This window comes from Paenibacillus marchantiae, assembly GCF_028771845.1.
Lineage (GTDB): Bacteria > Bacillota > Bacilli > Paenibacillales > Paenibacillaceae > Paenibacillus > Paenibacillus marchantiae.
The window spans coordinates 4,671,390-5,132,762 of record NZ_CP118270.1 but is presented as its reverse complement, the minus strand read 5'-3'; the positions used below and the strand labels follow the sequence as shown (position 1 = coordinate 5,132,762).

General features: G+C 44.3%; 366 protein-coding genes, 8 pseudogenes and 2 riboswitches (2 of these 376 running past the window's edge). Of the genes and pseudogenes, 260 read left to right on the top strand and 114 right to left on the bottom strand.

From position 1 onward, the window contains the following. On the top strand, positions 1–895 hold the final stretch of the coding sequence (locus PTQ21_RS23040) for an FAD-dependent oxidoreductase (protein ID WP_274567285.1). Its footprint begins 1,604 nt before the window's first position; only the last 895 of its 2,499 coding nucleotides appear in the window; its start codon lies beyond the left edge, outside the window; it ends in the stop codon at positions 893–895. A gap of 132 nt (positions 896–1,027) precedes the next feature. On the opposite strand, the gene PTQ21_RS23035 is transcribed toward PTQ21_RS23040, so the two are convergent. The 3 genes from PTQ21_RS23035 to PTQ21_RS23025 form a co-directional block, all read right to left on the bottom strand. Beyond that, positions 1,028–1,366, bottom strand: a complete 339-nt coding sequence (locus PTQ21_RS23035; protein WP_274570555.1) for a cupin domain-containing protein — start codon at positions 1,364–1,366, stop codon at positions 1,028–1,030. A 129-nt stretch (positions 1,367–1,495) separates the two neighbouring features. Next, positions 1,496–2,323 (bottom strand): helix-turn-helix transcriptional regulator, encoded by an 828-nt coding sequence (locus PTQ21_RS23030; RefSeq protein ID WP_079693796.1) that lies wholly within the window; start codon positions 2,321–2,323, stop codon positions 1,496–1,498. A gap of 227 nt (positions 2,324–2,550) precedes the next feature. Beyond that, on the bottom strand, positions 2,551–2,910 hold the full coding sequence (locus PTQ21_RS23025; RefSeq protein ID WP_063562626.1) for a MerR family transcriptional regulator: 360 nt from the start codon (positions 2,908–2,910) through the stop codon (positions 2,551–2,553). 103 nt (positions 2,911–3,013) lie between these two features. Here PTQ21_RS23025 and PTQ21_RS23020 point away from each other — a divergent pair, with 103 nt between their 5' ends. The 28 genes from PTQ21_RS23020 to PTQ21_RS22885 all read left to right on the top strand — a co-directional run bounded on the left by PTQ21_RS23020 (position 3,014) and on the right by PTQ21_RS22885 (position 33,190). Next, positions 3,014–3,724, top strand: coding sequence for an SDR family NAD(P)-dependent oxidoreductase (locus PTQ21_RS23020; protein WP_072733155.1), 711 nt, complete (start codon positions 3,014–3,016; stop codon positions 3,722–3,724). Positions 3,725–4,023: 299 nt separating this feature from the next. Next, on the top strand, positions 4,024–4,746 hold the full coding sequence (locus PTQ21_RS23015; protein WP_274567284.1) for a TetR/AcrR family transcriptional regulator: 723 nt from the start codon (positions 4,024–4,026) through the stop codon (positions 4,744–4,746). A 27-nt stretch (positions 4,747–4,773) separates the two neighbouring features. Continuing rightward, positions 4,774–5,520: a type I methionyl aminopeptidase gene (gene map / locus PTQ21_RS23010; RefSeq protein ID WP_064637514.1), complete on the top strand. Its 747-nt coding sequence runs from the start codon at positions 4,774–4,776 to the stop codon at positions 5,518–5,520. A gap of 178 nt (positions 5,521–5,698) precedes the next feature. Further along, complete coding sequence (gene solA / locus PTQ21_RS23005; protein WP_274567283.1) at positions 5,699–6,823, top strand: N-methyl-L-tryptophan oxidase; 1,125 nt, start codon at positions 5,699–5,701, stop codon at positions 6,821–6,823. A 262-nt stretch (positions 6,824–7,085) separates the two neighbouring features. After that, positions 7,086–7,532, top strand: a complete 447-nt coding sequence (locus tag PTQ21_RS23000) for a hypothetical protein (protein WP_274567282.1) — start codon at positions 7,086–7,088, stop codon at positions 7,530–7,532. After that, positions 7,529–8,605 carry a CehA/McbA family metallohydrolase gene (locus tag PTQ21_RS22995; RefSeq protein WP_274567280.1) on the top strand — a complete coding sequence of 359 codons (1,077 nt, stop codon included), beginning with the start codon at positions 7,529–7,531 and terminating at the stop codon, positions 8,603–8,605. The genes PTQ21_RS23000 and PTQ21_RS22995 overlap by 4 nt, the downstream gene beginning before the upstream one ends. Further along, positions 8,602–9,348: a glycerophosphodiester phosphodiesterase gene (locus PTQ21_RS22990; RefSeq protein WP_274567279.1), complete on the top strand. Its 747-nt coding sequence runs from the start codon at positions 8,602–8,604 to the stop codon at positions 9,346–9,348. Before PTQ21_RS22995 ends, PTQ21_RS22990 begins: the two co-directional genes overlap by 4 nt. Continuing rightward, positions 9,338–10,402, top strand: coding sequence for a LacI family DNA-binding transcriptional regulator (locus tag PTQ21_RS22985; protein ID WP_274567278.1), 1,065 nt, complete (start codon positions 9,338–9,340; stop codon positions 10,400–10,402). The genes PTQ21_RS22990 and PTQ21_RS22985 overlap by 11 nt, the downstream gene beginning before the upstream one ends. Then, positions 10,378–11,202 carry an ABC transporter permease gene (locus tag PTQ21_RS22980; protein WP_076289304.1) on the top strand — a complete coding sequence of 275 codons (825 nt, stop codon included), beginning with the start codon at positions 10,378–10,380 and terminating at the stop codon, positions 11,200–11,202. The genes PTQ21_RS22985 and PTQ21_RS22980 overlap by 25 nt, the downstream gene beginning before the upstream one ends. A gap of 41 nt (positions 11,203–11,243) precedes the next feature. After that, the gene (locus tag PTQ21_RS22975) at positions 11,244–12,284 is read left to right on the top strand and encodes an ABC transporter ATP-binding protein (RefSeq protein ID WP_274567276.1); all 1,041 of its coding nucleotides are present in this window, start codon (positions 11,244–11,246) and stop codon (positions 12,282–12,284) included. Positions 12,285–12,298: 14 nt separating this feature from the next. Further along, the gene (locus PTQ21_RS22970) at positions 12,299–13,465 is read left to right on the top strand and encodes an extracellular solute-binding protein (RefSeq protein ID WP_274570554.1); all 1,167 of its coding nucleotides are present in this window, start codon (positions 12,299–12,301) and stop codon (positions 13,463–13,465) included. Further along, complete coding sequence (locus tag PTQ21_RS22965) at positions 13,462–14,301, top strand: ABC transporter permease (RefSeq protein ID WP_063568308.1); 840 nt, start codon at positions 13,462–13,464, stop codon at positions 14,299–14,301. The genes PTQ21_RS22970 and PTQ21_RS22965 overlap by 4 nt, the downstream gene beginning before the upstream one ends. A gap of 161 nt (positions 14,302–14,462) precedes the next feature. Next, positions 14,463–14,978, top strand: coding sequence for a hypothetical protein (locus PTQ21_RS22960; protein WP_063568307.1), 516 nt, complete (start codon positions 14,463–14,465; stop codon positions 14,976–14,978). 168 nt (positions 14,979–15,146) lie between these two features. Continuing rightward, complete coding sequence (map, locus tag PTQ21_RS22955; RefSeq protein WP_063568306.1) at positions 15,147–15,887, top strand: type I methionyl aminopeptidase; 741 nt, start codon at positions 15,147–15,149, stop codon at positions 15,885–15,887. A gap of 173 nt (positions 15,888–16,060) precedes the next feature. Continuing rightward, the gene (locus PTQ21_RS22950) at positions 16,061–17,260 is read left to right on the top strand and encodes a phosphoenolpyruvate hydrolase family protein (RefSeq protein WP_274567275.1); all 1,200 of its coding nucleotides are present in this window, start codon (positions 16,061–16,063) and stop codon (positions 17,258–17,260) included. Between the two features lie 143 nt (positions 17,261–17,403). Continuing rightward, positions 17,404–18,618 carry a Tm-1-like ATP-binding domain-containing protein gene (locus PTQ21_RS22945; protein WP_274567274.1) on the top strand — a complete coding sequence of 405 codons (1,215 nt, stop codon included), beginning with the start codon at positions 17,404–17,406 and terminating at the stop codon, positions 18,616–18,618. 52 nt (positions 18,619–18,670) lie between these two features. Further along, positions 18,671–19,474 carry a phosphoenolpyruvate hydrolase family protein gene (locus PTQ21_RS22940; protein WP_371121623.1) on the top strand — a complete coding sequence of 268 codons (804 nt, stop codon included), beginning with the start codon at positions 18,671–18,673 and terminating at the stop codon, positions 19,472–19,474. 163 nt (positions 19,475–19,637) lie between these two features. Next, on the top strand, positions 19,638–21,461 hold the full coding sequence (locus tag PTQ21_RS22935) for a cache domain-containing sensor histidine kinase (RefSeq protein ID WP_274567273.1): 1,824 nt from the start codon (positions 19,638–19,640) through the stop codon (positions 21,459–21,461). Then, positions 21,439–22,206: a response regulator transcription factor gene (locus tag PTQ21_RS22930; RefSeq protein WP_063563642.1), complete on the top strand. Its 768-nt coding sequence runs from the start codon at positions 21,439–21,441 to the stop codon at positions 22,204–22,206. Before PTQ21_RS22935 ends, PTQ21_RS22930 begins: the two co-directional genes overlap by 23 nt. A 93-nt stretch (positions 22,207–22,299) precedes the next feature. Next, positions 22,300–23,607, top strand: a complete 1,308-nt coding sequence (locus PTQ21_RS22925) for an ABC transporter substrate-binding protein (protein ID WP_063563643.1) — start codon at positions 22,300–22,302, stop codon at positions 23,605–23,607. 114 nt (positions 23,608–23,721) lie between these two features. Continuing rightward, positions 23,722–24,606: a carbohydrate ABC transporter permease gene (locus tag PTQ21_RS22920; RefSeq protein ID WP_095205980.1), complete on the top strand. Its 885-nt coding sequence runs from the start codon at positions 23,722–23,724 to the stop codon at positions 24,604–24,606. A gap of 15 nt (positions 24,607–24,621) precedes the next feature. After that, entirely contained in the window at positions 24,622–25,449 is an 828-nt protein-coding gene (locus tag PTQ21_RS22915) for a carbohydrate ABC transporter permease (protein WP_083584613.1), read from the top strand. A gap of 19 nt (positions 25,450–25,468) precedes the next feature. Beyond that, positions 25,469–27,727: an FAD-dependent oxidoreductase gene (locus tag PTQ21_RS22910; protein ID WP_274567271.1), complete on the top strand. Its 2,259-nt coding sequence runs from the start codon at positions 25,469–25,471 to the stop codon at positions 27,725–27,727. 146 nt (positions 27,728–27,873) lie between these two features. Further along, positions 27,874–28,440 carry a helix-turn-helix domain-containing protein gene (locus PTQ21_RS22905; protein WP_063563645.1) on the top strand — a complete coding sequence of 189 codons (567 nt, stop codon included), beginning with the start codon at positions 27,874–27,876 and terminating at the stop codon, positions 28,438–28,440. A 221-nt stretch (positions 28,441–28,661) separates the two neighbouring features. Further along, entirely contained in the window at positions 28,662–29,897 is a 1,236-nt protein-coding gene (locus tag PTQ21_RS22900) for a CynX/NimT family MFS transporter (protein WP_274567270.1), read from the top strand. Positions 29,898–29,917: 20 nt separating this feature from the next. Continuing rightward, positions 29,918–30,331, top strand: coding sequence for a universal stress protein (locus tag PTQ21_RS22895; protein WP_274567269.1), 414 nt, complete (start codon positions 29,918–29,920; stop codon positions 30,329–30,331). Between the two features lie 333 nt (positions 30,332–30,664). After that, the gene (locus tag PTQ21_RS22890; protein ID WP_063563647.1) at positions 30,665–31,894 is read left to right on the top strand and encodes a multidrug effflux MFS transporter; all 1,230 of its coding nucleotides are present in this window, start codon (positions 30,665–30,667) and stop codon (positions 31,892–31,894) included. A gap of 151 nt (positions 31,895–32,045) precedes the next feature. Continuing rightward, positions 32,046–33,190 (top strand): IS3 family transposase gene (locus PTQ21_RS22885; protein ID WP_274567268.1). Its coding sequence is split into 2 segments (ribosomal slippage): positions 32,046–32,319 and positions 32,319–33,190, totalling 1,146 coding nucleotides; the frame shifts between segments, so codons are not numbered across the junction. Positions 33,191–33,301: 111 nt separating this feature from the next. Here PTQ21_RS22885 and PTQ21_RS22880 read toward each other — a convergent pair. Further along, positions 33,302–34,198, bottom strand: coding sequence for an AraC family transcriptional regulator (locus PTQ21_RS22880; RefSeq protein WP_274567267.1), 897 nt, complete (start codon positions 34,196–34,198; stop codon positions 33,302–33,304). 127 nt (positions 34,199–34,325) lie between these two features. Here PTQ21_RS22880 and PTQ21_RS22875 point away from each other — a divergent pair, with 127 nt between their 5' ends. Then, positions 34,326–37,721 (top strand): DUF5107 domain-containing protein, encoded by a 3,396-nt coding sequence (locus PTQ21_RS22875; RefSeq protein ID WP_274567265.1) that lies wholly within the window; start codon positions 34,326–34,328, stop codon positions 37,719–37,721. Positions 37,722–37,818: 97 nt separating this feature from the next. Then, positions 37,819–39,105, top strand: a complete 1,287-nt coding sequence (locus tag PTQ21_RS22870; protein ID WP_274570553.1) for a cellulase-like family protein — start codon at positions 37,819–37,821, stop codon at positions 39,103–39,105. A gap of 25 nt (positions 39,106–39,130) precedes the next feature. On the opposite strand, the gene PTQ21_RS22865 is transcribed toward PTQ21_RS22870, so the two are convergent. Further along, positions 39,131–39,595: a CBO0543 family protein gene (locus PTQ21_RS22865; protein WP_063563651.1), complete on the bottom strand. Its 465-nt coding sequence runs from the start codon at positions 39,593–39,595 to the stop codon at positions 39,131–39,133. A 217-nt stretch (positions 39,596–39,812) separates the two neighbouring features. Here PTQ21_RS22865 and PTQ21_RS22860 point away from each other — a divergent pair, with 217 nt between their 5' ends. The 11 genes from PTQ21_RS22860 to PTQ21_RS22810 all read left to right on the top strand — a co-directional run bounded on the left by PTQ21_RS22860 (position 39,813) and on the right by PTQ21_RS22810 (position 52,889). Continuing rightward, positions 39,813–40,166: a VOC family protein gene (locus PTQ21_RS22860; protein ID WP_063563652.1), complete on the top strand. Its 354-nt coding sequence runs from the start codon at positions 39,813–39,815 to the stop codon at positions 40,164–40,166. Positions 40,167–40,447: 281 nt separating this feature from the next. Then, the gene (locus PTQ21_RS22855; RefSeq protein WP_274567264.1) at positions 40,448–40,912 is read left to right on the top strand and encodes a response regulator; all 465 of its coding nucleotides are present in this window, start codon (positions 40,448–40,450) and stop codon (positions 40,910–40,912) included. 55 nt (positions 40,913–40,967) lie between these two features. Then, positions 40,968–41,975, top strand: a complete 1,008-nt coding sequence (locus tag PTQ21_RS22850) for a helix-turn-helix domain-containing protein (RefSeq protein ID WP_274567263.1) — start codon at positions 40,968–40,970, stop codon at positions 41,973–41,975. A 44-nt stretch (positions 41,976–42,019) separates the two neighbouring features. Then, entirely contained in the window at positions 42,020–43,843 is a 1,824-nt protein-coding gene (locus tag PTQ21_RS22845) for a sensor histidine kinase (protein ID WP_063563958.1), read from the top strand. Then, positions 43,833–45,368, top strand: coding sequence for a response regulator transcription factor (locus tag PTQ21_RS22840; RefSeq protein WP_063563654.1), 1,536 nt, complete (start codon positions 43,833–43,835; stop codon positions 45,366–45,368). Before PTQ21_RS22845 ends, PTQ21_RS22840 begins: the two co-directional genes overlap by 11 nt. A gap of 117 nt (positions 45,369–45,485) precedes the next feature. Beyond that, positions 45,486–47,159, top strand: coding sequence for a type 2 periplasmic-binding domain-containing protein (locus PTQ21_RS22835; RefSeq protein WP_274567260.1), 1,674 nt, complete (start codon positions 45,486–45,488; stop codon positions 47,157–47,159). 106 nt (positions 47,160–47,265) lie between these two features. Next, entirely contained in the window at positions 47,266–48,231 is a 966-nt protein-coding gene (locus PTQ21_RS22830; RefSeq protein WP_063563656.1) for an ABC transporter permease, read from the top strand. Next, positions 48,231–49,184 carry a carbohydrate ABC transporter permease gene (locus tag PTQ21_RS22825; RefSeq protein WP_063563657.1) on the top strand — a complete coding sequence of 318 codons (954 nt, stop codon included), beginning with the start codon at positions 48,231–48,233 and terminating at the stop codon, positions 49,182–49,184. The genes PTQ21_RS22830 and PTQ21_RS22825 overlap by 1 nt, the downstream gene beginning before the upstream one ends. Further along, entirely contained in the window at positions 49,185–50,741 is a 1,557-nt protein-coding gene (locus PTQ21_RS22820; protein ID WP_090806819.1) for a glycoside hydrolase family 43 protein, read from the top strand. It abuts the gene before it with no gap. A 51-nt stretch (positions 50,742–50,792) separates the two neighbouring features. Then, positions 50,793–51,815 carry an endo-1,4-beta-xylanase gene (locus tag PTQ21_RS22815; protein WP_274567259.1) on the top strand — a complete coding sequence of 341 codons (1,023 nt, stop codon included), beginning with the start codon at positions 50,793–50,795 and terminating at the stop codon, positions 51,813–51,815. 87 nt (positions 51,816–51,902) lie between these two features. Further along, on the top strand, positions 51,903–52,889 hold the full coding sequence (locus PTQ21_RS22810; RefSeq protein ID WP_269056440.1) for a glycoside hydrolase family 43 protein: 987 nt from the start codon (positions 51,903–51,905) through the stop codon (positions 52,887–52,889). A 173-nt stretch (positions 52,890–53,062) separates the two neighbouring features. Here the strand turns inward: PTQ21_RS22810 and PTQ21_RS22805 are convergent, their stop codons facing one another. Next, positions 53,063–54,373: an amidohydrolase family protein gene (locus PTQ21_RS22805; protein WP_274567258.1), complete on the bottom strand. Its 1,311-nt coding sequence runs from the start codon at positions 54,371–54,373 to the stop codon at positions 53,063–53,065. Positions 54,374–54,531: 158 nt separating this feature from the next. Here PTQ21_RS22805 and PTQ21_RS22800 point away from each other — a divergent pair, with 158 nt between their 5' ends. Beyond that, positions 54,532–54,960: a MarR family winged helix-turn-helix transcriptional regulator gene (locus PTQ21_RS22800; protein WP_063563662.1), complete on the top strand. Its 429-nt coding sequence runs from the start codon at positions 54,532–54,534 to the stop codon at positions 54,958–54,960. Positions 54,961–55,028: 68 nt separating this feature from the next. Here the strand turns inward: PTQ21_RS22800 and PTQ21_RS22795 are convergent, their stop codons facing one another. Continuing rightward, positions 55,029–56,042 (bottom strand): alpha/beta fold hydrolase, encoded by a 1,014-nt coding sequence (locus PTQ21_RS22795; RefSeq protein ID WP_274567257.1) that lies wholly within the window; start codon positions 56,040–56,042, stop codon positions 55,029–55,031. 129 nt (positions 56,043–56,171) lie between these two features. On the opposite strand from PTQ21_RS22795, the gene PTQ21_RS22790 reads away from it, so the two are divergent. Beyond that, positions 56,172–57,077, top strand: a complete 906-nt coding sequence (locus PTQ21_RS22790) for a LysR family transcriptional regulator (protein WP_274567256.1) — start codon at positions 56,172–56,174, stop codon at positions 57,075–57,077. A 274-nt stretch (positions 57,078–57,351) separates the two neighbouring features. On the opposite strand, the gene PTQ21_RS22785 is transcribed toward PTQ21_RS22790, so the two are convergent. Further along, entirely contained in the window at positions 57,352–58,251 is a 900-nt protein-coding gene (locus tag PTQ21_RS22785; RefSeq protein WP_274567254.1) for an AraC family transcriptional regulator, read from the bottom strand. Positions 58,252–58,342: 91 nt separating this feature from the next. Here PTQ21_RS22785 and PTQ21_RS22780 point away from each other — a divergent pair, with 91 nt between their 5' ends. The 9 genes and pseudogenes from PTQ21_RS22780 (at position 58,343) to PTQ21_RS22740 (ending at position 73,997) form a co-directional block, all read left to right on the top strand. Beyond that, positions 58,343–59,764, top strand: coding sequence for an MATE family efflux transporter (locus PTQ21_RS22780; protein WP_274567253.1), 1,422 nt, complete (start codon positions 58,343–58,345; stop codon positions 59,762–59,764). A gap of 72 nt (positions 59,765–59,836) precedes the next feature. Continuing rightward, entirely contained in the window at positions 59,837–60,466 is a 630-nt protein-coding gene (locus tag PTQ21_RS22775; RefSeq protein ID WP_274567252.1) for a DapH/DapD/GlmU-related protein, read from the top strand. A 574-nt stretch (positions 60,467–61,040) separates the two neighbouring features. Beyond that, positions 61,041–62,477 (top strand): AcpB/EbpR/MafR family transcriptional regulator, encoded by a 1,437-nt coding sequence (locus PTQ21_RS22770; protein WP_274567251.1) that lies wholly within the window; start codon positions 61,041–61,043, stop codon positions 62,475–62,477. A gap of 159 nt (positions 62,478–62,636) precedes the next feature. Then, complete coding sequence (deoD, locus tag PTQ21_RS22765) at positions 62,637–63,344, top strand: purine-nucleoside phosphorylase (RefSeq protein ID WP_064637627.1); 708 nt, start codon at positions 62,637–62,639, stop codon at positions 63,342–63,344. Between the two features lie 75 nt (positions 63,345–63,419). Next, the gene (locus tag PTQ21_RS22760) at positions 63,420–64,706 is read left to right on the top strand and encodes a purine/pyrimidine permease (RefSeq protein WP_274567249.1); all 1,287 of its coding nucleotides are present in this window, start codon (positions 63,420–63,422) and stop codon (positions 64,704–64,706) included. 2 nt (positions 64,707–64,708) lie between these two features. Beyond that, positions 64,709–65,890, top strand: a complete 1,182-nt coding sequence (locus tag PTQ21_RS22755) for a NupC/NupG family nucleoside CNT transporter (protein WP_063563670.1) — start codon at positions 64,709–64,711, stop codon at positions 65,888–65,890. A 497-nt stretch (positions 65,891–66,387) separates the two neighbouring features. Continuing rightward, positions 66,388–67,600 (top strand): annotated as a pseudogene (locus tag PTQ21_RS22750) (MFS transporter). 307 nt (positions 67,601–67,907) lie between these two features. Continuing rightward, positions 67,908–68,396, top strand: a complete 489-nt coding sequence (locus PTQ21_RS22745) for an NUDIX hydrolase (protein WP_079693760.1) — start codon at positions 67,908–67,910, stop codon at positions 68,394–68,396. A 193-nt stretch (positions 68,397–68,589) separates the two neighbouring features. Beyond that, a riboswitch (cyclic di-GMP riboswitch) is annotated at positions 68,590–68,681 on the top strand. Positions 68,682–68,837: 156 nt separating this feature from the next. Next, positions 68,838–73,997 carry an NPCBM/NEW2 domain-containing protein gene (locus PTQ21_RS22740; protein WP_274567247.1) on the top strand — a complete coding sequence of 1,720 codons (5,160 nt, stop codon included), beginning with the start codon at positions 68,838–68,840 and terminating at the stop codon, positions 73,995–73,997. 170 nt (positions 73,998–74,167) lie between these two features. On the opposite strand, the gene PTQ21_RS22735 is transcribed toward PTQ21_RS22740, so the two are convergent. Next, positions 74,168–75,274, bottom strand: coding sequence for an FAD-dependent monooxygenase (locus PTQ21_RS22735; RefSeq protein ID WP_274567246.1), 1,107 nt, complete (start codon positions 75,272–75,274; stop codon positions 74,168–74,170). Positions 75,275–75,628: 354 nt separating this feature from the next. Between PTQ21_RS22735 and PTQ21_RS22730 the strand changes: the two genes are divergently transcribed. The 8 genes from PTQ21_RS22730 to PTQ21_RS22695 all read left to right on the top strand — a co-directional run bounded on the left by PTQ21_RS22730 (position 75,629) and on the right by PTQ21_RS22695 (position 85,497). Next, positions 75,629–77,620, top strand: a complete 1,992-nt coding sequence (locus tag PTQ21_RS22730) for a Na+/H+ antiporter (protein WP_274567245.1) — start codon at positions 75,629–75,631, stop codon at positions 77,618–77,620. Positions 77,621–78,002: 382 nt separating this feature from the next. After that, the gene (locus PTQ21_RS22725; protein ID WP_274567244.1) at positions 78,003–79,040 is read left to right on the top strand and encodes an aldo/keto reductase; all 1,038 of its coding nucleotides are present in this window, start codon (positions 78,003–78,005) and stop codon (positions 79,038–79,040) included. 94 nt (positions 79,041–79,134) lie between these two features. Then, positions 79,135–79,707: a TetR/AcrR family transcriptional regulator gene (locus PTQ21_RS22720; RefSeq protein WP_274567243.1), complete on the top strand. Its 573-nt coding sequence runs from the start codon at positions 79,135–79,137 to the stop codon at positions 79,705–79,707. Between the two features lie 83 nt (positions 79,708–79,790). Beyond that, positions 79,791–80,543, top strand: a complete 753-nt coding sequence (locus PTQ21_RS22715) for an SDR family NAD(P)-dependent oxidoreductase (RefSeq protein ID WP_274570552.1) — start codon at positions 79,791–79,793, stop codon at positions 80,541–80,543. 318 nt (positions 80,544–80,861) lie between these two features. Then, on the top strand, positions 80,862–81,860 hold the full coding sequence (locus PTQ21_RS22710; protein ID WP_274570551.1) for an NADP-dependent oxidoreductase: 999 nt from the start codon (positions 80,862–80,864) through the stop codon (positions 81,858–81,860). Positions 81,861–82,144: 284 nt separating this feature from the next. After that, a complete protein-coding gene (locus tag PTQ21_RS22705; RefSeq protein ID WP_063563680.1) occupies positions 82,145–83,182 on the top strand; it encodes a branched-chain amino acid aminotransferase in 1,038 nt (345 codons plus the stop codon). 340 nt (positions 83,183–83,522) lie between these two features. Next, positions 83,523–84,221 carry a response regulator transcription factor gene (locus PTQ21_RS22700; protein ID WP_064640817.1) on the top strand — a complete coding sequence of 233 codons (699 nt, stop codon included), beginning with the start codon at positions 83,523–83,525 and terminating at the stop codon, positions 84,219–84,221. Positions 84,222–84,372: 151 nt separating this feature from the next. Further along, positions 84,373–85,497 carry a sensor histidine kinase gene (locus tag PTQ21_RS22695; protein ID WP_143806496.1) on the top strand — a complete coding sequence of 375 codons (1,125 nt, stop codon included), beginning with the start codon at positions 84,373–84,375 and terminating at the stop codon, positions 85,495–85,497. 72 nt (positions 85,498–85,569) lie between these two features. Here the strand turns inward: PTQ21_RS22695 and PTQ21_RS22690 are convergent, their stop codons facing one another. Beyond that, positions 85,570–86,703 carry a LuxR C-terminal-related transcriptional regulator gene (locus PTQ21_RS22690; RefSeq protein WP_064637648.1) on the bottom strand — a complete coding sequence of 378 codons (1,134 nt, stop codon included), beginning with the start codon at positions 86,701–86,703 and terminating at the stop codon, positions 85,570–85,572. A gap of 160 nt (positions 86,704–86,863) precedes the next feature. Here PTQ21_RS22690 and PTQ21_RS22685 point away from each other — a divergent pair, with 160 nt between their 5' ends. The 7 genes from PTQ21_RS22685 to PTQ21_RS22655 all read left to right on the top strand — a co-directional run bounded on the left by PTQ21_RS22685 (position 86,864) and on the right by PTQ21_RS22655 (position 96,431). Continuing rightward, on the top strand, positions 86,864–87,607 hold the full coding sequence (locus tag PTQ21_RS22685) for an SDR family NAD(P)-dependent oxidoreductase (RefSeq protein WP_064640818.1): 744 nt from the start codon (positions 86,864–86,866) through the stop codon (positions 87,605–87,607). A gap of 456 nt (positions 87,608–88,063) precedes the next feature. Further along, positions 88,064–88,864: an HAD-IIB family hydrolase gene (locus PTQ21_RS22680; protein ID WP_090806784.1), complete on the top strand. Its 801-nt coding sequence runs from the start codon at positions 88,064–88,066 to the stop codon at positions 88,862–88,864. A gap of 66 nt (positions 88,865–88,930) precedes the next feature. Beyond that, positions 88,931–89,380, top strand: coding sequence for a nucleoside 2-deoxyribosyltransferase domain-containing protein (locus tag PTQ21_RS22675; RefSeq protein WP_063563684.1), 450 nt, complete (start codon positions 88,931–88,933; stop codon positions 89,378–89,380). A 244-nt stretch (positions 89,381–89,624) separates the two neighbouring features. Then, positions 89,625–90,860 (top strand): MFS transporter, encoded by a 1,236-nt coding sequence (locus PTQ21_RS22670; protein WP_274567241.1) that lies wholly within the window; start codon positions 89,625–89,627, stop codon positions 90,858–90,860. A gap of 447 nt (positions 90,861–91,307) precedes the next feature. After that, complete coding sequence (locus PTQ21_RS22665; RefSeq protein ID WP_090807537.1) at positions 91,308–93,605, top strand: ABC transporter ATP-binding protein; 2,298 nt, start codon at positions 91,308–91,310, stop codon at positions 93,603–93,605. Further along, positions 93,602–94,186 (top strand): DUF1854 domain-containing protein, encoded by a 585-nt coding sequence (locus PTQ21_RS22660; protein ID WP_072733115.1) that lies wholly within the window; start codon positions 93,602–93,604, stop codon positions 94,184–94,186. The genes PTQ21_RS22665 and PTQ21_RS22660 overlap by 4 nt, the downstream gene beginning before the upstream one ends. Before the next feature lie 40 nt (positions 94,187–94,226). Continuing rightward, a complete protein-coding gene (locus PTQ21_RS22655) occupies positions 94,227–96,431 on the top strand; it encodes an ABC transporter ATP-binding protein (RefSeq protein ID WP_090806778.1) in 2,205 nt (734 codons plus the stop codon). A gap of 120 nt (positions 96,432–96,551) precedes the next feature. Here PTQ21_RS22655 and PTQ21_RS22650 read toward each other — a convergent pair whose 3' ends face one another. Next, positions 96,552–96,950 carry a VOC family protein gene (locus tag PTQ21_RS22650; protein WP_090806776.1) on the bottom strand — a complete coding sequence of 133 codons (399 nt, stop codon included), beginning with the start codon at positions 96,948–96,950 and terminating at the stop codon, positions 96,552–96,554. Positions 96,951–97,224: 274 nt separating this feature from the next. Between PTQ21_RS22650 and PTQ21_RS22645 the strand changes: the two genes are divergently transcribed. From PTQ21_RS22645 to PTQ21_RS22580, 14 genes are all read left to right on the top strand, one after another. Beyond that, positions 97,225–98,082 (top strand): GNAT family N-acetyltransferase, encoded by an 858-nt coding sequence (locus PTQ21_RS22645; RefSeq protein ID WP_274567239.1) that lies wholly within the window; start codon positions 97,225–97,227, stop codon positions 98,080–98,082. Between the two features lie 443 nt (positions 98,083–98,525). Then, positions 98,526–99,824, top strand: coding sequence for an NCS2 family permease (locus tag PTQ21_RS22640; protein WP_063563691.1), 1,299 nt, complete (start codon positions 98,526–98,528; stop codon positions 99,822–99,824). A 603-nt stretch (positions 99,825–100,427) separates the two neighbouring features. After that, positions 100,428–100,967: a cysteine hydrolase family protein gene (locus tag PTQ21_RS22635; RefSeq protein WP_063563693.1), complete on the top strand. Its 540-nt coding sequence runs from the start codon at positions 100,428–100,430 to the stop codon at positions 100,965–100,967. Between the two features lie 96 nt (positions 100,968–101,063). Continuing rightward, the gene (locus PTQ21_RS22630) at positions 101,064–101,357 is read left to right on the top strand and encodes an aldo/keto reductase (protein WP_256337886.1); all 294 of its coding nucleotides are present in this window, start codon (positions 101,064–101,066) and stop codon (positions 101,355–101,357) included. A gap of 291 nt (positions 101,358–101,648) precedes the next feature. After that, positions 101,649–102,593: an ABC transporter permease gene (locus tag PTQ21_RS22625; protein WP_090806770.1), complete on the top strand. Its 945-nt coding sequence runs from the start codon at positions 101,649–101,651 to the stop codon at positions 102,591–102,593. A gap of 15 nt (positions 102,594–102,608) precedes the next feature. Beyond that, a complete protein-coding gene (locus PTQ21_RS22620; protein WP_274567238.1) occupies positions 102,609–103,538 on the top strand; it encodes a carbohydrate ABC transporter permease in 930 nt (309 codons plus the stop codon). An 83-nt stretch (positions 103,539–103,621) separates the two neighbouring features. Next, positions 103,622–105,127, top strand: coding sequence for an ABC transporter substrate-binding protein (locus tag PTQ21_RS22615; protein ID WP_274567237.1), 1,506 nt, complete (start codon positions 103,622–103,624; stop codon positions 105,125–105,127). 174 nt (positions 105,128–105,301) lie between these two features. Then, positions 105,302–107,029: a sensor histidine kinase gene (locus PTQ21_RS22610; RefSeq protein WP_090806768.1), complete on the top strand. Its 1,728-nt coding sequence runs from the start codon at positions 105,302–105,304 to the stop codon at positions 107,027–107,029. A gap of 3 nt (positions 107,030–107,032) precedes the next feature. Beyond that, complete coding sequence (locus tag PTQ21_RS22605; RefSeq protein WP_072733106.1) at positions 107,033–107,794, top strand: response regulator transcription factor; 762 nt, start codon at positions 107,033–107,035, stop codon at positions 107,792–107,794. Between the two features lie 7 nt (positions 107,795–107,801). Then, positions 107,802–109,349 (top strand): ABC transporter substrate-binding protein, encoded by a 1,548-nt coding sequence (locus PTQ21_RS22600; protein ID WP_274567235.1) that lies wholly within the window; start codon positions 107,802–107,804, stop codon positions 109,347–109,349. Between the two features lie 112 nt (positions 109,350–109,461). Continuing rightward, positions 109,462–109,666, top strand: a riboswitch (cobalamin riboswitch). Between the two features lie 169 nt (positions 109,667–109,835). Beyond that, positions 109,836–110,009 (top strand): hypothetical protein, encoded by a 174-nt coding sequence (locus PTQ21_RS22595; protein ID WP_161490550.1) that lies wholly within the window; start codon positions 109,836–109,838, stop codon positions 110,007–110,009. Between the two features lie 395 nt (positions 110,010–110,404). Further along, positions 110,405–112,705 (top strand): copper amine oxidase N-terminal domain-containing protein, encoded by a 2,301-nt coding sequence (locus PTQ21_RS22590; protein ID WP_274567233.1) that lies wholly within the window; start codon positions 110,405–110,407, stop codon positions 112,703–112,705. A gap of 183 nt (positions 112,706–112,888) precedes the next feature. After that, positions 112,889–115,177 (top strand): preprotein translocase subunit SecA, encoded by a 2,289-nt coding sequence (locus tag PTQ21_RS22585; protein ID WP_274567232.1) that lies wholly within the window; start codon positions 112,889–112,891, stop codon positions 115,175–115,177. A 17-nt stretch (positions 115,178–115,194) separates the two neighbouring features. Further along, the gene (locus PTQ21_RS22580; protein ID WP_090950641.1) at positions 115,195–115,950 is read left to right on the top strand and encodes a class I SAM-dependent methyltransferase; all 756 of its coding nucleotides are present in this window, start codon (positions 115,195–115,197) and stop codon (positions 115,948–115,950) included. A gap of 159 nt (positions 115,951–116,109) precedes the next feature. Here PTQ21_RS22580 and PTQ21_RS22575 read toward each other — a convergent pair whose 3' ends face one another. Together PTQ21_RS22575 and PTQ21_RS22570 are read right to left on the bottom strand one after the other, a co-directional pair. Next, the gene (locus PTQ21_RS22575; RefSeq protein ID WP_274567231.1) at positions 116,110–117,492 is read right to left on the bottom strand and encodes an alpha/beta hydrolase; all 1,383 of its coding nucleotides are present in this window, start codon (positions 117,490–117,492) and stop codon (positions 116,110–116,112) included. Then, positions 117,482–117,958 (bottom strand): MarR family winged helix-turn-helix transcriptional regulator, encoded by a 477-nt coding sequence (locus PTQ21_RS22570; RefSeq protein ID WP_063563706.1) that lies wholly within the window; start codon positions 117,956–117,958, stop codon positions 117,482–117,484. The genes PTQ21_RS22575 and PTQ21_RS22570 overlap by 11 nt, the downstream gene beginning before the upstream one ends. A 357-nt stretch (positions 117,959–118,315) precedes the next feature. Between PTQ21_RS22570 and PTQ21_RS22565 the strand changes: the two genes are divergently transcribed. The 9 genes from PTQ21_RS22565 (at position 118,316) to PTQ21_RS22525 (ending at position 135,418) form a co-directional block, all read left to right on the top strand. After that, positions 118,316–119,263: an ABC transporter permease gene (locus tag PTQ21_RS22565; protein ID WP_053781115.1), complete on the top strand. Its 948-nt coding sequence runs from the start codon at positions 118,316–118,318 to the stop codon at positions 119,261–119,263. A 13-nt stretch (positions 119,264–119,276) separates the two neighbouring features. Beyond that, a complete protein-coding gene (locus tag PTQ21_RS22560) occupies positions 119,277–120,146 on the top strand; it encodes a carbohydrate ABC transporter permease (RefSeq protein ID WP_063563707.1) in 870 nt (289 codons plus the stop codon). Between the two features lie 64 nt (positions 120,147–120,210). Continuing rightward, entirely contained in the window at positions 120,211–121,797 is a 1,587-nt protein-coding gene (locus PTQ21_RS22555) for an extracellular solute-binding protein (protein WP_090806759.1), read from the top strand. Between the two features lie 166 nt (positions 121,798–121,963). Further along, a complete protein-coding gene (locus tag PTQ21_RS22550; protein WP_274567230.1) occupies positions 121,964–123,631 on the top strand; it encodes a sensor histidine kinase in 1,668 nt (555 codons plus the stop codon). Then, entirely contained in the window at positions 123,631–125,253 is a 1,623-nt protein-coding gene (locus tag PTQ21_RS22545) for a response regulator transcription factor (RefSeq protein ID WP_064637693.1), read from the top strand. Before PTQ21_RS22550 ends, PTQ21_RS22545 begins: the two co-directional genes overlap by 1 nt. Before the next feature lie 84 nt (positions 125,254–125,337). Continuing rightward, the gene (locus PTQ21_RS22540) at positions 125,338–127,569 is read left to right on the top strand and encodes an FAD-dependent oxidoreductase (RefSeq protein WP_274567229.1); all 2,232 of its coding nucleotides are present in this window, start codon (positions 125,338–125,340) and stop codon (positions 127,567–127,569) included. 17 nt (positions 127,570–127,586) lie between these two features. Further along, on the top strand, positions 127,587–128,795 hold the full coding sequence (locus tag PTQ21_RS22535; RefSeq protein ID WP_274567228.1) for an SGNH/GDSL hydrolase family protein: 1,209 nt from the start codon (positions 127,587–127,589) through the stop codon (positions 128,793–128,795). Between the two features lie 298 nt (positions 128,796–129,093). Then, positions 129,094–134,124, top strand: a complete 5,031-nt coding sequence (locus PTQ21_RS22530; protein WP_274567227.1) for a golvesin C-terminal-like domain-containing protein — start codon at positions 129,094–129,096, stop codon at positions 134,122–134,124. 421 nt (positions 134,125–134,545) lie between these two features. Continuing rightward, positions 134,546–135,418, top strand: coding sequence for an AraC family transcriptional regulator (locus tag PTQ21_RS22525; protein ID WP_274567226.1), 873 nt, complete (start codon positions 134,546–134,548; stop codon positions 135,416–135,418). Between the two features lie 274 nt (positions 135,419–135,692). Here PTQ21_RS22525 and PTQ21_RS22520 read toward each other — a convergent pair whose 3' ends face one another. Next, positions 135,693–136,178 carry a hypothetical protein gene (locus PTQ21_RS22520; RefSeq protein WP_063563715.1) on the bottom strand — a complete coding sequence of 162 codons (486 nt, stop codon included), beginning with the start codon at positions 136,176–136,178 and terminating at the stop codon, positions 135,693–135,695. 680 nt (positions 136,179–136,858) lie between these two features. On the opposite strand from PTQ21_RS22520, the gene PTQ21_RS22515 reads away from it, so the two are divergent. Beyond that, complete coding sequence (locus tag PTQ21_RS22515; RefSeq protein WP_063563716.1) at positions 136,859–137,422, top strand: class I SAM-dependent methyltransferase; 564 nt, start codon at positions 136,859–136,861, stop codon at positions 137,420–137,422. 223 nt (positions 137,423–137,645) lie between these two features. Here the strand turns inward: PTQ21_RS22515 and PTQ21_RS22510 are convergent, their stop codons facing one another. Continuing rightward, positions 137,646–137,939: a carboxylesterase family protein gene (locus PTQ21_RS22510; protein WP_274567225.1), complete on the bottom strand. Its 294-nt coding sequence runs from the start codon at positions 137,937–137,939 to the stop codon at positions 137,646–137,648. Between the two features lie 8 nt (positions 137,940–137,947). Between PTQ21_RS22510 and PTQ21_RS31505 the strand changes: the two genes are divergently transcribed. From PTQ21_RS31505 to PTQ21_RS22460, 11 genes are all read left to right on the top strand, one after another. After that, a complete protein-coding gene (locus PTQ21_RS31505; protein WP_161490553.1) occupies positions 137,948–138,049 on the top strand; it encodes a hypothetical protein in 102 nt (33 codons plus the stop codon). 149 nt (positions 138,050–138,198) lie between these two features. Further along, complete coding sequence (locus tag PTQ21_RS22505) at positions 138,199–138,534, top strand: hypothetical protein (protein ID WP_274567224.1); 336 nt, start codon at positions 138,199–138,201, stop codon at positions 138,532–138,534. 293 nt (positions 138,535–138,827) lie between these two features. Next, entirely contained in the window at positions 138,828–139,694 is an 867-nt protein-coding gene (locus PTQ21_RS22500; RefSeq protein WP_274567222.1) for an AraC family transcriptional regulator, read from the top strand. Positions 139,695–139,862: 168 nt separating this feature from the next. Further along, complete coding sequence (locus PTQ21_RS22495) at positions 139,863–140,753, top strand: GNAT family N-acetyltransferase (protein WP_063563962.1); 891 nt, start codon at positions 139,863–139,865, stop codon at positions 140,751–140,753. A gap of 528 nt (positions 140,754–141,281) precedes the next feature. Further along, on the top strand, positions 141,282–142,052 hold the full coding sequence (bglS, locus tag PTQ21_RS22490) for a beta-glucanase (protein ID WP_064637706.1): 771 nt from the start codon (positions 141,282–141,284) through the stop codon (positions 142,050–142,052). 290 nt (positions 142,053–142,342) lie between these two features. After that, on the top strand, positions 142,343–143,221 hold the full coding sequence (locus PTQ21_RS22485; protein WP_064637708.1) for an AraC family transcriptional regulator: 879 nt from the start codon (positions 142,343–142,345) through the stop codon (positions 143,219–143,221). Between the two features lie 133 nt (positions 143,222–143,354). Beyond that, positions 143,355–144,308: an ABC transporter permease gene (locus tag PTQ21_RS22480; protein WP_269056836.1), complete on the top strand. Its 954-nt coding sequence runs from the start codon at positions 143,355–143,357 to the stop codon at positions 144,306–144,308. A 22-nt stretch (positions 144,309–144,330) separates the two neighbouring features. Then, entirely contained in the window at positions 144,331–145,224 is an 894-nt protein-coding gene (locus PTQ21_RS22475; protein WP_072733089.1) for a carbohydrate ABC transporter permease, read from the top strand. Positions 145,225–145,296: 72 nt separating this feature from the next. Then, the gene (locus PTQ21_RS22470) at positions 145,297–146,940 is read left to right on the top strand and encodes an extracellular solute-binding protein (RefSeq protein ID WP_274567221.1); all 1,644 of its coding nucleotides are present in this window, start codon (positions 145,297–145,299) and stop codon (positions 146,938–146,940) included. A 113-nt stretch (positions 146,941–147,053) separates the two neighbouring features. Further along, a complete protein-coding gene (locus PTQ21_RS22465; RefSeq protein WP_274567220.1) occupies positions 147,054–148,046 on the top strand; it encodes an N-acetylglucosamine kinase in 993 nt (330 codons plus the stop codon). Next, a complete protein-coding gene (locus PTQ21_RS22460) occupies positions 148,031–149,338 on the top strand; it encodes a 6-phospho-beta-glucosidase (RefSeq protein ID WP_072733086.1) in 1,308 nt (435 codons plus the stop codon). Before PTQ21_RS22465 ends, PTQ21_RS22460 begins: the two co-directional genes overlap by 16 nt. 139 nt (positions 149,339–149,477) lie before the next feature. Here PTQ21_RS22460 and PTQ21_RS22455 read toward each other — a convergent pair whose 3' ends face one another. Continuing rightward, complete coding sequence (locus tag PTQ21_RS22455) at positions 149,478–150,515, bottom strand: hypothetical protein (RefSeq protein WP_269056789.1); 1,038 nt, start codon at positions 150,513–150,515, stop codon at positions 149,478–149,480. Positions 150,516–150,867: 352 nt separating this feature from the next. Here PTQ21_RS22455 and PTQ21_RS22450 point away from each other — a divergent pair, with 352 nt between their 5' ends. The 4 genes from PTQ21_RS22450 (at position 150,868) to PTQ21_RS22435 (ending at position 154,204) form a co-directional block, all read left to right on the top strand. Next, positions 150,868–151,902, top strand: a complete 1,035-nt coding sequence (locus PTQ21_RS22450; protein WP_274567219.1) for a glycosyl hydrolase family 18 protein — start codon at positions 150,868–150,870, stop codon at positions 151,900–151,902. A 432-nt stretch (positions 151,903–152,334) separates the two neighbouring features. Beyond that, positions 152,335–152,715, top strand: a complete 381-nt coding sequence (locus tag PTQ21_RS22445) for a hypothetical protein (protein ID WP_274567218.1) — start codon at positions 152,335–152,337, stop codon at positions 152,713–152,715. Between the two features lie 73 nt (positions 152,716–152,788). Then, positions 152,789–153,874 carry a protein kinase gene (locus PTQ21_RS22440; protein ID WP_274567217.1) on the top strand — a complete coding sequence of 362 codons (1,086 nt, stop codon included), beginning with the start codon at positions 152,789–152,791 and terminating at the stop codon, positions 153,872–153,874. Positions 153,875–153,904: 30 nt separating this feature from the next. Next, positions 153,905–154,204, top strand: coding sequence for an immunity 53 family protein (locus PTQ21_RS22435; protein ID WP_274567216.1), 300 nt, complete (start codon positions 153,905–153,907; stop codon positions 154,202–154,204). 244 nt (positions 154,205–154,448) lie between these two features. Here the strand turns inward: PTQ21_RS22435 and PTQ21_RS22430 are convergent, their stop codons facing one another. After that, a complete protein-coding gene (locus PTQ21_RS22430) occupies positions 154,449–154,919 on the bottom strand; it encodes a MarR family winged helix-turn-helix transcriptional regulator (RefSeq protein WP_274567215.1) in 471 nt (156 codons plus the stop codon). A 213-nt stretch (positions 154,920–155,132) separates the two neighbouring features. Between PTQ21_RS22430 and PTQ21_RS22425 the strand changes: the two genes are divergently transcribed. Further along, positions 155,133–155,474: an SDR family NAD(P)-dependent oxidoreductase gene (locus PTQ21_RS22425; protein WP_274570550.1), complete on the top strand. Its 342-nt coding sequence runs from the start codon at positions 155,133–155,135 to the stop codon at positions 155,472–155,474. 263 nt (positions 155,475–155,737) lie between these two features. Beyond that, positions 155,738–156,709: an aldo/keto reductase gene (locus PTQ21_RS22420; protein ID WP_064637728.1), complete on the top strand. Its 972-nt coding sequence runs from the start codon at positions 155,738–155,740 to the stop codon at positions 156,707–156,709. Between the two features lie 548 nt (positions 156,710–157,257). Here PTQ21_RS22420 and PTQ21_RS22415 read toward each other — a convergent pair. Beyond that, positions 157,258–158,634 (bottom strand): MFS transporter, encoded by a 1,377-nt coding sequence (locus tag PTQ21_RS22415; RefSeq protein ID WP_240321319.1) that lies wholly within the window; start codon positions 158,632–158,634, stop codon positions 157,258–157,260. Between the two features lie 251 nt (positions 158,635–158,885). On the opposite strand from PTQ21_RS22415, the gene PTQ21_RS22410 reads away from it, so the two are divergent. The 7 genes from PTQ21_RS22410 (at position 158,886) to PTQ21_RS22380 (ending at position 165,228) form a co-directional block, all read left to right on the top strand. Continuing rightward, the gene (locus PTQ21_RS22410) at positions 158,886–159,308 is read left to right on the top strand and encodes a MarR family winged helix-turn-helix transcriptional regulator (RefSeq protein ID WP_063563734.1); all 423 of its coding nucleotides are present in this window, start codon (positions 158,886–158,888) and stop codon (positions 159,306–159,308) included. A gap of 740 nt (positions 159,309–160,048) precedes the next feature. Then, entirely contained in the window at positions 160,049–160,489 is a 441-nt protein-coding gene (gene fabZ / locus PTQ21_RS22405) for a 3-hydroxyacyl-ACP dehydratase FabZ (protein WP_090806731.1), read from the top strand. A 66-nt stretch (positions 160,490–160,555) separates the two neighbouring features. Next, complete coding sequence (locus tag PTQ21_RS22400; RefSeq protein WP_274567214.1) at positions 160,556–161,020, top strand: GNAT family N-acetyltransferase; 465 nt, start codon at positions 160,556–160,558, stop codon at positions 161,018–161,020. Positions 161,021–161,185: 165 nt separating this feature from the next. Continuing rightward, entirely contained in the window at positions 161,186–161,515 is a 330-nt protein-coding gene (locus PTQ21_RS22395) for an ArsR/SmtB family transcription factor (RefSeq protein ID WP_064637734.1), read from the top strand. 267 nt (positions 161,516–161,782) lie between these two features. Next, positions 161,783–163,345 carry an MFS transporter gene (locus tag PTQ21_RS22390; RefSeq protein WP_274567213.1) on the top strand — a complete coding sequence of 521 codons (1,563 nt, stop codon included), beginning with the start codon at positions 161,783–161,785 and terminating at the stop codon, positions 163,343–163,345. A gap of 70 nt (positions 163,346–163,415) precedes the next feature. Then, positions 163,416–163,547, top strand: coding sequence for a hypothetical protein (locus PTQ21_RS22385; protein WP_274567212.1), 132 nt, complete (start codon positions 163,416–163,418; stop codon positions 163,545–163,547). Positions 163,548–164,208: 661 nt separating this feature from the next. Next, positions 164,209–165,228 (top strand): phosphotransferase, encoded by a 1,020-nt coding sequence (locus PTQ21_RS22380; protein WP_274567211.1) that lies wholly within the window; start codon positions 164,209–164,211, stop codon positions 165,226–165,228. A 218-nt stretch (positions 165,229–165,446) separates the two neighbouring features. Here PTQ21_RS22380 and PTQ21_RS22375 read toward each other — a convergent pair whose 3' ends face one another. The 5 genes from PTQ21_RS22375 to PTQ21_RS22355 all read right to left on the bottom strand — a co-directional run bounded on the left by PTQ21_RS22375 (position 165,447) and on the right by PTQ21_RS22355 (position 169,057). Beyond that, the gene (locus tag PTQ21_RS22375; protein ID WP_240321320.1) at positions 165,447–166,043 is read right to left on the bottom strand and encodes a class I SAM-dependent methyltransferase; all 597 of its coding nucleotides are present in this window, start codon (positions 166,041–166,043) and stop codon (positions 165,447–165,449) included. Positions 166,044–166,077: 34 nt separating this feature from the next. Further along, entirely contained in the window at positions 166,078–167,184 is a 1,107-nt protein-coding gene (locus tag PTQ21_RS22370; protein ID WP_072733077.1) for a sensor histidine kinase, read from the bottom strand. Continuing rightward, positions 167,171–167,851, bottom strand: a complete 681-nt coding sequence (locus PTQ21_RS22365; protein WP_090950566.1) for a response regulator transcription factor — start codon at positions 167,849–167,851, stop codon at positions 167,171–167,173. Before PTQ21_RS22365 ends, PTQ21_RS22370 begins: the two co-directional genes overlap by 14 nt. A gap of 89 nt (positions 167,852–167,940) precedes the next feature. Then, positions 167,941–168,507, bottom strand: coding sequence for a class I SAM-dependent methyltransferase (locus PTQ21_RS22360; protein ID WP_090950560.1), 567 nt, complete (start codon positions 168,505–168,507; stop codon positions 167,941–167,943). A gap of 46 nt (positions 168,508–168,553) precedes the next feature. Beyond that, positions 168,554–169,057, bottom strand: coding sequence for a DedA family protein (locus tag PTQ21_RS22355; protein ID WP_063563743.1), 504 nt, complete (start codon positions 169,055–169,057; stop codon positions 168,554–168,556). Positions 169,058–169,377: 320 nt separating this feature from the next. Between PTQ21_RS22355 and PTQ21_RS22350 the strand changes: the two genes are divergently transcribed. Next, positions 169,378–169,851 (top strand): HIT family protein, encoded by a 474-nt coding sequence (locus PTQ21_RS22350; protein ID WP_274567210.1) that lies wholly within the window; start codon positions 169,378–169,380, stop codon positions 169,849–169,851. 240 nt (positions 169,852–170,091) lie between these two features. On the opposite strand, the gene PTQ21_RS22345 is transcribed toward PTQ21_RS22350, so the two are convergent. Then, a complete protein-coding gene (locus tag PTQ21_RS22345) occupies positions 170,092–171,390 on the bottom strand; it encodes a hypothetical protein (protein WP_274567209.1) in 1,299 nt (432 codons plus the stop codon). Between the two features lie 1,072 nt (positions 171,391–172,462). Here PTQ21_RS22345 and PTQ21_RS22335 point away from each other — a divergent pair. The 23 genes from PTQ21_RS22335 (at position 172,463) to PTQ21_RS22225 (ending at position 203,228) form a co-directional block, all read left to right on the top strand. Further along, entirely contained in the window at positions 172,463–173,965 is a 1,503-nt protein-coding gene (locus tag PTQ21_RS22335; RefSeq protein ID WP_274567205.1) for an alpha/beta hydrolase family protein, read from the top strand. A gap of 128 nt (positions 173,966–174,093) precedes the next feature. After that, positions 174,094–174,405: a hypothetical protein gene (locus PTQ21_RS22330; protein WP_063563748.1), complete on the top strand. Its 312-nt coding sequence runs from the start codon at positions 174,094–174,096 to the stop codon at positions 174,403–174,405. 816 nt (positions 174,406–175,221) lie between these two features. Next, positions 175,222–176,703 carry a sensor histidine kinase gene (locus tag PTQ21_RS22325; RefSeq protein WP_274570549.1) on the top strand — a complete coding sequence of 494 codons (1,482 nt, stop codon included), beginning with the start codon at positions 175,222–175,224 and terminating at the stop codon, positions 176,701–176,703. Beyond that, a complete protein-coding gene (locus PTQ21_RS22320) occupies positions 176,700–178,358 on the top strand; it encodes a response regulator (RefSeq protein WP_274567203.1) in 1,659 nt (552 codons plus the stop codon). The genes PTQ21_RS22325 and PTQ21_RS22320 overlap by 4 nt, the downstream gene beginning before the upstream one ends. Before the next feature lie 171 nt (positions 178,359–178,529). After that, positions 178,530–179,894 carry an ABC transporter substrate-binding protein gene (locus tag PTQ21_RS22315; protein WP_090806726.1) on the top strand — a complete coding sequence of 455 codons (1,365 nt, stop codon included), beginning with the start codon at positions 178,530–178,532 and terminating at the stop codon, positions 179,892–179,894. A gap of 79 nt (positions 179,895–179,973) precedes the next feature. Then, positions 179,974–180,876: a carbohydrate ABC transporter permease gene (locus tag PTQ21_RS22310; protein WP_063563752.1), complete on the top strand. Its 903-nt coding sequence runs from the start codon at positions 179,974–179,976 to the stop codon at positions 180,874–180,876. Between the two features lie 13 nt (positions 180,877–180,889). Next, positions 180,890–181,717: a carbohydrate ABC transporter permease gene (locus PTQ21_RS22305; protein ID WP_090950520.1), complete on the top strand. Its 828-nt coding sequence runs from the start codon at positions 180,890–180,892 to the stop codon at positions 181,715–181,717. Positions 181,718–181,749: 32 nt separating this feature from the next. After that, a complete protein-coding gene (locus PTQ21_RS22300) occupies positions 181,750–182,751 on the top strand; it encodes a glycoside hydrolase family 130 protein (protein ID WP_072733066.1) in 1,002 nt (333 codons plus the stop codon). Positions 182,752–182,768: 17 nt separating this feature from the next. After that, complete coding sequence (locus PTQ21_RS22295; protein WP_274567199.1) at positions 182,769–185,822, top strand: glycosyl hydrolase; 3,054 nt, start codon at positions 182,769–182,771, stop codon at positions 185,820–185,822. 254 nt (positions 185,823–186,076) lie between these two features. Then, complete coding sequence (locus PTQ21_RS22290) at positions 186,077–187,069, top strand: glycosyl hydrolase family 28-related protein (protein ID WP_274567197.1); 993 nt, start codon at positions 186,077–186,079, stop codon at positions 187,067–187,069. Then, on the top strand, positions 187,002–188,111 hold the full coding sequence (locus PTQ21_RS22285; RefSeq protein WP_274567196.1) for a galactose-binding domain-containing protein: 1,110 nt from the start codon (positions 187,002–187,004) through the stop codon (positions 188,109–188,111). Before PTQ21_RS22290 ends, PTQ21_RS22285 begins: the two co-directional genes overlap by 68 nt. A gap of 246 nt (positions 188,112–188,357) precedes the next feature. Then, positions 188,358–190,130 (top strand): cache domain-containing sensor histidine kinase, encoded by a 1,773-nt coding sequence (locus PTQ21_RS22280; protein WP_274567195.1) that lies wholly within the window; start codon positions 188,358–188,360, stop codon positions 190,128–190,130. Continuing rightward, a complete protein-coding gene (locus PTQ21_RS22275; RefSeq protein ID WP_274567194.1) occupies positions 190,111–191,619 on the top strand; it encodes a response regulator transcription factor in 1,509 nt (502 codons plus the stop codon). Before PTQ21_RS22280 ends, PTQ21_RS22275 begins: the two co-directional genes overlap by 20 nt. Positions 191,620–191,742: 123 nt before the next feature. Continuing rightward, positions 191,743–193,035 carry an ABC transporter substrate-binding protein gene (locus PTQ21_RS22270; protein ID WP_274567192.1) on the top strand — a complete coding sequence of 431 codons (1,293 nt, stop codon included), beginning with the start codon at positions 191,743–191,745 and terminating at the stop codon, positions 193,033–193,035. Positions 193,036–193,140: 105 nt separating this feature from the next. After that, positions 193,141–194,028, top strand: a complete 888-nt coding sequence (locus tag PTQ21_RS22265) for a carbohydrate ABC transporter permease (protein WP_274567191.1) — start codon at positions 193,141–193,143, stop codon at positions 194,026–194,028. Further along, positions 194,028–194,855, top strand: a complete 828-nt coding sequence (locus PTQ21_RS22260) for a carbohydrate ABC transporter permease (RefSeq protein WP_063563760.1) — start codon at positions 194,028–194,030, stop codon at positions 194,853–194,855. The genes PTQ21_RS22265 and PTQ21_RS22260 overlap by 1 nt, the downstream gene beginning before the upstream one ends. A gap of 8 nt (positions 194,856–194,863) precedes the next feature. After that, positions 194,864–196,492: an alpha-amylase family protein gene (locus tag PTQ21_RS22255; protein WP_274567189.1), complete on the top strand. Its 1,629-nt coding sequence runs from the start codon at positions 194,864–194,866 to the stop codon at positions 196,490–196,492. Between the two features lie 158 nt (positions 196,493–196,650). After that, on the top strand, positions 196,651–197,925 hold the full coding sequence (locus PTQ21_RS22250; RefSeq protein WP_420800341.1) for a glycoside hydrolase family 125 protein: 1,275 nt from the start codon (positions 196,651–196,653) through the stop codon (positions 197,923–197,925). A gap of 455 nt (positions 197,926–198,380) precedes the next feature. Continuing rightward, positions 198,381–199,022: a hypothetical protein gene (locus PTQ21_RS22245; protein ID WP_274567186.1), complete on the top strand. Its 642-nt coding sequence runs from the start codon at positions 198,381–198,383 to the stop codon at positions 199,020–199,022. 334 nt (positions 199,023–199,356) lie between these two features. Then, positions 199,357–199,929 carry a dihydrofolate reductase family protein gene (locus PTQ21_RS22240; RefSeq protein WP_274567185.1) on the top strand — a complete coding sequence of 191 codons (573 nt, stop codon included), beginning with the start codon at positions 199,357–199,359 and terminating at the stop codon, positions 199,927–199,929. A 98-nt stretch (positions 199,930–200,027) separates the two neighbouring features. Beyond that, a complete protein-coding gene (locus PTQ21_RS22235) occupies positions 200,028–200,810 on the top strand; it encodes an SDR family NAD(P)-dependent oxidoreductase (protein ID WP_090950511.1) in 783 nt (260 codons plus the stop codon). A 177-nt stretch (positions 200,811–200,987) separates the two neighbouring features. Further along, positions 200,988–201,197 carry a hypothetical protein gene (locus tag PTQ21_RS22230; RefSeq protein ID WP_274567183.1) on the top strand — a complete coding sequence of 70 codons (210 nt, stop codon included), beginning with the start codon at positions 200,988–200,990 and terminating at the stop codon, positions 201,195–201,197. 291 nt (positions 201,198–201,488) lie between these two features. Next, entirely contained in the window at positions 201,489–203,228 is a 1,740-nt protein-coding gene (locus PTQ21_RS22225; protein ID WP_079693690.1) for an ABC-F family ATP-binding cassette domain-containing protein, read from the top strand. Between the two features lie 313 nt (positions 203,229–203,541). Here PTQ21_RS22225 and PTQ21_RS22220 read toward each other — a convergent pair whose 3' ends face one another. After that, positions 203,542–204,099, bottom strand: a complete 558-nt coding sequence (locus PTQ21_RS22220) for a TetR/AcrR family transcriptional regulator (protein ID WP_072733056.1) — start codon at positions 204,097–204,099, stop codon at positions 203,542–203,544. Between the two features lie 108 nt (positions 204,100–204,207). Between PTQ21_RS22220 and PTQ21_RS22215 the strand changes: the two genes are divergently transcribed. Beyond that, positions 204,208–205,041, top strand: a complete 834-nt coding sequence (locus PTQ21_RS22215; RefSeq protein ID WP_274567179.1) for an alpha/beta fold hydrolase — start codon at positions 204,208–204,210, stop codon at positions 205,039–205,041. A 343-nt stretch (positions 205,042–205,384) separates the two neighbouring features. Here PTQ21_RS22215 and PTQ21_RS22210 read toward each other — a convergent pair whose 3' ends face one another. Continuing rightward, complete coding sequence (locus PTQ21_RS22210) at positions 205,385–205,606, bottom strand: TetR-like C-terminal domain-containing protein (protein ID WP_274567178.1); 222 nt, start codon at positions 205,604–205,606, stop codon at positions 205,385–205,387. 328 nt (positions 205,607–205,934) lie between these two features. On the opposite strand from PTQ21_RS22210, the pseudogene PTQ21_RS22205 reads away from it, so the two are divergent. From PTQ21_RS22205 to PTQ21_RS22195, 3 genes and pseudogenes are all read left to right on the top strand, one after another. Further along, positions 205,935–206,450 (top strand): annotated as a pseudogene (locus tag PTQ21_RS22205) (CocE/NonD family hydrolase C-terminal non-catalytic domain-containing protein); the annotation flags it as partial. A gap of 268 nt (positions 206,451–206,718) precedes the next feature. Further along, on the top strand, positions 206,719–207,432 hold the full coding sequence (bglS, locus tag PTQ21_RS22200) for a beta-glucanase (RefSeq protein ID WP_063563771.1): 714 nt from the start codon (positions 206,719–206,721) through the stop codon (positions 207,430–207,432). 200 nt (positions 207,433–207,632) lie between these two features. Next, a complete protein-coding gene (locus PTQ21_RS22195) occupies positions 207,633–209,321 on the top strand; it encodes an extracellular solute-binding protein (RefSeq protein ID WP_274567177.1) in 1,689 nt (562 codons plus the stop codon). Positions 209,322–209,463: 142 nt separating this feature from the next. Here PTQ21_RS22195 and PTQ21_RS22190 read toward each other — a convergent pair whose 3' ends face one another. Both PTQ21_RS22190 and PTQ21_RS22185 read right to left on the bottom strand, forming a co-directional pair. Beyond that, complete coding sequence (locus PTQ21_RS22190) at positions 209,464–211,104, bottom strand: response regulator (protein WP_274570548.1); 1,641 nt, start codon at positions 211,102–211,104, stop codon at positions 209,464–209,466. 9 nt (positions 211,105–211,113) lie between these two features. Beyond that, a complete protein-coding gene (locus tag PTQ21_RS22185; RefSeq protein ID WP_274567175.1) occupies positions 211,114–212,823 on the bottom strand; it encodes a sensor histidine kinase in 1,710 nt (569 codons plus the stop codon). 236 nt (positions 212,824–213,059) lie between these two features. Here PTQ21_RS22185 and PTQ21_RS22180 point away from each other — a divergent pair, with 236 nt between their 5' ends. From PTQ21_RS22180 to PTQ21_RS22170, 3 genes are read left to right on the top strand one after another with little or no spacing between them, the layout of a single operon-like run. Beyond that, positions 213,060–213,920 carry an ABC transporter permease gene (locus PTQ21_RS22180; RefSeq protein ID WP_063563969.1) on the top strand — a complete coding sequence of 287 codons (861 nt, stop codon included), beginning with the start codon at positions 213,060–213,062 and terminating at the stop codon, positions 213,918–213,920. A 15-nt stretch (positions 213,921–213,935) separates the two neighbouring features. Continuing rightward, positions 213,936–214,814, top strand: a complete 879-nt coding sequence (locus PTQ21_RS22175) for a carbohydrate ABC transporter permease (protein ID WP_063563774.1) — start codon at positions 213,936–213,938, stop codon at positions 214,812–214,814. Positions 214,815–214,854: 40 nt separating this feature from the next. Then, entirely contained in the window at positions 214,855–219,318 is a 4,464-nt protein-coding gene (locus tag PTQ21_RS22170; RefSeq protein WP_274567174.1) for a carbohydrate binding domain-containing protein, read from the top strand. Positions 219,319–219,500: 182 nt separating this feature from the next. On the opposite strand, the gene PTQ21_RS22165 is transcribed toward PTQ21_RS22170, so the two are convergent. The 3 genes from PTQ21_RS22165 to PTQ21_RS31410 are packed head-to-tail and all read right to left on the bottom strand — an operon-like array spanning position 219,501 to position 220,804. Continuing rightward, the gene (locus tag PTQ21_RS22165) at positions 219,501–219,701 is read right to left on the bottom strand and encodes a Rossmann-fold NAD(P)-binding domain-containing protein (RefSeq protein ID WP_274567173.1); all 201 of its coding nucleotides are present in this window, start codon (positions 219,699–219,701) and stop codon (positions 219,501–219,503) included. Positions 219,702–219,752: 51 nt separating this feature from the next. After that, positions 219,753–220,517 (bottom strand): Rossmann-fold NAD(P)-binding domain-containing protein, encoded by a 765-nt coding sequence (locus tag PTQ21_RS22160; RefSeq protein WP_338020290.1) that lies wholly within the window; start codon positions 220,515–220,517, stop codon positions 219,753–219,755. Next, positions 220,514–220,804 (bottom strand): NAD-dependent epimerase/dehydratase family protein, encoded by a 291-nt coding sequence (locus PTQ21_RS31410; RefSeq protein ID WP_338020289.1) that lies wholly within the window; start codon positions 220,802–220,804, stop codon positions 220,514–220,516. Before PTQ21_RS31410 ends, PTQ21_RS22160 begins: the two co-directional genes overlap by 4 nt. A 164-nt stretch (positions 220,805–220,968) precedes the next feature. Here PTQ21_RS31410 and PTQ21_RS22155 point away from each other — a divergent pair, with 164 nt between their 5' ends. Both PTQ21_RS22155 and PTQ21_RS22150 read left to right on the top strand, forming a co-directional pair. After that, positions 220,969–221,853 carry a LysR family transcriptional regulator gene (locus tag PTQ21_RS22155; protein ID WP_063563777.1) on the top strand — a complete coding sequence of 295 codons (885 nt, stop codon included), beginning with the start codon at positions 220,969–220,971 and terminating at the stop codon, positions 221,851–221,853. A 240-nt stretch (positions 221,854–222,093) separates the two neighbouring features. Next, positions 222,094–222,363 (top strand): Imm26 family immunity protein, encoded by a 270-nt coding sequence (locus PTQ21_RS22150; RefSeq protein ID WP_274567172.1) that lies wholly within the window; start codon positions 222,094–222,096, stop codon positions 222,361–222,363. A 470-nt stretch (positions 222,364–222,833) separates the two neighbouring features. Here PTQ21_RS22150 and PTQ21_RS22145 read toward each other — a convergent pair whose 3' ends face one another. Next, a complete protein-coding gene (locus PTQ21_RS22145; protein ID WP_072733049.1) occupies positions 222,834–223,766 on the bottom strand; it encodes an alpha/beta hydrolase family protein in 933 nt (310 codons plus the stop codon). 334 nt (positions 223,767–224,100) lie between these two features. On the opposite strand from PTQ21_RS22145, the gene PTQ21_RS22140 reads away from it, so the two are divergent. The 6 genes from PTQ21_RS22140 to PTQ21_RS22115 all read left to right on the top strand — a co-directional run bounded on the left by PTQ21_RS22140 (position 224,101) and on the right by PTQ21_RS22115 (position 231,756). Next, positions 224,101–224,712 carry a TetR/AcrR family transcriptional regulator gene (locus PTQ21_RS22140; protein ID WP_274567171.1) on the top strand — a complete coding sequence of 204 codons (612 nt, stop codon included), beginning with the start codon at positions 224,101–224,103 and terminating at the stop codon, positions 224,710–224,712. Between the two features lie 375 nt (positions 224,713–225,087). Further along, positions 225,088–227,058 (top strand): AraC family transcriptional regulator, encoded by a 1,971-nt coding sequence (locus tag PTQ21_RS22135; protein WP_274567170.1) that lies wholly within the window; start codon positions 225,088–225,090, stop codon positions 227,056–227,058. A gap of 74 nt (positions 227,059–227,132) precedes the next feature. Next, positions 227,133–228,158, top strand: a complete 1,026-nt coding sequence (locus PTQ21_RS22130; protein WP_063568420.1) for a FecCD family ABC transporter permease — start codon at positions 227,133–227,135, stop codon at positions 228,156–228,158. Beyond that, on the top strand, positions 228,155–229,168 hold the full coding sequence (locus PTQ21_RS22125; RefSeq protein ID WP_072733045.1) for a FecCD family ABC transporter permease: 1,014 nt from the start codon (positions 228,155–228,157) through the stop codon (positions 229,166–229,168). Before PTQ21_RS22130 ends, PTQ21_RS22125 begins: the two co-directional genes overlap by 4 nt. Positions 229,169–229,177: 9 nt before the next feature. After that, positions 229,178–230,035, top strand: a complete 858-nt coding sequence (locus PTQ21_RS22120) for an ABC transporter ATP-binding protein (RefSeq protein WP_274567169.1) — start codon at positions 229,178–229,180, stop codon at positions 230,033–230,035. Further along, positions 230,032–231,756 (top strand): ABC transporter ATP-binding protein, encoded by a 1,725-nt coding sequence (locus tag PTQ21_RS22115; RefSeq protein WP_274567168.1) that lies wholly within the window; start codon positions 230,032–230,034, stop codon positions 231,754–231,756. Before PTQ21_RS22120 ends, PTQ21_RS22115 begins: the two co-directional genes overlap by 4 nt. Positions 231,757–232,074: 318 nt before the next feature. On the opposite strand, the gene PTQ21_RS22110 is transcribed toward PTQ21_RS22115, so the two are convergent. Then, a complete protein-coding gene (locus PTQ21_RS22110) occupies positions 232,075–232,983 on the bottom strand; it encodes an AraC family transcriptional regulator (RefSeq protein WP_274567167.1) in 909 nt (302 codons plus the stop codon). A 197-nt stretch (positions 232,984–233,180) separates the two neighbouring features. On the opposite strand from PTQ21_RS22110, the gene PTQ21_RS22105 reads away from it, so the two are divergent. The 5 genes from PTQ21_RS22105 (at position 233,181) to PTQ21_RS22085 (ending at position 241,574) form a co-directional block, all read left to right on the top strand. Next, a complete protein-coding gene (locus PTQ21_RS22105; protein ID WP_274567166.1) occupies positions 233,181–234,707 on the top strand; it encodes a glycoside hydrolase family 43 protein in 1,527 nt (508 codons plus the stop codon). A gap of 77 nt (positions 234,708–234,784) precedes the next feature. Then, on the top strand, positions 234,785–236,344 hold the full coding sequence (locus PTQ21_RS22100) for a glycoside hydrolase family 43 protein (RefSeq protein WP_274567165.1): 1,560 nt from the start codon (positions 234,785–234,787) through the stop codon (positions 236,342–236,344). 200 nt (positions 236,345–236,544) lie between these two features. After that, positions 236,545–238,125 (top strand): extracellular solute-binding protein, encoded by a 1,581-nt coding sequence (locus tag PTQ21_RS22095; RefSeq protein ID WP_420800383.1) that lies wholly within the window; start codon positions 236,545–236,547, stop codon positions 238,123–238,125. A gap of 75 nt (positions 238,126–238,200) precedes the next feature. Further along, the gene (locus PTQ21_RS22090; RefSeq protein ID WP_274567163.1) at positions 238,201–239,958 is read left to right on the top strand and encodes a sensor histidine kinase; all 1,758 of its coding nucleotides are present in this window, start codon (positions 238,201–238,203) and stop codon (positions 239,956–239,958) included. Continuing rightward, entirely contained in the window at positions 239,943–241,574 is a 1,632-nt protein-coding gene (locus PTQ21_RS22085; protein ID WP_274567162.1) for a response regulator, read from the top strand. The genes PTQ21_RS22090 and PTQ21_RS22085 overlap by 16 nt, the downstream gene beginning before the upstream one ends. Before the next feature lie 100 nt (positions 241,575–241,674). Here PTQ21_RS22085 and PTQ21_RS22080 read toward each other — a convergent pair whose 3' ends face one another. Further along, positions 241,675–242,442, bottom strand: a complete 768-nt coding sequence (locus PTQ21_RS22080) for a helix-turn-helix transcriptional regulator (protein WP_079693666.1) — start codon at positions 242,440–242,442, stop codon at positions 241,675–241,677. Between the two features lie 303 nt (positions 242,443–242,745). On the opposite strand from PTQ21_RS22080, the gene PTQ21_RS22075 reads away from it, so the two are divergent. The 12 genes from PTQ21_RS22075 (at position 242,746) to PTQ21_RS22020 (ending at position 259,556) form a co-directional block, all read left to right on the top strand. After that, a complete protein-coding gene (locus PTQ21_RS22075) occupies positions 242,746–244,110 on the top strand; it encodes an extracellular solute-binding protein (RefSeq protein ID WP_064637823.1) in 1,365 nt (454 codons plus the stop codon). 103 nt (positions 244,111–244,213) lie between these two features. Next, entirely contained in the window at positions 244,214–247,105 is a 2,892-nt protein-coding gene (locus PTQ21_RS22070) for an extracellular solute-binding protein (protein WP_274567157.1), read from the top strand. Between the two features lie 19 nt (positions 247,106–247,124). Continuing rightward, positions 247,125–248,081, top strand: coding sequence for a carbohydrate ABC transporter permease (locus PTQ21_RS22065; RefSeq protein ID WP_072733036.1), 957 nt, complete (start codon positions 247,125–247,127; stop codon positions 248,079–248,081). 1 nt (position 248,082) lies between these two features. Then, positions 248,083–248,958, top strand: coding sequence for a carbohydrate ABC transporter permease (locus PTQ21_RS22060; RefSeq protein ID WP_063567966.1), 876 nt, complete (start codon positions 248,083–248,085; stop codon positions 248,956–248,958). Positions 248,959–248,985: 27 nt separating this feature from the next. Continuing rightward, a complete protein-coding gene (locus PTQ21_RS22055; RefSeq protein ID WP_420800340.1) occupies positions 248,986–250,437 on the top strand; it encodes an SMP-30/gluconolactonase/LRE family protein in 1,452 nt (483 codons plus the stop codon). After that, entirely contained in the window at positions 250,421–251,056 is a 636-nt protein-coding gene (locus PTQ21_RS22050; RefSeq protein WP_090995372.1) for a Yip1 family protein, read from the top strand. Before PTQ21_RS22055 ends, PTQ21_RS22050 begins: the two co-directional genes overlap by 17 nt. Before the next feature lie 27 nt (positions 251,057–251,083). Then, positions 251,084–253,642, top strand: a complete 2,559-nt coding sequence (locus tag PTQ21_RS22045) for a DUF5696 domain-containing protein (RefSeq protein ID WP_338020288.1) — start codon at positions 251,084–251,086, stop codon at positions 253,640–253,642. Then, a complete protein-coding gene (locus tag PTQ21_RS22040; protein ID WP_274570546.1) occupies positions 253,639–254,541 on the top strand; it encodes a carbohydrate ABC transporter permease in 903 nt (300 codons plus the stop codon). Before PTQ21_RS22045 ends, PTQ21_RS22040 begins: the two co-directional genes overlap by 4 nt. A 17-nt stretch (positions 254,542–254,558) precedes the next feature. Beyond that, positions 254,559–255,503 (top strand): carbohydrate ABC transporter permease, encoded by a 945-nt coding sequence (locus PTQ21_RS22035; RefSeq protein ID WP_090806673.1) that lies wholly within the window; start codon positions 254,559–254,561, stop codon positions 255,501–255,503. A 103-nt stretch (positions 255,504–255,606) separates the two neighbouring features. Next, positions 255,607–257,307, top strand: a complete 1,701-nt coding sequence (locus PTQ21_RS22030; protein ID WP_274567151.1) for an RICIN domain-containing protein — start codon at positions 255,607–255,609, stop codon at positions 257,305–257,307. Between the two features lie 136 nt (positions 257,308–257,443). Further along, positions 257,444–258,730, top strand: coding sequence for a GDSL-type esterase/lipase family protein (locus PTQ21_RS22025; protein WP_090806669.1), 1,287 nt, complete (start codon positions 257,444–257,446; stop codon positions 258,728–258,730). A gap of 52 nt (positions 258,731–258,782) precedes the next feature. Further along, the gene (locus PTQ21_RS22020; RefSeq protein ID WP_338020287.1) at positions 258,783–259,556 is read left to right on the top strand and encodes an alpha/beta hydrolase; all 774 of its coding nucleotides are present in this window, start codon (positions 258,783–258,785) and stop codon (positions 259,554–259,556) included. A gap of 259 nt (positions 259,557–259,815) precedes the next feature. Here the strand turns inward: PTQ21_RS22020 and PTQ21_RS22015 are convergent, their stop codons facing one another. Continuing rightward, positions 259,816–261,084 (bottom strand): glucuronoarabinoxylan endo-1,4-beta-xylanase XynC, encoded by a 1,269-nt coding sequence (locus tag PTQ21_RS22015; protein ID WP_064640831.1) that lies wholly within the window; start codon positions 261,082–261,084, stop codon positions 259,816–259,818. A gap of 1,995 nt (positions 261,085–263,079) precedes the next feature. Between PTQ21_RS22015 and PTQ21_RS22010 the strand changes: the two genes are divergently transcribed. Continuing rightward, positions 263,080–266,535 carry a collagen-like triple helix repeat-containing protein gene (locus tag PTQ21_RS22010; RefSeq protein ID WP_274567148.1) on the top strand — a complete coding sequence of 1,152 codons (3,456 nt, stop codon included), beginning with the start codon at positions 263,080–263,082 and terminating at the stop codon, positions 266,533–266,535. 1,220 nt (positions 266,536–267,755) lie between these two features. On the opposite strand, the gene PTQ21_RS22005 is transcribed toward PTQ21_RS22010, so the two are convergent. Next, positions 267,756–269,513 carry a CocE/NonD family hydrolase gene (locus PTQ21_RS22005; protein WP_072733026.1) on the bottom strand — a complete coding sequence of 586 codons (1,758 nt, stop codon included), beginning with the start codon at positions 269,511–269,513 and terminating at the stop codon, positions 267,756–267,758. A 525-nt stretch (positions 269,514–270,038) separates the two neighbouring features. Here PTQ21_RS22005 and PTQ21_RS22000 point away from each other — a divergent pair. Together PTQ21_RS22000 and PTQ21_RS21995 are read left to right on the top strand one after the other, a co-directional pair. After that, positions 270,039–270,656 carry a TetR/AcrR family transcriptional regulator gene (locus tag PTQ21_RS22000; protein WP_063567489.1) on the top strand — a complete coding sequence of 206 codons (618 nt, stop codon included), beginning with the start codon at positions 270,039–270,041 and terminating at the stop codon, positions 270,654–270,656. Positions 270,657–271,233: 577 nt separating this feature from the next. After that, a complete protein-coding gene (locus PTQ21_RS21995) occupies positions 271,234–271,362 on the top strand; it encodes a sporulation protein YjcZ (RefSeq protein ID WP_082935059.1) in 129 nt (42 codons plus the stop codon). A 311-nt stretch (positions 271,363–271,673) separates the two neighbouring features. Here the strand turns inward: PTQ21_RS21995 and PTQ21_RS21990 are convergent, their stop codons facing one another. Next, positions 271,674–272,024, bottom strand: a complete 351-nt coding sequence (locus PTQ21_RS21990; RefSeq protein ID WP_063567488.1) for a winged helix-turn-helix transcriptional regulator — start codon at positions 272,022–272,024, stop codon at positions 271,674–271,676. Between the two features lie 128 nt (positions 272,025–272,152). On the opposite strand from PTQ21_RS21990, the gene PTQ21_RS21985 reads away from it, so the two are divergent. The 5 genes from PTQ21_RS21985 to PTQ21_RS21965 are packed head-to-tail and all read left to right on the top strand — an operon-like array spanning position 272,153 to position 276,115. After that, positions 272,153–272,812, top strand: coding sequence for an ABC transporter permease (locus PTQ21_RS21985; RefSeq protein ID WP_139295620.1), 660 nt, complete (start codon positions 272,153–272,155; stop codon positions 272,810–272,812). Between the two features lie 9 nt (positions 272,813–272,821). Next, entirely contained in the window at positions 272,822–273,736 is a 915-nt protein-coding gene (locus PTQ21_RS21980; protein ID WP_063567486.1) for a glycine betaine ABC transporter substrate-binding protein, read from the top strand. Further along, positions 273,720–274,520 carry an ABC transporter ATP-binding protein gene (locus tag PTQ21_RS21975; protein WP_256336225.1) on the top strand — a complete coding sequence of 267 codons (801 nt, stop codon included), beginning with the start codon at positions 273,720–273,722 and terminating at the stop codon, positions 274,518–274,520. The genes PTQ21_RS21980 and PTQ21_RS21975 overlap by 17 nt, the downstream gene beginning before the upstream one ends. Continuing rightward, a complete protein-coding gene (locus PTQ21_RS21970; protein WP_064637842.1) occupies positions 274,517–275,143 on the top strand; it encodes an ABC transporter permease in 627 nt (208 codons plus the stop codon). The genes PTQ21_RS21975 and PTQ21_RS21970 overlap by 4 nt, the downstream gene beginning before the upstream one ends. A 6-nt stretch (positions 275,144–275,149) precedes the next feature. Then, on the top strand, positions 275,150–276,115 hold the full coding sequence (locus PTQ21_RS21965) for a zinc-binding alcohol dehydrogenase family protein (RefSeq protein ID WP_072733024.1): 966 nt from the start codon (positions 275,150–275,152) through the stop codon (positions 276,113–276,115). Positions 276,116–276,672: 557 nt separating this feature from the next. Here the strand turns inward: PTQ21_RS21965 and PTQ21_RS21960 are convergent. After that, entirely contained in the window at positions 276,673–277,692 is a 1,020-nt protein-coding gene (locus PTQ21_RS21960; RefSeq protein ID WP_072733023.1) for an alpha/beta fold hydrolase, read from the bottom strand. Between the two features lie 143 nt (positions 277,693–277,835). Here PTQ21_RS21960 and PTQ21_RS21955 point away from each other — a divergent pair, with 143 nt between their 5' ends. The 6 genes from PTQ21_RS21955 to PTQ21_RS21930 all read left to right on the top strand — a co-directional run bounded on the left by PTQ21_RS21955 (position 277,836) and on the right by PTQ21_RS21930 (position 284,370). Continuing rightward, positions 277,836–278,744 (top strand): LysR family transcriptional regulator, encoded by a 909-nt coding sequence (locus PTQ21_RS21955; RefSeq protein ID WP_072733022.1) that lies wholly within the window; start codon positions 277,836–277,838, stop codon positions 278,742–278,744. Between the two features lie 263 nt (positions 278,745–279,007). After that, positions 279,008–279,412 (top strand): GNAT family N-acetyltransferase, encoded by a 405-nt coding sequence (locus tag PTQ21_RS21950; protein ID WP_072733020.1) that lies wholly within the window; start codon positions 279,008–279,010, stop codon positions 279,410–279,412. Between the two features lie 297 nt (positions 279,413–279,709). Then, a complete protein-coding gene (locus PTQ21_RS21945; protein WP_274567137.1) occupies positions 279,710–280,375 on the top strand; it encodes a type 1 glutamine amidotransferase family protein in 666 nt (221 codons plus the stop codon). A 319-nt stretch (positions 280,376–280,694) separates the two neighbouring features. Beyond that, positions 280,695–280,841 carry a hypothetical protein gene (locus PTQ21_RS21940; protein WP_162842462.1) on the top strand — a complete coding sequence of 49 codons (147 nt, stop codon included), beginning with the start codon at positions 280,695–280,697 and terminating at the stop codon, positions 280,839–280,841. A 374-nt stretch (positions 280,842–281,215) separates the two neighbouring features. Then, positions 281,216–281,953: a hypothetical protein gene (locus PTQ21_RS21935; protein ID WP_274567136.1), complete on the top strand. Its 738-nt coding sequence runs from the start codon at positions 281,216–281,218 to the stop codon at positions 281,951–281,953. A 485-nt stretch (positions 281,954–282,438) separates the two neighbouring features. Then, positions 282,439–284,370 (top strand): fructose-1,6-bisphosphatase, encoded by a 1,932-nt coding sequence (locus tag PTQ21_RS21930; protein ID WP_274567135.1) that lies wholly within the window; start codon positions 282,439–282,441, stop codon positions 284,368–284,370. Between the two features lie 190 nt (positions 284,371–284,560). On the opposite strand, the gene PTQ21_RS21925 is transcribed toward PTQ21_RS21930, so the two are convergent. Next, complete coding sequence (locus tag PTQ21_RS21925) at positions 284,561–285,448, bottom strand: helix-turn-helix transcriptional regulator (protein ID WP_274567133.1); 888 nt, start codon at positions 285,446–285,448, stop codon at positions 284,561–284,563. A 147-nt stretch (positions 285,449–285,595) separates the two neighbouring features. Between PTQ21_RS21925 and PTQ21_RS21920 the strand changes: the two genes are divergently transcribed. Both PTQ21_RS21920 and PTQ21_RS21915 read left to right on the top strand, forming a co-directional pair. Continuing rightward, complete coding sequence (locus PTQ21_RS21920) at positions 285,596–286,177, top strand: LOG family protein (RefSeq protein WP_063567475.1); 582 nt, start codon at positions 285,596–285,598, stop codon at positions 286,175–286,177. A gap of 313 nt (positions 286,178–286,490) precedes the next feature. Further along, on the top strand, positions 286,491–287,465 hold the full coding sequence (locus PTQ21_RS21915) for a phosphotransferase enzyme family protein (protein WP_274567131.1): 975 nt from the start codon (positions 286,491–286,493) through the stop codon (positions 287,463–287,465). Positions 287,466–287,735: 270 nt separating this feature from the next. On the opposite strand, the gene PTQ21_RS21910 is transcribed toward PTQ21_RS21915, so the two are convergent. Continuing rightward, positions 287,736–289,139, bottom strand: coding sequence for an MFS transporter (locus tag PTQ21_RS21910; protein ID WP_274567130.1), 1,404 nt, complete (start codon positions 289,137–289,139; stop codon positions 287,736–287,738). Positions 289,140–289,589: 450 nt separating this feature from the next. Further along, positions 289,590–290,123, bottom strand: coding sequence for a YbhB/YbcL family Raf kinase inhibitor-like protein (locus PTQ21_RS21905; protein ID WP_063567472.1), 534 nt, complete (start codon positions 290,121–290,123; stop codon positions 289,590–289,592). 179 nt (positions 290,124–290,302) lie between these two features. Between PTQ21_RS21905 and PTQ21_RS21900 the strand changes: the two genes are divergently transcribed. The 10 genes from PTQ21_RS21900 (at position 290,303) to PTQ21_RS21860 (ending at position 299,919) form a co-directional block, all read left to right on the top strand. Next, positions 290,303–290,968 carry a GntR family transcriptional regulator gene (locus tag PTQ21_RS21900; RefSeq protein ID WP_063567471.1) on the top strand — a complete coding sequence of 222 codons (666 nt, stop codon included), beginning with the start codon at positions 290,303–290,305 and terminating at the stop codon, positions 290,966–290,968. A 304-nt stretch (positions 290,969–291,272) separates the two neighbouring features. Further along, positions 291,273–291,539 (top strand): CD3324 family protein, encoded by a 267-nt coding sequence (locus PTQ21_RS21895; RefSeq protein ID WP_274567129.1) that lies wholly within the window; start codon positions 291,273–291,275, stop codon positions 291,537–291,539. A 156-nt stretch (positions 291,540–291,695) separates the two neighbouring features. After that, the gene (locus PTQ21_RS21890; protein ID WP_274567128.1) at positions 291,696–292,778 is read left to right on the top strand and encodes a nucleotidyltransferase domain-containing protein; all 1,083 of its coding nucleotides are present in this window, start codon (positions 291,696–291,698) and stop codon (positions 292,776–292,778) included. A 216-nt stretch (positions 292,779–292,994) separates the two neighbouring features. Further along, entirely contained in the window at positions 292,995–294,968 is a 1,974-nt protein-coding gene (locus tag PTQ21_RS21885; RefSeq protein ID WP_274567127.1) for an elongation factor G, read from the top strand. Between the two features lie 160 nt (positions 294,969–295,128). Beyond that, positions 295,129–295,692, top strand: a complete 564-nt coding sequence (locus PTQ21_RS21880; protein ID WP_064637872.1) for a GNAT family N-acetyltransferase — start codon at positions 295,129–295,131, stop codon at positions 295,690–295,692. A 96-nt stretch (positions 295,693–295,788) separates the two neighbouring features. Next, on the top strand, positions 295,789–296,364 hold the full coding sequence (locus PTQ21_RS21875; RefSeq protein WP_274567126.1) for a TetR/AcrR family transcriptional regulator: 576 nt from the start codon (positions 295,789–295,791) through the stop codon (positions 296,362–296,364). A 203-nt stretch (positions 296,365–296,567) separates the two neighbouring features. After that, positions 296,568–297,608 carry an NADH:flavin oxidoreductase gene (locus tag PTQ21_RS21870; RefSeq protein WP_274567125.1) on the top strand — a complete coding sequence of 347 codons (1,041 nt, stop codon included), beginning with the start codon at positions 296,568–296,570 and terminating at the stop codon, positions 297,606–297,608. A 286-nt stretch (positions 297,609–297,894) separates the two neighbouring features. Next, positions 297,895–298,080, top strand: coding sequence for a phosphotransferase-like protein (locus tag PTQ21_RS31405; protein WP_338020286.1), 186 nt, complete (start codon positions 297,895–297,897; stop codon positions 298,078–298,080). A 65-nt stretch (positions 298,081–298,145) separates the two neighbouring features. After that, positions 298,146–298,481, top strand: coding sequence for a phosphotransferase-like protein (locus tag PTQ21_RS31400; RefSeq protein WP_338020285.1), 336 nt, complete (start codon positions 298,146–298,148; stop codon positions 298,479–298,481). Positions 298,482–299,196: 715 nt separating this feature from the next. Beyond that, positions 299,197–299,919 (top strand): class I SAM-dependent methyltransferase, encoded by a 723-nt coding sequence (locus PTQ21_RS21860; protein WP_197521395.1) that lies wholly within the window; start codon positions 299,197–299,199, stop codon positions 299,917–299,919. Positions 299,920–300,122: 203 nt separating this feature from the next. Here the strand turns inward: PTQ21_RS21860 and PTQ21_RS21855 are convergent, their stop codons facing one another. Further along, positions 300,123–301,175, bottom strand: a complete 1,053-nt coding sequence (locus PTQ21_RS21855; protein WP_274567122.1) for an NAD-dependent epimerase/dehydratase family protein — start codon at positions 301,173–301,175, stop codon at positions 300,123–300,125. A 103-nt stretch (positions 301,176–301,278) separates the two neighbouring features. Beyond that, positions 301,279–302,289, bottom strand: coding sequence for a type I glyceraldehyde-3-phosphate dehydrogenase (gap, locus tag PTQ21_RS21850; protein ID WP_274567120.1), 1,011 nt, complete (start codon positions 302,287–302,289; stop codon positions 301,279–301,281). 211 nt (positions 302,290–302,500) lie between these two features. Between gap and PTQ21_RS21845 the strand changes: the two genes are divergently transcribed. The 6 genes from PTQ21_RS21845 (at position 302,501) to PTQ21_RS21820 (ending at position 309,014) form a co-directional block, all read left to right on the top strand. Next, on the top strand, positions 302,501–303,100 hold the full coding sequence (locus tag PTQ21_RS21845; protein WP_274567119.1) for a TetR/AcrR family transcriptional regulator: 600 nt from the start codon (positions 302,501–302,503) through the stop codon (positions 303,098–303,100). A 502-nt stretch (positions 303,101–303,602) separates the two neighbouring features. After that, positions 303,603–305,561, top strand: coding sequence for a beta-glucoside-specific PTS transporter subunit IIABC (locus PTQ21_RS21840; RefSeq protein ID WP_274567118.1), 1,959 nt, complete (start codon positions 303,603–303,605; stop codon positions 305,559–305,561). Between the two features lie 49 nt (positions 305,562–305,610). Next, the gene (locus PTQ21_RS21835; protein ID WP_274567117.1) at positions 305,611–307,053 is read left to right on the top strand and encodes a glycoside hydrolase family 1 protein; all 1,443 of its coding nucleotides are present in this window, start codon (positions 305,611–305,613) and stop codon (positions 307,051–307,053) included. Between the two features lie 17 nt (positions 307,054–307,070). After that, complete coding sequence (locus PTQ21_RS21830; protein ID WP_063567491.1) at positions 307,071–307,922, top strand: PRD domain-containing protein; 852 nt, start codon at positions 307,071–307,073, stop codon at positions 307,920–307,922. A 406-nt stretch (positions 307,923–308,328) separates the two neighbouring features. Further along, positions 308,329–308,688: a hypothetical protein gene (locus PTQ21_RS21825; protein ID WP_274567116.1), complete on the top strand. Its 360-nt coding sequence runs from the start codon at positions 308,329–308,331 to the stop codon at positions 308,686–308,688. Positions 308,689–308,780: 92 nt separating this feature from the next. Then, complete coding sequence (locus PTQ21_RS21820; protein ID WP_274567115.1) at positions 308,781–309,014, top strand: hypothetical protein; 234 nt, start codon at positions 308,781–308,783, stop codon at positions 309,012–309,014. A 187-nt stretch (positions 309,015–309,201) separates the two neighbouring features. On the opposite strand, the gene PTQ21_RS21815 is transcribed toward PTQ21_RS21820, so the two are convergent. Then, entirely contained in the window at positions 309,202–309,747 is a 546-nt protein-coding gene (locus PTQ21_RS21815) for a TetR/AcrR family transcriptional regulator (protein WP_090950363.1), read from the bottom strand. 259 nt (positions 309,748–310,006) lie between these two features. Here PTQ21_RS21815 and PTQ21_RS21810 point away from each other — a divergent pair, with 259 nt between their 5' ends. From PTQ21_RS21810 to PTQ21_RS31500, 3 genes are all read left to right on the top strand, one after another. Next, positions 310,007–310,366: a cyclophilin-like fold protein gene (locus PTQ21_RS21810; protein ID WP_079693627.1), complete on the top strand. Its 360-nt coding sequence runs from the start codon at positions 310,007–310,009 to the stop codon at positions 310,364–310,366. A gap of 86 nt (positions 310,367–310,452) precedes the next feature. Further along, on the top strand, positions 310,453–311,019 hold the full coding sequence (locus PTQ21_RS21805; RefSeq protein WP_063567453.1) for a sugar O-acetyltransferase: 567 nt from the start codon (positions 310,453–310,455) through the stop codon (positions 311,017–311,019). Positions 311,020–311,175: 156 nt separating this feature from the next. Then, on the top strand, positions 311,176–311,313 hold the full coding sequence (locus PTQ21_RS31500; protein WP_420800382.1) for a hypothetical protein: 138 nt from the start codon (positions 311,176–311,178) through the stop codon (positions 311,311–311,313). A gap of 137 nt (positions 311,314–311,450) precedes the next feature. On the opposite strand, the gene PTQ21_RS21800 is transcribed toward PTQ21_RS31500, so the two are convergent. Further along, positions 311,451–311,708 (bottom strand): GlsB/YeaQ/YmgE family stress response membrane protein, encoded by a 258-nt coding sequence (locus PTQ21_RS21800; protein WP_024630063.1) that lies wholly within the window; start codon positions 311,706–311,708, stop codon positions 311,451–311,453. A 552-nt stretch (positions 311,709–312,260) separates the two neighbouring features. Beyond that, positions 312,261–313,283, bottom strand: coding sequence for an MBL fold metallo-hydrolase (locus PTQ21_RS21795; RefSeq protein WP_274567106.1), 1,023 nt, complete (start codon positions 313,281–313,283; stop codon positions 312,261–312,263). A gap of 166 nt (positions 313,284–313,449) precedes the next feature. Between PTQ21_RS21795 and PTQ21_RS21790 the strand changes: the two genes are divergently transcribed. Both PTQ21_RS21790 and PTQ21_RS21785 read left to right on the top strand, forming a co-directional pair. Next, entirely contained in the window at positions 313,450–314,460 is a 1,011-nt protein-coding gene (locus PTQ21_RS21790; protein ID WP_090950358.1) for a fumarylacetoacetate hydrolase family protein, read from the top strand. A gap of 92 nt (positions 314,461–314,552) precedes the next feature. After that, positions 314,553–315,134, top strand: a complete 582-nt coding sequence (locus tag PTQ21_RS21785) for a TetR/AcrR family transcriptional regulator (protein ID WP_090950356.1) — start codon at positions 314,553–314,555, stop codon at positions 315,132–315,134. Between the two features lie 46 nt (positions 315,135–315,180). On the opposite strand, the pseudogene PTQ21_RS21780 reads toward PTQ21_RS21785, so the two are convergent. Then, positions 315,181–315,321, bottom strand: a pseudogene (locus PTQ21_RS21780) (transposase); the annotation flags it as partial. Between the two features lie 525 nt (positions 315,322–315,846). Here PTQ21_RS21780 and PTQ21_RS21775 point away from each other — a divergent pair. Continuing rightward, positions 315,847–316,230: a DUF2750 domain-containing protein gene (locus PTQ21_RS21775; protein WP_274567103.1), complete on the top strand. Its 384-nt coding sequence runs from the start codon at positions 315,847–315,849 to the stop codon at positions 316,228–316,230. Positions 316,231–316,586: 356 nt separating this feature from the next. Here the strand turns inward: PTQ21_RS21775 and PTQ21_RS21770 are convergent, their stop codons facing one another. Continuing rightward, positions 316,587–316,787, bottom strand: coding sequence for a hypothetical protein (locus tag PTQ21_RS21770; RefSeq protein WP_024630061.1), 201 nt, complete (start codon positions 316,785–316,787; stop codon positions 316,587–316,589). A gap of 461 nt (positions 316,788–317,248) precedes the next feature. Beyond that, positions 317,249–317,440, bottom strand: coding sequence for a response regulator (locus tag PTQ21_RS21765; protein WP_231952748.1), 192 nt, complete (start codon positions 317,438–317,440; stop codon positions 317,249–317,251). A gap of 483 nt (positions 317,441–317,923) precedes the next feature. Here PTQ21_RS21765 and PTQ21_RS21760 point away from each other — a divergent pair, with 483 nt between their 5' ends. From PTQ21_RS21760 to PTQ21_RS21750, 3 genes and pseudogenes are all read left to right on the top strand, one after another. Then, positions 317,924–319,114: a glycine C-acetyltransferase gene (locus PTQ21_RS21760; protein ID WP_064637899.1), complete on the top strand. Its 1,191-nt coding sequence runs from the start codon at positions 317,924–317,926 to the stop codon at positions 319,112–319,114. 37 nt (positions 319,115–319,151) lie between these two features. Continuing rightward, a pseudogene (locus PTQ21_RS21755) lies at positions 319,152–320,112 on the top strand (L-threonine 3-dehydrogenase). Positions 320,113–321,092: 980 nt separating this feature from the next. Continuing rightward, positions 321,093–321,290, top strand: coding sequence for a hypothetical protein (locus tag PTQ21_RS21750; protein ID WP_063567440.1), 198 nt, complete (start codon positions 321,093–321,095; stop codon positions 321,288–321,290). 415 nt (positions 321,291–321,705) lie between these two features. Here PTQ21_RS21750 and PTQ21_RS21745 read toward each other — a convergent pair. Next, positions 321,706–322,245: pseudogene (locus PTQ21_RS21745) on the bottom strand (alpha/beta hydrolase family protein); the annotation flags it as partial. Here PTQ21_RS21745 and PTQ21_RS21740 point away from each other — a divergent pair. The 4 genes from PTQ21_RS21740 to PTQ21_RS21725 all read left to right on the top strand — a co-directional run bounded on the left by PTQ21_RS21740 (position 322,235) and on the right by PTQ21_RS21725 (position 330,171). After that, positions 322,235–322,453, top strand: a complete 219-nt coding sequence (locus PTQ21_RS21740; RefSeq protein WP_274570595.1) for an SbtR family transcriptional regulator — start codon at positions 322,235–322,237, stop codon at positions 322,451–322,453. The pseudogene PTQ21_RS21745 and the gene PTQ21_RS21740 overlap by 11 nt on opposite strands. A gap of 1,039 nt (positions 322,454–323,492) precedes the next feature. Then, on the top strand, positions 323,493–327,833 hold the full coding sequence (locus tag PTQ21_RS21735) for an AAA family ATPase (protein ID WP_274567101.1): 4,341 nt from the start codon (positions 323,493–323,495) through the stop codon (positions 327,831–327,833). A 198-nt stretch (positions 327,834–328,031) separates the two neighbouring features. Beyond that, positions 328,032–328,499 carry an S-layer homology domain-containing protein gene (locus tag PTQ21_RS21730; protein WP_090806599.1) on the top strand — a complete coding sequence of 156 codons (468 nt, stop codon included), beginning with the start codon at positions 328,032–328,034 and terminating at the stop codon, positions 328,497–328,499. Positions 328,500–329,037: 538 nt separating this feature from the next. Then, positions 329,038–330,171 carry a stalk domain-containing protein gene (locus PTQ21_RS21725; RefSeq protein ID WP_274567100.1) on the top strand — a complete coding sequence of 378 codons (1,134 nt, stop codon included), beginning with the start codon at positions 329,038–329,040 and terminating at the stop codon, positions 330,169–330,171. A 478-nt stretch (positions 330,172–330,649) separates the two neighbouring features. Here the strand turns inward: PTQ21_RS21725 and PTQ21_RS21720 are convergent, their stop codons facing one another. Beyond that, positions 330,650–331,132, bottom strand: coding sequence for a MerR family transcriptional regulator (locus PTQ21_RS21720; protein ID WP_072732985.1), 483 nt, complete (start codon positions 331,130–331,132; stop codon positions 330,650–330,652). Positions 331,133–331,356: 224 nt separating this feature from the next. Between PTQ21_RS21720 and PTQ21_RS21715 the strand changes: the two genes are divergently transcribed. From PTQ21_RS21715 to PTQ21_RS21660, 12 genes and pseudogenes are all read left to right on the top strand, one after another. Continuing rightward, complete coding sequence (locus PTQ21_RS21715) at positions 331,357–332,490, top strand: NADH-dependent flavin oxidoreductase (RefSeq protein WP_274567099.1); 1,134 nt, start codon at positions 331,357–331,359, stop codon at positions 332,488–332,490. Between the two features lie 148 nt (positions 332,491–332,638). Next, the gene (locus PTQ21_RS21710; RefSeq protein WP_063563783.1) at positions 332,639–333,283 is read left to right on the top strand and encodes an SDR family oxidoreductase; all 645 of its coding nucleotides are present in this window, start codon (positions 332,639–332,641) and stop codon (positions 333,281–333,283) included. A 218-nt stretch (positions 333,284–333,501) separates the two neighbouring features. Continuing rightward, a pseudogene (locus PTQ21_RS21705) lies at positions 333,502–333,924 on the top strand (IS30 family transposase); the annotation flags it as partial. Positions 333,925–334,428: 504 nt separating this feature from the next. Further along, positions 334,429–334,830: a DUF3888 domain-containing protein gene (locus PTQ21_RS21700; RefSeq protein ID WP_063563784.1), complete on the top strand. Its 402-nt coding sequence runs from the start codon at positions 334,429–334,431 to the stop codon at positions 334,828–334,830. 588 nt (positions 334,831–335,418) lie between these two features. Then, positions 335,419–335,586, top strand: a complete 168-nt coding sequence (locus PTQ21_RS21695) for a hypothetical protein (protein WP_179818454.1) — start codon at positions 335,419–335,421, stop codon at positions 335,584–335,586. 90 nt (positions 335,587–335,676) lie between these two features. Continuing rightward, positions 335,677–335,841 carry a hypothetical protein gene (locus PTQ21_RS21690; protein ID WP_179132060.1) on the top strand — a complete coding sequence of 55 codons (165 nt, stop codon included), beginning with the start codon at positions 335,677–335,679 and terminating at the stop codon, positions 335,839–335,841. Between the two features lie 302 nt (positions 335,842–336,143). Further along, positions 336,144–336,497: a hypothetical protein gene (locus PTQ21_RS21685; RefSeq protein WP_063563786.1), complete on the top strand. Its 354-nt coding sequence runs from the start codon at positions 336,144–336,146 to the stop codon at positions 336,495–336,497. Between the two features lie 769 nt (positions 336,498–337,266). Continuing rightward, entirely contained in the window at positions 337,267–337,413 is a 147-nt protein-coding gene (locus tag PTQ21_RS21680; RefSeq protein WP_274567095.1) for a hypothetical protein, read from the top strand. A gap of 226 nt (positions 337,414–337,639) precedes the next feature. Further along, positions 337,640–337,921 (top strand): hypothetical protein, encoded by a 282-nt coding sequence (locus PTQ21_RS21675; protein ID WP_274567094.1) that lies wholly within the window; start codon positions 337,640–337,642, stop codon positions 337,919–337,921. Positions 337,922–338,127: 206 nt separating this feature from the next. Next, complete coding sequence (locus PTQ21_RS21670) at positions 338,128–338,796, top strand: copper amine oxidase N-terminal domain-containing protein (protein WP_274567093.1); 669 nt, start codon at positions 338,128–338,130, stop codon at positions 338,794–338,796. A 91-nt stretch (positions 338,797–338,887) separates the two neighbouring features. Continuing rightward, on the top strand, positions 338,888–340,984 hold the full coding sequence (locus tag PTQ21_RS21665) for a CAP domain-containing protein (protein WP_274567092.1): 2,097 nt from the start codon (positions 338,888–338,890) through the stop codon (positions 340,982–340,984). A gap of 215 nt (positions 340,985–341,199) precedes the next feature. Beyond that, positions 341,200–341,525 (top strand): annotated as a pseudogene (locus tag PTQ21_RS21660) (elongation factor G); the annotation flags it as partial. A 727-nt stretch (positions 341,526–342,252) separates the two neighbouring features. Here the strand turns inward: PTQ21_RS21660 and PTQ21_RS21655 are convergent. Beyond that, positions 342,253–343,032, bottom strand: a complete 780-nt coding sequence (locus PTQ21_RS21655; RefSeq protein ID WP_072732981.1) for a nuclear transport factor 2 family protein — start codon at positions 343,030–343,032, stop codon at positions 342,253–342,255. Positions 343,033–343,227: 195 nt separating this feature from the next. On the opposite strand from PTQ21_RS21655, the gene PTQ21_RS21650 reads away from it, so the two are divergent. From PTQ21_RS21650 to PTQ21_RS21630, 4 genes are all read left to right on the top strand, one after another. After that, complete coding sequence (locus PTQ21_RS21650; RefSeq protein WP_072732980.1) at positions 343,228–343,833, top strand: TetR/AcrR family transcriptional regulator; 606 nt, start codon at positions 343,228–343,230, stop codon at positions 343,831–343,833. Positions 343,834–344,770: 937 nt separating this feature from the next. After that, positions 344,771–345,382: a hypothetical protein gene (locus tag PTQ21_RS21640; RefSeq protein WP_274567090.1), complete on the top strand. Its 612-nt coding sequence runs from the start codon at positions 344,771–344,773 to the stop codon at positions 345,380–345,382. A 91-nt stretch (positions 345,383–345,473) separates the two neighbouring features. Continuing rightward, entirely contained in the window at positions 345,474–345,710 is a 237-nt protein-coding gene (locus tag PTQ21_RS21635) for a hypothetical protein (RefSeq protein WP_063563801.1), read from the top strand. A 450-nt stretch (positions 345,711–346,160) separates the two neighbouring features. Further along, the gene (locus PTQ21_RS21630) at positions 346,161–346,478 is read left to right on the top strand and encodes a hypothetical protein (protein WP_274567089.1); all 318 of its coding nucleotides are present in this window, start codon (positions 346,161–346,163) and stop codon (positions 346,476–346,478) included. A 36-nt stretch (positions 346,479–346,514) separates the two neighbouring features. Here PTQ21_RS21630 and PTQ21_RS21625 read toward each other — a convergent pair whose 3' ends face one another. Next, positions 346,515–348,116, bottom strand: a complete 1,602-nt coding sequence (locus tag PTQ21_RS21625) for a response regulator (RefSeq protein ID WP_274567088.1) — start codon at positions 348,114–348,116, stop codon at positions 346,515–346,517. Positions 348,117–348,402: 286 nt separating this feature from the next. Between PTQ21_RS21625 and PTQ21_RS21620 the strand changes: the two are divergent. From PTQ21_RS21620 to PTQ21_RS21600, 5 genes and pseudogenes are all read left to right on the top strand, one after another. After that, positions 348,403–350,685 (top strand): annotated as a pseudogene (locus PTQ21_RS21620) (beta-glucosidase). 177 nt (positions 350,686–350,862) lie between these two features. Next, complete coding sequence (locus PTQ21_RS21615) at positions 350,863–352,092, top strand: sensor histidine kinase (RefSeq protein ID WP_090950153.1); 1,230 nt, start codon at positions 350,863–350,865, stop codon at positions 352,090–352,092. After that, positions 352,082–352,732, top strand: a complete 651-nt coding sequence (locus PTQ21_RS21610; protein WP_072732972.1) for a response regulator — start codon at positions 352,082–352,084, stop codon at positions 352,730–352,732. The genes PTQ21_RS21615 and PTQ21_RS21610 overlap by 11 nt, the downstream gene beginning before the upstream one ends. Before the next feature lie 203 nt (positions 352,733–352,935). Continuing rightward, entirely contained in the window at positions 352,936–355,176 is a 2,241-nt protein-coding gene (locus tag PTQ21_RS21605; RefSeq protein ID WP_083584599.1) for an MMPL family transporter, read from the top strand. Positions 355,177–355,189: 13 nt separating this feature from the next. Beyond that, positions 355,190–356,065 (top strand): DegV family protein, encoded by an 876-nt coding sequence (locus PTQ21_RS21600; RefSeq protein ID WP_072732970.1) that lies wholly within the window; start codon positions 355,190–355,192, stop codon positions 356,063–356,065. On the opposite strand, the gene PTQ21_RS21595 is transcribed toward PTQ21_RS21600, so the two are convergent. Further along, positions 356,050–356,655 carry a TetR/AcrR family transcriptional regulator gene (locus PTQ21_RS21595; RefSeq protein ID WP_063563809.1) on the bottom strand — a complete coding sequence of 202 codons (606 nt, stop codon included), beginning with the start codon at positions 356,653–356,655 and terminating at the stop codon, positions 356,050–356,052. The genes PTQ21_RS21600 and PTQ21_RS21595 overlap by 16 nt on opposite strands. Before the next feature lie 176 nt (positions 356,656–356,831). Next, entirely contained in the window at positions 356,832–358,511 is a 1,680-nt protein-coding gene (locus PTQ21_RS21590; protein ID WP_274567087.1) for a sensor histidine kinase, read from the bottom strand. A 190-nt stretch (positions 358,512–358,701) separates the two neighbouring features. On the opposite strand from PTQ21_RS21590, the gene PTQ21_RS21585 reads away from it, so the two are divergent. The 6 genes from PTQ21_RS21585 (at position 358,702) to PTQ21_RS21560 (ending at position 368,394) form a co-directional block, all read left to right on the top strand. Continuing rightward, positions 358,702–360,345, top strand: coding sequence for a type 2 periplasmic-binding domain-containing protein (locus tag PTQ21_RS21585; protein WP_274567086.1), 1,644 nt, complete (start codon positions 358,702–358,704; stop codon positions 360,343–360,345). 50 nt (positions 360,346–360,395) lie between these two features. Continuing rightward, on the top strand, positions 360,396–363,239 hold the full coding sequence (locus PTQ21_RS21580) for an alpha-L-rhamnosidase (protein WP_063563812.1): 2,844 nt from the start codon (positions 360,396–360,398) through the stop codon (positions 363,237–363,239). A 106-nt stretch (positions 363,240–363,345) separates the two neighbouring features. Beyond that, positions 363,346–364,572 carry a cytochrome P450 family protein gene (locus PTQ21_RS21575; RefSeq protein WP_090806577.1) on the top strand — a complete coding sequence of 409 codons (1,227 nt, stop codon included), beginning with the start codon at positions 363,346–363,348 and terminating at the stop codon, positions 364,570–364,572. Between the two features lie 222 nt (positions 364,573–364,794). Then, the gene (locus tag PTQ21_RS21570) at positions 364,795–366,210 is read left to right on the top strand and encodes an MFS transporter (protein WP_274567085.1); all 1,416 of its coding nucleotides are present in this window, start codon (positions 364,795–364,797) and stop codon (positions 366,208–366,210) included. Positions 366,211–366,256: 46 nt separating this feature from the next. Beyond that, positions 366,257–367,246 (top strand): alpha/beta hydrolase, encoded by a 990-nt coding sequence (locus PTQ21_RS21565; protein WP_274567084.1) that lies wholly within the window; start codon positions 366,257–366,259, stop codon positions 367,244–367,246. Between the two features lie 395 nt (positions 367,247–367,641). Continuing rightward, the gene (locus tag PTQ21_RS21560) at positions 367,642–368,394 is read left to right on the top strand and encodes an SDR family NAD(P)-dependent oxidoreductase (RefSeq protein ID WP_072733506.1); all 753 of its coding nucleotides are present in this window, start codon (positions 367,642–367,644) and stop codon (positions 368,392–368,394) included. A gap of 591 nt (positions 368,395–368,985) precedes the next feature. Here PTQ21_RS21560 and PTQ21_RS21555 read toward each other — a convergent pair. Further along, positions 368,986–369,438, bottom strand: a complete 453-nt coding sequence (locus tag PTQ21_RS21555; RefSeq protein ID WP_063563815.1) for an Lrp/AsnC family transcriptional regulator — start codon at positions 369,436–369,438, stop codon at positions 368,986–368,988. 237 nt (positions 369,439–369,675) lie between these two features. Here PTQ21_RS21555 and PTQ21_RS21550 point away from each other — a divergent pair, with 237 nt between their 5' ends. Next, positions 369,676–371,205 (top strand): MFS transporter, encoded by a 1,530-nt coding sequence (locus PTQ21_RS21550; protein ID WP_274567083.1) that lies wholly within the window; start codon positions 369,676–369,678, stop codon positions 371,203–371,205. A gap of 705 nt (positions 371,206–371,910) precedes the next feature. On the opposite strand, the gene PTQ21_RS21545 is transcribed toward PTQ21_RS21550, so the two are convergent. From PTQ21_RS21545 to PTQ21_RS21455, 19 genes are all read right to left on the bottom strand, one after another. Beyond that, positions 371,911–374,577, bottom strand: coding sequence for a discoidin domain-containing protein (locus PTQ21_RS21545; RefSeq protein WP_274567082.1), 2,667 nt, complete (start codon positions 374,575–374,577; stop codon positions 371,911–371,913). A 195-nt stretch (positions 374,578–374,772) separates the two neighbouring features. Beyond that, complete coding sequence (locus PTQ21_RS21540) at positions 374,773–376,422, bottom strand: extracellular solute-binding protein (RefSeq protein ID WP_274567081.1); 1,650 nt, start codon at positions 376,420–376,422, stop codon at positions 374,773–374,775. 23 nt (positions 376,423–376,445) lie between these two features. Continuing rightward, a complete protein-coding gene (locus PTQ21_RS21535; RefSeq protein ID WP_274567080.1) occupies positions 376,446–378,746 on the bottom strand; it encodes a helix-turn-helix domain-containing protein in 2,301 nt (766 codons plus the stop codon). Between the two features lie 287 nt (positions 378,747–379,033). Further along, entirely contained in the window at positions 379,034–380,092 is a 1,059-nt protein-coding gene (locus PTQ21_RS21530) for a glycoside hydrolase family 88 protein (protein WP_420800381.1), read from the bottom strand. Positions 380,093–380,194: 102 nt separating this feature from the next. Next, entirely contained in the window at positions 380,195–381,076 is an 882-nt protein-coding gene (locus PTQ21_RS21525) for a carbohydrate ABC transporter permease (protein WP_063563855.1), read from the bottom strand. A gap of 10 nt (positions 381,077–381,086) precedes the next feature. After that, complete coding sequence (locus PTQ21_RS21520) at positions 381,087–382,010, bottom strand: ABC transporter permease (RefSeq protein WP_274567077.1); 924 nt, start codon at positions 382,008–382,010, stop codon at positions 381,087–381,089. A gap of 56 nt (positions 382,011–382,066) precedes the next feature. Next, on the bottom strand, positions 382,067–383,692 hold the full coding sequence (locus PTQ21_RS21515; protein WP_274567075.1) for an extracellular solute-binding protein: 1,626 nt from the start codon (positions 383,690–383,692) through the stop codon (positions 382,067–382,069). A 320-nt stretch (positions 383,693–384,012) separates the two neighbouring features. After that, a complete protein-coding gene (locus tag PTQ21_RS21510) occupies positions 384,013–384,429 on the bottom strand; it encodes an RDD family protein (RefSeq protein ID WP_420800339.1) in 417 nt (138 codons plus the stop codon). A gap of 177 nt (positions 384,430–384,606) precedes the next feature. Next, complete coding sequence (locus PTQ21_RS21505) at positions 384,607–385,569, bottom strand: ABC transporter substrate-binding protein (RefSeq protein WP_274567073.1); 963 nt, start codon at positions 385,567–385,569, stop codon at positions 384,607–384,609. A 23-nt stretch (positions 385,570–385,592) separates the two neighbouring features. Further along, positions 385,593–387,341, bottom strand: a complete 1,749-nt coding sequence (locus tag PTQ21_RS21500) for an ABC transporter ATP-binding protein (RefSeq protein WP_274567072.1) — start codon at positions 387,339–387,341, stop codon at positions 385,593–385,595. Then, positions 387,338–389,137 carry an ABC transporter ATP-binding protein gene (locus PTQ21_RS21495; RefSeq protein ID WP_274567071.1) on the bottom strand — a complete coding sequence of 600 codons (1,800 nt, stop codon included), beginning with the start codon at positions 389,135–389,137 and terminating at the stop codon, positions 387,338–387,340. Before PTQ21_RS21495 ends, PTQ21_RS21500 begins: the two co-directional genes overlap by 4 nt. Before the next feature lie 290 nt (positions 389,138–389,427). Then, positions 389,428–389,901, bottom strand: coding sequence for a hypothetical protein (locus PTQ21_RS21490; protein ID WP_063563861.1), 474 nt, complete (start codon positions 389,899–389,901; stop codon positions 389,428–389,430). Between the two features lie 65 nt (positions 389,902–389,966). After that, entirely contained in the window at positions 389,967–392,477 is a 2,511-nt protein-coding gene (locus PTQ21_RS21485) for a WG repeat-containing protein (RefSeq protein ID WP_274567069.1), read from the bottom strand. 180 nt (positions 392,478–392,657) lie between these two features. After that, positions 392,658–392,915, bottom strand: a complete 258-nt coding sequence (locus PTQ21_RS21480; protein WP_274567068.1) for a hypothetical protein — start codon at positions 392,913–392,915, stop codon at positions 392,658–392,660. Positions 392,916–392,922: 7 nt separating this feature from the next. Next, on the bottom strand, positions 392,923–394,653 hold the full coding sequence (locus tag PTQ21_RS21475; protein ID WP_274567067.1) for a hypothetical protein: 1,731 nt from the start codon (positions 394,651–394,653) through the stop codon (positions 392,923–392,925). A gap of 4 nt (positions 394,654–394,657) precedes the next feature. Then, positions 394,658–398,173, bottom strand: a complete 3,516-nt coding sequence (locus PTQ21_RS21470; protein WP_274567066.1) for a DUF4132 domain-containing protein — start codon at positions 398,171–398,173, stop codon at positions 394,658–394,660. A 48-nt stretch (positions 398,174–398,221) separates the two neighbouring features. Then, positions 398,222–399,373: a VWA domain-containing protein gene (locus PTQ21_RS21465; protein ID WP_274570544.1), complete on the bottom strand. Its 1,152-nt coding sequence runs from the start codon at positions 399,371–399,373 to the stop codon at positions 398,222–398,224. Between the two features lie 23 nt (positions 399,374–399,396). Next, positions 399,397–401,799 carry a DUF5682 family protein gene (locus tag PTQ21_RS21460; protein ID WP_274567065.1) on the bottom strand — a complete coding sequence of 801 codons (2,403 nt, stop codon included), beginning with the start codon at positions 401,797–401,799 and terminating at the stop codon, positions 399,397–399,399. Further along, entirely contained in the window at positions 401,787–402,887 is a 1,101-nt protein-coding gene (locus tag PTQ21_RS21455) for an ATP-binding protein (protein ID WP_079695947.1), read from the bottom strand. The genes PTQ21_RS21460 and PTQ21_RS21455 overlap by 13 nt, the downstream gene beginning before the upstream one ends. A gap of 482 nt (positions 402,888–403,369) precedes the next feature. Here PTQ21_RS21455 and PTQ21_RS21450 point away from each other — a divergent pair, with 482 nt between their 5' ends. From PTQ21_RS21450 to PTQ21_RS21435, 4 genes are all read left to right on the top strand, one after another. Further along, the gene (locus tag PTQ21_RS21450) at positions 403,370–404,560 is read left to right on the top strand and encodes a cytochrome P450 family protein (RefSeq protein WP_274567064.1); all 1,191 of its coding nucleotides are present in this window, start codon (positions 403,370–403,372) and stop codon (positions 404,558–404,560) included. Between the two features lie 39 nt (positions 404,561–404,599). Further along, positions 404,600–404,944 carry a ribosomal L7/L12 family protein gene (locus PTQ21_RS21445; RefSeq protein ID WP_064638052.1) on the top strand — a complete coding sequence of 115 codons (345 nt, stop codon included), beginning with the start codon at positions 404,600–404,602 and terminating at the stop codon, positions 404,942–404,944. Positions 404,945–405,116: 172 nt separating this feature from the next. Next, on the top strand, positions 405,117–405,401 hold the full coding sequence (locus tag PTQ21_RS21440; protein WP_063563870.1) for an ArsR/SmtB family transcription factor: 285 nt from the start codon (positions 405,117–405,119) through the stop codon (positions 405,399–405,401). Positions 405,402–405,647: 246 nt separating this feature from the next. Further along, entirely contained in the window at positions 405,648–406,829 is a 1,182-nt protein-coding gene (locus PTQ21_RS21435; protein ID WP_274567063.1) for an MFS transporter, read from the top strand. 98 nt (positions 406,830–406,927) lie between these two features. Here PTQ21_RS21435 and PTQ21_RS21430 read toward each other — a convergent pair whose 3' ends face one another. The 9 genes from PTQ21_RS21430 to PTQ21_RS21390 all read right to left on the bottom strand — a co-directional run bounded on the left by PTQ21_RS21430 (position 406,928) and on the right by PTQ21_RS21390 (position 417,772). Next, positions 406,928–407,683, bottom strand: a complete 756-nt coding sequence (locus PTQ21_RS21430; protein ID WP_076288692.1) for an SDR family NAD(P)-dependent oxidoreductase — start codon at positions 407,681–407,683, stop codon at positions 406,928–406,930. Positions 407,684–408,021: 338 nt separating this feature from the next. Then, complete coding sequence (gene poxB, locus PTQ21_RS21425; protein ID WP_274567062.1) at positions 408,022–409,749, bottom strand: ubiquinone-dependent pyruvate dehydrogenase; 1,728 nt, start codon at positions 409,747–409,749, stop codon at positions 408,022–408,024. A 225-nt stretch (positions 409,750–409,974) separates the two neighbouring features. Next, positions 409,975–410,736, bottom strand: coding sequence for an SDR family NAD(P)-dependent oxidoreductase (locus tag PTQ21_RS21420; RefSeq protein ID WP_090950098.1), 762 nt, complete (start codon positions 410,734–410,736; stop codon positions 409,975–409,977). Between the two features lie 167 nt (positions 410,737–410,903). Then, positions 410,904–411,209, bottom strand: a complete 306-nt coding sequence (locus PTQ21_RS21415) for a Dabb family protein (RefSeq protein ID WP_063563875.1) — start codon at positions 411,207–411,209, stop codon at positions 410,904–410,906. 213 nt (positions 411,210–411,422) lie between these two features. Next, complete coding sequence (locus PTQ21_RS21410; protein WP_063563876.1) at positions 411,423–411,671, bottom strand: type B 50S ribosomal protein L31; 249 nt, start codon at positions 411,669–411,671, stop codon at positions 411,423–411,425. A 144-nt stretch (positions 411,672–411,815) separates the two neighbouring features. Further along, entirely contained in the window at positions 411,816–412,082 is a 267-nt protein-coding gene (locus PTQ21_RS21405) for an HPr family phosphocarrier protein (protein ID WP_063563877.1), read from the bottom strand. A gap of 167 nt (positions 412,083–412,249) precedes the next feature. Further along, complete coding sequence (locus PTQ21_RS21400) at positions 412,250–413,317, bottom strand: NAD(P)-dependent alcohol dehydrogenase (RefSeq protein ID WP_274567061.1); 1,068 nt, start codon at positions 413,315–413,317, stop codon at positions 412,250–412,252. Positions 413,318–413,399: 82 nt separating this feature from the next. After that, positions 413,400–415,550 (bottom strand): alpha-glucuronidase family glycosyl hydrolase, encoded by a 2,151-nt coding sequence (locus PTQ21_RS21395; protein WP_274567060.1) that lies wholly within the window; start codon positions 415,548–415,550, stop codon positions 413,400–413,402. Next, positions 415,547–417,772, bottom strand: a complete 2,226-nt coding sequence (locus PTQ21_RS21390; RefSeq protein ID WP_274567059.1) for a glycoside hydrolase family 52 protein — start codon at positions 417,770–417,772, stop codon at positions 415,547–415,549. The genes PTQ21_RS21395 and PTQ21_RS21390 overlap by 4 nt, the downstream gene beginning before the upstream one ends. A 176-nt stretch (positions 417,773–417,948) precedes the next feature. Here PTQ21_RS21390 and PTQ21_RS21385 point away from each other — a divergent pair, with 176 nt between their 5' ends. After that, a complete protein-coding gene (locus PTQ21_RS21385) occupies positions 417,949–418,860 on the top strand; it encodes a helix-turn-helix domain-containing protein (protein WP_274567058.1) in 912 nt (303 codons plus the stop codon). Positions 418,861–418,927: 67 nt separating this feature from the next. Here PTQ21_RS21385 and PTQ21_RS21380 read toward each other — a convergent pair whose 3' ends face one another. Together PTQ21_RS21380 and PTQ21_RS21375 are read right to left on the bottom strand one after the other, a co-directional pair. Further along, the gene (locus tag PTQ21_RS21380) at positions 418,928–420,319 is read right to left on the bottom strand and encodes an aldehyde dehydrogenase (RefSeq protein ID WP_274570543.1); all 1,392 of its coding nucleotides are present in this window, start codon (positions 420,317–420,319) and stop codon (positions 418,928–418,930) included. Positions 420,320–420,416: 97 nt separating this feature from the next. Further along, positions 420,417–420,719 (bottom strand): ArsR/SmtB family transcription factor, encoded by a 303-nt coding sequence (locus PTQ21_RS21375; RefSeq protein ID WP_063563882.1) that lies wholly within the window; start codon positions 420,717–420,719, stop codon positions 420,417–420,419. Between the two features lie 198 nt (positions 420,720–420,917). Here PTQ21_RS21375 and PTQ21_RS21370 point away from each other — a divergent pair, with 198 nt between their 5' ends. The 5 genes from PTQ21_RS21370 (at position 420,918) to PTQ21_RS21350 (ending at position 424,980) form a co-directional block, all read left to right on the top strand. After that, a complete protein-coding gene (locus PTQ21_RS21370) occupies positions 420,918–421,649 on the top strand; it encodes a GntR family transcriptional regulator (RefSeq protein ID WP_082935071.1) in 732 nt (243 codons plus the stop codon). A gap of 47 nt (positions 421,650–421,696) precedes the next feature. Next, a complete protein-coding gene (gene uxuA, locus PTQ21_RS21365; RefSeq protein WP_063563883.1) occupies positions 421,697–422,764 on the top strand; it encodes a mannonate dehydratase in 1,068 nt (355 codons plus the stop codon). Further along, entirely contained in the window at positions 422,761–423,624 is an 864-nt protein-coding gene (locus PTQ21_RS21360) for an SDR family oxidoreductase (RefSeq protein WP_063563884.1), read from the top strand. The genes uxuA and PTQ21_RS21360 overlap by 4 nt, the downstream gene beginning before the upstream one ends. A 232-nt stretch (positions 423,625–423,856) precedes the next feature. Further along, entirely contained in the window at positions 423,857–424,585 is a 729-nt protein-coding gene (locus PTQ21_RS21355) for a DUF421 domain-containing protein (protein WP_079695960.1), read from the top strand. A gap of 23 nt (positions 424,586–424,608) precedes the next feature. Further along, a complete protein-coding gene (locus tag PTQ21_RS21350) occupies positions 424,609–424,980 on the top strand; it encodes a DUF4363 family protein (RefSeq protein ID WP_063563885.1) in 372 nt (123 codons plus the stop codon). Between the two features lie 60 nt (positions 424,981–425,040). Here PTQ21_RS21350 and PTQ21_RS21345 read toward each other — a convergent pair whose 3' ends face one another. The 6 genes from PTQ21_RS21345 to rpmG form a co-directional block, all read right to left on the bottom strand. Further along, a complete protein-coding gene (locus PTQ21_RS21345) occupies positions 425,041–425,748 on the bottom strand; it encodes a M50 family metallopeptidase (protein WP_064638081.1) in 708 nt (235 codons plus the stop codon). A 47-nt stretch (positions 425,749–425,795) separates the two neighbouring features. Further along, the gene (locus tag PTQ21_RS21340) at positions 425,796–426,272 is read right to left on the bottom strand and encodes a hypothetical protein (RefSeq protein ID WP_064638083.1); all 477 of its coding nucleotides are present in this window, start codon (positions 426,270–426,272) and stop codon (positions 425,796–425,798) included. A 202-nt stretch (positions 426,273–426,474) separates the two neighbouring features. After that, a complete protein-coding gene (locus tag PTQ21_RS21335; protein ID WP_274567055.1) occupies positions 426,475–427,554 on the bottom strand; it encodes a metal ABC transporter substrate-binding protein in 1,080 nt (359 codons plus the stop codon). After that, entirely contained in the window at positions 427,541–428,434 is an 894-nt protein-coding gene (locus PTQ21_RS21330; RefSeq protein WP_274567054.1) for a metal ABC transporter permease, read from the bottom strand. The genes PTQ21_RS21335 and PTQ21_RS21330 overlap by 14 nt, the downstream gene beginning before the upstream one ends. Next, positions 428,380–429,087, bottom strand: a complete 708-nt coding sequence (locus tag PTQ21_RS21325) for a metal ABC transporter ATP-binding protein (RefSeq protein WP_063563890.1) — start codon at positions 429,085–429,087, stop codon at positions 428,380–428,382. Before PTQ21_RS21325 ends, PTQ21_RS21330 begins: the two co-directional genes overlap by 55 nt. A gap of 49 nt (positions 429,088–429,136) precedes the next feature. Then, on the bottom strand, positions 429,137–429,286 hold the full coding sequence (gene rpmG, locus PTQ21_RS21320; RefSeq protein ID WP_090806450.1) for a 50S ribosomal protein L33: 150 nt from the start codon (positions 429,284–429,286) through the stop codon (positions 429,137–429,139). A gap of 173 nt (positions 429,287–429,459) precedes the next feature. Between rpmG and PTQ21_RS21315 the strand changes: the two genes are divergently transcribed. After that, a complete protein-coding gene (locus tag PTQ21_RS21315) occupies positions 429,460–430,308 on the top strand; it encodes a stalk domain-containing protein (RefSeq protein WP_072732938.1) in 849 nt (282 codons plus the stop codon). A 70-nt stretch (positions 430,309–430,378) separates the two neighbouring features. On the opposite strand, the gene PTQ21_RS21310 is transcribed toward PTQ21_RS21315, so the two are convergent. Further along, positions 430,379–431,581, bottom strand: coding sequence for a GTP-binding protein (locus PTQ21_RS21310; RefSeq protein ID WP_274567053.1), 1,203 nt, complete (start codon positions 431,579–431,581; stop codon positions 430,379–430,381). A 281-nt stretch (positions 431,582–431,862) separates the two neighbouring features. On the opposite strand from PTQ21_RS21310, the gene PTQ21_RS21305 reads away from it, so the two are divergent. Both PTQ21_RS21305 and PTQ21_RS21300 read left to right on the top strand, forming a co-directional pair. After that, positions 431,863–432,897, top strand: a complete 1,035-nt coding sequence (locus PTQ21_RS21305) for a permease (protein ID WP_072732936.1) — start codon at positions 431,863–431,865, stop codon at positions 432,895–432,897. A gap of 40 nt (positions 432,898–432,937) precedes the next feature. After that, on the top strand, positions 432,938–433,921 hold the full coding sequence (locus tag PTQ21_RS21300) for a TIGR03943 family putative permease subunit (protein WP_274567051.1): 984 nt from the start codon (positions 432,938–432,940) through the stop codon (positions 433,919–433,921). Positions 433,922–434,005: 84 nt separating this feature from the next. Here PTQ21_RS21300 and PTQ21_RS21295 read toward each other — a convergent pair whose 3' ends face one another. The 6 genes from PTQ21_RS21295 to PTQ21_RS21270 all read right to left on the bottom strand — a co-directional run bounded on the left by PTQ21_RS21295 (position 434,006) and on the right by PTQ21_RS21270 (position 440,967). Beyond that, positions 434,006–435,307: a pyrimidine-nucleoside phosphorylase gene (locus PTQ21_RS21295; RefSeq protein ID WP_064638097.1), complete on the bottom strand. Its 1,302-nt coding sequence runs from the start codon at positions 435,305–435,307 to the stop codon at positions 434,006–434,008. Between the two features lie 289 nt (positions 435,308–435,596). Continuing rightward, positions 435,597–436,304 (bottom strand): purine-nucleoside phosphorylase, encoded by a 708-nt coding sequence (gene deoD, locus PTQ21_RS21290; protein ID WP_063563894.1) that lies wholly within the window; start codon positions 436,302–436,304, stop codon positions 435,597–435,599. 146 nt (positions 436,305–436,450) lie between these two features. Next, positions 436,451–437,629: a phosphopentomutase gene (gene deoB, locus PTQ21_RS21285; RefSeq protein ID WP_274567049.1), complete on the bottom strand. Its 1,179-nt coding sequence runs from the start codon at positions 437,627–437,629 to the stop codon at positions 436,451–436,453. Between the two features lie 31 nt (positions 437,630–437,660). After that, positions 437,661–438,851, bottom strand: a complete 1,191-nt coding sequence (locus PTQ21_RS21280; protein ID WP_053780590.1) for a NupC/NupG family nucleoside CNT transporter — start codon at positions 438,849–438,851, stop codon at positions 437,661–437,663. 273 nt (positions 438,852–439,124) lie between these two features. Continuing rightward, entirely contained in the window at positions 439,125–439,775 is a 651-nt protein-coding gene (gene deoC, locus PTQ21_RS21275) for a deoxyribose-phosphate aldolase (RefSeq protein ID WP_072733500.1), read from the bottom strand. Between the two features lie 253 nt (positions 439,776–440,028). Next, positions 440,029–440,967 carry a DNA-binding transcriptional repressor DeoR gene (locus PTQ21_RS21270; RefSeq protein WP_063563981.1) on the bottom strand — a complete coding sequence of 313 codons (939 nt, stop codon included), beginning with the start codon at positions 440,965–440,967 and terminating at the stop codon, positions 440,029–440,031. Positions 440,968–441,151: 184 nt separating this feature from the next. Between PTQ21_RS21270 and PTQ21_RS21265 the strand changes: the two genes are divergently transcribed. Next, positions 441,152–441,778 (top strand): FMN-dependent NADH-azoreductase, encoded by a 627-nt coding sequence (locus PTQ21_RS21265; RefSeq protein WP_063563896.1) that lies wholly within the window; start codon positions 441,152–441,154, stop codon positions 441,776–441,778. A gap of 113 nt (positions 441,779–441,891) precedes the next feature. Here the strand turns inward: PTQ21_RS21265 and PTQ21_RS21260 are convergent, their stop codons facing one another. The 13 genes from PTQ21_RS21260 to PTQ21_RS21200 form a co-directional block, all read right to left on the bottom strand. Continuing rightward, complete coding sequence (locus tag PTQ21_RS21260; RefSeq protein WP_063563897.1) at positions 441,892–442,242, bottom strand: hypothetical protein; 351 nt, start codon at positions 442,240–442,242, stop codon at positions 441,892–441,894. Positions 442,243–442,404: 162 nt separating this feature from the next. Beyond that, complete coding sequence (locus PTQ21_RS21255) at positions 442,405–443,598, bottom strand: MFS transporter (protein ID WP_090807502.1); 1,194 nt, start codon at positions 443,596–443,598, stop codon at positions 442,405–442,407. Between the two features lie 78 nt (positions 443,599–443,676). Beyond that, on the bottom strand, positions 443,677–444,894 hold the full coding sequence (locus PTQ21_RS21250) for a M24 family metallopeptidase (protein ID WP_274567046.1): 1,218 nt from the start codon (positions 444,892–444,894) through the stop codon (positions 443,677–443,679). Then, positions 444,891–445,730, bottom strand: coding sequence for an ABC transporter permease (locus PTQ21_RS21245; RefSeq protein WP_274567043.1), 840 nt, complete (start codon positions 445,728–445,730; stop codon positions 444,891–444,893). The genes PTQ21_RS21250 and PTQ21_RS21245 overlap by 4 nt, the downstream gene beginning before the upstream one ends. Beyond that, positions 445,723–446,640: an ABC transporter permease gene (locus PTQ21_RS21240; protein ID WP_274567042.1), complete on the bottom strand. Its 918-nt coding sequence runs from the start codon at positions 446,638–446,640 to the stop codon at positions 445,723–445,725. The genes PTQ21_RS21245 and PTQ21_RS21240 overlap by 8 nt, the downstream gene beginning before the upstream one ends. Continuing rightward, on the bottom strand, positions 446,637–447,770 hold the full coding sequence (locus PTQ21_RS21235; protein ID WP_079695970.1) for an ABC transporter ATP-binding protein: 1,134 nt from the start codon (positions 447,768–447,770) through the stop codon (positions 446,637–446,639). Before PTQ21_RS21235 ends, PTQ21_RS21240 begins: the two co-directional genes overlap by 4 nt. 71 nt (positions 447,771–447,841) lie before the next feature. Continuing rightward, positions 447,842–448,978: an ABC transporter substrate-binding protein gene (locus PTQ21_RS21230; RefSeq protein WP_274567040.1), complete on the bottom strand. Its 1,137-nt coding sequence runs from the start codon at positions 448,976–448,978 to the stop codon at positions 447,842–447,844. 75 nt (positions 448,979–449,053) lie between these two features. Further along, entirely contained in the window at positions 449,054–451,027 is a 1,974-nt protein-coding gene (locus PTQ21_RS21225) for a hydantoinase B/oxoprolinase family protein (protein ID WP_072732930.1), read from the bottom strand. After that, positions 451,024–453,069: a hydantoinase/oxoprolinase family protein gene (locus tag PTQ21_RS21220; protein WP_083584593.1), complete on the bottom strand. Its 2,046-nt coding sequence runs from the start codon at positions 453,067–453,069 to the stop codon at positions 451,024–451,026. Before PTQ21_RS21220 ends, PTQ21_RS21225 begins: the two co-directional genes overlap by 4 nt. Before the next feature lie 16 nt (positions 453,070–453,085). Then, the gene (locus PTQ21_RS21215; RefSeq protein ID WP_090950051.1) at positions 453,086–453,838 is read right to left on the bottom strand and encodes a FadR/GntR family transcriptional regulator; all 753 of its coding nucleotides are present in this window, start codon (positions 453,836–453,838) and stop codon (positions 453,086–453,088) included. Positions 453,839–454,102: 264 nt separating this feature from the next. Further along, on the bottom strand, positions 454,103–454,765 hold the full coding sequence (locus PTQ21_RS21210) for a class II aldolase/adducin family protein (RefSeq protein ID WP_063563905.1): 663 nt from the start codon (positions 454,763–454,765) through the stop codon (positions 454,103–454,105). 53 nt (positions 454,766–454,818) lie between these two features. Next, positions 454,819–456,321, bottom strand: coding sequence for a rhamnulokinase (locus tag PTQ21_RS21205; protein ID WP_274567037.1), 1,503 nt, complete (start codon positions 456,319–456,321; stop codon positions 454,819–454,821). Between the two features lie 41 nt (positions 456,322–456,362). Continuing rightward, a complete protein-coding gene (locus tag PTQ21_RS21200; protein WP_274567036.1) occupies positions 456,363–458,153 on the bottom strand; it encodes an L-fucose isomerase in 1,791 nt (596 codons plus the stop codon). A gap of 409 nt (positions 458,154–458,562) precedes the next feature. On the opposite strand from PTQ21_RS21200, the gene PTQ21_RS21195 reads away from it, so the two are divergent. Continuing rightward, a complete protein-coding gene (locus PTQ21_RS21195) occupies positions 458,563–459,573 on the top strand; it encodes a LacI family DNA-binding transcriptional regulator (RefSeq protein ID WP_274567035.1) in 1,011 nt (336 codons plus the stop codon). Between the two features lie 137 nt (positions 459,574–459,710). On the opposite strand, the gene PTQ21_RS21190 is transcribed toward PTQ21_RS21195, so the two are convergent. Next, positions 459,711–460,604, bottom strand: a complete 894-nt coding sequence (locus tag PTQ21_RS21190; protein ID WP_090806431.1) for an NAD-dependent epimerase/dehydratase family protein — start codon at positions 460,602–460,604, stop codon at positions 459,711–459,713. Positions 460,605–460,699: 95 nt separating this feature from the next. Continuing rightward, positions 460,700–461,373: the 3' portion of a class I SAM-dependent methyltransferase gene (locus PTQ21_RS21185; protein ID WP_274567034.1), read on the bottom strand. Its footprint extends 43 nt past the window's final position; only the last 674 of its 717 coding nucleotides appear in the window; the start codon falls outside the window, past its right edge; its stop codon occupies positions 460,700–460,702.

Below are 461,373 nucleotides of genomic sequence, written 5' to 3'. Positions count from 1 at the left end.
GAGTGGAGGTTATAAAACATACCGCCAAGCACAATTTCGGCCTGCTCCAATTTCTACCGGAAACCATGATAATAATGATGGACAGGGTCAGAACAACAATCCGAAACATGCTGTAAAGGAAGCAGAGCTCTCCAATCCAATCTTTACAGAGCCACAGCGTATTGATAACGAGTTGAACGTGTGCGGTTTAAGTTGTCCCGGTCCGCTGATACAACTTAAGCAGAAAATGGATCAACTATCGAATGGAGAGACCCTACGGGTGAAAGCTTCCGATCCAGGATTTTATGAAGATGTGAGAGCATGGGCAACGATGTCTGGTTCCTCACTTCTACACTTGGAACGATCCAAAGGCGGTACTATTGAAGCTGTAATTGCCAAGAATACCGCGCAGACCGCATCTTCAGCTATGGAAACTCCTAAAGAGGAGCCTGCGAGCACGATGGTTGTCTTCAGTGGTGATCTAGATAAAGCGATTGCTTCTCTTATTATTGCAAATGGGGCAGCAGCAAGTGGACGTAAAGTAACCATGTTCTTCACTTTCTGGGGATTGAATATTATCCGTAAGCATCAGCCACAGCCTGTATCCAAAACAATGATTGGCCGCATGTTTGACATGATGTTACCGCGCGGTAGCCACAAGCTAGGCATGTCCAAAATGAATATGCTTGGAGTTGGCCCAAAGATTATTCGAGGCATTATGAAGAATAATAATGTTGCTTCTCTGGAAGAACTGATGCAGACCGCAACTGCGCAGGGAGTTGAGTTTGTCGCTTGCCAGATGTCCATGGATTTAATGGGGATTCAGCGTGAAGAATTAATGGATTCGGTTAACATCGGTGGAGTGGGTTACTATCTGGGGCAGGCAGCTCATGCAAATCATAATCTATTTATTTAAAATCGGTTTGTTAATAAACCCATTCAACTGTTCAGTGACATGTGTTATCTTAAAAAGCAAAAGCCCCTTCATTGCTGAAGGGGCTTAGATTCGTTTAGTACAATTACCGTTCGATTAAACGTAGTAAGGTATTTATGCGGACTCAGTCCCGCCAGTGTTGCCTTCACTTTTAGGTTCCATCAACATGATATGACATTCCTTTTCGGCGGAGGGTTTGATCTCAAGTCCCCTCGGGACAATAAACATCTCATCCTTGGAAATTCTCACCTGACCATCACGAAAATCAATGATCATCTCGCCTTCAATCACGAAAAATAACTTATCGGTTTCGGGATGAACATGCCATTCATAATCCCCGTCAATTTTAACGATCTTAAATTCATGGTCATTCAATTCACCAATTAGTTGGGGTGACCAATTATCTTTTATTTTAGATAGTTCTTCGCTTAGTTTAATCACTTGATAATGGATAGTAAGCCCTCCTTATTTTTCACCTTCGATATAATGCTGCATACGCAACTCAAGACATGATGATGTTTTTCTTGGTCTGCCATAAGTATACTGATTTAATTTTCGCTTTAAAATGGATGCCTGTTGAAGTTAGCATGGATTATTGATGAACTTCCGTCGATATTCAGTAGGAGAAAATCCAAATTGTTTCTTGAACACTTTACTAAAATAAAAAGGGTCAGCAATTCCAACCGCTTGTGCAATTTGCTGTACTGGCACATCACTTGTAAATAGCATTTTTTGTGCCATGTTTATACGGTATTTTAATAGATATTCTGCCGGGCCCATCCCTGCATGTTTTTTGAATACGTAAGAAAGTCGATTTCGATTAACGTTATATTGTTCTGCGAGCGATGTTATGGTAAGGCCATGATAGTAGTATTCATGAATATAATTAGATACCCGTTCGAATAAAGTATGTGATTCACTACTCATTTGCCTATTCGACACACTTATTAAGGCTTCGTTCAGCACATCGCGAAACAGCATTTCAGTCTGAAATTTTGAAATGCCTCCACGCTGATTATACACATGCCAAAGCTGCATAATTAATTCGATAAGACGTGGGGATTGTCCCGTTGATAATTCAAAATGCTGATGGGAAAAGCTTGACTCTTCTAGTTCTGAGCTACATATACGGTATAAAACAAGGATATATTCCCAGTTGGAGTTATCAAACGTTTTTTCATCCAATTTCATTTTTGCACCACCATGCACCACTTTTCCTGGCGAAAGAATATAAGGTGTTCCATTAAATTGAAATTGTATCTTTCCTGTAAGGGGAAACACAAATCCAGGAAAAGAGTCGGTATAGTCAGCGTGATTCACTCCTGGATTTGTAGCATATCTATATATTCCCTCTACTTGAAAAGGAATGTGTGCAAAATGTTCTGCTAACTGATTCACATCTATTTTCACGTTGTGTACCTCATTTCGATAGTAACTCACTCCACATTATTGATAACAATTCTCATTGTCAACCTATTTAAACAATAGTTTCATCGATGTTGAAACTTTAGCTTATGCGAACTATAGCTAAATAAAATGAAGAAGGCAGACGATCAAACGTGATCGTCTGCCTTTTTTGGGTTCAACGTTCTAATTACATGAAATTCAAAAGTTTTGTCTTTAGGAAAAGACTTATCTTAATAATTTTCTCCGCGATAATAGCGCTCCAATTTGTGATCCAAATGAACGAGCTGCGCTTTTTTCTCCTCGATATCTTCCAGCAACTTTTGCCTTTGATCTTGAATCAGTTTGGTTCTTTCCGGCAGAGTCGAGGTTCCTTCATTTACTTTGTCATAATACGTTTTGATATCCTCCACACTCATCCCGGTTTCGCGAAGACATTTGATAAAAACCAGCCAGTTCAGATCATCTTCCGTGTAAAGACGGTTATTCTGCTCACTTCGCGCAGCAGGCTTCAACAGGCCCTTTCTTTCGTAAAAGCGTATCGCCCCGATAGCGATATCGACTTTCTTCGCTACTTCTCCAATCGTTAACATGTTAACCCTCTTTTTTATCAAAATTTATAGTTGACCTACACTAAGTGTAGCATAGTAACTTATGTATTGTTAATGAAATCAAATTAGAGAAATGAGGATTCACATGAAGAAGACCGCTTTTGTAACTGGAGCAAATAAAGGAATCGGATTCGAAATCGTTAAGCAGTTAGGACAAGCCGGCTGGAAAGTCGTCCTTGGTGCACGCAGCGTTGAACGGGGCGAAGCAGCTGTTACCGAGTTAACTTCTGAGGGGTTAGACATAGAATTTGTGCAAATTGACATGAGTGACTTGGAAACTATCGAAAGGGCAGCCGATATGATTGCCAAGGATTATCCGTACTTAACACTTTTGATCAATAATGCGGGTATGCCGGGTGCTTTCGCCCGTTCTTTTACGGATACCAAAGAAGAGAATCTGAGGAGCGCTTTTGAAGTCAACTTTTTCGGAACCTTTCGTCTGAACCAGCGTTTGTTCCCGTTAATCAAAGATAACGAAGGCACAATCGTTAATGTATCGACCGACATGGCTTCTCTGGATCATATGCAAAATGCTGGATTTGCTTTAAACGCATTCGATTATAACTCATCCAAAACGGCCAACAATGCTATGACAGTTTCGATGGCTTATGAACTTAAAAGCAGCAGGGCTCAAGTATTTGCGGTAACGCCTGGATTCACATCAACAGACCTCAACGGAAATGCTGAAGGCGGTAAATCAAAAGAGGCAGCTGCTGCGATTATCGTGGGTTATGCGACAGATGGCAAACATCATAACGGCGAATTCTTGAATGAGCAAGGCGTGTACGCCTGGTAATCCCATCTGCAAAGCAATGGTATCCAAATGTATTTTGGTCAGAGTAACATTCAACAGCTAATCAAAGGGGTAAAATGGCGCGAGTTAATTTGGAAGGACAAGAACGAAGTGTTAAAACGCTTTGTCATTATATGTTGTGGTAAAGCTATATACTCGTTAAGTAACAGACATATTAAGCCGGGGCACCCGCTTAGTATGTCTGTTTTTCCGTAATCCTCCAGCTAATTCTTGTTATTTGCAAGCTAATGTTTTATATTGACATAAGAGTAGGTCAAAAATAAAAGAGGTGAGCGGACGAGATGACTCCACGCACAAAAGAACAAAACGAAGAGATCCGGCTGCGGCGCCTGGCGCAAATTCGTAAAGCCGCTGCCGATGTGTTTTTGAATAAAGGGTCTTTACTCGAAATCCGAGATGTGGCCAATGAGGCGGGACTCGGATATGGCACGGTATACCATTATTACAGTAATAAAGGCGATTTGCTCCACGATCTGCTGTGGGATGCGTTGGAGCGGGCCGGGGGAGCACCAGCAGCCCCACACGCTTCGAATTCGGGGGATGAGCCAGCGAATGGGCCCCTCGCCTTTGCTTCTGCGGCGAATACCGGAAACTTTGCTGTCGCGGATTCCCAAAGCGGAAACTACGAAACGACCGCTTCCGCAGAACTTGGCCCAGTCGCGGCAGCCAGCGTCCAGTTGCTGCAGCTTTGGGCGGAGGACCACGCCATATACCTGCTGTATAAGCTGGCTCTTGAGGGGATTGCCTCGCTACCTGAAGCACGCTCGACCAAGCTCATGGCTGCTTTTCAAGATGAGGTGCTCTCGCCGTTTGCTGCGCTGGTGGACACCGGGCGTGCGGCGGACGAGGATGCTGCTTCCGGCGGAAACGCGGCGGAGCAGCCGTATCGGCTACAGCGCGCGGAAATGCTGATGGCTGCCTTGGTTGGGTGCGCCTCGCTTTCGCTGCGTCGCGAAAAGCTGCACGAGGAGGCAGGGGATATCGTCGGGTTTTTAAAATTATAGGGTGCCTAAGGAGTGAATATACAAAAGATGATCATTATAAAATCACCTAGGGAAATTGAAGAAATGAAGCCGGCGAGCCAAATCGTTGCGGACTGTTACCGCGAGGTGACCAAACTCATCGAGCCTGGCATCACCACACTAGAAATCAATGATTTTGTTGCCAGGCACATCACCAAGCTGGGTGGCAAGCAGTTTACGAAAGGCTATAATGGTTTCCCCGCCGAAACCTGCATTTCGATCAACGATGTGGTGGCCCACGGCATTCCTTCGAAACGGGTAATCATGGATGGAGACTTGCTAAAACTCGACATCGTCGTGGAATACGGGGGATGGTTCGGCGATTCGTGTGTGAGCTATGCGGTAGGCAATATTCGGCCGGAAGTGCAAAAGTTAATGAAGGTGACAAAGGAATGCTTGGATCTGGGAATTGCTCGGGCTATACCCGGAGGCCGGCTCGGCGACATAACGTCGGCGATTCAAAAGCATGCGGAAGCGCATGGGTACTCGGTGGTACGTGATCTGTTGGCACACGGGATTGGGCGGAGCCTGCATGAGGAACCGACCTATGAGCATATCGGCGTAGCCGGCAAAGGCATTCGATTAAAAGAAGGCATGGTGTTTACGATTGAACCGATGATCAACGAAGGAACGTTCCGTATCACGATCGACGACGATCAGTGGACGGCGAGAACGGCCGACGGCAAGTTGTCGGCACAATATGAGCATACGATCGCAATCACCTCGGATGGACCGCTGATTTTAACGGCTCAGTAATAGTAAATTTACGAATCTAAGAAAACCGCATTGTTATGCGGTTTTTTTATTATGACTTGGGTATCATGTCCAGGATAGCGCAATTGTTAAGTGTTAATATCATTAGTAATATAGAAGAATACTAGCCATACTTAATACTTAAGTTACATGGGGATTTCTTACAAGGAGGCAACTTGCAATGCATTATGACGTAATTGTAATAGGAGCAGGTTCAATGGGGATGGCGGCGGGTTATTTTTTATCCAAGAGTGGGAAAAGTACACTATTAATAGATTCCTTTAACCCGCCCCATAACAAAGGCAGTCATCACGGAGAGACAAGAATCATTCGGCACGCGTATGGTGAAGGTGAAAATTATGTTCCGTTGGCACTCAAGGCTCAAGAATTATGGAATGACTTAGAGAAAGTGTCGGGAAAACAATTATTTCTCCCTACTGGGGTTATAAACGTGGGTTACGAGAAAACAGATTTTATCCAAAATATCATTTCAAGCTCAAAAACCTATTCATTACCACTTGAGATTTTAGATTCTAATGAAGTAAATAAGCGCTGGCCAGGCATCAATTTACCGAACAATTACATTGGTTGCTACGAACCAACCTCAGGAGTGTTGAAATGTGAGGAATGCATTGAAGCATATCGAGAACTCGCAGAGCAAAACGGAGCTACCATCATAACCAATAGTAAAGTAAAAGAAATTATGGTTCATGATAAAAGAGTTACCATCAAGACCGAAGATCATACTTTTAGTGCTAATGCGTTAGTAGTTTCAGCAGGGGCCTGGTCAGGAAGTCTCCTTTCCATGTTGGATCTAAATCTTCCTCTTAATCCTATAAGAAAAACATTTGCCTGGTTTGATACTAAAGATGATTTATATAATCATAAGGAGTTCCCAGCCTTTTCGTTTGAAACATCTCACGGACATTATTATGGTTTCCCAAGCATTGATGGTTCCGGATTAAAATTAGGCCGACATGATGGAGGAGATAAAATCAATCCAGATGAAGCCATCCTGGAATTTGGTGAACTAGAGGAAGACACGACAGATTTAAAACAATTTTTGCAACACTATATGCCCTCAGCACAAGAATTGAAGTTCGGTAAAACGTGTATGTATACAATGACTCCTGATGAAGATTTTATTATCGATACACATCCTAACTATCCTAACGTTGCCATTGCATCAGGTTTCTCAGGACATGGCTTTAAATTTAGTAGTGTAGTTGGACAGATTTTAAGTGATTTGATTATATCAGGGAAAACGGAACATAACATTTCTCCATTTTCAATCAATCGATTTTAAGAATCCATTCAGGAGAAAATTTATGTGCTGCCACTTGTATGCAGTGTGAAAACAATCTAGCGATAAAAAAATACAAAGACCGGTCTTCTTTTAATAGAAGTTCGGTCTTTTTTGCATTTACAGAATATTAACACGATGCAGATATGGACCTGATTTTTAACCCGTAACATAAGTATTAGATATGGGAACGGTCCCACATTCAGCAAAACGTGCATAACGTAAGTCATGAAGATAACGAATTAATGAAAGGTGGTGCGGCGCAATGAAGCTGCTGGATCTACAAGGATACGCATCTCCGAAGGATTCCAAAACACATATCCGCATTCCTTTTGAGTTGGAAGAGGGCTGCGTGAAGCTGAACCTGCGATTACAATATACGCCGAAGACGCTACGGCTGCTCAAGGAAAGTTACGATCTATACATTTTGCCGGAACATCGGGAATACGCGATTGCCAATGCTGATCGGCATCTCCCTCTGAAAAATCTGATCACACTCTCGCTGGACGATGCTCGCGGATACCGAGGGGCGTGCCACCGCCAAGACGAGGTGCAGGATCTATACGTATCGGATCGAGAAGCTTCTCCCGGCCTTATGGCGGGCGAGCTGGTTCCGGGGCCCTGGAGCGTCACATTAAGCCTGCATTGCATCGTGACCGATACGTGCACTTATCGGCTGGAAGTCTGGACGACAGAGGAGGACTCGATATGAAGTGGTTCGCCTGTGAACTGCATACACATACGCTGCACAGCGATGGCAGTCAGACGCTGGGAGAACTGGCAGCGGGAGCAGCCAATCTGGGCTTCGACGCCATCGCGCTGACCGATCACAACACGATGTCCGGCTTGAGCGGCAAAGCAGAAATCGAGCGGAAATACGGACTACGAATCATTCCCGGTATGGAGTGGACAACTTTTTACGGTCATATGGTGACGATAGGACTTAGCGCTTTTGCCGACTGGCGTCAAGCGAATCGGGATGGAATTGATGCGGGGATCGAGAACGTGCATCGACTCGGTGGAATCGCCGGGCTTGCTCATCCCTTCCGAATCGGCAGTCCTGCCTGTACCGGTTGCTTCTGGGAATACGAGATTGGGAACTGGTCCGCTGTCGATTACATCGAAGTCTGGTCCGGCACGTTCCCTTCCATTCAGACGAACAATCGGCGAGCTTTTGATCTGTGGACTCACAAGCTGAACGAAGGATATCGGATTTCAGCCACTTCAGGCAGGGACTGGCATGCGCAGGGCGAGACAGACGATCCGATCTCAGTTACTTATCTCGGGATTGAGGACGACGCAGTGGCGGGGAACGGAGGCTCGACAGCCCTTTCGCTCCATGAAGAAACGCTTATCCAAGCGCTGCGGGAAGGGCGCGCGTCGGTAACGATAGGTCCTCTGCTGACCTTGACGCTGGAAGCTGGAGATGCATTGTATGCAATCGGCTCTACCGTTCCAACGGTAGTCGAGAGACGGGAAGCTGCAGAGGATCCGGTCCGGGCGAACTTGACGCTGGACTTCTCGGTACGCACCGGACTCTGGTCGCTACAGAAGCAGGTCTGCAGATTGAAGCTATGTTCCAATCTGGGCGAGGAGCTTAATCTTGAAGTTCCGTCTTCATCGGACGAACAGATGATGCAATTTGAAGCCCAACTGAGGGATTCCACTCCAGATATCCCCCGCAGGTGGATTCGCGCTGAGCTGTGGGGAACCGTACGAGGAGTCGATGTACTGATCGCCTTTACCAACGCGATCTATTTCGAAGAAGGAGGATACCCGCGATGAACAAATTCCCGCTGATCACAGCCCATACTGGCTGTATGGGCCATCCCGATCATTCTTTCGAGTCACTTCAGGCAGCCCTAACACTTGGCGTAGATATTTACGAAGACGATATCCGTTCGACTCGGGACAATGTGCCGGTGCTTGCCCACGATGACAATATCACTTTGGCAGATGGAAGCTGCGGCAGTCTTGCAGAAATGACACTGAAGGAGTTGAACACCGCTAGACTATCGCTTATTCCAACGCTTCAGGATGTGCTTGAGCAGATACGCGCAGCCGGTAAAATGATGAACCTTGATATCAAAACAGACAGCGCTCTGGAGCCGGTCTCAGCTCTGGTGAATCGGATGGGTATGGTGGAGATGGTGTTTCTCAGTGGCTGCGATTACGGGTCAGCGGTTAAAGCTAGTCGTTACGCTCCAAGCATACGCAGGCTTCTTAATGTGAACAAGCAAAGCTTCGGCAGTCTGAGCTACGACGAGGCAGTGTTCCAGGCGTGTGCAGATGCTCGCGAAGCCGGCTGCTTTGGGATAAACGTGCCGTATCAGGTCGTTCAGCCAGAACTTATGGAAGCTGTGCAGCGGAGCGGTCTGGCTATCTACGTCTGGACGGTTTCAGAGGCGGACGATATGCGGCGACTTGCACAGTTGGGCGTCGACTCGATAACAACCCGTGATCCGGCGAAGCTAATTGCCGTCCGGGAAGAGACGGATTTTGCAAGGAGAATAGGGATTGGACAATAAGCTGAATCATAGTTTGCGGGAGCTGGCCCAACTGGCTGGTGTATCGAAATCGACTGCTTCTCGGGTTATCTCCGGAAACGGATATGCGAGTCCTGAAGTCCGGGATCGCGTTCTCAAGGCGGTCGAGCAGCTTCGCTACAAGCCGAGCGCCGTCGCCCGGGCGATGGTCGCCAAGCGCACGTACAACATCGGAGTCATCGTTTTCCGTGACAGGCTGCCGATCGTGTCCCACACGCTGTATGGCAGAATCATTGACGAGATACTGATGTCCGCTGAAGAGATGGGCTACTCAATTTTTCTGAAGACCGATAGGGAAATGTCGCTGCGCTCCACCGATTATATGCTGGAACAGCGGGTGGATGGACTCATCCTGGTCAGCCGGCTGCAGAAGAACGTCATCGATTACGTCAAAAACTTCAATATCCCTTATCTGATGGTGAATGGATCGACGGAAGATCCGGACGTCGTGCATCTCGTGAGCAACGATGAAGCCGGTGGAGAACGGGCGGCACAGCATTTATATGACTGCGGACACCGCAAATTCTTTATCATCGCTGGACCGGGCGAGCATCGGAGCCACTCGCTGCGATTGGAGGGCTTCCGAAAACGGCTGGAGTCCCTCGGCGTTAGTTCTGAACAGGACGGATTTACCGTTGTCGAGTCATCGGAATCGAGCTTCGATTCCGGTCGGAAGTTGATGGAGGAGCATTATGTGGCATTCCGGGATGGACGATACAGCGCTCTGTTCAGTACAAATGACATGCTTGCACTGGGTGCGATGAAGGTGCTTCTGGAGCGCGGAGTCCGCGTTCCGGAGGAAGTATCCGTTATGGGCTACGACAATACCGAAGTGGCCGGAATGTACCACCCATCACTGACTACCGTCAGCGTGGATGCATCTGGTATTGGCCGAGACGCGGTATCGATTCTGGATCGCCTGATTAGCGGCGAGGGGAGCGTGCCGCGCCTGATTGAATACGAAAGCGAAGTGATTGTTCGTCAATCGACGAATGGAAGGGAGGACGGAACATGTCCTGGTACTGGAAACACGTAGGTCCGAGAAGAATAATCGAATTTGTGTTGCTGACCGTGTTCGCCATTTTTTTCGCAGGTCCGCTGGTCAACCTGCTAGTGCTTGCCTTTAGTGAAAAGTGGAATTATCCGGATATTCTGCCCCAGGTATGGGGCTTCAAATGGTGGGAGTTCGTACTGGCGAAGGACGATATTGTCTCGTCGATCTCACTGTCGTTCCTCATTGCTACTCTGGTGACCCTGCTGTCCATCGTCGTCTGCATCCCAGCAGCGTATGCCTTCGCAAGACTCCAGTTTCCGCTGAAGCGGATGTTCTTGTTCTCGTTCCTGCTGACGCATGCTTTTCCGAAAATGGGGTTGTACGTCTCCATCGCGGTTCTTTTCTACCGGATTGGACTCATGAACACGCTGCTCGGCGTTGTGCTGATCCATATGATTAATGTGTTGATGTTCATGACCTGGATTCCGACCTCCGCCTTTCGCAACGTGCACCGGGCGCAGGAAGAATCGGCGCGGGACGTTGGGGCAAGCCCGTTCAAAGTGTTCCGCAGCATCACCCTGCCAATGGCGATGCCCGGCATCATGGTCGCTTCGATCTTCACGTTCCTCAATTCGCTCGACGAAGCGCAGGGCACGTTCCTGGTTGGTATTCCCGATTACAAAACAATGCCAATCGTCATGTACTCCATTATTTCCGACTTTCCGAGCAGCGCCGGAGCCGTATTCTCGATCATCCTGACGCTGCCTACTATTATTTTGCTAGTGGCAGCTCAGCGGCTGGTGAGCGCGGACGTGCTGGCGAGTGGTTTTCAAATGAAATAAAATATTTCGGTCGATATACCGAAGCAAGGGGAGGCAGAAGTATGCAGTTGTCTGTACGAGAGTTAGCCAAACGCTACAAAACGGGTGACGGGGTCAGCGGCATCAACATCGATATTGAAAAAGGCGAGCTGGTCACCCTTCTTGGTCCCTCCGGATGCGGGAAAACTACCGTATTACGGAGCATCGGCGGGTTTCTCGAACCGGACTCCGGTGACATCCTGATCGAGGGCAAAAGTGTCATTCAACTGCCACCGGAGAAACGGCCGACCTCGATGGTGTTCCAGAGCTATAACTTATGGTCGCATATGTCGGTATACGACAATCTGGCCTTCGGCCTGAAGATCCGCAAAATGCCGAAGGAAGAGATCCGCACAGCGGTCGAGGATGCGCTCAAGCTGGTCCGACTGTCGGGGTTCGAGAAGAAATATCCGGCCGAGCTTTCGGGTGGACAGCAGCAGCGGGTTGCGCTGGCTCGGTCTCTGCTGCTGAATCCGGCGGTACTGCTATTGGACGAGCCTTTCTCGGCGCTGGACGCCAAGCTGCGGCACGAAATGCGCGAGGAGCTGCGTGAGATCCAAATGAAGACCGGACTCACGATGGTCTTTGTCACGCATGATCAGGAAGAAGCACTGTCGTTGTCCGACCGCATTATCGTCATGAATCACGGGCGCATCGAGCAAATTGCTCATCCTCAGCAGATTTACGATGAGCCCGCTTCATTATATGTCGCCGGTTTTATCGGCAAAATGAATTTCCTTAAGGGGGTGGCGGAAGGGGAGAGCATCCGGATTGGACATCTTCGCCTGCCAAACGAGAAGGGGTTAAGTGGACAGGTGACGGCTGCGGTCCGACCAGAAGACGTACAGGTGAGCAGTACTACGATGGGAGAAGGTACTTTGTCGGGCAAGGTCAAGCAGGTCATGATTCTTGGACATTACGCCGAAGTTACCGTGGAACTGGTGGAATTCGGCATTATACGTGCTTTTCTGAACAAGGAATCCGTTGAACAACTGCAGGTAGGAAAAGACGTCAGCGTCTCGATCTCGAAAATGACCGGATTCCCGGTCGATGAATCGAACTGAGGAGGATGAATCATATGCGTATGAAAAAGCCATTTTTATCATTGTTGAGTGTTGTGGGATTATCAATGTCATTGCTGGCCGGGTGTGGAAACGGAAGTGAGATAAAAAGTACAACCACCACCGAGGGGAGCGCTGCTGCATCAAGCGATCAGGTGAAATTTAACTTCTACTTTACGGGCTCTCAGAACGTCAAGGATCTGTGGGATTCGCTGGAGCCAATGTTTGAGAAACAGCATCCGGATATCGACGTGAATCTGGTCTATATCCCGTCCGGTACTGGTGCTGAGCCGACCTACGACCGGATCGTGGCCGCCAAGAAAGCCGGTAAGGGCTCAGGAGACATTGACCTCTACGAGGACGGAATCACCTCCGTTGCTCAGGGCACAAAGGATGGTATTTGGGAGCAACTGAACGAGAAGGACATTCCTAACCTGAGCAAAGTCAACACAGACACGATGAAGGATGTGGACAACTTCGCTGTTCCGTATCGTTCGTCCGCCGTGGTTCTAGCCTATGACAGCAGCAAAATCTCCAATCCACCAACTACGCTGGACGAGCTGTTGCAGTGGATCAAAGCCAATCCCGAGCAGTTCGCCTACAATGACCCGTCAACGGGTGGTTCCGGCAGCTCGTTCGTGCAGACGATTGTCTACAAGGACCTGCCGGAAGAGGACATCCACAACTCCGATCCGGCGATCATGGAGAAGTGGGATGGCGGTTTTGACACGCTCAAAGAAATCGGACCGTATGTCTATGGGCAGGGCATCTATCCGAAGAAAAACCAGGGCACGCTGGATCTGTTGATGAATGGCGAAGTGTCCTTAATTCCGGCCTGGTCCGACATGGTGTTGCAGCAGCTGAACGAAGGTTTGTTGCCGGATACAATTAAGATGCAGCAGATCACGCCAGGCTTCAACGGCGGACCAACGTACCTGATGGTCAACCAGGAGTCGGACAAGAAGCAAGCGATCAATGAGTTCCTGAACTTTGTTCTGTCCCCTGAAGCGCAGGAAGTGATCGTTGACAAAATGAATGGCTTCCCGGGCATTGAGCTCTCCAATATGTCACAGGAAATGCAGAATAAGTTCGACGGTGTGGCCGAAGGCTTCCGTACGTTCAACATCGGGGATCTGGGCACGGAAATTAACAAACGCTGGCAGAGCGACGTTGCCGCGAAATGAGTAAGGAAGCCAGACAGTCGATCACAGGCCTGGCGATGGTGCTCCCCTCCTTCGCCATCCTGTTGATCGTTGTCATTATCCCGATTGTTCAATCCTTCATCATGAGCCTGAGCAACGGCTCGGGTGGATACGATCTGAGCCGCTATACCTATCTGTTCACAGATAAGGGGATGCGCAGCAATATCGTATTTACACTTCGGGTCACTGCCATTACGTGTGTTGCCGTAATCTTGATCAGCTACACCCTGGCGATCTATATGCGCTTCAACCAGGGGCCGATCGTCAATCTGATTCGTAAAACGTACATGATTCCGCTGTTTATCCCTGGTGTTATTGCAACTTACGGTCTGATCAATTTGCTTGGCAATCATGGCTGGCTCGCCCGTATGCTTGAGGTGGTCGGGATTACGCTGCCACGCATCATCTTTGACGAGAAAGGAATCATCATCGCCAACCTGTGGTTCAACATTCCATTTACGACGATGCTGCTCAGTTCCGCGCTGTCGGGCATTCCTTCATCGATCATTGAGAGTGCAAAGGACGTGGGTGTAGGCAGACTGACGCTATTTACCCGGTTTATTTTCCCGCTGTCGTACAAGACATTTCTTGTTGCCCTGACCTTTGTCTTCATGGGGGTCATCGGCTCGTTCACTGCACCCTATCTGATCGGAGCCAACTCTCCGCAGATGCTTGGTGTCTCCATGCAGCAGGTATTCAGCGTTTTCCAGGAGCGTGAACAAGCCGCAGCGATTGCTTTCTTCTCATTCCTGCTCTGCTCGGTGCTGGGTGCTTTCTACATCCGGTCGATGGCGGAAGAGGAGAAGGCGAAGATTTAGACGGGTTGCGCTCAATGATCTTGCATTTATATTTCCAGTCGTATCACTTAAATTGATGAATTGACCTATAGCGAATACCGCACAGATGTCCCATTCGCACAGGCAAGCAGTCCACTTATCGCGTAAACTGAAGTAGATTCAGTAGAGCGAGGTGAAATTCAATGGCTAAAACCAACGAAATACGCCTAAAGGCAAAGCGGTATAAGGCCCGGCCCGTCTGCGTGACTCTTCATAGTGGTGAAACGTATATCGGTTACATTTCTGACGTGAATAGCGGAGGCGTGGTGCTTACCGGGGGAGGAAAAATATCGCGGACGGCGACCACAGGGGACAGTTCCCAGCGTTCCAAGCAAAAGGTTGCACCCAGCAAGAGCGGTCGTTCTCAGAACCGGAAACGGGTGAATGGTACGCGCAAGCCGTCTACCCGTTCGCGCACAGTGTCGCGTGCGCAGGTTTCGTCCTTTCTACCGATGATGGGTTCGCTGTTTGGCGGGCTTGGCGGTGCGGCTTCGGCTGGCGGTATGCTTGGCGGCGGAATGCGGATATTCGGCATGATCCAGCAATTCATGCCGGTCATGAAAATGGGCTACGGCATGATCAAATCCATCCATCCGTTTATGGGTGCCGTCAAAGGTCTGATGGCTCCGCCTAGTCAGGCCGAAGAACAAGAGGTATAATGCAATATTCAGCCCCTTTGAAGACGGAAGGGGCATTTCTTTTTTTAGTGTCAAGGTGTTATTGATAAAAAAAGTTGCGAAGCTTTGACCATTTGGATATGATTATCTAATTGGTTGTTTCAGCTTATACATTTAATTGATGATAAAAGATAGTGAGGTCAGAAAACAATGATTGCAAAAACAGAGGAAGACTTTAATGGTTTGAAGGAAATTGGCAGAATTGTTGCCTTTATCAGAGATGAATTGGTGCAAAGAACAGTTCCTGGCATAACGACGAAGGAACTTGATGATATAGCTGGAGAGCTTTTTGAGAAAGAAGGCGCAGTCTCAGCTCCAAAAAGTGCATATAATTTTCCTGGCTATACTTGCATTAGTGTTAATGAAGAAGTAGCACATGGTATTCCGGGGCAACGGGTTATTCAAGAAGGAGATCTAGTCAACATAGATGTCTCTGGCTCGAAGAACAGTTATTTCGCTGATACAGGAATCTCGTTTGTAGTAGGCGAAGGAGAAGAAGTGTTAACGAAAATATGCGACGTTGCTAAACTAGCATTTGAAGCAGGTCTTAAAAAAGCAAAACCTGGTTCCAAAAAAAGCGGCATCGGAAAAGCGGTATTCCTAACAGCAAAACAGCATGGATTAACCGTTATTAAAAACCTTACAGGACATGGTGTTGGACGTAACATACACGAAGCACCTGACCATATTTATAATTATAACGATACATCGGATGATGAGTTGTTAAAAGAAGGCATGGTTATTGCATTCGAACCATTTATCTCAACTTTAGAAGAACAAGTGTATCAAAAAGAAGACGAATGGACCTTTGCTACAGAAAAAAGCTATGTAGCTCAAGTGGAACATACGATTATCCTTACTAAAAATGGTCCGATCATTGTCACACAATAATATCAAGAGCATGTCTAAGGTCGATTTCCCAACTGGGAAATCGGCTTTTTTTTGATGCCTTTTAACCAAACGGATCGAGGAAGGAGGGAATGAGCTATATGGAATGATGTACAATAATAATATTGAGGAACAAAAGCTACAATTGCTAAATTGTGATGAGGAGCGGATGGAGTTTGAACAGAACAGTCATACTGGAGCGTCTTCAATCACAGCTGTACGAGGGAAATCACATCATCGGTGTCTCGACAGGCACGGGGATTACAGCCAAGTATGCAGCTCAGAGTGGAGCGGATTTTATATTAATGCTGAACTCCGGCAAGTTTCGCCAGATGGGGAGGAGCTCTCTAGCCGGCTTTCTTCCATTTTGCAACAGTAATGATATGGTGATGGATTTTGCGTCAAAAGAAATTGTGCCACTGGTGAGGCATTCTCCCGTACTCTTTGGACTGAATGCGAATGATCCAACCATAGAAATGGCTGATTATATAGAGGAAATCAAGAGGAGAGGGTTTTCTGGAGTCAACAACTATCCTACGGTCGGCTTGATAGACGGAGTATTCAGAGAGGCTTTGGAGGAAGTCGGGATAAGTTATGACGTCGAGGTTGAGGCCATAAGCCTGGCCCATCGACAGGATTTGTTTACGGTGGCGTTCGTATTTGATGAGCTTCAGGCTGCCCAGATGATTGAAGCGGGGGCAGATGTAATCTGTGCTCATCTTGGCCTGACCGAAGGCGGGTTATTGGGTGCACGGAAGGTTGTATCCTTGGAGGCCGCCAAATCAAAGGCACTGCGTATTTTTGATACCTGCAATCAGCTTAAGCCGGATTTGATCAAGATGATTTATGGCGGTCCGGTAAAGACGCCTGTCGATGTCCAGTACATGTATAGCGACAACACAGACATTATGGGCTATATTGGCGGGTCTGCTTTTGAACGAATTCCTTCCGAGAAGTCGATTACGGCAATTACACGCGATTTTAAACGCCTGGGTAAACTGGATGAGGACGATTTTATGGTCAAAATGCTGAAAGGCATTACCCAGCATTATGATTACGTTGAGTTTGTCAAAGAGTATGTGGCGCAAAACTACAGTAGTGAAATTATTTTTTCGGATCTGGCCAAGGTTGCTCATGTTTCCCGCAGCTATTTGAGCAGTTTGTTTAAAAAGGAGGTTGGCTGCAGCTTTCAGACCTATCTGGTGAGCTTCCGCATCAATAAAGCCGTCACGCTTCTTCATGCGCCGCAGCTTCAATTATCCGAGGTGGCTGAGATGGTAGGGTATCCCAATTACGCACAATTCAGCAAAATGTTTAAAAAGCTTAAGGGCTGCTCTCCCAAAAAGTACAGATCTAACCTAAACACAAAAACATAGAACATAAAAGCGTTTTCATAAATAAACAGGACCAGTATGATGAAGCTATAACGATCGTACTGGTTTTTCTGTTAGTAAATAAAATCAGCGTGCTACCTGCGATCGAGCTTGGTTTCTAAAGAGTCATACGAGGAGGCCGTGGAATGAAGACCGTCGCAATCATTGGAACGTTTGATACAAAGGGTGATGAATACCTTTACATCAAGAGCATTGCAGAGGAGCTTGGGTTGGGGACTTTGATGATTCATACAGGTGTATTTGAACCGTCCTTTGTTCCGGATGTGTCCAATCAGGAAGTCGCCCACGCCGCAGGCATGGTCATAGAAGAACTTGCGGCAAAGAAGGATCGGGCTTTGGCTACAGAGGTTTTGTCCATAGGCTTGAAGAAGCTGGTGCCACAGTTGTACAAACAAGGTAAATTTGACGGAATCATTTCCTTTGGTGGGACTGGCGGAACCTCACTGGTCACACCTGCCATGAGAGCACTGCCGATTGGTGTCCCAAAGGTGATGGTATCAACCGTTGCTTCTGGAAACACAGCTCCATACGTAGGCACGAGTGATATTGTCATGATTCCGTCTGTGGTGGATGTAGCCGGATTGAACTCCATTTCTACGAAAATATTTACAAATGCATTATTTGCGATGGCGGGCATGCTCAAGTTTGAGTATACGCATAAACCGGATAAGAAGCCGCTGGTTGCAGCTACAATGTTCGGAGTGACAACACCATGTGTGACAGCGGCAAGAAAATATTTGGAGGAGCGGGGCTATGAGGTGCTTGTGTTCCACGCCACGGGCATCGGAGGGCAGTCGATGGAGGCGTTGATTGAAGCAGGCTTCATTGAAGGGGTATTGGACTTGACCACGACGGAGTGGGTGGATGAAATCATCGGCGGTGTCTTAAATGCGGGGCCGAATCGCTTAGAGGCTGCAGGCCACAATCGCATTCCGCAGGTAGTCTCGGTGGGCGCCTTGGATATGTGCAATTTTGGTCCGAGCGATACTGTGCCGGAGAAATTCAAGGATCATAAATTTTATCAGCATAATCCGACGGTAACCCTGATGAGAACCACGGTGGAAGAGAATGAGCAGATCGGCAGGAAGCTTGCGGAGAAGCTGAACATGGCAAAGGAACGCACCGTGCTAATGCTACCACTTAGAGGCGTATCCGCAATTGATGTAGAGGGGGAGCCTTTCTACGGACCGGAGGAGGACCGGATGTTGTTTGATACCCTGCGCCAGCATGTCGATCGCTCAATTGTTGAAGTGATTGAAATGGATTGCGCCATCAACGATCCAGCCTTTGCAGAAGTCGCAGCACAAAAGCTGATCGCTCTCATGACATCAAATTCCTAATGAATCCAATAAGGAGGATAACGAAATGAATAAGCTGAACAGATCAGAAATTATGGACAAATTTAGGGGAGAGGTAGAGCAGGGTAAAATCCTACTAGGTGTCGGAGCAGGCACAGGCATTACGGCCAAGAGTAGTGAAGCGGGCGGAGCAGATATGTTAATCGTATACAATTCCGGTCGGTACAGAATGGCGGGCCGCGGCTCGCTGGCGGGCCTGCTCTCCTATGGAGATGCCAATCAAATCGTCGTTGAGATGGGAGCCGAGGTGCTGCCCGTCGTCAAACATACGCCTGTTCTGGCAGGGGTGTGCGGCACGGACCCCTTCCGAATAATGGAGGTATACCTGAAGCAGTTGAAGGAGCAGGGCTTCAGCGGAGTTCAAAACTTCCCAACCGTTGGTTTGATTGATGGGGTGTTCAGACAAAACCTGGAGGAAACCGGTATGGGGTACGACCTGGAGGTTGAAATGATCCGTATCGCCCATGAATTGGATTTGCTGACTACGCCGTATGTTTTTGATCCTGCTCAGGCAAAAGCTATGGCGGAGGCGGGGGCTGACATTTTGGTTGCGCACATGGGGTTGACGACCAAGGGCTCCATTGGTGCAAAAACAGCACTGACCCTGGACGACTGTGTACAACGAATTGAAGCTATTATTGAAGCAGGGCGGGCTGTGAACCCGGAGATCATGATTATTTGCCACGGTGGACCCATTGCAGAGCCGGAGGATGCGGCCTATGTCATTGAGAGAACAAAGGGCATCGATGGATTCTTCGGCGCATCCAGCATCGAGCGCTTTGCGGCAGAGAAAGGTATTACACAGCAGACGGAGTCCTTCAAGTCGATTCGGAAATAGCATCAACTTAACGACAGTCAATTATTTGGCTGTCGTTTTTTTATCCATAGGAAAGAGGAGATTCCCAACTTCTCATATGAGCGCTTACATTTTACTGTTGCGATCTCCCATAATGTTCAGTAAATTGGGAGGTATACACCGATGGGAGGGCTGAGCAATAATCATGTTGACCAGATGGCTGCGACGAATAACGCCTGGCACGTTTAAACACCGAATACTATTTTCGTTTCTGTTATTCCTCCTGACGCCTATAGCCATATTAGTTCTCTACAACTTCCGAGAAACGGAAGTTATGCTCCAGCGGGATGCTTCGGACATTAACGTCAAGCAACTCGAAGGCATCAAAGCCGATCTTATTGATTTGATGAGTCTTGTGATGAAGACTGGGATGCTGCTGGATCAGGATTCTGTCCTCCGGGAAGTGATGCAGAAGCCGGAATTATATGATGCTATCCATCGAAAGCGGATTGTGGAAAATAAATTCGCTAGTATTGAAAACAGCTTTTTCCTTACAGGAGCTACCGTATTCTACACATTGATCGATTTAAAAGGAAACGCTTACACTTCGTATACGCCAGAGAATTCTCTGAATTATGCCCACATCAGTTCCGAGCCTTGGGTACAGGAGCTGAAGAGGACTGAGGGACAGCGGTACGTATGGAAATCCAATGATTTGACGACTGGCGTTCGTGAGAGAAAAGGAAATCGGATGCTGAGCCTTTACGAAGTGCTGCGTGACGACGGACTAAAACCATTTGCTTATGGACGTTTTAGTATCGATTATGAAGCATGGTTTCAGGAAAAAACGGAGGGAAATACATTCGGCAGCGATAGCGAAGGAGCCTATTTTCTAATGGATGGATATGGGAATATTATGCTTCAATCCAAGTCGGGAGACAACGTCCCTTATACCGTGTCATCTGCCATTCCAGCAGCAAGTCAGAGTCAGGGACAGGATACCTCCTCCCAATCCATTGTGAACAATCATATGATGTATACCTATAGCAAAATTCAAGAGCTTGACGGTTATCTTGTGAAAAAGATTCCCCTGTCCTTGTTATTTGAAGAAGTGAACAAACAGAAGCTGAGGTTCTATACGGTATATGGGGCCATCCTGCTGCTGTTTGTGTTGCTGACTTACTTCATTTCCTCAACGGTTACCGGTCCTTTAAAGCATCTTCAACGAAAGATGGAGACAACCGTAAAATTGAATTTGAAGACAAAGCTGCCGGAACAAGGTAAAGGTGAATTGCTGGCCCTAACCCGAAGCTTCAATTTCATGATCGCAGACATCAATAATCTATTGGAACAGTTAAAGCTTGAGGAGCGGCAAAAGCAGTTTGTCCGATTTCAGGTGTTGCTTGGTCAGATGAACCCTCATTTTTTGCTGAATACGCTGAATACAATCAAGAGCATTGCACTGGATAAGGATGAAGATGAGATTTACGAGATTTGTGTATCGCTAGGAAAAATATTAGAAACTACGCTGAATTTGGAGGTTGATCTTATTCTTCTGAAGGAGGAAATTGTGCTAATTGAATCCTATATGGATATCCAACGGAAACGGTTTGGACATGGCATCAAGCTCCACTATGAAGTTTCCAGAGATCTGGAGTATGCGTTGATTCCGAAATTTTGTCTACAGCCGCTGGTAGAAAATTCATTGATTCACGGGTTTGGACAAACACAGCTTGAGGGGCAGATCGACATTCGTGCATCAAGCCACCACTCTCTGCTTATTTTGGAGGTCGCGGATAATGGCATAGGAATGAAAAAATCCCAGGCGAATCAGTCCTACCGGAAACGAAAAAGCATTGGTGTACAGAACCTTCGCGAGAGTTTGGAGCTTATGTTTAAGAACCAGCCAACAGGACTTCGGATAGAGTCGACGGACGAAGGGACGCAGGTCATCATGCATTTCCCATTATTGTTATCCAAACCCTATTTGAAGGAGGGGAGCACCATTGTGGCGCACATTGATCGTTGAAGATGAACAGTACGCAAGAGCAAGCTTGCGCAAATTGTTTACAAAGGCGAATATTCCGTTTGAAATTATCGGTGAGGCGGTAAATGGCGAGGAAGGTTTGCAGTTGATTCGGGAACTGCAGCCTGATGTTGTCATTTCCGACATTTTCATGCCGCTAATGGATGGCATCCGTTTACTCCAGCTCACGAGAAAGGAAGGACATGAATGCCGATTCGTTATGTTGACGGCAGTAAGTGAATTCGAGTATGCCAGACAAGCATTGGAATACGGGGCTTCAGGTTATTTGATGAAACTTTCTCTGGATTTGAAGGAACTGAAGCAAACCATGGACAAAGTAGCCGGAGAGCTGACAAGAATGGATAAGCTTCGCTTGGCAGATAAATGGTTCCCGGATAAGACTACCCAAGAACCAACAGATCATCCAGAGCTGAACCGAATGATTACCTACATTGAGGAGCATTTCGCCGAGGATGTGACATTAAAGAGATTGGCTGAATATGTTCGCATGGATGCCAGTTATGTCAGTGACTTATTTAAGAAAAAGATGGGGATCACGATGACGCATTTTATTCAGAACCGCCGCGTTCAAGCAGCGAAAATGCTGCTGACAGAGACGGAGAAAACGGTGAGTGAAGTTGGCAGGTTGGTAGGCTTCGAGAACGACAATTATTTCATTAAAATATTCAAGCGGTGGTGTGGGTTGACCCCGAACGAATACCGGAAAGAACAAAAAATCGTTCTATGAATATCCAAACACCGTTCATACCCCCAATGTCAGGCTGGTGATAAAGTTAAAGACGTAGCAAGCAGCTTATCAACTCGATAAGGGGGACTGTAAATGAAATATAGAAATTGGTTAAAGGCAGCTTTGATTACGACTTTGACAGCTTCGATGCTCAGCGCGTGCGGAGGGGCTAACAACGAGGGAGCGAGTGCAGGATCGGCAAATCAAAATGCCGGTGAGACCATCAACCTCACGCTTTGGGGAGCTGTTCCTGCCGAGGCTGGACCTCAAGAAGTGATTGACAGCTGGAACAAAGAAAATCCCGACATTCAGGTCGAGTACTTCCGTTATGTAAATGATGACCCCGGTAACCTAAAGCTGGATACGGCGCTCATGACGGGTCAGGACGCAGACTTGTTCGTCAACTACACGCTTAACCGTTTACAGAAACGTGTTGATGCAGGAGTCGCTTTGGATCTGAGCAGCCGAACAGATTACAACATCGACGAGCAAATGGGGGTAGACGCCGCTCAATGGAAAATCGGGGATAAGTATTATGGCATTCCGACAAAGAAAAACATGTTATTCATCTGGCTTAACAAAAGCATGCTGGATGAAGCCGGTCTTCCGATTCCTCCCGTTGATTGGACATGGGATGACTTGAGAGAATATGCGAAAGCGCTAACAAAATCAAATGTGTACGGTCTTATGCAGCATGATGCTGCCTTTACCGCCGCAATTGACGGTACCATAGCGGGTCTTGGGGTAACCACGGCGGAAGGAACATCTAACTTTAATAATGATCTTTGGAAAAAGCAGCTTCAAATCGTACATGACATGATGTTTGTGGACAAATCGACGCCCGAATATGGAGAACAAGTAACAAGCAAGATGCCGGTAGACACAATGTTCCTTAAAGGGGAAGCAGCTATGTTAGCCGCAGGAGAATTTATTTTCCGCAACGCCAATAACCTGAAGGATTTTCCACATGACTTCAAAATCGCATTCGCTACAATTCCGAAAGTATCTGCCGATCAGAAGGATTATAAGTATGCTGGTGGTTTAGGTGATATGCTCTCCGTTAACGCAAAATCCAAACATCAGGATGCGGCATGGAAGTTCGCAAAGTGGTATGCGGACGGCGGAATGTTGCCGATGGCAAGTGGAGGGCGCCTTCCATCCTCGAAGAGCGTTGATAACAAGCAGGCGATGGACCTGCTGCTCAAAGGTGTTGAAGACAAATACGATACAGAGTCGATGAATAGCGTTGTGTTCGGTGAGTTCCCATCATTCCAGCTGAATGTACCGCAGCAAGCGCTGGATGCCCGCAAGGAAGAATATGAGAAATACTTCCTGAATGAGCAGGATATTGATACAACGCTTAAGAATATGGCCAAACGCCATCAGGAATATATCAAATAATCAAATAATCGAATATTGACAATATCCTTAAGAGAGAAGAAGGATTCTTCGCTTCCGTCTTCTCTCTTTGCTGTATTTAAAAAGTTTCATACGAGAAGAAAGGCGGCGTTTTCTGTGAAAAGGAACAGCTGGATTCGGAAACAAGGCTGGGTGGGCTACATATTTATTTTGCCTAATATGCTCGGTATCCTGGCATTTTTTATTCTGCCTGCCTTGTACTCCTTCTTTATGATGTTCACGGACTATCAATTCGCCAATCCGAATTGGACGTTCACCGGATTAGATAATATCCAACGCCTTTTTGGTGATGATCAGTTCTATGCTTCAATCAAATATACGATCATATTCCTGATGTCCGTTCCGGTCTCATTAGCAATTGCATTTCTCGTTGCTCTTGTGCTTAACCGGAGCGTGTATTTGAAAGGATTGCTTAGAGGCATGTTCTTCCTGCCATATATCTCAAGCGGTGTTGCTGTTGCTTTTGTATGGATGCTGCTGTTCCAGCCGTCCCAGGGGCCAATTAATGAAGTACTTCGCTTTATCGGCATTGTATCGCCTCCGGGTTGGTTCGCCGATTCAAGTTCGGCGATGTATGCCATTGACGTCGTGCAAATCTGGTTTATGTTAGGTTACAACATGATTATCTATTTGGCAGCCCTGCAGGAGATTTCGACTGAGCAACTTGAAGCGGCACGTATTGACGGTGCAGGGAAAGCAACTATTACATGGAGGATTGTATGGCCGCTTGTTAGTCCAACGACATTTATGCTATTGATTACGGGGCTGATTATGACGGTCAAATCCTTCTCTCTCATCCAAGCGATTACGGGCGGCGGCCCAAGCGGAAGCACTACGATTCTGTCGCTGTTCGTCTACAAAACGGCATTTAGCTATTATGAGATGGGCTATGCGTCAACCATTTCCTGGTTCCTGTTTGCGGTTATTCTTGTCATTACCATTATCCAATGGGTCGGCCAAAAACGCTGGGTCCATTACTAGAGAGGAGCTGGCTCTATGTTTAGAATAACGAAGACACGCTCGGTTAAGCTTTCTGTCACGATCCTTATGCTGATTGCAGGGTTGTTTATGATTGTCCCTTTTTTATGGATGCTCAGTACTTCCTTCCAGACCCCTAGTGAGGTATTCCGCCAATGGCTTCCTTCGAAGCTGGACTGGACCAGCCATAAGCGAATCTGGACGGGAAACTATAACTTTCTCCCTTATTATTTGAACTCAATTAAGATTGCCGTGATTGGTACAGCAGGTGCCGTTTTTTTGTCGGCCTTTGCTGCTTATGGTTTCGCCCGTACGGAATTTAAAGGACGCAATACCCTCTTCATCGTGTATCTATCCATGATGATGATTCCTCCTCAAGTCGTTTTTGTTCCGAAGTTTATCCTGTTTAACTGGCTTCATATTTATAACACGCATTGGGCATTAATTCTGCCAGCCATGTTCTCGATATTTGGCGTATTTATGCTCCGTCAATTCTTTCTCAGTATACCGAACGAGATTACAGAATCTGCATTACTCGATGGTGCGGGTCATTTTCGAATTTTCTTCAAGCTGGTGTTACCGTTAGCCAAACCAGCGCTTGCAACGTTTGCGATTATCGATTTTTCCTGGCAGTGGAATGATTATGAGAATGCTCTGGTTTTCCTGCAGAGTCCAAAGCTTTATACGATTCCGCTTGGTCTACAAAATTTCGTTTTGGAAAACAACGTTGATTATAACGGAATGATGGCAGCTTCTTCCGCAGCGATTATCCCTATGATTTTAATCTTTCTGCTTGGTCAGAAATATATTATTCAAGGTGTATCCAGTTCAGCTGTAAAAGGCTAATTCAAAGGAGGCTTATATAATGAGACGCGAGAAACTATTATTCGATGTTACGGTCATTGGCGGAGGACTTTCCGGGATTTGTGCCGCTATTGCAGCGGCAAGATTAGGTCAAAAGGTTGCCCTCGTGCATAATCGTCCTGTACTTGGCGGCAATTCCAGCTCCGAGGTACGTGTATGGGTATGCGGTGCAACGGGGCATGGCGTGAACCGTTACGCCCGGGAGACCGGCATTATGGGTGAATTATTCATTCAAAATCAACAACGGAATCCGGAAGGCAACCCCTATTTGTGGGACGTTACTTTGCTGGAGGCGGTAAGAGCCGAACCTAATCTGACTCTATTTATGAATACGGATGTTAGAGAAGTAGAAGCAGACGGTGAGAAGGATGCAAGGATAATTCGTAGCGTGAAAGGCTGGATGATGGGCTCCGAGCGTGAGATTACGTTTGAAAGTAAGATCTTTCTTGACTGTACAGGTGACGGACTCGTCGGATTTCTCGCTGGAGCAGCATACCGGATTGGCCGTGAAGCCCGTCATGAGTTCGGGGAAGAATGGGCACCGGAAGTTGCTGATGATATTACGCTTGGCAGCACACTGTTGTTCTATACGAAAGATACCGGAAAACCGGTACGGTTTGTAGCTCCATCGTTTGCTAAAGACATTACGACAACCCCAATTCCGCTAAAGCGTGTGATCCGCAGTGGAGATTCTGGCTGTCATTACTGGTGGATTGAATGGGGCGGCGAGCTGGATACGGTACATGAGAATGAGCAGATTCGGGATGAGTTATGGTCTGTTATTTATGGCATCTGGGATTATATTAAGAACTCCGGCAAGTTTCAGGCCGAGGAGATGACGTTGGAATGGGTAGGCTCGATTCCAGGCAAACGCGAATACCGTCGCTTCCTTGGTGATACGATTCTGACGCAAAATGATGTTATCTCTCAGCGTCCATTCGAAGACCGGGTCGCCTTTGGTGGTTGGTCCATCGACCTGCATCCTCCACAAGGGATGTATGCAAGCGAGAGCGGCTCCAAACATCTGCATGCGGATGGCATATATCATATTCCGTTTGGGTGCCTGTACTCCCGCAATGTCAGCAATCTGCTGTTTGCGGGACGTAATATCAGTGCATCGCATGTTGCATTTGGAACAACCCGCGTTATGGCAACTTGTGCAGTAATGGGAGAAGCGGCAGGTGTAGGCGCTGCCTTGTCGGTAATCAAAGGCATCACGCCTCGTGAGCTGCGTGAGCAGCATTCAACCGAATTGCAGCAAACGATGTTACGGACCGATGCCTCAATTATAGGACTGAGAAATATGGATTCTGCTGATCTTGCGAGAAAGGGGATCATCACGGCTTCAAGCACGATGACCCGAATTTTGATCAACGAACCTTCCGAGGAATACCGGCTGGTCACTGATGTTGGATGGCTGTTCCCGACCGAGGGTGGAATTGAGGGATTTACGCTGTTGGTCTCTGCCCGTGAGGCTACAAGTCTCACTATAGAACTATGGGATACAGGTCGCCCTGAGAATTATGTACCGGCAAACTTCAAGCAAGCTTTGCATATCCAGGTCGATGCAGGTGAAAATCGATGGTTGGATGTGCCTGCAGACAGTGCAATGTTTGGAGGGGATCCTTCTAATGTATTTATCATTGTTCGTGCGAATGAAGCAGCCAGTCTCTATACATCAGCTGTTCCGATCAGCGGTGTCCTCGCGTTTGAGCGGGGAGTCAAGCCAATAGTCAGCTCTGATCTGGAGGATCATCAGCCGAATCAGCCCATTATCGAATGGTCGATGAAGCGACTTGTCCGAAAGCCATTCTGTTTTGCAGTTGAGACTGGCGCGTATTTACCTGATAAAGTCATCAACGGCTATGTCCGCCCGTTTGGCGGTCCACAGTTGTGGATATCGGAGCCCATCACTAATGGCCGTGAAGAATGGATTGAAGTCAAGCTTCCAGAACCAGTGGATATTCGGGAAATTCACCTTACCTTTAATGACGATGTTAATGAGGATTTGATCAATTTGCATCATCACGAGACACCGTTTCTGATCATTCCCGAGTTGGTTAAGAGCTACGAGGTGCAGGCATATATTAATGGGGAATGGGAACGTTTTGCTGGTGATAGCCATAACCTTACTCGCAAAAAGATTCATCGTCTTGAGAATCCGATCCAATCAAAACGGATTAGGGTGATCATTAAGGAAACGCACGGTGGCGATCGGGCAGAAGTGTTTGAAATTCGACTATATGATTCTTATAGATGACGGCACCCGTGTTCCGCAGCTAGCATCCACAAATAAATGATTGGCCGAAATCTCGCCTTCTTCTTCTGAACTCTAATCGTATGGAAAAGAATCTAGATAAACGATATACTAGCTTATAACTGCTTTTTTGTTGAGGTGAATATCTAATGGAAGAAGTCGACGAATCCAAACAACTTGTATTACAAATTGGCGCTGCCTTGAAAAGGTACAGAAAAGAAAACAACATGAGCTTAGATGACTTAGCGGAATTGACAGGCGTAAGCAAACTTACTCTGGGAAATATCGAACGTGGCGAGACAAATCCAACTTTGGCGATCATATGGAAAATCTCAAAAGGCATATCTTTACCACTCTTGGCTTTGTTCAAATCAGAAGACCCTGTAAGTTTGTATCGAGCAGGCGAAGGACTGCGGTTTTCTAATGAACAAAAAAATTGGGTTATTGAACCCGTCTTTAAAAACGCTAGCAGCGATATTGAAATGTGTCGGGCTTACTTACAGCCCAATAGCTCCTACCATCCTGAAGGACATCATGTGAATACAACTGAAATTGCGACCGTAATGACGGGATCCATTGAAATTCAAGTCAATGGAGAGATTCACATCTTGAATCAATACGATACGATTAGTTTTCGTGCTGATTCTCCTCACTCTTATACTAATCATACGAATAGTGAAACCGTGCTGCATATAGCCTTGAAGTATGGTTTCTAAAAGTCGCAAATTCCACTTATGAATACAACTCCGAATTCCATTACCGGAATTCAGAGTTGTATTTTTGTTTTTTTAGACAATTTAATTATATTATAAAATACTTATTGTAAATAATAATATACTGTAATATACTTTTGTTGTCCGCGCGGATAATTATTGCACCATTTTCACAATCAACAGGGAACAAATAATACCTGTGATTTCAGAAGGAGAATTGAAGAATGCTGAACAATCAAAATACAAAAGCCCTACCTTCCTCTATAGGGTTTATCATTCTCGGCATTATTTTTATTGCTGCTAATTTACGTACTCCCTTAACATCAGTCGGTCCTTTAGTGAGTCTAATAAGGGATGACGTTCATATTTCAAATACATTAGCGGGCTTGATAACGACTTTACCCTTGCTAGCCTTTGCTTTATTATCGCCTCTAGTACCGAAATTAGGCCGAAAGTATGGGGTTGAACGTATCATTTTGCTTGCCCTAATCTTTTTGACAATTGGCATTGTAATACGTTCTTTATCTGGTGCAGCTAATCTGTATATTGGAACAGTAATTCTAGGATTTGCAATTGCCATATGTAATGTATTATTGCCAAGTATAATCAAAAGGGATTTCCCCAATAAAATTGGCTCTATGACAGGTCTTTACTCCGTTTCAATGTGTTTATGTGGAGCCATTGCATCAGGAATCAGTGTACCGCTAGCTGTGAACGCAGGTCTAAGATGGCAGGGAGCATTAGGAATATGGGGGGTTCTAAGTTTTGTAGCCATTCTCTGTTGGTTACCCCAATTAAGAAATCAATCGAAGCAAACAGTCACGACCAGTCAGCAGAGGGCCAGCAACGATGTGAATGTTTGGCGGTCCCCTCTTGCATGGCAGGTAACCTTATTTATGGGTATACAGTCCATGGTTTTCTATGTGTTGATCGCATGGTTACCTGAAATTTTAAAGCAGCAAGGAATTGATTCAACCCAATCAGGTTGGTACCTCTCGATAATGCAGTTAGCACTGCTTCCATTTACATTTATTGTTCCTGTTATTGCTGGGCGCATGTCTAGCCAACGTTTGTTAGTGGTTATCACAACCATTTTGCTTTTGACGGGAACACTCGGGCTTCTTTACGGAAGCTCCAATATTATATTATTGTGGATCATAATACTGGGAATTGGTGTAGGTTTCGCCTTTAGTTTATCCATGATGTTTTTTGGGTTACGCACTGAAAATGCGCATCAAGCAGCGGAATTGTCTGGCATGGCGCAATCGATTGGATATCTTCTTGCCGCAATTGGTCCTGCACTTATTGGATATCTGCATGATGCGACAAATAGTTGGGATATGCCACTTTTCATTCTGCTGGGCGCTTCGGTCTTACTTTTGTTAGCCGGAATGGGAGCAGCAAGAAACCGTTTTGTAGGTAGCGGAAGTCGTTACGAGCTGCCACGGAAAGGACGATAACTATGTTTGACAAAATTATTGTGGCAATTGATCAAGCTGGAATAACGAACAAACTTCTCAATGCAACCGTTGAAATAGCCCGAGACAAACAAAGCCAAGTTACCTTGGTTAATGTTAGCCAGGAATATGTATCGAGTGGTATGACCTATTTACCAGAGAATTTCTTGGAAGAAATATTGAACGAAATGAAGAAAGCGAGTCTGGAACAGTTGCAACGCACCAAATCCAAATTAAAATCTGCGGGGATTAACTCAGAAACAGTTCATCTTAAGGGAGATCCTGCACATGAAATATTAAAATATGCTAAGGATACTGAGCAGCAACTTATTATTATTGGTAGCCGGGGGCTAAGTGGCATAAAAGAAATGATGCTTGGAAGTGTCAGCCACAAGGTTTCACAGTTATCGAAATGCCCAGTGCTCATTGTGCACTAAATCCTTAGGAAACTGCAAGGCTGATGCATTGATATACTAATGCGGAACACGAGTTACATTAATAGTCTAAACCCCCCCTACTAGAGCAAAACTATAATTTGCTCTAGTAGGGGGTTTTATGATTGCTTTTAAACGAACTATTGACTTACAGTTAACTCTATGTCTTATACTCCGAATAGGAAAGAAAAATAAGTGGCTTTTCTGGAGTAGGGCAGTTACAATTTGTTAGGATCATAGATGTGGGGTGTGAACGGGGGATAGGTAACGCTAAATGGATTGTAATGACGATTCAAATAAACTAAATTACGTAATGAATTGGAGATTTAATCAACAATGATAAAGAGTAATAATTGGAATGTATTTGGCCTGGCTTTGTTGCTGGGTTTGTTTTCAACATTAGGCCCATTTACTATTGATATGTATTTACCGGCTTTTCCTGAGATTGCAAAGAATTTCAATACAAGTGCATCACTTGTTCAGTTTAGTCTTACTGCTTGTTTATTAGGTCTAGGTGTGGGGCAGCTCGTTATGGGTCCTTTGAGTGATGCTCACGGTAGACGTAAACCGTTGTTAATCTCCATGGCAGCCTATATTATTTGCTCCTTGGCGTGCGCTTTTGCTCCTAATATCGGACTATTGATTTTGTTTCGGTTCACTCAAGGGTTTGCGGCTTCAGCAGGAATTGTTATTTCTCGCGCGATAGCTAGAGACCTGTACAGTGGACATGAACTCACTAAATTCTTCTCTTTGCTGTTGCTTGTAGGGAATTTAGGGCCTTTGGCAGCACCGATCGCTGGAAGTGGCATTCTTTCATTCACGACATGGATTGGAGTGTTTATCTCACTCTCATTTTTGGGCGTTTTCTTATTAATAATGACAAAGTGGGGCTTGAAGGAGTCTAACCCACCTGAACGACGTATGGCTCCCAACTTCAAACAACAGTTGGGCAATTACAGAACGCTACTACGTGACCGCAAGTTTGTCGGCTATATGCTTGCACAGGGAATCATGACGGCTGGGGTATTTGCATATGTAGCAGGAACACCATTTATTTACCAAAATATTTATGGAGTCACACCAACTGTATTTGCTATATTGTTTGCTTCGAACGGGATCAGCTTGATCATCGGTTCCCAAATTGTGGGTCGGTTAGCACAACGTATACCTGAGCAGACCCTTCTATTATCTGGACTGTGGCTTGCTCTAGCGGCAAGCGTTGCAGCTTTGGTGGTAACCATAGTTCATGGCCCGCTGTTCGCATTGGTCATTCCATTGTTCTTCTTTGTTTGCTCCATAGGTATTACGTCTACTGCAGCATTTCCGCTTGCGATGGAGAGCCAAGCCAAGATGGCTGGAAGTGCAGCAGCGCTACTCGGAGTTGTTCCTTTCCTTTTAGGCGCGCTGGTTGCTCCTCTGGTTGGTATCGCAGGTGAAGACACTGCCGTCCCACTTGGACTCACTTTATTAATGACCAGTCTCGTTGCGATTCTTACGTACTTCCTACTCGTTAAAAAAATATCGCATCACACACCTCAGCATGCTCAGTCTGATGCTAACTTTTAATTGAGAATATGAGGGATTGATCCTATTAGATATAAAAAACCGTTGATCTTTAATTTGGAACTGACCCCATAACGAGAGACAAATTAAAACACCTTCAAGTGAATGAAACCTTGTCGTAAGATAAGGAGATCATCTTGGAGGTGTTTTTGCATTGGCAACTAGAGTAAGTTATCCCGTGGAACTAAAGATGAAAGCCATAGAAATGAGATTAGCAGAAGTACCCGTAAAAGAAGTTATGGAGAAACTGGGGATACGGAATGAATCACAGCTGAAAACGTGGATGAGGTGGTATCGAAAAGGAGAAGTTCATCGCCTGGAGCAACCCGTAGGCAAGCAATATAGCTATGGAAAAGGCCCAGGTCACTCCACAGAGCTCGAAAAAGTTAAAGCAGAAAACCGTTTCCTGAAGCAACAATTGGAACTGCTAAAAAAGTACAAGGAATTGGAACGGAGGTGGAAGCTGAGGTCGTCATCGCCTGGATTGAATCCATTCGAGAAGAAGTAACTATATCTGAGGCTTGTACATGGCTTGGAATTGCTCGTGCGACCTACTACCGCTGGAAGGCAGCCGTTGAGAGGAAGCGCCCAGATCCAACAGTGGAGAAAGTCATCCAACTTTGCACTCAACACAAGTTTCGGTATGGGTATCGAAAGATCACTGCCTTACTTCGATCAGAAGGTCCAATTAATCACAAGAGAGTTCAGCGAATCATGCAGTGCGAGGGATTACAATGCCGAGTGAGGATCAAGAAGCGAAAAACGACTGGGCAACCGGCACAACCAGCGGAACATCTGCTTAAACGAAAGTTTCATGCAGAAGCTCCGTTGCAAAAATTGGTGACTGACATTACGTATTTGCCGTTTGGTAACAAAATGTTGTACCTTTCAAGCATTTTGGATCTGTACAACGGAGAAATTGTCGCTTACAGTATAGCGGACAAGCAGGACACATGCTTAGTTCTGGATACATTGAATCAAATTCCAGAGCGAAGCAATATGCTGCTCCATAGCGACCAAGGTAGCGTGTACACGTCCCAGAATTACCAGGCTGTAGTAAAGGGAAAGGGCATTATCATGAGCATGTCCCGAAAAGGAACGCCCGCTGATAATGCCCCCATAGAGTCGTTTCATTCCACACTAAAGTCTGAAACGTTCTACCTCGAAGATCTGATGTCTACAACGACGGCCATCGTTGAACAGACCGTTCGAAACTACATTACTTACTATAACTCAATTCGAATTCAAACAAAACTAAATAACCAGTCTCCGATGGATTTCCGAAGACTGGCTACTTAACTTGCAAGGTGTTTTGATCCCTGTCTCACAAAAGGGGTGCAGTCCCATTTAAAGACTCAACGGTTTTTTATTATGGTAATGAAGGAAAGACGGCAAAGAACTTTTGAAAGGCTAGCCTTTCGGGATCTTCCGGTAGCTGGATGGGGAGAATCCCGAAATCTTCTTGAAGAGTCGGGAGAAATAATAGGGATCACTAATGCCCACTGCATAGCTGACTTCCTTAATACTCAGTTCGGTAAGATCCAGAAGATGACCTGCCCGCTGAATTTTGAGCCGTAGAAAATATTCGATCGGAGCGACGCCCGTTTCAGAATTAAAAAGAAAGATCAGATGCTGTTTCGACACCCCGACATGATTAGCCAACTCCATAAGAGAAATAGAGCCACTCATATGTACATTCATGTATTGAATGGCCTGTTCCAGATAAGTTTCACGTTTCTTCTCTTGTGCCGATTTGACGGCATTTAAGCCAATCCCGGAGAGCAACTGTCTTGTAGTTTGGGCCACATGTACATGGGTAGTCAGGGCATATGTCCGCTCGGCCAGCATTTCATAGGTAGGTAGGAACCATTCCATTAATCGGGCCTTGCCGCTTGGGGATAAAGCGAGTGTGGCGTTAGATAAACCAAACATCTTCACCAATCGATTCGAATGGCTGCCTTTGAAATGAAACCAGTAGATACTCCATGGATTCTCCTGCATTGCCCCGTAACGATGTGCAGTTTCGGGTGGGATTATCATCATATCTCCTTGCTGCATGATTAATCGCTCTCCATGATTCAACTCAACCCATCCTTCTCCCGCTTCACAAAAGATGAAAATATGAGAGGGGCTGCCTTCCAGGCGCTCCCTGAAATGATATTGAGCATTAGAGAAATAGCCGATGTCCGTAATAAATAAGGTAGAGGTTAGTTCTTCTTGTTCCAGTTCTTTCATCCAGTATTCTGGAAGTACATATAGCTTCTGCTCTACAAATCCTTCACGCTTGCGTATGTGGTCAGGACTCATTCCAGTTACCCCCATAATTCATAATCCGAATAAGAATATAATCCATCACTTCCCGCATTTCGTCAATTGGAACCTTCCTTGCCAGAATATACAGTATAACTATCAAGACAAGGGAGGCAATTCTAACATGAAGCATGAGGCTGTGGATCACAAGCTGGAGGCGGATCCAACCGGATCCAGTCAGGTACAAGTGTGGGAGACAAGCGTGTTGATACCTACATATGAGGCGGGTGAAGCTGACCCAAATCCGATGTTTCTGGAGAAAAGAGTCTATCAGGGAAGCACCGGTCGTGTGTATCCGCATCCAGTGATCGAGAGTATCTCGGATGTGAAGCATGATGAAAATTACAAATTGGTTATTCTGGAGAATCAATATATCCGTATTGAGATCATGCCGGAAATCGGCGGTAGAATCTATCGTGCGCTTGATAAAACGAACAATTATGATTTTGTTTATTATAACCGCGTCATTAAGCCTGCACTGGTGGGCCTTGCTGGTCCTTGGATCTCCGGAGGAATTGAATTTAACTGGCCCCAGCATCACCGTCCTAATACATTTGGTCCGGTTGAATACAAATACGAAGCAACTGACGATGGCAGTGCTACAGTCTGGGTTAGTGAGATTGACCGGATGTACGGTACCAAAGTCACTGCAGCCTTCAAACTTTATCCGGATAAGGCCTATTTGGAGATCCAAGCTCAATTATACAACCGGACACCTGAGCCGCAGACCTTTCTGTGGTGGGCAAATCCGGCCGTAGCGGTTAATGAATATACACAATCCGTGTTTCCACCAGACGTAACGGCTGTATTTGATCATGGCAAAAGGGATGTCTCGCGTTTTCCTATTGCTACCGGAACTTATTACAAACAGGATTACTCGGAAGGCGTTGATATTTCCCGGTATAAGAACATACCGGTTCCGACTTCGTACATGGCTTATAAATCCGATTATAATTTCGTCGGCGCATATGATCACGGCGTAGAGGCCGGATTGCTGCATGTGGCGAATCATCATATTTCTACCGGCAAGAAACAATGGACTTGGGGGAATGGGGAGTTCGGTCAGGCGTGGGACCGTCAATTGACGGATGAAGATGGCCCATACATTGAACTTATGACTGGAGTGTACACAGACAATCAGCCCGACTTCACTTGGCTACAGCCCTACGAGGAGAAGACCTTTACCCAGTATTTCATGCCTTACAAAAACATCGGTGTCGTAAAAAATGCCTCCATCGAAGCAGCCATCAATCTGGAAGTTGATGCTGAAGCCGGAGAGGCAGTGATCAAGGTATATGCAACATCTAAACTCGAACATGCCGTTGTGGAGTTGAGTGGGGCGGCAACCCGGTATTTGCAGGAAACGGTTGAATTGTCCCCTGTAGATGTATATCAGAAGGTTATTCCGCTGGAGAGCGGGGAGCAGGAGCATGATCTGAAGCTTTTGGTTCGAAATAGGGAAGGCAGAGTGCTGATTTCCTATCAACCGAAACGTCCGGATATTGAACAGATTCCTGAAGCTGCTAAACCACTGGCAGCACCAGAAGAACTGCGTTCGACCGAAGAACTGTATCTGGCAGGCAAGCATCTGGAGCAATATCGGCATGCTACGTTTGAGCCTGAAGCGTACTATCTGGAAGGATTGAAGCGGGATAACGGTGATATCCGGTTGAATGTAGCTTATGGAACTTTACTGCTTCGTCGTGGATTATATATAGACAGCGAACAGTATTTCCGCAAAGCGATTGAGCGGTTGACCTGGCGAAATCCGAACCCATATGACAGCGAGGCCTACTATCAGCTGGGAGTAGCACTTCGTGGTCAAGGCCGTTTGGAGGAGGCTTTTACTGCTTTTCACAAATCGGTATGGTCGGCAGCGTGGCAGGATGCAGGGTACTTCTCACTTGCTCAGATTTCCAGCGTGAAAGGCCAGTACACCGAGGCACTGGAGCAGATTGAGCGTTCACTCATCCGCAATTCACGAAACTACAAAGCACGTAATCTGAAAGCCGCACTGCTGCGCAAGCTTGGTCTGATTGATAATGCAAAGGCCTATGCGCTTGAAACCCTTGAATTGGATATTGCGGATTTTGGAGCATATAATGAGTTGGCTTTGGCTCATACAGCTATGGGAGACAAGGATGCTGCACAAGGTATTCTGACTGAATTACAGCAATTGATGAGAGATGACGCCCACAACTATCTGAATGTCATCGCAGATTATATGGACAGCGGTTTCTATGAAGAAGCCATTGCAGTAGGGAAAAGAATAGTGGACCCGGAAAATTCAGTCTATCCGATGCTGCATTATGCACTGGCTGAATTATATAAACGTATCGGACAACATGAACATGCTCAAGAAGCACGTCGTAAGGGACAATTGGCCAATCCAACCTATTGTTTCCCAAACACGTTGTTTGAACTTGAGCTGCTGGTAAGTGCAGTTCATGCTAACCCGAAGGACGACAAGGCTCATTACTACCTCGGAAACTTTTATTATGACAAAAAACGACCTATCGAGGCGATTGCGAGCTGGGAGAAATCCCGCGAACTGCGGGATGATTTTCCGACGGTACACCGCAACTTGGGGCTGGCCTATTACAACAAACAGAACAATCCGCAAGCGGCCCTAGCTTCGCTTGAACAGGCCTTTGCTTATGCACCGGATGATGGTCGTATTTTCTTTGAACTGGATCAGCTGCGTAAGAAGCTTGCGTGGTCAACAGACAAACGCCTCCAGTTCCTTGAAGAGCGGCGAGATCTGGTCGAGAAGCGAGATGATCTGTATGTGGAATACGTATCCCTGCTAAACAATCTTGAACGTTATCAAGAGGCAATCGCTTCCTTGTCTCTGCGCAATTTCCATCCGTGGGAAGGTGGAGAAGGGAAAGTGACTGGGCAATATAAGTTGGCTCATACTGAGCTTGGTATACAAGCGCTGCAAAACGGTCATTATGAAGCAGCAGTTCAGCATTTACAACAAGCATTAGTCTATCCGTTGAATCTGGGAGAAGGTAAGTTGGAAGGAACTCAGGAGAATAATATTTATTATTATCTAGGCATGGCTTACGAAGGTCTGCAGCGGGAAACAGAAGCCATCGCTAGTTATACCATAGCTTCACAGGGTCTAGCCGAGCCGACAAGTGCGTTGTTCTACAACGATCAGCCGCCAGAAATGATTTTTTACCAAGGGTTGGCCTGGTTAAAGCTCCGTAACGGGAAGGAAGCTAAGCGCCGTTTTAATAAACTGATTGATTATGCTGAAAAGCATATTTTTGACGATATCAAAATGGACTATTTTGCGGTATCCTTGCCGGATTTCCTAGTATTTGAGGATGATCTGAATCGGCGAAATGTAATCCATTGCCGGTACATGAGGGGATTGGGACTTTTGGGGCTTGGCCGTGACAAAGAGGCCGGAACCGAACTTGAGTTGGCTCTGGAAATGGAGCCTAATCATCAAGGGGCAATGGTTCATAGACGGTATTCCCAACGACTGCGCGAAGGATTTCAACCTTAATGCTCCATCATCAAAGAGATGTAGAGATATTGTCCATTGGCTGTATTATAGAGAATAAACCTGTATTGCTACAAACAAAAAGGAAGGTGTAATGATAATGGATGTAGGGCGTAGGGAGTTGCCGCGCAAACTGACCATCACGATGTGGGATTTTTCCTGGTACACCATGACCTTACCGGGAGAACCCTATAGCGACCTTGAGGCGAGATTTAAGGAAGCAGTGGAGAGGGGCTACAATACGATCCGAATCTGTGCGATGCCCTTTTTATTGTTCACGGCGGAAGGCAAGCGGCCGGGTCCATTATACTTCGGCAGCCTTGGAGAGATCGGGCAGCGGACACGCTGGTACAACTGCCGAGGTGGCGCCCAGCTGGATGGACATGCACATTTGCTGGAGTTGTTCAGACAGGCCAAGGCCCATGGCTGTTATATCATCCTGTCTTCTTGGGAATATCAGCAGAGCCCCAGCTTCCTGGCATTTCCCGGGTTGCGCGATGAACTGGCTGCCATAGCTCCGGAGGAGCGGTTTATGGCTATTGCGAGATCCATGGATCAGCTTATCCGGTATATAAAAGCGGAAGGATACGACAAGCAGATCGTCTACGCGGAGCTGCATAATGAGGTGGAGTTCGGGCAACTGACCGAGATTGGAACCGCTCGAGGCATTGCCCCGTCCAATGTACCGGCACTGGTGGAAGCCATGCAGCCTTATATTGAAGAGGCCGTAGGTTATCTTAGAAGTGTCCACCCGGATATTTTGATGACAGCAAGCTATACATTAAATGAAGCCTATCCCAAATCCTATGTAGCGGGAAATTTACAGGTTGCACATTTCCATCTCTATATCAAAGGGGTATTGAATGAATTAACCGAAGCGGCTGGAATTGATGATGAGCAGGCGCCTTTTCCCGGCTCATTTGTCCAATCGCTCCTGCGGGAGGATGCGCCTCCATTTGAAGAGTATACGCTACCGCGCGACCAAGAATGGAGAATGGAAGGTAATCCGGTAGGGTTAAGGCTGCTCTATCTGCATGACTGGGTGGAGCCGGATAAATGGGATCTTTTTTTATACGACAATTATAGTAAACATAAGCTGGCTATGCTGCAAAAGGCAGATATGCGCTTCGAGGAAGCTCACGAATGGGCGGCTCATTCTGGCTTGCCGGTCGTTATTGGGGAAGGATATGTTGGTTATACGCCGCTGTTAGCGGGATTCGAAGAGGGGCCTGTTGGGAAATTCATTGCAGAGTACGCGCTGCGTAAAGGAATGGCTCTTGGCTTCTGGGGAATGACTCTATGCTCTAACTGTGCGCCGCATCATCCTTTCTGGGACGATGTCCCCTGGCAGCAGAAATGGAATCGATATATTCTTGCATCGCAATAATTGTTATGTTGGAAAGAACCAAACTTTATGTTCTCCTCTTATCAGAAACGTTGTACATCAGAGTGAATACTTTACTATATCCGTACACCACGACTAAAGGAAGAAAATAAGAAAAGAAAGTCCAATAGATGTTCCAGCCATTAAAATAAAGAACTCTACCCATTTCTTTAGCCAACCATTCGATCAGCGTTAATGTAAAAGAGGTTATTAAGATTGCTAGCCACGACTTCGTATTTTTTTCAAGAATCATGTATATCATGAGGCATCCAGCAATAGGGTATATACCTAAGTCGAAAGGGAGCCCCGCATATGATTGGTTACGGGTATTGGGAAGGATATTCCAGAAAAAATTGAAGCCCGCACTGTTTAAACAAGAAGAGGTGGCTACTCCCAGCGGATAATAAGCTAAGAGGATGTTGACGTTTCTACGTAGAATCCATCCACCGATTAAGATGGGGATAACCATACCAAAAATGACATTCCCCAGCATCGAATCACTCCCATAGGTTTTCACCTGAATAATTTCTTATTATTAACCAAATTTATAATTTCATAAGGGATGCATCCCACTTTTGTATTATCAGGCTAGCCAGAATCCCTTGGTTGGTCTTTTTGTCGATTGAATAACGTGGTACTAGATGATAATGTAAAATAAGGGCGAGGATTCCTCGTTGGGGGAATATACTAATTGAATCGAGGTTCTGAAAATGAGGGTGAAACGAATTGTCACCAATATTAATACACAAAACGTTCCAGCAGCAAAAAGCTTTTACCAGGATGTGCTTGAACTTGATTTATTGATGAATCATGGTTGGATTGAAACATACGGATTACTTGGAGAGGAGAACGTTCAAATAAGTATCGCCACACAAGGTGGCTCCAATACACCTACACCTGACCTTTCGATTGAAGTTGATGATGTCGATGTAGTGTACGAACGCATGAAAAGCGCGGGTTATACAATAGAATATGAACTTACGGATGAGCCTTGGGGAGTTCGTCGATTCTATGTCCGTGATCCATTTGGTAAGTTGATCAATATCCTTGCTCATAGACATTAAATCAGTTGTCAGGGAGTGTATACAAGCAGAGTTACTGTTCAAATTAAAGTACTTTCTTTAAAAATTATTGTATATTGGTTTGAAGTATTGGCATTCTTTGCTCGGATGTTATGATTATATAAAAGTCGCAAATTCAAGGTGAACAATGACAGAATTGAACCAGAATAACCGTCGAATGTGGTACATAAAGCTATAGGTAAACATTTTCCAAAGTACAATGATCCATGTTTTGTCCAAGGTAAACGCAGATTATTCATCACTATTAACGGGGGGAAACAAGAATGATGAATGTTTTGTTAGTGGATGATGAGCCATGGGTACTGGAAGGTCTGCGGACAATGGTAGATTGGAACAAATACGGTTTTCAAATTTGTGGAGAGGCTGAGAACGGGAACGCTGCTTGGTCCATTATTGAGAACCTTCGGCCAGACCTGGTGTTTACAGATATTCATATGCCTTCAGTGAGCGGACTTGAACTGATTGACCGCTCGATACAAAAACTAGCCAAACCGCCGCGATTTGTCATATTAAGCGGATACGATAGCTTTGATTATGCGAAAACAGCGCTGGAACAGCGTGTGGAGGATTATTTACTCAAACCCATTGATGAGGTTGAGATTGAAAACGTATTAGAACAGATGAGTCGTAAAATTCAGAACGAGCTTGTCGCAGAGAAATTGCATCAACACGAGCGTACTTTATATGTAAATTGCTTGTTCAACCGTCTGTTTCAGGGGGGAGGATAGCAGCGAACTGCAAGCCGAAGTGGAAAGTATATTGCAAATGGAGGGTCATGAGAATATGGCCTGTCTTTTAATTGAAACGGATATTTGCAATGAAGACATAAAGTCACAGGTACAGCGTTTTGCTAGCGCTCATCACTACGAATTTTTTATGGATGCTGAAGGAAGAATGGGTGTGTTTGCTGCTGTAATTGAAGATTCTCTGAGTTGGCTTGAGAGGCTAGGGAGAACTTTGTTTGAGATTTACTCCGGTCATGGATCAATTATTGTGGCATTTGGATATCACTCAGGTGGAGTAGTCGCTATGCGGTCAGCATTTGAAAAAGCGTTATCTGCTTTGAAATGGAAGCGTTATCAAAAAGAAAGCGGCATTATTCGAGATCAAGATTTGCCACGGCATAGTAACATGGCGGTTGTAAATCAAAAAGCGTTGAGTAACCTGTTTAAAACCATTTTAACGGGTGAAGAGAATGGGTTGGAGAGAGAGGTACACGAGTTGCTTGCGAGTCCAGATTCAGGGCTGTCTGTGTCGGATATAGAATATGTTCGGGTACAATTGCTTGCTCTTGAAATGGGAGTTCTCAAGCAAATGAAGGAGCTGGATGGGAATGTAGACAGGTTTGTGTTGCAGTTACAACATATGTTGGGCGATTTATCTGACATTGATTCCTTTCCTGCATTTAGGGAATATGCACTTATATTAAGTCTCAACGCTTTGAGAGCTCTACAGGAGCAGCGGAAAGAAAAAGAATGCAGCACGATTTTTCGTGTAGTGCAATATGTTAACCATGAGTTTCGGGAGAAGCTGCAGCTCCAGGAGATTGCACAGAAATTTCATATGAATGCCAACTATCTGGGGCAAGCCTTCAGACAGCAGACTGGCAAGTCTTTTCGGGAATATCTGAATGATAAACGGATCGAGGAGGCGAAGAGACTGTTACGTCAGAGCTGTTGTAGCATAGCCGAAGTTGCGGTCCATTCAGGATACCCTAATGCCGACTATTTTGTAAGTCAGTTCAAGCGAATGACGGGGATGGCTCCCTCCGCGTATCGAAAACAACCATAGATTGGGACTCGACAAGTAATGAATGAAGGATGGCGATGGAAGACATGTTTAAGAAATTCCGATTTCGCGGCATCGTGAACGATATTCCTTTGAACTACAAGTTTATGCTGATCTATGTTATCGGTATTTTGCTTCCGATCATAGCAAGCAATTATTTGTTCATGGATCGTATGTCGGGGCTAATTAAGGAGCGGGAAGAGCAGAATCTGCAAATATCGCTGGAGCGGGCGAGAAAGGACATTCACACCATGATTGACGGGGGGATCGCTGTCAGTCACGCCTTAATCACGGACAAGCTGTTGTCCGAATCCATGGATCGTGTATACAAAGACCAATTGGATTTCTACAATACATTCGATGAACAGCTTCGCCATCGAGTGACTTCCTATATTCCCGTGAACAATCAAATCCAGCGGATTGGCATCTACACAGATAATCCAACGATTGTGTCTGGAGGGGATTATTATTATCTGGACAGCTCAATGAACGCCAGTGCCTGGTTCAGACAATGGGAAGCAGCAGGGGAATCACTAAGTGTACTCGCTTATCGCGATCAGGCAGCGAATGATCGCGCGGCGACCTCGTCGTATTTTAGCGTGATTGAAAAAATGGACTATTATAACGCAGATAACTCTTACGAGAAGTTAGTGCGCATTGATTTTTACCTTAATCGATTCTATGACGTTATTGCGAGAGAGAAAAGCTCGCTGGACCTGTATCTGGTCAACGCGAAGAATCAGATTATCGTGTCCACAGATGACAAGTATCAGGGTGAGGTAGATAGTGATTATGCGTTATTTGATACGAGCAAGGCGGCGGACAAGGACCTACATATCGTACCGATTGGCAAGGCCAGCTATGTGAAAGGTTGGAAGCTCATTGGCGTACCTCAGGAAACACGTGTCAAACAAGCGATGCTCTCCATGAAGCTTTATTTCGGCATGCTCGCTGGTATCATTACTTTGGTTACCTCCATCTTCATCTATGTCATGCTGCGCTCATACAATTATCGAGTGAAACGTCTGTCCAGACATATGCAAAAGGTGGGGAACGAGAAATTTGATCTGATCAACATTGATGGGGGACAGGATGAGATAGGTCATCTGATTCGTAATTTCAATATGATGACCGCTCAGATCCATTCCTTGATCAATAATGTGTACAAGCTTGAAATTCAGCAGCGGAGCCAGGAGGCTGAGCGCATTCGCGCTGAGCTGAATTTGCTGCAAAGCCAGATGAATCCCCATTTTTTATTCAATACACTCAATGCGCTGCTGGTGGTCAGCACCAAAAACAATTATGCGGATGTCAAGGATATTATCAAGGACCTATCCAAGCTGCTTCGCCGTCTGTTGAATTGGAAGGACGATGTGGTCACGCTGGAAGAGGAAATGAGTTTTACGGTCATGTATCTGGGGATCGAGAAGTTCCGTTTTCGAGACAAGTTTGAATATTACATTGATATTAGCGAAGAGGCGAGGCAGTATAGAATTCCAAAAATGAGTATCCAGCAGTTGGCCGAGAATGCTTGCAAACATGGAATTCAGGCTATTGAGGGGTTAGGGTATGTGAAGATTAAAGCGGAAGTTGTGAGCGAACGCCTGCGCGTCGTTGTATCCGATAATGGTAAGGGCATGGATAAGGAACGGCTGCAAGAGGTTCTGTATCATATGCGGAGCAAGGAGGAGAGCGGAGGGAGTAACATTGGCATACGTAACGTATATCGCCGTCTTGAATTGTATTATGACGATAAAGTGGATTTTAACTTGGTGAGCAGAATAGGAGAAGGGACAGAGGTCTCCTTCGAAATTCCATTGCAACTGTTAGATCATCAGGGTGAAGAAGGAGGTAAGGACAATGGCATTTAGAGCGCTGCTGATTGATGACGAGCCATGGGCGCTAGAGGGCTTGCAGCTGTGGATTCCATGGGAAAGTCTTGGCTTTGAGGTATGCGCTATGTGTGGCAACGGTGCGGAAGGGTTGGAACGAATGGAAGAGTTACAGCCGGATCTTGTCATGGTTGATATTCAAATGCCAATTATGAATGGGCTAGAGATGATTGAAGAATGGCGACGTAGAGGAAACTGGTCGACCAAGTTCATTATTCTTACGGGGTACAGCGATTTCGAGTTTGCGCGAAAAGCGCTTAAATTCAAAGTTTCCGGTTATCTGTTAAAACCATTGGATGAGGAACAGGCGGAGTCCGAGATTCGCATGATGGGCATGGAACTGATGAAGGAGCAAGAGCAGCTTTATATTGGGCAGATTGCATTGAGAGAGCAGGAAATGTTGACGATGAAGCAGGCTTTATTAGGCAAAGTGCTGTCTGCTGAGGGTACTCAATTGATGCAGTCCCTTTCCCAGTCAGCTGAATCCTGGATTGTATGCCTGGTTCAGGTATCGGAGAAAGAGTTTGGCCGGTGGAGCAGTCTTGCTTCAGAGATTCTGAACGGACGGGATGTCCTCTATATCATTCGTATGCGAAATGATCTTGTATCCATTGTGTTTGGCGATGTTTCCCCCGGACCTCAGAGAACGAGCGGAAATTTTAGAAAACAATTAGAAACACTGGCTCGCCGTCTGGCGGGCTTTCGTACATATATGGCGATTGGCTCAACCGAATCCTCTCTTCATCACATCAGCAACTCCCGCATAACAGCAGAGAAGGCGTTGCTGCACGCTTTTTATGAAGCGGAAGAGAACAGCATAATGGATTATGCCGATATCCAGAACCACGATTTTCAAAGGCATAACCAACAGGTTGAACTGATCGAGCGAGTACTGGGAGCACTTCAGCTCATTGATTACGCCAACTACCAGTCCGCTGTGGAGTTTATTGAGCAATCCTTTCGACAGATGCGGGTCCACCCGGATGAAGCCCGAAAATTTGTGATTTACCTTCTTCATGAAATTCGTGCTTACATGAGGGCGCAAATGGCAGAAGATTCAGAGAATTACCGTATGTTCGAAATTCCGGAACTGGATGAAGCACTGTTAACCCTTGATGATTTGATCGGCATGCTGCATTCGTGTGGAAGAGTCTGCTTTGAGTTTTTGCTTAAAGAGAGCGTCTTCGAAGCGCAAGGTATTGTACAGGAAATCAACGATTATATTCATACGCATTACCAGGAGGGATTGACTATTAAGTTACTATCGGAACGTTTCTTCCTGCATCCGGCCTACTTGGGACAACTGTTGATACGCAAAAATGGGATCGGCTTCAATGAACTGCTTCATAACCTGAGGGTTGAGGAGGCATGTCGGTTGCTACAGATGAATCAGTACAAAAATAGCGAGATCTCGGAAAAGGTTGGATACGCCAATTACCATCATTTTTTAAAGCAATTTGAGAAACGTATGGGCATGTCTCCTAACGAATACAAGAAAACCTGAGCTTTTCTCGGAAAGAGCTATAATTCGAATATAGTTTCCATAGAGATGTAAATTTATAATTAAATTATTCAAATGAAAGGGCTTTCATATAGTGAGATCAAACTTTGGAGGTGCTTTATGGGGGACAGTAAAAAATCATTCTTCCGTATGGGGGCAACACTGTTATTGTCGTTGAGTGTTGTGCTAGCAGGTTGCTCAGGCGGCAATTCAGGCAGTGGAGAAGAGAGTAGTAAAGGTAGTGAGGTGGGGGCTGACAATCCGTTAGAAATCTCGGTATTCCTGAACGAGGCCGGACAACAGCCAACCGCTGACAACAAAATCTACAAAAAAATCAAGGATGAGCTTGGCGTTACATTCAAATTTGAATTTTTGGCTGGCGACAAAAACCAAAAGCTTGGCGTTATGATTGCCGGAGGAGATTATCCGGATCTGATCTCTGCGGACACCAAACTGACAGCAGCCGGTTCGGTCATTCCGTTGGAAGACCTGATCGAGGAGCATGCGCCTAATCTGAAGAAGCATTATGAGAAGTACTGGAACCAGATGAAGGACCCTAACGATGGACATATCTATTACTTGCCCAACTATGGTGCATACAACGGTGAGGTGTCGGACACCTACTACAGCGGACCTGCCTTCTGGATTCAGAAAGCCGTGTTGAAAGAGTTTAGTTATCCTACGCCAAAAACATTGGACGAGTACTTTGACTTGATCGCCAAATACAAGGAGAAGTATCCCACGATCGACGGCAAGCCGACCATTGGCTTTGAAGTATTGAACTATGACTGGAAAAACTGGGGGTTGTTGAACCCGCCACAGCATTTGATTGGTCATCCGAATGACGGGGGAGTCGTTGTAAACGACGGCAAAGCAGAGATCTTTGCAGACAAAGATTATGCCAAAACCTACTATGAGAAACTTAATGAAATTAACGGCCAAGGCTTGCTCGACAAGGAGGCTTTTGCACAAAACTACGACCAATATATGGCCAAATTGTCCAGTGGGGCAGTACTCGGCATGTTCGACCAACACTGGAATTTTCTCAGCGCGGAAGATTCGCTCATAACTCAGGACAAAATTGAACGCACGTACGTCGGCTTCCCGCTGGTATACGACAGCAGCACGAAGGACTACTATCGCGACCGCGCGGCGCTCAACCTGAACAATGGTTACGGCATTACTGTAAGTGCCAAGGACCCTGTGAAAATTATTAAAGCGCTCGACAAGCTTATGGAAGAAGATTGGCAAAAGACACTCACTTGGGGCATTCAGGATGAAGACTATTACGTGAATGACGAAGGCCGTTTCATGAAAACCCAAGAGCAGCGCGACAATGCCGCAGATGCGGCCTGGAAACTGGCCAATAAAGCAGATGCTTTCTATGGAACCGCACCGAAGATGGAAGGTTACTTTAGCGATGGCAACGCTACTTCAGCAAGCAATCAGCCGGAAGAATATCAAGCCAGCTTGAGACCGTTTGATAAGGAAGTTTTGGACGCCTACGGTTTCAACAGCTATGTGGATTTCTTCAGTGCTCCACCAGAGAATCCGGTTACTTACCCGGCTTGGTCCGTCGATCTGGTTGAGGGATCTCCAGCCAAAATTGCCAATACGAAGCTGAACGAATTATCAACCAAATATTTACCGAAAGCGATTTTGGCTAACACATCCGAATTCAGCAGTGTATGGAGCGAATACGTTTCCGAAATTCAAAAGCTGGATATCAAGGCTTTCGAAGGCCGTATCAATGAAGTATTGCAGTGGAGAATCGATAACTGGTCAGTGAAATAAGAAAATGCTGTCAGGAAGGAGGGCTACCTTCCTTCCTGATTTTTTTAAAGAACATATCGCTGGACGTTATTCCTTTCAATATAAAGATGGATAGGAGCCTGATATTATGGAGGAAATTGTAGTGGGTACCAAGCCGCTCCGACCGAAGAAAAAACCGAAAATTAGGCGGATTACTTGGCAAAATATCAAAGCACAGAGACAGCTCATATGGATGTCTGTTCCTCTGCTTGCGTACATTATTATCTTTGCTTATGTGCCTGTCTGGGGCTGGACGATGGCTTTTCAGGATTACAAACCGGCCAGAAGTTTCTCGCAGCAAACGTGGGTAGGGTTCAAGCATTTTCAATTTTTGTTCACGGATGACAATTTCTTGCGCGTGCTTCGTAATACGCTTGCCATGAGTATCATCAACATGATTTTGGGTTTCGTTACCGCTATTGTTTTGGCATTGTTACTCAATGAAATCAAGAAGATCATGTGGAAGCGGACGGTACAAACCATCTCTTATCTTCCTCACTTCTTATCATGGATTATCGTTACCGGCATCGTAGCGACATCGCTTGCTTCTGACGGCATTGTCAACGATATCCTCATGAAACTGCACTTAATCAACGAGCCGATCTTGTGGCTGACGGAAGGGAAGTATTTCTGGGGCGTTGTTGCAAGTTCTCATATTTGGAAAGAAGTCGGATGGAGCACCATTATTTATTTGGCGGCCATGGCCTCTATTGACCCGGCACAGTATGAAGCAGCCGATATTGATGGAGCCAATCGATATCAAAAAATGTGGAATGTCACCTTGCCAGGAATCAAGCCTACCATTGTCATCCTGCTGATTATGTCGATTGGACATATTCTGGAAGCCGGCTTTGAGGTTCAGTATTTGCTGGGCAACGGACTCGTTGTGGACTGGTCGGAAACGATTGATATCTTTGTGCTCAAATACGGGATTGCACAGGGCAACTATTCGCTCGCAACTGCAGGCGGAATATTCAAGACCGTGGTCAGCATTACGATGTTACTTGTAGCGAATTGGACCGCCAAGCGGCTTGGGGAAGAGAGGCTGTTATAATGACGAAAAAAACACCATTGTCTGGTTTAGGAAATACAGCGGCGCTTTCCGTACGCCGCCCAGGTGGCAGAGGCATGGAACCGTTTCTGTTCAACACCTTTAACACCATCTTCATGGTTCTGCTGGTGATTGTGACGTTGTATCCATTTTTGAACACAATTGTGGTTTCGTTTAATGCAGGGAATGACACCATTCGAGGAGGCTTATATTTGTGGCCCCGCGATTTCACCATGCAGAATTACAAAGCCGTATTTGCATCAGGCACAATTTATAACGCATTTTTGATTTCCGTTGCACGTACAGTACTATCCACCGTTTTAAACATTTTCTTGACCACCATGCTGGCTTATACGCTGAGTCGGCGCGATTATATTTTCCGCAAGCTGATTACGACCATTTTTGTACTCACCATGTATTTCAACGCAGGGCTTATTCCGGGATACTTCCTGATGAAGGACCTGCACTTAATCAATTCATTCTGGGTATATGTTTTACCATCGCTGATTAGTGCGTTTAACCTGATCGTCATTCGTACTTATATATACACGATCCCTGAAAGCTTGATTGAATCTGCCAAAATTGACGGAGCAGGAGATTTCAGAATTTTCTGGAGAATTATTTTTCCACTGTGCAAGCCTGTGCTGGCGACCATTGCGCTCTTTGTCGCAGTCGGCGCGTGGAATTCCTGGTTCGATGCTTTTCTGTACACGTCATCACGTCAGGAGCTCAGCACACTGCAATACGAACTGATGAAGCTGTTGTCTTCCAGTATGAATGCCAACAGTAATCCTTCCGTTGCGAACGGCGTGGGGGTGGAGCATTCAACACAGGTAACTCCAATTTCCATTCGTGCTGCAGTTACAATTGTTGCTTCGGTTCCGATCTTGCTGGTGTATCCGTTTATGCAAAAATACTTTGTCGTTGGACTAAATGTAGGGAGTGTGAAGGAATAGATGAAGCAACTCCAAGCTAATACCATCTGTTATGCCAACCCAATCCTTCCTGGATTCTATCCGGACCCCAGCATTGTGAAGGCTGAAGAATTTTTTTACCTCATTTGCAGTTCATTTGAGTATTTTCCCGGAGTGCCGATCTTTCGGAGCCGGGATCTCATTCACTGGGAGCAAATCGGCAATGTGTTGGATCGGGTCAGCCAGCTTGATTTGACCGGACGGAAAAGCTCAGACGGCATTTATGCTCCGGCACTGCGTTACCATGAAGGTACATTTTACATGATTACGACAGATGTGAGAGGCATCGGCAATTTCTACGTGACGGCAACCGACCCTGCTGGCCCCTGGTCTGATCCAATTCGTATTCCATACGGTGGAATTGACCCATCGCTGTTTTTTGACGACGATGGCAAAGTGTACGTGACCGCACAACAAGGTGCCGATTACGATTCTCATGCCATCCAGTATGAGATCGACATCGCTACAGGTGAGGCTCTCTCTGAACCACAAGTTGTCTGGCACGGAGATGGAGGGCCATGGACCGAAGGGCCACATCTGTACAAAATCAATGGATTGTATTACATGATGTCTGCTTCTGGTGGGACGGCCAAGGATCATCGTGAGATCATCGGCCGAAGCGATCGACCTTATGGTCCGTTTGAACGCTATCCTGAGCCGATCCTGACCCATCGCCATCTGGACCATCCGATCCAGTATTTGGGTCATGCCGATCTGGTGGAGGATCACCACGGAGACTGGTGGGCCGTTTTCCTTGGCGTGCGTTTGACAGAGGAAGGATATAGTGTGCTTGGACGTGAAACCCTCCTCGCCCCGGTCGTTTGGAACGAGGGGTGGCCCCACATTGACAACAATGAAGGAATAGTGAGTCTGGACATGAAGGTCCAGCGATTGCCAATGACATTACCTTCTTTGCCCGGGAGCCATACTGCCATCGTTGTCGGCCGGGACGAATTCGACGGAGAACTCGGGTCGCAATGGATGTTTGTGCGCAACCCTACAGAAGGAGCATGCTCGCTTACAGAAAAACCAGGTTACCTGACGTTGTATGGGCAGGATGGAAGTCTTGAAGACGTGGGTCAGATCACGTTTGTTGGCCGCAGGCAGCAGCATATTCATGCCAGCTTTACGACCTGCCTGACTTTCATGCCAGTTGCCGATGGAGAAGAAGCGGGATTATGTGTTCGCCGGGATGAGGATGCACACTATGAGATTGGCATAAGACGGTTGAACGGACGAAACATACTCTTTGCTCGCTTGACGGTGCGCGGAGAGTCGAACATGGTTCACGAGAGCGAGACTGTAACAGAGCGGCTGTCGCTCCGAATCGAATCGACAGAGAAGGAATATAGGCTGACTTGCTCCGAGGACGGACAGAACTGGACAGCATTGGGTTCAGGCTCGGCACGTGCCATATCACCGGAGGACTTTGTGCACAAAATGTGCTTTACCGGAGCGGTGGTCGGACTATACGCTACCGGCAATGGTAAGGCAAGCAGCACACCTGCCCATTTTGATTGGTTCGAGTACTCGGTCTGATTCAGTTGCTAATAAATCAATGCGAAGAAGGAAATTTAGAGGAGGGAAATTATGGGTTCGTTTCGAGAAGAGGCTTCACTGAAGGAATTGTACAAGGATGCGTTCCACATTGGAGCAGCAGTGAGTCCGAAGACGATTGACAGCCAGCGTTCATTGCTCGCCTATCACTTCAACAGTCTGACGGCAGAAAATGAAATGAAATTCTCCAGTGTGCATCCGCAGCTGGAACGGTATACGTTTGAGGATGCGGATGTCATCGCTTCCTTTGCCAGAGAGCAGGGCATGGCGCTGCGAGGTCACACGCTGGTCTGGCACAACCAGACTCCGGATTGGCTGTTCGAGAATGAAACTGGCGAACTGGTGGAGCGCGATGTATTGCTGGAGCGATTGAAGGCGCACATTGAGACCGTTGTTGGCAGATATAAGGACGTTATCTATGCTTGGGACGTTGTAAACGAGGTTATTTCCGATGAAGCGGATGATGCAAATGCATTCCTGCGCCCATCCAAATGGCTGGATATCGCCGGAGAGGATTTTATTGCCAAAGCGTTTGAATTCGCGCATGAAGCAGATCCGCAAGCGTTGTTGTTCTACAACGATTATAACGAATCTGATCCACATAAGCGGGAACGCATCTATCGGCTCGTCCGTTCATTACTCGATCAAGGCGTGCCAATTCATGGCGTTGGTCTGCAGGCGCACTGGAATCTGTATGATCCGTCCTTGGATGATATGCGCGCAGCAATTGAGCGGTATGCGCAGCTTGGACTGCAGCTTCAGCTCACCGAACTGGATGTATCGGTATTTCGCTTTGAAGACAGACGTACAGATCTCGTTCAGCCATCGCAAGAGATGCTGGAATTGCAAGCCGAGCAATACGAATCCATCTTCCGCCTGCTCCACGAATATAAGGAGCATATTAGCGCTGTGACATTCTGGGGGGCTGCCGACGACTACACCTGGCTTGACAATTTCCCTGTTCGAGGGCGAAAAAACTGGCCATTCCTGTTCGATGAGTTGCATCGTCCAAAGGAAGCGTATCAGCGTGTTGCGCGAATCATTGTACCCAAGTGACATGAAACGGATCAATATCGATTCGTTTAACCACAACATCTCGAAGAGATACTTGGGAGTACATATCTATTGGAAGGAGCCATTTGTATGTCTGAATTACCTAAACCGCATCAACCTATAGTTACCCATATATTTACTGCTGATCCGTCAGCGCATGTATTCGAGGATCGTATTTATATTTATCCTTCCCATGATCTGGATCACGACGGTCCGGTGAATGACAATGGAGATCAGTACAAGATGGAGGATTATCATGTACTCTCTATGGCGGACATGAATTCAGCCGTGACGGACCATGGCGAAGCTCTGCATGTGAAGGATGTACCTTGGGCGTCCAGTCAAATGTGGGCTCCGGATGCCGCATACAGAAAAGGCACCTATTATTTGTTTTTCCCGGCTCGGGACCATGATGGCATTTTCCGCATCGGCGTGGCTACATCGTCTTCACCGACAGGGCCGTTCAAACCGGAGGAGCAATATATTCAGGGCAGCTTCAGCATTGACCCCGCAGTGTTTGTAGACGATGATGAGCAGGCTTATATGCTCTTTGGCGGGTTGTGGGGGGGACAGTTGGAGAAATGGCAGACTGGAAGCTACGTGGAACATGCGGAAGGTCCTGCTCCGGATGCTTCGGCGATCGGACCAAAAGTTGCAAAGCTGAGTGAAGATATGCTCTCGATGGTGTCGGAGCCGCTGGAGTTATCCATCGTGGATCAGGATGGAAAGCTGCTGACCGCTGGGGATGAGGATCGCAGATATTTTGAAGGCCCTTGGATGCACAAATATAACGGGAAATATTATTTGTCCTACTCCACAGGAACAACGCACAAGCTGGTGTACGCCATTGGCGACAATCCGATGGGTCCGTTTACATTCCAAGGTACCATTTTGCCGCCAGTCATGGGCTGGACAACGCATCATTCGATTGTACAATTTCGGGAAAAGTGGTATTTGTTCTATCACGATTGTTCCCTTTCTGGCGGCGTCGATTACAAGCGCTGCGTAAAGTTTGCTGAGTTAACGTACAATCCGGATGGCACGATTCGCATGATTGATCCGTATCCAGACAAGTGAAATGGATGTGAATAGGACGGTAACCCGTATCCTTTTACCTATAACTGTAGATCCTGAAGAGCCCTAGAGTGAATACGCATTTCAGGGCAAGGATACGGTTTTCAAAGAGGAAAATGCTTAAAACTCCGTGCCAAAGCACGGAGTTTTCCAATATACGGGCAGATCGAATGGGATTAACATAGTTGCTGCGAACCATTGAACCACACGGATTTGATCGACAAGGTATCCGAAATATTAGTTGTTGGATCACCGTCTACGAGAATGAGGTCAGCACGCGCACCTTCGGTAATACGGCCGCGATCGTGAAGACCAAAGCAACGGGCCGGTTTCGAAGTAGCCGACTGAAGAGCTTCGATCGGAGTGAACCCGGCTTTCACCAGCAACTGCATTTCGTGGTGGACACTTGCCCCATGAGCAAGGCCGCCTAGGTTCGGAACGGGAACCGGTGCGACATCTGTCCCTACCAGAATATCAACTCCAGCACGGTGAAGGTCCATCACATTCTTAAAGCTATTCTCCATATTGCCTTGAGGGAACGTATTGAAGCTTGAGTTCAAAATATCGATCCAATCAGGGCTTAATTTGGAATGCACACGCGGATCATTCGCCAATTCGGATGCCGTATTTCCAATAATTGATGAATTCAACACCAAGCAGGGTGTAACAAATGCGCCTGAACCTGCTATAGATTTCACTAACTCGGAGGTGTACTCGGGTCTGTCGATGAACAAGTGGCCCAAACCGTCGACTCCAAAATCGATGGCTTGTTGCGATGAAAGAGCCGTCAAGACGTGGGCGATGACCAGCTTACCGGACTTGTGGGCTTCTGTCACGGCTGTTTTTAGAATCTCATCGCTTAATACAGGCAGGCCAGGTGCACCCATGACCGTTCCTTCTTCAATCATGATCTTAATATAGTCGGCCCCATTCTCGACTTGGGTATGCACATGTTTACTCGATTCTTCGACTGTTGTCACTTGCGGTATTTCATCGTGATCGTGAGCGTATGCGGCTAACATTGCTTCCCGATCTTCCTCCGATAACTTCTCTAGTTCCTTTAATACGAATTCAGGTATTTCATCTCCATCCGGCAATAATTCATCCGGATGTCCACCCGGAGCGGTGATTGCTGTGCCAGCGGAACGGACATCTGCGATGTCATTCACATTTTTCAACTGAATTTCGCGCCCTCGTTTAGTAAAATCACCGTTCATTTCGAGTTCAGTGGTAACGCCGAATTTTAGCGCATCTCGTAATCCGCCGATGGAAGTGTGGACATGTGCATCAATCAGACCAGGCATTAGAGTCGCATTTTCTCCATCGATAATTGTTGCATCCGCCGGAAGGTCTCCACCGACTGAAACAATAGACTTCCCTTTAATGACAACATGTCTAGGCGCAATGATTTGCTCCCCATCAAAGATACGTACATTTGTAATCGCCGTAACTTGTTCTAACGCAGCATTTTTATTTACCTTCTCCATTTGAATTCCTCCCAAGTGTTTGTTTATCGAACAATTCGAATCATAACTGTTAGTCTCCTAACTGTCAACGAGCTAATGTTTTTTTGACAAGCCAATAGGATCGCTGTATAGTTTATTTACTTACAATTAGATTCCTAACAATCACAGGAGGGAAGATTATGAAATCCCGAAAGGAAACACCTTATCTGGATTTATTTCAGATTATCGGTCTTAAGTTAAAGAAAAGAGCGGACGAGAGTATAAAAGAGCTGGGCTTAAACGCTCAACAAGGAAAAGTAATCGATTATATTTACGAAAACCAAAATAGTCATATTATTCAAATGGATCTTGCAGATCGGTTTCATCTAAGTCGGGCCAGCATTACAAGTATGCTTCAAGCTCTAGAGCAAAAAGGGTTAATCGAGCGTAAAATCCCGGCCAATAATGAACGGCAAAAAAACATATACGTATTGCCAAAAGCGATTGAACTGATTGAAGATTTTCAAGACTCTTTCCAAAAGGTGGAGGAAGAAATCATTCAAGTCCTTACCGACGAAGAGAAGCAAGTATTAAAGAAATTGTTGATCAAAATCAATGAGACTATATAAAGAAGACACTTCCCTATGAAATGATGGCTGATTAAAAGGTTTTAGTCCCACTGAAAGTCCCTATTTAATTAGCCTAATTCCAAAAATCGCTTTAGATGACTATCTATAACGAGTGAATCCGCTTCGTTTGCACCGATTCCAAAGCAGTGTCCCCAATTGGATTCTATGGGTTGAAAAACAGCATTCGACATATGTTGAACGTCATACCTACTATCCTCTGGAGTGAAAAACAAATCACTTGATCCCGGCATAACGAGTGCAGGAGAGGAGATTTTACGTAATGCCTGTTCGAAGTTGTACTGGTCGACGGGATTATCGCTAATGTCTCCACTTATTCCTGTACGTAACATGGCAATCAAGTCATTCGCATCAAAGGACAAAAATACTTGGTCCCAGTATTCTTCTGCATAATGTTTCAATGAGCTGTATCCCTCGGATTGATACAATCTCTCCAAATAGTATGAATTTGAAAATCCCCAAGGGGCATAAACTCTCCCCATCGCTGCGAGACCGTCAACAGGTGGTTGCTTGTAAAGTCCTCTTTCCCATTTTGAATCCGCTTGTAGTGCTGCGATCATACTCTGGAATACCAGTTGTGCTAGCGGCCTCGTTTTCGCCGTTCCGCCAAATGGTGCAATACGTTCGACCATTTCAGGATAACTTGTTCCCCATTGAAAAACTTGCATTGCTCCTAGAGACCAACCCACAACTAGCTTGATTTTGCTGATACCGAATTTTTCAGTCATGAGTTGATGTTGAGCACGTACATTGTCATACATAGAGATGATAGGGAAATTGGATTTATCAAAAGGAGCAAGAGTATTACTGGGAGAGGACGATAATCCGTTACCCAACATATTGGGCACAATGATAAAATATCGATTAGGATCTAGTGCCTTGTTCTCTCCAATTAACCATTCATTATCGGTGTGAAGACCAGCAAACCAAGTCGGATACACAATAACATTGTTTTTTGCGGCATTTAAGGTACCGTAGGTCTTATAAGCAATAAATGCTTGAGGGAGTTGCTGACCGGATTGTAGCAATAGATCTCCAAGGGGATACGTTTCATAATCTTTCATTGATGGATGCTCCTTCATAACCAAATTAGTAATAACTTGATTTTCACTCTACAATACGCTTATCATCAATTCAACGAAACGTTTTTGAAGGTAACATTCAATTTTTTTGAACAAAGAAGGTGTTCGATTATGGAAATACGTCAACTAAAAACCTTTTGGACTCTGGCTTCTACACGCAGCTTTAGTCGGACTGCTGAACTATTGAGCTATGTACCATCTACCATAACCATGCAGATCAAATCCTTGGAAGAAGAGTTGGGCGTAAAATTGCTGGATCGACTAGGCAAAAATGTCATGTTAACGGATGCCGGCCAACAATTCTTGCCTTATGCTACTAAAATCCTGAACGATGTAGAAGAGGCCAAGTGTGTATCAAGTCAGCACGGGGAAACGACAGGAACGGTTACTATCGGGGCAGACGAAGTTATTTGTGCATACTTTCTTCCTGCTTTGTTCAAACGCTTCCGGGAGAACTACCCAGACGTTCGTCTTTTGTTTCGTCCCTTGTCCGGACAAGAGCTTAGAAACAGCCTAAGAGAAGGACTTACAGATGTGATTTTTGTATTGGATGAATTCGTTGCAGCCAAAGATCTTCATTCAGAATTTTTGAAAGATGAGTATTTTAAAATGGTGGTTTCTCCAGATCATATGTTAGCAACGCACTCCTCATTGAACATTGATGACTTTCACAAACAGCATTTTTTGTTGACTGAAAAAAACTGTTCTTATCGCACTCCTTTTAACCAGTCCTTATTGAAAAAAGGAGCCGATGCATTGACAGAACTGGAGTTTCATAGTGTCGAAGCAATTAAACAATGCGCTGTGGCTGGTCTTGGGATCGCCCTGTTACCTGAGATGGCTTTAAAGGAAGAATTAAGAGAGGGGAGACTAGTTGCTTTACCATGGGATTTATCGGAGGTATCCTTTTCCGCACAGATGCTCTGGCATCGTGAGAAATGGATTTCTCCATCAATGGCTGCCTTCATCGATATCGCAAAGAGTGAGTTGAAAACGGAAGAAGTATCTGGCTCATAAGAGGGAGAACACCAAGAACACCAAAGGCAAAGCCCGTGAAAGGATTCTAAGGAGGGTCGCGTTAACCCGAGAACAGATACTTTGAAAATGAAAAAAAGATAAAGAGGGTCGCTAATTCAGCGGCTTTTTTGTTTTATTGCTACAAGTTCTTTTCCCACGCGAGGGAGGATCGCTAACTGTTGAAAATCTTTTTTTAGATACTGGTTTGCTTGGCGGGACAGAACTGAACTTTAAATCGTGTTGTTAAAAGGTCCACTGTAAGTAATTTATAGGTTTAATTCTCCGTTTTACTTAAGCCATTTATGTCGCTTTTTCGATATGCTAGCGGGACTAATCCTATGTGCTTGCGAAAAAGGGATGAGAAGTAGCTCACACTTTGAAAGCCGCAGGCAAGTGCGATTTCACTCACAAGTCTTTTGGTTTCCCTCAACATCTCACAACTTTTATGAAGGCGGTATCGAGTTAAGTAGTTGTTGGGAGTTTGACCCACGTATTTATTAAATAAAGTACAGCAGCGGCTTCGACAAACGGCTCCTGAGGACGCAATGTCTTCAAGAGTTATTTTTTGCTCGTAGTTTTGATGAATGAATCGAGTCATTTGCTGAATATTCGTCCATAATTGCACATCGTGGATATCTCCCACCTTCGGTTGCAAGTGATCTCCAATACCAGCACATAAAGATAAAGCCTGAGAAGTTAAGCGGAACGGATTTGGAGCAAAGCTATTATGCATTTCAGCATAGATCGCTTGAATGGATAACAATATCTCGTGCTGCCAGGAGATCTGTTCTGCTAGTAATACAAAATCATCCATGTTTGGCCCAAACTTCTCTTCCCAGTAAGCTCGTATGAACGAACCTTCCCCGATGAGAGAGGAATGGATCACTATAACGATAAATGAACAATTACAATGACTGTGAGAAAAACCAAAATGCAAACGATGGCTATTCACAAAAATCCCATTTCCTTGCTCTAATTTAATGGTCTGTCCGTTAACAGAATACTCCATGGAGCCTTCCAGAATGTAAATGAACTCAACATCCGAATGCCAATGAGCGGCAGCTGCAAAATTATCAAATTCATTCAAGCTTCCTCTCCGGACATACAAGGGTAGGTCAGGTAGATTATAATTCAATCTTTCCGATAAATCAGAAAATACCTCTAAATTTTTCATCCAACAAAGTGCCTCCAATAAATATACGATTTTGACAAAAGTATAGCCAATATTTATGGAAAGGACAATGAATTTATCCTATCTTGATAATATGGAAAGCAACAGAGAGGAGTGGATATACGTTAAAAAGAAAAAGCGCATACAGTTAACTACTCCTATGACGCGAGATTTCAATAAGGAATTAATCACGCTTGTCATTCCCATTGCATTACAAAATCTAATCTCAGCAACAGTTATATCAGCTGATGTAGTTATGTTGGGAATGATTAGCCAATCTACAATGTCGGCCGTATCGTTAGCGGGACAAATCACCTTTGCATTAACATTGTTTTACATGGGCATGGCTACGGGAGCAGGGATTTTGACTGCACAATATTGGGGGAAGAAAGATGTTCAAACCATACAACGTATTCTCAGCACTGCCTGCTTGTTCTCATTTAGTATTTCTATTTTGTTCTTTTTAGTATCTTTTTTATATCCTGAAACGTTAATGCGTTTCTTTACAAATGATAGTGAATTAATTCGTTATGGTTCAATATTTCTAAAGATGAATTCGTTTTCTTATCTTGCAATGGGCATTTCACAAATGTATCTTAGCGTGATTAGAAGTATGGAAAATGCAAAACTAAGCGCTTGGATTAGTTCACTATGTTTAATGTTAAACATTTTGTTTAATACGTTATGTATCTTTGTCCTTTTCCCAGACAGACCTGAAATGGCAATCATGGCGGTAGCTCTTGCTACAGTTTTAGCTCGGTTTATTGAGTTGGGCTGCTGTGTTATATACTCAGTGACGAGAGGATCGATTCGTTTTCGTTTTCCCAAATGGGATGGAATTCAGTGCAATCTCCTAAAGGATTTCCTGAAATACACCATGCCTGTTCAAGGCAATTACATTGTTTGGGGAGGGGCACTAACTGCGACTGCCGCAATTATTGGACATGTAAGTGCTGACATGGTTGCAGCGAATTCTGTTGCATCCGTGGTTAAGAATTTAACGATTGTCCTGTGTGGAGGTATTGCTAGTGGGGGATCTATATTGGTTGGGAAATATCTAGGTAAAGGGGAGATCGACAAAGCAAAACAGGTAGGAAGCAGAATGAATCTTTATGCTTTACTATTTGGAATAATAGCAGGATGTACAATTATCCTGATAAAACCGCTTGTTTTCTCCGTAGTAAATCTAAATGTCATTTCTCAAAACTACTTGGATGGAATGTTATATATCAGTGCATTTTATTGTATTGCTAAATCCATTAATGCCACTAATATCTCAGGAATATTTACTGCAGGTGGTGACTCTAAATTTGGCTTTTGGTGTGATTCGATTGTAATGTGGGGTATTATTTTACCGCTTGGTTATCTCTGTGCTTTTGTCTGGCACGTATCACCCCTGGTATTATATATCGTCATTAGTTTGGATGAGATCATTAAGTTGCCATTGGCATTTTACCGTTATCGCCAATTCAAATGGCTAAATAATATTACAAGGACTTTTTCACCAGTAGGTTAAGAAATAGACGGTCAAAGAATGTAAGGTCAACTAAAATAAATAGATTAGATTAAATTCAGAGGAGACTAAGGCATGAATATTACAGAACGAATGGCAAGCCGACAACTGTTTACGGATCACGATGCGAATTATCCACAGGAAGCTTCTGATCTGGCTCGGGCGCGTCAACGAGGAAAGGCACTATGTTATGAGATCAATCGCTTACATCCCGATGATATTGAAATGCGTAAGACTCTGATGGAACAACTTTTCGGTTGTATTGGTGAAAATGTTTGGATGGAACCTCCTATTCGGATGTCGTATGGATCAAACACTACAGTAGGCAACAATGTCTATATCAACTTTAATTTAACTGTTGTCGATGACTATAAAGTCACGATTGGAAACGATGTCATGTTTGGTCCGAATGTCACGATTGCTGTAACCAATCATCCAGTACATCCAGAAAAGCGCAAAGAAGGTGGAATGTTCGCCCTACCGGTAGTCATCGAGGATGGCGCATGGATCGGTAGCTGCGCTGTGATTGTGCCAGGAGTTACTATTGGTTCGGGTAGTGTGATCGGTGCAGGAAGCGTGGTAACCAAGGATATTCCTAGTAATGTTATCGCTGTGGGTAATCCCTGCAGGGTCCTTCGTGAAATCACCGATCATGACAGAGAGTATTACTACAAAAACATGCGTTTCGACCAAGTCGAATGGTAGTGGATAACCAAGCAAATAATCAAATCTAACGTGGGCCGACTTAGACGTTACCTGGTAAGGAGAGAATATGGAAGAATGATGCCATTCATTGTTGAAATCATTATATCTGTATGTATTTTGATTGGATTATATTGTGTAGTAGGTAGGTTATTGGAATCCCCACGAGTTGTCAGTTACGCAGAGCATTTAGAAGAACAATTTGAAAGAAATCTTAATCTTTATGAAGACAACACAAATTGAATATTAAAGTATAAGATCTATAGATATAAATTGCTTTTATCCCCTTTTCGTAGACAAGAAAAAAAAGACATCTGTTAAGATGGACTTAATCTTGTCTAGCGGAGGGGATTTTTTTATGGATAAAAAAGGGAAATCATATCAATGGTGTGGCCGAAAGGGTCGACTTGTATATGGATTGAACTAACGCATTGGATAGTTTAAGCTTATTCACACTGGTTTATCATAGATCGTATTTAAATACATTAAAGAGCCGATTCTTTTCTTATGAGGGAATTGACGTTTCATTAGCCAAAAACACGATGACATTCAAATCACATTGAAATAGGGTGGAAACATGGATAAAGGATTTACATTAGCTAATCAACTATTAACGCTGCTTGATACGGAACAAAGATGGTTTACCTTAGCTGAAGTTGAAAAAAGTTTAGGTATCTCCGATAAAACCATACGTAAGATGGTTGAGGAAATCAGCAAGCAATTACCCCCTACGGTAACCATAGAAGTTTCTAGAGGAAAGGGAATCGTTCTTCGGCGCGATGGGCGAAGTGAGACGATGAGTGAAGTGATTTCTTCAATGTTCAGACAAACCATTTTTTATCGACTGATGAATGTTTTGTTCACGAATGTGGATCGACTGTCCGTGGAGGAGCTTGCCGGAGTTATGTTTATGAGTACCTCCTCGTTGAAGAAACTGATCGTGCAATTAAATAATAATGATCTAAAAGCGTATAAGTTACGCATTACATATTCAACCCCGATAATCAAAGGGAATGAAATGAATATCCGATATTTCTATTGGAAGTTATATTGTGATGCGTATGAGTTCACAGGATGGCCCTTTGCGAATGTCGATTTTGCATATATCAATCAGTTAATCACAAATACAGAGAATGAGAAAAATATTGTGTATTTTATCAATTCCAAACGGAGATTATCTTTTTTGTTGGCCATTGTTGTGGAAAGAGTCGCTAAAGGGAAATACGTAAAAATCGACGAAAGTGCTTACCCTTGGGAAAAGGGGATGTTTTATCTGCCTGTGAAGACCCTCGCCAAGAGTCTTGGAGAGAAGCTTACCATTGATTTTCCCCATAGTGAAATTTACTTTATGCAATCTCTGGTCAGTCTCAGCCAATATCATTATTATGAAGGATCAGAAATAACGCCGATGAAAGAAGTTGAATTGCATAAGGACAAAGAAGAATATCAAATGGGTAATCTGCTTCTAAGGCTACTAGCCAAAATATACCCTAACTTGGAGATGGAAGAACGATTTCTATTGGAGATATACGCGTTTTTTGACAAGTTATTAATCGATAATGCAATTCCTGAATGGATGATGATTTCACAAAGTAATTTAACGGCTTATGTTCAAAAGGAATGCCAACAGCTTTATCAAGAACTGCAAACCTGCATGCAAACGTGGAGTAAAGCTTATCCAGCCGTCTTGTACAATAATTTTCATTTAACCAAGCTAACCTTAATTGTTCGTTCCAATTTACGTTATAAAAGGAAAAGGGCCTTCTTGGTGATTGGAGAAGAATTTTCAATTCGTCATTACATAGCGGATTTGATAAAGAAGGAAATTGGGGATCAGCTGATCATCATTACTTCCATAATGAAAGGGCTCTCCGACGAAATGATGCAGCAACATCAGATTGATTTTGTCATTAGTAATATCCCTGTTGCATTGCAGACCGTGCCTGTTGTTATTATCTCTACGATCCCGTCTAAAAGAGATCTGGACAATATTCGTAAAGAATTACTTTTATAATTTGATCAATTATTTCCCGTATCCTTCGTAAGATTTTGGTCTAGTTTGTTATGCTGAAAAATCTTATGCTCAATGTACTTTCCGAACAGATTTTCTTGAAGGCAAGCGGAAGAGATTTCGGTAAGCCTGAGTTCAACATTGAGAGTAGGAGGCAGAAATATGAGTAGGCATTTAGGCGCAAAAAAAGGAGAAATAGCGGACATCGTTTTGCTTCCAGGAGATCCTTTACGTGCAAAATTTGTAGCAGAACACTTTTTAGATGAGGCCAATTGTTATAACGAAGTAAGAGGCATGTATGGGTACACTGGATTATACAAGGGGATACGGGTATCAGTTCAGGGGACAGGGATGGGAAATCCATCGATGAGCATCTATGCAACGGAATTGATTGTCGATTATGAAGTGAAGAAATTGATTCGTATTGGTACATGTGGCGCGATGCAGAAAGAAATTAATATCCGCGATATTGTAATAGCCCAATCCGTGTCTTCAGATAGTAATATGACGGATAAGATCTTCCATGGCTGTAATTATGCACCTACAGCAGATTTCTCATTGTTAATGAAAGCGTATCAACAAGCACAAGCTAAACAAGTAAATGTCTTTGTCGGCAACATCTATAACTCCGATGAATTCTACCGTGAGAGCTTAGATCGACTTCACAAGTTTATGGATTTTGGTGTTTTAGGAGTTGAAATGGAAAGCACAGCCCTATATACGTTAGCCGCTAAATATGGCGTGAAAGCGCTATCTATTTTGACAGTAGGTAGTCAATTGTTAACACAGGAGCACTTAACTCATCAAGAAAGTGAACAATCATTTTATGAAATGGTCGAAATCGCTCTTAACACAGCCATTGAGAGCTAATCTACCGATAAGAGTAGTGTAGTAAGAAAAGAGAGTGAGAAAGAAATGAAGGTAGTACTGTCTGGATTGCAGTGGATGATGTTTATGATCGCAGGTGCAATTGCTGCGCCAATTGCTATCGCAGATTTATACAACCTAACACCCATGGAGGCTTCTGGACTCATCCAGAGCACACTGATTACTTTAGGAATAGCTGGATTTTTACAAGGCGTCATCGGCCATAAATCCCCTATTCATGAAGGTCCAGCAGGGTTATGGTGGAGCATTTTCACTATTTACGCAAGTTTAGTGGGGGTATTGTATTCTTCGAATATAGCTGCCCTGCAAGCTTTAAGTGGGGGAATGATCTGTAGTGGAGTTTTATTTATCCTAATCTCAGCATTTAAGCTGATGGATAAAATCGCTCGTCTATTTACGCCAACGGTCACTTTTATATATTTGCTCTTATTGATCTTTCAATTAAGCGGTTCTTTTATGAAAGGTATGATGGGGATCACGTCAAGCCACACCTTGTTAGATGTTAAAGTGTTCGTGCTGAGTGTGATTGTGATTTGCATTACCTTTGGGTTAGGGAACAGTCGCTTTGTTTTGCTGCGCCAATTTTCAGTAATAATCAGTATATCGATAGGCTGCTTATTGTTTATCATATGCGACAAGATGCCGGTGATTTCACCGGCGGATACACTATTTAAACTGCCAAAACTATTTCCTTTTGGAAGTCCAAGATTTGATAGCGGGACAGTCACAACTGCCTTTCTATTAACACTATTGTTAATAACCAATGCGCTTGCGTCTATTCGGTTGATGGAGACCGTTATGAAACAAAAGAAATTGGATCATAACCGTTATTTGCGTGCCGGATTTACTTCTGGCATTACCCATTTTATTGGTGGCAGTTTCGGAGCGATTGGCTCAGTGCCTATTTCGGGAGCGGCGGGATATGTTGAACAAACAGGAATGAGGGAACGGAAATCGTTTTTAATTGGATGCACCTTAGTCATCTCTGTATCCTTGTTTCCGCCAATAATGAACGTAATATCCGGTATTCCAGCGCCTATAGGCTATGCCGTTACATTCGTTATCTTTGTGAAGATGGTTGGATTATCGCTGAAGGAATTGAAGAAGGTTCTGCATGAAGAACGAACATTTGTTGTTAGCGGAGTTTCTCTTTTAGTTGGTGTGGGTTTAATGTTTATTCCTACATCCGCTACCAGCCATTTATCTCCGATTGTAATAGCCATTTTGAATAATGGGTTAATTTGCGGAAGTCTATTGGCGATTATTTTGGAACAAGGGTTAATGTGGAAAGATGCAAATCGATATGAGGATTCCAAAAAAAGTATCGATAATTTGGAGGGTTAATTATGCATTATCTAATTTCTGTTGTTGGTCTGGTTATTGTTCTATTACTAGCCTGGCTTGCAAGTAATAATAAACGGAAAATCAAATATCGTCCAATCATCATAATGATTGTTATTCAGTTAGGTTTGGGATTAATTATACTAAAAACGAGTATAGGCGAATTCTTAATTAAAGGGTTTGCCGATAGTTTTTCGAAATTACTTGGATATGCCAACGAAGGAACGAACTTTGTTTTTGGTGGGATTGCCAATGAAGGAGCTCATACCTTTTTCCTGTTTGTGTTGATGCCAATTGTTTTTATGTCAGCATTAATAGGAATCCTGCAACATTACAAAATACTGCCGTTCATTATCAAGTATATTGGTCTGGTGCTAAGTAAAGTAAATGGCATGGGAAAATTGGAATCTTATAATGCAGTTGCAGCCGCAATTGTAGGACAGAATGAAGTATTTATTTCTGTGAAAAATCAGCTTGGATTATTGCCAAAACATCGCTTGTATACATTATGTGCATCTGCAATGTCAACGGTATCCATGTCCATTGTTGGTTCATATATGACGATGCTGGAACCTAAATATGTAGTAGCTGCATTAATTTTAAACCTATTTGGCGGCTTTATCATTACATCCATCATTAATCCGTATGAAGTTACAGCAGAAGAAGATATCGTTGAAGTTAAGGAAGAGGGCAAACAAACGTTTTTTGAAATGCTGGGCGAATATATTATGGATGGATTTAAAGTAGCCATCGTAGTTGGGGTAATGTTAGTTGGTTTTGTTGGAATCATTGCTTTAATTAACGGGGTCTTTAGTGGCATATTTGGAATATCATTTCAGGGAGTTCTAGGGTATGTCTTTGCACCAATTGCCTTTATGATCGGTGTGCCATGGCATGAAGCGGTTCATGCGGGGAGTATCATGGCAACGAAGCTGGTTGCGAATGAATTTGTTGCCATGTTAGACTTTGTTAAGATTCAAGACGGTTTAAGTGGGCGTACTACAGCTATTGTTTCCGTTTTTCTAATCTCATTTGCTAACTTTGGGTCCATTGGTACTATCGTGGGTGCAGTAAAAGGGCTGAATGAAAAACAGGGGAATATTGTTGCTCGCTTTGGATTGAAGCTGTTATATGGCGCAACACTTGTAAGCGTTTTATCCGCTATAATTATCGGAATTATATTTTAGTTGAATCATTTCTATTTTGAATACCATTGAACTCGAAATGGAGCTGTTCCAAAAAGATAGTTGATGTCAGAGGGACATAAAAATTATCACATTAAAAGTCGCTAATTTTAGCGGCTTTTTTTTCGTCTGTTTGCTCATATTCGGGACGACGAACCGGTTGCTGTCTATATAGTCACGAGCGGTCAGACCGGGGTTTTCAGCCTGAACTGTACATTGAATAATTACAGACTGTCAGTCCACAATACGTCCGATCGAGGGAATCGGCTCACTCACCGATCAACACATTAAATTTAAGAAAGTATATATTGACAGCGGAAAAAATGTGTATTACATTTAACTCCATACTTTTTAAACATTTATATTTAAAAAGTATATTTGAATGAAAATAGGTACCATATGTTGGTTATTCTTTACTTCACAATGGGTTAGATCAGCGTCTGCGGAAGTTACATATTTAGCATACATATTCAATATTTGATTTAGGGAGGACAATTTAGATGGCTTTATTATTCAAAAATCGGGGCGCTCTGCTGCTTCTGATGTTTAACCTATTTTTAGTTTTTGCTGGTATCGGTCTGGTCATACCAGTGATACCGCAATATATTACTATTTTAGATATTAACGGTACGATTGCTGGGATGCTTACTGCTTCCTTTGCATTTACACAGTTGATTTTCTCACCACTGGCGGGACGATTATCCGATTCCTTAGGACGCAAGCGAATGATTGTCGCCGGAATGCTAGTTTTCGCCTGTGCTGAAGTGATATTTGGGTTAGCCGACTCAGCTTTGCTGCTTTTTGTATCCGGATGATGGGTGGCGTTAGTGGAGCACTTATCATGCCAACGGTTATGGCTTATGTGGCGGATGTAACCTCCGAGGAAGATCGTGCGAAGGGAATGGGATTCATTAATGCCTCGATCTCGACAGGCTACATCATTGGCCCCGGCATCGGGGCTATATTGCCGAATTCGGCATTCGTGTTCCGTTCTATGCTGCGGGGGTTGCTGGTCTAATCGCTGCGATCCTTACTATGATTGTCCTGCCGGAATCTCTTTCATCCCTTGTAAAGGGTAATGGGAATAGCGACAAAGCAATGCCTAATCTGGAACCCAAAAGAAGTCTAATTCAACAGTTAAGGTTTACATACCGCGAGCCTTATTTTATCAGTTTAATTATTGTGTTCGTCATGTCCTTTGGACTTGCCAACTATGAAGCGGTATACGGTCTGTTCGTTGACCATAAGTTTGGCTTCACACCAAAGGATATTGCCTTCATTTTCACATTCGGCTCTATTGGGGGCGCGTTGATTCAGTTAACCATTTTCGGTTGGATTATAAGCCGTTATGGTGAGAAAACAGTCATTACAGTCTGCTTGATCCTTGCCGGGGTATTTGTTCTGTTGACGTTGTTCGTACACCAATATTGGCTGATCTTCGCGGTCACCTTTGTTGTCTTCTTGTCCATCGATATTTTGCGTCCGGCCATCAGCACTCAAATGTCCATGGTCGCAAAAGAACATCAAGGATATTTGGCTGGACTTAACTCCGCTTTTACCAGCCTTGGCAATATCATCGGGCCGGTAGTAGCTGGACTGATGTTTGATATCAATGTTAACTACCCTTATGTGGTTGCCGGAATCATCCTGATTCTTTGCTTTGGGCTTTCACTGCGCACAGGAATCAAGCGCGTACAGCGTGTACGAACTTAATGAATTAAGCGGACTGTGGAGGATGGTCCAGAGATTAAGATTCGGACATTAAACAAATTATCTCAGATCCCTTTTTGAATTTTAATCAAATCGTCTAGAGAATCTAAATGATAATTAAATCTATCATTGGGCTCTGGGGCCGCGTTATCCAAACCTGAGTTGGTTAATCCAACTCCATACATTGATCTTGTTCGGGAAATAAGCTTAAGCTGAGTTTAAGCCACTTTCAAGTATGTTCACAAAAGGAGGGTAATTCAGGGATTCTGTGGAATAAATATACAAATTTACTGAAATTGGAGGTTGTGAAATGACGTTTCCGACACACATTGTCTCATCAGGTGGAATTGTAGAAGATGGAAATGGAAATATCCTATTAGTAAAAGCCCATGATGATGGTTGGGTGTATCCTGGTGGTATAACTGAAGTTGGAGAAAATCTGATTGACGGTGTGATTCGTGAAATAAAAGAGGAAAGTGGAATTGACGCTGAGGTTAACCATTTAATTAATGTTGTTTCGAATACAGCGATACATAAGTGGTATGACGGTGTGACGGATGTTCCCACAAAGGTTATGTTTGATTTCGTGTGCAAAGCTGTAGGTGGAGAGTTAGCGACTTCTGATGAAACGAGCGAATGTAGTTGGGTTCCAAAGGAAAATGTTCTGGATTGGATTACATTACCCGCCATCCGCATGCGTTATGAAGCATATTTGAACTTTAATGGCTCTGTGAATTATATCGAATACGTCACTGGGAATATGTCAGAATGTGATGTCAAGCTTCAAAAGCGTGTTTAATTGTAAGTGGGTTTGCGTTTAAAAAACTTTGCACTAACGAGTAACGATAGATCAATAAAATCAAGAAGGCAGCTAATCAACGTGATTAGCTGCCAAGAATCATTAAAAAATAATTTAAATTACCTAGTCCTATATCATACTAATTAACCATGTGATTGATGTAATGCTGTGATAATATGTCTAAATGTACTTACAACTGAATAGGCAAACCTATGGAAACGTAGGGACGCAAAGCTACAGGGACTAAAGTTTCAAGTTTTATGACAATGTCAGCCAGTTGCCAAAGAGTATATGATGCTTTTTGTTCTTAGAAGTTTATAAAAGGTGAAGTCTTCATCTTTTAATAGCTTTGCGTGCAATAAAACTACTCTTATGGGTAGTTTTTTTTTGCGCTATTTTAGGTCAGTTGTCATAACTATCATTCATCAGGAGGAAACAATTATGAAAAAAATGATTGCAATCGCTACATCTGCAGCACTACTCGTTGGCCTGTCAAGTGAAGCAGGGTATGCTGCAGGAAGTCAACTATCCAGTGTTTCTAATGCTACTGTGACAAACCAGGCAGGGGATCGTGGCACTATTGTACCCACTGTGGCATCCGTTAAACTGTTTGATTTATACGGAAAAGACATTTTAAATGCTTATAATGATGTCTTTAAAATGAACACTACTCATATTAAGTCAATCACTAATAATGGGGGGAACTACTCAAGTTCCACCATAAATAAGGGGATTGATGGAGATATAAATACACACTGGGAAACAGGTAAACCCAATTCTTCAACATTTACAAATGAGGTCGTACTTCTTTTGGATGAATCGACTACATTAAATAGAATCGTGTACGCAGCTAGACAAACTGGAGCTAAAGGGAAAGGATTCGCTCAAGAGTTTGAGATTTACAGTTCAATGACGGATGCAGGCGATGATTTCACGTTAGTATCCACGGGGGAGTATAAAGGCTCCACAGGTGACGTAGTTGAAATGAAATTTGCGCCAACAGCATTTAAGCGAATCAAGTTTGTCTTCAAGAAGGCAAATCAAGATTGGGCGAGTGCGGCTGAGTTTGCTTTTTATAAAGAAGATGCTCTGTCGGATAAGATGAACAAACTGTTTACGGATAATACATATAGTCAGGTTAGCGGGGAGTTTAACACAGTAGAGAAAATAACTGCTTTGGAAAATGAGGCAAAGTCCCATCCTTTATATTCTCAGTTTAAAGCTCAGCTTGATGTAGCCCAAAAGATCGTGAGCGGTGAACTGCAAACCGCAGGAATGATCATTACAGCTGAACAACATGGCGATATGAAGAAGCATGCGCAGCAAAACTTAAGATTTAGTATGGGCACCAATAACCAGCCTACCGGACTTGTAGCCATGCCGGGCGATACGATTAACGTATATGTGGATGTCGATTCTACTGATAAAGTGCCTTCATTAATCTTTTCGCAGCAAGAAGGTGCTTGGAATAGCTGGGCAAAAGGAGTGCAATTGCGTCCTGGAAAAAATACGATCGTGGTACCTGAAAACCCTACAACCAGTGCTTACGCCCATGATGTAACAAAAGGTGGACCTATCTACATCGTTAATCCTTATACGTCTGAAGAGCAAGGCCAAGCGCCTCGTATTCGTTTTGAAGATGTAGAACGATTCCCGATGATGACGCAGGACTCTGATCCGGCCGAATTTAAAGCTTTCTTGAACGATTATAAACAAAGATTAAATGCAGATAAAGCAGCCCATCCGAACATTAAAGACCGTGAAATGATCGACGTAGTTGAAATGGTGAGTGATCGTATTATTTTCACAGGTACGGCTACACAAGCCTACAATGAGTTTATTACGAAGAGTCAAAATCCTGTGGCTACCTTAACGGGTTATGATGTATGGATTAATAGATTATTTGATTACTTTGGTCTAGATGGCCGCAGTGAGAACCATGATCCTAAGCTTATTCGAGAGAATATTAGATTAATGCAGCCGTATGGTGCGATGTATGCAGCAGGTGACCATACTGGAATTCAGGCTGAAACCGTACCTTTGATGCTACAAGATTTCGGCAAGGTATATCCAGGTTGGGGTTTATCGCATGAGATCGGGCACCGCATGGCTGTAGGTGAACGGGAGTATGGTGAGGTCAGCAATAACATGTTACCTATGTTGATGTCAGTAGAGCGTAATTCCATAGATACACGCATCCCATTTGAATCGGATATTTATAAATATGTTATTCAAGAAAATAAAGTAGCGATGGAACAGCAGGGTCTTTTTGCGAGACTTGGCGCATTCTGGCAATTAGAATTGGCCCATCCAGGGTACTGGGCGGAGTTAAATAGTCTATATCGAGATCGTAAAGTATCCCTTCCTAATGGGGAAAGCTCCAGACAACAATATTTAGTAGAATTCTCGTCAGAAGTATTAGGTCAGGATTTGAGCAGCTTTTTTGCTAGACACGGTTTTACAGTTAATCCCGAGACCAAAGTGAAGGTAAGCAAATACCAGGCGTCCAACAAGTTATGGTATTTAAATAATTCAGTCGTCCACTATGAAGGAACAGGGATCGCTAATAAAAATGTTCCTATCAACATCAATATTAGCTCGAATGCAGCAGCAAAAACGAATACGTTGACCTTTAATATGGATAAAGCCTACAAGGAAGATTTGCTGGGTTATGAAATATACCGGGACAATGTCTTAGTTGGATTTACGGGTACGGACCAATTTGTAGACGCCAATGTCGATATGGCTCAAAACTATACCTATAAGATCATTGGTTATGATAAAAAATTGAATGCGCTGAGCCCGGTAGAGGTTAAGGCATTCAAACCAATGCTATCGGTTGAAGAGCATATTACGCTCAAGCTGAATCAGGCTTTTGATCCAATCAGCTACGTTAAGGCAGCGAATTATCAAGGGAAAGATCTTACCGATACTATCGCTGTAAAAACAAATAACGTGGATATCACGACAAAAGGAATTTATGAGGTTGTCTATGAAATCAAGAATGAAGGAACTACCGAAACCAAAACGGCGCACGTAACCGTAACAAGTGATTATGTGTACGCCTCCGATCTGGATACGGCATCAGCTAGTGTAGGCTGGGGCTCCTTGAAGAAGGACAAGGCACCATCAGGTAGCGCAATTACTTTAGTAAGACAAGGTCTAGCTGCAATGTATACTAAGGGGTTAGGTGTTCATGCCAACTCTGAAGTTGTGTACAACATTGAAGACAAAGGGTATGACTTTTTCGAGAGTTATATTGGTATCGATCAGGCTGTGAAAGGTAATGCGGCTTCCTCTGCAACGTTCGAAATCTACGTCGATGGGGAACAGAAATTTAGCAGTGATGTGTTCAAATCGAGTACAGAACATGAATTTGTACAGATCCCTGTAACAGGCGCAAGAGAAGTGAAGCTCGTCACAACCGATGCGAACCACAATGGAAATACAGCGGATCACACGGTATGGGCAGATGCAAAGTTCACAAATAATGCTAGCCTACCTACGTTAACGGTTCCTGAAGAAATGGCTACAGTGAAGTTAAATAGTGAGTTTGATGTGCTGAAGGGCGTAGAAGCATTTGATGCCGAAGATGGTAATTTAACAGCACAAGTTGAAGTGAACTTGAATGGTTTCAATCCAGGTAAGTCTGGAACGTATCAAGTCCAATTCAAAGTGACTGACAGCGATGGAAATACCGTTACAAAGACACGACAAATCGTTGTTTACAGCGCCAGCCCCTATGCAAGCGATTTGAACTGGGAGTCGGCTAAAACAGATTATAATGTGGTTAGAAAAGATAAAGCCAGTTCGAACAATCCAATCAAGTTACTCGTCAATGGTGCAATTCAAGAGTTTGAAAAGGGAATTGGAACACACGCCAATTCGGAAATCGTATATAATCTTGCCCATAATAACTACGCCTATTTTGAAACGATCGTAGGTGTCGATCGCAATATTCCGGAGCAGAATAACTCCAGCGTGAAGTTCAGTATTCTGGCAGATGGCCAAGAAGTGTATAACAGTGGATTGATGAAATATGGTACAGAAGCCAAAAGGGTTCAAATCCCGCTTGCGGGTGTACAGCAATTGAAGCTAATCGTAGATAATGCAGGTAACGGAAATGCTTCTGATCATGCTGATTTTGCAGATGCAAAGTTCCTTGTACTAAATAGTGTGCCAACACTTACGATACCGAAATCGATATCGATGAAAGTAGGACAAACCCTCCAGATCGATGAAAATTATAAAGCCGTGGATGCTGAGGATGGGGATTTAACTTCTAGTGTAGTGGTTACGGGAAGAGAGCAAGTGAATTTCAATCGAGTTGGAGAATATCCAATCACTTACACTGTAGCGGATAGCGATGGTAATGTAGTGACGCAAACACGTACGATCGCTGTCGTTAACATGGAGGATTACAAGTATCTGACAGATGTTGATTGGACTTCTACCCAAAATAGCTATGCTGCTCCGCAAAAGGATATTTCGATTAGTAATCATGCTTTGAGATTAACGGATGAGAATAATCGTGAAGTAATCTATGACAGAGGCATTGGAGCACATTCGAACTCTACGATTGTGTATGATTTAAGCGATAAGAATTATGATTACTTCACGTCCTATGTGGGTGTAGATCGGCAAATGTATGGTTCTGTCGGCTCTGTAAGCTTTGAGGTTTATGTGGATGGAGATAAGAAATTCGACAGTGGAGTTATGAACTCTAGAGATCCGCAAAAATTCATTGAAGTAGACATTAACGGAGCGAAAGAGCTTAAATTAGTCGTGACAGATGGTGGAAATGGCAATGGATCTGACCATGCCACATGGGGAGATACAAAGCTACATTTTGTCAACGCGGCTAGACTATATACTGGAGATCTGGAACAAGTTGTTACAGATGCTAAAGTGATTAATCTTGATGGGTACACAGAGGAGAGTGCTGCGGCGTTCACCGCTAGCTTATCCGCCGCCGAGGAGATCCTGGCTAATAAGGAAGTTAAGCAAGAAGAAGTGGATACAGCACTAGCGGCATTACAGGCAGCAATAGCTGGATTAACCGAAGTTGATTTAAATGCGTCGATTGTCATACAAGATGAATATTTAAGAGACTCTATTAAGACAACGCTAGGAATAACGGGAGATCTAACCCTTGGCGATATGCTGAAGTTGACAACACTTAATAGTAAATCTGGAAGAGTTAAATCCCTAGAGGGGTTGCAGTACGCAAATAACTTGGTGACGTTAGATATCACAGGCAATGCAATTACGGATTTCTCGCCATTAAAAGGGTTAACCAAACTCGCTAACTTGTTGGCAAATCCTCAAATCATTGAAGTAGGAGAGCTAACGGGCCCTAGCATTGAAGTCACAAATTTGGTTACAGGAATAGATGGTAATAAAGTGATCCCCTATTCAGCAAGTGTTAGAAACAATAAAACGTTTAAAGAGACACTGATCAATGTGAGCGAATGGGAACAGAACCCCGACAAGTTTACTTTAGATATGTCCAATGAAGAAAAAGGATATTACACCTTTAACTTGATATACGAGGTAAAAGGTAATCTTATAGGATTGATCTATATGATAAATCACCAATAAACTTTGCATGCATCCATTGAAAACCGCTAATTTAGCGGTTTTTTTTGTTTGAGGAGTCAAGTTCTTGCCCCAAACTGAGGACAAGAACTTGATTCTAATCATTAAACTCAACAAATACACACTGAAAAAATACCCTCAAATGATAGTCTCAATATCCTACAGATCGGTCCTTATATGTCCTTGATGGATGCCGTTTGCGAAATTCTTTCGCGAATGTCTTCTTCAGTTCGTGGGACTAGAAAATCTACCATCATTTCTGCGTTTGCTTGAACTTCCTCGATGAAAGGACGGAAACTCTGATTATATTCTTGGAACGCAAGTTCATAATTCCCATGGTTTTTTTGGAAAGCATCAGCCAACGCTGCCGCTCCATCTATTGCGAGTGATCCACCCATGCCAGCAGCCGGAGAGGCGCAGTATCCAGCATCACCGACTAGGGCTACCCTGCCTTTTGTCCACGACGGCATTTTCATTTGGCACAGCTTGTCAAAGTAAAAAGTTTTTGAGTTCTTCACTTCTTCCAGCAATTCCGGCGTTCGCCAGCCTAGTCCGGAAAATTGATTCAAAATGATATCCCGCTGCTGTTCCTCGTTTCGGTAGTCGTAAGGGAGTTCCTTCTCCGAAGAAAAGCAGAGCACGATATCGGTTTTATTGTTATAAGAGTTCAGCATGACCGCCTTGCCCGGCTCGTTGTACATCTGTGTCGTATTCTCCCGGATCAACAGCTTATCCACGATCGTGATAGAGAAATACGTTTTAAGAAAATGCGAAAATTCCGCTTCCTCGCCGAAGTATAATTTTCTGACGGCCGAATGAATACCATCACAGCCGAATACCAGGTCATACGAGCGCTTTTGTCCTCCTTTGAAAACTACTTCAACGCCATTACTTTCTTCCTTTAATGACGTAATGCTATCTCCGAAAATAAACTCAACGTCATCTTGGACAGCCTCGAACATGATATCCAGCAATACATCTCGCTCGATTTCATATTCATCTTCTGCAAGCTGCTCACGGATTTCGACTTTTTCAGTGACATCATCGGAATTTTTGAATTCCATCAATTCCATGTCTATTTTGTTCGACTGGATTTGGTCTAGAAGCCCCATACGTTTCGCGATGTCGGCGGTGTCTTCGCGGATATTTACAGGTGTGCCGCCTTTTTTAAGACCTTCAGCGATCTCAACAACGGTCACGTTGTAGCCAAACTGCTTCATCCAGTAGGCTGTTGAAATTCCGGCGAAACTCGCCCCACTAACTAGAATATTTTTTTTCATATTCGTTCCTCCCATGATCCATAATATTTCTAATGATGTTGTATAGAATAAAATAGCTTTGTGAACTGAATATGAATGTAGTTATGCAGAAGCAGCCGCTAAGCGGCTGCTTTTGTTTTTCAACAGCGCGGGGTACCTTCTGAAAAGAAATTTCGATTAGAAAGTATTAATGAAATTATCGGCAATTCCGATAAAAATACCTATGTGGATTATGAGAATATTGCTCTGGGCAGGCTAGGTGCAAAGCGATTCATATACAGTTCATAAATGCATTTTAAAATAAGATGAATTCTTGTTAGAAACCTGTTTTACGAAAAGCTGCTTATTGCAGATAAATATGGAGGTAAGATTCGTTTGGAATTGTTTGAATTTATTTTGTTGATGCTGGCGGCAGTCTCTTTATCCAATTTAGTAAACCGGTTTATCCCTTCGGTCTCCGTGCCTATTATTCAAATTGCGCTGGGGATGTTAATTACTTTGCTGCCCTTGCATTATGAACTGAAATTAAATCCAGAGTTGTTTTTGCTTTTATTCATTGCCCCGTTGCTATTCAATGATGGCAGGCATGCGGATAAAGAAGCGCTTTGGAAGCTGAAGAAACCGATCCTTTTGCTAGCGCTGGGTCTGGTGTTTGTAACGGTAGCCGTGATGGGATATTTCCTGAATTGGCTACTTCCGGTCATCCCGCTGGCGGCAGCCTTCGCATTGGCAGCTGCACTAGCACCTACCGATGCTGTGGCCGTGGGTGCACTGGAGCAGAAAGTGAAGATCCCCCATCAGACGATGCAAATTCTTGAGGGAGAGTCGTTAATAAATGACGCATCAGGGCTGGTCTCCTTTCAATTCGCTGTAGCTGCAATGGTCACAGGTGTATTCTCTTTCAAAACGGCCAGTATCAGTTTTATTGCCATTTCACTTGGCGGTGTGGTGTTAGGCCTTCTGCTTACCTTAGTAAAATATGGTGTGGTGAAGTGGTTGCGCAAATTGGGGATGGAAAATGTCACGCTCCACATGCTGATTGAGATCCTGACTCCTTTTTTGATTTTCATGGCTGCGGAGGAATTAGGGGTCAACGGTATCCTGGCTGTTGTCGCCGCAGGAATCGCCCATTCTTTTGGTTACAAGAAAATGAACCCCGAGTTAGCCAAGCTGAGTGTTGTATCCAAAAGCACCTGGTCGGTCATTATCTTTGTATTGAACGGACTGGTTTTCCTACTACTTGGAACACAGCTTCCTGATATTATCCAGACGATTTGGAGTAACCCGGACATAGGGAATTTTAAAGTCATTATGTACACACTATTATTGACTTTAGCTGTACTCGGGCTGCGTCTCATCTGGGCAATGCTAATGGATAATCCTGAAGGTGCCAAATCGCGCGAACCTTGGCGGCTCCGGTTGAAGAATGCGCTTATCCTCAGTCTATCGGGAGTTCGGGGAACAATTACACTGGCGAGTACCTTGTCACTGCCGTTTTTTCTGAATGATGGAACTGCATTTCCAGCCAGAGATCTGATCATTTTCCTTGCGGCTGGAGTAATCTTGTGGACTCTTCTGGCATCCAACTATCTGTTGCCGCTTTTATTAGGTAAAGAAACACAAACGGAGCAGGAAGAGGACGAAATTCAGGCAAAAATTGAGATTCTGAGGAATGTGGTTACCGGATTAAATGAACTGACCACGGACCAGAACCGGCTTGCGACCGCCCATATTATCAATATGTATACTTCCAGAATCCGAACACTTAGGAAAGATGAAAAGAAAGATAAGACACAGCGGTCCTTGGGTCTGCCTGTCATGAAATGGGAAAGAGAGAATACGTTGCTTGCTCTTGAAAAGAAAGAAGTAAATCCATATACAGCGTACAATTACCTTAAAAGAATTAACCAACTGTTGTTTATGCGTACAAGAGATGTCCGCTATAAAAAAGAGGTTTTTCCCATTAAGCAATGGGTCGAAATGTTCGGGATGCTGAATCCTGCCCGACTAAGCATTCGAGAAAGACGCGCTGAATTGACCAGACTCAAAATTCAAAATATGGCTTATGTCATTGAGCAGCTAAAAGGTCTGCTTTCAGAAGGCGAATCAGATATAGAGGCAGTCAGCTCACTGATCTTGCAATATGAAAGTATACTGCTGCGTATGACCAGAAACGAATCGGACACATACTCCCGACGAGAGTTCGACCTATCGATGCAGGATCTGGGCCGGGTCGGAATTCAACTGGAGCGAGACAACATTCAATCTATGTTTGAGACAGGGCGGATTTCAAGACAGGGCATGAAAGAAATGAAACGTGATATTCTCTTCATGGAGCATGATCTGCGAGAAGAGGCAATGGCTTAGAATTTATGAGAAGAGCATATGGAACAACATGTTAACCCGTTGAAAAACAAGTAACATCTGTGACAAAATATTGTGGAACAACACCATTAAAGTCGCTATTACAGCGGCTTTTTTGTTGTATCGGCACATGTTCTTGTTCGAAGTCGAGGATGCTGAAAGGGGATTTTACTATTCTATAAGTTCACTAATAACGATCACAAGACAGTTATAAAACGATTCTTTACCAATCGTTCTAGATATGTTATATTGTTGGCGTAGGAGATATAAACGATTACAAAGCAGAGAGTGATGGGGCTCGGTGTAAGATCTTACTACGTAGTTTTATGCCTATATTAGAATGTTCGTTCTCAATATATTAATATGTAGAAGGGATGAATTGAACATGGAGTATCGTGTATTAGGAAATACAGGTCTTAAAGTAAGCGGTTTTGTATTAGGTACAGGCACATTTGGTTTTTGGGGAAATAATACGGAAAAAGAGGCTGCAGTCATGTTGGATGAGGCTTTGGCTGGAGGCATTAACCTCATTGATACGGCGGACGTTTACTCCAGTGGTCAATCCGAAGAGATTCTGGGTAAGCTCCTACAGGGCCGCAGACAGGATGTTATTCTAGCCACAAAAGGCGGAATGCCCATGGGCAGTGGACTTAATCAATCTGGTAACTCGAAGTATTGGATCAAGCGTGCAGTCGAGGGAAGCTTGAGAAGGCTTCAAACGGATCATATCGATATATATCAACTGCATCAGCCAGATCTCCATACCGATATTGAAGAGAGTCTTGACGCGTTGACGGATTTGGTTCGTGAAGGGAAGATTCGCTATATCGGTACATCCAATTTTCAAGCATGGCAGGTAACCGAAGCACAATGGGCTAGTGAACGTAAAAATATGGCACGCTTCGTATCTGAGCAAGCCCCTTATTCCATTTTGAATCGGAGTATCGAATTCGATTTGCTTGCCGCAACCGCGAAATATGGAATGGGTGTCCTGGTTTGGAGCCCGCTTTCGGGTGGCTTATTAACTGGAAAATACCGCTCGGGAGAAGCGGCTGCTCCAGATTCAAGAGCAGCGGGATCACTAGGGAAACTTTCGGTTGTTGTCGACCCGAATCGAGAAGAAAATCGTACCAAGTTCGAAGCCGTTGCCGAGCTCCAAACCCTTGCAAATGAAGCAGGATTAACGTTGCCTCATCTTGCCATGGCTTTTACACAAGCTCATTCGTCGATTACCTCTGCAATAGTGGGGGCAAGAACAATTGAGCAACTGCGTGAAACATTAAAAGGCAGCGATATCCGGTTAAGCACTGATATCCTGGATGCAATCGACGCCATCGTTCCGCCGGGTGTGACCCTGGATGCTCTGGAAAAAGGTTGGACACCGGATTGGCTACAAGCAAACAAACGAAGAATCCAGGCTTAATTCGACATGTCTTATCACTGAGATATGTTCAATTTAACTATCTCAGTTTGCCGAACAATCACTTAATGTATAATGATTATTTGAGGTGATGACGATGGCAAGATCCAAAGAGTTTGAAGTTAATGAAGTATTAGATAAAGCAATGCATCTCTTCTGGACACAAGGATATGAGAAAACTTCAATGCAAGACTTGGTTGAGTTTATGGGTATTCATAGAAGAAGTATCTATGATACCTTTGGGGATAAACATGCTTTATTTATGAAAGCTCTGGAACGATATGAAACGAAGCAGACCAGCAGAATGAAGATTCTGATTGAAAAACAACAACCAATCAGACAATTAATCCGTGAGATGTTTGAGTTTACTGTAAGAAACGAAGGAGAACCTCTGGGGTGCTTTTTGGTGAATTCAGGTGTGGAGTTAGGTGTATTAGACACTGAAGTTTCATGCTTCGTGGGTGAGAGTTATGCGCGAACCGAGGAATGTTTGACTAACCTTGTTCTGGAGGGGCAACAAACGGGTGAGATTAATTCTGATCTTGACTCGGTAGTTATTTCTCATTATCTAATGAACGCTTGGCTAGGACTGCGTACGTTGGTTAAGACAACAACAGATCAACAAAAAATAATGAATATTATTGATATGACACTGTCTGCTTTAGATTAAACAGCAAGTTAGATCTAACTGTTTTTTTACACATTAGAGAACGATCATTCTAAAAAAATGTAGGAACCTAAGGAGAGATTATGATGAAATACACAGTGATTACTGGAGCAAGTTTAGGAATTGGATATGAAACGGCATTAGCATTTGCAGCACGTGGAAAAAACTTGATTTTGGTAGCTAGAAGATTGGATAAACTGGAGGAGCTTAAATCAACCATTCAGAGTATAGATCCCCAAGTAAATGTTATTGTTCAGACAAGTGACCTATCTGTTACAGATCAGGCTTACACACTATATAACAATCTGAAGGAATACCAGATTGAGACCTGGATCAACAATGCAGGGCTCGGTGAAGGTTCATTTATAGCAGAACAGAAATTAGATAAAGTTGAAACGATGTTACGAGTGAACATTGAATCCCTGACCATCCTTTCTACACTGTATGTGCGAGATTATGCTGAGGTTGAAGGTACTCAGTTAATTAACGTCTCTTCCGCACTCGGATATGCCATTGCTGTTGGTAGTGTTGCTTATTCTGCATCGAAATATTATGTTAGTGCCTTCACAGAAGGTCTTGCCAAAGAACTGGAACTGAAAGGTGCAAAACTAAAAGCGAAAATCCTGGCACCCGCGATAACGGAAACGGAATTCGTGAAGAGATCCATAGATGCTGAAGAATTTGACTACAAAGCAAACATGCCTAAGTACCACACGGCTAAAGAAATGGCGGGCTTTATGGTGGAACTGTATGATCACAACGAAGTGGTAGGGATCGTAGATCAGAACTATAATTTCAATCTGAGAGGTCCGATCTATCCAGTTATTTCAGAATTATAAATTCAATTCACATAGCTGTGGAATACATCAAAACAGCAGTGAATACCATTGGTGAAATTATGGACTACAACGAAAATCGGTAAGATAGAATTGCCCCATCGACTCGCAATGGCACACATGACAGAGAGGATACACCTCTGGGTGGAGTCCAAGATGGTGAATAAGGTCCTGAACTTTATATCTACCTTGTAAAAGAATTAGCTCAATTAGATTTAGCTTTCAACAGAGGAGCTACACTAACATCAAGCGTGAAACGTGGCGTACAACTGAACATTGTACGTCATATTTTTAGTCTAATAGCAGAGGAAGAGGAAGATGATGAGAGCAGCTCAAATACAGAAGTATTCCAAAACCATTCATGTAGAATTAAACCGGATGGACATCCCTCATATCGATAGTCGAGAGGTCCTTGTCAAAGTAAAAGCTGCGGGTGTCAATCCACTGGATATCATGAATATGAACGGCAGCGTTCGGATGATTGCCAACTATAAGTTGCCTTTAACTCTAGGGAATGAACTATCTGGTGTGATTGAAGCTGTTGGTGAAGATGTTTTGAATTTTAAAGTAGGGGACCATGTGTACACAAGGTTGCCGCTGAATAAAATTGGTGCTTTTGCTGAATATGCAGCTGTGAATGAAGATGCTTTATCCATGATGCCCGAGAATCTATCTTTTATTGAAGCTGCTGCCGTGCCGCTTACTTCCTTAACTGCGTATCAAGCGTTACATGATGTACTTCAAGCCAAAACCAATAAAAAGCTGTTTATTTCTGGAGGAACCGGAGGATTCGGTGCGATGGCTATCCCCATTGCTAAGTCCATGGGATTAACGGTTATTACAAGTGGCAGTGAAAGAGGCAGATCACGTACATTATCAATCGGGGCAGATCAATTCATTAATTATAAGGAAGAACATTATGCTGACATCTTGTCCGATATCGATTATGTGATAGACACCTTGGGTGCCGAAGATATCAAAGCTGAACAGGGTATTCTAAAACCACATGGGAAATTGGTATCCTTGAAAGCTGGCCCTAATTATCGCTTTGCGGTTGATAATGATTTTCCGATGTGGAAAAAAGGATTGTTTGGTCTGGCAGGTGCTCGATTGGATTCTCTAGCGCGTAAGAATCAGAATGAATACCGCTTTTTATTTGTACAAGCCAGTGGAATTCAATTACAAGAGATCACAAGCCTAATAGAAAAAGATGATATTAAGCCATCTATAGACTCAACCTACACGTTTGATGATATCGAAAAGGCATTGAATAAAGTGTCGACGGGTCACTCTCAGGGAAAAGTGATTCTGACCTTCTAAAGGTATTACGAAACCTGAGTCCCGTTACTAAGGTTGATGTTATTAATGAAGATCCCCGTTCTTCTTTAGATATTAAAGAAAGAACGGGGATAGATACATATATGACTTAAACAACTCCAACTTTTTATTGTTATTAATTGACCTGAATTGTTTGAACGTGTTATTTTGACAATAGAATTTAATTGTGTAACTTACAAATGGAAGAATTCCTAAAGGTTTAGAAAAGGCAGTATCGCAGTAAATGGTTCAAAAATGAAATGATAAAATAAAGGTATGGTGACAAAATGGAAAAGCAAAACTTGGACTGGAGTAATCTCGGATTCAATTACAGAAAGACAGAAAAACGATATGTTTCAAATTTTATAGAAGGAAAATGGGATGATGGAATTTTAACAGAGGATACCAATGTAGTGCTCAACGAATCGGCAGGCGTTCTCCAATATGCGCAGACATGCTTTGAAGGCTTAAAAGCCTATACCACCCAAGACGGACAAATTGCTATTTTTCGTCCCGATTTAAATGCACAGCGCATGGAGGATTCCGCTATAAGACTTCATATGCAACCCTTTCCAAAGGATAGGTTTATAGATGCTATTGTCGAGACAGTAAAAGCAAATGCATCATATGTACCACCGTATGGCTCTGGTGCTACACTATACATACGACCTACTCTATTCGGAAGTGGTCCTGTTATTGGGATTAAACCTTCTGAAGAGTATCAGTTTAGAGTATTTACTACACCAGTAGGCCCTTATTTTAAAGGAGGAGCCAAGCCCCTTACCCTCTGTGTTAGTGATTATGATCGTGCTGCGCCTTATGGTACAGGACATATCAAAGCAGGATTGAATTATGCCATGAGTCTTCATGCGCTAAGAACAGCCCAAAAAAATGGATTTGATGAAAATATGTTTTTGGATGCTGCAACCAGAACCAAGGTTGAAGAAACAGGCGGGGCCAATTTTATCTTTATAACCAAAGACAATAAAGTTGTTACACCTAAGTCAGAAAGTATTCTTCCGTCCATCACCAGACGATCTTTAATGGTCGTTGCTGAGAAATATCTCGGCCTTGAAGTTGAGGAAAGGGAAGTTCTTTTCGAAGAGGTAAAAGATTTTGCAGAATGTGGTTTATGTGGAACTGCAGCTGTTATTTCTCCTGTGGGTAAAATAGATGACCATGGTAAAGAAATATATTTCCCAAGTGGTATGTCAGAAATGGGACCTATTTCAAAGAAACTACTAGAAACTCTTACTGGTATCCAGATGGGAGTTCTCCCAGCGCCTGAAGGCTGGATTACAAACATTACTATTGGCGGGGCTTAATGCCCCGCTTTTTTCTATTGAAATGTAAGGGTGCATAGAGGGAAAATCAAGATACCTATTCGATTTCATCCTTTTTTTCGACACACATAAACGTATGCGAAGGGAATAACCATGTTGAATAAACATTGCCCATGAGATTCATTATGTTCTCAATCACTATCTAACGATGTATTAAAACTTCATAAATTCCTTCGTTTTTATACCAGAGATTTTTCATGTAGATTGTGTATGATGGTCTGATGAAAAGAAAATGGAAAAATGTATTCGCTTTACATAACTGGTGCCTCCGCAGAAAGTATTGTAGAGTTGTAGGAGCAATTACACGATGAAGGTGAGAAATATGGAGATCAATAATATTCTTGTTGTAGACGATGAACCGGAAATTCGAGAAGCTCTCGTTATTTACTTAAAAAGCAATGATGTAGACGTATTTACGGCCTCTAACGGAGTGGAGGCACTGGAGATCCTTGAACAAGAAACGATTCATCTTATTATCATGGACCTCATGATGCCGCAGCTTGATGGAATCAAGACGACATTTAAGATTCGTGAAGATAAAAATATACCGATCATTATGCTCTCCGCCAAATCGGAGGATAGTGACAAGATTTTGGGACTTAATGTTGGAGCTGACGATTATATAACGAAGCCGTTTAATCCCTTGGAACTGATCGCAAGAGTCCGATCCCAGCTGCGCCGGTTTACGAATTTAGGTTCCTTTCACTCCATTGGAGAAGAGATCATTCAAGTAAAAGGACTTGTGCTGAACAAAAGCTCCAAGACTGTTGAAGTGGATGGAGAGGACGTTAGACTGACGGCGAAGGAATACAAAATTTTGGAGTTGTTAATGGAAAACAAGGGCAGAGTTTTCTCGATTGAAGAGATTTATGAGCGCGTGTGGAATGAGCCGGTCTTTGCTTCAGAGAATACGGTTGCCGTACACGTGAGAAACATTCGTGAGAAAATTGAGATCAATCCTAAAGACCCAAAATATTTGAAGGTGGTATGGGGAATTGGATACAAAATCGAGAAAAAGTAAAGAAGATCGAAAGATTGGAATCGACCTTCTTGTCATCATAATCGCAGTTATTATAGGGATCTTTATACTTATAAACGAGTATTTATATTTGGGGTTGAGTCTGAGATTTTCAACTTCACGTTTCATCTGGGAATTGCTTTCCAGTATTATCTTGGGTTTGTTGGTAGCCAGACTGTTTCGTTATTTTAAGGCACCACATAATAAACGTTCCTTCTGGGATGGCAGTGTGTTGATAGATTATTTTCATATTTGGAGAACCGGCTTTAGAGCCAGTCTGCAAAACGGGAGACTAACGTTTGGCCTCATTCTTATGTTTCTGCTGACCGCCTTAGCCGGCATTTGTTTTTGGGAGGCAGTCACATATTACGGACAGGGATGGCTCATTCTTTATTTGTTGCTATTTGTGCTGTTTCTGGTTCCTTATATGCTCTCCAAGCTTGGGCGTTTCATGGCCATCATCAATGGAAGTAAAGAGATTGCCAAAGGGAATATTCAGAACTCAATTCAAGATAACGGAAACGATTCTCTATCTGAACTTGCCGGCTATATTAACAATATGAAAGCCGGGTATCAAAGCGCGTTGGAACATCAAATGAAAAGCGAGCGGTTAAAAACGGAACTGATTACCAACGTATCGCATGATTTGAAGACTCCGCTTACTTCAATTATCAACTATGTCGATTTATTAAAAAAAGAAAATCATCCTTCGGAAACAACCCGAGCCTATATTGAAACGCTGGAACGCAAGGCGCTTCGACTGAAACTATTAATTGAAGACCTGTTCGATATCTCTAAGATGGCCAGCGGTACAATAGAGCTGGATATGGAGTATGTCGATGTGGCAACGTTATTGACACAAGCGATAGCAGAATCAAACACCCATATGGGACAAGCGTCGCTCGAAATTCGGGAGAGGATTGCCAAGTTTCCGATCCATGCAAATTTGGATGGTAATAAAATATGGCGTGTATTCGAAAATTTAATTAGCAACGCACAGAAATATTCGCTTCCAGGAACCCGCATCTATATTTATCTGGACGAGACGGATGATCTGGTAAGGTTTAAAATTCAAAACACCTCTGCCTATGAGATTGATTTTGATGCGGAAGAATTGTTTGAACGTTTCAAAAGAGCAGACGAATCCCGCCAGACAGAAGGCTCGGGACTAGGGCTGGCTATTGTGAAAAGCATCGTTGAGTTGCATGGAGGCAAGATTAAGGTCGAGATTCACGGCGATCAATTCAACGTTATTGTGCATTTACCCAAGAAGGGCTGAATGAATAAAAGATCACCAACATGATACACATGTTGGTGATCTTATTTTTTTGACGAACTAAATTCAAAGGTACTAACTCAATAACCCCCAACGAAAAGCATAGGCAACGACCTGTGTTCGATTTTTTGCACGCAGCTTAGTCATCAAGCTGCTTACGTAATCTCTTACTGTATACTCGCTGAGGAACAACAAGGAAGCGATTTTCTTGTTATCATAACCTTCCGCCAGAAGTTCGAGCACGGTAGACTCCCTTTCTGTTAAAGCGATGGCCATCGTTTTGGCGGTGTTTTCCTTCTCTTTCCTGGATAAAAACAAACCAATTCTCTTTCCCACTTGTTCAAGCAAATCCAGCTCATCCTTTGTGCAATTAAATGATTCTCCCATTTGGTCAAAAGTGACCCAGCCGTACAATTGATGATCGTGGGCAATCGGTATAAAAATAATCGAAGACAACTGAAATAACTGGATATGCTCGTCCCTTAAATAAGGTTTTGGGTCTTTCAAATAGATCGGTCTTTTAGAGTTGAAGATCAGATTTTGCTCAGTCAATTGTCCTTTCATGCTCTGAATTTTCGGAAGTTCTTCGCCAATGACCCCATAGAACTGGTTGGACCAAGGTACATATGCATAGAAGACACAGCGTTTATAATTGAAATACTTCTCACATTTTTTCAGGATAAAGGCGAGATCTGAAGCTCCGGAAGAACTGACTAGGAGTTGGTTTAATTGGTCCAGCAAACGCAGTTTTTTTAATTCTTCATTTTCCTCCGTTTCATGATTACCAGACACCGTATCAGCCCACTTATGAAAGCTATGCATCAGATACGAAAAGACAGATAACAGGAACATGAGCGGGTCCATCATCCGTTGATGTTTCAGTTGTATTAATAGTGTTATTAAAGCTTTTTCCAATATAATTTGAAGCCATTGTAAGCTTGCCATATTTAAAATGGTTAGCTGGGATTGAACCCAGGTATCCAAATAAGAAGAATAATGATTATCCATATGATCCAAGTCTGAATAAGTAAACATCTGAAAAAAGGATCTCATCAGTACTCCCGTTTCGTTCCGATGTGTCTCAGAGATGTTAGCTTCCGAGATCAGGTAAATATTTGTGTTTTCTTCGAGCTGTTTGCTATGCGTTTTGAAAAATAATACAAATTCCTGAAAAGTCATTTCAGTATATGGATGAAAATTTTGTGTCATAATAAGCCGTTCCCTTCAAGTGAAATACCCTACAAATGGGGGGGTATACAATCCATTATTACACAGAACTTTATAGGATAGTATTTCAAAATTAAAGGAGTAAGATTGAGGAGTACAAGTTCATGAATCTTACTATGAAGAAATGGAGCGGTTGAATCTTATGAAATTAAATGAAAAAGTAGCTATTGTTACAGGTGGTGCTAGTGGAATTGGTGAAGCCACCGTTCGCCTTTTCGCAAAAGAAGGAGCAAAAGTGGTCATTGCTGACTTCTCTGAACATGGTAAAGAACTAGCTGCCGAACTCAATGGGGAAGGTCATGATACGTTATTTGTCAAAACAGATGTGACTAAAGAAGAAGATATTAAACACATGATTAATGAAACCGTTGAGAAATATGGTAAGTTGGATATTATGTATGCAAATGCAGGGGTTGCCGATGACGAAGCCGCTGATGTATTGTCATATGATAAATGGAAACGAACCATCGATATTAACTTGTCAGGTGTATTTCTTTCCGATAAATATGCTATTGAGCAGTTCCTTAAGCAAGGAAATGGCGGCGTTATTGTTAATGCTGGCTCAATCCACAGCTTTGTTGCATTGCCTAAAACGACAGCTTATGCCTCGGCAAAAGGAGGCGTTAAACTGTTAACTCAGAATTTATGTACTGCTTATGCCAGTAAGGGAATCCGTGTTAACGCCGTATGTCCTGGATACATTGAAACGCCTCTCTTGAAGAACGTAGATGCAAAAAGCAAAGAATATTTAACTTCACTTCATCCACAGGGCAGACTTGGACGACCAGAAGAAGTCGCAAAAGCTGTGTTGTTCTTAGCCAGCGATGATGCTAGTTTCGTGAATGGTACTACCTTGCTTGTTGATGGAGGCTATACCGCACATTAATTCAGGTCAGATAAAAGATAATTTACCTGAAAACCAATTTTCAAATCGAAATAAACCTCTATATCATTGAAGACTTCTTCATTGATGTAGAGGTTTTCTTTTACATACGGCGGAGGCTATAGAAGATTCCTTAATTACCCTTTGACAGAGCATTAAGGTTTGCTGCATACTGACTTTATAAAGTTGTTTTATAAAGAGGGTTACAAAAAGCGCTGGCTACATTAGAAGGATCTACGGAAATACGGGAGGTGAGGGTTATGGTATATATAATTTTAGCAGTTATCATTTGGATTGGGGCATATGCGGCTTTGAAATCGTCGAATCAGCCTATAGAAGTGAAGCCAATTCGATCAATTAATGATCTCTTTGAATAGATAAAGGTTTTGCCATGAATACTTAATAAGTTAACTTTATAAAGATGAATAATAAATCCAACTTGAACTCGGAGGATTTTAAATGATTAAACTCGTAGTAACTGATCTGGATGGAACATTTCTGAATAATCAAGGTTCGTTTGATATTGAACTTTTTAATGAAGTACATGAAGAAATGCAAAAGAAAGGAATAACGTTTGTAGCCTGCACGGGAAAACAGTGTGAACGAGTAGAAAAGTTGTTTGGTGACCATGGAAAAGGGATTTGGATTCTTGGAGATAGCGCAGCCAGAATCAAGAAAGATGGAAAAGTCGTCAAAGAGTTTAGCATTGATCGCACACTCGTTCTGCGAGCAATTGAAGAAATTCAAGGTTTTGATCCCCACATGACAATCATTGTATGTGCAAGCGATGCAGCATACGTACATTCCTCTATCTCTGATGATATGTACAACGTAGTTAAAGGCTCTTATGAACAAGTCATAAAAATGGATTCCTTCTCCGAAATCGATAGTGATTTTATCAAAATAACCGTATTTGATACAGAAGGCAGAAGCACAATGCTTAGAAAACATGTGGAACAGACGTTAAATGGCCAAATCTACATTGTCGACTCTGAAGCCAGGTGGCTCGATATTACTGCTCTTCATACCCATAAAGGCGAAACGGTAAAAAAATTACAGGATATGCTGGGGGTAACTGCGGAGGAAACGATGTCGTTCGGTGATGGAGAGAACGATGTTGAACTGATGGCAATTGCTAAGTACAGCTTTGCTGTTAGCAATGCTTGCGAGAACACCAAAAAAGCAGCAAGTTTCATCACAAAATCTAATGAAGAAAATGGTGTTCTTATAACCATTCAAAAAATGATGGATTTACAGTAGGACTGCTCTAATCATTCAAATAGAAATTACTATATGACGAAGCCTGTGAATAGGAGCGTGGGATATTTGCGTAAAAATGTATATTTGTCAGGCTCTATACTTACTTCTGGGGAACGACGAAAGTTGGAACGGTTAAATACGATTATGGAAGCACACTTTTTAACCACACATCTACCACATAGAGACATAGAAAATCAATCTATACACTCAAAAAGTGGAGATGAAATGTTCAAATCTGCAGTTAAGGCAATAGAAGAATGTGATATGTTTGTCGCTGTTTTAAACAACAATGGCTTGAATTTAAGTAATACCTGCTGGGAGCTTGGTTATGCTTATGCGCATAAGAAACCAATCTTTTGTCTACATGAAGGTGAATTCAATATCAATCAATGGGGACATCTGATGTTGATGAATTCTTCAGTTGTTTGTCATAATGTGGAAGAACTCAAAGAACAATTAGATCTTACATTACAAAATGATAAATCTAAAGAAAGTAGTTCATATAACAAGAAATGATATCATCTCAGAGAATGAACTAGCTGAACAAATAGGTGAGATAGAAGTATCCTTAATGAATGAGAGTGATCATGAAGGTCATAACATGATTAGTTTCAACACATATAAAGTAGGTACAAAACTATTTAAAATCAAAAACAAATGCTATAATAAAAAAATCTTTTTCAATCTGATCGGAGGCAGACCATTGTAGAATCTCATTCCTTTTCCTGAATACAACTGAATATTGAAAAGGATGAGTACAATGCTTACAAAATCATTTCATAGACTCTGGCTTAGTCAGGCTCTATCTACTTTAGGAGACATCTGGTACATTTTGGCGCTTGTCGTCACGCTTTACCATCTATCTGGTTCTGCTACCGTAACGGCTTTGTATCCCCTACTTAGAGTTGCTGGTATGACAATCGGCAGCATCGCGGCTCCTCTTATCGTGCGTAAGTTGCGCTTGAACCGCTTACTTGCATCTAGTCTTGGAGGGCAAACTATTGGCTTGGCATTGCTCACCATATATATGTTTCTAATGGGCAAAGACAATCCTAATATTGCTATATTGATCGGAATGGTTTTTGGGATATCAATTCTGGAGGGGGTAGCGGGCCCAGTAAGATCTTCTCTTGTTGCTCTAACCGTGCCTGAAGCATCGTTGCTTAAAGCGAACAGCGTGCTAGTGGGTATTGTACAGTCATGTTCTCTGGCCGGATGGGCGTTCGGATCCATGACAGTCAGTTGGCTTGGTGCAAGTCAAGTGCTGCTCCTTTCTACAATGTTATTAGGCGGTGCTTGGTTATCATCCTCCATGATATACGAAACCAGAAACAGCACACACCAAACACCAGTGGGTTCTTGGAGACGATCGCTTCAAGATGGATGGCAGAATTATTTTAGGTTACCGCAGTTACGTGTTTTGTTATGGATGGATGTATGGGAAGGCTTATTTAGAGGTGCATTCGCAGGGGCGCTATTGCTCGTGTTCGTAGGAGAACGACTACATGTGGGTGAAGTATGGTGGGGATGGATGAATGGCGCCAATTTAGGTGGATTCGTTCTCATTAGCATTCTTATGAGCCGTTTATCGAACGGAAACTGGAATCTAGGGGGCATGCTAGCGGTGGGCAGTGGATGCGTTGCTGCGCTAACACTCGCATTCAGTTTTTCTACTAGCCCGTTAGTGACACTCTTTATCATGTTCGCAATCGGGGCTTCTCAAGCCATAAAGGATTTAGCGGAACGTACTTCTTACCAAACAAGCGTTCCCGCTTCAGAGCTTCCACCGTTATTTGCGGCCCAATCATCACTTACCTCAATTCTATATGGTGTATCATTATTATTATCTGGTTGGTTAGCGGATACTGTAGGTATTCAAACGCTCTACATCTACGCATCAATTGGATTTTCTCTTTCCTTTATCGGTGCTCTTACGTATCGGATGAATGGACTAAAAGTAAATAGATACATCGATACGGAAGAAACGGTGAGTTAAGTATTCATGAAGTGAGATTTATATTCTATTTTGTCAGCTAAAAATGTTGAATCCTATGACGAGGCTATCCAGAACTTATGGATAGTCTTTCTTTATATAACATAGTCCCTTGATTTTTGAACAACAAAGCCTTCAAAATCCCCCTCTATCTCGATTATTGAGCGTCTACTTCAGATTCATTTCTTTCAGCAAAAACCTATCAATATTCACTTTGTTACTTTTTAAATATAAAAGTGTAAAATGTATGACGTAACTTTAATACACAATTATTTCAGTGTCAATACGCACTTTTAAGATAATTTATTTACGATGTGAATGGAGCATACAGAATCCAACACTTTTTAAACAAAAATGTTGACAAAGTAAAGGTCCGAAAATAAGATAGAAGCATTCTAAAAATAAAATTAGTAAAAAAAGGATTTTGTTTCGATATTTTATATGGAGTTGATGACTATTCATTCTACAGAAAAATTAATATTGCTGCAGCAGCAGAAATGGGCGGAGAAGGATATCCTGTTCGAAATGACATGTGATCGTACGCCAGAGGGGCATTTTCTCGATACATACATAGCCTTGTCCCAGCATGAAATGCTTATTGCAACAAGTCTCAAGGAACCGGATCACGAAAAGACCTTTAAGGGCTATTCGATCCCTGTCAAAAGTTATCCACGTCAGGATCCGCAGGAGGAGGGGAAATGGTCGGTTCAAACGTTGAAAATCAGTGGAATTGAATCCGTTTTCATTGTGAACCTTGTTGCATCCGGGATGCTTGTAATGAAGGCTCCAGACGAGCGAATCATAGCGGCGTTCACGAATGGACTGATGAGCAAGGCATCCAGGCTGGCAGCAATCTTTACGAAGCTGAAAAAGCAGGAGGAGGTGGACAGCGAGTTACTGAAGGATGATGAGGCAAATGCCTCTTGTCCCAAATGCGGGAGGATTTACCCGGAAGAAGGTCGAGAGATTTGCCCGAAATGCATGAAGAAAAGCGCATTGATCCTCCGGCTGCTATCGTTTGCCAAGCCCTATAGAGCCTCTTTGCTGCTCATTATTGTGTTGATGCTTTTAAATTCCGTGACTGGGCTTGTCATTCCATATTTGACGGGTACGGCCTTATTTGATCAGGCGCTAAAAGGCGAAGGATATTTTGGCGGACAGGTAGGGCTAGTCATCTTGCTAGTCATTATTTTTCGCACTTTATCTCTATTATTTGGTGTCTTCTTCGGAATCATCAATGCGAGGCTGGCCGCAAACATTGTTTTTGATATAAAATCTGTCATTTTTACTGCAATGCAGCGCTTATCACTAAACTTTTTCAAGCGGAAGCAGACCGGACAGCTGATGACCAGAGTTAATTACGACGCCGCTGAACTGCAAATATTTTTCATTGATGTACTGTCCTATTTTGTTGTGAATGTAATGAATATCATCGGCATTACCGTCATTTTGCTGGTATTGGACTGGAAGCTCACACTGCTATGTTTTTTGCCGATGCCGATTGTTATTTTTCTGGCACGCCAAGTATTCCCCAAGTTGTCGAGGCTATCATGGCGGATGAACCGCCAGGTATCATCATTGAACTCCATTATTAGTGACTCGATCAAAGGTGTCCGTGTCGTCAAGGCATTTGGCATGGAGCACAAAGAAATGCAGCGCTTCCAGCAGGCAAATGCGAACTTCTCCGGCTCGGAGCAAAATTATAACCGTTTGAGCGGTACGATCTTTCCAGTACTTAATGGGCTGACTCAAATGGGAGGTATGCTCATCTGGGGATTTGGAGGGTGGATGATACTCAAGGGTGAAATTTCGTTCGGGCTTATGCTGACCTTTGTCAATTATATGTATATGTTATATGGGCCCATTGAGTTTATGAACAATATTGTAGGCTGGTGGTCGCGTTGCATGACGGCTTCGCAGCGATTATTTGAAATTGTGGACGCAAGCCCTGATGTGAAGGAGAAGGAGAATGCGATTCGGATTCCAGTCATGAAGGGAGATATTCAAGTATCAAATGTTGTATTTGGCTATGAGCCGAATAAATCGAATCTGAAGAATGTTACGCTGCAGGTGAAGGCAGGACAAATGATTGGCGTCGTCGGACAATCTGGAGCAGGAAAATCAACTCTCGTCAACCTCATTTCCCGGCTATACGATGTGAATGAAGGTGCAATTACGATCGACGGAGTAAATGTGAAGGATTTGGCTGCTGAATCGTTGCGCTCCAATATCGGAATCGTATCGCAGGATGTGTACGTGCTATCAGGCAGTATTGCTGAAAATATTGCCTATGCCAAGCCGGATTGCAGTGTCATGGATATCGTTCATGCGGCGAAAATAGCCAACGCCCATGATTTTATTGAGAAGCTGCCGGACGGCTACGATACGATCGTGGGTACGGGCGGATACAATCTGTCAGGTGGTGAAAAGCAACGCCTCTCCATTGCGAGGGCAATTCTGCATAACCCAATAATACTGATTCTAGATGAAGCGACAGCTTCTCTGGATACGGAGACCGAGCTGCAAATCCAAGAGGCGCTGGATAAACTTATCAAGGGACGTACAACGATTGCCATTGCGCATCGGCTCTCCACGCTTCGCAATGCCGACTATCTGGTCGTGATGGATCAGGGCAAGGTTGTGGAAGAAGGAACACATGAATCGCTAATGAGTACCGAGGGCGCTTATTATCAATTGGTGAAAAAGCATGATGAAGCATTAAAAATAAGCGAGGTGATTTCAGCATGAGTTCGTCTGCATCACAGAAGAAGACAACTCCAGCCCAGGATACAGAGCTACAGAAGGAAAAGGGCGTGGCCGGTTCGCTGTCCGATGCCGCCGACATTCACTATCTCACAGAGGATAATGCAACATTTCATAAAACGGAAGGTCGGATGTTATCCGTAACGGTGGGGGAAAAGACGCATCCAGTCGTGTATGTACATTGCTCTTTCCCTCATACGAATAGACGCATGTATTTGTCCATCCGGACGGTTGAAAACAAGGAAATTGGTATGATCCACAGTCTGGAGGATTTTACGGAAGAGACAGCGCAGCTGTTAGAGGAGCAGCTGCAAATCCGTTATTTCACTCCAGAAATTAGCAGGTTGATTAACGTGAAGGAGGAGTTTGGCTACTCCTACTGGGAAGCAGAGACGACAGGCGGACTATGCCGATTCACAGTCAGAGGTGGTGGTGGCAACGCCAAGCTGGTAACCCCAGACCGACTGCTCGTCACTGACGTGGACGGTAATCGGTTTGTCATCCCAAATATAAATAAGCTGACAGACAAGGAATACCGGATGGTAGAGCTATGTATGTATGGTTAATCAAGTTGACTAGAGCGGACATGAAGGATGGTGAATGCCTATGGATTTGAATTTTTCGCTTGCAGAGCCGGATGTGAAAGCTGCTGTGCAGGCTGTCGGAACTGACATTGAATATTGTGTGCCCGCTAATCTGTCGCTACTTGGCTACCGTACGGCCGGATTTCTGGTTATCGGGCAGAATAAATGGGCTTACATCGAGCATGGTCAAGCGAAGGAAACCGGTATTATTGCTGACTCATGGGAGTACAAAGTCATTCCGCTTATCGGAAATATTGTGCTGGAGACCGAAGATGAGCAGGGAAAGCGTATCCTCGTCCGCTCCTCCATGGAGCATGCTCCACGCTTCGGTTATATTGCACAAGTGCTGAATGATAAATCAGCAGCCCGCAAAGTTCGGATTTTCAATAATGATGAGGAAAACGTCTGTGTTAAGTGCGGTGATCGACTAGTGCAAGGAACCCGTGTATGCCCCAGATGCATGAGCAAGTCCGCGGCGTTCAAAAAGCTGTTCGGTGTCTCGAAGCAGCATTGGAAGCCGCTGGCGATGGGTCTTATTGTCATGATAGCGGCTTCCGCTATTGCACTGGCAGGACCTTATTTTCAGGAAATTCTGATTAACGGTGTCTTGCAGCCGTCTGACGGACATAGTCCGAGCATGAAGCTGTTCTATTTCGCACTTGCCGCCATGATCGGAGGACTTGTGGCCGGAGAACTGCTGGCGATTATTCGGGCACGGGTCATGGCGAATGTCAGCTCCAATATTGCCGCCGATCTGCGCAAAATGGTGTATGAACGAGTACTGAGCCTGCCGCTTGGCTTCATGACCTCTCAACGGGCGGGAGATATAATGAACCGGGTAACGGCGGATACAGACCGGATTCGGCAATTGATTCAAGAGCTATGCACAACAGCAATCTATCAAATGATTTTGCTGGTTGCGGCTAGTAGCCTACTCTTCAGCGCTGACTGGCGCCTGGCATGTGTTGTGCTGTTGCCTGCCCCTATTGTCGCCTACATGAATATGTACATCTGGAAACATGTGCTCTGGAAACTGTATCAAAAACAGTGGGCAATCTACGACCGGGGGAGTTCTTTTCTGCATGATGTGCTGAGCGGAATCCGGGTTGTCAAGGCATTCGGCAAGGAAGCCACGGAGATCAAAAAATTCCGGTCCCATAACAGTGATTTTGCTGCCGCTACGATAAGAACCGAGAGTCTGTTCAACATGCTGGCCCCGATAACGAATTATTTAATTCAGCTTGGCCAATATGTTGTGTTGCTGCTTGGCTCTAACATGATTTTGAACAATCAGATGAATGTAGGTGAACTGATCAAGTTCAGCATGTATGCGTCCATGGTGTTTGGACCGATCGCCTGGATGATGTTCATGCCAAGATGGGTCTCCAATGCGATGATTTCCATTGACCGCGTTTTTTCGGTCATTGACGAGCAGCCGGATGTAGTGGAGACTGATAAAACAGTGAGACATACGATTCATGGCGAGGTTTCGTTCCGCAGTGTGTACTTTGGCTATAACTCCTATGAGCCGGTGCTGAAGGATGTGTCTTTTGATATTCGTAATGGGGAAATGATTGGGTTGGTGGGTCATTCGGGATCGGGCAAGTCTACCCTGATTAATCTGGTCTCCCGCTTCTATGATGTGAATGAAGGTCAAATTAAAATTGATGGTGTAGACATTCGGGACATCCAGAAGGATGACATTCACTCCCAGATTGGTGTCGTGCTTCAGGAGACCTTCCTATTCACAGGCACGATACTTGATAATATCCGTTACTCTAAGCCGCAAGCGACGGAGGAAGAAGTCATCCGGGCGGCCAGAATTGCTAATGCGCATTCATTTATTATCAATCTGCCGGATGGGTACGACACGCTGCTTCAGGAGAACGGGAACAATATATCCGGTGGTGAGCGCCAGCGTCTGGCAATTGCAAGAGCGATTCTGAATGATCCGCCAATTCTTATTCTGGATGAAGCGACTTCTGCACTCGATATTGAGACGGAAAGTGTCATTCAGACGGCGCTCCAGCAGGTAATGAGAGGAAGGACAACGATTGCGATTGCCCACAGGCTGTCAACACTCCGCAATGCCGACCGGCTGATGGTACTGGAGAAAGGCAAGATTGCAGAAATTGGCTCCCATGCCGAGCTAATAGAGAAAAAAGGCATTTACTACACACTGATTACAGCCCAGAGGGAGATGTCGAAGAAAGAGCAGACGGGGTAACTCATCCATCTCAATCCATTTTGTAGTTTGTTCGTCACATGTATGCTCCGGCAGCTGCGTTGTACTTAGAAATAGGAGGAACGCCGATGACCTTAAACAGGTAACCGGCGTTTTCACTTATTATTTCGGCATTTTGCTCTCATCCATGTAAAGCAGGTTCCAGCGGTGACCGTCCAGGTCGGCAAATCCTGCGCCGTACATCCAGCCGTCGATTTCACTCGGTTTGCCAAAGATGCTTCCTCCGGCAGACTCTACTTTTTGAATAAAGGTATCTACTTTTTCTCTGCTTTCAGCGCCAATGGAAAATATTACTTCAGCGCTATTGGAAGTATCTGCTGTTTTTGAACCTGTGAATTTCTCAAACGTCGACTCCGGGAACAGCAAAATCGTTGTTTGACCTATGGAAAGCTGGGCTCTCTCGTTCCCAACGCTCACCGCATGGAATCCAATTTCATTGAAAAAGGCAGTTGACTTCTCAACATCTTTGACAGGCAGGTTAATCCAGATCTCCTGTGACATGGTTGTAGCCTCCTAGAATATAATTTTAACTACGCCTACTATACTCTACTTTTGGCAGCAGATGCGAATCTTATCAAAGAAATAAATGAATGTTATTATTATGAATATTGAACAAATGGAGGGATGAACATAGATAAGAAAAAGTACTTTATCCTGATGCCACCGATGTTAATAATTGGACTGTTTATAATGTATTTTCTTCCAGTAAATCAGAGAGCTTATGTATTCTTAGTTCCTATTGTATTTTGGTTGACGTACTATATCTGGGTATTTGTTGAAAGAAAAAAATATAAAAAAACAGAATAGAAATTATAGTTTGAGAGGTGTTAAAATGGTTTCGCATCAATTGCTTACTCACGATACAATTCTTGAATTATTGCCCCACATTAATACAGAACAGAATTTGCTTTTTTATAGTTATTTAACGCAACGTAAGGATAAGGCTCAATATGTTGGTCAATTTACGAATAGTCAACTTACAGCCGTATTAGCTTATTTTAGCGAACTATCCTTTCCTGCATTTTCTTTCTTCCGAGTTGAAGATCGTGATATCTTTTTTCCAGAACTCATTGCTTTTACAAGAGAAACGATCCAACTTGACGAAAGTGCTGTATGTGGCACGATACTCTGTCAACAGGACCTTGAACTTTTTCAATCCTTCGGTCTCATCAAAGGAATTCCTCAACGTTTTTTAACTATGAAACATCAGGATGAATCGAAACTCCTTGAATCTAACATTGCAAAAAGGATAAATGAAAATGATTATTCTAAGGTAATTGATTTTTTACATAGTGGGGAAATGAGGTTTTTCACAAGGAGTGAGTTAGTGGATTATCCTTTTCTTGGAATTAAGGAAAGTGAAGATTTCATAGCTGTGGGCGGATACCATTTTTATGACTCTCAGCTAGTAGAGCTTGGGAACATTGTTACCAGGTTAGATTACAGAGGAAGAGGATTAGCTAAACGCCTAACAAGTGAATTGACACACCTCGGTAAAAAACTGTCACCAGATGTCTATCTGGGTGTATTAGCAAATAACTTGCCTGCTGTTCGCTTATATGAAGGCTTGGGGTATCAAACAACAACGGAACTTTCTATTGTGAATTTTACTTTATCCACGACAAAAATATAGTCTTAATTATAGTCGCTATTTCAGCGGCTTTTTTGTTTTATCGGTATAAGTATTTAAAGGAATGGGCCTCTTTTGCCGTATATCGGCGTTTTCTTTGATCGCCGTAATTAAAAACATTTAAGCAAATACATGCGAATTGGGAATTAAATTCAGTATAACTTATTCCAGAAAAACGAATGAATACTTAATGTCATCTCTATATAGTTCGTAAATAACTGTGAACAATACGTTAATTCATTGACAATGAGTGTTATATTTATTAAAATTCGAAAGGGCATCAGGGTAAAGCAGATATGAGTATCCTTATCATTGGTTTAGAATCTTAGCTTTTTAATCCTAATGACGAATATAGGAGCGGTAATATTACAATCCTATTACGATGATTAGGATTTTTTTGTTTTTGCTCTGGAGAATAATTTGAAAGTTGGAGGCTGGCTTTAATCATGGACAATTGGTTCAAACTAAAAGAAAGAGGTACGACTGTTTCAACAGAGATCATCGCAGGGATCACGACTTTCTTCACAATGGTATACATAGTTATCGTAAACCCGGGAATACTCAGCAGCACAGGAATGGACTTTAACGGAGTATTCATTGCTACGGTGTTGGCGAGTATTGTGGCGACGCTGATTATGGGAATCGGGTCCAATTATCCGATTGTCATAGCGCCTGGCATGGGTCTGAATGCATTCTTTGCCTATAGTGTAGTTGCTGGATATGGGGTGTCTTGGCAGGTTGCACTAGGAGCTGTATTTATAGCAGGGCTTTTGTTTATTATTTTATCGCTTACTTCATTTCGTTACATGCTGCTTGATGCCATTCCTGCGAGTCTTAAGCACGCGATAACAGCAGGGATTGGATTGTTTATTACAACGGTCGGCCTGCAAAATTCCGGGATTATTGCCGATTCAGAATCAAATTTGATTACGATCGGGAACTTGGCAGAGCCTATGACTTACCTGACCATTATCGGTTTGATTATCACGGTTGTGCTTATGGCTTACAATGTAAAAGGTTATCTGTTCATCGGAATGGTGGTAACAGCGGTTCTTGCCTGGATCATGGGACTATTTCAAATGCCGGAGTCGATTGTATCCTTGCCGCAAGGCCTCACGTCAACGGCTTTCCAACTGGATTTGGCAGGCGTATTCTCTAATGGTTTGTATACCATCATATTCACGTTCCTGTTGATCACGCTGTTTGATACGACGGGGACAATGCTCGGCGTTGCTGAACAAGCAGGACTGCTGAAGGAAGGTAAGTTTCCGCGCTCACGCGGCGCCCTATTGGCAGATGCTGTAGGGACTACGACTGGCGCTTTGCTCGGAACAAGCCCAACATCGGCTTATATCGAGTCCAGCACAGGGGTGGCTGCAGGAGGAAGAACAGGACTGACGGCGGTTACGGTAAGTGTACTGCTTGCTCTTACTTTGTTCTTTACACCTATCGTTAGTGTGATATCAGGTATCCCGGCGATCACTTCTCCGGCACTGATTATTGTGGGTTACTTTATGATTAGCGTAATCAGCAAAATCAATTGGAAGGATCTCGAAGAAACATTTCCTGCCTTCCTGATTATCATACTTACTCCGTTGACGCACAGTATTGCGACAGGCATCGGCGTAGGCTTCATTTTCTATCCGGTACTCAAGCTGCTTCGCGGAAAGGGTAAGGATGTTCATCCGATATTCTACATTTTTGCGGTATTGTTCTTCATCCAGCTTGTATTCCTGGACCACTAAGAAACGGTTTAATCCAAATAAGGAGAACTGCTTATATAAAGGCGGCTCTCCTTTTTTATATGTAACCCTCGGTTTAATCCTTTAGAGAAGAATTCTTCTTCGTATTTAATACCTCAAATGCTTCTATTAAAAAATCCATAGTATGCTTAGGCACCAACGACTCATAGGGTTTTACGTTTTTATACAGTTCTTCGTTTACGTAATGGAGTATCTGCAAATATGCCATGCAACTGCTGTTGTAGGAAAGGATGGTCTGGTTTAAGATCCTTTACGATAGCTCGATGGACAAGCAATAACAAATTGTAAAGTTGTCCATCCAAGTACGTTTGCTTAGAGATATCCTCTGGAAACACCTGATCAATAATATCTATAGAGACATACTTTTGAAGCAGCTTTTTTTGAGCCTCCTCAACATGCATGGAATTCATAAGAAGTATGAGTATTTCAGAGTTTATTCAAAACAAAGTTCTTGTACCAAACAGAGGGCAAGAACTTTGTCTCATAACTGATTAGGTGTAAAAAATAATGAATATAATTATGCTTACGGGCAATTCTAACCTCAAGAATGAATGAAGAAGTATCCAGGATGAGGAGGGGAAAGTTATGATCTACAAGCCAGCATTATTGATCATAGATGTACAAATCGGATCATTTATGAATCCTCTCTTTATACATAACAGTGAAAAATTATTAGATAATATCAAACAACTTATTACGTGGGCCCACATAAGTAAGATTCCAGTCATACTTACGCAGCATAATGGGAAATTAGGGACGCTAACCTCAAAAAAATCCTCAGGGTGGAGTCTTCATCCCGCCTTACCCTTGATCGCTCAAGATGTGAAAATTGAAAAGGACTTTCCAGATTCATTTCAAGATACCACCCTTGAATCACATTTAAATCAGCTAGACGTTAATCAACTGATTGTCGCAGGAATTCAGACTGAGATATGTGTTGATGCTACATGTCGTAGAGCATTTAGCTTAGGATATGATGTTATTTTAGCCAAAGATGGTCACAGTACTGCGGACTCTTCCTTTTTAATTGCAGATCAAATCATTACACATCATAATATCCTTCTACAAAACTGGTTTGTTTCTTTAAGCGATACCCAGGATATCATAATGTCGATTTCACGATGAGACCCTTCGTGAACACCTTGCTGAGACGGATCTAAAACTTAAGGGCTTAGAGCAGTTTCGTGGAGAAATCGAGTCCCTTATTCATTATTTTGAGCAGTGGTTGCCGCGTTGGATGCTGGAATTTCTCATTTAAATACGGCTGATTTTTATAGCAGCGGACATAATGAAATGCTTATTGGTGAGGCACTTAAAGGCAGCCAAAGAGAGAAGGCTTTTTTAGCTGTAAAGTTTGGAGCATTAGTGGCGCTAGACGGATTCATGTACGGCCTGGAAGTTAGGCCTCAACATATAAAAAATTATCTGGCCTACACGCTAAAACGGTTAAACGTAGAATATATCGATCTTTATCAATCCGGTCTCTGGATGTCCAATTTATTAAAAGTGACCTGAAAAGAATTGAAGCCGCAATTCCAGAGAATGAAATAGCAGGTGGGAGTTTCCGTAGATGAATTTTAAAAATGGTGTTGTGGTTCGTCCGTAAGTTAATAGATAGTTGCAGACCTTGAGGGTGGTAAACTCTCAAGGTCTTTCTTATATTCTCTCACCAAGTATCGATGTGGAATATATTAAAACCTATTGTTTTTTGACTATTATCTAACGTTTTTGATCTAGGAATCATCTGGTGATTTACATAGAATTACAACTAATCGAGGATAGGTTCTACAAGAAGGGAAGAATGATATGGGAGCAAAAGTCACCCGCAAAAGAGTACGAACACGCTGGCGCAAGCATGATACCGAGCTCACGCTGCTCGTGCTTCCGACCACAATCTGGTACATTTTGTTCAGCTTCTTGCCGATGTTCGGTGTCATTATCGCTTTTAAGAATTTCAAGATTCACGGGAATTTTCTCAGTAATGTTATAAACAGCGACTGGATTGGGTTCAAAAACTTTGAATTCCTGTTCAGTTCGAACGACGTCTGGATCGTAATTCGCAATACAATCGGTTACAACATGATTTTTATTATTCTGGGTATCATCGTGCCTGTGTCACTTGCATTGATGGTTGGACAGCTGCACAGCCGCAAGGCAGCCAAGATCTATCAGACGATGATGTTTCTCCCGTATTTCCTATCTTGGGTTGTCGTTTCCGCGGTGCTTTGGGCATTCTTGAGCTATGACAAGGGGATTGCCAATCAAGTTCTGACCCATTTCAACCAGGATCCAAAAAATTGGTACATGGAACCATCGTATTGGCCTTATCTCCTTGTGTTTATGAACATGTGGAAGGGTCTCGGCTATGGGATGGTTGTCTACTTGGCGACAATCACAAGCATGGATTCAACGTATTACGAAGCCGCCGTCATTGATGGTGCCAGTAAGTGGCAGCAGACACGGTATATTACGCTGCCTTTAATGAAATTTGTTATCGTGCTGATGTTTATCCTGTCAGTCGGAGGCATCTTTTCCACGGATTTTGGTTTGTTCTTCCAAGTGCCGCGGGACTCCAATTCTCTCTACAACGTGACCACGACGGTCGATGTGCTTGTGTACAAACAACTCAAAACCGCGACAGTCGGGATGGCGTCCGCCTCTGCCTTCATGCAATCTGTACTGGGCTGCGGAATGATCCTATTCGCGAACTGGGTCGTTCGCAAAGTTGATCCAGAAAGCGCACTGATTTAGAGAGGAGGCAGGAAGATGTCAACACAATCAAGCTACGATTCCGGTCTTGAAAAGTTTAACCGAGTCGGCAAAGGAACGAACATTTTTTTTCACCTCATCTTTATCATTTTAGCTTTGTTATGCGTAGTCCCTATCGTCGTGGTGCTATCTATTTCACTGTCTAGCGAAGCATCCATTCGAGAGACCGGTTACCAACTCCTGCCGTCGGCATTCTCGGCTGAGTCCTACAACTATATCGTTAAGCAGGGCTCGATGATTGTACGTGCGCTCGGAGTCTCCGTATTCGTTACGGTAATAGGCACACTGACCGGCGTACTGCTCACCACTACGATGGGTTATGCATTGTCCCGTCCCCAATTTAAGCTAAAAGGACTTTTGACATGGATTGTGTTCATCCCGATGGTTTTTAACGGCGGTCTTGTCTCCAGCTATTACATCAATTCGACGATGTTGGGATTAAGCAATACAATCTGGGCGCTGATTTTACCATTAGCCGTTTCTTCCTTTAATGTCATCATCTGCAAAACTTTTTTCAAGACGACCATTCCGGACGGACTGATCGAATCGGCTGAAATTGACGGAGCAGGTCAATTCCGCATCTTCTTCACAATCGTGCTCCCGATCTCACTGCCAGTTCTAGCGACGATTGGTCTGTTTCTCTGCTTCTCGTACTGGAATGACTGGTTTCAATCGATGTTGTATATTGACGACCAAAGCTTGTATTCGCTGCAGGCACTACTGAACAGCTTGATGAGCAACGTTGATGCGCTGGCTAAAAACGCCTCGACGATGGGTATAAGCTACGCTGAGCTTGTCGCCACCATGCCCAAAGAATCTGCACGTATGGCTGTTGCAATCATTATTGTACTGCCCGTTGCTCTGGCCTACCCCTTCTTCCAGAAATACTTTATCTCCGGTTTGACGGTGGGTGCAGTGAAGGGATAAATCGAAATAAATCTGGAAATTTCAGGTTTATCATAATTTTGTGCAGGATCGGTGTGTGTTAACTTAAGGGAGGGAATAGAGGAATGAGGACAAGGTTTAAAGCATGGATGAAAGCTCCGTTTTTGATTGGAGTGGTAACGCTGGCTATCTTTGGTTTAACAGGCTGTTCCGGTTCAGACAACAATAACACAGCAAACAACACGCCAGCGGAAAACTCAGGATCGAATGCAGGCGAAGGTTCCGGCGAGGTACCTACGCTGGTGTGGTGGACGATCGGTGGACAAGTGCCTGCCAATTTTGATAAGGCAATTGAGAAGATAAACGAATATACGGCAGAGAAGATTGGTGTAAAAATCGATCTCCGCGTTGCCAGTTGGGGCGATTGGGACACGAAGATCAATACGATTGTAAACTCCGGTGAAGCTTTCGACATTATGTTTACGAATAACGGAAAATACAGTCAACAGGTCAACATGGGCGCATTCACGGATATTACCGACCTTGTGCCAAGTACGGTACCGGACTTGCACAGTTATATCCCAGAATTGGTGTGGGATGGAACGAAAGTCGGTGGCAAGATTTACGCTGTTCCAACGTACAAGGATTCTTCATTAACCCAGTACTGGGTGTTTGACGATGCGCTCGTTCAAAAGTACAATATCGACCTCGGCAGCATCAAGACACTACAGGATCTGGACAAGCCATTCCGTGACATCAAGGCTGGTGAAGGCAAAGGGTTCTATCCACTTTCCTTGACTCAAGGAGAGGGCATTAACGGTTTCTTTAATGACTATGACGATATGACTCTCGGCTTTCAGCCGATCGGCGTAAAGGCCGAAGATGAATCCCGTACAGTCGTTTCTGTTCTGGAACAACCGGATATACAGGGAAAACTGAAGCTCATGCATCAATGGTACAAGGACGGCATTATCAATCCGGATGCGCCAACCAAGATCGAGGCCGACCCTTATCGCCCGTTCTTCAGTGCGCAGGCGTTCCCTGGTGCAGAAGTGAATTGGCAGATCTCGGCGGGTATTGATAAATACGACATGGTTCAAATTCTGGGTCCGATCTATACAACCAGCACAATCCAGGGATCCATGAACGCAATCTCTGCCAACTCCAAGTACAAGGAAGAAGCGCTTAAATATCTGGAACTGGTAAACACCGACCCCAAGCTGCGTAATATGCTTGCTTATGGCGAAGAGGGTGTCGATTTCGATTATGTAAACGACAATACAGTTGAACGGAAAACGGATTCGTGGCCGCTGGCGGCCTATACACAAGGAACGTTCTTCAACATGGCTGTCACAAAAGGCGCACCTGAAGATCAGTGGGATCAGGTCCGCAAGCTGAATGAAGCAGCCACCTCATCTTCGATCCTTGGCTTTGCACTGGATATTAGTGAACTCGGCACTGAAGTAGCCAATGTGAAGGCTGTATGGAACAAATACAATTATGAGCTGATCACTGGCGCATCCGATCCGGAAAAAAAGATACCGCAAATTATAGAAGAGTTGAAGAAAGCTGGATTGGATAAGATTATGGAAGCCGCACAAGAACAGATCAACGCATATTTCAAATCATAATCCTTGAGACTTGCGACAATAACCCGAATGGAGCCGTTGTGGCCGTTCGGGTTTTCCAATCTTACTGGTGACATTTGCATTTAATTTGAGTTTATAACGGATTGATTTGTCCGACAAATAGCTATATGGTAAAACTATAAGTCTCAATATAATCCAACTGCTAAGGAGAGCTGCATGTTTTCCTTCTTTCAAATCAAAATCTACCGCCGCAAATTTATTGCTTACGCGATTTTTACGTTATTCATGGGTCTGATTTTAAGCGTATTGACCACACTTGTTTTGCTGCAGCAGTGGTTAGAGAATGCTCAGAATCAAGCGGCAGATGCATTCTCCCGGGTTGAAAGCATTCTTCAAAACGATGCTGAGCGGATCGAATCCTATTTACAGCGAGTTTACTCCAATAACGGTCTGGTGGCAGACGTTCGTTATTTTCTCGCCAACAGCGCGGAAGGTTATCTGACGGGAAGACTCCAGAACAGCCGCTATGATCAGCCTCTCGCATCGTTTCCAGAGGATGTGAAAGCTTTTCTCGGCAGTGGGCAGGAAGATATTATCCAGGTGAGTCTGCATACCGAGGAACGAGGCAACGTAGTACGTTTCGCCAGTAACGGTGCGACGAGCTTTTTGTTTAATCTGCCTAACACGGATGATATATTTCGAGAGACAATCCAAAGAGGTTTCGTCATCCGTAAGCAGCTGCTGGACGAAAATCAAATCTCACGCCAGCTCGGTGAGTTTCGTTTTTTGGTCAGCAGCGATGTATTATTCAAAGGCGTGCAGAACAATCAATGGATCGAAAACGGAGTCGTCAGCGCGGCTGGAGATGTCTATCTCATGGACGTTGGAGGCAGAGCCACCCAGGAATTATTCATAAAGGCTGCTTCAAAAGAACGTACCAAGGGGTTTATGCAGTTAGGCAAGCTGAATCGCGCATTTTATGTGACCCATTCGTCCAATGCTTACGATTACCAATTGATTAGTATTGTAGACATGGCAGTGCTTATCCGACAAAAAACCGGTATGCTGCTTATCGTGTTCTTGATCTTCTTGGCAGCTATGGTCAGTTTTCTCCTTTTAATCGGATACAATCTTCGTGAAGACGCAGGTTTTCTGCAACGAATTATCTATTCCATCCAACGTGTAAAATCCGCCAATTTTACGCCAATCAGTCCGACCCGCTATCGAAAGAATGAGTACGGAATGATCGCGAGGGAACTCGACGATATGACGCATCAGCTCAACCAACATATTCGAACCGAGTACTTGCTAAAACTGAAACAGAAGGAAACAGAAATGAAAGCGCTTCAAAATCAAATTAACCCTCATTTTTTGTACAATACACTTGAAATTATCCGATCGTTTGCGCTGGCCGGCCGCGCAGTTGATACGGCTGAAGCGGTAGCTACACTGGGCTCGTTATATCGTGCAATCGTGAAGAACGAAGATATTATTCTGTTGGGCAGTGAGCTGGCTTTGCTTGAAAAATACTTAAAGATCATGGAATTTAAATATCCGGACAGATTCTATTATCAAATCAATGTGGACCAGGGACTACTGTCTCTGCCTACCGTTAAATTCTGGATGCAGCCGCTCGCCGAGAATTTTTTTGTTCACGGCTTCCATTCGGACCATGAATTTAATCTGCTTGTTGTGAATGGCATTGAAAATAACCACTCATACGTATTGGAGATTGTAGACAACGGGAACTCGATCTCGGAAGATCGATTGGCTGATATCCGCCGCAATCTGTCTTTTGTCGGGGACTCGGTATCGGAGAGCATTGGCCTGCGCAACGTGTATACACGGCTTCATTTTTTCTATGGGAAAGGCTTTACCATGCAAATTGAAAATAATGTGGAAGCTGGTGTCAAAGTTACCTTAACCATAGCGAAGGAGGCGTAATGTATGTACAAACTTCTGATCGTTGATGACGAGCCACTAATCCTGGAGGGAATCAAGCGAACGCTGGACTGGGAAATGCTTGGCTTCAGACAGATCGAGACCAGCGAAACCTATGGGGATGCGCTAACAAAGGCTGTGGAGTTTTGGCCGGACCTCGCAATTTTTGACGTTTGCATCGGCAAGGAGCGTGGCTATAACGCCATTCACAAGCTTAATGAGCTAGGGCTCCCGACGACCTATATTATGATGAGCGGTTATGGTGAGTTCGAGTACGCCCTGGAGGCTATTCATTGTGGGGTTAAGGATTATCTACTCAAGCCCGTTGAGCGAGCAAAGCTTCAAGCTCTGATTGAACGAGTTATTGTCGAAAATTTGAACGGTACGCTGGAGGGAAGAAATCCGAACTGCCGTGACATAGACCCTATATTGGAAGTGCGCTACGACAGCTTATCCAAGCTAACCAACCGCATTCTGCTGATGGTTAAGGCTGAATACGATCAAAATATCAATCTCAAAGTGTTGGCCAGTCGTTTTCGGATGAACGGAACCTATCTTGGACAGATGTTTCTGAAGGAAACCAAGATGAAATTTTCGGAGTACCTTATGGTTTACCGAATGTTATGTGCACGAGAGCGTATTCAGGCTACAGACGAGAAGATATCGACAATTGCACTCTCCGTCGGTTACGCTAATCTAAACTATTTTTATACGCATTTCCAAGCCTACTTCAGCAAATCGCCTTCCGATCTGCGGAGAAAGGAGTAGTCCAGAAATGATACATTCATCTATCTGGAACACATTGATCAAGTCTGTCCTGATTACAGCGATGTTGACGCTGCCTTTGTCGGGGTGTATATCAATATCCGGGCAGAACGAGGAATTCGACAGAAGTATCAACACAGTGAATCTGATTTATTATACGCTTGGCAATCCTGACCAGGATCTGAAGATGGTAAACGCTAAAATCAATGAAGTGTTGGCCCAAAAAATCGGAATCACTATTACATATATTAAGGTTGGGTGGCAGGAGTACAATGACCGGATCAATACGCTAATTTCGACGGGAACTCCTTTTGATATTGCTTTTACCACAGATTACTCAAGCTATGTTCAGCGAGGAGCATGGCTGAGACTGGACAGCTACTTATCCAGCTTCGGCAAGGATATGTACGACACGATCGACCCCGTTCTATGGCAGGGCGTTCGCATGGAAGACGGCGGCATCTACGGTGTGCCTACGAATAAGGAGCTTGCCGTCCGCATGCAATGGATGTATCCGGAGACGCTTGTCCAAAAGTATGACATCGACATTACAAAATACAATTCCCTGGAGTCTTTGGATCCGCTGTTCCAAATGATCAAGGAAAAGGAACCCTCCTATCAGTTGATGGAGATGGACAAGGATTCCCAGAACTTCTTCGCCATGTACGGTTACGAATATGTGTTGGACAAACCGCTACCGCTCATGGTGCGTTCTCTGGATCCCGACGCGCATGTGATCAATATATTTGAGACCAAGGAAGCAAGGCAGGTGCTGGATACACTCCGCAGCTATTACGTCAAGGGTTACATCAATGAAGACGCGGCCCTGCGGGAGAGCCAAAATCTCAAACGCGAAGAACGGGTTTTCTGGAAATCTGCGGGAGGGGGACCACTTTCGGAAAACAGCTGGAGCAAGGATCGCGGCTATAAGGTTGTTGCTTATCCCGTGACCCCGCCACTAATCACGACGGAATCTGTTCGCGGCGGGATTATGGCAATAAACGCAAAGTCAGCGCACCCCGTTGAAAGCGTAAAGTTTTTGAATTTGCTCAACACGGACCCGGAGATCCGCAATCTGTTTAATTACGGTATTGAAGGTGTGCATTATACGTTGGACAAGAACGGGCAGGTGCTGCTGAAATCTTCCGGAGACAGCGGCAATGATCCGGTATCAGAAGTCGGCTATGAAGGTGTGCAATATACACAAGGAAACTGGTTCATTCTCAAAACGATCGGTGGAAAATATCCCGATCCGTTGGATAAGTGGGATCAGTACCGAGCAGCAAACGCGGAATACGTTACATCGAAGTTGCTCGGATTTACGCCGAATTTAACCAGTATGTCCATTCAGGTCAACCTCATAAAAATGGTTTGGGAAAAGTACTATCCAAGCCTGATGACCGGCAGTGTGGATGTGGACAGGGTACTGCCCAAATTTAACGAGGAGCTGAAGCAGGCAGGTCTGGACGAGGTGCGGACAGAAGTGCAGAGGCAACTTGACGTCTGGCGTGTTGATCAGATGCATGGCATTCACAGTGTTCGTCACAAAGCTCACTAACTTATTTGTCATTTGAAAGGGTGTTCAGGATGTGGCATTTACTCCTTTGTAATTGAACGCTTGTATTTGTCTTTCGTTGTCGAGTAAGATGTAAGAGATTTTAAAATACCCAAATTAAATATCGGGAACAGGTGTCTGGTCGCAAACATTGCTTGTCGGCCAAACTTAAAAGGGAAGTCGGTGCGATGCCGACGCGGTCCCGCCACTGTGACGGAGGAGCAGGCAGCCTACTTAGCCACTGATTGAGATCAATCGGGAAGGCCGCTGCCATGTGACGATTCCGGAGCCAGGAGACCTGCCTGTTTCGACAGCACTGCTGTACCTACGGGAGATAGGAAGGTGTTAGATGAACCGTCATAATTTGCATAATTATGGAGGCGTCTTTCCCTATGCTTTTTCAGGGGGGAGACGTCTTTTTTGGTTGTCTACAGATGTCATGAGTACAGATGCCCACAAGGTTGTGGGTTATGAGGAGGGAGTCCATCAATGCGGTATGAATTAGTCCATTTTTTGTCTCACGTAGAAAATGAACAAACGATGATCAGAGTCATTCGAAATTTAAATGCCGATGCATATGGCGACCTGCTTCATCATCTGGAATATACATCTCCAGACACACAAGAGCGCTGGCAGAAGATACTACGAAAAGTACTAAGTTAGATTTGCTAGCAAGTAGAACATTATAGTACATTCTGGCTGGTAAAATCGATGCATAAAGAACGTAAGAAAAATCAATTGTCGAGGGAGAAAACGATTGTTCCAATTCAAAGTCGCTATTTTATAGCGGCTTTTTGTATTACTACGGTTAGCCAGTAATGTTAGTGAAGGCTTATACGTTTGCGCTATCCGCTGCTTAAAAGGTAATCTTTTGAAGACTCTTAAATGATTCTTTTATAATTCATTTGTTGAATAAATAGCATTTCCATTGAAAATAGCTGAACACGATCCATAATTTACAAGTTTACTAGAAACTTTTTCCTAAATCTAGCGTCTAATAGTATGACTTTTTGAGAGGATAACAATTACTTGGGAGCAGAAGGAGCCAAAGACAAAGCATGAATATGAAGAAGAAATTGTCCATTTTTACCGCTTTAGCCGTTTTTCAAGCATTTGCAGTCGGTTCAGTGAGTGCGCAATCAGCACCGCAAGATGACACAGCATCAGTAAATACGGCCAAAGTAGAATCGGTTGAGGTATTGAAGCAGGAGCAGCCGATCGCTGAGCGTGAAGTAAAGACAGGGAGCAATAATGCATCCACCAATACGCCGTCCACTAAAGGAAAAGAAACCGGAACTTTGACAGGCACTGAGGAAACACCCAAAACAGATATCGAGAAATCCGCCATTGATGGCGAAGGGGCGACTACAAACGAAACGAGTACGAAATCTGTAAACCAAGAGGGAACCGCCGAGGATGTTGAAACGCCAGCTACGCCAGCTCAAATAGAGCAACCATCTATTGATGGAAATTCTGCCGTAGCAGCAGGCGGCAATCTGACGTTGTACATGAATAGCAACAAAATGGAGCAGGATGGCAAAACGTATCTTGCTGGCCAGCCCATGACTGTAAAAAACGGCGTATCCTATGTTGCGATCCGTGCACTGGTGGACCGTGTGGGATACGGGGTCAAATACGATAATAAAACCAAGGAAACGATCATCATCAGTGGTGATAATGAGCTCCGATTCAAAACCAACAGCACGGTCTATACCGTAAATGGAGAGTCCAGAACAATGAAAGGCCCTGCTTATCAGCAAAAAAATACGTTCATGGTGCCGTTAACTTCCATTACTCAAGCTTTGAACATCACCTATAAAGTGAATCAGTCGGCTAAAACGGTTGTGCTGAATCTCAATACTAAACCCGTTGCAAGCTTTGTGATTTCCCAAAAGGAAATTTTTGCGGGCGATAAAGTGGACTATGTAACTTCTTCCAGTTCTCCAAATGGTCTGGATATCCTAGACGAACGCTGGACAGGTCGTCAGGAATCATTTGATCAAGCGGGTACATATACGATTTCATATCAAGTACAGGATTCCAACGGTCAATGGAGCGATCCCTATTTGATGACGATTCAAGTACTGAGTCCTAATCTTCCTCCTGTAGCCATGTTCACTACAGACAAGGAACAATATAAAATGGGCGAAAAAATAACATACATCGACCAAAGTACAGATGATGAAAACAGTATTGAAAAAACGGTATGGGAAAACAATTCGCTGGCCTTCTTTGAACCCGGTCCAAAAACGGTAACACTCACCGTTACTGACAATCACGGCGCGACGAACACGTACTCCAAAGTTATAACCATAACTAATGAGACATTATATTCATTTTCCGATTTCAATTTACTCTTCACGCCGGTAGGACAGAAATTCACCTTCAACGGTGGCGAAGTGACTTCTATGGAAAAAGTACCTTATACGTACAGGGATGAGCCAAGTCTGCTGATCCGCAGCAACAGTCCGGAAACGGTTAATACGGAAGGCATCGTATATAAAGAATCATCTTCAGGGCAGACCCGTTTCATGATTCATCATGTTAACAATACAGGCAAAAGAGTAAAAATGTATGTTATTGCAACCAATAACAACCCCAATCCGGCCGTATTCGAACAACAAAATATGGGCTTTGCTGGGCCTACACCGTATGCTACCGTAGCTGGGAAACTATCGATTGATAAATGGTTCAAATCGATTCAGACCAGAGCCGATCAAAAGAAAGAGGTTATTCAACCTGGAGAAAGCAAACTGATTTTGACCGAGCTAAATAAAACTCCGATGAAAGAAGGACAAGTGATCTCACTCTATTCGGATGCTTATAGTGATTATTCCCTGGACTATAACGTTATCCTCGTCGAAGAAAATAAAGATCCGTTCGAGACTTTACCAATGCTACCTGTGCTTGATCGTGACGGTGTGCACAACCGTGGAACGTACCCGAATGCGACTCGTATCATTACGTATGATCAGCTAGTGGGAGTCAAACCTGCTCGTCTGCCACTGGGTGATAACGCAAGCGATCCCAATCTGGTTGGAACAGATCCAATGGCTTACACAGACGCATCCAACGCGGGTAATTTTGGCGTATTGTACAAAATCACGCTGAATAATGTGGCTCCGCGTACGTTAATCTCATTTAACCCTCGTGGAGGGAAATACTCAGGAGTGGCTCTAGTGAACAATCAGGTTGTATCCATTGCCGATGGTAACGTTGCTGTTAGCAATTCAAGTGAACAAAGCGTTCTTTACCGCACAGGGGCATATGGAGAGAGCGTAACGATTCTTTTCTCTGCCGCGCCAGGAAGCAACCTGCCGGTTAATCTACTCTTTACACCGCTCCCATCGGAGAAGTGATGAAGTTGTCTCTCATAAGCTAGAGCGGGAATGAATGATTGGGTTGGCGTATTAACTATCGAAGTGAAGGACTCCATAAGGAGTCTTTTCTTTTCACTGGGGATATGAGGATATACGGAATGGATGCTGCTTAAAAAGCCACTATAGAACCGCTTATTTCTACTGAGGAGGAATCAAATTCCGATGAATGTAGTCGTCAAGTTGATACGTGAATTCAAGGAGCGCGATACCCGGCGTTTGTTGAAAGGTTATCGAGACAAAGTGGAGCTTATCAGGAAACGGAATTTGGAAGCTTGGGAAGATCAGCGTCTACAAGTGGAATCCCTTCGGCTGCAAGAAGAAGCACGATCAGGCACGCATTTGGATGAGCTGCTTGTTGATGCTTATGCGTTAGTCTGCGAGGCTGCGAAGAGAACACTCGGATTACAGCCTTATGATGTCCAGATTATGGCTGCTATCGCTTTGCACGAGAGATTTTTGATCGAGCAGCATACCGGTGAAGGAAAAACACTCTCTGCTGTTATGCCTGCTTATCTCAACGCGTTGACAGGCGAAGGCGTTCATGTACTCACTTTTAACGACTACTTGGCAAATCGAGATGCGGAGTGGATGGGTCCGATCTACCGCTTCCTCGGATTAACGGTAAGCTCGGTTCAAGCGGGCATGAGCCTGTTGGAGAAACGGGAAGCGTACGCCAAGGATATAACCTATGTTACGGCTAAAGAAGCAGGGTTCGATTATTTGCGTGACACAATAGCATTAAATGAAGCTGATACCGTACACCGTCCTTTCCACTACGTCATCGTCGACGAAGCGGATTCATTGCTTCTTGATGAAGCGCGGGTGCCGCTAGTCATTAGTGGCGATTCGAGCGCTTCCAAGAATGACGGTATTCTTTTCGCAGAAGTGGCCCGGCAGCTTCAGCCAGCAGAGCATTACGATTTTGACGAGTTCCAGCGGAACGTTTACTTGAATGATGCGGGTGCTGCGAAAGCGGAGTTGCTGCTGGGATGCGGCAATTTGTACGATAGCCATAATAGTCATTTGTTAACGTCATTGAATTGTGCGCTGCATGTGGAAGCGTTATTAAAAAAAGACGTCGATTACATCGTCCGGGATGGTGAAATTGAGTTAATCGAAGAACATACCGGCCGTGTGGCTGAGAACAGGTATTTTCCGGACGGGCTGCAAGCTGCAGTGGTGGCGAAAGAAGGGTTGCAGTGGAAGGCCGGTGGTAGAATTCTCGGTACGATCACCATTCAACATTTCATTAGCCTGTATTCGGGAATTTGCGGAATGACGGCTACGGCGCTCGCTTCAGCAATGGAATTCGAAGATATCTATGCGCTGCAGGTCGTGCAAATTCCGCCGAACCAGCCAAACATACGGATCGACCACCAGCACCGAATTTACACCCATAAAGAAGCCAAATATAAGGCGCTTGTACAAGAAATCTCTTCCGTCCATAGGGTGGGACGCCCCATTCTTATTGGTACGTCAAGCGTCGAGGAGTCTGACATGCTGGCGGAGGCGCTTGCGATTGCCGGCGTATCTTGTCAGGTTCTGAATGCGAAAAACGATGCGAAAGAAGCCGAGATCATCGCCAAAGCGGGAGAAATCGGGGCCATAACGGTATCTACGAATATGGCAGGGCGCGGCGTCGACATTCGTCTGGGCGGCGGTAATCCCGCTCAGGCAGAAGTGGTTGCCAAGCTAGGGGGATTATACGTGATAGGTACACATGTGAACGAAAGCATGCGGATAGACAACCAGTTGCGCGGGCGTTCCGGCCGCCAAGGTGATCCGGGTGTTTCCGTATTCTATATAAGCCTGGAAGACGAGTTGATGCTTCGCTTCGGCATTCATAAATTGTTTCGCGCCCCCAGGCAGGACGAGGTTCTTGATGATCCGGCGCTCCGCAGCAAAATCGAGCATATTCAGCGCGTGATTATTGGCCAAAACTTCGATATTCAGCGGGAATTGAACAGTTATTCGGATATGGTGGAGGATCAGCGGCGAATCCTTTACGAGGAGCGGCTCGAAATATTGAAAGGCGAGAGGAAGATGAGTCCTTCAGAGCAGCGGGTACGGCTTTTTTATATCGACGAGTTCTGGGCTGACCATCTGGCATACGTTTCTTACATTCGTGAAAGCATCCATCTCCAGAGCATTACCAGTCGCAACCCGATCGACGAGTTTCATACGCAAATCACCCAAGCATTCGAGCAAATTCCGGCTAAAATAGATCATGAGTCGGCGAATATGCTTAGAAAACTCGGAGGTTCGAATGATCCGGCGAAATGGGAACAGTTCGGTCTGAAGAGTCCTATTTCGACTCGGACTTATATGATCAACGATCAATACAGCCAAGATAAGCGCAGTTCATGGACCGGAACGACGGTATTTGCTTTTTGGGGCAGTAAGATTTTGAAGCTGTTACTGAGGCCGATATATAGGATGTCAAAATATTGATGGGAGCGTGACGATCGATGAACAACAGAGAACGGTTTTCGAGTCGGGTCGATTCGTATTTGAAATACCGCCCGAGCTATCCCAAAGAGGCTATTGACCATTTGTACGACGTCGTCGGTTTACGTGCGAACAGCAACATAGCAGACATCGGTTCAGGTACTGGGATCATCTCAAAGCTACTTCTGGAACGCGGAAGCTATGTTATCGCGGTCGAGCCAAATCAGGCAATGCGGGAAGCCGCCGAGCAAATGTTAGAAAGTAATCCGAAATTTCAGAGTACATCAGGTTCTGCAGAATCTACTGGGTTACCTGATGAGTCGGTTGATTTTATTGTCTGCGCTCAGGCGTTTCATTGGTTCGATCGCTCCGCAGCCCAAATGGAGTTTCGCAGAATTTTACGGCCAGGTGGGAGAGTAATACTCATCTGGAATTCACGTCTTACAAACGGTACTCCATTTCGTGAAGAGTACAATCAACTGCTTCATACATACGGAACCGACTACGAAAAAGTCAATCATAAAAATATTTCTAAGACGATTCTGCTCTCTTTTTTCAAGGAAGGTTCAATGCATGAAATGCGATTCAGAATGAGTCAGGAGTTCGATTTCGAGGGTTTGAAAGGCCGTTTGCTATCATCTTCCTACAGCCCTGTACCCGGGCATGCAAATTACGATCCTATGATGACAGAACTGCGGAATTTATTTGATAAAAATAATCAAGATGGTATTGTTGAATTCGATTATGAAACTGAGATTTTTTGGGGAGAAGTATAGATCAACAAAATGATACCCAGCTATATCATCAAGCTATAGCTGGGTATGTTTGTGGAGTTTACGTCCATAGAGCCTTTTAACGATTGTACGCCTAGATGTTGATTCGTTGCCTAAGTGATAAGTAGGCAACGACTTTTTGTTTATAAATGTCTAACACCATTAATCTAAACTATCCAAGAAGGCTAATTTTCTCTGAATATAAGTTCGAGTTGCTTTAGTATCAATCGTGTTCATATATCCATGAACTTCTTTGCTCTCATGGATATCAGGAATATATAAATCTGTCTTGACCCCTAATTCTTTTAAGCGGTTATAATAATCTTCAGCCTGATCTGTGAATGTCCCCGTGTTTCCATCCGTTATAAAAGTTGGAGGGAAATTACTCGTCGCTCTTGGTATTACATTTAAGGATTGTAAGATATCTTTATCAGCGCTAACCACCGGCTGACCAATGTATGCACTTCCTGATTGAGCGAAAATATAGTCAGTCACGATGTCTTCGGTTACGGTTCTATGGCCCCGACTAAAGTCAAGAATGGGTACTTCTAATACTAAAGCTTTGATATCCGTAAGCTCTATGACAGGATTAATATCGATTTCTTTCGCATACTCAGGGTTAGCTTGAATTGTCACAAAGTCTGCAGCGATAAATCCACCTGCGCTTCCCCCGCCAAAGATTACATTGTTCATATTAATTCCGTACTGTTTGCCATTTTGCTGCATATATTGCACCGCTTCTGATAATTGTTTTATGGGTGTAGGGTGTATATATTCTGGAGCTAAAGCATAATTTATGGTCACCACATTATAACCATGATCAACCATTAATTCATAATGATATAACATTGTATTTGAAGCCGCTCCTGCGTTAGGATCACCTCCAATTGAATCTCCCGCTATAAAGCCACCGCCGTGCACATAAAAGTATGTTGGACGTTCTTCATCCAATTGACCATCGGGTGTAATGATATTTAAAAAACTTCTTGGATACTTATCTCCATATTGAATATTCGTTGTTAACTGATATTTACCATCAATAGTTGTGGTAGTAGATGGTTCTGTTGTGTAAGTATTTTCTGCTCCAGAACTGCTTTGCAAATATAAAGCAACTGGCTTTGGCGTAGCTGTAAATAATATTAATATGGATGTCCCCAACATTAAAACAAGGACGAGAACCCATTTGCTAATTCTCAACGTTAATGATTTGAAACTTCGATTCATTTTCTTATGCATGCCTAATGCAAAAATAATTAATGCAAACCCGGTTACTGCAAATGAAACTTGTGCAACTACAAATAATCCGATTTTATCAAATATCATCCAGAGGATTTCAGTAGCTATAAACAAAGCCGAGATACCTAACCAGGCACGATAGATCTTTTCATTTAAGTGCTTCTTAACGACTAGAATATTAACTACAGACACAACCATGGCTACGATTCCTAATGGGATAAGATAATTGATAAAAAATGACTGTGACCAAGACAATAAGATCGTAATTAACCCTACAATAACTCCGTATAACCTCATACTAAATTTCATTTTTAACCATATCCTTCTTTATATTATTTAATTGTGTATCAATCACAGATAAATATTGGTTTAATTCCTCCAGCTCTTTAACAGTGAGCTTATTTCCTAAAGGCATCAATACAGCCAGTATTTTCTGTCTCTCTTCCAACACAATGTGCTGTCCTTTTTCTGTTAATTCAAGCCAGACCACTCGTTTATCTTTTTCATTGTACTCACGTTTAATTAATTCTTTATCCGTTAATCGATTCACGATAGCAGTAATAGAACTTTTCTTGACATTAAGTGCTTTAGCTAAAAAACTGGCTGTGCAATGATCAGTCGTATTAATGACATTCAATAAATTAAACTGGTCTGGAGTAACACTGCTATCTTTTGAAATATTCTTTTGAATAGATTGCATACTTATTGAAATTGATATTGCTCTCTGAGTATACAGATCAATATGTTGTTCTAATTGCTTTCTATCCATATCCATAGTTAATTGCTCCTTTACGAGATTAGTTTCATTGTCTAACGGTTAGATTGTGAAACTAATATTAACAGCATGTTTTTTGTAAGTCAACAATTGAAAAAAGACAAATGTTATTGTTAGTTAAGATTCGCCGTTCTAAACACTTGTCGAGAGACAAGAACATAGTCCCATTTGAAAGTCGCTATTTTAGCGGCTTTTTTTATTTAGCCATACAAGTTCTTGTCCCACTTTCCGGTATGAGCTGTTGGAACGATCCAAGACACACATCCTTAATATCTTATAAGAAATTCTTGAAATTTCAGAAATTTATCCGATAGGGGGGTGCTAATATACAAATACAAACAAAGACGAGGTGATGATATGCAAGTGAAATTGGCAGCGGACGCCATTCCCCTCTCCAAAAAGCGGAAGTCATGGATAAGGACGATCCAAAAATATAAAGTGATGTATGCTCTCTTATTACCGGCCTTAATTTATTTTGCCGTATTCAAATACATTCCTATGGCGGGAATATTGATTGCTTTTAAAAACTACAACCTGGCTTTGGGCGTTTGGGATAGCCCGTGGGTGGGATTCAAAAATTTTACGGATTTTATGAACGGCGTTTATTTCTGGGACATCATGAAAAATACGATTGTTATTTCGCTCTATAAGCTATTGTTCGGTTTTTCCGCTCCCATCTTACTTGCTTTACTGCTCAATGAAGTTCATACCCAATGGTTTAAGAAAATCGTACAGACCATTACTTATTTACCCCACTTTCTGTCTTGGGTCATTGTATATGGATTGATGGTAGCCTTATTAGCCCCAGGTGATGGCCTTTTTAATATGATTTTGAAGGAAAGTGGTTTTCAGCCCATTTCATTTCTAACGGAGCCTGCTTGGGGGAGACTGCTGGTCATCGCATCTGAAATTTGGAAGGACATTGGATGGGGAGCGATTTTGTACCTCGCCGCATTAGCAGGTATTGATCCAAGCTTATATGAAGCGGCTCGAATGGATGGCGCTTCCAAATGGAGACAGCTCTGGCATATCACTTTACCCGGCATTCGAGGAGTCATTATTCTGATGCTGATTCTTAAATTAAGCCATATTCTGGATGCTGGCTTTGACCAAATATTCATGTTTGCCAACACCTTTAACCAGGAGAAGATCGACATTATCGACACATGGGTATACCGTGAAGGGTTGGAGCGTCTTAAGATTGGCTTGGCTACTGCTGTAGGATTGTTTAAAGCTGTCATTGGATTTGGTTTAGTTTTGGCAGCCAATAAGCTCGCCAAAAAATTCGATGGGCAAATTTGGTGAGGTGGTTTTTAAAATGATCAATTTGACAATCGGGGAAAAAGTCTGGCAATCCGTCGTTTATGTGATTCTTATTTTCTTATCACTACTTTGCTTACTACCCTTTCTGTATGTGATTGCTGTCTCCGTGACGCCAGAATCGGAAGTGTTAAGAAGAGGGATTGTGATTATACCAGAATCTTTTACCTTTCTAGCCTATAAAGAAGTGTTCATTTCTCATGGGATCTGGCAGGCGTATAAAATTACGTTGTTTCGAACGATTGTAGGCACGGTGCTTAATGTGTTATTTACGGTCTTAGCAGCTTATCCGTTATCCAAAAAATATTTGCCGGGACGCAGTCCGTTTTTACTATTCATTGTGTTTACCATGATGTTCAGTGGGGGGTTAATTCCGACTTATCTACTAATTCGCTCTCTGGGGTTGCTAAACAGTCCGTGGGTATTGATTATTCCAAATCTCATTAGTGCATTTAATCTGGTGATCATTAAAGGCTTTTTCGAGCAATTGCCTGGTGAAATTGAGGAATCAGCGAGGGTTGATGGTGCAAGTGAACTTCAATCGTTATGGCGGATCATTTTACCACTGTCTTTGCCCGTCATTTCCACCATTTCTTTATTTTACGCAGTGGGGCATTGGAACAGTTATTTTGATGCTATTGTTTATATCAATGATTCCAACCTCATGCCGCTTCAAGTAGTCTTGCGCAACATCCTGCTTAACGTCGCAACACAAAGCGCTGAGTCGCTCGCCAATTCCGGAGCTGTAAGTACGTTCGCTGTGCAGATGGCTACAGTTGTTGTGACTACGATTCCGATTTTAATCGTTTACCCATTTTTACAAAAGCATTTTACCAAAGGTGTGCTCTTGGGATCCGTTAAAGGTTAAAAGTGTTCCAACCTAACTTATTACGGGGAAACCGTGATAATATACAAGCAAAGGAGAGGTCAATATGCAGCGTAAGAAGATTTCATTTGCTATTCTGTCGGCAATCTTAGGATTGGGAACGCTACTGTCAGGATGTGGGGGAAATGAAGAAGTTACATCGACAGCTTCGGGTAATTCGCAAGGGCAGTCTGGCCAGTTTGCAACCAAAATGAAAATCTCAATGTTTAACCAAGGCACTTTCAACGCTGCTGCTCCGGTACCTCCACGTGATGAAGATGTTCAACGTAAAATGTTGGAAAAAGAGATGAACATCGACTTGGATATGATGATTCCTCAAGCTGGGCAAGCAACAACCAAACTGAATACACTCATTGCAGGCGGAGATATTCCAGATTTGATCTTCTTGAAGAGTCGGGCTGATCTCGCGCAATATTACGACCAAGGCGTTCTTGCGGATTTGACACCGTATCTGGATCAATTCCCTGAATTAAAGAAACGGTTTGGCAACGACTCATGGGATGCAATGTCCTATCAAGGAAAAACGATTGGAGTTCCAGGCTATGATAATGTTAACGGTATCAGTCGAAGCTTCTTCATCCGCAATGATTGGCTGAAAAAGCTGAATATGGAGGTACCAACGACACCGGATGAGTTGTTCGAAGTTATGAAAGCCTTTACAGAGAAAGATCCGGACGGGAATGGTAAAAACGATACGTACGGATTTATCGGCGGTATGAATAAAGAAGGTAATCTGCAAACCTATGGCTTCGATAGCTTGATGTGGATGTTTGGTGTCAATCCTCCTTCGGCCGTTGAGATAAAAGATAATGAACCGGTATTTCTGTTTATCGATCCCAAAATGAAAGAGGCGCTTGCTTACATTAACAAAATGATGGCCGCCAACGTGGTAGACCCAGACTGGGTGACGATGAATTCACCTGATCTGTTGGACCAAAAGATGTTTAAGGGTAAAGTTGGCTTCATGATCAGAGATGCCCGTAGGCTGGAGCCGGATTATCAGCAGAAAATGAAAGAGATTAGTGGCGAGGTGCCGGAATGGATCGTCATTCCTCCGATGAAAGGTCCTTACGGGGATCAAATTGTAGAAAGAAAATCATTCCAAGGTAATTCATGGGCCATTTCCGCGAAAGCGGATAAGGACAAAATCATTCGGATCTTGTCCATGCTGAATTATCTCTTTACAGACGAAGAAGCTTATCCTAACTTTGCATACGGAATTAAAGGTATTCATTGGGATGTGGTGGACGGCAAGATCAAAAATAAAACCTCCGAGTTATCGAAGGAAATGAAAGAGAAGTACCTGTGGGTCGATCATTATAGAATGCCGCGCCGTGGTGATGATGCGGAGTACTTCAGCTTCCAGAATCCTAAGACGGCGGAGGCTTTCAAGGACAATCAGCAATATGTGGGGCCAACGTTGCCCGGAAATTTATTGACTCCAGACCCCAACGATACTTTGGATGCTGACCGAACTCGTTTCATTAATGAAAGCTTAGTTAAATTTATGACGGGCAAAGAACCTCTTTCGAACTGGGACAATTTCCTCCAAACGTTGGATACTAAGTTTGACATGCAGAAATATAAGGAAACAGCAATCAAACAATTTAAAGAGGCCGGCCTTATCAAGTAAAATAAATAAACAAAGAGAGTGGCTATTCGTAGCCCCTCTCTTTATTAGCATATGCTATTCTTAGTTTACTATAGAATTAAAAGGAAGATGATGGATGCGAAGAAGAATCAGCTTGCCTTTAAAATTATTTTTTCTCGTGTTTGCGTTTGTATTAGGTTGCATCATCTTGATAAGCCAATTGTCTTATCGCTATGTCCAAAAGGAAATAAGAACCAATGACATTTTTTACACCAACCAAATCCTTGACAAGGTAGACCAGTACTTCACTGTTAATTTTTCTTCCTTCCAGACGATTCTCTTCTCAGTCGAAACATCAGTGAAAGCCAATATTGACAATGCGGAAGTGATTAAAAAGCAATTAAGAGAACTGTATGAACTCAATAGTAGTTACGTCAGTAATATATATTTGATCAAAAGCGATTTATCCATTCTAGGCGGAAGTACAGCTACCCGAATATTCGATGAACCTTTATCTGAAAGAGAACCTTTGTTTGATGCGGCTGACAAGAACAGAAGGACTACCTTTGTTAGTGAACCTTACAAATCGAAGTATTCCGGCTGGACCGTTACGATGGTTCGATATCTGAACGGTGCTCCGTTTCCAATGGCCATTGCGGTTGACTTGGATCTAAATGCCATTGAAGAAACCTTGTTCAAGATTAATAAACAAGAACAAATGAATCTGGCTCTGATCACAGCGTCAGGTAAAATCATTGCCGGATTTTCTGAAAATAAAGGACTACTGAATATTCAAGATCATACGTTTTCGATCGGGGAAACGTCAGCGGAACAAATTCTGGATACGACAGAAACAAGTCTCCAACTGCATACCATGGATGGCATTCCGGTCTCCCTTCTAAAAAAACCGACGGAGAAATTCAACTGGACCATCATCTCAATTAATGATGAATCACGCTTGAAAGCAGCTTTGTCCAGATTGGAAACCTATTATATTGAGCTTCTAGCTGCAGGTCTTCTCTTAAGTTTGATCATTTCTTTTTTGGTTGCCAAATATATAAGGAAACCACTGTATACACTCAAAACAAAAATGAAGCAAGTGGAGCAAGGCTTACTCACAACGACAATTACGGTTAATCGAAACGATGAGTTTGGAGATCTTTCACGAGCATTCGATCGTATGCTGCAGCAAATTGTGGAACTGATTCGGCGAGCGGAACTTCATAATGAACTTGAGCGGAAGTTGGAAATCCAGGTGCTACAGTCTCAAATTAACCCTCATTTTCTGTATAACACACTTGGTTCGATCAGCAACGTTATACGTCTCGGACAAATAGAGAAAGTAGATGTAGTCATCGGATCGCTTATTTCATTATTGGAATACGGGATAGACGATGCTTCAGAGAAGGTTTCCTTAAGTCAGGAACTACGTAATGTAGCGGACTATATTGAGATCCAGAACATTCGGTATAACCGAAACTTCCACTTGATTGAAAATATCGAAGCAGGGTTAATGGATTTTCCTGTTTTTCGAATGCTGCTGCAGCCTCTTGTGGAGAATAGCATCTTCCATGGTTATAACGGAGGGGGAATTGAGGGGCCTATTACGATTCATGCGTACAGGGAGGACAGTATCGTCATCATAGAAGTTGTTGATCAAGGCGAGGGAATTCCAGCTGATAAAATAAAGCATATTTTAACCTCAGAACCGAGTGAAATGGAACTAAAAAGGAAAAGAATCGGGCTAAATAATATTCATAGCCGAATAAGACTTCACTATGGCGATCAATTTGGACTGCAAATCATTAGCATACCTAAGGAAATAACCCGTATACGCGCTGTATTCCCGGCAGAATTGCAAAAAGGAGATGCATAATGGTGAGAGATTATACCTGCTTCATTGTTGATGATGAAGACCTGATCATTCAAAGATTGGAATTGTTTTTTAATGAACTCTCTCATAGGGATAAGCGATTTGTTCTAGTGGGCAAAGCGAATAATGGGCTGAATGGGATCGAGGAGATCATAAAAATTAAGCCGGACATCGTCATATCCGATATCGTTATGCCGCGAATGGACGGAATCTCCATGATTGAGCAGCTCAAGGCGGAGCTCCCCCATACGCAATACATACTTTTGACCGCCTATTCATCCTTTGAATACGCCCAGCGAGCGATTCAAGCCAACGTATTGGAGTACATTGTAAAGGTTCCGCTGAGGGAAGCGGATTTGAATCGAGCTTTGGATAAGGCAGCTGGAATTTTAAATGAGTTTAAGAAAAAAGAAGCGGAATTTCAATCGTTAAACGTATCCGTGCTTGAAAATAAATATAGAGTGCGCAAGCAATTTTTTAACGAACTGATTAGAGGCGAAATTCCTTCTCATCGGGCATCGGATTTTGCTAATCGCATGCAGTTTCATTTCTTTCAAGCGAACTATTGCTGCTTCATCGTTGAGATGAATACGTATGAAAGTTTCCGCAACGAATACGCTGCCGCAGATCAAAACATCTTGAAATATGCGATTACGAATATCATCGAAGAAACGGTAATGAATGGTGGCAGTGGGGTAGCTGCGGATCTGTCCGATAATCGTTTTATTGGCTTTCTATCCTGGGAAAATAACCGCAGTGATATGGAAACGGAATATGCTTGCCTATCCTTGGGAGGGCAGATCGTCTCTCATTTGCATCAATATCTGAATCAAAGGGTATCCGTCGCTTTTGGTGGTCCACACCGAGGCTGGGAATCGATCAAACAGGCATACACGGAAGCTAAAAATGTGAGTGAGGATTTCTATTATCATACCGAGAAAGTAGTAAAAACACCGATGCATCGGTTCCAATACGATAATGACAAAAAAGCAGACTTTCAGCAGAAGCTGGCTGATTTTCTTATACGGATGAAAAGGAAGATTTCCAAGGAAGAGCTGGAGAATGCACTTGTCGATCTGTCTCAATTTGTTTCGGACCATAAAATCCACAAGTCCATCATGGCACCAATGATTAGAGACTTGTACAGAGACATTACCGTAAAGTTTAAATCAGGGAACAAGATGGCCACGGAAGTCCCAGACTTCCCCATGGAATTTATGGCTTTTCAGGAGCAGCTCGCTTATATTGGTGACTTCACATTCGAATACGTACACGCGGGCCAACTATTACATCGTGCAGAAATCATGAGTGCTATGCATTTTATCGAGAAAAACCTGAAACAACGCTTAACATTGGAGGCAATTGCGGAGGAAGTGAATCTAGCGCCATCGTATTTTAGCAGCTTATTCAAAAAAACAATGAGCGAAGGCGTGATCAGCTACATCAACCGTAAAAAAATCCATCTCGCTCTCGAGTTGTTAAACGTCCGGGATTATTCTTTATTGGAATTGTGTGAGGAAGTAGGCATCGTCAATGAAGGTTACTTTTGCAAACTGTTCAAAGAATATACGGGTGATACACCTAAGCAATATCGGATAAAAATGACACGGTACGAATCCAAATAAGGATACAAAAAATGTATGATTTTTTCGTGAAATCCTGTAAAAAAAAAGAGGCCAAAACCATTACCATGATAGGAGCATCTAATCATGGAGGTTATCAAAATGGAGCTTATGAAAGCAGATGTAACCGTCGTAGGTGGAGGTATTGCAGGGATATGTGCTGCCATTGCAGCTGCACGCCAAGGTCTGCAGGTTTCACTTATTAATGATCGGCCGGTGCTTGGGGGAAATGCGAGCAGCGAGGTCAGAGTTCATATCAACGGGTCGGCATATCTCGGAAATAGTCCATCCTATTATGCCCGCGAGGGCGGGTTGGTAGAAGAACTCAAGCTGAAGATCTTTCATTATAATCCGTTATATAACAAGAAGCTTATGCTTTCGCTTTCGGATACGGTCTTGCTCGACATGGTTTATGATGAGCCTAACATTTCTCTGTTTCTGAATACATGTGTACATGAAACGGGCATGGAGAACGGCAGAATTCAATGGGTGGAGGGCCTTCAATTAGCTTCCGAAAGAAAATTTCGTTTTGAAAGCCCAACCTATATTGATTGCTCCGGTGATGGAATAGTTGGATACCAAGCAGGTGCTGACTTCCGATGGGGAAGAGAAGCGAAGCATGAATACAAGGAGGAGCTCGCTCCAGAAGTGGCGGATCATTACACGATGGGCGATACGATTCTGTTTCAAGCCCGTGACGTAAACTATGCCGTTCCTTACAAAAGGCCTGGCTTTGCGTATGATATCACGAAGCTGGAGTTTTTCGATAGTATCAGAAAAGGATTAAACCATCGGTCTTTTCCAAGGAAAATCAACGGGCTTGGCGGATTGTGGTGGCTGGAATACGGCGGTCATATGGATATTATCAAGAATAATGAAGACATCGCATTGGAACTGCGGAAATTGGTGTACGGGATATGGGATTATATCAAAAATATCGGTGAGTTTGATGACGTAGACAATCTCATCTTGGATTATGTATGCCCGATTCCAGGAAAGCGGGAGTCAAGACGGTTTATCGGGGAGCACATGCTGTCTCAGAACGATCTTACAGCAAAGACTCACTTCGAAGATGCTGTATCCGTCGGAGGCTGGTATATGGATCTGCATGCGAATAAAGGCATTTACGATGAAGGGCCGGCTACAGCTTGGAATTTTGTGCCGGGGTTGTATAATATCCCTTTCCGCAGCTTATTTTCACGTAATATTCCCAATCTCATGTTCGCTGGCCGCAATATAAGCGCTACCCATGTGGCTTTCGGGTCTACAAGGGTGATGGCAACCTGTGGTTGTATGGGGCAGGCGGTAGGAACGGCTGCTGCGTTATGCGTAAAATATGATACAGACCCCGCGGACATCGTCAAAGCGCATATGGATGAGCTTCAGACGCAGCTGCTTCGAGACGGGCAAACGATTGTAGGGTTTCAAGAGCAGTTGGATCCTTATTTTGCTGACGGCTTAACGATTCGTGCCTCGTCTCAGCGAAGCTATGATCATCTGCATCCTACCGAAGAGATCTCCTTGGAAAAAGCGTTATGTTTGGTCTTACCGATTCAGACATCCTTGGCTGAAAGCGTGCAGATCAAAATAAAAAATAGATCCGAGCAATCGGAAACGTTGCAAGTGAAGCTGTTTGGCGGGGAGCGGAAGGAAAACTATATTCCCGCCAGCGAGCTGAAAGGCTACAACTTGTTGATTTCAGCGGGTCACGATGACTGGATTACACTGGACCTCAGCTGCAAGAAGCCAGCTGATGACAAGGTCTACATCGTATTGGAAGGTTCAGAGAGCCTTTCGATACACACGAATGAAGAGAAAATGACTGGAGTGGTGAGCTTCTTTTATAAACCGGAAGAGCCGTCCAGGCTGAAGAAGCTTAATAAGAGCATTTGCTTTAAAGACCTATCGCCATCCCAAAATATGTATAGCCCTGAGAATGTCGTCAACGGCTTCTCCAGACCTTATGGTCTACCGAACAGCTGGATTTCTGAACGTTCGGAAGGACAGGAGTGGTTGGAATTTGCTTTTGCAAGCCCCAAGAATCTGGATGAAATCCATCTTGTTTTCAATTCGCAGCTGAATTTGGAGCATTTCGACGATCCGATCGAGCCGTTGATTCAAGATTATGATGTGATCTTAACCTTAGAAGACGGAACCGAGAGTGAAATGAATATCCGTGGGAATTATCTTTCGTTGAATAAACATCAGGTGGATGCAAAAGGTGTAACCCGAGTCCGACTTGATTTCTGTGCAACGTATGGTTCGCCTTATTATGAAGTGTTTGCTGTCAAATTTTTTGCTCCTAAAAACGCTAAGTGAGGGCGGGTGAAGTCACGATGAAGGAATTTTTCCCTCGAAGAGGGCTGCCTAATGTCATTCAAAAGTTGGAAAATGGGGAAACAGTAACAATTGTCTATTTTGGCGGCAGTAATACACGTTCTAAAGGATACAGGGTCATGACGGCGGATTGGCTGCGAGGGCAATATCCGCATGCAGATATCCGCTCTGTGAACGCAGGCATTGATGGGACAGGATCGGACCTCGGCTGCGCCCGTTTGGAGACAGATGTACTGCGTCATCAGCCTGATCTAGTGTTTGTTGAATTTGTTGGTAACGATGGCGGAGTTCCCGAATCCAAGGCGCGGATCGAAGGCATCGTCCGACAGATTCACAAGCACAGCCGGTTTACCGATATTCTGTTTGTGTATACGGTTAAGGAACGGGATTTGACCTCATTTCAATCGGGCCAATACCAGAAGGGCGCTCGTATGCAAGAGGAAGTCGCTGACTATTACGGCATTCCTTCGATTCATCTGGGCGTAGCAGTCAGTCAATTGGTTTTGGAAGGAAAGCTCATTTTCACCTTAAGAGCAGACGTATCTATTCCCGGAGCCGTTATTTTTACGCATGATTCGATCCATCCAACGATTCCCGAAGGACATCAGATTTACACGGATACAATCACCCGGTCGTTTGAGAAAATCAGAGAGCTTCGAGATCACGTAGGAAAAGTCGAACATCACTTGCCGCAGGATCCATTGGTCCCGGCCAACCCTTGGGAGTATGCAACCATGCTACCACTGGACAGTCTTACTCATTTTTCCGCGGGGTGGTCTTACATGACCCCTGATGATTTTGCTTTAGTGCGCGAGTATGATTGGTTGTTCCCCGGTCTATGGCGAGCAGTCGATCCCGGAGAGACGATCACAGTGGAGTTTGAGGGAACTCACATCGGATTATTCGATATTGGGGGGCCGGATTCTGGCAGATTGAAGGTGACGGTGGATGAGGGTGAACCTTTTCTTATCGATCGATTCACTTCATATAACGATCATAATCGAAATCAATATGTTTACTTACCGGAGCTACCGAATGGGAAACATACGGTTCGCTTCGAAATCGATCACAAGAAGACAGACAAAGCGGCCGTGTTTGAGGCAAGTGGCAATGAAAGAGGTATGGAACATGTTCGACAACATCCGGCTTGGTATGATCAAACGGTCATTCAGCTTGGGAAGTTGCTATTGGTGCAGCCGCCATTATAATTGATTGGTCTACTTGGAAGACCTATATTCTATCTGACTGCAATGAGCGCTCAATTAGGATGTAGGTTTCTTTTTTTTACTTAAAATCGTATAAGAAATTCTTAAAATGAAAGAAATTTCACGGTGATGTGACATGCTAAGATAGAAACGACAGAGCGGGATTAGCCAGAAGACTAAATTTAATTGCTTTTTTACGATCATTTGAGCAAAGGGTAAACTTTTTTTGGAAGCGTTATCATTAATAGGAGAGGCTGTGAGTTGTATGGTCAAAAGGAAGCTTTTTTTCTTCATCGTTTTCATGTTGACGATAGTAATTCCTTCCAGCCTGATCGGAATAAGGGCCGCTTATGCGGAGACCTTACCTTATCAGACCATTATCATCGATGACGGGAGCATTAAGATTAATGATGTTGTGACACCTGATGCGGGTAACGAGAACAATGGATATTCGGCTCCAAATTGGACCACAAGCACAGGGGTGAAGGGGTATGATCTTTCCAGCACCCAATATACGAGTACAGCAGGCAGAACGATAACATGGAACCCACGCTTGGAAGCAGGAACGGCGAAAATATCTTTCTATAAGCTGGATTGGGCAGATAAGGCTGATAGCAATGTGAAAATCGAAATTGTTCATAATGGAACGACGGATGTAGTCTTTATGGATTTAAGACCCTCATCTGGCGCTCCAGCTGGTTGGGTTGATTTGGGAGAGTACTATTTTTCCGGAGTTGGTGAAGAATTCGTTAAATTGACCCGGTCTACCGGCACCGCGAATACGATCCTTACGCGTGCGGATGCGGTAAAGTTCGAAGGGAATATAAGGCAGAAAGAACCACACAAGACGATCATCATTGATGATGGAAGCCTCACAATTGATAATGTCGTCACTGTTGATTCAGGCAACGTCAATAACGGGTTCTCCGCTCCATATTGGACCACAAGCGCAGGAGTAAAGGGATACAATAATTCCAGTTCCAAATATACGGATGCTGTAGGTAGAACTATCACATGGAATCCGCGCTTGGAAGCAGGGACGGCGAAAATATCGTTCTATAAGCTGGATTGGGCGGATAAAGCAGATAGTAATGTGAAGATTGAGATTGTTCATAACGGGATTACGGATGTTAAGTTTATGGATCTTAGACCTTCGTCAGGTCCATCGGTTGGATGGGTGGATCTGGGGGAGTATGAGTTTAGTGGTGATGATAGCGAATTTGTCAGGCTGACTCGAACGCAACCTACGACGGGTACGATTATTACTCGGGCCGATGCAGTCAAGTTCGAAGGAAATATCCGGCAGCAAGCACCACCCTTGCCCCCGCTGCGGAGCCGCACATTAGCGAATCTCAGTTATACGGAAAAAGGCAGCATCGAAAATGCTAACTATAAGGCGACCTTCTATGAGGCAGCATGGGATGGGGGGAAATCCATCGTTCGTGACATGTTCTATAAGAACACGGACACGGGAAACTGGACGCCAATCAATAACGTATCGGAAAGACTTGAGGAGCAATGGGTTTTATTGGATGGGAATGCGGGCAGCCGAACCAATTACTACGATACGATGAACAAACGCTGGATTACATTCGATGGGGTCCATTTTCCCGATAACCACACGGCGGTGTTAACCGATTCTACGCATGGCAGTGATTACGATTTTGAAGTGAACTGGTCCATGGCAGGGGAAAAACCAGATGTTTCTTTCGCCTTTACGCCTCGTCGCGACGGCAATTATGTGATTGGATATCAGTCCTTCACAACAGAGGCAGTCTCGGGCATCAATGAAGTGTTAAATGGATTCAGGTCACATGCCAAAATGGTAGGTACAGTGGAATCAACAAGTTTGAGAGAGCTGAGCGCTCCGATGAGCCTGGTTGAGAAAAATGATGGTTCGGGAAATCCATTAACGTATGGTGTATTTGTACCTTCGGCAGAGCTTCCGGTTGAATTTGAACCGACGGGAGGCGTTACGAAACAACGGCTTGGCATGAGTCTGGTCAACAACGAAGGCAGCGTGCAGCCAATCTTGTATGCGCCTCAATTAGGAACTTATTCGCAAATGACCGCAGAGAGCACTTATCAATTTCATATGGGGCTAATCGCTCAAAAAAGCAATCTGTATGAATCCTACGCGGATATTCTTCGCAATGAGTACGGTTATTCAGCATACCGCGAAAATGTGTCAGATCAGTCGCTAACTGACGCGATGTTCAATATGATCGATTTACTTAAGATTGAGCCGCAAGGGGACGACTCTGTTAATTATGTCCCGTCACCCAGCGGGTGGTGGAGCCGTGCCAAGGGCTTTATTGATATCGAAAACGAGGACAGCGTCCGAACAAGCTCGAATGCGGTTCTTTTGGGGGCTTACTATTTGACTGGGGATGACCAGCTTTACGATACGAGAGCACTGCCGTCCGTCCAGTATGGCGTATCGCGAAATGGTATCGGTTGGTCGCCGACGCAGAAGAAAGTATACGGTGTGCCTTCCTTATGGAAAATGGCTACTCTGCCGTTCGATGTTTCAAGCGTAGCCGCCGTCAATCAGATGATGGGCACTTCGGCAGGAATTGGGGCGCTGGCACAGGAAGAGTACCTCATGCGAGACCCGGACCAGAAAGACCGGGGGCCTGTCATTCAACCCCTGATGATGTATCGTATGACAGGAGAGGCGCAGTATTTGCAGGCTGCCAAGGATGCAGCCGATAGTTATATCTTGCAATATATCGATACGCCTGCAACCGTGGATGTGAGTAAAAATGAGTTCATTTATTATTATAGCAAGCTGTGGATGGAGATCTTGGAGCTATATGAGGAAACTCAGGATCCCAAATACTTGAATGCCGCTTATAAGGAAGCCAAACGGTATGCAACCATGTTCGTTGCTCGTCCAGTTCCTGAAGGTAACGTTACGATTCCTCAGCCTGAGACGTATAATTACGCGGAGTCGTTCCATTGGCCGGAAAGTGGTAAATTTCAATATCCTAGGCTCAAGCTTCCAGAAGATATAGCCGGAGGCGTTCAAGCGGATCGTTGGCTTGTTTCACCGAGCGGATTGACGTTTGAAGCAGGAAGTACAACCGGCTATTATCGGATGAATGCTCAGGAAGCTCCATTCATGCTGAGATTGTCGCTCTATACAGGGGATAAACTGCTGCAGGATATTGCTCATAATGCGGTTATTGGTCGATATTCCAGTTATCCAGGTTATTACTATAAAGGCTTCGCAGTTAGCCAACTTGAACCGGACTTTCCTCTGGAAGGCCCAAGCGGGGCTACATCCATCTATTATCACCATATTCCGGGGCAGCTAGGACAAACGATGGATTATTTGATCAGCGAACAATCATTGAAATCGAACGGGAGCATTACATTTCCTTCCGTATTTGAAACGAATTTTTTATGGTTCAAATATCACCTCTATGGTAATAAACCAGGTCAATTTTATGGTAATTCCGACGTTTGGCTTTGGATGCCCAAGGGGATTATTAAGACCAACCATCCTCAATTGAATTGGATAACGGGTGAAAGCGGGGATAAATTCTACATCGGGCTAAGCAATGCATCGTCAGATGAAGTTCAGACTCCGATCGAATTGAATGAACAAATCATTGGATTCAACCCGACACAGGATTATACTGTAACGATCATCCGCGACAATGGTACACCAGAGCAAGCAGTTATGAGTGGCGGAATCATTCAAGCCACGGTTTCAGGCAAGGGCATCACCGCGATCATTGTAGAAGGACTTAACATTGATGTGCCGCTGCATCAGGTTAGAACGGCTGAACTATCGGATGCAAGTTATTTCTTTGATACCCACAGTCCAATTGATGCTGTTAAAGGCATGCTGATGGTTAAGCCCGACGAAACGGTCTATGATGCTTATGTGCAGGCCAAAACGACGAAACCCGCGACCATTCATTATTCCTTGGATGGCGGGGCTACGTATACGACCGTCCCAGATACGATATACCCAATGGAATGGTCGATACGGGTGAATGATTTATCCCAAACTTTCACGTACTACGTGGAATCAGAGGGGAAACAGACCCGCAAGCGGACACTTTATCTGCCTGATCAGGTTACGGAAATTCCAGTCCAACCCGATGGGCAGGAGAGTTCATCTATCATTGTGGATAATACGGAGGCGGAGACAGAAGGCGTCTGGATAAGGGATACGACGGCTGACAACTATTACTATGATAACTATGTGTATGCCAAATCTACGGCCGGCAACGCGACAAGCAAAATGAGATGGAGGCCTGAGCTGCCGGAAAGTGTCACTTACAGTGTCTATTACAAGATTCCGCAAATCACCTCTGCAAGTGAAAATTGGACAACGAATGCCTCATTTACCGTGTATTACAGCGGAGGCTCCGAGACGGTTACTGTTGATGAGACAGCAGCGAATGGTACTTGGGTGCACCTAGGGGATTATCCTTTTGCTGCAGGCGATAGTGGGTACGTGGAACTAACCAATAAAGCCAACAAGTCCAGGGTCATTGCCGATGCGATCATGTGGGTGGACCCGAACAGGGTACCGCAATTGGAGTCTGCTGTGATCCTGTCTGATCGGAACGAGCTGCAGATGACTCAAACCGCACAGCTGAGCGTAACCGGCTATTTGGATAACGGTTTGATCGGTGATTTAACACAGGCCGATGTGCAGTATTTCGTTGATCGTACGGATCTGGCCGAAGTGGATAGCAGTGGGGTGTTGACCCTTCTTAATCTCGATGGGGACACGGATCACATTGAGGTATGGGCTACTGTCACGATTGACGGAGTGACCATAACCACACCATCTTTGAACATCACGATCAAGGACTTAACGGTTATCGTGGACAGTACAAATACAACTGGGTTATACACGACAGAAGGGTCTTGGAGTCAAAGCAATTTAGCCGGATACAAAATTGGGGTTAAGTCCCGTTACTCTACAGTTCAAGGATCATCTGCAACGTGGAAAGGCCAGTTTCCAGAGGGGAAATATACAGTCTCGATCTACAAGCTCGTCCATACGACGGGAAACGATAATAATGTCAAAGTGGAAGTGAAGCATAAGACGGGTACTGAGGTCACCTATATCGATGCAACGGCCGGCTCATCGGGTTGGGTTAATTTAGGAACGTTCGACTTTACGGGTGACGGTAGCGAGTATGTCCGGTTAACCAGGGTTACTCCTACAACCGTAGACCCGCCAACGCTTCCTGCCGATATGATCTATACGAGGGTTGACGCAGTTATGTTCGAACGGCATTCCGATGGTTCAGAGCTGCTTGCAAATGAGGCGCCAGGTGGTGAACCAATACTTTCTGAATAATAGCGGTGTTGCGACAGGCTTACATGATGCAGTTAGTTGTACTTGTGAGTTATTGAGGTGATGCTATACAAATTATTGTGAAATTACCCTAAAAGCTGAGTGGATGAGAACAATCCATTCGGCTTTTTTGGTCGGGGGACAAGAACATGTTCCCATTGAAGTCGCTCCTTTTAGCAAATGCTTTAAAAAGACACCATTAGTAATTTAATATATTATCTAATAACAAGTAGACGTAAATTAATACAGGTTTGCCATGGGCCATCAACTTGACGTTGAGCAGTGTTGGACAAGAGCGGAGAGGCGTTTAATGGGGCTGGTCAGGAAATCATGAAAGTAGCAATGCCTGCAAAATGGTGCAGGGAATGTCGGATACGAGAAGAAAGGCTCTGATATGCTTAGATCAACGAGGGAGGGAAAGATCATGAATGCACTAGCACGATTGAATGAGGGCTTGAGCTATATTGAGGAGAATCTAACGGATTCTGTGGAAATGAAAGAGGTAGCACGAATCGCCTGCTGCTCGGAATACCATTTTACACGTATGTTTTCCTTTCTAAGCGGCATTACTTTGTCAGAGTATATCCGACGTCGGCGCTTGACGCTGGCAGCTCTGGAACTAAGCCGGAATGACAGTAAAGTCATAGATGTTGCCCTCAAATATGGATATACTTCTCCGGATTCCTTCGCTAGAGCTTTTCAGAGCATGCATGGGGTTACGCCCTCGGAAGCGAAAAATCATGGTCCATCACTCAAGGCCTTCCCTCGAATGACATTCCAATTGACCATTCAAGGAGGAAGCGAAATGAACTACCGTATTGAAGACAAAGACGCCTTTCGGATTGTGGGTATCAGTAAAAGGGTGCCGATCGTGTTCAACGGGGTAAACCCGGACATTGCTGCGATGTATCAACGTCTTACGCCGGAATTAATTGAGACGATTAAGAGGATATCCAATGTTCAGCCGCTTGGGCTAATTAGTGCTTCGGCTCATTTTAGTGAGGAACGGATGGAGGAAAAGGGGGAACTAGATTATTATATCGGTGCAGCTACGACCCAAAAGGCTCCTGAGGGTTTGGCACAACTGGAAGTGCCTTCCTCGACATGGGCAGTGTTTACTGTCGTTGGTCCTTTTCCCGGTACGCTTCAGGATATCTGGGGAAGAATCTATTCCGAGTGGTTTCCTTCTTCAGATTATGAGCTGAGCGAAGGACCGGAAATCCTGTGGAATGAGCACAAGGATGTTACTTCTTTGCAATACAGAAGCGAGATATGGATACCGATACGGAAGCGATAAAGCTGTGTATCTTTATAAGTGTGGGGTGGCGCAATAGATTTAAATCGTGGATAAAGAAGAGTCCCATCCTCAATTTGTATTCCTATGTAGTGAGCAAGCGAGAATTATTGAATTTTTGAGTTGCAAATGTCGGTTATATGTGAAACACCAAAAGATCTCTTCATTATTGAAGAGATCTTTTGGTGTACAACAACTGTTTAATGAGAATCAGATTACATTACATAATGATGACAGATGAGTGCGTGAATCCATTTGCAAGGTACTGTTATGGTGTTTAATGTCCACCTGTATCGGAAGCCCAGACAGGATACCAGCCCAAGGCCGGATTTTCATTGTTGTACAGTACCAGATTGCCGTCATTTTGCATGATCAGCACATTACCTCTAAGATTGGCTGGCACATTGTCTGCTCCATAATATGTCTTAGACCATGCTAGGTTATCTGACGTCCAATAAGGTGTGTTTTGCGGATCTGATATAACCAACTTCCCGCTGAAATAATTAATCTGGAGTTTATGTATTCTTGTGTCCTTGGTTTTGCTGTTCCATATCATCTTGCGTGCCTTGACGTCCCAGATCTGCGCATCACCATAATTATCAAATTGAAACGAAAACCTGATATTGTTTGACACTAACCCGCCACCGGCGACGTTATACATCGTGTCATAAATCAGACGATCTCCACTGGCGGCGGAAGTCACAGGGGAAAATGAAATCAAAAACAAGAGCATGGCAATACATGATAAAAAGACTTTTTTCATAGAACATCCTCTTTTCCTGATATGTTTTAAGTGACTTATCAAATATATCATATATTTTTCTTTTATGGATAAAAATTGAATAAAATTCGCCTGCCAAGAGACTGTCATACGCAAACGGCCTGTTCTCTGAATGAGGAGATCGCGATTCATTAACTTTAGCAGAGCTTCTGGCGACAAGGCGATATGAGGATAAAATAATGAAAGATGCTCGAAAAACGATACTTCTTTTTACGTTTTCGTCGAGATTGGAGCGACGGGCTATTAGGCTTCATGGTCGAGTACCCAACAGACTTACAAGACTGAGGAGAACGATAGCAAGCACCTTACTCCATGTTTCATGCCAGCTTGGATCGTTGGTAATAGATGGAGGATTCTTCCAATTTTTTATGAAATATCGGGTTAGGTCAAGTGTAGGAAATTAGGGGGTTGGTGTGTTAAACATTGTTATTTACAAATCTTATTTTATACATTATAGTTATTATGGATAATGAATATCTTTAATGTGCTCAGAGAGGTGATTTCGGTGGTTAGAATAATATATGAACTAAAAAGCCTATAGAAAATCTCCTAAGCAGAACTTGTTGATCCCTTAGTTCAACAGGCAAGACTGGGATCTACCTCGACGTCAGCTGGAAAAAACAAAATATTTTTACAAATACGATTATACAAGGAGTATAAAAATGAATCCAAAACTACAAAGAAAAATTGAGCACTTGGAGAATATTGAGAGGTTCCCAGCAGAGGAGTTATTTAAGTTTATACAGCTTAATAAAGAGGACGAACTATTAGATCTTGGAGCTGGTACAGGTTATATAAGCTTTTCTTTTGCTAAATATGTGAAAAAGGTAGTTGCGTTTGATTACGATATTGATATTTTACAGTATCTAGAGCTAAAAGCTAAGGAAAAAGGGATAACCAATATTGAGACCACCGCTGCAAACTTTAAAGAAATGCCATTAGAGAACGATAGATTCGAAAAAGCTGTTGCTTCAATCTCGTTACACGAGGTTCAACCTCTTTCATTGGTGTTGGATGAAATCCACAGAGTTTTAAAAGACAAAGGGATCTTTTTGTGCATTGAATTAGAGAAGACGGAGATGACTAATGCTCCAAGGGTTTCATCGAAGGAGATGGAGGAAGAAATCGTTAAGGCAGGTTTTACAGTTATTGATACGATTCATCCACCAACACAAGTTGCTAACCAACCCGTCTATATCATTATTGCACAGAAGAAGGGTTACTAGTGAATCTGCTTTCAATTATAGTTCCCATAAGGGACGGCGAAGCCGTCCTTTTTGCTACATAATATTAAGTTCTTATTCTGAGACAAGACAAGAAACTTGGTTGTATCCGGAAATAACAGAGGAGTTGAAAGCTTATCGAATTGATCATACAGGGTGTAATTGTAGATTCTTCTCTCATAATCGGAAACTTTTACAAATGTCTTTTATTCTTTAAATGAAGATCTTAATTCAATGGCGCCCAAAATGGTAGTGTATCATCGTTAGGGTCGCCACTCTTGGCGAAATTTACCCAATACGTAAAGCCGAAAATACCGAGTCGGTAATTAATCGTTACGAATACAACCCCCTTTTTTGCCATGTTTTCGCCGTTGTACAAGTCCATGGAACCTGATCCGTTTTTAAATGCCCCTCCATGGATGTATACCAATACTGGCTGCTTCTTCTGATCTGATTTAGCACCTAACCATACATTTAAATATAAGCTGTCTTCACTTATTTTTTCATTATGTTGGTTCATCGATTGGTGTGCTGGTCCAGTGGATTAAGAATAACCAACGCGAATCCCCCGAAGATATGGCCGAAATAGTCATGCATCAACTATTGTCCAACTACAACAGATTAATTTGAAGTTCGGAATAAATGTAGTGGGGCCTTCTTTAACCTGTAATTAATTCTTAATCTATCTTAAGATAGCTGTATATGCAGTTTGAATTTGATCAAGATTTGCATATTGATCAAATTTGGCGATGTATTAAAGATGAGGAGGACGATGTAGAATGGAATTCAAGTTTGGGGACGCTGCTATTCTTCTACCCCCTTTACACATTACAATTATCGCAATAATTATTATTTTCTTTTTAATAAGGTGGAGCAAGCAATTAGAAACAAGACGTTTTACGGTTTTCTTTTACTTTTTAATTAGTACTTTCATTACTTCCATTTATTCTCGTGCTACAACAGAAGGTGTCTTTCAGTTATGGATTCCCTTAGGATTTATAGCGGTTTTCTTTTACTTGTTTCGCAGCGAAAGAAATCATCCTTCTAAGATGAAAGCGAGTATTTTAGGGCTTTCTATAGCAATATACCAGTTAATTCTTCAATATTTCGGATAAATTTTAATATTTTTGGTTTTAAGGAGTCAAATTTTTCCTTCTTTCGAACTAAAGTCGAGGGACAAGTACGTGAGCTTATAACGATTAGGTATGTATTCAAAGATTTATCCGCCGCTAATACATTAATCTAACGTGCAGATTAGTTGGAGATCTCTCAACGTTCTGAGGACTTATAACGACATAAACTTTTCGACGGATAAGAAACTTAATTGTGCACAAAAAGTTGCGATATGAAACCCTAGTACAACTATACTTTTGTTAAGAGGAGGGATCAGATGGATTGGCTTATGAGGATGAATCGGGCATTGGATTATATTGAAATCAATCTAGTCGGTGAGATCGAATTGAAGGAAATTGCTCAATGTGCTTGTTGTTCTTCACATCAGTTTCAGAGAATGTTCTCATTCATTACAAATGTTTCACTTGCAGAATACATAAGAAGAAGACGGCTTACGCTTGCTGCAATTGAATTGCAGAATAGTGATATGAGAGTTGTTGATATTGCCATAAAGTATGGTTATGAATCACCAGTTTCATTCGCAAGGGCTTTTCAATCGTTGCATGGTGTTAATCCAGCAATGGCCCGTGAAGAAGGGACTGTTCTCAAAGCCTATCCTCGGCTTTCCTTCCTTATTTCAATTAAAGGGGAAGAGCCTATGAACTATCGTATCGAAACAAAAGAAACCTTTCAAATATTTGGAATTGAGAAAGTTTTTCAATTAAACGGGATAGAGACTCCGGCAGAGTTATGGAAGCAAAGCCACGAAAACGGCGAGGTTGAAAGACTTGCTGCAAATGCCAGTGACCTTCCAGATCTTGTGAATCCGTATTATCATAAAGTACATGCTGCTTGTAGCTACAAAAAAACTGGAGAGGATACTTTCCCATACATGCTGTGTGCATTTAAAGATGAAACAAGTAAAGCCGAGGGGTATACAAGTATAACGATACCAGCACATACGTGGGCGATCTTTTCATCTGATCCCTTTACATGGGATAAATTCGATGAAACCATTGAAACATTATATAGACGATTCTTTTCTGAATGGCTTCCTACTACAGGATATGAACAGTTAGACGGAATGGAATTTGAAATTACTGGAGGTAAAGATGGTCTGAATTTTGTTGAGCTATGTTTTGCTGTAAGAAAAATATCTTAGTTCTATTTCTTTATAATCTGTGACTCTTGAATTGGAAAGGTCTAGTTGTTCGACTCGACCATGGCTCCCTTACTTTTCATTATCGAGCGGTTAAAGTAGAATGCATATAGGTTGGGCGAAAATACGAAAATGATCACATTAAACGAAGTAAAAGAGAGGTTTGTACTTATGACAATGACGTTTAGGAAACTAAGTGAGCTATCGATGGAGGAAAATGTACGTATTTGGAATCTAGGATTCGAGGGCTATTTTATACAGATGGTCATGACGATTGATGCTTTGATGACCAGGGTTGTTAACGAAGGACTTTCCTTGGAGAATTCACTCGCTATTTATGTGGATGGTGAACCTGCAGGGTTTGTCATGAATGGATTTCGTGACGTAGATGGAAAGAAAGTGGCATGGAACGGTGGGACAGGTATTGCGCCTGCATTTAGAGGGCAGGGCATTGGCAGAGCGCTCATGTTAAGAAATCTAGAGTTGTACCGAGAACAAGGCGTGGAACTTGCGTTACTTGAAGCGCTCACGCAGAATGAGAGTGCGATCAAGCTATATCAGTATGTGGGGTATGAAATTACGGATCGATTAATGATTTTACAACATACGGGTACAATAGATCCCCAATTATTAAAGCGATCTGTTGAGCATCCCTTTTCTATCACCAAAGGATTGCCCCGTGATGTATATGCGCTAGACTTCTATCGAGGTTTATCCGCTTGGCAGACACAATGGCCTAGCATGAAGGAGGGTGAATCTATAATCATTAGACAAGATAGCGAGCCTGTATGCTATGCGTTGTATAAGCGAACATTTGATCATGAGGGTAAAATGGTAACCATTTCGCTCTATCAATGTGAGGTCCTTCCAGGGCGGGAAGATGCAGAGGAGATTTATAAGCTTGCACTCAGTGAACTGTTCGCCCCGTTAGACTATGTTTGCAGACGAGGGACATCTAACCTGCGTAAATCCAATCAACCTCTGAACGATCTATTGCTAAAATTAGGTTTCACAACGAATGTTGAGCAAGTGCTCATGATGCGAAATATGGATCTTAACTAAGATAAAAGAGAAACAGATAGATAATAGTAATGTTGACTTACAAATTTTTTTAGCATTCGTTGAATACATGATACAAGAAATAAAGCAACACACATCATTAAGCAAACGGGACACGATAGAGCAAAAAAACAAGAAGACAGCCGATCACGATCGGCTGTCTTCTTGTTTAACTAACCGACAGGACAGTTCATTGGCAATAGCGTCACTATAGTGCTCCAATATGCACAGATTTCCGAGAATATTTGCAAAATAGTATCGCAGGTCGCTACCTAAGATTAGAGATAAGAAGGCTGAAGAAGACCGTAACAGGAAGGAACTATAGGCTGTTTGTAGCCTTTTAACTAATGGACTGATGCGAAAAACCGTTAAATAGTGCAGTTTAATCATTGAAATGATTGAGATTTACTACATTTTTACATGTAGTATGAAGTTGATTCAGGATGGAATTATTCATTCCGGAATCCCAGAAATGCTTAACTTGTCGTGCTTATGTTTTCTTAATTACATCCCAAGGAAGAGGTGTTGTTCATGAAAAAGTTAATGGATTTTAGAAAGAAAATGTCGGCCGTGTTAATGGCAAGTGGCCTGATATGCGCGATGCTATTACCCATTCAAGCGTCGGCGGCAGACATTGCTTTTAACGAACCTTTAAACGGCGTGAATCCTAATTTGTTCTATACCTCAGATGGATGGGCTAATGGTCCAGATTTCGGAGTGGGCTGGAAGGCGGTTAATCAGGAATTCGTGAATGGAATTATGGCTCTGCGACTTGACAATACTGGGTGTCCCGCCAGTTGCTCGGGGAAAAATTATGCTTCCGCTGAATATTCGACCCATGTGAAGTATGGCTATGGCCGGGTTGAAGCACGTTTAAAAGCGGCCTCAGGAGTCGGTCTTGTCACAAGCCTCTTCACGTATTCCGGGCAAGGAACAGGTACATCCAATGACGAAATCGACATTGAAATTTTGGGCAAAGACACGACGAAGATGGAAACTAATTATTTTACGAATGGCGTAGGCCAGCATAGCACGATTATCAATCTGGGGTTTGATGCCTCTCTCGATTTTCATAATTATGCGTTCGAATGGTCGCCATCATCCATTAAGTGGTATGTAGACGGTAAACTGGTCCACACGGAGAATGGATCACGCGGAACACTTCCGACCAGTCCTGGCTATATCATGGTTAATCTGTGGTCGGGCTCGGGACCGGCTGAAATATGGACAGGAAAATTCAATTACCCAGGAATGCCGGTACGGGCCTATTTTGATTGGATCAAATTTAAACCGGCCAACTGACGTTCAAAAGATGGAATTTATAACGAAACTTACAAATAAGGTGAAATAATCAGAATATAACTCTGAACGGTATGGCAGAAGTTGAAGTCCTGAAGAATTAGCAGCGATAAGGTGTATATGAAAGGCACTACAGAGTTTACTCTGTAGTGACCTTTTAAAAAGCTGTCCCGGGTCAGTAGTGGCTCTTGGGATAGCTTTTTTATTTACAACAATGGAATATAGGTGATAGAGTTTTTTACAAGATATGTATTTGGTAGCGCTTACAATAAAAGTTGTGGGGGGAGTTATGAATGCCATCTATCATGAGGGAAGAAGTGGTTCCGAAGGAAAAGGTAAAAATGAATAAGAATTATCCAGTTTATATCGGCGACACGATTGGTGTGACTATCCATTATCAAAAGCTTCATTGGCATAATGTTCTGGAGATTAATTATATCAAATCCGGCACGGGCTACTACATCATCAACGGTCAAAAATTTGATTTCCAGCAGGGAGATGTGCTGCTCATCAATTCGAATGATCTTCACTGCGCTTACGAAACGAAGGATCTTGTCATGACTGTCATTACGTTCGATTCGACCTGGTTTATTCATAACCTCCGATTCGATCCGGAGCTATTCAGCCCGTTCCGCGACATAGACAAACATTACACGAATCTAATCCACCGTGATCATCCGGCCATGGACAGACTGCGGTCACTTCTTCTTGAACTCCAATTGGAGCATGAGAGGGAGCAGCGTTCCTACGCTACGGTTGTATATTCGCTTATACTCCAGTTTCTGACTATAGTAAATCGGGAGTGTCGAATAGAGGGGATTTGCGGTAGTCAACACCTCATCAGTGAGAGACAGTATGAGAAAATACGTCAGGTGATTATGGTTATGGAACAAAACTTCGCCCATCCATGGACGCTGGAGGAGCTGGCCTCTCTTGTCTATCTCAGTCCTTCAAGGTTCAGCGAAATATTCAAACGCGCGGTCGGCATGCCTCCGATGCTGTACCTGATCCATATTCGACTGGAACAAGCTGTCACAATGCTGGAGGGAGGCCATATGAAGGTAATGGATATTGCTCTGGAATGTGGCTTCCGCACGCTGACCAACTTTAATCGGCTGTTTAAAAAGCACATCGGCATGACGCCGAAGACTTCACAAAAGCAAAATCCCTAGAAATCAGTAATATAGTGCTATATTTTACTGGTTTTAGCAGAGAAATGAACTGGTGCAGGAGATACAATGAAGTGGCAAGCATCTCATAATTATGTTAATAAATCTAACACTAAATTAAAAAGGGGAGATGCCAATGCCGCAAGTGGAGATGAGCAGCAAAACGAAGCCGCTTGTTAAGAAAAGTCACCTGCACCGCTTTCTGAAGCAATGGGATATTCAACTTATGGTGCTTCCGGCCATGATGTTTATCCTGGTCTTCAGCTACATTCCCATGTACGGAGTGCTGATGGCGTTTCAGGACTACAGTTTATTCAAAGGGTTTCTGAATAGTCCCTGGGTAGGCTTCAAACATTTTGAGGCGTTTTTCGGGACGCCGGAGTTTTGGACCATTATGCGGAATACTTTCGTCATTGGCATGCTTAAACTGTGCATCGGGTTTCCTGCCCCCATCCTTCTCGCGGTGATGCTCAATGAAGTAGGGAAACATTCTTTCAAAAGAATTGTTCAAACGATCAGCTATTTGCCTCACTTTTTGTCGTGGGTCATCGTATCGGGCTTTGTGATCTCCATCTTGTCTACGGACAACGGCAGCCTAAACATACTGCTGCAGAAGCTGAGTCTTATCGATGAGCCGATTAACTTTCTGTCGGAGCCAAAGTACTTTTGGAGTATTTTGACCGTAACGAATGTGTGGAAGGAGATTGGTTTCTCCTCCATTGTGTATCTGGCGGCAATTGCGGGCATCAATCCCCAGCTGTATGAAGCGGCTTCGATTGATGGTGCGAGCCGTCTGAAGCAGATTTTTTCCATCACTATTCCGTCCATTATGCCAATTATCGTTGTGTTCTCGATTCTGGCAATCGGTAATTTCCTAAATGCAGGATTTGAGGACATATTGCTGCTGGGAGGCAATCCGGTTTTGCGAGATGTCAGCGACGTGCTGGACACCTATGTATATCGAATTGGCATTCAGAACAGCAGATACTCCTACGCAACGGCGGCAGGGCTGTTTAAGGCCATCATCAGCGTTGTGTTATTGTCCGGAGCCAACTATTGGGCTCGTCGATCGGGGAACAGCCTTTGGTAGGAGAGAAGGGGGAGAGATACACATGAGGCTGTCGAATGGGGATCGATGGTTTGTTGGCATAATTTACTTCTTATTGGCTTTGTTTACATTTATTGCGTTATATCCGTTCTGGAACGCTGCCGCCATTTCATTTAACTCCGGGACAGATACGATGCAGGGCGGCATTACATTCTGGCCGCGTGAATTCACGCTTGAAAATTATCATGTGGTGTTTAAGGATGAGCGACTGATTGACGGTTTCATCATCTCGGTGCTCCGAACGTTGCTGGGTACACTGCTCTCCATTGTGGCAACAGCCATATTAGCTTATGGCATTTCTAAACGCGAATTAATGGGTCGCAACTTTTATATGGTAACTTGCATCATAACGATGTACTTCAGCGGCGGACTTATACCCAACTACTTGCTCATTCGGGAGCTGGGTCTGATGAACTCTTTTTGGGTTATGGTCATACCAGGCATTATCAGCGTGTGGAATATGATCATATTCCGGACGTTCTTTAAGGGTATCCCGCCCGGGCTTGAGGAGTCCGCCCGTATCGACGGTTCCTCGAACTGGGGGGTATTCATCCGAATCGTACTTCCTCTATCGGGACCGGTCATTGCTACGCTGTCGCTGTTTACGGCAGTGTATCACTGGAATGATTGGTTTGCGCCAAGTATCTACATATCTAACACGGATCTTCTACCCATTCAAACTAAGCTTCAGCAGATACTTAATGCTAATATCATGATGGAACAGATGCAGAACATGGATGCTGCTGCACAGGGCCGGATGAGCGCGATGAAAACCGTAACTACCAAATCGTTGTCCATGTCGACGATGATGGTGGCAACCATTCCAATCCTCTGCGTCTATCCATTCGTACAGAAATATTTTGTGAAGGGTGTATTAATCGGTTCTTTGAAGGAGTAATTCAAGCAAATCCCGGACAAGGCTTTAAGCGTCCGCTTTGACCATAGATGAATCGCGAAGGGAGCACTCATAATGAAAAAAGGGGAAAAGAACCTTCTCTCTGGCTTGTCAGTCACACTTATCATTGTCATGGCTTTAATGGGATGTTCGGGTTCAGGAGGTAATACTGCAAGCCAAGAGAAGAATTACCCAGTCTCGGGGGATACCTTTGTACTGGGAGAGAAACCGCTGGAATTCTCATTCTACGGCCATTATGACTGGTACACAATGCCGGATTGGGGTAAAGATGCTTCGACGAAGTGGATCAAAGAGAATAAAAAGATCGACGTAGTGCCGATCAGCTCCGGTGGCGTCGCCAAGAACAAGCTCAGTACCATGATCGTGGCCGGTGAACTGCCGGATGTTATATGGATGGATCGTGGAGCGGATGTCGAAAAGCTCCGTTCTGAGGGGATGTTGGTCCCGTTCGATGATTATCTGAATAAATACCCCAATCTGAAAAAGTGGGCTGGGGAGTCTACGCTCGAATTGCTTCGCTCACCTGACGGTAAGCTATATCAGTTCCCTAACTGGTATACCACGCAGCCAAACGGCAACGCAGGATATCTCGTCAATAAGAAGATTTACGAGGAACTCGGCTCGCCGAGCCTGGAAACACCAGAGGATCTGTACGTCTATTTGAAGCAAGTGAAGTCAAAGTATCCAGATGTTGTTCCGCTGGAGGTTGGTCAAACTGCTGCAGGAGTGGACATCATGGTATCTGCGTTTGCAGAAAATCGCCCACATACATTCAACAGTATGATCGCCGTTCCACAAGGGGATCAACTCGTATCGCTGTTCACGGATCCTGTCTATCGTGAGCTGCTGCAGTATATGAGCCGTCTGTACCGTGAAAAACTTGTCACTCAGGATGCCTTCACACAGAAGCTGGAGCAGGTCGAGCAGAAGGTTATCAACGGCAAAGTAGCCATTTATGTGGCGTCCAGTCCCACCGAGTTTGGCTCCAAGGGCAACAATCTGCTTAAAGCGCAAGACCCGGATGCTGGTTACATCATGGTATGGCCTGTACACAAAGCGGAGTTGGATCGCAACAAGATTTTCCCGGGTGATTATAAACAGCTAGGCTGGAATGTCAGCGTCATTACGAAATCGGCCAAAGATCCAGAGGCCATCTTCGCCTTCTTGGATTGGTTCACAGGTCCTGATGGCCAACGTACGATTATGTGGGGGCCAGAAGGATTATATTGGGATGGAACGGACGAGGAGGATATGCCGTTGTTCACCGACAAATTCACAAGCGATGCTAAAGGTCGTGATGAGTTGATGAACGCAACCGTCAACTTTCAGTGGAACGGTAACACAGTCTATGTGGACAATTCTAAGATGAAATTCGAGTCTAAACTTCCGCCAGAGAAGCGAAACTTTGAAACGTATTGGCAATCGGAGATTACGTGGAAGACGCAGATGAACACTACGGAGTTCGCCAATCTGGATCCTGCAAGCGATTCGGAAGAAGGCATTTTTGCGCAGCGGGTGTTTGAGATCTATGAGCAAGTTAGAGCTAAAGCGATAAGCTCCACGACCTCGGATCAGGAAGTGCTTTCGCTTCTGGATAAGGCTGAGGCGGATGCGCAAAAATCCGGTTATGACAAGTTGTTGAAGTACAAAACAGCGAGATGGCAGGAGAATAAGGCGAAAATGGCAGCTGCGAAATAAAAGTCATGGTTGGAAGCAGCCCTTTCGTTAAGATTTTTGCGGGAAGCTATAGCTTTCGCCCGAGAGTCTTGGTTGGCTGCTTCATTAGCCGAGAAACATAGGAGAGATCATACTTGAACTATTACTTGGGAGTAGATGGTGGAGGTAGTAAGACATTGGCCGTCGTGGCGGACGAAACGGGACGAATATTAGGCAGGGGAATCAGCGGCTGTGGCAATCATCAGCTTGGTGCTGCCATTGCAGAAAGTAGTATAACCCAGGCCGTTGATGAGGCTTATGCACAGGCGGGGCTTAACAAAGAGAATATCACTTACGCTACATTCGGGCTTGCGGGAGCCGATCGTGAGGCGGATTTCCGCATCTTACGTCCAATAATAGGTGCAATGGGTTTAAAGAAACATCGTATCGTATGCGATACTGTCATTGCCATGAGAGCCGGCACAAGGCAGACGGATGGGGTTGTCCTTATATGCGGAAGCGGGACGAATGGATATGGTGTTAACGTTGCAGGCGAGGAGGTTCAGATCGGAGGATTCGGTTATGAATTCGGCGATTTCGGCGGAGGCGGTGATCTGGCCGTCGAGGTGTTTCGGACAGTCATTCGTTCATGGGAAGGTAGGGAGCAGCCTACTACATTGACTTCGCTTACGTTGAATGCGCTTACCTTCGAGACCGTGGAAGAGATGTACCACCGTTTTTTGGACGATGGAAGAAGGGCACCACATACGCTGGCGAAACTGCTGTTTCAGGCTGCGCCTAGGGATGAAGTCGCAAGAAAAATATTGGAAAGGCAAGGTTTGGAGCTGGGGAAAGTCGCCAGTGCAGTTATTCATAAACTAGGTATGGGCAATGATTCCTTTGATGTTGTATTGGCCGGCAGCGTGCTAACTCGTGGAGAAGGAGATTATGTGGTTCGGCATATCGAGTCTCAGGTTACTACAGCAGCACCGAAATGCCGGTTGTGTATCTTGGACCTTGAGCCAGCAGCGGGTGCCATCCTGCTCGCAATGGATGAGAACGGAGTGAAATCAGATTCCACTGTATATGAACAATTGCACCAAGGACTTGCCGTAAAGGAGAGGAATGTGAAATGGGCCCTGGATTAAAGGTTGCTGTTATTGGGGGAGGCTCTTCCTATACCCCTGAGCTGATTGAAGGTTTCATCCGTCATTATGAGAGCTTTCCGGTTAAGCATATCGTGCTAGTGGATATTCCGGAAGGCCTTCATAAACTCACCATTGTTGGCGGGCTGGCGAAGCGAATGGTTGAACGAAGCGGACTGCCGATTAATATTACTTTAACTTTGGACCGCAAGGAAGGACTTAGGGATGCCCATTATGTATCTACACAGATGCGGGTAGGGTTGCTGGAGGCTAGAAAATGGGACGAAACGATCCCGTTGAAATATGGAATGCTCGGGCAGGAGACGACCGGAGCCGGCGGAATGATGAAGGCTCTTCGTACCATACCTGTACTCTTGGATATATGCAAGGATATGGAGTTATTATGTCCTGACGCCTGGCTACTTAATTTCACGAATCCGTCCGGAATGGTAACGGAAGCCATCATGAAGCATTCCAGCATCCGCTCCATTGGTTTATGCAATTCCCCGATCGCCGCCTACAAGTGGCTGTCTGCGCTCTACCAGGTGCCTGAGGAACGCATCTATTGCGAGTTTGTCGGGTTAAATCATCTGCACTGGATCAGCCGGATCGAGATTGATGGAGAGTCAAAGTTGGAGGAGTTGTTGGACACAGGGGGGAGTTACTCGGCCAGTAACGTGCCGCAGCTTGCTTGGAACGCTACGCTGATTCGGGCGATTGGCGCTATTCCGTCCTATTATCTGAAATATTATTACCTTCACCGTGAGATATTGGCGGAGCAGCAGGCTGCCGCAGCCATAGGCGAGACGAGGGCTGAGATGGTCAAGCGCCTTGAGGATGAACTATTTGAGATTTACAAGCGGCCAGAGCTAGTGGAGAAACCGAAGCAGCTGGAGCAGCGTGGAGGTGCCTATTATTCCGAGGCGGCTGTCAACCTGATGAAGGCGATTCATACGGATAGCGGAGAGGTTCTAACGCTAAACGTCATGAACGGCGATACCCTGGACTTTTTGCCACAGGATGTCAGTATCGAAGTGAATTGCCTGGTAACGAAGAAAGGAGCTGTTCCGGTACCTATTACACGAATACCGGATGCCGCAGTTGGCCTGATTCAAGCGGTGAAGACCTATGAGAGTCTGGCCATCGAAGCGGCGGTCTCGGGAAGCAGGGAGAAGGCACTGCTCGCCCTTAGCTCTCATCCGCTAACCGATTCCGTGTGTATATCAGAAGAGATGCTGAATGAAATGCTGGAGCAGAACCGTAAATATTTGCCGCAGTTCTTCCATGGGAGGTAAGGATTCTAAATAAAAAGAGATCATGTTTGGACGATCTCAACACTGAAAACCGGAGTGAAGAAAAGAAGAAAGAGACTTTTCGTTTGCGAGTGTAAAAAGATAAAAGGAGCTGTCATTAGCACAGCTCCTTACTCAAAATCTAAATTTCTTTGAGGGTTATTTTAGTTCTTGTGATATAAATACTGGTTTCGCTTTCAAATGCTGAATCCGTGCCAAGGATAATCCACAATTCTCCCTTCGCATCCGTTTTCACGAGAAAAGGTCGGTTTTTATTATTGAACGTTTTTACTTCATATGTTTGATCTGTAGATGTACTCTTCGATAAATTTCCGAGCACAAAAGCATCTTTGCCTTCTTGAGACTGCTGGCCCTTATCGATATTCATTTGATAGAAATAATCCTTATTTAGAATCGATTTGGGTTCTTGCTTAGTTACTCCAGCTTTTACATACACACTCTCTCCTGGAGAACCACCAGCACCCATACTATCCTTCGCTGCGTTAGTCGCAATATCAAAATCAAAGGTTACAAGATAGGTCTGATTTGGCTTTAATTTAGATGTCTTATCTATTTTTTTCTTCACGAACATGAATAAATCATCACTACGATTAACACCACTCAGGTACAGCCCCCTTTGATTCATATTGATTTCTTTTGGTAGTGAATTAAACGAATAATTCAGTTTATAGATTGAACGATCCTTTTTGGGGTAATCTGCGAATCCGGCGGACCATTGGTCGCTATTCTTAACAAAATCTGATGTTATGGTAATTTCTTTACCCAATGAAATTTTTGAATCTAAATCAATTAAAGACACGAATGAGACATTATTTAACAGCTCAATTTGTCTTTTTGTGAGATTTGCAGAGAATCCTTCAAGAACGTTGCTATACGTATTTTTGATGTGGAACTTACCAATCTTCTTCTCTAAATCCTTATATTCTTTATCACTGAAATGTTTGTTGAAAATAACGATACTCGGAATTTGATATGAGAGCTTAACATTTTTTAGTTTATTGTTCAGTTGCTCTGAAATCTTCATAGGAAGAATGTGGATTTCCTTAGTTGAATTAAGTTCTGCCGCATCGGAACTGTTAAAGTTAGTAAATGACAAAGCTCCTCCAGCTATAATCGTTGCGGCTAAAGTTAAGGCTATTTTTTTGTTACGAGTGTTCATATGTTTTCCTCCTAGGATGTATTCAGCACCTCTAACGGAGCAACATATCAAATTGTTGCAAAAGAGAAAATAAAGTAAATTTCATTACAATTTTAAAATAAATAGTGTTAGTTTCTTGAGTGCAAAATGGCAAGGAATGGGGAGGCACTTATATTTGTCTATCCTAATGTCTTAGTGAATTACTAATAATATGAGATTATATCTATATATATTGTATTCAAAAAAACGCTATGCTACAGTGGCCTAACGAACGTTCGTTAGGGAAATTGGGTATGACGTCATGCCAGAGATTAATCAATTCATAAATACTGATAAATTAATAAATAACCAAATACGAGGTGTGTGTATTGTAATGAAAAAACTTTTATATCTCTCCATAATCAGCACAATATTAAGTAGTTTTCTTTTATCGTCGAGTTATGTTTCAGCGGGTTCCAACTCCAAAATAGTATTGGGATACTATGCTCAAGATGAAAATGCTTATGACTCTCTTATTACTAATTATTCTCACCTCACTCAAGTTTCCACAGATTCATTTACATTCGACTCGAAGGGTAAAATTCTTGGTTCTGCCCCCAAGGAAGCTATTTCTTTTGCTAATAAGAAAAATATTGAAACGTTCGCAGCGGTTTCCAATTGGCAAGGAGATTACTTCAATGCGGCACTAGCTCACAAAATTGTAGACGATGCTAAAGTAAGGAAAGAGGCTATCAAAAGTATTCTTAACCTAGTTAAAACGAATCAATATAAAGGTATTAATATCGACTTTGAGAATATTGAGGCTAAGGATCGTAAAGCTTTCAGTAGTTTTATTGGAGAGATTTCTCAAACGTTACGACCTAAGGGATATCTAACAATGGTATCGGTTCCAGCTGAGTTTGAAAATGATCCTACTAATAGCTGGTCAGGTGCCTTCAATTACAAGGAATTAGGCAAGCATGCTGATTATATTCAAGTTATGACTTATGACCAGAATGGTCCATGGGGACCTTCTGGACCAGTAGCAGGTAAAGATTGGATGGAGGCTGCCATTGAGTACACTATATCTGAAATTCCTCTTCAAAAAGTAATTATTGGAGTACCAGCTTATGGTTATAATTGGAATGAAACGAAGAAGAATGGAGATATTATAGCTCTAAAAGAAATTCCTGCTTTGATTGCTTCAACAGGAGCTAAACCAGAATGGGATGAGTCTTCGTCTTCAATATCTCTCCGCTATCAGGCTGATGATGGTTCAAAACATGTGGTTTGGTACGAAAATGCAGCAAGTATCCAGGAAAAAACTCATTTAACAATAAAGTATAACCTCGCGGGTATCTCCATCTGGTCTATGGGAACTGAAGATTCAGGGTTCTGGCAAGCCATATCAGCTGGATTGAAAGAGTAAAGTATAAGGTGAGTTAGTATTGATCATCTAAGCTAATAGATGAATAGATTTTGATTCTTGCCTATTCGCAAGAATCAAAATCTATTTTTTTTATAAATCAATTAATGGAGCAGTATTTAAAACAATTAAAGTGAATTAAACCAACGTATGTTGTGATATTCATAAGGCTAACAACGATGTTTTATACACGTTTAACAGACTGTGTTCAAAGGGGAAAGTCGAGGGAAAAGAATATTGTTCCATTGTATGGCAACATTATATAGTTGTATTGCGTTCATTTAAGTAAGTACTTTAAAGGGGAGGGTTATAATAAAAGTAAAATATTCATATTTTATTCTCATCATTATACTGATTATTCTAACATCAGCTTGCTCCAGCAGTTTGACTAGTTCAGGTTCACAGGAGGATCTTACTGGACCTTATCGCGTAGCGTTGGATGAAGTGATTTCAAATGATACAGCTCTTAATGCCGATATGGAGTACATTTCTCTGGTTTCGGAAGAGGGAGTTATTTTGAAAAGTTCTGATAAACAAGTTATTGAAGAATACTTACAAAAAGAATATAACATCAAGATTTATAACTACAACTATGAACAATTAATAGAGCAAAAGTTATATGAGCAGGGGAAAACGATGCTTAAAGGCATTCTTCTAACCATTGAAAAACAGAAGCAATCGATCAACCCAGATGAGATGACTATTGAGGTTAGTAAGTATCGTTCAAACGAGGGATCAATCTCTTTAGACATGATACTTGCTTACCAGCAAGGGCAATGGAACGTCGTTAAATATGCTATGATCAGAGAAAGTTAGGGAACTTTATGTCAATGTACAAAATGTACATACTTCACGCCATCCGATCTGGGAAAAAAGGAGAATACCCCCTATGACATCATCACAGAAGGAGTCTTATGTTTCTCATGAAACTCGCCTTACCCGCTATGCTATCGTGTCCACTGCCGTAACATTGCTCAGTGATGAACAGCTTCGAGAACGAGTAGAAGATGCTACGGGTCTTGATACTGGCATTGGTGGTGCAACGGTTTTGATGCAGATTGAGGAAACGCCCATCTTCGTGAAAATAATACCACTTACGGAAAAAGAAAGGCTCACTGAAAATGCCATGTCCACGAAAAACGTTTTCAAACTTCCTCCATATTGCCAGTATGGCATAGGTTCTCCAGGTTTTAGTGTGTGGCGCGAGGTTGCAGCCCATACCATGACCACCAACTGGGTGCTGGCAAATCACTGTGCGAGTTTTCCGTTAATGTACCACTGGCGGGTGTTAAAAAGTCCAGAACGACGAACTCCAATCTCTGATGAACTGAGCGATGTTTCCCGTATGGTTGAGTTTTGGGATACTTCAAAAATGGGTGACCGTATTGAGGCACTTGAACAATCCGAGTACAGTGTTGTACTGTTCTGTGAGTACATTCCCTACAACCTGCACGATTGGCTTTACGAACAGATTGCTATTGGTGAGAGTAAAGCCGCTTCAGCACTGTCCATGGTGGATTTGAATCTGCGATCCGCTGTCTCCTTTATGAATGCAAACAAGTTACATCATTTCGATCTCCACTTTAAGAATGTTTTAACCGACGGAAACCGTGTTTATATTTCGGACTTTGGTCTTGCGACGTCTTCTCGGTTTGAACTGTCCGATTCTGAATTGAATTTTCTTGAAGTGAACAAGACTCATGATGGGTGTTATGTGGTAACAACGTTAGTGAACTGGCTTGTAACGGCATTAGTTGGCACGGTAAACCGAACTGAACGTATAGACTACATACGCCGTTGTACTGAGCGCGACGAGTTGCCAGAGATGATGGATTCAGCAGCAAAGATTATCATGCGGTACGCTCCAATAGCCGTAGTGATGAATGATTTCTACACTAATCTCATTTCGATGAGCAGAACTACGATTTTTCCAGTTGAGGAGATTGAACGGATCTGTAGTAGTAAGACTAACTAGACCAGATGGAATTCCAAAGAAGAGGTAGAGATGATGAATGCATTAAAATGGCTTCAGAACTGGTATTATGAAAACTGTAATGGAGATTGGGAACATTCATATGGTGTGAAAATTGATACAGTGGATAATCCCGGTTGGTCTATTGAAATCAATTTGGCGGAAACTTATTTAGAGGATACGCCATTTGATTCGATAGAAGAAGAGAGAACTGATGAAGATTGGTTCTACTGTATTGTGAGGGATGGAGTATTTCATGGTGCAGGCGGAGCAACGAATCTAGAAGAGATACTGATTCACTTTAAAAATTGGGCTTCAAGCATAGAAAGATGATAATTACGGAAGTTATCGATGTGTTCTATCGCGCAGCCCTAATCTTGTTTTAGGACACTAGTGCCAAATAAAAAAACAATAACATTACTGATTTGATGATTATTTAATAAAGTTTCGACTGCATTACACCTATACGACTTCAACTGGAAAAATTAAACTGACCCCTCCGCTATTTTTAGCGAGAGAGGCCCGTTACTTGTCAATTGCAGTACTTATATGTTGTGCATGCCATCCAAAACAGCGATCAAGATGAAGAGTCGTTACTAGGCGATCTGTCAATTTTTTTGGTTCGTTCCGCCAGTTCAGTTATTGACTTAATATCTTGATCAGTTAATAGATCTAGAAAATACTTGCGTATTGCCTTTGAGACTATGGGAAGGGCTTCATCCAAGGCTGACTTTCCGACGGGAGTAATAATGACTTGCACACCACGATCTGTGTCCAGTGGTTTCCTCAGAACTAGACCTCGTTTTTCCATACGCGTTAGATGATGAGATAGTCGGCTCTTATCCCAGTCCATCGAGTCAGCTAATTCCTGTTGGCGAAGTTTACCATCCCCAAATTGGAATAAACGATCTAATACTCCAAAATCACCTTCTGATAGTCCTGTATATTCAGACATTTCTTTTACAACGCTACCAAAGACTCGTTTAAAGGAGCCTTTCCATGTATTCCATAGTCGCATTTCGTCTTCGTTTAGTTCATTAATATCCATGCCAATATAATACCATGGTTGACACGTCAACCACAAGATGGTACAGTTTGTTTTGTTAGTTGACATATCAACCAAGAGGATTGAATTTGTCTTTAGGTTGATATGTCAACCTATGAAAATTATAAAGTTCTGCAAAGGATGTAAAGGAAGGAGTGAAAAATGCATAAACCTGTCGCCTTGGTCACTGGGGCAAACAAAGGAATCGGGCTTTAAATAGCGAAAGTTCTCGCGTCACAAGGCTTTGCGGTACTCTTCGGCTCGCGCAATCTCGAAAAAGGGGAGGCAGCAGAGAAAAGTATCGGTGAAGATGCTCGTGCTCTACAGCTCGACGTCACGAATCAGGATTTCATCTCAGCTGCTTCAGCACGTATTCGCAGCGAACTCGGCTCTCTTGACGTGCTTGTTAACAACGCGGGTATATCATCCGCAGGTCTGCCAGATAGGCCGCTGGAGGAAGTTGGAAGGTCCGCTCCCCAAGCATCGCGTCTCTCGACGAGATACGCACAGTTTTCGAAACGAATGTGTTCGGTGCCTTGCTTTCGCAATCGAACTTGAGTCCACAGGAATTAAGGTCAATGCTGTATGCCCGGGCTTCATCGCAACGGAATTTAAAACAATTTTGAGGGCACGGGCACCGTCCAACAGGCTGCTCGTCATCCTGTGCGCCTTGCTATGCTCGGCGAAGACAGGCCGACGGGAACGTTCTCAAATGAGATACGCCAGTTCCTTTGGTGATTTAATCTCTAGTACTGACTCAACAGAAGATCTACAGATAATATAAGGCGTAACGCCTACAAATATAAGGAGTGTGTTATTAAATGGAATATGTGAAACTGGGACAAAGCGGTTTGGATGTTTCGAAGTTAAGTCTTGGAACCATGAGCTTCGGCGTACCTGAACGCGGCAATACCCCATGGTCATTGGATGAAGAGGACAGCAGAGCGATCATTAAAGAAGCAGTCGAAATGGGCATTAATTTTTTTAGTACTGCTAATATGTATTCGGATGGAACAAGTGAAGAATTTCTTGGACGTGCATTAAAGGATTTCGCCCGTCGTGATGAAACCGTCATTGCTACAAAGGTATTTGTTCCGATGCGCAAAGGTCCGAATGCAATGGGACTTTCTCGTAAAGCCATCATGACCGAAATTGATAACAGTCTAAAACGGCTTGGAACGGACTACGTCGATTTGTACCAGATCCATCGGTGGGATCCTAATACACCAATCGAGGAGACAATGGAGGCTCTTCACGATTTAGTTAAGGCGGGAAAGGTTAGATATATCGGAGCATCCTCCATGTTGGCATGGCAATTTGCGAAAGCGCAGCATGTCGCGGAGCGCAATGGCTGGACACGTTTTGTTTCCATGGAAAATAGACTCAACTTGCTTTATCGGGAAGAAGAAAGAGAAATGCTCCCCCTTTGCAAAGATGAGGGCGTTGGCATCACTCCTTACCTGCCTTTGGCGGCAGGCCGGTTAACCCGGGACTGGAATGAGCAGACCTCGCGATCCGAGAACGACCAAATAGCAAAAGCGTTGTTTATAAAAACGGAAGAAGCTGATCGCAAAGTTGCTGAAAGAGTAGCAGAAGTTGCCGCTAACCGAGGGATTCCGCGCGCACAAGTTGCTCTTGCATGGTTGCTGCAAAAGGAAGAGGTCACAGCACCAATAATCGGTTCGACCAAAATCAGCCATCTTGAAGATGCGGTTTCAGCGTTATCGGTTAAATTAACGTCTGAAGAAATTACCCGTTTAGAAGAACTTTATATACCACATGCATTAGTATAAATTGGACACATATCCTTTATTATGATACCGTTCTGTATCGATATCCTCACCAACAACATCGATTCTATAAGCTAAAACTTTTGTAATAAACTCTTCTTGGATGCGATCCTTGAAGAGTTTATTCGCTTTTTCGATGTGACAAGCAGTTGAAGACATTTGGGAGCCGATTAAAAAAACGGTAAACCTGGTTTCAGGCATACCTTATAGGCAAAATGGCGGGGAACTTTCTGGAATAACCCCTAATCTATTGAACATGGATTGAATGATCGTTAGCGCAAAAAATACGGTTAACAATTAACACGAGGTCAGCTGTATTAGAGAGGGTTTTTCCATTTTGGGGAGGATAAGAAGTGAAAAGGGTTGTACCTCTCGGGCATAGAAGGCACGCAATTACTGAGTGCCTTTATTTATGATTGGGTATCAATCTAATTTATGCCCGAAAAAAAAAGGTACATAAATAATTTTACTAATTAACATTTTTACTTTTCACATAATTTATTTTTTTGACTAGAACAGCACCTCAGTTGATTTACAGTTCCAGTATATTATTATCGAGACCGTAAATGTTCGCGGCGTAAAGTCCGTTTTGCCGACCACAGCCTCCAACCCGTAAGTACTGCAGCTACTAAGCATATTGAAGCGGAGGTCATGAAAACCACGTGCATGCCCGATAGAAAAAGATCGGGGCGGCCCGGCACAAGTCCTGTGACCCTATGACCAGCTAAGTTACTCATAACACCAAATAGGGTGGTAGTAGCAACCGTAATTCCCACGACCATGCCCATATTGCGGACAAGTGAGTTAATACTCCCTGCAATTCCGAGCTGGGTTTTGGGCACTTTCGACATTACCAACGAGTTGTTCGGTGATTGAAACAAACCGCTGCCGAGACCGAGCATACCAATCCAACTCCCAACCAGAATGATAGAGCTGCCGCTATGAAGTCGTGCAAGTCCGACTTGAGCGATAACCATCACAATGAGTCCTGCAAAAGTGAGCAGCTCGGAACCAATTTTGTCCGATAGTGCGCCACTGAGTGGAGCTACGATTACCATGACAATCGGAAACAGCATTAGCAGGAGCCCAGCATGGGAGGGTGTAAGATTCAAAATACTTTGCGTATAGAACGGTGCGATGATGTTAAAACAAAAGTTGGCCACAAATACCAGAAAGCCGCATAAAATGCTTAAGCTGAACAGCGGATTTTTAAACAGAGTTAGCTTTAGCATGGGTTCTGGTTTACGAATCTCAACGAAAAGGAAAATAACAAAAACAATGGCGGAGATGATTAATGCAGCGACGATACGCATATCTCCATAACCGACCTGCTGCCCGAGCAGTAGACCTGAAAATAAAGCTATGATAAATAGAGGGAATAGCAACCCCCCGGCCTTATCGATACGGACCTTCAGTTTGGTACGATCAGCAGGAAGTACCTTCCACCCAATCGCAATCGCGATCAGCCCAACCGGTATATTCACCAAAAATATATACTCCCAACCCAGTCCGGATACGATAAAACCGCCCAGGCTCGGTCCAGCTATACTGCCAAGGGAGACAAATGTCCCGATCAACCCCAATGCTTTTCCACGTTCTGTTGTTGGGAAGATGTCTGTAATGATGCCCTGGCTGTTGGCCATCGTCATCGCTGCGCCCAGGGCTTGGAGTAGTCGTGAACCCAGGAGAAGAGGCAGGCTGAAGCTGAACCCACACAGAAGGGAACCAAGCGTGAAAATAATCATACCCCATTTGAACACTTTAATTTTACCAACAATGTCTCCAAGCTTACCGAAAAAGAGGATCGCTGCACAAATGGTCATCAGGTAAGCGGTGACTATCCATTCCGCTTCAGCGACTGTCAGATCCATCCGCTTCGCGATAACGGGCAGAGCAATATTAACGATGCTGCCGTCGAGCGTCGACATAAATGTAAATAAATTCAGGACTATCAGGATGATCCAACGCCTTTTCTGGATAACTGGGTCATCTTGATAAGTAATGAAACGATTCTCGTCTTCCAGTTTCAGTTTCACTAAATAATCACTCCTTACTATCGTCAAAAACAATTAGTTGCATTAGCAACTAATTTGGTTATGATTATACTTTAAGTTAGTTGCATACGCAACTTGCATGAGGTAAAATTTTTGGATACAAAAGATTTTAAGGAGGTACTGGGTTGAAGAAACCTTCGATTGGCAAAATGTTGTCCTACGTTCATCGTATTAACCAAAAAGAATTGGCTGGTATATTAAAACCATTTGATATCGGCGGGGGCGGGCACCACAGTTATCTTAAGGCGATCTTGTCGAATCCCGGGCTTAACCAGGACCAGCTCACAAATGAAGTGAAGTTCGATAAAGCGACTACAACGCGTTGCGTCAAGCAGCTAGAGGAGGCTGGGTACGTTTACCGTTCAGTGGATGCTCGCGATCGTCGTTCTTACCTGCTTTATCCAACGCAAAAAGCGAAAGATTTCGAACCTGTGCTGAAACGGATTTTGGATGAGTTCAGCCTTCAGATGACGAATTGTTTGTCCGAAAGCGATAAACAGCAGTTTGCGGACCTGCTGAAAAAAATTTACGACAGCAAACAGGGCTAGATTATCAAGTTCATAGCAACTGACGCGGATATTGCCGGAAAAGAATGGATCATAACCACGACCGGGTATCTGGGAATTGCCAGAGTGATCGGTATCATGATCCCGGCTCTGTCAGTCGTAGCCACGATTTGCCTGATCGTACTGCTTGTCGGCATGTTTCCGGCCTGATTGAACGGGTTTGTAAAAAAGCTGGGTTCGATCCGTTATACCCAGATTGGGTTTGTGGGTATATTAACTGCAATAGAGATAGCCCAAAATCCGCCCACACTAAATCCTAAAATAACTATGCTTGAGCTGAGCTTATGGCGAGAAGTTAATATTAATGTTGAAAGTATTCCTCGATTTCAATAAAAATATTTTATTTTCAGTATCGTACTTAACGTGAAATTCAAACACAACAAATAAATGTTCCAGTATGCTAAATTCTCCGTCTCTATAATTCCCTTTACATAGCAGCAGTTGATTCAGCTACATTGTTTTTCTTTGTCAGCGGCTTTTTCCTCAGTGTTCGATCATATAAATAAGGTTTTCCGTGATATTCCCATGCATTCTTTTGCTTCTCCTTTTTATGTATATCAACTTTTATCTCCAGATTAGCAACATGACTCTGGAATTCAGCGGCTGGGAAGATTAGGGTTGGTGAAAGAAGAGAACGGTCAGGGGGCAGGTTAGTAAAAAAATGGCTGATTTCTCCAAATGACGTTAGAATGGTTATAAGCCAATATTAGAGGAGGAAATCCATGCTTGATATTAATCGAATTATAGAGCTTATTCCCCATAGATATCCCTTTCTTTTGGTCGATAGAATCTTAGAAATTGTTGAGGGAAAGAAAGCTGTTGGAATCAAAAATGTGACTTTCAATGAACCTTATTTCCTAGGTCACTTTCCCGATTATCCTGTCATGCCTGGAGTCTTGATTGTAGAAGCACTGGCACAGGTGGGTGGTATCGCTATGTCCAACGTAGAGAGTAATAACCATAAGATAGGGTTACTGACTGGTATTGATAATTGTCGGTTCAAAAAGCAAGTAAAACCAGGGGATCAACTCCATCTGGAATTCGAAGTGACCCGAGCCAAGGGACAGATTGTCAAAGGAATAGGCATCGCAAAGGTAAACAATGAATTGGTTTGTGAAGCAGAAATAATGTTTGCATTTAATTCTATTGAGGCATTCAACTAACGGGCTGGTTAGCGCAAAGATATAATAAAATGAAGTTTAAAGATATTTAAAAGCAAGGTGGGATGTATGATGATAATTCGCTTGGCCACGTTGGAGGATGTGCCTCAGCTTGTTCAAATGCGTTGGGACTTCTCGGAAGAGGAAAGTGTGGATACTGCGGTCACATTTGAGGAATTTAACCAGGTTTGTAGTGAGTTCTTGGTGAAAGCTATCAAAAGTGGAAATTGGTATATTTGGATTGCAGAGATTAGTGGAAGTCTTGTCTCACATATGTATATGCAATTAATACATAAAGTTCCGAGGCCAGGGAAATCACCAGATCCTTATTACGGTTACGTTACGAATGTTTATACTCGCCCTGCTTTCAGGAATCTAGGTATCGGCTCAGAAATTCATAAAGCTATGGAAAAATGGTCAAAAGAAAATGAGGTTGAGTTTCTTATACTTTGGCCAAGTAGTGAGAGTGTAAAGTTTTATTCAAAAAATGGTTTTTCTCGATGTGAAGAAGCCATGGAAAAGCACTGGGATTGAGCAGTAGGTAAGAAAAATGAATAACAGCTGATCAAAAGATATAGAGACTCCCTGACTGATTTTATGGAGGTGTAAGTATGGGATATAAAATTTCGTTCATTGAATTTTCCCGAAAACATTGACATGTGCACACGAATGCATATAATGAATTCAGGGGGTATGACAATGGGATTAAATCTTGATCCAAATAAATGTAAAAAGCTGATAGAAGACAATATTGATATTGAGTTTTTTCGAGCGGTACTTGATCCAGTGCGGAGTGAGTTGTTAATTTTTCTTTCTGCAAATGGTGAAATGACAATCGGTGGTATTGCAGAATATTTTCCACAGAATCGTTCAGTTATTTCTCGGCACCTTGACTTCATGAGTCGTTTTGGTATCGTTCAAAGGAGAAAAGAAGGGCGAGAAGTTTATTACAAAACGAATAACAATTTCATTGTAGATAAATTTGAACAAACAGCTAACAATATGAAAGCACTCATGAATTTGCAATAATGCAGTGCTTTTTATATTAATATATATATGCATTTGTACACACGTATACACGATAAAGAGGTTTATTTTAATTCAATCAAAGATGCATGATCTGGATTATCGGAATATGAAGTGAACTTGCAGGGTACTTTTATAACTTTTCCTCTGTTGACATTCAGATAACAGCTAACAATATGAAAGCACTCATGAATTCGAAATAATGAAGTGCTCTTCATTTTAATATATATATGCATTTGTACGCACATATACATGAGAGGAGTTTTTATTTTGACACAATCAAAAAGAAAATGGTGGGTTCTAGCCACGGTTAGTTTAACCGTATTTATGGCTATGTTAGACATTACAATTGTCAATGTTGCATTACCAGATATACAACAAGCTTTTTCATCGAGTTTCTCAAATCTCCAATGGGTGTTGAATGCCTATACTTTAGTTTATGCGGCAATGTTGTTGCCAGTTTCAAAATTAGGCGACATTATCGGACGTAAAAAAGTCTTTTTATTAGGATTGGGTATTTTTATGATTGGCTCTTTAGCCAGTGGATTGGCAAACAGTGATATTTGGTTAAACATCTTCCGTGGATTTCAAGGAATTGGTGGCGCAGCTATGATGTCATTATCATTAACGATAGTTACTTCTTCATTTCCTGAAAATCAAAGAGGACTTGCACTAGGTATTTGGAGTAGTGCCGTTGGGCTTGCTATTGCCGGTGGTCCTTTGGTCGGAGGAGCATTAGTCGATGTTTTTGGTTGGAGATCTATTTTTCTTGTTAACATTCCAGTTGCGGTTGTAGCAATTATATTAGGAATGTTTGTGATTAAAGAAAGTGAAACAAACAAAAATGGACGAATTGATATTTGGGGACTGATTTTCAGTACAGCGATGATTTTTACGATGATTCTAGCCTTAATTCAAAAGTCAGTGAATGGAGATTACGCATGGACTGATTGGCACATTTTAAGTCTACTTGGATTATCACTTATTTTACTTATAGCTTTTATCATTACCGAAAAAAAAGTAGAACAGCCGATGATTGAATTATCTATTTTTAGAAATTGGACATTTAATGGGGCTAATATCGCAGCTTTTGTATTAGGTGCTGGACTATATGGAGGCTTTACCTATTTAACCATTCTTATGCAAAATTACATGGGTTACTCGGCTTTTGATACAGGTGCAAAAATGTTACTCATTAGTGGTTTTACGATAGTTCTTGGTCCAATTGCAGGAATTATCTCGGGGAAAATTGGTAACCGTTGGTTAGTTAGTGGAGCACTATTGATCGGTGCAATCGGAATATTTGTTATGCGTTATATGATCAAAGCTCCGTTTGAGTGGAGCTATCTGATGCCTGGTTTTATTCTTTTAGGTATTAGTAATGCTCTAGTTAATCCACCTATTACTAATGCTGCTATGAGTTCAGTTGATAAAGAGTATGTAGGTATGGCTTCTGGTATTTTAAATGTTTTTAGACAAGTGGGTATCTCCTTTGGTGTTGTAATGCTTGGAATTAAATTAACGGAAGGTTATAACGCTTCATTGAACACAAGTATCATGAATTTAGCCAATATTCCTACCGAGTTTAGAAATCAAATGCTGGATGTTTTCCATAAAGCTGGAGCTTTTGGGGGTTCACAAGTTTTTGATAGCAAGCAAGCTGAAGCATTTAAAGCTATGCCAGCTTTTGATGAAATGAAGTCACTCGTGTTTAATGCTTTTAATTCAGGTATGCAAAATGTAACACTATTGATTGGTATTTTCTTAATAATTGGTACATTCGCGAGTGCAATTTTGATTAAAAACAAAAAGAATACACAGAACGGGAATTAATCTTCCTTCGAGAGACTCGCAATGGAAATGATGAATCCTTAGTTTTACTTTATTAAGAGGGAGATTAGAAATGAGAACAATACTGAAGTTTAGATGGCTGGTACTTGCGGTTTGGCTGATTGCAACGGTGGGACTGATGGTTACCGCACGGTACGAACAAAGGGGCAGATTAATGTTCCAGATGGGTACTCCTCGACCGTAGCCCGCGAATTAGAAAAAGCCAATGGAGAGAACGACAGCTCTGGCACCAGCAGCGGAATGCCAACTGTGCTTGTATTCCATAAGGATGGAGGGTTGTCAGCTGAAGACCTTGCAGATGCTCCTCATAAAGCATTTAGAATTTTGACTAGTTCGTGTTTTCAATCTATACTATAGCTAGTTTCAATATAAGGGGGAAGTATCAAGTGTCTGCTGTTGTTCTTAGCTAGTTAATTGCATTAGGTTTATTTCATTTAATTTGCAGAAATCCGCTTATTTAAGTGGTTTATTTCTTCATGTAATAAAATGGAATAACCCCTGCATTAGTTAAGAACATGGGACATCGACTACTTCTAGTTGACTGCGGAACCGTGCTCTCATGCATGGTTTTTTTACATTAAGCCTATTTTGACAAGTGTCATTTGTTTGACATTCGGTTGAATTGGACATCATGTTATCCGTTAGTCAATTCTCTACAGGGGCAGAAGATGAACAATTTGTTCATTTTCTTCCCTTTTTTTGTTTTGAAAAATAATGAGGAAGGAAGTGAACTCGAAGGCACGTCGGACACCTGTTTGCTTGAGATTTCTTAGGAGTTCAAAAAATTGCTCTATTGAGTAACCTATATTAACTAGATTGGTAGGTAGATTAATTTGGAACATAATATGATCATAATTGCTCAAGGTTTAGCCGAAGAACTACAACGTGGAAAGATCCGTCATTTAGAGCAAGGGTATATGACGGATGCTGAACGTGGGTGGTCTGGTGCGGATGTACGTCGTATAGAGGTTACTTATGAAAATGGTCAAAAGGAGAGCGTAATATTTAAAGAAGCTGCCCTAAAAGAACGCATGGCAATGAAAACGTTAACTGACCAGGGCCATCAGAACACGCCCGCCACTTTTTCACTAGATCTAGAAACAAATGAGCCTAGATGGATGGCGATAGAAGATTTGGGTAGTGTTAAATCTCCTCCGCCTGGCGTAGACTGGTCGCCAAGAGTTGCGGAGGCATTAGCCAGAATCCATGCCCTTAATATGCATAGAGGTTCGGAGATGCTGTGGCTCCCCCATGCTGACCGTCATTATTGGGAAAATTATTTAGTTACACAAGTGTCTGTGGACCATTTTCAAACGCTTATAGAGCAGAACCCCGAATTTTACATGGAATTTGGCGCGTATCTGCCATTATTACGTGAAAAAGCCAACGCTTTTGCACGTGATATGGTGGCTTTGTACGATGAGAAGGAAAGCCTGACTCTTACGCATGGAGATTTGCAATCCGTAGACGGTTCCCACATCCATTATTACAATGGAAAACCCTATTTTATTGACTTCGGGTGGTGTTATTATGCGCCCTTTTATATTGACTTGGCTAGTTATTTTAACCTTGAGGATGCCAAAATTTATTACAAGGAATTAATTGCAAACGGTATATCACTTAGCTATGATGATTTTTATGAAAGATTGAGGGCAGCATTTCGTTACTCTGGGTTGATATACTTATATCCCAGTATTAGACAATGGTCTCTCGGGCCTACTGAACTAACGGGTAAACGTCTGCTTCATATGTTGAAGATTATACTTACAGGCGAGTTTCCAGAGCGTAGGATTGATTACTCTAGCAAGCTTTTCTCAAAGCTGCTCAATGAACATAAGAACGGTACACTTCATAAGCTCAATTAAATTGTCTCATCATGAGATGCGATTTAGCAGTACGTTTGCGTCCCAACAAGCGGGGAAGCTACGGCACTCTATTCAAGATGAAACTGGACCGGCCCGGAGAAGTGAATAAAAGCTTTTACCAAAATCGAGCTTGAGCCGGGCGGAAACGCAGAATCGTCTTCGAGCTTGAAGAGAGAGAGACTTCTCATTTTTTTTCACATCACTTCGTATGGTTATGGTTAGTATACTGATTCCCTCGTTTCACTGTGTCCTTCATCTTTCTTTTTGCGACAAGTATAGACAAAAACAGGAGGGAAGCTGAGGGGCACAAATTTAATTCTCTCAATATCGAATAAATCAGCCAATCGTTTCTTCATATGAAGTGAGTACTGGTACAACACTAACATCCCTCCAGGTCGAAGCGCTGTATGCATCTGTGAAAGGATGTTTTGTTTCATTTCTCTGGAAAAATTAAAAAATGGTAGTCCGCAAATGATACTATCCAACTGATGCACATGTTCTTGATTGATCCTTTTCAAAAGATAGGATGCATTCGAATGGAACATGAATTCAGGATATGTTTTCTTCAGATTACTCCTCATTTTGGGGTCTCTCTCAAATAAAAACACGATTGAAGATTTCGGTAATTTTGCTCTCATAAGACGTGTGATAACACCTGTTCCTGGCCCCAGTTCTGCAATGGTTTTAACTTCTTCCCATTGTACAGACTGGACGATTTTATGGGCTAGAAATTTGGAACTGGGCAGGACACTTCCTACTCGTTTGGGGTTCTTTAAGAATCCTTGCAGGAAAAGAAACGGTTCGGATGTTTTCAATGCGGTATCCTCCATTGTTGAATTCAATAATGTTTCACTTGATGTTGGCAGGCAAGCTTAACTGGAACGTAAATACGTTATGCGTATGTTGAAGCGTCAAGGTACCCTGATGTAACTCCGCAATATTTCTTGCAATCGAAAGACCCAAACCAGACCCCGTTTGAATACCTTCGCTGCTTCTTGAATAATCAACCTTATAAAATCGATCAAACAGCTTACTTTTTTGCTCTATTGTGAGCGGCTCACCTTTATTTTCAACTTTAATGATAATGTACTCATGACGCATACTCATTCGAATATGAATCGCACCAGGTTTCACAGAATACTTCAGGGCGTTCATAAGAAGATTATCGATGGCCCGAGCAATCTTATCACTATCCACGCAGGCCATGATTGGGGAATCGCCAATCTCTTTCTCAATATGAATTCCATTCTCCTGAGCTAAAGGTTCAAATTCAAACAGCAACTGGTCCAATAGCTGATATAGGTCAACCTTTTTCAAATCCAATTGGGTATCTACTGAGGTTAGACGTGTGTATTCAAATAAGTCATCGAGCAGCTTCTTTAAATGCGTTGCTTTGTTATAGGTGTTCTGGATGAAGCGGTCATACTCTGCTTTGTCTTGAAATGATTCTGTTCTTAGAAGCTCAATGTAGCCGATGATGCTGGTAAGCGGTGTGCGCAGGTCATGTGAGATCCCCGTGATCATGTCCATCTTGGATTTCTCCAGCTCGCGCTCCTTAACCATCTGCAGCTGCAACTGTTCAGTCATGTGATTAATGTTGGAAGCGACTCGCCCAAGTTCATCTTGTCGATTAACGGGCACCCGGTAGTCCAGATTTCCTTCTGAAATGAATTGCAATCCTTGCTCCAATGTAATGAGATCTCGTACAATTTTTCGTGTGGAAAATAAAAAAATTAACGTGAAAATTACGATGAAGATTGGTGTTAGAACATAAGGAAAAATGTAGAGAAGTGATGGCCATTCAAATCTTTCACTAATTTTTGCGGCTCCTATGATCAACATATTATTTACACCCACAGAGCCAACAAACGAAATTAATAAACTGATCAACATTCGATATAGGATGTTAATCTGTATCTTTTTTTTAAACTGTGGCAATCGTCTAATCAAGTTTATAACCCACTCCCCATACCGTTTTAATATACTGAGGTTCTCGTGGATTCACTTCCAGTTTCTCTCGCAGATTGCGAATATGGACCATAACCGTATTATCCGAATACCCGTAAGGTTCTTTCCATACGGTTTCGTAGATCTTTTCGGAGCTAAATACTTGTCCAGGATGGCTTGCAAGCAGCACCAGAATGGAAAACTCCAGTGGAGTTAGTGGAATGTCATTCTCCTTTAACTTCACGGAATGTTTACTTGTATCAATGACAAGGTCCTTGATCAGGATAAGTGAATTGAATTCTGCTTTGCCAATCAGTGTTTGGCGTCGTAGCTGAGCCTTAACGCGAGCTAGTAATTCTAACGGATTAAACGGTTTGACCATGTAATCGTCAGCCCCGGTAGTCAGGCCTGTAATTTTATCTATGTCCTCTTCTTTGGCGGATAGCATAATAATGGGAGAGGTTGATATTTCTCTTATTTTGAAGCAGGCTTTGATTCCGTCCATAATGGGCATCATGACATCCAGTATAACGAGCTGGACCGATGTAGTTTTGATAATATTTAGTGCTTCTTCACCATTGGTTGCTTCAATGACCTGATATCCTTCGTTACGTAAATAGACATGAATGACATCACGGATGTCGGGTTCATCATCAACAATGAGAACGGTACTCACAATCCAACACTCCTTTTATGACTGTTCTAAATAAAATCTTAAATCCTTATAAAGAGGATAATATCAGTGTAAACCATAGCCTGAGTTGTTTAAATTGTTTCCTTTTTGCGACAGACATAAACGAAGGCAGGAGGGACATTCAAGGGCACTAATTCTATCTTTTCGATGATAAACTTTTCGGATAGTGTTTTTTTCATTTGAAGCGAATATTGAAAGGCGATAAATAACCCCTCGGGTTTAAGCGCCTTATGGATTTGGTCTACCAACGTATTCCTTAATTCAGACTCAAAGTTGAAGAAAGGCAACCCGCTAAATACACAGTCCAGTTGCTCAACGCCCTCTTGCTTCATGGATTCCACTAATCGAGAGGCATCTGAATAACAGGGGAATGAAGGGTATTCAGTCTTCAGATTATTCCTCATCGTCTCGTTCATCTCAAACAATAACACTTGGGTCGAATCTTGTGCCTGTTGATGAATATAACGAGTGATGGCACCTGTGCCCGATCCGAGTTCGGCGACTGCTTTTACCTCTAGCCAAGGCGCTTGGTTCACCATTTTGTTAGCGAGAAACCGGGAACTGGGTATGATGCTACCAACATGTTTTGGGCTTTGAAGAAAGCTTTTCAGAAATAAAATAGGTTCATTGGAATTCATTGTTTGTGGTTCCTCCGTATACGTGATGGTATTTTATCAAAATCGATCAAAATTTTAATAAATGAAGCATTGATAGAATGGGAGCGCCGAAGTAGATTCCCGCTGTAAAATACGTTATGGTCCAAAGCAAAGCACTGGAATATGAAATGAGAGCAAATTTCCGATATTGAACGCCGCTCAGTCCAATGACCAGAGGGAGAACATATCGCACGATTGGAATGAATAAACCGATGCACATCGCCCAATTGCCACTCTTATTCAGAATCAGTTCAGCCTTAACGAAGTGTTTATTATGTTGAAATTTGTGTTTTATCTTGGGCCCAAATAACTTCCCTGCAAAATAAGCAAAGGTAATGGCGGTTAATAGTCCTGTTAAAATGCAGAAGTATGTGATACATGAGCTGATAACACCCGTGTGACTCAAAATAGCACCACTGATAATCGTGATCTCATTCGGAATTGGAATGCCAAATGGCCCTAATGAGAAGGCAAAATAAAAAATCAGATATCCATACTGATGTAGTAGCTCTAAGATCGTATTACTGATCATTGTTTTGCCTCCTCTCTTGTCGATATAGAAATCATAATGAAAAAAACTAAGGAATTAATAAGCATAATTCTGAAGAAAATCTAAAGATTACATAATCAAAGCGATACAACTACGGTACGTTCAAGACAAAAAAGCCTTGCCAACTTACTGGCAAGACTTGATAAGGTGGATATATTCAGGAGTAGTGATCAAATGAGCCGGGCATACCGGAATAAAAGCGAGCTCAGATTGATTATCAATGTTGAGGATAACGCAACGAACAAAAGTTGCCTGCGTCTAATAGCTAGTTGGAAAAATATGAGAGGAGTGGAATGAGAAAGATGACAGCATCATTTTCACATAAGCCCGAAGGTTACGAATGTCCATTTTGTCGTGTTTGGGGTATCGAGCGACCTAACCAGGGGACAAAACAAAGGGATATCATCTATCAGAATGAAAAGGTAACGGCTTTTATAGCGAGCAAATGGTGGCCAAACAATAAAGGACATGTTCTTGTTGTTCCGAATCAACATTTCGAGAACATCTTTGACCTCCCTGCGGATTACGCTGTTGAAATTCACCGCGCGGCGCAGCTCACAGCATTTGCAATGAAAAGTACATATGGATGTGATGGGATTTCTACACGCCAACATAATGAACCTGCTGGCAATCAAGACGTGTGGCATTATCATCTCCATATTTATCCTAGATATATGAATGATCAACTTTATCTGTCAAAGGGTTCTCAGTCCGATCCAGATGAACGCTCTCTCTATGCTGATAAGTTGCGTTCTTGGATAAAGAAAAACATTTAAGATCTAGGATAGGATGATAACTCTAGTGGGAAATGAATCTAAGATTACGTGGGCCCTACAAGAGAAAAATAAGGTTGTTTCAGTAAGCTAACAGGAAACGACATCTCAATAAAACTAATGAGCAGTCTGCAGTTCTGCAGGCTGCTCATTTGATAAAAAAAGAAACGATGTATGACTTCGCTCCTGGAGAGGGGCTAGGCATAAATCGTTATAATGGGGGATTACTCCAGCCTACATATGCTACTCTAGAACGTATTTGGCAATGGTTTCACTCATGTGGATATAGAATGTATTTGCATCGTGAAAACGAACATCGGCTTGGTGAAAAAGTGCGTCATCGATTACAAAAGAGTTTTTTATTTTTAGTGTATTAGAGTCCAGAATATAGTAGGCGGCTTTCTTAGGCTCCGGTTTAGATGAATCATACCAAGCTTGTGTTTTGTCGACGGCTCCGAAGACAATGCTCTGATCATTTAGTCGTTGTAACAGTCCTTGTGCAGGTAAATCAGTAAACGTCTTGGTCGCAATCAATTGATTGTTAGTATTGTACAGACTAAGCTTATTTTTCTCTTGAATCAGAAAGTTATTTCCTAAGGATACGTAAAAAGAATCGTACATATTATGCGCATACGTTGTACCGAAAACGGCATCCTGTGCTGGCTTAGGCAATGGTCTGATCCATTTTTGTTCCCCGTTAGGCTTGTAGCCGTGCAAGGTTTCCACTTCCATCTTTGCATCGTAAATGGGAACAATCACAGTTCCGCCACTTAGAACTTCAAAGTCAGCATGCACAATATTGACGTGATCCTGCGGTTGGACAGCGGAAATAATCTTCTTTCCTGTAGGAATGGAGTAAATATCAATTGTCGTCGTGTTTCTCGGAGCATCAGAATTTAACAATCCGACGTAGTTCCCCTGAATATGTCGTACGTAGCCAGGAAACTCCCTTTTGATAAGCGGCTTGCCTTCCTTTGTATAAAGAGTAATCACACTGGTGTCTTTTGTGAAAGTAACCACGGCTATGCGCCCATCTTCTAGGACATTGAATTGAAAGTGCTCTTTGAATGTTTTGACCCAGCGTGGCTTGTTATTTGAATCCAGAGAGATCAACTGGTATACCTTCTTGTTACCGGAATTTACCTCATCGAAGTAGTAGACGTCACCGCTCTGATCTATTTCAAACGAATTGTAGGGCATAGGCGATTTATGAATCCACTTCTGTTTTCCAGTTTTGTCGTCTATCGCTAATAAGGAGTGTACGGATTTAGTTTTGCCGGTAGAGCGATCTGACTGATACAAGAATGTATAAGCAGTTTGAGAGTTAGTCTGTTCTGACACGATAGGGTAGACGATATTTCCTGTGAAATAATAGTTCTTACTATGTATTTGGGTTGTCGTATCGGTAGGTACGTCATAGGTCCACTCTGGCTTTGGAAGTTGCTTGTAATCAGAAGCGAGAGTGGGGACAGGGGCTAAGGAAATAGTAAGGAACGCTGTTAGAGTAGTGATTAGAAATGTACGTTTGGTGATCCTTTTCATGATATGAGGTCCTCCTAGTCATGATGTAATAGCTGATATTCTTCTGAAAATTGGATGATCTTGTCTGGTTTATAGCTTCTCGCCACATCAATGGGAGATTTACCTCTTAATTCAGTGACATGGATATCTGCTCCGCGATCTATTAAGTACCTCTAAATATCTACTGGTTCTTTGCATGGAACCACCTGTTTGGAATAGTTCCATAATACAGCTAAAATCTTAAGCGAAAACTATAAACCCTACAATGTTTTTTACATCCCTCCTTACTTTTGGTAAAATTAACCTTTCAATTATAACATATAATGTACATGCTTCCCAATCCGGAACAAAAAGTGGTGATGATTTAAAAGAGGAGGGCAATGCAAAATGGAATTCAAATTTGGGGACGTTTCTATTCTTCTCCCCCCTTTATACATTACAATTGTCGGAATCATTATTTTTTTCTTTTTAGTAAGGTGGAGCAAGCAATTAGAAACAAGACGTTTTACAGTTTTCTTTTACTTTTTGATCAGTACTTCCATTATTCCAATTTTTTCTCGTTATACAACAGAAGGTGTCTTTCAGCTGTGGATTCCCTTAGGATTTATAGTGATCTTTCTGTACTTGTTTCGCAGCAAAAGATATCATCCATCTAAAATGAAAGCGAGTATTTTAGGACTTTCCGTAGCAATATACCAGTTAATTCTTCAATACTTCGGATAGATTTTGATAGATCTCCTCCACTATTCAGGCTCAAAAAAGCAATTTTGTAGCAATAATCCATACATTTTAATGGGATGGAGCGGTTGGTTGGATGATTTCCGAATTGTGTATAATTATATTGAAGAGAAAAAGGCATGGACTATCCTGTGTATGCTTGTCGCAGGACAAGAGCATTATTACATTCAAAGCCGCTAATTATAGCGGCTTTTTTTGATTTAAGTAACTAAGTTCCTATCCATAGATGAGCACAGTTACAAGGTAGAATTACAAAATTGTAAGGTAGATGTAAGTTGAATCGATAGCTCAGGCCAACCTGCCAGGATAATATTGGAACAAACAAAAATAGAAGTTTTTTAAAAGGAGAACCGAGATGAGGCTGTTTGAACTGTTGCTTTTATTGTCAAACATCGGCTTGTTTGCATTAACATTGTTATTAAAAAAAGGACGGCCCAGAATTCTGCTATTCGTTGCAAGCGGGATCGCCACTCTTTTATTGGTCATTCATTGGACGGTGGAAGGATACAGAGTTCAGATATTTTTCTCATATTGCATAACGATCTTTTTTTTAGCCATTTCAGGTTATAGCTATTTTAGAAAAAACGGCTCCAAAAAAATCCCGCGATTCATGTTGGGTTCAGCTTATACCGCTATAGCGGTAATGCTGGTCGTAACAGCGGGCCTCATGTATGCTTTTCCAGTATTTAATCTACCTGAACCGACAGGCGAATTTAAGGTAGGAACGCAAACTTTTCATCTTGTGGATACTAATAGGGAAGAGATTTTCGACAAAGCCAGAGAGGGTAAGAGAGAGTTGATGGTTCAGGTATGGTATCCGGTTACAGTTGGCACCGGCAAGTACGCTCCCTTTATTCCCGATACTCCAATTTTACGTTATATGGCCGCGAACTATGGCCTTCCTGAGTTTACTCTTCAGTACTTGAAGTACGTATCCAGTCATGCTTATTCGGGGGCCGAGGTCTCCTCGGCACAGAATTCATATCCGCTGATCCTTGCAAATCCCGGCTTTGGCTCGTCCAGGTTCCTCCATACGTCGCAAGCTGAGAATCTCGCGAGTCACGGATATATCGTGGCAGTGATCGATCACACCTACAATACAGTTGCAACCGAGTTTCCGGACGGTCGAATCACAACCAGCACAACCAACGACTTATTCTCTCCCGACGATGATTACCGAACGGGAAGAGAAAATCGCGACAAGTTGGGAAAAGTGTTAACCGCCGATGTGGCGTTTACGCTGGACCAATTCGAGCTCATCCAATCGGGACAGATTCCAAGTCCTTTAAAAGGGAGGATTGATCTCGGTCATATCGGGGTGTTCGGTCATTCCATCGGCGGAGCGACGGCCTACGACGCTTCTTACGATCCACGAATCACGGTCGGAATAGACTTGGATGGAGGGTTGTATCGACTGCGTGACAGCGAGGATCTGCGAAAGCCGTTTTTGTTCATCAACTCTGAAAGCTATTTCGAAGAATTAAACAGGGTGATAAATAATCGGGTCTACACAGATGCAGAGCTTAACCGGATGGGATCAACAAGAGAGTGGATGGATCAAGTAACGGAAGATAAAAAGTTGGAGCTTGAACGGATGCGCGAAACGGTCGACGAAGGAGGACAAATCCTCTATATCGAAAATACAGAGCATTTGAATTTTACCGACGTACAGTTCATTTCTCCGGTTTTCAATATGCTGGGCATTACAGGGAAGATTGTGCCAGAAAGAGCGAACTCCGTGATCAATGCCTATATGCTGGATTTCTTCGATATGTATCTAAAGAATCAAGGCGGAATCTTAATGAAAGGACCGGACAGCCGTTTTCAGGAGGTGAAGTTCGTAACCTCGCTATTATAAATTACAAACAGGCTACCGATTTTGATATGCTATTACGTACAACTCTTCTTCTATGACCCAAAGTTTGCGATATAACCCCCATTAAGGCAGCAACGTTCACCAAAAAATGATTAGGGTAGGTGGCAACCATGTTTCGTGAGTTTTCACATGAAGATAGGGTCATATTTGAAGTAAAAGCCGAAGATTATAATTATGAGCAAATCATACAGGCAATCGACTACATCTGCCCAGATGAATATAGTGAAGCAGAAATTACGAGCTACTATGAATGTTTAAATTTTACGAAAGACCAAATTGAAGTTAATTTTAGTCATGTATTTGGAAGTCCAGAGCTATATCAATTTGAATTGTTTCCATATGGCTCTCATTCAGTAGAAAATTTGAGTCAATTAAGAGTGTGGTTACAAGTAATGGAGCAATATTTAAAACAATTAAAGTGATTTAAACCAACGTATGATTTGGTATTCATAAGGCTAACAACGTTGACCCAAAATAGAAGGATCATTTAGACAGACGATGATTTAAGGGAAGTGTCGAGAGACAAGAACATGATTCCATTGGAAGTCGCTATATAGCGGCTTTTTTGTTATGGCTTAAGCCAATTGAGTGCGTGAAACGAACTAAACAAAAAATCTCCCTGATCGGCAAAACCTCAGCCCCCCTTAGTAGTAAAATGATTATATCGGCGAGTCAAATAAATTTAAGTTGATATAAATTTTTTCTTCTTGGCAGCAAAAGAATTGAAACATATTAAACCGGAGCGTGGAATTGTTTAATTGATGATCCGAATGGAACAGTATATTTGTAATAAATCCGTATTGACATGAAGAATGTATTGCTAAATTGATATTTTAATGTAAAATGATTCGCAACTAGATAAGTTTAATTTCAGCAAGACTTCTTTTATTTACAAGAGAGGTTGATACCGAATTTATGAGACGACTTTGGGCAGAGCACATCACTGAAAAATTCAATCGTTTGATATACAGCAGTTCATTCAAACAGAGAATTCGCTTATCCATCATAACTATGATAACGCTTGCAATTGGGGCGGTAGGCCTGACAACCTACTGGATTGCATCCAAAGAGCTCCAGAAGAATGCATTTGAGACTAGTCAAGAAACCGTAAACAAAACCACTCAGATACTGGATGATAAATTAACGGGATCTCCAACTCCATTCGTTCACTGACTTTTAGCTATGCCTTCAAGGATATGATGCTGGATGTACAGAGTAATGATATCTCCAATTACTATGTGCATTTGTCAGAGCTCCAATATGTGTTTTCACAGGTTTATTTCAACGAACCTCTAATCGAAAGTATACTTATTGCCACGCCCATTGGAGATTTTTATCCTATTTCACAAAGACGTTCTCAGACACAGTCCTTTTATGAATCCAGTATGTATTTCGATATGATTGAGAATTATGGAGGAAAGTGGATAAAAGGGCATTCTGATAAGTTTTTTTCTGGTAATAAGCGTGCTATTTCATTTGTTACAAAGGGAACTCAAGAGAATGTCCCCAATACAAATGTATACATTGTCGTGAATGTAAATGAAAGTGGACTAATAGGACTGGTTAACAAACATTCTTCGAATGATGACAGCGACTATTTTGTAATCGATTCCAATGGCGAGGAAGTCATCCGAACTTCATGGTCATCCAGCCATAATCTAATGAAAGATAAACCTTTCTTGTACAATGTATCTGAGAGCAATATGGGCTCTTTCTTTCATAATTTTGATGAAACGGATTACCTAGTCAATTACACAAGATCAACAGTTGTCAAAGATTGGAGTTTATTTGGTATTCAACAGAAGTATAAACTGCTTGAACAAATGAACGGTGTAAAGCGCACAACCCTTTATATAATGCTTTTCTTTCTGCTGTTCACTAGCCTTTTATCCAATAAACTGACGGCGCTGTTGCTAAATCCTCTATACAAGCTTCAACGACTTATGCGCGAGGTAGAGAATAACCGCCTGAATGTTCGCTTTGCCAGCCGTTCGTCCGATGAAGTAGCTCAGGTCGGTTTTCAATTCAATCGCATGTTGGATGAAATCAACAGACTCATTGATGATGTAAGGTTGAGCGAATCCGGAAAACGTAAGGCCGAGATGAGAGCTTTAACTGCGCAAATGGAACCACACTTTTTGTATAACACTCTTAATACGATTTACTGCAAATCCGTTCTGGGGGAAAATGAGGAAGTCAATGAGATGATTCTCTCCTTGTCCCAGATGTTTCAGCTTGGCTTGAGTGGGGGGAAGGATTGGAACACGCTGCAGGATGAATTGTTGCACGCACAGCAGTATTGTTTAATTCAACAAAAATGCTATGAAGGACTGTTTGTGTTTGAAGTTACTGTACTTGATAAATCTGTGCTGAACAGCCTTTTGCCAAAGATTCTCTTGCAGCCAATTGTGGAAAATAGCATTCAACACGGCTTTAAGGACATTACTTTCGGAGGTCAGATTCATATACAGGTGGACAGACAAAACAATTGGGTTCATTTGATTATTGAGGATAACGGTGCAGGCATGGATGCGGCTATGGTAAGTCAAGCGATGTTGAAACCGCCTGTCTCCAAGAAGGGTTATGCTCTGAACAATATCGTGAATCGGCTCAACCTATTTTATGGAGAAGAAGCACGAATCGAACTTCACAGCAGTCCTGGCAAGGGATCGAGAACTGACATTTGGATTCCGATTAGAGAAGGAGAAGTTGAATCATGATAGAAGAACTCCAACGGATTAAATTATGCATCATTGATGATATTCGAAGTGTAGTCGATATGATTTCTCAGAAGCCGCCCTGGGAAGAACATCACATTGAAGTGGTTGGTACGGCACTCGATGGGGAGGAAGGCATTCGCCTAATCCAAGAGACCAAACCGGATATTGTTCTTACAGACATACGGATGCCCAAAAAGGATGGGCTAGCCATGACGCAAGAAATTCTCGTAAACGCTCCTTTTACGAAAATTGTCATTCTCAGCGCGTATACCGATTTCTCATTTACGAGACAAGCGATTCGATTAGGCGCATTTGATTTCGTAAAGAAACCATTCTCTATAGATGAAATCATTCAGGTCGTGTTGAAAGCAAAGGCAGCAATCGAAGAAGAATGGCAGGAGCAGAGCAAGGCGATAGAACTGAAGCAACATGTAAGAAAAAGCTTACCTGTATTGCAGCAGGAGTATTTGTCCTTGCTAGTTCATCATAGGACGAATGCTGTCGTAGCCTTTCAAAAATGGCAAACACTCGGCATTCAACTTGCTCCTCAGAATTTCAATCTTTTTATTGTGGAGCTAGACCGTTTTATGGACAAATATAAAGCACAACCCTCAAGGGAAGTGGAATTGATCAGATTCAGCCTTCGAAATATTTTGGAGGAAACTATCGCAGCTTTTAGCAGTGGTGTTGTTTTTAGTGAAGCGTTAAATCGGTTCATCTGTCTGATCAATTGTGAAGATATGAGAATCGCAGAGCAGATTTCTGAAGCATGCAGATTAAATATTTATCAATTCACGAACTCTACCATCTCAATCGGTATTGGTAGTTGTGTAACATCTATCGATGAATTACCGGATTCATATCAACTAGCCTTAAGTGCTCTGGCCTATCATTTTTATACAGATGGTAATGGTGTTAACAGTTATTCAAGTACATCCGATGATGAGAAAACCTTGCTTCATTATACTGCGTCCACGGAGCACGAGTTTTTAATGGCTTTGCGCTCGGGCAATCGAGAAAAATGCCGACTTATTCTGGAGCAGATCTTTAACGATTTATTGCAGCGAGATCCTCTTCCCAAACCGCAACAAGTCGAAAACCTTTGTTATGAGCTGTCATCCAAGATATGTCGAGTCATGTTAGAACAATTTCCGCCTGATCGGGTGAAGAACCTTGAGAAGCAGTGGAACCATGTAAAGCGCACAGGTGTGGTTACATTTCAGATTATGCGGGATACGGTAAAAGAAATTTGTCTTGAAGCGTGTTCGTGGATTGAGCACGAGCGTTCGGATGAAACGACCAAGTTGATCTATCAGGCGAAGGATTATATATGTGCCAACTTGCATTTAAATTTATCTCTTGATTTATGTGCAAAGCAGTTCAATTTAAGTCCCGGATATTTTTCGAATCTATTCAAAAAAGTGCTAAATATTTCATTTCAGCGATTCGTAATCCATCAAAGAATGGAAAAAGCTAAAGAAATGCTAATCAATGATTATCAGGTACAGGAGATCGCTAGGGAATTGGGGTATGAGCATCGACGTTATTTTAGCGAAATTTTCAAGAAGCATACCAATATGACACCATCCGAATTCAAATTATATAGTACAGGGAAGATCAGTCCGCCTGTGGATCTGGCCTATGATCAATCATAACTCGAAAGATAGCCTTGTTTCCGAAAGTTTCGGATGCAGGGCTAGTTTTTTAATGACAGATTCATAAGAAAACCTGCCCTTGATGTGTGGTTTACCGCATTATGTAAACGATTACAAGAAACTATAATGAAGAAGAAAGAGAATAACAGATAAAAAGGGGAGGTAATACGAATGAAATTAAACAAGAAATTTCTTATGTCTGCACTGTGTATCGTGCTCACGGGAAGCCTAGCGGCTTGCAGTAGCCCTAAGTCCACAGATAAAGGAGCAAGCGCAGCGGCTAAAACCAAGATCACCTACTGGACTGGAGACCGCCATGATTCTGAGTTCGTGAAAGAAACGATCGATAAATTCAATGAAACCAATAAGGATAACATCGAAGTGGAACTGGTTATCAAGGGAGATGATTTCGATCAAGCGCTGGATATGTCTTTTCAGACCTCAGAACCACCGGATGTCATTCGTGTTAAAGAAAACACCATACAGACCTTCTATAAAAAAGGATTCCTAGCTCCAATTGACGAGTTTCTCACAGATAAAATGAAAGATACATTTCCTGTCATGGAGGATCTGAACAGCTTCGATGGAAAACGCTATAGCTTGCCGAACTATGGGACAACGATGCGTCTGATTTACAACAAAGAGCTTTTCGCCAAAGCAGGTATTGAACAACCTCCGACTACACTGAATGAGTTGGTTGAGGCAGCCAAGAAAATTACGCAAGTGGGTAAATCAAACGGAGCCTACGGTTTCGCACAGAATTTTAAAAATCCTTCCAGTGCCTTGGGCCGATCTGCCCGTGTTATTGCAGAAGTAAGTGGTTACGGCGGATATGGTTATGATTTTAAGACAGCTCGATATGACTATAGTGGCTTTAAACCCATCATGGAAGCATTTAAGCAAATCAAGGATGATGGAAGTATGTTGCCCGGTGTCGAATCGCTTGATATCGACCCATTGCGCGCCCAATTCGCTGAAGGGAAAATCGGGATGTACTTATCCTTTTCTGCTGAAGCGGGAGTCTACCAATCTCAATTTCCAGCTAAAATTGATTGGGCTGCAGCACCTGCACCATCCATTGACGGAAATTTCAATGGTGCTTCTGGGTTCTTAGGGGGCCAATGGTTGGCAATAAGTTCAGAGACTGAAAATAAGGAAGCAGCCTGGAAGTTCCTGGAGTATATGTATAATGAATCTGTTCTTCAACAATATCAAGAGAAAGGCTTTGGAATATCCATGGTCCCTTCAGTAAGTGCTGTTGCAGCGAAACCGGAAGTTAAAGGCATAGAAGGTTTCCTGCCGAACAAGTACGACGGTGTCTGGCCGGTCTACCCTACAGTGCCGGTACACGGTATGAAATCTGACGATGCCTTCGTCAAGTACATTCTAAGCGGAGGTAATCTGGATACCATTATCAACGATTTGAATACTCGTTATAACGCTGCTTTGGATACAGCAATTGCGAGTGGAGAAGCGAAGGCCGAGCCTATTGCAGATTTCGATCCAGCGGAACTTGCAGGAAAATACGTAAAATAAAATAGAGGTGTTTAAAAAGGGTGGGGCACGCTCCATCCTTTCATTAAATCTTACAGAGATTGCAAGGAGTTGAGAGGATATGAATAAAGCAAAGAATCTAGCTTTTTCATACAGCTTTCTTTTGCCAAGCTATATTCTTACCATTGTTCTGGGCATCTACCCGATTATGTGGGCCATGAGATATATGTTCTACGATTACAAAGGGTTTGGGACTGCACGATTTGTAGGACTGGCAAATCTAGAACGCGTAATGACAGATCATCAGTTTTGGGATTCAGTATCCAACACGTTCGTTTATGCTGGAGGCAAGCTCCTGCTATCGATACCGCTCGCTCTGATATTGGCCGTCATCCTGAATTGGAAAATTAAAGGGAGAAATCTGCTGAGAGCTATTATATTTATGCCTACGATCATTAGTACAGCGGTTATGGCGGTCGTATTTTTCACCATTTTCAACTCGTATAATGGCATCCTCAATCAGTTCCTTCTGAAATATAAATTGATCGGCAGTGCTATAGATTGGCTGGGCGTTGATTATGCCATGCTGACGATCATCCTCGTTGCTGTATGGGGGGCGGTAGGCAATTATATGCTTTTGTTTCTAGCAGGGCTCCAAAATATTCCCGAAGATGTGTACGAGAGTTCTGCTCTGGATGGGGCTAACAAATTCCAACAATTTCGTTACATTACCATTCCAATGCTGGGCCCTGTCATGCAAATGATCATTATGCTAGCCATTATTAATGCGCTAAAAGGTTATGAGAGTATTATGGTGATGACTGATGGCGGGCCAATTGGAAAAACCAATGTCATGTTCTTATATGTATATAAATTATTTTTCCCGCCTGCGGGTTCCACGGCATCTACACAAATTCAAGAATTTGGCTATGGTAGTGCTGTCGCTTTTGTCACAGCTGTTATTGTTGGCATCATCACGATACTTTACTTTTATGGATCAAAACGAATGAGTCATAACGAATAAGGGAGGAACGTTCATGAGAATTGCATGGAATACCGTACTGTGGGCGTTTCTGTTAATAGTAGCATTTCTAACGCTGTTTCCTATAATTATCACTCTGCTCGGTTCCTTTAAAACGAATGCCGAACTTACTGCCGGAGCGACTTTTCTGCCAGCTATTTGGCAGTTCACCAACTATATCGAAGCGTGGAAACAGGCTAATTTTTCAACATACACACTAAATAGTGTATTTGTTGCCGTCGCGTCAACCATAGGAACATTAATTGTCTCGTCCATGGCAGCCTATGTCGTGAACAGAATGGACTTTATTGGCAAAAAACTATACGTCAGCATCCAGGCATTTACTATGTTTGTAGCGATCGGAGCAGTCGTTCTTCGACCTCAATTCGAGCTGATGATTAAACTTCATCTGCATAATACGCTGTGGGGCGTAATTCTGATTCTGATCAGCACACATGCTTCGGCATTCTTTATCCTGCTCAGCTTCATGAACGGAATTCCTAAAGAGCTTGATGAGGCTGCACGCATCGATGGGTGCTCTCCGGGCAGAACATTCTGGAGAATCATTATTCCGCTGCTTACGCCTGGGCTAGGAGTGTGTGCCTTGTTTGCCTTCCGGGGAGCGTGGAACGAATACCTGATTCCATTTGTGTTTACGCTCAGTAAACCCGAACTGCAGACATTGACCGTCGGACTAGCCAATTTGAAGTACGGAATCACCGCTGCTTCACAGACACACTTCATGATGGCGGGGGCGTGTCTGTCCATTCTCCCGATCCTTATTGCTTATATTTTTGCTAACAAATCCTTTATGCAAATGACTGCGGGCTCCTTAAAGGGCTAGTGGTATTCTTAACATCATCAGGAGGAATGGAAATGAATTCACCTTATATCGGAAAACTCGCATCAAGTTCTGTAATTAAACGTTATCTGAATAACCCGATTCTAGATGCTTCTCGCGTCCCATATCCCACTGCACTTGTGTTCAATGCAGGCGTAACGAAATTCAATGGGAAATATGTGATGGTTTTTCGAAACGACTATGGGTCTTTGGAGCAGCAGACGATTGAGGCTCATCATACAACAGATCTTGGTGTTGCCTTCAGCGATGACGGAATTCATTGGGAGGTGCAACCGAAGCCGTGTTTTAAGCTACATGACCAAGAAATTATCCGTGCCTATGACCCAAGGCTTACCGTAATTGACGGACGCTGCTATATGTGTTTTGCCGTAGACACACAGCATGGCATCCGCGGTGGTGTGGCCGTTACCGACGATTTTGAAGAGTTTGATATTTTGAGCTTGTCGACACCGGATTTGCGAAATATGGTACTATTCCCGGAGAAGATCGGCGGAAAATTTATGAGGCTTGAACGGCCTTTCACAGTCTACAGCCGCGGGGGAGTTGACCGATTCGACATGTGGATTTCAGAATCCCCGGATTTGAGGTACTGGGGAAATTCTGACTTGCTGCTTGCTGTTGAAGATGTACCATTTGCCAATGATAAGATCGGTCCTGCAGCTCCCCCCATCAAGACAGAGCAGGGATGGCTTACTACATTTCATGCCGTTGATATTGACCCTACAAGAGGCAAGAACGGATGGGAAACGTCATGGCAGAAACGGTATACAGCAGGCTTAATGCTGCTTGATTTGGAGAATCCCAAAAAAATAATCGGCATGTATCAGAATCCGCTGCTGACTCCAGAAGCTAGCTATGAGATTGAAGGAGGATTCCGTAACAATGTCATCTTCCCAGGCGGAATGGTACTCGAAGATGATGGTGAGGTTAAGATTTATTATGGTGCAGCAGACACGATTGAATGTCTCGCAACAGCCCATATTGATGATTTGATCCAGTTATGTCTGAAGGGTTAACAGGAGGGAATAAGACAATGACCATATGTGATCTCCTACAACATCCTCCTGCTGATTATCGTACGGTGCCATTTTGGTCCTGGAATGACGATCTAGATCACAATGAACTCGTACGGCAGATCGAAGAAATGCATAGTGCGGGAATCGGTGGTTTTTTTATACATGCCAGGGGAGGCCTTACTGTTCCTTACATGGGCAAAGAGTGGATGGAGGCCATACAGATCTGCATCAAGAAAAGTCAGGAACTTGGGATGGAAACATGGCTCTATGATGAAAATGGCTGGCCTAGTGGTTTTGCTGACGGAAAGGTGCCTGCACTTGGAGTGGCTTATCAACAGAAGCGGTTAGCTTATGAATGGGCTCCTTTTAATCGGGGGAATAGAGTGACAATTGCCTCCTATGTCCAGTCTGAGGAAGAATTGCATCTGCTTACTACTGGCGACACACGCAAACCTGACTTTCGAGTATATTACGAGTTGAATCCTTATTATATCGACACGTTAAGCAAAAAGGCTGTAGCTGCGTTCATTGATTCCACCTATAATGCTTACTGGGCGGAGTTCGGTGAACAATTCGGCTCTGTGTTGAAAGGAATATTCACGGATGAACCGCAGTTTGGACGCGGAGATCTTCCGTGGTCGTTAGAACTCGAAGATGCCTTTCAGAACCAGCACGGGTATTCGCTACGTAAGGTAATTCCAGCTCTGTTCTTGGAAACGAAGGACTGCCGCAGGGTCAGGTATGATTATTGGTCATGTGTCACCACCTTGTTTACTGAGTCCTACGCCAAGCAAATTGGAGAGTGGTGCGAGCAAAGGGGATGGTTAGCTACGGGTCATGTTGTAGACGAGCAAACCCTTATGAGTCAAGCGACTTCAGTGGGCGATCCACTGCTCTTCTATGAATATCTGCAAATCCCCGGTTGTGACTGGCTTGGACGTTCTGTGAGTGAAGAGCCGGTTGTTCCTAAGCAAGTTAGCTCCGTTGTTCGCCAGTTGGGCAAAAAGCAAGCCATCACGGAGAGTTACGGCTGTTCCGGTTGGAATGTCAGCTTTCAGGATTTAAAGCGGATTGGGGAATGGCAATTTGTTCATGGAATGAATCTAATGTGTCAACATTTGCAAGCTTATACGCTGAGGGGACTTCGTAAACGGGATTATCCACCATCTTTGTTTTATCAGCAGCCTTGGTGGAGGTACTATTATCACTTTAATAATTACTTTGCCCGTTTGTCCATGCTCCTTGTGGAAGGAGTACGGCAAGCTGAGGTATTACTGCTTCATCCCATTCGAACAGCTTGGGTGGAACTGGAGGGTTCTAACTCATCACAGGTTGAGCAATATCATGAATCATTTGCACAGCTTTCTCGCTGGTTGTGCCAATCGTTTATCGAGCATGATTATGGAAGCGAGGGAATTATTGAACGTCATGGCAGAGTAGAGGGGAATCTTTTTGTTGTAGGAGAGATAGGTTACCGAGTTGTTGTCGTTCCACCGAGTGTGACCTTAAGCGAGATGACGGTGAAATTGCTCCATCAGTTTGTATTTCATGGAGGAAGCTTAGTTGTATTGGAACCCGTTCCGTTCCTCATCAATGGACAACCGGGTGAAGAAATCCGTCGTTTAGTGAATGGTGCAGTAAAACCCGATTGGAATCGCAACGCCTTGGTAGAATCTGTTTCCAGAACCGTTTCTCCATCGATCGCTATCGTTGACAGGGAAGGACTACCTATCGTATCGGACATGGTCAATATCCAGACGCTTAAGTTAGAAGATTCCTATCTCTATTACCTGGTGAATTCCGGAGAAAAGTGTTATCCAGATGTAGAGGTGACTCTCCCTCGAAGGGGTATACTGTCTCTAATTGATTTGGAGAGTGGTGATATCAGGCCACTTAACTATACCAGGGTAGGTAACGGCGTCAAATTGAACATGACTCTGTACCCTACCCAATCCTATGTTATCAAACTAGTTCCGACCAAAGGTCAACTGGAAACGGATGAGGTAACTCTACTCCAAACAGACAATTCAGCTAGGTTCATTCAGGAACTAAGTGAGTTATGGGAAATTGACCATATCGATCACAATAGCTTGACGATGGACACTTGCAGGTACAGGCTGGAGAATGGTGATTGGTCGGAACCTAAGCCTATTATTTTTATTCAAGAAGAACTGCTTCAGATAGGATATCCTGTTCAAGTCGAATTGGAATTCGAATTTCAGATCGCCTTTGATCCTGCGCTCGTGCGGGAAATGCATCTGGTGATGGAAAATCCGGAGAAAGTGCAAATTCTTATTAATGACAGTAAGATAGCATCTCATAGCTGTGATTGGTGGAGAGATGTATCCTTCAAGAAAATTGATCTAAGTGGGTTCCTTCAGCATGGTCGAAATACCATCAGGTTAACATTGGATTTTTGGAATTCTGCTGAAACGTATGCAGCTATTGAACGTGCTCAAAGTTTTGAGTCTGAGGGGAATAAGCTGAAATTCGATACGGAACTTGAAAGCGTGTATCTAGTTGGACATTTTGGAGTGAAATCGGAATCTCCTTATAAAAATGGCGAGCATGGTGTTATATATACAGATGGTCCATTTATACTTGAAGAACTCCCTCATCAATATTCCTTGATAACTGATCTAGGTTGTCAGGGATTACCGTTCTTTGCAGGCAGTATTCAACTTGTGCAGAATGTTGCAATACATTTTGAAGACAGTGTTTCACGGGTATGGCAATTCGGCTCACATCCGAATGCGATTGTCACAAGATTATCAATTAACGGACAAGAAGTTCGTACCTTTTTATGGGAACCCTATGAAGCAGATATTTCAGAATATCTCCAACAAGGAGAGAATTTGATTGAGCTGGAGCTGACCAGCAGTTGTAGAAACTTGCTTGGACCTCACCATCATGTGAAAGGTGAACCAATGAAGGTTGGCCCAGACAGTTTTAAAAATAGAGTCGGTTGGACGGATAGAGACCTAGACCCATATATCAATTTGTATCAATCTCATTATGCTTTTGTTCGCTTTGGACTAAGTACATTACCACGGATAGTTATGATGACTTGAAAGAGCAAGAAGATACGTGGTCAGTTTGATCTTTATAAAAGGACATATGGTGTTAATCAATGATTCCCTTTCAGGGCAGATGCTCACATAATTAATGTGTGAAATCTGCCCTTTTTGTTGAGTTACCCTCATTATTCGATTTATAGATGCAGTTTATAATGATTGTGCTGGGAGAAATTGCATGCCGGCGGGACTGCAATTTCAGTCCAACTTAATTTGAAAGGGCTTTCAAAAAATTAAAGGAGGCAAATGTGATGGCAATGTTTAGAAAATTTCTATGCCCTACTCTGGTGTTGATGCTTCTTACTACCATGTTTACACTTACCTCGAACGCCCAATCTGGAGTAGAAAATGCGGAAGAAACTCACTTGGCACCAGCAACGATTCACACTTATCAACCATCAGTGCGCTATACTAACTCGGCTAATTATACGCTAAAAGCAAACGGGGTCGTTGTGCCAGTTGTCAAAGGATTTAGTGATTACGACTATGCTCATTTTTCCATGTCGGAAGGGCCTGTTACGTATGAATTAACGATTTTAAATACCGATAAAGTACATGAATATTCTATAAGTCCAAAGAAGCTCGGTATACAAGCTGAAAAGATAGAGGGAAGGACGATAACCTTCACAACACAATCTGACGAATACCTGATCGTGACAATGAATAATCGCCAAACACGCATGGTTATCGCTGCAGATCCGATGGAGAAGGATGTTCCCGCCTCAAACGGAGAAGGCATTTTTAATGTTACATCCGCTCCATATCATGTGGTGTCCTCAGGCACACCAGCAACCGGAGTAAGCACGAGAACGGCTTCCATTCAGCAAGCAATTAATGATGCCAGCCAATACGGAACCCTTCAAGGAGGCGGTAAACAGGGCATTGTCTATGTACCGGCCGGAACTTATTATATTGGTAATCTGGTATTAAAAAGTAATACTGCTGTCTACATGGAGCCTGGAGCAACGTTCATCGGTACAGGAAAGACAGTTGATTATAAGGAGCACTGGTTTAAGGATTCCATGGGAAGGCCGGCTACCTGGTGGATCTCAACTGCATTTCAATCCGAAAATATTCGGATATATGGACGGGGTACGATTGATGGCAACGGGCAAGCCTTGCACGATGATAAGACTAGCAATGGTAAAGGAATGATCAATAATCTGGTTGTTCCCATTGCCACTTCCAATTTTGTCATGGATGGTATCCTTATACGGGAATCATCTGGCTGGGCCGTTGTTTGAATCCCAGGATGTAGTTGTACAAAATGCGATCGGTATTTCCTTGGATGATCCATTTTCTACGAAAGCCTGGAAAGCGGACACAGACATCGCTTCAGGTAAAGTACCTTGGCCGGGGAATCCAGAACCGGTTCAAAACGTGCTATTCAAGGATACGATAGCGTGGACGTTATGTTATGGTTATAAGATTGGTCAAGGAGTTATGCAAGATCAATCTAATATTGTATTCAGAAACGGAGTCGTTTACAAAGCTGCAGTGGGCTTCGCTATTCATCATAAATATGGGACCGGAATCGTTAGTGATGTGAGGTTTGAATCAATGGATGTCGAGGACATCAGTGGAAGTAACGAAGATAATAGTGCCTGGATGACCCTGTTCACGGTTAATGGAGGCAACCATGGAGTGGGACCCATTCGAGGAGTCACAGTAAAAGATATTACGGTCCGTGACGCAGGGGAAAGCTTTGCCAAGATTAAAGGATTGGAAGGAGCCATGATTACTGATCTGACGTTTGAGAACGTCTACATGCCTGGTAGCAACACTCCTGCTCGTACGCTACAAGAGATGAATTTCCTAAATAAAGAGCATTACAGCGGAGTTACGATTAAGCCGGTTCAGAATACTGAGCCGCTTCCCTTAATTAATTTGGCGCTCCATCGCCCAGCGGTAGCTTCATCCAATGATGGAATTGAGAACACCGCACCGTATGTGACCGATGGAAACTTAACAACCCGCTTTGGTTCAAAGCGCGGGGTGGACCCAGGCTGGATTTATGTGGATCTCGGAGAAACTAAAAAGATCAATGAAGTCAGGTTGTACTGGGAAGCCGCGTACGGTAAAAGTTATCGCATACAGGTAGCCGATGCTCCAAACCAGGAGGCAAATTGGAGCGACGTTTATAGCACCACTAACGGCAAAGGTGGTTTAGAGAGGATTACTTTTAACGAAGTGGAAGCACGTTATGTTCGTATGTACGGGACTGTCCGAGCTACGATCTATGGGTATTCAATTTGGGAATTTGAGGTATACGGACCGACGCAATAACTCCTTCGAGTAGGATAGGACTAGAATGTCATTACTACGCTTTGGCCGTCTCCCGGAGTCTACCGGGGGACGGTTGTTTAGTTTCTTCTGAAGTAGATTCTGACCTAAGTATCATGACTATTTTGCTATAATGCTGGAATAGAGCCCTGTCCCTGGTGGGCAAGCTGGATGAAGGAGGAAAAACAAGATGAGGACTAATTGGATAAATCTGCAACTGAGTAATCACACGCCGGAGAGGGTGCAACGATGAGACCAACCCTGAAACCCCGCCTCGGTGTCCGCTTCAAAATGATCGGTATCTCGCTAATTGGACTACTTATACCAGCATTAGCCTTCGTGTTATTCGTACCCTCTTATTATAACAAGAATATGACCCATGATATAAATTTCGCCACGCAGGCTACGATTTCATCTGCGCTCATTAACCTGAACACGTACATCGAGGATCTGGAGCGACTCGTCGTGGTGCCTTATCTGAATGATTCCATTATGGATGCTTTTAACACTTTTCGGAAGATTGACAGCGGAAAGACGGTATCTCTCTTAGAGCAGCTGCAAGCCACAAGAACGATGAACACGACCCTGCCCAATTACACACAGAATTTGCGAAAGGATATAACAGGGACGCTAGTGTGCTTCATTCCAAAGACCGTGTTCGCCGTGTACACCAACAATAGTGGGCTGGTCAGCGACTATCCCTTTACGAAACAGACCTGGTACAAACAAGCGTTAGCAGCCGAAGGCAAGACGGTATTCATCAGCTCGCATAAGCAGGACTATCTGACAGATCCGGCCGCAGATAAAGTTTTTTCTATAGTGAAGTTGGTCAAGGATCTGGATACAAGACAGCCAATCGCCGTTGTTAAGGCGGATGCGGATACTCGGGTGCTGTCTGTCATACTGGATAAAATCAAACTGAATGTGTCTTCGATTATGTCCGTTATCGACGAGCAAGGCAATGTGATCTATTCCAACAAGCCGTTATCGGACACGATGCTAAAAGAACTCCGCAACAAAAGCAATTCCTCCAAAATCGATGATCACGGCGAGGTGTACAGTGTAACAACCCAGCATATTGAGAAGACGGATTGGAACATGGTGGCCATGGTCTCTGAGACGGAATATATCAACAGAATTAATGTTATGCAGGCCACAGTTACAGGGGTGTATGTTCTAGTCTCGATTTTCTCTGTACTTCTGGTGGCGCTTCTGTCACAACGTATGATGAAGCCCCTGCGAAAAATGGTGAATGTGATGGCCAAGGTAGAGACCGGCAATTTCAATGTACGTGTCCCAGTGAGGGGAAGAGATGAGATAGCCATCCTTGGCAGCTCCTTCAACTTGATGCTCAGCGAAGTGAACAACCTGTTGAATCGTGAATATAGGGCAGTTCTGAGCAAGCAATCCGCAGAGTATAAGGCGCTGCAATCCCAGATTGAACCTCATTTTCTATACAACACGCTCAATACAATGATTGGCATCAACCGTCTGGGCGACAGCAAGGTGCTGGAGCAAGCAATCCTGTCACTGACTGGTATGATGCGTTATATGACAGAGCAGGCCGATTGGACAACCCTGAACGAAGAATTCCAGATGCTGAATCAATACTGCTATCTACAGAAGCTCAGATTCCAGAATCGGCTGGAATACACCATCCAACTGGACCCAGAAGCGGAACCAATGAAAATCCCGAAACTGCTGATTCAGCCATTGGTGGAGAATGCGATTGTGCACGGTATTGAGCCGCTTGGCGAAACGGGTCAACTGACGGTCTTGGGGAGTATAGAAACTGTGCATTTCCAGCGCTGTGTGGTCATTGTCATCGAGGATTCTGGCACCGGTCTGGAGCAGACCGAAGGTTCAAAATGGATGGGTGTGGGGTTGACCAATGTGAAGAACAGACTTCAATATGCCTATAAGAAAGCCGATTTAAATATTCAGAGCAGGGTGAACGTGGGCACCCGAATTACAATAACCATTCCACTGGAGGATGATAACGATGAAGATCGTCATAGCTGATGATGAGTACTACGTTCGGATCGGGCTGGTAAAAATGCTGGAAGAAATTTTGACGGAGGAGTACTCCATTATTGAGGTGGAGAATGGTCACCAGGTACTGGACAAGATTCGGGAGATTCAGCCGAATGTGGTGTTCCTGGATATCAAGATGCCGCGGATGAGCGGTCTTGAAGCATTTCAACAGGCCTATGGTCTGTCTCCGGAGACGCAATGGATTGTGATCAGCGGTTATGCTGATTTTGAATATGCCAGAAAAGCGCTACAGCTTGGCGCGGTAGATTATTTGCTCAAGCCCGTCTCCCCGGAGCAACTGGAGCTGATTACGGCTGATATTAGGAAGCGAATGCTGGCACAGACCGAGGTTCGCTGCAGCACGTTCAAGCAGAATTTGACGGCTGTATTTAACCGCACGCTGAGCCTCAGAACGCTGCCGGAGGGACATGAGCTGAAGCAACTGAGCTATGTGCCTATCCTTTTTGCACTGGACAGGTATGTGGAGAAGGGGCAACATTCCGAGGAACTTACCGGCTGGTATACGGAGATGGAGAACGCAGTCCAGCAATTGAATAATCGGAGCCTGCGCGCTGCGCTGGTCGTTGTACCCGGAGGTACGGTGGGAATCATGCTTGGCTGGGACCGGGAAGATGAACATACGGAGCAGTGGGTGATGCAGAGCGCTTATGGCAAAATCAATAAGGTGCTGGGACGCTTGAGTGGTGGTAGTCTGGGATTCTATGCCTTGGCAGGCGAACCTTGCGCCGGATTGCATGAACTGGAGGCCCATATCGCTATTATTGAAGCTGCTTTGCTGATAAAGGCTTTGCTGGCTCGCAATGATCTAATCCGCTGGAAGGAGCTATCCGGGCTGGTGGGCACGCTATCTAAGGAAGCGAGGGAATGGTCTAGAGCGCTGGTGGAGCTTGCTGACACTTATCGGAAAAAGGATTACTACCGGTATGTCATGCTTAGCCGAGGGATCGGGAGCTTCTTGGATAAAGGGTACGACAGCCTGCCGATTCAGGCCAGAAATCACGCCGGATCTTTTCTCAACAATGCGTTGTCTACAGGCACAGACCCCCGTGAAAAGTCGCTACCTGATGCTGCATCTTGGAGACAACTGCTCGAACGTGGAGAGAAGGAACTGCTCCGTGATACCGAAGGCAGTACGGATATGATTGATCGTGTCGTCGAATACATTGAGCGGAATTATGCCGAAGATATAGGCGTGGCGGGGGTAGCAGAGATTTTCAGTATCACGCCCAATTATCTCAGCTCACTTTTCCATAAAAAAACAGGCAGCACCTTCGTCAAATATGTGACCCACCTGCGTATTGCTAAGGCCAAAGAACTGCTGGCTGGACATGACCTTCAGGTACAGGAGGTAGCGGCAGCAGTGGGCTTTAACAGTCCCAAACATTTTGCCAAGTTGTTCAAAGAGCATAGTGGAAGTTACCCTTCGGAGTTTAGGGCGGAGCTTCGAGCGAAGTGAGCCCTCCGATATTATAGAAATTTGCACCTGGAGTGTAGATTGGCTATCTGCACATTCAGTTGCGGCTGCCCTAGAATTGAATTAAGCCTTACAAATACAAATGCAGAAGGGGAAATCAGACAGATGGCAAAAGGAAAAAGATTGAAAAGAATGTTAGCGGTTTCAATGATGCTGACGATGGCTGCCGCACTGTTTACCGGCTGTTCCAGCTCCAACTCCAGCAAGGAATCTGGAGGCTCCAGTAAGGAAGATACCATTACTTTATCCGTATGGACCCAGCGTAGTGGTGAAGGTGCAGCCGCTCTGGAGAAAGTATCGAGACAATTCGAAGCAGAGAATCCAGGCATCAAAATTGATTTCAATGCCCCGGGTAAGGAATATGAGAACATCCTGAAGATCAAGATGTCATCGGATGAGATGCCGGATATCTGGTCAACACATGGCTGGGCCATTGGCAAGTACAGCGACCAACTGGCCGATCTCTCGAATGAGGAATGGGTACCCCGCTTAATTCCTTCCCTGAAAGAGCAGGTAACGGATGCGGATGGCCGGGTGCTGTCCATGACGATTGATTCTGACACTTCTGCAATCGCTTACAATGTGGATCTGTTTGAGAAATACAATCTTCAAGTGCCGAAGACGGTAGATGAGCTGCTGGCATTGTGTGAGAAGGTTAAAAAAGAAAGCGGTGGTAAAGTAGTTCCGATCCATATTGGCGGTGGCGACGGCTGGCCGATCGGCCAGGCTGTAGATTTTTTCTCCAGCACACTGCTTACGACAGACAGCAACAATAACTACGGCGAAGAATTGAAGAACGGCACGTTCGATTGGAATCACTATAAGCCGCTTGGCGAGCTGTTCCAGACTATGAAAGACAAGGGCTATGTCAACGTGGACATTCTAACGGCCAAGAATGACGATACCGCCAAAGCCATTGCCAACAATGAGGCGCTTATTGCCATCACCGGATTTGGAATTAAAGATTCCGCAGTGAAATACAATCCAAATGTGAAAATCGGCTTCTTCCCGATCCCGACCTTCTCCGATAAGGATGAACCTGTATTGGTTGGTGGAGAGACTGATGCCTGGGGGATCTCGAAGAACACGAAGCATATGGAAGCAGCTAAGAAATACATCGCGTATTTTGCCAAGCCAGAGATCAACAAGCAGCTCTGTGAAGAAGCGAATATCCGCTCGGCCTTTACCGATGTCAATGTGGACTTGGGAGAGATGACGCCTTATTACGAAGCTTCCAAAAATGCGAGAATTGTGCCTTACTTTGACCGGGCCTTCCTGCCAAGTGGAATGTGGGATGCTATCTCCAAATACGGTCAAATGCTGTTCACCGGGTCGTACTCCGTGGATCAATTTGCCAAGGACATGAACGATAGCTATACCCGGTTGCTCGATAAATAAGGTTTGATGGATAACGTACCTTCATAAGTTCCCTCTTTGGGACTGATGAAGGTATCTTCATTTCAGGTCAAAGATAAGCAATACAGATAGGAGGAGTTAAGCCGAATGAACACCTTCAAAAAGATAAGACATTCCCAGTCAAGCATCAACGTAATGTACATTCCTGCACTGATCTTTTTCTTTGTTTTTATTGCCTACCCGTTCATTCAGGGCATTATGATCTCATTTACTGACTGGAACGGTTACTCTGAAGCACGGAATTTTATTGGGTGGAAAAATTACGCCCGCCTGTTTGCGGATAAAGATATGGGGCTTGTCATTTTCAATACCTTTTTATATGGAATTCTGAGTACCGTCTTCCAGAACTTATTCGGGCTGCTGTATGCACTGTTTGTGGATATGAAATTCCGTCTGCGGGGCGTTGTCCGCACGATCGTGTATTTGCCCGTTATTGTCTCACCGCTCATTATGGGGTACATCTTGTACTATTTCTTCCAATATAACGGCGGAACGATGAATGAAGTGATTTCCTGGTTCGGCATAGAGCCGAAGAACTGGCTTAATCAATGGAGCAGCTCTGTAACCAGCATCATTATTGTGAATAATTTCCAGTTCATTGGACCGGCGATGATTATCTATCTGACTGGACTCCAGTCGATATCTTCCGATTACTATGAAGCGGCCGATCTGGATGGTGCCTCTGCTTTTGCCAAGTTCAGATCGATTACCTTGCCGCTGCTTATGCCAGCCATCACCATTAATGTCGTGTACAATCTTATCGGCGGTCTCAAGTTGTTCGATATTATCATGGCTTTGACGAATGGCGGACCTGGATATACAACTTCGTCCCTGTCCACATTCATGTACTCCGTCTACTCGGGGCAGCAGGATGCAGGCTATGCCACAACGGTCGGAAACTTTATGTTCGTCATTATCGGTGTCGTCGGTCTGCTTGTGCTGGGTAATCTGCGGAAACGGGAGGTCGAATATTGATGAAGCGGAATAATACCGTCAAGAAAATCTTCATTGCCGTTGTCAGTCTAATCATATGCCTGATTCCGCTGATCCCTTTCTATATGATGATCAACATCTCACTGAAGGATGTAACCGACTACAAGTCGACGATCAGCATTCCGAAAGAGTTTGTATTTGCGAACTTTGTGGATGCTTGGAAAAGCGCGGGTCTCGGCACAGCTTTCATGAACAATATTATTATTACGGTCTTTACGTTACTACTTGTTATCTTGGTCTCTTCCATGGCCTCATACCCGCTGTCGAGAAACAAGTCTAAACTGAATAAAGCGATCTATACCACCTTTATCGCTTGTATGATCATTCCTTCGCTGACGCTGATTGTGCCACTGTATATGATTTTGATCAAAATGCATGCGCTGAACACGCTATGGGGAGCGATTCTGGTTCAGACGGCCTTCTCACTGCCGATGTCCATCTTTCTTTATACGGGCTTTATCAGTTCGATCCCCAAAGAACTGGATGAAGCCGGTTATATTGACGGTGCGAGCCGAATCGGTATTTTCTTCAAGCTGATTCTGCCGCTGCTGAAGCCGATTACGGCGTCAGTGGTAATTCTACAAGGGGTGGGTATCTGGAACGAGTACGGCATGTCGCTCTATATTTTGCAGAACAAGGATGTGCAGAATCTTACGGTCGCTTTGTCCAGATTCGTTGGGCAGTACCAATCGCAGATGAACTGGGTGGCGGCGGGTTGTTTAATGTCGGCTGCACCTATGATTGTGCTATTTCTGATTTTCCAGAAACAATTTATTAAAGGCATCTCATCAGGTGCTGTGAAAGGGTGAGGAATGGTATGGCTTATTTTGATCTTATTGAACTTCCCGAAATCGTATTGGTCCAGGAGGACAAAAGCTGGAGCCGCATGGAGTCACAAAGCGGCGTATATACGGATGAGGATATCCGGGTAGAGGTACGTAAGCAGACCGGAAGCCTAGGCGTGAGTCTATCTGCCGATCAGACTCCGGTTAGCCGGATTGCGCTGAGATGGAACCGGGAGATCGGCGAGCATGTTAGACTGCTCGGCGACCACTGGGAGAGATCTTATGGTGATCTGCAATGGGCGGGTATTATGCCAGACCGGGAGATGCCCTGGTATTTCATGGCCCTCCAAGACGGCATCACGCATGGTTACGGCGTGAAGACCGGGCCGGCCTCGCTATGCTGTTGGTTCGTCGACGCCCACTGGGTGACGCTGGTCCTTGATGTGCGATGCGGGGGTACGGGCGTGCTACTGAGTGGTCGCCAGCTCGAGGCGGCTGAAGTGGTCAGCCGTAAGGGAGAGCTTGGAGAGACACCATTTGAGGCAACGCAGGCGTTCTGCCGTGTAATGTGCGAGCAACCGGTGCTGCCGAAATTCCCCGTCTACGGGGGAAACAACTGGTATTATGCCTATGGGCACAGCTCCCATGGACAGATTCTTGAAGACAGCAAGCTGATGTCCTCGCTGGCCACTTCTTCTGTCAATCGTCCATATATGGTCATTGACGACGGTTGGCAGAAAAACTGGGGCAAATTTGCCGCGAGCCGCCATCAGCCATGGCTGCCGGATGAGCAGCTGTTCCCGGATATGGAACAGCTGGCCAGGCAAATGACAGAGACGGGCGTGCGTCCTGGCATGTGGTTCCGCCCGCTGTTGACAACGATGGATTCGCCCAAGGAGTGGCTGCTAAACAATCCATTAGCAAAAGCGGAACAGCCGGAAGGTTACATTCTGGATCCCAGCATTCCGGAGGTGCTGGAGTCCATCGCAGACTATGTAGCCCGTTATACAGGCTGGGGCTACAAGTTGCTGAAGCATGATTTTACAACCTATGATCTGTTTGGTCGTTGGGGCAGCCGCTTTGGCATGGGTATTACCGATGACGGCTGGCATTTCGCCGACCATTCCAGAACATCTGCAGAGATTATTCTTGCGTTGTACAAGGCGATCAAACGTAATGCTGGAGATACGCTCATTATCGGCTGCAACACACTGTCCCACTTGTCGGCAGGCATCTTTGAAATTCAGCGTACCGGCGACGATACCAGTGGTCTTCAATGGGAACGCACTCGCCGGATGGGGATCAACACCTTGGCCTTCCGAATGCCTCAGCATGACACGCTCTATGCCGTTGACGCTGATTGTGTGGGATTGACAAACAATGTGGATTGGAAAATGAACAGACAGTGGCTGGATGTTCTGTCGCGTAGCGGCACCCCGCTCTTCGTGTCGGCCGATCCCAAAGCCATGGGCAGTGAACAGCGCAAGGCGGTCACCGAAGCCTTTGAACGGGCAGCTATAGCTACAGCAGTCTCTGAGCCATTGGACTGGCTCTCCAATATGGCACCTTCCCGCTGGAAATCGGGTGGGGTAATTTCAGATTATGACTGGACGGATAAGGGGAGTATCGAAGCCTGCTCGGGCTATTTTAGCTGGAACTGATATAGAGGCTGAATTTAAGAATCAGAGTTTGATATAAAGTGCGAATAGAGCATAAGAACCTTTTGAATATGTAGCGTCTTTATTCACAACGTGAACCGCTGATTTTGGCTCAGCCCAAATATAGATAGAATAATAATTAACAACGGAGGATTATGAAAATGAAATCTGACATCACCGCTATCAAGGAGACGATTGAACGTGTAACAAGCAAGCTTTCCCACCGCCCCAAACTGGCGCAGCTGTTTCAGAACTGTTATCCCAACACGCTGGAGACCACCTTTCAGCAACTTGAAGACGGAACGGCTTTTGTAATTACGGGAGATATACCGGCAATGTGGCTGAGAGATTCCTCTGCCCAGGTGCGGCACTATATTGGCGATGCCGTGAAGGACTCCGAGCTAGCTGATATGATCAAAGGGGTAATCCGCAAGCAAATGTTTTACATTAATCTGGACCCGTATGCGAATGCGTTCAACCGCGAAGGCAATAATCACGGCCACAAGGACGATATTACCGAACATAATCCTTGGGTGTGGGAACGCAAATACGAGATCGACTCCCTATGTTACCCGATACAGCTGGCGTATCTGTTCTGGAAGGCAAACGGCGATATTGAGATTTTCGACGATGTTTTTCAGGAAGCAGTTTTGAATATCCTCGATCTGTGGACAAAAGAACAGCGCCACGAGCAATCTCCGTACACGTTTGAGCGATTGAACTGCCCGGAGACGGATACGCTGAGTTATGGTGGGCGCGGCACGCCTGTAGCTTATACCGGGATGACCTGGAGCGGCTTCCGTCCAAGCGATGATGCTTGCACTTACGGGTATCTGGTTCCGGCGAATATGTTCGCTGCCGTGGCTCTGCGCTATATTGTGGAGATTAATAAAGATGTACTACGACATCAGGATATCGGCCGCCGGTCCCAGCTGCTGCTGGATGAGATCGAAGAAGGCATTCAGACGTATGCGATCACGGAGCATCCCGTATATGGACGAATCTATGCTTATGAGACGGACGGAATGGGCAACTACAATCTGATGGACGACGCGAATGTGCCCAGCCTGTTGTCCCTTCCTTATCTTGGATATTGCAAGGCCGATGATCCGGTGTACTTGAACACCCGACGGTTTATTCTGAGTAAGGATAATCCCTATTATTTTGCTGGTGAAAAAGCAAAGGGGATTGGCAGTCCGCATACCCCGCATAATTACATCTGGCATATTGCCTTGGCGATGCAAGGGCTGACTACCGAGGACCCTGAAGAGCTGGAACAGTTGCTGGTTCTGCTGGAGACAACAGATGCCGATACCGGGTTTATGCATGAAGGTTTTGATGTCAATGATCCCGGGAAATTCACCAGACCTTGGTTCGCCTGGGCCAACTCCATTTGCAGTGAGCTGATAATGAAATATGTCGATGAAGGAGAATAAGAATCGAGATTCGATCAGGCTCTAATCTCAATTCCAATCTCAACCCAGAACCGAAACCTAATACGAACCTAAAGCGGAATCTGTATTGTTTCAGTGGCTCATTCAGAAACTGGGACGGGGATGAATCTTTCAGCAATTCGGACATTTGCAAAATGCTGAATACAAAACAAATTTGGGTGTTTAACAAGTGTGATGAATGGAAGACCATTTTTTGAAACAAAACAGGGCATCTACTGAAGATGCCCTGTTTTGTTGTCATTACATACAGCGAGCTATACGTATGGTTCTCACAGCGTACAGGAAGCACGTTGAAGACTTGTTTTCACCATATCTGTTGAAATTCTATTTTGTTGGTGATATCAATCTTTGTCTCCTAAATTTATACAATATATAGTTTTAATTCTGATATAATAGATACTTCATGATTTAGATGCTGAAGGGAATGATAGATGAGAATGAGTAGGTGGAATGTTACGTTTTATTCCGTTGTATTTGTATTTGTGCTGATGATGTTGTGGAATGAACAATCTGTTTTTCTTATCGTAGGAACGGTGCTGGTGGCCACACTTATTGCGTTTACGATTCACGTTTTGTACCCAATGGCATGGGAAACCCGGATGGACCGTGTGGAAGCTTTTTTACGTAAAAATCATCATACACCCTATATTTATATTTATTATGTGACTGCTAACAGACTGGATGATGAAGTCGAGTTCACGATGGAGAAACTTAGAAAACAGACGACGAAAAAATCGAGGCAAGCGATATATCAAGCCGCTTATGGTGCTTATCGCAAGGACATGACTGCGGTTCGGCAAGCGGTACTCCAGATGCGCAGATCAGATTACCGTACATATTACGAGACGTTTTTGCTTTTGGAGGAAGAGAAGAGTGAGCAAGCAAGGGAGCACCTGAAATCGATTAGAAGACAATGGATGCGATCTGCACTTCTTGCTGAGTTAGAACGCAAATTGGGTCGGCGCGAACTGGCTATCCAGCACGCTAAGGAAGCGATGAATGCGTGCAAAGGTGTACAGCGTTACACGTTGACTAAAGAATATGAAAGGTATTATGCAGATGAACAACAAGCACAATAAATGAACTACACTCGCGGAAGGCGTTGTAGTTATTAATAGAGTGATGGTGTAATTTACTTTACGGTCGGGAATAAATATCGATGGACAAGAAATTGTTCAACTTTGAAAGTGGCAATATTGGTGTTATCCCCTTCGTTAGGCAAGATAAGTCCATCTTAAAGATGTCTTTGATCCCTTGTCGACTAAAAGGGGGTAATACCAAATTCAGCTGCTTTTTTTTGTTAACGGACAGGTTGGAGATTAGCAATCCATAAGAAACAACCCAACTTAAATTATGGTAAAATGTAGTAAATGTAAAATGTAAATATCCCTCTTGAACAAAGGAGAACTGAAAATGAGAAAACTCGTTCTATTTCTGCACGCATCTCTTGACGGTTTTGTAGAAGGGCCAAACGGTGAAATGGATATTGGCTGGGTTTCCTACGATGCTGATTTGGAGAAACACGCGAAAGAAATTCTGAGTACTGCCGACACTGTCATTTGGGGGCGTGGGACTTATCAGATGATGCACAGTTACTGGCCATCTGTACCTTCAAACCCAGAAGCTTCGCAGCATGAACGGAATCATGCCGAGTGGATCGAAAACACAGCCAAAATCGTTTTTTCCACGACGCTGGAGAAAGTTGAATGGAATAATTCCAGACTCGTGAAAGAAAATGTCGAGGAAGAGATCAATAACCTCAAACAGCAGCCAGGCAAGGATATGGTCATCCTCGGTAGTCCTAGGTTCGCACACCATCTTATGCAGCTTGATTTAATTGATGAGTATAAGATTACGGTTTCTCCTGTCCTGATCGGTAAAGGATTGCCGTTATTTCAAGGTCTCAAGGAGATGGTCAATCTTAAGCTAATCGAAAACAAGACCTTTGATTCTGGAGCCATAGGCCTCGTTTACCAGACACGGTAAGATGACCTTGTCACTTAAGATGATTACGCTAACGGGAATGATAGTTGAATATAACCAGTCTAGTTCAATTAGTGGAGGCAATAAGGGAGGAAATACAAATGGATTTAGGATTAAAGGATAAAATAGCACTAATAACAGGCGGTAGCAAAGGAATTGGACTAGAGACAGCAGTTGTTCTAGCATCGGAAGGCGCAAAGGTGGCAATCGTTGCCCGCAACGAAGAGGCGCTTCAAGCTGCGGCGAAACGTATTAAGCAAACGACAGGGACAGATGCACTGGTCATCTCTGCAGATATTTCAGTAGAAGCAGAGGTACGAGGTGTGGTAGAGCAGACTGTACAGCATTTCGGTGGATTGGATATTTTGATTAACAATGCTGGAACGGCTGCGGCTAATCCGTTTGAAGAGGTTAGCAGCGAAAGCTGGTATTCAGATCTGGATTTGAAATTGTTAGGAGCAGTCCACAGTTCTAAGGCAGCAGTATCTCATATGCGTCAAAGAGGTGGCGGTTCCATCCTTAATGTGACGGCGACTGTAGGGAAGACACCATCTGCATCATCTTTGCCAACATCAGTCAGTCGGGCGGCAGGACTTGCACTAACGAAGGCCATGAGCAAAGACCTCGCCAAGGACAATATTCGTGTTAACGCCGTGTGCATCGGTCTGATTCGTAGCGATCAGATTGAGCGGATGTGGAAGGCTTCAGCACCAGAGCAGAGTTGGGAGGAGTTCGCTTCTAACCCCATTCACGGTATCCCACTCAAGAGAATAGGTCAAACAGAAGAGGCGGCAAAAGTGATTGCTTTTCTTGTGTCGGGTGCAGCCTCTTATGTAACAGGAACTGCCGTGAACATAGATGGTGGTACATCCTCTGTATTATAAAAATGATATGTAGGGGTATATGTTAATAGTGTGACTCAATAACAAGCCTCAAATTGGGGCTTTTTTTCCTGAAAAATAATGGCAAGGGATAAGAGTTTGTACCGAATGCTGGAATCGATAAGAACATGGTGTCGATTAACGGGAAGAATAACGTAAGTAAGGGAGGTGAAAGTAGCTATGCGTAAAAAAGATAGGAACGTAACAGGTATTGTATTGGCCGTAATTTACTGTGTTGTTCTTTTTGAGATTTTAATTGACGCACCTCCTGGTGAAGCTCCGAGTATTCCGCCTTGGGCCTACGCAATGATTCCACTTGGAGCTGTTGCAATCACCTTTCTCTTTGATTATGTGATCAAGTTCGATTTCTTCAAAAAAAAGAAAGAGTGAAGGGAGTGTTATAAATGACCGGAACCGGTACGTACATGTGTCGGGGGAAAGGTAGATCCCTTTGAAAGTCGCAATTAGCGGCTTTTTTTGTTTTTACGGTACAAGTTCAATGGTTAATTCTGAGAATCGTCTAACAAGTCACCATTTTAAAGAAAGTACTAGAATTTCGAAGTGAGGGTAAGGGGCTACAAATAGATTGAACTTGGGGGTAAACAGTGTTACTCTAAAAGTCTGTGTTCGACAATATATTTAATAATAGTCACCATTTTAGTTGTAAAGAAAGGTAACACTATGATAAAAGTTGATAACTTATCCTTCTCATTTCCACAAAAGGAACTATATAATAACATTTCATTTACGTTTGAAGAGGCACAACATTGCGCTTTTATCGGAACAAGTGGCAGTGGGAAAAGTACACTGATCGATATCCTGATGGATCCGGAAAGATATTTGTTCGATGGCAAGTTAGAGATAGACCCAACTTGCAGAATTGGGTATGTAAGTCAGTTCTTGCAAATCGAAAAAACGAAAGAAATGACCGTTTTTGAATATATCGGAGAAGAATTCATCAAGATGCAAGATGAAATCACAGCCATTTATGCGGAGATGGCTACCACGTCGGATATGGATTCGCTGCTGGAAAAGGTTCAATTGGCTTTGGATGCCTTCGAGGCAATGGATGGGGATAATTTCGAAAACACCATTAATAAGCAGCTAAACCTGGCCAACCTCATGAAGCTCAAGGATCTTAGTATATCCGATGTGAGTGGTGGGGAATTCAAACTTATTCAAGTGATGAAGGAAATGCTCAGTCGTCCAGACTTAATGATTATGGACGAACCCGATGTATTTTTAGACTTTGAAAACCTAAATGCGCTTAAAAAACTTATTAATTCCCACAAGGGAATGCTGCTAGTTGTGACGCACAACCGATATCTATTGAATCATTGTTTCAACAAAATTATACACCTTGAAAACACGGAGATCCAAGAGTTTGATGGGCGGTATATCGATTATAACTTCTCGCTGCTTCAGACTAAGATCGAGCTGCAAGAAATTGCGGTTGCTGAAGCTGAAGAAATTGAGAGATACGATCACATCATCGACAATCTTAGAGAGATTGCCACGTATAATTCGGAAGCCTCCAGAGGCAGAGCGTTAAAAGCCAGAGTCAAGTTTCAAGAGAGATTGGAAGCACGTCGAATCAAAGAGCCATTTGTCGATATCAAGCAGCCGAATATCAGTTTTGGTATCGATAAGGAAATGGAAGACACCGTTGTGGTTAACGTTAATAATTATAGCGTTTCCTTTGACGAGTTGCTTTTGGAAAAAGTGAACTTCGAGATCAAATCGACAGATAAAGTAGCCCTGATCGGTCCGAACGGTACCGGGAAAACGACTTTACTCCGAGAAATCTTTAAAAATAATCAGGATTCCATTGAAATAAATGCTGAGGTTAATGTGGCTTATTTATCTCAGGTTCAAGGCGAAATGCTAAAAGATTCGAATACTATACTAAATGAATTCATAGATGCCGGGTTTCAAACCTATGATGAGATTAGATCGTATCTTTCAAACTATGGCTTTGAAGGAGAAATCCTGGATCAAAAGATCGAATCGTTATCTGGCGGAGAAAAAAATATGCTTCAGTTGGCTAAAGTTTCTGCCAGTCAAGCAAACTTACTGCTTCTTGATGAACCGACAAGCCATTTAGATATCTATACACAAATCGCATTGGAGAAAGCTATTGAGGACTACAAAGGTGCGATTCTCATGATTTCTCATGATTTCTATTCTGTTGTTAATGGTATGGATTATGTTTTAATTATTGAGGACAAGACGATTAGTAAAATGAGTATACTAGAATTTAGACAGATGATTTATGCGAGTCATTTTAATGAAGACTATCTAGAAATTGAACAAAAGAAAAAGTCTGTTGAAATGAAAATAGAATTGGCTTTAAAAGATACGAATTTTGAACTTGCAAAAGGTTTGGTCGATGAGCTAGAAGAGCTAATTAAGTTGCTTTAAAGTGAATTAGTCTTGAGTTCAACGATGAAACATGATGTTGGTTGAAAAGTATCCATAAAAAAGACACTGATGAATAAAATATCAGTGTCTTTTTTATTGCATTGATTTCTTGATAGCTCTTGTCGTAGTCAGTGGTTCACTTGGGGTGCTTTTATTTTAGAACAGTAGATAATGATTCTTCCTTCCTATAAAGGACCATTGACTTTTCTCATTAATAGTTTGTTGCTATGAGGATGGAGTCCAACTTTCTGACCGCATGAGCAACTTTAAGGAATAATTGTAATTCAGATAAGGATAATAAAAGTCGCCTCCATTAAAATAACGAGAATAATCGTTCAATGTTCTCTTCAAAGTTTTGTTGAATATTTACTTTTTTCGGAGCAATCCCATTATTCATGAGTTGCAGATGTCCAAGTACATAACTCAGAAATAATTGTTCATTTTGTTCAATCTTTGATTGATCTTTTGTAATGGCTTTAATAAGTTCAACTAAAATGTTATGCAAATGTTCCATTTGTTGCGAAACGGCTTCGGTATAGCTGAATTCAGCCAGTCCTCCAACCATTTCTGGGAATGTGAGTTTAGATTGTGAATATGAAATTACGCATAATGCAAATTTACGTAACGCGTCTTTTCCAGAGTACGCTAATAATTCATGGTAGATTAAGTCGACCAAGCCCTTTATGTAGATAGCTACAACTCCACTTTTTAAATCCTCCAAATTACTTACATACCGATATAACGACTGTGGCTGAATGGATAATGAACGGGCCAACCCGTTGTAGGTCAGCTTATCAAAGCCCAGTTCACTGCTGATTTTTAAGCCTTGTTCAAGGACAAGTTCTCTTGATAAACTAATTCTCTTTGTCATAATTCCATCCTTTTTTGTTTGCTGACTTGACCAACTCATACCATGAGTATATAGTTCATGTCATGAGTTAGCAATAGTTTTCAAATACTTTTAAAGGAGCGATTTCCAATGAGCAGATTACAAGTTAATGGTGCCAATTTACATTATGAAACAGTGGGCCAAGGTCCTGTTCTCCTCTTTATTCCGGGAGCTAATGGCACTGGGGATATTTATACGGGCACCGCAAAATTTCTAAAAAGCCGATATACTGTGGTAACATATGACCGCCGTGGCTACGGACAGAGTGAATTAACATCACCGTTGCCAGAAGATGCTCACAATCCACATAGCACGTACCGTCTTGAAACCGACGCTAATGATGTAGCAGCTTTGGCAGAACATCTAAGTGATGAACCTATATATATTTTAGGCAGCAGTTCAGGAGCAATTGTCGCAATGGAAACCTTGCAAGACCATCCTGATATTGTTAAAAAAATTGCATTCCATGAACCGCCTATTAACACATTTTTGGCTGATTCCGCAGAATGGGCAGCAATGAATGATAAAATAGTTGAAACTTTTCAAACAGAGGGAATGGCAGCAGCCATGAAACTATTCGCTGAAGCTATGCATACCGTTCCGATGGATACCCAGATGATGGCTAAGCCAGCAGTTTCGATTGAAAATGTTGATAATCCCGTGGTTAAAGGAATGGTTGATTGGTTCAAATATGAAATTCGCCAATATACTAGCCGTAAAATCGATATCAACAAGCTGACCGAACAAAAAGCTAAAATTGTCTTATTTAATGGAACAGATTCCGTTGGCTCCTTTCCTCAAGATGTAGTCAAAGACTTATCCGAGAAACTTGGTTTACCGATTCACTCCATCGCAGGCGCTCATTTAGGCTATGCTCAAAAGCCGCAGGAATTTGCTCACACTTTAGAAGAATTGTTTGTTTAATGTAAGAAGCGGTGAAAAGCTGTCAAAGTGAATTTGAGAGTAGAGCACTGAGAAGGATATGTTAAAAGGGGTTGATGAGCAATCATCCGTCCCTGGTTTAAGGCAAGCTGGCTGCATTCGAAGTTTCCCTACACAGCGTCAACTACGTGCCGATCATTGGCATATTAGTGTAGAGTTTCATATAATACTGTTCTTTTAAGTAACCAGTCGCCGTAATCCTACCGGTGGCTGGTTATTTAGTTTCGCAAGAATTCGACAATAGTTCTGATTCCCCGCGCTATCGGTTAGTATTCACATTCCTTACGACCCATGATTAATGTCAAAATCAGATTCTCTGGGTGAATTATTTTTTTAAACCAGCTGCAAAGAAGGGGCCATTAATCGAAATGGTCGTTAGGATACGAGCCATTTCAAGAGGAGATTCTTTCGTGCCACTTTCCAACCATTGTTGAAATACCCCTATAATCGCACTTCCGATATAAGCAGCTAAATATTGTCCTGGAACAAGGGAATCTTCTTCCTTTAAAAAAGCATTTGGATTATTTCCATAGAGTGTTTCCCACATGAATTCTTTCAATCTGGTTTGAAATGTTAAATCCCCATTTGGACCTAACACGGCAAATAAATCCGCTATTTATATTTAAATACTCAAATAATGAAATAGTAAAGGTAAATGGCATTAATGTTTCTGAATCAGTTTCAAGTGCGGAAATAACACTTGGGTAGCTTTCTTTCGTAAGTCTGGACAAATCAAGCATAATTTCCTCTTCGCATTTTGTCATTAAATCAAATTTGTCTTGATAGTGAGCATAAGGTCACAATATACGTCAGCTGAGGTTCAGAACGAATCCACACTGACCTTTAATGCCGAGCTTGGTCAGACTGCAAACAGTGATTTACGGTTTAGATTTACCGCCAACGAGGACATGGAGATCACCGGAAATATGAAGCTCAAGCTCTGGGTCTCCACCGATGACACGGATGATATGGATCTTTTTGTCGGCATTAAGAAATTCGACAGACGGGGTAATGAAGTATTCTTGCCTGACTTCAACCATATTGAAAACGGTCAGGTGGCTAGTGGATGGTTAAGAGTTTCCCATAGAGAGCGGGATCCTGTGAAATCTACGCCATATCAGCCTGTACTGAAGCACAAGAGATTATTGAAGCTTACTAAAGGTGAGATCGTGCCGGTAGAAATTGAAATATTGCCTTCAAGCGTATTCCTCAAAAGTGGGGAAAGTCTGGTGCTGGTTATAAAAGGTAGTGATATCATTATCGATGACAACCCAACAGGTTCAAGGGGTTATGGGCACACCGATACAGTGAACAAAGGAACTCATTCCATTCATGTCGGTGGAAAGTATGATTCATTCCTTTTGGTACCGGTGATTCCTTCGAAAGAGTAGTGAAAGCCCTGATTAATGAACCCATATTTATTTTGGGCAGAAGTTCTTGAAAAGAATCTATGTAGAAATGATTATCTTGAAAATTGAATATTCATTCTTTAAAGTTTGTTATAGTTCGCCTATCCTGATCCATATAAAATAGAAGCACCAACCATGAAAGCGTTTTATAAGTTGAAAGGCTGTTAATGTAGTTGATTTTCACGAATGACTTATGCCAATTGACTTATAACGATTGCTTGCAGGTTGGAATCAGTGATGGAGGTGTATGATGAAAAGAAAGGCATGGTACACATTAATTATGTCAGGATTCGTTTCTTTATTCTTTTCCGTAAGCGCTTTCGCGGGGTATGTGTTCTGGGAGCCGTTAAGTTACTTCAACCCGAGTACGTGGCAAAAAGCAGACGGTTACTCCAATGGTTCAATGTTCAATTGTACTTGGAGGGCTAACAATGTTAATTTTACGAGTGACGGTAAACTCAGGCTCGGCTTAACAAGTTCTGCATACAACAAATTCGATTGCGGGGAATATCGATCAACCAACAATTATGGATATGGTTTGTACGAGGTGAGCATGAAGCCTGCGAAGAATACAGGAATCGTTTCTTCTTTCTTCACCTATACAGGGCCTGCAAATGGCACGCAGTGGGATGAGATTGATATTGAATTCCTGGGAAAAGACACTACGAAAGTCCAGTTCAATTATTATACGAACGGAGTCGGCGGTCATGAGAAGATTATTAATCTTGGCTTTGATGCGTCCCAAGGCTTCCACACGTATGCTTTCGATTGGCAACCAGGTTATATCAAATGGTATGTGGACGGTGTGCTGAAACATACTGCAACGTCCAACATTCCCATTACACCCGGCAAAATCATGATGAACCTCTGGAACGGAACTGGCGTTGACGACTGGCTTGGTCCATATAACGGGGCTAATCCGCTCTACGCTGAATACGATTGGGTGAAATATACGAGTAACTAGAATCACATGCAGAAGCAGCCGTTCGTCAGGCTGCTTTTTTTTGTATCTCAAGAGGATTGCATTTATACAAGATTCATATCCATTTTCCAATATCCTAAATTAATGCAATAAATGTTGCAATATTAGTATGGGCTTATACATCGATTATTCATTATGATGTAATCTGTAAACAACATTACATAGACAGGGGGAAACAAAGGTTGGACACTAGCAAAAAGAAACGAATAGGTAGTTTGGCGCTGGCAGGGATGTTCGCGTTGTCAGCCGTCCTGAGTGGATGCAGTAGCAGCGGGCCGAGCAAAGAAGCTGAGCCAAGTGCACCAAGTACTGCATTGGAATTGAAGGATGGAAAATATGATCCGCCAGTGAGCATCACATATTTGCGGCCGTGGGGACCAGATGTGAAGTTCAAGTCGGGAGAGGATCAGGACAACAACGTTCATACCCGATGGGCAAAAGACAAGCTGGGGATTGAACTGAAAAATCAGTGGGTATCTCCGTCCACCAATAACGCTTTTGAAACGAAGCTGCGTCTGTCGCTTGCTTCCAATGCAGAAATGCCAGACATTATTTCGTATCGCGGCGAGTTCAATCTGGTGCGTGAGTTGATCGAAACCGGCAAGTTTGTCGATGCCGGCGAATTATTTGATAAATATGCGAGCGATGCATGGAAATCAGCTGTGAATGAAGATCCTTCCGTGTGGTATCCTTACATGCAGGACGGTAAACGAATCGGTATTCCCATTCTGGATTATGCTTACAACGGAGACCCAGTCATGTGGGTTCGGGAAGACTGGATGAAGAAATTTAATCTGAAGGCACCCGAAACATTAAGTGATCTTGAGGTTATTATGGAAACGTTTACAAATAAAGACCCGGATGGAAACGGAAAAAAGGATACGTTCGGACTGACGATCGGATTCAAGAACTGGATAAATACTTGGATGTCTGATGCAGGCTGGATTTTTGGAGCTTATGGCACGATGCCGAATCAGTGGAACCTGACCGCAGACGGAAAGCTTGAATACGGCTCGGTGACGCCAGGCGCCAAAGAGGCTCTTGCTACATTGCAAGATTGGATGAGCAAGGGGTATATTCCTGAAGAAGCGGGCGTATATGATGAGACCAAGGCTGCTGAAGAGTTTACTGCAGGCAAAGCAGGTATCGTCGTGGGGCCTCACTGGATGCCGTCATGGCCGCTGGAGGACGTGAAGAAAAATTATCCTGAAGCTGAATACAAGGCGTATCCGATTCCAGCCGGACCTGAGGGCAAAGCAGGCAGACATGGTACATCTAATGGTAACGGCGTGATCCTGATTAACAAGGATATGAAGAACCCGGAAACATTTTTCACGTACCAAAATTATCTGTTTGATCATTATGCCAATCCGCCGGAGGGCGATGAATTCGAACATGGCTTCGCCGAAGGATATGATTGGGTAATGGTAGATGGTAAACCTTCTACGGATGCAAGCCTTACAGACGGTTATGCTCCTGAGAAATACACGTTGACCTTTGACGGAGCACGAATTCCGAATTTGAGCATGACAACGCTAGCGAAGCTTGCCGGCGGCGAAGAGGCCACGACGCCTTTCGAGAAAAAAATCAATTCTGGAGTACCGGCACCGATGCTGGAGGCAGCCAAGATTGTTTTGGATCAAAAGGACATTGTTTACAGCCAGATGTTCACTGGCGCTCCTACGATGACCATGCAGATGAACAATGATATTTTAGCCAAGATGGAGAAGGACATGTTTGCTCAAATTATCTATGGCAAAACTTCGATTGACGCATTTGACTCCTTTGTTGAGAAGTGGAAATCTTCTGGCGGGGATCAGATCACGCAGGAAGTGAACGAGTGGTATCAGTCTGTAACCAGCGGAAAATAAGAACGAATAAAACACCGCATTTTTTGTAAACGCGCTAAACAAATTGAAGAGGCATTGCTGGAGAAGATCTCCGGCAATGCCTTTTTTGGAGATACGTCATGAAAAGCGGCTAAGATAGCAAATGGACGGAACGATGTTAGGTTCAGACGGGTAGATTCTCCCTGTAATCTTGCGGAGTAAGGTCATAGAACTTTTTGAAAACACGTATGAAATATGCAGTATTGTTATATCCGACAAGATCGGCTATTTCGAATACCTTCGCGCCTGACGTCCGCAAATAATAAGCCGCTTTTTCCATTCGTAATCGATATACATATGCTGTAAGGGCTTCTCCAGTCTCTGCCTTATAGACTTTGGATAAGTAAACAGGATGCAGGTGAACATGATCTGCAATCGCTGGCAAGGATACGTCTGAAGCCAGGTGCAGGTCCACAAAGCTTTTGACACTGCGGACGATGGTGCTGTGATTGTCCTTCAGCTCTTGTTCAGCATCTTCGCTTATGTAATGGAGTGTCCGGATGGACCAGTCTTTCAACTGCTGTGCGGTACCATAACTTGGTGCTTGAAAATACCGATATGTTTCAGCGGGCAGGAGGGTAGAGATCTGCTTCCCGTTTTTGTGGATTATATAAGCAAAGGCCCCGGCTAAGGCATGGTACACTTCAATCGTCGTCTCCACGATATCATGATGCTCTCCCGAATGCAGCAGCTCTTCAAAAATCACCTCGATTTTCTGTTCCACATCGTCGAAACGTCCGGCTTCCAACAGACTAATGAGTGTTGGCGGCTTGTAGAGAGAACGGATTGCTGGCAGTGGATGGACATCCGTTTCATCCGAAGCCGTCACGAACAAACCTTGTGTTTGACCCATCCGCTTTCGCATGGACCTTACGGCACCCTCATATATTTCTCCAATTTCGTAAGGAAACTTGCCCCAACGGGAAACCGAGATGGAGATGGCGCCTTTCAAGTACAACTGCACGTTCGTTTGAATTTGGGCCGCATAATGCTCCAGCAGCGTTTGCGGCTTCTCATCCTTGTTAAAATTCTTGGCGCCGGAATGTTTGACGCTGACCAGGACGACAAGATAATCATGAACATCTCGTGTGTGCCAGATATGAAAATGATTATGCGTCACTTCGCTAATGATATTGCATATGGCATATTCCATTAATGAGAGGTCGCTGTGTGCCATTTCGGACAAGTGTTCCTCCATACGTATGACCAGCATACCTAGATCTTCATCAATCGAGTAGGGTAGTTCCAGCAGCTCGAGCTTGTCTGCCAGCACTGCTGAGGAATAGGTTTTACCCGTCAGCAATTCATGAAGCATAGTGGATTGCAATAAAGGCAGGTTATCCTGAAAAGCATTTAATGCCCGTTGGTATGACGCCGCGGTTTCCCACTTTTTCTTGATCCGGTCCACGAGACGCTGCATGGTTTCGATCAGGTCTTCATCGCTCACCGGTTTCAGCAAATAATCAAAGCTTTCTTTTGCAATAGCCTGCTTCGCATATTCAAAATCGGCGTATCCTGACAAAAGGATGGTCTGCACATGCGGCCATCGTTCGTGGATTGCCGTAATAAGGGCGATACCAGACATCTCCGGCATACGTATGTCCGTAATTACGATATCTATGTCGTGATTCTCCATAATCTCCAGCGCTACATCACCAGATAACGCTTCGTGGACTACACTGATTCCGCAGCTTTCCCATGGAATGGTTTCGGCTAATGTCTCCACGACCGAACGTTCATCGTCGACTAATAAAATCTGTAACATAAGTGTCACCTACTCGTTGGTATTGTCGTGCCATGTGATGCTGACTTTCACTCCGCCCATGGTCGAATGCTCATAAGTCAGACCTGCTCCTTCACCATACAGAAAATACAAACGTTGATGGACATTCCAGGTACCACAACCCATGTTTCCGTTGAGCGGTTTGTGAAGGTTGCTCCTCAATTGATCGAGTTGGTCATCGGTCATACCAAGACCACTGTCTTCGACCGTTATCGTATACATATCGTTCTTGTAAATTGCATGAATGCTGATCTCGCCGTCTTCTATTCGGGGCTCAATCCCGTGAATGATAGCGTTCTCAATAATGGGCTGGAGCGTCAACCTGGGCACGGTCCTATCTAAAATATCATGGGGCACGTCGATTGTAAAATGCATTCGTTCCAACCTTAGCGACTGGATCTCCAGATAGTTTTTGACCATCGTCAGTTCTTCCTTGATCGTTGCCTGATCATTCTCAGACCTTGTTATGTATCGATAATACTCGCCCAGATTCAGAGCCATTGCTACGACTGCTTTTTCATTTTTCATCCTGGCCATGTTCTTGATGTAGAAGAGGCAATTGTAGAGAAAATGCGGGTTAATCTGAGATTGAAGCTGTTTCAGCGTGGCTTCGCGACTCCTCAGTTTTTCTTCGTACACATTCTCAATCAACTCCTGGATTCGTTGTGCCATGATGTTGAATCGTGCAAATAACAGGCTGAATTCATTGCGTGAGGAATGATGCAGGCGAACGGAAAAGTCTCCGGTCGACAATCGATTCGTCCCTTTCACCAACTGAAGAAGCGGGAGTTGCACACTCCGATACAGCACATACAACACAACAACGCTCATGGCGATCAGAACAGCAATTGATGCGTAAAAAAGGTTACGGCTGCTCGTAATCGGTCTTAGGATCTGCTGCATAGGAACATAGTCTACATAGTACCATCCCAGACTGTCGGATTGAATATACGAGACATAGTATTCCGTTTGATTCATCTTGGTGGTGAATCCTCCTTTTGCCTGTAAATTCGCCTCTTGCATCTTGAATTGGACAGCATTCAGGGTGTCCTTTCCGCTGCTGTTGGTAATTAAGCCGAACTCAGGATGAAACATGAAGGGATCACCTTTGTTGTTTAATTTGTTCTGATCCAGCATGGCAGTCAAGTGACGCACAGGGAAGCTGATTTTGGTAATTAATCTGGCCTTGCCCGGCTTGCCAATCGCTGTAGTTGGCTCCGTAGTATACCACTCAAACTGATTATGGGTATACGTCCATGACTTCGAGAGCGGTTCTGTAAATTCATCTTCCCTGTACGGGATGAATGCATAATAGTCCGTTGAAATCACTTTATGCAGACGCGGAAAATACAACGTGATAGTCGAATGCCATTTGCTGGCCGCGTTGTAGAGATTCATTTTTTCCAAAATGGCACTTCCGACTTTGACACGTTCATAGGGGATATCCTTGTAATCCGGGCGCTGGTACTCCTGAATGCTGGAATCCTGTCCGATAGACATTCCGTAGAGGGATAGTTGGTATATATTGGATTCTACAGAATCGGCAAAGGTTGACAAGTGATTCATGGTGTTGTTCTGAATCTCGTGTTTGATAACACGCACGCTTTCTCTGTTGGAGTATGTGTAGAGAAACAGAACCAGAATAAGCAGTATCACAAACAGCAGCGTAATTTTGGTAAAGACATTCAAACGGGTGAGCAACGTTCAACCTCCTCAACTCATTAAAATATTGTTATCGTTGTTGCAATATTAGGATATAGATTGCTAATGACCGTTGCTATAATTTTAATATACAAGTTCCTGCGGACTTGTAAAATATAAATTTTTAGAACATGGGGGATGTTGGGGTGAAGGAACATACGATAGAAACGCCGAGCAAGCGGCGGGCCATCAAGGTAAAAAAGCGCTGGAATATACAACGAAATTGGTCCTTGCATATGATGCTCGTTCCGGCGGTTTTGCTGGCCGTAGTATTTCAGTACATACCAATGGGTGGGATTGTTATCGCTTTCCAGGATTTCAAACCCTACCTTGGATTTTCAGAATCCAAATGGGTGGGTTGGGACAATTTTAAATATTTGTTTTTATATCCCGATGTCGGCCAAGTAATCTGGAACACCTTAATCATTGCTTTTTTCAAAATTGTCGCAGGATTGGTCGCACCATTTCTTTTCGCAATCTTGTTAAACGAAGTCCGTTTGGTCGCTTTTAAAAGAGTAAGCCAAACACTCGTTTATCTGCCTCACTTCCTCTCTTGGGTTATCTTGGGCGGGATTTTGCTTGACATCCTTTCTCCGCAAGGAGGCATGGTGAACAGGCTTATTGTTGCACTGGGAGGGGACCCGATATTTTTCCTGGGGGATGGGACATGGTTTCGCATAACACTTATAATTAGTGATATTTGGAAAGAATTCGGCTTTGGAACAATCGTGTTTTTGGCCTCTCTCGCAGGAATAAATCCTTCATTGTATGAAGCAGCAGAAGTGGATGGAGCCAACCGGTTCAAGCAGACTCTGCATATTACCATTCCTGCGCTGATGCCGATCACCATAGTACTTATGACACTCTCCATCGGAAACATTCTGAATGCAGGATTCGATCAGGTGTTCAACCTGTACAATCCACTTGTTTATGACAAAGGAGACATTATCGATACCTTCGTATATCGACTCGGTATCCTGAACGGCAAGATGAGTTTTGCCACAGCGGTAGGGTTGTTCAAATCCGTGGTTGCAACCATTTTGATTGTTATCTCATACCGACTCGCTTATAAAATGGCTAACTACCGAGTGTTCTAGAGAGGAGAAAAGGGCTTGTATTACAAAACAAAAGGGTATCGAATATTCAGTGTTGCCAATTATATTTTTCTCGGAGTGTTATCGCTGCTCTGCATATTACCTATCATTCATATTTTGGCTGTTTCGTTCAGCAGCATGGCACCGGCCTCTTCCAATCTGGTCAGCTTCTGGCCCATCGGGTTTACGACTGATGCCTATGTGAAGACGTTTGGCAATTCGAACTTTATCAACTCCTTGATGGTCTCGGTCAAACGTACTGTAATTGCTACCATTATCGGGATGGTCATTATGCTGATTACGGCCTTTCCGTTATCAAAGGAAGATATTAGTTTTAAGGGTCGCTCGATGTACACGTGGTTCTTTGTTTTCACGATTTTATTCAGCGGCGGTCTTATACCGAGTTATATTCTGATCCAGAAACTCGGTTTGATGGATACGATCTGGGCGCTTATTCTGCCGGGAGCATTGTCCGTGTGGAATGTCATACTCATGATGAACTTCTTTCGGGGGTTGCCTAAGGAACTGGAGGAGGCGGCTTATCTGGATGGCGCGGGTCATATCAAAACCCTGGTGTTGGTCTACATCCCGCTGTCCCTTCCGGCAATCGCCACACTGTCCTTGTTCACCATGGTGTATCAATGGAACTCCTGGTTCGACGGCATGATCTATATGTCGGATGTTAAAAATTATCCACTAGCTTCGCTGCTTCAGACGATTATCGTGCAACAAGACCTCAGTAAAATCAATGTGGACCCGTCCATGCTGGAGAACGTCTCCCAGCGTACGGTTCGCGCGGCACAGATCTTTATCGGCGCATTGCCTATTTTGCTGGTCTATCCATTTTTGCAACGCTTTTTCGTGAAAGGAATCGTCATTGGGGCAGTGAAAGAATAGCACTGACTGGCAATGACAATACGATGAAGGGGGAATACGATTGAAAAAGGGATTGGCATGTCTCGTAGCAGGAAGCATGATGGTTTCACTGATTTATCCGGCAATTGTCGGGGCAGAAAGCGCACAGCAGCAAGCGGAGGCGGAACATGTGCAGGCGACTAGCCTGCATTCCGCTCCTTATAAGGATCTGACGGGACACTGGGCAGAAACTGCCGTGGCGCGCATGCAAGATCTTGCTTTGACCAGTGGTTATGCGGACGGCACATTTAAGCCTAATGAAATCATCAGCCGGGCCGAGTTTGTGGTGATGCTGGACCGAGTATTCGGATTTGCAGGCGGTCCACGATCAGCATCTTTTTCGGACGTTTATGAAGAGGACTGGTACTATGATGCATTAATGCGGGCAAATGGCTCGGGAATCATCCAGGGAACGGATGCAGCGCACCTGTCACCGCAACGACCGATCACCCGGCAAGACGCTGCTGTCATGGCGGATCGTGCGTTTCAGCTATCGACAGGCAAGGAAGATGAACGAGTAGTGTCAAGTTTTAAAGATGAGACAGATGTAGCAGGGTATGCCAGAAAAGCACTCAGTTATTTTATCAGTGAGAAAATTGTAAACGGATACAGTGGTAAACTTACTCCGCAGTCGAACATTACGCGAGCAGAAGCAGCAATGTTATTGTCCTCTATGATTGGGGATGTTATAAGCGCTCCGGGCACGTATGAATCCAAGGTCGAGGGTAATTTAATCGTTCGGTCTGCCGACGCGACGTTAAAGAACACAACCGTAAACGGTAACTTGTTACTAACTGAAGGCATTGGTGATGGTACCGTGGCGCTGGATGGTGTGACCGTCACCGGAAGCGTAATCGTGAAAGGCGGCGGAAGCCACTCTATCCTTATCCGCAACTCCAAACTGAAGCGCGTCGTGGTCGACAATGCTTCCGTTCCAGTACACCTGGAGATTGCAGGAGGCAGTCAAGTTGAAGAGATGCTTGTCTTGCGTAAAGCAACGGTTGAACTTTCTTCCGACACCATCGTCGATGCGCTTACGATTTTGGACAAAGCTCGGCACACCCGCATTAATACAAAAGGCAAGATCAAGCTGCTGAAGGTGGATGCAACGGACGTACTCGTTAACGGAAAAAAAATCACTCCAGGGCAGCACACGATGATGACGCCTGAAATTGAGCAGACTGTGCCATCCAAACCATCAACGCCCGTCAATGGGTCGAATGATCCGATATCGTCGATACCGAGCGGACAGACGCCATCCGTTCCCGGAAATCCAGCAGGTGAAAAGCCGATTCCTGCAACGACAATTCCGAATGAACAATGGGAACTGGTTTGGAACGACGAATTCAGCGGGTCTTCCGTGGATGCTTCCAAATGGATCGTTGAGGATACCGGGCTCGTCTACAACAACGAATTGCAGTATTACAGCCCGAACAATACACGCGTCGTCAAGGATGGCGAACGAAACGTGTTGCAAATCGAGGCAAAACGGGAGTCGAAGAGCGGCAAAGAGTATACCTCGGGCAAATTGATGACGATGGGGAAAGGCGACTGGACATATGGCAAAGTGGTTGTGCGCGCCAAACTTCCTGTACAGAAAGGCATGTGGCCCGCAATCTGGATGATGCCTACGGATGAAGCTCATTACGGAGGATGGCCGTCATCCGGAGAGATCGACATCATGGAGTTGATCGGCGGCAAAGAGGCCGAACACGAAGTATACAGCACACTCCACTATGATGCCGTGAAGGCTGACGGTTCACACGGTCATGATCAAGGGAAGTTTACATTGCCCGAAGGCAAGTCCTTTGCAGACGAATATCATGATTTTCAGGTAGAGTGGCTACCAGGTTTGATTCGCTTCTACGTTGACGGGAAACTGCATCATCAGGTGAATAACTGGCAGACGACAGCTGCGGGCCAGCCGGAGAGTTACACCTTCCCAGCACCGTTCGATCGTCCGTTCTATCTGATCCTGAACTTGGCGGTAGGCGGAGACTGGCCGGGATCACCAGAAAGCGAGTTTGTCTCAGAAAAGATGAATGTGGATTTCGTCCGGGTGTATTCGTACAAAAACCTGAACGAATGGCCGGACGTAACATCGAATCCGATCGAGCCTGAACGACAACGCGAACCTCAAGCGGATGGCAACCAGATCTATAATGAACGCTTTGCCGAAGGTTTGGGTGCTGATGGTGTGCCGAACCAATGGAAATTCATCACGAATGCCAGCGGGGCTGGTAAGGTAGAGGTCGTTGAGGATGAACAGAAAGGTAAAGCTGCGAAAGTTACGATCACGCAGGCAGGAACCGAAAATTATTCCGTGCAACTAACGCAAATGCCGATCTACGTGAAGAAAAATAAAAAATATAAGGTGCAGTTTGATGCCAAGGCATCTGCAAACCGGGTGATACGATCCAAAGTGACTCAGTTTGAAAAAAGCTGGACGAACTATTCCGGTGAAAAATCTTTCTCCTTAACTACGGATTGGAACCCGTACGAATACACCTTCAACATGCGGGATAGTACGGACAACAATGCCAGATTCGAATTCAATTTAGGACTGAGTGACGCTTCCGTGACTGTGTCCAATGTCAGACTGATCGAAATTGGCGAAGCAGATCCACTGCCGATAGAACGAAAAGCGCTACCGGATGGCAATTACGTCTTCAACGGCACGTTTGATCAAGGCAAAAACCGTTTGGGATTCTGGTCCACTCAGACCCATTCGGGTGCGGAAGCCCAGGTCTCCGTAAACAACTTCTTGAAATTCCCGATCATGGAAAGACAACTCGTGGTTGATGTTGCGCAAACCAATGGCCGGCCGGATCAAGTAGTTGTGGTTCAGCCGGATATGAAACTGGAAGCAGGCACGACCTATGGTTTCTCGTTCGACGCCAAGTCCGATGCGCCTCGCACAATGGACATCGACATGACCAGCAGCGATGGTCATGCCGTACAGGTTCATCAAGGACAGCAGATCCGGCTTGGGCAAGAGATGAAGAACTACACCGGTGAGATTGTGATCGGAGAGGGTACAGCTACAGCAATGTCCGAACTTCGTCTATTATTCGGCAGTTCCACGGGCAAGGTCTATGTAGACAATGTTCGCCTTACGAAACGTGGTAAACCTGTAACGATTCATGGGTACACGCACATTCCTGCAGTAGATTCCTGGATGATGCAAGGGTTACAACTAGAAAACTCCGATGAAGGTGGCAAACATGTCAGTTACATGGATGAAGGAGACTTGCTGCAATACAAGATCGATGTGACGAACGAGGGAGTTTACACTTTCTCCACGCGGTTAGCCAGTGCTAAGAGTGATTCAAAAGTTCGCTTCAGCGTCAAGAATGAACAAGGGACGACGATTGCAAGCGCCGATCTTCTTCTTGGAGACACGGGGGGCTGGCAAACTTACAAAACTGTGTATTTACCACCGGTTTCGCTGAAAGCGGGAAGCCAGTATTACGTAAATTTTGAAGGCAATGAGTACAATACACACTGGCTTGACATTTCACAGAATAAGTTAAAGAATGGCGAGCTGGCAGCAGATCGTACCCATTGGGAACTGACTCCTGCCGACCTCACGGCTTCACATGAAGGTCAAACTGGCATCCGCATTGCCTTGCCAGTGACAACCGGAAATTGGTGGGATGCGTTATTGCAGCAAGGCCAACTTGCGCTGGATGCCGGAAAGACATACCGGCTGAGCTTCGAGGCTTCCGTATCCGATCCAAAATCAATGCAGGCCGTGATCTCGCAGAGCGGCGGAGAATTCGCCAAGTATATGGAAGAAACGGTGGAACTGACTGAGGAGAAGCAGCAGTATGCGTATACATTTACGATGGGAGGCACTTCCGATTCAGAGGCCGTGCTGGCCTTTGGATTGGGATATCCGTTGTCTAAACCGCATAACGTGTTGATCCAAAACGTGGCATTATTTGAAGTGAATCCAGGCGCTGATCAGGGCGGACAGCCGGTGTCTGTCAATCTGATTCCGAACGGCGACTTTGCGAAAGGAAGCGAAGGTTGGTTCAAGTACGTAGACGGCAATCCTGCAAATCTAGCAATTAGTGTTGCGAATCAACAGTTGCTAGTTCGAATCGCCCAAGTAGGGAGCAATCCATGGGATCGACAGGTCATTAATGAAGGATTTGGCGTTCAGCAAGGTTATATCTACAAACTTACCTTCAAAGCCAAAGCGGATAAGGCGCGAAAAATGGGCTTAGGCATCGGCTGGGTCGACGTTCCCGCCAACTATGCTTGGCACGGTTTTTTTGGAGAGCGAGTGGACCTGTCCACAGAGGAACAAGAGTATTCCTACAAGTTCGAAGCTACCGAACCAAGCTATGCGAATGCTCGAATTGTTTTTGACATGGGCAACATTTCCGGGACGGAAGACAGTGATACGACAATTACATTGTCTGATGTCACCCTGATCAACTTGGGCCAACCAAATAACCCAATGCCTACCATAGAGTAATGCTTGGTGCTTTCCCCAAAGAATATATCTGTTCGCAAAAAAAGAATCCGGGTGCACCTGGATTCTTTTTTTGCGGCCTAAGCGCGGATGCCGTAGCCAGTGTTGACGGGATCGAGTGAGGGAATATATCCATCAAAGTAGTCCACTTGACTGGAGGAGTGTTGAATGGAGATTATTCAGAGCTAAAGACAGTAAACCAATGTATAAACATTTCTTAGAAGGCCTTCAAAGGATGGGAGGGAAATTTCATCTCCGGCAATTCCAACCACTTCTCGTGTAAATTTCTCCGGCTGGTTAAAGGCAATGACGGCAAATGCCGCAATATTAATCGATGAAATCATTTGAAAATCGGTATCGGCATCTACAATTTCCGGAATCAGCAATTGGTCGCCCTCAAAACACTCGAATTTGTATTGTAATATGAAATACTAAGTTTAGGGAATGAGTTTTTGTTTTTTTAGTTCATCCATAACAGCAAATAATTCTTTTTCTGTATCCATCACTTCATGAAAACCGAATTGCTTAATTTTTGTAGTATCTGAAATAACATCATAGTCGCATCCAAATACAAAATCACCAAATGGCCAAGCAGCAACTTTTTCATATGGAGTTTGCAGCAAATCATATTTGTTAACCATACTGGCCCAAGTTTCTTTTTGTAAAGGCATTAGCTCTGTCAAAGAAATCGTCTGTATCGGGCCAGCGTCTATTTTAAAGTACTGAGCTAATTTTGGCCAAAGGTCTTCCCAGCGGAAAAGGTCTCCGTTTGTGATATTGAAAACTTCAAGTGCAGTATGTTTTTGAAGGGCTACCCATTCAGAAGCTCGCGCAAGAAGAGAAGCATCTGTAAATTGGACTAGTGCTTTATAAGCATTTTCTTTACCTGGGAAGCGAAGTGGAAGGGCTAACTCTTTGGAAATTGATGCATATACGCCAAGAACCATGGCAATACTCATTGGATTACCAATGGATACACCAGCAACGACATCAGGGCGTAGAATCGTCCAAGTCCAACTCTTTCCTTTTTGGTGAGTTCGTAAAAAATCCTCCTGGTTATAATAAAAGTTTGGAGGAAGATGCCTTGGATCATTTTCTTTCGCAGGAGTCTTAAATTTCCCGAGATGGACCCCATATACTTTTGCACCCTGCATCAAAATAACTCGGTCCAATGAATTCGAGGTCTCCTCAACAGCTTTCACGACATTACCAGCATACTTGTATTCACATCAAGCTGTTCTTGAGATTGTGCAGGGAAATCTTGATATGCAGCATAAAAGATATGAGTGATGCCTCGGATTTGTTCCAGTTTATTCCTAAGCAATTCAGGATTTAATAAATCCAGACTTACATAACGTTCAGGGTTCTTTTTGGGGATATTTCTTGCAACACCGATTGCATCCCATTCGTCCAATATACTTAAATGATCAAGAATATAGCTTCCAATAATACCAGTTGCACCTACGACAAGAGCCTTGTATTTAGTCATTCTCAATCCTCCTTAATGGTTATGAAGCTATCATAGGTCACCAAATTCCATAAATCAAATTATGAAATTTCATTATTATTATAAATAATTTTATAATAATATGTTTGTATGATGTATGTTGGTAACATATTATTGACTCTTAAGTACATCGGAGGAATGTTTTAATGCTCGATTTTGAGTGGTACAGAAGTTTTATTGCCATATACAAACATAGCTCTGTCTCCGAAGCGGCGAAGGCACGGATTATGACTCAACCAGCCATGAGTCAACATTTAGCTGCACTGGAAGCTGAAACTGGAGAACCATTGTTTAAGCGGACTGCACGGAAAATGATTCCAACCGAACGAGGAAAAGAATTGTATTCACAAGTTGCCCCACTTATTGAGGCCTTAGAACAAGCAACCATGGGACTTAAATCAACCTCACTTCCGACGATGAACGTTGTGAAAATAGGGTCTGCCCCAGAAATGTATAGCGAAATCATTCTTCGTAATCTATCCGAGTATGAAGTAAGTACTGTAGCCTATTTTGGGGATGCAGAGCAATGTTTAGAGCTTCTGAAAGAAGACCGGGTAGATGTGATTATCACCTCGAAGAAATTCCTGGCTCCAGGAATTGAATACACCAGGCTTTTAGAAGAACAATTTGTTTTAGTTGCCCCGAATTCTTTGGATGTACCTGTAAGTAATGAGTTAATAATTCGAGAAGAATGGCTTTTGAAACAGCAATGGATCAGTTACGGATTGGAGTTACCTATTATACGCAGATATTGGCGAGAACACTTCAGGAATCGTCCCTTAATTAAACCTGTTCATATCATTCCAAATGTTCATATGATATTAAGAGTTATTGGAGATGGGGCGGGCATCAGTCTTATTCCAACTTATATTTTGAATCAACAACAGCCTAATTCCATGGTTAAGGTTGTTTTCGGAGATATGATTGTAAAGAATGAAATATTTTTGGGCTATAAATTGAAACATAAACATGAGTACGATTTAAATGACTTTATAAAGAAGATCCGTGAGCAAGTGAATACCTTGAAATAGTCTCATACATGTTTTCATTAATCTTAGGATCAGGACTTAGATGTTACGAAAGTGCAAATTCTGGGTGGAAAGAAAGCTAAACGTATGATGGTTTGAACCTGACGGGTTTATAGATTGGCAGAGAGCTCCAAATACTTATCATACAAATAGATGAACAACTGTTGGAAAGTACGCATATTCTAAAGCTGCTACGAAGGAGTTTGGAAAACCCTGAAAAATACAAAACGCAAGCGCATTAAATTGGGAGATCTATATGCCATACCTCTGCCAAATGGTATATTTGCATTTGGAAGAAGATTTAAAGATGCAAGTATAGCCATCTATAACTATATGGGAAACACCCTCGAGGATAAGCCGCAGCAAGAGAATTATCAATTTATTGTTGGGGTTTATGATGATGTTCTAAAATCAGGTGATTGGCCTGTAGTAGAAAACCGACCATTTGTTAATGAAGAAGAGGCTTGGCCACCTCCTGCATGTGTCATTGATCAACTTACAGGTGAGTATTGAATTTATTACAAGGGTGAGATTAAACCTGCTGACATAAAAGAATGCGAAGGATTAGAGATCGCAGCTGTTTGGGAATCACAACATATTATTGATAGGATAATGGGGGATAATACATGGCATAAGGATCCCTTTAAATAAGCTAATTCTAAAATAGGCTTACGACGGATTCCCAGTATTTCTACCTGGGAATCCGTCGTTTAAATTTAGACTTGATAATTTAGTGGACTATTCATCGGATAAGAACCAGGTCCGATTCCTGATTAGATCGATAAATAATGAAGGATATACAGTTAGAACCTTCATTAAGTACCATAACATATGAAAATGTTCATATTGTTGTGGAACAACAAACATGATAAGAGATAAATACGGATGGCTAGGTATTTAAAAAGCGAAATATTGACACTGGAACTAGCTCTCCATTCCCAGTGAGAGGTGGGTAAAGGAGCGTATCTAGCTCTTGTGAAAGTTTACTTGGATTCAATTCGACCGATTGGATTTGGATCTTCTGACAAAGTCTTTTGAACTGCCGACCAGCTGTCATGTTCAATATCCAGCGCATGACAAAGATAAGCCCATGAGACCAGCTGAATTAAGGCGACATGTTCTGGATTTTCATCTGTTGTTTCCGTAACTTCATAACCTGGGATTCCGCCAAGTGAGTGTTCTGCACCGAATAAGGTGAGCAGGCTCTCGGCTCCTGGGCTTAGGAAGTAGGGGTCGGACATCCATTCCGGGCCGCGGACGGTCAACTGATACTTTTGCGGGGTATAGTCCTGGTCCCCGACGATCACAAGCGTGGGCGTGGTCATGTGCGTGAAGCTCACGTTCAAGTGCGGCATATTCTCGGTTGCGAACGGTGTCAGGTTGTCGCCACCTTGTCCAGCGGTGGCGAACAGCACGCCCGCTTTGATGCGTGAGTCGGACAGGTCCACGTCCTTCTTAGTTTCTGGGTCGAGGACTCGCAATCCCAAAAGATTTCCTGCCGTTTGGCCGCCGAAGGAATGTCCGGCTGCTGCTATTCGGCTTCGGTCAGTGCGTCCACTGAGGCCTGGTACGGCAGATTCAATAAGGTCTAAATTATCGAGGATTCGCTTCATGTCCTCGACTCGGTAACGCCAAATCCGTGGTTTACGGGGATCGTCATGAGTAAGGCCAACAGTTCTCGAATCGAGGAACGTAGGTTGAATGACCACGAAACCGTGAGCAGCCCAGAAGTCGGTCAAAGGGCTATAGCCGTCAAGCGAAGATCCGTTACCGTGTGCGAAAAGAATAATTGGCAAATTGCCTCCAGTTGTTGGGGCGGATATTTTCACTAACAAATCCTCACCACGACCTGGGGCTTTTAGTGCTATCGACTTCACAGAGACGATGGTAGAGGGAGCGCTCATATTGATTTTCATATTAAATATCCCTTCCTTTCTCTTTAAACAATTAATATTTATGAGTTCGCCTATGTTCTGCTATAGTAGAACGTAAGTGGAACGTTGTTCCTATTATATACGGAACGAAGTTCCACTTGCAAGATATTTATTAAACTTATAACATCCACAGTATTTTAGATTACATTGGATTATGTAATGAGTGGATTCTACAGGCCCTGTTTCAATGTCCAATTTGAATATGGAATACTCTTTTGTTTGAAGCTATGATTATGTCTTGTTAATATGAAGAATAGGACAGTAGCTAAATTCCATTGACGTAATGTAGAATTAACTTATGGGGGATATAACTTATATGAACGACAAAACGGAAGATCGCAGTGAAGGATTGGAGACTCGTCAGCAGACAGTTCGAAGCGTGCGTGCCGATGCACAACGCAACATTAATGCTTTGCTCCAGTCAGCAATGACAGTGTTCGCAACCTCGGGGGTAGACGCTCCAGTTCGTGAGATTGCGGATAAGGCTGGCGTAGGGGTTGGAACTGTTTACCGTCATTTTCCACAACGTTCAGACTTAATTGAAGCTGTTTTTCGTCAGGAGATCGATGCTTGTGCAGATGCTGCAGTAGACTTAGCTGATAAATATAAACCTGTTGAGGCACTGGAGCGATGGCTGTTGCGTTACTTGGAGTTCATAGCAACTAAACGAGGACTCGCTGCAGCTCTACATTCTAGCGATCCGGCATACGAAACCTTACCTATTTGCTTTGTAGAGGAATTAAGTCCAGCTCTAAAGACTTTGATTGAAACAGCAACAGCTGCAGATGAAGTACGTGCCAAGATTACACCAGATGAATTGTTGTGGGCGGTAGCAAGCCTAAGTACGGCAGTAGACAACGATGATATAGAGCATGCAAAAAATATTGTTTCTCTGCTTGTAGATGGGTTGCGTTACCGTGCTCTCTGAAGGGGATATCGAGAGATTCGGTATGTAGTAAAATAAAAATTACGCATGGTACCAGCTCCATTACCTAAGCACTTAGGGGGATGTTGATAAACTCAATATGTCGAGAGACATGAGCAATGCCCTGTAAAGCCGCTATTTTAGTGGCTTTTTTATTATAAGGAATCAAGTTCTTTTCCCATTTTGTTTACATTGAAAAAGAACCTTGGCGGCAAACTGGCATCGGTACTCTACCGACGTCAGTTTTTTTAGTTTCCGTTGCCTGCTCCCCCAATATCACTTAATGATGATATACTTACCTCATGAATAATGATATTGATAATCAATATCAATCAATGGTTGATATATAGAAAAAGTATGATGAGGGAGCGCGGATAGATGCAAGAAGAAGCAGAAGCAAGCCAGGTATTTACACCGGAGATGATCGATACGATGGCCCGTATTTGGACACGTTCGATCATTACATTAATAGATGTACGCTTTCAGAATGTAGCGTCCCAAACCCCTTTGGAGCAGTACAAAATGCCTAGCAGCATGTTTATCTATGCATATGGAGGAGAAGCGCAAATTCAACTGAATGAAACCACATTTGCAATGGAACGCTTCGGTTTAGTTCACGGCGGGAAAGGGAGCCTGCTCAGTATTTCGCCAAAAGGGGAGATTGTGAAGACCTTTATGGTGTTTTATAAAGCAGAATCACCTCTTTTTTTCAAGAGGCACCTGCAGCAATTACTGGAGGAAGTGAATCCATTCGTTCAACAGTTTGGTTATACACCAAGTAATCCTATCTTGCTACTCGATTGGTTTCAACAGTTGATGAATGGTTGGAAACGCGGCAAGGCGATGGATCAGCTGCAGGCCAAAAGTTTTCTATATCAATTGGTTCATGGGGTATACAGAGATTTTGAGAGCGGTGAGATTCGGTATCTCCAGCCAGATCCAGCCTGTTCTACCAAGATATATCTCGATAAACATTACATGCAGCCGATTATGTTTCAAGAAATTGCCGATATGTTTGGGATCAGTGGTGGGCAATTGACACGGCTGTTCAAAAAGAAGGAAGGGATGAGCTTACAGGAGTACCTCATTCAGAAAAGGATTGAGGCTGCCTGTCAGGAATTGAAGCATACAGAAGCAACCATTAAAGAGATCGCAACAGGATCTGGTTTTACAGATGAGAAAAATCTGTTTCGGATGTTTAAGAAGTATTACAAGATGACACCAAGTGATTATCGGAAAATAAACGCACTATCCATGCAGGTTGATGGTATTGATAATGATTCTCATTTTACTTACTATGAGAGGGAACTAGCGGGTCTAGTCCAGTCTTATAGAGAAGGGGAATCAACTATGTTTGGAAAAGTAAGAAGTAAAGAAATGATCTTGGCGGCGGCGATGAGCTTGATGTTTTTATTGTCGGCATGTGCGTCGGGAACGCCATCGAATAACGGGGGAACGGTGAATCCAATCCCTGCGCAGACACAACAGACAACACAATCGGAAGTATCGGATACGAAAGCTTCAGAAGCAGTTTCGCAGACGAGAACGATATCCACAGTAAAGGGTGACGTCAAGGTGCCTAACAACCCTCAGCGTGTTGTAGTCGATTATTTGGTTGGCGATGTAGTGGCTCTAGGTGTAACTCCACTAGGTGTGGCGAGAGCGGCAAGGGACGGGAAAGAGGCTGTTTTTGCTAACCAGATTACAGACTCCATTAAAGTAGCTATGGAGCCGGAAGATGTCATGACTCTTGAGCCTGATCTGATCATTTTAGCATGGGGCGATGAAAATTATGAAGATTTATCCAAAATTGCCCCGACAATTTATGTCCCTTATGGTGATATGACTACAGAAGAACGGATACATTTTATAGGCGATGTTTTGAACAAGCAGGAAGAGGCTAAGGCTGTTTTGAGTGCTTATGCCGGAAAAATCGAAGAAGCCAAGCTAGCCCTTCAGAATGCAGGTCTTTCAGACGTGACGATTACTATGGGAGAATTCAGTGATAAAAGTAACTACATCGCTGGAGCCAAGCATGCGGTTGGCGACCTTGTTTATAATGAACTTAAAATGAAGGCACCGTCGAAAGTTCAAACTGATATTATTGACTCAGATAAATATTGGGGAGATATCTCTATGGAGGTCTTGGCTGCTTACATAGGGGATTATCTAATCGCTATAGGAGATACGAAAGTTCCTACTGATAATACGGTCTGGAAATCGCTACCTGCTGTGCAACATAATCGGATCGTAACAGTGGGTACATCGCTATCTTGGTCCACGGATATAATGACTTCCAGTGCATTAATTGATCATATTGTAAATCAATTGCTGACAATGGCTAAATAAGAGTTTTGACGAGGTATAAAGAAGTACTCCAATTTACAAATATGACTGTCAGTATGTAAGGAAAGGAAAACGTGATGAAAAACAAGCCTGAACAAAAACGCCGTGGGGCGGTGAACTTCACCATGTACATGGTGGTAGGGCTTGGATTAACGGTTCTCATGTCGGCGGCGTCGATTAGCTTCGGCGCCGCCGACATGAGGTTAGCGACTGCATGGGAGGCTATTTTCCGATTTGATCCAACGCTCACTGAGCATCACATTATTCAAACCCTACGTCTTCCGCGTACCGTAGCCGATCTGATCGTCGGGTGCAGCCTTGCGGTATGCGGGGCTATTATGCAGGGAACGACGCGCAATCCGCTGGCCGACTCCGGGCTGATGGGGATCAGCTCTGGGGCAGCATTCGCGATTGCTCTTTGCCTGGCTTTTCTGCCGGGTTATTCGTATGGACAGATGATGCTGTTTGCTTGTCTGGGAGCAGCGCTCGCGACCGGGATCACTTACTTCATCGCATCAATGGGCAAGCGCGGGATGACGCCTCAGCGGCTGGTACTGGCAGGACTGTCCATCTCCATGCTATTTGGTGCACTCAGTCAGTATTTAGCGATCAATTATAACTTGGGTCGAGCATTGACATTCTGGACGGCAGGCAGTACAGCGGGGGTCAAGTGGGGTGAATTGCTGATTATCTCACCGCTATTTGTTGGTGGTGTACTGCTGGCGCTGGCGCTATCTCCTTCTGTTACACTGCTCAGTTTGGGGGATGATGTGGCAAGTGGACTCGGTATTCGTAGCGGACTGGTCAAGGGATTATCGACGATTATCGTGCTCGTCCTGACTGGATTGGCTGTTGTCGTGGTTGGCCCGATCGGTTTTGTTGGTCTGATTACCCCACATATTGTGCGATACATGGTCGGTGTCGATTATCGTTACATTATTCCGGCGGCTGCGTTATATGGTGCGTTGCTGACCGTGTCAGCCGATCTGGCTGGACGCTTGATCAATAAGCCGTTCGAAACGCCGATTGGCATTATATTTTCTATCATTGGTGTCCCGTACTTTCTCTTCCTGGCTCGCAGACAAAGGAGGGAATCTGAATGATCAAGCAGCGTTATACGATGCAACGGGGCATCATCATCAATGTAGTGCTTATGGTGCTCATCCTTATGTTTGCTATCATTAGCATGAATTCTGGCAAGATGAATCTTTCACCGCTAGAAGTGTTGAATGTTCTCGTGGGAAACGGCACCGACAAGCAAAATCTGATCGTGTTTGATTTTCGGTTGCCACGAATCGCACTGTCGATCTTGGTAGGTCTGGGAATGGGAGCGGCTGGGGTCGTGATGCAGAGTTTGCTGCGCAATGACATGGCTAGTCCGGGGACACTGGGGATTAGTTCGGGATCAGGTTTGTTTGTATTGTTCTTCGTCGTATTCATCGCATCGACAGGAAAGGGCTCCTTTATTGCCCTGCCACTACTGGCCTTTGTTGGTGGATTGTTGGCGGCGGGATTGATCTTCTTATTATCGTATCGCCGTGGGCGAGATATCTCGTCAATCGGCTTGATCTTAACCGGGGTCGCGCTCGGAAGCGGGTATGAAGCGCTGACCACCTTCCTGACACTCAAGCTGAATGATTCGCAGATGGATTTCATGCTGCACTGGCTGGCGGGAAGCTTGTGGGGCGCTGATTGGCGCTATATTTCCGTACTGGCACCATGGGTCTTCATTTTACTCGGCTATATTTTCTACAAGTCTCGCATGCTCAACACCCTCCATCTGGGCAATCAGACGGCAGAAGGACTAGGTCTTGCCGTGAAGCGGCAGTTTTTGGGGTTGTCGATCGCTGCTGTTGCTTTATCCTCTGGCAGTGTGGCCGTGGGCGGAAGCTTCTTCTTCGTTGGTTTGATCGCTCCGCACATGGCAAGAAAACTAGTCGGGCCCGATCACAAATTGCTCGTTCCGGCTGCCAGCCTGACCGGTGGATTAGTCGTGGTGCTGGCTGACACAATTACGCGCACGGTTAGCCTGGGGGGAGATGTGCCGACGGGAATCGTCATTACGGTCATCAGTGTTCCGTACTTTCTTTATTTACTATCGAAGGCCAATTAGGAGGACGTCATGGAGAGTATTACAGCGCAACAAATCGATATTGCCTATAATGACACGCTTATCGTAAAAGAACTGGATTTGCAGATTCCGCGTGGACAGATTACCTCGATTATTGGCCCCAATGGTTGCGGGAAATCAACCGTACTAAAGGCAGTCGGTCGGCTGCTCAAGACGAAAAATGGCACGGTTTATCTGAATGGTGCTGATATTTGCACACTGTCCACCAAAGAAGTGGCCAAGCAGATGGCAATTCTGCCGCAGACGCCTACTGCACCGAGCGGTTTGACGGTCGGTCAATTAGTGGCCTATGGGCGTTTTCCTCATCAACGGGGCTTCGGCAAGCTCTCCAAAGAGGATAAGCAAGTAGTTGCCTGGGCCCTATCAGTTACACTGCTTACAGCGTTTGAGCATCGCGAGGTCGATACGCTCTCTGGCGGTCAACGTCAGCGCGTATGGATTGCGATGGCACTCGCCCAGCAGACCGATCTGATCCTGCTGGATGAACCCACCACCTATCTGGACCTGGCACATCAGCTTGAAGTGCTGGAGCTGCTCTATGAACTGAATCGCAGTCAGCAGGTTACGATTGTGATGGTGCTGCATGACCTGAATCTGGCAGCACGCTTCTCCGACTATATGGTGGCGATTCGTGATGGTCAGGTGGTGGAGCATGGCTCGCCAGAGCGCGTAATGACGGCACGGACGCTACGTGAGGTGTTTGCCATCGATGCCGAAATTATGCTGGAACCACGAACGGGGCGACCAGTGTATGTGACGTACGAGATATTGCGTGATAAGCGTAGAGGCCAAGGGGCGGATCAAGGATTCTTAAATGATAAGGAGCAGGAGGAGAAGATTGCCACATGAAAATCGCATGGCGTGTCTTGCTGGGCGCACGAAAATACTGGTTGCAGTTAGGCATTGGATTAGTCGGTATCGTGCTGGCAACAATTGCCGGGTTTTATTTGCCCTGGGCGCTCCGTTCGTTGACACAATTGGCGACCGAAGGTAGCAGTCAGTTTGCCGCAGAAGCATTGAAGATTGGTTTATTGCTACTTGGAGCTACCTGTTTGCAAGCCATCGGAACATCACTGGCAGGCTATATGAACCATTATGCCGCACTTCATTACGTGGCGGATTTACGAACAAGATTGTATAGCAAATATCAGCAGATGAGTTTGCGCTATTTCCATCGAAGCCGGACGGGTGACTTGACCGGGCGCGTTGTGAATGATGCGATGGAAGCGGAAATTTTCATTGCCCATGCTATACCTGACTTTATCGTTAACGGACTGACCTTTATCGGAGTAGGCATCCTGCTCTTGACGATCAATGTGAAGCTGGCACTGATCAGTCTGATCACGATTCCGTTGCTGCTTGTAATCACGGTATGGCAAAGCAAGCACTTGTCGCCGCTGTGGGGAGAGAGTTCCCAAGCTCGGGGAGATATCGCTGGAAAGGTGCAGGAAAATTTGTCGGGCATGAAAGAAATCCAAATTTTCAATCGACAGGAGGAGGAGCGGGTCAACGTTTCTCGTCTGGCTATGAAATATTCGAAGACCTATTTACGCGCCAGTTTGTTCTATGAAACCTCTTTGCCGTTGTTGGCATTTGTGACCACACTGGGGACTGTATTTGTCGTGATACTGGGCGGCAGATTGATGGCAACAGGCGAGGTAAGCATTGCTGATATCATCGGATTCATTGCCTACCTAGGTATGTTTTATCAACCGATAAAGTCTTTTTCCGGCTTGGTGGAAATGGCAGGGCGAGCCTCTGCTGGCCTTAAACGGGTATATGATGTGCTGGAAGAAGAGGAAGACATAAAGGAGAAGCGAAACGCAGTCCATTTGCCGCGTGTACAAGGACAGATCTCCTTTCAAGATGTCACATTTCTTTATCAAGATGGTTCGCCTGTACTAGAGGGGCTGAACCTGACCATTGATCATGGAAAAACAGTAGCTCTTGTAGGCACCACAGGAGTGGGTAAGTCGACATTGGCCAGTCTCGTTAACCGATTCTACGACCCGCAGGCGGGATCGATTCGAGTGGATGGCATCGATATTCGTGATGTGACGCTTTCCAGCCTGCGTAACAATATTTCAATGGTGCTGCAGGATACGTTCCTGTTTGATGGCTCGGTGTATGACAATATTGCTTATGGATGGAAGGACGCGACACGGAAAGATGTGATTGCCGCAGCTAAAGCAGCTAAAGCGCATGAATTTATATCTCAGATGGAGCAAGGCTACGATACGGTAATTGGTGAACGCGGTGTGCGTTTGTCTGGAGGGCAGAAACAGCGCCTTTCGATAGCACGGGCGATTCTGCGCAATGCACCGATCCTCATTCTGGATGAAGCCACATCGGCGCTTGATACCAAGACCGAGCAAGAGATCCAACAGGCACTGGATGAAATATCGAAGGATCGCACAACACTGGTGATTGCCCATCGGCTATCGACGGTCCGTCATGCCGACCAGATCGTTGAGCTGGAGGGTACAGAGATTGCCGAGATGGGTACGCATGAGGAACTGCTGCATAGCGGAGGTATTTATGCACGATTGTATGCGACACAAGCCTCTTGAACGTAACCAATACAAACAAGACTAAACAGGAGAAGGACAGGACGACGATGACTGAATTATAAATTCTAACGATTGTGAGCGGCGGTCCGGTCCTGCCGGACTGTACACTGCGTTTTTTAGGGGAATGCACGATATGAAGGTTGGTAACAGTTTTTGTCCCGAGCCAAGGAGAAGAACTTGTACCGATTGCCTGAATGGACAAGAACATATTCCGATTACCGATTAGGCATGTATCTAAACGATTTTCGCCTGTCAATTCGTTAATCTAATGGGTAGGATTGCTCAATGTTGTTGTTGAACACTCTTCATTGCAGGGGTTTATTTTTGACCATCCTTTGCCGGGTTTAATGCTGCATAGTGTGCAAAGGATGGATCAGGAATATTTTGTGCTTGTCTGCTATATTTGCCCGGAGAGACTCCGGTAATTTTGGTGAAGGTTCGAATAAAATTGGCATAATCGCGAAACCCCGATTGGAAGCAGGCATCCGTAATGCTCACCCCGCCTGATAGGTAATATCTCGCCAATTCAATACGACGGTTCAAGATGTAAGAGCGGATCGTTAGTCCGGTATGCTTTTTAAACTGGCGGCTGATATACGTGCTGTTCATATAAAATGCCTCGGCAAGCTTGCGAAGCGTAATCTCCTGGGAAATGTGCGCTTCAATATAATCCATTGTTTTACGTACCATCTCTGGCATGATATCGATTGGTATAGAGGACTTATTGTGGAACGAATTGTTAATGAGAACCAATAACTGTGCAATGACTGCGTTGGTTTTAACATCCGTTCCATATACATTTGAATCAAGCAATTCCTCCAGTTCGCTAGTTAAATGCAAAATCTGCTTCATATGGTAATCATCTAAGTGAACGATGTTTTGTTGTCCCTTTGGACGATGATCAAAACATGCGGATAGATTGGTTGATAGAGTCGACAACTGACAAAGATATGTTTTTTTTAGATTGATAGTAATTCGTTCATATTCGGTTCCATCCAAAATAAAGGCGCGATGCATTTCCTCCGGAGACATAATAAGCAAATCCCCCGGCTCCAGATGATAACATCGGTTCTCCACATAAAAGTTGACATTGCCGCGAATAAAAAGGTAGATCTCGTATGCATCATGTCGATGATAGATTGTTTCCAATGGATACGTAGTTACGCGATGAAGATATAAAAGCTCGGACTGGATGGGATCGTAAAAATATTCAGTGGATCCGTTCATATAGCACCTCCTTGTCCTTTCGCGCAATAAATAGAGCGGAATACGCAATGAAAATGTAATCAGCTTTACCTTAAACTGTAATCAACCTAACATGCTGCATCTGCTATTGCAAGCGTTTCCCTGCATTTTAAACCTGGATCTGGCAAATCGCAGAGCGGCGATAAGATGTATATCAAACTCAAATGGAGGAACGACTGATGAACTACAATTCTGCTTCAAATGCGAGGGAACAAACGGAACAGAATCATGCATCTATAGCTGCTGTGAAGATCAGTAAGGCCATAGGGAAACTTCCACCAAATAAAAATCCTTTGGTTGCTCATAAATTTGGAGCCGATCCGTATGCTCTGGTGTTCGAGGGGCGTGTCTATCTGTACATGACGAGTGATAAGCTGGAATATGATTCTGAGGGCAATCCGCAGAAAAACAGTTTCCACTCGATCAACCGCATAATAGTCATCTCTTCAGACGACTTGGTTAACTGGTCAGATCATGGTGAGATTCATGTGGCAGGGCCCCAAGGCGCAGCCACATGGGCCACTCAATCCTGGGCACCAGCCGCTGCCCATCAGATTATTGACGGGCAGGATCGATTCTTCCTTTATTTTTCAAACAATGCCAGCGGCATCGGCGTATTGTCAGCCCCGAGTCCGGTCGGGCCCTGGACAGATCCTATTGGAAAAGCGCTCATTACCAGAGAGACTCCGGGTGTTGAGGATGTGACGTGGCTGTTCGATCCGGCCGTGCTGGTAGATGATGATCACAGAGCTTATATCTATTTTGGGGGTGGCATACCGGAAGGGAGAGCAGAGAGGCCGGATACCGCAAGAGTTATGCCATTGGGTGAAGATATGACCAGTGTGGTGGGCCGGGCGAGGGTTATCCCTGCTCCGTACATGTTTGAGGATGCGGGGATTCACAAATTCAACAATATCTATTATTTTACCTACTGCTCTAACTTTGACGAGGGTTTTCGTCCAGAGGGCAGTCCGCCACCCGGCGAGATTGCTTACATGACGAGCAGCCAGCCAATGGGTCCATGGACGTACAGAGGAACGGTCCTGCGAAATCCGGGTCACTTTTTTGGCGTTGGCGGCAACAACCATCATGCCATATTTCAATTTGCGGATCACTGGTATATTGCTTATCACGCCCAGACGTTATCACAGGCGATGGAGGTTCCTGATGGTTATCGTTCGACACATCTGAACCAGATTAGCTTCAACGAAGCAGATGGTCGTATGAACGAGGTGGCCGCAGATTATGAAGGTGTTGAACAGATCAAGCTGTTCAATCCTTATCAGAGGGTAGCTGCTGCCACAATGGGATGGAGCGCAGGGGTGAAGACGGAGCGATTAAGTACATCAAAGCCTACGGCTGGTGCCGATTCTGAGGTTGTTGTTACCGAGATGGAAAGAGGCAGCTGGATTGCGTTATCGAAGGTTGATTTTGGCAATGAAGGGGCGGCATGCTTTACAGCTGCAATCTCCAATGAAGGCGCGGAGGCGGTACTGGAGCTTCATCTGGATCGCCCGGACGGACTACTGATTGGGCAGCTTGTGATTCCGGCATCGGGTGGATCACCTAAATCCGGCATATCACCTCGATGGAAAGAGCATTCAACCGGGATTACAGATGCACAGGGAGTTCATGACATCTATATGGTGGTTGGGGGAGCAGTGGGCAAGCAAGGCATCAGTATTAGGGAATGGAGTTTTGAATAAGCAAGGAACTAGACTTGGGCCTATTATATCTGCTGAGATTGTGTGGCCAATAAAGCTAGAAAGGAAGAATGGCCAACATGCATGCAAATCCAATTATTTGGGCCGATTATCCCGATCTAGATGTGATTCGGGTTGAAGACACGTATTATATGGTCAGCACAACCATGCATATGATGCCAGGCTGCGTCATCCTGCGTTCCTATGACCTGACCCATTGGGAAGTGGCTACGCATGTGTACGACAGACTTGACGATACACCCGCGCAGCGGCTGGAGCAAGGCAGGCAGATTTACAGCAAAGGCATGTGGGCAGCGTCGCTTCGATATCACAAGCATAAGTTTTATGTCATTTTTGTGGCAAACGATAACCATAAGACATATTTGTACACGGCCGATACGATCTCGGGTCCCTGGACCAAGCAGTATGTGGAAGGCTTTTATCATGATTGCTCCCTGTTTTTCGACGAAGATGGCCGAATTTACCTGGTCCATGGTAATGCCGAAATTCATTTGACCGAGTTAAGCTCTGATCTGTCCGGCCCCAAGCCCGGTGGAGTGCTGCGCATGATCGTAAAAGAAAAAGAGCCTTATTTCCTCGGTTACGAGGGGGCCCATTTTTACAAAATTAATGGAAAATACTATGTGTTTCTGATTCATATTTCACAAGCTACCGGCCGAAGAACACAGGCGTGTTACATGGCGGATTCCCTGGAAGGCGAATTTGTTGGCGGAGAAGTGTTTAACGACGATATGGGCTATTTTAATTCAGGTGTAGCCCAGGGCGGAATCGTGGATACACCGGATGGCGACTGGTACGCTATGCTGTTTCAGGATCACGGGGCGGTTGGCCGCATCCCTGTGCTGGTTCCGCTTCACTTTGAGAACGATATCCCGGTGTTCCCCACGGAAGCGCCAAAAGAGATCGTTGTGCCGAGTACGAGACCGGATCACGTCTACAAACCTCTAATTGGCAGCGATGATTTTCACTATGAAGCGAATGCAGAAGGAAAGGTACGGCTCAAGGATGTCTGGCAATGGAATCACACTCCGAATGATGCGCTCTGGTCGGTAACCGACCAGCCTGGGGTGTATCGGATTCAAACCGCACACATCAGCCCCAATCTGACCTTTGCGGTTAATACGCTGACGCAGCGTGCAATGGGCCCTGCCTGTGAAGCAATCGTTACGCTGGATGGCAGCAGGCTGGAGGATGGTGATTATGCAGGCTTGTGTTTCCTGATCGGTACATACGGTTTAATTGCGCTGACGAAGACTGAAGGGCAATTTTACCTGGTCATGCTGGCAAGAAACAGCGAGGACTCATCGATATTTGGCAATCTGGTTGATACGGAGCCTGCCACCGAGTATGCCAGGATACCTGTTTCAGGATCCGTAGTTACGCTCAAGGCTTTTGGCAACTTCGTGAATAATCAGGACGACTGTACGTTCTCCTATCTGGAGGGGATAGAGTGGAAGCCGCTTGGCATTTCCCACAAAATGATTTATAAGCTGGATCATTTTATGGGCTGCCGGATCGGGTTGTTTTTATATTCGACGAGAGTGACCGGGAGCAGCGCTGATTTTTCGAATTTTAAATATGATGTGATCGTGTCGGAGGACGAGAACAAACATGCATAGAAGTCGCCGAGCCGGCGGCTTTTTTTATAATATCAGAAAGGTTAAAATTCCTAATGTTGCCAAAAAACGTTGTCCATTACAGACGAATGGGGGTGCATGATGTGCGTATTTCTGCTTTAACCAAAACAAAGTGGGTTGTCATTCTGTTGCTCAGTGCATGTATACCAACAGACCATACGAGCGGATATTCAGGACAAAGCATGCCCGTGGTGGATGGGCAGCCATCCGGGGATCATTCCATTTTCGAAAAATACAGTTCTCCGGTAGAAGTATCTTTTGTCAGGGAGGCCGGGGATGATCTGGAGCGCATGATCAGCCAGATGCCGGGAGAGACACTGCTGGACAATCGCTGGACCCGGTTATATGAGCAAGACCTGGGGATTAAGCTTCGCTATGACTGGATCGCCAAAGGAGATATGTACGGTCAAAAGCTGGGTGTTTCCCTCGCTGCAGGTCGAATTCCGGACGTTGTGAAGGTAAATCCATACCAATTAAGGCAGCTGAGCAATGCGGGGCTGATCCAGGATCTGTCCGAGGTGTACACAACGTATGCTTCGCCGCTTGCGAAGAGCATACTGGAGGCGGAAGGAAGCGGGCCTTTTGACGCGGCAACCATCGATGGCAAGCTGATGGCGATACCTGAAACGGCCTCCTCCATCGAGACAGCCCAGTACTTGTGGATCAGAACCGATTGGCTTGAACGTCTGGAACTTCAGCCGCCTGAGACGATGGAGGACGTACTTGAGATTTCGAAAGCGTTTACACAAGAAGACCCTGACGGCAACGGCCAACAGGATACCTACGGCCTTGCACTAACGAATCATCTGTGGGACCCGGTCATGGGGGTTGCCGGTCTGATGGCAGGGTATGGTGCATACCCGAATATATGGATTAAAGATCCACATGGCAAGCTCGTTTATGGCGGCATTCAGCCTGAAGTCCGGGAGGCGCTGCAGGTTCTGCAAACGATGTACCTGGAGGGGCAGCTTGACCCTGAATTCAGCTATAAGAAGGGAACACAGGCCGTACGACTGATCAAAAACGGAAAAATCGGCATGCTGTACGGTGAACAATGGACACCCTTCATGATTCAGTCGAGCCGAGAGAACGATGCAGCAGCGGACTGGCAGTCTTACCCCATAGTAGCTAAATCCGGCAATCAGATTAAAGTGCCACTTCGCACCAATACCTGGCAATATTTCGCCGTCAGAAAGGACTATGCTCATCCTGAAGTGGTGATGAAACTTATGGATCTTCATTTGCAGACCAACTGGGGGGAGCAGGCGCAGTATGAAACGTACTACAATGACGATTCCAAGGCAGTGTGGATGCTATCGCCGGTGACCCCCTTTCCGGGAACCAAAAATCTGGATGCTTACCGGCAAATTCGGGAGGCGCAGCGTTCCGGCAATTTTGCTGTTCTTCAGGATGAAGCATCCGCTATTCAGAAAAGAGTTGAGGCCTATGTAACGGAAGGAGTTGAAAGCGGCTGGGGCTGGAATCAAACCTACGGACCGACAGGTGCATTTAACATAGCTGATGGTTACGAGCGGAACGGACAGCTTTTATATGACCAATTCACGGGGGGGATTACAGAAACGATGGTCGACCGGCAGATGATCCTGAACGATCTTCAGCTTGAGGCATACATGAACATTATTCTCGGCAGACCGATTGAAGAGTTCGACCAGTTTGTGGAGAGTTGGCTCAAGTTAGGCGGAGAACAGATCACAACGGAGATTAATGCGTGGCTCAAAACCAAAACAGCACTGGAACGCTGACCGCTCCTCAATGGTGCCTTCATATGCAAAATGTGCAAAAAGACAATCCAGCCTGTAGCAATGGAGGGGAGTGAGTTGATTAAGTTTCCTGCCCAATCCTGGCGCAGCAGCATTTTCGCCCGGTTGGTTATCACCTATCTGATTTTTGTTCTTCCACTGATTCTCCTGGGCCTGTATCTGTACAATTGGAGCTATGACAATGCCAGCCAGGAAATTTCCTCGTCAACAGAAAGACGGCTTACCCGATATTTGGATGAATTGAATCGGGAAATTGAATGGCTGGAGTTGCAGCAGTTTGACATCGTTGAGGACAGGAAGCTGAACAGGCTCGCCATTCTGTGGGGAATGATGGATCAGGTAGAGCGCCGCGATACATTGAATTATTTGTCCGAGCGGCTGGCTACGTTCAAGAACAGCAGTGCTTACATCAAGAACGTTCATGTGCATATCCGCACGATTGGCAAGAGCATCTCCGCCACCCATGGCATCGATGATTATGACAAAGCCTCCTATGAATACTTTAGCTCCGGCATGCAGGGGAAAGGCGCGCGCTTTACGGTGAAGGAGGACACCATGAATCTGAGTGCCGTGCGCCTGACTGGCAAGAAGGGAGAAGAACCGCTGTTTGCGGTCCAGGTCGAGCTGGATACGGAGCAATTTCAAAATGCACTGACCCAGCTTAATCTGTACCCGGACAGTGGCTCCTTCCTCATTGAGGAAAAGACGGGCCATATTATCACAGACGTTTCCAAGCGTGACTTAATCCTCCCTTACTACCGTGATCACATCACCGATAGTGATCATGGCGGCTTTCAGGTGAAGGTCGAGGGTACACGCTATTATGTCAGCCAGAGCCATATGGGCCCATTGGGCTTATCGGTAGCAACGTATTTACCAGAGGAAAGTGTGAAGAGGCCACTAAGCAAGTTCTATCATTGGGCCTGGCTGTTTGCAATGACATCCTTCGTCGCGATATCGGCTTATCTCTATTCCAGCTACAGGCTGATTCACATTCCGCTGCTGTTGCTCGTCAAAAGATTCAAAAAAATGGAGACAGGTGTACTGGACATCCCCATCGTGCACAAGCACAAGGATGAATTTGGCTTTCTGTACTCCCGGTTCAATCAGATGCTTGAGAAGCTTCAACTGCTTATCGATCGGGATTTCAAAAAGACGATGATGATGCAGCGCGCCGAATTGAAGCAGCTTCAGTCGCAGATTAATCCTCATTTTTTGTATAACAGCTTTTTCATTATCAATTCGCTCGCAAGAACGGGGGATACAGCGCGGATTGAGCAATTTGCCAACATGCTTGGTGAATATTTCAGGTTCATTACCCGAAACGGGACAGATCATGTAAGACTGGAGGAGGAAGCTGCCCATTCGAGTGTGTATACGGAAATTCAGAAGCTGCGTTTTTCCAGACGAATACAGGCCGACTTCGGGGAGCTGCCACCGGATATGAAGCAGATTCGTGTTCCCCGGTTAATCATACAGCCAATCATTGAGAATGCTTACGAGCACAGTCTTGAAAAAATGACGGATCAGGGCATGCTTAGGGTCCGGTTCAGCATGAAGGGGAATATCGCTGAAATCAGTGTAGAGGACAACGGGCATGAGTTGACGGACCTGCACATTCATGCGCTTCAGGAGCGTCTGCTTGAAGATGGCAGCTCAGATGAAATGACCGGACTCATGAATATTCATCGGCGCCTGGTGCTGACATTCGGGGAAGGAAGCGGCCTGTTTTTGGCCAGAAGCGAGCTGCAGGGATTGAAGGTCACGATTCGAATCCGAAGGGAAGGAAGGGAAAGCGAATGTATCGACTTTTGATTGTGGATGATGAGGAAATTATTACGGACAGCCTCTACGAAACCTTTGCAAGCCATATGCCGGAACGGCTTGATGTATGCAAAGCTTATTCAGCCAGGGAGGCATTAACGTGGATGGAACGCTCAAGGATCGATATCGTGTTGACAGACATTCGTATGCCTGGCATGAGCGGTCTTGAACTGACAGAACAGATCCAGGCTTACTGGTCGCACTGCCGCGTCATTTTTCTCACCGGCTACAGCGATTTTAATTATGCCTACAAGGCTTTTCAAATGCCCAATGTACGTTATTTACTCAAAACGGAAGGATATGACAAGATCATGGCTGTGGTTGAGGAGGTCATGCAAGAGATTCGGCAGAGTCACCGCTTGCACGAATTGCTGGAGCAGTCCCAAGAGGCAACCAGTCAGCTGGAGGTGCTTCAGCAGGAAGAGTATTTGAGGAACGTGCTACAGAACTCCACACCATATGTGGCAGGTTGCTCCAGTGAGATTCAGGATGAATGGGCAAGGCGAGACATGAGTCTTCATCTCTCGGCCCCTGTTTACATTGTGCTGGGTCGATTTGATTATAAGGATAACCCTCTGCACCTGGAGCGCGCACAGATTCAGGCATCAGCGCGAAGGATCGGTTCTTCCCTGATGGATGAGCACACCCTTCACGCCAGCGTAACAGACCATTATGGAGATGTGGTATGGCTGGTTCAGCCCAAACATCCGGAAGCAGAGCCAGGCCATTCACTGATCCGATATCTGGAGGGTATACTCGAATTGGTGCAGGAAGCCTGCATGGCTTCACTTGGCATATCGGTGGCTTTTGCGTTAAGCGGGAAAAGCTGCAACTGGTTCGACATTACTCGGCAATACGAGCGATTGAGGCAGCTGCATTGGATGAAGATTGGTGATGGCATTTCCATGGTGCTTACCGATCTTGATGATGCTTTGCCGAATCAGGGCCAAAGGGAGCTCACACGGGTCAGCAGCCGAATTGAGGTCATGTCAGGGTATTTGGAAACGGGACGAATTCAGCAATTTTACGAAGTGTTTGAAGAGCTGGCCAATGAACTGCTTCAACAGGATGTGACGATGGAGAGGGCGATGGAAACCTATTATAATCTGGCGCTGTATCTGTATTCGACTATCAATCGATGGGGACTGCATCAGGATATTCCCGATCAGCGCAGATTGCTTCGTCTGAGCGAGTATGCATCTATGAAGGACGCCGTGCAGGCGCTGTATCAGGCAACCGACAAGCTCGTACGCTTCAAGGGCTCGGATGAGCAGGAGCGAGCGAATGCGGTCATTCATTCCCTGTGTACTTACGTCAAGGAGCATCTGGAAGAAGATCTTTCCCTAGTGAGGCTGGCAGAGCTTCATCATTTCAATCCATCCTATCTCTCCCGTTTCTTCAAACAGGAGATGGGGATCAACCTCTCCGAATTTATTGACGAGCTGCGAGTTAGAAGAGCAAAGGAACTGCTCAGGAATAGCGATCTCATGGTTCGGGAGGTTGCACTCCAGGTTGGTTATGAGGCAGCGCATTCCTTTACTCGTTTTTTCAAAAAGGTGACAGGCATGACTCCCCAGGAATTCCGGGAATCCCTTTTGGTCCGTTAAAATAGAAGTAGATATGAACAGAAGCAAGACCTCAGGTGAGATGAACCTGAGGTCTTGCTTTTGTTTTTGTTTGATGATTCCCAAAGGGGCAGCTCCACAACTATGCGGTGAACGTTTTTTGCTTTCGATAGACATTGGGGGTCTCCCCGGTATATGCTCTGAACTTTTTATAAAACCAGTCTGTATCCGTATATCCAACCTCGCTGGCAATTTCGTAAATCCGCAAATTGGTGGATATCAACAGCAGCTTGGCTTTTTCCATCCGCTGCTGCATTAAATAATGATTAAAGGACACGTTCTCTTCCATTTTGAATTTTTGACCAAGATACGCACAATTAAAATGAAGCAAGTCGGAAATCCTCTTTAGTGTAATGTCACTGCTCAGGTGATCGAGCACATAAGCTTTTACCATCTTGATCACTTGGCTGGAATGCACGTGCTTGCCTTCCAAATGAACCAGCGATCTGAAGGCAGAAGGAAGTCTCTTCGCGGGCTCCGAATCAAGCCTGGACTTGAGCCGATCCAGACTGTTCAGGAGGGCGGAGGCATGAAACGGACCTGGCAAATAATCGCTGACCTGATATGCTAACGCTTTGCGTACAAGCCTGAAATGATCCCCTCCCCCCATGAAAAGGATCGGAATCTGACTTTTCTTTCGAATATAGTGGCATAACCACAAACCTGCAGCAGCAAATCCCCCGGTGCTCACGAGCACGACAGAAAATTCTCGACCGGCCAAAGCTGACAAGGCGGCGCACGCAGAGACTACGCAGTCTCCGATGACGTGATCGGAGTTACTGCGCCGCAGCAACTTCTGCAATTCTCCGTGCGTGTGGCCGCTGAAGTCCACAAGCAAGATGTCATGCATGAAGCAAAACCTCACTTTCGCTTGATTTGAATCTCTCTGAACCACTCTAAAACCCTCGGTCCTTAGTATGACTCATGTCTTTATTTCATTATGGGAATAAAAGAAAGCGCATACAATGTGCATCTCTTTGCGGAGGGACCATTTGTTTACCAATTCAAGCCGAAAATGCTTCAACCTGGATTCAAATTGCCAAAACCCATAGTTTGACAGGGTAAGCCCCTTTACTTTAACGGGTTGTTTGCGCTTTCATTCAAGAGCTACACTTTGATAGAAAACTGTAAAACACATTCAGGGGGGACAACGATGAGAAAAAAAACGTACATGCTGATGAGCCTGGTCCTTGTAATCATGCTGTTGATTACCGCGTGCAGCACTGGCTCCAGCGCACAGACAGAGCCGGAAACGAAGGCGCCGCAGGCGGAGCAAACTACGAATGAAACAGAACCTAAGAATGAGACATCAACGCCGGAGATGGATTTTGACATGGGGGGAAGAAAAATCAAGGTGGTTGCCTGGTGGGACATGAAAATGACCGATAGCAACCCGGATAACATTCAGCGAATCGAGAACTTGGAAGCACTGAAGAAAAAGCACAACTTTGACATCGAATACATTTCGATTGATTTTGGCGAATACCAGGAGAAGGTCGTGGCTTCCCTGATGGCGGGAGAACCGCTGGGCGACATTGTCCGGCTGGGCAAAAGCTACGCTATTCCGGCACTGACCAAGCAAGACTTGTTATGGCCCGTGGATGAGTATACCAAGAACGAAAAGGTGTTCAACCAGAAAACGACCAACGAATACATGCAGTACGAAGGTAGGGGCTACGGATTTACCGAGGATCAATCTTCATTCATCAGTGGTATTTTTTATAATCGCACACTCATGCAGGAGCTAGGTATGAAGCCCTTGCAGGAATATGTGGACGAAGATCAGTGGAACTGGGATACGTTCATTGAAGTAGCCAAAAAGGCAAACAAGGACCGCAATAACGACGGCAAGCTCGATACCTGGGGATTGGCCCAAAGGGGACTGCTTGAACCGGTGCTGTATTCCAACGAAGCCTCACTGACCAATGGTGACAAGCAAAATTTGGATGATCCAAAAACAAAAGAAGCACTGAGCTTCGTTTCCAAAATGGCTACCGAGCAAGTCGGCAGAGCCTCGGAAGGCGGGGATTGGACTGAACCGGCCACGTTCTTCCGTCAGGGCAATACGCTAATGTATTCGGGCGCCATGTACGAGATCGAAGGCATCAAAACAGATATGCAGGACTATGATATCGGCTTCCTGCCTTTCCCGAAAGGGCCAAGTGCAAGCGCGTACCACTCTGGCGAGTCGCAATATCAGGCGCTGACGATTCCAAAAGCAGTCGAGCATCCGGAGCAATTGATGTATATCTGGGAAAAAATCAATGAGATCGATTCAATCTACGATTACCCCGGACAATCGACCCTGGAGACTCACTTGGCGGACGAAGCTGACATCGAAAATGCCAGAACGGTTGCTGACGGCATGCTGGTGCTTGACCACAATACATTCCCGTCACTGCCTTTCTGGGATTTCAACGGTGAGCTGGTCGATGGTGTTTCCGTTTCAACCGTCATTGAAAAATACAAGACGCCGTTCCAGGCAGCCATCGATGAGGTATACAAGCAAAAGAAATGATGCTGTCCTCTCCGGAACGGATGCAAAGCCCTACGCACTGTCCCCGGAGAGTGACACACCATAACCATGCTCCACGCCATAAGGAAGGGGGACATATTGGAACATGCGGTCACGAAAGAAAAAAGGATTGATTCTGCTGCTCGCCATTGCGTTGATCTTCTCCATATGGAGCATTTACCCTGCGCGGGATCGCAGTCCGGGCATCGTTCAGGCGCGCGAGGATTTTGAAGCCGTGTCGGGTACAGACGATCCACGCAGCTATGAACATTATCTCTCAACGCATACAAACGCAGACATGCCGGAGCAGACCGTAAGAATCGAAGGAGAATCTTTCATTCAGGCTGCGGACGATGAGTTCGAGGTTGTCAATGGATATGCCGGACTGGACGGGAAAGCGGTCATCACCCCGGAAGTCGGCACTATCAGCTGGGAGGTCCCTGTACAGGCGAGCGGTTTATACCAGATCCGCGTTCATTATTATCCCGTCGCGGGCAAAAGCTCCGGCATTGAGCGGAAGCTGACCCTGAACGGAGAGGTTCCGTTCAGGGGAGCCGATGTGCTGATATTTGACAGGGTATGGGGGAACCGCGAAGACAGCGTGCGAAGGGATGATCGTGGCAATGATCTCAGACCACGACAGGTGGAGAAGCCCGTTTGGCAGCTTGCTACATTCAAGGACAGCGCCGGTTACTTCGAAGAGCCGTACCAGTTTTATTTTGAAAAGGGCAACCAGAAGCTGTCGCTTACCTCGCTGCGCGAAAGCATGGCGATCGATTATATCGAGCTGTACCAGGAAGAGGACATTCCATCTTACGCAGAGCTGCAGGCCACTTATGAATCGGCAGGATTGAAGCCAGCGGAAGCTGTCATGCTCAAGGTACAGGGAGAAAAGGCGGTGAGTAAATCGTCACCAACCCTTGCCCCCATTTCGGATCGGTCGAGTCCTTCACTTGAGCCCTATGATGTATCCAAAATTCGGATCAACGCCATTGGAGGCATCAACTGGAAGCTTCCCGGCGAATGGATCGAATGGGATGTAGACGTGCCGGAGTATGGCCTGTACCAGATTGCACTCAAGGTGAAACAGGATCAGCTTCGCGGCGTCTATGCCACACGAAGTCTGATGATCGACGGGAAGGTTCCATTCAAGGAAATGGAACGCATTCGCTTTAACTATAGCCCCGAATGGCAGACACGGGTTCTTGGTGAAAGCGAGCCTTACCTGTTCCAGCTCTCAAAAGGAACACATCGCTTGCGAATGACGGTTACGCTGGGCGATATCGCTCCGCTGCTGCGCACGGTGGAATCCAGCGTGCTGGATCTGAATGAGATGTACCGCAAAATTTTGATGATTACCTCTAACAATCCTGATCCTTTGAGGGATTACCAGCTGGAACAGCGCATTCCCGAGATGACCGCGGTATTCCAGCGGCAGGCCGACATTCTCCGTTCCGTTGCCGACTATTTGGAGAAGGCGACAGGTGAGCAGAGCGACAAGGTAGCCGTATTACATGCGATGGTCGTGCAGCTGGAGGATATGGCGGCAAGACCGGAAACGGTGCCCAAACGTCTGGATACCTTCAAGATCAACGTAGGCGGATTGGGGACATGGATATTATCCGTTCGTGAACAGCCCATTGCGTTGGATTACCTCTTGGTATCCTCACCGGATCAGAAGCTGCCCGAGGCTGAGGCAACTGTGCTGCAACAGATGAAGCATGAAGTGGGTGCCTACGTCGCTTCCTATACGGAGGATTATGACAGCATCGGCAACATGGAGCAGAAAAAGGATTCCATCACCGTATGGATTACAACCGGACGTGATCAGGCACAGGTGCTGAAAGGTCTGATTGATGAATCCTTTACACCGGAAACCGATATTTCGGTGCAGCTACGCCTTGTTCCGCCCAACATCCTGCTGCCTGCAACGCTGGCCGGGGAAGGCCCGGATGTGGCGATGCATATGGGCGAGGATATTCCGGTCAATTACGCGATGCGTAATGCGGCAGCCGACCTGAGCGGATTCCCGGACTTTGAGCAGGTTGCAAGCCGATTTCGCGAGAGCGGATTGACGCCTTACCGCTATAACAACGGGGTATATGCTCTTCCAGAGCAGCAGCATTTTCCGATGCTGTTCTATCGCAAGGATGTCCTCAACGAGCTTGGCTTGGAGCTGCCAAAAACGTGGCAGGACGTCTATAATGCCATCTCGGTGCTGCAAAAGCACAATATGGAGTTCTATTTGCCAATCGAGGATACAACAAACAATGCCAACATGATACCCAACGCTACCTTCGCCATGCTGCTATACCAGAACGATGGCGAGTTCTATACGGAAGATCAAAAGGAGAGCGCGCTGAATTCAGAAATTTCCATGGATGCGTTCAAGAGGTGGACCCAATTTTATACAAATTACAAATTCCCGCTTAAAGCTGATTTTCCAAACCGCTTCCGTACTGGGGAGATGCCGCTTGGTATCGCGGATTACACAACCTATAACATGTTGACCGTTATGGCGCCCGAGATCCGCAATCTGTGGGACTTCACCATCGTTCCGGGCACGCAGCTGGAGGATGGTTCCGTAAGGCATGAGGTGGCAAGCACGACGAGTGCAGTCATGATGCTGGAAAACGCAAAGAACAAGGAGGCTGCATGGTCGTTCATGAAATGGTGGACCGACAAGCAGACCCAGATTGAATATGGCAGGGAAATGGAGGGACTGATGGGAGCAGCGGCGCGTTATCCGACCGCCAACATCGAGGCATTAGAGCAGTTGCCCTGGCCGGTCAAGGATTATCAAAACCTAGAGCAGCAGTGGGAGTGGGTAGAGGGCATTCCCCAGGTTCCCGGTGGATATTTCACGGGCCGACATCTCGACAACGCGTTCCGTAAGGTGGTCAATGCAAACGAGAATCCGCGTGAAGCCTTGTCCGATTATGTTCTGTACATCGACGATGAGATCGAGCTCAAGCGCAAGGAATTTAATCTGAAGTAGAAGGAAGGGAGGGTAACGGTTGCAGGCAGAAATCACCAAGACACCCGCTGCGCCTGCCATCAACGCTAGGCAAGCGAGCAGGTGGTCCCTTTTGAAAAGGGATTTGTACCTAAGCAGACACTATTACGTACTGATGGCACCGTTTATGCTGATCTTTTTCTTGTTTACGGTCATTCCGGTCGGACTCTCGCTGGGCCTCAGTTTTTTTCACTTCAATATGCTGGAGCTGCCCCGATTTGTCGGCTGGCAAAATTACTCGCGGCTGTTCCTGAACGACGATGTTTTTTTGATCGCCCTTAAAAATACACTGCTATTTGCCGTTATTACGGGTCCAGTCAGCTATATTGCCTGCTTTTTGTTTGCGTGGATCATCAACGAGCTGTCGCCCAAAATTCGGGCCATCATGACGCTTGTGTTCTATGCACCTTCCATTTCAGGCAACGTTTTTTTCATCTGGCTGATCATTTTTTCGGGAGACAGCTATGGATATATGAACGGCTTTCTGATGCGCCTCGGCGTTATTCTGGAGCCAATCCTGTGGCTTGCAAATGAGAAGTACGTGCTGGCGATCGTCATCCTCGTACAGCTGTGGCTCAGCCTTGGCACGAGCTTTCTCGCCTTTATTGCGGGTCTCCAGACCATCGACCGATCGCTGGTTGAAGCGGGCACTGTGGATGGCATCAAAAACCGCTGGCAGGAGCTATGGTACATTACACTGCCTTCCATGAGACCGCAGCTTATGTTCGGCGCAGTGATGCAAATTACAGCCTCGTTCGCCGTCGCCGAAATCTCCATCGCGCTGGCTGGCTTTCCAAGCGTCAACTATGCGGCACATACCGTCGTAACACATCTGATGGACTACGGCACCATCCGTTTCGAGATGGGCTATGCGTCCGCCATTGCGACTGTTTTGTTCGCCATGATGCTCGGAACGAACATACTGACACAAAAAATGCTGAGAAAGATAGGTGAATGACATGACCAGCAAGGTACGCGCCGTCTTCGGCATGTCCAGAAAACTGAATCGGTCATTTACCGTCAGCCTGATGTTGTTTGCACTGCTGGCTCTGTTTGGTTCATTCATGGTATTGCCGCTGATCTACACGGTTAACAATGCCTTCAAACCGCTGGATGAGCTGTTTATTTTTCCGCCGCGCTTTTGGGTGAACAATCCGACGACAGAAAATTTTGCAGACCTGATCAATCTGATGGGTAACTCCTGGGTTCCTTTAACCAGATACATTGCCAATACGCTGATTATTACGCTGCTCGGAACGGCAGGCCATATTCTGCTGGCTTCCGCAGCCGCATACCCGCTGGCCAAATACCGGTTTCCCGGTTCAAAGGTGCTGTTTACCATCGTCATCCTGTCCCTGATGTTCTCACCACACGTCACGGCGATTCCAAACTACATGGTGATGTCCTGGCTAGGATGGATCAATACACATGCGTCCATTATTGTCCCTTCGCTCGCCTTTTCCCTGGGTCTCTTCCTGATGAAGCAGTTCATGGAGCAGATTCCAGATGCACTGCTGGAGGCCGCAAAAATCGACGGGGCCAACGAATACCGGATATTCTGGAGTATCGTGATGCCCAATGTGAAGCCAGCCTGGCTCACGCTTATGATTTTACAGTTTCCGGCGTTGTGGGGGACCGATGGCGGAAGCTTCATTTACAGTGAAAATCTGAAAACACTGCATTATGCGCTCAGTCAAATTATCCAGGGAGGAATTGCCCGTGCAGGCGTCGGCGCTGCGGTAGCGCTTCTGCTCATGATCGTGCCGATCGTCCTGTTCATCATCTCCCAGAGCAGTGTCATGCAGACAATGGCAACTTCCGGTATGAAAGAGTAGAAGGGGGGCAGCGACATATTGAAAAGCATGTGGAAAAAATGCGGATGGCTCACGATGGGCCTTGCCTGCCTCCTGTGCTTGGGAAATGCGGCGGCAACGGCTTTTGCCGATGGTCAAACGGACGCGTACAACTACTCCTACTGGGGAGAAGCGGTTCGCTCTCCTGCCGCGTATGAGGCAACCCGAATAGTGACAGGCACGGAGCTGAAGATTGGCACATTCAAAGAACCGAACGACATGCATGTCACAGCCGATGAGCGGGTTTACGTGCTGGATTCGGGCAACAGTCGAATCGTCGAGCTGGATCGGGAATTGAAGCTGAGACGAGTTATCGATTCATTTGATCATGACGGACAGAAGGATTATTTCAAAAATCCGCAGGGATTGTATGTATCCGGCAATGGGCAGCTGCTCGTTGCGGATTCGGATCATCAGCGGGTGGTTCATCTGGATGAGCAGGGGCAGTTGATCAAAATTGTGGAGCAGCCGCAATCCGACCTGCTGAAAGCGGACTTTCAATTCAAGCCGCTCCGGGTTGTTATGGATAAAGGCGAACGGATTTACGTCATGGCTGAAGGTGTTTTTGACGGCTTCATGGAGTTTAATTCCGACGGTTCCTTTGCCTCGTTTATCGGAGCCAACAGGGTATCGGTCGACCCGGTGGAGTATCTTTGGAAACGATTCGCAACCCGTCAACAGCGCAGCCAGATGGTCATGTTCACACCAACCGAGTTCACCAATATGGACATTGACGAAGAAGGATTCATCTATGCAACGAGCGGGGACCAGAAGGGATTACCGATTAAGAAACTGAATGCGCAGGGCGCGGACATCCTGAGAAGGGAAGGCTACTATCCGCCGCAGGGGGATTTGTTGTACACCAATGAGAAAGGGCCTTCCCGGCTGGTTGATGTGGACGTGGGGGACAGCGATATGTATTCCGTGCTTGATGCCAAGATGGGGCGAGTGTTTACCTATAACGGAGATGGATATTTGCTCCACATGTTCGGAGGCATCGGCAACCGGTTGGGACAATTCAACACTCCTGTTTCGCTGGAGCGTGCAGGAGACCGCATGCTTGTGCTGGACAAAGCGCTCGGCGAGATCACTGTATTTCAAACGACAGAATATGGACGCACACTGCATGAAGCGGTGCGAAGCTATTTCAACGGAGACGAGAAAGGATCTGCGGCAAGCTTTGCGAAAGCGGCAGATATGAATGCCAATCTTGAATACGCCTACGCAGGAATCGGAAAAGCGCTGCTGCGTCAGAAGGATTATGCAGAATCTGCGCAATATTTTAAGCGAAGCATGGAACGGGAAGGGTATTCCAAAGCATTTCTTCTGTTTCGCAAAGAGCTGCTCCGCGAGCATTTCTCATGGATCATGTCGGGACTGTTTCTGATTGTTGCCGTGCTGGTAACCGTGACCATCGTTCGCAGACAGAGAAGGGGGACAACAAATGCAGGCATCAAGTAGACAGCTGATCCAATATCCGCTGCATCTCATATTTCATCCGTTTGACGGGTATTGGGAACTGAAATACGAGCGGAATCAGAGAACAACGCTGATGATCGCATTGGCCATTTTGGGTTTGTTGACAATAACAACGATCCTTCAGGCCCAATACAGTGGCTTCCTGGTTAATTTCAATAACCCGAAACGATTGAACAGCCTGCTGGAAATGGTCTATGTCATTGTTCCGGTGCTGTTCTGGTGTACAGCGAACTGGTCGCTCACCACGCTTATGGACGGAGAGGGCAAATTCTCGGAAATTTTCATGTCCACGTGTTTTGCACTGGTTCCGCTGATTTTGATTCAGTTTCCTTGGATTTGGCTCAGCCTGATCATTTCCGGGCAGGAAACCGCCTTTTATTATTTCTTTAACATGGCTGCCACGGCTTGGACGGTATACCTGTTATTTGTCGGCAATATGACGGTGCATCAATACTCACCCGCCAAAACGGTGCTGACCATGCTTCTGACGTTGGTTGCCATGGCCTTCATGGCATTTCTCTGCCTGCTGTTCTTCAGTCTGGTGCAGCAGATTGTGTCCTTTGCAGCCACCATCTATCAGGAACTTGTACTCCGGGGCTAAGGAAGGAGAATGGAGATGAATTTGTACGTGGCTAAAAAAATGATCGCGATCCTGCTCGTATTCGGCCTGCTTCTTGGCGGGTGTCAGCCCGCTTCCATGCCTGAACCCAGGATGTCTGCGAGCTCGGATGAACAAGCGGAAGTGCCTGCGCTGCCGCCCGGAGAGAAGCTGGCCTCATCCTTCAACGATACACGTCTTCCGGGCATGATCGGGCTTGCCCAGAATGAAGCGCTGCAGCTGTTCATCCAGGAAGAGACAGCCGAGATTGCGGTGATTCACAAGCAGAGCGGGCAGATCTGGCGCAGCAATCCGGAAAAGCGCAAATTGGATACGCTTGCGGCGGGCATCAACAAGGACCTGCTGTCTTCGCAGGCCAAGCTCAGCTTTTATAACAGTCTGGGACAGAGCAGCTCGGTTAACTCCTATACGGATAGTGTAGCCCACCAGCAGATAAGCTACGAAGTATTGCCAAATGGCGTTCGGGTGAACTACGAGTTTGGCAGTAATGAGAGCTCCATAGAGGATTTGCCTGTGAAAATCAGCAAGGAGCGCTTCGAGCAGAAGCTGCTTGCCGCGCTCGATAAGGCCGGGCAGCGTGCCTTAAAGGTCGGCTATGCCGAGGACAAGGACGAAGGCGTCTACGTCCGAATCGACAAGGCGATGCAGGGACTTCAGCTAACGCGTGCCCTCAAGGCTTTTGAGACAGCCGGTTACACACCAGAGGACCTTGAACTGGACAATGTCGAGCATGGCATCGAGCAGGAAAAAAGCGGACCACGCATGTTTATGTTATCCATCGAATACGAGCTGGATGACGAAACACTGGTCGTACGCGTGCCGGCATCCGGCATTCATTTTCCCGAGCAATATCCGATCAATAGCATATCGGTGCTGGATTATTTCGGTGCTGGTGCAGCGGACGAAGAAGGTTCCCTGTTTGTACCCGACGGTTCGGGAGCACTCATTCATTTCAACAATGGCAAGGTTCAATATCCCGCCTATCAGCAGGACGTGTATGGACCGGACCTGACGATGAAGCTTCGTGAAGTGGACTCGACTGAGGAAAAGGCCAGGCTGCCGGTTTTCGGACTGATTCACTCGGGCGGTGCGTTCCTGGGCATCATCGAGGAAGGTGCGGCTACAGCCGTTGTTAATGCGGATATCAGCGGAAAACTGAATAGCTACAACAATGTGTATCCAAGCTTTTACGTTGTGAACAAAAGTGATGTGACGCTTCAGGCGAGCGACATGGTACGGACACTGCCCAAGTTCCAGAAGAAGCCGACGGCATCCGATTTTGTCGTTCGTTACGCCTTTGCCGGAGCAGAGGATGCGTCCTATTCCGGTCTTGCCTCTCTGTACCGGGATTATTTAACCCGGACGGACGGCCTTCCGCCGAAGCAAACGGCTGAGGGAGAAAAGGGCATTCCGTTTTACCTGAAGCTTGTCGGCAGTATGACCACCCAAAAACACCTGCTGGGTATACCTTACGAATCGAATGAGGCGTTGACCACGTTTGAAGAGGCGCAGCAAATCTTGTCCGAGCTCAAAGAAAAACACGTATCCAACATTCAGGTGCGCTACGCGGGCTGGTTCAACGGAGGACTCCTTCATCGTTTGCCGGATTCCATCAAGGTGGATGGGGCGGTGGGAGGACGTAAAGGCATGCAGGCATTTAGCGACTATACCCGTGAGGCCGGGATCGGCTTTTATCCTGATATAGCGGTCCTAAACGTGCATGCGAAGAGCGGCTTCAAGCCTTCCTCGGAAGCTTCCCGAACACTCACGCAGGAGCCAGCGGTTCTATATCCGATGGACCCGGCAACACAGCGGCGTGACCGGGATCGACAACCGGTATATATCCTTTCTCCAAACCTGCTGGGTGATGTGACCGAAGACATGCTAAAAGCACTCCAGCCATATGAGACAGGCGGCTTGTCTATGCGTGATCTGGCCGAGCAGCTGAATAGCGATATGAATCCGAAAAAACTGCTGGACCGAACCGGAGCGCAAGTTGCTGTCACGGAGGCATTGAAGCAAATTACACAGCAGGGGATGCCTCTTGTGGCGGAGGGTGGGAATGCTTATGCGCTGCCATATGTGACGGGGTTGACGGATGCGCCGATGTCCAGCAGCCACTTCAAGCTGGAGGATGAAGAGATTCCGTTCTTCCAACTGGTTGTTCACGGTGGCATCAGCTACACCGGAGCAGCCTACAATCTGTCAACGTATACCGATGCAAGACAATATGTGTTGAAGCTTGTTGAGTATGGAGCAAGCCCCTACTTCACATGGTTCAACGCGCCGAACCATGTCGTGAAGGAAACGGATTACGACGATCTGTACGCCGCCCATTACGAGCAGTGGATGGACCTGGCAGCCGAGATGTATGAAGAGGTCAATCAGGCCAATCGTTCATTCGCCGGGCTGAACATGGTCGCACACGAGAAGCTGGCTGAAGGGGTATTTCAAACGACATACGAAAACGGAGGCTTCGCTCTGGTGAATTATAACGACTTCCCCGTGGAGGCAGCAGGCCGAACCGTAGAAGCCAAAAGTTACGTGACAGGTGGTGAGCAGCTCTGAAAGCGCTACTGAAACGAAAGTGGGGACGCCGAACCTATGCTCAGCAGAAGGCGGCCTGGGGAGTGATCTATGTGCTTCCCTGGCTTATCGGCTTTGTCCTGTTCTTCTTTGTTCCGCTGCTGGCTTCCCTGCGCTACAGCCTGAGTTCAATTCAGGCGAACGCGCAGGGCATATCCATCCAGTTCACAGGTCTCGCCAACTATATTCAGGCGCTGACGGTCAATACCAGCTTCAACCGAGCGCTGATCGGATCCATAACGGATGTATTCGTCAATGTGCCGCTCATCGTTATATTCAGCCTGTTCCTTGCCGTCATTCTCAATCAGAAGTTTCCGGGGCGGGCCATAGCGCGGTCAATCTTTTTTCTGCCGGTGATTTTGGCATCAGGCGTCATCATGGCACTGGAAAGCACCAGTCTGATCGAGGCCGTTAACCAGAGCAGTATGGGTGGCAGTGCCCTGGGCACATTTGAGATCGAAAACCTGATGCTGGACGCGGGGCTGGGCGAGTGGGTTGTCATGTATCTGAGCGGCGCCGTAGATCGCATTTATCAGATCGTCAGTCAATCAGGCGTGCAGATTCTTATCTTTTTGGCAGGCATCCAAACCATATCGCCCCAGCTGTACGAGGCATCCAAAATGGAAGGGGCTACGGGGTATGAAGCCTTTTGGAAAATTACGATCCCTATGGTCAGCCCACTTATTTTCGTTAACGTGATCTATACCATTGTCGATTCCTTTGCCAACAATGCTATGACTACCCTCATTCGTGATACAGGCTTTGTCAAATTTGATTTTGGACTGAGTTCAGCCATGGCGTGGGTGTACTTCGTGGCAATTGCCGTCATTCTGGTCATCGTATCACTTATTTTCTCCAAACGTGTCTTCTATCAAGATTAGAAAGGGGGTTGACCGGGTTGATGATTTCAAGGTTGCTGTCACTTGAGCAGTGGAAGAGCTGGCTGTGGTCCGTTGTGCGGTTCACGCTGATTACCGGGCTCTCCTTCGTGATCCTGTTTCCGATATTTCAGAAAATATCGACGTCCATCAAGGATAAGAGCGACCTGTATTCGGCCGTCGTGGTCTGGATTCCGCAAAATTTCTCCATCGAGAATTTCAAGCAGGCCATTCGTGTTATGGATTATTGGGCCACCTTGCTCAATACGTTTGCACTGTCTGCAACAACGACCATTTTGACGACGCTCTCCTGCGCACTCGCTGGATACGGGTTTGCCCGCTTGAAATTCAAAGGGAGCAATCTGTTGTTTGCGGGAGTCATCCTGACCATTCTAGTTCCGCCAACGACCATCCTGATTCCGGTGTACCTGAATTTGAAGAGCTTTGATCTGATGGGACTGATGACGCTGATCGCTGGCAAACCCGCAAATCTGCTGAATACGTACTGGCCGTTTATTCTGACTGCCATAACGGCCAATTCGCTCAAGGCAGGGCTGTATATTTTCATCTTCCGCCAGTTTTTCAGAGGCATTCCCAAGGAAGTGGAGGAAGCGGCTTACGTTGATGGTGCTGGCATCAGCCGCACTTTTGCACGCATCATGCTGCCCAATGCGATACCGTCGATTGTTACGGTGCTGTTATTTTCCTTCGTTTGGCAATGGAATGACAGCTTCTATACGACAACCTATCTGACGTCCAGCAAAGTGATGTCCACCCAGCTGTCCTCGCTACCGTATAATCTGGCCCAGCAGGTAAGCGATGGTGCATCCAAAGCCGATCCTTTTTATCTAAGCATGATACAGGATACCGGGATTTTACTGGCCATCTTGCCTTTGATCATCATCTACCTGTTTGTACAGCGTTATTTCGTGGAGAGTGTTGAACGCACGGGCATCGTTGGATGATGCTTCTCCATCAGAAGGGCTACGAAGGCGAGCCCAATATAGTTCAGTGAAGGAGGTGATGCCGTCTGTTTTCACGTTTGACCATTCAAGCTCAGGAGGGATTATGTTGAAGAAGATGTTGAATTACTGTAAATTTATGCTCATTCTGGCTTTGCTGCTGTCCATCACGCCACTCGGATCGGGTCGCGCGGACGCGTGGGTTGGCATGCCTATGGGCAAGCTTCACGTCAGTGGGAAAAATCTAGTGAACAGCAGTAACCAACCCGTCGTAATGAGTGGCTGGCATCAGCCCTCAGGAGCCTACTGGACCTACCAGAACAGCAACTATTATCTCACTCGAAACGGCAACAACCGCCATGCCGCTACATTGGCTTATCTGAAAGACATTACCGATACATTTACAAGTACAAGTCCTAAATACGGAAGCAGCCACGGCTGGAATATGAATCAGATTCGTCTGTTCATTGACCGCGAGGACATGGGAGACGTAGCAGCAGGCACTTATAATTTTGCTGGTGTACAAACTGTAACGCAGAACGTCATTATCCCTTATATCCAATATGCAAAAACGAAAGGTGTCTATGTTACACTCGGACTTGACTTCACATTGAAGGATGATCAAGCTACGACCGCAGCCAATCTGCAAAAGTTCAATCAAATCTGGGGTTATCTCGCTTCTCGCCCGGAAATTAAAAGCGCAGACAACGTACACTTTGAGCTAATCAATGAGCCGGTTAAATCGTATGCTAACGGACATTGGGGCGGCTACAACGGCGAGAACGACTTTGTGGATCACTGGAATGATCTGCGCAATTTCCAGAACTCCATCATCTCAACCATCCGCAGCCAAGGCGCAGATAATGTTATCTGGGCCGCTGGTTTGGGGTACAACCAATTCTATAGTCTGACAGCAAGCCATCCCTTAACAGACTCTTTGAACAATTACGGTTATGCCGTTCACTGGTATCCGGGGTACGGAGCGCATGACAACATGTCGATTCTGCAAGATCAGTGGAATACGAATGTGAAGGCTGCGGCTGATAAATATCCGATTAACATCACCGAAGTCACGTGGTTCAAAACGAAGCCGGGCGATTCCGAATACTGGAATCTGTTCAACGGTAGTAATGAAGGTTTTGGCAACAATACGAAGACCATTTTCAACGCGGCAGGCAATGTCAGCATTGCAGCACATATGAACGGCTTCATTTTGGATGCCGGGGAACGAAGCTCCTTTGCCGATCCAACGGCAGGCCTGAAATGGGACGGTGATGCTTCACGAAGCGCGATGGGACGTTTTCTGTTCAATTGGTTCTATGAACGGGCACAGTCTTACCCGAACGGTGGCACTCCATCAACCGGATTGACACCGGGGGCAACCTACAAGATCGTGGCAAGACATTCGAGTAAGGTTATTGATGTACCGGGTGGGGTAAATGAGAGCAATTTGCAGCTTCAGCAATGGTCTGATCTGGGCGGCAATCCTCAAAAGTGGGTCCTGACCCAGATTGCTAGTGGAATTTACAGTTTGACGAGTGTAAATTCGCCCGATAAGGTCATCGACATTCGTAATGGGACAAGTAACAACGGAGAGGCAGTACAACTCATGAGCAATTTGAATACCACCGCGCAGCATTTTAAAATCAACGATCTGGGCAATGGCTATTGGAGTATTATAAACGTCAACAGCAATAAGGCCATAGAGGTCGCAGGCTCCTCAACGGCAGACGGTGCCAAATTACAGCAAAACGGTTTTACAAACGCAACCAATCAGCAATGGAAATTTGTCGCAGTTAACAATTAAGATGTATCTCCAAAAGCCCGGCTTAGCAAATTTAAGCAAGGCTTTTGGAGTATACCTGAAGTTTATTAGCGTGCTTCATAAAACGCTTCAGTGACCCAATTAAAACCTTTGTTGATGGAAAGGATGACGGATGTCCATGCTCAACAATTCAGCGGATTCGGCAAATGAAAAGGAAGGTCCGACGGCACCGTGTGACCCTGTTGGGGTTGCTGAAGCTGGGAATGAGCCGCCGGTTGATCCCGAGTCACAGGCTTATCGTGACATGATTGGTAAATCTCTATTGAACAAAGGAAACAACACTAGATTGAAGGCTGCTATTGAAAAAGCAAAACGCGGCGAGCCGGTCACCATCGCTTACATTGGCGGGTCGATTACCCACGGCGCAGGCGCCGTTCCTCTTCATCTGAATTGTTACGCCTATCGCTCGCATGAAATTTTCAAGCATATGTTCGCTCCATCGGATGACAGTCCGATTCGTCTGATCAAGGCAGGCGTAGGCGGCACTCCCTCACAGCTGGGCATTGTCCGCTATGATCGGGATGTGCTGCGGGACGGGACAGTCCAGCCTGATATTGTCATTGTGGAGTTTGCCGTCAATGATGCAGACGATGAGACCAAAGGCATTTGTTACGAGAGCCTGGTGCTCAAGGCACTTGGCGCTAACAACAAACCAGCCGTCATTCTGCTGTTCAGTGTGTTTGAGAATGACTGGAATCTTCAGGATCGCCTGACTCCTGTTGGCTGGCATTATGATCTGCCTATGGTGAGTGTAAAAGATGCTGTGGTGGAGCAATTCCAGTGGACGAAGGAACAGGGCAATGTCATTACCAAAAAGCAATTTTTCCATGACATCTACCATCCGACCAATGCCGGACATCATATTATGGCCGACTGTCTGGGCTGGTTGTTCGACGTAACGGATCGATCCGCCCCGGATGAGGAAGATAACGCGAATGAAAAGCCACCGCTGCTCGGAAATGCCTTTGTTGACACGAAGCTGCTTGATCGTCTGAATGGCGACAGGATCGCCCGGATTGAGGCGGGTGGGTTTCGGGAGACGGATACCGATCTGCAACTGACAGAGATGGATGATCATGCACACAGTACACCGCTATTTCCTAATAACTGGATGCATACGGGGCAGAACGTAGCGGGTAAAGACAGCTTTAAGCTGATCCTCCGGAGCAAGCGCCTTATTCTGGTGTTCAAGGATTCCGGAAGGGCGGATTTTGGAACCGCGAATATTAGAGTGGACGGAACACTGATGAAGACAGCCGATCCGCATCAAGTGAACTGGACACACTGCCATGCCGTAATCCTGTACGATGAAAAGCATTCCAGAGAGCACACGGTGGAGATTGAGATGGCTGAAGGCCACGAGGGCAAACGATTTACGATTCTGGGATTTGGTTATGTTGATTAGTCACAACATCCTGTTTAGCAGCAACAAAAGAAGCATGTTGGAAGGGGAGAATATGATGATAACTACAGCACCAGAAGGGTATGACCAGTACAGGGAAAACATACTACACGGCAACATGGAAATGGTGGAATATTTCTCGGCAACCGTTGGGAACTCGCGCAAAACAATGGTGTATACTCCACCCGGATATTCCATTGAGTATACGTATAACGTCCTCTACCTTTTGCATGGGATCGGTGGAGACGAAGCCGAGTGGCATAATCATGCCAATCCACAAGTGATTCTCGATAATCTGTACGACGATAAAAAGCTTGAGCCGATGATTGTCGTATTTCCTAATGGTCGCGCAATGCCAAACGACAGGGCTGAGGGAGATCTGTTTGATCCTGAGAAAATAAAAGCATTCGAGACGTTTGAATCCGATTTACTTCACGATTTAATTCCTTTTATTGAATCGAATTACCATGTACGGACGAAAAGGGAGAACCGGGCAATTGCAGGTTTGTCCATGGGCGGAGGCCAGTCTTTAAATATCGGATTGAACAATCTGAACCATTTTGCCTGGATCGGTGCGTTCTCCGCAGCTCCAAACACCAAAGCCCCGGAGCTGCTCCTCCCGAATCCATCAGAAGCGTCATCGCTTCTCCGTTTGCTCTGGTTGTCCTGCGGTGACCAAGATAACCTCAAGCAAATCAGCGAACAGTTGCACGGTTATTTGACACAACACGAAGTACCTCATATTTGGTATGAGGAAAGCGGTGGACATGATTGGCCTGTATGGAAGAACGATCTGTATCAATATTCCAAATTAATTTTTCAATATTAAAAGGAGTGGAAGGAAAAGCCTATAACGAGTTCATGTTCAAGAAATAGACAAGAACAAAAAGACAAGAGCACTCCTATTGTGTTTTAGACAGGGGAGCGCTTTTGTCTTTTATTCTGGTTTTGACCATTCATATGAAGACAACTCCCAATGAATATCATTGGAAGTTGTCTCAAGGGTTTTGCGTTTATTTGCGGTACGATTTTAATATGAGGACATCAACATTTATGCAAGGAAAAGTGTGAGGCGATCGGACATGTTACTATTTTAATGGAGCTGTGAATGTGGTAACACTCTGGGCAGGAAGTTGAGCAGTAAAGGAATTGCCAGTGACGTTTATCGAAGAGCCGGTTGCCAGATTTCTAGTGCTGTCCGTAATCCAGGAAGATACGGTTGAGGCATTCCCGTTCTGCAATACAAATTTTTGGTTTACGGCGGAAGTACCTCGGTTGATTGCTACGATAACCACCTTGTTGTCTCCTTTGTAAGCAGAGATAAACGTCTGGGTATCCGGATTTTTCGTCGCTTCAACTCTTACAAAGCCTGGTCGAACAAACTTGGAAAAATGGGCCATGTTATATCCCCGTTTGCTTATGGTGCCATCCTCTTTCATGGGACCGTACTGTCTACGAATATACCACCATACATAAGCCTGGAAATCTGCCTCTACCATCGCATTATGGATGTGATAGGAGACATCCAGCGCCTCTGGCCAATTATCTGCTGAGTTCGCGTTACTATTAGGGTAATATACCTCCGACATCCAAAGTTCCTTTCCAGCACCTTTTTGTTTAAAAAGTGGGTAAGGGAAATTGTTAAACTGTGTACCATACGTATGTGCACCCAAAATGTCCATGTTTGCTAAAGCTTGAGGATCATTCAGTATGGGATCTGACATTTCTTTTAGGTAGGAGAAGGATTCTGGCGCCATTACTTTCGCTCCTGTAATGGAGCCTGCATAATCTTTCATGAATCGAAGCATCTCCTGAGGCGTCCACCACGTCCAATCATGCGCATAATCCGGTTCATTTTGTACGGAGATTGCATAGAGATTAACACCGTTGGATTTCATGTAAGAAACAAAGTCATTAAGATGCTGTGAATACGCAGCATATTTATCGTATTTAAGTCGCTTGGCCGTGGTGTCCCCATTACGATTGAATGTCTCCACCATATCACTTGGAGGATTCCATGGTGACGCAAAGACGATTGCCCCTTGTTCAATCGCTCGTTTTGCGGTAGGCAATTCTTTATACCAATTGTTTTTATTATCATCAATATAGACACGCAAAATTGAAAAACCCAGCTGATTTTGTCCATTACCAAATGCTGTATCTCTTTGCGATGGTGTCAAATCTCCTATCCAGGCCGGATGATTGATTCCCCCAAATCCCTTGATAAGCTGCTTTTGAGAAGACAAGTTTACAGTAACATCGCTGGCAGCCGAAGCCTGAATTGGAGTTAATATTAGCGGCAGGGCAGTCAGAAGGGCCAAAAGAATACTAATTGACTTCTTCAATTTGAATAACAAAACGTACACTCTCCTCTAAAACTAAATTTTATCAACCTGAATAAGCAAGCCTAGATCTTATTTTGGGCAAATAATTTTCTTGTATCACCCTCTTTCATACAAAAATATATAAATATATGGGATAATTTATATATTTTTGTATTGTTGTGAATTTAATTCTACGGGAATATATAAGGGATTTAAACCGGACAGATTCCAGTTTTTTGTGCATGTAAGAGACTCACGGCCGTAGCATGAGTCGCTATCTGATAACTGATGAATTCATAATTTTGTTCATTTCACCAAAGAAGTTACGTCCATACGGTCGAGTCAATGGCAACTTATGTGATGCGAAGCGTAATCTGTACGACGTTTTTTTTAAGGATAAGGCCGGGGGCTATTTGGCTGAGCTGGTGTGTTCATCGTGAAGCTACAGCTAAACATATCCATTCTGGCTTGATGGCAGTGGAAGTACCAGGAGTTCGAGGGGATCGGGCAGCTTGTTATGGATTTTGTGCTACAGATACTTAGCTGGCTTACGGAAGAGGAAAGTAATTCCATTAAGCAAACAAAGGCTGAATGTTTTGCTAACGCTAAGAAAAAAAGGAAAGCACTTGGGGGGGGCCAAATGTTTGCCTCGTAAAAATTTGGTGGACGTTGAGCTTTATGCTCTGGATATGTTCCTGTCTTGAACGGGGAGAGTCAATAGAATATTAAAAATTGAATTCGATCTATTGACCAATGGTTAATTTATCATATTAATGTAGAATATCCAACAAAACATGAGGAACGGAAAATTATAGTTTACGAGATTCGTCGGAAATCTTCATATTGAGATTTATCCAGTTGGCGAAGGCTTATTTGCACGCAGATATTGTGACCAGATGCAACCATACAGTATTGCTGAAAACGAGAATGGAAAGATGACGTTTTTCGGGTATGTAAATAATAATCCGTACACAGGTAGTTGAGATTGCATGTATATGATTAAACTAACGGGTAACGTTAGTTTAATAAAACCAAGAAAGCAGCAGATCAAATGTAATCGGCTGCTTTTATTCAACTGACGTGCTGAGTATTCTATAGATATGTCTAAACCTCCTATTAGAAGCAAACTAGAAAATTGTTCTAATAGGAGGTTTTATTCATGTGCATGATAACTTAATAATATCGAAACAAATTGGGCATTTATAGTATCTAATTAAGTATTATTTATTTTCATCGTATCTTTTTTTGGAGGAAACATTTCCATTTAGAAATACGGGGATCAGCTAGTTGCTAGAGTTGGTCCCTATGTCAAGATTTTAGACGGAAGAGAGTTTATGTTCAACTTCGTGAATTAAACGATAATTTCTTTGGTAATAAAAAAGAGCGTACTGAGCTAATTGAGAAAGCTCATGGTGCAGTTGCTGGAGCGCTAACTTGGGAAGGGATCGATAAATTCAAAGTTAAATATTCTGTTGAATGGCAGACCGGAGATTATTCCTATAGAACTGGAACTATTGAGGCTAAAATGAAAAAGTCCAAAGAGAAATGGATTCCTTTTTCGTATCATTACTATGAGTCATGGGGGATTGTAGCTCCGTAACAAACAATGAGATGTCGCTATTTTACCTGCCATTCCATAGTTAGAATGAGAAATTAAAGTAGATGCGCAATCGAGGGCGAAGTTAAACTAACAGCCAGATTACTTTAATATCTAATATCCATCGCGTTCATCCCTACTTTGGTTATCTTCAAATGACGCTTGGTGGTTTATAAAAATAAACAAAGAGTCGGATAAATAAATTGAGCATTTTGAATGTTGCAGGAGAAAATTTATAAGCGGAACTGTCTTCAACTGTTCACACTCTTGAAAAATAAAAGTATACCATGTATGGACAAAAATATGTGGCACAGGGAAAAGGAAGACCAGGCAATTAAAATTGTCGGTCTATAGGAGTCAGAGAAGTATTAGTATATAAGGAATGTAGATATCTCTCCTGTTTCTAAAAAACGTACAAAGGGGAGGGAATAATGACTATTTTATCAACTGGACCGATTGAGAATAATCCGGTCAATGGTGTAAGACCAACACAACAGCTGACCATCAATATTGATAATAGAAATGTGGCCACTAATGCAATTATCTTGATTCAGGGTTATTACCTAAACGGGACTAGAACGGAATATGTACTCGAATTAATTAGTGTAAATCCAAATCAAGCAATAAGGAAAGATTATTTTGCGGATCTGGATGTATTTGAATTTGTCTTTACAACAAGTGGTTTAGCAGAACAGCAGATAGAAATTTCAGTTTGGGGAAAAAATTCTTCAGGACAGCTTGTAACGCCTCACCGTATCGTATCATCAGAGTTGTTAGGAGCCAATGGGATCATAGGAATAACCGGGACAACGGGAGCTACAGGAGTCAGTGGATTTACAGGGGCTACAGGCTCAACGGGAGTCACTGGTGCATCAGGTGCAACAGGAATAGGAACGACTGGATCGACGGGCGCAACTGGTCCGACAGGTGCAACTGGGGTAACAGGAGTTACAGGTACCACAGGTGTGACTGGGATTACAGGGGCCACCGGAGCTATCGGAAGCGCAGGAGTAACAGGAGACACCGGCGTAACGGGAACTGGAACGACTGGAGTCACCGGAGCGACGGGTACAACGGGGGATCCTGGAATAACGGGAACAACAGGAGATACCGGTGGAACCGGAGTAACAGGTGCTACAGGTTCTGTAGGCAGCACGGGTGCGACCGGAACCACAGGTACAACGGGCTCAACAGGATCTATAGGTCTAACTGGTGCGACAGGCGCAATGGGAATCGGAGCCACCGGAGCCACCGGAACAGGAACAACTGGGGTAACCGGCGCAACAGGCGCAACCGGATCCACGGGAGCGACGGGCTCTAGTGGAGTAACCGGTGTCACAGGATCAGCGGGAACAGGGGCTACTGGCGCCACTGGGGTAACGGGGATTACTGGAGTAACCGGTGCGACAGGGTTTGTAGGCAGCACGGGTGCGACCGGAACCACAGGTATAACGGGCGCAACAGGATCTACAGGTGTAACTGGTGCGACAGGAGACACCGGAACAGGAACAACTGGAGTCACCGGCGCGATGGGTTCAACTGGGGTAACCGGCGCAACAGGCGCCACTGGGGTAACAGGAGTTACAGGAGTTACGGGATCAACAGGTGTAACAGGAGACACCGGCGTAACGGGAACAGGGATGACTGGAGCCACCGGCGCGACGGGTTTAACGGGTACGACGGGCGATTCTGGAATAACGGGAACAACAGGAGATACCGGTGGAACCGGAGCAACTGGCGCAACAGGATCTACGGGTATAACCGGAACGACTGGCGCAACGGGAACAGGGGCTACTGGCACCACTGGTGTAACGGGGATTCCAGGGGGAAGCGGTGCGACAGGGACAACAGGAACGGGAACGACTGGAGCTACTGGTGCAACAGGATCTACGGGTGTAACCGGAACGACAGGCGCAACGGGAACAGGGGCTACTGGCACCACTGGTGTAACGGGGATTACTGGGGTAACCGGTGTCACAGGTGCAACGGGAACAGGGGCTACTGGCACCACTGGTGTAACGGGGATTACTGGGGTAACCGGTGTCACAGGTGCAACGGGAACAGGGGCTACTGGCGCCACTGGTGTAACGGGGATTACTGGGGTGACCGGTGCGACAGGAACAACAGGAACGGGAACGACTGGAGCTACTGGTGCAACAGGATCTACGGGAGCGACGGGCTCTAGTGGAGTAACGGGTGTCACAGGTGCAACGGGAACAGGGGCTACTGGCGCCACTGGTGTAACAGGAGCAACAGGAGTTACGGGATCTACAGGTACCACTGGTGTTACTGGTGCAATAGGAATAACGGGTTCAACAGGTGTAACAGGAGACACCGGCGTAACGGGAACAGGGATGACTGGAGCCACCGGCGCGACGGGTTCAACGGGTACGACGGGCGATCCTGGAATAACGGGAACAACGGGAACAACAGGAGTAACAGGTTCTACAGGGTCTGTAGGCAGCACGGGTGCGACCGGAACCACAGGTACAACGGGCGCAATAGGATCTACAGGTATAACTGGTGCGACAGGCGCAACGGGAATCGGAGCCACCGGAGCCAGCGGAACAGGAGCTACTGGTGCAACAGGATCTACGGGTGTAACCGGAACGACAGGCGCAACGGGAGCGACGGGCTCTACTGGAATAACCGGTGTCACAGGTGCAACAGGAACAGGGGCTACTGGCGCCACTGGTGTAACGGGAATTACTGGGGTGACCGGTGTGACTGGTGCCACAGGAACAGGAACGACTGGAGCAACAGGATCTACAGGTGTAACTGGTGCGACAGGCGCAACGGGAATCGGAGCTACCGGCGCGACGGGTTTAACGGGTACGACGGGCGATCCTGGAATAACGGGAACAACAGGATCTACAGGTGTAACCGGCGCAACAGGAGCCACCGGGGTAACAGGAGTTACAGGAGTTACGGGATCAACAGGTGTAACAGGAGCCACCGGCGCGACGGGTTTAACGGGTACAACGGGCGATCCTGGAATAACGGGAACAACGGGAACAACAGGAGTAACAGGTTCTACAGGGTCTGTAGGCAGCACGGGTGCGACCGGAACCACGGGTATAACGGGCGCAATAGGATCTACAGGTGTAACCGGTGTGACTGGTGCCACGGGAACAGGAACGACTGGAGCTACTGGAGCAACAGGATCAACTGGGGTAACCGGTGTGACTGGTGCCACGGGAACAGGAACGACTGGAGCTACTGGAGCAACAGGATCAACTGGGGTGACCGGTGTGACTGGTGCCACAGGAACAGGGACGACTGGTGCAACAGGATCTACAGGATCTACAGGTGTAACTGGTGCGACAGGCGCAACGGGAATCGGAGCCACCGGAGCGACGGGTTCTACTGGAGTAACCGGTGTCTCAGGTGCAACGGGAACAGGGGCTACTGGCGCCACTGGTGCGACAGGATCTACTGGGGTAACAGGCGCAACAGGCGCAACTCCTACGTTTGTAGACTCATACTTTAATGGTAATATTCAACCTCAGACAATTGCTTCTGGATCAAATATTTTAAATATTACTCCAAACCAATTTACTGCACTTACTTATAATGCAGCAACAAGTGTTTTCACAATACAAAATGCAGGTTTGTACAACATAAGTGTTGTGCTAAATCTTGCAGCTGCTACATTACCAGGAGCAACAATTGGGCTATCGCTAAATAATTCTACAGCATATCTGGCTGCTGCTGTAACCACGGCAACAAGTGGTCAATTGGTTTTAGTTCAAGTTGAGTCCTTTGCTGTTGGAGATACAATTCAATTTAGGAATATATCTGGGTTTCCTATTACCATTGCTAATTCATCAGTAATAGCTAACAGCGCAGGTCATGTAACTATTTCAAGGTTCTCAGCCTTCTTTTGATCATTTATACAATTATATGATGGCGACAAGGCGTGCATTAGGCTGACTAAACCAGACTCTTGCACGTTAGCTATCCAACATCAGTTGATGATAAAAAACGAAAAAAAGAAAAGAAATAATTGCGCAATATATCATTGAATGGTAAGTGTTTTGTTATTTTTTACTCACTGAACGAGGACATTTCCAATTAGGGATAAAATAAATGACATATAATCGAGCTCTGGTCAACATACAGATGAAATTTCGAGAAGGTGAGGTTGTACAGCGTTTCATCCGTGAGGGGGATAAATAATTTGTTAAGTCCATTAAACGGTTGGGGGGATTGGGCAGCTTATTATGGATCTTGTGAGATACTTAGCTGGCTTGCCTAAGAGGAACGTAGTGGTATTAAGCAAGCACAGGCTGAAGGTATTGCTGAAGCCAAGAAATAAATGGATCACATGGGGCAGCCACAAATGAATTTGAATACACTTACACTAGGTCAGCGGGGCATCCTGAATGCCGAGTATCTCAACTGGAAGAATAATGAGCTGTCAGCTGTAGAATTTATGTTCAGCAGTGCTTGTACTATAAAAAGGGGATTGCATCATCCTCGTAGGTAAATCTTGCATATCAGTTGCATTCACATAATCGCTTAACGCAGACAATCCTGATACTTTATGGTAGTTATAGATGTTCGTGGTTGACGCAAAATGCGCAGCGCTAGAAAGTCCAATAATAACAGCAAAACGCGTTATAGTGTAATTTGAGTTTTCCAATAATTGTTTCGTCTTCTCAAAATGTTTTTTCATGACATATTCCAATTATCGTTATGCTTGAGACGCGTTTAAATGTGTGATGAAGGTAATACATATTGATGTGCAAATTTTCTGCTATTAAGCTGAGTGTTAAGTGTTCTTATAGTTTTTATCGCATAAAAAAACTTCCCATGGAGAGGAGAATTATATCGATCCAGATAAGTGGAATCTGCTAATAATGAAATTTTGTGAGTTTTATAGTATCGGGGAAAAGGTACATCCGTCTAGATTGGCTCCAGTCTTTGCAAGAAGCATTACGAGGTTAAAAGTTGATCTTCCACAGCACTTACACAAAACAAGCCGGAATTCCTTAGCATACAGAATTTCCAGCTTGTTTGATTTATCGTACGTTTTTCGCGTTTTGTTGGAGGTACCCCCAATGGGACATGCAGACTGCGTTTCTCAAGGACGGACGACTAGAAATTATTTTCTAAAAGGGAGCTGCAAATACGAATCATACTGTCCGCCGCAGTGAATAATATGCTTACCATGATTTACCGGTGGTGCGGCAGGTGTACCCGGCATTATGCCACCGACTTCATCCTTGGCGCTTACAATAAAGCGAAGTTGCTCTCCCGGATAAAGGAGCATTCCAATTGGGAACATCTCAATTTCAATCTCTACAATCTCACCCTTGTGGAGTTTTTCTTCACGATCAAAAGTATATGCAGGTACTTCATTTGTACTCTTTTCTTCATTAAGGTGTCTCATTGATACACGAAGACGACCATTGCTTCCTTTATATCTTAAAACACTTCCGCCGCGGTCTGTTAGATCATGCATCCTTGCAGTCATATTTGGAATTACAAACTGCTGAAGGTGATTTCCGAATTTATCAAGCTTATAGAGATATACAAGTATATCCATATCATCGCTTCCATCAACTTCAACATAAAGTTTTGCTTTAGGATAACCGACAAGTTCTGTCTTTTCCTCTGCTTTATAGAGGAAGGATGCCTGTGCAGGAGATGCCTCACTGTCATAAATTGCAGGTATATCTGTTTGGGCAAGTGTTTCTGAAAGAGTACGAGTAACTCCGTTAAGATACATCTTCTTGTATACCGTTCCTTCTGGTGGGAACGTTTCAGCTTCTATACCTTCGTAATGACCGCCTTCAAAATCATGAAGCGCATACCGCACCACAGGTGTTTTCTCCCAGCCATTATCTATTCCCTTAAGGAAATGGTCGAAGAATTTAAGGCGATCTTCCTGCTGTTCTTCCTTGTAGAAATCCGGCCATTCCTGATTGTCATGGATACGAAGCCATTTGTTTTCCTTTGGCATATTTCTCCAAGCACGAAATGTGCCTGGTGTGTGCAATGTATTGCTGTAACTTGCTACAACATAAGCAGGGCAAGTTATATTCTCGAATCTAGCAATTTTATCCTCCCATAAGTCACAGTTGGCAAATGGATATTTAAGTCCTTCATCATGTACATCTTCTCTCCTAACAGCTTCACCGGCATGTACATGGTTAACCTGCAGACGAGATGCAAAGTTTACATCAAGTATACCACCGCGACGAATGAGGTCACGATAAGCATCTCCCAAGCCTTCCTCCGGATTTATTGCTGCAAGGTGGGGCGGCTGCTCAGCAGCAATAAACCACTGTGAAAATGCAAGATACGAAGTACCGCTTGTAGCGACCTTTCCGTTACACCATTCCTGTTCTGCAAGCCATTCAATAAGATCATAGCAATCACGAGCCTCTTGTGTACCAATCATATATATATCGCCTTCAGAATGAGCAACTCCTCTCGGATCAGGATTGCAAACTGCATAACCATGATTGCACCAGTAAGCGGGGTCACTGCCTTCGAACTTATGAAGACCCGAAAGTTCTGAATCAGGTATACCAATCATACCAAAAAGATTTGTGTATCTTGGGGCTGTGCCGGCTGCCTTTCCATAAGGACTCCAAGAAATAATAACAGGAACCTTTTCTGCTCCAGAGGGGCGGAAAACATCAGTGTAGATGGTAACACCATCTCTAAGTTTTACCGGTACATCTTTTTCAAAAATCACATCACACGGCAGTGGCATAAAACGTTGATCTACTTGATAGCCTTTCTTTAGCACCGTTGTACCCGGGTTAAATTGGCTCAGTATACCGTGCTCTACTCCATCATCGATATATTCGAATGATGGGTTGAATAACATCATTTCTTTTACTTTATCCATAGTTGCTTCCTCCTTAAAATTGAATTGCATTCTTTGATTTAAAAATCTTCTCTCGTTAGTTGATATCGTCCCCGTGCATCAAAACGTTATTCGCATTTTAGAAAACCTCGTTTGGGGTACGGAAGAAATTTACCAGGCTTGTCCAGATGTAACAAATTTACATATAATATAATCCTTCATTTTGAGGGGAACATCCTTTTCCATGATTATCTCTTGATTTTCATAAGTGAAGTAGTCACGACTATTTTGCTCAAACCTTATACAGTGTCATGGGGAAGTGTTGGTTTCAACTTTGCATGAAAACTCCGATTATTTATATCGAATTTTGCTTAGCTTTTATATTCGTTTTAATTTTGCCTGTATCCCCTCCCAGATGATAAGTTATAATAAACGAACAACCTGTTGTTTATTACACTTCGAATTATAAAATTGGAGAAGTCTATGTTCAATAATTAAAAATGCCAAATGTGTTGGTTACGGAACACCTTTAATGATTGTGTTGGATAAAATTAAGGAGGAATTTACTTGCGCAATATTAACCCTGATTTACGTGTCATTCGGACAAAAGAATCCATTCGACAAGCACTAGTTGAACTAATAAATGAAAAAGGTTTTAAAGCAATTACGGTTAAAGACATAACAACGAAGGCGAACATTAATAGAGGTACGTTTTATGCTCACTATCAAGACAAATTTGATTTAATGACTAAATGTGAGGAAGAAATTATGCTTGATATGTCCAGAATTACAAAACAAAACTATCCAAGTGTTATTGCCGCACTTGAAAGTGACTCTGAAAAGTTAATTCCATTTTCCTTAACCGTTTCAATATTTGAGTATTTAAATTTGAATGGTGGATTTATGAAAGCTGTGTTAGGTCCAAACGGGGATTTAACATTTCAAACAAGATTGAAACAATTTATGTGGGAAACACTCTATGGAAATAATCCAAACTCATTTGTAAAAGAAGAAAATCTTCTTGTTCCAGGACAATATTTAGCTGCTTATATGGGGACTGCAATAATAGGGGTAATTCAGCAATGGTTGGAAAGTGGTACGAAAGAAACTCCTCAAGAAATGGCTCGTATCCTAACGACCATATCAGTTAATGGTCCATTCTATGCAGCTGGTTTAAAAAAATAATTCAGCACAAAATCATTCATTGTAGAGAACGCCGAAAACGGCCTTGTGTTTATTAAATGACCGCTAAATTTCATTTCAAACCGTTGGCAAAAGCACGTCTACGATGATGGAGGAACGAAAAACCGGCATTATTACGAAATGGCCGTTCTGACAGAGCTGCGCAATTACGTTCGTTCCCATTGTCGGGAGCCGTCAGTATAAAGATTTCGAGAAATAACTTGTGCCGAAAGAGGATTGGAAAGGTTATAGAAACTCTGATGGAACTTTTCTTGAGTTTGTAAGATAAGAAGATGTAATTGAAGGAAAATATTGACAATTATTATTCACATCTTATTTTTATTAGCATATCTTAAAGTAACACCTTTTTTTCTTCATTGGTATTCCAAAACCTCGCTTTGGCGGTGTTTTTGTTTGTCGAATTGAAAAAGGGTGATACTCTTGTTCTAACATATCTCGTGAATAAGATAACAACACAGAGATTGAACTAAACTCTCTTGTAGAAACCTTTCATTTTAGCCGTGTCAAATTAAACATTTCTGAATAGCTTAATATATATCGAAAATGAGGGGGAAGAAATATGAGTGAAGTTGGATATGAGTATGGCAATGGAAGTATCGGAGGGTTTGGTGGAGGTTATAGTAGCACAGGTGCAATATTGGTACTCTTCATCCTGTTAGTCATCATTTCTAAAGCATTCTTAGTTTAATATAGTAAGCTTTAAAAAATTTCCGCTACATTTCCTTGGCGGATTTTTACATAGAACCAAGTAAAGGCTAAAAACTAACCCGGATAATTGGAGAAATGAATTATAACGATTGCCGGAATGGGTAAGAACATGTTCCCATTACCGATTAGATATCTATCTAATCTTTTTTCCTCAGCGGAGGTGCTTATAAAACCTGCTTTTTATACCTTTAGTTAGGAAGCATGAACACTTTTACAATTTCACAAAAGGACTCACCAAAAAACGAGCGCATCCTGAACATGGATTCGCTCATTTTTCTACTATCCGTAATCCTATTCGTCTGTATCGGTCGAAGTATCCTCATTGAGCTTTTTATAATCCATTCCCCATGTTTCCATCACACTAATGATGGGTCTCAGCGTATTACCTAAATCGCTCAAGCTGTATTCGACTCTGGGCGGTACCTCCGCATAGACGGTACGAATGACGATACCGTCTCCTTCCATGGAACGCAAATTTTCGGTCAATACCTTTTGGCTAATTTCCGGAATACTTTTGCGAAGCTCACCGAACCGTTGGGTTCCTTTCAGAAGATCTCTCATGATAAGTAATTTCCATTTATTACCTATCAAACCGACAGTTGTTGCTACAGGGCATTCAGGCAACTCTTTTTTGGTAAACATTTAAGCTAATCCTCCAATAGTTACTTTTTGGTTCCTATCTAATAAAAAGGTGCCTACTTTCAAAACGATTATAATGCTTATATTATAAAGCTGTCGAGGGAAAAGCAACTTGAATGAAAGGAGGGAACATGTTGCAAGAAAGCTTGGGAATGCAATTGGCAACCTATTTCTCAGACAATTGGAGTGCTTTCTTCGCTCTGGGGAGAGAGCATATAGAGGTCAGTTTACTGGCATTGCTTTGTTCTGCATGGATCGGAATTACACTGGGATATCTGACCATCACATACAAACGCTCGGAAAAGTGGATTGTATCGCTGATTCAGATTCTGCGGGTTGTGCCTAGCCTGGCTGTTTTACTCCTATTAATTCCGTTGATGGGCACTGGCATGAAGCCAGCATTGGTTGCTTTAATCTTATTGGGGGTACCTCCCATATTGATGAATACCATTTCCGGTTTGAATCATATTCCTCTATCTGTTCTTGAATCTGCTAAAGGGGCGGGGATGTCTGATCGTCAAATGATGTGGAAGATCAAGTTCCCTCTTGCTGCACCACTCATTCTGACAGGAATCAAAACAGCTGCCATTGAAATTATCGCCAGTGCCACCTTGGCTGCCAAGATCGGAGCTGGTGGATTCGGTGAGATCATTTTCACCGGTCTAGGACTTAATCGAATCGATTTGCTTCTAATTGGCGGGGGATCTGTGGCGATATTGGCCATCTTAATCGGAGTCTTGCTTGATATATCCGAACGAATGTTATTTCGATATCAATTTTTGCAAAGGTAGGAAAACGACATGAAAAACAAAAAGAAAAAAATCTATATCATAACTTCACTTATCATCGTATTATCGCTCCTGTTGAGCGCCTGTGGTGAGCAAAAAAATCAGCCTTCGGAAAATAAAGAGACATCGATTCGAATCGGCACCAAAGATTTCACTGAAAATCTGATTGTGGGAGAACTTTACGCCTTGGCCTTGGAGGATGCCGGCTACCAAGTAGAGCGTGTACCTAACATTGCGGGATCTGTGATCCATTCTTCCATTGTGAATCAAGATATTGATATGTATCCGGAATACACAGGCACCGGTTTGTTAGCCATCCTGAAGCTGGAGTTGTTGACTGATCCGGATGAAGTATATGCCAAAGTGAAGGAAGAATACAAAAAGCAATTCAATTTGACCTGGCTCGACTATTCTAAAGCCAATGATGGAGCAGGGCTCGTCATACGTGCAGAAGCCTCGGAACAATGGGGAATTAAGACGATTACTGATTTACAGAAGCATGCAACCGAGCTTCGATTTGCCTCTCAAGGAGAAGTGGATCAGCGTGCGGACGGTATTCCAGCATTGGAGAAAGTATATGGCAAACTAAACTGGAAGTCCTCCAAAGTCTACGACAATAGTTTGAAATATGAAGTGCTTAAAAATAATGAGGCAGATGTTGCACCTGCATATACGACGGAAGGACAACTCGTAAATAAAGATCAGTACATCCTATTGGAAGATGACAAACAAGTATGGCCCCCTTATAACTTGGCTCCTGTCATCCGTGATGAAGTACTGTCTGCACATCCAGATATTGCTGAAGTCATCAATAAGATCAGTTCGGCACTGGACACAGACACGATCACGGCACTTAATGCCAAAGTTGATGTCGATCAAGAAGAATATGAAGACGTCGCAAAAGCCTTCTATGAATCCATCCAATAAACGTAGTGGTAACATGGGGCCACCAGCCATCAAATTTCATAATGTGTGCAAAACATATTCAAAATCCAATGAATACGCAGTGAATCATGTCAATTTGTCTATTGAAGAAGGGGAGTTTATTACCATACTGGGCTCCTCTGGATCTGGAAAAACGACGCTTTTGAAAATGGTAAACCGTTTGTACGAACCTTCTCAGGGGAACATTAAGCTGTTTGGAGAAGACATTGTATCCATAGATCCCGTGATGCTAAGAAGAAGAATCGGTTACGTCATTCAGCAGGTTGGGTTGTTCCCACATATGACCATCGCGAAAAATATCGCTACCGTACCTCGTCTGTTGAAATGGGATAAAGAGAAAATCGAGGAGAGGGTCTCCGAACTACTGCATCTGGTGGGACTGGACCCTCGGACGTATGAACATCGCTATCCTTCACAATTATCGGGAGGGCAACAACAGCGAATTGGACTCGCCCGAGCTTTAGCGACCAATCCTGCGATCATGCTTCTGGACGAGCCTTTTGGTGCTTTGGACGCGATTACCCGTCTACATTTACAGGATGAATTATTGAAAATTCATGGAGGGTCGAATAAAACCTTCCTGTTCGTCACACATGACATTAATGAAGCGTTCAAGTTGGGCACCCGGGTCATAATTATGAATCAAGGGAAAGTGTGCCAGTTTGACACGCCTAAAGAAATCGTTAATCATCCTGCAGATGAATTCGTAGCGTCGCTTATTCAATCTTCAAGGGAGCAAGAACGTTTCTGGGAGGCCTTAGAATGATCGATTATGCCATCAAACATCCAGATAAGTGGGGAAGCGCACTGTTCGAGCATGTGGAGATACTTGTCATAACCATGGTGATCTCAATTATTGTCGCCGTGCTTCTAACCATCGTAATCCTGACTTCCGACTGGGTGTCACGCATTTTCATTTATGTTTTTTCCATTTTGTATTCCATCCCCAGCCTGGCTTTGTTCACCATCATGATTCCTGTGACGGGACTGGGTACAACGACGGCAATCATCGTGCTGATTCTATATAATCAATACATTCTTCTGCGCCACTTTATCGCAGGTTTGAATCATGTGGAACAACCTATTATTGAGGCAGCTACCGGGCTGGGCATGAGTCGTATGCAAATATTGATTCAGATTCGGGTACCCTTGGCGATTCAAACCCTTTTTACAGGACTGCGACTTGCCTCCGTATCTACGATTGGCATGGCGACCATTGCTGCATTCATCAATGCTGGCGGGTTAGGAACGATCTTATATGATGGTTTACGCACCATGAATATCGATAAAATTCTGTGGGGAAGCATCCTGTCCGCAGGACTTGCCTTGGCGACAAATACATTATTCATTCAGTTGGAAAAACGAATCTACATCGGAGCGGGGAGATGAATTTTGATGAAAGCAGTTGTACTGGAAGGTGCCTGTGCACCTGAAGAACTAAAAGTACGGGAGGCTCCCATTCCCGAAGTTAAACCAGGCTGGGTATTAATCAAGATCAGAGCATTGGGCATTAACCGCTCGGAAATGTATACAAGGCAGGGGCATTCACCATCCGTTCAATTTCCACGGATCATTGGTATTGAGTGTGTGGGGGAGATCGAGGACGCATCGGACAGCACTTTCCAAAAAGGACAGCATGTCGCTTCTCTGATGGGAGGGTTGGGGCGAGAATTTGATGGAAGCTATGCCGAGTATGTTTTGATTCCTTCAGAGCAGGTGTATCTCATTCCTGGTGGAATGGAGTGGACTACGCTCGCTGCCATTCCAGAAATGTATTACACGGCATATGCATCTTTATTTGAAAGTCTTCAATTAACTAAAGGAGAAGTGCTTCTCATTCGAGGCGGGACCAGTTCCGTTGGTCTGGCTGCCCTCCAGCTTGCCAAAAGTGTAGGAGCCACCGTTATATCGACCACTCGTGACAGCGGAAAGCTGACATATCTTCAGCAGGCGGGTGCGGACCTCGCATTACTTGATGATGAACATTTTACGAATAAAGTAGTTGAAATTGCTCCAAATGGAGTGAACAAAGTGTTGGAATTGATCGGGACGGTGACCTTGAAGGAATCTTTGAAATTGGTCTCAGAACGAGGAATCTTATGTATGTCAGGCATATTAGGCAATGAATGGACCCTCGATTCCTTCGAACCATTGATTGATATACCAACAGGTGTTTTCTTTACGGCTTTTACAAGTGAAGTTATTAAAGAAACGGTGCTGGTCGATCTATTTAATCATATAAAGGACCATGCACTTATTCCGCCCATTGCTAAAGTGTTCAAACTAGAAGCAATAGCAGAGGCTCATCTGTTAATGGAGAGTAACTCAGCAAATGGCAAAATTGTAATCACGAATGAATAGGATGTGCCTAAAAGAAAAGGAAGAATAAAAATGAATTTCAATCCTAAAAAAACAGCATTATTAATTATTGATTTGAACCCAGAGATGGTGCGGATTATGGATATCAAGTGGTTATTGCAACGGATGGAACCTCAACTATTAGGGAGGAATGGCAATACTATGCAATGAACAACGTGGCCACTAAAATGACAACTGAAGAAAAAATTGTCCGAGGACAAGAGCTTGTTCCTATTCATAGGAAGGTTAATTGAATTTTGTCACATACTTCAAGTATGCGAACGATAAAAAAAGTAAGGTTGACTTACAAGATTTAAGACATGTTACAGTCTCTTTGTTTACAAAACGTAACATCATTCAATGTGGATAAAAACTAGAACTTCAGACTTCATTTAATTCGTTAAAGCTAGTAAAAACACAGAAAAAAAAGAAGAGGTCGAACCAGTAGGTTCTGGTGACCTCAAATACGTTAGATTAGGTTGTTAATTCATGAGAGAAATATACCGGCTAAAGAATAGGGATCTTGTTATGCCTGACAGACATCCAATACAGGTAACGATCTATTCTTTTGCGCTATGTGACAACAATTGCTTCAGATTGTCATCAATAAATTGATTATCGGCACTGTTGATTCCACGACCGGCAAAATGGCCCCATTTCGATTGTATTGGGTTAAAGGTAGCGTTGGGTATGCGCTCAGCTTCGTATTCATTGTCGTCCGCTGTGCAGAAGAGATCCGTGCTCCCCGGCATGATACAGGCAAGAGCTTTTATGCTCTGAAGTGCTTTATCAAAGTCTCCGTTATAGGAAGGGTTGGCACTAATATCTGCATGTTGGCCTGTCCATAACATGGACAGAACATTGTGCGGATCCATATTCATAAAGCTCTCTTCCCAGACACCAGCTACAAAATCCTCCAATGTGTCAAATCCCATCTCACGATAAAGCTCCTCTCTATAAAACGCATGCGATAGTCCCCATCCTGCATAGACCCGGCCAACGGCGCGCATGTCAGTAGAAGTCAATTGGTTTAGTTTACTTGAGTCGAAGCGGACTGCAGATAGCAGGGAAGCTTTTACACCTTCCAGAACTACATATGTGTGAGGCCAAGGTTTGGCGATTCCCCCGAAAGGTGCAATTCGTTCGACCATCTCTGGATAACTTGCACCCCATTGAAATGCCTGAATGCCGCCCATGGACCACCCTACGACGAGAGCAATCTTTTGAATGCCGAATTTCTCGGTCAGCAGTTGCTGCTGAAATCTAACGTTGTCATAGATGGTTACCTGTGGATAATGAGCTCCATCGAATGGATGAGGTGTGTTACTGGGAGATGAAGATAGTCCATTGCCCAGCAAATTTGGAACGATAATAAAATATTTCTCTGGATCCAATGCCATCCCGCTGCCAATTAGCCATTCATTTTGAACATGCTGATCCCCAAAAGCCGTTGGATAGACGATAACATTATCTTTCTGTCCATTTAATTTTCCGTACGTTTTATAAGCAAGAAAAGCGTTTGGTAACGTCACTCCTGATTGTAAGATTGCATCACCCAAATTAAAAATTTCATAGTCCATCGTATGGTCGCTCCCTTCAAAATGAAAAACCACATGTCACTGTGATCTCTTGTGCTCAGTATAGAGCCATGATACCATCAATAAAAGTGAATAGAATTCAAGATAGTATTCAATATAATTGAAAGATGAAGGGGGAGCATCGGATGGAATTGCGTCAACTGAATACGTTTTGTACGGTTGCAACAACATTAAATTTCACGCGGGCAGCAGAAGTGCTGAGCTACGTTCCTTCCAACGTCACGATGCAAATTAAAGCATTGGAAGATGAGCTAGGTGTTCGCCTCTTTGATCGGCTGGGCAAGCAACTCGCGCTCACAACTGCGGGTAAACGCTTTTTAACACACGCCCAAGGCGTTCTTGACAAATTGGAGGAAGCTCGTAGTGCTGTTCATGACAATGAAAATCTAAGTGGCACCCTAACGATAAGTGCCAATGAGGTTATTTGCTCCTATCGGCTTCCGCCTGTCTTTCAACGGTTTCGTTCGCAACATCCGGGAGTTCGTCTGATCTTTCGCTCAGTTCCAAATCAAGAGCTCAAGCAAACGCTTTTTGAGGGAACCACGGATATTGTTTATATGTTGGATGAACCCATTCGCTCGAGTGGACTTTCCGTGGAACCGCTGCTGGAAGAACATTTCAGATTGTTAGCTGCTCCAGATCACCCGCTCGCCAAACGAACTGTGCTGCAATTGGAAGATTTTCATGAAGAAGTGTTCCTGACCAATGAGAAGGGTTGTCCATATCGAACGATGTTTGACCGGTCATTCGAGAAAGAAGGCGTTGATAGCATTACGTATTTAGAGTTTCAAAGTGCTGAAGCCATTAAAAAATGTGCGATTTCTGGAATCGGTATTGCCTTTCTTCCTGAAATCGTCGTGGAAGCTGAAATTGAACGCGGAGAACTTGTTGTCCTTCCATGGGAAATTCCGGATTTGCACGTGTATACACAGATGTTGTGGCATAAAGACAAGTGGCTTTCACCAATCATGTTATCTTTCATTGAAGCAGCAAGGGATGTTTTTCGTTTACAGAATGAGAATAAAACCATATAGCCTATGTATAAAAGAGGCATCAAGAAGTATTCTGATGAATTCTTTAATGTAAACAAATCCAAATTCCACTTCAGTTAATCCATTTTCTCTACATATTTTTAATAGTATATTGAGGTAAATAAAGTGATCATTCACTTTGATAAATCCGAAACTGCTTTGTCGGTAATATTTTATGGCTTCGTACGGGTTGTAAAACCATCGAAATATGGGAGTTTAAAACAGATGTTGAGCCGTAGTTAGTTTTATGAAAGGAAGTTATAGGTGTGAGTATTTATTACGATTCAAGCAAAGAGGATATCACTAAGGATGCACTCCAGGAGTTATTTCTTTCGGTAGGATGGGAGTCTGGCAAGTATCCAAACGAGCTTTTACAAGCAATCGGAGGGTCTCATTCAATTGTTACCGCTTGGGAGGGAGGAAAGCTTGTTGGTTTAATAAATGCTTTGTCAGATGGTGTTTTAACGGTATATTTTCATTATATGCTTATTAATCCGAGTTATCAGAGTATAGGTATAGGTAAGGAAATGATGAATATAATGCTTGATAGATATAAAGGGTGTAAAACAAAAGTATTAATTTCTTATCCTTATGCAGTGGATTTCTATAATAAATTGGGTTTTAATACAGAGGATGGAGCTACACCAATGTTTATCTCAGAGTTGATATGAGTGAACTAACGGGGAACGTTAGCTCAATAAAACTAAGAAGAAGGCATCAAAATGATCAGAGAACGGGAATATTATATTAGAGTGATGATGTCTCATTAAGCTATCAGCAGGTTAACGTGGAAACATATTTCTCATAATGCAATTCCATGTTATGGTAATATAGTGTTAGATTTAGCGAAAGTGTACAATGGTGTGTAAACGAAATGGCTGAAAAACCGTTTGTCTTTCTAGCGTGTATAATATGTTTTATCGTTAAGAATGGAAGAATGTAAATAGTACATATGGAGGTAATTAAGTTTGAAATCTCACTACTATCTCAGTTGGTTTAATGATTTCTTTCCAGAGAAGCTGGTCAAATTGTTGCATGAGGATATAACAGACAGAAAATCGCTTGTTATGATTAGCGCTGATCCGTCTGGTTATACAGGTGAGCAAATTAACTTTGATGATGTTTCTGAATGGACATGGTTGAAGCAGGCTAATATTATTTTTGATGAATATCATTTCATTGATTACCGCATGCAGAAGGAAGATGCCCGGCGATTCATTCAAAATGCTTCTGTCATTTTTTTGTGCGGTGGATATCCTGCTTTGCAGAACGATTTTTTGGCCGAATATGAGTTATCGAATGTTATTAAGAACAGCAATGCCGTTATAATGGGTGCCAGCGCCGGTGCGTTAAACATGGCTGCAAAATGGTTAAGCTTGAATAACACTGATGAAGTTGAAACAAGTACTATTTATGATGGTATTGGCTTTGATCATTTTGCCTATGAATCTCATTCTCAACGCGACTACGCCACGTTTGTTCAAGGCTACCTGTTACCCTTGTCTGAAGAGATTGATGTTTACGCGGCAGAGCAGGAGAGCGCTATACGTGTAAAGGACGGCAAAAAAGACATAATGGGTCCTGTATATTTAATTTCCCACTCAAAGATTCAGAAATTAGTTGAGACGCTCTAATTAGGGTGAGTGGCCGTGAACTAACAGAATTAATTCCTTTTATGTATAAAATCAAGGCTTACAGTGAATCAGCTCAGATCTCCTCTCTATGCTCGGAGGATGCTATCTGCTCATTTTATTGAACTAGCGGGAAACTTTAGTTGAATAGCCCGAGTCTAATACTTTATTTTATTTGAATACAAGGAAAAAATCCCTTTTACAATCATTGTCAGTACGTTATAATACAATCACCAGGTGGATTACCCAACATAAAAAGTGAAATATTGTAATTATTTAGTGAAGTCCTTATTACATAATAGATATCGGAGGAGGTGTAGTTATGGTCAAGAAGAAAATTTCCAAAGCCCTCAGCGCAGCTTTAATCGTTTCTATGCTGGCTACTGGCGTAATAGTCGCTCTTCAAGGTCAAACAACGTTTGATGTAGCGAAGTCAGCAGGGGATAAAAAGGTTGAAGTTATTAAATAAAGTTAATTTATTTACCTCAGCTTGGTTAACTCAGCTGAGGTTTTTTCATTATCATTATGCATTGAAAAAAATGTAGACCTAGATGGAGTAAGAATAGAAAAATAAATTGTAGGGTGACAAAAACATTACATAAAATGCTCCAAAAAACGGTCGTTAATCTAAAAATGAGATCGACGGTTTTTTTGTGTGACCGATTTTTAGATGGAATAAAAATGAAGGAAGCATAAAATACGAAGCAAAAGTAGTAAAAACCAACCAGGCTGGGAAGCCCTCAATTGGGAGAAAGCGAATGCTATGAGACTATGGAAAAAAGGCAATACAATGAGTAGACATCAACAAGAACTCCATGGGGAAAATAGAGGGAGATGAGCGTATTGTATCTAAAAGCATTTGATCTAGATTTACCTTATATAATTGATGATGAAAATGTTGAATCAATAATGAAAGAAGAAAATTGTGAATATGACGATGCTACAAAAAAGGATTACGAGTTAGATTGGATATCGAAACGGCGTTCATTTAGATTGGAGACGCGCTGTATAACTGCTATGTTTGAACGTTTATTCGGAAAACAAAAAACGAAAGATTGTTGGAAAATTCTTGTGGATTGCGTTGAAAATATTTCGGATGAGAGGATTATTAATGATTCAGGAGTCTGTATAGTACAAATCAAATTTAATTTGGATGACTTCAGCGTAAAAAGTGAGACGGAGAAAAAAAGAACGACGCTCCAACTGCTTATGAATGGAATAGAAAAACTGGTTTTGGATAAAAATTGGGATGTTACACCATTTAAAGAGATTGCCCTGAAAATTGAAGAGTTAGGGTATGTAAATGAGTGGGTCTGGAAGAAAGTGATCAAGAGTCCTAAAAAGAACTACAGTGCTAAGGTTATTTGTCAACACAATGTAGAAAGCATGGATATATATCTTTCTATTATGCACCGAGACGGGACACAAATACTGTTAGAAAAAGTAATTTCAGAATTTCCAGATGAATTTGCATATGCTAGACATCTAGGTGAGCTTAAATGGATATCTGATTCTGAAGTTGCTTTAATTGATGAAGATAATGATGGGATGGTTTCAATAAATCTAGAGAAAGCAAAATAAATTATTAAGGAATCTGCAACGCGATGGGGGGCAGGGAGACTGCACTGCTGTCGGGGGACAAGAACATAGTCCCATTGAAGTCGCTATTTTAGCGGCTTTTTTTATGTTATCGGTGCAAGTTCGTGTCCCAAGCCAAGGAGCTAATCCCTTTAACGAATGGTTGTTCATATTCTCGCTTCCTTCCTAATCCTGTTTTCAAAAGTTTTAAGCAACGGGATAACACGTGAGTCAGTGGACTTAAATGAGCAACTCCAAAATACATCCCTTTAATGAAATTTGTTCATATATGAGAAACTGGAGTATGATGTGGGAAGGCAATTCTGATAATCACCATATAAATAATTTTATATTTATTGTTAACCATACAGGTAACGAGTTAGCAAAAACCCAATGTTTTTCTTTTTAGCTATGGTTCAAAAGGGTTGTCCTTTGAAATTTCCTGTAAAATTAATGCCACATAACTTCCTTGAAGGGGGACATCTGTTTTGGATGAGCAGTTTCTAGATTTATTGGCCCAGAAATATGATACGGAAGAAAAAATTATAACAGAGATCATCAATCTTGAAGCGATCTCCAATCTCCCGAAGGGAACCGAGCATTTTGTCAGTGATTTGCATGGGGAGTTCCAGGCTTTTCAGCATGTACTAAGAAACGGTTCGGGTACCGTCAAAGAGAAAATCAAAGAAATATTCCGGGAGGTTTGGACGGATCAAGAAATCAATGATTTTGCGGCGTTGGTTTATTATCCGGAAGAAAAAATACAGCTGGTTATAGGGGAACTGTGCAATAAACAGGCTTTGAACCAGTGGTATAGACAAACGATTGAACAAATGCTTAAGCTTATTTCTTATGCCTCTTCCAAGTATACGCGCTCGAAATTGCGTAAAGCTCTGCCGGAGCAGTATGTATATATTGTAGAAGAGCTTCTATACAAGACGGATTCGACCAACAATAAGGATCCTTATTATGAGGAAATATATCGGCAAATTATATCCTTGGGCCAGGCGGACAAGCTCATTATCGGCCTTGCTTATACAACCCAGCGCCTGGTGGTTGACCATCTTCATGTGGTTGGAGATATCTATGACCGGGGGCCGGACCCCGATAAAATTATGGATACGTTAATCAACTACCATTCTGTAGACATTCAGTGGGGGAACCATGATGTCCTCTGGATTGGTGCCTACGCGGGTTCTCTGGTCTGCCTTGCGAATATTATCCGGATCTGCGCCAGATACGACAATCTGGACATTATTGAAGATGTATACGGAATCAATCTACGCCCACTGCTAAACTTGGCGGAGAAATACTATGAAGACAATTCGCCCTTCAGACCTAAGCTACAGGCTGGCCATAACGTATCGGAGCAGGAAATTCTGCAGATCACCAAAATTCACCAAGCCATTGCCATGATCCAGTTTAAACTTGAAATCCCGATTATCAAGAGACGTCCATACTTTAATATGTCTGAAAGACTTTTGCTGGAGCAGATTGATTACGAGAAAAATGAAATTAATATCTGTGGTAAAACGTACCTGCTGGAAAACACCTGTTTCGCAACAGTAAATCCGCAGAATCCTGAACAATTGCTGGAGGAAGAACGCCAGGTGATGGAAAAGCTTCTGTTCTCCGTTCAGCATTCCGAAAAGCTGGCCAGACATATGAATTTTCTCATGAAAAAGGGAAGCCTTTATTTAAAATACAACGGGAATTTGTTAATCCACGGCTGTATTCCTTTGGATGAAGAAGGAAATATGGAAGAAATGCAGATTGAAGACAAGACATATGCAGGCCGTCAATTGCTTGATGTTTTTGAAGATTATTTGCGTTACGCCTATGCGCACCCGGAAGAGACAGAAGATCTGGCGACGGATATGGTATGGTACATCTGGACAGGGGAATGTTCCTCGCTCTTTGGAAAGAGAGAAATGACCACTTTTGAACGGTATTTTATCCAAGATAAAGAAGCACATAAGGAGAGAAAGAATCCTTACTACCATTTACGTGAAAATGAAGAGACCTGTCGAAAAATCTTGCTGGAGTTTGATTTGAATCCGGACCATGGACATGTCATTAACGGCCACACGCCAGTCAAAGAAATTCGTGGAGAGAACCCTGTTAAAGCAAACGGAAAAATGATCGTGATTGACGGCGGTTTTTCCAAAGCCTATCAATCCACAACGGGCATTGCCGGATACACCTTGTTGTACAATTCCTTTGGCATGCAGCTCGTCGCCCATAAGAAATTTAATTCAAAAGAAGATGTGTTATGTAACGGAATAGACGTGTTATCTGTAAAAAGATTAGTGGACAAAGAACTGGAGCGGAAGCTGGTGAGGGAAACCAATGTCGGGGAGAAGCTTCTGCAGAAAATCTCAAATTTGAAGGATCTACTAGAGTATCGCTACATGAAATGAAACGATTGCTAAAAGTACACACCCGGATCAACCGTTTGAGTGCAATTTGACGTAGACGCTCGTATTGGGCAGGGAAGTAATAATACCCTGCCTGTGCGAGCCTTTCTTTTTTTACAGAGCGATTTAACACGAGGCAGGGGATATTGAAAGGCGTAATAAAGGTGCCGATGGAAGAAATCGATGCGTTTTTTTAAGTGGAATAGATTTTGTGAATACCCTCAATTCGTTTGGTTAACTCGCTTCTTACATGTTCAGGCTCGATACATTCGCATTTGTCCCCAAAGCTAAGTAAATGAGTATATCCATGGTCATTTGGAATGAAGGGGAACTTTGCTATCCACTTAGCACCTTCATATAAGCGAATGTTGTTCTCTCCACAGTACTCGCTCATATAAGGAATAAGTGATTGGTCAAAAAGCAGAGTTAAATGAATGATTTCTTTCTCCGTAATATCTAAAACCTCGTCTTCGATTTGTCTTTTCCTAAATGTATCATGGTGAGTAACAAGAGAAGAAATGCGGGAAACCTTAAACATTCGGAACCCCCCTTTTTCTGTACAAAATCCTTGCATATACCACACTGAATTCTTCAATACTAATCGGCAAGGCTCAATGGTGAGTTCCAAAGGAGTCATACCTTCAAAAGGATCTAGATATTCAAATGTAATTAAGCGGTCCTCTTCAATTGCGGTTCGAATTTGCCCCAATTCAGGTGGTTTGACATGAGTACTTCCGAACCAAGGTGAAGGATCTATTGCTATTAGTTTATCTACCAGTCGATTTTCATCTTCCGAGATCAAAGATTTCACTTTAGCAATGGCATTCAATACTTCGTCGCTAGAAACAGTCGAATGGATACTGTTTAATCCAAGTATTAAAACTAGTATCTCCGCTTGAGTAAAGATCTTCTTCTCAAATTTGTAACGTTCCATAATACTGAAGCCCCCATTCACACCAGGGGCAGAGGTGATTGGAATTCCGGCTTTGGTAATAGTTTCGATATCTCGAAAGATAGTACGAGGAGTGACCTCAAACATTTTCGCTAATTCAGAGGAACTCACTTTTTTACGTTCTAACAAAAGTAACACTATCGATAGAATCCTTTCAATTTTCATGGAGATCCCCCAAAATTTTTAATCTAATTATGACATAAAGATGTCATAGTTTCACCTGTAATATATAGTAAGTATGAAGCAGTTAACAAAAGAAATGGAGAAAATGTATCTATGAAATCAATCGCTGTATTCTGTGGTTCCAAAGAAGGAAAGTCTGCAATATACAAAGAGGCTGCAATAGAACTGGGTCATGAACTAGCCAGACGAGAAATCACCCTGATTTACGGAGGTGCTATTACTGGGCTCATGGGAGAAGTTGCTGATGCAGTGTTGGAAAAAGGGGGCCGTGTAATTGGAGTGCTTCCTCATTTTTTACAGACTCGTGAGATTGCGCATAAAGGTTTGACTGAACTTATTATGGTCGATTCTATGCATGAACGTAAAGCCAAAATGGCTGAATTAGCAGATGGATTTATTTCACTCCCGGGGGGGCCAGGGACGTTGGAAGAATATTTTGAGATATTTACTTGGGGCCAGCTTGGCCTGCATCAAAAGCCTTGTGGTTTATTGAATGTTAATCAGTACTTCGATCCCATTGTATCCATGTTTAATGTTATGGACCGAGAACGTTTCATGCAACCGAACGTTCGGGATATGGTCTTAATAGATCAAACTCCGGAAGGGATACTTAATCAATTTTCAATGTATACTGCTCCTCCTGTCAGAACGTATCTCACGGAAAAACGTACTTGATTAACTATGCGTGTGAGGGATCGAGGGTTTCAACTGATGGGGAAATCCACAATTTGCTCCATGCAAAGTCTTTTCTATATACAACGGCGGTTGTTTGTATGGTATGTCCCGACCCCCCTGAAAAATTGCACAAAAATCGGTCTTTCCTACGAAAGCATCAAGAAAATCATTTACTCTAAAAAATAGATTCACTTGTAAGTCACATCGAGCTTTCCGATGTGGCTTTTTGTGTAGAGTTTGATTCTGAATCAAATTCAGTATATTTTCTATCAGCACCTTTTGTTACCATAAAAGTAAAGGGGTGAGGTTAAATATGGATAAAAAGATTAAACGACTATACACACAAGATATATTGAGACAGTCCGCGCAATGTTTTGGAATACGTGAAGACTCCATTTTCGAATTAAATGGGTTTCAAAATTTCGTTTATTCCGGGGTTATTGGAGATCGAGAAGTTATTTTAAGAATTGCCCATGTCACACATCGAAATGAATTATTAACAAGAGCGGAACTAGATTATATCATGTTCCTGGCTGAACGAGGAATGAAAGTAGCGAGGCCCATTCAGTCTTTATCCGGGGATTTTATTCATATCATTGACGAGTCCTTTGTTGTGACAGCTTTTGAGAAAGCACCCGGCAGAAATGCAGTAATAGCCGAGGAGAGCAATACGTTTTATGAGAATATCGGTCAAATGGTCGGGAAAATACATAAGTTTTCACTTCATTATTCGTCCCAATATTCACGCTTTGAATGGAATGATAATGCCCTATTAGCCTCATTCAAGAAGTACTGTCCGTTAGAATTACACGATAACTTTGATCGTTTAATTACTGAAGTTAGCGCTCTACCCAAGGAAAAAGATACGTACGGTCTTATTCATGGGGATATCAGCCCTGGAAATTATCTTAATGATGGGGACAAAGCTATTATTATTGACTATGACGATGCGGAATATAGCTGGTTTGTTTCTGATATTGCTACACCATTACTTTATGAAATTCCTATTCCGTGGGTTGTGTCTGGAGATGTAAGGAGGGAGATTGCAAAGCGTTACTATTGCAACTTTTTAAACGGCTATTGTAAGGAAAATACTGTGAGTCAAAGTTGGTTAAACAAAATCCCATTATTTATTAATCTAAGGCAAGCTAGAGTATTAGCCGCGTTCTATAGAAGCAGAGATTTTAACGCTCCTGATTGGAGCGAATGGGATGAGCAAGCCCGACGCTTCTACTATGAAAATTTGTTAAATAACACTCCCTATATTGATATGGACTTTTTGTGTTAACGGGTTCGATACTTTAACAAAGCCAGAAAAGGAAGGGCCATCCCATAAAGGATGGCCTTTAAAGTTGCCGTTACAGACAGCACGGAGAAACCGTAATAAGTGTGATTCTAATTAACAGCATAGAACCTAAGAGTTATAGATTCTCAGCAAGAAGAATGTCTCTTATTAACTTTAAATGAACTGGTATGCAGATTTTTTGATTAAGCAGTCTAGATTTGATTATTGAAGTTATTAAACCCGATCTGACCTAGCATTTCCATATTACCGTGACTAAGTAACTGGTTCGCTATTCATCTTTTCGTCCTTAGCCATTGTACCTGTTCGCCTGAATTGGACATAATATAATGCAGCTACGGCAACGATAAGAATGGGAAGTGTCAGGAAAATATTGCTATATACGAAAGTTGCACTGTTTTGTGGTATCGGATTTAAGTTAATGGTCGATGTGCCCAAATCTAGTATCTTGCCGATAACAGCTGTTGATGTGGCCGTAGCAATAAAAGTGACCATCGAGAATAATCCCATCCCTACGCCGATATTCTCTTTTGAGAGTGTACGTGAAACCGTGTTTGACATTGCAATTTGCATGAACGATTGACCAAGAACACCAAAAATAAGAAAGATCGCTATAAATACTGGCGACATACCAACGACTGAAGACAAAGAGAGAAAACCGATAATAAGAAGTGCAGCTGCAGTAAACACAAGGAAACGATTTCCCTTATCATCTGCTAATTTACCGCCTTGTCGACCCAAAAGCGCGGCCATTAAAGACGACGGCAACATAACTATTCCGATGAAAACCGGTGACAAGTGGTGTACAGAAGAAAGTAGCTGAGGTGTAATGAATGGAAAGGCAAAGCCAATCCCGATCATGACGAAGGTAATAATTAGACCGAATGAAAACGGTTTGTTTCGAAATATGGCCGGGTTTATGAATGGGTTTGGAGTATAGCGTATACGTAGTACGAAAAAAATGAAAATAATAATCCCGCTTAAGGCAAGCCAAACACTTCCGTTTGTTAAAGCCAGTAACAAAATGGCTATGGTACCGGCCAGAAGTATTCCGCCAATATAATCCATTTTTCTGGAAACTCCCTTTTCATCATCTAAATATTTCCGATACATCGGCAAAGTAAGTAATGATAAAAGCGAGATTACAAATAGTACCCTCCAGTTCCATGTACTGCTTACCACGCCGGCAATGATCGGACCAATGGCCAAACCCAATGAAAATCCGATTGCAACGGTACCTAATGCACGACCGCGCCTTTCAGATGTAAAGTAACGAACGGGTACAATCATAGAAATCGCCGGAATGACTGATGCACCAGCTGCCTGTACAATTCGCCCCACAATGACCATCCAATATTCACTAGCCACTAAGCCGATGACAGACCCACTTGCAAAAAGTAGTAGGCCAAACGTCAATAAATTCTTCAAGCTGTATCTGTCTGTCAATTTACCGTAAGTTACCGAGCCAATTGCGTACACAATCATATAGCCTGTGATGATCCAACTCGCTTGTGATGAAGAAATTTGAAATTGTTTACTGATATTAGGGAGTACAATATTAAACATGGTTGCATTCATGACGGATATGATGAGTGTAAAGACAAGTAAACCAAGTAATAATTCTCCTTTATTTTTTTGAACGCTATGATTGGTTTGCATTGGAATGCCTCATTTCTATAGGATAAAACTATATTGATGAAATAACGAACCTGTATTCATTTGATGATAAAAGTTTCATCTGAATAAACCGACAATGTAATGTTTTAAATACTTCGCTGGCAGAGATGGTCAACGCTAATTTACTGAAAAGTCCTCAATGATGAGGACTTTTCAGTTTTTCTGGATATATTTTAAATTTCACTTTGTTTTTAATCTTGCTCCCACAGCCGCAAATGACGGTATGCTTCAAAATTATAATTGGCTGCTGGCAATTGGGGCATACATGATGATGTGGGTGATCGTTCAGCTTCACCACTTCCTCCGTACTTGACTCCGCATTGCATGGAGTACTTATTTTTCAAACCCTGTTGTGTGCAAAAAAAATCGTAAACACGCATAAGATACTCGGAATTTTTCATATCATTCTTTCCTATGCTTCAACATCTTGGTTTACTTGATTTCCCCTGTTGCCATGAGAACTGCTCTCCCCAGCGTATGACTCAGCATGGTGAATCCAAGGAGAGCTGGCGTGGAATTAGGGGCGACACTAATATTTTCGACGTCCAGCGCATGAACGACAAAATAATATCGATGCGGACCGTGTCCCGCTGGAGGCGCTGCACCGATAAAGCGTTCAAGTCTCAAATCATTCGGTAGTTGCAAGGAGCCTTGCGGCAAACCGCTGGAATACTCGTCACCTGCGCCTGTAGGTAGCTCGGTTACGCTGGCAGGGATGTTGATAACGGCCCAGTGCCACAACCCCGATCCAGTTGGGGCGTCCGGATCATATGCAGTTACGACAAAACTCTTTGTCCCGTCGGGTGCACCCGACCACTTCAAATGGGGCGAGAGATCTTTACTTCCCTCAAGTGTTGACATCTCCGAATAATGCTGGGTCGGTAGAGGATGTCCCTCCATAATGTCATTACTCTCCAATTGAAAGATTGCTACTTCTGGCAATTTGGAAAATGGATTGTTGTTCATTGTAAATTACCTCCTTTTATTTTCATTTTCGATAATACATTAAATAATCGATTCTGTAAATAATAATCGTTTTTATAATTCACTATCGAATTTAATGTTTGTTTTTTATTGATAACGGTGTAAACTATCTACATACAATTACGTAGAATTATAATGTGTATGAAGGAAGGTGCTGCTTCATGGCCAAAAGGAACGGTTCGTCCACCTTAAGCGAGAATGTCAGGAAGAAACTACAATCCGATATTTTGACTGGACAATATGAACCGGGTTCTCCATTAAAAGTTGCGGAATTAGCTAAAGGTTTCGAAGTCTCAGTTGCTGTTGTTCGCGAAGCGTTGACGCGATTGGCGACTCAGGGTCTGGTACAGCAAAATCCTAACCACGGATTTTCAGTAAAGACGGCGTCGGAAGAAGAACTGAACAACATCATACAAGCGAGGTTAATCAATGAATCCGAAGCTTTACGCCTATCCATCGCCCATGGTGATCTCACATGGGAATCCAATGTAATTGCCGTGCATCACAAGCTATCGCAAACGGCTGAGTACAAGGAAGTGAATGAAAAGCTTGTTGTCCGCGAAGAATGGTCCGAGATTCATCGTCAATTTCATTACGAGCTTATTGCCGCATGTCCGAATCCAGTTCTCTTGGATATCTGCAGTAACCTTTGGGATTTGAGCGAATTTTATCGACATTGTTCCCCCCCGCAACAGCAAGTCCGCGATGGGCTCGCTGAACATAAGGCATTAGCAGATGCAGTTCTTAGCCGCGATGGTGAACGTGCTACACAGATCTTTAGAGCACACATCCAACTAACCGCAGAGGTCTTATTCGACAACCAATAAGTTGTTTATAAGATTCAAAAGTTTAAATCAAAACTTATCGGTACCTGGGGAATTGGATAGAGACGGAGATACTTAATATTCGCATTAGCGATTTCTTGGTTAATCTAACTATTTTCTATGGAGGTGAGGCTATTGAAAACAATCGGGGTAGGGTTCTTATATGCATGGCTCTATGCAAAGCCAGTAAAGGATATGGCAATGCTTTGCATAGAGCTTAGGGACAATCACATTGCCAACGACAAATCGTAATATTCTACTAACTGGCTTTGCACCTTATTGATTTATTAAATAAGGAGTGAGGCTCATGAAATATTCAAATGCCGAGTTTGTTTTTCCCGAAGAACTGCTACGTATCATTCAAGAATACGTTCAAGGCGAATTGATTTATATCCCCAAACCCAAAGAGGCACACCTAAAATGGGGCGAGAAAACACAAAGCAAAAGTAGGGTCTCTGCTCGAAACGCTGAGATCAAATCCTTGTTTCGCAATGGAGTCAGCATAGAGGAGTTGGCGGCTCAGTATTTCTTGTCCTACGAAAGCATAAAGAAAATTGTTTATAGTAAGAACTAATGAAACCCGCTAAATGGTCGTATCGACGGTTTAGCGGGTTTTGTGCAAAGTTGGATTAAATCAACTTATACATAGAAACCGCACCTCTACATCGATAGACTCAAGTTAAGGTTGTTGGGATGAAGAACGGCCTGCTTATACGAAGGGGTGTAACGAATGAACGAAATCATGAAGAAGAAGCTGCTGGACAAAAATGAACTGCTAATTAACATGGTTATCGAACGCGCAAAAAAAGATTTTCTAGACGATATCGCCATTATTGGGCTTACGGGTTCATTTAGCACCGGGGACTTTCACGAGAAGAGCGATCTTGATTTGATTATTATCAACAATACAGAAAGGGGATGGGAAATATCCGATTGCTTCATCTTGGATGACGTTGGATATGACATCTATTGCACGCCATGGGATTCAAGAATACAAGAGCAATCCACACTAGAGAGTCCCAACGTATCAAGCCTAACCGAGCTCAAAATACTCTACTATGCAAAGCCTGAGGATTTGGAGAAATTGAATGACTTCAGGCAAAAAGCTCTTGATGCACTTGCAAGCCCGATAGGAGAAGCGTGTCTTAATCGAGCAAAAAAATGGATTGATCTGGCTAAGCAAGCATACAGCGATACGATGCTGAGTGAAGATATCGGTTCAGTGCGACATGCATCTGCCGACGTTCTTTACAATCTAGTCAATGCCTTGGTCAGTATAAATAACACGTGTATCAAACGAGGAATCAAGCGATATTTGGAAGAGATATGCTCGTTTCGCTATGTTCCTGATGATCTCGAATCCTTATACATGTCAGTCATCGAAGCTCATACCATTGAAGATATCCGAATAGCATCATTTTATATGTTGAATAGCGTTACAAGGTTACATAGTACGATGTGCGATAACTTCATTGTTAAACCTGCTCCTAACTTTGATAATCTGAGGGGAACATACGAAGAATTGTGGTGCAACTACTACAATAAAATCTTGAACAGTGTTACAACGAATGATGTTTCCTACGTCTTTCTTTCGGCCTTTGGAGCACAAGGGTATCTTGATGAAATGGCTGTGGAGAAGGGGATCAAGAAATTTGATCTTATGCAGTACTTTGATGCAAGTGATTTACCAGTAATGAAAGAGAAGTTCCTTGAAGTGATGGATGAATATCTAGACGAGTATGATAAGGTGGGCAGAGAAGTCAAACGCTTTACAACCTTCGAGCAACTATATAACTATTATTTAAATCATTGACCTACCTTATAAAGGGCCGTGAAGAATTAGTTTCTTTACGGTCTTTTTCATTTTGAGTTTATCTAGATGGATAACGAATCTGATGTTGAAGGTTTGTAATAAAATTCATAAAAAGTATAATAAGAGTATTACATATAAGGAGCGTGAATAGTATGCGAAAAAATACTATGACTATACAAAAGGAGAATAATATGAAAATAAAAAGGATGATAACGTTTGAAAAATATAAATATAGGGATTCTTGCGCATGTAGACGCAGGAAAGACGAGTTTAACTGAAAGATTACTTTTTGAAACGGGTATCATATCTGAAATCGGCAGTGTTGATAAAGGAAATACGCAAACAGATTCTATGGAAATGGAACGACAACGAGGAATTACCATTCAATCTGCTGTCGTTTCCTTTACGGTTAATAATGTGAAAGTGAATTTGATTGATACACCAGGTCACCCCGAGTTCATCTCTGAAGTTGAGAGGGCTTTACGAGTATTAGATGGAGTCATCCTTGTCATTTCATCTGTCGAAGGTATTCAAACTCAGACACGAGTTTTGATGAAGACACTTGCTAAATTGAAAATCCCTACAATCTTTTTTATCAATAAAATAGATCGTATGGGTGCAAGGTACGAATCGTTACTAACTGAGATCCATGATAAATTGACACCCCATGCTTTAGCAATGGGCTTTGTTAATAATATCGGTACATCTGCCGCGCATATGGAATTGTTCACGGAAAACAATCAGAAATTTATGGAGGGCCTAACAAATCGTTTAGCTGATAATAATGAACGCTTTCTCGAACGATATCTTTACAGCGCTAAAGACTTAGCCCCCGTTGACTTTGAATTGGAGTTTCTAGAACAGTTCAAACAAGCACAGCTTTATCCGGTGCTATTTGGTTCGGCAATTACTGGTGAGGGCATTCCCCATTTGATTACAGCCATACAGAATTGCCATTCTTCCGTTCATTATGAAAATACTTCTTTTACAAGAGGGAGAATTTTTAAAATTGAACGTGGAAAAAACGACGAAAAGATCGCTTACGTACGAGTTTTCTCTGGTGAAATCAAGATACGTGAGAGTCTTTCCTATTATCGGATGAATCAAACAGGAGAAATTATCAAATTTACCAACAAGGTCACGGGGTTGAAACACTTCTTTTCTGGAAAAACAACAGATGGAACAATTGCTGCATGTGGAGATATCGTGAAAATTATGGGGTTAACAGACTGCCAGGTTGGCGATGATATCGGTGTTCCTTCCAATGCAACGACTGAAACTCTGTTCTCGCCGCCTAGTTTAGTAACAACGATCAAAGCCTCTGACGAAAACGAGACCATTCATTTATTCAGAGCATTGAAAAAATTAGCCGAACAGGATCCATTTATTCATATCAAGCAGAATTCTCTTCAAAGGGAGCTATCTATTCATCTTTATGGTGAAATTCAAAAAGAAGTGATTCGGGATCAACTGAAAAAAGACGCTCAAATCGATATCGAATTTCTTGTGACACAGCCTATTTATATTGAAAAGCCTATCTTTACAGGGGAGGCAGTTGAGAGAATGGGAGACAAGGGAAACCCATTTTATAGTACTATAGGCTTTCGTATTGATCCGAATCCTCGTTCAACCGGTATTGAATATCATCTAGAAGTAGAGCTTGGCTCCCTACCTTTATCGTTTCATAAGGCAATTGAAGAAACCGTCTATGAGACGCTTAAGCAAGGACTATATGGTTGGGAAGTTCGCGATCTAATCGTGACACTTACGGATACCGCCTATGCAAGTGCAGTTAGTACAGCTAGTGATTTTCGAAAATTAACGCCTCTTGTGCTAATGAGAGCACTAGCTGAAGCAACTACTCAAATTTATGAACCCATTCATCGGTTCGAATTAGAGGTTCCTGCTAATTATCTAAGTAGGATTTTATTTAAACTAACTCAAGCCTCTTCAACCTATCAGGATCCGATTCAGAATGACCAGGTATTTATGATATATGGCATGATCCCGATTAAGAATATTCAGTCATTCAAGAACCAACTTCCGGGTTGGACCCAAGGTGAAGGTGTATTGCTATCCGAATTTTATGGCTATCAGTCCTTCGATGGTGAAGTGCCATCATGTACAAGATACGATCATAATCCATTAAATCGGAAGGAGTATCTCTTACATGTCTTGAATTCGGTGTAAGCTGAAAAAGCGAGTAAAAAGCAGCGTACAAGTGGTGTACTCTGCTTTTTCTTTGATTCATTTATAAAAGTACTAGACAGTAGAGTACCTTCTACAAACGTTTAACAGTGTTATTAGCAGAGGCGGAAATTGTTATGATAGAAATCTGGAGGCGAATGAGATGCTGGAATTAGAGTTTACTACTATAGAGGAGTGGGATGAAGCATTGTGGGCGCGGATGGAGCGAATCTATCACGAGGCTTTTCAAAGCGGTGCTAAGACAAAAGCGATTCTGCGCAGTATGCTTGACCGGGGGATTGGTTATTTACACACGGGCGTGCATCATGGAGAAGTGGTTGCGATGGCTGTTACTGGACTGGAGGGGCAGGCTGCGGACCGCATCCTGATCATCGATTACCTCGCGGTTGATCAGAAGCTGCGCGGGTTGGGCATAGGGACCTGGATGCTAGAGCAGCTCAGAGCCTGGGCGTTAAGGGAACACGAGATCAAAGGTATGATTATCGAGGCGGAGTCCGGGACAACGGAGGCTCATCAGGAACGCATTCAGTTCTGGCAACGCAACGGGTTCATCCTGACCTCCTATGTCCATCAATATAGAATGGTGCCAGAGCCGTATCAGGCAATGATGTTTCCGCTGGATAAAAGCACGCATGTGCCTGATGATGGTGAAGCACTATTCCGTTATATCAATGCTTTTCACAAGGTTGCTTACCGGAAGAGTTAGACTGCATTCAAGGGACCTGCAGGAAATTTCCGTAGAGATTAGGATGGAAGATGATTAGTTATTGACTGCATGGTCAATAACTGATATATTAATTCCATGAGCAGACCAAGAGAATTTGATGTCGATCGTGTATTACACCAGTCTATGGAAGTGTTCTGGAATCAAGGCTTCAAAGCAACTTCTTATGAGGACCTTACGCGTACCACAGGAGTCAAAAAGCAAAGTTTGTACTGTGTTTTTAAAGACAAGCGATCGTTGTTCCTGAAGGCGCTGGCACTTTACCGTGAACAGGTTATAGCGAAACTGAAGGAGATTGAAGCCCTGGATTCGTCTCCCGGTGATAAACTGGATGCCTTACGATATTCCCTTTTAGACGATGAAACTGGCTGCCAAGGGTGTCTAATTGTGAATGCATCACTCGAATTCGGAACAGATGACGAGCAGGTCACACGCGAAGCTGAGCTCATGGTAGAAGAGGTTCAACTGGTATTAGAGAAGATCATAAGTAGTGGCCAGAAACAACATTTAATTTCCAACCGGTATACGAGTATAGAGCTTGCATCTTATCTAAATAACACCATCCTGGGTGTGAGAGTTATGGAGAAATCAGGTTCATCCCGTGAACAGATCGAGATGGTTCTGCGTACTTCATTTGGCATGATCATGTCTTGATCTTTTTTTTGTGAAATTCTTGACTACGAAGTCAAAAATAATTAAGGCGGATTAATACACCACGAAACCTTGAAGGAGGTGGGGCTTTTCGATAAAAATCGTGTATTGATTCATTTGGAAGTAACGTCTAGCTGTTAACCAGGCTGGTTGCTGTTTAACATCTCCTAGGTCAACTATATAAAACTAAATATGTGGAGGTTATTATGAATTATTCTCAATCCGTAGAAGCATTGTTCCAACCCGTAGAGTTAGGTCACTTGAAGTTATCCAATCGGATCGTGATGGCGCCGATGACGCGTCAGTTTTCTCCGGACGGTATCCCGGGTTCGAATGTTGCTGGCTATTACCGCCGCAGAGCAGAGAACGCAGTGGGGCTTATTGTGACGGAAGGGACGATAATTAATCACCCGGATGCATCCAATCAAGCCAATGTGCCGCACTTTTATGGGGAAGCTGCAATGAATGGGTGGGCACATGTTGTATCTGAAGTACATGAAGCTGGCGGTCGAATTATTCCACAGATCTGGCATATGGGAGCCAAGGGTCATGTTAATGATTATTCGGAAGCTGAGATTGCTACAATCGTTCAGGAATTCGCAAAAGCAGCCTCAGAAGCGAAACGCGTTGGGTTCGATGGTGTTGAAATCCATGGAGCACACGGCTACCTGATCGACCAATTCCTGTATGAGAAAACCAACTCTCGTACGGATCGTTACGGTGGAGATATGATGGCTCGCACACGTTTTGCAGTTGAAGTGATTGAGGCTTGCCGTGAAGTAGTGGGACCGGAATTTCCGATTGTACTGCGTTTATCTCAGTGGAAGACAGATGATTATCAGGCTAAATTGGCTGAAACACCGGAATTACTGGAGCAGCTTCTCGCACCGTTGGTTCAAGCTGGAGTCGATATCTTCCACTGTTCCACACGCCGTTTCTGGGAGCCGGAATTCGAAGGGGCTGATCTGAATTTTGCTGGATGGACCAAAAAACTGACTGGCAAACCGACAATCACCGTTGGATCGATTGGTCTTGATGGTGACTTTACAAGTCTGTTCACAGAAGGTAAAGGCGCAAGTAACGTCGGTATTGATGGATTGGTACAACGACTTCAGAATGATGAGTTTGATCTGGTTGCGGTAGGACGTGCTCTTCTGGTCGACCCTGAATGGGCTAAGAAAATTCAAGAAGGACGTACCGATGATCTGCTTCCATTTACAAGAGAGGCGATGACCGTACTTACTTAATTGCAGTTATACTCATTAGGAATATGTATCTTATGAAGAATAGCAGTGACAGACCAACGTAGTGGTTGGACTGCCCCCATAACGTGAGACAAATCAAAACACCTTCGAATGAAACCTTATCGTAAGATAGGGAGATCATCTTGGAGGTGTTTTTGTAATGGCAATGTCGAGGGACACGGGCAGGATTGTTCAATAACTTCACGAGTACTTTAAAATGGATAATTTTCGTTAAGTTTAGTGTTAGCTGAAAGGTACGCAAAAATAAAATGATGAAAGGCGGATTCTATTGAAGCCAGGGATTATAGTTCTTCTTAATGGTGCTTCAAGTTCTGGAAAGACAAGCATATCTAATGAATTATTAACTCAAAGTGATATCCCATTTCAACATTTATCATTTGATAATTTTATTAATGGGCTATTTCATAGTTATAAAGATTTTATTAACAACACATATCCGAGTATGGACAATTAGTAAATCAAATTCTTGCAGATCCGTTGATTTCATTATACTACTCGACAATAAAACTATTTTCTGCGATGGGAAACAACGTAGTTGTAGATTCTGTTATAGGTAATGACAAATGGTTCAATACTTGTATTGAATTATTATCAAATCACTCTGTCATGTTCGTAGAAGTTAAATGTTCAAAGGAAGAACTTGCTAGAAGAGAACAACTTAGAGGAGATAGGGAGATTGGTTTAGCAAGTTCACAATACGATAATGTGTATAGCTTTAATGAATATGATCTTGAATTTAATACTGAAATAATGAGATCGAGTGAGTGTGCCAATGAGATATTAAATTTTATAAGATCTAATGAAGAATACACTGCTTTTAAGAAGTTGATTAAGGGGAAAAGTGTAAGTAAGTAGTTCAAAGAAGGCATATCCATCAGCTAACATCATATTTACGCTTCGGGTCATTCGGCTCTCGGTCCTGCTAAGCTAACGGGACGAGAGCTCAATAAAATCATGGAAGCAGTCGGTCATTATGATCGACTGCTTTTGCAAAAAAACAGGCAGATTATAGGGGGATTTATTCCCATTTGATTTTGAAAAGGATAACTTATTGAAAACCTGAATACCTTACGGAGAGCAGATTTATGGAAGTTAGACAAATGGCAACAGCAGTCTTAATACATCAAGAGCATGTTTTGATGATGAAGAAGGCTAATAGTAAGATTTTTAATTTTGAATTTTGGAGCGGTCTAAGGACATCTTGAGTATGAGGAACTAAGCTTCCCGATGAGAGCAAGGGTGTAACAGAGGAAACGGTGGGTTGTGAAATAAAGAGGTGGACTTTGTGTAGACAGATAGTGATCGGAATATTAACAATACTACACAGAGTATTAATGCAGGGAATTGAAGCAAGAAAGTGTTCTGGAAAGTTCGTTTTCGTAACCTTGTGAAAGGCTCAAACGCGAACCAGAAGTGCTTGCTTCCAATTGAACGGTTTTACTATATAGGAAGCTGAATTCTGGCGAGAAAATATTCAACGAAAGTATGTGAAAATTTAACTTTATTAGGACTTTTGTTAATGGGAAAATCATTGACTTAAGCCCTGATGGGAGAAGGGAATGATGTTTGCGTGAACAGCAAGGAAACCAACGGTGCTTCGTACGAAAGTGTGACAGATCAGCAGCTTCAGGATCAGTTGAAATATTATAAAGAACGTGCTCCAGAGTACAATGACTGGTGGTACCGTCGAGGCACATTTAATCAAGGAGACGAAGCCAACCAAATCTGGTTCGATGAGATCAGTACGATTAAGAATGCTTTTAAAGCTGAACATTTTCATGGTGACTTTCTTGAACTTGCGGCGGGGACTGGCACTTGGAGTAGTCTGTTCTTAAAAGAAGCCCTTATATTGACCCTTGTAGACGGTTCCGAAGAAATGCTTTCGCATAATCCGGTAGTATCTGAACCCAATGTAAGAACGATCATTGCAGATCTTTTCAGTTGGTCTCCGGATCAGTTATACGATTCAGTTGCTTTTACTTTTTGGATATCTCATTTACCCAGAGAGAGACTGGCGAGCTTCTTCACCATGGTATCACGCTGTTTGAAGCCCGGAGGGAAAATGTTCTTTATCGATGATCGAGAAGTAGCAGGAACCCGTGAGTCTCATGTAGTGGGGACATCTGGGCAAACGATGGTTCGGAAGCTTAATAATGGTGATCATGCTACTATAGTGAAGAATTTCTTTGGCGATAAAGAGATTGAGCAAATTGCTGCTAGTGTGGGAATTGAATTGCATGTCCATTGCACCCCTAAGTACTTTCAGTATGGGATAGGGTCCAAAACTGTCTAAAGCAGCAATTATCCCATACTTAAAGAAGTAATCACTGAACTAACGGAGCACTTTAGTTCAACAAATAAAGGAGCAGTATCGCCGGTGGCGACTGCTCCATTTTTTATTACGCTAATCCTGTAGTGCACATGCTTACCAAATTGCCAAAAGAGCCAGCCCAGGAAATACTAACCACCGATTGCCGTCGTTTTCCCTCCAAAGCCCTATCGTCGAGCAGATGGTTCCTCATAGCTTTGCAAGCCGGCGTCGCGCAAAGTTCTTCCGACATAGCCTAACTCTCGACGTGCAGCGGCATCGTTGACGGTGAACTCACGCCCAATCATGCGTATCATCGAGCGTGAGATCGGCGGATCGCCGTCTTTCTGCGTGATGTCCCAGATCGTGTCGAACAGCCGGCCAATCGCAGAGACGAGCCAGTAGGACAGCGAACGCATCTTATCGATGGACAAGCCCTGCAAGTTCGCAAGGGAGGCGACGAACTCACGGAAAGTCTGCCTTTCCTGGTCCTTGATGAAGAAGGCATGACCGCCTTCTCCGCGTTCAAGAGCGCATTGTATGGCTTCAACCACATTGTCCACATGGCAGGTTGAAAAAGGGTAATCGCCACGGTCGATGAACGCGAACTGTCCAGATCTGACTGCTTCGGGAAGCGCTCGGCTAAACGGATCACCAGGCCCCCAGATAGCCGGTGGGCGAAGCGAGATCGTGCGAAAGCCGGGTTTGTTGGCTGCCAGAACCAATGTATCTGCCCGTGCCTTGCTCGCCAGGTAGGCGGAGAAGTGGTTCGGGAAAGTCTGCGCGCTTTCATCAGCGTCGCGGATGAGCGTGCCGCCGTTATCCATATGGATTCCCGCCGCGCTGATGTAGACGAATGTCTTCGCACAGGCGGACTCGGCTGCCTTCAGCAATGCTGCAGTGCCATCAACGTTGGTACGGAAGAATGGTTCGCGGGGCCCTGAAAAGCGGAAAAGGGCGGCCGCGTGCACAACAGCATCGATGGCCGGTAACACGAATGGCGTGCTGCTTTCGAGATCAGCATCTACCGGCGTCGCACCCATGGCCTTGAGTTTGGCGTGAGATGATACAGAGCGTGTGAGGGCGAAAATCTGGTGACCATCCTCCGCGAGCTTCGGAATCAGGCGGCCGCCGAGCAGGCCGGTGCCTCCCGTGACGAGAATTTTCAAAGTGATCATCCTTTCGGTTCGGAATTCAGGATAGTCCGCCTGGTGCCGCCACGGATTGAAGGTATAGCTCAACCGACGCGCATCCGGTCAAAACCAGACTAATACCGAACAATCGATCATCGTACTGTGGAGCGCATCCTTTATAGAATTTTACTTCTCTCCATCTTACGATTATTTATCTAGCGATCTTAGCGAAGTGCTCCAGAGTACGAACCAATTGGGCTGTATAAGACATTTCGTTATCGTACCAAGCTGCGGTTTTCACCAATTGATGGTCATCGACAGTCAGAACTTTCGTCTGTGTGGCGTCGAAGAGCGAACCGAATGTGATGCCTTTGATATCGGAAGATACAATTTCGTCTTCCGTGTAGCCGAAAGTTTCTGGATCGGAAGCTTCTTTCATAGCAGCGTTAACTTGCTCAACCGTTACCTTGGTATTCAAAACGGCAACGAGTTCAGTCACAGAACCTGTTGGTACAGGTACACGTTGAGATGCCCCATCCAGTTTACCCTTCAGTTCCGGAAGAACCAGACCAATGGCTTTTGCGGCACCGGTGGAGTAGGGAACGATGTTCTCCGCTGAGGCGCGCGCAGCTCGGAAATCTCCTTTTGGATCCGGAGCGTCAAGCGTGTTTTGGTTACCCGTGTAAGCGTGAACGGTCGTCATCAGCCCGGATTGAATACCAAACTTGTCGTGTAGAGCTTTAGCCATAGGGGCCAGGCAGTTGGTTGTGCAGGAGGCGCCGGAAATGACGGTTTCCGTTCCGTCCAGTGTGTCATGGTTCACGTTGTATACAATCGTTTTCATGTCTCCTGTAGCAGGGGCGGAAATGACGACTTTCTTCGCTCCGCCTTTCAGGTGAAGCTCGGCCTTTTCTTTTGTAGTGAAGAAGCCTGTGCATTCGAGAACAATATCAACGCCAAGTTCTCCCCAAGGAAGCTCTTCAGGATTCCGCTTAGCCAAAACCTTAACCTCTTTGCCGTTTACTTTGAAGGTTCCGTCATGGACTTCAATGTCACCGTGAAAAGTGCCTTGCGTCGTATCATATTTGAGCAGATGAGCTAACATTTTAGCGTTCGTAAGGTCGTTAATCGCTACTACCTCGACGCCTTCCACATCTTGAATTCGGCGAAAAGCGAGTCGTCCAATTCGTCCAAAACCGTTTATACCTACTTTTACAGTCACTGAAAATCCCCCTATAAGTTTTATTTATTCCAACAAGCCAATGCCTACAATGAAATAAAAATGACCCAGCGCTATTTCATTCTAGAATAGCTTATTGTATAATGTGAAAAGAGACCGTTAGGTATCTTTATATTAGCATGATATTAGTGAATTGCAAGGACGAATTGGATAATTCGTTTAAATCAAATATACGGTTCATATGGAGGAGATCATGAAAAAAGGGGACAGAACACGAAAACACATCATTATGAAATCGGCTGAAATTTTTAACCAGAGAGGATATGCCGGTACATCGCTAAACGATATTATTGCCGACACAGGAATTAAAAAGGGGGGCATTTATCGACATTTTGCTAGTAAAGACGAGATAGCGCTTGAAGCCTACAATTATGCTGCCAGTATGGTCGCCAGTAAATTTTCTGAAGCGGTCGATCAAGAGCAGTCTGCGTCTGGAAAGTTGGTTGCTTTTTTTCGTGTCTATGAGAATGTCGTCAACGATCCCCCATTTATCGGCGGATGTCCCATGCAGAATACAGCTGTAGAAAGTGACGATACTCATTTGGAGCTTTGTGGTCAGGCAAGGCAAGGGATGCATAACTTCTTGGATATGATGAAAAGTATTATTCGTGACGGCATTCAAGCTGGAGAGTTAAAGGAGAATCTTGATGTGGATGCGCTAGCATCATTTGCATTTTCCTTGTTGGAGGGAGGGATTTTGCTCAGCAAGTTGGATGGGGATAACAAGCACATGCTGATGAACAAAAAAATTTTCTCTTCCTATTTGCAGGAATGCTGCTTAAAGATTAGTTAATCTGATGTACTGGCACATCGGAATAAAGCTGGGCATCATCGATGACAACTCAAGTTCAGAATCTAAACTTTCGATGGATCGTCTCTTTTAAGTATAAGCTGTCTTATGCAATAGCCCGAACGGGTGATTTTTATATTTTTCACGCAGTTATAAGAAAGAATGTTTTTTTTGTTGCAGTAATGTCGAGGGACATGAACATCATTAAGCACCGAAATACATGAAAATGTTCACATTGTTGCGGGACAACTGACACGATAAAAGTAAAACATAAGTGTTTAGGTATAAAGAAAAATGTCGAATAAAGTGATTGCTAACTAAATTGTTGTGTGATATTATGATCCAGTAAACGTTTACATCAATAATGAATTGAATATTAGCAGTGTTTGGCTGTTACTGGTAAAGCAGGCATGACCAAAATGATTTTGCATTTTCCTTATGTGAGAAGGGGGAGGCATATCGTTTTGGTCTTTTTTATATCCAATTTCAGAAATGAGGCAAAGGTATGGATTATCGCAAGTTGGGACAAGAGATTACGGAATTGGTTGGAAAGAAGGATAATATCGCTCGGCTTACGCACTGCGCAACCCGACTTCGGTTCGAACTGCACGATATCTCCAAAGCGGAGACAGAAAAACTCAAAGCTCTTCCAGGTGTCATTACCGTTGTGAACAATGGTGGACAATACCAGGTTGTCGTGGGCAATGAGGTGCAGCAGGTCTACCGAGTTATCACTCAGCAGATGGGTTCAGCAACCCAAAGTGCGGAGTCCAAATCAGATTCCGGCAAAAATAACGGACCAAAGCAGAAACAGAGCTGGATTTCCAGATTCATAAGCGTAATCTCGACGACATTTACTCCGGTAATACCGGCAATTATTGGCGCGGGTATGATCAAAGCGATATTAGCCGTACTTGTGCTGACAGGCCTCGTAACTACAGAAAGCCAAAACTATTACATCCTTAACACCATTGCGGATGCGGCGTTTTATTTCATGCCTATTCTGCTGGCTTATGGAGCTTCCATTAAGTTCGAAACAAGTCCAATTCTGGCGATGACCGTTGCCGGTGTTTTGTTACACCCGGGATGGAGCGCCCTGATGGCGGAAGGAAAAGATGTGTTTTTCATCGGTGTTCCAGTTCGACTAACCGATTACGCAGGTTCCGTGCTGCCAATTATTATTGTCGTTTGGCTCATGTCTTATATTGAACGTTTCGCGGATCGAGTATCGCCCTCAATGATCAAATTTTTCACGAAACCGATGATTGTGCTATTGATTACAGCACCTCTTGCATTGGTGGCGATCGGGCCTTTCGGAACGTACCTGAATGATCTGGTTGCGCTGGGTGCAGAAGCGATTAATGCCAGAGCCAGTTGGCTGATTCCTTTGTTAATGGGAACTTTGCAACCGTTCCTGGTCGTGACAGGCACTGCATGGGCGATGACGCCGATTGCAACTAGCCAACTGACCAAAAATGGATATGAAATGATCAACGGTCCGGGAATGCTAGCGTCCAATATTGCTCAAGGTGGGGCTACGCTTGCTGTAGCATTAAAAACCAAAAACAAAAAACTGAAACAGCTCGCTGCTTCATCCGGTTTCACCGCTGTGCTGGGCATCACGGAACCCTCCTTGTACGGTGTAACACTGAAACTGAAGAAACCCTTGATTGCCGCAATGATTGGTGGTGGCGTAGCAGGGATATACGCTGGTCTGACTGGATTAGTGCGTTATGCCTTCGTTTCTCCTGGGCTTGCCGCGTTGCCTGCCTTCATTGGAAGCAATCCGATGAACATCGTTCATGCCATTGTGACTTGTCTGATTGCTTTTATCGTTACCTTTGCCCTGACATGGATCATTGGTTTTGAAGATCCAGTAGACGATGAAGAAGAAGGCAATTCCAATGTTAACGATGACAAGATGCTTTCCGGGCAGCCTGTTAAAGACAACACGGCCGGCACGCAGTCTGTTGCAACAACAAATGCAAATGTACCGAGCCAAAATGAATTACGCCCACTTACGATCGCCAGCCCGATGCAAGGGGAATTAGTCCATCTGGACCGTGTACCAGACGATGTTTTCTCTTTGGGATTGCTGGGTAAAGGCGCTGCAATTATCCCTGCTAAAGGAGAACTGTATGCACCAATCACAGGTGAAGTTACGGCTTTCATGGACTCCAAACATGCGGTCAAATTAAATGGTTATGATGGAGAAGAGGTACTCATTCATATTGGAGTGGATACCGTCAACCTGAAGGGGAGACATTTCAACTCTTCCATTAAAGTGGGGGATCGGGTACAACGGGGTGACTTGTTGATCAGCTTCGATATCGATGCCATCAAGGCGGAAGGATATGAAGTTATAACCCCGATTATTATCGCCAATTCGGATCGTTTCCCGGATATTAAGCTGGAGAAGCAGAGTCCTGTGGAGGTTGGAGCGACTATTATCCACCTTTCATAACAAGCTTAATACGGTCCGTCATAAACATTAAAATGAAGGAGTGCTTGAGATGTTATATCAACACATCAAACCATTCCCCAATGAATTTCTGTGGGGAGGCTCTACCTCTGCTTATCAAGTGGAGGGAGCCTGGAACGAAGATGGCAAAGGTCTGTCCGTCATCGATATGTGTGATCATCCGGCCGGAACCGCCGATTTCACAGTAGCGAGCGACCACTATCACCGATTCAGAGAAGACGTGAAGCTTTTTGCAGAGCTGGGCCTCAAAGCATATCGTTTTTCGATTGCATGGACTCGAATCTTGCCTTCAGGCACAGGAGCTGTTAATGAAAAAGGACTCAATTACTATCACCAATTGATTGACGAATTGCTGCTCCATGGTATCGAACCCATTGTGACCATGTACCATTTCGACTTACCTTACGAGCTTGAGAAAACGGGAGGATGGAACAACCGGGAAACGATCGATGCTTTTGTCGAGTACGGGCGTATCTTGTTTGAGCATTACGGGCATAAAGTGAAATATTGGTTGACCATTAATGAGCAAAATACGATGATTCTTCATCCGGGAGCCATTGGCACACCGAAGGGCGGACGTTTGCCTTCCAGTAAGGAACTGTATCAGCAAAATCATCACATGTTTGTGGCTCAAGGCAGAACGATGCGACTATTTCATGACATGCTCCCGCAAGGCAAGATCGGTCCTGCATTGAACATGACTTCCATGTACCAGGCAACCTCCAGACCAGCAGATGCAATCGCTGCACATAACTGGGAGACGATTCGCGGATGGGGTTTTCTCGACTTATCAGTATGGGGACGGTATAACCCATTATTCTGGAGTTATTTACATGAACGTGGCATTGAGCCGGTTATTGAGCAGGGTGACATGGATGATATCCGGTCTGGCCGCCCCGATCTGGTAGCAATCAATTATTATTCGACGGCAACCATTGCCGCCAGTACGGGCAATGCGTCGGATGTTACAGCTCGTGCGGGTGATCAGCAAATCATGCTTGGCGAGCAGGGAGTATACCGGGCCGCGGAGAATCCTTATACCGAAAAAACAAAATATGGCTGGGTCATTGACCCGGTTGGCCTGAGGCTAACATTACGTAAGGTATGTGAACGATATGGTCTCCCGATTCTAATTACGGAAAATGGTATAGGTGCTCCGGATGTACTGGAGGCAGATCACACCATTAACGATACGTACCGGATTGATTTTATTAAGAAACACCTGGAACAGATCAGACTGGCTCTAACGGATGGGGTAGATGTGATTGGTTATTGCCCTTGGTCCGTGATTGACGTGGTAAGCACTCATCAAGGTTATGGGAAACGTTACGGCATGATCTATGTAAACCGCGGTGAACAGGATCTGAAAGACTTGAAGCGCTTGAAGAAGAAAAGCTTCTCGTGGTATCAGGAGGTCATTAAACAGAATGGCAGATGTATCGGAAACTCGGATCAGGCGGTCACGAAAGAATAAAGGATCGTGATGAATGCATGAGAGTAATCAAAATATTGAATAACAGCTTGCTTCTGACCAAAGATGAACAGGGACAAGAAATGATTGTCATGGGAAAAGGCTTGGCATTCAAAGGCAAAGTCGGCGAGCGACTCGATGAGGAGCACATCCAGAAACGATTCATTCTGCAAAATAATCCGTCTGCCCAGGCTTACGTACGAACCATCGAAAACATGCCAGAAAAACATGTGAATGTCATAAACAAACTGATTACCAATGCCAAAGAAAAGCTGTCTCTTGACGATCAAATCTTCTTTACGCTTATGGATCACTTGTCGTTTGCTATTGAACGATGGAAAAAAGGTGTAGCATTACAGAATCGCATGTTATGGGAGATCCAGAGGTTTCATCCTGTCGAATTCGAACTGGGGGTTGAATCCGTTCAGATGCTGAATCTAGAACTGGGTATTGAACTGCCGGAAGAAGAAGCAGGGAATATCGCTTTTCATTTCGTGAATGCCCAAACACATGAGCAGAATATGGAGCGCACGATGCAATCCGTTAAGATGTTAAAAGATATTTTTAACCTGATTCAATACACCTTTGATATACAATTGAACAAAAATTCCATCCATTATGTGAGACTCGTCACACATTTGCAATTCTTCATCCAGCGTTTACAAGAAGGGCGTCTGGGCAATTCGGCGAAAGATTTTATATTTCAACACATGGCGAAGGAGCATCCGCTTGAATACAAATGCGCGGAGATGATCAAAACCTACGTGCAAAACATGCTGGATATCTCCATATCGAACGAGGAATTATTATATTTGATGATTCACATTGCTCGAATTGTGCAGGAGGAGCAAGGTGACGAGGGAGGATTATAAAACAAAGCTAAAGTTATATTCCCTTACTTAGGAGGAGCGATTCTCTGAACATCTGATGCCCTTGATTTCTGGCATGTTCATATGCCTTTTAGTACACAGGAGATAAGATACTTTCTAACAATGACCGTTTTCTCGTATTCTTTCGGGAAACGGTCTTTTATATTTGCAAAAATCTATTCGTATGGTGCCTGTCGATGATTTATTTATGAAAAAAATAGTTTTCACCTACTTTTTTTATTGAAATTTGGGTTCACTTCAGACCGGATTTTATTTACGCTTCATGAAGAAAAATATCCCAAGGAAAGGAGAAGACAGCAGAAAATCCAGAGGCAATAATGATGAATTCTACATTTAAGCGAATCAGGAGGCAATAGAAATGAAGTAGTGCTATAACCTTGTTAAATGGATGGTTATTCGTGTGTTTGTCGTAAGCATCTGTGCGGTTATAAGGTACGTTCCCGGCAGGGTGGCGGCCGATGATTCGGTTATCCATACCCAGCCAGCAATCTTGGAGACGGTAAGCCCGTCAGGATTCGTACATCCTTCCGTGGGTTTCACTGGCGATGCGCTGAAGCTAATGCAGGAGAAGGTTGCCATTGGTGCAAAGACATGGGCGAGTGCGTTCGAGGACTTCAGGAACTGTCCCAGTGGATCGCTGGATTATGATATTCGAAATCAGAGCAAGCTGGATAAAACGAAACCGGCATATGATCGCTTGCAGGCGTTCCCATTCAATATCATGAAGGAGTATTCAGAGTATATGTGAATGGTTATAAAGGGGAAGGCAAAGGCATACACCAGATGTATAATGGTATTTTATGGGCGGATTATTAGTCTCTCGCTGAACGGCCGGGACATTTGCGACTGAAGGGATTCAGACCTATCAAGGAAGGTGGCTTTTTCCGGGCTGGCAATACGCTATCTCAACGTTACCTCATGACGACAGGGCTACAGGTGGATACCAAGCTTGATCTGGTGGGAATGTCGGATGGACTTCGAGCGGGCCTGGTTCATTTTAATGGGGGCGTGGATTATGCCATGGGTTCTGCGCAAGGGTATAGAGTCTGGTGTCCGTTGGGATATTTGTTGTAAATACGACTAGTTTCAAATTGACTTTGCTTGCCATGATGAACGAATTACGATTTCGAGGAATATAATCATATTGAATAGGCACGGATAAAACCTCTCTGCTAAACAGGGCTCAAGCTGCCGAGAATGTCTCGACAGCCTGGAGCTGCTGAATTAGCAGCTTTTTTGTTTCGTTCGTTTGATATCCCTCTTATACAACCCTCTCAAGCAAGACCCCAACCTGGTTTGCCATGACATGAGGTGGATACGGCATCCCGCTCGTGATCCACCATTCCACTATTCCTACAAAAGCTGTTCCCATAAAGGAGCCCACAATTAATTCATCCAATCCCTGGTTTCTTTCTTCGTTCATATTTACTTCACCTTTATATTCTTCAATAAGAAACTCAAGGAACCGGGCACGAAAAGAAGGAGCTCCTTTACTCGCCAACATCGTTGAAAAGAATAAATAATTGCGCTCAAAGTATTCGAAATAGACCAGATTCGCTTCACTCCACTCCATTTCACATGCATATTGGTTGATGTCTTTCATGTTGTTAATATGCTCTTCAATCAGTTTATCCAGCAGATCAAATTTATCTGTGTAATGCAGGTAGATGGTTGCCCTGTGAACATTTGCCCTGTTGGAAATCTCCTGGATCGTAATGGAATCGAAATTCTTTTCTGACATCAATTCAATGAGGGCCTTTTTTATCGCTTCCTGTGATTTGAGTATTCTTCGATCTATTTTAGGCATGTATTTCCACCAAGCTCTCTTAGTTAATAGTCAATTCAGGGGATTTTGTAGAATAATCGACAAACACAGATTATTTAACGATTGTAAGTGCCTCGATTCAATATAATATTATACACATGTCGTGTAAACGATCAAAATCGCGTATGACTAAACGACTACATTGCGGCAGAGACAACCCTGAACCGGTACGAATGGAGAGGATTCGTAAAATCTGGAGGTAACGGCTGAAACAGTAGATCATCAGACGGAGGAAAACAGCGTGATTCCCATCCATATTATTGTTGGCGGCAGCACGTTTACAGCAACTTTAAATAACAATGAAACGACACAAGCCCTGATAGCGCAATTTCCGATGACCATCCAAATGAAAGAACTGAATGGGCTAGAAAAGTATAATGATCTGCCCGAGGAGCTTCCTGCTGCATCTACCGAACGCCCTGAAACCATTCATGCCGGTGAAATTATGTCCTGGTCCGGAAACACTTTGGTGCTTTTTTATCAGACTTTCTCCAATTCTTATGGCGGTTATGTACTACTCGGAAGTGTTGACGATCCGTCTAATTTGGCAGCTACGCTTGGTTCAGGGCATGTACAAGTCACCTGGTCGCTTGCAGAATAAACCGCAGGAATGTTTCCAGAGGTGAAGTTATCTAGAGAAGTAAGACTACTGATTAGTTTATCTATATGGAAAAGGAGTAAAGTGAAATGAAACCCAAAGACATTCTTGAACGAGATAAAAATGGCGAGTTAATTTCTTTAAATGACCCGGAGTATTATAAAATTCATGATCTTATTGTTGAAGCACAGAAAATTACAATGCAATTAAACAACTCATATCATGAAGCGAAAGAAGTCAGAGGATTGTTTTCGAAATTAACGGGAGTAGAGGTGGATGAATCGTTTGGACTTCTTCCTCCTTTTTACACGGATTTTGGCAAGAATATCAGAGTAGGAAGAAATGTGTTTATCAATCATGCTTGTACTTTTATGGACAGAGGTGGGATAACCCTCGAAGATAACGTATTGATAGGTCCAAAAGTTAACCTGATTACCATTAACCACCCGCTGGAACCAGCTGAAAGACGCTCCACGATATCTACTCCAATAGTCATCAAGAAAAACGCTTGGCTTGGTGCAGGCACGATGATCATGCCTGGGGTTACGATCGGAGAAAATTCTATCGTTGCTGCAGGTGCAGTGGTCACCAAGGACGTTCCACCCAATACGATTGCTGCAGGTGTTCCTGCGAAAATTATAAAGAATTTGGAATAGAAACGCTCATGTAATCGGGAATATATAGAAAAATGTAGAATGACATAAAGTTACCAACATGACTGAGGAGTGACATCAAGTAATGATGGTGTTCTGAACAGGGAAGCGTAGGGAAAAGCCAAACCCAATCTTCCGAAAAAAACGACATTCGAGAGTATAAAGGGTGGCAACCATGATCAATTTGGCTCCTACGGAATGCAAAAGAGAGACAGAGTGCCTAAGGTTACAGGACAGGAACAGCTTCAGCAGATTGTTCAGGCACTGAAAGAATGGATGAAATCAGTACAAAAATAAAAAAAAGGATCGTAAGTGTTCATCTTCCATCGATGAATGCTTTCGGTCCTTTTATGTTTATCCTGTACCTTTATGCCCTGGCAGCATCTTTATAAAAATTTTTAATGAACGACGGTATCGGTTTCCGCCTCTCTTTGTTAACGTCTTCGGAAGGCTCCGCCGCGTGCCAGAGCGAAGAAGATGAGCAGGGCAATAATCGAGCCAACGATGGCGGGAATAATATGAAATCCGCCAATCACCGGCCCCCTTGGTCCCAGCAATTCCGTACCTAACCAGGAACCGATAAAACCCGCAATAATGTTCCCAAGTACACCACCTGGTACGTCCCGCCCAATCAAGTTGCCGCTTAACCAGCCAATAAGTCCACCAACAATGAGTACCCAGAGCAGATCCATGGATTGTTCTCCTTTCTTCGAGTTTATTACAAGTTATGTTGGACTGAGTGGAATATACCTCACCTTCCAGTTGGTGGAGCAATCTAAAGTGTCTGTGCTAAGATGAGGGTGAATTATGATTCAAGCTGGGGAGCAAGGCTAGAAGGGGTGCACTTGAAGAAGATACTTGTCATTGACGATGAAGTCGCAATCAGAGATTTGAGCTCGTAATGAGAAGAGAAAACGACGTCGTTCAAACGGCTGAAAACGGTAAGATAGCCTTGCAGCTGCTGGATGCGGTACTCTATCATATAATGGTAACATCTTTAAAAACTGCTTTAAATTATGGATAGATCTTTGTGTTATTAAATTAACGGATTAACATCAAATTTTGGTTATATCGTTTTAGAAGAGTTCTACTAGCAATTCATAAGTCCAACTCCATTTTTCTTCATAATCGGTTTATAAGCACCCATTTTAATTCCGTGGAACTATTCAAAAAAAACGGCCGCTGTTCGCATCGTTTGCGACAGGGCCGTTTTTTGTTTTTCGTAGGCTAGCATCAATTGCTATTCATTCTTGCCAAACACTCATAGGGTCCCATGGCTTGATTTGATTATCATATTTTCCGGCCAAAAAAACTTTCATGTCTTCCAGCTTAGCAGGCACCTCGTTCCAAATTGGAAGGGGTGGTAACCCTCGTTTGCTTTTCAATAGGATGTCCACTGTAACATACAAGCGTTCTGGCTGAATCCAATGAAGGAAGCGGGAAATATCAATTTGCTTGGTCAGGGACAAGGCATCAATTTCGTCATTGTAATGCTTGTTGAACTCGCTGATCAGGTTCAGGAGGTAGTCTCTCTGCTCCTTCACGAAGTCCAGGCCGCAGATGGCGCCATGTCCTGGAATAACGATTTCGGGTTTAATTTCATCAATAATGCGGTCAAGCACTTTAACCCAATTGAGGGTTCCCTCTTCGCTGTATGCCGTACACCCGTTAAACACCACATCGCCGGCGAACAGCACTTTTTCTTTTGGCATCCACATCAGCAAGTCACTGTCAGAGTGGGCCGGAGCAACATTGTAAATCATTACTTCCGTATCGCCAAGACGGATGTTTATATCGTCCTTTATCTCAATATTCGGGAGCAACCATTCTACGCCTTCCAGGTCGAATCCTTCAAATTCAGCTGCAAAGAACCGCTCGCCCGAAGTAGATTCCGGAGAATCCTTTCCTCTTCTGATGACGCTGTCCATCCAGGAGATATTTTCGGTAAGACGCTCTCTGGACGCTTCCTTGTGCATAATAATGCAAGCATCTTCAAACACTTTGTTTCCCCAGGCATGGTCGCTATTATAGTGCGAGTTCACCACATATGCGGGAGAGCCTCCGTTGCTTACTTCCTTAAAAGCCTCCCGCATTTCCCGCGCATGGAACAAATCGAAGAACGTGTCATACACCAGCCCTTCACCCTTGTTGATGAACCCGGCATTGGCCCAACTGATGCCGCGATACGGCGAAATACCGGCAAAGACGCCATCTGCGACTTCAAAAAATTTAACGCGAGGTTTTTGAATAATACGTCCATACTTCATGAAAATTCTCCTTTTTCGTATATGTTTTTGGTGTAAGGCATACTGACTATGGCTTTATTATAGAGAAGGGAAAACAGGAATGCAAGCAAGTACTTGCATGCAATTATACTGTACGATATGATAGTATCAGAACAACATCACACTGCATGGATGGAGGCGCTTAACCATGAAACTAGTAACCTTTCAAACCAATACATCCCAGGAACCGTTGTTTGGGCTTGTAATAAACGAGAAATTTGTCGTGTCTTTTGCCGCAATCATGAAAAATCAGGGAACATTCGTTGACAGTCTTGAAAGTATGGACAGCTATCTTCATTATTTGCCGGCAAGTGATGATGCCGCTAAGGAAATGATGCAATATGCTATCGAACAGGTGCATCAATTCAATGAAAATGAAATCAGCCCGATTGCAGCGGTAACCCTGCTACCGCCAGTTCCAAATCCGGCTGCGCTTATCGATTTCGGGCTGACGCCAAGACATCTGAGAAATGCTGGCGTAAATCTGCTGCGAAGAGAATATACAGGGCCGGAAAGAGAAGAGCTTACACGTAAAATTGCTGAAAAATTCCAGCAAGATCTGAATAAAGTAACTTTCAGTTATTATAAGTGTAACCATAATGCATTAATTGGCGATGGGGATACGATTCATTGGCCTTCGTACTCTTCCTACCTGGATATCGAGCCGGAGCTGGCTTTTGTTACAGGGAAGGGGAACTGCATTGCAGGTTATGTTATTTTTAACGACAGTACTGTCCGCGATGTGCAGTGGCCGGATTTCCAGGCGATGACCGGACCGACGCGCTGCAAAGATTTCGATCGCAGCAAAGGAATCGGACCATTTCTGGTAACGCCGGATGAAATCGACAACCCGCTGGCATTGGATGTGGATGTACGTATCGGGGAGAGACTGCACTGGAAGGGAAGCACATCCGAGTATTCTGCACACCCTGGAAAAGTGATGGAGGAGGTTCTCAAAGTTTTCACGCCACTCCCGGGCACGATTATAGGAATGGGGACGATACCGGATTGCTGCGCAATCGAGACCGAAGAATGGCTGTTGCCCTCTGACCGAATCCAGATTACATTTGATAAATTAGGCACGCTCACGCAATTGGTGCCTGATCATGTCAAGATTACGGAACCAAGCCGCTGGGAAAAAAGAAGCGATTTACCTTAAATAAATGTTTATGAAAATGATGGACCCCTACCCTGCTGTATATACAAAACTTGTAGTAGAATAGGTTTAACATATGCAAAAGGAGAAATACAATGCAAACTTCAGACAAAATCATTGAAGCCGCGACACGGCTCATCAAAAAGAATGGCTATCGGGGAGTAAGCACCAAAGCCATTGCAACGGAAGCTAAAGTCAATGAATCTACGATTTTCCGGCAATTTGGAAGCAAGCAAGGCATATTGGAAGCCATCATTGAAAGACATTCGGATATTCCGCAATTTGAGAAGCTGTTAAAAGAGGACGCGACCGATAATCCGGAAGTCGATCTGCTGAATGTAAGTCAGCAGTACCGATTGTTTTTCCATAAAAATGCAGACATCATTTTGATTGGCATCCGCGACAAAGGAATGTTTCCCGAATTGGACAGAGTGCTGGCCGATCCACCGGTGAAGCTGCACTCCTTGCTGGTTGAATATTTTGAACGCCTGCAGAAGAAAAAAGTTATAGCCAGACAGGATGAGCGCCTTGCCGCCATGTCTTTTCTCTCGATGTGCTACGGATTTCAGATGAGCGAGCTGATTCACGGGCAATATCAGTCCCAACTCGTCACCGAGGAAGATTTCTACAAGCACAGTGTCTCATTGTTTGTAAAAGGAATTTTGTCTCAGTCATAAGCTTTGTTGATTTATTCAAATATGCCAAAGACTGCTTTTGCTCGACTAGCTTTACCATTCGTTTCACATTCACAACAAATGCTGTGAGGTATGTCTGTATTCGCATACGAAATAGACCTCGGTACTTGGCTGTTGCCATACCGTGGAGCCTCTTCATCTCAGCATTTTTATACTCAATAACCAGTCTGTATTTATCAGTAGTTACTCAAAAAAGAATCACTTCCCAAAAGTTATACGGGAAATAGGAGTAAGAGTCCACCTAATTATTAGGCGGACTCTTTTAGTTATTCTTATTTGATGATGGATTTTTCTAAAGAGCAACATAAATGAGGTTGTTTATTTATAATTTCGGAGATGAATTTCGATCGGTACTCCCATGGAGGAGATCACCTTGGGATAAGCACTTATGTTCAGTATTACTTTGATGAAGATACATGTATCTTCATTCTTTCAAATAATGAGTCTATTAATCAGTACAGATTAGGCAATGCTCTGTCAGATATTTTGCATCATATTAATATAGAATTTCCAATAAAACAGGAGGAGGGTAGGGAACTTGGAAAGAACTTGTACCGATTACCGTAATGTACAAGAACATGATCCGATTGCCGATTAGAAGTATATCTATTCGATCTCTGCCTGCTAATTCATTAAGCTAACGGGCAGGTTAGCGTGGTATATTTAATTTAAAGTTCTAACAAGGAGGCCGCAAATGAATTCGATAACCTCGAAAGAGTTTGAAGCTGTTATTAAACTCCCTGCGAATATTCGATATGAATATTCTATAAAGAAGGTTACTGATTCAGAAGAAATTTGGGGGTTGTATGATGACGGTTGGGCAATGTCTTCAGATGATAAAGAGAGATTGCTTATTTCATTCTGGCCTAGGAAAGAGTTTGCAGAGTACTGTGCTTATGAAGAATGGTTAAATTATAAAGCACATTGTATCTCATTAGACGAGTTCATTAGTGACTGGTTTCCCAATATGGTGGAGGATCAGCATAAGCTGTCGATCTTTTGGAACAGAGATGATTCTGCAGTTCTTGAGATTCAAGTGCTACTAAATGATTTAGAGAAGGAACTCGAAAAGTATTGATCCATCGTTACGCTAACGTGAAACGTTCCAGAGAGCTTGAAGAAAATGAATCGGAGAATGTTAGGCGAATCGATCAGATTGATGAGATGATCAAGGACATTAGTAAGATATTTGAGGTTAGAGCCGGACACAGCTCAATAGAAACAAACTCTATATATCTTAAAACAGAAGATTCTATTTTCTGGCATGGGTGCTTGTAGGGGAGAATGCATGTTGGAGGAGATATATTTCATTATTTTCTGAAGATAAGCAGAAAAAAGGCATCTCCTGAAGGAGATGCTTTTTTTCTTGAGTAGAAACATTGTTAGGATTGCTACTGGGAATCATTCGTCCTAAATCGAGGAAGTATAAATATATTACTCTCTTTTTTCATTATCTAATCGCCGACGAAATACCAAAGCCGAAACAGCAAATATAATAAAAGATAATGTTGAAGCAGCAGTAACCATCTTCAACACATTTCCTATTGGAGGGTTAAACAACAGAGCAATTGAGATGATTAAAACAGCACCTGTTAAACCCATTCCCAAAATCGAGATCGCTAAAATCTTGTTCATCAAATCACCTCACAAGGGATATTATACCATTTAAAGAGACTGCCCAGAAAATTAAAGAGTTAGGGTATGTAAATGAGTGGGGCTGGAAGAAAGTTGTCAAGAGTCCTAAAAAGAACTACAGTGCTAAGGTTATTTATCTTTCCGATTTAATGAAAATCTAAGTGAGAGTGGTGATCTCTTTTGAGTGATTAAAGATAATGAGCGATATGGAAAAGATCCTTTGGTTAAATGAAGTTGTGGGGATTACAGAAAAAGTATGAGCTGTTATTAAAATCAAATCCACTTGAAATCTTTAAATAGTGAAATCTTTTCTTGTTAAGCAAAAAAACGATATTTTGAGATATTCTAATGAAATTATGGTGTTACTGAGATTAAATATATTACGTGGCCAAGATATAAATTTTTATTCAAAATTATTTAAGCTGCGACCGTTTCTCAGATTTTACCGGGGAACGGTCGTTTTATTTATTACTAAAGTCGCAAACAAGGATCATCATGCTGCGTTTGGAACGCCTCTTAAGACTCCCCCTCCCTATAACCCCTGCCTGAAGGGCCGGTACAATATGACTGCGGTCGGAAAAACTGGTCAAAATGATGATTCGTGTATCCGGATACGCTTCCGATATGAAGCGACTGGCTTCAATGCCGTCCATTATTAGCATGTACAGGTCCATCAGGATAACATCAGGTCGGAGTTTGCCATTCCATATTTAGAATGAGAAATAAAGTAGATGCGCAAATCGAGGGCGAAGTTAAACTAACGGGCAGGATAGTTTAACATGAAAGCTGGCTAGTATATAAATAGTATAAAATCATTTTGGCCTAATACCTACGATGAAAGAAGAAAATGAAAAAGTTTATTGCGTGTCGAGGGACAAGATCTTATACCGATTACCGTAATGGACAAGAACATGATCCGATTTCTGATTAGATAAATGTCTAAGTAGTGGTGGAGGATCTTATTTAGAACGCGCTATATTTTTGTGCGGATATTTTTATTTTTTGTCCGCCACATGTGTACAATAAATAAAAAAGATGATACATTGAAATTAGTTTAATCCCTTTTAAAACAGGTTTTTTTGGAGGATTCTTATGTCTCCTGTACGAGGACATACGTATATCGAGGAGGGAATGGGATGTCAAGTCAAGCCTTGGACCAATTTTTAAGTTCGAACATCGAAGATCTAAAGACTAAAGGTCTATATAACGTCATCGATACGCTGCAGGGTGCAAATGGTCCTGTTATTCGTATCGACGGAAAGTCCCTAATCAATTTGTCTTCCAATAACTATTTGGGACTGGCAACAGATTACCGCCTGATTGATGCTTCAGTTAAGGCGTCGCAGACATACGGGGCAGGCGCAGGGGCTGTGAGAACAATTAATGGTACGATGGATCTTCATATTGAGCTTGAAGAAAAACTGGCCCGTTTCAAAAAAACGGAAGCTGTTATCGTGTATCAATCGGGATTTAACTGCAATATGGCTGCTATATCCGCGGTAATGGACCAGCATGATGCGATTTTATCCGATGAGCTGAACCACGCTTCAATTATTGATGGCTGCCGCCTGTCGAGAGCCAAGGTGATTCGCTTTAAGCACTCGGATATGAATGATTTAAGACAAAAGGCGAAAGAGGCCAAGGAATCCGGTCAGTACCATAAAATTATGGTCATCACGGATGGGGTTTTCTCCATGGATGGTGATATAGCAAAGCTGCCCGAAATCGTGAAAATAGCTGAAGAATTCGATCTGATTACTTATGTGGATGATGCCCACGGTTCGGGCGTTCTCGGAGCGGGTGCGGGAACCGTGAAGCATTTTGGATTGTCCGACCGCATTGACTTTCAAATTGGTACTCTTTCCAAGGCGATCGGCGTTGTCGGCGGTTATGTGGCGGGTAAAAAGCAACTGATTGAATGGTTGAAGCTGAGAAGCCGTCCGTTTCTGTTCTCGACATCGCTACCTCCGGCTGCAATCGCTGCTTGCAGCGCTTCTGTCGACATTTTGATGAATGACAAAGAGCTGATCGAGAAGCTGTGGGAGAACGGCAATGATTTGAAAAACGGCTTGAGCCGGTTTGGATATGATGTAGGCCAAAGCGAAACGCCGATCACACCTTGTATCATTGGCGATGAAGTAACCACCCAACAGTTCAGCAAACGGCTCTATGAAGAAGGCGTTTACGCCAAGGCAATCGTGTTTCCGACGGTTCCGAAAGGAACCGGAAGAATACGCAACATGCCGACAGCTGCCCATACCAAGGAGATGCTCGACCAGGTGATCTCTGTTTATGAGAAAGTTGGCAAGGAAATGAAGCTGATTTAGCTGCATTCGCGGGAGTATATTTCGGGAGGAATGTCTTATGAACAAGATTTTGGTGACCGGAGCACTGGGCCAAATCGGTTCTGAGTTAGTTGTTAAATTACGTGAAATTTATGGTGCGGATCACGTCGTTGCTACGGATCTCAAGTCATCTGCCCACGAAATTACCCGATCCGGGCCATTCGAGCTGCTGGACGTGACGAATGATAAGGCGATGTTCGAAATCGCCAAGCGGTACGAAGTGGATACCGTCATCCATTTGGCTGCGCTGCTGTCGGCTACCGCAGAGGAGAAACCGCTGCTTGCCTGGAATTTGAATATGGGCGGATTGATGAATGCACTTGAAGTATCCAGGGAGCTCGGCTGTCAATTTTTCACTCCAAGCTCCATTGGATCTTTTGGTCCTTCGACTCCGAAAGTCAATACCCCGCAGGATACGATCCAGAGGCCCAAATACGATGTACGGCGTGAACAAAGTGTCCGGCGAACTACTTTGTGATTATTATTTTCACAAATACGGCCTGGATACTAGGGGGCTGCGATTCCCGGGTTTGATATCTTATATGACGCCTCCCGGCGGAGGAACGACGGATTACGCCGTGGAAATTTATTACGCAGCCGTGACGGCTGGCCGGTATACATCTTATATCGCCAAGGACACAAACATGGACATGATGTATATGCCGGATGCCCTGAACGCTATCATCGAATTGATGGAAGCGGATTCTTCCCGGTTAATGCACCGAAATTCATTTAATGTCACCGCAATGAGCGTGGATCCGGAGGCGATCGCTGCAGCGATTCGGGATGAGTTTCCCGGCTTTATCCTCGATTATGACGTTGATCCGAAGAGACAGGCGATTGCCGATAGCTGGCCGCATTCCATTGATGCGACGGCAGCGAAAACAGAATGGGGATTTCATCCCCGCTACGACCTGAAGGCCATGACGAAGGATATGCTTTCACAGCTAAGCGAGAGACAAATGCTTCGCAAGGCTTAAAGTGATTATGAATTCGCTGTGCAAAGCGAGTTGAAATACAAAAGAAGCTGCATCAAGAGGTTTGGCGTTACTCGGACCTTTTGTTGCAGCTTCTTTTTTCATCCTCCAGCCCAGACATTTCTGTGTCTGTGGCTTATCAGATAAAGAACACGGCATAAAGTTTGCAACAGGACGGACCGAGGTATGCAAAATAAAACACAGAAGTGAAAGAAAGGGAGCTGTTTATGTCGCGGGACAAGAACATGTTCTCATTGCGATAGGCGTTTATCTAATCGTTATTTTGTCTGTTAATTCATTTATAGATATAATGCAGATGTACAATGACACAAAGTTACCAAACAATAAAAAAAAGAACCCTTTCAGCCACATTAATAAAAGAATAAAATGATAGTTTCATTAATCAAACAAGGAGTGTGCATATAATGGATTCGTTTTCGAAAGAAACAAAAGATAATTCTTACGTAGTAATTCCGTCAGAAAATGTAACTAAGATACAACTTGGAGATCCATGTTATATTGGTTATCAACTAGATGGGCAAGAATTCTGGGAATTAACGGGTGTCTCTTATACGACTGAAGTATCTTCGTTTAGAAGTTCGTAAATACCAATACCATATGGCAGGACATATGCATCATGCCTTATTACCGCTTAGCAAGCTGCTATAAGTTAATTTTCTATTTTGAAGAAGGAAGGGGATAACCTTGCAGGAGTACTAACTGACGCCTATAGAAATAGTAGCGATCCGTTGGGTTGTAGCACATTTTTCAAGGTAGTTCCTTTGTTTCGTGACAGTCTAATTGAAATCGGTATTAAAGAAGGTGTGACTCATATTACTGATGGTATAGTTTCAGATGATACGATTTCACACGTTGATCTAATAGCCTTTTACAAAAAAATAGGCTTTACGTTGATAATAGAAAGTTACATATGGTCTATATAGAAGCAATGATAAGATTAATTTCATTGAAGGAGGTTCGAGATGAGAAACGAAGAATGTTGTCCTGAATGTGGAGGAACAAAATTAGGGGAGGGCAAGTCGCACGGCGAAGCTAGGGTATATCCTATGAAAAAGATGCTAACATTAGGATCAGATGTTACTCATGTAATTTGTATAACGTGTGGATTTATTTTAAAAAGTTTTGTTAAAGAGCCACATAAATTTGAGGATAATAAATAAAATTGTACTGCAAGAAAGGGGACCAACAGATCAAGTTCTAACTCTGCTCAGTTAAATAAAGACTAAAGGGCATAATTGCATGAAAGTAGGGAACTTTAAAAAAATTCAGTCTTTGTTGTCGAGGGACTAAAACATGGTCCCATTGAAGTCGCTATTTTAGCGGCTTTTTTATGTGATCGGTACAAGTTCGTGTCCCGAGCCGAGGACGTGAACTTGTACCGATTGCCGAAATGGACAAGAACATATTCCGATTACCTATTAGATGATTATCTTGATTTTGTAAGTCTTGTAGGACGCAATATAACGATTATTGCGGCCAACACCAACTTGATCATATATGGATCAAATTTTGCTGCACATATGGGATTCAGAAAGAAATGATTTCATACCTCCCTCACTGTAAATTGTCCTTTGATTATAGACGTAAAAGTTCCTTTACCAGTGAGAGGTGGGTAAAGGAGCAAAGCGCATGACAAAGATAAGCCCATGAGACCAGCTGAATTAAGGCGACATGTTCTGGATTTTCATCTGTTGTTTCCGTAACTTCATAACCCGGGATTCCGCCAAGTGAGTGTTCTGCACCGAATAGGGTGAGCAGGCTCTCGGCCCCTGGGCTTAAGAAGTAGGGGTCGGACATCCATTCCGGGCCGCGGACGGTCAACTGATACTTTTGCGGGGTATAGTCCTGGTCCCCGACGATCACAAGTGTGGGTGTGATCATGTGCGTGAAGCTCACGTTCAAGTGCGGCATATTCTCGGCCGCGAACGTCGTCAGGCTGTCGCCACCTTGTCCAGCGGTGGCAAACAGCACGCCCGCTTTGATGCGCGAGTCAAACAGGTCCACGTCCTTCTTAGTTTCTGGGTCGAGGACTCGCAATCCCAAGAGATTGCCCGCCGTTTGGCCACCGAAGGAATGTCCAGCTGCTGCTATTCGGCTTCGATCAGTGCGTCCACTTTGTTTTGTAGAGGAATTAAGTCCAGCTCTGAAGACTTTGATTGAAACAGCAACAGCTGCAGATGAAGTACGTGCCAATATTACACCAGATGAATTGTTGTGGGCGGTAGCAAGTCTCTGTACGGGAGTAGACAACGGTGATATAGCGCATGCGAAAAATATTGTTTCTCTTCTTGTAGATGGATTGCGTTACCGTGCAAAACGTTAACACTTCGACAGAATCCTTCTTTTTTACTGCGATGGTTTGATCAGAGACGCACTAGTAAAACTATGCTAAATATAACTTTGGTTGAAAAGTTTACTAGTGGGCTCTGTGATGGGGATCTTGAAAGCTTCGGTATGTAGTAAAATGTCGCAGGACAAGAACATTGTGTCATTTCGGATTAGATGACTATTTAAACAGTTAGATGATGGAAATCAACGCGCGTGATAAAAGCAGATTACCATAGATAATAGCTAAATTAGATGAGTGTTATTGGCTAGTTTCGGCACAGTCATTTTTGTGAATAAAGTAGTTCTTTTTTGTGCCTCCACATTAGCGAATGAAGGAGCTCAGCATCTTTAATGTCTCCGATACAAAGCTGGACAAAAAATTGTACCGATTACCGAGATTTGAGGCGTAATTAAGTAAGACTTCTTATCTTTACACCTGCACTGTAGGACGGATCAGGATAAATAAGCGTAAGATCCTAATTCACCTTTAACAAGAGCAGAGGCCGTTGTTATTCTAAATAAGCTTCTAGGTCGCGAGCCAATTGAGGGAAGTACCATTAAGTGGAACGACGTTGCCGAATGGTTCTGGACGTATGGCGATATTCAAGCCGCTTCCAACGTCAATGTAGAGGATTTACTTGCAACGCAATAGTGGTTACTAGAGAGCACCTAATCAGGTGCTCTTTATTTTTTCATTCTGTACAAGATGATTTAATTTATAGAGACAGCTATTCTTAAGCCGCAGCTCATCTCTATTTCTGCATATATGCGTAGAGGAAAAAAACGACTTATATTTGCGGTTATTTATTCCACCATTTGCCATTCGCAAATATATAGCATATATATCGGTGGCTAGACTCTAAATGCATCATGGATTAAGATTATTTTAGGTTTATAAATCGATCTCATCCAGCCGAAATTATTATTAAATTCAAAAATATCCTTTTCACGAAACGCAAATATAACTCAGATAGGTGTGCATCATTATTAAGATTTTAAGAGAGTACATAACGCAGTCCCCTTTAGAGTTGACGGTGTTCATTGAACTGTCTATTATACTTGCAGAAATGGTGCATCGTGAACACGAGCGGAATAGGATAATTGGATACCTTAGCCCTGACCATATCAGCGTACAGTGGGAGGGGAAAACAGCTCAAGTATCCTGGCATACGGAAAGTCATGCAGCTTATCGTTCTCCCGAGCAATTTGCACGATTCAATCTGGTGCCGAATGAACGCAGTGATCTTTACGCATTAGGGGTTATTCTCTATGAGTTGTTAACCGGACATTTGCCTTTTCATGCTGACAATGATGAAGACTGGAGTACCGTACATACCCGCAAGGTACCTCAATCTTTATCCGATATTCGACCGAGTTTAGACGAAACACTGCAAGCTATACTGATGAAATTACTTGCCAAATCACAGGTGGAGCGTTATCAGAGTATATATGGGGTGCTTGAAGATCTGAAATTGTATCAGAATATGATGATGGATAACGATGGAGCGTTTAAGCCATTGGAAGTGGGACGTTTAGATAAAATCCGTACGCTTTCCCTATCCGAATCGTGGTATGGACGTAGTGCCGAAGTGGTGCAAATGGAGGCTGGGCTGGAGCAGGCTTTTCAAGGAATGAATGCCTTTCGTTGGGTGATAGGCAAAGAAGGAACGGGTAAAACGGCGCTTGTCCATAGAATCGAACAAAACGTCGTTCGACATGGTGGCCGGATGATCGCTATGAAAGTGGAACTTTCCCAAAAAAATATTCGATGTGGGCCGATCCTTCAGGGAATGCGGGAATGGGTCTATCAACTGTGGAGTGAGCCGATTGAAATCATTACACGTCTGAAAGCCAAACTACAAGCCGGTTTCGGTCCAGAAATGCAGGTAATCGTATCCTGCTGGCCTGAGGCCAAGCTGTTGTTCGACAACGATGCGAAGGTAGCACATATCTCGGACGATGCGAAGGTCTGGGAACGGTTTGAAGAACTTCTGCCCGACTTGATCTGTTGTATGGCTGAATGCAAGCCACCGTTTGTTTTATTTATGGACAATCTGCAGTGGGTCGACAATGGTACACAAGAGGTAATTCGTGAACTTGCATTATCACAAAAAGCGCATGGGTTATTCCTAATAGGGGCTTATCGTACGGAGGAGTTGATCACTTCCACGGGGGATGTAGCGAATTTTGATCAAGAGGATTTGCTGGCTTGGTTAACCTATAGATGCCGTGCCAATCCAGAGGAACAAGTGACTCTGCCACCGCTGGCTTATGAGGATGTGAGGCAGCTGATCTCTGATGCTCTATATGAGAAATCCGGTCGCATTCAACTTCTGGCGCGGTCTGTCCACGATCAGACAGGTGGTAATCCTGGCTCGGTTCGTCTCTTGCTGGAGGGATGGATAAAGGAGAACAGACTACGTTTTGATGAAAGACGACGTCAGTGGGTATGGGACTCTGAAATAACCCGGCAACTAAGCAGATCGAAAGAACATCTGCGTTTGCTGGAGGTAGGCTTCTCCAAGCTCAAGGAAGATCGTAAGGAGTTCTTGGCTATGGCTGCCGCAATTGGTCCGGTATTTCAGTTAACACTCTTGGCCGAAGTGTGCGGCATATCAGTGGATATGGTATTCCTTAATCTTCAAGAGGCGGAAGCTGAAGGGTTTATTTATCGGGAAGACGAAGCAGAGCAAGAAGATGAACAGGATTTGATCTATGTGTTTGCCCATGAATTCATTCACCGAATGGTATATGCTTTCGATTCAGGACGCAATATCCACCGACACCGGGTAATTGGACGGTTCCTACTGGATCGCACTCAGGAGTCACACGATGACCTGTCAAGAACAGCGATTGATCATCTGAACTTGGCAGCTTCGTCATTATCAGACCAAGAAACGAAGCAATTGATTGAGTACAATCTTCAAGCGGGACAAGAGGCGTTGGCAGCGGCGCGCTATGCAAAAGGGAAGTATTATGCAGAAAATGGGCTTCATCTGCTGGCAATATGCAAGGCGGAAGTACCAGGTATACTCGATGTCGAGTTGCAGTTGGTATTAGCTTGGACGGAGTATATGGGTGGCAATAGCGCACGGGCGAAAGAACTGTTGGTGGACTTGAACCAAAGCAGCGATCGACTGAGCCGATCGGAGCGACTCAAAATCTGGGCACCTTTGATACAATTTCATGCATTCGTGGACAATGAGACTGCGGTTCAATTTGGAATGGAGGCGCTAGGCTCGTACGGCTGGAAGCTTGGGAAGAAGAGTTCCCTGTTGTCTATCGCCAAGGAAATGGCCTCGACCGCGGTCCTCTTACATCGAAAACGGGAGAAGCACCTTCTGCTGTCCAACCCACTTGACGAGGATTATGAGGAATTATGCCATTTAATGGAGCTGTTGTTTCTTCCATTACTTACACACGATGCACGATCGCTACTGGAATTGTATGCCCCATTTATTCGTTATGGGTTGCATAAAGGGGTGAATGAGTCGTTAGCATCAATGATCGGAGGATATGAGCTGATTGTGCAAAGGACATTTCCGAGCTTTGCTCGAGCGACTTCGATTGCTGAGGGGGTGTTTCTGCAAATTGCGAACACCTCTACATTGAGGAAAAAGCATGTTTTTACTTTTCTGAGCGGAATGATCAAGCAAATGGACAGTCCTTTGGAATCTTCTGTTGTCTTGTTCAATGCGATGCGTCAAGGGATGGAAGCAGGCGATCATGACTTTGCTAATTCTGCCTTAATTTTTTGTGTTATGGGTAATCATGGGAATGCATATGTCATAAATGAATTGCTCCGATACTTTGAGGAGAACATGCGACAGATTGCCGACGACAAGATACTGGAAATGATGCTGCTGACGAGTAGTTACACAGCAGTGCTGCAAGACGATTCTTTGATCGACAGTTTTGTTTCTATTCCACTGGTGTCGACTGACAGTGAGTTGGATCACCGGGGCGAAGACAACTATAGTTGCGGTTGTCGGCTTGAGGTGGCGTTGCTGTCGGGCAGGTACAGGGAAGCGCTGTATTGGTCGCAACGAGGAAGGGTAAACGAATTTCATTTGGATTGGATGCGAGTTCGTAAACAACGTGTTTACGAGAGTTTGGCATTAGCTGGATTTTATTTTGAGACGAATAGGGAGGATCGTAAGCGGATTCGGAAGACCATACGCGCGCAATTGCGATTGATGAAGAGTTGGCGAGGATTTCTAGACAGTAAGTCCTCCGCATATTTGCTAATCAAAGCAGAAAGTGAACGAATTGCAGGGAATTCGTTTGGCGCCATGAATCAATATACGGCTGCAATTAAGCGAGCGAGAACAGAAAAATACGTATTGCTCGAAGCCATTGCTTGCGAACGGCTTGCTGTATGTTATCAAGATGATCTGCTTAGCCGATCCGGAGCGGCAATTACGATGATGGATGCTTGTGCGGCATACGCCGAATGGGGAATCACCTCCAAAGTAACTCAAATTAGAAGCAGACACGCTGAATTGCTGGACCCGGTTTACAAACGTTATGAGGGTCCAGTATTACAGGAGCGAGCACATATGACTCAAACCATCACAGAGGTAGCTTGGCAGAACGGCCCCAAGATAGGTGAAGGCTCGAAGAGCGAAGAGCAATTCGAGCTTTTACAACGAATCATCAATGGGTTAGCACAGACGAGTAAGGCAGACTGGAGGTTAAATCTCTTAAAAACGGCTCTAAGACAAACCGGAGCAGAGCGTGGTCTGTTGTTGAAGCGTCAAAATAATGAGTTCATTATTGAAGCTAACTCTTCTTACTGGACTGATAAGGAAAAAGAAGCCGACCTGTATGCGGAGAGCGTCTTACGTCATACAGCGATGACGGCGCAACCGCTAATTCTGCATGACGCGCTTCAGAGTTTTTGGGTGAGGGATGCTTATATTGCAGCAAAAAAACAGAGGTCGATTCTGTGCATGTCAATCGATGTTCCGGGAAAACAAGCTTCCTATCTACTATACTTGGAAAATCGACAGATGTCGGGTGTGTTTACAAAGAGGGATGTTCAGATGATGGAGCTTATTGCGACACGGATCATTTATCTCAAGATGCTGGAAGACGAAACTGCGGATACAACATTCCCGAAGGCTTTTGACAGTAACGCTTTGTCCGTGGTGCCTTGTCTCATACAACCGGGGCTGACTGAACCGCTGACTGAACGAGAAACGGAAATTATTAAAGCGATTGCAAAAGGCTTGTCGAACAGGGAGATTGCTAATCTCTTTGGTATAGCAGAGACGACGGTCAAGACACATAGTTCTAGAATATACGGCAAGTTGGGTGTAAAACGGCGGGGACAAGCTGTCGTACGTGCTAGAGAGTTGAAATTAATAGAGTGACAAACAAGGAAGCGAGCCTGAAAGGGCCGTTTCTTTGTTTGTTTTCAAACAGACGACAACTCGAGTTCTTTGGTCATTCCATATTGTAGAAAGGAAGAAGTCTTAGAAATGCACAAAAATGGGTCCGATTAATTTATGTATCAAACTTTTATGGTGTACTACTTTAGTAGGACTTAAATATCCTGTGATGAGACTATAATGTCTAGATGGAGTCAAGTGATAGGAGGTCATCTTAAGCCACAATCTGAACTACCCGTTGTAACTTTTGACGATATTTCAGGACATTGGGCAAAAGAAATGTTTGAGGAATTAGCAAGTCAAGGGATGATTACAGGATATCCAGACGGTTCTTTTCATCCCAATGAAAGCATCAAGCGCCAGCACATGGCTCTACTATTGATGCGTGCTTTTGAGATTGAACCAGTACGTGAGGCAGTGTCGCGGGACAAGAACATTGTTCCATTCAAAGTCGCTATCATAGCGGCTTCTTTGTTTTATGGAACCAAGATCTTGTCCAAAGTTGAGGACAAGATCTTGGTTCCTTTGCCGAAAAGGACAAGAACATTGTGTCATTTCGGATTAGGTAGTTATCTAAACAGCATTATGATGGAAGTTAGGTGGCGATATAAAAGCCACATTTCAATCATCCTCATAGAAATTCCATAGGCCTTCAACAATCTCTGTAAACTCTTTTTTCATAGGATACAAATCTGCTTTTGAAAGATGGATGCGGCTATAATTTGCTAATCCTCCCGGATTCGAAGTGATGGCATTCCATCATGCACGTCCTTTACTAATTTTATCTAGAGAAGCCATCTGTCGGGCAACGGTAAATGGATCTGCATAGGAAGTAGCAGTAAGCCCGATTGAATGAGTCACTTGTTTTATCCGATTGCCTATTAGTTGTATATCTAAGTCTGAGTAGTGAGTCTCATAATTTTGAATTTATTCAAACCCTATATACGGCGTATACCCGAACGATCGTTTTTTCAGGGCAGCGTACTACTTTCGTATGACTACAACTTCTATAATTTTGTCTACAATGTCTACGTGGGGAATGATAGGATTCTTTTGTTGCTCGAAGATAATGAGGAACGTTCTATCCGTTGTTTGGAGCTTTAGTTGAAATCGCAGGGCTCGAATTCTGCAGATGATCGCAACCGGGATTAAGGGATAAAAATTCATTAATATGGGGGAAAGTTAAGTGATAAGAAGATTGAAATTATCTATTGTATTTGTGCTTGTAATGACGTTGTTTGTGGTTTCTGCTGCTCAGGCGGCTCCAGTTGGCCAAATAGATGAGATCTCTATTATTGTTAATGATAGTGTAGTCCAGAGTGACGTTAAACCCGTTGTCCATAAAGGAACCACACTTATTCCTTTAAGGGTCCTTGAAGAATCGCTCGGTGTGTCTCTTAACTGGAATAGTTCTACACAAACCATAACGGTTTTTAAAGGAGATGCATTGGGTGTTCTAATTATTAGAAACCCGACTGCCAGCGTTAAAATCGGTGATGTAGAGGAGAAGGTGGTACTCGATCAACCTGCTAAGATCATTCAGAACCGGGTTATGGTACCAGTACGTTTTATTGCGGAACTATTCGGAGCAAAAGTAGTATGGAATCCCACCCATAAATCCATAATCATTAGTACTTTGCAATCGGTTGTCGAAGAATCGCAGAATTCTATAGGCGATGTAGCCAAGGGAGATAAAGGCGAAACCGGAGCGACTGGACCAGTTGGAGCACAAGGAGCTTCGGGGCCAGCAGGACCACAAGGCCACATGGGACCGCAAGGAAATCCAGGGCCAGCAGGAGCACAAGGTCCAGCAGGTCTGGCGGGACCGCAGGGAGATCCAGGCCCAGCGGGGACTTCTTTTACCTCGGAAGGATTTTCTGTTACCGGTACGACATACTCAATCAATAGTAGCACGCTATTTTCGAATTGGAACGAGGCGTCTCCATATTATGGAAGCCCTACATTTAATCCTGCTACAGGGATATTTACGGCACCGGACACTGGTAGATATTCCATACATGCAACTGTTAATTATAAGATTGACGCGCCAATCAGTGTAAGCATAGGAAGAGGCATTGATCCGGTTTTTACTGTAAAGAAGAATGGCAATATTGATTTAATAAAAGATTATATGCCTTTCCTTGACGTTAATATAGCGTTAATTTTAACAATGAGAACTGTACTAGGTAGTGCGACGGTGACGTTAACCGGTGATGTAGAGCTGCAGGCAGGTGATCAAGTCGAGTTATATTACGAAGCTGATGGTCTACCCATTGGATTCAGTACGGATATAGTATGGTCGATTCATCGGCTATCCTAATACAAGGTTACATGAGGTGCAGTTGAACCTTTGGTAATAGGAATACCTCTAACAGGTATAGAGAGATCAATAAACTTATAAGGTGTTACAATGGCCATTTGCTAGTTGGATGGGATGCGCCAAATGTTAATAAATTGAGAAAGAGCAACTGACCTTATCGATTTGTGAAAAAATTGAATTTTTGAAAGCCGTTAATCTGAAAAGATGTCGAGGGACAAGAACATGGTCCCATTGAAGTCGCTATTTTAGCGGCTTTTTTAATTTATCGGTACAAGTTCTTGTCCCTTACTGAGGACAAGAACTTGTACCGATTGCCGGAATGGACAAGAACATGTTCCTATTGCCGATTAGGCGTGTATCTAATCGGCATCTTGCCCTTCAATTCATTAAACTAACGGGCAGGTTAGTACAATACCCATCAATCAAATAAAAAAAAATGACTTCGTGTGCACACGAAGCCTTAGACTCACATTTAAGGTCAAACATGAACTTTTGATGCTGATTTGATATGTTCTGGAATATCATATTTTTCTCCGCATTCTGGGTTACTGTTAACAGGATTCCAGGTATCGTTCAATTGACCAGATAAGACACTGTTGTAGTAAGCCTTCTTCTCTTTGATGTGTTTTAATTGAAGGTTGTACTCATAGATCTTCGATTCTAGTTGTTTTTCTTGTTTTGCAACAAGCTCAGCCCTTTCAGGAATCGTCTTATCACCTTGCAAACACATAGCAATGTAATGTTTGACTTCTGAAATTGGCAATCCTGAAATACGAAAGGAGTGCACCATTCGTAACCAATCCAGATCATGGTCAGAAAATAAACGATTATTTCTGCCGTCTCTTGAAACGAAAGGTATCAATTGTTGGTCATCATAATAACGGATCGTATGTTTTGTAAGTCCAGTTATTTCAGATACATCTTTTACCGTATATTTTGGTTCATGTAATGTCTGACTCAAATTTCGCACCTCCATGCTATTGACTTCGAGTTACTCGAATACTTTATGATTTTATTCTACCAATGTTGTGAACGCCCATCAACTGGAAATTACCTTCTTCGTTTCGCAGTTATCAAACAAGAAACATAGATGTTTTTTTGGTGATAAATTTGGAATAAGAATAAACGCTTTAAGTTCAGACAACTATTAATAAAGCTTATAAAAAATTAGAAAGAGGTTTGAAAATGAATACAAATTATAAAAATTTGTTTGCATCCTTCACATTCAAAAATGGAATTACCCTTAGAAATCGAGTTGTAATGGCGCCTATGACTACTTGGGCAAGTAATGATGATTACACCATCTCAGATGATGAAGTGAAATATTACAAAAGAAGAGTAAAAAGCGTGGGTCTAGTCATAACAGGATGTACGCATGTCCAACCTAATGGAATAGGTTTTACAAATGAATTTGCAGCATATGACGATAGATTCATCCCAAGTTTACGTAAATTGGCGGATGCAGCGAAAAGCGGTGGAGCCCCTGTGGTACTTCAAATTTTCCACGCAGGCAACAAAGCACTGCCGGATCTTACACCAAATGGGGATGTGGTTAGTTCCAGCGCAGTAGAGACGGAAGCAACTGGATTTGCTCCTTCCGTTATGCCAAGAGAACTTTCGCACGATGAAATATTGGAAGTGATTCATGCGTTTGGAGAAACAACAAGAAGAGCCATTGAAGCAGGGTTTGATGGCGTTGAAATCCATGGTGCGCACGGATTTTTGCTTCAAAACTTTTTCTCTCCTTTCTTCAACAGACGTGAGGATCAATGGGGAGGATCAATTGAAAACCGCCTACGTTTCTCACTAGCCGTGATTAAGGAAATGAAAAACGTCATCGAAAACCATGCTACAGAACCATTTATTTTGGGCTACCGAATCTCTCCTGACGAACATCAAGAAGGCGGTTTAAGAATGAAGGACTCTTATGTATTGATTGACCGACTGATTGAAGCGGGTGTTGATTATGTACATGCTTCACTAGCTGATGCTCTTTCTTCAAAGCCAGTCGATAGCCAAGATAAAAAAATGTATCTAGAGTTGATCGTTGAACATGTAAATAGCCGGGTTCCCGTACTGGCTGCGGGTTCTATGGTAACGCCGGATGATGTTGCAAAAGGATTAGATAAAGGGCTTAACCTAGCAGTGATCGGACACGCGTTAATTACAGAACCAGACTGGGTTGAAAAAGTTCAAAGTGGACAAGAGTCCGAAATTCAAACTACTATAAAGGCTTCCAAGGTTAGTGAGCTTGAGCTTCCGGAAAAACTTTGGGGTGTCATCCAAGCTTCTGGACCATGGTTTATGATCGAAGAATAAAATTAGCTAAAGTTTATTTTTAAAGCAAGATGTTTTTGAGTCAATGACTCAATTGAAGTGATTCATTAAGTCTGTAACTAATAATGTGGCTGTAGAATTACTACCTTATTTATAATTTTTATAAAAGATATGAAAGGAAGTTTTGAATTTGAGTAATGTATTGATTTTAGGAGCAAGCGGTCAAATTGCACGTTATGCAATTGAATTATTTCTAAACGAAACTGATGTCCAACTTTCACTTTATTTGCGTAACTCTAGCAGATTAAACCACCTTGATTCCGATCGTGTACGAGTAATTGAAGGTGATGTTCTAGATTTTGAGGCATTAAAAAAAGCAATGGTTGGACAGGATGTCGTGTATGCTAATCTAAATGGAGACTTAGAAGAACAAGCCAAAAATATTGTTGAAGCAATGGGTGCGACAGGAGTGAAACGCTTAATTTTTATCACTTCGCTTGGAATTTATGAGGAAATCCCAGGGGAGTTTGGTGAATGGAATAAGCGGACAATCGGTCAATATTTAGGCCCATACCGAAAGTCAGTTGATATTATTGAGGCTTCAGACCTTGACTATACAGTGTTAAGGGCTGCCTGGCTCACGGATTATGATGAAATTGACTATGAGATTACTCAAAAGAATGAGCCATTTAAAGGGACAGAAGTTTCACGTAAGAGTGTTGCGGCGTTAGTTGTTAAGTTAGCGGAATCACCTGAATTGGAAGTTCGTCGCAATTTGGGGGTGAACAAACCAAATACGGAGGGCGATAGACTTGCCTTTGAACCAGAAATTTAAATGGTGACTCCAGAACAAACTTTTTAATAAAAACAATTTTTAAAAAACAAAAGAAACCCATCGTTTTGAACAATTTTATTCAAAACGATGGGTTTCTATATGCAGAACGGATTGTAATATGAAGTGCGACACCTACTGGAAATAAATAAAAAAGGGCCCATGGCCGGATTCGTGTAGAATGAAGGTTCCTACACCACATTCACACAAGGAGAATCCACCAGAATGCTTATCAGGAACGTCGTAAGGCTTCGGTATCTCCCGGTAAATGGTCAGACGCCTTGGCTGCTCTACTAGAGGAAAAACTGGCAGCAACGTGGTCTCCAGAACAAATCACAGAACGTTTCCTCGCCGATCGCCTACCTGCGGTCTCCTTTAAAACCATCTATCGCTGGATCTACGCAGGACGCCTGGTTCAAGGCACATTACAGGTTCTCCGTCACAAAGGGAAGCGTCAGAAACCCGCAGAAACTCGCGGTAAATTCGCCATTGGCAGAACCATTTCAGATCGTCCGAAAGAAGTCCGTTCCCGTGAAACGTTTGGGCACTGGGAACTGGATACCGTCGTATTATCGGGTCGTGGGAAAAGTAAGGGCTGCGTAGCGACGTTGATTGAACGCAAAACGCGTCTATATACCGCTGTTCTTAATCAGTTATAATGAAGATGGATGGTATTGCGTTAAACAAAATGAAGAAGTTCAACTTAGATATGACTCTGTAGAACAGTTAATATCAAAATCCAAAATTGAGAGCAAAACAATAAAGGAGTTATGGAACCATATTATCGTGACTAGTGTATTTTGATAATTCTCTAGGGGAAATAACATATTCCGTTGAAAGTCGCTATTTTTTTAGCGGCTTTTTTTGTTTTATCGGACTATCATTCATATTAGAGCTGCCTAAGTATGATTTAAGTGCCTTAATTGAATATTTGAATGATAAAAACATAATGTGACGTAATGAATTCGTTCAAGTGAGAGGCTATTTTTTCATTAAAATAACGGGAAACGATAGCTCAATAAAACCAACAAAGCAGATGATCAACGTGATCGGCTGCCTTTGTTCAACTAACGGGCAGGGTAGCATTATAAATTCGCTTTATTTAGTGAAAACTACCCTTAAAAATGCTGAAGATGAGGGTTTTAGAAATGAAAAGTTTTATCGGATCATTGCTAACAGTCATCATTTTCTTGATGGCAATCCAGCCCGTTTGTGCAAAGCCAAACGATGAACAATTGAAACGGCTTGTACTTACTTTGTTAGCTCCAAAAATACAGGAACAGATTAACCACTATTACAAAAATAAATTAACTGTATCACCTTCGTTTACGCCTTTTTTGGATGGAACTGATGTAGACGTTAAATATCATCCTTCACATATTGAAGTTCAGGTTAAAACAATCCCGTACGTTGGACCTCATTTGGATGTTGGACTCGACTCGATGAGGTTTAGTATGGATAACTCCGGATTAATAGTGGTTCTTGAGTATAAGCACATTAGGGATTATGACTTGCCTCCTAACTGGCAAGAAATTATTAAAACTCGTTAAACCAACGGGAAACGATAACTCAATGATACAAAGAAAACAGTTGATAAAAGTATCAGCAGCTTTTTTAGCTAACAGGCAGGATATTCAAATATCCAGAAAACAGAAGTCTTTCTACCGACCATCACAGTTTTCGGCAATTTTTGGCGGGAAGCCATATTCCTTTTCTACAGCGTCTACAAAGTCAAAAACCGATAAAAGATATAAGAGAAAACGAATGCCAATACAAACGATACAAGAGATAATTTCCGATCACTATTCCACGCCCGAAATCCGTTAGCCACATAAAAAACAATCACTGAAAGGAGAATTATTAAACCATTTTTCCAAAACAGCAAAGTTAAAAATACAGTTAAGGCAGTCAAACACCATATAACTGTAAACCATAGTGGATACTTCGATAAATATTTTTTAAGCATGTAACGTTAGCTTAATAAAAGTTAAGAAGGCATCAAAGTGATTAGCTGCTGGTTTCAACTAGCGGGCTGACATTAGGCATCGTTGCAGAAATGCTGACGATCCTTTTTTGTATTACCTTTACAAACAAATAGATGCCGGTTGGACAAGTGGCTGGGGGCAGTCGGAAGATACATGAATGCTGGACATGAAATCGGTCATATACTCGGCTTAAATCATTTTGAGAATGCACCGGCACACTCTGGCGACCATTGGATGAAATCAGGTAATGTAGTGCGTACAGATAAAATCGAAGCCAACCATGCAATTTTCACAAACGCAGATGATGCAGAATCTCAATAAGACGCTGTAGTTAGAGTTATTGCAACTGGTGAAAGCAAAAATGTCATTGAAAATTTCGAGTGGGGGCCTTCAGGCAGAACAGAAACTAAGGTGAAAGTAACCCAAGTATATAAGGATTCTACAAAACAGGAGATCGATTCAGAGCTTGTAACATTTGAACCTTCCTATGTGATCGAAGATAAAGAGGGTAGCATTAGAATGAATTATGAAGATTACACACCAATGCAAGAAGGTAATGAAATATTTTATTTCTAGTGTGGAATCCAAAAATTGGCGGATATTGGGTTAATTCTCTGGAACAAGGTAAGTTTGAGGTATCTGGAACTGATATAGAGGAAAAAACAATGCAAGCTACCCTGTCTAAGCACTACATGCTACACGCGTAGGTTCTTTATTAGGTGATTGGAAATGAAATATAAAAAGGAGGACGTAACCCGCGAAGGGGCGGAGAGCAGTGCTTAGTCTTTCATGAACAAAATAGGTTTTTGTGGTATTATATGTAATTATGGGTTGTGAAATAAATGGATTATTTGAAAAGAAAATGGGGGAATCAAAATATGGAACGTAAAATTCAACTAATGGAAACCTACGTAAATATCGACTTTGGAAACTCACCCTTTTTAAAATTAGATAAAGGGTTGCAAATTCCATACTCTTCAATCAAAGGAATAACAACTGGTAGACCGATACCAAATGCTTTTAAACTATATGGTGCTTTATTAGGAGAAATGAGAAATGGGTTATTTAGATCAAATGGTGGTTATCAACTACACTTTTTTGAAAATGAGCTTAAAACTCTTCATTTAGATTTGAATAACTTTAAAGTTGGTAAGTTCGAAATATCAAAGTTGATCATTGGTGTTGATAATCCTGAAGAAATAAGTGAAAATATTTCCGAAAGAGTGAAGTGATAATTTGTTGACGCTGGTCATACCCAGCGTTTTTTCACTAAAAAAATGGAACAATTCAAATGCAAATTTGTCGAAGGACAAGAACTTGTACCGATTACCGGAATGGACAAGAACATATTCCGATAACCGATTAGATGCATATCTAACTATTAAACAAATGTAGATTAGACTTTCTTAGTATCAAAATACATAATAAAAATGTCACGCTAGAGATAAAGTACTTAATTTCAAGAATTGCGATTGGAATAAACAGAAACCTAGAATATCTTGGAGATTATGGAAGGGGAGACAGTGAATGTACAGTTATGAAGAAGAGTTAACATGTGTTGTCGAGGGATAAGAACATAGTCCCATTAAAGTCGCTATTTTAGCGGCTTTTTTATTTATCGGTACAAGTTCGTGTCCCGAGCCAAGGACAAGAACTTGTACCAATTTCCGATTATAAAAGCATTTAGCTAAATTCTTTTGTTCTCTAAGTCATTTAGCTAACGGGTAGTTCAGGTTAATAAATTCCATTTTATCTAGGTCAGTGAATAGATCTATAATATTATAATTAAAATGATGAGGAGTAATTTTAATGAAAATTATTGCTGCAACTAATTCGCACACTATGAATATATTAAGAAACATGACCATCATATCATAGAAAACTTAATATTACCGAAGATTAGGGGGAATAAGATCTATATTAAATCTATATTCTACAGGATGAAGAGCATAGTATCATTGGCTGGATTCGGCACAGCTTTTTTGGGACAACACACCTTTTATGAATATGATTTGGATTGATGATACATATCGAAATAAAGGATTAGGTAAGAAAGCAGTTCTTTTCTGGGAAGATGAAATGAAGAAGCCTTACCAAGGGGATAATATAACGAATAGAAACACAATGGGAGATAAAAGGGCTTTATAAGAAGTTTGAGTTATTTGCTTACTCTTTACATGTTAAAGGTGAAGAAAGACTGATGAAACATCGCTTAAACACTCTATATTTGGTAAAGGGAATGAAGACAGAACTGAAATGAGTCGATGAGATATTTATAAGTAAACTTAAGTGTATATTTTTGAAGGAGAACTACAGATGGATTTATTGATGTCGCTATTTAAAATAGCGGCTTTTTTTATTAAGGAGACTAAGCGTGTATGCAATCAGAGTTGGAAGTTCGGTTCAACGATATCGTTACTCGGGCGAAGCCCGTGGTGATTTTGCAGCAAGGATGATCGCCGTATTTCGCCCAGACGGAACACTGTTGGTGGAAGGACAATTCGCGATCAGGCGAACAAGCAGTTGGAGATTTGTCGAGGAAAAGGAACTTGTAATGATTACCGGAATGGACAAGAACATAGTAGCCAATTTTCTACTAGATACATATCTAATTAATTCATATAAAAAGTTAGGTTTTATTATACCAATGGGATAAAATACCTATTTATAAACTATTGTACATGGTAAAATATTCTTACTACTGCCAGGTTTTTTGATATTTAGGATTTGTTAGACCTATGTAAAAAAAAGATCCCGGGAAGTGATATTGAGAAGAAGTACATATGGAAAGCAGAGGGAGTTAGATCATGAAGAAACTGTTATTAACAGTAATAGTAAGTATATTGACTGTAAGCATGATAGGTGACGATCGGGCAGACTTCAGCACTCGTTGATGGCCAGAATAAAGACTATGGCACACAAATTATTTTGAAGCAAAACCGGACTTTCGTTCCCCTGCGTCTGGTGAGTGAAGGTCTTGGCCAGAAGGTAGAGTGGGATAAGATCGGTCGTTGGGTATGGATCGGTAACAAAGAGTTCCGTAGTACAGATGATAAGGCATTTAAGTTAACCCAATTAAGTGATTTTAAAGCATATACACAAAGCATTGAATATTATAAAAACCTGAAGAATGAAACTTACCCTGGCGTGAAGATTATCAAAGAGAGTGATTTACCCATCCAACTAGCGAATAGTCAAGTGGTATACAGCATCGATTTGGTAAAAGATCCTGTACGCAGCGGGAATGTGGTACAGATCAGAAGTAGTGTCAGAGGAAATCCTATCTCGTTCTTAGTAAAGAATAGTTTTGCAAAGGGGCGCCATGTGCTAGATGCTGCTTTTATAAATAATGGTGATAAAACAGGAATGAATAACTATCAAGTAGTGAGTAGCTTGGATCTCTTCCAATATGGAAAGTTCGTAGAGAATTATGATTACACCAAGTTCGAGCTTTCTTCAGCAGATTATATTCTTTTAAGCGATGGAGATTTGGACGAGTACGCTGTGGCCATCATCAATCCATTCAAGTAAGTGAAATGATTGGATGAAAAAGACTATCAGTTTGAAACTGACAAGTCGTTAGCAAGTTTCGTAAAAATGGAAAGACGAGGGGAGAAACACCATGAACGCAAGCAAACGCAGCAAAAACAACAGGCCGAATCGGGGGATCGGCCGGAGATCGGGGCGCAGGTGGGCAACCTGTCTGCTCGCCGCGGTCCTGGCCATTACGGTCGTCGTACCGGCTTATCCGGCAGAACGCGCATCCGCGGCATCGGCTACGACGGCGTCGCAGGGAGGGTTCACGCAGGATCAACTCGACGGATTGGCTTATCTGAACGAGATTCGGGCGAAGGTAGGCGTAGGCCCGTTGGAGCTGGATGCGAGATTGACGCAGGCGTCGCAGGCGCACGCGGCTTATTACAATACCACCCGCTTCGAAGGATTGTCAGCGCATCGGGAGGAGCCCGGTACGGCAGGCTTTACAGGAGCGACGGCCGGAGACCGGGGCAAAGCAGCCGGATGGCCAAACATTTCGGTCGCTGAAGTCATGTCTTTTGAAAAAGAAACGACAAGGGAAGCGATTGATTCCTGGCTAAGCACCGCTTATCATCGCAAGATTATATTGGACGGCCAGTATACATCGGTCGGCATTGGGTTGCAAGGTGGTACCGCGGTCATGAACCCGGCTTACGTGAAAATCCAGAAGAAAGACCCGGAAGCCAAAGTGTATCCGTATGACGGCATGAAAGGAGCCGACATTGGATTCTATGGATTGGAAATTCCAAATCCGCTTGACCGCTTCGGTGTTGAACACTCAGGTGGCATCATCTCGGCTACGGCTGGTCTCGCCATCGATTCGTTCGAAGCGAGCATCGTGGACTCGCAAAGGCAAGAAGTTCCGTACTACAGCGAACTGCAAGGCGATACGGTGTTTTTGTTTCCGAAGGAAGTGCTAGACGGGTACAGTGTCTATACGGTGAAGCTCGATTATACGCTGTATAAAGAGTCGCAGCTTCGCACCAAGACCTGGTCGTTCACGACTGGCAAAGGGCGCGCGATACAGGGCTTATCCACACAGTACGACGAATTCATGCTGAATCCGGGAAGCAAGCTGCCGATCGAGATCGTGGCCTCTTACGGCGACGGCACATATGGAACCCCGAAAACGCCGATTGCCTACTCCAGCAGTTCCCCTGCGGGTCTGAAAGTTTCGGCAGACGGCATGCTCGAAGGGGTTAAGCCCGGCAGTTACAAGGTAACGTTCAGCTCCGGGTCAGTGCGTGGCACGGTGCCGGTACGAGTATTCGAGCGTCTCAAGAGTAAGAGCTATCCAGCAACGGATCCGGCCAAGGTCAAAGATATCGCTGGACGCTCCGATCAAGTAGCGATCGAGTGGGCGCTTCGTTCGGGCGTCGCCGGAGCGGATACAAACGGCAAATTCCACCCGGAAGATTCCGTGAGCGAAGCACAGTTCCTTATCATGCTGCTGCGCACCTATAAAGTAGATGACGAATCATATGCTTCCAAAAAGAAGAAGCACTGGGCGGAAGGCGCCTACAACGTGGCGACGGTCCGCAACCTGTTGTTGTTTAGTTCTAGTCCTGGCAAAGGCGACTTTAAGGACAAGCCAATTAACCGCTATCGCGCGGCTGGCCTGATCGCGTCGGCGGACGGCGTGAATTTTGATTTTTCGAATGCGGTGAACTACGTGCTGGCTCATGATTATATGCGCGGAACCAAAGGCAACCAGAGCTGGATGTTCGGTTCCAACGATATCGTTACTCGGGCACAGGCAGCGGTGATCTTGATGCAATTGCAGTCCCGTATGAAGTATTTGGTCGGCGCACCTAAAGCGATCACATCCGAGAAGAAGCTACCTGAACGGCTGTTTCCGGAAGTGTATAACAAACCAGTGCTTGGCAACAAGATGTTGATTGCCGAATTCCGCGCGGACGGTACGCTGCAGGTGGAGGGACGATTCATGGAGCAGGCGAACAAGAAGCTGGAGATCCATATTAATCAACACCAGAATAATGGGCGAAGCGGGAAGATACTAGATAAAATTCCAGTGCAGACCGATTCCTCGGGGCGATTCTCTATTTCGTCCACAGGTACGTATGGAGATGCTATCCTGGATGTGAACCTAAGAACGGAAGAAGTCATCTATTACATCGGGGTCAAAAGAGGCACAATGAACGCGTCCGAGTATTCAAGCTAAGAAAAAAAAGTCCCCACGAACGCGTTCGCAAACTCAACATCAAAACACGAAGAAGCCTCCGACCTGGTTCGGAGGCTTCTTCGTGTCGAGAAAGCTTTCAGCGAAGTTGAACCGCAGGACAAGAACTTGTACCGATTACCGGAATGGACAAGAACATCGTCCGATTTCCGATTAGATGAATACCTAAACAAAAGACGATGTAGTTAAAACCCCAAGTACAGAAGGTGCTCGGTGCTTTTCGTACGCTGGAGGCGGAAGAGCCGTCTCTGAACGTCGTTTGGGATGAGAAATTGCAGGAGATTTCTATCCGCGTTATGGGATTGATTCAACTGGAAGTGCTGGAGCAGCTTGTTAGAGAGCGGTTTGGCTTTGCTATCCTCTTTTGGACAACCGCAAATTTTGTATAAGGAAACGATTAAATCAGCTGTGAAAGGGTACGGCCACTTCGAGAAATTAAGTGCATCTGTTGATTGAATCGAGAGAGAGGGGGAGCGGCATCACGTTCGATAGCAGATGTCATGCCGATGATCTGAATGTGTCGAGAGACAAGAACATTGTACCATTGCCGAAAAGGACAAGAACTTTGTGCCATTTCGGATTAGGTAGTCATCTAAATAGTATCATGATGGAGATCATGTGGCGAGTAAAAAGCACATGAATTTAAGAATTCGCGTGAATATCGATTTTTTTGTATCAGGAAATAGTTTTTTTCGGTAAAAGTTGAGGACTAGTTCATCATTGAAACGGTTAAGAACTTGGCACCAATGTTGATAAGAATCTTTATCTGTTTCATTGAGCAGCAAACGGGCAGATAAACATGATAGCAACATCGATATTATGATCGTAAAAGTAAAATAAATGTGATTTCAAATAACAGATATAAGGAAAGACTTCGTGCTGAAGCTATAAAAGAATATTACGAGCTACGCGTCTTACCGCAACAGTTTCTAGATATGGATATCGCGCAAGTGAATTTGGTTCCGGCGATACAGCGGGAATATGGATCTTAAAGAGATCTCGCGGTAACTTATTGAAGATACTCACGAGAGGATCGTTGAGTTAGGAATGCACCAGATTTTAAACTTTCCAAAGAAACGTTTATACATTTGATATACGGGAAAAATCGAACTAAGCAACGGAAATAACTGAGCGATTAAACACTTCTCAGCCTTAAGTTAGCATCACCCCAACAGGGCGAAGAAGAACGGCGAAAGACATCACCGTACTTAATTTGGTGATGTCTTTCATCCGATTCAGCTACACAAACTTCAGAATCTACTGTTTGAATTTTTTCGTTTTTCTGCCGGCAGTATGGCCTCGATTACGTCCCAATGCTCAGCGATCTTTCCATCCTCTACACGGAACAAATCGTAGAAAGCAGTATGTTGACCATCAAATAGACCTTCACTTACTGTAAGAACTAAATTACCTTGTCCGATTACTTGATGGACATGAGTATATTCAAACTCAATATTCTTCTCCTTCAGAGCTTGCAAAGCAGCGTGAAGACCGGAAAGACCGTCTGCAATATGCGGACTATGCTGAATGTAGTTATCTCCATCAAAGTAAGAAGCAAGCAGGTCAGGGTTCTTCCCGAGCAAGATGTTCTCAACATAGCTTTTGACAAATGCTTTGTTGGCATCCGTCTTGTCGATATCCTTAATCGTAATCGGTCCGTCAATCATCGTATGTTTGCTTGGTGTCTTCTCCACCATCTCTTGCAAATTGTCCCAATGTTCAACGATTAGTCCATTCTCAAAACGGAAGATATCATATACGATTTTAGGGCCGTGAAAATCATATACAGAATGAAGAGCAACATAATTTCCGTCGACTAAAATTCGCTTTATGCTTACCTTAGTACCAATCTCCTTTAAATGATCAAGTGCGCCAAGCATGGCTTCACGACCATCGAGTAAGGCCTGATTGTGCTGAATATATTGATCTTGATGAACGTAAGCCGTAATCGCTTCGGGGTTGCCGCTCTCAAAGCTTTCCAGTACGGCGACTGCCTTACGAACAAGCTCATTTTGATGGTTGGATGTCATTGAAATATCCTCCTTGGATTTTTTTAGTCATTAGATAAATAATGAACAATATGTTGTTTATCTATCTGATGCTCATTATAATAGAGGTTAATAGAAGGCTCAATATTCAATATTTTTAGTTTTGAAGTATAACAGACAACTCATAAAACTTTGTCGCTTAACGACCTAAAAATAAATTTAGGAGGAACGAAAACAATGAACAAGAAAACCGACCTAAGAATACTGCGCACGAAACAATCGATTCGAAAAGCGTTTTATGAGCTTATTCGGGAAAAGGGATATGAAGCGATAACGATCCAGGATATTGCCGACCGGGCTATGATCAATCGAAACACTTTTTATCTCCACTACCAAAATAAACCTGATTTATTAGATACATGTATGAATGAATTGTTGAGCGAATTAAAGGATGCGGTCGTTCTTTGTCCCATCAGCATGAATCCTTTCAGTATTTCTCTACTCGAAACCGTCATGCAAACTGTACTAAAACATATTTCCGTAAATATGACCTTTTATCATTCCATGTTAATTGAAGAGAATAGAATCTATCAGTTTCAAGCAAAAATGGAGAATATCATTAAAGATAAATTAATGGAGGGGAGGAAACCTGCTCAGGGAAACTCCCCATTAGCAATATCCAAGGAATTGCTGCTCGAATACCTCGGATCGTCTTTCATGGGGATTGTAATTTGGTGGATTAAAAACGATAAGCCCCTTCCTGCAGATGAAGTTTCATCTCAGTTTAGTAGAATCGTTGCATACGGGCATTTAAGAGCTGCCGGCATCGCCGGCGAGGAATAAAATTAGCTAGGATAGAAAGAGCATGGTTCAGCGCTGGGGCGTCTTTTTTAGAACCATGGTAACTTTCTAAGTTAGGAGGTTTTTGATCCTGACGGTAAGGCCATTGCATTCAAGTGAATGAAACCTTTTCGTAAGATAAGGAGATCATCTTGGTATCGAAAAGGATAAGTTCATCGCCTGGAGCAACCCGTAGGCAAGCAATATAGCTATGGAAAAGGCCCAGGACACTCCACAGAGCTCGAAAAAGTTAAAGCAGAAAACCGTTTCCTGAAGCAATAATTTGGAACGGAAGTGGAAGCTGAGGTCGTCATCGCCTGGATTGAATCCAGGTACTGTCGCGGGACAAGAACATTGTTCCACTGCCGAAAAGGACAAGAACATTGTGTCATTTCGGATTAGATTGTTATCTAAATATTATCATGACAGAATTTATGTGGCGAGATAAAAGCACAATTCGCTTTCTGAAGGTAAGAACTCAGTTCCATTGTTGAAAAGATTATTGTTCATTGAGTGTCGGATAGTCAGTGTATCCTTTGCTGACTGTCCTTACCAAAGAATGTTGTACGATCCGGTTCATTGAGTCGAACACCGGTTTTAAGTCTTTCAACGAAATCTACCATGTCGGTTTATCAATAAAGTGTTGGACCGAAGTTCGCGAAGTTCCTTCCGTAGTTCGTGCCATATAGATCGAAGGACAATTTCCCCATGATTGGATTACTTCTTGAAGTGTATCGCCGCAAAGACACCAAATGAGGTGCAGTTTTTTCTCCTAAATTCGGTTTGTATACGAAATTGAATACCAAATTGGATCGTCGATTTTGTTTAATTAACGATTGAATTACCGTAACTCTCCATGGATTGGTAACGTTTAGAATGTAAAGAGCATGGAAGTGTGGCTAAGAATAAAGAGCTAATAAAGAATGAGGAGTGAACAGTTATGAAAATGTACTCTAAGGGCGCCCTAATATCGGGTTTTGTGGTTTTTATCATTAGTGTTTCAGGCGGTCTGATAGTATCCCAGAATACAAGTGCTAAAAATACGATTAATCCAAGTCACATAACGCCTATCGACTATTCTGAAAATGAACATGGACTGACATTCGGAACAATTGAAGAGTCCAACTCCTTTAAGATACTACCTGACTTAATCTATGCAGGAAGTGTAAATGGCATTAAAGGGTACTTACTAAAAAAAGATTATCTCGGTGAACCTGGTGATGTCCCACTGTATGATGTTTATGGGAAAACCATAATTGGTTCTTTTCATATTAGCCCTATGAATATGAACTATCCTAAAAATAAAAAAGGACAGACATACGGTTCAAGCGCAGATGCTACTTCTCCAGAAACGGAACCTGAATTAATCAGTGCTATAGGTGAGGATGGCACTTCAGGATATGTGCTAAAAAAAGACTTAGATGGTGAGTTACCAAAATCACCCGAGGAAGCCATTGCAATACAGAACAGTAGATCACCAGAAGGTCTTGATATTCCGCTGTTTGATGTTGATGGTGAAACTGTAATTGGTGTGTTTCATGTTGGAGCCTAAAGAACATCCGAAAGTCCCTCATACCCATGATTGGGATTGGAATAAACAGAAACCTAGAAGTCCTTGGAGATAATGAAAGGAGAGACAGTGAATGTACAGTTATGAAGAGTTTATTGAGGATTTAAATCTTGGACATGAAGTCGAGTTTGACTTAAACGATTTCCACTTTTTAATCAGTTATAATGAAGATGGATGGTATTGCGTTAAACAAAATGAAGAAGTTCAACTTAGATATAACTCTGTAGAACAGTTAATATCAAAATCCAAAATTGAGGGCAAAACAATAAAGGAGTTATGGAACCATATTATCGTGACTAGTATATTTTGATAATTCTCTAGGGAAATAACATATTCCGTTGAGAATCGCTATTTTTTCAGCGCCTTTTTTTGTTTTATCGGAACAAGTTTTTGTCCCGAAGCAAGGACAAGAACTTGTACCGATTGCCGAAATGGACAAGAACATGTTCCCATACCGATTAGGTATGTAAAATATCGTTATTTTGCCCGTCAATCCATTAAACTAACGGGCAGGTTAGTTTAGTTACTTATGTGAAAGGATCGTGCAATTTTTTCGTAGAAATAAGCAAGTCCTTATTTGTATTATTTGCGATACTGTAACAGACCGTTGCAGTATTACAGACAATTAAGGAGGAACATAGATGAACACAATGAAAGCCGTACAGGTATTTGCAAAAGGGGAACCTATGCAATTGGTGGTAATTCCTATTCCAGTACCACAGGAAGGACAAGTCCTATTACGGGTTGAAGCATCGTTCTGATGGTTCTGCTGGCGCTTGTCTGTGTTGTGCCTTTGCTTAATGTTATTGCGCTATCATTAAGCTCAACCGAAGCAGGGATGTTTAGCCCAATGGGGAATAATGAAACCTTATTAGCCATGAAGCTGTTGTTTAGCAAAGACCGGAAAAGCTTATCGAAAGGAGATTGTTCGCATGATCGAAATTCCCTTGTTCAGGCGAGAAATTTCATGAGATCGTTATGGATTAACAAGGAATTCATGGAGAGTAATAAAAAAAAGGGGCATTCATCCATTTGTCGTTCTGAGGCCGGCCTTATGGCTGGCCTTTCAGGTATTTAGGGTAGCGTTATACTGATGGGTACTCTGTCATTACGTTTATCTGGTGCGGAATTCCTGTGGAGTACAACCATAGTGCTTTTTAAAGATTTTAATGAAATGCGGAGGAGCCATAAATCCGAGCTCCTTGCTGACATCTGCAATTTTCAAGTCGGTGTTTAACAGGAGATATGAAGCGCGCTTCATACGTAAATGATACAAATAATCTCCTATGGTTTCTCCGGTAACTGTTTTATATACCTTGGAAAGATACACTGGATGAAGACCAACATGTTCTGCGATCATCTGCAGTGAGATGCCCTCAGCAAGGTGCTCCTGAATATACGTCCTGACATTTGAAGTAATTTGCTCATGGGCATTCTTCAATTGATGAGAGGTCTTTTTCCGACGCAGATCAATCATTTTCTCTGCCCATATATATATTCGTTGGCTGGATAATTGGCTTTTCTTTCTGATTAGAACATCAAACTCTTCGCCAAGAAGCTCCTCAACCGTTGCTTCCTGTGACTTAAAGGATATGGAAAACGTAGAAGACAGATAGAGCAGAACCATAAATAATTGATCATGCGAAAGCTCTCTTCTGGCATCATTCAAAAATAATATTCTGGCAATTTTGCTGACCGCCTCGTCCCAGTTCCCCGATTCCAGCAGATTGGGCAACAAAGGGGGCTCGTGCAGATTAATCAAATTTTGTTGTTCATGAGATTCGGTGTCTTTTTTGTCTAAAGTAATGAAATAACTTTTGTTTTCGCCAACATTGCGGTTGATGGCAGACACGGAAGCCATGTACAGCTCTGATACAGATTCAGGAAAGGCATGCTCTTTACTCAAACATATCGATACTGCACCCTTCAGGAACTTTTGTACATTATTTTGCAGTCTGATCGCATAGGAATCTACCGAGTCGAGTACGTTACGGTCATTATTTTTTATTAGGAACACAAGGTAACCCTGATCCGTAATGCAGTGCCATAATTTAAAGGGATTCTGAAATACCTCTTCCGTTATATTGGAGACGGCGTACTCTAACAGCGATAAAGATCGGAGATCATAGCCGGAGAATTCTTCCTCCATTCGAATGACCATCATCTTGAACGGATCGGCCGATCTAAACGGGAGATTCAGCATACCCAGCCGCTCTGCAAGAATGTGATCGCTCATGGCTTTGTTCTGAAGAAGATCATTGAGAAGCTGGTTCCGAAGCAATGGCGAATTGGCGTGAAGGGCATGCTGTATTTGTTGAAAAGAGCTGATTTCTTCCCATTCGTGCTCGATATCTTGTATCGCAGCCGTTACGGAATGAATCAATTCATCGGTATCAATCGGCTTGAGAAGATAGTTCGTTGCCTGATACTGGACTGCTTTTTGGGCATATTCAAATTCATCGTGACCCGATAAAATAATACAACGTATTTTATGAGAAAACTTTCTAATCTCCAAAATCAGTTCAAGACCATCCATCTCAGGCATACGAATATCCGTAATCATAATATCAATCGCGTGTTTGGACGCAATGTCCAAAGCTTCAGCGGCAGAATATGCTCTGTGTACTTCCTGGATGCTGTGTTCTTCCCAGGGGATGGTCAATGCCAGGCTATCAACTACTGATTTCTCGTCATCCACAATTAGTAAATCGTACATAGTTTTTCCCCCTCTCACAACAAAGTTGACTGTACCACTTATTGTAGAGTGGAGGTGGACTCATTTCAATGGATGAGCACTCCAATCACCTCCGATCTTAAGATAACGATACTCATCTTTAGATATCCTTATCATTCAGATTGCGTTATGCAACATTAAGAAAGAGATATTTCAATCATTTTTTCTTTCCCGTAGTATAGACATGAAAGCTTAAACGCGCGGTGGGACATACAAGGATCTGCTGTTCATGAGGAGACCTGCCGGGAGATGAAGGAGTGTATAGAAGATGAATCGTGACATCAAACAACTGGTAAAGCAATTAACCTTGACTGAAAAAGCCGAGCTATGCTCAGGAAGTACGTTCTGGACTACACAAGCTGTAGAAAGGTTAGGAATTCCTTCGATCATGATGACAGATGGTCCTCATGGATTGCGTAAGCAAGCAGGCGAGTCAGATCATCTGGGTTTGAACGAGAGTGTTCCTTCAACCTGTTTTCCTTCAGCCGTTGGCCTGGCCAGTTCATGGAATCGTGACCTTGTTCAACTTGTAGGAGCGACGATCGGAAAAGAAGCACAGGCAGAAAATGTAGCCATTCTGCTCGGCCCAGGGGCAAATATCAAGCGTTCCCCACTTTGCGGACGCAACTTCGAATATTTCTCCGAAGACCCCTATCTGACTGGAGAACTGGCCGCTGCTCATATCACAGGTGTTCAGAGTCAGGGAGTCGGAACGTCTCTGAAGCACTTTGCGGTAAACAACCAGGAGCATCGCCGCATGACGACAGATGCCATTTTGGATGAACGGACATTAAGAGAAATCTATTTGACCGGATTCGAGAAAGCAGTCAAACAATCACAGCCATGGACGGTTATGTCTTCATATAATAAGGTCAATGGAACGTATGCTTCCCAGCATGAATACTTACTCACTACTATCCTGAAGGAAGAATGGGGTCATGAAGGTTTTGTTGTCACGGATTGGTCTGCGGTGAGTGAAATTGCACCAAGTATTGCAGCAGGTCTGGGGCTTGAGATGCCATCATCCAACGGAGAAGGACCAAAACAGATTGTAGAAGCGGTAAACCGCGGGGAGCTGACTGAAGAGCAATTGGACCGTGCCGTGGAGAGACTTTTAGGTGTCATTTTCAAAACGGTTGATAACAGCCGTCCCGATACCACTTACGACCAGGAACAACATCATCAGATTGCCAGAAAAGCAGCAAGTGAAACGATGGTTTTATTAAAAAATGAACATCAAATTCTCCCGCTAAAAAAACAAGGCAACATTGCTGTCATCGGAGAGTTAGCGGACAAAGTTAGATATCAAGGCGGGGGCAGTTCCCATATCAAACCAACCAAGCTGGATAGTGCCTTTGAACAGATGGTCCAGCTAGCTGGATCTGACGCAACAATAACATATAAGTCGGGTTACAACCTCAACTCTGATGAGAGTGCTCCGACTTTGGTAGCCGAAGCAGTTGAATCCGCAAGAGCAGCTGATGTCGCCGTGTTGTTCATTGGTCTGCCAGACCGCTATGAGTCTGAGGGATATGATCGAGAACATCTGGATATTCCGGTGAACCAGCAGGAACTTATAACAGCCGTTGCTGCTGTCCAGCCTAACGTGGTGGTTGTGCTCAGCAATGGCTCACCGATTGTTATGCCTTGGCTTAACAATGCAAAAGCTGTACTTGAAGCGTACCTGGGTGGACAGGCTGCAGGAGGAGCAATCGCTGATCTGTTATTCGGAGAAGTTAATCCCAGTGGGAAGCTCGCAGAGACTTTCCCGCAATCCTTAAAGCATAATCCATCTTCGCTGTTCTTCCCTGGTGATGGGGATCGGGTCGAATATAGAGAAGGCATTTATGTGGGTTATCGCTATTATAACGGCAAAGATATTGAACCTTTATTCCCCTTCGGTTATGGTTTGAGCTATACTCAATTTGAGTATTCACAGCTGAACGCAAGCCAAACGGAATTCAAGGATACAGATATAATCACTGTTACGGTTAACGTGAAAAACATAGGGCAACGGTATGGTCAAGAAGTGGTACAACTATATGTTCATGATCGGTAGACAACCGTTAGCCGTCCTGAAAAAGAACTGAAAGGTTTCGCCAAGGTTTCTCTTGAGCCGGATGAAGAGAAGACTGTTACTTTTACTTTAGATAAACGAAGCTTTGCGTATTACAATATTGACTTGAAGGATTGGCATGTTGAGAGTGGTGAGTATGATCTCCTGATCGGTTCTTCATCTCGTCAAATCATCCTGCAAAAGACCGTTCATGTAGAATCGACTTCACCTGAAATCATTCCAGTCTACGACCGTAACACAGCCCTGGGAGAATTACTCTCTAATCCGAAAACCATGGCTGTACTGGGACAATTGCAGGGATTTGCTCCACAAGGTGCTGAAAATGCCCACTCAGATGCAGTCTCTTCAGAGATGATTCAAGCATCCATGCGTTATATGCCACTGCGAGCTCTTATTCCTTTTACGGGGGAGGCACTTACAGAAGAGTTACTCTCACAGCTTCTTGCAGGCTTGAATGCAGCCGTGCGCCAGTAAAGAGTAGATGAACTAAAAAGCAGTAGACAAAGTGGAATCGTCCATAAGAATGACTTATGGGCGATTTTCTTATACTATTATTACATAGCAAGTTAATGATGTACGAAAGGGCATGCACTAAAGTACATATAACCCATAGACAATCCGTAATATAATGACTGGATGAGAGGTGATTCCATGAAAAATATGTCCAACCACCCCGGCTTCCTTCAATCAAGTATGGATGAGGATTATGACAAGATTACGTCCTCCCGTCTTCCCATTATCATATGGACCGTACTGGTGACCATCGTCACTGTCGCGTTACAAACTATGTCTGTTCCCCTCCTGGTGCCCACCTTGTTTTTTATAATGATTATGGTCATTCACATGTATCTGTACTGGCGTGTGAGCGATATTATCAACCGTTCCAAAGCACTATATCTGTTTATCCAGGGTGGCCTTATATTTGGGAGCTCATTCATAATGCCCGATGGGCTTCCCGTCATACTTATTGGCTTGATTCCAGTATTAATAGGACAAAGCGTGGCCATTTTTTTTGAAACCAAAAAGGTGGTTTTTGTAGCTTTTGTGCTGTATCTTTTCTTTTGCCTGATTACCTTGTGGGTCAAGGAGGTACAGGATCTTGCATTGTTTATTCCATTACTTATGCTTATGATTGTCGTTGTTATGGCTTATGCGCTCCTCTACTATCGGCAGGTTAATGCAAGGGTTCGTACGCAGACATTTCTGCGTGATCTGGAACTGACCCACCAGAAGGTGGAAGAGCTGACGCTGGCCAACGAGCGTCAACGAATGGCAAGGGATCTGCATGATACGTTGGCTCAGGGGCAAGCCGGACTGATTATGCAACTGGAAGCGATAGACGCATATCTTAGCCGAGGGAACATCGACCGAGCTCATGAGATTGTTTTGTCATCCATGGGACAGGCTAGACAGACACTGGGCGATGCGAGAAAAGCGATTGACGATCTAAGAACTAGAGCTACACCTGCTGTTAACTTTAACGAGGCGATTCATGATCAACTGCAACGCTTCAGACTAGCGACAGGAGTTAATGTCAAGTTGGAAGCTACAATAAAATCTGTTCTATCCGGCGCCAAAATGGAGCATGTATTGCATATGTTGAGTGAAACACTGACCAACGTGGCACGTCATGCGCAGGCGAGCGATGTATCCATAAATATTGGGGACAATCAGCAACAATTTCACATGGTTATTAAGGATAATGGAAGAGGTTTTAACATTGGCAAAATCGGTAAAGAGACAGGACATTACGGTCTGATCGGCATACATGAACGAGCTAGGCTTATAGGCGGGCAAATTCATATTGAGAGCAACAATGAAGGTACTACAATAGAGCTATCTGTACCTGTATTGTATGGGAGGAAAAATAATGAAGCATAAAGTTCTGATTGTAGATGATCATTGGGTGGTACGTGAAGGGATGAAATTGATTCTGGGAACCGATGACAACTACGATGTTGTCGGAGAAGCCGAGGAAGGAAACGCAGCCTTAGAACAGATGGAGGCACTGAAGCCAGACGTCATTCTGATGGATCTGAATATGCCCGGGGGGCTGAGTGGACTGGATACATTGAAAATCATGAACGAAAAACAGATTCAGATTCCTGTTATTATTTTGACCACATACAATGAAGACGAGCTTATGATTAATGGGCTGGGACTGGGAGCGAAAGGTTACTTACTTAAGGATACAAGCAGAGAGAATTTGTTCCGCACACTCGAGTCTGCTCTACGTGGGGAGACACTGCTGCAGCCTGAAATAACTGCCAGAGTATTTGCATATCGGGACAAGTCCGCGGTAGAAGAGAAACCGAAAAACGCACTATCGTTGACTGAGAAGGAATTAATCATTCTTCAGGCAGTGGCCCGGGGCCTTCGCAGCAAAGACATTGCTTTTGATATGGGTATGGCGGAACGAACCGTTAAGGCACAGTTGACCAATATCTATAACAAACTGGGCGTAGATTCACGTTCGGAAGCTGTCGCTGTATCCGTGGAAAAGGGCATCTTACATTTGTAAATACATTTTAAATTGATATATTATTTTCCATATCAATGGTCAGCGAGTACTAAAAGCGCCCTTTGGTGCTTCCCAAACGTACATCAAGGGCATGCCCTTATGTACGTTTTTTCTTGTTCAGTTTTAGATATGATGAATTCACGAGGTTGTCCAACATCAAGATAGCCCAGATTTGTAGCAAAGAAGGGAGACGTCAAAAGAATATGGCAAAATTATTATTTCGACTCGGTGAGTGGTCGGTAAGAAAAAGGAAAATGGTAATCGCAGGAGGTTTGATGCTTTTACTGCTTGTGGCCGCCTTGGGTCTTGGCTTGGGAACGTCCTTTACAGGAGAGATGACCATTCCGGGAACCAAATCGGAACAGGCTGGAATCATATTGAATGAAGAATTTCCATCCTCCGGTGATGGTGGACAGATCAGGTTAGTGTTCAAGTCTGAAAAGGCAACACTGGAATCGGAATCGAACAAAAAATGGATTACAGAAGCATTAAAAGTGGTTCAATCGGATTCATCGGTAACATCTATCGTCAGTCCGTATGACGCCGGTACGTTAAGTGCAGACAAGAAGATTGGTTATGCTGATGTTACATACAGTCAGCCAGCCAATGAAGTAACAGAGAATTCCAAAGAACATGTTCTTGGTGTTGTAGAGAGACTGCAGGATCGTGGAATTCAAACGGAACTTGCAGGGAGTGTAGCTTTTTCTGAGCTTGAGATAGGAGGTACTTCTGAAGTCATCGGGGTTCTGATTGCGTTCATGATCCTTGCTTTCACATTCACATCGTTTCTCGCAGCAGGATTACCGATCCTAACCGCAGTTGTAGGGCTCGGTATAGGAATGATGATTATCGTCATTGGCTCAAATGTAGTTTCTATGGCTTCATTCTCCATTACACTGGCTGTTATGCTGGCCTTGGCTGTAGGGATAGACTATGCTCTGTTCATCATGTCCAGGTATCGTCAACAACTGGCAGCAGGATTTGAGCGAAATACAGCCATTGCTCAAGCCAATGCAACAGCAGGTAGCTCCGTTGTCTTTGCAGGAATAACCGTTATTATCGCCCTGGTTGGTCTGTCGGTCGTACAGATTCCATTCATAACCATGATGGGATTGGCGGCAGCTGTAAGTGTATTCGTAGCAGTATTAATTGCTGTCATTTTTGTTCCTGCCGTATTGGCAGTTGCAGGAGATCGAATTAGTCCGGCACGGGAGAACAAATGGCTGCGGAAATGGTCTGGTCCCAAAAAAGCAGAGGGAACAGAGAATCGTTGGGGCAAGATTGTAACACGCAAACCTTGGCTCACTGCCATCCTGTGTATCGTTTTATTGACGGTTTGTACTATCCCGTTCTTGCATATGCAACTCGGCCTACCAGATAGCGGTTTAAAATCCACGGATACAACAGAACGTCGAGGGTATGACCTGCTTGCGGAAGGCTTTGGAGAAGGATTTAATGGTCAACTGGTTGTAGTTGCTAGAACAGCAAAAACGGAAGATCCACAAGCGGATATTGCCAAAGCAACTTCATATATCAAAAATCTGCCTGATGTGGCAAGTGTCAATCCTTTAATTCCGAGTCCTTCCGGGAAGGCCGCAATCATTACGGTGTTACCGAAGACAGGCCCTCATGATATCAAAACGACCGAATTGGTCCAAACTATTCGTGCGGAAGCGGAACAGGTGATGAAAGATAATAATGTCGAAATTATGGTTACCGGGGGAACGGCAGTCAATATTGATATCTCCGAGAAACTTGACGAAGCATTGCCGAAATTTGCAATATTGATTGTAGGTCTCGCCTTCGTGTTGCTCATGCTGGTTTTTCGATCCATTCTGGTTCCAATCAAAGCCGTACTTGGATTCCTGTTCACCCTTGGATCAACCCTAGGCGTCATCGTTTTGGTCATTCAAGATGGCTATCTGGCAAATTTCTTTGGCATTCCCGAACCAGGGCCGGTACTGAGCTTCCTGCCAATTCTGGTTACAGGTATTCTCTTCGGACTTGCTATGGACTACGAAGTATTTTTGGTAAGCCGCATGAGAGAGGATTATAACCATACGGGAGATGCAGTGAAATCAATACGAAGTGGTATTACTCACAGTGGTCCTGTTGTAAGTGCCGCAGGTTTGATTATGATCGCCGTCTTTGCGAGCTTTATCTTTGCCGGAGATGCCATGATCAAATCCATGGGACTCGCACTTGCCTTTGGTATTTTGGTAGATGCATTCATCGTTCGGATGACGCTTGTCCCGGCGGTGATGACCCTGTTAGGGCGAAGCGCCTGGTATTTGCCGAAGTGGCTGGATCGAATTCTTCCTAATATTGATGTGGAGGGAGAATCCGTGATGAAGGATACTCATTCTATCGATACCTCCATTTCATCGAAAAAAGATGAAGAATCGGAAAGTTCAACTTTGATGAGTAAAGAGAAATCAGGTTAGGGGGAGGCGTAGCATGTCGAAAGTACGCATTTTTGCAGATAGTATCTCGGATGTCCCACAGGATTGGATGGACCAATATAATATCGGAATTGTACCTTTATATATTGTTTTTCAGGACACGTCCTATGTTGATCGAAAAGAAATCAATGCAAAAGACATGTACAATTTGGTTGAGATATACGACCAATTGCCGAAGACAGCTGCACCTCCGCCTGCAGATTTCATTCAAGTGTTCCGTCCGGTCATCGAGAACGGAGAGGATATACTGTTTATCAGTATGTCCTCTCATCTATCATCGACGTATCAGAACGCCATGGTGGCGGCAAGAGAGTTCCCCGCAGGACGGGTAACGGTTGTAGATTCACTGAATGTATCCGCCGGGACAGCCATGAATGTACTTTTAGCAGCGGAAATGGCTTCAGAAGGAAAAAGTGCCCTTGCGATCGCCGAATGGCTTGAGACAGCGCGGCATGAAATCCAGTTAAATGTGCTCGTTGATAATCTCGATTATCTTCACAAGGGAGGCAGGGTTAGCAGCATTCAACATATGCTAGGAAGTATGCTTCGAATTCGTCCCATTTTATATGTTAGACATGGAAGGGTGCTTTCCGGAGTGAAATACAGGGGAAGCAAGGAGAGAATTGTTAAGAAACTTTTACAGGATATTTTGAGCCATATCCATCGCATTGATCACGACCAGATTATTATTGCCCAGACACTGGAAGAGGAAACTGCGGAGTGGATACGCAACATGATTCTAGAAGAGACCTCTGTTCGCAATGTACACATCATCGAAGGCGGCTGCTCCATATGCTCTCACAGTGGTCCTCATAGTCTGGCAATCAGTTTTATCCTGAAGTCGGAGCCTCTTGTTCAGGCTCTCAAATGATCAAGGAACAGTTTTTTTAGGATATTGAACTGCTGCACTTCATTTACTTGGGTCTGGAATGCATCAATACCGTTCAACATCGCCATCTTTTTGGAAAAGTTTCCAAACACATTAATCATGGTATTAATGGTTTCACGAGTATTGCCATCCGTCCGCAAGGACCCGTCCTGTTCACCAAGTTCCGCAAGCTCGGTAAACAGGGTAATCAGTTTATTATAATTGGCCTGATAGATTTCCATATCGTCCAGAGGAAGCTTCGACATGGAGACGTAACATTCGAATGCCTCAATTAATTTCGAGTTCCGTTGATGTTCCGCCTGTTGGAAGAAAATAAGTGTATCAAAGATTCTTTCCAGCTTGTCATAACAGGTTCCTTGATCGTGTAGAATGCCCTCGAACACTTCGATCTCGGATTGAACAATTTCGGAAGCGACCGCAACAATTAACTGTTCTTTTTTGGGGAAATAACGGAATATGGTAGCGACGCCCAAGCTCGCCTCAGCGGCGATCTCCTGCATCGTTGCTTGTTCGAAACCTTTATTGAAAAAAACGATTTGAGCTGCTTCAATAATACTTGTGCGCCGCTTCAATTTTAGATCGCTGCGCTCGTTTTCAAGCCTTTGCCGGGGTTCTATTGGAAAAACCTCCTTGTTCGATTTAACTCAGACTATGCTAACAAACATGACACTTTTCTGTCAATTAAAAATCAATAATGCCTCATACATCAAAATTCAAGTGATGTATGAGGCATTTTGTATAGACTTTATTATTCAAGTTCTCGATCATTTGTGGGAAGGGACCAGTGAATTCTCACCCGCATACCGCCGAGTGGACTTTGATCCAATTGGATACCTGAATGAACAGGATCATGAATACGCAGACGTTCAGTGATGTTCCACAGGGCACAACCTATGGTATCTACAGGAGGTTCGGCAAGTCTAACCATAAGGGAGTTGATCTCGTCAAGTGTCATCCCTGTTCCATCATCTTCAACAGTAAGAAGGATACCTCGTTCGGTCCGTTCTACCTTAACCTGTATATAACCTGAATCACGCTTCATTTCAATTCCGTGGATAATACTATTTTCCACCAGAGGCTGGACAAGCAGCTTTGGAATTGGAATAGAACTGAGATCATCGGGCAGTTCGATATGATAGGAGAGTCGTTCCATACGCAGACATTGAATTTCAAGATAATTCCGGACGATACCCAGTTCTTTTTCCAAACGGGTCATTGGTTCATTCAGGCGGGTCGTATATCTGAAATACTCCGCAAGATTCTGGGTCATGGCCGTAACGGCTTCCTCGTTGCCAAGTCGCGTCATGTTATTGATGAAAAACAGGCAATTATAAAGGAAATGCGGATTGATTTGAGCCTGCAACTGCTTGAGCACAGCTTCTCGTGCTATGATTTTTTCTTTATATACTTTCTTGATCAAGTCTTCGATCTGTTCGGCCATGTCATTGAACTGTCCATACAAATAATCAAATTCATTGCCGCTCTGCCTCTTAATCCGATAAGAGAATTCAGCATGCTTCAGCAGTCGAACTCCCTTCAGAAGAACCAGTATAGGAATCTGAACTTTCCGAAAGAGAACAATGATAATTGTCAACCCTGCCATAAATAGCATTACACAGGCGGAGTAGAACCAGATTTGGCTGGTTTTAATGGGTTGCAACACCTTATCCAGAGGCATAAAGTCAATAAGATACCATTCAAGTTGTTGCGAATAAACATAGTTGACGATATAGTCAGAACCGTTAACGGAGACTGTCTCGGTACCGGAAGCAGGCTTAAGATTAGTGACGACTTGGTCTAAAATAAGGGGGGTCAAGGGATTTGCGTTTTTGCGAGTAATGGATCCCTGATTCGGATGATAGAATACGGCCTCATTCTCTCCCTGATGTGAGTTTTCTACAAGTTCCTCCAGATTGCCCCGAGGGAACTCCATTCGCATAATTAGCTCGGAATTCGTCTTGTATTTATAAAATGCCCCTGAAACAGGATCGATTTTCCACCCTGACTGTGGTGAATCATTCTCAGGAGACTGCATCTGATTTTCCGAAGATATAATCCATTGATTGAGGAGGATGGAGTAGATGGATATTTTGTTACTCCATCCTTCCGAAAGACTTTGAAGTTTCACTCTGGCCTCAACATTCTGAATGAGCTGAACCTGCTCAAATGCACTCATTACGTCGATCGATTGAAGGAGAGCAATTGTATTATCCGTTTCCAGTGTAATGGCAAGCATATTTAACCGATCTATGTTCTGGTCGAGTGTATTTACTACAAATTGAACCCGATTAAGGTTGTTGGCCTCAATATCTTTTTTGACTGTATCCAAGCTGGACTGGACAGAGAAGGTGTACATGATTAATACTGCTGCAAGCATAATCAAAGTAATTGCCACCATGTTCAGGAATGTTCTGTACTTCTGCTTCACACCGCTATTCCCCCTGCCAATGATGTAAATATATCTCATTGTAGGGCGACCAAAGGAGAAACACAAGTGAAACAAAGAGTAATAGAAGCGTAAGTTAAGATTGAATTATGGAATGTTGAAATAGCGTTATTTCGATCCCATAGTTGTCACGATATGATTAAGATGAAATAGATGAAGGAGAATTTTGAATATGAGCTGGAGGAAAAAATCCCTGCTTCTGTCCGTCCTTTGTTTGGCTCTATTGACGGGATGTGATGAAACAACTCCTCAACAGGAATCTGTTAAACATGAAGTCGTCCTAACCACCGTTAAGATGGATGAACCAACCACCGTATACAAAAACAGCGAAACGGCGTCCGATAACGTACATATACGTTGGGCCAAGAAGACATTGGGGGTGGATATTCGCACACAATGGAGTGCTCCAGTGGAGGATTACGATATGAAGCTTAGATTAATGTTGTCTTCCGATGACCCACTTCCTGATGTATTTTCATCTAAAGTCATGGATACGACGAATCAGTTCCTGACTTCAGGAAAGGTATTGGATGCGGGAGAAGCCTTTGATCAATACGCCTCTCCCACCTGGAAAGCGGCTATGGCTGAAGTTCCTGAAGCCTGGCAACCGTTCACTGAAAATGGAAAAAGAATGGCAATCCCCATTATTACTGAACAAGCTTCACAAGCTGTACTATGGATCCGTAAAGATTGGCTGGATAAACTGGGACTTGAAGCCCCGCGTAATCTGGATGAACTCGAACAAATCATGAAAGCCTTTACTTATGATGATCCGGATGGGAATGGGTTAAAAGATACCTACGGCATTGATTTTGCCATCAAGGATCAGTATCTGGCTTCCCCAACAGGAGATATCTCATGGGTATTCGGGGCTTATGGAGCCCTTCCTGAAATATGGGGTGAAGATGGAAAGGGACAGTTGATGTACGGCAGCATTCAACCGGAGATCAAAAAAGCACTGTTGAGACTGAGATCATGGCAAAGCAAAGGATATATGGGAAACAACGTTGCATTACAAGATTTCAGTCAAGTTAACGAAAACGTAATTGCCGGCAAGGTCGGAATTGTTGCAGGACCACGATGGTTTGCTGACTATCCGGTGAAGCAGCTCATAGCTAGAGATTCTCAAGCAGAATTTATTCCTAATCCGATACCAACGGGTCCTGATGGAACAGCAGGGAGACTGGCGGGCAATTCTTACAGTGCTGCTCTCCTTATTAGCAAAGACATTTCTGAAGAAGCGTTACAGGCATTTTTTAAATACCAGAACTATTTATATGAAGCAACTGTAACCGATGATCCGTTCTTTCTTAGCGCCTATCAAAACGGGTATGACTATGTTCTGAAACAGGATGGATCTATTAACAGTGAGAGCAGTACAATTCCAGGAGGAAAAGTAAATACCTCCAAATATACATTGTTTAGCCAATATGCAAGCTACCCCTCACGATTTAAAGACGCCATTTTAAAACTAGGCAAGGGTGAACAACTGAATGCTTATGATCGAGCCGTCTTTTTCAGCATGGGGGTAGACCCGAACAACCCGGATGAGTTGCCGGTTACACAGGCAGACGTTGTTGAGGCGACTCAGGAAAAAATAGACCAACGAAACCTGTTTCAAGGACCGGCGACGAAAATAATGCGATCAAGGAACACCTATCTGCAAAAGATGGAGTTGGATACCTTTAATTCTATTATTTATGGCGAGCAGCCTATAGAGGCTTTTGATGATTTTGTTAAGAAATGGCTCAAATCTGGCGGAAAACAAATGACGGACGAAGTGAACGAGTGGTACAGGTCAATCCAATCTCAATAATGCAGAACAAAGTTGTGAGAACGTATTCAACGATAATGGAGGGTAAAGTCATGAAAATCACAAATTTAAAAACAAATCATGTATCCAATCCGTTAGGATTCGCAATAGAATATCCAAGCTTGTCTTATGTTGTTACGGAGACTACTGCAACTAAACAGATTGCTGCACAAATAGAAATAGCGCTGGATGAAGCCTTCATTAACATCGTTTTTGACAGTGGTAAAAAAGAGGACATTGATTCACTCGCATATATACCGTCTCTGACGTTAGCTCCAAGGACCCGATATTACTGGAGAGTACGGGTATGGAACGAACGTGGTGAAGATGCCATCAGTGAGACAGCTTGGTTTGAAACCGCAAAACAGGAAGAGGCGTGGACAGCTCAGTGGATTACCCCTGAACTGGACAGTTCAGTCCATCCTGTCTTGAAAAGAAGTTTCGAAATTGCGGGTTCAGTGGTACAAGCCCGTGCCTACGTATGTGGTCTGGGTGTTTACGAGATGACGCTTAATGGCGCCAAGGTTGGAGATGAATATTTGGCTCCCCATTATAATGCCTATCACAAATGGTTGCAGTATCAGACCTACGATATTACAGATATGCTACAGCTTGGTACAAACACGGTTGATGTAGGCCTCGGGAACGGTTGGTACAAAGGTCGCTTTGGCTTTGAAGGCGATACAACAGGGGAGCTGTATGGAGACCATTTTGCACTGATTTCCGAAATCATTATTACCTATACAGATGGTACCGAAGTCGTGTTTAAAACAGATACGTCCTGGCGAGCTACCCGCTCCCCGGTGTTGGATAGTAACATCTATGATGGAGAAATTTATGATGCTACTCTGGATGTTTCTGAGGAATATCCAGTCAAAGAAACGAATCTAGGCTACGAGCGTCTGATGGCTAGAAAGAGTCTCCCCGTTGTGATCAAGGAAACATTAAAACCGATCGAGGTCCTCACCACCCCAGCTGGGGAGACCGTCATTGATATGGGACAAAACATGGTCGGCTGGCTACAATTTCGCACTCAGGCACCGCGTGGATCAGTCATTCATTTACAATATGGCGAAGTACTTCAGGATGGTAATTTCTATCGGGAGAATCTTAGATCGGCCAAGGCGGAATATACGTATACATCAGATGGCAATGAAGCCATCATTCGACCCTACTTTACCTTCTACGGCTTCAGATATATCAAAGTAGAGGGTTGGATTGGTAAGTTGGACTTGGACGATTTTACAGGATGTGTTGTTTACTCGGATATGGACCGCATCGGATATTTGGAGACAAGCCATTCAGGAATCAACCGTCTATATGAGAATGCACTATGGGGTCAAAAAGGAAATTTCCTGGATACACCTACAGATTGTCCGCAACGGGATGAACGAATGGGCTGGACAGGTGATGCACAGGTCTTCTCTGGTACTGCTAATTTCAACATGGATACCTATGCTTTCTTCAGTAAGTATGGTTATGATCTATGGATGGAACAGGAAGATCGGGAAGGTATGGTACCCATGGTGATCCCCGTTGGCCGAGTGCAAGGCGGTGGGTCTAGTGCTTGGGGCGATGCAGCCACCATTATTCCATGGAACAGTTACGTTCACTCTGGAGATAAGGGTATTCTTGAGCAACAATTTGACAGCATGAAGGCATGGGTGGACTTCATCAAACGTACCGATGATGAATCAGGCGGCAAACGGTTATGGACAGTAGGTTTCCATTTTGGTGACTGGCTTGCACTGGATGGGGGTAATCCCGATTCTCCAATGGGGGGAACGGATAATCATTTTGTGGCTTCAGCGTATTACGCTTATTCAGCAGATATTGTAGCGAAGGCAGCCAAAGTTCTGGGACATGGAGACCTCGTGGAGACCTATGCGCAACTGGCACTAGAGGTTAGAGCAGCGATAAAGGATGAATTCTTTACCAGCAATGGACGTCTCGCTGTAGATACGCAGACGGCATATGCGGTTGCCTTGTTTATGAATCTGGTGCCAGAACAACACACTCCGCGGATTGAGGAAGACATCCGCATGCGTCTGCGCAAAGACCAGAACCATTTGCGAACAGGCTTTGTCGGAACACCCTATCTGAACCGGGTTCTGTCAGAGCATGGAAGCAACGACATTGCATACACACTGCTGCTGAATGATGATTATCCAAGCTGGCTGTATGCGGTCAATATGGGGGCGACAACGATCTGGGAACGCTGGAACTCTATTCTTCCGGATGGGAAAATCAGCGGAGATGGCATGAACTCGCTCAATCATTATGCTTATGGAGCGGTTGCAGAATGGATGTATCGGAATATGGCAGGAATCAATCCCGTCGAGGATAATCCAGGATTCCGTCATGCTTTACTGGCACCTCTACCTGATTTCAGAATCCAATGGGTTAAAGCTCATGTAGATACGGCAGCAGGACGGTATAAGAGCGAATGGAAATTCAACGAGCAAGGGAATCTGTTCTTCAGCTTCTCCATACCGTTCAATGCAACAGCTACGATAAAACTACCACATGCTCAAATGGAGAATGTGACCCTGAACGGTGTTATCCTTACCGATTCCGGATTACCTGTCACACAGGAAGAAGAGAATACCATAATTGAAGTGAGTAGTGGTACGTATGAAGTAAGCTATGCTCCATCCAAAGTATACAAGAAAATTCTTAGCACACACACTCCACTCAATGACTTGCTTCGTAATGAGGGAGGCCGCGAAGCTTTAAGCGGATTTTCACCAGTTTTTGCTACGTTGAATCCAGAAACCATTGGACCAATGGGAGAAGCGAGTATACGTGAATTGGCCAGTTATCCATCCTTCAGCGCACCTGAAGAACAGTTGGATGAACTTGATCGCAAGTTGGCGATGGTTCAGCTTGACCAGTGAGTGTAGCAGGGTACGTAAGATTACAAAATTTGAAAGTCGTATTCGGTAATGATAGAATTGATATTGTATTGATATACAAACTATCATATATTCGGGAGGCGTTGTAATGTTTACCAATGGCAACAAGGGACATTCGAAGTCGGGAGTTGATTTTCTTGATCAATCGTTTATAAATAATCCCTTTCCGGTCTACAAGGAGCTGCGAAACGAAGATCCAGTGCATCGGTTTCCTTTGCCCAGTGGTCACTTTGCATGGATGATTACTCGCTACGAAGACGCCGTTGAGATTTTTCAGGATAAACGCTTTGTGACGAATCCTCCGTTCATGGGAAATGTTGAGGGGGCAGCTCCGCCACATCAAGAGATCATTTCTCGTAATTTGCTTAGTGTGAATCCGGAGGATCACCGCCGTCTACGGAGATTGATACAGAAAGCTTTTACACCCCGTATGATTGAGCGCCTGCGCGGTAGAATTGTAGAAATAAGCGATGAATTGCTTGACAAGGTACTGGCGAGTGGAAAAAGGGAACTGGATCTGATCGCAGATTATGCTTTTCCCCTTCCGATCATGGTTATATGTGAAATGTTGGGGGTTCCTCTAGAGGATCAGGACAAATTCCAGGAGTGGTCCAATACCATCATGGAGGGATTCAACAATCCACATATGAACGAGAAGAGCGATGAGGTCATGAAGGCATTCGTAGACTATCTGCATGTGTTGATCACAGAAAGACGCCAACATCTTCAGGAAGACCTGATTAGCGACCTCATCAGCGTGGAGGAGGAGGGAGATGTTCTTTCGGAGCAGGAACTATATGCCCTTGTCTTCGTTCTAATCATTGCAGGCCATGAAACAACCGTGAATCTGATCGGGAACGGTATGCTGGCGTTGCTTGATAACCCGGAGCAGAAGCAATTGCTCTTGAATGATCCTGAATTGATTCATCCAGCCCTGGAGGAGATCCTTCGGTATAACGGACCGGCAGAAGTGAGCAACATACGCTGGGCTACTGAAGATGTAGAGTATGGCGGAAAACATATTCGACAAGGGGATATGCTCTTTGTTTCGTTTTCGTCTGCAAATCGTGATCCACAGCAGTTCCCCGAGCCGGATACGTTTGATATTACACGTAAGGTGAATAATCATATTGCCTTTGGAAAGGGCATACATTTCTGTCTTGGAGCACCCTTAGCGAGACTAGAAGGGGAGATTGCTATTCATGCGTTACTGCGTAAAATGCCTGATATTCGTCTGAACACAACAGAGGAATCATTGGAATGGCGCCAAGGCATGATTATTCGCGGATTAAAAGACTTCCCGGTTTCGTTCTGATTTACATTAAATGATAAACGTACTTATTCATATTGAATGAAGAGAAGCCACAATTATCGATGCTTCTTTTTTTATAAGGTACTCACCTCCGATATTGTATTTGGATTACGTTATTTCATCTTAACAACGCGTTATATCCGTATTCCTGTATGGATCTTACAATATAAGTATGAAAGCGAATTCATTACGTATCTATCAAGAGTATATCGGAGGGGAAAAGCTATGGGAGTTGCAGTAAATGACCAACACGTCACATCTCACACAGACACACCTCATCAACCTGAACGTGAAATTCCGACTAAAAGACTGATCGGAGATTCCATGGGAATGTTTGGGCTGAACATTTCAAGCGGATTGCTGGGACTAATTACGTATTATTACACGGATGTTGTAGGTGTATCGGCAGCAATTGTAGGAACTGTTCTATTGGTTACCAAACTGCTTGATGCAGTTGCAGATGTGGGCATGGGCGTGCTCGTAGACCGGACTAAATCCAAGTATGGGCAAGCACGTCCGTGGCTACTCTGGATGAGCATTCCGATGTTTGTATCGTTGTTACTGTTATTTTCAGTTCCGGATATCAGCGTCACTGGTAAAATTGTATATGCCATTATAACAAATCTGGTATTTTACATTATGGTGTATACACCTACATTCATACCCTACTCAAGTTTGATGGCCCTGACTACACGCAACACCTATGAAAGATCTTTAATGGGTATTATCAGATCAAGTAGCGGTTATTTAGCAGGAATGGTTGTGGCGATTGCTTTTCTTCCTATTGTCAACGCTATGGGTGGTGGCAGAAGGGAATGGACTATATTAGCCGGGATTTTCGCATTCATGGCCGCGGCAGGAATACTCATCGCCTTTTTCTCCAACAGAGAGAAATATAACAATGTACAATTGGACGAGCTTGGCGTTTTTCAGGAGAAAATTTCACTAGTCCAAGGTTTGAAAATATTGATCTCCAATAAATACTGGCTTTTGATGTTCACTGTTGGTACCTTTTCTCATATTTTGTTCGCATTAGGTGTCGCTGCAGGAACCTATTACGCCAAGTACATCTGGGGAGATGTGAATCTGGTTGCCATTATGGGAGGGATAGGTCTTATTCCGGTCGTGATCGGTTTTAGCTTGTCGGGACCCTTTATCAAAAAGTTTGGCAAACGTAACACAGCTCTTGGTGGTGTTATCATTGGTTTGATTGGAGCAACGGCTAGATTGATTGCACCCGAGAGTATTATGCTAGGACTTGTGTGTTCGGTATTCCAAACCCTGGGTACGATTCCTCTCATGGCAGTTGGAGGAGCACTCACCACGGATACGATTGAATATGGAGAATGGAAGTTCCGTAAAAGAATGGTTGGGTTAACGAATAGTGTTAATGCCTTTGGCAACAAGGTGGGTACTGCTTTGGGAGCAGCCATGATTGGATGGTTTCTAGCCTTAGGTGGTTACGTGGAGCAGGCGAGCGAGCAAGGTGATGCAGCTAAACAAGCTATTATTGCTTTAAACATATATGTACCTATTGTTGTAATGGTCGTGATTGCAATCTGTCTGTTCTTCTACAAACTGGATAAAGAATTCCCTAAAGTCCTTAAAGGTCTCGAAGAAAGAAGAACCGCTAAAATTTAAATTGAGAACGCTTCAATATACTATAAATGAAAATATAGGAGGATATATGAAGTTAACAACGGTTGAACTCACCAATACGAACGTTAGTCTAACGGCTTATGTATTGGATTCTTCACAAGGAATGTCTAACATGGGCAATCGACCTGCTGTTCTCATTTTACCTGGTGGGGCATACAGAGCATGTTCAGAGCGGGAGGCAGAACCGATAGCGATGGCTTTTCTAGCGGAGGGGTACCAGGCTTTTACGTTACAATATTCGATTAATCAGAACGCTGTATTTCCGAAACCTTTGAATGATGCAGAAGAAGCACTGGAATTGATTCAGGAGAATAGTTCGAAGTGGGGGATTGATCCAGACAAAATAGCTGTATGTGGCTTCTCGGCTGGTGGACACTTAGCGGCAGCGTTAGGAACTATGGGAAAGATTAGGCCCAATGCCATGATTCTTGGTTATCCATGCATTGTGGAATCGATGAGCCGTATTTTCCCTGTACCGGTACCAGGCGTCGATAAGTCTGTAGATGCGTTAACACCGCCAACGTTCATATTTCACACGTACGAGGATCGATTGGTTCCAGTTAGTAACGCTTTGACTTTTGCAGAAGCTCTTAACCATGCAAATGTCCCGTTTGAGATGCATATCTTTACCAAAGGCGTACATGGCTTATCGCTCGCAAGACCTCATACTTCAGGAGGGTTACGCAGCATGGTCGAACCGGCTGTTGCGCAGTGGTTTCGTCTTTGTATAAGCTGGCTCCGAGGCATATTTGGTGAATTCGCCTCGGAGCGAGAGAGCGTTCAGGTTGATTCTGTTGATCAATACAGTTTGGATGTACAACTGGGTGTTTTGTGGAAAAATGAAGTCTGTAAACAGGTCATTTTAGCCGCAATACCTGTTCTTGGGGAATCGCCGAATCAAGAAGCAATGGAAGTTCCTCTCCGAGCTATTCTTGACTTTGGGGGTGATCTCTTATCAGAAGCAGCAGCAATCCAGTTGGATCATCAATTGCGGCTTGTTCCCGTTCCACCTCGATAATTTACCAAGTATTCAAATGATAATTGCAAATGTAGACAATAAATGATATCTTAATAATCAAAATAATAGTCATACTATCATTTAATATTTTACACACATCATGTATCGGAGGATGAAGAATAATGGCCTACAATGAAAATATTGAAATCGGGGATTTACTGAATAATGAAGAGGCGTTAGCAATTCTAACTAAACATCTACCCGAGTTTATTAACGCTCCTACATTTAAGATGGCTTCCAATTTCACACTAAATCAGTTGGTAGAGGTTCCTCAAGTGGATATTCCTGAAGTTACATTGCTAGCTTTAAAGAATGATTTGGCTGGTATTTCAATTGTGTCAGGAGAAACTCCGAAAACCAAACCTGCGGTTGCTGCAAACAAACAATCTGATTCCCTGGCAGGTAAAGTCATTACAATCACAGGAGCAGGCAGTGGAATAGGAAGAGCAAGCGCCATTCTGATGGCAGCCAGAGGAGCCAAGCTGGTTCTGGTCGATTATAATACTGCAACAGGACAAGAGACACTGGAGCTGGTAAAGGAGCAAGATGGCGAAGCCATTTTTGTACAAGCCGATGTTTCCAAAGAAGATGATGTTCAAAATTATATCCAGCAAGCTGTTAATACGTACGGAAAAATTGATGTAGCTTTTAATAACGCCGGAATCATCCAACAGTTCCAAAGTTTCCATAGCATGAGCTTGGAAGACTTCAATCGAATCATCGATGTCAATCTGAAGGGCATATTCCTCGGAATGAAACATGCACTTCGAGTGATGGACGAACAAGGATACGGTCATGTCATTAATACTGCATCTACAACAGCCATTCGCGCTGAACACAGCTTGGCCGCTTATACAGCCAGCAAACACGGCGTTGCCGGTTTAACCAAGGCAGCTGCGCTTGAATACGTCAGAAAAGGAATCCGTGTTAACGCGATCTGTCCTGGTGGTGTAGCTACACCATTGACAGCGGCTGTTCCACAAATGTTGCAAGACAATGAATATATGCCAGAAGAATTCCCTAATATGAGAATTGGACGGTTTGCTGAACCAGAGGAACTCGCTCAAGTCGTTGCATTCCTGGCTTCGGATGGATCAAGTTATATGACAGGTTCCATTATCGTAGCCGATGGTGGTCTTACCCTTTAAGAATTTCTACATGGACACTAAATTAGAAATGATGAGGGGGATATACAATGAACGAATGAATCCTATCTCATTAACAAACAATAACTTTCAAAGAAAAGGGCAGATTAACTAATTTCTGCTCTTTTAAGAATTTAACATAAATGTTAATTGACGGAGCAAGTTGAGTGTTGATAGCATAGGTTTAATTTAAAACGAAAAGGCTATGATAGGTAAGGTATTAGGGATCTCACAGAGAGATGTCACGGGACAAGAACATTGTTCCATTCAAAGTCGCTATTTTAGCGGCTTTTTTATTTATCGGTACAGGTTCTTGTCCCGAGCCAAGGACAAGAACCTGTACCGATTGCCGAAATGGACAAGAACATAGTCCGATTACCGATTAGATGATTATCTAAAATTAAGCATATGTAGTTAAAACCTCTGATCTGTATGACATCGGACCGTAGGAATTGATTAAAATGAAATTCTCCACAGTAAAAAAATGAGATAAGTGGCCTTGGTCCTGAGTTTCTTCGGACTAAGGCCCTTATTATATCTGTAAACGTCCGTTGATATAGAACTTGATTATGATTTTGGAAGTTCAGCTTGGAATTAGTCCGCTCTATTGGCTTCTTCGAGAGAACGAATGAGAAGACTATGATCGATCGGTGAAGACATGACAATCAAGATGGTGTAGGTTCCATATTTATCGCACTGATTGCTGAACTCCTCGAGCGTGCGTGTGGATTCTGTTACAACTTTTAATAAATAACTATGTTCTCCGCTTATGCGGTGGCACTCAGCAACATGGGGAGATGCATGGACATAATCAAGAAATGCCAAGCAGTCTCTAGTTTGAAAAAGCATATAGGCAGTCGCATGCTTCCCAATTTTTTCAGGAGAAATAACGGTGTGATATTCTTCGATGATTCCCTTCTCTTCCATTCTCTTAACTCGTTCCGTTACGGCAGGTTGGGATAACCCAACGCTTTTGCCTAGCTCAGTCATTGAAATCCTCGCCTGTTTTTGAAGATAGAAGAGTACTTGTTTATCTACATGATCCATTTGAATAAGCTCCTTTAAATTTAAGGTGTTTTGAAGAAAATAGCTTTTATTACTTAGCATAATTATCATATTTTATTTTATATGATATGTAAAATGGAAGATATAAATTATATAATAAGACACACGTAAATTATACATGAGAAGTCAGAGAGGATGGCAAGCAATGAGTAGATATGAAATAAATAAAGTAATTACAGAAGAGTTATATGTACGTGTTTATATTGGAGGGTACTTTCAATGACTATTTCCCATTCTAGCAAAAATATAATCGCATTGGCTGCGATATGTTTGTCCGCACTAATGTTTGGCCTCGAAATTTCCAGTGTGCCAGTAATTCTGCCTACCTTGGAAAAGGTACTGCATGGAAACCTCAAGGATATGCAATGGATTATGAACGCCTACACCATTGCCTGTGCGACGGTTCTGATGGCAGTGGGAACGCTGGCTGACCGTTATGGAAGGAGACGTATTTTTATTATTAGCCTCGTCTTGTTTGGTATTACATCTTTGATTTGTGGCTTGGCACAAAACACATCGGTTCTAATCATCAGTCGATTTCTTCAAGGTGTGGGTGCGGGTGCAATGCAGATTTGCCAGATTGCAATTCTTTCGCATCGGTTTCAGGAGGAGCGGGAGCGTAGCAAAGCCTTTGCAGTATGGGGGATCGTATTTGGTATCGGCCTTGGTTTTGGACCCATTATTGGGGGGATGATTGTGGCCGTATTAAACTGGCATTGGGTTTTCCTGATCCACGTCCCACTGACTATCCTCACATTGATCCTTGTTTTTGGCGGTGTGGATGAATCAAGCGATCCTCATGCGGAAAAACTAGATATTATTGGCATCGTCACGCTTTCGTTGACGGTTTTTGGTCTGTCATACTTTATCACTCAAGGAACCGAACATGGCTTTACTAGCGTAGTATCCATAGGCGTTCTTGTTGCAGCATCAATAAGCTTCATTATTTTTCTTTTTGCGGAAACGCTTAGCGCCCATCCGATGTTCGACTTTTCCGTATTCAAGATACGTAATTTTTCCGGTGCTCTTCTTGGCTCTATCGGCATGAATTTCAGTTTCTGGCCGTTCATGATCTATCTGCCGATTTATTTTCAGAGCGGTCTTGGTTATGGCATTGTAGCTGCTGGTCTGTCTCTCTTGGCTTATGCTCTGCCAACCTTGGTGATCCCTCCCTTGGCAGAGCGCCTTTCGCTCCGTTATCAGCCGCGTATAGTTATTCCATTGGGCTTGTTCATCATCGGTACGGGCTTCATTTTAATGAAATATGGTAGTGGAGGAGATAACGCCAACTGGCTAACCATGCTTCCAGGTTCTCTGCTGGCTGGTATCGGGCTGGGATTGACGAACACGCCTGTAACCAACACGACGACTGGCTCGGTTTCGATTACACGTGCAGGCATGGCTTCGGGTATAGACATGAGTGCCAGATTGATCAGTCTAGCTATTAACATCGCTGTTATGGGATTCATTTTGCAGAATGGTATTTTGTCTTATTTGAAGGGAGCACTTCATGGGATTTTCGATACAACGAAATTGCGGACTTTAGCTGAGAAAATAGCGGCCGGAAATTTTACATCTCTCAAGCAGAGTTTTCCAGAACTGTCCTCTCTAGATACGTCAGGAGCCTTGGTCCATAAAGCTCTTGTGCACGGCTTTGGCTTGGTAATGCTCTATGGTGGCATTGGTGTGTGGGTTTTGGCTGCGATTAGTTTCATGATTTTCAGATCCAAGAAAACAGGTAAAGTGTGAAGGGCATCGCTCCCACAAGTGGTTACCTCTCGTATGTACAAATAGGGAATTACCAAGATAGAATTTGCCTTTTTGCGGTCAAAGGGCCTCCTATGTGCCTTTTAAAAAGGAGGCAGATGTTATTCTTAACGCCAATCAGTTGACATCTGTCAATGGAAAAGGACGATGGCAAACAAACGTATATTTATGATGCCTGAATCAATTAGTTGAAGTGAAAGACCAATCTGGTCAGAGAATACAGCAATACAGTTATGATGAACAGGGGAGCTCAGTCGGTCAGCCCATAAAGTCGCTATCTATTATAGCGGCTTTTTTTGTTTTAAGGAACCAAGACTTAGAAACCCACAAACAGACATATGTACAAAATACGAGTTTTGTGAAACAGTTGTTATAATTCAAACGAACCTCATCATTATCAAATCATTACATTGCACCCAATCAATTATCTTATCTTCATCAGTTAACTGATGATTCCATAATCAACTCAACTTACACTTACATCCCATGGATAAATGTGGCTTTTTCTTTTTATAACCCCCGAGATATTTTTAAATTCGTATGGATAAATATGTGATCCCGCATATTATAATTGTCGTATCACACAACTCAGTTATCTTAAATATAATATGCACTCATTCCAGCTTTATAATGAGCGCATATTATATTTGACTCTCTAAATTTCTTTAATTTTATCCTACGTCATTTTTAATTCTCGTGTACCCAAAATTCAATAATACTGTTCCAGGTATTGGATTCGTTGCCTTGCCCGACATAACGAATGAATTTGGCCTGAATCGGTTCAAATTCAAATGTTTCATAAGCCGCCTGTTTTTTACTGGCCACATTACTTAATAGTTTTTGGTAATTAATACCATCAGTTGATATCTCCAAATCGAAATAATTGGATCGCGTATGTCCATTATAGAATTGAATGCTTACCTGCCCTACTTGAGTCTGTTGCTCAAGCTCCAATTGCAGGTATTGGCCCTTTCCATCTGCAGACCATCTGGAGTCTGGATCACGATCAATCGTATGGATCGGCAGATTGCCATCATCTGCACTTGCCGTAACTTTGGTTACAACGGCGAACGGTCCTTCCGGCTCTGCCATAGCCTCTTTGACTTCAAATTTCTCCCGTGCCTCGACCGATACGCCATTAAAGACGCAGCTCACGATGATGTCGACCTTTCCCGCTTTTAGCGCATGGAATGTAGTTCCTTCTGTATATCCAATCGTATCATCACTTGATGTGTACGTTACAGGAACATTCAATTCTGCGATGTTTACGATTTCTCCATTATCTAATGTTAGAAACGAGGATAATTCTCCGCTTCCGCCTGCGCTGATCGCATTCCCTGCGACTCTCCAGCCGGGTACTGTTTTATTGGGACTTATGGAGATATTCTCTGGAAGTACGGGTGTATCAGCTATCTTAAACTTCACTCGCACGTTCTGGATGTAACCCCGATAGGATACAGTGATCTCTCCAGTTCCAGTAGTTCCTTGCGGTTGCTTAATTTTAACCTTTGCATCCTTGGCATAAGCTTTTGCAGAGATGATCGGCGTTTCAGTTGTACCATAAGGCAAAGTGTGGACGTAATCCGTTCTTAAGAACTGCATCCCCCCAATAGCTTCGCCATTCACCAACAGGGATTGAAGCCCCAGATGAATATCTTTGATGCGCTTCTTGCTCTGATCCTGATATAAACTTTGCGGGGATAAACGATCGCCCTCCCCAATGCCTTCCGCCATATCAAATGGCTGCGTATTCGCATCCGGAATGGAACCGACAATGTTGACGTTCACGCCGGTGTCCTTTCCTTTGGTTCCAATGACATATCCATTCCCGAATTGTTCTGATTCTACAATAACGCCGGATTTACTAGGGTGTGCCGCCTGACCGGTCGTATTCCAGAACACACTTTCCGTGGTTACCACTCCATGACGATTCGTTTCGGATGATCCATAATCCCGTGTAATGGCAGAGATCCCGTCCCCGTTAACTACCAGGTTGTCGACAAGATTCGCCATGCTTAAATACATATGAAAATCAGTTAATAATGAAGGTTTCTCAGAATACGAACCTTGCAGGACATTCCCGTTCGCAGAGAAGTTGGCATATGTGAAGCTATGTCTAGCTCCTATCGCTTTGCTGTTCTTGATAAGGTTATCATTGCCAATAAATTGATATAAATAACCGTTCCCATTCGCTCCACGATACTGCGGGTACTGCATGGTTACATGATCCACAGTGACGTTCTTCGTACGATCCAGAATAATACCCTTGGACAACAGCTGATAATCTGTATTGCCAGCTGGTTTATAGGTGTTAATATTTCGAATCCAGCTGTTGGCCACTGCAATCACATTGACAGCTTTAGCATTATCGGCTTCATATCCAGCAGTCCCAACGACTTTGAAGTCATCTTCACCAAGCCCCGACTTCGCATTTTGAATGTTTGCAATCGAGAAATCCTCCAAACCTACTTCGACAATCGGATCTGCGGTCTGACTAATTGTGATATCATCGCGCAGCTTCATAGGATAACGTGTCGGAATGTCTAACGTGATCGTTTTATTCTCCGGATCTACGCCCACGATTTGGCGATAGAATAACGGTTCTACTTTACCAAGACGTGACGACCACTTGTTTTGCATGCCAAGTTCCCGTAAGAAACCCGGCGTCGTTTCGAATGAAATGACCACGTAATCATTCACCGCAAACCCGCTTGTGTCCTCAACGGGTAGCAGGACGGTTGGATCAGTAACCGACTTGCGAAGTTTCGTAGAAATTCCGGTTTTCTTCCAATCTCCGTTACCGATCCGGATAATATCCTTGTTTTTCATATTTTGCTGTGCATTATAGATATGAGTCTTGTTCATCCCGTCACCTTTCAGGACCACACGACTTGCAGGAATGTTTAGTGAATAATCCTTGCCGTCCTGAGGGTTAACCTGATATGTACCCTTGGGAAGATACACGACACCCCCACCTAACGCAACAGCAGCATCAATTGCCTTTTGAATAGCCTGTGTTGCATCTCGATTCCCTGAAGGATCGGCAAAATAAGGTGATTTGGTAACGTCGATACGTTTGTTTTTAGGCGTTTTAGGTAGTTCTGTTTCCCCACGCCGATAACCGGCATACGAAAAGTCATGCAGAAACCTTCCCTGTTCATCTTTAAATCCAGGATACCAATCGTTTGGATAGAGTCTGCTTCTGCCATCCGTACCCAGAGACAGATTCTCACCCGCACGATCAATAGATAGCTGTGAGTCACCTTCTGACGCTCGAACCTCATGGACTCCAGGTACAGACAATCCGACAGTCAACGTAAATGCCAACAATAAAAAAGGCCACTTTCTACGCATGCTTTCGTTCTCCTCCTTTTGGATTTCAGAGTATGTGAGCGGTTTCAAGAAACCCTATAGTCACCTCCGATCCTGCTCAAGCAAGAGTCATGTGCATGCCAACTCAGCATGTCATAATCGATTGTAGAGCACGAGGAAACGAAATTACATCAACAAAAACGACACTTCAATGCCCATTTTATACAATATAAGGGTTTATTTAGAGGATACAGCGCGATTATATCGCTCTAATGCCTGTTGTTGAATCTCAATCGCACGATCAATCTGTAATGACTTGATTTGCTCGACATACGTATCGAAAGCATCCACCGGCTCAATACCAAAAATGATTTTCAGCGACATCTCGTCCACCACTTTATTCACTTCCTGCATGATGACAGACATCTCCGTGCTTTCTTTCTCGGTTTTGGGCAGGGTTGGTACCTGATGGAGAACAGCATCCGTACTGGACCATAACTGCACCGCCTCTTTCTGTTCCGGCAAAATATAATATTGCTCCATATATCGCGTATCCTGCACAAATGGACCGAAATAACTCGCTCTGGTGTACATCGCAAGCGCTTGCGCCGGCGACCACTTATCAGGGTTTTTCAAAATAGTTTCCGTATACGTCGGGTACCCGTCTTTCATCTTAAAACTAACACCTTCAATACCAAAGTTGAACAGTAAATGTCCCTCAGGCCCATACCCGTAATCGAGCATCCGTGCTGCTTCTTCTACATGATGACTGTTGCTGGATATGGCGACCCCACTGGAACCGATAGCGGGAGCAAGTTGACCAAATTTCGGGCGATCTCCTTTGTTCATGACAGGATATGGCGCTGGCACAAGCTTTGCATGGGGATCCGTCTCCTGCAAGATGGGTAGCCATGTACCAATCCCCGCCCCTGCATTCCAGATACTCGCGCCGCTGCGTCCTGTGGTCATGTTTGTATCCTGAGTCTCCGAATCGACGGCAGCTAGATTCTTGTCAATGAGTCCCTCCGCATACCATTCACGAAATAAGGATAGAAACGCCTTATATTCAGGTTCTTGTGCCCCAAACTTAATTTGGCCATCTTCCACGTAGAACCCCTTTTTAATGCCAAAAGCGCCAATAAAACCTCCACCTTCGATACCAAACAACGGATTCGGAACACCTAGAAAAGTAAGCGGGGCGTCAGCTCCCTTTTTGTCCTTAAATGCCTGAAGCATCGTATGCCATTCGTCAATCGTTGTTGGCACATCAAGTCCAAGTTCATCCAGCCAGTCCTTCCGGATAATCGGCCCTTGGTAGGTTCGCAGCTTATCATCTCCCTGAATAAAAGGAAACGCGTAATAACTTCCGTTCGCTGTGCGAATCTGCATATCAATGTCTGGATGCTCCGTCAGGTACTGCTTCAGATGAGGTGCGTATTGATCAATAACATCGTTTAATCGCAGAATATATCCATCTTTGATCGCTTTCTCCGGCCCACCGGGATAATTGCTCCACTCGTATTCAATCATATCCGGCAGCTCTCCGGACGTAAGCAGCACATTAATCGCTTCTTTGGCCTGATTGGCGGGAGGCCGGATGAATTGAAGGTTGACTCCGGTTCTCCGCTGCCACTCCTGAAAAAAAGGAACTTCATTAAAGCTGGACTTTATGCTCGCTGCATTGCCATTCAATTCTGCCCAGTAAGTTAATTTTCCATCGTCATTGGGTGAAGCAATTGAGACGGTCTGATACTCTGATGAGCCGGAACGTTCTTCCAGCTTGGCATCTGAATCTGTTCCGTTCTGATCGCAAGCAGTCAGCATGCCAAGCAGTAGGATGAATCCTGTCAACTTTGTTATGAATGCCAACTTTCTCTTTACGTTCATGTTCCGGTCTCCTTTCAAATCAATCAACTGATTTCTTTATATTTACCGGGCGTAATACCCTCGTATTTCTTGAACACTCGGATGAAAGTTGCTGCATCGTTATACCCCACCAATCGGGATATTTCTGTAATGGATTCCTGTTTATGCTCAATCATTTCTTTAGCCTGTCGGATACGGCACTTATGAATGCAGTCCAGCAGACCCTCACCAGTCTGATTCTTGAAGAGTTTGGACAAGTAACTGCCCTTCAGCTCAAAATGCTCACCAATGGCGTTGACGTTCAAATTCGCGTCTGTATAGTTACTCTCAATATACTGTGTGACTTGGGTACTGAGATGACGCAGGGAATCCTCACGTTCTTGTGATACATTCGTTGCGCGCTTGTCAGCGGCATAGGAACATACCTCCTCAAGCAAGTTCTGCAATGCCTCCTGCATCTCCTGAATGGTATCCCCGGCAATAATGTCCTCAATCCGATGCGGGTATTGGGTTAGCGTATGGTTATCCCTGTCCCCCAGATCATTGATAGCCTTGATCATTGTACCTACCAGGTTGAAAATCAGGCAACGTGCAAGGGTGAGAGACATAATCGGTTTATCAAAATTTCGCTCTGTAATCTCGTTCATATAAGCGCTGGCTTGGTCGGTATCTCCCGCTTTGATGAAATTAAGAAGCTGCTGTTCCACCTGAAGCGGATAGTAGTAGCCAAACGGGTCATCCGCCATCGCATCGCTGCGGACATCGCCATAGGTAATGATACCTTTTTTGCCAAGCACCATTTTGTATTCCATCGCGTCTACAGCTTCCTGGTATGCTTCGGCGATACCAATCCACGACGTATGGCGTCCACTGATCGAGATCGTCAATTCCATATCATAACGTTCCAGGAATCGCTGCGCTTCTGCCGCAATGTGATGAAGATCCTGGTTCCAATCCGAAGAATCCGCTTTCATATTTACAAGGCAGACCATCATATCATCAACTTCAGCCACATATCCGACGTGCTGACGCTCTGAAGCCAGTTCTTCAACCACATTGGAAATAATGAGATGGATTAGCTTATTTCGTTCGTTGATATCAATACCTGGCAGCTTTCCATAGAGATTCTCTTCATTCTCGATAACAAATAGGATAACAGCAAATTCACTTGAATACAGCGGCATATGGAATGAACGGAATGCATCTTCATAAGGCACAAGCGTATCCTGTTTGCCTTTGAGAAGCCGATTAATCATATTGGAGCGCAGCACCTGCTGATGTTTCTGCAACTGCTGGGCAATCTCATTCTTTTCTGAACGTGTGTTCATGATGACCTTCTGTATAAACCGAAGTTCGTTCCGATCAGCAGGTTCGTTCTGACTATTTTTGTCTTTTAGTGATTCCACGAGCTGTTGGATTGGGGAGTAATTCCGGCGCATGAAGAACCAGGTCAGTACACCCGCGCTAATGAGACTCACTACGATGCTGATATACGTAAAATTGCGGACATACACTGCCTTTTCCCAATATAGGCTGCTGGGAATAATCAATGCGTACTTGAGATCGGATACCGCAGAGTCTATGTAGAACATCTCCGACTTGCCTACCTTGGCGTTATCCAATTGAACCTGATTGCCATTCATGAATGGCTTCAATTCCTCTGACCCCGGATGATTGCTCATCAGAATCTCGTTATTCTGGTTCAGAATCAGCAGCGTGGCATCACTAAAACCCGAAATGCTCTCAATTGCTTCCTGGAATCTTCGCGTATCCGCCATGACGACAACCGTACCGGTCTCCTGACCATTCAAATCATCAGGCAGACGTGTAATGTACGCAATGGAAGACTCCGCCGGAGCTGCATTCTGATGTGGCAGTATAACGAATTGATTCGTCTCTGTACCCAGAATCTGATCCCGCCACGCCTCGAAAGACATTGCACCTGTGTTATGTATGGTATGAAATGCCGTTCGCATATCCCGAATATTACCTGAACGGAGAATGGATTGATCTTTTTTCCACACGACGTAGAATTCATCGATGGATGCGTAGGATGTTTTATAGAGACGGAGTTCCTTTACCAGTTGGTATGCCGTATACGGCGCCTCTTTGGCCGGCTGATTGGAATACATCAACGTTTGCAGATTTGGGCTCCACGTCATCTCCATGTTTAACCGCTTCATCAGATCAACTTGTGTATCGATTGTATATCGCATCTGCTTCAATAAAGAATCGTTGGCCCGATGTATTTCACTCTTCAAAGTCTCATTTGCTTGCATGTAAATAACCAAACTGATCAGAATCGGCACAATCAAGACAGCACTGTAAGAGACAAGCCAGGTCACAATTATGCTTTCTCGTTTTTGCCACAAATATCGAATGTTTAGCAACAACTCATCACCCAACTCTTCGTAGATTATCTATGTTTGGATCAGGAATTTATTATAACGGTAAGAGCGCAATTGGGATATAGATAAAAAGTTCAATTCGATTGACAAAAAGGGTAGCCACCACTGATTTTCCCCGTCAAATCAAGCACAAATAGCCCGAATAGACTAATTTCGTCTATCGGGCATTCGGTATCAATTCGGTATCAAATTGAGAATTTTTTTAAATATTCTTTATAAATTTTTTAGAAAATGCGGTGCTTCCAACCGTTTAATTTGGCACTCGCCTCGACGTAGAAATAGTCACCGTAAATGAGTGAGACGTTTACGTTCTGTCCTGCCGGTTTATGACCGGTTCCCTTGAGAAGCATACCTTCGTGCTCAGGAAGATTCCAGGTTCCATAATGATCCCGCAGGGAACTCAGGATACGTTTGGCAACAGTAGCATAGAGTCTGCCTTCCGGATCAGGAAGTATATCTGCTAGCTCAAGCAATCCGGAAGCAGCAATGGCACCAGCAGAGCTGTCCCGTGGAATCTCCTCCCCTTCTTCCGGCTCAGCACGGAAATCCCAATGCGGAACGCTATCCTCAGGCAGGCTGGAAATGAAGAAGTTCGCCACACGCTGTGCAGCATCCAGATATGCCGGGTCCTCTGTATAACGATACGTATTCGTTAATCCATATAAAGCCCAAGCCGCTCCCCGACTCCATGCCGAATCCGGCGCCGCTCCCTGACCCCCTATCGCTTCTGCACGTTCACCTGTCTCGGGATCAAAGCGAATGATATGATGCACAGAACCATCTTCCCGCACAAATTGCTTCATGACCATATCCGCATGAGCTTTGGCGATGTGGCTGAAACGAGGATCTCCACTTTCCTCAGATGCCCAGAAGAGCAAGGACAGGTTCATCATGGTGTCGATGATCGACCAGCCCAGCATGTCTCCATTCCAAGCCCGGATGAAGCCGCCTTTGGTATTGAAACGGCCAGCCAGAAAGTTGGCGGCAAATAAGGCACGCCTTGCGGCATCGGTATCTCCGGTGAGCTTGTATTTGATGACAGCCGTAGGCAGGAAATGAAAGCCCACGTCGTGATCAAAGTAGTTATTTTCGAGAAACTGTTCCGATAGCCGTTCATCCCAGTTCCATGCAGCCTCTTTATATTTCTCATCACCCGTCATATCGTACACAATCCATAACATACCCGGCCAGAATCCCGAGGTCCACCAATCGATTCTCATGTCGTCATAGATGCCATTTGCTCCAGCGACATGCGGAGACTTTTCACCTATGGCTGCAAGCATCTGATCGGCTTTACTTTTAATCTGATCCCACACGTCTTTGTTCACTTCATTTAATACGCTCATGTAACCTCATACCTCCTTACCGTTATTAAATTCTCTTGATTAACCTTTCAATGAACCAACCATGACACCTTTCACGAAAAAGCGCTGCAAAAACGGATAGATGCAAAGGATTGGTATCGTCGCTACCATAATCGTCGCATACTTGATGGTTTCCCCGATCTGGAAACGATCCCCAGCCGAAGCACCGGCCGACATACTCTCCGTGGAATTGGCGATCAGAATCTCACGCAGCACCAATTGCAGTGGGAACAGTTCTCGGCTTTTGATAAATACTGATGCATAGAACCACCCGTTCCACTTATCGACCGCGTAATACAGAATCATCACGGCAATGACTGGCATGGACAACGGAATAATGATACGGAACAAAATGGTGAAGTGATTCGCTCCATCAATCTTGGCCGACTCTTCCAGGCTGTCTGGTATGCCCATAAATGACGTTCGCATGATGATCAGGTTAAATGTGCTGATGGCAAAAGGCAGAATGGTCGACCACAATGTATCTAACAGGCCGACGCCTTTTACAACCAGGTACAGTGGAATTAACCCACCGCCAAAGAACATTGTGAACACGATAAAGAACATGAACACCTTGTTCCACATCACGTTTTTACGGGATAGCACATACGCACCAAGCGCAGTCATGAACAGGTTGACGATAACGCCGAACACAAGAATAAACAATGTATTGCGGAAACCTGTGGCTATACCTGGATTGGCAAGTACACTCTTGTATGCTTCCAGACTAAAGCCGACCGGCTTCCACAGGAGACCTTTGTTTGCTAACAGCTGCGCCGAATCACTTAAGGACGCGAATAACACGTAGAGCAGTGGATACAATGTGACGATGACGAGCAGGATTAGAAACGTATAATTGAAGATCGTAAAGATTCGGTCAAACCAACCGCTTTCCTTAATCAAAGTTACCACCTCACCATAAGCTGTTTTGACTCACTCTGCGGCTGATATAGTTCGCCGAAATCAGAAGAACGAGATTGATCACCGAGTTAAATAGACCGACTGCCGAGCTGTAACTCCATCCGAACTCCAACAATCCCTTTCGATATACGAAGGAGGAGATTACGTCAGCCGTTTCATAGGTCACCGGATTATAAAGGAGAATGATTTTCTCGAACCCGACATTCAGCATATTACCCATCCGGAGAATGAACATGATCGTAATAATAGGCAGCAATCCGGGTAGCGTAATGTGAAACATTTGCTTGAGACGGCTCGCTCCGTCTATCTTCGCCGCTTCATACTGCTCCAGGTCGATGCTCATCAACGCAGCGATATAGATAATGGATTCCCAACCGATCCGCTGCCATATTTCAGACAGAACATAGATCGGACGGAACAGCTCCGGCTTTTGCAGCATCGCCTGACCGTCATATCCAAGCATCATGATAAGGCGGTTGATTAAACCATCCGCGTTCGTGAAGTCCGTAATAATACCGCATATGACGACGAGAGAGATGAAATAAGGCATATACGTTATCGTCTGAACGACCCGCTTGAACGCACGCTTGCGTACTTCGTTGATGAGCAGCGCCAAAATAATCGGTGCGGGGAATTCAAAGACCAGCGTATATAAACTGATAAGAAGGGTGTTCTTCAGAACACGCAAGAAATAATAACTGTTGAAAAACTCTTCAAAGTGTTTCAGCCCAACCCAATCACTCCCCAAAATACCCTTCATCGGAGAATAATCTTTAAAGGCAATAATTGCACCGTACATCGGACCGTAATGAAATATTAAATAATATCCAATAACGGGAATCATCATGATATATAAATACTTGTTCATCATGAAGTCCCGCATGAACCGGCTTCTAAAGGATTGACGATTGCTCATGATGTACCTTTTCACCTCTTTTCAATCGGGAGGGCTAGTGCCCTCCCCTTTTACAATTACCGGTTGTTGTAGCGTTCGAGTGCTGCTGTTTGGATTTCAATAGCTCGATCCAGATGTAACGATTTCATTTTTGCAACATAGCTCTCGAATTGATCCACTGGTTCGTTACCCAGAATGATCTTGATGGTCATCTCATCGACGAGCGTGTTGATATCATTCATGATGGTCGCATATTCGGAGCTTTCTTCAGGTGTAGGTGTGATTGAAGGCAGATTATATTTGGCGGCCTGTGTATTCTTCCATACATCAATGGCATCGCGCTGAGTCTGTAATGCAAAGAACTGCTCGGCATAACGTTTGTCTTGAACAAACGGACCGTTATAGCTGCTGCGGGCATATAGTGAAATCGCTTGTGCAGGAGCGAGTTTATCCGGATTCTTCAGCAGCAAGTCCGTGAATTTCGGATAATCGCCTTCCATGTTATAGCTGACACCCTCTTCACCGAAGTTGAAGAACATGTGCCCTTCCTCACTGTAACCATAATCCAGCATGCGAACGGCAAGTTCCGGGTCCTTGGCTGCCGTCGTGATGGCAACCGTACCTTCCGAGGCATAACCTTGATTAAGCTGGCCGAATTTAGGAATATCCCCTTTGTTAAGTACCGGATATGGTGCAGCGACCAGAACGGCATCCGGATCATTTGCTTCTACGAGCGGCTGCCATTTGCCGATACCTCCGCCTGCGTTACCAACACTAGCGCCAGTAGCACCCGAAGCGAGGTTACCGTCAACGGATTTGGTATCTGCTGTGGAGATGTTTTTATCAATCAAACCTTCTTTGTACCATTCCTGGAATAACGTCAAGTATTCTTTGAAACCTTCTTCCGCAGGACCAAATTTGACCTGTCCGTCTTCCTGATAGAATCCGCGGTTTACACCGAAGGCGCCAAGGAAAGCACCATTACCGGAATCGTTAAAGAATCGTGGCTTACTTACTACAGAGAACGGAGCGGCTGCGCCTTTTTTCTCTTTGAAGGCTCTTAGAGTTGTTGTCCACTCATCAATCGTTTCCGGAACAGGCAGTCCCAACTCATCCAGCCAATCCTGACGAATGATGGGTCCCTGGAAGACACGAAGATACTCATCTCCCCGAACGAAAGGGAATACATAGTAGCTGCCACTGTCCGTTTTGACCATCTTGTCGATGTCCGGATTGTCCTGCAGGTATTTCTTCAGATTCGGAGCATACTGGTCAATCAGATCGTTCAACTTGAGGATGTAACCATCATTGATGGCTTTCTCCGGTCCACCGGGGAAATCTCCGATGAAATTGTACTCCAGCATGTCTGGCAAATCCCCGGATGCCAGCATCACGTTAAAGGATTCTCTGACCTGACCTGTCGGTGGTGCCGTGAATTTGAGTGGCACACCGGTTTTTTCCTGCCATTTTTGAAAGAATGGAATTTCGCTGTGCGAATTTTTGACCCCGATCAAGTTTCCGTTAATTTCACCCCAGTACGTAAGCGTCTTATCCGTTTGAATCGGATAGGTTGTTGCTTCCGTTGATCCGCTTGGTGTCTCTTTTTCAGCTTCGCCCGTTTTACTGTCTCCGGACGAACACCCCAGGATCGTTGTACCTAATAACAGGATCATCAAACTCGTAGATAACACTTTTCTTCTCATGGACCTTATCCTCCACCTTTTGGGAATGTCTGTGCTCTACCTCAGAGTAAGGGAGAGCGCACTGTAGCGATATTCGCAAAAGATGAAATGACATGTTGATTTCGTCAGAATCAAATGATCATTTAGCCAAAACGATAGACGAATTCTCTATATAATCTTCTGCAATGCCTTGAATTTGCAGTGTTGGCGCGGGTTTGTGACTGTACTTCTGACATCACAAAAAAACAGACGATGAACACTGTTCATCGTCTGTAACGTGGGTGAATATGAATGGATTTGAATATAACGAATATATTATGCCAGGGCTCGCTTTCTCATTTTTAGTCCCAGACAACTTCGGTACCTGCGATAAAATCATGTATTGCACGTTTGTCTTCTCGTACAGCAACCATGATGACACTCGCAATGAAACCAATGCCAAATGTGATTCCATATACCAGTCCTGCAACAACAACTCGCATGAGCATGGATCCAATTCCAGGGGGCTCATGTGTATCGTATTTTCGAATTCGAATTCCGCAAATACGTTTTCCTATCGTTCGGCCACTCCATAATACAGGTAATAAAATGGAATATAATCCACTCAGTAGTTTAGCTAAAGGCTCGTCATTATCAAAATTTCCTGTCAGTACACCTACAACAATGGCTAAAGGTATTGAAACGATAATTCCATCTAACAAGTTTGCTCCTAATCTAACCCAAAAACCTGCTTCTCTCAAATGAATGCCTCCTTTCATATGGATTTAGTTGAATGTATGTAGACACATATCCATGTAGTATAACAGAAAAATATTCCATTAAGTTCTTAATCATCCTTTTCAAGGAATGAAGATAGGCCCCTCAACTTTTGTTGAGAAGCCTATCCATGGCGAACCGTTTAACTTTTTAATCTTTCGTTATATTTCTATTCAGCGTTACTTCTGTCCTTCCAAAATCAGGTTACCCAAACGATCCATAAGCTCCATCCGTCCCATAGCCGTATAAGAATAATTGTAGTTATCTACACTGGAGATTTTATAAATCTTCCCATCCTTGACGGCATTCATGTTATTCCACACCTTGCTGTCTTCCATTTTGTTCTCGCTATTCTCCATCAGCACCAGCTGGTCCGGATTGACGGAGATTAGCGCCTCTATACTAATCTGTTTGCCTCCCCAGCCTTCGGGCTCAGGAATACCTTCTGTACGTTTTAGGCCCCACTCGCCGTACAACATCTCTGCCGCACCTTTATTCGAATAGATCACCAGATTGTTAGGATAGGTTTCGATGACCGCAAAAGATTCACCGTTCACAGCCGATTCGAGTTTTTGCTTCCACTCAGCCGACTTTGCATCATATTTAGCCAGGAACTCATCCTTTTTGGTTTCTTCTCCGAACGTATCTGCTAGGAACGTCAGACGTTCTCTCCAATCATAATACGAGTATGGCAAAACAATTGTCGGTGCAATCAAGGATAAGGTTTCATACTGATCTGTATTAAAATCCTTTCCCAGAATGATCAGATCCGGGTTCGATGCAGTCACCGCTTCTATACTGAATTTGCTGCCCAACCACCCCAGAACCAAGGTACTTGCATCCAACTTGTCTTTAAGGGGTGGAGTGATCTGATCTTGCTGCCCATAATCGGCGCTGGTTGTTGCGACAGGCGTTTTGCCAACGATCAGTAATTCCTCTGTTGAGCCGGACAGATCCACAATCCGCTCCGGATTAAGGGGGATTGTGACTTCTTCTCCATTTGGATTGGTGATGACTTTCGTTGTCGCTTGCGTCGTTCCCTCTGACGAACGAACCTCCTGACTGCTTGTCTGTTCAGTTCCGCAAGCCGCAAGCATCAGCATGGAGCATAATGCAATCCATATATGAATTCGTTTTAACATTTGAACTATTCTCCTCTCCAATTCTACACATTTACTTTTACTTGCCATCCCTCGGCATCATGCTGTAATTGCCACAGACGCGAATAGATACCTGATGTTAGCAATAATTGCTCATGCGTTCCTTGTTCCACAAGCTGGCCCTGATCCAGGACAAGGATCTGATCCGCATTTTGGATCGTTTTCAAACGATGAGCGATTAGAATTACCGTTTTGTTCGCGACCAGCTCGTTAATCGCTTGCTGAACTGCGGCTTCATTTTCTGGATCAAGTGATGCCGTAGCTTCGTCCAGCAATACGATGGATGCATTTTTCAACAACGCACGTGCAATCGATATACGCTGTTTTTCCCCACCAGATAACGTCGAGCCTCCTTCTCCCACTAACGTGTCATATCCTTGAGGCAGACTTGCGATAAACTCATGACAGCAAGCCCGACGTGCTGCTTCTTCAATTTCTGCCTGGGTAGCCTCTTTCTTCCCTACACGTATGTTGTTACCGATTGTATCCTGAAACAGATATACGTCCTGGAAGACAACAGAGATATCCTCCAACAGTTTCTCCGGGTCCATACGGTTAATTGGCTGCCCGCCAATCGTAATGGAACCTGACTGCACATCCCAGAAACGCGCAATGAGACGGGTAACCGTACTTTTACCACTGCCGGAAGGCCCTACAAGTGCAGTAATGGTGTGCGGAGGAATGGTAAACGACAAATTCTTCAGCACAGGCAGCTCATCATCATAACCAAAGGTTACGCGGTCAAACGAAATGGCCTGATTAGGTTGTACGCTTCCTGTTCCTGTCATCGGCGCCTCCTGCTGCACTTCCATAATGCGCCGTGCACTATATGCGGAGTACCGCATCTCGCCATAACTCATCAGCGCAACGGTCAGAGGTTCAAACACTTTGGTACCGACTAGCAAAAACAGCAAAAATATCGGCAATGTCAATTCCCCGCCAGCAAGCAAATAACTCCCCGCCAAAATCATCCACATCATGCCGGAACGCGCAAGCAACATCGCGCCCATAATCATCGGACCCATAATGCCTTCCAACCGAATGGATGCCGACTTCAACTCGTCAAAAGAACGACGCAGTCGTTCAAATCGTTCTCCGCCCATATTGTGGGCTTTGATCTCACGAATACCCGTTAAATACTCTTGCAGCCGACTGGCCGCTTCGTTCTTGGCTCTCACATGATTCTCGCTTAAGCGAGCCTGAATGGAGTCTGTCATCCATAACAAGGCCACCCCCAGTGGAACAGCGATGAACATCGCCACTGCCATTCGCCAATCTACAAACAGCAGTCCAGCAAAAGCCAACACCGGCAGCACAATTGCGCTGATGAGCTGTGACAGATTGTGAGAGATCGTATGCTCTACCTGTCCATAATCACTCAGAATCAGATTGGTCAGATCTCCCGGGTCCCTTTTGCCGAAGAAACCCAATGACAGATGACGAATATGTTCAGCCAGCTTCAAACGTCCCGTTGCGGCGAGGCTGTATGCTGCCCGATAAGTTTTATCATAGAGAGAAGAGTAAGCCGCATATTCCACCAAAAGCCATGCAAACAGAATGCAGCACACCACCCACATTCGCTGGATGTCCAGTCCTTTATCCGGTTCAGCGAAGGATTTGTATATCGTATTGAAAATATCAACGAGCAGCGCAGCCGGAACGATCTTGGCAATCCCGTCCAGAATGGCGGCTATGATGGAGGGAAGCAGACTGCGGGGGTTTCCACCCGATATATTGTATAAATAGTTCCTCATTGCTTCGCACCTCCAAGCTTCCACGAAGCTGCATGAATATGAGCCTGCCACATCTTCTCATACAAACCGTCTGCCTCGCGTAATTGATCATGTGTACCTCGCTCAACAATGGTACCCTGACGAATGACCAGAATCTGTTCAGCTGCCCGAATCGTTGTTAGACGATGAGCAATAATCAGGACCGTTTTACCTTGAACTAGTTGGGCCAGTCCTTGCTGGATCTTATGTTCATTTTCTGCATCCGCATATGCTGTCGCTTCATCCAATACAAGAATGGGAGCATCCTTGAGTAAAGCTCTCGCAATGGCAATCCGTTGAGCTTCACCACCAGACAGGTACGTACCACCTTCTCCAATTTTGGTGTCATATCCCTCATCCAGATTCTCAATAAACTCATGACAACAAGCTGTTCGAGCCGCAGCAATGACATCATCCCGCGATGCAGCTGTATTGCCCATGCGGATATTTTCCTCAATCGTGTCGTAGAACAGATGTACGTCCTGGAATACAAACGAAACCGTCTCCATTAACTTCTCTGTCCCCATTTCCTGAATAGGAACCCCGCCAATTGTAATTTCGCCTTGCTGCACGTCCCAGAAACGCAGAAGCAGATTGGCAATGGTAGATTTTCCGCCACCCGAAGGTCCAACCAATGCGGTCATTTCTCCTGCTTTAGCTACAAAATCAACTTCTTGAAGTACAGGTTTGAACGCTTCGCTATCCTTTTGTTCATAAGCAAAGGATACCTGCCGAAAAGCCACCTCATATGTATCGGGCACTTGCGGAGAGAGAGGTTCCTGTACAACCGACTCGGCAAATACAGCCTTGATTCGATTCTGACCTTCCACGATCTCACGCATGCCACTGCCCAGATACATCAGCTTCAAGAGTGGCGCGGACAAACTTGGTGTAATGATCAGAAATAGAATAAAGGTGATCGCAAAAGACTGATTGCCTGCGTTTCCGCTGGAAAGTAAAATGCCGATCGGAACAATAAAGGTAACCAGCGAAATTATGATGATGAAAAACATGCCATACGACGTTTTACATAAATCGGTTATTCTCAACGAGATATCGCGATAACGAGTTACTGCCTGTTTAAAGGTGAGAAACGAGTCCGCTGTAATACCGAATACTTTTACCGCCGGCATTCCTCTTACGTACTCAACCCCTGTTGAGTTCATCTCTTCAATCGCATGCTGAAAATCACGATATGCCTGACGCCCCCGCTCATTTCGGAAGATGCTGCTTTGCAGCCAGAACCCGATAATCATGGGAACTAGCAAGACCAGTGCCATACGGTAATCTAGCCAGAACAAATAGCAAAGCAGCACCAGTGGAATGACAATCGCACTTACGAGATCGGGAAGCTGATGCGCGATAAACTTCTCTATTTTCTCAACGCTAACTTCAATGATTTTTTTCAGCTCACCTGTCGCAGTTCGAGTGTGATACCCCATCGGCACTTTTGCCACATGGTCGGCAAGCTTTACTCTGAGCTGGTACAGGATGTTGAACGCAGCGATATGCGAGCACATGCCTCCAATATAAAGCGCAATAAGTCCGGCGATCAGCGCTCCAAAAGAGACTAATCCCCAATACATCAGCAAATCCCTGTCCAGGCCAGATGGCTCCCGAGCATGGATTAACAGTTCTTCGACGATTTTATACACTCCGATAAATGGAACTATTTGCAGCAGACTCGATAAAATCGAGAAGATACTTGCTGTAATCAGCAAACCTTTACGCTCTTTGGTTACTTCCATTAAACCGGATACTTCAGATGTGGTGTTCATCCCGCTCCTCCTGACATTAATAATCATTCTCAATATCGCGCAGTGTTATATACGCCCAATTAATATCTCACAGCCCATTGATTAGCTACTACCTCAATACGGAGCAAAAATACCTCTATACGGATAATAAATGGATCATTCAGAATTATTTCAAATGAAAATTCAGGCAAACATAAAAAGACCATATGGAACATATGGCCTCTTACCGATGAAGACTGGCTAACTTCGTTATGAATAATCCGGGGCAGAAAATTGATCTCTTTGAAAGATCCTAACCACCCTTATAGTTCTCATACTTTATTCGAAATTTCAATGTTCTCTGCTCGCACCTTATTCCTTTGCAAAACCCTATTTTCTACTATTGCGTAAATCACCCCCGCAAGCGCAAATAGCCAGATGGAAGTCGCTCGGTTCAGATAATACGACTCGATCATGTAGTCACTGAACATCTGCTCAAATACCCATGAACCTAATAACCCGCAACCAGCACTATATACAAACACCCTGGCAATAACAAAAGGAACATATTTACGCAGAAGCCATGAAATTGGACTTACAACTACAGTATAAAATGCGAATACATATGGACTAAAGGTGATAAAAATCAGTAGAAAAAATATGTGACCCGCATTCCGCAAACCATAATACTCGCTCGTTCCAATTTTGAACCCTTCCAGAAATTCAAGTGCGACCACAGCACTCAGCATCACGATAACAAACTCAATCCCTAAAACCAGAAAACGTTGAACCGCATTCAGCAACAATCCAAATCCCCTCCCCTATCTAAACACCATTCGTAGGCATTAGGTTACGGGGTGACATGGATTGGTTACGGCTGCTCGTGAAAAGCTTTCCAGAATGAACCCTCTGTATTAATGATATCCTTGATCTGCGTAAAAGGAATTGTAAATGTCGGAAATCCCGCGACATAAGGAGCGATTTCATAAGGGCTAAAATATAGATGCAGTGCATCCGCTGTGACAAAAAAAGGCTGATCCGGGCTGATTCCCTCATACGTGTCCGGAAAAACATAAGAGTACTGCGGATCATTCTTGATCTGATCTCCTACGATTTTGCTAAGTACCTTCACATAATCACTGTTCGGTTTAAACAAATCCTTGAGTTCATACATCTGACCACTGCTCAGATTAATGATCGCATAGATCATCGTTGGCATGCCGTGTGCTGCACCAGCCGGGTAGTTATAACCCGTAAGTTTGAGTTGAAGCAATTGCTGTTGGTAGAACGTAATATCAAAACCCCCTGTATACGTGTAATCCAGCTTCTGATCCGCGGGGATTGGCTTCACTTGGGAAAGTGCCTTTAACTTGGCGTTTACTGCAAGCTGAACGGCTTGATCGGTTAACCCTTCCACCTGCGGATAATACACGAGGTAATCGGGGTTTGGCTTATATTTCTCTTCCCGTACACGATAAGGCGGGTGAAGAGGAACGATTGTATTTTGGCGCCAGATGATCTGCCCGGTTCGGTTTACATAGGATACACGCTGGTCCACATATGCCTTGATCAGATCGGGAGCTACCAATTCGAGTGTGCCCGAGCCTTCAACACGGGGGTATCCTGATGCAGGTCGGCCATTTAGATCCAGAAAGAACGTTTGTGTTCCATTTGTGGCTGAAGCCAGCCCTCCCTTGTAATTCGATACATCCGTATATACAAAATCCGAAAGTTTCCTACCATTGACATCTGCAATTGCATAGACCGATCCGATAAAAGACTGTTTGGGATCAATCGCTTGCCCCAAGGCCAGCCGATGTTCTCCCAGATCTCGAATGTCATTGTAGGCGGGTTGGATGGTAAATGTGCCCTGAGTATTAATAACGCCATAGATGGAGTTGTAATCCTCCGCTGTATTCACAATAGCGTACCCACCACTGAACGGAAATGCCGAGGTAAAGCTCGGCTGAATTCGGACATGACCACTTTCGTCGATATAACCGTATTTACCCGATGCTTCTTTCTGAAAAGGAAGTAATCCGTCACCCAGAGGTCCTACATAGGCATATGGATACGTCGCCAGCCGCTGACCATTTCGATTAATTAACGCATATTCATTATCTTTGATCTGTACAACGGCCTTGCCATCCTGAAAATCGTTCGCTGAAGCGAACTGCGCCCGAATGACCTCATTTCCAGAGGTATCCAAATAACCGTAACGACTGACTTCCCCTCCTGCCTGACTGCTGTCTGAAAGGTAAAATAGCGCTCGGCCGTCCTTCACATCGGCAATAAACGGATATGCCCGTTTGGTCAATACTGCGCCTTGTTCATCAATCATCTTGAACCCTTGGGAATCAATGACTATGGCCCGACCTTCTGTGAAAGAATTAATGGAATCGTATACAGGTTGAACGACAAATTGACCGTTAAGATTGATGATGCCAGTCTTCCCGTCTTTTACGACGACAGCCAGGCCATTTCGTTGAAAGTCTTGGGCATCGTCAAGTATCGGTTCAAGACGAATACGACCTTGGGCGTCCATATAACCCCACCGGGTTCCAGTTGTTGTTCTAACCGATATCGGAAATAACCACGTCGTTTCACGCGGTCCCTCTGTGCCCATGGCTTGCCTAATCTTCTTTTCCAGATCAAGCAGAACTTCCCGTGAAGGGTAGGGGTCACTGAAACTTAGCGCTTTTTGGACCGAAACGAGTGCAGCAGGAAATAATCCGGCTTTATACTGAGCGTCCGCAAGATAATACCAATAGAAAATATAATCTGGATGTTGTTCTGCCAATTGTTCGTAATACTGTACGACCTTAGGGAAGTAATACGGATATACATCTGTTGCGGGAACCCATTTACCATTCTGCCAGCGGATGATCTCGACCCGATAAGCTTCACCTGTATCATGAATCCAGAGTGCAATTTCTACTTTGCCATCTCTGCCGTGGTGACCCGGCATATCAATGATTTCCGCATGGCTGTAATACAAATCTTCTGGCGCCTGATCTGTCAGTCCTGATTCCGTCCAATCGTATACAGCAAGCTTCGACCAGATCGCACCGATCTGCCAGCCGACAATGAGATTGTTCCGCGCCGTGGATGTCACCGATGCCGCTGTCAGCAAGGTAACACCATAACCCAAACCTTTCGTCAAAGACATCTTGATCCAATGACCCTGGTAAAATTTCAGAACTAGCAGCATTAATTCTCCGCCCTGCTCATATACAGCAGCAATTTCCGGCATTCCGTCTCCGGTTAAATCTGAAGCGTAAATGGCCGGATGTTTGACCGGTTTATCAATGGTGACGACAGTCGCGTCAGCCGGGATATGTTGATTGACAATTTGCGTTAACAGAGGTTCACTCATGGACATGCCTGTTTCCTCCTTAAGACAGCATTCGCCTAATGGTATGGGTATGCATCATAAGCGGGGATATGACATCTCAGCGAATATAACCGTTAACTTTGGAGGTTCAAAATCCTAATTTACTCAAATGAAATATAAAGAATTGCAGAGGCTCATGCTTCTGCAATTCTTTATGTGTAAATCCGTTCAGGATGATTCCTGAGTGCTGAGCTGTACATACTGTGTGAGGCGGCAATAATGAAGCAACATAAGCTCCTCATCGCCGCTCCCCAAAGCGGTTTTTCGTCCCTCTTCGATCATGTGTTCCAATATTTCACGAAGGAAAGTCATTTGGAACCTCGAGGTCTCCACGATTAGCTGTTCCAATACTTCAATATCTTTCAGTGTGAATTGGGATAACCCGCGAAGAAACAGCTCTTCTGACCAGCTGCTGATCTTCTGCATCAACTGACTATAGTCTTCCAATTCTCCCCGTCCTTCCATAACCCGTATCCAGTTTCAGACTGATCACTGTTGGACCCTTCAGGAAGCTGATCGGGTATATCCGTTGTTGCTCTATACGCACGAAAGCATAAAAGTTTTCGAGTGTTCCTGTTCCATAACCCGACTCCAACCTTTTGATCATGGTCTCCCATTCCGTTGAATAAGGAAGAGTCAGATCCAACGTCTCCCCATGGTCACTCTCCATCGTTAGAATAAAGTCCTGTGATTTCTTATCGAAGCGATGCTCTACAACCCGGGCAACCTTGATCATCGCCAGTCGTTCTTTCGGAACGGAAAACAACTCAAATGAGCGTGCATCCTCAGCGAGTACGGAGGGTATATCTTGCATGTACTTGCCCAGATTCACCTCTTCAACTCCTGTTCGGGGCAGTAACGTAAGTTTTGCACCTTCCCCGGAGGAGAGTCTATGCTCTTCATTTGCTTTGACCGAGCGAAACTGCACCTCTTCCCCGGAAAATTGACGAAAAGTCAGATTGGGCAGCCATGGAGTGAAGGAACCATAATGCTCTGTATATGAGAACTGATTATCTTCATAGTATACCGCCCGCACATCGCTGTACGTATAGATCTCCGCATCATCAAAGCAATAGAAATAATAAGTAATTCCACGGTAACCAGAGCGTGTCTCCCATGCATCAGCACCCAATCCATACAGATGCAGCTCTGGAACCGTATAGTATTTACTTCGGAAACTGCCAATGAGCTGACTTTGTTTGAATGCAGATACCTTCTCTTGTTCAAGCACCTGTAATGCAAGATACAACTTGCTTACCCGATCAAGCATCGATTGCATGGAGAACCGTACATGTCGGTTAAAAAACAATTGCAGTTCCCCCTGAATCCCGCGTAAACTCCGCTCAACGTCAGGAAGATGACCACTATGGGCCGCAATCGCCAGTGTCTCCAATTGAGCCATATACGATTGTGGTAGACGAGCAAGTCCCGTCTTTAGCAGACCTGTCAGCATGGAACGACATTCCCGCACCGTTTGAAGTGAAAACGTGGCATCATGGACTCTTCCACTTATGGCTTCCGTATCAGCCAAACCTTGTTGCATCCGATACCGTAATAATGCTTCAAGTTTGGCCATATTGCCGGCAGTTTGTTTTACTTTGCACAGGGCCTTAGCCAGACTAGCTTCTTCTGTAAACGAAACCTCTATTTCTTGTTTCACTAGACGCACTGTTAGAAGAGTATCTTCCAATACTTCAATCTGCTCCGGATATCTTAATCGGAACAGAACCTCCTCAATTAAGGAAGAGCTATACGACTTAATCAAAGGAGCAAGATCCGATTCCACCATCCAGCGGAAGCGGGACTCCGTTACCAGACCAGACTCAGGTTCCAACTCTGCTGATGACGATGCTTCACCCTGATTGAATGTATCTTCTGTCTGATGTTCCCGTTGATAATACAAAATCGAAATCAGTATATGTTTGCAAATGTTGTCTGCCGGACAGGAGCACTCCCAATGATCCAGCGTATTTTCAAGTGTACAATGTGTACCATCACTCAACTGACAACCCACAGAGGCTTCGTTCCAAGTGTATTGCACAGTCACGCCAATATCCAACTCTTTCAGAGACCGTTTGTACAACCCTTTGTTGGCATGTCGAATCAAATAATCCTCTGTACACAGCTTCGAAAATATCCGGAATTTCTGTTCAAATCCACTCACGTGATCAACGTCCTGACGCTCTTAAAATATCATAGATCGTCTCACTGAACACACGACCTGCAATTTCACCCAAAGCAATGGACTTGTGATCGCTATAATAATAGTGTTTCTGACTGCCAGGTTTAAAGAAGTGCAGAGATTCCAGCGTGATATCTTCCAATCCTTCATAATATGAAATGCTGGTACCACTGAAGCGCAGTTCTGCGATAAGATCTCCATATTCTTTGTAAAATTCATGATACCAGCCGCCATCCTGTGCTGGACCTTTGATCCATCCGTATTTCTCCAATGCTTTGGGGAATGCGGTGGGAGAGAAATCAGACTCCGGCAAGCGGTCATATTCAACCTTGTTTTTGTCTTCATCCTCAGGCACATGAATTTGACGATTCAGCTGCTCAAACGGCTGCTTGATCTCATAATCCTCCAGCTGCGTTTTCCATCCTTCGAGCGTAGATTGGTCAAGTTCGAGTGGATGAATCAATCCCACCAGCGATCCCGAAGGCAGCTCATATTCATCCTCATCGACGGTATTAAACGTGCCATCCTCCATATAACGGAATGTGGTGACCAACTGACCATCTTCATATGTGCCCCATATCAGACCTACAGCAAATTTCTGCATGATTACATTCTGTAAAAACAATGCTGTCCACTCATCAGCCGACCACAGCCGTTGTTTTGACAAAGATTCTTCCAGACGTTGCGCCTGGATGTTAACCATTGTTTTGAGATCCTTCTTCAATTGTGTGAAACGCGCCTTAGATTGTGCTGCAAGTTCAGCATCATCTTTCTGTGCAGGAGCAGGTAGACTCTTCACAGATTTACCCGTTTCTTCATTTACAACAACGACCTGCATATCTCCATTCACTTTAATCAGGAATGAACGCTCCCCGTAGCTCAGCTGCATCGTTCCATTCTTATCAAAACCAAGTGTGGTGACGAGTCGATCTTCCAATTGTTCCGAGGAGAGTCCCAAATTTTCCGCTGCCAGCTGCAACGCTTCTTCAGCCGCACCCTTAACCTGGCGGTTCTTCACACTGCGTTTAATCTTGTCAATCGCCATAAGAGCAGAAGGTTCCTTAAGATAGGCCAGTACTTTTACAGCATCAGCTGCAATGGCGCCTCGGCTGTTTTCTGTCCATTCCTTAATTTGGGGAGCCAATATATTCACAATTTGAGTATCGCCAAAGAGTGCCGAGAGGTACATTACCCACTTCTCTTTCGCAGAGGCACTCTCCTGAATCCATAACTGTAGCAGCTCGCTCGCAAACCTTGCGAGCGATTCCTGGCTTACATACTCACGTAGTTCATTCAGTCTTTCGTTCGGCGCAGATGTATGATCTATTGATTGCACCAAGATATATTGCTTGATTCGATCATCTAATGGTTGATTGTCCTCTGAACGTATCAGAGAAGGAAGATCGTTCAAGGACAACCAGCTTAGTCTGGTCAGCTTTTTGGCATCTGCCTGATCTGCAAGCGCCGCATGAGCATACTCTGGGCTTTGATCCGCGGTATCCAGCAGAATTTGAATCAGGTTCTTCCATTCGGCAGACTTCTCACCCTTCAGAAGCTCAAGGTATATATCCTTGCTATGATCCAAACTGCGGATGGCGCTCAGAGCCATTTCTTTCACACCCGTTTTTTTCTCCGACCGGTATATTGCCGTATATAAGTCCTGGTCAGGAATCCGATTGAATTCAGATAACGCCACGCCATTTGCCTTTTTGGATGAATCCTGCAATCCAGCACGAATCGCTTCAGCTACCTGTTTAGTCGATAGCTCGTGACGTTGTTCAAAGGTGATTTCCAAAATTAAGATACGCGTGTCCGTGGGCAGTTTCTTGTACTGTCCCAGAGCAAAGTCCAGATTTTGCTGAATGATCCGTCGATATTCATCCTGAGGCATCGATTTGTACTTATAATCGGTCATACCGTTGAGAGAAATCAGACTGGACAGCAATTTCTCTTGTTTTACCTCTGGATCTTGGCCGTAAAGTTCCAACAGCTTCTCACCGCTAAACGCGTAAGATTGATACATATCAGAAACGATATCCAGTGTCCACTCGGGATACGTGGTTAGAATCACGAACCGACGCATCGCCTCCGAATTCAAAGGCAGGAAACTAATACTGATCAAGTTATGAACACGCCTTTTGTCACGATTCAGGTTATTAAACAGTCCTCGACTATTCGGATCTTCCCAGTATTCTTCAAAGGAGCTTTCACCGTTCAAATATCGTGCAATCGCAAGTCCCTGTCTGCCTCCATCTAATGGATGTCGTAGAGCGCTGAATACGGCTTGTTCAACCGTTTCATCCACATCTGGCACTGTGATTCCATGATCCTCCAGCACTTTTTGAATACACAATTTGAGGAATGGGGGTTTTAATATGTGGTATGCACGAATTGCTTGTTCCGGATCATTCACAATCGTTGATTGCAGAAATTGCCATGGTATGGTGTACGATTCGAGTTCATTACGCAACATTTCGATGAGCTGATATGGCTCGTCCAGGGGCACCAGCCCTGACAGCAATTCGTTGGCATTTTTCGTTCTTGTATCCATACTTAACAAATAGCGCCGAACTTCAAGTGGATAGATCTCATGTAATTGGTTTATGGCTTCGAGCAAAATAAGACCGGTCTCACTATTGTTTTCAAGGAAACGTTGTTTGCCGCCACTGATGTTAACCAAATATAACAAAGCATTACTCAAAAGGATCATCGTCTTGTCGAACTCACTGTAAGACAGTTGCTCCTTTTTGGAAAGAGAAGTGTTCGAATAGTTCTCAGCTATAACCTGATTATGCTTCTCCCGGAGAAATTCATCATTTAATTCATATGCAGATTTGTTATGTTTTGTTTGAAAATTGCAAACCACCAGTGGCTCAATCAATGTACGCAATTCGTTCCGCAGCTTACTTGTATCATGGGTCATCACGTGTTGAAATAATGCAGGCAGAGATTGAGTGAACTGTTGTACCTGGGCAAGATGAGAAGGGCTATCATTGAGATATGAATAGAGTCGAAGGAGTATCATTCCATTGATTACATCATGGAAATTCCCCTTCAGTCTGCTCTTTAATTCATCCAAAATTTCCTTCTCTCCAGCATAGCGATTGATTTTCTCCAAACGGGACAGCAAACCGCCCATCCGATCATTGGTTTTGCTCTTTCCACTCAGTCCATAAGCTTCCGAGTCGTTTCCAAGGCAGAGCGTAAAACCATCGGTTCTCCACGAATTTCTTCTGGAATAATTGGATTCCATATGAATTACAATGGCTCCCGCTCGAAAAAAGATGTCTCCGTCATCTTTTTTGGCAATTTTCATGAGTACTTCTATCGTCTGGTACGCATAATGGCTGGAACCTCCCATCATATCAGGAAACTTATCCGTCGTTCCCATCACATAATCAATGATTTCCGAACTCCGGTCCGTTTTCAACGAATATTCATTGGAACACACCTCTGCAAACTTCTCCACCAAAGCTTCTACTGCACGGTCTGCGGTTAACATTACACATTCCTCCTTGAATAAGTTTATAAATGATCTTGTATATAACCATTAAGTAATAATTTCGCCAATCCAGTCTGCCAATTCATTGGGCGTAATCGCAGCTACATGTGCACCCATATTGGATAACGTCTGCGCAGCATGTTTGTTGTACACGGTATCTCCGTTAAAATCGAGTGCGGTCAGCACAAGCAATTTGCAGCCCGTATCCAGAATATCCTTACATGCTTTATACATGTGCTGGATCGGGTAACCTTCCTCTAAATCACTAACGAGAATGTATATCGTTTTCCCAGGATTTTCGATTAACGTTTCACCATAACGGAGTGCCTTGGTAATATGCGTTCCCCCGCCAAGCTGCACATTCATAAGCACATCTACCGGATCTTCCAGCCTGTCACTCAAATCGACAACCTGTGTGTCAAAAATGAACAATTTCGTTCGCAGTGCATTCAGGCGATAGAAAATGCTGGCCATCACCGAACTGTATATCACTGAATCCAACATGCTTCCGCTCTCATCCACACCAATGATGATGTCCCACTTGTTGTGAGACTGGATATTCCCGTCAAAATATAGACGATCAATTACAAATCTTCGATTGTTTTTATCATAGTTCTTCAAGTTCTTGGTAATCGTCTGCTTGAAATTCAAATTGCGCAAGGAACGCACCGAACTGGATGCATAACGGCTGCGTTTCCCCATAATGCTTGCTCTGGTCTGAGATTCCAGTTTGCGTCGCAGATCTTCAACCACGACTCGTACGATTTCCTTGGCGCTCTTTAATACGTCGCCTTTCATTCGTCCTTTAAATTGCATAATGTTCTTGAGTAGGTTCATATTGGGTTCGAGGGATTCGAGCAGCTTTTTGTCCGTTAACAATTCCGTTAGGCCATAACGGTCAAGCGCCTGTTTCTCCAGAATTTCTACCGTTGATTTCGGGAACAGTTCCCTGACCTTATGCAACCATTTGGGGACGGTAAGATCCGAGGGGCCCCTTCCTCCCCCTTTTCTGTAACCCTGCTCTTCACCGTATTCGCGATTATACAGATATCCGAGAATCTCATCGACTTCGGTATATTTAAAATCATCAGGGGAGTAGTCTTCTGCATTCGACAGTCCTTCTTCGGCAGATTCACCTAGAATAAGGCGCCAACGGTTTAAGGTTTCCGCCCGATTCAGCTCTGCATTGTCTTTCACCATTTCCTTGGTTGTATTGAGCTCATTCAGATCAGCTTCCATGCGTCAAACTCCTTCCGAAGGGCTTCATCCCATGTTTTCGTCTGGATCAGCAATCGCTCGTCAACGGAAGGCCATGACATCTCTTCGTTCTCTACCTGATGCAAGTTCGCAACCCGATCCGCAATCAGGCCTGTCTCCATGGGAGTAAAGTATGTAAACGCCAAACGAAGTTCAGGGATCATGCGAATAAACTCTTCATAATCAAGCTGCTCAATCATATAGTTCAACTCCGATAAAAGCTGATCTTCATACAAAAAAGCGTCCCGTGCTACAGAGAACACGCCCTGTAGATAAAGTGCAGTCTGGCGAGTCTGTTCCTGCGATCCCCGGATATATGCACGTGCTCGATCCACGATCTCTTCTCTATGCCTGTCGCCAAGTCCTGAAGATATGGCAATACACACCCCCTCCAGCTGTGCCGGAAGCTGGCTGTCTGACAGAAGTTCATCCAGGTGTGCTCTGAATGGGTCATCCCGAAAATGCTCTTCGGACGATTCTGCCAGCATGGCAAGCAGCTTCAGTCCCTGGACAATCGCTTCATGTTCATCCGGATTCGTTCTTGAGAGCTGCATCAGTTTGTCCACGGCATTGTTATAGGCTTCGGACACGAGGTTGAGAAGCTGCTGTTCCTCAGACAACCCAAGAAGTCTGCGATGCTGCTGAATTCGATTCAAAATATGCAGACTTCCGCACAACGACAAGAAATTCCCATCCTTTCGGAGCGCTGACTTCACTTGTTCATACAGCTTCATTGCGGTATCCTGCAGGCCCATGAGCAGAGCCAGAAGCATGGATTTGGTGAGGTCACCGCTGTGATGATCCGGTATTCCCTGCATTTCCTCTTCCATCTTGCGCGTAGCGGCTTCCCGAATTGTGCCTCCATAGAGCGAGTTTTCGATTAATCGAGCCTCAATTCTGGATGAATAGGTATATACCCACGTCTCCCGAACAAGGTTCATGTCGCGCTGTGCAATCCAATCCGGGCCCGATTGTCGCTTCGCGAAATCCGGAACGAGATAGACCATACATTGAAACAATTGACTTTGCCGACGATGATCTGGTTTGGCATATAAATCAAGTATTTTCTTATGTTGGCCAGTAGTGCGAATTTGAAGTTTTGATTCTGTACAACGTTCTTTGAAATCCTCAACGATCGGAATACTGAATGGGTTGGGAGCTACTTTTCCGATGACATCTCCGGTTAGCAATCTGTGTAGTTCTTGCAGAGGTTTGTCTGAAGCTAACGTAAGTTCACCCTTAACAAAGGAAGAAAGTGTTGCATCCATCAGCTCATAGACTCCGCCTTCCCTTTTTCCTCTCAGTCCTGCGAGTCCCTGAACCATACTGTACGCCTCAATAGCATCGCTGGTTGATACATGTTCATGTCCTTCCCTCAGCTTGCGGGTTAGTCGTGATAACAAGTCCAAAGCGGTCAAATTATACACGGAGCTCTTTTGCCGGAGCAGCTGGGTCCAGATCTGTTCGTAATAATTCACGTAAGGCATGCCGCTTGCATACCCATTCAGCCGATCCGCTTCGGCAAACGTGTAGACCATGGGATACATCTGCTGATGCACCGAATTCTGAGCCTTCGTATGCTTTTGCAACGTCATCTCTTCTGAGTCCGTCCCATGATTCTCGGGTATCAGCAGTCCATACGTATGAAATCCGCCAGTGATAACAAGCACACGTTCATGCTCTTGCCCAGCCTGTTTAATACGACTTCTCATATGAGCTTCTCTTACCAAATCACCTGTACTGTGCAAGCGCTCCGCTGAATAACACATCCGGGATAAGGTACAGTACGTGAATACATCCTGTACAAATGCCTGTGTTGACTTCTCCAGACCACCAATCTCAAATACGTTCTCCCACAATTCATCGAAACTTCGGCAGTTTGTTTTCTGACATAAACGGTGGATAAACTCAGACCCTGCGAGCAAAGTCTCGTCTTGAATGGACCTCTCCCGATGTTCTGCCTTGTTGGGCTTAGAGAAATGATGATAATCCAGGTCAATAAAAGTTGCAGGGATGCTCAGCCGAGCTGCTTCTTTGAGCGCTACATATTCAGGAGAGTAACGAAGCATCGGATAATAACAGGCCGCTCTCTCCTCTTCACTCTCATAGGTGTAGTAAAGACTAACAGGAGGTATGGTCGCCTCATCAGCCAGAACTTGAAGTAATGGATTGCCGCTCTCAGGTCCTTCGATAAGAATGATGCCCGGCTTGTATTCTTCAATCAATCGCAGCAAATGATAGGAACAGGCTGGACTATGATGGCGTATGGGAAAATAAAGCGTTCCGTTGTTCAGGTTATACACCTGGGACTCAAATAGCGTCTTTAACTGGGCAACATCCAGATCCGCTTTTCCTCTTAACCGATCCATTTCTTTTCCTCGTAGTAATCCTTCCAAATTCCCTCTTCTCTGGACCGCTCCTTCACGACCTTAGAGAAGTAGGTTTTGAGGATGGACAGATCCTTGTCGCTTTCTTTCGCTATCGTCCCCAACATGTTTTGCACCAGCCGATCCAATGCGATTCCCTTGTCTTCGTAATAATAGGAAGTCATTGCACTCTGTACATAAACAGATACGGCTTCAGCCGTACTCATGGACGCTTGGGGCGTATCCAACTTGTAACCTTCCCGCGTCGTTCCTGTGCGAAGCTCCATAAATGTCGTGGCCAGCAATTCAACCACATCCGAATTAATCTCGGTGTCTATTCCGCTATGTAATAATAGGCTTCGCGCCTGGGATTCAATAATCTTGGCTTCCATTTTCACACTGCTGATCGGTTTGATCGTCTCAAAATTGAAACGGCGCTTCAGCGCACCACTCATTTCATTGACACCTTTATCGCGAATGTTCGCCGTAGCAATCACGTTAAACCCTGGTTTGGCAAACAGCACACCACCATCCAGCTCAGGTATACTCATTACCTTGTCACTCAGAATACTGATCAGGCTGTCCTGTGCTTCAGCGGGGCAACGTGTAATCTCCTCAAAACGAGTAAGAATTCCTTTCTTCATTCCGTTATACAAAGGTGAGGGCACAAGTGCGGCTTCGGACGGGCCCTTATCCAGCAGCATGGCATAATTCCAGGAATATTTAATCATGTCTTCGGTTGTACCTGCCGTACCCTGAATTGTGTTTAGGCTGGTACCTGAAATGGCTGCGGTTAGCAATTCACTGAGCATAGTCTTGGCTGTCCCAGGCTCCCCTACCAGCATCAAGCCACGATTGCCTGCCAGTGTCACTACTGCACGTTCAATGAGCACATCGTTGCCATAAAATTTTCTCGTAATCGTGATCTCTTCTCCATCCAATATGGCTGGTTTATCCCTGCCAATAATAAAATCACGCACATATGTAGGGGACAACAGCCAGTTTGGAGGGCGTTTTCCCGTATCTTCTTCTCGCAGTGCCCTTAATTCTGTCTCATATAGTGTCTCGGCGGGCGGCTTAAGCATCTCCATCGTCAAGGTTTCTCCTCTCGCATAAACAGATCGTATGTTCTTATTAAGCTTTATCTTATCACAGCAGCCTTTGAACGAACGTAGAAAACGCCAAAAATGGTTGAAACGTCCTTCTTATCGGCATTCTTCCTGAGCCAATGGACATAGTTCGTAGCATAATTGTGAATTACTTATATCGCTGCATTATGGCGACTGCATTCAAAACTAAGTTGAATCCACGTTGTTGTAGTAGAAAACTTCATATTATAGGCCATACGTCCCTATAGTTCATTAAACGCTCCGTAATATGGTTCAAGCAGCTAAAGTATGTATAATATGAAGCTTTTCATACCATATCTCTTAGTCAAAAACATGGTTTCAATCGTTCCAATATTGAATATATAGTGATGCAGGCTTTTCGTATGAAGCTACTTGCCTTAACATATAATCCCTCAGATAAGATTCGTAACATTACGAGCTTTTGATGAGAGGAGATTAACCATTTGAGTACTAATGAAACTTCACAGCCTGAGTTCTTCACCAGAGAATTTACTCAGAACCCTTACCCCGTATATGAAAAGCTGAGACAGAATGATCCCATTTACAGAATCCTGTTCCCTCAGGGTGATTTCGGTTGGATTATTAGCCGATATGAGGATGCAGTCGAAGTATTAAAAGACAACCGTTTCAGTAAGGATGTAGTCAAACGTTATGGACCCGATCAACAAAATATATTCGTGCATAACATGCTTTTTTCCGATCCACCTGATCATCGCCGGTTACGTGGACTCGTACAGAAGGCTTTTACTCCCAGATTGATTGAGGGCATGAGAAGCCATATTCAAGATATTGCTGACGATCTTCTGGATAATCTCAATTCTCAGGATAAGATGAATCTGATTGATGAGTTTGCTTTTCCATTACCGATCATTGTGATCAGCGAGATCCTGGGCGTACCTCTTGAAGATCAGGACAAATTTCGTCTGTGGTCCAATTCCATCATCGATGCGACAAGTGCAGAGCATTCCGAAGTGTTTGAGAAGCATGCCAAGGAATTCATTGATTACCTGAATGCTTGGTTTGCCAAAGTACGCGATCAGCCGGGTGACGATCTGATCAGCCAGCTCGTTGTAGCAGAAGAATCTGGAGAACAACTCACTGAAAAGGAACTGCTCGGTGTAGTTGCTCTGCTGATCATCGCCGGACACGAAACAACCGTTAACCTGATCGGTAATGGTGTACTCGCTCTATTGGAGCACCCGGAGCAACGCGACCTGTTGATCAAGCAGCCTGAATTAATCCATAACGCCGTAGAAGAAATGCTGCGTTATAACGGACCGGTTGAGTTCAGCACATCCCGCTGGGCATCCGAGGACATTGAATTTCATGGACATCACATCGCTGAAGGCGAAATTGTTATTGTAGCGCTGGATTCAGCCAATCGGGATGAAGCGAAATTTAAGGATGCCGATGTTTTTGATATCACTCGCGAGAAGAGCGCACATTTGGCCTTTGGCAAAGGCATTCACCTCTGTCTGGGAGCCCCTCTCGCGCGACTGGAAGGCGAGATTGCCATTAATACGCTGCTTCGCCGCTTTCCTGATATGCAGCTGCAGACGGATGTTAATGAACTTGAATGGAGACCCGGCATGATAGTTCGAGGCGTTAAGGAAATTCCGGTACAGCTTAAATAGATATGTATTTGAAGCAAGGAAAGCGAGGCACCTGACTGCATGGAAATAAACACCATTGTTTTAGTCGTTTTTTTATTTCTTATTCTTATCTTATTAGTTCGCGTCATCAGCTTGCAGACCCAGTTGAATGAATTGAAAAGGGATGTTGAACGTCTGGAAAATGGTTCAGGCAGTACCGCACACTCCCCTCTCAGTTATAACGAATCTGCAATGAACGTATCTCCACTTCCACCGGCACAGGCTGACCTGACTGAACTTGATAAAGAATTGCAGGCACTTGCACAACAGGGCAAGAAAATAATTGCAATCAAAAAGGCTCGTGAGGCGAGAAACCTGTCATTGAAAGATGCCAAAGATTATGTTGAGTCTCTTGAACGCCTGTAATAAGTGAGTTTAGATGGGCTTCCCAACTCCCCGCAAAGGTTTTTGCTTTCAGTTGATTCATGTTCAACTGGAAACAACGATCTTTGCGGGGAGTTTACTTTTTTCAAAAGACATGATAAAGTTATTTCAATATTTATAGAAATAAGAAATAAAGACGAAAGGACCGATTTTGATGCAATCCAATCCGATTGATACTGAACAGGCTGTGAAAATTCACAAAGCTCTTGGAGAACAAACGCGATATAAAATCATTCAGATCCTTTCGGGTGAAAGCAATCTCTGCCCAGCTGATTTAGAGAATCGGCTTGTAACCGTGGCGCTCTCCACTTTATCTCATCACCTGAAACAACTTTCCGATTGTGGTTTGTTGACCTCACAAAAGAAAGGTACGTATATTTACTACAGTCTGAATACGGACACTGTACAGAGATTCGTTCCATATCTGTTGGAGAAGTAAAATTTTTGTTTTATATTTCCATAATACTAGAAATATAAAATCATTATATTGGTAATGCTACCTGGTCCGCTGAGCCTCATCGTAGTCGTATAAATACCCTTTTGCCTTAACACCCGGTACATTTGATAGATTAAGTACTCGCTTTGCCTCATTGGTAGATTAGTTTTTTCTTAATCCTGTTCTCTCGTCTTTATTTCTATATTTCTAAAAATATAATAATTATAATCAGAAAGAGGTTATATACTCATGTCTAACACATGGAAAATCTATGTCCTAGCCTTGGTCAGCTTTCTTGTAGGGACCTCCGAATATGTCATTGCAGGCATTCTAGATCGGATCTCGGACACCATGAATATATCGTTGATTGCTGTGGGACAGCTGATCACAATCTTTTCGCTCATTTATGCTCTCGGTACGCCCATCATTATCGCTTTAACATCCCGCTTGGATCGACGAAAGCTGCTGCTCTACTTTCTGGGACTTTTTGTCGTTGGTAATGTCTTGGCCTACCTGTTACCTGGTTATGGACTCTTTATCGCTGCACGTGTCCTCATGGCGCTGGGAGCCGGAGTCGTCGTTGTAACAGCCTTGACAGTCGCTGCCAAAATAGCGCCTGCAGGCAAACAGGCCAGCTCTATCGCAACGGTCATTACGGGGTTTACCGCATCCCTGATTGTGGGAGTTCCACTGGGAAGAATGGTTGCTGCAGCTTGGGATTGGAAACTTATTTTTGCAGGTATCGCGATTTTGGGTGTGATTGCCATGATTGTTATTGCATCTACGATCCCGCCATCTGAAGGCGAAGCACCCGTTCCTTTGAAAAAACAATTAGCGCTCCTCAAACAACCTCGTATTGGATTTGCGCTACTTGTCAGCTTTTTCTGGTTAGGAGGCTATTCTATTGCGTATACCTACATTTCACCCTACTTGGTATCTGTTGCAGGCATGAGCGAAACGTTGTTAAGTTCCGCTTTGCTGGCTTTTGGAATCGCAAGTCTGATTGGTTCCAAATCTGGAGGATACAGCGCCGATCGTATGGGAGTAAAGCGAACACTTATCCTGGGAATGGCCTTGCATGTCGTAAGTATGCTGATGCTGAACATCACGGCTCATTCAGGTGTGGCCATCTTCATTGTGTTGATTCTATGGTCCTTCTCCGCCTGGTCTTCCGGCCCAACACAGCAATATAATCTGGTTACAATGGCTCCAGAATCGTCCGGGATTATGTTAAGTTTGAACAGCTCGGTTATGCAATTGGCCATGGCTGCTGGTGCCGGTATTGGGGGAATCGCCGTCAGCTCAGTATCATTGTCATCCATCACCTGGATTGGAGCTGTAGGTGTGCTAATTGCAATGATCATCATCATTCTTGCCTATCGTCCGGCAATGGCCACAACAGCACAGAGCAAATCTTCCAATGTGGCATGATTGAGCTTAAGTTTAAGAATAAAAATGATAACACGCAAAAAGAGAGGCACTGTGATATTACAGTAGCCTCTCTTTCTTATTCCAGTCTGATTGGTGCCTTATTGTGCAGTTACAGCACCATCAATGGGATAAACAGCGCCATTAATATAAGGAGCTTCGTCTCCCAGTAAGAAGGATACCAGATTGGCAATCTCATCAGGCTTACCGAGACGACCGGATGGAATGCTGTCAAGGGTTGCTTTAAATACTTCAGGATTATCCTTCCCGAACTGAACCACCATTGGAGTTTCAATCGTACCTGGGGCAATGGCATTCACGCGAATGTTTTCTTTGCCATACTCAATGGCCGCTGTACGTGTTAGTCCAACTACGCCATGCTTTGTCGCTGCATAAGGTGCAACTGCTTGAACACCCACAATACCTGCTGTAGATGCCGTATTGACGATGGAACCACCGCCTGTTTTGAGCATTTCGGTAATCACATACTTCAATCCGTAAAATACACTTCTCAGGTTAATATCAATGATTTGGTCAAACTGCTCGATAGTATGCTCAATTAGTTTGATACCAGGACCAGCGATCCCGGCATTATTGAAGAACATGTCGATTCGGCCGAATTCCTCGATCGTTTTGTTAACATAATTCTCTACCTCGTTCGCCTTGCTTACATCCGTTTGTACAAAAATGGCTTTACCGCCCAGCTTCTCAATCTGTTTTACAGTTTCCTGACCCGTCTCTGCCACGAGATCAACGACCACAATAGATGCGCCCTTCTCTGCCAGCTTCAGTGCAGTCGCTTGGCCCAATCCACTTCCTGCTCCAGTGATAATTGCTACTTTTCCTTTGTGACTCATTTTGATCTCCTCCATGTGTGTTCGTCATCTGTCATCGGATCGGTTAATTCGATATGAAGCGGTCTTGCATCGGAATGCAACATATGTAGGGTGAAAAGCTTTGAATCCTGCCTGACTTTACCTATTTTAAAGGAGTTACAATTTAAAAACAAATCATATAATATGAGTGCATACTATAATATCTATCACATAGTAGACATCTCAAGAAGGGGAATTCCTTAATAAAAGCGTGTAACGTTCCCCTTCTTTTTGGTGAGATGTACAGTTTAATTTCATGCATTTACATTGTCAGATCGACGGTTGAACATGTTGCGATAATGCTAAGGAAAACCTAATACTTATCTTAGCAAATTGGTTTTGGCCAGCTCAATCAGCTCATCGCCACGCCCATTCAGCACCGCCTTCATCATCCATAAGGTGAAGCCTTCGGCCTGTTTTATATTAATCTTCGGAGGCAGGGACAGCTCCTGACGGTTCACCACAACATCAATCAGAACAGGGCCATCATGCTGCAATGCACGCTCTACAGCCTCTTCCAGATCAGCCGGATCTTCAACCCGTATCCCCTCGAGACCCATCGCTTGAGCTACCATGGCAAAGTTGGGATTTACGAGCTCGGTACCGGATTCAAGCAATCCGGCAGCTTTCATCTCCAGTTCAACAAAACTGAGTGCACCGTTGTTAAACACGACAACTTTAATCGGGAGATTATGCTGTTTAAGCGTCAGAAGGTCACCCATCAGCATGGCAATGCCGCCATCACCGGACAAGGAAATCACTTGTCTTCCCGGATCAGACACCTGTGCTCCAATTGCCTGTGGAAGAGCATTCGCCATAGTGCCATGACTGAATGAACCTAACAATCGACGATTGCGGCTCATTTCAATATAGCGAGCCGCCCATACCGTAGGTGTACCTACATCGCAGGTGAAGATTGCATTTTCAGCTGCAACATCACTGATAACCTTGGTTAGATACTGTGGATGAATTGGTGTTTTTCCGGGTTTACCTACGGCAAGCTCATCCAATTCTTTACGAACTTTCTCGTAACGTTCCACACTTTTATGCAAATGTTTGTCGCTATGCTCTTCCGTCAGATAAGGTAATAATGTTTCAATGGTGGCCTTTATGTCTCCGCACACTCCATAATCGAGCTTTGTACGGCGACCAAGGTGTGAAGACTGAATATCCACTTGGAGTACAACCGCATCTTCCGGGAAGAATTGACGGTACGGAAAATCAGTTCCCAGCATCAGTAGCACATCACAGTCCATCATGGCATGATAACCAGACGAATATCCGATTAATCCTGTGAGGCCCACCGAATACGGGTTATCGTATTCCAGGTATTCCTTGCCTCGCAAAGCAATAACCATAGGGGATTTCAAGCGATCACAGAGCTGCATCAGAGGTTCACGTGCACCGGCGCAGCCTGCACCACACAGCAACGTAATTTTTTTGCCTTGATTCAGGAATTCCGCCAGTTTCCGCAGTTCAGGTTCGGAAGGGTGTACAACAGGCTGTGTCGCATGATATACATGCTCCGGCACAGGCAGGTCAGCCGCTTCTAAAGCCGCTACATCCCCCGGCAGTATAATGACGGAAACGCCTGAACGCGCTACTGCGGTCTGCATTGCCATCGTAAAGGAACGCGGCATCTGTTTGGCTGTTGTGATGACTTCACAATAATGACTGCATTCCTGAAACAAATACTCTGGATGAGTCGCCTGAAAATACTCACTCCCGATCTCATCACTCGGAATATGAGCAGCGATGGCAAGTACCGGTACACGGTTCCGATGACAGTCGTACAGACCGTTAATCATGTGCATGTTTCCCGGTCCGCTACTGCCTGCACATACGGCGATACTTCCGCTCACTTGGGCATCTGCCCCGGCCGCAAAAGCAGCAACTTCCTCATGGCGGACATGAATCCATTCAATTTTACCCGAACGACGGATGGAATCGAGTACCGCATTCAAGGAGTCTCCAACGATACCATAGATGCGTTTGACGCCTGCGTTCAATAGTGCTTCGACCAGAACGTCTGCAATTGTTTTTTTCATGACAGGTCGGTCTCCTTTATTCGCTTATTTTGAGTTATGTTTCCACCGCGTTAAACTACCTATTCTTTTACCCCAATCTTTTGAAATTAGAAACAAAATCATATGTATTTATGGATATATACAAAAATCCGCTTGTCATGGACTGACAAACGGATCATGGGTTGTTATGGTTTAAAAAGCGGTTCATTGCATATTTAGTAATTCATTCACATCCATAAATCAATATTAAATGGCAGGCATCACATTGCCACCACTGACCGGGATATAAGCTCCTGTAATAAACGAGGACAGGTCGGAAGCCAGAAATGCTACCGCATTGGCAATTTCCTGATCTTCTCCCCTGCGTTTCAACGGTACAGTTTGAATATAACCCTCATCATGCCCCGACTCACTGTTGCGGTCGCGCTCACTGATCGTCCATCCAGGCGCAACCTGGTTGACCGTAATCTGATATTCGCCTACCTCTTTCGCCAGCACACGGTACAAACCATCCATGCCGCGTTTTCCAGCCGTATATGCAGACTGGGTAGCAAAATTTTGCATCGCACATTCCGTATTGATACCAATGAATCGACCAGTTCTGGCTTCTTTCATATAAGGGATGAATGCTTTGGCAAGATACACACTCTGCATCACACATGATTCGAACTGACTTATATAATCATCCGGTGATTGTTCCAGCACCGTTGTCCAGGCATATTGGATGACTGCATTGGCAACCACGATATCCACATCGCCAAGGCTGGACTGAATTTCATCCCGCATCCGAAATGCCGTATCCTGCTTCGTGATATCGCCCTGAACAATGACCGTTTTCCGACCGATGGCTTCAATCTCAACCTGAAGTTCTCTAGCCTTCGTATCATTATTTATGTAATGCAGCGCGAGATCAGCACCACAGTCTGCCAACGTACGAGCGATGACCCTTCCCAATTGACCGGTTGCGCCTGTCACCAGTGCCGTTTTACCTGTAAGATCCAATTTCATAAGGACAGTCCCCTCCTTTGAGCCACATGTGTAATCACGAAATTTAGTGATGAAAAAAGAAGGATTTAATAATGATTTAACCCTCATTAATTTTCATTAATCAAACTGGAAAACGCTTTCGAAATTCATGCTATTTTCGGTTTGGTTCAATGAGACTCATCATTTTATTAATTTCCGTGCTGAATGAGATCGATTTCCTGGAAGCGACTAACTTCTTTTTCCCACCGTTCTTCCACATATTTGCGGTGAACCGGGTGATCATTATATGCATCATATGCAGCCTGATTGGCGAATACCATCGAAAAACTGTAATCAAACTCGTTCTTTTCGCTCACCTGACGCAGGACCTGGAATTGCTCTACACCGGGAATATTCGCCAGTGCATCCGCACTTTCTTTCAAAAATGCCTCTGCTTCTGGTGTATCTTTACCTGCGTAAAGTGTAAACGTTACCATATGATTGATGTTGCTCATCTCTATTTCCTCCTCCAATATGTCTGACTCTGTTTCCTAGTGTACATCCGAAACTATTGTAAGCGCAATAATTGGTTGAATTAATTTTAGAGGAATTGAATATATATGGGTATTAAAATTACTTTACTCTAAATTACATGAGTTTACCTATCGGCATGTATACAAAAAAACCTCAGGACTAATCCTGAGGTTTTTTTGTAATGGTTGGACAACCTATTTGATGTTGTATTTACGGTTAAATTTATCAACACGACCACCGATGTCCACGTTTCTTTGTTTACCAGTGAAGAATGGGTGGGATGCGGAGCTAGTGTCCACACGGATTACTGGGTAAGAGTTACCATCTTCCCATTCCATTGTTTCGTTCGAGAATTTAGTCGAAGAACTCAGGAATTTGTAATCAGCACTTGCATCGAAGAAAATTACTGTTTGTGTCTTTGGATGGATATCAGCTTTTGGCATAATCTATTTACACTCCTTTAATATGGGTACTTCTTAGAATAGAACTAAATTTTATTATACTCTTTTTTTGGACGAAGTACCAGTCGGAATTGAAGAAACGATAAATATTTTACAATTCACTGTGATTTGCACAGGTTTGAGAGTTCAAGTTAAGCCCTTCTCAAGTACATTTAGCATATATTCCAATGCTTCCAGTTCATCTCTTCCCCGTGTCTGCAATCTCACCACACTGCCATGTCGAATGGGGAGAAGCGCCATTCCGAGCAGGCTTTTGACATCTACACGATGCTCATGATTCGCATCCATAAATGACAATGAAATATCCGAGGCAAAACGCGACGCTTGCGAAGATACAGACATCAGATCATCTCGGTGGAAATCAGAGTGAATCATAAATTCATGTGTTCTCACAACCTTTAGTTCCTTTCGCTAGATGCTGATTAACCCATTTGGTGTGTATCATTTTATATATTAAAATCTTCAAGCATTATACCACGTTATGGAAGCTTATTTAATCCTTTTATGGCGAAAAATACAAAAAAAGAAGCCCTAAATATCAGGGCTCCTTTGAACTAGATTCATTTGCCGTTCGGATACACCATCACTTTCAGACTGCCACTTTTGTTGTGCAATGCCCGTTCCATGGCCTGCTGCGTCTCCTCAAGCGAATAACGGTCAGTAATCAGGGACATTACATCATGCTGGCCTGAACTCAGAAATTCAATTCCCGCCGGATACGTATTGGCGTAACGGAAGATTCCGTATATATCCACCTCGTTGTCCGCGATAAAAGGAACATTCAAGGCAATTTCGTCCTGTGCAGGCAGTCCTACAATAGCAAGCTTGCCTCCTCGCCGGAGCGAATATAATGCCGACTGAAGCGCCTTCGGATTCCCCGCAGTTTCCCAAGCCGTATCTACACCGACGCCGTTCGTTAACTCACGGATCACCGCCTGTGCATCCTCGTTCCGTACATTAATGGTATGGGTTGCGCCCATACGACGAGCAGCCTCTAACCGCACTTCCTCCAGATCGGTGACGATGATGCGTTCTACGCCAAACGATTTGGCAGCTGCAACGGCCATCAATCCAACAGGCCCCATGCCCATAATGGCAAGTGTAGTGCCCGGAGCCAGTTTACTGCGTCTTGCAGCATGAATGCCAACCGAGAAAGGTTCATTCATGGCTGCCTCTTCAAAAGACAGATGATCCGGGATCGGGAAAACCATATCTTCACGAATGGTCATGTACTGTACAAATGCCCCATCCACCGGAGGCGTCGCCAGAAATTGCACGTCGGGACACAGATTATAACGACCTTCTTTGCATGCCGTGCATCGTCCGCAGGTTACCCCGGGCTCAATGGCTACCCGATCTCCTTCTTTCAACCGTGAAACTCTTGAGCCTACAGCCGCTACAATACCTGCACATTCATGTCCAAGTATAATCGGTTTCTCAACTACAAATCGGCCAATTCTACCATGTTCAAAATAATGCACATCCGATCCGCAGACGCCAACGGCCATCACCTGAATGAGCACTTCGTCTTCAGCCGGCTGTGGTACAGCCTGTTCTTCAATGATGATGTGCCCCGGCTCTGTCATGACAGCAGCCTTCATAGTTTCGGGTAATTGATGATCTCCCATATGTTCCCTCCTTCTCGTGTATGTCAACGTTGTTCTTTCCTCCGAAGAAGATCCGACTGTTTTATATACTCTCGTATCCAGATTAATATATCGTTCTTCCTTGTTTATCTGCAATACCACTTTTGCGATAGAAGTACGTATTGATCATATCTCGCCATTCCTTGGCGTGCTCCGCCTGCCCTGCCTGTAACGCAGACACCTTATCAAATACATTTGAATCAATCTTGCCTTCCAACTGTCTCCAGGTCTGTGCTAATGCTTTCGCCTGCTCTGCTCCATCAAAATGTGTATCATAAATGTGCTGAATGACCGTTTTGCCAGAATTCAGAACATGCGTATACGGGACATGGTGGAAAAATAATAGCAGCTCGTCCGGACAGGAATCTACGGATTCATATCTTTCGGCATTTTCGCGGTGGTATTGGGAAGTGTATCCTGTTCCACTGCTCATTGTCCGGTCCACACCAATGCCATCACAATCGGCAAAATGATACGTGCCCCACTTGGAATATTCATAGCCATCCACATTAGGCCCATAATGGTGCTCCGGATTAACCATCCAGCCTACACCGAGCGGTGCCGTATAACTTTCATAGATATGGAGTGAATTCAAAAGCATGCCAGAGATTAGACGAACGACCTCTTCGTCATGTCCGAATGTAAGTCTGACCCACTCCTCCGCAATCTCTTCCGATGACAGCTCTGGATTCCAAGCAAGTCTTCCATATCCATATAGATTCGCCTGAGCGAGCGGATGTCCTGTCCAGCAAGCATCTGCACCGATATTGGATACTGCGGCAAAGCCGCTGTAGGGCCTGTTGTACAGAGAACCGTCAGCAATGCGTTTGATTTCAGAACCCGGCCCCTTGGCGAACGTATCAAAATCCAATACTTCTTTCCACTGTGGAATCAGATAACACAGATGCCGCTGCTGACCCGTATACTCTTGCGTAATCTGGAACTCCAATACCTGATTTGTGTTCTCCATTGCTCCGAACAGTGGAGATACGGCCTCGCGAACCTGAAAGTCCATTGGCCCATTCTTGATCTGCAAAATGACGTTATCCGCAAATCGGCCATCCAGTGGTTTGAAGTGGTCATATGCCGCCCGTGCACGATCCGTGGAGCGGTCACGCCAGTCTTGTTTACAGTTATAGACGAAGCAGCGCCATATTACCAGTCCACCAAACGGGCGAAGTGCCTCGGCCAGCATGTTCGCTCCATCGGCATGATCACGGTTATATGTGAAGGGTCCTGGCCGATTTTCGGAATCCGCTTTGATCAGATAGCCGCCAAAATCCGGGATTGCCGCATACACCTTGGCTGTCTGAATGTTCCACCATTCACGGACCTGTTCATCCAGCGGATCTGCCGTAAGCAATCCACCAATCTCGATCGGACTAGCGTAGTTGGCGCTAAGGAACAATCGGATACCGTACGCTCTGAATTGGGCAGCAACCTTCGCAACATCACCCAGGAAACGTTCCGTCAGGAACAGGCTCTCACGCTGATGAACGTTGACGTTATTGATTGAAATGGCGTTAAGGCCTGTAGAAGCGAGCAATCTGGCATAATCTCGAATACGCCCGAGGTCACGAGTGAATTCTCCATTGTCATAGAAAATGGATTTTCCAGCATAACCACGCTCAATGCTTCCGTCCACATTATCCCACTGATTGATCATGCGTAATGCATTAACAGGCTGCTCTGAAATGTAGCTTAATCTACCCTCAGCAGGATGCACTTCGTTTGAGTTTTCTTGCTCCAGAACAAGTTCTCTCAACAAATGAAAAGTACCATATAGAACACCTTGAGGGGTTTCAGAACCAATAAACAGCCTACCCTGCTCTTTATCTTCGCGGATAATATAACCTTCTCCCTGCACAGTAGAGCGTTCCGTGTCGCTGAAGGCCTGAGCCACGGCTTCTGAACCTGTCCATGTGCCAAGCCAGATCCCTTGTGCCTCCTGGTGGGCTGAATCCGACTTGCTCACTTGACTGACAGTTTCCTGATTAACTTTCGGTTTGATGCCAAACAGCTTATCTAGTCCCTGAGTCAGCTCGGCTGATGCTGTTGATATGATTTCCTGATCTTCCGCCACAGTCACGGTATGGCTCCAGACGGGGGCTGTCTTTTTGGCGGCCCCTTTCACTGCGGATTGACTTTGAAGATATCCAAGCCACGCATCATATTGCGGGCCGGAGATAATGGATTGAACGGTTGTGTTGCTCATTGTACAGCCTCCTTGCTGGCATAGATCTGTTCCAGACGATTACCTTTGCCTTCGAGCAGCCATAGAATCGATGTTACACCGCGCGGGTAATACTTGCTTCCGACCGCCACACCGGCCAGGATCTGGTCACTCCAACACCAGTAGGATTCCTCTGGATGCAGCAGCCAGTTTACATGAGCAGCGTCAGAAGCCTTCCCTATTTCATCCCATTCCACGCCCAGCAGTTCTCGTGCGATGAATTGGGATAGATATATTTTGCTGAGCCATGAGTTATTGCTCGTAGAGGATAGCTTCCAGCCTCCATCTTCAAACAGACAAGTACCAGGGACAAGAACTGTTTTAAAATGGGTCCGAAGCGCTTGCAGGTAAGGCCCGAAACGGCCATTTACATCCAGCGCGCCTTCACAGCCGGTGAAGTATGGGAACACCAAGCCTTCAATGGCTGGAATGATGCGGGAATCATTATTTTCGGCGATCACTGCCGGAATGTAGCCACCGTCGGTTAACTGGGCTGCTATACTGGCTGCACAGCGATCCGCCTGACGTCCTGCATGATGAGACAATTCAGCCAGCTTCTCTGCAGCGAACAGCTTCTCCAGTGCAACATAGACGGCCCAGCATTTGCCTGCCAGATAGATGTTGTTGCGGGATTGTCCAAGTGACACATCCAGGCTGTCGTAAGTGGTAATCTCGGCTCCGCCCTTGGTACGACTGCTATCCAGCCCCATTAGACCATTGCGTTGGTGTTCATCTGGATGATCCCGGTTTAACATGCTTTCGAAGCAATCCCGAATGACGGGCAGCATCTCCTTAACAAATTCCCGATCCTGCGTCTGTTCAATATATACAGTTGCACAGCAGAGCCAGTTGACCAGTTCCTCGTGGCTCATTTGCGAGAAGCAGTCATCAATACCCACGAGCTCATACGCCGAGTGCCCTGGACGTGAGAATACATTGGCTACGCCGATATCATGCGTGAACGTAATGCCGCCCGGATATTCTTTCTCTTCGCCCGGGAACCGCACTTGATCTGTATAACTGTAGCGTTTCACAAACCACTCTAACTCGTTACGCACGGTCCAAGGGTTTAAGGCAAGTTCAAAATACAACTGATCTGCGGTCAGATCGAGTGTATTCATCATCCGGTATTCACCTTCATTTACGATCCAGAACGGCTCTCCATCCGCATCCAGCAGTTGTGTACTTGCATAATAGCTGTGAATGGAATGGGCAAGCATAAATGACTGATCTTCACTCAAAGCAGCTACTCCGAGACGTTGCTCAATTTCCTTACAGGAAGCAGTCAGCTCGTTGAAACGGTTAAGCGCATATTTCCCGGCTTCCTGGATATCTGCAAAATAACGTGTATACCAATAGGTCGTGTCCATACCCGAAGTAACGATCCCGCCGCGATAAAAACAGACGGCAAATTGGTACGTACGCTTCTCTCCGGCGGGAACGTCCATCAACAACGCAGCTGTTTCACCTAGACCGAAGGCCAGATTCTCACGATGTTTCTCCTGCAATATCTTCTCCAATGTAAATCCTCGAGCAGGCCATAGACCCTCATCCGCAGATAAAATGGCAGTTAGGCGACCTTGTCCAACCCCGGTTAATGCCCCACCCTCAGGTCCTCCGATGATACGCATGGCTGAGTAAGGATCATTTCCCTGGTAGCCAAAATATGCTTTACGCGACTGGCGTCCTTGCGTGTTATCAATTGTTATCTCCACCAGCACAGCAGGCACAAGCGCATCCATTATTGCTTCACGATCGCCACTCAGCGGTTCGGGTACAGGACGCACAGGTGAGTAAATACGGAAAGTCAGATCACCCGCCGTCCACGTATCTGTTCCCGAAGTAAACTCACGCGTAATCTCTTCATCGCGGAACGCTGAAATTAGCGGGCGTGTTCCCTGTGCTGCCGCTGGTGTGCTCAATCCATTTTCTGTCGAGGCCGAAGACACCTGATCTGAATCCGAATTGTCCACTTTCTCTACATCATATCGAACGCTTGCATCTTCAACGGCTTCGAAAAATGGTAAAGCTTCGTAGTTCTCACTGTCGCGAGATTGTAAACCGATATATATATTCTGATCTGCTGGCTTGCCAAGCTCCAGGCCTAGTCCGCCTTTGGCTCCTTTGTATCCAAGCGTAAAGCTGGCAAAAGCCCCGATCGGTGAGTGATGGGCATTATAAAAGATGGACTTGGATGTGCTCATGAACGATGACCCCTCTCAAAATGGTTTGCATACGTTTTCATTAGCCCCATCCTACCATGGGCATTCCACCGTAGACCATGGTCAAATCAATCGGATATTTACCCAAATCAAGCTAATAGACTATAATATAAATAAAGCGGTTACATCTGTTTCTATTTTTATTAAGGGGGTCTTCCATGTCTTCCACCTATTTGCCTCCCGCTCTGGGAGAGAGTATGCATGAGGTGTTTTACCCAGATGTACAAACAACGGTGAATTTGTTCGCTATACATTTGCGAAGTGTCGGCGCGGATTGGGATTATCCAGCTCACGAACATCCACAATATGAGCTGAATTATGTAACAGAAGGCGAACAATATATGACCGTGAACGGCAAACTGTATATTCAAAAGGCTGGCGAATTGCTCCTGATTCCTCCAGGAAGCACTCATTCCAGCCTGAGCCATAACGGCAAGGGGTTTACGTATTTTTGCATGCATTTTGATATCGATGATCAGTTATTTCTCTCTTTGCTTGCACGAATCAAGCAGGTTTTGTTCGATGCAGATAGTCCGGTTACCCACCAGATCGAGCCTGTACTTCGCAAATTAATGTCTTCTGCGGATAACCGGGCGGCGAGTACGATGGTGCAGCGCATGCAGCTGCAATCGGCGGTATTTGAGTTGTTCGGCCATTTATGGGAGGCTGTCTCTCAGGAAGCAGCTCAAATGTTTACGGACGGATATGAAAAGATCGAACTTGCCCATCAAATTCGTAATAGGCTGCAAGGACTGGTAAGTCAGCAGTTCAAGCAGGGACGTGAGTCCGACAGCCATTATGGCATTGATGATATTGCAGCAGAGCTGGGCATCAGTTCCTCGCATTGTAACCGTGTATTTCGGCAGGTGTATGGTCAGTCTCCACGTGTATATTTATCTGAAATGGTTCTGCATGAAGCCAAAGTTCTGCTGGGTAACCCCAAGCTTTCGGTTCAGAACATCGCTGCCATGTTAGGTTACAAGGATATTGCCCATTTCAGTCGTCAATTCAAGCGCTGGTCAGGGATATCACCCACACGCTACAGACAGGAACAGCCTGTTCCGGAATGAGCTTCATCCATTGAAGATCATTCCAGTATGGCCTCTACGTTGTATATGATTAAACGCCGGTTCTCTTTTATTTCAAAAGACGTTTAATCGTCTTCAGCTTGTTATCGTATGGCGGATATAAAATCGACAAGTTCAATCTGGTGCTCTTTTTGAGCACACTTTTCATATGAGAGAAGGTCTCCAGGCTATAACGCCCGTGATATGAACCAAGACCGGAATGTCCTACCCCTCCAAAAGGCAGACGTGGGTTGGCTACATGGGTAATCGTATCGTTAATGCATCCTCCCCCAAAAGAAACCTCGCGCATCACTTTATCTTGTAGTTGTGTATCTGATGTAAAGAGATATAGCGCCAGCGGTTTCGGCCGCTTCTCAATTCCTGCAATCGCCTCATCAATATAGGAATAACTGATAATCGGCAGAATCGGACCAAAAATTTCGTCTTCCATCGTTGCCGCTTCCCACGATTCAGCATCAATAAATGTCGGTTCAATAAAGCGGTCTTCCTCATCGGATTGACCACCATAGATGACGAGGGCTTGATCGCGTTCAATAAGGGTAGTGAGACGTTTGAAATGCGCCTTGTTGACGATTCGCCCATAATCTCGATTATGCTGAATATCTGTGCCAAAGAACATTTCCACTGCTGCTTTCATTTCGGAGATCAACGAATCTTTCACCTGTTCATGCACAAGAAGATAATCCGGAGCGATGCAGGTCTGACCCGTATTGAGCAGTTTCCCCCATATAATACGCTGTGCAGCCACTTTGATATCTGCATGCTTATCCACGATGACTGGACTTTTACCGCCAAGCTCCAGCGTCACTGGAACGAGATTTTTGGCAGCGGCCTCCATGACAATTTTGCCAACGGGTACACTTCCTGTAAAAAAGATATAGTCAAAAGGCGAATTAATAAGCGCCGTGGTGGTGTCTTTGGCTCCTTCGACCACGTGAACGTATGCTGGTTCGAATACCGAGCTAATCATCTCGCGAATAACAGCTGAGACGGCTGGTGTGTTCTCTGATGCTTTGAGGACTGCCGTATTGCCTGCTGCCAACGCACCAACCAGGGGTTCAATTAACAGCTGGAATGGATAGTTAAAAGGTCCAATAATCAATACCGCACCATAAGGCTCAGGAATGATATAACTTTTCGACCCGATCAGCGTGAATTGGGTTTTGACTTTGACCGGCTTGACCCATTTCTTCACTTGCCGAATGGTGTGCGTGATACTATCCAGCATGAATCCAATCTCTGTAGTATACGATTCGAACTCACTCTTGCCCAAATCCTGATAGAGCGCCTCAGTAAGACGGGACTCATACTTCTGAATCGCCTGTTTCAACCGGGTTAAATGTGTAATGCGAGACTCGGCCGAACGAGTAGCCCCTGAGCGAAAAAACTGCCGTTGCTGCTGTAAAATTTCTTCGACTTCATGTGCGCTTAATTCCTGCATGACACTCATATAATACAACTCCTCTTCGAGTTAATGATGATTCGTTTAAACATACGAACATTTAGCCCACATGCCTAGGCATGTTAACAACTCTTGCTTATAAGCACTCTTCTTCCAACGCGCCAACCAGTTCCTTCAACAGCTCTACCGAGGACCTTAATGAAGCGGAATAATATCGTTGTGTGCCCTTCTGTTCTACGGAGATGAGCCCTTTTTCAAGCAATAACTTGAGATGATGAGATATAGCAGGCCGGGATAGGCTGAACTGCTCTGTAATTTCATTCACTGTCATGCTGCCCTTCTCACTAAGAGCAAGTAATATCGCCTGACGATGATTGTCGCTAAGTACCTGGAATAAGGGGATGCAGGTTTGAAAAATAGATATCGCTTTTTGTCCCATGGTTTCACCTCTATTATATGTCTACAGATATCACAATTGTCATGTCTGTTGGTTTAAACATTTGAACCTAATGACTATAGTTTACTCCAGCATCCCGCTAACAGCAAGCCATGTGCGATAAATTTTAGACTAACTTATATAAAGCGCTTCCATACTACCATACAAGTATGGTAGTATGTTCTTGAAGGAGTTGAGATTATGGAATATCCCCCTAGGTCTTCGTCCAAAGCCGAATTATTATCATCCTTAATTAACCCGTCTTCTCTGAACAAACAGGCATTCTCTTCTCGTGAGGCGGTCTATACGACGTTGAAGCAGTTGATTCTGAGTTTGAAGCTGCCTCCGGGTACCGCCATCTCGGAGAAAGAGATCTCGCTTGAGTTCAATGTAAGTCGGACCCCTGTTCGAGAAAGCTTTGTCCGATTAGCGCAGGAAGGTCTGCTGGAAGTCTATCCGCAGCGAGGTACCTATGTATCTCTGATTCAGGTTGATCTCGTGGAGGAAGCACGTTTCATGCGTGAGCAGCTTGAGCGTGCCGTCATACGGCTCGCGTGTGTCCAATTTCCAGATGAACACATGAAAATATTGGAGCAGAACCTTGCGCAGCAGCAGGAATGCATACTTGAACCGGATGATGAACGAATGTTCGGATTGGATGAGGAATTCCATAGTACTCTCTTTGCAGGCTGTAACAAAAAAAACACCTGGTCCGTGATCCAGCATATGAACGTGCATCTGAACCGGAGCCGAATGCTCCGTCTGTCTTCGGATCATCATTGGGATCATTTGCTCGAACAGCATCGATCCATGGTACAGGCGATACAACAGCATGATGCCCAAACGGCAGAGCACATTATGCAGGAACATCTGCATTTGACCGTAACGGATCTGGCTGTCCTGCGGGATACATACCCTTCCTATTTTCAATGATGATGGATCTACCTGTTCTTTAAACTAATCTTGATGAGGTGAATGTGATGAGAATGGTTTTTCGCTGGTTTGGAGAAGGCAATGATACCGTAACACTTGACCACATCCGGCAGATTCCGGGAGTCGAAGGCATTGTATGGGCGCTGCATGATGTTCCGGCAGGTGAGGAATGGCCCATGGACAAAATTCTGGCAGTCAAAGCTGCTGCAGATCAGGCCGGGTTACATCTGGATGTCGTTGAGAGTGTTAACATTCATGAAGACATCAAGCTCGGTCTGCCTACACGTGATCAATATATTGAGAATTACAAAAAAACGATGGAAAAACTCGCCCAGGTAGGCGTTAAAGTGATCTGTTACAACTTCATGCCGATCTTTGATTGGCTGCGTACCGATTTGCATAAGGAGATGGAAGATGGCTCTACCGCCCTCTTCTACGAGAATAGCAAAATCGCCGATATTGAACCGCTGGAATTGGTTCGACGCATTACCGAAAATTCCGCATTGACGATGCCCGGCTGGGAACCGGAACGATTGCAGTATTTAACAGGTCTGTTCGAAGCCTATAAGGATGTAACAGAGGAAGATATGTGGGAACACGCTCGTTATTTCCTGCAGGAGATCATTCCTACTGCTGAACGGTTAGGTATTCGAATGGCCATTCATCCGGATGATCCGCCTTGGCCGATCTTTGGTCTGCCGAAAATTATTACGAGTCAAGACAATGTTCGCAGATATCTGAACTTGTATGATAGCCCTTACAATAGTGTAACGTTGTGCAGTGGCTCTCTTGGAGCTAATCCAAACAATGATATTATCGGTATGATCCACGAGTTCAAGGACCGTATTCCTTTTGCTCATATCCGTAATGTAAAAATCTATGATAATGGAGACTTTATCGAGACATCCCACCGCAGTCAGGATGGAAATGTCGATATTGCCGGTGTTGTGGAAGCCTATCACGATATTGGATTTGAAGGTTATGCACGACCGGATCATGGACGTCATCTCTGGGGAGAACAATGTAGACCGGGATATGGACTCTATGATCGGGCTCTGGGAATTATGTATCTGTGGGGCGTTTGGGACTCCCTGCAAAGGAGGTCAAAAGCATGAGTGAATTTACCAAAGAAAGATCAACTCGTCTGGAAGGCAGAACAGCTGTAATTACTGGCGGGGCAGGTGTTCTATGTCGTTCTATGGCTGAAGAGCTCGCGCGACATGGCGCAAGTGTAGCCATTCTGAACCGTACCGTATCCAAAGGGGAAGAAGTTGTTGCAGCAATTGAGTCTGCGGGTGGAAAAGCGATCGCTGTAGCTTGTGATGTGACCCAGACCGATAGTGTAATAGCGGCAGCAGCTGTTGTTCAGGAGAAGCTTGGACCTTGCGATATCCTTATTAACGGAGCGGGTGGCAACCATGCCAGCGCCAATACCACGAATGAAATTTTCAGACAGGAAGATTTGGAGCAGCCGGATATCACTACTTTTTTTGATGTAAGTGTCGAGGGATTCCGTCAGGTGATGGATCTGAACTTTGTTGGGTCCCTCATCCCTACCCAAATCTTCGCAAGACAAATGATAGAACGTGATGTTCCAGCTACCGTCATTAATATTTCGTCCATGAGTGCCCCTTCGCCCATGACCAAAGTTCCTGCGTACAGTGCAGCCAAAGCGGCGATTAACAATTTCACGCAATGGCTTGCGGTACATCTGGCCGAATCGGGAATCCGAGTAAACGCCATTGCACCAGGATTCTTCCTGACTGAACAAAACCGTAATCTGCTGCTTAAGCCGGATGGCTCGCCGACCGAACGTTCAAGTAAAATCATTGCGCACACGCCAATGCGCCGCTTCGGCAAACCGGAAGATCTTCTAGGCACGCTGATGTGGCTGGCAGATGAACGTCAGTCCGGTTTTGTTACAGGTACGGTTATTCCTGTAGATGGTGGGTTTATGGCTTACTCGGGTGTATGACCTCTATTCTATTTACTATTCCATGGATTTACCGAATTAAAGATATGTAACGAATGATTAACCGAAGCCTGGAGCACTTAGCCAGGTTTCGGTTTTTTGCGTTCAAGAATAAGATTATCCAGCCTAGGAAAAGCTTGTTATAGCCCACAAATATGCTGGGTGGAATTAAAGAATGGCTTCAAGCATTCACATTTTCAATCTGTAAGATGAAGCGAAGGAAGGTGATACATACATGATGGAAGAAACATGGGTTGTTGCTGTGCGATCGATTATCGCCTTTCTGACCCTGATCATCTATACCCGGGTGCTGGGCAAACAACAAATGGGCAACTTGACGTATTTTGATTACATTAACGGTATTACGATCGGTTCCATCGCAGGTACATTTGCGACCGATCTATCTTCCAAGGCGTGGATTCATTTTGTGGCCTTGACCATTTTCACCATTATCACGATTATTTTTCAGTATATTACGCTGAAAAATCGTACCATCTCCAAACTGATGGACTCTGACCCCACACTGATCATCCAGAATGGTAAAATTCTCGAACAAAACCTGAGTAAAATGCGTGTGAAATTTGACGAATTGACCATGATGCTGCGGCAAAAGGATGTATTTGACATCACTACGCTGGATTATGCCATTCTTGAACCGGACGGCAGTCTCTCTGTTGTGTTGAAACCAGAGAATCAACCGGTAACCGCGAAGGACATGCATATGCATCCTGCCAAGAGCAAGCTGATGACCGAGATTATCATTGATGGCGTGCTGATTAAGCAAAATCTGGAGGAACGAAACAAAGATACGAACTGGCTCAGCGAGCAGCTTAAAAAGCAAAAAGTGACGATACAGGATATTGCTTTTGCCGCCATATTGCCTAACGATAAATTGTATATTGATCTATTCAAAGATAAGATCACCGAAAAAATCGATATGGGCGATTATGAGGGGCCTTTCTAAATTTACATGAAGGAGGCGATTGAATGAAATCGCGTTTCTGGTTGCTGTATGTGCTTCCGATCTGCCTCATTCTTGTGTTCGTTGCGATAATGGCAAGCGGAGCCCTTCTCAAAAAGCCCTTTGGTGCTGATGATCGCTTGCTTGAATCTGTACAAACATTGCAGAAACAGGTTGAGGGCAAAAAATGGACTGAAGCCAAGTCCCAAATCGATTACGCGATGAAAGCCTGGGACAAGATCGTCAATCGCATACAGTTCAGTGTGGAGCGTGAGACGATTTACGATATTCTGGGTACCCTTGCAAGGATGAAGGGCGGTATTGCCGCTGAGGATGATAAGGCGATCATGGAAGAAATTTATTACTTTTATGTGTTATGGGACAATCTTGGAGATTGACACGAAGACACGCAAAAAGGCACTCTCCTTTAATAAAAAAGGAAGTGCCTTCTCTGTTTTCTAAACATTACGCCCGCGTAATCCACGGGATTTTGACGTGCGGACCGTGCTTTCTTTTCGGAAAAAGAGCGTCAGTGCTCCCTTCGCACACCACAGTGCAAACAGTGCAAATAACGTTCCCCAGAACAGTGCCGGGAGAAATGTCTGCTGAGCCAGATTGGCTGCATCCCCTGCCCGGGACGGCTGTGTCCAGGACATTAGCCCAACATACATGGCACTAACTACGGACTCTTCCAGTGTGAGGAAAGCCAGCAACAAATAATAGAATTTCGCGATTTTGGCACCAAAGATCATAATCACAACATTCAGCGCACTAAAGCCTGTAAGCCAGAGCATGCCGAATTCTCCCCTTACATAGAAGAGAAGCGACACAAGAGCTACACCCGTCATAATGCCGAGCCCCCACATGTGCCGTCCTTTCCGGTAAAGATAGAATAACAGCCAGGCAAAGAGAGACGCCGTGACATACCCCGCTAAGGAAACCAATATAGATCTGCCTGGTGTCAGCATGGATGAATATGTAACGCCACTGTGATCAGCGTATAACTCAATGCGCAATACTTTGCCGGATAACAACAGTGTTACCAGTGCATGGCCAAATTCGTGTATCATCGTATCCAGGTTACGGAACAATGAAGAAAATGGTATAAAGCGGGTCAGTAGCGCTGAACCCACCAGAAACAGTATGGTTTTGAGCCATTTATTCAATCCGGTCCTACCTCCCTTGCCTCCGAGTAAAAATACCTATCACTATACTACGTGGCTACACTTAAATCGTTTCGATCCATGAAATGCGCGGCGCAATATTGCATCCACCAGCAGAAACTCCGGTTATGACCTATGAAAAAAGACGACAGATCATATCGACCCGTTCCTGTCTCCAGTGTGGCAAGCAATCTATTGCGCATCTGCGACAGCGCATAAGTCACAAATCGATCGGCTGCCTCATTTTGTATAAGTGTAACATAGGCATAAAGGGAATGATCTATCGGCTCATCGAGCGGGCTCACACCAGCACAAGAAAACTCGGTACGTACGCCCGCTCTGTGAAGCAAAGTCAAGGCATCAACTAACTCAGCATCCACTTCGACATCGTTCCAAATCTCCGTTCTCTTCGCTGCCACGGTCTGCTTCTCGCGTTCCGTCCACTGCATTAACTCCAGCTTGCGTCTTCTCCATAGATGGGCAGGCTGCTGGCTTAATAGTACTTCCTGTTCTTCATCTGAATCCATAAGGCATTTCCTCCCGTTCCCCGCATGATCTCCGTCACCTTGAACAACGAAAAGAGCACATCCCTGTGCTCTCTGCGTGGCCAAAGGCAAAGGAATGGCTGTGCCATTCCTCAGCATGTTGTATTATTGTACCTTTTTCGATGACGGGCATCAAATGGGTTCTCTTTTTTCGTAAATTCAACTTGTTAAAGTAGCAAAACCGCTATTCATTCAGTGCCAGTTTCAGTGCCTCCAAATTCTGCCGCATTACACCGATGTAATCCATTCCAGCTGCGATTTCCTCTTCCGTCAATCCTTCAATTGGGTTCAATACAGCTGTTTTGGCTCCTACTTCGTTGGCGATAGTCTCTGATACTTTGGATGAAACCAACGTTTCGAAGAAAATCGTCTTCACCTGATGCTCCTTGGCAAAATCAATAACGGATGCCATTTGAGCTGCGGAAGGCTCTTGTTCAGGAGACAGACCGGCAATCGGTACTTGCTGCAGACCGTATTCCTTTGCAAGATAACCGAACGCAGCATGCTGTGTGATGAAATCTTTACGTTTGCTGTCTGCTACAGCTGCCGTGAAATCCTGATCCAGTGCCTCCAGTTTGGCAACATAGGCGTCGGCATTTTGCTTGAATTGCTCCGCATGTTCAGGCGCAGCCTGTGCGAGTCCAGCCTCGATATTCCGTACTTCCTTCACGGCAAGTGCAGGTGACAGCCAAACGTGGGGATCAAGTCCACCGTGATCATGATCATGTGTATGTCCTTCTTCTGCTTCGGCGTCATGATCGTGATTATGCTCCTCTGTTGTCGCTTCATCCGCATGGTCATGCGTGTCGGTTGTATCGGCATGTTCGTGATCATGCTCCTCTTCTTCCGATCCTTCCAGCAGATCGATCCCATGACTCGCTTCCACTTGAATGAGTTTGGCATTGCTCAGACTATCCGTAACTTGATCGATCCAGGATTCCATTCCCGCCCCATTATAAACAAGCACATCCGCTTTTTCGATGCTCGCAATATCCTGTGGTGTCGGCTCCCAATCATGTGGCTCCATACCCGCAGGAACGAGTGTATGAACATTAGCCAGATCACCCGCTACATTTTTGGTGAATTCATACATTGGATAAAAGCTGACTTCAACGTTCAGTTTGGCCTCTTCGGTCTCTGCAGGTGCTGGCGTGTTAGCCGAGCTGGTACTGGAATCGGAAGCGGACTGATTTTGTCCACAACCGGCTACGATAAGTGTAAGACTGAATAATAGTGCAAGAGCTGATTTTTTATTGAATTTCATGTGGCGTATTCTCCCTTGAATGTATGAATAGAGTTGCACGTTGTTGTTTTCTCTCTTTACGATGACGTTTACGGTTATATCGTCCAATCAGCTTTTGTGCTGATATGCCAATCAATAGAAAGACCAACAGGATGAGAGCAATCGTTCCTCCCGGTGGTGTGTTTAGATGGTAAGAGGTTGTCAGTCCGCTAAAAATACCAATTAATCCAGTGACGACAGCAATAAGGATCGCTGCCGCAAAGCTGCGTGACAATCTCAGTGCCAGGGCAGCGGGCAGTACAATTAAAGCAGACACAAGCAATACGCCGACAATCGGCATGGCTGAAGCAACAGTCATTCCTGTCAGAATGGCAAATGCAAAGGATAAACCTTTTACCTGAATGCCTCCAATGGAAGCTGTCTCTTCATCAAACGTTAAATTGTACAGTGGCCTTCTGAGTACGATGAAAAAAATCAGTCCGATGACGCACACAGCCGCCATAATCCATAACTGCATATCACTAACGGCAACGATGGAACCGAACAGGTAAGAGCTGAATGTCTTGGACAGATTGGTTTTCAGACTCATGAGCACCACAGCAAGGGCCAGACCCGACGTCATAATGATCGCTACAGGCACCTCGCTATATGTCAGGTAATTTCGCCGGAGTTGTTCCACCAGCAATGCGCCGATAATCGCAATCGCAAATCCACAGATCACCGGATCTAGGTTCATCACAGAACCAAGGGCAACCCCTGCCAATGAAACATGGGACAACGTATCCGCCATTAGCACCTGCCGTCGCAGCATCAGATAGACTCCTAAAACTGGAGCAATGACTCCGATCAGTCCGCCTGCCCAGAAAGCACGCTGCATGAATTCGTATTCAAACACTGCCATTCCTCACTTTCTTGCCGCTCCAGGGTAATCGTCCGGTCCAACCGGTTGCCCATCTCTTCTAATCCGTGGGTGACCATAATAATGGTCAGTGCATGAACGTCTGCATAATGGCGCATCAGATCATAGAATCCTTCACGGCTGCGCCGGTCCATGCCTGTAGTCGGCTCATCCAGCACGAGTACCTGCGGCTGGCCTGCCAAGGCTCTGGCAATGCAGATTCGCTGCTTTTGTCCACCAGATAGTTCTCCAACCCGGGCGTTGCGATATTCCCACATGCCGACTTCCCGCAAGCTGCGTTCCACAATGGCTTCCTGCTCGGATGTGAATCTGCGGAACAAGCCGAGTTTGCGGTAACATCCGGATCGCACCAGTTCGATCACCGTACTGGGAAATCCACTGTTGAATGATGCTACCTGTTGAGGTACATATCCGATGTTCAGCTTACTGCCACGTACGGACTGCACATTCATATGTACCGTGCCGCTCCAGGGCTGTAACAGCCCCAGCAGCAATTTCAGCATGGTTGTCTTCGCAGAACCATTCGGTCCTGTAATGCCGACAAACTCCCCCACATGGATATCCAGCGACAGTTGGTCAATGACTGGCTCTTTGCCGTATCCGAATACCACATCACGCATGGAAGATAGAATCATGGCTTTTCCTCTTTTCGTAAATATTACGATTTAAAAATGACAAAAAAAATTATCTTGTTTCCCGGTGAATGGTCATTCTCTTTAATCGTGGTGAATACTTCTTCAATTCGATCCGTTCCGGATGGTTACGCTTGTTCTTGGTTGTTGTATAGTTGCGATCTCCGCACTCGGTGCAGGCTAAGGTTACAATGACTCTCATGGATATGGCCTCCTTTGATCTATTTAATCGTAATAATTACTATTTAATGAGTTTAGCCCATGCTTTTATGTTTGTCAACCCCTCACCTACTAAAGTAAAATTTTGTATGCACATTACAATTTCATATGATATACTGCTTTGGTATCACTATAATTTACCTACGGAGGAACTAGATGAAGATCAAAAAATCAACTTTTATTGGGTCATTGGTAGCATGCAGTTTGGCTTTCGGTGCCCTGGGTGTGGCAGCTTCAAACGGAATTCAGGATATTGAAGCAGCACTCGACAGCAACATTAGCTTTAAAGTAAACGGTTTGTCTTGGACACCCAAGAATGAAGCTGGAGACAAACTGAATGCATTAGTTTATGACGGTGATGTTTACTTGCCTGTAAGTACCACAGCAGAAGCATTGGGAGCCAACGTATCTCTGAATGTTAGCAACAAAGTTGTAAGTATTACTAATTCAGGTAGCGGTAAGTCTAGTAGTTCAAGTAATAATAACAGCAGTACAGGTACTAAAGGTTCTGAAGATTCAAGTAAAACAAGTAGTTCGAGCACTTCAGGCTCAATCAAGATGACTGGAACTGATGCTCAGATGATAGCCAAATTGCAAAAAGAATCTCTAACACTGATTAAAATGTATGGTAAAGCACTTAAAACGGGCAGTACTAGTGAGTTTGATAAATACATAGATGACAAAGTCATTGAAAATGCCGAGATTGACTTTTTTGATCGAGGCAAGCAGTATCAAAAAGATAAATTCAAGACTAAAGTTAAAGGTCTCATTGAAGCAAATGATAAAAAAACACTGACCAAATATGCAGATCAATTGATTAACATCAAATCAGCTGATTTTAAAGTGATTTCAATGAATGACAAAACCAAAATAAGTCAAAGTTACAAAGCCATTTATTATCCACAAGGGTGGACGGGTTCTTTTGGAGTATATCTTTCCTTTGTGTTTAGTCCGCAAAAAAGCGGTAACGGCGATTTTTATCTTGGCGATTTGTACTTTAGCTAAAATCCTTAATCCAATACAATCATTGATCTTCAGGTGCACCATTGAACTTGAAGATCTTTTTCTTTTCACTTCAACTCCACGCTGGAAATGGATCTTTCAGTTCTCGCCAGTTCAGTTGCATCTCTTCGTTGGTAAGGAGTGTCTCATCTAACGTCCGTTCGATCTCCGCTCGGTCCATGTCTATCCCGATAAACACCAGTTTCGTAACCCGATCGCCCCACTGCTCATCCCAATCCGGAATAGGCGGAAGTGTATCACCAAAATGCATTTGTCGCTCTTCGTCACTCATCGCGCCTACCCACAACCCGGCTGGTCCCAACTGCTTGGATGTTCCCGCATGACTGAACGATATCGCCATATGGTTACGTGTAGCCAGCCACATTAAACCTTTGGAACGCACAATACTATCAGGCCATTTCGCAATCCAACGCAGCAAACGCTCCGGATGAAACGGACGTTTCCGATGGTACACAAATGAGTGAATGCCATACTCCTCTGTCTCAGGTGTGTGCTCTTCCTTCATTAATTCGCGGATCCAGCCCGCAGACTGGCTTGCTTTTTCAAAATCAAACCGTCCGGTATTCAATATCTCCCTTGGGTCAATCTGTCCATGTGTGGTGCGAATAAGTCGGGCTTCCGGCTGCATCGCGTGTAGTGCTTTCTCAAGTTTGAGTAATTCATCTTCCGATACCAGATCACACTTGTTCAAAATCAGCACATCACAGAATTCAACCTGATCCGTCAGCAGATGAACGATCCCCCGTACATCATCATCCCCGGCTTCCTGCCCCCGATCCTTCAACGTTTCTTTGGAATTGAAGTCACGCCAGAACTGGGCAGCATCCACTACCGTCACCATCGTATCGAGCCGCGTAAATTTTGTTAAATCGATCCCCAGCTCTTCATCGATATACGTAAATGTCTGGGCAACGGGGACTGGCTCTCCAATACCTGTCGATTCAATCAATATATAGTCAAAAGAACCGTCCAGCGCAAGCCGTTCCACCTCTTTCAGCAAATCCTCATGCAGCGTGCAGCAGATGCAGCCATTGGACATCTCCACCAGCTTCTCATCAATACGTGACAATCCACCACCATCCCGGATTAAACCAGCGTCAATATTGACTTCACTCAGGTCATTCACAATGACAGCGACTCGCATACCCTCTCGATTATGAAGCACATGGTTAAGCAATGTCGTTTTGCCTGCGCCCAGATATCCACTTAAAACCGTAACCGGAACTCGGGGTAGTACTTGTTGTTGTTCTGTCATTTTAATTACTCCCTTCCATTTATCCTCTTAAAACTAAAAAAATCGGAATGCTATGTAGCTTACACTCGACCGATGGGCTGAAGAATAACCATTACTTAATAGTAATTATTACTATTAACAAAATTAACTATAACTGAACATCGTTTCTTTTGTCAACATTAGAAGTTTTTAAGGTCCAGATATGTAAATCGTAAAAATGTTGATTAATTACTGCGAACGAGTATGATGGGGACGGTACAAGCATATATTTTACCAAAGTCCCGGTTCTGGAGGTTTATCCCATGAAAATGGCAGCCAATCTTAAGCTCCTGTCATTCCTGATTCCCTGTGCATTTCTTGTTCCCGTGTTGATTACGATGGCTCCCAATCTGAAAGGAGCATGGAACAGTGAAGCCTTACAAAATATGAAAACAGTATTCATCAGCATTTTCCTCGAAGCCGCTCCATTTCTGCTCATAGGGGTGCTGTTATCTTCGCTAATGCAATGGTTTGTATCTGAGGAAATGATTCGCAAACTAACGCCTAAGAACCCCGTCGGAGGTGTGCTGGTAGCGGGTCTGCTGGGAATCGTTTTCCCCATCTGCGAATGTGGCATGATTCCGGTCGTTCGACGGTTGATGCATAAAGGCATGCCCCCCTATATCGCGGTGACCTTTATTCTTAGCGGCCCTGTAGTAAATCCAATTGTCTTTACCGCGACCCTGCTCGCTTTTCCTTCCCATCCCGAAATTACGATCGCCCGTATGGGACTGGCCTTTGCTGTAGCAGCTGCGATCGGTGGTCTGGTGTATATGTTCGTCCGCCAGAATCCATTGCGTAAACCGAAGGCTACAGTGACGGAGGTCAAGACACATCCCGGATTTAAAATGGCACAGCCTCATTCCCATTCTACCGATCATGATCACGTGCACGATAAAAACTGGCGCAGCTTTTTCATCCATGCGGGTGACGAATTTGTTGATATGAGCAAATATTTGGTGATTGGTGCTCTAATAACAGCCTGCATTCAAACCTTTATCAGCCGCAGTGATCTCATTTCTCTGGGTAACGGGCCTGTTGCCTCCTATGCCTTCATGATGGGTTTTGCGTATGTATTGTCTCTCTGTTCGACATCCGATGCGTTCGTAGCCTCAGCCTTCTCTCACACGTTTGCGTTAGGGCCGCTATTATCCTTTCTCGTTCTCGGTCCAATGCTTGATTTCAAAAGCACATTGATGCTGCTCTCCACCTTCCGCACCCGGTTTGTTATTGGCTTGAGCCTGGTCATTATTGCGTTGGTTTTCGCGGGATCGTGGTTGATTAACCTTTTGGCATGAGCATGTATGAATGTATTATCTGATCAAAAGAGGTGATTACATGAACCATCCTGGTTATACAGTGACCAAAGCTCCGGTTACCAAATCTCACCCTATCCAGTGGCATAACCTGATTCGTGCGCTGTGGATCGGCGGGCTCGCCGTATACATCATTCATTTGAATACAACGGATTCTCTTCATTATTACTTGGCGCCGACGATGCAGCGATTGTTACTCTGCTGCCCTGTTCCCTTTTTGTTCATTGCCGCCATCATGGCCTGGCACGGACTATTCGGTAATAGCCAGCTCCATTGCGACTGTGAGCATCCGCCTCCTTCAGGATGGGGACGCAGCTCGCTGATGTATGGATTGATTGCCATTCCATTAGTACTTGGTTTTCTTTTGCCGGATCAGGCACTAGGCAGTTCTATGGCCAGTCAAAAAGGCATGTCCCTAACCTATGGACCTCCGGAAATTCGTCGAAAAGAACCCTTATCTGATACAGTAGAACTGGACATTAAAGATCTATCCAAAAAAACTGCAAATGTTGAATCATCTGTGCCTGCCACGAAAGTACAATTCGTTCCCCCGGATGAGTACAGTCGTGAATTTGCCAAACTGGCAGAGAAGTTATATGCGGAATCAGTCATAAAGGTATATCCTGAAATCTTCTCCGAGACATTAGGTTCGATCGATATGTTCCAACGACAATTTGCAGGCAAGGCTATCAGCCTTACCGGGTTTGTATATCGAGACAAAAGTATGGAGCATGAATCTCATTTTGCATTAGGGCGATTTCTCGTGATGTGCTGCCCAGCAGACGCGGCACCCTTTGGTGTGATGATTCATGTCCCGAATGCAGACAGCTATCCTACAGACAGCTGGGTACAAATCGATGGCACCATTGGTTCTGCTCAAGTGAATGGTGAGGACACCATTGAGATTCGGGCGACGAAGGTAACTCCGGTCGATCAGCCATCTACCCCATACATTTATACCAGTGCAGATTCAGTTGTGACGTATGATGAATTGCAAAATAAATAAGAAAAGCCCCGAAGCTATGGAATGCATAACTTCGGGGCTTTAAATTTTATTCCGGCATCAGGTTAACCTTGTTTGCCTGATATATTATTCAGTTACGATATCATGCACCAATACAGGAGCATCTGCATGATCTGCAATAGTAATGTTCTCTTTGATCTTCGCGATTACGTCTGCTACGTCTTCACGATTCGCATGGATGGTTACGAGTGATTCACCAGCTTTAACTTGGTCACCCACTTTTTTGTTGAGCATCAAGCCCACAGCAAGATCGATCTCGGACTCTTTTGTTGCACGGCCTGCGCCGAGCAGCATTGCTGCAGTACCGATTTCGTCAGCGACGATACCAGCTACATATCCGTCTTTATCCGCTGGTACTTCAACCAGATATTTCGCTTGTGGCAAGCGATCTGGGTGATCTACAACTGAAGCGTCTCCGCCTTGATTTGCCAGGAAGTCCTTGAATTTCTCCAGCGCTTTACCGTTCTGGATCACTTCTTTCAATTTCTCCTCAGCATGCTCCAAGGAGTCTGCTTTACCAGCAAGGAATACCATTTGACGTCCAAGCGCCAGACAGAGTTCTTCCAGATCTTTCGGTCCTTTACCTTGCAGCGTGAGAATGGCTTCTTTCACTTCAAGCGCGTTACCGATAGCGAGGCCCAGTGGTTGAGACATATCGGAAATGACAGCCATTGTTTTACGTCCTACATTGTTACCGATGCTTACCATGGCATGTGCCAGTTCTTTTGCATCTTCTGTTGTCTTCATGAATGCACCAGCACCCGTTTTGACATCCAATACGATCGCATCGGCACCTGCTGCAATTTTCTTACTCATGATAGAGCTTGCGATCAGTGGGATGGAGTTAACGGTAGCTGTAACGTCACGCAATGCATAGAGCTTTTTGTCTGCCGGCGTGAGGTTGCCACTTTGACCGATAACGGCAACTTTATGTTCGTTAACGAGGCGGATGAACTCTTCTTTCTCCAACTCGACGTGGAAACCTGCAACAGATTCCAGTTTGTCCGTTGTACCACCAGTGTGACCCAATCCACGTCCGGACATTTTGGCAACTGGAACATCCAGAGCAGCAACAAGCGGTGCCAGTACCAGCGTTGTAGTATCGCCAACGCCTCCTGTGGAGTGCTTGTCTACCTTGATACCTTCGATTGCGGACAGATCAATGGTCTCGCCCGAGTTCACCATGGACATGGTCAAATCTGCGCGTTCCTTATCAGTCATATCCTTGAAGAATACAGCCATCGCCCAAGCGCTGACTTGATAATCAGGGATTTCGCCTTGTGTGTATCCTTGAACAACAAAATCAATCTCAGCTGTTGTCAGTTCTTTTCCATCGCGTTTCTTAGCAATAATGTCTACCATTCTCATGATGATCTCTCCTTCGTTGTGGGTGATTTACACGGGTCACTCCGATGGCAGAACAACCTTCCAACCGCTGTTATCCCCAGATTTTTCTGATTCCCTTTTCTAAAGGGAAAATCCGGTGCTAAAGGCGGACGCTTCGCTTCTTCAGGTTTTTTCTGCCCTCTTCGTGATCGTGTAAATTTTATGTTTTGTTATAGGGCGAACGCTTCGCTTCTTTAGAATCGATTCCGGGTCCTCCACTACGTGCTTGAAACAAAAGTTTCGATCAAAATCAAATGATGCTTAGCAACAATTACAGCGTAATTGCTGTATCCAGTGCTACTACCATCATGTCGTTGAACGTTTTTTGGCGCTCTTCGGCGGAAGTCTCTTCACCTGTCAGCAAGTGGTCACTTACAGTCAGGATCGTGAGTGCGTTTACGCCAAATTTGGCTGCGAGTGTGTACAGTGCAGTTGTTTCCATCTCAACGCCCAGTACGCCGTGCTGCATCAATTTCTCAGTCACGGAACGATCGTCACGATAGAAGGAATCCGAGCTGAATACGTTACCGACGTGAATTTTCATGCCTTTGGCAGTTGCGCGGTCATAGGCTTCTTTCAGCAGGGAGAACGACGCGATCGGGGAGAAGTCATATCCACCAAATACGAGCTTGTTCATGCTGGAATCGGTACATGAAGCTTGAGCAAGGATAACATCACGAACACGTACATGTTCTTGCATACCTCCGCAAGTTCCGACACGAATCAGGTTTTTTACACCGTATTCGCTGATCAGTTCGTTAGCATAGATGCTGAACGATGGAATCCCCATGCCCGAGCCTTGCACCGAGATACGGTGTCCTTGATATGTACCCGTGAATCCGAGCATTCCTCGAACTTCGTTGTAACAAACGACATCTTCAAGGTACGTATCTGCAATAAATTTTGCACGCAATGGATCTCCTGGCAAAAGGATTGTTTCTGCGATATCTCCGGGTTTAGCTCCAATATGTGTACTCATGATTAAATCTCCTCCAGTTATCCATATGATTGAATGAAGGCCAGGAACCGGAACAGCCGAAGCTGTCCCCGTGGTTATCCTGTCCAACTTTATGCTTCAAGAAAATAACAGCTTTCCCCAAGTTCAGTTAAAGATAAAAATGTTGACTATTTCAAATCCTTCAGGAAGCTTGTGCCATATTCAGGCAGTTTCACTCCGAAGTTCTCAGCTACTGTTGCTCCAACATCCGCAAACGTACTGCGCAGTTCAAGCTTTTTGCACCCACTGAAGCGTGGAGAATACACAAGCAGTGGCACATACTCACGTGTATGGTCCGTTCCGCGGTAGGTTGGGTCATTACCATGGTCAGCTGTGATGAGCAGCAGATCATCGTCTGTCATTTTGCTGAAGATCTCTGGCAGACGAGCATCATACTCTTCAAGTGCTTGAGCATAACCTTGTGGATCACGACGGTGACCGAACAGGGCATCGAAGTCAACCAGGTTCAGGAAGCTGAGTCCAGTGAACGCCTCATCCATCGTTTCGGACAGTTTGTCCATGCCATCCATGTTGGAGACGGTACGTACAGACTTGGTTACACCTTCGCCATCGTAGATATCTGCGATTTTACCCAAAGCGATCACGTCAAATCCACCATCTTTAAGTTCATTCATCACGGTACGGCCAAAAGGTTTGAGCGCGTAATCATGACGGTTAGCTGTACGCTTCCAGTCACCCGCTTCACCTACAAATGGACGTGCAATAATGCGGCCCAGCATATACGGATCTTCAAGTGTAATTTCACGGCAGAACTCACAGATTTCATACAGTTCTTTCAGTGGAACAACATCCTCATGGGCTGCAATTTGCAAAACCGAATCCGCGGATGTGTATACGATGAGCGCGCCAGTTTCAACATGCTCTGCACCCAGCTCATCCAGAATTTCCGTGCCGCTGGCCGGTTTGTTACCGATCACTTTACGGCCTGTTTTTTCCTCAATGCGTTGAATCAACTCATCCGGGAATCCGTCTGCGAACACGCGGAATGGGGTATCAATGTACAGGCCCATCAGTTCCCAGTGACCCGTCATGGTGTCTTTTCCTCTGGATGCTTCCTGCATCTTGGTGTAAAAGGCTTTTGGTGCATCCGCTACAGGCACACCTTCAATTTCCTTAATATTGGACAGTCCAAGACTGGCCATATGCGGCATCTTCAATCCTCCGCGTTCACGTGCAATGTGACCAAAGGTGTCGACATCGAAATCATCGAATTCCGCTGCATCCGGCGCTTCACCAATTCCCACTGAATCCATAACGATCAGATGTACTCTTTTGAATGTTGACATAACTTAAGCACTCCTTCCAATAATCCGGCTTTTACAAGAACAGTCCGGCGATGATCGCAGACAGCACGCTGACAAGCGATGCACCGTAAAGCAGTTTCAGACCGAAGCGGGCCACCACATTACCTTGTTTCTCATGAAGTCCCTTCACCGCACCGGCAATAATACCGATAGAGGAGAAGTTGGCGAACGATACGAGGAAGACGGATACGATACCTGTTGTTCTGGCAGACAATGTAGTCTGTTTGGTCAGATCAAGCATGGCAACGAATTCGTTGGATACCATTTTGGTAGCCATAATACTTCCCGCTTGAATCGCTTCTTTCCACGGAACACCCATAATGAAGGCAAATGGTGCAAACACATAACCAAGCAGTTCCTGGAACGAAATGCCGAGCACTGCACTGAAGATCCCGTTAACCAGTGCGATCAAAGCAACAAAACCGATTAACATTGCTGCTACGACGATGGCAACTTTGAAACCATCCAAAATGTACTCGCCCAACATTTCGAAGAAGGATTGTTTTTCTTCTTCCTGTACTTCCAATATATCTTCTTCCTCGGAAACCTCATAAGGATTCACGATGGAAGCAATGATAAAACCGCCAAACAGATTCAGCACAAGTGCCGTAACCACATATTTCGGATCAATCATGGACATATAGGCACCGACAATCGACATCGATACCGTGGACATCGCCGAGGCACACAAGGTGTACAGCCGATGTTTCGGCAGCAACCCAATTTGTTTTTTCACAGAAATGAACACTTCAGATTGCCCCAATACAGCCGAAGCAACCGCGTTATATGATTCCAGTTTGCCCATTCCGTTGACTTTGCTTAATACCAGACCAATATATTTTATAACAAAAGGTAAGATTCGGATATACTGCAATATCCCAATGAGCGCTGAGATGACGACGATCGGCATCAATACACTGAGGAAAAACGGCGCGCCCCCACTGTCTGCACCAACGGTAGTCAAGCCACCGAATACAAATGAGATACCGTCATTTGCATAGCCAAGCAAACTTTCAAATACAGTCGCGAAACCGCCAATCAAAAACGTACCGATTTCTGTGTTCAACAATGCGTATCCCAATATAACTTGCAAAACAATCATGATAATTAGTGGACGATATCGGATCTTCTTCTTACCGTTGCTGACCAGATAAGCTAGTCCAAAGACAACAAGTATACCAAGAAGGGCAATTAGGAATTTCATTCTATCTCTCCTTTGAAGGTAGTTAAGCCGGATGATCATTCAGCTCAAAGGTTTCCCATATATGTGATGAATTAACCTTTCAGAAAACGGTTGAAGCGCTTACAATAAATTCGGTTTTTTATGATTCTGTTTTAATTAAAAATATAGAAAATTTGGATCAGCTTTAAAACTTGTTCTCCACATCCATTTATAGATATGAAGAACAAGTTAAACCCTTTTAAAGCATCCAAGCATTCCATCTAGTGGAATTTATCGAGCTAAATTACTCACGATTTAATAATTAGATGTAGATTGTTCGCCTTGCATGATTTTCACACCGGAACTTGCGCCAATCCGAGTTGCTCCTGCATCGATCATTTTTTGCATGTCTTCCAGACTACGCACGCCGCCGGAAGCTTTAACGCCTACATCTGGACCTACGGTACGACGCATCAAAGCGATGTCTTCTGGTGTTGCTCCACCCGTAGAGAAACCTGTGGATGTTTTGACAAAATCAGCTCCAGCTTTTACTGCTGCCTGACATGCACGTACTTTCTCTTCATCCGTCAACAGACAAGTTTCGATAATGACTTTCACCAAAGCTTTACCCGCTGCTGCTTCAACAACTGCACGAATATCCTGTTCCACAAACTCATCTTTGCCGTCTTTCAAAGCACTAATGTTGATGACCATGTCCACCTCAGTAGCACCTTTAGCGATCGCGTCTTTAGTTTCGAATGCTTTGGTCTCGGAAGTGGAAGCTCCCAGAGGGAAACCAATAACGGTACAAATATCTACGCCAGTACCTTGAAGCTGTTCAGCAGCATAAGCAACCCATCCTGGGTTAACACATACAGAAGCAAATTGATATTGTTTCGCTTCTTCGGTCAATTTGGCCATTTCACTTTGTGTTGCATCTGCACGAAGCAAGGTATGATCTATCATTTTGGCTAATTGTGGTGTAGTCAATTCAATCTCCCCTTATCTGAACTAGTTATTTTCTATATCCCTACCCTAACATGAACATATGTAAAAATCAATATGAACTTTTGTTCATCATTGAAATCTTAACACATTCCATGGAAACTTCATTAAACAAAAGGCTTCCCTCACCAAGATGAAATCGTACAGTATAGCTTCTGTCTAAGAAAGCAAAACATCCGCCCATGTCGCGTGGCAGATGTTGTCATCCATTGAATTATAATCGGAGCAAAGCCTGAGCTGTGTATTGATCTGTTACCAAAATGTTGGCGTAATGACCTTTGAGCGCAGCATGAATGGCTTCTATTTTACGTTTTCCCCCGGCCACGAGAATCGATTTTTCCTTATTTCGCAGCTCGGCCAGGTCAATTCCGACGGTTCTGTTGTTAATCTCATCACTGATCAAGCGGCCCTCGGCGTCAAAAAAACGTGAACAAATGTCACCTGCACCTGAATGCATCAGCAATTGCTGTTCTTCATCATTAAAGTACCCCAGTCTGAACAAAAGTGCATCTTCCTTCACTGTACCTACGGTAAACATGGCAATATTCGCCTGTCGGCCAAGTTCCACGATCCTGCCAATATGTCGGTCTGCTTCTACCATTTTTTTGACTTCAATGTTGTCGAAGATCACGGGCAAAGGCAAATATCGGGGAACCGTATGGAAAGCTTCCGCAAATAAATGAACAATTTCTGCCGCATACGTATTCACGTGGGAATGACTTACGCCTCCCTTAAGTTGAACCACTTCCACGCCTTTGACTTGCTTGGGACGAAGCTGACGGGCTACGGCGTTCATGGTTGTCCCCCAGGTTACCCCAATAATGTCCGCATCTTGCACCGTATCTTGTAAGTAATCTGCTGCTCTTTTGCTAATATGTTTCAAAATTTCTTCATCACTCTTCAACGGGGCAAAACATACAAGCGCAGTATCCAGATTATACTTGGCCTTGAGTTCCCCGGCGATAATGTCGATATCCTCCAGCGGGTCCATAATTTCAATGCGAACGTAACCGCGATCTTTCGCATACTGAAGTAACCGAGATACCGTTGGACGTGACACGCCCAGCCTGACCGCAATATCCTGCTGGCTGTAATCCGACTGATAATACAATTTCGCTGCTTCAATGCTTAATCGTTGCTTCTCCAGATCCATTCCCATATGCGCTCATCTCACTCATTCCTATTATCGTTCGATTCACTTTACACCATTGTATTATACATGATTGAGTACCAGGTCACTATCCAGGTATAAAACGTTATAAACGATGCATACTACATCGGTCGCTTATTAATGTGGGCCCTTTTTGGCAAAAAACATCATAGAGAGGAAGAACCGTATGTCTACATTATTGTATATTACTGCCCATCCTCATGATCATGAAACTTCCTTCAGCATGGCTGCAGGTAAAGCGTTTGTGGATGCATATCGTGAAAGCCATTCCTCGGATGAGGTTATTCATCTGGATTTGTATCGCTCGGATATTCCTCATATTGATGCAGATGTATTCAGTGGTTGGGGGAAACTTCAATCCGGCAGCGAATTGACTTCTGAAGAAAAGGCTAAGGTTCAACGTTTGAATGAATTATCGGATCAATTCGCCTCTGCTGACAAATATGTTTTTGTGACACCGATGTGGAACTTCTCTTTTCCTCCAATTATGAAGGCTTATATCGACTCCATCTGCGTGGCTGGTAAAACGTTCCGTTATACGGAACAAGGCCCGGTTGGATTGCTTTCCAACAAAAAGGCACTGCATATTCAGGCTCGTGGCGGCATTTATTCCGAAGGGCCTGCGGCTCAGATGGAATCTGGTCATCGTTACCTGAGCATTATCATGTCTTTCCTGGGTGTTCCGAAGCTTGAAGGCATTTTTGTGGAAGGACATAACCAATATAAGGAACGGGCAGATGAGATCAAACAGCAAGCCATTGAAGAGGCACGTACACTCGCTAAACAGTTTTAACCCTTACTAAACAAATACAGCAACAAACACAAAACCCGCATGCCAACCCATGAATTATTAATTCCATAGGGCGGCATGCGGGTTTTTATTTTTTTATAATAAACGTTAGAGCTTTATTGATGTCCAGCGCTGGCACGGCTCATGGTTTCAAGTTTGCGAGTAATGGCATGGCGGTCCACTTTCAGTCCCCAAATGGCTTCAATAATCTGTTCTTTCTCTTCGGGACCCTCGGCATTTTTCAGTTGCATTAACAGATCATGCATCTGTTCGTTAATACCTTCAAATTGACTCCAAAGATCCTGTCTAACCTCGGTTGAATCCAGATGATGATTAGCATCCACTTCTTCTTTCAATGCTTGCAGAATGGCCTCTTTCCACTCCTCATCACCTAGCTGTTTCGCTATGTTCAGGAGATCCAGATAATCGTCAACAAGAAGTGAGTTCAGTTCAGCATGTGTTTTCATCGTTTATTGCATCCCCTTTGCATCTATTTACCCAGTATTATACTCGGTATTTCGGGATATGCAATACTTGTCGAAAAAAGTTAGTTATTGTATTAGGGACTATTGGGTGATTATGGGTCAAAATGAGTGCTTTTTATTACCGAACTTTCGATCTATGTTTAGCTAAAAAGTAAGCTTATGTTCTTGTACCCTTTCTATAAGCAACCGACACAATATAAAGCCGATTACCACATACAGACCAATCATGCCCACAATGCCAATCCAACCCAGATGGCTGTAAAGTAGTCCCCCTCCAGTTCCGCTGACACTTGATCCCACGTAGTAGAAAAACAAATACAAGGCATTGGCCTGGGATTTATGCTGATCCGCCACGAGTCCAACCCAGCTGCTGGCGATGGAATGTCCGCCAAAGAAACCAAAGGCAAACAGGGCAAGTCCAATTATTTTGACCCAAAGTTCGGGGTGAATGGTACAGACTGCACCGGCCAGTATAATACCTAGCGCGATTCCAAGGACATTCGATCTTCCATACCGATCTGCAAGCCTGCCCATCCAGGTGCTGCTCAACGTACCCATAAGGTACACAACAAAAAGGCTACCGACGATGGACTGGCTAAGATGATAAGGTTCTCCTGTCAATTCAAATCCAATGTAGTTGAATAACGTCACGAAGCCCCCCATCAGAAGAAATCCCAATCCGTATAGGCAAAGTAGACGTGGATTCCGACACTGTGACCACAAAAGCGGAATGATCTTTTTGAATCCAGGAGTCGCTTTGACAAAATGGCGGGATGGCGGGATGACAAGCCAGAAAATAACAGCCGCACATAGGCCAAGAATACCGATAAAACCAATTGCAGCACGCCAACTGAACCAGTCTGTGATCACGCCGCTGATAAAACGACCAGCCATACCCCCGATCGAATTTCCGCTGATATAGAGGCCCATGGCATACCCTAGACTGGCAGGCTCAATCTCTTCAGACAGATATGTCATGGCTGTCGCGGGCAGCCCGGCAAGTGCAACTCCCTGGAGAATTCGAAGTAGAAGCAACTCGGTAAATCCAGGGCTAAACGCGCTAATCATAGCAATAATAGATGAAACAACTAAAGCTGCTGTCATAATAAATCGTCTTCCCAATGAATCAGATAAGGAACCGATGAACAACATGGTCAGTGCCATGGCAATCGTCGTAACTGAGAGGGTAAGACTGGAATGTGCAGGCGAGATCGCAAATGCCTCGCTAATCTCGGGCATCAGGGGCTGGAGGCTGTAAAGTAACGCAAAAGTTACAAAACCTCCGGCAAACAGCGCAAGGCTAATGTTACGAAACGTCTTAGTTCCCTGCTGAATCATGATATTCCAACTTTCTCGGTAGGAAAGCTCCATGATCGGCTGCTGACTGATCGCTTGGCTGAAGCCTTCCATTAATCGTTATTTGATGAACAGTTTACGCTCCATATGAGTCAAAAACTCATATCCATCTGGAGTTACAACAACCGTGTCCTCGATTTGGAAGCCACCAGCGCCGAGCTCATAATATGGTACCTCCACACACAGCACCATGCCAGGCTCCAGTATGCGCTGGTCACCAGGAGAAAGAGTCATGTCGTCATACAGTTCCAAGCCAATGGCATGACCAACATGCTGACGTCGGTAATGCGGAATTCCCTCACGTTGCACGCGAGACACAGCCGCATGAAAGACGTCGGAAGCCTTGACGCCAGGGCGTACGGTTTCAAGTGCCGTCTCCCATCCACTTTTTACTGCATTAAAATGTTTTTTCATCCAGGGAGTTGGCTCTCCTGCCACAACGGTACGCCCTGTATCTCCCCAGTATCCTTCCAGTTGCAAGCACAGATCAAAGCGGATCTGATCACCTGGCTCGATGATATGAAAATAATTTTCGATGAGCGGCAGCGCACTGCGCGGACCCGCTCCTACCGCAGTCATTGCAGGAGTCCCACCTGCTTTCATCACAGATAGCCGATAATGGTCAGCAAGCTGCTTCTCATGAACACCGGCTGCGATCAGATCAATCAGCTCTTGCTCAATCCGTTCATTGACTTGGGCAGCCTGTCGGAGCTGCTCGATTTCGAAAGGCGTCTTAACCAAGCGGATTTGGCGAAATAGCTTGTACGCGTGAACAACTGCTCCTTGAGGCGCATCCTCCGTGATCCGTGCCAAAAGTTCAGGAGCGATTCGCATCTCATCGATTCCAATCGGTTGATTCTCGATGTCGAGTTGTTTCAGTGCAGCTTTAAGCGCTTCTATCGGTCCTGGATGAATGACTGTCGTTTGTAGCAGAGAGTAGAACAGATCAATGTCATCCGTAGAAGGTTTGCCTTCGATCGAACCTTCCACGAAGAAGTCACTGTAGGCAAATATATCTACTCCAGTGATACCGAATTGGGCCACAACGCCCAAACGATTCGTCGGAATGACGATACATGGTCGAGCGGATCGGTCGGCAGGTAGAATGGCGTAAATCTGCATGGTCCAGTTGCTTGCGCGTAGCTGGGAGCCGATGACATAGTGAATATTTTCCGGAGTTGTTGCGATCAGGGCACGAAGTCCCTGAGTTTTCATTACGTCTTCCGCCCGGTCCCGGTTGAGACCCGAGCTGTGGGATATATGATGTGAATTGTTCATGATTCAGACCTCCTTTTGTTTTTCCTGCCCCCAAACAAACTCTCAAGTCCAGGTACTGAGCGCAATACCAGCTTGATGATCATGAACAAGGCCAGTGCAAAAGCGATAAGTACGACAGATACAACAGCGATCGTCGGGTCCTGCCACTTTTCCATATAAAGAAACAGTTGTATCGGCAGAGTGTAGCTGTCCTGACGAAGCAGCAGTAGTGCAGCCTCTACCTGGTCAAAAGTGAAGACAAATGCGATTGACCCTGAAAGGAGCAGAGATAGTCTAAGCTGTGGCAATGTGATTGTAAAAAAGATACGCAGTGGCCCTGCTCCAAGGTCTGCTGCCGCCTCTCGGTGTGCGGACTGCAGGTTGGCCAATGCACTGCCTACAAGCGTTAGCACGAATGGAAGCACGATGACCGCTTCACCCAAAATAAGAGCGAACAATCCGCCTGCAATATGCATTTTGGAGAACAAAATTAGATATGCAATACCAAGCGTTATTTTCGGCATAACCATTGGGGATACAAAAAATGCTCTCATGATGCCAGCACCCGGGAAAGGGTAATGTACGATAGCCAGCGCCGCAAGTGTTCCGGTAATCAGCGCCAGCAATACCGCTCCAGTGGAGGCAATCAGACTGTTCTTGAATGCAACGAGAAATTGAGTCTGCTCTCCCAGATTCGCATACCACTTCAGGGTAAGACCTTCCGGCGGGAATTTACTGGCCGATCCGGAACCTACTGATGTCAATAGGATCATAAGCAGTGGCAACAGCAGATAAACTGCTACAGCCCCTGCAAATATATAGAGCAGCAATTTAGTGAACCTTTTCGACTTAACCATAAGCCTGCTCTCCCTTCCTGGAACGACGGAACATCAGCATTTCGGCTCCTTTATTGACCAAAAGTGAAACGATGATGGAAGAAACGAGCAAGAATATACTTGCTACCGCAGCCATCGGCCAGTTGGTATCCAGTGTTCGCTGATAAATAAATACCGGCAGTGTCATGACTCTGCCTCCGCCAATCAGTTGGGGCGTTGTAAAGGCCGTGAGGCATAGCGTGAATACAATCTGTACCCCGCTAGCAATACCTCTCGCTGATAAAGGCAGGGTAATCGTGAGGAATGTCCGCCAGCTTCCTGCTCCCAGATCCTGTGCAGCCGCTTTTAGCGAAGCGTCACTTTGCGACAATACATTCAGGATCGGAAAGACCATGAACGGCAGAAAAATATGAACAAGAGCGACAACCACACCAGTCTCGTTATATATCATACTGAAGCCTTCATCCGTGATTCCAAGCCGTATGAACAGCCAGTTCATGAACCCCTGTTTGGATAGCAGCAGCTGCCAGCCATAGGATCGAACAACCGCGCTGACCAGCAGCGGAAGAAACGTAAGCAGCAGCAACAATTGCTTCATGCCCGGTTTCTTCAGGCCGGCAATACAATAAGCTAGCGGGTATGCAAGCAGCAGGCTCCATAGCGTGACCTTGAAGGCAACGCGAAATGTGGTGCCTATCAGCTTCCAATAGTACGGATCGGACAGAAAAGCACGATAAGCATCCCACTCCCAGCCCCGGATGAGCTTGCCATTTTCATAGATATCAAAGCTGTACCTGCCAAAGATGAGCAGACCACCCAGATACACGATGCCCATCAGGATCAGAGCGGGTAGCAGAAGAAGCAACTGGGTAATCCACCGGCGGTTTTTGGATGAATACAGATTCACGATCCGATCCGTAACCCGATTCATATCCCTTCCTCCTGTACCGGATTAAGCAGCAAAGGTTCGGATAACAAGAGCGCGTCCTCCGGATCAAAGCCAATCTGGATTGGCTCCCCCGGGCTAAAACGTGAGGCTCCCCGCTGATGCAGTACACTGGCCTGAACCAGAAACCCCTCAGCAATCTGGATCGTGTAACGAATATTGGCCCCGCCATACACTGCTTCTATGACACGTCCATCCAGCTTGTTCAGGCAAGGGTTCGCATCCTCTCCAAGTCGAATATATTCGTTGCGAATGGACAACGAGTGCCGGTCACCTATTAGGGCAACCGGGGTGTTCTCATTTGTCTTCACCAGCAGCGAATACCCGAAGCATTCAACCCGGATTCCATTCGTATCCTGTCCAAGCACCGTTGTTGCCAGAAGATTGGTATCGCCGATGAACTTGGCCACGAAGCTGTCTGCCGGTCTTTCATAGATTTCATCAGGCGTAGCATATTGCAGCAGCTTGCCAGCGCGCATGACGCCGATCCGATCTGACATGTTCATGGCTTCATTCTGATCATGCGTTACAAAGATGAACGTACCGCCGAACTCTCGTTGTATGCGTTTCAGTTCGCGCTGCATATCCAGACGCAGCTGCATATCCAGTGCGGAAAGTGGCTCATCGAGCAGCAAAACTTCGGGTCTGTTGATTAACGCGCGAGCAATGGCTACGCGTTGAGCCTGCCCCCCGGATAACTGGGAAACAGCTCGTCTGCCATAATCTCCGAGCTGTACCAGCTCAAGCATTTCGTGTACCTGCTTCCTGATATCGGCTTTCGGTAACTTCTTCACCTTTAGCCCATAGGCGATGTTGTTGAATACGTCCATATGTGGGAATAGCGCAAGCTGCTGAAAAATCATGTTGCTGTTGCGTCCGTAGGCCGGGATGCCGGTTACATCCCGACCTCCCAGCATAATGCACCCCTGATCCGGCTGCTCAAGTCCGCCAAGCATCCGCAGCAGTGTTGTTTTGCCACAGCCACTCGGACCTAACAGGGAAACGAATTCTCCCTTCTTCACCTGTAGTGACACATGGTTAACCGCTGCTCGCTCTCCGTAGGTCTTTGTGACTTCTCTTGTTTCAATGGAAATGAGTTCTTGTTCACTGCTCATCTCTGTTTCCCTCCCGTCCATAACGGGTTCGAAATAGAACCCGTTATCGTGGTTTGTCTGAAAACCATCATTTATTGAAGTTTGGTTTTGACGAGTCGGTCCCATAGATCCTTCCAGAAAGAGCTGTTTTGAGCAAGAACATCCCAGTCAGGACTAATCCCGTTGCTCTGTGTTTCCACGGAGAAGGAAGGATCGTCCTTGTATTTGTCCGGAACGGCAGCAGTCGTGCTGGTTACCGGTGTACCTGTTGCTTCTGCATATTGTGACAGCGCCTCTGCGCTCAGCAGCTCGTTGATAATTTCGTTGGCTACACGTGTCTGCTCAGGTGTTGACCCCTTCACAACCTGAAGTGTGTACGGGAAGGAAATGGCTCCTTCGCTCGGATACGCTACAGCGAGTGGAGAACCGCCGTCAATCCATGTCTGTGCAACCTGTGCACTGAAAGGAGCAATCAGAGCATCTCCCGACTCCAGAAGAGCCTTCAACTGGTCATTGGATGTAACCAATGTGCCGATCTGGTCACTGTGATCTGCCCAGAACTGGAATGCTGGCTCCGGATTCTCATACGATGCGCCAAGCTCCTGTCCTTTGACTGCAAGAAGTGGAGAGATATAGGAATAGAACATGTAGTCCCAAAGTGCCGTTTTCCCTTTGAATTCCTCGTTATCCCACAGATCATTCCAGCTTGTTGGCGGTGTTTTTACAAGGTCTTTGTTATAGACAAGCGCGAAGCTCGAAACTCCCCACACGACACCCTTGTTGTCAGGCTTGTGGAATTGCTCCGGGATATCCTTGATATTGGTCACGATGCTTGTATCCAGTGGCTCCCACATATCATCGTTCAAGCCTTTTGCCGTCGCATCTGCGTTGAAGTAACCAAAGTTGACAACTGGATTGTTGGGATCAGCCTGCTTGCCAGCGACCATTTTCGGATACATGACTGCATTGGATGATTCTTCAAAAGTAACTTCAACATTTGGATGCTCTTTGACGTAATTTGCAACCACTTCTTTTGGAACGACATCCTGATTGGAGCCAGCCCAGATAAACATGGTCAGTTTAACCTTGTCTCCGCTTCCTCCAGAAGAATCGGATCCTCCTGCTGTATTGCTGGAGCTACTTGCGCCACCGCATGCAGAGAGAACCAGTGTACCGGCCAGTGTCAGTGAGGCGAGACTGAGAAAGCGTTTCTTGTTTGATTTAAACATGAGAATTTCCCCCATCGATTTAGTTGGTTTTATGAATTTGACAAAAATTAATTCGTTTTTCCTTCATGTACCTTATCAATGCAATCCTATTTTCTGACGCAATCCTTCCATAATGCCTGATATCTCATGTGGAGATACGGATACGGTCGCAGTTTGCTTCTCCTCCACGGCTCCCATGGTCTGACGCTTCAGGTAGTCTCTGAGTGCCAGCGGAACATTCAGCAGCGCCTGATTCAGCGATACTTGCATCTCGTCAGTCCATATGGCCTCGAACTGTTTCCTTGTCCAGCCATAATCGAATTCTTCCTGCTGCCGTTCCCGCTTGGCCCGCAACTGTCTGGTCTCACTCACGTTCAGGTTCCGGCCTTCTATGACGACACCATACAGTTCAAGAGCTTTTTCCGTCGATACCAGTCCTCTTCTAACATCCTCCAGAACCAGCATTGGATCCCGATCAAATGGATCGCCATATCCACCTCCGCCCTGTGACAGGAACGTCACCGTCTCTCCGGGTTGGAGCAGCAACTCATCAATTCTTCCCAGATGGTGTTCACTTGCACGTCCAGCATTGAGAATCGCTTCCCCATGGGTACCAACACCTCCGCCAAGCCTGCCCCACGGATGAAACTCCATACGCTCCATATTTCTGGCGGTCATTACGGTATCTGGTGTAAGAATTTTGACACACAGGTCGATTCCGCTTCCACCACGGAAGGTTCCAGCACCAGCAGAATCAGCACGAAGGCCATAATGCTCTATGAGCACAGGCATTTCGGATTCTACTGTTTCCGCAGGAATGTTTCGAAGATGACCCACGGCAAAATCCATGCCATCAATTCCGTCCTTCATCGGTCTTGCTCCTGAACCGCCACATATCGGCTGGATCACGCCAACCTTTTTTTTGCCATCTGACGCATCTGTCATCGCCATCATAACGATGCATGCCTGTCCGGCTCCTGCGGCGGGAACCTTACTTGCCTGAGCTTTTCCAAGAGCACCTGTGATGACATCCATTAGCCGAATAAAGGTAGCTGCTCGTGCGCCAACCGCTGCCATCGGCTCCGGGTTGAGAACTGAAGCCGGTGGTGCATAATTTCGAACCATGCGAATCATGCCCGAATTCCATGGAATTGTTGGATCGAGCGTACGGAAATAACGAATGAGTGCGGGAACCAACATGTAATGCCCCTGTTGATTGTGGGTAGGAATATTGAACGAAGCTCTGACCTGAGGGTCGGTTCCGCTAAAGTCCAGATGAATATCACTGCCCGCGATTGTCATTTTGCAGCGCAATCGGATGGGATAACCGCCAGGACCTTTCTCCAGATAGTCCCAGAACTCATACGAACCATCCGGGATCTCCTGTACGATGGCGCGGGCCTTCAACTCAGCGTATTCCAGCAATTGCTTAATACCCTGTTGAATCCTCTCTACACCGTAGCGGCCGATAAGCTCCTCTAGTCGCTGCTCCCCCCGATTCAAGGCTGCCATCAGTGCCTTGAGATCACCGAGGTTTTGCTCCGGAATGCGGCTATTGTCCAGAAACATGCGCAGTATCTGCTCATTAAGAACGCCTGCTTCATACAGCTTGACTGGCGCAATTCGAATGCCTTCCATATGAATATCGTAGGCGCTTGGAGATACGCTCCCCGGTACCTTACCACCTACATCGGAAGAATGAACGAAGCACATGCCGTATGCGATGATTTCCCCTTTGTGAAAATAGGGCTTGATCAGATGAACATCCGGTAGATGTGTCACCATGCCTTTGGTGGAATAAGGATCATTGCAGATGACCAGATCGCCTTCCTTCCAGTCTGTAATGCTGTTTATGGTCGCCGCAGCAGGGATGCCAAGGGACAGATTGTAACCCGTCTCCAATGGCGACCCAAACGTTTCCCCGGATGGTGACAAGAGGTAGGTTCCAAAATCGCCCGTTTCTTTAACAAAAGCGGTGAATCCCGTGCGCAGCACGACATTGGCCATTTCCTCCACCGCAGCCTGAATCCGGTTGTTGAAAATTTCAAGAAAAACCTTGTCGCCAATCATTGCTCCACCTCCCCAATCACATTACCGTTACCATCCCGGTATACCGTAAACCCAGGCGGGATGAAAATGGTTGTATCATATTCCTCCACAATAACGGGCCCAAGAATGGGCATATCCAGTGGGATCTGTCCCCTCTTTAGAACTTTTGCTATTCGCTGTTCGTGGTCAAAAGTGATTATCCGTTCTTCTGCTTCACTCTCATCGAATGGCAACTCTGCCGGAGATGCTGTGCTTTGGGTGGGCAGAATGCCAACAATGGTCGCTCTCAGACTAACGAACATCACATCAGCTTCCGGCTGGCTGATGCCAAACACATTTTGGTAGTACATATGGAATTTGATCCTTGCTTTCTCAGGATCGGCGATTTCTTCGGATGTGAGCGTAACCTCCAAATCAAAGGCCTGACCTTCGTAACGCATGTCGGCGCTGTATAAGCAATAGATATGTTCCAGTTTCACTCCGCCGCGGGCTTCCTCTTCAACCCAACTACGACCTTGATTCTCCAGTCTGGTGTAAAGAGTCGATAACTCACCAGGCTCAAGCGTCTGACTGCTTTTGTGCAAGGTATGAACGAAATCATTGCGAAGGTTGGCAACCGTGCAGCCCATGGCACAAAGTGTTCCTGGAGATGGTGGGATCAGCACTCGGCGGATGCCCACTTCACGCGCCATGAGAAAAGCATGCATTGGCCCAGCTCCACCATAGGCGAGCAGCGTAAAGTCCCGGGGATCAACCCCCTTGCGTGCCATGAGCGGAGAGAACTGGGCATACATATTGGCGGTGGCCACATCAAGAATGGCCTGTGCAGTTTGCGTGGGACTTAGTCCAAGCCGTTCGCCAAGATTGCCCAGAGCACGTTCTGCAAGCTCGGGGTAAAGATTCATCTGTCCGCCAAGGAATCGATCAGCCTGCAAAATGCCCAGTTGCAGATAAGCATCCGTTGTTGTTGGCTCTTCTCCCCCACGATGATAGGAGGCTGGACCTGGATTGGCTCCTGCACTTCGTGGTCCCACCTTGAGTACCCCTACGGAATCGAGCCAGGCAATTGAGCCCCCACCCGCTCCGATCGCGGTTACATCCACAGCGGGAATGATGACTGGAAAATCCCCAACCTTATTCTCGGTAGAATAGGCAGGCTCTTTATCGATGAGGGCAACATCAACGCTTGTCCCGCCCATGTCAAACGTGATGACTTGATGAATGCCGGCCTGCTCGGCAATATGGGTTGCTGCGATTACGCCGGAAGCAGGTCCAGACAGAAGAGTACGTACAGGCTCTTTGGCCGCTCTGGCCGCCGTCATGATTCCACCATTGGACATCGTGGACAGCAGATTGGCTTTCAGACCGTAAGCGCCAATTCCTTCTTGCAGACGAAGAAAGTATGATCCCATGCGTTCCCCAACATATGCATTCATGGCTGTGGCGAGTGTACGTTCGAATTCACGCTGCTGCGGCCAAATGGCACTGCTTCTGCAGAGAAACAGGTGCGGATGACGTTCTCTGATTAACTCTTCCGCAAGCTGCTCATGAGCAGGATTGATATAAGCGTGCAAAAAACTGATCGCCAAGGCAGTAACCCCCTCTTCCACTAGCTCGTCTACCGCTTGAAGCAGTTGCTTCTGATCCAGTGGTTGAAGTATGCTACCGCTCGCAAGTGCTCGCTCATCCACTTCCTTAACGAGATGTCTCGGAACAAGCGCATCGGTCTTGTCACCATACAGATTGGTTGTATCCTCGAGTCGTAGCCTCCGAATCTCGAGAATATCCCGGAAACCTTTGGTGACCAACAGACCTGTAACTGCGCCGTTACGCTCAATTAGGGTGTTAACCCCAAGTGTTGTTCCGTGCACAAACAGATCGATCTCATGAAGATCGATTCCGCTTTCCTTGAGCTGATCAAGTGCATTAAAAATCGCCTGTTCCGGAGCTGCTGCAATCGATGGCGTTTTCAGTGCCGCAATCACCCTGCCATGATTGTCCATAACTAGGGCATCCGTGAATGTGCCTCCGATATCTATACCTAATCGATAAATTGTTTTCACAAGTTCAACTCCTTTATCACCGGGTCTCATCCGAAGTTATATTAAGGTTCTGCATGGCAAAATATCGTTTGACATCCTCAATCATCTGGTTAATATGATTCACCATTGCCGCTTCAGCCTGTTCCGGGGAGCCTGCTGCTACTGCCTCCAGAATCCGCTGGTGGTCCACGACCAGTTCGCTACCTACTCTTTGCCTAATATAAGCTGTTTCCAGGAAATCACGGCTTGTCTCCCAGACGAGTTCAACCGCATGCAGCAGAATCTGGTTTTGAGCCGCATAAGCCAGTAGCCTGTGAAATTCCCGGTCTTCCTCGTAAGGAATAATATTCTGGGAAAGCAATTGATGCTGGGTAGCAATAGAGGCTTCCAGTAGCACTATGTATTCTTTGGAGGCTCGTTGTGCTGCCAGGGAAGCAATTTCCCGTTCCAGAGCCCTTCTGGCTACAAGGACATCGAGCAGAGCCTTTTCACCGGAATGGTTCAGCATCTGAATGAGCTGGGAATTTACACTTTTTTGCTGTAAATCCTTCTCCAGAATCTTGATTCGTTCCAGCCCCTGTTCGGTCAGAACCCTTCCCCTCCGGCCCTCCAGTATCGTGAAACCTTCAACGTCCATCTCCATAAGTCTTCTTCCGATTGTAGCCTGACTTAGACCGTACGTTTTGCCCAGGGTATGAACCAACGTGCTGGCCCCGATGGGAGCGCTCGCGTCCCGAAGCTGCTTCAGCAGTTCGTATTCCAACTCCAATTCGTTTAGCTCAGGACCCACTAAATTCACTCCTCATATATAAATAATTGTAGTTTTTTTTGTTGTTACTCACTGATGATTAACGACAGTATACCTTCAATCGACAATAATTTCAATAATTCTTACCCAATTACTATGTATTATTTTTCCCACCATGTACTCCCCGTTTGATCCAAAATAAAAAAAGAGCAATTCACATCCTGTATTCCAGATTTTTTTTCTGGAGGACGTAATCTGCTCTTTGTTGAGATAACCTTTAAATTTCGTTTAATTATAAATATTCATTTACGACTTGAGTTGTTGCAGCAGCTGTACGCGGTAGGCTTCACTTTCAAGAGATTGGATCTCCTTGTATTCTTCCGCAGTAAGCACTTTAGGCTCCCCTGCTGCCTTGGCGATCATGTACACCTTGGCGCTTTCCTCCACCACCTGGGTGCGGTAGTAGGCTTCGCGCAGGTTTTTACCTGTCGTGACCAATCCGTGGTTAACCAGAATAAGCGCTGTGTGCTCTTCAACCTTGGCAGCCACCGCATCAGCAAGAAGTTTGGTTGTGGGCAGAACATAAGGGACAAAGCCAATATCGCCTACCAGTGCCGACTGATCAGGAAACAAATGAGGCAATTCATCGAAAACGAGACTCAGGGCGATGGTGTATGCCGGATGTGTATGCACAATGGCTTGAATGTCAGGGTTGACCCGATAGCTATACAGATGCATCAACACCTCGGAGGAAGGGCGTGTTGATCCGGCACGTGTCTCTCCTGTCGCAATATCAATCGCGATCCATTCGTCAGGTTCCAGATCCTCTAGTGCGTAACCACTCGGCGAAAGAAGCATCGTTCCTTCGAAACGGGCGCTCAGATTCCCCCCAGGTCCAACCACCAGTCCCTGAGCAACCGCTCTGCGGGCATATTTGGTCAATTCTTCCCTTACCTGTTGTTCAGACATGTTCTGCTCCACTCCTTTGACTTTTCTTTTTAAGCATTTTACAAAATGCTCATCTAATTGGATTTGCTCGCCAATGTTTGATTCAGGTTTTGGTATCTTACGTAGGCTTCCTGCCATCTTGCGGTGTCTTCTGGCTCATAGGTTTCGGGAGAAAAGGAAGAAGCCATAACTTCTCGCACCTCGGACAAGCTGCTCACTTCGCCATGTGCCAGAAATTGCAGCATGCAATTTCCGGCTGAAGTTGCCTCGGCAGGACCCGCTATCACCGGAATCCCTGCTGCATTCGCCGTAAATTGACACAATAAGCGATTATGCACACCGCCACCGACCATATGAATCACCCGTGGCCGAGTGCCTGTAATTAGCTCCAGTTCATCCAGAGTCTGTCTGAACTCCAGTGCCAAACTTTCGAGAATACAACGTACAATGGCTCCGGTCGTTTCAGGTATTGCTTGCTCGCTAACACTGCACTGTTGCCGGATTCGCTCTGGCATATCGCCTGGTGCCAAATACACCCCGTCTCCGGGCGATACATAACATTGGTGAGCGGTTGCCGAAGCAGCGAGCTGGACCAGTTCCTCATGGGTAAAACGTTGATTCTCCCGTTCCCACTGCCGTTTGCACTCCTGCAATAACCACAGGCCTGAGCGATTCTTCAAGGTTCGCACTTTGCCATTTACCGTGCCCTCATTGGTGAACCCTAGTTGACGACTACGATTATCCAATACAGGAATGTCACGTTCCACGCCCATGAGAGACCAGGTGCCACAGCTAATAAAGGCAAATTCCGAATCTGTCGCAGGAATGGCTGCTAATGCAGATGCTGTATCATGTGAACCTACAGATATCACTTGCATCGGTTCAATCTTCAACTCTGCACACAAGTCATCCGTTAATTGCCCCAGCACCGTGCCTGGCTGTACGAGAGGTGGGAATAACGTCTCAGGGATACCCAGTCGGCCAATCAATTGTTCATTCCATCGAGCATCTCCGGCATGCAATAGTCCGCTTGTACTGGCAATTGTGTACTCGCAGGCCTGCTGACCAGATAGATAATAGTTAAATAAATCCGGCATCAATAACATGCGCACATCTGGCCGCAGACCTTCCGAGTGCTCGCGCACACTTCCAAGCAGTTGAAATACGGTATTTATCTGTTGTGGCAGGACACCGGACATGGAATAAAGCTCTTCTTCATTCACCATGCGCAGGGCTTCTTCCATCCACTTTGCATTACGCGATTCCCGGTAATGGCGGGGGGTGAAGCATAATCTTCCCTCCCCGTCCACTAATCCATAGTCGACTCCCCACGTATCCACAGCGATGGAACGGACCGGTTGGGAGATGCCTTGTATGCCCTTTACAATCCCTTGTTTCAGTTCGTGGAAAAGTCGCAGGAAATCCCAGTACAATCCATCTCCCAGGTGTACAGGATCGTTACTGAATCGATGCACTTCCTCTAACGAGAGCTTACTCCCGTCAAAGGACCCACGGACCACCCGGCCGCTTCCGGCGCCGTAATCGGCAGCAAGCACATGTGTTGCCTGAGTTCCCATCTCTCATGCCTCCTTCGCTTCCGCGACAAGCCGTTTGGATGTTAACGATACAACGGTCCAAAGACGCTGCATGCCCGGTAATCGGCACTTTCCGGTTCACTTGTGCCGAACAGTCCCCAGGCACGTGGACGGAAAATCTCGGATTCCGGTACATTATGCATACTCACTGGGATACGAAGCATGGAGGCCAGTGTTAGCAAATCCCCTCCGATATGTCCATAAGAGATGGAGCCATGGTTCGCGCCCCATTGATTCATTACTTCATAGACCGAAGTAAAAGCCCCTGAGCCCGTCAGAACAGGTGCAAACCAGGTGGAAGGCCAAGTCGGATCTGTCCGCTGATCCAGCGTATCGTGCACATCCTCAGGCAGGTCGACGGTGTAACCTTGAGCCACTTGCAGTACTGGCCCTAGTCCTTTAACCAAATTGAGACGCGCCATCGTAACAGGCATGCCGCCCTTGGTCAGGAAATCAGCCGAATAGCCGCCGCCCCGGAAATATTCCACGGATGCCGGCCGCCATGAGGTGGCTTTCAGGCAGTCCTGAACCTCTTCGTCTGTAATTTCCCAGAAAGGCTTGAGCACAGGCTCACCCGCTCTTGATTGTTGCCCAGTACCATCCAATGCCGCAGAACCGGAGTTGATCAGATGCAAAATACCGTCCTTTGCGTTTCCTTCCAGCTGGTGCCCTGTCACGCGTTTTACCGAATCCGGGCTCCAATAGGTGCGTACATCTGCGAAGATCTGCGCGGTATGTGTAAGCAGGGAACCAAATAACATCGACACACCATTCAGGCTGTCGTTCTCTGTTGCCACCAGATAAGGAGAGCGTTTGCCATTCCAGTCAAAGGAAGAATTCAGGATGGATTCCAGAAAATCTCCGTTGGGTGAATGATCTGTCCACTGTCGTTGTCCCTGAAACCCGGAGACAATCGCGTGGTGGCCCATGGATTCCTCAGTAAATCCCAGCTCCGCCAGCTTCGGATTGCCAGCCATCAGGTCACGTACGATCTGCGTCATTTTCACTACCGTTTCCCATTCATACTCTTTGCGTTTGCGATCTGTCTGCAGATGGGCAGGATTATTGTCCGCTCCTTCACTACAGTTCTCCTTCACCCAAGCTAGCGCCAGCTTATACTCCTCAGGATCGTAGATTTCTTCTTCTATACGACGAGTCAGTTCACTCATATCCACATATTCGTTCCGCATGCCCAGATACTCCTGGAAAAAAGAATCGTTCACGATGGAGCCGGCAATACCCATGGATACCGAGCCGATAGACAGATAAGCACGACCCTTCAAGGTTGCAGCGGCAAGACCCGCACGGCTGAAGCGTAGCAATTTCTCACGAACGTCATCAGGAATCGTCGTATCTCCTCCATCCTGCACATCCTCGCCATAGATACCAAAAGCCGGAATCCCCTTCTGTGCATGGGCAGAGAGCACTGCTGCCAGATATACTGCACCCGGACGTTCGGTTCCATTAAAGCCCCAGATAGCTGTAGGAATAGAAGGAGACATATCCATCGTTTCTGTTCCATAACACCAGCATGGTGTAACGGTAATGGTCACGCCCACGTTAGAGCGACTGAATAGTTCCGCTGCTGCCGCTGCCTCGTTCACACCGCCAATACAGGACTCGGCAACGACGCATTCTACCGGCGAACCATCGGGATACCGAAGTTCTGTTGCGAGCAGCTCGGCAACGGACGTCGCCATGCGCATCGTCTGCTCTTCCAATGATTCACGAACACCCTTGCGTCTTCCGTCAATCGTGGGACGAATACCAATCTTGGGAAATGCCTGTTTATAACGATAATCCTGATGTGTCATACTAAAACGTCCTCCTTCAATGGTTTCATAGAATAGGTACGAATTACTTGTGACTTGTCCGTGTGTATTTTGTTTGCGAAAATTAGGGATTCTGTTCCTTCTCTTCACCGATACCCGAGGTAACACACTAGCATTGCATGCCAACGGTCAGTTCTTTTTCTCATTATGAATGCGTTTACAAATAATTGTTTTAATAAACCGCTCTATATTATTGACTCCGTTATGCTGTCCTATTATGGAGTGTGAAGGAAGCGATGTGAGCAAAATGAAGAGCGGTGAGACTGAAATAAATCAACTTTTTTTATGATTAGGGTTATCGGTAACCCTAAGATAGCATGAGCCTATCTTGCTGTCAATCGGCATTATCCTATAGAATGGAAAGACTATGTTGCGGAAAGGTTAGATCCTATTGATTACCATTTATGATATTGCCAAAAAAGCCAACGTCTCCGCCATGACCGTCTCCAAAGTCATTAATCAAACAGGTCGTATTAGCCCGGCTACACGCGAGCGTGTACAACAGGTCATCGAAGAACTTGGTTACATACCAAACTCAAATGCGCGCAGTCTTGTGCTGCAACGGACTCAGATGCTGTCATTGTTGATTACGGATATTACCAACCCCTTCTATACAACGCTGGCCCGGGGGGCTGAGGATGCTGCCAATCTGCGAGGTTACCGCCTCTTGTTCAGCAATAGCGACGAGGATTACGACAAGGAGAAAAATTATGTGGAAACCATTCTGTCTACTCGCGTCGATGGTGTACTGTTTGCACCTGCAGGGGATCGCTCGCTGAATCACTTGAAGCAGCTGCAGGAACGTAACATTCCGTTTGTTATTTTGGACCGCACTGTCCCGGGAATCACATCTGACGTTATCGCTGGGGACAGCCGAGATGGGGCGCTTCAATTGATTCGATATCTGACGAATCTGGGACATCGCTGCATTGCTCTGGTTAATGGTTCTTCCGAGGTTTCGACTGCGCGGCTGCGAGAAGAAGGATATATGGAGGGACTCCGGGAAGCCGAGTTGCCCTTTGACGAAGGCTTAATCCTTCGAACAGGCTACCGGGATTTCAGCGATGAAGTGGGTATCGACAGTTTACTTGCGCATCAGCACAAACCTACAGCCATATTTGCAGCAAACAACATGCTCGCCATAGGCGTCATTCGACTTTTACGTAAACGGGGGCTGCGTGTGCCTGAAGACATCTCGGTCGTCTGTTTTGATGACCTGGATTTGGCTTCTGCCTTTGATCCCTTTCTCACGGTTGCTGCACAGCCTGCCTATGATTTTGGTGCCATCGGCATGCAAATGCTGATTGACCGAATTGAAGGCAAGGCTCCTGAGGAACCACAGACCGTCATTATGCCATCGGAGCTGCGTATTCGCGCTTCGGCCTCTGTACCTTGCGAATAAAAGGAAAATCAGTCGTAGACCAACCCTGACTTGAGAGAAACTGTTTTGTTGAAGCAAATACAAACAGGACGCATCGGAGAATATATCTCTGAATTGCGTCCTGTTTTTTTATGAAATAACTCTTATATATATGGATTCTAGCCTTCAGATTGAAGTGCCAGAGCGACTTCTCGAACTAGACCCGGGAACCAATCCATTAATGCTTCGAATGTATATCCCGCCTGCTCTGCTTTGGATGTATCCATTGTCCAGGATTCCGAAATTCCAAAGGGTGACATGTCTTCTTTGATCGTTTCGGTCAATACCTGTGATTGCATGCCTGTTACCGTTTCGATCAGATGCATCATGGCGGAAAGTGTTATCGTCCCTTTGGACGCTGCATTCACAGGTCCTGTAATGGATGAATGTCCGAGCCAAGCGAGAAATCTCGCGGCTTCGGTGGAATTGATAAATCCAATTTCGGCGTTCGGATTGGGCATGCCGATAGGTTTTCCTTTTTGCACATGTTCAATATGAAAATGAAGTCTTCGCGTGTAATCATCAATCCCGAGTACAATTGGAATGCGCATTGCCGCCACTGGGAAATCCGCCTCCTGGAAAAACACAGCTTCCGCTAGACGTTTACCCTCGCCATAGGAGAAATCTTCGTGGCTTCCGTATTGCACCGGGTAGGTGTACGGATCGAAATCGGCTTCGGTAAATCCAGGTTTGGGATCTCCATATACCGAGAGCGTTGATGTCAAAATGTATCTTTGGGTACGTCCAGCAAAAGCTTCGCAAGCCGACTTCGCCGCATCCGGCGAGTAACAGATGTTGTCATAGACAATATCCCACATGTCGGTCTGCGCAACCTCGGCAAGAGATTTGGGGTCTTCACGATCCATTTTAATCCGGTTGACCTCAGGCCCAAAGTCTACATCCGTTTTGCCGCGAGTTGCGACTGTGATCTGAGACTTTCCTTCCCACAGCAAATGATCAACCAGACGTTTGCCGAAGAACCGTGTCCCACCAAGTATAAGTACTTTTTTCATCCGATAAAACCTCCTAACCTGTTCTGGTCATGCGTATCTTATTAAAACCTTCATATGAATGAAGTGCTGTCTGTGCTGTTGCAATTCAGGTATGTTTACCGGGATTTCACAATATGGAGCATCGTATGTGCTCCCCACTGGAATTCGTATGAAGTTTTCTCTTCAGAAGTAATATATCCGCGTTCTTCCAGTATAGCCTTTAGTTCATCCATGTGCTCATAACGTTTGCCAGACAAGTCTACTGTAGGGAAGATACGCAGCTCCCGCTTGGTTACTCGCAACAGCTCAAGGATCGTCTGTAGATGGAATTCGGCATTCAGGCGATCTGCATACGTAAACAGGAAATGTGCTGACAATGTTAGGTCGAATTGTTCATCGGCAAAAGGTAACTCCGGCAGTACAGAGGCCACATAACGGTCAGGAAAACGTCTCATATCCGCTACACAGTCTGTGATTGCACGTCTACGTTCTTCTTTCAAGCCATGGATCGAACCGAAATCATCCCATCTATATTTGTCTTGTACGTGTTCCATTTGTTTCATCGTATGTTCAATATCCTGAAGTCCCTTCACTTCCAGTTGGCTGATCTCATGTTCATAGGCGATATCCGCTGCCATGGGATCTGCACCCCACTCTCGCGCATGGCTACTGAATGAACAAGCCCCACCCGGACAATCGAGAATGGACTTACCTTTAATTTCTTCCACGGTCAGGTTGAACATCTTCATATATTCCTCGAAGGTTCGCCCGATAAAAATAATCTGTGCCA

Coding starts and splice junctions, on each gene's coding strand:
- PTQ21_RS23025 (WP_063562626.1), bottom strand. CDS start 2,910: ATGTTAACGATTGGAGAAGTAGCGAAGAAAGTCGATATCGCTATCGGG.
- PTQ21_RS23020 (WP_072733155.1), top strand. CDS start 3,014: ATGAAGAAGACCGCTTTTGTAACTGGAGCAAATAAAGGAATCGGATTC.
- PTQ21_RS23015 (WP_274567284.1), top strand. CDS start 4,024: ATGACTCCACGCACAAAAGAACAAAACGAAGAGATCCGGCTGCGGCGC.
- map (WP_064637514.1), top strand. CDS start 4,774: ATGATCATTATAAAATCACCTAGGGAAATTGAAGAAATGAAGCCGGCG.
- solA (WP_274567283.1), top strand. CDS start 5,699: ATGCATTATGACGTAATTGTAATAGGAGCAGGTTCAATGGGGATGGCG.
- PTQ21_RS23000 (WP_274567282.1), top strand. CDS start 7,086: ATGAAGCTGCTGGATCTACAAGGATACGCATCTCCGAAGGATTCCAAA.
- PTQ21_RS22995 (WP_274567280.1), top strand. CDS start 7,529: ATGAAGTGGTTCGCCTGTGAACTGCATACACATACGCTGCACAGCGAT.
- PTQ21_RS22990 (WP_274567279.1), top strand. CDS start 8,602: ATGAACAAATTCCCGCTGATCACAGCCCATACTGGCTGTATGGGCCAT.
- PTQ21_RS22980 (WP_076289304.1), top strand. CDS start 10,378: ATGTCCTGGTACTGGAAACACGTAGGTCCGAGAAGAATAATCGAATTT.
- PTQ21_RS22975 (WP_274567276.1), top strand. CDS start 11,244: ATGCAGTTGTCTGTACGAGAGTTAGCCAAACGCTACAAAACGGGTGAC.
- PTQ21_RS22970 (WP_274570554.1), top strand. CDS start 12,299: ATGCGTATGAAAAAGCCATTTTTATCATTGTTGAGTGTTGTGGGATTA.
- PTQ21_RS22965 (WP_063568308.1), top strand. CDS start 13,462: ATGAGTAAGGAAGCCAGACAGTCGATCACAGGCCTGGCGATGGTGCTC.
- PTQ21_RS22960 (WP_063568307.1), top strand. CDS start 14,463: ATGGCTAAAACCAACGAAATACGCCTAAAGGCAAAGCGGTATAAGGCC.
- map (WP_063568306.1), top strand. CDS start 15,147: ATGATTGCAAAAACAGAGGAAGACTTTAATGGTTTGAAGGAAATTGGC.
- PTQ21_RS22945 (WP_274567274.1), top strand. CDS start 17,404: ATGAAGACCGTCGCAATCATTGGAACGTTTGATACAAAGGGTGATGAA.
- PTQ21_RS22940 (WP_371121623.1), top strand. CDS start 18,671: ATGGACAAATTTAGGGGAGAGGTAGAGCAGGGTAAAATCCTACTAGGT.
- PTQ21_RS22935 (WP_274567273.1), top strand. CDS start 19,638: ATGTTGACCAGATGGCTGCGACGAATAACGCCTGGCACGTTTAAACAC.
- PTQ21_RS22925 (WP_063563643.1), top strand. CDS start 22,300: ATGAAATATAGAAATTGGTTAAAGGCAGCTTTGATTACGACTTTGACA.
- PTQ21_RS22915 (WP_083584613.1), top strand. CDS start 24,622: ATGTTTAGAATAACGAAGACACGCTCGGTTAAGCTTTCTGTCACGATC.
- PTQ21_RS22910 (WP_274567271.1), top strand. CDS start 25,469: ATGAGACGCGAGAAACTATTATTCGATGTTACGGTCATTGGCGGAGGA.
- PTQ21_RS22905 (WP_063563645.1), top strand. CDS start 27,874: ATGGAAGAAGTCGACGAATCCAAACAACTTGTATTACAAATTGGCGCT.
- PTQ21_RS22900 (WP_274567270.1), top strand. CDS start 28,662: ATGCTGAACAATCAAAATACAAAAGCCCTACCTTCCTCTATAGGGTTT.
- PTQ21_RS22890 (WP_063563647.1), top strand. CDS start 30,665: ATGATAAAGAGTAATAATTGGAATGTATTTGGCCTGGCTTTGTTGCTG.
- PTQ21_RS22880 (WP_274567267.1), bottom strand. CDS start 34,198: ATGAGTCCTGACCACATACGCAAGCGTGAAGGATTTGTAGAGCAGAAG.
- PTQ21_RS22875 (WP_274567265.1), top strand. CDS start 34,326: ATGAAGCATGAGGCTGTGGATCACAAGCTGGAGGCGGATCCAACCGGA.
- PTQ21_RS22870 (WP_274570553.1), top strand. CDS start 37,819: ATGGATGTAGGGCGTAGGGAGTTGCCGCGCAAACTGACCATCACGATG.
- PTQ21_RS22865 (WP_063563651.1), bottom strand. CDS start 39,595: ATGCTGGGGAATGTCATTTTTGGTATGGTTATCCCCATCTTAATCGGT.
- PTQ21_RS22860 (WP_063563652.1), top strand. CDS start 39,813: ATGAGGGTGAAACGAATTGTCACCAATATTAATACACAAAACGTTCCA.
- PTQ21_RS22855 (WP_274567264.1), top strand. CDS start 40,448: ATGATGAATGTTTTGTTAGTGGATGATGAGCCATGGGTACTGGAAGGT.
- PTQ21_RS22850 (WP_274567263.1), top strand. CDS start 40,968: ATGGCCTGTCTTTTAATTGAAACGGATATTTGCAATGAAGACATAAAG.
- PTQ21_RS22845 (WP_063563958.1), top strand. CDS start 42,020: ATGTTTAAGAAATTCCGATTTCGCGGCATCGTGAACGATATTCCTTTG.
- PTQ21_RS22840 (WP_063563654.1), top strand. CDS start 43,833: ATGGCATTTAGAGCGCTGCTGATTGATGACGAGCCATGGGCGCTAGAG.
- PTQ21_RS22835 (WP_274567260.1), top strand. CDS start 45,486: ATGGGGGACAGTAAAAAATCATTCTTCCGTATGGGGGCAACACTGTTA.
- PTQ21_RS22830 (WP_063563656.1), top strand. CDS start 47,266: ATGGAGGAAATTGTAGTGGGTACCAAGCCGCTCCGACCGAAGAAAAAA.
- PTQ21_RS22825 (WP_063563657.1), top strand. CDS start 48,231: ATGACGAAAAAAACACCATTGTCTGGTTTAGGAAATACAGCGGCGCTT.
- PTQ21_RS22820 (WP_090806819.1), top strand. CDS start 49,185: ATGAAGCAACTCCAAGCTAATACCATCTGTTATGCCAACCCAATCCTT.
- PTQ21_RS22815 (WP_274567259.1), top strand. CDS start 50,793: ATGGGTTCGTTTCGAGAAGAGGCTTCACTGAAGGAATTGTACAAGGAT.
- PTQ21_RS22810 (WP_269056440.1), top strand. CDS start 51,903: ATGTCTGAATTACCTAAACCGCATCAACCTATAGTTACCCATATATTT.
- PTQ21_RS22805 (WP_274567258.1), bottom strand. CDS start 54,373: ATGGAGAAGGTAAATAAAAATGCTGCGTTAGAACAAGTTACGGCGATT.
- PTQ21_RS22800 (WP_063563662.1), top strand. CDS start 54,532: ATGAAATCCCGAAAGGAAACACCTTATCTGGATTTATTTCAGATTATC.
- PTQ21_RS22795 (WP_274567257.1), bottom strand. CDS start 56,042: ATGAAAGATTATGAAACGTATCCCCTTGGAGATCTATTGCTACAATCC.
- PTQ21_RS22790 (WP_274567256.1), top strand. CDS start 56,172: ATGGAAATACGTCAACTAAAAACCTTTTGGACTCTGGCTTCTACACGC.
- PTQ21_RS22785 (WP_274567254.1), bottom strand. CDS start 58,251: ATGAAAAATTTAGAGGTATTTTCTGATTTATCGGAAAGATTGAATTAT.
- PTQ21_RS22780 (WP_274567253.1), top strand. CDS start 58,343: ATGGAAAGCAACAGAGAGGAGTGGATATACGTTAAAAAGAAAAAGCGC.
- PTQ21_RS22775 (WP_274567252.1), top strand. CDS start 59,837: ATGAATATTACAGAACGAATGGCAAGCCGACAACTGTTTACGGATCAC.
- PTQ21_RS22770 (WP_274567251.1), top strand. CDS start 61,041: ATGGATAAAGGATTTACATTAGCTAATCAACTATTAACGCTGCTTGAT.
- deoD (WP_064637627.1), top strand. CDS start 62,637: ATGAGTAGGCATTTAGGCGCAAAAAAAGGAGAAATAGCGGACATCGTT.
- PTQ21_RS22760 (WP_274567249.1), top strand. CDS start 63,420: ATGATGTTTATGATCGCAGGTGCAATTGCTGCGCCAATTGCTATCGCA.
- PTQ21_RS22755 (WP_063563670.1), top strand. CDS start 64,709: ATGCATTATCTAATTTCTGTTGTTGGTCTGGTTATTGTTCTATTACTA.
- PTQ21_RS22745 (WP_079693760.1), top strand. CDS start 67,908: ATGACGTTTCCGACACACATTGTCTCATCAGGTGGAATTGTAGAAGAT.
- PTQ21_RS22740 (WP_274567247.1), top strand. CDS start 68,838: ATGAAAAAAATGATTGCAATCGCTACATCTGCAGCACTACTCGTTGGC.
- PTQ21_RS22735 (WP_274567246.1), bottom strand. CDS start 75,274: ATGAAAAAAAATATTCTAGTTAGTGGGGCGAGTTTCGCCGGAATTTCA.
- PTQ21_RS22725 (WP_274567244.1), top strand. CDS start 78,003: ATGGAGTATCGTGTATTAGGAAATACAGGTCTTAAAGTAAGCGGTTTT.
- PTQ21_RS22720 (WP_274567243.1), top strand. CDS start 79,135: ATGGCAAGATCCAAAGAGTTTGAAGTTAATGAAGTATTAGATAAAGCA.
- PTQ21_RS22715 (WP_274570552.1), top strand. CDS start 79,791: ATGAAATACACAGTGATTACTGGAGCAAGTTTAGGAATTGGATATGAA.
- PTQ21_RS22710 (WP_274570551.1), top strand. CDS start 80,862: ATGAGAGCAGCTCAAATACAGAAGTATTCCAAAACCATTCATGTAGAA.
- PTQ21_RS22705 (WP_063563680.1), top strand. CDS start 82,145: ATGGAAAAGCAAAACTTGGACTGGAGTAATCTCGGATTCAATTACAGA.
- PTQ21_RS22700 (WP_064640817.1), top strand. CDS start 83,523: ATGGAGATCAATAATATTCTTGTTGTAGACGATGAACCGGAAATTCGA.
- PTQ21_RS22690 (WP_064637648.1), bottom strand. CDS start 86,703: ATGACACAAAATTTTCATCCATATACTGAAATGACTTTTCAGGAATTT.
- PTQ21_RS22685 (WP_064640818.1), top strand. CDS start 86,864: ATGAAATTAAATGAAAAAGTAGCTATTGTTACAGGTGGTGCTAGTGGA.
- PTQ21_RS22680 (WP_090806784.1), top strand. CDS start 88,064: ATGATTAAACTCGTAGTAACTGATCTGGATGGAACATTTCTGAATAAT.
- PTQ21_RS22670 (WP_274567241.1), top strand. CDS start 89,625: ATGCTTACAAAATCATTTCATAGACTCTGGCTTAGTCAGGCTCTATCT.
- PTQ21_RS22665 (WP_090807537.1), top strand. CDS start 91,308: ATGACTATTCATTCTACAGAAAAATTAATATTGCTGCAGCAGCAGAAA.
- PTQ21_RS22660 (WP_072733115.1), top strand. CDS start 93,602: ATGAGTTCGTCTGCATCACAGAAGAAGACAACTCCAGCCCAGGATACA.
- PTQ21_RS22655 (WP_090806778.1), top strand. CDS start 94,227: ATGGATTTGAATTTTTCGCTTGCAGAGCCGGATGTGAAAGCTGCTGTG.
- PTQ21_RS22650 (WP_090806776.1), bottom strand. CDS start 96,950: ATGTCACAGGAGATCTGGATTAACCTGCCTGTCAAAGATGTTGAGAAG.
- PTQ21_RS22640 (WP_063563691.1), top strand. CDS start 98,526: ATGGACAATTGGTTCAAACTAAAAGAAAGAGGTACGACTGTTTCAACA.
- PTQ21_RS22635 (WP_063563693.1), top strand. CDS start 100,428: ATGATCTACAAGCCAGCATTATTGATCATAGATGTACAAATCGGATCA.
- PTQ21_RS22625 (WP_090806770.1), top strand. CDS start 101,649: ATGGGAGCAAAAGTCACCCGCAAAAGAGTACGAACACGCTGGCGCAAG.
- PTQ21_RS22620 (WP_274567238.1), top strand. CDS start 102,609: ATGTCAACACAATCAAGCTACGATTCCGGTCTTGAAAAGTTTAACCGA.
- PTQ21_RS22615 (WP_274567237.1), top strand. CDS start 103,622: ATGAGGACAAGGTTTAAAGCATGGATGAAAGCTCCGTTTTTGATTGGA.
- PTQ21_RS22610 (WP_090806768.1), top strand. CDS start 105,302: ATGTTTTCCTTCTTTCAAATCAAAATCTACCGCCGCAAATTTATTGCT.
- PTQ21_RS22605 (WP_072733106.1), top strand. CDS start 107,033: ATGTACAAACTTCTGATCGTTGATGACGAGCCACTAATCCTGGAGGGA.
- PTQ21_RS22600 (WP_274567235.1), top strand. CDS start 107,802: ATGATACATTCATCTATCTGGAACACATTGATCAAGTCTGTCCTGATT.
- PTQ21_RS22595 (WP_161490550.1), top strand. CDS start 109,836: ATGCGGTATGAATTAGTCCATTTTTTGTCTCACGTAGAAAATGAACAA.
- PTQ21_RS22590 (WP_274567233.1), top strand. CDS start 110,405: ATGAATATGAAGAAGAAATTGTCCATTTTTACCGCTTTAGCCGTTTTT.
- PTQ21_RS22585 (WP_274567232.1), top strand. CDS start 112,889: ATGAATGTAGTCGTCAAGTTGATACGTGAATTCAAGGAGCGCGATACC.
- PTQ21_RS22580 (WP_090950641.1), top strand. CDS start 115,195: ATGAACAACAGAGAACGGTTTTCGAGTCGGGTCGATTCGTATTTGAAA.
- PTQ21_RS22575 (WP_274567231.1), bottom strand. CDS start 117,492: ATGAAATTTAGTATGAGGTTATACGGAGTTATTGTAGGGTTAATTACG.
- PTQ21_RS22570 (WP_063563706.1), bottom strand. CDS start 117,958: ATGGATATGGATAGAAAGCAATTAGAACAACATATTGATCTGTATACT.
- PTQ21_RS22565 (WP_053781115.1), top strand. CDS start 118,316: ATGCAAGTGAAATTGGCAGCGGACGCCATTCCCCTCTCCAAAAAGCGG.
- PTQ21_RS22560 (WP_063563707.1), top strand. CDS start 119,277: ATGATCAATTTGACAATCGGGGAAAAAGTCTGGCAATCCGTCGTTTAT.
- PTQ21_RS22555 (WP_090806759.1), top strand. CDS start 120,211: ATGCAGCGTAAGAAGATTTCATTTGCTATTCTGTCGGCAATCTTAGGA.
- PTQ21_RS22545 (WP_064637693.1), top strand. CDS start 123,631: ATGGTGAGAGATTATACCTGCTTCATTGTTGATGATGAAGACCTGATC.
- PTQ21_RS22540 (WP_274567229.1), top strand. CDS start 125,338: ATGGAGGTTATCAAAATGGAGCTTATGAAAGCAGATGTAACCGTCGTA.
- PTQ21_RS22535 (WP_274567228.1), top strand. CDS start 127,587: ATGAAGGAATTTTTCCCTCGAAGAGGGCTGCCTAATGTCATTCAAAAG.
- PTQ21_RS22530 (WP_274567227.1), top strand. CDS start 129,094: ATGTTGACGATAGTAATTCCTTCCAGCCTGATCGGAATAAGGGCCGCT.
- PTQ21_RS22525 (WP_274567226.1), top strand. CDS start 134,546: ATGAATGCACTAGCACGATTGAATGAGGGCTTGAGCTATATTGAGGAG.
- PTQ21_RS22520 (WP_063563715.1), bottom strand. CDS start 136,178: ATGAAAAAAGTCTTTTTATCATGTATTGCCATGCTCTTGTTTTTGATT.
- PTQ21_RS22515 (WP_063563716.1), top strand. CDS start 136,859: ATGAATCCAAAACTACAAAGAAAAATTGAGCACTTGGAGAATATTGAG.
- PTQ21_RS22510 (WP_274567225.1), bottom strand. CDS start 137,939: ATGAACCAACATAATGAAAAAATAAGTGAAGACAGCTTATATTTAAAT.
- PTQ21_RS22505 (WP_274567224.1), top strand. CDS start 138,199: ATGGAATTCAAGTTTGGGGACGCTGCTATTCTTCTACCCCCTTTACAC.
- PTQ21_RS22500 (WP_274567222.1), top strand. CDS start 138,828: ATGAATCGGGCATTGGATTATATTGAAATCAATCTAGTCGGTGAGATC.
- PTQ21_RS22495 (WP_063563962.1), top strand. CDS start 139,863: ATGACAATGACGTTTAGGAAACTAAGTGAGCTATCGATGGAGGAAAAT.
- bglS (WP_064637706.1), top strand. CDS start 141,282: ATGAAAAAGTTAATGGATTTTAGAAAGAAAATGTCGGCCGTGTTAATG.
- PTQ21_RS22485 (WP_064637708.1), top strand. CDS start 142,343: ATGCCATCTATCATGAGGGAAGAAGTGGTTCCGAAGGAAAAGGTAAAA.
- PTQ21_RS22480 (WP_269056836.1), top strand. CDS start 143,355: ATGCCGCAAGTGGAGATGAGCAGCAAAACGAAGCCGCTTGTTAAGAAA.
- PTQ21_RS22475 (WP_072733089.1), top strand. CDS start 144,331: ATGAGGCTGTCGAATGGGGATCGATGGTTTGTTGGCATAATTTACTTC.
- PTQ21_RS22470 (WP_274567221.1), top strand. CDS start 145,297: ATGAAAAAAGGGGAAAAGAACCTTCTCTCTGGCTTGTCAGTCACACTT.
- PTQ21_RS22460 (WP_072733086.1), top strand. CDS start 148,031: ATGGGCCCTGGATTAAAGGTTGCTGTTATTGGGGGAGGCTCTTCCTAT.
- PTQ21_RS22455 (WP_269056789.1), bottom strand. CDS start 150,515: ATGAACACTCGTAACAAAAAAATAGCCTTAACTTTAGCCGCAACGATT.
- PTQ21_RS22450 (WP_274567219.1), top strand. CDS start 150,868: ATGAAAAAACTTTTATATCTCTCCATAATCAGCACAATATTAAGTAGT.
- PTQ21_RS22440 (WP_274567217.1), top strand. CDS start 152,789: ATGACATCATCACAGAAGGAGTCTTATGTTTCTCATGAAACTCGCCTT.
- PTQ21_RS22435 (WP_274567216.1), top strand. CDS start 153,905: ATGATGAATGCATTAAAATGGCTTCAGAACTGGTATTATGAAAACTGT.
- PTQ21_RS22430 (WP_274567215.1), bottom strand. CDS start 154,919: ATGGATATTAATGAACTAAACGAAGACGAAATGCGACTATGGAATACA.
- PTQ21_RS22420 (WP_064637728.1), top strand. CDS start 155,738: ATGGAATATGTGAAACTGGGACAAAGCGGTTTGGATGTTTCGAAGTTA.
- PTQ21_RS22415 (WP_240321319.1), bottom strand. CDS start 158,634: ATGTCGACGCTCGACGGCAGCATCGTTAATATTGCTCTGCCCGTTATC.
- fabZ (WP_090806731.1), top strand. CDS start 160,049: ATGCTTGATATTAATCGAATTATAGAGCTTATTCCCCATAGATATCCC.
- PTQ21_RS22400 (WP_274567214.1), top strand. CDS start 160,556: ATGATGATAATTCGCTTGGCCACGTTGGAGGATGTGCCTCAGCTTGTT.
- PTQ21_RS22395 (WP_064637734.1), top strand. CDS start 161,186: ATGGGATTAAATCTTGATCCAAATAAATGTAAAAAGCTGATAGAAGAC.
- PTQ21_RS22385 (WP_274567212.1), top strand. CDS start 163,416: ATGAGAACAATACTGAAGTTTAGATGGCTGGTACTTGCGGTTTGGCTG.
- PTQ21_RS22380 (WP_274567211.1), top strand. CDS start 164,209: ATGATCATAATTGCTCAAGGTTTAGCCGAAGAACTACAACGTGGAAAG.
- PTQ21_RS22360 (WP_090950560.1), bottom strand. CDS start 168,507: ATGAATTCCAATGAACCTATTTTATTTCTGAAAAGCTTTCTTCAAAGC.
- PTQ21_RS22355 (WP_063563743.1), bottom strand. CDS start 169,057: ATGATCAGTAATACGATCTTAGAGCTACTACATCAGTATGGATATCTG.
- PTQ21_RS22350 (WP_274567210.1), top strand. CDS start 169,378: ATGACAGCATCATTTTCACATAAGCCCGAAGGTTACGAATGTCCATTT.
- PTQ21_RS22345 (WP_274567209.1), bottom strand. CDS start 171,390: ATGAAAAGGATCACCAAACGTACATTTCTAATCACTACTCTAACAGCG.
- PTQ21_RS22335 (WP_274567205.1), top strand. CDS start 172,463: ATGAGGCTGTTTGAACTGTTGCTTTTATTGTCAAACATCGGCTTGTTT.
- PTQ21_RS22330 (WP_063563748.1), top strand. CDS start 174,094: ATGTTTCGTGAGTTTTCACATGAAGATAGGGTCATATTTGAAGTAAAA.
- PTQ21_RS22320 (WP_274567203.1), top strand. CDS start 176,700: ATGATAGAAGAACTCCAACGGATTAAATTATGCATCATTGATGATATT.
- PTQ21_RS22315 (WP_090806726.1), top strand. CDS start 178,530: ATGAAATTAAACAAGAAATTTCTTATGTCTGCACTGTGTATCGTGCTC.
- PTQ21_RS22310 (WP_063563752.1), top strand. CDS start 179,974: ATGAATAAAGCAAAGAATCTAGCTTTTTCATACAGCTTTCTTTTGCCA.
- PTQ21_RS22305 (WP_090950520.1), top strand. CDS start 180,890: ATGAGAATTGCATGGAATACCGTACTGTGGGCGTTTCTGTTAATAGTA.
- PTQ21_RS22300 (WP_072733066.1), top strand. CDS start 181,750: ATGAATTCACCTTATATCGGAAAACTCGCATCAAGTTCTGTAATTAAA.
- PTQ21_RS22295 (WP_274567199.1), top strand. CDS start 182,769: ATGACCATATGTGATCTCCTACAACATCCTCCTGCTGATTATCGTACG.
- PTQ21_RS22290 (WP_274567197.1), top strand. CDS start 186,077: ATGGCAATGTTTAGAAAATTTCTATGCCCTACTCTGGTGTTGATGCTT.
- PTQ21_RS22280 (WP_274567195.1), top strand. CDS start 188,358: ATGAGACCAACCCTGAAACCCCGCCTCGGTGTCCGCTTCAAAATGATC.
- PTQ21_RS22275 (WP_274567194.1), top strand. CDS start 190,111: ATGAAGATCGTCATAGCTGATGATGAGTACTACGTTCGGATCGGGCTG.
- PTQ21_RS22270 (WP_274567192.1), top strand. CDS start 191,743: ATGGCAAAAGGAAAAAGATTGAAAAGAATGTTAGCGGTTTCAATGATG.
- PTQ21_RS22265 (WP_274567191.1), top strand. CDS start 193,141: ATGAACACCTTCAAAAAGATAAGACATTCCCAGTCAAGCATCAACGTA.
- PTQ21_RS22260 (WP_063563760.1), top strand. CDS start 194,028: ATGAAGCGGAATAATACCGTCAAGAAAATCTTCATTGCCGTTGTCAGT.
- PTQ21_RS22255 (WP_274567189.1), top strand. CDS start 194,864: ATGGCTTATTTTGATCTTATTGAACTTCCCGAAATCGTATTGGTCCAG.
- PTQ21_RS22250 (WP_420800341.1), top strand. CDS start 196,651: ATGAAATCTGACATCACCGCTATCAAGGAGACGATTGAACGTGTAACA.
- PTQ21_RS22245 (WP_274567186.1), top strand. CDS start 198,381: ATGAGTAGGTGGAATGTTACGTTTTATTCCGTTGTATTTGTATTTGTG.
- PTQ21_RS22240 (WP_274567185.1), top strand. CDS start 199,357: ATGAGAAAACTCGTTCTATTTCTGCACGCATCTCTTGACGGTTTTGTA.
- PTQ21_RS22235 (WP_090950511.1), top strand. CDS start 200,028: ATGGATTTAGGATTAAAGGATAAAATAGCACTAATAACAGGCGGTAGC.
- PTQ21_RS22230 (WP_274567183.1), top strand. CDS start 200,988: ATGCGTAAAAAAGATAGGAACGTAACAGGTATTGTATTGGCCGTAATT.
- PTQ21_RS22225 (WP_079693690.1), top strand. CDS start 201,489: ATGATAAAAGTTGATAACTTATCCTTCTCATTTCCACAAAAGGAACTA.
- PTQ21_RS22220 (WP_072733056.1), bottom strand. CDS start 204,099: ATGACAAAGAGAATTAGTTTATCAAGAGAACTTGTCCTTGAACAAGGC.
- PTQ21_RS22215 (WP_274567179.1), top strand. CDS start 204,208: ATGAGCAGATTACAAGTTAATGGTGCCAATTTACATTATGAAACAGTG.
- PTQ21_RS22210 (WP_274567178.1), bottom strand. CDS start 205,606: ATGTGGGAAACACTCTATGGAAATAATCCAAATGCTTTTTTAAAGGAA.
- bglS (WP_063563771.1), top strand. CDS start 206,719: ATGAAAAGAAAGGCATGGTACACATTAATTATGTCAGGATTCGTTTCT.
- PTQ21_RS22190 (WP_274570548.1), bottom strand. CDS start 211,104: ATGTTACAGATTTTATTAGTCGACGATGAACGTTCGGTCGTGGAGACA.
- PTQ21_RS22180 (WP_063563969.1), top strand. CDS start 213,060: ATGATGCTCGTTCCGGCGGTTTTGCTGGCCGTAGTATTTCAGTACATA.
- PTQ21_RS31410 (WP_338020289.1), bottom strand. CDS start 220,804: ATGACTAAATACAAGGCTCTTGTCGTAGGTGCAACTGGTATTATTGGA.
- PTQ21_RS22155 (WP_063563777.1), top strand. CDS start 220,969: ATGCTCGATTTTGAGTGGTACAGAAGTTTTATTGCCATATACAAACAT.
- PTQ21_RS22145 (WP_072733049.1), bottom strand. CDS start 223,766: ATGAAAATCAATATGAGCGCTCCCTCTACCATCGTCTCTGTGAAGTCG.
- PTQ21_RS22140 (WP_274567171.1), top strand. CDS start 224,101: ATGAACGACAAAACGGAAGATCGCAGTGAAGGATTGGAGACTCGTCAG.
- PTQ21_RS22135 (WP_274567170.1), top strand. CDS start 225,088: ATGCAAGAAGAAGCAGAAGCAAGCCAGGTATTTACACCGGAGATGATC.
- PTQ21_RS22130 (WP_063568420.1), top strand. CDS start 227,133: ATGAAAAACAAGCCTGAACAAAAACGCCGTGGGGCGGTGAACTTCACC.
- PTQ21_RS22125 (WP_072733045.1), top strand. CDS start 228,155: ATGATCAAGCAGCGTTATACGATGCAACGGGGCATCATCATCAATGTA.
- PTQ21_RS22120 (WP_274567169.1), top strand. CDS start 229,178: ATGGAGAGTATTACAGCGCAACAAATCGATATTGCCTATAATGACACG.
- PTQ21_RS22115 (WP_274567168.1), top strand. CDS start 230,032: ATGAAAATCGCATGGCGTGTCTTGCTGGGCGCACGAAAATACTGGTTG.
- PTQ21_RS22110 (WP_274567167.1), bottom strand. CDS start 232,983: ATGAACGGATCCACTGAATATTTTTACGATCCCATCCAGTCCGAGCTT.
- PTQ21_RS22105 (WP_274567166.1), top strand. CDS start 233,181: ATGAACTACAATTCTGCTTCAAATGCGAGGGAACAAACGGAACAGAAT.
- PTQ21_RS22100 (WP_274567165.1), top strand. CDS start 234,785: ATGCATGCAAATCCAATTATTTGGGCCGATTATCCCGATCTAGATGTG.
- PTQ21_RS22095 (WP_420800383.1), top strand. CDS start 236,545: ATGCCCGTGGTGGATGGGCAGCCATCCGGGGATCATTCCATTTTCGAA.
- PTQ21_RS22085 (WP_274567162.1), top strand. CDS start 239,943: ATGTATCGACTTTTGATTGTGGATGATGAGGAAATTATTACGGACAGC.
- PTQ21_RS22080 (WP_079693666.1), bottom strand. CDS start 242,442: ATGCATGACATCTTGCTTGTGGACTTCAGCGGCCACACGCACGGAGAA.
- PTQ21_RS22075 (WP_064637823.1), top strand. CDS start 242,746: ATGAGAAAAAAAACGTACATGCTGATGAGCCTGGTCCTTGTAATCATG.
- PTQ21_RS22070 (WP_274567157.1), top strand. CDS start 244,214: ATGCGGTCACGAAAGAAAAAAGGATTGATTCTGCTGCTCGCCATTGCG.
- PTQ21_RS22060 (WP_063567966.1), top strand. CDS start 248,083: ATGACCAGCAAGGTACGCGCCGTCTTCGGCATGTCCAGAAAACTGAAT.
- PTQ21_RS22055 (WP_420800340.1), top strand. CDS start 248,986: ATGTGGAAAAAATGCGGATGGCTCACGATGGGCCTTGCCTGCCTCCTG.
- PTQ21_RS22050 (WP_090995372.1), top strand. CDS start 250,421: ATGCAGGCATCAAGTAGACAGCTGATCCAATATCCGCTGCATCTCATA.
- PTQ21_RS22030 (WP_274567151.1), top strand. CDS start 255,607: ATGTTGAAGAAGATGTTGAATTACTGTAAATTTATGCTCATTCTGGCT.
- PTQ21_RS22025 (WP_090806669.1), top strand. CDS start 257,444: ATGCTCAACAATTCAGCGGATTCGGCAAATGAAAAGGAAGGTCCGACG.
- PTQ21_RS22020 (WP_338020287.1), top strand. CDS start 258,783: ATGATGATAACTACAGCACCAGAAGGGTATGACCAGTACAGGGAAAAC.
- PTQ21_RS22010 (WP_274567148.1), top strand. CDS start 263,080: ATGACTATTTTATCAACTGGACCGATTGAGAATAATCCGGTCAATGGT.
- PTQ21_RS22005 (WP_072733026.1), bottom strand. CDS start 269,513: ATGGATAAAGTAAAAGAAATGATGTTATTCAACCCATCATTCGAATAT.
- PTQ21_RS21995 (WP_082935059.1), top strand. CDS start 271,234: ATGAGTGAAGTTGGATATGAGTATGGCAATGGAAGTATCGGAGGGTTT.
- PTQ21_RS21990 (WP_063567488.1), bottom strand. CDS start 272,024: ATGTTTACCAAAAAAGAGTTGCCTGAATGCCCTGTAGCAACAACTGTC.
- PTQ21_RS21985 (WP_139295620.1), top strand. CDS start 272,153: ATGTTGCAAGAAAGCTTGGGAATGCAATTGGCAACCTATTTCTCAGAC.
- PTQ21_RS21980 (WP_063567486.1), top strand. CDS start 272,822: ATGAAAAACAAAAAGAAAAAAATCTATATCATAACTTCACTTATCATC.
- PTQ21_RS21975 (WP_256336225.1), top strand. CDS start 273,720: ATGAATCCATCCAATAAACGTAGTGGTAACATGGGGCCACCAGCCATC.
- PTQ21_RS21970 (WP_064637842.1), top strand. CDS start 274,517: ATGATCGATTATGCCATCAAACATCCAGATAAGTGGGGAAGCGCACTG.
- PTQ21_RS21965 (WP_072733024.1), top strand. CDS start 275,150: ATGAAAGCAGTTGTACTGGAAGGTGCCTGTGCACCTGAAGAACTAAAA.
- PTQ21_RS21960 (WP_072733023.1), bottom strand. CDS start 277,692: ATGGACTATGAAATTTTTAATTTGGGTGATGCAATCTTACAATCAGGA.
- PTQ21_RS21955 (WP_072733022.1), top strand. CDS start 277,836: ATGGAATTGCGTCAACTGAATACGTTTTGTACGGTTGCAACAACATTA.
- PTQ21_RS21940 (WP_162842462.1), top strand. CDS start 280,695: ATGGTCAAGAAGAAAATTTCCAAAGCCCTCAGCGCAGCTTTAATCGTT.
- PTQ21_RS21920 (WP_063567475.1), top strand. CDS start 285,596: ATGAAATCAATCGCTGTATTCTGTGGTTCCAAAGAAGGAAAGTCTGCA.
- PTQ21_RS21915 (WP_274567131.1), top strand. CDS start 286,491: ATGGATAAAAAGATTAAACGACTATACACACAAGATATATTGAGACAG.
- PTQ21_RS21910 (WP_274567130.1), bottom strand. CDS start 289,139: ATGCAAACCAATCATAGCGTTCAAAAAAATAAAGGAGAATTATTACTT.
- PTQ21_RS21905 (WP_063567472.1), bottom strand. CDS start 290,123: ATGAACAACAATCCATTTTCCAAATTGCCAGAAGTAGCAATCTTTCAA.
- PTQ21_RS21900 (WP_063567471.1), top strand. CDS start 290,303: ATGGCCAAAAGGAACGGTTCGTCCACCTTAAGCGAGAATGTCAGGAAG.
- PTQ21_RS21895 (WP_274567129.1), top strand. CDS start 291,273: ATGAAATATTCAAATGCCGAGTTTGTTTTTCCCGAAGAACTGCTACGT.
- PTQ21_RS21890 (WP_274567128.1), top strand. CDS start 291,696: ATGAACGAAATCATGAAGAAGAAGCTGCTGGACAAAAATGAACTGCTA.
- PTQ21_RS21880 (WP_064637872.1), top strand. CDS start 295,129: ATGCTGGAATTAGAGTTTACTACTATAGAGGAGTGGGATGAAGCATTG.
- PTQ21_RS21875 (WP_274567126.1), top strand. CDS start 295,789: ATGAGCAGACCAAGAGAATTTGATGTCGATCGTGTATTACACCAGTCT.
- PTQ21_RS21870 (WP_274567125.1), top strand. CDS start 296,568: ATGAATTATTCTCAATCCGTAGAAGCATTGTTCCAACCCGTAGAGTTA.
- PTQ21_RS31400 (WP_338020285.1), top strand. CDS start 298,146: ATGGGAAACAACGTAGTTGTAGATTCTGTTATAGGTAATGACAAATGG.
- PTQ21_RS21845 (WP_274567119.1), top strand. CDS start 302,501: ATGAAAAAAGGGGACAGAACACGAAAACACATCATTATGAAATCGGCT.
- PTQ21_RS21840 (WP_274567118.1), top strand. CDS start 303,603: ATGGATTATCGCAAGTTGGGACAAGAGATTACGGAATTGGTTGGAAAG.
- PTQ21_RS21835 (WP_274567117.1), top strand. CDS start 305,611: ATGTTATATCAACACATCAAACCATTCCCCAATGAATTTCTGTGGGGA.
- PTQ21_RS21830 (WP_063567491.1), top strand. CDS start 307,071: ATGAGAGTAATCAAAATATTGAATAACAGCTTGCTTCTGACCAAAGAT.
- PTQ21_RS21825 (WP_274567116.1), top strand. CDS start 308,329: ATGGTTATTCGTGTGTTTGTCGTAAGCATCTGTGCGGTTATAAGGTAC.
- PTQ21_RS21815 (WP_090950363.1), bottom strand. CDS start 309,747: ATGCCTAAAATAGATCGAAGAATACTCAAATCACAGGAAGCGATAAAA.
- PTQ21_RS21805 (WP_063567453.1), top strand. CDS start 310,453: ATGAAACCCAAAGACATTCTTGAACGAGATAAAAATGGCGAGTTAATT.
- PTQ21_RS21800 (WP_024630063.1), bottom strand. CDS start 311,708: ATGGATCTGCTCTGGGTACTCATTGTTGGTGGACTTATTGGCTGGTTA.
- PTQ21_RS21795 (WP_274567106.1), bottom strand. CDS start 313,283: ATGAAGTATGGACGTATTATTCAAAAACCTCGCGTTAAATTTTTTGAA.
- PTQ21_RS21790 (WP_090950358.1), top strand. CDS start 313,450: ATGAAACTAGTAACCTTTCAAACCAATACATCCCAGGAACCGTTGTTT.
- PTQ21_RS21785 (WP_090950356.1), top strand. CDS start 314,553: ATGCAAACTTCAGACAAAATCATTGAAGCCGCGACACGGCTCATCAAA.
- PTQ21_RS21775 (WP_274567103.1), top strand. CDS start 315,847: ATGAATTCGATAACCTCGAAAGAGTTTGAAGCTGTTATTAAACTCCCT.
- PTQ21_RS21770 (WP_024630061.1), bottom strand. CDS start 316,787: ATGAACAAGATTTTAGCGATCTCGATTTTGGGAATGGGTTTAACAGGT.
- PTQ21_RS21765 (WP_231952748.1), bottom strand. CDS start 317,440: ATGGACGGCATTGAAGCCAGTCGCTTCATATCGGAAGCGTATCCGGAT.
- PTQ21_RS21760 (WP_064637899.1), top strand. CDS start 317,924: ATGTCAAGTCAAGCCTTGGACCAATTTTTAAGTTCGAACATCGAAGAT.
- PTQ21_RS21750 (WP_063567440.1), top strand. CDS start 321,093: ATGAGAAACGAAGAATGTTGTCCTGAATGTGGAGGAACAAAATTAGGG.
- PTQ21_RS21730 (WP_090806599.1), top strand. CDS start 328,032: ATGTCTAGATGGAGTCAAGTGATAGGAGGTCATCTTAAGCCACAATCT.
- PTQ21_RS21715 (WP_274567099.1), top strand. CDS start 331,357: ATGAATACAAATTATAAAAATTTGTTTGCATCCTTCACATTCAAAAAT.
- PTQ21_RS21700 (WP_063563784.1), top strand. CDS start 334,429: ATGAAAAGTTTTATCGGATCATTGCTAACAGTCATCATTTTCTTGATG.
- PTQ21_RS21695 (WP_179818454.1), top strand. CDS start 335,419: ATGAATGCTGGACATGAAATCGGTCATATACTCGGCTTAAATCATTTT.
- PTQ21_RS21685 (WP_063563786.1), top strand. CDS start 336,144: ATGGAACGTAAAATTCAACTAATGGAAACCTACGTAAATATCGACTTT.
- PTQ21_RS21680 (WP_274567095.1), top strand. CDS start 337,267: ATGAATATGATTTGGATTGATGATACATATCGAAATAAAGGATTAGGT.
- PTQ21_RS21665 (WP_274567092.1), top strand. CDS start 338,888: ATGAACGCAAGCAAACGCAGCAAAAACAACAGGCCGAATCGGGGGATC.
- PTQ21_RS21655 (WP_072732981.1), bottom strand. CDS start 343,032: ATGACATCCAACCATCAAAATGAGCTTGTTCGTAAGGCAGTCGCCGTA.
- PTQ21_RS21650 (WP_072732980.1), top strand. CDS start 343,228: ATGAACAAGAAAACCGACCTAAGAATACTGCGCACGAAACAATCGATT.
- PTQ21_RS21640 (WP_274567090.1), top strand. CDS start 344,771: ATGAAAATGTACTCTAAGGGCGCCCTAATATCGGGTTTTGTGGTTTTT.
- PTQ21_RS21635 (WP_063563801.1), top strand. CDS start 345,474: ATGTACAGTTATGAAGAGTTTATTGAGGATTTAAATCTTGGACATGAA.
- PTQ21_RS21630 (WP_274567089.1), top strand. CDS start 346,161: ATGGTTCTGCTGGCGCTTGTCTGTGTTGTGCCTTTGCTTAATGTTATT.
- PTQ21_RS21625 (WP_274567088.1), bottom strand. CDS start 348,116: ATGTACGATTTACTAATTGTGGATGACGAGAAATCAGTAGTTGATAGC.
- PTQ21_RS21615 (WP_090950153.1), top strand. CDS start 350,863: ATGAAAAATATGTCCAACCACCCCGGCTTCCTTCAATCAAGTATGGAT.
- PTQ21_RS21610 (WP_072732972.1), top strand. CDS start 352,082: ATGAAGCATAAAGTTCTGATTGTAGATGATCATTGGGTGGTACGTGAA.
- PTQ21_RS21605 (WP_083584599.1), top strand. CDS start 352,936: ATGGCAAAATTATTATTTCGACTCGGTGAGTGGTCGGTAAGAAAAAGG.
- PTQ21_RS21600 (WP_072732970.1), top strand. CDS start 355,190: ATGTCGAAAGTACGCATTTTTGCAGATAGTATCTCGGATGTCCCACAG.
- PTQ21_RS21585 (WP_274567086.1), top strand. CDS start 358,702: ATGAGCTGGAGGAAAAAATCCCTGCTTCTGTCCGTCCTTTGTTTGGCT.
- PTQ21_RS21580 (WP_063563812.1), top strand. CDS start 360,396: ATGAAAATCACAAATTTAAAAACAAATCATGTATCCAATCCGTTAGGA.
- PTQ21_RS21575 (WP_090806577.1), top strand. CDS start 363,346: ATGTTTACCAATGGCAACAAGGGACATTCGAAGTCGGGAGTTGATTTT.
- PTQ21_RS21570 (WP_274567085.1), top strand. CDS start 364,795: ATGGGAGTTGCAGTAAATGACCAACACGTCACATCTCACACAGACACA.
- PTQ21_RS21565 (WP_274567084.1), top strand. CDS start 366,257: ATGAAGTTAACAACGGTTGAACTCACCAATACGAACGTTAGTCTAACG.
- PTQ21_RS21555 (WP_063563815.1), bottom strand. CDS start 369,438: ATGGATCATGTAGATAAACAAGTACTCTTCTATCTTCAAAAACAGGCG.
- PTQ21_RS21550 (WP_274567083.1), top strand. CDS start 369,676: ATGACTATTTCCCATTCTAGCAAAAATATAATCGCATTGGCTGCGATA.
- PTQ21_RS21545 (WP_274567082.1), bottom strand. CDS start 374,577: ATGCGTAGAAAGTGGCCTTTTTTATTGTTGGCATTTACGTTGACTGTC.
- PTQ21_RS21540 (WP_274567081.1), bottom strand. CDS start 376,422: ATGAACGTAAAGAGAAAGTTGGCATTCATAACAAAGTTGACAGGATTC.
- PTQ21_RS21530 (WP_420800381.1), bottom strand. CDS start 380,092: ATGCTTGCAGCCATAGGTGAAAAGTCTCCGCATGTCGCTGGAGCAAAT.
- PTQ21_RS21520 (WP_274567077.1), bottom strand. CDS start 382,010: ATGAGCAATCGTCAATCCTTTAGAAGCCGGTTCATGCGGGACTTCATG.
- PTQ21_RS21515 (WP_274567075.1), bottom strand. CDS start 383,692: ATGAGAAGAAAAGTGTTATCTACGAGTTTGATGATCCTGTTATTAGGT.
- PTQ21_RS21510 (WP_420800339.1), bottom strand. CDS start 384,429: ATGAAAGGAGGCATTCATTTGAGAGAAGCAGGTTTTTGGGTTAGATTA.
- PTQ21_RS21505 (WP_274567073.1), bottom strand. CDS start 385,569: ATGTTAAAACGAATTCATATATGGATTGCATTATGCTCCATGCTGATG.
- PTQ21_RS21500 (WP_274567072.1), bottom strand. CDS start 387,341: ATGAGGAACTATTTATACAATATATCGGGTGGAAACCCCCGCAGTCTG.
- PTQ21_RS21495 (WP_274567071.1), bottom strand. CDS start 389,137: ATGAACACCACATCTGAAGTATCCGGTTTAATGGAAGTAACCAAAGAG.
- PTQ21_RS21485 (WP_274567069.1), bottom strand. CDS start 392,477: ATGTCCATGAGTGAACCTCTGTTAACGCAAATTGTCAATCAACATATC.
- PTQ21_RS21480 (WP_274567068.1), bottom strand. CDS start 392,915: ATGCAGAAGATCAGCAGCTGGTCAGAAGAGCTGTTTCTTCGCGGGTTA.
- PTQ21_RS21470 (WP_274567066.1), bottom strand. CDS start 398,173: ATGTTAACCGCAGACCGTGCAGTAGAAGCTTTGGTGGAGAAGTTTGCA.
- PTQ21_RS21465 (WP_274570544.1), bottom strand. CDS start 399,373: ATGGTGAAAGACAATGCAGAGCTGAATCGGGCGGAAACCTTAAACCGT.
- PTQ21_RS21460 (WP_274567065.1), bottom strand. CDS start 401,799: ATGGATCGGTTAAGAGGAAAAGCGGATCTGGATGTTGCCCAGTTAAAG.
- PTQ21_RS21455 (WP_079695947.1), bottom strand. CDS start 402,887: ATGGAGATGCTTAAGCCGCCCGCCGAGACACTATATGAGACAGAATTA.
- PTQ21_RS21445 (WP_064638052.1), top strand. CDS start 404,600: ATGGAAATAAACACCATTGTTTTAGTCGTTTTTTTATTTCTTATTCTT.
- PTQ21_RS21440 (WP_063563870.1), top strand. CDS start 405,117: ATGCAATCCAATCCGATTGATACTGAACAGGCTGTGAAAATTCACAAA.
- PTQ21_RS21435 (WP_274567063.1), top strand. CDS start 405,648: ATGTCTAACACATGGAAAATCTATGTCCTAGCCTTGGTCAGCTTTCTT.
- PTQ21_RS21430 (WP_076288692.1), bottom strand. CDS start 407,683: ATGAGTCACAAAGGAAAAGTAGCAATTATCACTGGAGCAGGAAGTGGA.
- poxB (WP_274567062.1), bottom strand. CDS start 409,749: ATGAAAAAAACAATTGCAGACGTTCTGGTCGAAGCACTATTGAACGCA.
- PTQ21_RS21420 (WP_090950098.1), bottom strand. CDS start 410,736: ATGAAATTGGATCTTACAGGTAAAACGGCACTGGTGACAGGCGCAACC.
- PTQ21_RS21415 (WP_063563875.1), bottom strand. CDS start 411,209: ATGAGCAACATCAATCATATGGTAACGTTTACACTTTACGCAGGTAAA.
- PTQ21_RS21410 (WP_063563876.1), bottom strand. CDS start 411,671: ATGCCAAAAGCTGATATCCATCCAAAGACACAAACAGTAATTTTCTTC.
- PTQ21_RS21400 (WP_274567061.1), bottom strand. CDS start 413,317: ATGGGAGATCATCAATTACCCGAAACTATGAAGGCTGCTGTCATGACA.
- PTQ21_RS21395 (WP_274567060.1), bottom strand. CDS start 415,550: ATGAGCAACACAACCGTTCAATCCATTATCTCCGGCCCGCAATATGAT.
- PTQ21_RS21390 (WP_274567059.1), bottom strand. CDS start 417,772: ATGAGCACATCCAAGTCCATCTTTTATAATGCCCATCACTCACCGATC.
- PTQ21_RS21385 (WP_274567058.1), top strand. CDS start 417,949: ATGTCTTCCACCTATTTGCCTCCCGCTCTGGGAGAGAGTATGCATGAG.
- PTQ21_RS21380 (WP_274570543.1), bottom strand. CDS start 420,319: ATGCAGGAATTAAGCGCACATGAAGTCGAAGAAATTTTACAGCAGCAA.
- PTQ21_RS21375 (WP_063563882.1), bottom strand. CDS start 420,719: ATGGGACAAAAAGCGATATCTATTTTTCAAACCTGCATCCCCTTATTC.
- PTQ21_RS21370 (WP_082935071.1), top strand. CDS start 420,918: ATGGAATATCCCCCTAGGTCTTCGTCCAAAGCCGAATTATTATCATCC.
- uxuA (WP_063563883.1), top strand. CDS start 421,697: ATGAGAATGGTTTTTCGCTGGTTTGGAGAAGGCAATGATACCGTAACA.
- PTQ21_RS21360 (WP_063563884.1), top strand. CDS start 422,761: ATGAGTGAATTTACCAAAGAAAGATCAACTCGTCTGGAAGGCAGAACA.
- PTQ21_RS21355 (WP_079695960.1), top strand. CDS start 423,857: ATGATGGAAGAAACATGGGTTGTTGCTGTGCGATCGATTATCGCCTTT.
- PTQ21_RS21350 (WP_063563885.1), top strand. CDS start 424,609: ATGAAATCGCGTTTCTGGTTGCTGTATGTGCTTCCGATCTGCCTCATT.
- PTQ21_RS21340 (WP_064638083.1), bottom strand. CDS start 426,272: ATGGATTCAGATGAAGAACAGGAAGTACTATTAAGCCAGCAGCCTGCC.
- PTQ21_RS21335 (WP_274567055.1), bottom strand. CDS start 427,554: ATGAAATTCAATAAAAAATCAGCTCTTGCACTATTATTCAGTCTTACA.
- PTQ21_RS21330 (WP_274567054.1), bottom strand. CDS start 428,434: ATGGCAGTGTTTGAATACGAATTCATGCAGCGTGCTTTCTGGGCAGGC.
- PTQ21_RS21325 (WP_063563890.1), bottom strand. CDS start 429,087: ATGATTCTATCTTCCATGCGTGATGTGGTATTCGGATACGGCAAAGAG.
- rpmG (WP_090806450.1), bottom strand. CDS start 429,286: ATGAGAGTCATTGTAACCTTAGCCTGCACCGAGTGCGGAGATCGCAAC.
- PTQ21_RS21315 (WP_072732938.1), top strand. CDS start 429,460: ATGAAGATCAAAAAATCAACTTTTATTGGGTCATTGGTAGCATGCAGT.
- PTQ21_RS21310 (WP_274567053.1), bottom strand. CDS start 431,581: ATGACAGAACAACAACAAGTACTACCCCGAGTTCCGGTTACGGTTTTA.
- PTQ21_RS21305 (WP_072732936.1), top strand. CDS start 431,863: ATGAAAATGGCAGCCAATCTTAAGCTCCTGTCATTCCTGATTCCCTGT.
- PTQ21_RS21300 (WP_274567051.1), top strand. CDS start 432,938: ATGAACCATCCTGGTTATACAGTGACCAAAGCTCCGGTTACCAAATCT.
- PTQ21_RS21295 (WP_064638097.1), bottom strand. CDS start 435,307: ATGAGAATGGTAGACATTATTGCTAAGAAACGCGATGGAAAAGAACTG.
- deoD (WP_063563894.1), bottom strand. CDS start 436,304: ATGAGTACACATATTGGAGCTAAACCCGGAGATATCGCAGAAACAATC.
- deoB (WP_274567049.1), bottom strand. CDS start 437,629: ATGTCAACATTCAAAAGAGTACATCTGATCGTTATGGATTCAGTGGGA.
- PTQ21_RS21280 (WP_053780590.1), bottom strand. CDS start 438,851: ATGAAATTCCTAATTGCCCTTCTTGGTATACTTGTTGTCTTTGGACTA.
- deoC (WP_072733500.1), bottom strand. CDS start 439,775: ATGATAGATCATACCTTGCTTCGTGCAGATGCAACACAAAGTGAAATG.
- PTQ21_RS21270 (WP_063563981.1), bottom strand. CDS start 440,967: ATGGATCTGGAGAAGCAACGATTAAGCATTGAAGCAGCGAAATTGTAT.
- PTQ21_RS21265 (WP_063563896.1), top strand. CDS start 441,152: ATGTCTACATTATTGTATATTACTGCCCATCCTCATGATCATGAAACT.
- PTQ21_RS21260 (WP_063563897.1), bottom strand. CDS start 442,242: ATGAAAACACATGCTGAACTGAACTCACTTCTTGTTGACGATTATCTG.
- PTQ21_RS21255 (WP_090807502.1), bottom strand. CDS start 443,598: ATGATTCAGCAGGGAACTAAGACGTTTCGTAACATTAGCCTTGCGCTG.
- PTQ21_RS21250 (WP_274567046.1), bottom strand. CDS start 444,894: ATGAACAATTCACATCATATATCCCACAGCTCGGGTCTCAACCGGGAC.
- PTQ21_RS21245 (WP_274567043.1), bottom strand. CDS start 445,730: ATGGTTAAGTCGAAAAGGTTCACTAAATTGCTGCTCTATATATTTGCA.
- PTQ21_RS21240 (WP_274567042.1), bottom strand. CDS start 446,640: ATGAATCGGGTTACGGATCGGATCGTGAATCTGTATTCATCCAAAAAC.
- PTQ21_RS21235 (WP_079695970.1), bottom strand. CDS start 447,770: ATGAGCAGTGAACAAGAACTCATTTCCATTGAAACAAGAGAAGTCACA.
- PTQ21_RS21230 (WP_274567040.1), bottom strand. CDS start 448,978: ATGTTTAAATCAAACAAGAAACGCTTTCTCAGTCTCGCCTCACTGACA.
- PTQ21_RS21225 (WP_072732930.1), bottom strand. CDS start 451,027: ATGATTGGCGACAAGGTTTTTCTTGAAATTTTCAACAACCGGATTCAG.
- PTQ21_RS21210 (WP_063563905.1), bottom strand. CDS start 454,765: ATGTCTGAACAACAGGTAAGGGAAGAATTGACCAAATATGCCCGCAGA.
- PTQ21_RS21205 (WP_274567037.1), bottom strand. CDS start 456,321: ATGGGAACTCAGGCAACACATGTGCTTGCTGCCGATTACGGCGCCGGA.
- PTQ21_RS21200 (WP_274567036.1), bottom strand. CDS start 458,153: ATGACACATCAGGATTATCGTTATAAACAGGCATTTCCCAAGATTGGT.
- PTQ21_RS21190 (WP_090806431.1), bottom strand. CDS start 460,604: ATGAAAAAAGTACTTATACTTGGTGGGACACGGTTCTTCGGCAAACGT.